The sequence below is a fragment of the Pseudoalteromonas fenneropenaei genome (genome assembly GCF_042643375.1).
Lineage (GTDB): Bacteria > Pseudomonadota > Gammaproteobacteria > Enterobacterales > Alteromonadaceae > Pseudoalteromonas > Pseudoalteromonas fenneropenaei.
This window is the reverse complement of record NZ_JBHRSD010000010.1, coordinates 1-384949: the sequence shown is the minus strand read 5'-3', so window position 1 is coordinate 384949 and position 384949 is coordinate 1. Positions and strand designations below refer to the sequence as shown.

Genomic DNA, 384949 nt, shown 5'->3' with positions numbered 1-384949 from the left:
AAAAGCAGTATAAGATCATAAAATTATGTCAAGGTAAAGTTCATGATCTTGCCCTGGGTTTCACACCCGCTGGTTTTAGGTGGTTTTGCGCGATATAAAATCACGCCTACAAGTGAGTTTATTCCCTGTATTGTAGGCGGGGTTTCACACCCCGCTGGTTTTACGCGGTTTTGCGCGATATAAAATCGCGCCTACAAGTGAATTTATTCCCTGTATTGTAGGCGGGTTTTCACACCCCGCTGGTTTTAGGCGGTTTTGCGTGATGTAAAATCACACCTACAAGTGAGTTTATTCCCTGTATTGTAGGCGGGGTTTCACACCCCGCTGATTTTAGGTGGTTTTGCGCGATATAAAATCGCGCCTACAAGTTAGCTCATTGCCTGTGTTGTAGGCGGGGTTTCACACCCCGCTGATTTTAGGCGGTTTTGCGCGATATAAAATCGCGCCTACAAGTTAGTTTATTCCCTGTATTGTAGGCGGGGTTTTACACCCCGCTGATTTTAGGTGGTTTTGCGCGATATAAAATCACACCCAACAACGACCTCCTACGGTGCAATGTCGATAGGCTTAACCCCGTCCAGAACAATTTGTTGCTAAAACCTATGCAAAAATTTCAAGCTAAAATCTGGTCTGACCATTTATCATTTAGATTGATTTTTTACTGATTTAGTACATGTTTAAGCTCGGCAAACGCAGTAAATACGGCAAAACCGCTTTACGTGAACGTAAACTGTCACGTTTTACGCATTATTTTGACAGCAATGCTGCTTTTTGATAGTGTATTACATAAATTTGGTATGACCAATTTACCCTTAACGGTTTAGGCTTTCCTGATGTAATTGGATAGCTCTTGAATTTGTTGATGATTTTCAGCGAAAGCGGCAATTTTCAACAATCTTCAGGCTCCAAATCAAGGGAATAAGGGTTTAGCACACAGCACAATTTCGGCGCTAAAAACAATGTCACTAAAAATTAAAGCTGCAAAGTTATCTGATGTAATAGTTGAACAACTCGAAAATATGATCCTCGAGGGATCGCTATTACCCGGTGAACGTTTGCCACCAGAACGAGAGCTTGCAAAGCAATTTGAGGTTTCGCGACCATCGCTACGTGAGGCAATTCAAAAACTGGAAGCCAAAGGCTTAGTGACAAGGCGACAAGGTGGTGGCACGTTCGTAAAGAACCAGTTGGAAGAAGGGTTAAGTGATCCGCTATTTAATTTGATCAGTAAACACCCGGAATCGCAATTTGATCTTTTAGAATTTCGTCATGCGCTTGAAGGTATTGCAGCTTTTTACGCTGCAATGCGTGGCACTGAAAACGACTTTATTAAAGTTAAGCAGAGTTTTGACAATATCGCGGTGGTTGCTGATGACTTAGTGCAAAAAGCTAAGGCCATTAATGCGTTTCACTATAGCGTTGCTGAGGCTTCACACAATGTGGTGTTGCTCCATTTAGTGCGCGGCATGCAGCCACTGCTTGAACAAAACGTATTGCAAAACCTTGAGGTGCTTTTACAAAAGTCGGATGTCAGTGCGCAGTTAGCGGCACATCGTCAGTTATTAATGACGGCGGTAATTAACGGTAATCCTGAAGAAGCTCGGCTTGCGAGTAATGCGCACTTAGCCTTTATTGAAGAGGCGTTGCTGCAAGCGGGTAAAGAACGCTCGCGGATTGAACGGAGTCTACGCCGTACCAAACCGCTATAGCTGCCGTAAAAGTGTAGTGTTGTTAAACCAGAGCAAAATTCGTATTTTAAACATAAGGAAACTTCCATATGTCTGAAGTCACTAAAGTTGACATTGACGCGTTAGAAACCCAAGAATGGTTACAGGCGCTTGAGTCGGTAGTAAAAGAAGAAGGCGTAGAGCGTGCGCAGTATTTGCTTGAGCAAGTATTAGAACAAGCTCGTTTAGAAGGTGTTGATATGCCAACGGGCATCACCACCAACTATGTAAATACTATCCCGGCAGCGCAAGAACCAGCGTACCCAGGCGACATGAGTTTAGAGCGTCGTATTCGCTCTATCATCCGCTGGAACGCGATTATGATAGTGCTTCGCGCGTCGAAAAAAGAGCTTGAGCTTGGCGGACATATGGCGTCTTACCAGTCTTCAGCGGCATTTTATGAAATGTGTTTTAACCATTTCTTCCGTGCTCCGAATGCCAAAGACGGTGGCGACTTGGTTTATTACCAAGGTCACATTTCTCCCGGGATTTACGCCCGTGCCTTTGTTGAAGGTCGTTTAACAGCAGCACAATTGGATAACTTCCGTCAGGAAGTGGATGGCGAAGGCTTATCTTCATACCCGCATCCAAAATTAATGCCTGAATTTTGGCAATTCCCAACGGTTTCTATGGGCCTAGGTCCAATCTCTGCTATCTACCAAGCGCGTTTCTTAAAGTATTTGAACGGCCGTGGTATGAAAGATACCTCAGAGCAACGCGTTTATGCTTTCCTTGGTGACGGTGAGATGGACGAGCCAGAATCACGTGGCGCGATTTCTTTTGCTGCACGTGAAAAGCTCGACAACCTGTGCTTCTTGGTTAACTGTAACCTTCAGCGTCTAGACGGCCCAGTAATGGGTAACGGTAAAATCATTCAAGAGCTAGAAGGCCTGTTCAAAGGTGCTGGCTGGAACGTGATTAAAGTGGTTTGGGGTCGTGGTTGGGATAAACTACTTGCCAAAGACACCACAGGTAAATTGCTGCAACTGATGAATGAAACAGTGGACGGCGATTACCAAACTTACAAAGCCAAAGACGGCGCTTACGTACGTCAACATTTCTTCGGTCGCTACCCAGAAACTGCAGCCTTAGTTGCAGATATGACTGACGAAGAAATTTTTGAATTGAAGCGTGGTGGTCATGAGCCATCAAAGCTATACGCAGCATTCAAAGCAGCACAAGACACTAAAGGTCGTCCAACAGTAATCCTTGCGAAAACGGTTAAAGGTTACGGCATGGGCGCGGCGGCGGAAGGTAAAAACATCGCCCACCAAGTGAAGAAAATGGACATGACGCATGTTGCACACTTGCGTTCACGTTTAGGTCTTGACGATTTAGTATCAGATGACGATTTAGTCAATCTGCCATACTTGACGCTGGAAGAAGGCTCAAAAGAGCATGAATACCTGCATGCGCGCCGTAAAGCGCTACACGGTTACACACCGCAACGTTTACCAAACTTCACGCAGCCATTAACGTTGCCTGAGCTAAGTGAATTTGCGCCGTTGTTGGAAGAACAAAAGCGTGATATTTCATCGACTATGGCTTACGTTCGTGCCCTAAACATCTTGTTGAAAGACAAGAACATTGGTCAGAACATTGTGCCAATTATTGCCGATGAAGCGCGTACTTTTGGTATGGAAGGTTTGTTCCGTCAGATTGGTATCTACAATCCACACGGCCAAAACTACAACCCAGAAGACCGTGATATCGTTTCTTACTACAAAGAAGCGACTTCAGGCCAAGTATTGCAAGAAGGTATCAACGAGTTAGGTGCTATGTCATCTTGGGTTGCAGCTGCAACGTCATACAGCACCAACAACTTGCCGATGATCCCGTTCTACATTTACTACTCAATGTTCGGTTTCCAACGCGTTGGCGATATGGCATGGCTTGCGGGCGACCAACAAGCACGTGGTTTCTTACTGGGTGCAACAGCGGGTCGTACTACGCTAAACGGCGAAGGCTTACAACACGAAGACGGTCATTCACACATTCAAGCGGGCACTATCCCGAACTGTATTTCTTATGACCCAACTTATGCCTACGAAGTTGCAGTGATCTTGCAAGATGGTATTCGTCGTATGTACGGTCCGGATCAAGAAAACGTGTTCTATTACCTGACGCTGATGAACGAAAACTACCACCACCCAGCAATGCCAGCAGGCGCTGAGGAAGGTATTCGTCGCGGTATCTACAAGTTAGAAACACTGGCTGGTGACAAAGCGCAAGTACAGTTAATGGGCTCAGGCACAATTCTGAACGAAGTACGCAAAGCAGCGACTATCCTAAGCGAAGAATATGGCATAGGTTCTGATGTGTTTTCAGTGACTTCATTCAACGAGCTATCTCGTGACGGTTACGACTGTGAACGCTTCAACATGTTGAACCCAGAAGCTGACGCTAAAGTGCCTTACATCACCACAGTATTAGGTGATGCCCCGGCGATCGCGGCAACAGATTACATGAAGAGCTATGCCGATCAAGTACGCGCATTTATGCCAAGCGTATCTTACAAAGTGTTGGGTACTGACGGTTTCGGTCGTTCAGACAGCCGTGCAAACCTACGTCGTCACTTTGAAGTGAACGCAGGTTACGTTGTTGTTGCAGCGCTAAGCGAGCTTGCCAAACTAGGCAAGGTTGAAAAATCAGTCGTGGCTGACGCTATCAAGAAATTTGATATCGACACCACTAAAACTAACCCACTGTACGCATAATAGGAAAGATCATGGCAATTGAAATTCATGTTCCAGATATTGGCGCCGATGAGGTAGAAGTTACGGAAATTTTGGTACAAGTGGGCGACACTGTTGCTGTTGATCAGTCTTTGATCACAGTTGAAGGTGATAAAGCGTCCATGGAAGTACCAGCTTCACAGGGCGGTGTAGTTAAAGAAATCAAAATTGCAGTCGGCGACAAAGTGGCGACTGGCAAATTGATTATGGTTTTTGATACCGACGCACCAGCTGCGGCTGTAACTGCGGCTCCTGTTGCACAAGCGGCCCCTGCTGCAGCGCCAGTAGCAAGCGCGCTGAAAGACGTATTCGTGCCAGATATCGGTGGCGATGCGGTTGAAGTCACAGAAATTATGGTGGCGGTTGGCGATACAGTTACAGCTGATCAATCACTACTTACTGTTGAAGGCGACAAAGCTTCAATGGAAGTACCAGCACCATTTGCAGGTACAGTTGTCGATATCAAAGTGGCCACAGGCGAAAAAGTCTCGACTGGTAGCTTAGTGTTTGTATTTGAAGTTGCAGGGTCAGCGCCAGCTGCTGCGGCAGCACCGGCTCCAGTAGCTGCACCTGCAGCACCAGCGGTTACTGTATCTGCTGTAAAAGACGTATTTGTTCCAGATATCGGTGGCGACCAAGTTGAAGTCACTGAAATCATGGTTGCAGTGGGTGATGTGGTTGCTGAAGAACAATCGCTACTGACCGTTGAAGGCGACAAAGCCTCAATGGAAGTGCCAGCACCATTTGCCGGTACGGTCAAAGAGATCAAAGTCGCAGCGGGTGATAAAGTGGGCACTGGCTCATTGATTTTCGTGTTTGAAACGCAATCGTCAGCACCAGCTGCTGCACCAGCGTCAGCGCCAGTTGCAGCATCTGCTCCTGCGGCGTCAGCTCCAGCTGCCAGTGCTCCAGCGGCACCAGCAGCGAAAGAAGATTTTGTGGCTAACTCTGACTATGCACACGCATCACCAGTTGTACGCCGTTTAGCGCGTGAATTTGGTGTTAATCTAGCACGTGTGAAAGGCTCTGGTCGTAAAGGTCGTGTTGTTAAAGAAGACGTACAAAATTACGTTAAAGAGCTTGTGAAGAAAGTAGAATCAGGCCAAATCAGCACCGCAGCAGCGGGTGGCGATAACTCAGGCTTGAACTTAATTCCATGGCCAAAAGTAGACTTCAGCAAGTTTGGTGAGGTAGAAGAGAAGAAGCTATCTCGTATCCAAAAACTATCTGGCGCTAACTTACACCGTAACTGGGTACATATTCCACACGTTACCCAGTTTGACGAAGCTGATATCACCGCACTTGAAGAGTTCCGCAAAGAGCAAAACGTTCTTGCTGAGAAGAAAAAGCTGGGTGTGAAAATCACGCCATTGGTGTTTGTGATGAAAGCGGCGGCTAAAGCATTGGAAGAATTCCCAACGTTCAACTCGTCACTTTCTGCAGACGGCGAAAGCTTAGTTCTGAAGAAATACGTGCACATTGGTATCGCAGTAGACACGCCAAACGGCTTAGTTGTGCCAGTAGTACGCGATGTGAACAAGAAAGGCATCATGGAGCTTTCAAGCGAATTGATGGAAATTTCTAAGAAAGCGCGTGATGGCAAGCTTACTGCCGCTGATATGCAAGGTGGTTGCTTCACCATTTCTAGCCTAGGTGGTATCGGCGGCACGGCGTTTACGCCAATCGTCAATGCGCCAGAAGTGGCTATCTTAGGGGTGTCTAAATCTGACATCAAACCTAAGTGGAATGGCAAAGAGTTTGAGCCGCGTTTAATGGTGCCGCTCAGCTGCTCTTACGACCATCGAGTTATCGATGGTGCCTTGGCCGCACGCTTCACTGCGACACTAGCTAGCTACTTAAGCGATATCCGTCAGTTAGTGATGTAATTTGTTGTCCCGCCTACTATTTAGGCGGGACTTCTGTATGTGCCAATGTTACACTTGCGCACACAATGAAAATCAGGCTTCGCTGAGTTCTACTTTGCAAAGATTGGGAACTTGGCAAGCTTACTTGGCTGCGACAACTCGCCTTTGCTTGGGGCGAGCATAGTCCCGTTCAATCTTAGTTAAGGTAATAACATGAGCAACGAAATCAAAACTCAAGTTGTAGTGCTAGGCGGTGGTCCTGGTGGTTACTCAGCAGCATTCCGTGCTGCGGATTTAGGTTTAGAAGTAACTTTGGTTGAATCACGCGACACGTTAGGTGGTGTGTGTTTGAACGTAGGTTGTATCCCATCAAAAGCATTACTACACGTTGCTAAAGTAATTGATGACGCAAGCGAAATGGCGCACCACGGGGTGACATTTGGCGCGCCACAAATCGATTTAGACAAAATCCGTTCATGGAAAGAGTCAGTAATTGGTCAATTGACAGGCGGTTTGTCTGGCATGGCGAAAATGCGTAAAGTGAAAGTGGTGAATGGCTACGGCAAATTCACTGGCGCTAACACTATCGCCGTTGAAGGTGCAGATGGCGCAACCACTATCACTTTCGATAACGCGATTATCGCAGCAGGTTCTCAACCAGTTAGCTTACCATTTATTCCAAAAGACGAGCGTATCATCGACTCAACTGGCGCCCTTGAACTGAAAGACGTTCCAGGCAAATTGCTGGTTCTAGGTGGTGGTATCATCGGTCTTGAGATGGGTACAGTTTACCGTGCACTTGGTTCACAAATCGACGTTGTTGAATTTGCTGACCAACTGGTTCCTGCGGCGGACAAAGACATCATCAAAGTTTACCAAAAATACGTTAGCGACAAGTTCAACGTAATGCTTTCTACTAAGGTAGTAGCTGTTGAAGCGAAAGAAGACGGTATTTACGTGTCATTCGAAGGCAAACAAGCGCCTGAAGGCCAAGTACGTTACGACAAAGTATTGGTTGCGGTTGGCCGTACGCCAAACGGTAAACTAATCGACGCTGAAAAAGCAGGTGTTGCGGTTGATGAGCGCGGCTTTATCAACACGGACAAGCAATTACGTACTAACGTAAACCACATCTTCGCAATCGGTGACGTTATTGGTCAACCAATGCTTGCGCATAAAGCGGTTCACGAAGGTCACGTGGCAGCAGAAGTTATCTCTGGTCAGAAACACTTCTTCGATCCTAAGTGCATTCCTTCAATCGCGTACACAGACCCAGAAATCGCATGGGTTGGTGTAACAGAGAAAGAAGCCAAAGAAAAAGGTCTAAGCATCGAAACTGCGGTGTTCCCATGGGCAGCATCAGGCCGTGCTATCGCATCAGCACGTACTGAAGGTCAAACTAAGCTAATCTTTGATAAAGACTCAGGTCGTATCATCGGTGGTGCTATGGTGGGTATCAACGCAGGCGAAATGCTTGGTGAGATCTGTTTAGCAGTAGAAATGGGCGCAGATGGCGAAGATATCGCATTGACTATCCACGCTCACCCAACGCTAAATGAATCAATCGGCTTAGCTGCGGAAATCTTCGAAGGTTCAATCACCGACCTACCAAACAAAAAAGCCAAGAAGAAGTAATTTTTCCCGCTGATTTGTGAAAAGAGCGAGGCCATAGTGTCTCGCTTTTTTTATTTGTAATACCTACTTGCAGTTTTAATCTTCCAGCCACACACTTACGCCATTTCCACACTTCAACTTATCTCCATATGCCTGTTTATTTGCAAACCATTGGCTTATTGTTTGTCAGTAATATCTTTATGACCTTTGCTTGGTATGCGCATTTAAAAGATCTCAATCACAAGCCGTGGATTGTGGCCGCGCTCGTAAGTTGGGGCATCGCGCTGGTTGAGTATTTGTTTCAAGTGCCAGCTAACCGTATTGGTTATACGGTGATGAATCTCGGGCAACTAAAAATCTTGCAGGAAGTGATCACTTTAACGGTATTTGTGCCGTTTGCACTGATTTATATGAAAGAGCCATTTCGGATGGATTTTGTATGGGCTGGGTTATGTTTGTTGGGCGCGGTGTTTTTTATTTTTAGGCCTCAACTAATGCAGTTGTGGAGCTAGCTTAGCGCCAGCTCCAAACAACAGTTTTAAGATTTAGGCAAACGTAGCGAAATGATACTGGCAATGAATATCAACCCCGCCGATAACCACAAACAGGCACTGAGACCCGCTTGTAGAAATACCCAGCCAGAAAGTAGCGTGCCCAGCAAGCGCCCAAGGGCATTAGCCATATAGTAAAAGCCGACGTCCATCGACACGTTTTCTTGATTGGCAAACCGCACAATCAGATAGCTATGCAAGGACGAATTAATCGCAAAGCAGGCGCCAAATACCAGCAGTCCTAATAACAAACTCCACACGGGGACGTTGGCGAGTTGTTGTAACAACGCAATCGCAGCCGTGACTAAAGCCAGTAACATGCCCCACAAAGCGGCTGAGGGGAGCCGTTGCCGCTCTTTATAGCCAAGTAACTGTGGGGCAAACGCTTGCACTGCACCATAGCCAATCACCCAGAGCGCCAAAAAGCCACCGACCCACCAATGATCCCAGCCAAAGGCCTGCGCTAAATAAACTGGCAAGGCCACTACAAACCACACATCACGGGCGGCAAATAAACACAAGCGCGCTGCTGCGAGGATATTGATGGTGCTACTTTTTGAAAATAACTCGGTAAATTTCGGCTTGTTTTTCGCTTTGCCTAAATCACGTTTAAGTAACATGAGGCTTAACAACCAAACCAGTAGCAGTGCCACTGCCATGCTGGCCAGTGCCACTTGAAAACCCAATAAGCTCAGTAGCGCGCCACCTAAAAAGAAACCAATACCTTTGAGGGCATTTTTTGAGCCTGTCAGTAACGCCACCCATTTAAATAAGGTGTGCTGTTGACCTTTAGCTACCAGTAATTTGATGCTGCTTTTGGCACTCATTTTATTGAGATCTTTGGCGATGCCAGACAGTGCTTGCGCCGCCATCACCAAAGGTATGGTTAAATAGGCGGCGGGTAAGGTCAGTAGGCCGAGCGCCAGCACTTGCATGCCAAGGCCAATATTCATGGTGCGATTGAGTCCAATGCGTGCACCAAGCCAACCACCAAGTAAGTTGGTGACTACCCCAAATAACTCATAGAATAAAAACAGCATGGCAATGCTGAGTGGGTCATAGCCAAGTTGGTGGAAGTACAACACCACCAACATACGCAATGCGCCATCAGTGAGCGTAAACGCCCAATAATTGGCGGTGACCAGCAAATACTGTTTTACTTCACTTGGCAGGGCTCGAATGGCGCTCATGACTACGCCTGATGTGCCAAGCCAACTTTGCGCGCGAGCTCCGCGGTGCGATTGGCGTAGCCCCATTCGTTGTCATACCAAGCGTAGAGTTTTACTTGCGTGCCATTGACCACCATAGTGGAAAGCGCATCAATAATGCTTGAGCGCGGATCGGTTTTATAATCAATCGATACTAGCGGTCGAGTTTCAAAACCAAGTACCCCAGCTAATTCGTTTTCCGCTGCGGCTTTAAGCCAGCCATTGATCTCTTCAACACTGGTGGCGCGTGATACTTCAAACACACAGTCAGTCAGCGAAGCATTTGCTAACGGTACGCGCACGGCATGGCCGTTGAGCTTACCGGCTAATTCAGGGAAGATATGGGTAATGGCGGTGGCAGAACCTGTAGTGGTCGGAATAAGGCTCATGCCACAGGCACGGGCACGCCGTAAATCTTTATGCGGCGCATCTAAAATGGTTTGGGTGTTGGTGATGTCGTGAATGGTGGTCATCGAGCCATGCACAATGCCAATCTTTTCTTGGAGCACTTTCACTATCGGCGCTAAGCAATTGGTGGTGCAAGAGGCAGCAGTAACAATCGGATGCTGGTTTTTGTCGTATAAATGGTCGTTGACGCCCATCACGATATTGAGCACGCCATCTTCTTTTACTGGCGCAGTCACCACCACTTGCTTCACCCCTTGAGCCAGATAAGCATTCAACAGCTGCGTGGTTTTCATTTTGCCAGAGGCTTCAATCACCACATCACAGCCCGACCAGTCGGTATCGGCTATGGCTTTATTCTGCGTACAGCGGATTGACTGAGCGCCGACAACGATATGCTCAGCTTGAGAGCTGACATCGTGGTGCCAAATGCCGTGTACTGAGTCAAATTTAAGCAAATGCGCTAAGGTTTCTGCGTCGCCAGCTGGGTCGTTTATTTGCACAAACTGAACTTCTGGCCAATCAAAAGCAGCGCGTAGCGCTAAGCGGCCCATGCGGCCAAAGCCATTAATACCGATTTTAATTGTCATAATCTGTTCCTATCTTATCCCTTTAAAATGATTAGCTTAACAGCAGCGCTGTTGGCGCACTGGTCTGTCACCCATGGTATGTAATAATTGCTGCTCGGTCGCGATGTAGTTTGGATCGCTGGTTAGTTGTGCTTGCAGCGCTTGTTGCATCCAAAGTGGTAAGGTCTCTGCCAGCGAGTAAAACACCCATTGCTGCTGTTTACGGTCTTGCAGTAACCCGTGGCTGCGCAGTTGCGCCAAATGGCGTGACACTTTTGGTTGGCTGGGTTCATTGAGTGCAGCCATCAGTTCACAGACACACAGTTCACCTTCGCTTAAAATCAACAGCAGTGATTTTAGCCTTAGCTCATCACTTAAACATTTGTAGAATTGCACAGGTGTGAGCATTTCAAACTCCGCTTACTAACGATAAAACTATAATATACGAACTTTGTTATATAACAATATCCATATATTAAATTTAATGCATCACTAGAAAAACGCGCTCAGTGATGAGCGCGTTGCAGAATAACGTTGTCTAGGGAAGTAGGTAACTAGGTATAAAGTGAGGGGCTTAACTTGCTAAATACAGTGCAAATTGATGATAAAGACCAATGCCCAAAAGTACGTTTAATGGGAAGGTGAGACCAAGTGAGCTCAGCATAGCAAGGCCGATATCGGCATCTGGAATTGCTGCTTTAATTGCAGCAGGCGCAGCGATATAGGAAGCGCTGGCAAGTAGCGCGGCGAGAATAACGACCGAGCCTTGCGGTAGACCGAGAGTTTGCCCAACCACCACCCCGAGTGCACCTAATAAGAGCGGTGTGGTTAGGGCAAATAACGCCATACGCCAATGGTGCAGCGGTAGTGGGCGTAAAGTCTGCGCAGCGGTGATCCCCATTTCCAGTAAAAATAGCGCTAGTACCACTTTAAAACTACTGGTCAATAAACTGGTCACTTGGCTGCCTTGTTGGGTGCCATACATCATTCCAATCACCACACCACCTACCAATAAGATCACGCTTTTGTTGGTTAAAGTTTCGTGCCACAGTGCTTTAAGTGACAATCCAGGTTGCTCCGTGGGCGTAGTTTGATGACGACGATAGAGCAGCAAACCAACGATAATGGCAGGCAACTCCAATAGCACCAGATAAAGCGTCACTTCGGCACCAATATGCAGTTGTTGTGATTCCACATAGGCTAGCGCTACTGCGAAAGTCCCTGCGCTCACCGAGCCATAGTGCGCAGCGATACTGGCACTGTTGGCAACTGAAAGGCCTACCGCACGACGTAGTATTGGGTAAAGCGCTAAAGGAATTGCCGCACCTAACACCATGACCGTCAGCATTTCTGGTACTAAATGCCAGCTCAGGTTGCCATGCAGCACCATACCACCTTTGAGACCTATGGTGAGCATCAGCAATAAACTGAGCGTGTCATAAGTGGCTTTGGGGATTTTTAGATCTGAGCGCAAGAGTCCAGCAACTAAACCCAGCACAAAAAACATCACAACGATATCAGGCATGATTTCCTCTTCGAGTTAAGTAATCGGCAGCATTGTAAATGGATTTTGCTATAGCAAATAATTAAATGACTGGTAATAATGTATAGATATTTATCTATACCCTTGTTCAGAGCGCGAGGAAAGTCATCATGGACTTGCGACATTGTTCGTTCCGTTTACTGGAAGTGTTTATGAGCGTAGTACAAACCGGCTCGATTAGCGAAACCGCGCGCCGTTTGCATTTAACTCAGCCTACGGTTTCTATTCAAATCAAGCGTCTACACGAAGCGGTAGGGGAGCCACTGCTATTTCAAAAGCAGCAAAAGCTGGTTGCTACAGAGGCCGGTTTGGAATTGTTCCGTGTTTGTCAGCAAATGTTTGGTCATTTTGCGGATTATCGTGATTTTTTGCAGGAGCTTCGCGGCGGTGAGCGGGGACGCTGCCGTATTGCTATGGTCAATACGGCGCAATACATCTTACCCAAATTACTTGGGCCGTTTTCAAATGCGTTTCCACATGTGGAAATGAAAGTTGAAATTGGCAACCGTGAGCAAGTGCTCGCGCGTTTTGAACGTGCCGAAGACGACTTGTATGTATTTAGTCATCCGCCTTCATTAGAACATGCTCATGCGGGGCGCTTTTTACAAAATCCTTTAGTGTTTATAGCTGCGCCTGATCATCCTTTAGCTGCAAAAGAACCCATTACGCTTGCTGATGTGGTGGTTGAGCGCGTGCTATTACGTGAGCCGGGCTCTGCGACCCGGATGCTGTTTGAAAGCACCTTACAAAGTCGCGGGTTAATACTGTCAAACAGTATTCAAATGGCCAGTAATGAGGCTATTCGCGTTGCGGTGGGAGCGGGTATGGGTATCGCAGTGTTATCTCAGCATGTGTTGCCGAAATCTGACCAAAATATTGTGATTTTACCGGTTGAAGACGTGTCTTTAGTGAGTCATTGGTATTTTGTAGTGCGCACCGATCGCCATATTTCTCATGCGGCTCGGCACTTTTTGCAATTTGCCGAGCAACATCTTGATGCGTATTTAGATAGCACTTGGGTACGCAATGAGCTTTCACAACTAAGTCATAGACTAAATATGTAAATGAGCCGAGTTTAGTGAAATAAGATGCTGTCATTGGTTTAAGGATAAAAAATCAAGATAATTTAAAAGAATAGAAAATATTTGCGACCCTTTTATAGGTGCGATGTATCTTAGTAGATAGGGGGAGAAACAAATATGGTTACGAAGGATATTGTAAACGCATTAAAACGGGGGGAGTCGTGGGCGCACCGAGCCAGTTATGATTTATGTGCGCCAAAGCTATTGGCAGTCCTGGTTCAGATATTTAACGATAGGCACCAAGCGGAGGATATTTTGCAGGAGTCATTTATTGCAGCATTTGATAAAATTAATTCTTTACAAGAGGAGATGCACTTTTATTCATGGCTGAAAAGAATCGCTATAAACAAGAGTATTCGCCAGCTTCAGTCAAAAAGATACCAGTATGAGAATGAAGATTTAAAGGATGAACATCATGTTTTGGTGACGAGTGGTGATATTTTTGATAATGGAATTTTGCAAGTTTTTACTTATCTTGATGAGCAATCTAAGCTAGTTGTTTGGATGTATGTTGTTGAAGAATATAATCATTACGAAATTGCGGCGTTATTCAATAAGTCAGTGAGCTTTTCAAAAAGTATTGTATCTAGAAGCTTAGCAATCCTAAGAGAAAAGTGCAGGTTGTCAGATTATGTCGAATGAAAAATTAAATTTTGATAGCGAAGTAAAAAAGTTGAAGTCTGCTTTTGTCAATTTAGATGATGTAGCACCGTCTAAGATGGTGTGGGAACGAATTGAGCTTAGTGTCACTTGCAAAAGAAAATTAAATAAAGATAAAGAAAAGAGTAGTATTTTGGTCTGGTTTTTGCCTGCGTTGACGAGCTTCTTATTTTTCTTTTTCATTGTGCTTAATGTTGGTGATTATTATTTTGAATATGAGGAAAATAATCTTGTGTCGGAAGTGGAGCGGTTGGAAAAAGCTCTGTCAGACTCTGGATTTGAATATAAATTTTACTATTTGTATGCAGAGGTGGCACTGTTAGATATGAAAATCTCTACTAATGATGGCGCGGAAGATAAAGTGGAGTTTCTTAAAAAGAAAGTTGGTTTGCTTCAAAAGATTGTGGAAATAAATAATGCTGAAGTATTTAAAATTTAAATAAGAGGGAATTGTTGTGATTTTTAATCGAAGAGTTTTTTTTATTGCTGTTTTATTTTTTTTGGGTTTGCCATCTCCTGTATTGCTTGCACAGGATTTGGCTGCTAACTGTGCACGATTGGCCACAAGTTTGTTTGTAGCTAAAAGTAACGAATTTGAAATTGGATTAATTAGTCATAATGGTATCTTGTTGAACGGGGTGGTCGTACAAGGAAACAATTATGAATATAGCCCGATTATCTTAAACTTACAGCCTGGGCGACATCATTTTACAGGTAGTGCTTATCGAACCGCTTTTGAAGTGAACTTCGACCCATTGGAGAAAGTGAAACGGTCCGTATCAAAGAACGGTATATTTGAATTCATTATCGAAGTAGAGGCGGGGAAAGCATACAGGATTGCTGGAGTTGGTAAAATTCCAAAAGGGAGCTATATACCAAAAAATATGGACGTGATCGTAAAGTCGAAAAAGGATGTAGAATGTTTATCAGATGATGTTCTTCCAGCCTTAAGTGAAGAGGAACAAAGTAAATTTCAAAAAGAATTGCCCGAAGAATTGCAATTTCAATTGGATTATGTGGTTAACAATATAAAAAACTATTACTTGCTTAATAGCCCTGACATAGAAAATATTGAAATAAGCAAAAGTGGTAGAGGGTACTTTATGTTTGGTTTGCTTTTCGGGCTGAATCAATTTGAAGATATTGTAGTTTTAGATGTAATTGAAAAATCATTTGCTAGTAAATTTAAGTTTGAAAATAATGATGTGGTTGTGAGTGTTAATAATAAGGATATTAAGGGAAAAGAAGGTTATCGGCTACTGGTTGAGGAGTTAGAGAAACTTCGCCACGGTGGTGAACTAAGTTTTTCGGTGCTTAGAAAAAACAAGCAATTAAGGCTTAGCCATAACTTAGAACCGTCAATCGCACTAGATTACAATTTACAACTCAACCTTCAATAGATTGCTATGCCAGGGCGAGGCCGTGTTCAGAATTCTGTGTCATTTCATTAGACTAAATCAAAATGAGATGACACATGACCGGCCCAACAAAGCACTTGAGCTGCTTTACACCGATATCTTGCAGGCATATGGGCGTTGGCACACCCAATACAAAACTGGAATTTGACGCTGCCACAGCTGTCGATACACTTTAAGAAGGGCGTTTAGACGCTGAAATCGATCAGTGACTAGGCCGACACAGAATATTGAATACCCCCATTATTTATTTTGCGTAGAAAGTAAAACTCGATAATAAACCACCTCAGCTTGCCACAATGGGTCTTGGTGATGGGCTTTTTTAACGAACTGCATGCCAAGCTTCTTCATGACGCTGATTGAACCTAAGTTGTCTTCGACAGCAATGGCGCTAAGAGCATTGAGGTCATTATATTGAGGTAAGCAATTGGCGATATGCTGCGCCGCTTCGGTTGCATATCCTTTACCCCATGCGATTTGCTTAAAGCGCCAACCCAATTCTAAATCTTGGTCATCACGATTATCGCCAAAAAAGTACATCGGGCGCACCAATATCCAGCCAATAAACTGACCGTCGTCCAATTTGTTGCATTGCCATAAACCCCAACCCTGAGCTTGATTGCGATAAGACATCATGCGCGGGATAAAGAGATTGTTAATGTCAGCCATTGAGGTCGGTACACCGCCATTCAGAAAACGCATCACGGCCGGATCTTGGTCGAGCTCAAATAGTAGTTCGCCATCCAGTTCATCCATCAAACGATAACTGAGTCGCGCGGAATTTGTCAGTTGCATGTGATTTCCTTACTGCTTTTTTATGTTGGGTTACATACAATACGCGCCTTAGGTTGAAGAGGGCAAGCAATGAATAATTCGGTATTAGTATTGCGGCAGCGATTGTTGGCTAGCGCAACGCGTGAGTTTAACGCGCGCGGTGGGCGAGTGTTGCGCTGCGAAACCTGTTTGCTTGCTCAAACGCATTGTATTTGTGCGGGCATAAAAGTGGCAGAGCAATGTCAAAGTGCTGTATGTATCTTGATGTCACACAATGAAAGCTTTAAGCCCTCAAACACGGGGCGTTTGATTGCCGATGTAATGCCAGACAATTACGCTTTTCGCTGGAGTCGTACTGAGCCTGAGCCTGAGCTGCTGGCGCTATTGAACAATCCAACTTACCAACCTATTTTGGTTTTTCCTGCTGAAGAGGCCGAAGGGCACGAAATCATTGAGCGAGTTACTCGGCAACCCGATAAAGTGCCGTTATTTATCTTTTTAGATGGCACTTGGCGTGAAGCTAAACGTATGTTCCGCAAGAGCCCGTATTTATCTGCGTTTCCTGTGCTATCAATTACGCCAGAAACTTTATCTGACTATCGCTTACGTGTTGCCCCCCATGAACATCAACTCGGGACGGCGGAGGTGGCGTGTATGGTGTTACGTGACAATGGAGAAAGTCAGGCGGCGGAATATTTACAGCAACACTTTATTGATTTTCGAAATGCCTATTTGCGTAGTAAGAACCGTTTCCCACCAGAGGAATAACTCTAGGACTCGGGAGATGCGTGAGAAAATATCGGGATATAAAAATAAGAAGGGCGCGACCCTTGCGAGCCGCGCCTGCGGAATCTTCTTTTCGCATCCTGCGGTAGAGTAACTCTACATCCTAATTCGTCGGTCCATCACTACGTCGTTGTGATTCTTCGTAGCTCCAGTACTACTCTCTGAGTGCCGCTTTTCCTAAGCGCCGCTCGAAGGTAAAACTGTTCCTCACTTCCTGCTATACATCCGTATCACTTGCGCGTCCCGTGCGATCTGTGGTTTGGTCACACCAAGTCCTTAATTGCTAGGCTTTTAACTTATTCCTTGCCCATTAAATCCTAGACCGCTTCCTGCGTTTACATCCTGTAGTATTCCTAGTGGCACCGGTCATTCCCTTAAGTGGGGGTAAACGTCCGCTGTTCCTTTGCCTACTTCATCCTGGCAGCATCCTGCTATTCGATTCCGTTTCGAAATATCCGTATGTCCGCTACAACTTCCTGTCAACCAATCTGTCCTTGTGATTGGATATCTTCCCTAAGTTTCCTTACTAAACCACCAGTCATCATGACTGACAGTGTCCTTTGCTTCCTATGCCCAACATCCTGTTGTTTAATCCTTGTCCTACTGCTCTTCCTGAGCGTGCCAGCTTGGCTTTTTCCCATCCTTTGCTACACTTCCTGCGCAGCTCACTCATCCTGAGTGCCGTCCTCGTCGCTTTATCCTCAAGCTGTAGTGACAGTATAGATAAGTGCTTGGTAGCTGTATGCAAGCTAAAAAACTTTGTTATTTGTGTCATATTTTAGCCATAGATATAAACGTTATATAAAACAGGTGGTTAAGTTTTTTTTGCTGCTAATTTCTGCGCTATCTTCCACGATCGCTGTCATTGCTGTGAGAGATCTCGCACGAGTTACTTCTCAATTTGCGATACCGAAAATGAAAACATGTCATCGTTTTGTCATGATCCGCTGGCTTTCGCGCACAGAGTCGGTAAAATTTATTTGCTAATAGTTCTTATTTGTTCTGGAGGTAGGTTTTGCGTAAATTCGTTGCCATGATTACTGTGGCTCTAACGGCGGCGCCTGTGTATGCTGAGCAAGAAGTGAATATCTATTCGTTTCGTCAGCCTTTTTTGATCCAACCGATTCTGGATGATTTTACCGCCCAAACTGGGATTAAAACTAATGTGGTATTCGCTAAAAGCGGTCTGATTGAACGCGTCCAGCGTGAGGGCAAACATGCTCGGGCTGATTTAGTCTTAACCTCTAACTTCAGCGATTTAATGCAGTTAGAGAGTCTTGATTTGACTCAACCGATTCGCAGTGAAGTAGTTAGTAACAACGTTCCAGCGGCTTTTAGAGATCCCGAAGGCGATTGGGTGGCATTGACCAAACGGGTACGTAATGTGTACTCATCAAAAGAGCGGCTTGGCGCGTTACCGAATTTACGTTATGAAGATCTCGCGGCGCCAGAGTATAAAGGTAAAATCTGTACCCGTTCAGGCAAACATCCTTACAATGTTGGCTTAGTTGCCTCTATGATTGCGCACCACGGCGAAGCTGCAACAAAAACTTGGCTACAAGGGGTGAAAGCGAATCTAGCACGCACGCCGCAAGGTAATGATAGAGGCCAAGTTAAAGCGGTGAAAGAAGGCTTGTGTGACCTTGCGCTTGGAAATAGCTACTATTACGGCAATATGCTAGAGGACCCTGAGCAGCAAAGCTGGGCAGCGGCCGTGAACATTAATTTCCCGAATCAGCAAGACCGAGGCGCGCACATGAACGTTTCTGGTGTAGTTATGACCAAGTACGCTAAGAACGCCGAAAATGCCTTGAAACTTGTAGAGTTTTTGACTGAAAATAAGGCGCAAAGTATGTACGCTTCGGTCAACAAGGAATATCCAGTCAAGCCCGATGTTGCGGTGTCAGCGTTAGTCGCATCATGGGGTGAGTTCAAAGAAGATAGTTTACCGCTCAGTGAAATCAGTAAATATCGTCCACAGGCATTGAAGCTGTTGGATGAGGTAAAATTCGACCTTTAATGCAAATATCTTCTATTTGGTCTAAGTGGCCATGGCAGGCATGGTTAGTGGCCACTTTACTCGTCATGCCACTGTTATTTTTAATCGCTACCGCGCTGCAGGGCAGTTCAGATGTGTTTGAACACTTGTGGCAAACAGTGCTTTGGGATTACAGCCTTAACACCGTGCTATTGATAGTCGGTGTTTTACTGGTTTCGTCTATTCTGGCACTCCCTTTAGCTTGGTTAGTGGCTTACTGCGAATTTCCCGGTCGGCGCCATTTCAGTTGGGCGTTGATGTTACCACTGGCGATGCCCAGTTATGTTATTGCCTATATTTATACCGATTTGCTCGATTACGCAGGCCCTGTGCAGGTGTGGCTGCGCGCTCAGTTTGGCTGGCAAAGCCCAGACGACTATTGGTTTATAGACCTACGCACTTTGTCAGGGGCGACACTTATGTTGGCGTTAGTGCTTTATCCGTATTTGTTTCTGATTTTTAAAACCGCCTTGCGGGAACAGTCGTTTAAATTGCTGCAGGCCGCACAAGTGATGGGGCACTCGCCAATGGCGAGTTTTTTCAGTGTAAGTTTACCGCTGGCTCGTGGTGCGATTGTTGCTGGGCTGGCTTTGATAGCGATGGAAACCATGGCTGACTTTGCCACGGTACATTATTTTGCGGTTAACACACTCACTACCGCAGTTTACGACACTTGGCTGGGTTACTATTCACTGCCGGCAGCGGCTAAAATTTCAGCGCTAATGTTACTGCTGTTATTTTCCTTGATGGCGCTAGAGCGTGTGAGCCGAGCGGGTAAGGTAGAACATGAACGTCAAGCGGTGCGTAATGAAGGACAGTTATATTGGTTGTGCGGTACTAAGGCTTGGCTTGCCACCGGTTGGGCTATCATGGTCCTGATGTTGGCTTTTATCTTACCTGTATTGGTGCTGGCTGATTATGCACTTACATATTGGCAAGACGCGTGGCAAGACGAATTTGCACGCTTTGCTTGGCAAAGCTTGCAGGTGGCGATGTGGGTCAGTGCTATTTGTGTGGTGTTAAGTACTTTGCTTGGTTTTTGGCAGCGTTTCAGCACAGCCCCAGGTTCGCGTTTACCTGCACGACTTGCCAGCACTGGCTATGCGTTACCAGGAACGGTACTAGCGGTGGCGGTGTTATTACCTTTAACTGCGTTGGACAATACACTTAATGAGTGGTTTGATGGTAGCCAATGGCAACCTGGATTACTATTTAGCGGCACCATATTTGCGCTTATTTTTGCCTATGTGGTGCGGTTTTTTGCCGTGGCACAAGGGGCGATTGAAGCCAGCTATGGCAAAATCAGCCCATCGCAAGATATGGCGAGCTTTTCGTTGGGTAAAGGGCCATGGCGCACTTTTTGGCGCGTCCACGTACCGCTGCTGCGCCGCGGTATGTTAACGGCGGCGCTCTTGGTATTTATTGAAAGTATGAAAGAACTCCCCGCGGCCTTGTTATTGCGACCATTTAATTTTGAAACATTGGCAACCCATGTCTATCAATATGTGAGTGACGAGCAATTAGAACTGGCAGCGTTTAGTGCGCTACTGATTGTATTAGTTGGATTATTACCTTTGTATATCATTAACCGTTCGATGGAGAGTGCTGGTGGCAAGCTTAGAGATTAATGCGCTGACCTATCGCTATGGCCAAAACAAGGTGGTCGATGACCTCAATCTAACCGTGGCTGACAACGAAATTGTCTGTTTGCTTGGTGCCAGTGGCTGTGGCAAAACCACCACCTTGAAATTGATAGCGGGCCTTATCCAGCCGGAGCAAGGGGTTATTCAAATTGGTGGCTCGCGAGTCAATGAGCATAAGCTCTTTGTGGCGCCACAGCACCGTAATATTGGTATGATGTTTCAGGATTATGCGCTATTCCCACACCTCAACGTCGCAAAAAATATTGCCTTTGGGTTAAAAGGCTTAAATAAAGCACAACGTGATGCTCGGGTTAAAGAAATGCTGCAGCTGGTGCAACTTGAAGAGTTTGCAGCGCGTTACCCGCATGAGCTGTCTGGTGGACAGCAGCAGCGGGTAGCAATTGCTAGAGCGCTCGCTTATCGACCTAAACTGTTATTGCTCGATGAACCTTTCTCCAATATCGACAGCCAAGTGCGCTTTTCGCTCATCAATGACATTCGGCAAATCATTAAACAACAGGGCGTAGCGGCGATATTTGTAACGCATTCGCGCGAAGAGGCGTTTGCTTTTGCCGATAAACTGGCAATTATGGAGCAAGGTAAAATTGCTCAGTTAGATAGCGCCGAAGCGCTGTATCGCGCCCCCGCAAATCGCTACGTAGCGGAATTTATGGGGCAAGGGGTTTATCTTGATGCCAAAAAAATCTCAGATTATCAAGTTAGTACGAATTTTGGTGTGATACATTCAAGCCAGCCTTTAGCTGCCCATAGCACAGGTCAAGTTTACTTGCGGCCGCAACATATGCGCTTGATAAATGGCGAAAACCATCAAATCGAGCTATTACAACAGCGCTATTTAGGGCTAGACTATAGCTATACAATTGTAATCGAAGATCAGGCTTTAGAATTACAACAATCAGCTCGGCATGCCATTGACGTGAATGCGGCTTTGGCGGTTGAAGTTGAACCGCACGCTGTTACCTATTTTGCGCACGAAGCTTAGCTTGTGATGGCTAGAGGTAGCGCGATCCGCTAAGCAATGTTGCAACCATCTTCAAGCACAGTTGCCGAATAACAATAAGCTGGGGTGTGTCGTCTTATGGCGCAAGCACAATCTGGAGTCTGTGCAGAGGCAAATCTGCATGGCTTACATTTATTTTTTAATGTCTTAGAAGGGCATGACGAAGCTGTGCGCGAAGCGCTGGCGGACTATTTACTGTTGCTTGATGAGTTCAGTGACCGCTTTTCGGAATCTATGATCTCAAGCTTTATTGCCATTGGCGCGCAGTACTGGCCGCATCTTTATCCCGAGTATATTCCTAGTAGTTTGCGTAGTTTTCCGCATTTTCCGCACAGTGAGCATAGCGTTCATAGCCAACCGGTTGACCTGATGCTCGTGGTGCGTTCAGACCGTGAAGACGTCAATCATTTATTTGCCCAGCGGGTACTGCAGCTGTTGGCAAGCGGTGTGGAGCTGGTATCACAGGTACGCTGCTTTCGGTTTTTGGACGGTCGCGACTTTAATGGTTTTATTTATGGTGCGGATACCCCGCATGGGCGTGATAAGCGTTTAGTCGCGTTGGTTCATAATCCCGGACAATGGGACGACCAAGGCAGTTATGTGCATGTGCTGCGTAACAAGTTTGATATGCACAACTGGCAACGTTTAACGCTGGAAGAACAAGAACAAATTATGGGGCGTACTCGGCTTGATAACAGCTTATTGATGCCACCGCGCCCAGATAGTCATGCCTGTTTAAGCGAGCTTAAAGATGAACATGGTCGGGCATTGGTATTAAACCAAAGTATGCCGTTTGGCGATGTTTATACTCAGGGTAGTCTGTGGCTGAGCTGTTCTGCGCACGGTGATGGGCTTGAGCTGGTGTTAGCTAAACGTTTAGGCAATGAGCTATGTTATGACCGTTGGTTGGATTATTGCGTGAGTGATATGGGCGCTGCATTTTTCGCGCCCTCACAGCATTTTATTCGGTATATGGCCAAGCCTAATTAGACGTTATCAAACAAAGTGCGCACGCGCTCCATGGTGGCGTCGATTTCAGTGACTTTGGCAGGCGCAATAAAAATGGTATCGTCGCCTGCGATAGTGCCAAGTACGCCATCTGCTTTACTCAACGAATCCAGTAAACGAGCGATTAATTGCGCTGCGCCCGGGCTGGTGCGAATGATGATCATCATTTCGTTGTGGACTATGTCTATCACCAACTGACGCAGTGGGCTCTTTGCGGTTGGTACACCCATTTCGACCGGTAAACAGTACACCATTTCCTGTTTGGCATTGCGCGTTCGCACTGCACCAAACTTACTCAGCATACGTGACACTTTGCTTTGGCTGATATTGTCAAAGCCTTGATCTTTTAAGGCATCGACAATTTCGCCTTGTGAACCAAAGTTTTCTTCTTTTAGAAGGGCTTTAAACGCGCGGACAAGTGCTTCTTGCTTTTCTTGGGGTTGCATTACTGTTCTCTTTTCTCTCACGGTATCAATACGATTCTACACAAATCCATGCAATTGCCCAAGTATTGTCAGGCAAAGTTGTGGTCTGCTGTGTTAAAGCAGCGGGGTCGGGTTGGTTTAAATTGGTGCGATGTTTTTTGAGCGCATAGCAAGGTTACAGTTCGCTAACCTAACCCGTTTTATATTTTGTTGTAGGGCTAAATTCGCATTGAGCTGCTAACTTGTAGCGTAATATCACCAGACAGTGGCAAGATGTTTACAACTATGGTCGAAAAAATCTTGAATATAAGCAGGATTAATTTGTTTTTATCGGTGCTTTTCATTATCTTTAGGGCACTTTTTATCCCTACCCCAAATTACGGAGAATTCCCATGAAAGTTGCTGTATTAGGTGCCGCTGGTGGTATCGGCCAAGCGCTGTCTCTACTACTTAAAAATGGTTTACCAGCTGGTTCTGAGCTAGCGCTTTACGACGTAGCGCCTGTTGTTCCAGGTGTTGCAGTTGATCTTTCTCATATCCCAACTGCAGTTAAAGTTGCAGGTTTTGGTAAAGACGATTTAGACGCAGCGCTAGTTGATGCTGACATCGTTCTAGTACCAGCGGGTATGCCACGTAAGCCAGGTATGGACCGTGCTGATCTATTCAATGTTAACGCAGGTATCGTGAAAGCACTTGCTGAAGGTATGGTGAAAAACTGTCCTAAAGCACTTGTTGGTATCATCACTAACCCAGTTAACGGCACAGTACCTATCGTTGCTGAAGTATTCAAAAAAGCAGGTGTGTATGACGCTGGCCGTATCTTCGGTGTAACGACACTTGACGTGATCCGTTCAGAGGCGTTTGTTGCTGAGCTTAAAGGTCTAGACGTTGCTAAGGTGAAAGTACCTGTGATCGGCGGTCACTCAGGCACTACGATTCTACCTCTACTCTCACAAGTTGAGGGTGTTGAGTTTACAGCTGAAGAAGTTGCTGCATTAACACCACGTATCCAAAACGCAGGTACTGAAGTAGTTAACGCAAAAGCAGGTGGCGGTTCAGCAACACTTTCAATGGGCGCTGCAGCAGCACGTTTCTGCTTCTCGCTAGTGAGAGGCCTACAAGGCGAAGCAAACGTAATCGATTACGCTTACGTTGCAGTTGAGAATGGTGATGCTCCTTACTTTGCACACCCAGTTCGTCTAGGTAAAAACGGTGTTGAAGAGATCCTTTCTTACGGCACGCTAAGTGCGTTCGAAGAGAAAGCGAAGAACGACATGCTAGACACGCTGAAAAAAGATATCCAAGAAGGTATCGACTTTATGGCGTAATCGCCAAAGTGTGGAAGAAGCCTGCCATTGCAGGCTTTTTTTATGCGTGTTGACACACCAAATGAGTATAACGTCCGATAGAGGCGTAAGGCTCTTGTTGGTTGTATTCAAGTTCAAATGCCAGCAGTTGCTCAAACGCCGTGGCTGCTTTTTCTTGGTCGCGCATATAGTCATGAAAACAGCGCACGCCCGTTTTGCTTATTACGGTTAAATTGAGTTGTTGTAACCACAGGGCGACGGCTTTAGGATCAAGTGGTTGATTAGGGTTAAGACTGACTTTTTTCTTCACTTTTAAATCGGCCTGCACATAATCAAAATTACCATAAAGAATATTCGCAAGACGTTTAGCGTCTTTGTTGTAATACATCAAACTCAAGTAACCCGTGGGCTGCAGCGCATCTTTAAGTAGTGCTACCGCAGCTTGTTGGTCAACCAACCATTCAAGCACCGCATGACACAGCACTAAGTCAAATTTACCGAGCGATAAGGTCGCGAGCGCTTGCAGCGGGGCGTGGATAGTCTCAAGGCGCTCGGATAACCCTAACTCCGCCGCACGCTTATTGGCGATGGCAAGCATGTCCTCCGAGATATCAATTAAGGTCACATGGTGGCCGAGTCCTGCCAGAAACAGCGCCAGTTGGCCTTGACCACCACCAACGTCTAAAATCCGTTTACTACCGTCTTGCCCAAGCCAAGGGATTTCGGCTTGTAAATCGCGCTGTAGCACCGCTTCACGGATCTGACCTTTGGCAGTTCCGTAAATATTGCGGCTAAATTTATTGGCGATGCTATCGAAGCTTTTGTCTTTGGCCATAGTTGCGTTACACCGGGTTATCGATATCGATAAATTCGACGTCTAAACCGTACTGCTCAGCAAGGTATTCGCCAAGTGCTTTTACCCCGTAACGTTCGGTGGCGTGGTGGCCTGCGGCAAAAAAGTGGATATTTTGCTCGTTTGAGGAGTGAATGGTTTGCTCCGATGCTTCACCTGTGAGGTAGGCGTCGATACCTTGGCTTGCTGCCATATCAATAAAGCTTTGACCCCCACCGGTACACCAAGCAATGGTTTTAATTAAGTGGTCGCCAGCTTGATTGATCAGCGGTTTACGACCTAGACGCTGCTCAATTAACTCGGCAAATGCGGTTACAGTCATAGGCTCAGCCAATTTGCCTTTGACTGCAACACAGGACTTATTCCAAGGCTCTAATGGGCGTTCAATGGTCAGGCCAAGGAGTTGTCCAAGCTGGGCGTTGTTGCCCAGTTCTGGGTGCACATCTAAGGGTAAATGGTACGCCAGCAGGTTGATATCGTGATTAAGCAAAGTTTGTAAACGGCGTTTTTTGTAGCCTGTAACAGCTGGGTCTTCGCCTTTCCAAAAGTAGCCGTGATGGACCAATACGGCATCGGCTTGCTTAGCGACAGCCGCATCGATAAGTGCTTGCGAAGCCGTCACGCCGGTAACGATTTTTTGGATCTCAACTTTACCTTCGACCTGCAAGCCGTTAGGGCAATAGTCGTTAATCTGGAATGGCTTTAATAATTCAGTAAGTTGATTGACGAGTTTGCTGCGCTTCATGATAGCCCCCTTAAAAGCTGCTAGTGTAGCGCTTTTCATGGCGATGAGCAGCGCTTTTTCGGCTCATTTGCGGGGCTTTCACTTACAATAAGTTTACGGTGGCCGTATTAGTTGGTGTTGCAGCAAGCTGACAAGTAAACTCATCCCCATAAGCATAGAACGGCTCTGAGATTGGGGTGCGAAAATTCAAGCCAATTCCGCTGCAAATGCAAAAAGGCAGAGAAATTAACCTTCACTGCCAAGTAACGCAGCAGCGAGGCGAACAAAATCCGACGAAGTTAAAATCCCCACCAACTTATTCTCAGTATCAACCACAGGTAAGCAGCCATGACGATTGCGCACAAAAAAGGTCGCCATATCTTTTAATTGCTCGTCAGGCTTGATAGCGACAAAATCTGTGGTCATCACTTCTTTCACTAATTGCTGTTTTTCCCTGCGTTCCAAGGCATGTTGGCCAAAGGTGGCAAGAATTTTCATCACATTGGCTATCATGATTTTTTGCGTTAGCATACCGAGCAATTGCCCTTCGGCATCAATGACAGGAATGTGGCGGATATTTTTCTCGCGCATTAAATCATGAGCGGTTTTTAAAGTGTCATTCTCACCCACACACAACGGGTCTGGTGTCATTAAATCTGAAACAATCTTTAACATTTCCTTACCTCTTGGCAATTGCAATCACCTTAGAGTTTAGACAAGAATGGCTGTAAAGATGCCGAGTTAGATCAATAAAATCACAAAATAACAGGATTTAAAAAATGACCAAGGTCTTACTGACAACCGCAATAAGCATATTATTGATGATGGGCAATGCACAGGCTCAAGAGCGTAGCAGTGATTACAGTAAATTGAATTCGGTGCTGACGTTACTTAGTCATACAAAGTCTCCTTATGTGGCCGCTGATGTCAATGTCACCGTTAAAAATCCGACTGTCCAACTTAAAGATGTGAAAATTTGGCTCAGTGAGCAAGACAAAGTCATTGCGCATGGTGAAATCGACTCACAAGGTCATCTTACTTTGCCAGTCCTGCCCAGCGCACAAGCTAAAAATGTGCTATTGCATGTGAATCACAGCAAAGACGATGTAGCCATCAATATAGAAACGCAGATCACTGAGCCTAAATCCAAAACGCTGCATTACAACGAGCTGTTTGAGTTACTGGACGACGTCAACGAATACATAGAGTTGATGGCGGGTGGTTTTGCTTTTGCTGCCCCTAGCATGGATGCGTTGGAATTTACCTTCAGCGAGCCAGCTCGCATTGAAATCAAAGCCAAGAAAAAAACTTATCGTTATGAAACGGATAAGGATTTAAAAATAGCGCTGGATGTATCAAAGAAACTGCGAGCAGAAAATCCGCTAATTGAGTTTAGCCATTTTCCCACTAGCATGGCGCCAGCGGATTAAGGCGTTAATATCGGCTCGATAAAGTCAGGTACTTCGTTGGTGGCCAGTTGTAGATACTTAGCGCTGACCAGCTGAGAAACGGGTACTAAGTTATAACCCTCAGCCAAGAGTTGCGGTAAGGCTTTGGCAAGAAAGATAAAAGTTTCAGGATAAGGGTGGGCAATGGCAATAGCGCTACGTTCATTGGTTGCCACACGTTTGAGTTCATCGAGCTGAGCTTGCAATGCTTGCTCACTCAGCTCGTTGTCGAGAAATACGTTGCGGGCGACATTTGCCACGCCATACAAGTTAGCCACCGACTGCGCTTGAGTCAGTTCTGTGGTGCGACTGTCTAAAAAGAACAAATCGCGCTTTTTCAGCAGCTCCATTACCCATTTCATCGCTTCTGTTTGCTGTGTGAGCGCTGATCCCATGTGATTATTGATACCACGCACTTGCGGTAAGCTAGCAAGCGCATGCCCAAGGGTACTTTGTAGCTCATTTTTGTTCATATCTAAGGTCAACCCGCCTGGGCCAAGCGGTCTAGGCTCGTTGGCTTGCATCGGAACGTGTAGCAGGAGCTCTTTGCCTTCTTTACTGGCTAAGTAGGCAAACTGTTGTGAGTAAGGAGTATGTGGCAAAATAGAAAAGGTCACTGCGCCAGGCAAACTGAGCAGTTCTAAATCTCGCTGATGATAACCTATATCATCAATCACAATCGCAATTGTTTTGCCAGTTGCAGAAGCGTTGCAGCAGAGTATTGCAAGCGTCCCCCACAACCATCCTTTCCAAGTTTTGAGCACAGTGTGTTTTCGTTATTATTGTTTTGACAGAATTAAAGGATCCAGTTTTGCTAACATGCTTGCCATTTCTACCGTGGTATCAGGTAGGGCGAGGTTCATTATAACGGCTTTACTTAATTGTGAAAGCACCTCTTGCTCCAGTAATACGTCAGGCTTGATGCCAATTCCATCAATCGACTGGCCGGAGGGGGTGTAATAGCGTGCCGTAGTGAGTTTTAAAGCAGTATTACCGTCGCCAATCGGGATCAGAGATTGTACAGAACCTTTGCCATAAGAGGTGGTTCCCATAATTAATGCACGGCGATTATCTTGCAGCGCGCCGGCGAGAATTTCTGCGGCGGATGCTGAGTTGCCGTTGATCATAATAGCAATCGGTGCGCCGTTAAGAATATCGCCCCGTTGCGCCGTAAAAGCTTGGTTAGCATCAAAAAAACGCCCTTTGGTGGTGACTATAGTGCCGCTGTTAAGGAATAGATCCGCAATCGCTACGGCACTGCTAAGGGTGCCACCGGGATTATCACGCAAGTCAATAATAAGGCCGCGTAGCGCACCACCATATTCACTTTGCTGCATGGAGATTAACCGTGCCACATCATGATAGCTGTGGTTGTTAAAACTACTGATGGCGAGATAGCCAATGCCGTTGCCAAGCAGCCGACCCGTCACACTGTCGATATTGATTGCTTGGCGCTGTAAGGCCAAGGTGATTTGCTGTAGCTGGCGTTCAACAGTGAGTTTTATGGTCGCTAGTTTGGCCGCACGCAACAGTGCAGAGACGTTTTGCAACGATTCTTTAGCAATATTGCGACCATCAATAGCAATTAGCTTATCACCTGCTTGTAAGCCGCTTAGCGCCGCCGGCGAGCCTTGTAGGGTATTGATGATGATAAGCCCCTGCGGCTGCTCTTCAACTTCAATACCAAGGCCTGTGTAGTGGCCACTGGCAGCACTGAACACGGCTTCAAGCTCACTTTCGTTGAGGTATTTAGAGTAGGGATCAAGCTTAGCGAACAGCTCGTCTAAACCCGATTTGCTCAGGTCGCTCAGAGGTAGATCATCAACATAGTAAGCATGAATGTGAAATAAAATCTCATTAGTTTGCTCATCGTTGAGTTGTTTTGCAGGGGAGGCGGCGAGGGACGGCGAAAACAGGCAAAACAAGACAAAAAACAGTGCTAACAGCCAACTACGGTAATGGGTTGGTGTCTCAAAATTATCAAATTTGTAAATCATGGGCTGCTCCTCATCGGGTGCAGCTCACGCTTCTCTTATGATTTTCTGCACCATTCTATCGGATTCACAGCGCGTCCCTTATGCCGTATTTCGAAGTATAGACCAGGATTTTGTTGTCCGCCGCTTTGGCCAACTAAAGCGATAATTTCGCCACTGGTCACCGTGTCGCCAACATCTTTTAGCAAGGTTTGCGCGTGGCCATAGAGGCTCATAAAACCATCACCATGATCAAGCACTATCACCCAGCCGTAGCCATTCAGCCAATCGGCAAAGACCACTTGCCCTTGATAAACGCTGGCAATTTGGCTACCTTCTTTGGCGTCAATCACGACACCATTCCAGTTTAAGCCGGTATGTTTGCGCGCGCCAAAATGGTTACTGAGACGCCCTGTAAGTGGCCAAGGTAATTTACCTTTGTTACCTTGCAAGCCATTTAAAGTGACATTACGCGCTTGCGTTTGTTCCTTCTCAGCTTGAAGTTTAGCCAGCATGTCACGCAAGGTTTGTTCGTTGTCTTTCAGGTAAGCAATTGCGGTTTCAGTCGCTTTGAGGGTATCTTGTAGTTGTTTGGCTTGTCGCGCTTGTTCTTGCTGAGCGGTTTTTAAATCCGCGACGCGACGTAACTGCTCTTCTTTTAAAGCGAGTAAGTTGTCTTTCGCTTTATCTAACTGTTGTTGGTTTTTAGCGATTCTCAAAACGATACTTTTGAGCTCTTCCAACTGCTCGGTGCGGCTTTTATTAAGGTAATCGTAGTACACAATTATCCGCTCTAGCGTAGTTGCATGCTCCTGATTCAATAGCATTTTAGAGTAATCGTGGGCGCCATTCATGTAAGCGCTTCGCAGTTGTGCAGCAAGAAGGTTTTGCAGGATACTTTTACGCTTGTTAAGCTCACTGCTTTCTCGTTCGAGAATTTGTTGTTGCTGCTGATTCTCGGCTATTCCTTGTTCGGTAAAATCAAGTGCTCGTACATGCTCTGCAACGGATAGTTCAACCCGTCGGAGTGTTTTTTCCATGCGTTTTAAATTACTTTGCTGCTCGGAAAACTTCGCCTGACTGCGTTTGATCTCTTGCTGTACTTCTAATAAATCCTGTTTAGTGCGCGTTTCATTGGCATGCACAGGAAGTACCAGAAGACAAATAAGGAGAGCAAGAAAGCGTTGCGCTTTAAACGAAAGCGCAACAGCTTTATCTTTGCTGGTTTGGATACGCACCGGCATGCCGATTAGGCGTTCAATGTCACAATTGGGCTGCCAGTCATTTCCGCAGGCTGCGGCATACCAAGTAAGTGGAGCATAGTCGGTGCAACATCGCTGAGCGTTTTACCAGCATGGGCGGTCGCTTCACGGCCGACATAAATAAACGGTACTGGCTCGCTGGTGTGCGCAGTATGGGCTTGACCTGTGCTTGAGTCAGACATTTGTTCGGCGTTACCGTGATCTGCGGTGATAAGCGCTTCACCGCCGACTTCTTTGAGTGCCTCAAGTACGCGTCCAATACAGCTATCTACCGCTTCACAGGCTTTTACTGCGGCGTCAAATACCCCAGAGTGACCAACCATGTCACCATTGGGATAGTTAACGATAATGACATCAAATTCACCGCTGTGGATAGCATCGACTAATTTGTCGGTGAGTAGCGCCGAGTTCATTTCCGGCTGTAAGTCGTAAGTTGCCACTTGTGGCGATGGGATCAGTTCACGTTTCTCGCCGTCAAATAGCGCCTCACGGCCACCGCTAAAGAAAAATGTCACATGCGCGTACTTTTCGGTCTCAGAAATACGCAGCTGGGTCATGTTATGTTTGGCTAGCCATTCACCTAGCACGTTATCAAGTGACTCTGGGGCAAATGCGACAGGCGCATTGATGTCGGCGGCATACTCAGTCATCATCACAAAACCGCTAAGCTTAGGTGTGCGCTTTTTATTGAAGCCACTAAATGCAGGGTCAACAAAGGCGCGGGTCATCTGACGCGCGCGGTCAGCGCGGAAGTTCAAGAACAGCACAGTGTCATTGTCATTCATAGTGACTGGAGTTTGCTCTGCGGTTGCGATGGTCGTGGCTTTGACAAATTCGTCGTTTTCTTCGCGTGCGTAGGCCGCAGCTAATGCTTCAACCCCAGTTGCAAAGTTATATTGCGCTTCGCCACATACCATAAGGTTGTAAGCGGCTTCGACACGATCCCAACGGTTATCGCGGTCCATGGCATAGTAACGACCTATGATAGTGGCTAAACGACCACAGTTGAGTTTGGCAAACTCAGCTTCAATGCGTTCAATTGACGCTTTGGCGCTGCGTGGTGGTGTATCACGGCCATCTAAAAATGCGTGCAAATAAACTTGTTTGGCACCACGTGCGGCCGCAAGGCCGATGGTGGCGATGATATGATCTTCGTGACTATGCACACCACCTGGGCTCAGTAATCCCATGAGGTGAACTGCTGCGCCTTTAGCCACGGCTTGGTCAATGTAGTCTACTAGCACGGGGTTGTGTGCAAACTCACCATCATCAATGGCTTTAGTAATACGAGTAAAATCTTGGTAGACGATACGACCGGCACCTAGATTAACGTGACCTACTTCAGAATTGCCCATTTGCCCTGGCGGTAAGCCAACGTCCAAACCTGAACCGGAAATCAGCGTATGGGGGCGAGTTTGCCAAAGTTCGTCAAGCACAGGGGTGTGTGCGGCCAAAATGGCATTGCTTTCTGCTTCTTCTCGATATCCCCAGCCGTCTAAAATCATTAGTACGAGCGGCTTTTTCTTCGCTGTCATTTGGACTCCTGAAATATGGCACGATGTTCGGACGTAGCATACCTTGTTTTGCTCAAATGTTCAGCCTTTTAGATGTTGATTTCTGCTCAAGATGTCGCTGCAACAGGAGATTTTCTGACGCCATAAAGCAAAGGGCTGATTTAGCAAACACATCTGTGTATACTTGCTGGGTTAAACCTAAATCTTGCAATATTAAGTGGAAAAGGCATGGAACAATATATTGAGTTTCTTAGCAATCATCCCGTGCTCAGCATTATTTGGCTGATTATCGCGGCGATGTTGATTGGCAGCTGGTTCAAGAGTCAATTTTCAAAAATTCGTCAAATTAATCCGCAACAATTAACCCTGCTTGTCAATCGTCAAGACGGTCAGGTAGTAGATATTCGTAGCCAGAAAGAATTTAATCAAGGCCACATTGCGGGTGCCATACACCTTGCAGCCGATAAAGCCAAGCAAGGTGATTTAAGTACCCTTGAAAAATTCAAATCTGCGCCCATTATACTGGTATGTAATGCGGGTATCACGGCAAATGGCATTGCTGAAGTCTGTCACAAAGCGGGTTTTGAGCAGGTATTTGTGTTGTCTGGTGGTATGGGAGCTTGGCAGTCTGCTGGCTTGCCGACTTCAAAATAAAAAGGTGAATAATGAGTAACGTTGTTATCTATACCAAAGACTATTGTCCTTATTGCCATCGTGCGAAAGCACTATTAGACAGCAAAGGGGTGAGCTATACCGAGTATGATATTGGTAAACAACCACAACTACGCGATGAAATGATTGCCAAAGCCAATGGCCGTATTACTGTACCGCAAATTTTCATCAATGACGCTCATATTGGTGGCTGTGATGATATGATGGCTATCGAAGCTCAAGGAAAACTCGACGCATTATTGCGTGGATAATTTATAACGATAACAAGACTGCGCGGTATATATGAACAACCGCGCACGTATACAAGTAGGATTAGTAATGACTGAACAAAACCACAACGAAGCAGCAGAGCAAGCAGGCGCACAATTTTCTATCCAACGCATTTATGTAAAAGACGTTTCGTTTGAAACGCCAAACTCACCAGAAGTGTTCCAACTAGAGTGGGCACCAGAAGTGAAGCTAGACATGGACACCAGTTCAAATCGTCTAGACCAAAACGTGTTTGAAGTTGTACTGTCTTTAACTGTGACAGCAACTATCGGTGAAAAAACAGCATTCCTGTGTGAAATCCAGCAAGCTGGTATTTTTACAATTGCTGACTTAGAAGAAATTCAAATGGCACATATGCTAGGCGCATTCTGTCCTAACATCCTATTCCCATATGCGCGCGAAGCAGTCTCAAGCTTAGTCAACCGTGGCACATTCCCACAGTTAAACCTTGCGCCGGTAAACTTTGACGCGTTATTCGCTCAGTATATGCAGCAACGCGCAGCGGCCGCAGCAGCAGCTGAGCAGGCTGAAGCAAACGCGTAACTGATGATGAGTACAGCTCAATCTGCTGTTACGGTTTTAGGGGCGGGGTCTTACGGCACCGCCCTTGCCATTTGTTTCGCCCGTAACGGCCATCAAGTAACGCTGTGGGGTCGTAATGCTGATGACATCGCTGAGATTGCCAGCAGTCGTGAAAACAGCCGTTATTTGCCCGGACTCACGCTACCCCCTTCGTTGCAGTTAGAAGCCTGCCTCCAAACCGCAGTCGCCGCTAGCCAAGTCATCTTAGTCGTGGTGCCAAGTCATGCGTTTGCGCAAACACTTGAGCAGATCAAGCCGTTTTTACGCCCCGATGCCCGTGTTGCTTGGGCGACGAAAGGGTTAGAACCGGATACAGGGCGTTTATTGCAAGAAGTGGCGCTGGAGATCTTTGGTGAAAGTGTGCCGTTAGCTGTGCTATCTGGGCCGACTTTTGCAAAAGAAATGGCAGCGGGTTTGCCTACGGCAATCTCTGTGTCTTCAACTTGTCCAGATTTTCGTACGCAATTAGCTAAATTACTCCATTGTGGTCGTTCATTTCGTGTCTACAGCAATGATGATTTTATCGGTATCCAATTAGGTGGTGCGGTGAAAAACGTGATTGCAATTGGCGCGGGGATGTCCGATGGCTTTGGCTTTGGTGCAAACGCGCGTACTGCTCTTATCACTCGCGGTTTAGCTGAGTTATGCCGGTTGGGTTGCGCGCTAGGTGCTCGCTCTGAAACCTTTATGGGCATGGCGGGGCTTGGCGATCTGATCTTGACTTGCACCGATAACCAATCGCGTAACCGACGTTTTGGTTTAGCGCTGGGTCAAGGCAAAAGTGTTGACGAAGCGATGGCCAGTATCGGCCAAGTGGTGGAAGGTTACCGTAACACCAAAGAAGTGTATTTATTAGCGCAGCGTGTCGGAATTGAAATGCCTATCACTGAGCAGATCTACCAAGTCTTATATCAGCAAAAAGACGTTAAAGAAGCTGCGATGGCGCTATTAGGTCGCGAGCAAAAGGCGGAATAATGCCTTTTGCTTACTTTGATATGCACTGTTGTTAATTTAACCGTAGTACCACACTGTTTGCCGACCTAGGTTTAGCAAAATAATAGCCTTACAATATTTCACCGCCCATGACATTGCGCCATGTTTGCCTGCTCTTCACTTAGTGCTCCTTCTGCAACCACCTCGATATTTAGACACTTAGCTAAGCGTATGATAGTGCGGGTGATCTTCCGAGCCTACGGAGAAGCAACTATATCCACAATAAACGAGCGCTCTATTTTCAGTACATCAGTGGGAATTTATTCGGTTGCCCAAACGCCGACATGTTGATTGCGATACAACCAAACAGCATTTGTCGCTGACGCCACTGAGCTATTTTGGCAAAGCCTTGTTCAAGTACCAAATTAGTGCGTTTGACTATCCTAGCTAATTGAGAAAGCGTAGTAAAAATCAGGGCGTGTTAATCAAAAATCATACCTCAAAGGTCAACACGCCCTAGGCCTTAATGCAAAATCTAGCTTAAGTTTTTATTGTGCGTTGGGAAACCCCAATTGCCGCCATGACTCATAGACAAACACTGCGACCGCATTAGAAAGGTTCATACTGCGGCTATTGGCACACATAGGGATACGTACCCGTTGTTCTTCAGGTAACGAGAAAATCAAAGACTCCGGCAAGCCGCGTGATTCCGGGCCAAATAACAAGCAGTCACCGGCTTGATAGTCGGGTTCATGATGAAAACGTTTACCTTTTGTAGTACAAGCAAATACACGTCTTGGGGCGCGAGCTGCGAGGTAGTCTTCTAATGAGGCATGCCGTTGAACATGAGTAAACTCATGATAATCCAAGCCTGCGCGACGAACACGTTTATCATCCCATTCAAATCCAAGCGGCTCAATTAAATGTAGCGCATAGCCGGTATTGGCACATAGCCGAATAATATTGCCCGTGTTTGGCGGGATTTCTGGTTGGTAGAGTACGATATCTAACATGGTAAACCTCAGAAAAATAGCTGTGTAAGTATACCCAACCTAGAGCCGCAGAGGGAAATGTTTCTCTGTCTGTGGTTATTTTCCCACAGTCATTTTACACTCTGGGTTGGATGCTTGGATGAGATTGCAATGAGTTCGGAATATCGCTTTTACGTCCGCTTAGCGGGCATTGTTACGCTGGTGTTAGTAAGTTTAATGATTGCAGCAAAAACTTGGGCTTGGCTGGTGTCAGGCAGCGCTGCAATGCTAGGTAGCTTAACCGATTCGCTATTGGATATTAGCGCGTCTATGATGAGCTTTATGATCTTAGGTTATGCGCTGCAGCCTGCTGACGATGACCATAGATTTGGTCACGGTAAAGCTGAAGCTTTGGCGGGGTTAGGACAGGCGGCGTTTATTGCTGGCAGTGCCTGCTTGCTTAGTTTTCATGGTATTGAGCGGTTATATAATCCAACACCAGTGACCCACTCAGGGATAGCAATTGGTGTCAGTATTTTTGCCGTCGTTTGTACACTGCTGTTAGTCGCAGTACAGTTTTATGTGGTGAAACGCACCAAATCTATTGCCATCAAGGCAGATTCATTGCACTACAAAGGGGATTTGCTGCTGAACTTAGCGGTGCTGGCTGCGGTTTTACTGAGTGATTATGGGTTGGTATACGCTGATGCCATTTTTGCCATTTTGGTGGCAGGCTACTTACTCAGTAATGGTTGGGGAATCGCTCGCGAAAGTGCTGATCATTTAATGGATAAAGAATTGCCAGCAGAAGAGCAAACACAGATCCTGAATCTCGCAACCGCGCATCCGGAAGTACTTGGCGTGCATGAGCTACGCACGCGGCAAAGTGGTAAAATGAAATTTGTCCAACTCCATTTGGAACTACCAGCAGAGCTACCCTTATCGCAAGCGCATCGCATTACAGAAGAAGTGATGCGTACGATAAGTGCAGCATTCCCACTTGGTATTGATTTATTGATCCATCAAGACCCAGTAGTGTCAGTCAAACACTCACTGGCAAAGTGATAAAACGCTTGCATGACTAAGTTGCGCCAACAATCTTGTTCAAACAGTAGCTCATGTTTGGCGCCTTCAATATGCAGTAGTTTGCATTGTCCATATTGTTGACTCCAAACTTGGTGCAGTTGGCGGTGCGCAGCACTTTTCACTATAGTATCGCCACTTGCACTGGCAATATAGCAAGGCAGCAGTGGGGCCGCTTGTGGTAATTGTGACATTGCATTGAGTGCGGCGTTAAGCCAGCCGTAAGTGATGCCACCCAATTGCAGCTGCGGCTCTTCGGCATATAAACTGCGAAATAAACGATAGCGAATGCGGCTATGAGTCAGTTCGTTATCGTTAAAGGATTTTGCTGCATAGGGCCCCTGACCCACAGCATAGCGCTCGGAGGCGCCACACAACACCGCGAGTTTGGCTAGTAGTGTCACTAACCACAGCGGTTTGCTGCCGGTATCAATGGCGAACATCGGCGCAGATAAATATACACCACGGCAATACTCAGTTTGGCGCGCCCCTAAACTGGCGAGAAACTGACATGCAATTGCCCCCCCCATGGAATGGGCTAGGATCATCACTTGATTGGCAAACTTAGGTTGGATCACTTGCTCAAAAAATTGCTTTACGCCTTGGTAGTACTGATTAAAGTTATTGATGTGGCCTTTTTGTGTATCTTGGCATAATCGGTCTGAGTTGCCTTGTCCGAGATGATCCAAGGTAAACACCGCATAGCCATTTTCACTCAATTCCCACAGTAGTTCGCGATACTTCTTCGCGCATTCAATACGGCCTTGACACACAAATACCGCGTGTTTGGCTGTGGGTGGAATGTGGTAGCAATAAAACAGCTGCTGCGAAGTCCCAGCAAGCGTAAATTTGCCTTGTACCATGTTGTCCCAAAAGGCTAACAGGGCAAATTGCGCATCATCCAGTTGAGTTTCTTGACTAATAAAGTGTTCGATCATAGCGGTATCATAATTTCGGCCCGAAGGCCATGCGGGTGTTGATGACTGAGGCTGAGTTTACCATGATGAGCCAAAATGGCGCGATGTGCGATAGCTAAGCCTAAACCAATGCCACCACTGTCGCGACTACGGGACTCAGAGGTACGATAAAACGGCTCGCAGAGCTTATCTAAGACCTCATCACTGACACCTGGGCCATCGTCATAAATTACAAAACGCCACTGCTGCGCATCTTGCTCAACACTAAAATACACCTGCTGGTGGGCATATTTAAGCGCATTACGCAGAATGTTTTCAATGGCACTGGCCAGTAGCACCATATCACAGCGCAGTTGTGCTGCTTGCGGATAGTTTTGGTATAAGGTTTTACCGAGTGACTCTGCTTCAAAGGCAGCATCGTTTAGTACTTCGCCAAGTACCGCAGCCATGCTGGCCTCTGCGATATCGAGCATCTGGTTTTGCCCCTCTAAACGCGACAGCATCAACACATTTTGCAGCATATCTTCAATACTATGGCCTTCTTTGATGATGCGATTAAGGTGACGCATTTGTGCTTCACTGAGTTCGGACTCAAGCAACCCACAGGCGAGCAATAAGCGCGTCAAAGGCGAGCGCAATTCGTGTGAAACATCACCAAGCAGGCGCTTTTGGGCGCTCATATTGTCGGCGATACGCTGCGCCATTTGATTAAATTCATCGCTGAGCAGCGCCAATTCATATTGTGGTTTTGACTGATGCTCTACACGTGCCGATAAATCACCATTTGCAAAGCGTTTTGCCGCGCGGCTTAAAGCATCAATCGGGCGCGTGAGGCGGCGGCTAAACCACCAGCTAAATAACAGGCTCGGTAATAAAATAGCCAATGCCTTTTCCCATAAAGGCATAAAGCGAATGCGCAGATAAATTGGCGGCTCGCGTAAAGGGCGAATTTGGTACAGTTGATATTGCTCTGTGCCAACAACTACAAGAGCGGGCCCATGCGCGCTATAACGCTCGGTAAAGAGTACAAATGGTGGACTTTCTGCAGCTACATATAAATGTGAAAAATCAAGGCCTAAATCGTTGTCCTGTGATGACAAGCTTTTTTCAATGTCAGTATGACTGAGATAGAGCCAACGTGACTGACTAAAGCGGGGTGAGCGGATAAGCGTATTGAGTTTGCTTGGATCTCCAGCCGCTTTGCGCTCAAGGTTTTTGGCCAAATGATGGAGATTTTCGATAGCATGCTCCGGTAGCGGACGCGTTTTCACCACTTCGCTGCGCAGCGAACTAAGTGTAACTAGCATGATGAGCATCGCCAAGATGGTGAGCCAAAACCACACAAACACATTTAAAGTTAGACTACGCATGGTCACCTATCGTCAATACATAGCCAATGCCGCGCACCGTTTGAATAGGGTTGGCTTCACCGCATTGTAATTTTTTGCGCAAATTACTGACGTGCATATCAATCGAACGATCAAAGGGCGCTAAACGGCGACCTAATACCTGCACCGAAATATCTTGCTTGCTGATGATTTGCCCTGGCTTTTGCAGCAGTAAATGGAGAATTTCAAACTCAGTGCCTGTTACCACAACGGCTTTGCCATTGACAGTGACAGTGCGGGTCATTAACTCCATGGCCACTGCGCCGACTTGCAACGGCTGGGTTTGCAAAGTAGGTTGCTGACAAAACTCAATGCGGCGGGTAATAGCGCGAATACGTGCGACCAACTCGCGATGATTAAACGGTTTTGGGATATAGTCATCCGCACCGAGTTCTAGACCAAAGATCCGGTCAAAGTCGTCACCTTTGGCTGTCAACATAATTACTGGGGTCAAGATATGCTGGCGGAGCGCCTTTAGCACTTCAAAACCGTCTAATTTGGGTAGCATAACATCTAGCAAGATGAGGTCGTAAGCTTCACGTTTTGCTGCATCTAAACCATCTTGACCGTTGTGACACATACTCACTGTAAAACCTTGTTGGGTTAAATATTCACCCAGCAGCTCACACAAATCAGTATCGTCATCAATAAGTAATAACTTGACCATCACTGCCTTCATTCCATCATTGGTCATTTTGTTGCAGTGTACCGCGTTGACAACAAAATGGCAGAACTTTACACACTCTTTACACAGCTTTGCGCTCCTTTGCGCTTGGCTTGCTAAGCTGTAAAACAAGTTAATCACACAAGGTGAACAGCAATGAATGCAAAAAAATTACTTCTTGGTGCCGTAGTGGGTTTTGGTTTAGTGGTAAGTCAAGTGGCTAATGCCAAGCCCCATAATCCAGAAGGGTTACACTTTTTATTGAATCCAAAAGTAGCAGCAAAATTGGCTTTAACTGACGCTCAGCAAACCGAGTTAAAAACCATTATGGCAGATCACAAAGTAGTGATGGAAAGCCTTGGCGGCAACAAACAAGCCAACCGTGAAGCCATCGAAGCGTTAGTTCAAGCCGATAGCTTTGATGAAACCAAAGCTCGCGCGTTATTGCAGGGCTTTCAGCCAGAGCAATTAGAAGCGCACGTAGAGCGTTTGAAAGTCCGTCATCGCGTCTATCATGTGTTGACTGCTGAGCAGCGCGCTAAGTTAGAGAAATGGCGCGAAGCCCGCAAAGAAGGTAAAAAACCACGCGGTGAACGTCACGATGGATAAAACTTGGTTATACCTTGATTTAAACTAAGCCAGCTTTGCTGGCTTGCACTGTTTTAGTAAACAAAAAGGCGACTGCTCAGCCATGATTAACTAGGTGAGCAAGCAAATCCACAACGGCCCAATCCTCTTAGTTACAGAGCGCAAAATGGAGAAATTCCCAGCCTCAGCTAAGCTTAAGGCTAGGTTGTAGCTGGAGCTCACTGCGTGAAATTACAACGCTCGTTATGGTACTTCAAAGCCGCTGCGGTGGCCGGGGTACTGGTCATTGCTATTGGTAGCGCGTTGGTTTACGAACAAATGCGCTTAAGTAGTATCTTGACCAAAACCTTAGATGGCATTCAAAACACCATTAACCAATTGGTTGATCAAGAAACCGCATTTTTCATCGACCGTACGCGCCATGCGCTTAAGGATCTCAGTCCGCTGTTGGCGCAATATCAACTTCAGCAACAGCAGCTATTGGCGCAGTTAGACGGTGCCAATAATGCTGTCGAGCGCGTATTGGCGCTGGATGCAAGTGTGCAGCGCTATGGCCAAATTTATGCTGAAATGACGGTGTTAAGACTCCAGCAGGGCATAGACGAGGAAAGTGGCCGTTATGGTGATTTCCGTCGTGCGGTGCATGCTCTGCATGTCGCCAGTGAAAACCTTCAAGACTTGGTGCTGGGTGCCCAGTTGTTGGAGTTAAGACGTAACGAAAAAGATTTTTTGCTACGCAGCGATGAACAGTATTTGCTTAATCATACGCGTTTAGCCACTGAGCTGAATGATTACTTACTCACTTTGCCTGAGCCTACCGGACATGCATTGAGTGCGCTACTAGCTCAGTATCTAGAAAGCTTTCGCAGCTATGTCGCACTACTAAAACAACTGGGCTTATCGCCTCAGCAAGGATTACGCGGTGAGAGTCTCACCGCGCAGCAAGTTATGCGCACGCAACTTACCGCTTTGTCGGAGTTTTTACTTACTCATAGCGAGCAACAAAGTGAACGTTTATTGTGGTGGGTGCTGCTATTGATGATAGTGATTAGCAGCGCTACCTATGCGCTACTCAATTATCTGAATGGCCGGGTGTCTAGCGATATTTTAAAGATTAATAAAGTACTTCACAAAGTGACCCAAGATGAGGATTTTTCACTACGCGTTGACAATCAAGGGCAAGATGAGATTGCCCAAATTGCTCAGCAAGTGGATTCACTATTAGCCTTTATTGAAACCTTACTATCACGTTTGAGCGCAGCGCAGCAAAGGCTGATTGAAGAAGCAAAAATGGCCAGCCTTGGTAACATGGTCAGTGGTTTTGCCCATGAATTAAATACGCCCATTGGCATTGCCATCACCAGCCATTCACATCTCAAAGAGCGAATGGATAACCTCAAGCAAGACTTTGAGCGCGGCAACTTGAGAAAGCAATCCCTGAGTTCGTTGATTAATGAAGCCGAGTCTGCTTTGCAGCTATTGGAATGCAATTTATATCGTACCGCTAATTTAATAGATGACTTTAAGTTAGTCGCAGCGCAGCGCGACTATGAAGGTGAAACAGAATTCAATTTGCAGGCATTAGTGCAAGGAGTGTTGGATTGTTATCAAAACGAATTACAAACCGAAGAGTACCATGTGCAACTAGAGATCCCTGCTGAGCTTTACCTCACCAGCTATCCAGCTTCATTTAATCAGATTTTCCGCTACGCCATTAACAACTGTATTCGCCATGCCAAAATCCCTGAGCAGGTACTTACCATCACAATTACCAGCATGATAGTGAATGACTACTTACATATTTATTTAAAGGATGATGGCCAAGGTATTCCACGCGAGCTATTACCTGTGGTATTTGAGCCGTTTGTCACCAGTAAACGCAATCAAGGCGGTACAGGGCTTGGGTTGAGCATTATTTATAATTTAGTCAGTCAGAACCTTAAAGGCGAAGTCAAAATTCAAAGCCCAGGTGGTAAAGGGGTGTGCCTGCACTTTATTTTCCCGCAATTGAAGTACCGAATTGAAGAAAACTAACTAAAGCAAAAAGAAAAGCCGCGGTTATGCGGCTTTTCTTTTCTAGCGGTTACGCTAATTGATGATTTTTAGGCGCTAAATTACGCTTTTTTGCTCGCAACCCATTCATCAACAAAACGCTCTAATACGTTCAGTGGTAGTGCGCCATTTTTTAACACTACATCATGGAATTCGCGAATATCAAACTTATCACCTAAGTCTTTTTTCGCTTTTTCACGTAGGTCGAGGATTTTTAACATACCGATTTTGTAAGCTGTTGCTTGCGACGGCATAACGATATGACGTTCAACCATTTTCACCGCATCCGACGTCGCATTTGGCGTGTTGTTGACGTAGTAATCGATACCTTGTTGGCGCGTCCAACGCATTGCATGGATACCTGTATCTACCACTAAACGGCAGGCACGCCATAATTCCATAGAAAGACGACCAAAGTCAGAATACGGATCTTGGTATAGACCCATTTCTTTTGGTACTAGCTCAGAATATAGACCCCAGCCTTCGATATAGGCTGTGTAGCCACCAAATTTACGGAATTTAGGAATACCTTCTAGCTCCTGCGCAATGGCGATTTGCATGTGGTGACCTGGGATCCCTTCATGGTAAGCCAGAGCTTCCATTTGATAGGTTGGCATGGCATCCATTGCATACAAGTTGGCATAGTAAATACCAGGACGTGAACCGTCCGGTGCGGGTTGCTCATAGAAAGCTTTACCTGCTGATTTTTCACGGAAGGCTTCAACTTGCTTAACCAGTAAGTCGGCTTTTGGCTTAACGATAAATAATTCATCAAGACGTGACTTCATGTTGTCAATCATGGCCGTAGCATCTGCAAGATACTGAGCTTTGCCCGCTTCGGTATTTGGCAAATAGAATTGTTTATCAGTTTTCATAAACTGCATAAATGCAGCTAAGTCGCCTTTGAAGCCCACTTTGTCTTTGATTTGACGCATTTCATCATGAATACGTTTTACTTCAGCTAAGCCCACTTCGTGGATCTCTTTAGCTGTCATCTTGGTCGTGGTCGTACGCTCTAGAGCAACGTTAAAGTAACGCTCACCATCTGGGAATTTCCACGCGCCATCACGCTCATCGGCACGCTTTTCAAGCTGCTTAAGGTAGCCAATTAGTTTGCTGTAGGCAGGTTTTACCGCAGTGGTGAGTGCATCATTGGCTTTATTGATAAGCTCAGCCTTTTCCGCATCGCTAATTTCCAATGCATTAACTTTACGTTTAAAGTCAGCCAATAAAGTCGAATCGTCACCGGCTTCAAATGGTGCGCCCTTGATGATGTTTTGGCTTGATTCAATCACATGTGGGAAGACAAATTTTGGTGCAATAATGCCTTTTTGCGCGCGTGTTTCAAGATCTGCGGTCAGTTGCTCAAACACTTTTGGTACACCATTAAGACGTGAAATATACGCATTCGCTTCCTTCACATCTTGGATTTGGTGTTGGTTAATTAAGAATGACGCCACCATAGAGTGGGTGCCATACATTTGGTTAACCGGATAATTGTGGAAGCGCCATTGGAAGTCTTCAATCTGTTCTTCTAGTGACTGCTTGAACAGGTCGTAGCTGACTTGGGTGTTGGCGTCCAACTTATTGCGGTCAATAGTTGCAAGGGTGGCAAGATCTTTTTTGGCTAATGCTAAGTCTTCTAAGCGACGAGCTTCGCTGTCATCATCCCACTTGTCGTAATCTTGCTTGATGCCCATATAAGTTTGGTAAATAGGGCTTCTCATCACGCTACGCATGAAAGATTCTTCAAACAAAGCATTGGCTTTGTCGACTTCACTTTGCTCGACCTGTTTGACTTGTACTGTGGTATTTTGCTTCGCAGTTTCATTACTGGTTGCTTGACAACCAGCCAGTAGCACGGCGCTTATCGCGGCGGCAATGAAGGTAAGTTTACGCATTGTGTTAACCTTGTTGTTATTGGTGCCACAGGTGGCATTGTTAGAAATTGGGCCTAACTACTCAGGCAGGTGGTCACACTTACCACATGCTTCGATTGGCGTATTAAGCATAGTTTTTTATTATGCTGCCAATATTGTCAGGTTTGAACTCTTCCAGCTTATCGTTGCTGCTTCAATCAGACAAACAATTCTAGCAGGTCATTTAAGTAGCGGTGGCCTTTATTTGTAACCAACCATGAATGACCTTGGTCTTCAAGTAAGCCTTTTGCTTGTGCTGCTTCCAGCTGAGGCGCAACGACCTCAAGCGGCAGTCCCGTCAATGCCTCAAAATCCGCTTTGGGGCAAGGCTCTTGCAGACGCAGTCGATTCATAAAAAACTCAAACGGTAGCTCTTCTGCGGTGACTTCCCAGCATTTATCTAAATAGGGCTTGCTGATGTCCATATAGCCACGCGGGTGTTTGATTTTTACGGTACGAACAATGCGCTGCTCAGTAGCTAAGGTGACTTTGCCGTGGGCGCCGCAGCCAATGCCAAGGTAATCGCCAAAACGCCAGTAATTGAGGTTATGACGGCATTGGTAGCCAGTTTTGGCGTAGCCAGAAATTTCATATTGCTGATAACCGTGCGCAGCAAGTAGGGCTTGCCCTTGCTCTTGAATATCCCACAAGGTTTCGTCTTCTGGTAGCAGCGGTGGCTTAGATGCAAATTGGGTATTAGGCTCAATCGTAAGCTGATACCAAGACAAATGTGGCGGTTGTAGTGCAATTGCAGCACGTAAATCCGATAATGCATCGTCTAAGCTTTGGTCGGGGAGGCCGTGCATTAAATCAAGATTAAAACTATTTAGCCCAGCTTGCTGAGCCTCATGGGCGGCGCGCACTGCTTCGTGCTCATCATGGATACGACCAAGCGCTTTGAGCTTATCGCTTTGCATACTTTGCACACCGATAGAAATACGGTTGATGCCAGCCGCTACATAGTGCTTAAAGCGGTCGGTTTCGACTGTGCCGGGATTGGCTTCTAAGGTGATCTCAATATCATCACAAAAGCCAATCAGGCGCTCAATTTCGCTTAATAGGGTTTGATAGGCAGCACCAGAAAATAAGCTCGGTGTGCCACCACCTATGAAGATGCTGTGTAGCTTGCGGCCTTGCACGTAAGCTAAATCTTCACGTAAGTCCGCGAGCAAATGTTGAATGTATTCGCTCTCGGGGATATCGCCTTTTTTACCGTGGCTATTAAAGTCGCAATAAGGGCATTTTTGCACGCACCAAGGGACGTGAATATATAAACTGAGCGGCGGTAAAATCACGATGCTGCCTGCAGTTTTGCCACCAGCTGGCGCAGTGCTTGACCTCGGTGGCTAATCGCGTTCTTTTGTTGTATGCTTAAGCTCGCTGCGGTGGCCGCTAAAGTGGGTACCCAAAACACAGGATCGTAACCAAAACCACCTTCACCGCTTTGCTGCAGACTAATTTCACCTTCCCAGCTGGCTTGGCAAATCAGTGGTGTCGGGTCATCAGCATGGCGCATAAACACCAGCACACACCAAAAGCGCGCACTGCGCTGCGGGTTGTCGCCGAGTTCATGCAGCAGCTTAGCTAGGTTGTCAGCATCACTCGCGCCTTGACCTGCAAAGCGTGCAGAATATACTCCTGGCGCACCATTAAGGGCGTCGACTTCGAGCCCTGAGTCATCGGCAATAGCAGGCAAGCCGGTTATTTTTGCGGCGTGACGGGCTTTTATGATGGCATTTTCGACAAACGTAGTGCCAGTTTCAGCCACTTCTGGGACGTTAAACTGGCTTTGTGCCAATACTTCAATATTCAGTTCAGCCAGCATCGCGGCCAATTCTGTGACCTTGCCTTGATTGCCGGTCGCCAGTACAAATTGCTGCTTCATTTCACTCTTAATCTACGTAAAACTTCTGTTGGAAATTGAGGCGCTGTTCTTGATTATTTTGACGGATCACCAACTCAAAACGATAGAGTTCCTCGTTGTAATAATCAAATTGCGCTAAATAGTATATGGCTTCGCCTTCGGTGACTTCTTTAAAACTTAAGGTTTGTGCGTTGCCCAATAAGTTGCGCGCCACACCGCTAATGGTGACGTGTTGCGCTGGGTTACCCGCACTGTTTGCCAGCACCGAGATATTCACTAAGGCTGTGCGGTTACTGCGTTTCAGGCCATAGTTTTTGGCGATATTAGGTTGCACGAAAGTGGAAGGGAAAGCCAAATAATGCACCTGCCAATCCCCCAAAGTTTGGAATTGACCGCCTTGCACTTCGGCTTGTTCTGCTTTAGCGTGGGTTGCGGTAAAGATCAGGCTAGCGATGCTGAGCGCAGCCCAAGTGATTAATTTGTTCATAACTACCTCGGCGTTAAGCGCAGCTAAACTGCGCTCTATCTATTATAAGTTTAGCGCAAGATGTCCATTACCAGCAGTTGCAAAAACTGCATACCAATGAGCAATACCAAAATCGATAGGTCCAAGCCTCCGAGTGGTGGGATAACGCGGCGAATAGGACGTAACATAGGTTCGGTTAGTTGCTCGAACACCGCTGCTATTGGGTTATAGCCCTGAGCTACCCAGCTTAAGATGGCGCGAATAATTAAGATCCAAAACACTAAGCTGAAGGCTTCTTTGACTACAGTCAGTAAGCCACCGATAATGGCTTCTTGCGCATTCCACATACCGTAAAATACCAGCATTAACGTCGACATTTTGGCGATACCTACCAAAATGGCGAGCGTCAAAGAAGCTAGATCAAAGCCACCGACACCAGGAATAATCCGGCGTAGAGGATTGACTGCAAAGCTGGTGGCTTTGACCACAAATTGACTCAGTGGGTTGTAAAAATCCGCTCTGGCGGTTTGCAACCAAAAGCGCAATAACACCACCATCAAAAATAAATCAAATACAATACCAATCAGAAATTGCATGGAACTCATATATTGTCCTCAAAGTTCTTGTTCTAGCTCTTTGGCGCGGGCGATACAAGCGTCCATCGCGTCGGAGGTTAAGTCTGCTAAATGTTGTGCTTTATAGCTTTCAATGGCTGCGTGTGTTGTGCCGCCTTTTGATGTTACATTGGCCCGTAGCTGCGCTAGACTGATCTGTTGTTGCTCACAGGCCATCATCGCAGCGCCAAGCGCAGTTTGTTGGACTAATTGCCGAGCTTGCTCGGCACTGAAGCCAAGTTCAATCGCTTTGGCTTCGATGGTTTCCATAAAGAGGAAAAAGTACGCCGGAGACGAGCCGGTCACGGCGATAATGTCATTGATTTGTGCTTCGTGCTCCAACCACACCACAATACCAGTGGCAGCAAAAACTTGGCTGACATAATCACGTTCTAATTCGTTGATGTCTGTGGCAAATAAACCCGATACGCCCTTGCCAAGTAACGACGGAGTATTGGGCATACAGCGCACTAACTTGACTGGGTGAGCCAGCATTTCTCGTAAGCGGGCAACGGTCAAACCGGCAGCAACGGAAATAAACAGCTTGTGCTGATAATCAATGCCTGAGTCCTGAATACTTTGACACAGCTGCGCCATCATTTGGGGTTTAACTGACAACACCACCACATCGGCAGCGGCAATTGCCGCGAGGTTATCGGCAGTGGTGTTGACACCGAAATCGGCGGCGACTTTGGCAAGTTTTTCTGCATTACGGTTGGTGGCAATAATGTGTTTGGGGTCAAAGCCACTTTTCACCATGCCGCCGATGATGGCGTAACTCATATTACCTGTGCCAATAAAGGCTATCGTTGTTGCTGTCATTGCCAATGTCTACCTCACTGTCGTTGTCCAAAAATATCGGTGCCAATCCTGACCATAGTTGAGCCGCCAGCGACTGCGGTTTCTAAATCACCGCTCATGCCCATAGAAAGCGTATCAACTTCAGGATATTGGGCCCTTAGTGTATCAAAGCAAGCACGCATTTGCTGGAAATAATACAATTGTTTAGCTTCATCATCGGTTTGTTCGGTAATCGTCATCAAACCACGAAGGTTTAGCTGCGCGCAGTTGCTGATCAATTTTGCTAGCGGTGCGATGTCTTCAGGCATACAGCCAGATTTTGCTGGATCGGCACTGATATTGACCTGAATTAACACTTGTAAAGGTGGTAAAGAGGCGGGGCGCTGTTCATTCAAACGCTTGGCGATTTTTTCTCGGTCAACACTTTGCACCCAGTGAAAGTGCTCCGCGATAGGGCGTGATTTATTTGATTGGATAGGGCCAATAAAATGCCATTCGATATCTGGGGTGTTGGCGAAATGGCGAATTTTATCAATGGCTTCTTGTACGTAGGACTCACCAAAGCTGCGCTGTCCGAAGTCATAAGCAGCTTGGATAAGTTCAGCAGGTTTGGTTTTGGAAACCGCGAGTAACCGCACAGGAAAGTTATGGGGGGATTTTTCTGCTGCAGTTGCCAGTCTTTGATAGGCGGATCTCAGTCGTTCTGCTATTGTAACCATATGATCATCAGCTCGTTGTGGAGTCTTTAATGGATATTACTGAATTATTAGCCTTTAGTGTGCAACATAAAGCGTCCGATTTACACTTATCATCTGGCGTGTCGCCGATGATCCGTGTTGACGGTGACGTACGTCGCATCAATATTCCAGTACTGGAAGCTAAAGACGTTAACAGTCTTGTCTACGATATTATGAATGATAACCAGCGCAAGGACTATGAGCAAAACCTTGAGGTAGATTTTTCTTTTGAAATACCAAACTTAGCTCGTTTTCGTGTGAACGCGTTTAACTCCAATCGTGGTCCTGCTGCGGTGTTTCGTACCATCCCAAGCACAGTGTTATCACTTGATGATTTAGGTGCGCCGGATATTTTTCGTAAAATTGCTGATAACCCGCGTGGCCTGGTGTTAGTGACAGGCCCGACAGGTTCAGGTAAGTCGACTACCTTAGCGGCGATGGTGGACTATATTAACAGCAATAAACATCACCATATTCTCACCATTGAAGACCCCATTGAATTTGTACATCAAAATAAGCTGAGCTTAGTTAACCAACGTGAAGTACATCGTGACACCCACAGCTTTTCGGCAGCACTACGTAGTGCTTTGCGTGAAGATCCGGATGTGATTTTAGTCGGTGAGTTACGTGATTTAGAAACCATTCGCTTGGCGATGACTGCGGCGGAAACCGGTCACTTAGTGTTTGGTACATTACATACCACCTCAGCGCCAAAAACCATTGACCGGATTATCGACGTCTTCCCTGGGGAAGAAAAAGACATGGTGCGTTCGATGTTATCTGAATCCTTACAGGCCGTTATCTCGCAAACGCTGATTAAAAAAGTGGGCGGTGGGCGAGTTGCTGCGCACGAGATTATGCTAGGCGTGCCAGCCATTCGTAACCTTATTCGTGAAGATAAAATTGCGCAGATGTACTCTGCGATACAAACGGGCGCCATGCACGGTATGCAAACTATGGATCAATGTTTGATGAATATGGTGAATCGCGGCATAGTCAGCAATCAAGAAGCGCGTGCTAAAGCCCACGATAAGAATCAGTTCGGTACTGGATATTAAGTGGAGTAACTCACATGGCAGAATCATTAGCGCATTATCTGCATATCATGGTGGAGCAAAAAGGCTCGGATCTGTTTGTCTCGGCAGGCTTGCCTGTTAGTGCCAAAATTGATGGTGAACTGCGTCAACTTGATGATATTGAACTGACCGCCGAAGATGCCTTGCAGATGGTGGAGTCAGCGATGTCTGAGGCACAAAAGCGAGAGTTTCATAGCACCAAAGAATGTAACTTTGCGATTGCCAACAGCGAAGGGCGTTTTCGGGTTTCGGCGTTTTGGCAGCGTGACTGCGCAGGTATGGTGATCCGGCGTATTATCACCACTATACCTGATATCCAAGATCTTGGTTTACCAACCGTGTTGACTGATGTGATCATGTCAAAGCGCGGTCTGGTGCTATTTGTCGGGGGCACAGGTACGGGTAAGTCAACCTCGCTTGCGGCATTAATCGGTTATCGCAACCGCAATCAACGTGGGCATATTCTTACCATTGAAGATCCAATTGAGTTTGTGCACGAGCACCGCAAAAGTATTGTGACGCAACGCGAAGTGGGGCTTGATACTGAAAGCTTTGAAGCAGCGCTGAAAAGCTCGTTACGCCAAGCTCCTGATGTGATCTTAATTGGTGAAATTCGCTCGCAAGAAACTATGGAATATGCACTCAGTTTTGCAGAAACGGGTCATCTGTGTGTGGCGACACTCCATGCTAACAACGCCAACCAAGCTATTGACCGGATCATGCATTTAGTGCCCAAAGAAAAGCATGACAAGCTCAAGTTTGATTTGGCGTTGAACTTACGTGCGATTGTCGCTCAGCAGTTGGTGCCATCGAGTGATGGTCATGGCAGGGTGGCTGCGATTGAAGTGCTGCTGAATTCACCATTGGTCGCAGAGCTGATTAAAAAGGGCGATGTTGGTGCAATAAAAGAGGCGATGGCGAAATCAAAAGAGCAGGGCATGCAAACTTTCGATCAGGCGCTATTTGAACTTTATCGCCAACAGAAAGTTAACTATGCAGACGCGCTACATCATGCGGATTCACCGAATGATTTACGTTTGATGATTAAACTGCAAAACAATGAGCAAAAAGGTGCGGGCTTCCTCCAAGGGGTCACAATTGATGGTCTCGACAATTAGTAGCGTGCGACCTATGACGCGTTACTTAATGGCGGCGCTATTGTGCTTGTTGGCGCCGCTGAGTTTTGCTTCCGAGCGCATCGAAATGTTTATTCGCGACGATGTGTATGTTGACTATCTGCGTTTCTTAAACGGTCGTTCGCCTATAGACGTTAAAGACTTTCACGGTGACTATATTCGCCGTGATGTGGTTGACATGATTTTAGTGCAGCAAGCGCTGATGTTGGGGGGATTTGACAAAGAGTTTGATTATCGCCCAGGTAAAGTCAATTTTCGTAATACGCGCATGCTTGAACAAGGCAAACTGCTCTTGAGTTTCGATAGTTACTGGTTGGCAGATGCCAACGAGTTGGCTGATAAACTCTATATCAGTGATGCGGTGATCCGCCACGGTGAGTATTTTGCGGGGATTTTTTATCATCCAGAAAATGTGAAGCTAAGCAAATTAGCCAGTATCGAAGACTTTCGTCTGTTGACTTCAGTATCGACTCCGCGCTGGCGAACCGATTGGCAAACCTTATCTGCGTTATCGCTAAAAGAATTGTTTGTGGAACACGAGTGGCTAGCGCAAGCACAGATGGTGCATCAGCAATGGGCTGATTTTATGTTAATGCCCTTGATGCCGAGTTTAAATAACACCTATGTGCTTGAAAATATAAAACTGGTGTCACACCCTAAGTACATTGTCAGCCTCGCTGGAAGTCGCCATTTTGTGGTGTCTAAGCAGCACCCTGATGGGTTAAAAGCATTTCAAGCCATTCAAGCTGGGTTACAGCAATTGCGAGCGCAAGGGCGGGTGCAGCAGGCTTACGTGGAAGCAGGCTTTATTCCTGCCGCCAATCAGTACGAAATCATTAATCGTGCTGCCACTGCTGCTCAAAAAAGCTCTCCAGAATGATGATGGCAGCCATGCCATCAACGTTGCTTTTACCCAAGTTGCGATAACCTCCTTGTTCAAATAAACGCGCTTTGGCGTCTGTGGTGGTTAAGCGCTCATCGTGGGTTTCAACTGGTAAGCGGGTTAAATTATGTAGTCGGTTGGCGAATTTCTTAGCGGCGAAAGTCACCTGTTGGTTAGTACCATCCATATTTAATGGCAAGCCAACCACAATAAGGTCGGGTTGCCACTCATTCACCAGCTTTTCAATTTCTTGCCAATTGGGAATGCCGTCTTTGGCTTTTACAGCGCCTAGACTTGATGCGGTACCGGTCATTTCCTGACCAATGGCAACGCCAATACTGCGGGTGCCGAAATCAAAACCCATTACATTGCGTTTTCCGATTTCGGCTTTATTGTTTTGACTCATACTCTACTGTTATTAACTCAGGCATGGCCTGCTTGTGGACTTAACTGAGCTATATTGATGCCCAGCATGTTAACTGCTTTTTCCCAGCGCAGCTCAGCTGGGGTATTAAAAATAATACTGGGATCTGCCTCAACGACTAACCAAGCATTGTCTAGCAGCTCTTGCTCCAATTGACCTTTACTCCAACCCGCGTAGCCAAGCGTGATAATAAATGCATCGGGGCCATCATGACGGGTTAAAGTTTCTAACACGTCTTTAGAGGTGGTGATCATAATATCTGAGCTAAGCGCTTGGCTGGAAGAAAAGCCTTTACGCGGCGAGTGTAATACGAACCCTCGATCGGTTTTCACCGGACCGCCAGCTAGTACATGTTGGCTTGCTGCTCTGGCCGACTTATCGTTATCGATTTCTATCTGGTCGAGTAATTCTCCAACGGTGACATTGATAGGGTGGGTAATAACCAACCCCATTGCACCGTCATCGTTGTGCTCACAGATGTAAGTCACAGAGCGTTTAAAAAAGGGGTCATCCATGCTTGGCATTGCAATGAGAAAATGATTTTCTAACGATTTCATTCTTCGACCCTCTCTCTTTTATTTGTCAGTATGGCTTAGTTTCGCTTCAATCGCCGCATAAAACTTGTCCATAATAGAAATATCGTACGCGGCTTCAATTTCTTTAACGCAAGTCGGTGCGGTAACGTTAATTTCAGTGAGGCGATCGCCTATAATATCGAGGCCAACAAACAACAAACCTTTGGCTTTAAGTGTCGGGGCAACGGCTTCAGCGATACGGCGGTCACTGTCTGAAATAGGACGAGCTTCGCCTCGACCACCAGCAGCTAGATTGCCGCGAGTTTCACCATTTTGCGGAATACGAGTCAAGCAGTAAGGGATCACTTCGCCATCAACCACCAATACACGCTTGTCACCCTCTTTGATAGCCGGAATATAGGTTTGCGCCATGGCAAAACGGCTGCCGTGTTCAGTCAGTGTTTCGCAGATCACACCAATATTTGGGTCATCGGCACGGACGCGGAAAATTGACGCGCCACCCATGCCGTCCAGCGGCTTTAGAATAATATCTTGGTGCTTAGCTAAAAAGGCACGAATTTGCGCTTGTGAGCGAGTCACTAAGGTTTCTGGGGTATGCTCACTGAACCATGCGGTAAACAGCTTTTCATTGGCATCACGTAGGCTTTGTGGCTTATTCACAACTAATACGCCGGCGTCTTCAGCACGTTCAAGGATATAGGTGGCGTAGATATATTCGGTATCAAATGGCGGATCTTTGCGCATTAAGATCACATCGAGCTCATCCAGCGCCATTTCTTGTTTAGGCGCTAAGTCATACCAGTGTTCAACATTGTTGTAGACAGTCGCTTTGGCTGCGGTTGCCATGGCACGACCTTGGAGCAAGAATAAGTCGTTCATTTCCATGTAGTAGACTTCGTAGCCACGTTCTTGCGCTGCCAACATCATGGCAAAGCCAGTGTCTTTTTTGATATTAAAACCGCTGATCGGATCAGAAATAATGCCGAGTTTAATTGCCATGATGGTTCCTTTTAATAGGTTGGTTCTCGCTATCGCCTGATTAGTTGCAGATGTTGTTAGGTCATAGCACGCGCTAAAGTGAGCACTGTAGTGACTGCACAAACTAAACTTGAGGCGCTCAATTGTTATGTAAAGCGCCTGTCTCTAATTACTGTATCTCTATATGGGGGAGTGCTGCGCTGTTTTAAAGCGCTAAATCACCAAATTGCAATTGTAGTGCACTGAGCACCGTTAATGCCGCGGTTTCGGTGCGCAGTACTCTTGGCCCCAAGCGCACATCAATAAAGCCTTGCTGTTGGGTGCTTAGCATTTCAGCATCACTGAAGCCGCCCTCAGGACCGACTAAAAAGCGCACCCCTTGGCTTGGTGTCGGCAAGGTTTTAATGCTGTGCTCTGCGCGTGGGTGCAAGGTGAGTTTTAATTCTGCACTTTGCTCAGCTAACCAAGTATGAAGCTCAATCGGTGGATGAATAATCGTGACGAAATTGCGCCCAGATTGCTCTGCCGCCGCGATGGCAATTTTTTGCCATTGCTGGTGTTTTTTCTCTAGCCTATCGCCACTCAGTTTAACTCCACACCGTTCGGTAAATAACGGGGTAATTTCGGTAATACCAAGCTCGACCGATTTTTGAATGGTGAAATCCATTTTGTCGCCACGGGAGATCCCTTGGCCCAAATGAATTTTTAGCGGTGACTCCACATCACGCGCTTGAAATTCAAAGGGCGTTGCGTAGATATGTTTTTTACCCACTTCAGTTAAAGTAGCAAGATATTCACCGCCTTCGCCGTTAAACAAGCTTACTGTATCGCCTTCACGCATCCGCAGCACCCGGCCTAAATGACCGGCGGCGTCCTCATGTAATTGCACAGGGCTGTGAAGTTTTAACTCAGAAGGTTGGTAAATGTGAGGAATACGCATAATAGCAGTCACTTAAAAATCAGAAACACACATTATGGTACGAAGGAACGACCGTTGCAGCAAGCACCTTAGCGCGTTATGTGGTTATTCACTGTCGAGTTTGCATAAGGTCTCGGCAATATCATCGGTGGCTTCTGCGACTCGTCCTTGACAGGAGAGGTGATTATCAAAACCGCTATCCAACAACCGCTCAAAGTGATAATTGCCATCGATGTCCTGAACCACCAAGTAACGCACAGGATGTAAGGAGTTGAAAATAAAACGTTGGCTGTCATCAGCCAAATGGTAATCAAGAGCGCTAATTAGCACCCCATCAATATGGTGGTGGTCGTGTAAATAACTGGCAAGCTCAGATACGCTTATCTCATTGCTTAAGTCACAGTAGCAATAATCCTGAATGCGTTGCTGGAACATTAATTTAACCAGCAACCGCGTATTGTCACCGGCTACCACCAATTTACATGGCGTGTCACTGATTGAGGCATAATACTCGGCAAACTCCCGAGTAAACTCGGAGTTGGTGTCGACCAAAAGCATAGATCCCACAGTTATCAACATATTCTTCGCCGAAAGTGTGCTCATAGTGCTGTCCTTGCGCTATATTGTTTAAAGTACTGCAATATCAATTTGCTGGTGCGCGTTTGAGGTAGCTGGTTAAAACGTGCGCAGCCTATGGGTATTACAGCGAAAACATACTTATTAGTAAATAGCCTATTGCACAAAAAACAGCAAACTCTAAACACGCCACCCCAATATTATCCTGATGGTCAACTTCAAGACCAATGTCCACTTTTGGCAACGATAAATGCTTAAGAATAAAAGTCCCGCTGTATAAAATCAGCCACATGGCACTGCAATGACTGAGTAGCGCGAACAAGTTGTCGACCAATTTGGCATCAACATAAGGGGCGCTGCCCAATCCTGCGTACAGAGCTAAAGCTAACCCTATGGTTTTGCCCGCGTAACGAATGCCGATGGAGGTATTGGCGAAGTTGAAGTTGTCCTGCAACGAAGCACCCTGATTAAAGCGTGCGAAGCGTGATTCGCGTAGTTTGCTGTCGAGCGCGAAGATACCTTGCAGCAGGAAAAACGCCAAAGTCACAATCAACAGGTTTGATACGCCTTGCGGATGCACCCAGCGATAAAGGCCAAGCACGATAATGCAGTTGGCTAGCAGCATGCCTGAGTCGACCATCGCCGCGCAAATATTCTGCTTGAGAATGGCATGCTCTTCATTGAAGCGATGTAAAATCCATTTACGATGAATAAGCTGGCCAATAAAAATAAAAGTAAAAAACAAGCCTATTAGTAAAATAACCCGCAGTGGTCGTTGCTGTGCAGTATGTAAACTTATCTCTTCAAACAAGAACGCAATACTGATGCATACCACCGCAACTTGGCTAGCATAACTTATCCCCAACGCAAAGTTGTCACGCTGCGCCAATTCATCCGACAGAGTTTGTTTGGCGCGCCATTCGGTAAAGCGGCGTAGCGTGATAACTGCAGCACAGACCACCACAAAACTAACTAGGATGGCTAAAAAATTAATATTCGCTAAAGACAAAGCACTCATACAAAGTGTAAGGTTGATGGCTGAATAACTGCTACTATAACGGCATTTTTTAAAACCCCCAAATGATTGAGCCTACGTCGAAAATTGGAGATTTCGCTATGTCTGCAAAGTTCCCTGCTACTTTAACTGCACCGCTTTTAGCGCTGGCACAGCAACGCTGCGCAGAATTAGGCGTAGTTGCACCATTTGACACAGGTCTGATGCGTTTGCTGGCACTGAGTGATTTTGCCTTTCGGGTGTTGCAAAACCGCCCTGAGCTGGTTGCTTGGTTACAAGATGAAGCGGGTATGCAACTGCGTGATACCCCAGAGCCGCTGCCAGAATCATTAGCACAGCTTGACGATGCCAGTTGTATGCGGCTCTTGCGTCGTTATCGCCAGCAATATTGGCTTAAGATCATGTGGCTAGATTTAGTCAAAGGGAATGATATCGCAGACAGCATTGCTTATGTTTCTGCTTTGGCGGAAACACTGATTGCTGCGGCCAACCGCTGGGCATATGCACAAGTGGCACAAAGTAGTGGTGAACCGCTCGACGAACACGGTTTTGCGATGCCTATGTTGGTGCTAGGCATGGGTAAATTGGGGGGCGGAGAGCTGAACTTTTCCTCTGATATAGACTTGATCTTTGCTTATCCAAGAGCGGGCAGCACAGTTGGCGGACGCCGCAGCGTAGAACATCAAGTGTTTTATACCAAAGTGGCGCAAAAATTAATTGCTGCGCTTAATCAAGTCACGGCTGACGGTCAGGTATTTCGTGTAGACATGCGACTGCGGCCATTTGGCGACAGTGGGCCGCTGGTAATGAGTTTTGCTGCTATGGAAGACTACTATCAAGAGCAAGGGCGTGAGTGGGAGCGCTACGCTATGCTTAAAGGGCGCTTACTTGGTCAAAGCAATCATTACTGGCAGGAGTTTTATGCGCTGCTACGACCCTTTGTTTACCGCCGTTATATCGATTTTTCGGTGATTGAATCGCTGCGCAAAATGAAGCACATGATTGCACAGGAAGTCCGGCGTAAAGGTTTAGTGGATAATATAAAGCTCGGTGAAGGTGGGATCCGCGAAGTCGAGTTTATTGTTCAAGCGCTACAGATGATCCGCGGTGGTCGTGAAAAACCTCTGCAAGTGCAGTCCTTGTTGCACGCCATGCAGGTGCTTGAGCAATTGCAAATTGTGCCATCTGATGTGGCACATAAACTCACTAACAGCTATTTGTTGCTGCGCCGCGTAGAGCAGTATTTGCAAGCTTTTGATGACAAGCAAACCCAAACTCTACCAGAACGTGAGCTCGACAAACAGCGCTTAGCATACTTACTAAACTGTAATGATTGGTCGGCTGTGCTCGCGGCAATAGAAGTACCCATGCTGCAAGTGCGCGATGAATTTAAGCAAGTAATTGGTGAAGAGCCGCTGGAAGCTGCCAGCCTTGCCGCTTGTTACCAATTGGCATGGGAGCAAAACGACTGGCACAGCTGCAATATGCTTGAGGATAGCGCCAAAAACGACTGGCAAGTTGCGCTCGAAACCTTCCAAGCTGCTTTAAATAAACGCCCCATTGGTGCTCGTGGTCGTGATATTTTGGATAAACTGATGCCACAAGTGTTGGCTAGTTTAGTTGACAATCAGCACACCACAGCCACCTTTACGCTGGTGGCGGAAGTCATAGAAAAAATCGCCTCTCGCACTACTTATATTGAGCTACTGTATGAGAATCAAGGTGCGCTCAATCAGCTGATTAAGCTGTGTGCCCATTCGCATTGGATAGGCGCACACATCGCCAGATATCCTATTTTGCTTGATGAGTTGATAGATCCCGCCATGCTCTATCGGCCATTACCGCTGAGCGCCTACAAAACTGAGATCCGCCAATACTTTTTGCGCGTCGACAGTGAAGATCTCGAACAGCAAATGGAAGCGCTACGGCAGTTTAAGCAAACCCAACAGCTACGTATTGCCGCTGCCGATGCCACAGAAGTGCTAGATTTGATGAAAGTCAGTGACCATTTAACGGCACTGGCGGAAGCGATAGTGGAGCAAGCGGTCAACCTTGCGTGGCAGCAAATGGTTGCGCGTTACGGTATACCTCAAGGCTGTAGCGAAGCTGACAAAGGCTTTGCGGTCATCGCTTATGGTAAAACCGGCGGCTTTGAACTGGGGTATGACTCAGATTTGGACTTAGTATTTGTCCATAATGCCGATGGTCAAGCGCAAACGGACGGGGAAAAGGCGCTGCCTGCGCGGCAGTTTTATTTGAAATTGGCGCAGCGTTTAATGCACTTATTTAACACCCGTACCAGTTCAGGGATTTTATACGAGTTAGATACGCGTCTTCGTCCTGAAGGCAACTCAGGGCTGCTCGCCATCAACATTGAAAGTTACTACGAATATCAACGTGAACAAGCATGGACTTGGGAGCATCAAGCTCTAGTGCGAGCGCGGATGATTTATGGCGAAGAGAGTTTACAGCAGCGTTTTAAAGAAATTCGCCACCGTATTCTGACCTCGGAACGTGACAGCCAAAAGTTACGTGATGACGTGTTATCGATGCGTGAGAAAATGCGCCAACATCTCACCAAAGATACTGAGCAGACGTTTGATTTGAAACAAGGCTTGGGCGGCATGACGGACATTGAATTTATGGCGCAGTATTTGGTGCTTAACCATGCGGCTCGGGTGCCAAAATTAACGCGCTTCCCTGACAATATCCGTATTTTTGAACTGGCGGCAGAGGCGGAGGTCATAGACGACTCTATGCGGCACAACCTCACTCATGCTTACTGCTTATTTCGCGACACCTATCACCTACAAAGTCTGAATCAAATGGGCCGTTGTGTCGCTAAAGAACAATTTGCAGAAGCAAAGTCACAGGTCACAAGTGCTTGGCAAACGGTATTTAATCTTAAGAGTTAGGCTATTTTACAAACTAAAAAAGGGAGCATTAGCTCCCTTTTCAATTGGCGTAGCTGACTATTGTGTGAGCTTGCGACAGTTATCGCGGACAAATTCCGAAGGGTTTTCGGTGATCACCGCAGCGCGCTGGCGATGACAAAAAAACGTATACACTTCAAACTCAAAATCATCGTTAATAGCGCGGCCAACCTGGTAAAGAGTGGAGGTGAAGTTGCTATCAACTCGGAAATTATGTTTTACCACATAGTCTTTATCTAAGTACCAAAACAGTTCAATGTCTTCCTGACGAGCATAGTTAGCCAATACCCCTTTAAGTGTATCGCCGTTTTCAAAGCGACGAGCAGCGACGTCGCCTTTCCAATTTGCAGCAGTTGGCTTAACCACCAAGCCGCGTTGTGCTAATGCATCTTCAAGTGGGAAAGTGGGCTTACCTAGCTCAATAACAAATTTAGAGCGCTCAGTGTCTCTGTTGGTCACACTATTACGGAAGCTCTCATAAAATTGTGACAAACCTTGCGCTGCCGCATTAGTGGTTTGTTTCATATCCATTTTAGGGATAGTGCCGAATAAAAAGTAAGAGGCAGCAAAAATCAACACTCCAGCTAAGGAGAGGTGTTTTATCCAAAACCAAATATTCGAAAGTCTCCGCATCGTTCTCTTTTTCATGGTGTACTACAGTCCAAACTCTTCGGGTTAATACAGCGAAGGGTCTGATTCATTCGGCCGCGTTTTAAATCTGCGATGCACCCACATATATTGCTCTGGTGCCTTTGCTATAGCCGCTTCCATCCGTTGGTTTACGCGCGTGACGTCTTGTTTGCTATCAGCGCTTGGGAAATCAGCCAAAACCGGCATGATCTCTAAGTGATATTTACCTTGTTTATCTCGATATGAGGCTAAACTTAACGTCTCACAATATTCGCTACTGGCAAATAACAAAGTCCCGGTAGTGGTAGCGGTTTGCTCGACTGCAAAAAATGGTACAAACTCGCAGCGATTGCGTCCATAATCCTGATCCGGCAGGTAATAACATAATTTGCCGTCTTTCAGTGCTTTCAAGAGCCCTTTAACATCGCGTTTGCCAATTAAAAACTCATTCGAGCGTAACCGGCCGCGTGTCATCAGAAATTCCATCAGAGCATTATTATGTGGCCGATAAAAACCTATCCCCTGTTTATGTACGCCAAGCATACGGCTGGCCATTTCTAAATGCAACATATGGGGAACAAGCAATAATGCGCCTTTGCCTGCAGCTTGAATATGCTCAATGTGTTGTAAGCCTTGTACTGATCCATAGACACGGCGTAGACGCCACGCTGGCCACCACCAAGCCATACCGCTTTCAAAAGTAGCAATACCGGTTTGCTCTAAATTCTCTTTGACCAATTGTGTTTGCTGCTGCGCACTTAGCTCTGGGAAGCACAAGCGAATATTCACTGTCGCAATATGGCGACGTTTTTTCATTAAGCGATAAGCCAGCTTACCAAGTAAACGCCCCAAACCTATCTGTATAGACTGTGGCAGCCAAGATAAAGTATAGAGAAAAATAACACCCAACCAAGTTAGCCAAAATTTAGGTGCCAAAAATTGCCATTGAAACGGAGGTTTTGTAACCACAAGTACTACCTATAAACTCATCTTACCCATTAAGTGTAACGATAAAGCCCAAAAAAAACAAAAGCCAAGCACTATAAAAATGCTTGGCTTGACTAGATTTTAGAACCTTTTTCAGTCTAAAGGATTACTTTAAACCACGGTTGATTGCTTCTAAATCATCACGTGCCAACGTACCTTCAGCTTGCTTTAAGCGTAGCGTCGACATTACGTATTGGTAACGAGTGTCAGCTAAGTTACGTTTAGCGTTGTACAGGTTTTGCGTACTGATTAATACGTCAACAATTGTACGAGTGCCTACTTCAAAGCCTGTTTCCGTTGCTTTTAACGCACTCTCCGCAGAAATAACCGCTTGCTCTAACGCTTTGTAAGTGGCTACATCCGACATCACTTGATTGTACGAAGTGATCACTGAGCGCGTTACATTACGCATGCTGGCTTCTAAATCTTCGCTCGCCGCAACATATAGAGCACGCGCTTGATCAGTCGCTGCCTGAGTGCGGCCGCCAGAGTAGATTGGTACATTTAAGGTCAAACCGACATTAGTGGTGTCACCTCTTGGCGCATAAATACGGCCGTTAGAATCGACTAATGAGTCACCATAACTGGCTTGCAAGCCTAGCGTTGGGTAATGGCCAGCTTGCGCATTGCTGATACGGTCTTGAGCAATATCAACGTTCGCTTTTGCAACTTGCAACGCTAAATTACGCTCTTTGGCGGTATCAATAAAGCTATCCACTTGTTTTTGTGGTTTAACCGTTGAAAACGTCTCTGTATTTAGCGAGTCTAACTGAGCGTGATATTTACCGGTAATGGTACGCAGAGTTTCGCGCGCGGTTTCGACGTTATTTTGTGCAATGATTTCATTAGCGACAGCGCGGTCGAATTGCGCTTGGGCTTCGTGTACGTCAGTAATCGCCGTTAAGCCTACTTTGTAGCGTTGTTTAGTTTGTTCTAACTGACGCTCAATGGCACGTTTTTCAGCTTGTACGAACTCAAGGCTATCTAACGAGCGCAGTACCGCAAAATAACCATCGGCAATACGCACAATTAAATCTTGTTTGGCTTGCTCGTAAGAAGTGACTGCTTGCATGGCTTGTTTTTCAGCAATGCCAAGTTGGTCCCACTTAGCTAGGTCAAAAATAGTTTGACTTAAGCTAATTGAACGCGAAAAAGTGTCTTGGAAAGAATCCACTTTGGCATAACCTGTGCTGTCATCCTGAGCACCAGGCGCTGCATCACGATCCAATTGGCTATAAGACATTTCAAAACCAAGTTGTGGCAACAATACCCCAAATGCGCTGTCTTTTGCAGCGGCTTGGGCATCGGCTTGAGCTTTAGCACGCAATACAGTAGGGTCGTTTTGCGTTGCAATATCATATACTTGTATTAAATCTTCGGCATGAGCAATGCTGCTAAGTGCGCAACCTAACCCAACCAATAAAGAGAGAAGCGATTTTTTCATTGTTAGTGCAGTCCTTAGACAAATTTTGAGCTAAAGCCATGTTACCTTGTTTTTTCACAGAACCAAAAAAAAATAACGTAAATCAACTTGAGCAAATGTAACAGAATATAATAAACACAATTTACTGTCAGATATGACAATATTGGGATGAATTTTGTTATTCAAAGGGCAAAAAATGACTAAATCAACGATTTCGCAGTTCAGCGCTGCGGATGTAGAACTAGAGCAACCAAAACGGCTCTTCAATGGCTTTTTTAAAATAGAGGAATATCGCTTTCGCCATGCACTGTTTAATGGTGGTCAATCGCAAGAAATTCGCCGTGAAATATTAGAACGCGGTCACGCCGTTGCAGTCTTACCTTATGACCCTGTACGCGATGAGGTATTGCTGATTGAACAGATCCGTATTGGTGCGCTCGCGAGCAAAGCCTCACCTTGGTTACTGGAATGCATAGCGGGTATGGCGGAGGGCCGTGATGACTATGAAGCGGTAGCCCGTAAAGAGGCGTTTGAAGAGGCGGGTATTGAGCTTGAAGAGCTGCACTATATGACTTCGTATTTATCCAGTCCTGGTGGCACCACAGAACGACTATTCTTATATCTAGCACGCGCTGATTTGAGTCGAGCGGGTGGCATTTATGGGCTGGCCAGTGAAGGGGAAGACATCAAAGTGCATGTGATGTCTTATAGTGAAGCGTTACAGCGACTAAACAGTGAGGAAATTGATAACGCTGCCACAGTGATTAGTCTACAATGGTTAGCCTTGCATAAAACACAGATAATGGCTAAGTGGCTGGAGGAGTAAAAGCGGTGGGCTTACTGTCAACACAAAGTTATGTTCAATCGTTACCTAAGTACATTGCTTTGTGTGAGCGTAACTATTTGCGATTATTGAAGTTACTGCCAGCAGAAACGGTTGGTGCGTGTCACGAATATCATTTTGCTGGCGAGCATTACCGTTTGGTGGTGAAAAACTGTGAAAAATACACCACAGATGTGGATTTAATTAAAGATAAAGCCATTCACACTGAGCTGCCACTATGGCAGTTAACACTGCGCCTGTATCACGATGCGAAAGTCGCAGAAGTCGTCTATCCCAATTATCACCAACGCGTACGACCGTCATATGGCTATCCGAATCCAGATATGCACCAAAAAGATGAGAAATACCAAGTGAATGCTTTTTTGAGCGATTGGCTCTGCGCGTGTCTGGAAAATGGTCGCAGCACTTTTCACTGGGATGTTAATAATGACTTGGTTTGAAGATGGTTTTTCATTACACAAAGACCACGCGCTTATTGCCCACATTACCGATAGTCACTTGTTTGCCGACGAGCAGGGCGAATATTTTTCGGTTAATACTGCCGCGCATTTTCGCCGTGTGCTGACAAAGCTGAGTGAACTTAACCTCGATGCGATTATTTTTGGTGGCGATTTAACCCAAGACCATACAGCTGAGTCTTATCACACTTTTGCCCGACTGTTTGCTGAGTCAAAGCTCACTTGCCCGATGTTTTGGGTGCCTGGCAATCACGATGACATCGCGCTACTGCGTGATATCAGCCACGGTCAAATTTGTATGAGCAAAGTGCTGCGTACTAACAAATTGCAATTTTTACTCGCTAACAGTAAAGGTAGCACTCCTGCGGGCTGGTGCGAAGCCCAGCATCTTAGCGAGCTTGCCAACGCGATTAGTGATTTTGCTGGCAAAAGTGTGGTGGTATGCCATCATCACCCGTTACCTATTCAAGGTTATTTGGACAAGCATATTCTGGAAAATGGCCCATTTTTACTGAACGTTTGCGCCAACAGTGAAAAAGTTACGGCCATAGTTCATGGCCACGTCCATAATGATTATTTTCTCTGGTATCGTAACTTGCAGATTTACGCGACTCCGGCGACCTCAATTCAGTTCGAGCGCCACACCAAAGATTGGCAACAGCGTAACTTAGGCCCGGGCTTTCGTTTAATCGAATGTCGTGGCGATGCGATATCGACTTGGGTTGCATGGGCATGAGACTGATTTATGTCCATGGCTTTAATAGCTCAGAGCGTTCGGCCAAAGCGACACTAATTGGTAAGTTACTTGCGTCCACTCAGATTGATTACCAAGTACCACGTTTGCATTACGATCCGCGAATTGCGATGATGCAGTTAGAGGCTCTACTGACCCCAACAACGCGCTTGATAGGGAGTTCTTTAGGTGGATTTTACGCCACCTATCTATCACAACAGTATAATTTACCTGCGGTTGTGATAAATCCGGCGGTGAATCCCGCAGCTTTACTTGCGGACTTTCTCGGGCCTCAATACAATCCCTATCAGGATTGCCATTATGAATTAGGTGCAGAACACGTTGCGGCTTTAGCACAACTCTATCTGCCAACCTTGCCTTATCCGCAGCAATTATTGCTGCTACAGCAAATCGGTGATGAAGTGCTACCTTATTTACAAGCAGTGCAATATTACCAGACAACGCCGCAACGCATCGAATTTGCGGGCGACCATAGTTTTCAAGGGCTGGAACGGCACTTAGAGACTATTGTTAATTTTTTAAAAATCACGTAAAACTACAGCTCAAAAAACGATAAGAAGCCTATGACTCAGCAAAACTACAATGCCGAAGCGATTGAAGTCTTAAATGGTTTAGAACCGGTTAAACGTCGCCCTGGCATGTATACCGATACCACCCGACCAAACCATCTTGGTCAGGAAGTCATTGATAACTCCGTCGACGAAGCGCTGGCAGGACACGCCACCAAAATTGATGTGATCCTGCATGAAGACAACTCCTTGGAAGTCATCGACGATGGTCGAGGTATGCCAGTCGATATTCACCCAGAAGAAGGGATCCCTGGGGTTGAGCTTATTCTCACCAAGCTGCATGCCGGTGGTAAGTTCTCAAATAAGAACTATCAGTTTTCTGGTGGTTTGCACGGCGTGGGTATTTCGGTGGTTAACGCCTTATCGAAACGCGTTGAGATAAGCGTCAGACGCGACGGCCAAGTGTATGAAATGGCCTTTGAACATGGTGATAAAGTCGAAGACTTACAGGTCACAGGCACTGTCGGTAAACGCAATACCGGTACCAGCGTGCATTTTTGGCCGGACGAAAGCTATTTTGATTCACCGAACTTTTCTCTTTCAAAACTCAATCATTTGCTCAAAGCCAAAGCGGTATTATGCCCGGGGCTGCGTATTCGGTTTGTTAATAAACAAACCAAAGAGACGCAAGAATGGTTTTATGAAGCGGGCTTAAAAGATTATCTTAAAGATAGCTGCTCGGGCTATGAGACTTTACCAAACGACCCGTTTGTTGGCAGTTTTGCAGGTTCCACTGAGGGCGTAGATTGGGCCTTGCATTGGTTGCCGGAAGGCGGCGAATCGGTTACGGAAAGTTATGTTAACCTGATCCCAACCGCGCAAGGGGGGACGCACGTTAATGGTTTACGCCAAGGCTTGTTGGAAGCCATGCGTGAATTTTGTGAGTTCCGTAACTTATTACCCCGTGGTGTAAAACTGACTCCAGAAGATATCTGGGATAAATGTAGTTATGTACTTTCAGTTAAAATGCAAGATCCGCAGTTTGCCGGTCAAACCAAAGAAAAACTCAGTTCACGTTCTTGTGCCGCGTTTGTCTCAGGCATTGTGAAAGATGCGTTTAGTCTGTGGCTGAATGAGCACACCGACACTGCAGAGCTAATTGCTGAGCTGTGTATCAACAACGCGCAAAAACGCTTACGCGCAGCAAAGAAAGTGGTGCGTAAAAAGGTGACTTCAGGGCCAGCCTTGCCCGGCAAATTAACCGACTGCTCTGGTAGTGAAACCGAACGTGCGGAAATCTTCCTTGTAGAAGGGGACTCAGCAGGTGGATCGGCAAAGCAAGCGCGTGACCGTGAGTTTCAAGCCATTATGCCGCTGCGTGGTAAAATCTTAAATACATGGGAAGTGGAATCGGGGCAAATCTTAGCTTCGCAGGAAGTCCATGATATTTCCGTCGCATTAGGTATAGACCCTGATACTGACGACTTAAGCGGTTTACGTTATGGCAAAGTTTGTATTCTAGCGGATGCGGACTCGGACGGTTTACATATCGCAACTTTGCTCTGTGCCTTATTTGTTAAACATTTCCCGACTTTAGTGAAGCGTGGTCATGTGTTTGTGGCCATGCCACCGCTCTATCGTATTGATGTGGGTAAAGATGTGTATTACGCCCTCGATGAAGACGAGAAAAAAGGCATTTTGGATCGTATTGAAGCGGAAAAGAAACGCGGTAAAGTCAACGTACAGCGCTTTAAAGGCTTGGGTGAAATGAACCCGATGCAGCTACGTGAAACCACCATGGATCCAAACACTCGCCGCTTGGTGCAACTCACGTTAGATGACGAGGAGCAAACCTTGGAAATGATGGACATGTTGCTTGCTAAAAAGCGTTCTGGTGACCGTAAACAATGGCTTGAAGAGCACGGTGACCGTGCTTTGGTCGACTAAGGAGACGAGGATGAAACTCTGGTTAACTTTAGCTTGGACTGGACTATTGCTGGGCAGTACCAGCGTTGTCGCTAAACCTGAACTTAGCCGTTTGCAGCTACCTGCGGGTTATGAAGTGAGTTTATTTGCTGACAATGTTGTCAATGCAAGACAAATGGCCGTTTCGAAGCAAGGCATTGTATATGTAGGCTCGCGCAAAGCTGGTAAAGTACATGCTCTGGTTGACTTCAATAAGGATGGCGTGGCGGATAAAACTATCCTGTTGGCCGAAGGGCTAAATATGCCATCGGGCCTTGCTATCAAAGATGGTGATTTGTACGTTGCGGAAGTTAATCGCATTTTGCGTTTTAAACAAGTGGATAAGCAGCTCAATAAGCCAGAATACGAGGTGTTTTTTGATAAGCTGCCTGATAAAGCCCATCACGGTTGGAAGTTTATTCGGTTTGCCCCAAGTGGCGAGCTTATTATCCCAATCGGCGTGCCATGTAATGTCTGTAAGGAAGAAGCACCATTTGGTGAAATCCTTGCTCTGGATATGAACACTAAAACCCTGACCACTTGGGCAAAGGGCGTGCGCAACTCAGTCGGGTTCGATTTCCATCCACAAACCCAAGGTTTTTGGTTTAGTGATAACGGCCGCGACATGATGGGCGACGACATTCCGCCAGATGAAATTAATCGTCTTGGCGATATTGGCGAGCATTTTGGTTTCCCTTACATCCATGCGGGCAGTATTGCTGATCCTGAGTTTAATCAAGGCCGTAGCGCAGCAGAGTTTGTACCTCCTAAATTGGCGCTAGGCGCGCATGTGGCGCCACTGGGGATCCATTTCTATCGTGGTAAAGCCTTCCCGAGTGAAATGAAAAATAAACTATTTGTCGCTGAGCATGGCTCTTGGAACCGTTCAAAAAAGTCAGGTTATCGGGTGATGGTGGCAACCGTAAGAGACGGTTTAATCACTGCGTATGAACCTTTTGTAACTGGCTTTATGGCCAATGAGCAAACCTATGGCCGCCCAGTGGCATTTGCAGAACTGGATGACGGCAGTTTATTGGTTTCAGACGATTTTGCGGATGCCATTTACCGCATTACTTATACTCAGAAACCGTAATGGCACGTGCGCCAACAACGGCACTATGTTTGGGTATAATAAGAATAAATAGGGTTTGAAATGAGTGAGTTAGAAGCCCTCTCCTTGCAGGGTATTGAACAGCAGAGTATGGGGCGTTTTACCGAAGACGCTTATCTGAATTATTCCATGTATGTCATCATGGACCGTGCTTTGCCACATATCGGCGACGGTTTAAAACCAGTACAGCGCCGCATCGTTTACGCGATGAGCGAGCTTGGGCTCTCTGCCGCGGCGAAATATAAAAAATCGGCGCGTACCGTTGGTGACGTGTTAGGTAAATATCACCCCCATGGTGACAGTGCCTGTTACGAAGCTATGGTATTGATGGCGCAGCCATTTAGTTACCGTTATCCGTTAGTCGATGGGCAAGGTAACTGGGGCGCTGCGGATGATCCGAAATCTTTCGCGGCGATGCGTTATACCGAAGCGCGGTTGTCGAAGTTTTCCGAGGTGCTGCTTAAAGAATTAGGGCAAGGCACCGTCGATTGGACGCCAAACTTTGACGGCACCATGGACGAGCCAAAAGTGCTACCAGCGCGTTTACCACACATTATGCTTAACGGCGTAACAGGTATCGCGGTCGGTATGGCAACGGACATTCCTCCTCATAACGTGCGTGAAGTGGCGTCTGCTTGCTGCTTATTGCTTGATGAGCCAAAAACTTCACTAGAGCAATTGCTAGAAATAGTGAAGGCACCGGATTATCCGACCGAAGCGGAGATCATCACGCCGCGCAGTGAAATTGCCAAGATTTACAGCTCAGGTCGTGGCTCAATTAAAATGCGTGCGGTATATAGTGAAGAGCAAGGCGAAATTGTCATTACTGCGCTGCCGCATCAAAGCTCGGGTGCTAAAGTATTAGAGCAAATTGCCGCGCAAATGACCGCGAAAAAGCTTCCTATGGTGGCGGATTTACGTGATGAGTCTGATCATGAAAACCCCACGCGCATTGTGATAGTACCGCGTTCTAATCGCATTAAAATCGAACCTTTGATGGCGCATTTGTTTGCCACCACAGATTTAGAAAAGAGCTATCGCGTTAACCTCAATATGATAGGTTTGGACGGTCGTCCACAAGTCAAAGACTTACGGACGATTTTGGATGAGTGGTTGGTGTTTCGCCGCGAAACCGTACGTCGCCGTCTCCAGTACCGCCTTGATAAAGTGCTGGCGCGTTTGCACATTCTTGAAGGTTTATTGATTGCGTATCTCAATATTGATGAAGTCATTGAGATCATTCGTACTTACGATGAGCCAAAAGTGGAGCTTATGGCACGCTTTGGTCTCAGTGATAAGCAAGCCGAAGCCATTTTAGAACTTAAGTTACGTCACTTAGCTAAGCTAGAAGAGTTTAAGATCACCGGCGAGCAAGACGAGCTTAATAAAGAGCGCGATCAGCTAGAAAAAACCTTAGGCTCAGAGCGCCGCATGTCGACTTTGCTGAAAAAAGAAATTCAGGAAGCTGCTGAGCTATACGGTGATGAGCGTCGTTCACCTGTGATTGAACGTGCTGAGTCGCGTGCCTTGACCGAAAAAGAGTTGATGCCAACAGAAGCGGTTACGGTAGTGCTGTCAGAAAAAGGTTGGGCGCGTTTAGCGAAAGGCCATGATATTGATGCTGAGGGCTTGAGTTATCGCGCTGGTGATAGCTTTAAGGCTTTAGCTTATGGTCGCAGCAACCAACCTGCGGTGTTTTTAGATTCATCTGGGCGAGCATTTGCCACCGATGCGCATAGTTTACCGTCGGCTCGTAGCCAAGGTGAGCCGATGACAGGGCGCTTTAATTTAGCGCCGGGTTGTAATTTTGAACATGTCTTGATGGGCGAAGAGCAGCAGCATTTCTTGATGGCAACTGATGGTGGCTATGGCTTTATCGCTGAATTTAATGATTTAGTGTCGAAAAACAAGAGTGGTAAGGCTTTAGTCAGCATCCCAAGTGGCGCGCAGCTAATGGCGCCGATTGTGATTAACGATATTAGTACCGACTTATGTATGGCGATTTCCAACGAAGGCCGAATGTTGTTGTTCCCACTACGTGATTTGCCTAAGTTGGGTAAAGGTAAGGGTAATAAGATAATCTCCATCCCAAGTGCGAAAGTGCAAGCCAGAGAGGAATTCGTCAAAGTGTTGGCAGTGGTGCCAGAAGGAGCATCTGTGACACTGCATGCTGGAAAACGTAAGCTAACCTTAAAACCGGCGGATCTTGAACATTATTATGGTGAACGAGGTCGTCGTGGTAATAAGTTGCCAAGAGGGTTGCAGCGTGTGGACGAATATCAGATTGAGTACCTTGGTCAAGAAAGCCAGGATGCGCCTGCTGAGCCAGACACGCCACTCGAAAACAACTCCTTGTTCGACAACGAGGATTAAACACTAAGAGCCTGGTAATCCCAGGCTTTTTTATTTTCAGTTATAAACTAGCTTCAGTTGTGTTTTTACGCCTGTGGGCGCGACTTTATATCGGGCTGCGACGCACTCGGGCAATCAAGGCAAAAAAGGTCGGATGAGCTGGTGTGATAACGCTGCTTTTTTGTTGCAACTAAGCTAAAATAAGCGGTTATATACTAAACTCGGGATTTGCTATATGACAGACAAGGTTTATATCACCGCTCAGCAATTGTTAGAAGATTCATTCCGCTTAGCTGCGCAAGTTTACGCCGACGGTTTTCGTCCAGACTTCATCATAGGTATTTGGCGTGGTGGTGCACCTATCGGTATCGCAGTACAGGAGTTCTACGATTACAAAGGGATAGAAACCGATCATATCGCAGTGCGTACTTCGTCTTATTATGGTATTGGCAAGCAAGCTAAAGAGATTAAAGTACACGGCTTACATTACATTATTGAGAATGCCAATGCGGATAACTCATTACTGATCGTTGATGATGTATTTGATTCAGGCCGCAGTATCTATGCTCTACGTGAAAAGTTGGCTGAGTTAATGCGCTTAAATCTACCAAAAGATATTCGTGTTGCTTGCCCGTATTACAAGCCAAAGAATACCAAAGTCCCGATGACGCCAGATTACTACGTGCACGAGTCGGACGAGTGGTTGGTGTTCCCACATGAACTATCGGGTTTGACACCAGATGAAATCGCTAACGGTAAAACCGATTTAGCCAATATCAAAGATTTACTGTTAAAGTAAATCTCAGCAAAAGCCAGCGATAAGCTGGCTTTTTTGTTTATGCGGCTACTGCGTTCTATAATTCTGCGTTGCCCTAGTTATAGTCACACCCAATACATGCAATGAAATATTTAATTCCCACTTGTACTATAAGTTGTTTTTGTTGCTGTTGTGCAAGGCGCTATTTACTGAAATGGATAACTTCCTCAAAAAGCATTTATAGCCAGTAAGTGAGGCGAGCTAATCGGCTCACCTATGTCAAACTAAGCTAGAAAAAGCTCTCGACAAAATCTGATAGGTTATCCACATCCACCGGTTTCAAGCCATCAGGTGTTCTCACAATCAGGCCTTTGTCGACCAGCTCAGTGACCACACGGCGATAGGCGCGCTCTGTGGTGGCAAAACGTTCTGCTTCTGCGCTTACGGTTGGGTAAGCGCGCAGCAAAGTGGGGTGGTTGTTCTCAGCACGAAGTAAACAATCACGGGCGATGTTGTAGGAAAGCGGCAGCAACAGCTTATCCAAATTGATTTTTTGGTTTTCGGTAAATTTAGCTGCAACGGTTTGCGCTGTGTACAAACTCAGTTCTGGTTTTTCTAACAACAATTGGCGCCAGTGGCGCAGCTCAATTAAATTGTAGTGCACATCGCTTAAACAAGTCACAGTGTAAATGCATGGGTCGTTACTAAGCGCTTCTATTTCGCCAATTAGGGTATTTTGGCAATCTAATTGACCCAGTAATAAACGGCGGCCATTACCGACATCATAGCTAAACGATACGGTACCACTGCGCACTAAAATCAATTTAGTCAGCGGCTCGTCCTGATGTATTAATACGTCTTTTTTACTATGCTGATAGGTACTGCCCGCGAAGGCGAGTAACTGGTCGACAAGATTGGTTGAAAAGTGATATTGAAACATCTGGATGGCTCTTCGGACAATTGTCCTAGTTTATTACTGTTTAATGACGTTAGCATGACACCCTCGTTAAAGGCTTGCGGTATCGCAAGATTTTGCGATAGCAAGACATAGTTTCATGCTAACTCACTCCTGTTTTATGGGTTTACCTGTAAAACCGGGCCTACGCTTCCCGTGTTAGAGCTTACGTTAGGGTTGTCCTGATTTTTAAGGTTTGTGGTGAGTTAGCCCTTTTATTTTTTGCTAATCTTAATTCACCATAGGGTATGCTAACCTAGAAGAGGGGATAGAACAAATGAGTTGGGAATATTTAGGTTATTTAGCCTCGGCTTTTTTGATTATCTCATTAATGATGAGCAATGTAGTCAAACTCAGATGGTTTAATTTGGTTGGCTGCGTGTGTTTTACGCTCTACGGTTTAGCGATAGATGCTTGGCCTGTGGCCTTGACCAACGGCACTTTAGCCTTCGTTAATATTTATCATCTCTTTAAACTGAGCAAATCTTCCGCCAATTAATTCGTGCTTTGGTAAGCAAAGGCGCAAACGAATTTGCGCCCCAGTCGATAATTTGAAATACCAACTAATTAAGGTTGTGCTGTAGAAGCCGCGTCGGTTTCACTGTTGGCCGACTGCTCTTGACGTTTAAATACCAGCTTGCCTGCCATCCAAGTTTCCTCAACCTGAATGTCGTGAATGGCTTTAACTGGTACTTTAAAATAATCTGCATCCAGCACAATAAAATCAGCCCATTTGCCTTGCTCTAAACTACCAATTTTATGTTCTTGAAAGCCCGCATAGGCGGCATCTAAAGTAAATGCACGTAGTGCCTGCTCGCGGCTCAATACTTCGCTGGCGCGCCAACCTTGCTCCGGTAAACCTTGCGAGTCTTGACGGGTAATCGCGGAATATAAACCATGGAAAGGCTCAGCCAGCTCGACTGGGAAATCCGACCCCGCAGCGACTTTACTACCTTGTTTTAAGAAGGTTTGCCACGCATAACCCCCCGCTAATTGCTTATCGCTCAGGCGTTGCTCTGCCATATGCATATCTGAGGTGGCATGCACGGGTTGCATTGAGGGGATAATTTGCAGTTGTTTAAAGCGGGGAATGTCCGAAGGCTCGACGATTTGCGCATGTTCGATACGGTTACGCAGTAACTTACCGCCGGTTTTTTTGAATTCTGCTTCATAGGCATCAAGCACGATGCGATTGGCTTTATCACCAATGGCGTGGGTGTTGGCGCTAAAACCGTGTTTAAAGGCTTTACGTAGCAGTTCTTGCAAATGCTCAGGAGTCTCTAACATTAAGCCATGGTGGCCAGGGCGGTCTTTATAGCTGTCTAGCAACGCGGCGCCTCGGCTACCTAACGCGCCATCGGCATAAATTTTGACACTGCGAATGGCCAGATAGTCATTTGGGTCTTTAACCACGCCCGCATCAAGCATTTTGTCTAAATAAGGGTCGGCAGCACTCAACATGGCATAAATGCGCAGCGGTAGCGTTTTATTTTTTGCTTCTTGTAAATACACCTGCCAAGTGGTGTAGTCGATACCTGCATCATGGGTGGCGGTAATCCCAAGGCTTAATAAATGTTCGCCTGCGGTGTGTAAGGCTTTTGCCACGGCAGGTTGGCTCGCCGCCGGAATATGCGCTTGAATAAGGCCTTCGGCCTTATCGATAAATACCCCGCTGGGTGTGCCATCGGGTAAATGAATGATCTCCCCACCTGCTGGCGCTGCGGTTTGTGCGTTAATACCGGCGATACTCATCGCCTTAGTGTTTACCCATACTGCGTGACCATCGACTCGGGTGAGCACCACAGGTTTATCGGCAAGGTATTTATCTAAATCTTGTGCATTGCCAAATTGTTGCGAAGGCCAAAGGTTTTGATCCCAGCCACGGCCTATGATCCAATCGCCTTCAAACGTTTTACTATAGTCTCTCAGCGCTTCGCCAATTTCTTCAATTGAGCGCTTACCGCGTAAATCCAGCTCTACCAAATTATTACCAAGACCAACCACATGGCCATGGGCGTCAATTAAGCCCGGCAGCATAGTGCGCCCCATGACATCATGGCGGGTTGCCTCTGGGAATTGTTTTAGTAATGTATCGTCACCAATTTTGACGACCTTTCCATCTTTAACCACCAATACGTTGAACTGTTCAAGCCCGCCTTGTAAAGTGGGCGTGTACCCTTGGACATTGTGAAAAAGGGTAGTATTTGCAAGCACTTGACTTGATAGCAAAGTGAATCCTGCGAGTAACCAATGTCTCATAATTTATTCCCTGTTGTTTTTCTTCAACTTAGCAAAATAAATTTGGTTCGCCTAGTCGCTTGCGTTAGACTCGCGTCATCGTCTAGGAGGGCAAAGTATGAAGTTATTTATGGTTTATTTGGGTGGGCGCGTCGCCGGTTGTCATATTGAGATGCACGATGTGCGTTTTGTGATAGCCGAGCGGATTGAAGATGCTTACGCTAAATTAAAAGCCCAATGGGTGGGCGATAAAAACGCTGTGCACATGGACAGCTATGTTGAAGTAAAGCACGCTGATGGTTTTGATATTGTGCTGAGCACTGAGCCTAAACATCAAACGGAACGCTTGTTTTTTGTTAACCTAGGTGGTTACAAGGCGGAAAGTTTAGCGGAGCAACACGAGTTTGCGTTATTTGTTGCTGACTCAGAACATACTGCCAAAGACAAAGCGAAAGCCGCCTTGCTAGTTGATACCAGCCACCAGCATAAAGACAACCTCCATGATGTAGATGATTGCTTTGCCGTGGATTTACTAGATGAACGCTACCATATTCATTTAATACCAAGTGGTAAAACTCAGCAGCTTAAGCCAGATTGGTTTGGTTATCATATTCTTTGATAGCACTATGTAATTGCAGCAAAGTGCAAAGCACTTAGCTTACCAACAAAAAACGGCCAGCAGGCCGTTTTTGCGTTTTTACTCAGTCATATCGATTTAACGTTCTTTTTGCTCAGCTTTAAGCGCTTTACGAATAGCGATGATGACAATCGCAAACATTAAAAACGGCAGTGCCGCGAGAAAATATTCGGCAAGGTGGCTGTCTTGATAATTCGGTTGCAAAATAAAGTGCCCGCCAATGCACAGCACTATCACCACTAACAGCAGGGGTAACATCGACAATTCTTTCTTTGCGTTATGTTGAGACGGCTCTTTACTCATTGCTTTCCTTTATTTACAGCTCTTAAACTTGAGATTCGGTGAGAGCAGGTTTGGTTTCAGATGCTGGCGCTACATGGCGCTGACTTACCACCACCCCTACAAAGACCAATGCAATTGCAGACCATTGTGCCATGGTTAACCGCTCGCTTAGTAACAGGGCGGAGAACATCAAGGTAAACACAGGCACCAAGTTAGAATAGGCGGCAGCGGTCAAGACTGAAACACGGCTAATGGCATAATTATACAAGCCATATGCACCTAAAGTCACAACTGATCCTAAATACAGCACGGCTAGTAGCGCATTGGTGTCTAACTGAGTGAAATCCGGCAAGGTGCTAAAGGGTAAAAATACAGCAAAAAATATACTGCCACTTAAGCCTTGCATGCCAATGAGCGCAAGTGGTGAATAACGCGTCGCGAGCCGTTTTACACTAATGGTGTAAAACGCCGCGCACACCATAGCTAAAAACTCTAAGGTATTACCAAGTAAGGGGTTGGGCGCTTGCTCTGAACTGGGTGAAAGTAACGTCAGCCCGATACTGCCAGATATACACAGTACAAACCCAGCGACGATAGACTTACTTAAGCGCTCTTTGAGAATAAAGTATGCCAAAGTTGCGACAATCAACGGCAAACACGCCACGATGACCCCAGCTTGTGAGGCCGAGGTATATTCCAAGGCATGGCCTTCAAACATAAAATACAAACATGGCTCAGCCAGTGACATGGCTAATAAGTAGCGCCAATCGCCCGCTTGATAGCTGAAGCGCAAACTGTAGCGATATAAGAGGCTACAAAGCAGTAAGGTAGTCAGCATGCGAAAGAAAATCACCACATTGGGGTCGTAAACGGCAATGGCGTATTTCAGCGCAATAAACGAACTACCCCAAAGTAAAGTGGCAAATAACAAACAGAGACCCGCAGGCATCAACTTACTCCTCAAAAGTTGCAGCTATGCTAGCACAGCGCCCGATTGGCGATGAATAAAATTTACTTGTTTTGCGACCAATAAACCCGTTATCTTGCAAGCCGTGCTGGCTAATTCGTCGGCACTTTAACGGGTAACAAATGGGGAATGAGAAAGTGGCGAAACAAACCATAGTGGTAAAGCTTGGCACCAGCGTGTTAACCGCTGGGCAAGCAAGTCTGAATACGGCGCAAATGGTAGAGCTGGTGCGCCAATGTGCGCAGCTAAAACAAGCAGGTCATCAAGTAGTGGTGGTCACCAGTGGTGCTGTCGCGGCGGGGCGTGCCGCACTTGGGAAACCGTGTGGTCACTCGTTGGTTGAAAAGCAAATGCTCGCCGCCATAGGCCAAGGCCAGCTTATCCATTTATGGCAAAACTTGTTTGCGCTTTATGGCATTACCGTCGCACAAATGCTGCTGACCCGTGCGGATGTTGAAGACAGGAGCCGGTATTTAACTGCGCGCGATACCTTAACTCAGTTATTGGCGTTTGATGTGGTGCCCATTATTAATGAAAACGACGCGGTAGCTACGGCTGAAATCAAAGTGGGTGATAACGATAACCTCTCGGCGATGGTGGCGATTTTAGCCAATGCCGACAAACTCTTGTTGTTGACCGATCAAGCCGGGTTATTTACCGCCGATCCGCGTAGCAACCCAGATGCTGCGCTTATCAACGAAGTGCATTGCATTACCGACGAGCTTAAATCCCTTGCCGGCGGTAGTGGCACTGCACTTGGCACCGGCGGCATGGCAACCAAACTGCAAGCGGCAGATATTGCCACCCGAGCTGGGGTTGAAGTACTTATCGCGCGTGGCAGTACACCCAATATTATCGCTGAAGCGCTCTCGGGTAAGGCGCCGAGTACCACATTTGTGTGCTTTAAAGCGCCAGTTGATGGCCGTAAACGTTGGTTATTAGCGGGGCCAAAAAGCTCAGGTCGTATTACCTGTGATGAAGGGGCTGTCACTGCACTGTGCGACAAGGGCGCCAGTTTACTGGCTAAAGGTATTGTAGCGCTGAGCGGCGAATTTGCCGTGGGTGATTTAGTGAGCCTATGCGATGTGAACGGACGAGAGTTTGCTAAAGGCTTATGTCGTTTTAATCACCAAGAGCTTGAGCAGCTAAAAGGTGTGCATTCACGCGAGTTTGCGGCTTTGCTCGGTTACATTCCGTCTAATGTGGTGCTGCATCGAGATGATATGGTGTTGCTTGGCAACGAAGCCGCCGACAAGCCCTACAAAACCCAAAAAATCAGCTAAGCTTTAAGGACTTACTTTTTATTTGGTACTTATTGGCACTATGGAGTCAGAGATCCGCTGTGGTCATGAATGGGCAATAAAGCTTACAGAGCAGTTAAATGAAACTGAACTAGACAAAGTATTTGGCGAAGTACTGTCGGTATTACTGGCGGATTTGCAATATAGTTTGCTTATCAACAAGACCTTTCGCGTTGACGTTGCACCAAGGCCGCTCAGCGGTAAATTAATTTTGCCTGAGCCGCAGTGCCAAGAGCTGCTCGAGCGCAGCCAAGTGCTTGCGCAGCATCAGTTTTTCCTTGTCTCCAGTGGGCTATTGTTGTTACCTATACGCCACAAACAAGCTATGTTTGGCTTGCTCGCGGTTGAGAATCGTTTGGCGCCCAACAGCAGTAAATTGGTGCTGCTGGCATACTTGGCTACTGTATATATTAATCAGCTAGCCACCTTACATCACGCCCGTTTAGATCCATTAACTGAGCTCTTAAACCGCCAAACGTTTGAACAAAAAGTGTTGGAAATATTGGCCGGAGAGGGGTTTTTAGTATCACGCGATACTCAGGTTGAACGCAGCTGGTATCTTGCGATGATAGACATCGACCATTTTAAACGCGTTAACGACAACTATGGTCATGTGATTGGCGATGAGGTCATTTTACTGGTGGCGCAGCAGCTCAAGCACAACTTCCGCGCTGAAGATTATGTTTTTCGCTATGGTGGTGAAGAGTTTGCAGTGCTGTTTCAATGTGATAGTGAAAGCCACGCACTGGCAACCCTAGAACGTAACCGCTTAGCGATTGCAAACTATCGTTTTCCGCAAGTCGGTGAAGTTACGATTAGCTCAGGAATGGTGGAGATGGGCGATTATATGCAAGTGACGCAATTGGTGCATCGCGCTGATCAAGCGTTGTACCATTCTAAGCATCAAGGGCGTAATCAAGTCACCGCTTTTAGTGCGCTATACCAAGGGCAAGAGAGTGGGGATGTGGTGGACGATATCGAACTCTTCTAAGCCTGTATTGAGCTAAACAAATCCGCTCCAGTACTTTCTGCGTTGCGGCGGCTGTGGTAGCATGGCAGCCATTTCTAACGCGTTGAAAAGAGAACAACATGACTATCCGCACACGTGTTGCGCCATCACCAACGGGTGATCCGCACTTAGGTACCGCTTATATTGCGCTATTCAATTACTGTTTTGCCAAACAGCAGGGCGGCGAATTTGTTTTGCGTGTTGAAGACACCGACCAAGTACGCAGCACCAAAGAATCAGAACAAGCTATTATGGACAGTTTGCGCTGGTTAGGTCTGGACTGGGATCACGGTCCAGATGTGGGCGGTGAATTTGGTCCTTATCGCCAATCAGAGCGCACTGAGCTGTATCGCAAATATGCCCAGCAATTGATTGATACCGGCAAAGCGTTTTACTGTTTTGCGACCGCTGAAGAGCTCGATGCGATGCGCGAAGCGCAAATGGCTGAAGGCTTGACGCCAAAGTACGACGGTCGTGGTTTACTGCTGAGCGAAGAAGAAGTCAAAGCCAATTTAGCTGCGGGCAAACCGCATGTTATCCGCATGAAAATCCCAGCTGAAGGTACGTTCAAGTTTAACGATTACCTGCGCGGTGAGATTGAGATCCCATGGGCAAACGTGGACATGCAAGTATTGCTAAAGGCCGATGGTTTCCCAACTTACTTTTTGGCAAACGTGGTGGACGACCACCACATGCAAATTAGCCATATCTTCCGTGGTGAAGAATGGATCAACTCTGCGCCAAAACTACTGAAGTTATATGAAGATTTAGGCTGGGAAGCACCACTACTTGGTCACTTACCGCTGCTTCGTAACCCAGATAAATCTAAGTTATCTAAGCGTAAAAACCCAACTTCAATCAACTATTACAAAGAAATGGGTTACCTGCCAGAAGCGCTCCTGAACTACTTAGGCCGCATGGGTTGGTCAATGCCAGATGGCCGTGAAAAGTTCACCTTGCCAGAAATGATTGAAAACTTCGATATGAAGCGCGTGTCTTTAGGTGGCCCGATTTTCGATATCGACAAACTCAATTGGTTAAATGGTTTGTGGATCCGCGAAAACTTAAGCAACGAAGAGCTGATGCAACGCTTTGTGGACTGGAAGTTTAACCCTGCGTTTTTTGGTCGCGTATTGCCAGAAGCAAAAACCCGTATCAACACTTTTGCTGATTTAGTGGACTTAGCAGGTCACTTTGTGGCGGGTATTCCGCATTACGATCCAGCGCTACTCACCGCAGGTAAAGCGGATGAAGACGTGGTACGTCAATCACTGCAATTCTTTATTTGGGAATTGGAAGTGCTACGCAGCTGGAACAAGACCGAGATCTTTGCTTTAGCCAAAGCAATTGCTACTTTCCATGAATTGAAGATTAAAGACTTCCTCGAGCCAATTTTCGTGGCCATCACAGGTAAGCCATCTTCAACCTCAGTGGTGGATGCGATGGAAATCTTAGGTTCTGATTTATCACGCGCGCGTTTACGTGCCGCGCTAAATCACCTTGGCGTATCGAAAAAGCAAGCCAAGAGTTTAGAAAAAGCCTACCGCGATTATACCGCACAAGCCAACGGCTAAGCTTTAATCCCAAAGGCGCGATGTACTATCGCGTCTTTTCCATTTTCATCTCCCCCTGTGATTTAACGCGCTTACCCCCGATTCGCTACTTCACAACTCAGCCACTGTTGTAAGGCTATTTTCGATTCGTTTTGATCCTATTCCCTCAGTTGACGATTAAGTGCATCGCATAGTGGGCATTGAGTTTTTATTAGCCTTATCAGAAACCGTATCAATTTAAATCCTCCAAAAACTGACAAATTAGCAACTCTGTAAATTTGCAGAAAGGCAAGCATCGTAATGTAACGCCAATTAATACAAGGAGATTACCGTGAAGTTTGCATTTTATTTATCTAGTTTGTTGGCTTTTGGGGCGAGTTTTCAAACGAATGCCGAGCCGTCAAAAAGCTCATTGCAATGGGGGATCGGGGTTGCGTTGTTGGCAGAGAACGAAGGCTATAAAGGAGTTGGTGTCGATACTCAAATTGTGCCCGCAGTAATGCTCAAGTACGGTAATTTCAGTTTACTAGGACCGCGACTCAATTATCAATTTGGGCAGTGGGGAGATTTGGTGTTTTCCGCGCAAGGTAAATTTCGTTTTGATGGATATGAGGCTGAAGATGATGAGGTTTTCGCTGCAATGGCTGAGCGGGAAATGTCGTTTGACGTCGGATTGGAAGTGGAATACGACTCAAACTGGGGGGATTTTAGCCTAGCGTATAGCAAGGATATTTCAACTACGCACAGAGGTTACGACTTTGGCGTAAGTTACGCGTTACCCTTTCAAGTTAAACAAGGACTAGTGGCACCCTTTGTCTCTGCCAACTATATGAGCAGTGAGCTGGTTGATTATTATTATGGTGTCAAACTAGACGAGGCCAACTTGTGGCGTCATGCCTATCAAGCGGATTCAAGCTGGGGGTGGGAATTCGGCATAAGAAGCGACTGGATGTTTGCGTCACATCACATGATAAAAGCAGATGTCAGTTATCGTGTATTCGGTGCTGAGATTAAAGATAGTCCTTTAGTCGATAGCTCAGGTGGGGTGAACTTGATCATTGGCTATATTTATGTGTTTTAAAAGTAGATATGTTCTTCACACTCTAAGTACAGCATTTGTATGCAAAGCTCAGGTGCTGCATTTGGCGATTTATATGGGGGTTTTTTCGATATTAAGTGGGTGTAGTCAAGACCACCCAATCACAGAGAGTAAGCTAAACGTAGCAGCTGTAAACTATCCTGTGTTCTATCCTAAGCTTTCCTCGATACAGCCCACTCAGCAGTACTTTGGTCGGATCCAAGGTATGGAGAGCTTTGATAAAGCCCTTTTTGCGCCTGCGAGGGTCGTGAAGGTATACGTCACCGAAGGTCAGCAGGTAAAGCTAGGGCAACATTTGATGACGCTTTATTCCCCATTTTTAGTAGAGCAACGACAGGCAAGCCAAATGGAGTTAGCCAGTGCTAGAGCGCATTGGCAATTACAAGATAAAGAGCGTATACGTCTCAACACTTTATATGCCAAAGGGCTTGTTACCCAACAGGCGCTAGATGCTAATCACCGCGATTGGGATGTTGCTCTACAGCGAGTGGTACAGGCAGAAGCTAAAGTAACCAAAGCTCTGAATGAATTGGCGGAAACCGAGGTCATTGCCGAGCACGACGGTGTAATTACGAGATTATATCTACGCGCAGGTAGTTTTGCACCAGCTAACACACCGCTGTTGCGTTTTGAATCTACAGCTGTGCAAATAGTGCGGTTTCAAGTACCAGAGGCAACAGCGTTGCAATTGGAAATTGGCGCGCTCGCTGGCTTAAAATTTGGTGAGAATGATGAAACCCTTACCGCAGAGCTAGTTGAACGAGCGATACCTGCGCCATTAGGTCCCGCCTTGTATACTTTGACTATGCGTTTGCAACACAGCATTGCAAGCCATTTAGGTCGAATTGTCTCACTGCATTTGCCGTTATATCAGCAGCCTTTGTATGAAGTCGACTATGCAGGATTACACTACACAGCTAAAGGTGAGGCGTATTTGTTAATCAACCGCCAGCCTGTTGAGAAAATCATTGTGAAAGTACATGGTTTTACTGAACGGGCTATTTTGGTCAGTGGTCCGTTGCACGAGACTATGCCAATCATTGCCCAAATCATGGCAAAGCTTAAGCTCAACTTAAGTGAGTTGAATTAACATGGCAAAGGTTATTGTAGCTCTATTAAAACCAAGGCTGATTTTTGGTATCGCGTTACTGTTGAGTCTTACTGGGGTTGCCAGTTGGTTTACCATTTACGAGCAAGAAGATCCGGCTTTTCCTTATCGTAATGGCACAATCACTTTGCAAAGCCCTGGTTCTTCTATTTCAGTGCTCAACAATACGGTGGTCGCACCTTTGGAGCAAGTCCTTAGGCAAGTTGATGAGATCCGCACATTCGATGTCAGCGTAGTACACGGCGCACTTTCGGTAGGCATCGAGTTACAGGAAACCATCTATGATACGGATAGTGCTTGGCGCCGAGTCCGTGACCGGTTAGCGGGCCTTGCAACAACATTAGCCCCACTGCAGTTGCAACTAATGGATAGAATTCAAGACACAGAAGGCATTCTGTTGTCAGTACACAGCGGCAAAGGACTCGTGTTAGACCGTCAGTTGGCACTTAGCGTACGAGACGAGCTTTATAAAATACCTGGGGTTAGGAAAGTGTCTTTAGTAGGCGATCCTGGCCAACGAATTGAGGTGATTTATCCTCAAATGCAGATGCTGCAATCTGGTGTGTCGCCACTGGAATTAGCCTCGGCAATTCGACAAGCCAATAGCAATGAAATTTCGGGAGAGATACTTTTTGATGCGATTCGCACAACCGTTCAACCGCTGACCCATTTGACAGGAATTGCTGCGATTGAGTCGCTACATGTAAAAGTGGCAGCGCAGAGCGCGCTACCGCTGACGAGTTTGGCTGAAGTAAGGAGCAGTTTTGATAGCGATAAACTCCCCCGTTTCTGGTTAGATGGCCAACCCACGATTGGGCTTGCTGTCACTGTGGTGCCAAATAGCATCAGAAGCAGTAATTTTAGTCAGGCATTCAAAACCACAATTGCCGAGCTAAATAGCCGATTTTCACCAAGTGAAATTAAAATACAGTTGTTTCAACCTGAACAAACCAAACTACGCCGGCAAGATCTTGAGTCATCGTTGTTGCTGAGCGCCGTGGCTGTGGTATTGGTATTGATGGTGTTGATGTCCTTACGTGCAGCCTTAATTGTCGGCATATCGTTGCTTGTCATTACCTGTTGTAGTATCGCGGTTTTTGCATTGGGTGGCGGTATTTTACAGCAAATGACGATCGCTGGATTAATCCTCAGTTTAGGCTTGATGGTTGATAGCAGCATCATTATGGTAGAGCGAGTCAGCTTTTATCGTGAGTCGGCGTTGTCATTGCGCTATGCCATTGCCAATAGTATTCGCGATTTGTATAAACCTTTGCTGTCATCGACTTTAACAACCATCGCTGCTTTTATTCCGATGCTGTTGGCAAAAGGTGATGTAGCTGATTTTATTAGCAGTATTCCGGTCGTGGTGATTATTACCATCACCATGAGTTTCATCACCGCCATAGTGCTTATTCCTCTCATGTGTTGTTATTTGATTGGGCAGCCTTCAACCATGCAGAGCGCTAAATGGGTATGGTTGGAAAGTAAAATACGCGGTGCTTTTGCTCACCGAGGGTTGATTGTTGTATTTGTGATTATTGGTTTAGCTGCATTCTTACAGTTTAAAGCTGTTTCGACGCAGTTTTTCCCAAGCAGTGGGCGAGCTCAAGCTTATGTGGATGTTGAATTGGCTTTTGGCTCTAGTATTGAAGCAACCCAAGCTGTAGTGGATAAACTGAATAAACATATTCATGCTGATTTGCGTGTTGACAAGTTGATGACTTTTGTTGGCAGTTCAGGTCCTCGCTTTTATTACAATTTAGCGCAAAAGCCAGAGCAATCGCACTTTGCACGTATCGTCTTTACTACGAAAAACAGTAACGACGTGTCAAACTTGGTGAGGCAGTTTAATGCTGAGTTGCCGTTGTTATTTCCCGCCGTGATAATCCAAGCAAATGAGTTAGGGCAAGGACCACCGATTGCCAGTCCTATTGAGATAAACGTCATGGCAACACATGATCAAGATGCGTTTCAGGCTGCCGAAGCAATTCTCAGTAAGCTACATTTAAACCCTGCGATAGAGAAGATAAGGCGAGATTACGACTTAGGAAAGCCACAATTACAGTTGCAGTTAGAGCAACAGCAATTACAGCTAGTCGGTCTCAATGAAACTGTGGTGAGTCAATACCTTGCTTGGCGTACTAGTGGCTTGTTGGTGACCACGATTGTAGATAATGGCGAGCTGATCCCCGTCTATTTGCGGGATTCAGCAGAGGGAGTGCCCAGCTGGCAACTTAGTTCAACCTTGCTAAAAGGGGCGCAAAGCCAGCTACTGCCGCTTGATTTAATTGCTGATATCAATGTGGTGGGCGTGCCACCAGTATTAAAAAGAACAACAGGGTTTACCCGTTTTACCATTTTGGCGGATGTGGTTGCAGGAAAAGATGAAGAAGAAGTGATTGCTGCACTGATTGAGCCAATTGCTGCACTAGCTCAAAAATATCAAGCTAGGGTTGAATTCGGAGGTGAATTTGAGGAAGCTGCTGAAGCCAATCAAGCGCTGGTTAAAGCTTTGCCAATTGGGGTCATGATTGTTTTCGTGGTACTCATGTTGCAGTTTAATTCTATGCGTTTGGTTTTGTTGGTATTTGTAAGTATACCACTGGCAATGATAGGTGCGCCTGTGGCTTTAGCGCTCACCAATACGCCCTTTGGGTTTATGTCGATATTGGGTTTGCTCACCTTAATGGGCATTGTAGTGAATACCGCGATTTTACTTATCGACGGTGCAGTGGGCAAAATAAAAGCTGGAGAAGCAGTTAAACTGGCGGTCGATGAAGCACTTAAGGAGCGCATGCGCGCGGTGCTACTCACGACATTAACGACAGTCGTGGGGATGTTGCCGTTGGCTCTAGGCAACAGTGCATTATGGCCTCCTTTGGCGTGGACCGTGATTGGGGGACTGTTATCCGCTACGTTACTGATACCATTGGTTTTGCCGCAATTGCTTATTTGGCTGCTAAAGCCACGAAAACTTCGTAACAGGATTTTATGAGAGTATTAATTACAGAGGATAATCAGGATCTTGCCAATTTTATTCGGCTTGCATTGAGCGATGAAGGTTATGCCGCTGATATTGCCGATACAGGGCAACATGCAAGCAGCTTAGTCGACTTGTTTCAATACGATGCGCTAGTACTTGATCTTGGGCTCCCCGACCTAGATGGTTTAGAACTTATCAAGCAAGTAAGAAAAGCGGGCAACACTGTACCCATCCTAATTGTGACAGCACGTGGCGGGATCAACGACCGCATCCAAGGACTCGACTTAGGCGCGGATGACTATATCAATAAGCCGTTTGCAATGGGAGAGTTGCTGGCTCGCTTGCGGGCGATTTTACGCCGCCCTAGCAATTATGTTGGCACCAGTATGACACGGGGAAAACTCTCGCTCGACCCTAAGTCAAAACGTGTCACGGTGGAACAGCGTAATTTGAGTCTAGGTAAAACGGAATTCGCGCTACTGGAATATATGCTGCGCAATGCCTCTTTAACTGTGAGTAAAGAGGCACTATTTGACGCCATTTATGCCCTTGGCTTTGAAGTGACAGACAATGCCATACAAGTTGCGGTGCATCGGGTGCGCAAGAAACTGGAGCTGTTTAACGCCGATGTTACGATTAGCACCATTCGTGGCATAGGGTACATATTAGTATGAACTTTAAAACCAACTCACTGGCGAACAGGTTGTTCCTACATTTTGTCCTTATCAGCGGTGGCTTATTTGCCGCAATTATCTTGGTGTTTTACCTAATTTCTTACCGTTTTTCCGATGTTGCGCTGGAAATGAGCTTTAAGGGGATGTCGGAGGATATTGTTGAACAGTTGAGCTTAGCTGAGGATGGAAGGATTGTTTTCGAAGCAAATAATTTGGTTGAGAAATGGGGTTTCGATGCACTCTATAATAATTTAGGGTTTCGGGTGGTTGATTTAAGATCCGGAGCCATGCTGTTTTCCTCGACACCTCATGATGCAGTGCAGCCTTTGGTCAATGCGCTCAGTAAAGATTTGAGGATTGGCTTTAACCAAAACTTAAATGGCGCGAGCGCATATCGTACTAAGTTACAGTTAAACTACCCACCTAACCTACATACAAGCCAGCCTGAGTTAGTATTAGATCTTATTCGAAGTGACCTGTTAGGTGCGCTGGCCAATGAAGCCGTGATGCCAGCAATGACAAATGTGGCAGTACTGACCATGGCTGCTGCATTTATAGTATTTGTGGTGGTCAGCCTGAAATCAGTCGGTTATTTAGTACGGCCAGTTGAAGTGCTATCGCGACAACTGGGGAGTATCAAACCCAATCAGCTTAATCGGCGCTTAAATGTAGCCCATTTACCCGCGGAAATTGCGCCTTTAGTGACCGCACTCAATCAAGCTATGCAACGTGTGGAAGAAGGGTTTGAAGAACAAAAGCGCTTTGTTGCGAATGCGGCCCATGAGTTAAGAACACCACTTGCCGTTATGCAAACTCGCATTGAAGTCGTCAAAGATTTAGCGACGGTGAAAAAAGAGCTACTCAATGACATAGGATATATGTCGAGGATAGTAGAGCAGTTACTTGACCTCTCGAGAGCACAAAATAAAGCCGCTTACGAGCCGACTCAAGTGTCATTAAACGACATCGCGATTGATGTTTGTATGCTACTTGCACCATTAGCGGTCAGTAATTACAAAGAACTTGAATTTCAAAAGGCAGAGCCTGATAGCATAGTGCTAGGTGATAAAGGTGCATTAACAGTGATGGCAAAAAACCTTATCGAAAATGCCATCAAACACTCTAAACCGCATGCACATATCACGGTACAAATTGTACAAAATCGTTTTATGGTCAAAGACTCAGGGCCAGGCATCCACGAAGCCGATAGAGCAATGATCTTTGAACGTTTTTGGCGCAAATCGCAATCAAATAGCGGTAGTAGCGGTTTAGGTCTTGCTATTGTGCATGAAATTGCTATCGCACATCAGGCTACTATTTTGCTAGAAAGTCCCAATGAAATGGGCGGTAGTAGTTTTGTGATTGAATTTAAAAGGGATGTTTGAGCATTCGCTCGTCAGTAGGTACTGAGTGAACCGGTGAAGGGCAGGTAGTTGAACACCAAAGATGAATAAGCTCTCACCAGCCATGTTTTACGTTTATAACTGGTCGCGAGCCTTTTCCAATTGGAAGTCGGACAAGTCTTTAATATGATGGTTGCGATGTCATTGCTTCACTGGAACGCACCAGATTATTGGTGTATTCGCGAACCTACAAAGCATCTTTTGCCAAATTACCCCAGACGAAGGTAGTATTGTGCATAACTGTATGACTCCAATCATAAAAGCAAGCTAGTTGTAGGCTTAGCAATAAGGTGAGTGTCTAGTTATCTGTTATGTCGTATTCGAATAAGGAGCTCAAATGAGAATTCAGGCTGATGTAGGGACCATCGATATTTTAGGGCATTTAATTCTTTGGTTTATTTTGATAATAATCACTTTTGGTATTGGAGCATTCTTTTTTCCATACTCATTTTCTAAATTCATCATTAATCGTTCACAAGTAATTGATGAAAACGGCATGCAAAGAAAAATGACATGTCGCACCGATATGTTTGGCAATTTAGGGCATGTAATTCTTTGGATTGTCATATCCATAATTACCTTTGGTTTGGGCTATGCCTTTTACTTTTATAAAGTCTGGAATTACTCCTTAAATAATACAGTTATTGAGTAATTTTTTACCATACAAGGCGCTCGAGAAGGAGCCATGCAACATGGCATTTTTGGAATGCGGTTGTCTTTATCTTGTCGGCATGAATTGCTATTTTACAAAACGTCAGAGCTGGTAACGATTGCAAAATAAGATATCAATTCACAAAACTATTGATTCACTTGTCAAAACGACAAACAAGGTGGCAAGTATGAGGAAAACCGCTGCCTTATAAGCACATGGCAGCGGTGGGGTTAGTCTTTATTGGCTAGGTCGTCGTCGTTTTCGATTAACTCAATTTCAGTGATAACGCGACTGGTGAGTTTGATCCGGCCACTTTTTAACAAGGCATCGCGCAATACAAATTCAATTTGCCCATTGAGGCTGCGTAACTCATCGTCCGCCCAACGTTGCAGTGCATCCAATAATTCAGGTTGGACACGCAGCGCAAATGACTTCTTCTTGCTGGTTTGACTCATTAATATAAAGATCCCGTGTTTATAACTGGTTGGGTGTTTTGGTCGCCACATAACACCACGAGTAAATTGCTGACCATTGCGGCTTTACGCTCGTCATCCAAGTCAACTATCTGCTCTTCATTGAGCTTTTCTAACGCCAATTTTACCATGCCAACGGCTCCTTCGACTATGGTTTGCCGTGCAGCGACAATGGCAATGGCTTGTTGACGTTGCAGCATAGCGTGAGCAATCTCTTGGGCATAGGCTAAGTGGCTTAAGCGTGCTTCAATTACTTCAACCCCCGCCGTGGCTAAACGCTCCTGAATTTCGCTTTTTAAATGCTCAGCAACTTCTTGAATATGACTACGTAGTGCCACTTCGCCTTCTTGATGTGAATCATAAGGGTAAGAGACCGCCATATTACGAATGGCTGATTCAGATTGAATGGCGACAAAGTTTTCGTAATCATCGACTTCAAACTTGGCCTGCGCCGCATCTACTACGCGCCATACCACCACGGCGGCAATTTCAATCGGGTTGCCTAGTTTGTCGTTGACTTTGACCTTATCACTATCAAAGTTTCTTACTCGCAGTGAGATGCGTGATTTACTAAACAGCGGGTTAGCCCAGCGTAAGCCAGTGGTTTTTTCCGTACCGGCATACTGACCAAATAACTGCATAACCGCGCCTTCATTTGGGTTAACCAAAAATAAGCCTTTTAGCAATACTGCGGCGATAAGCGCACTAATAGCAGCAACCAGTAAAAACTGCTGTAACCCGCAAATAACCGAGACTGCCAAAGCAACCACGCCAAAAAATGCCGCAACATAGCCCGACATAGACAATATGGGTTTATCCTGTAGTGACTTCATAAAAACATCAATGTGATATTATTTTGATATCACATTAGTTCTAAAAATACTGCGCTGCAAGTTTTTTGTTCCGACTTTATTAAACAACTCGATTTTTGCTGAGTTGTTAATTCTTACCAACTGCTGGACTGTCGGCAAATTGTTGTACTAACCAGCGATGGAAGATCTCTACCTTTGGCCAATTGAAATGATTGGTAGGGCCAACCAGATAGTAATGATAACGGCATTGATGTTGGAATGTTGGTAGCACCTCCAATTGGCCAAGCGCGACTAACGGCTCGATAAGACGTTGGCGCAGCATTGCTACCCCTTGGCCTGCCAATGCCGCTTGTACCACCAAAGCGGCATTATCAATAGCAAGATTGGACGGCAGGTTATGTTCATCCATGTTGAGTTCCGCAAATAGTAAACGCCACGCTTGTTCGGCGTCGGGGCAAATATCCATAATCAATTTTTGTTTTTGCAACTGAGCTTTTAAAGGCTGTGAGGGGTCGAGTATACCGGGCTTATAGGCCAACAGCAGACAATCTGCGGACAGTTTTTCACTGTGTAATTCTGGATATTGGCCTAGGCCGAAGCGAATACCTAAATCAATTTGTCCCTCATCAAATTTCGCGGGTGCGTCGCTTGGATCTATACGAATATTGATATCTGGGTGTGCTGCTTGAAATTGACTGACGCGCGGCAACAGCCAACAGGAGGCAAACGAGGGGAGTACCGATAAGGTTAAGCAATTGGGATTGGGGTCGCGACTTAAGCTTTCAATGCCGTTTTGAATATGTAAAAACGCACTGGTTAAAAACGGCAGCAGTTGCTTACCTTGCGCTGTAAGTTCAACTTTGCGGGTTTGGCGGGTAAAGAGTGTGACCCCAAGTTGTGATTCCAATAAGCGAATTTGTTGACTTACGGCGGCTTGGGTCACGTATAGCGACTCGGCCGCTAACTTAAAACTGCCTAGTTCAGCAGCTAACTTGAAATAGTGCAAACTTTTTAACGGGGGTAGATTCATAGTGCTAAATGATTAAGATTTTCTTAACTATAAGCGAGTTTTTATCGTTTGTCAGGAGAATTTGTCATTCACCATAATGGCAACAACTGGTCACATGATGGGAATGAGTAACATGAAGCAATTAAGTATTTTATGGTTATTGTTAGTAAGCGTTAATGCCTTAGCAAATAGCAGTAATTCTGAGACCTTAGACACAGACGAAGGGTTTCCGTACAAGAACGTCATTATGCGTGCAGACCGCGTTGAGCTGAACTACGCAATGCAGGATGATAAGGTTGAGTGTTCGATTAAAGTGCAGTCGACAGAGTTAAGTAAACCTTATGTCGGCGAAACTCAGCTAGTCAGCAAAAAGCAGTTTCGCAAAACCCCTATGCAAGCCTGTTTAACCCGCCCTGTTGCTAAAGCATTATTGGCGCAGCTGTAACGACCCCAGTTGAGCAAGTTATTCGCATTTTTGGGATAACTTGCTTTTATTTAACGCTTTAGCGTATCTCTCTATCTTTTTAGCGTACTTGGCTTTTGCGGATCATGCGATACAGCCATTCTGGCGAGAGTCTTGACACCCACACCGCCAAGCGCTCCTTAAAGCCGCCGACCACGATATAACTACGGCCTTGTTGCAGCGCTTTGAGCGTACGAATGGCAAAGTCTTCAGCACTCATGGCATTAGCCTGAGCACTGTCCATCTCACCAAGTGGGGTGCCATCGCCAGTTAAGGCATTGAGCGACACATTGGTATTCACAAAACCGGGGAATACGGTGGCAACGCTGAGGCCTTGATCGTATAACTCAGCGCGCAGTGAATTAGCCCAAAGATGAATCGCGGCTTTGGCGGCGCTATAGCTGCTCCGGTATTGCGTGCCAACTAAGCCAGCAACACTGGAAATAAATATCACTTTGCCTTGCGAGGCTAATAGCATTGGTAAAGCTTCGCGGGTCATATTCACAGGCGCAAAATAATCGACTTCAAATAATTGCCGCTCGGTGGCCATAGTGGTGTCTTGCACCAACGCTCGTTGGCTAAGGCCCGCGTTATTAATAAGCCAATCGAGTTTGCCGTAAGTCGCTTTTATTGCAGCAAGTGCAGCGCTGACACTCGCGCTATTACAAATATCGAGTGGCAAACATAAGTGATTTGCTGAGTTTGGCAGGCTTTGCTGAACACGTTCTAATTCGCTTAAACGGCGTGCAGATAAGACGACTTTGGCGCCTTGTTTGGCACACTGGTTGGCAAGCGCTTCGCCAATGCCGCCAGAAGCGCCGGTGATCCAGATAACTTTATCGGTGAGTGTTAGCATTGTTGTTATGACCGATTTTAAGAAAGTGTCACCAACTATGACACTTTTTTATAACAGATTCGACCTCTAAGCGGGATTATTCTGGTAGTATGTCGCAGTTTTTATGTCGTATATGAGTAATTCTATGTTAGCGCCGTTTTATCAGCAGGAAGAGAATACTATTGTGATCAGCCGTGAGCAGGGCAGTGCCTTTGCTAAACAAATTGCTGATGATTTTAACCCGCTGCATGATGTTGATGCCAAAAAGTTCTGTGTTCCCGGTGATTTGCTGTTTTCTTTGGTATTAGAAAAGTATGGCGTAAGCAATAACATGGCGTTTAGCTTCGCCGGTATGGTTGATGAAACATCAAAATTAGTGCTGCCTGAAAGTGGTAATGAGCTAAAAATCACTAGCGCCGAAAAAACCATGCTGATCGTTGAGCGTGAGGGTGAAAACTCGCAGCAAGCAAGTTTAATCGACAGCCTTATCAGCAATTACGTAGCGTTTTCTGGCACGACCTTTCCACATGTCATTATTCCTTTAATGGCTGAGCAAAGCGTGATGATAAACCCAGCTCGACCAATGGTGATTTATGAATCTATGAGCATAGTGTTAGACACTTTAGCGCTAGATGCAGTGACTTTGGTGGCCGGTAAGCATGAATTTAGTTTTGATGGTAAACGCGGCAAAATCGTATTGCGTTTTGACTTGAAAAATGGCGAACAAATAGTGGGCCACGGCGAAAAGCACATGCTGGTATCTGGCATTAAAGCCTATTGCGAACAAGAAGTGGCTGCGTTAATTGATTATTACAACAATCGTAAAGCCACTTTGAAATAACTTTTGTTATAATCACGGCTCATTGAATCAAGTGAGCCGTTTATGTCTTTCCAATCTCTGCAACTCGCCCCTGCGCTGTTAACATCATTACAGGCCTTAGGCTTTGATAACCCAACGCCCATTCAGGCCGATGCCATTCCTGCAGTACTGAGTGGTCAAGACTTATTAGCCAGCGCCGAAACCGGCAGTGGTAAAACGGCCGCGTTTTTGTTACCGATTTTACATCGCCTACTTAGCCGTGAAACTCATGGCGTACCAAGGGCTTTAGTATTAGCGCCAACCCGAGAATTAGCGCAGCAAATCGTCAAGCATGGTGAAGCACTGGCGGAACATAGCCCGCTTAAATTTGTGTTGTTGCAAGGTGGTGCCAATATTGGCCCGCAATGCGAACGCTTAGCCAGTGGCGTGGATGTTGTAGTGGCAACCCCCGGACGGTTGTTAGATCATCTTATCAAAGGCTCATTAAGCTTGTCGGCGATTGAAACTGTGGTGTTTGATGAAGCAGACCGCTTGCTGGACATGGGCTTTAAAGATGAGATCCAACGTATTCGCCGCCGCTTGCCAGCAAAACGCCAGTCGTTATTGTTTTCAGCGACTATCGACAGCGCCATTGAAGAGCTAGCGAATGTACTGCTTGAGCAGCCAGTGCGAATTAATGTGGCTGGTACGAATCGCGCTGCAACGCCTATCACGCAACAGTTTTTCGCAGTTGATGAAGAGAAAAAACAAAAACTGGCAGCGTATTTAATTGGTAAAAACAATTGGCGCCAAGTGCTGGTCTTTGCTCGCACCAAACAGTTAGTCGATGAATACGTTAATGAATTTATTCTTGATGGTTTGCCAGCCAGCGCGCTGCATGGTGATAAAACCCAAGGCCATCGCAACAAAGCGTTGGAGCAGTTTAAAGAAGGTAAAATTCGCGTGCTCGTGGCTACCGATGTTGCTGCGCGGGGGATTGATATTCCTGAATTGGAAGTGGTCTTTAACCTAGAGCTTCCTTATGTGGCAGAAGATTATATTCATCGTATTGGTCGTACAGGACGTGCTGGTAAAGCAGGTCTCGCATTGTCGTTTGTCAGTGTTGATGAAGAGTGGATGTTACAAGAGTTAGAAGTGCTGCTAGATGAGCGCCTTACGCCACAATGGGTGCCGGGTTTTGAGCCGGACCTTAATCGCGAGCCAAAAAATATCAAACGCAACTCCAACAGCGCCCGTAAATCACGGGATAAAAAGCGTATTTTAGGGCAAAGAGCGCCCAAACGTAGATAGCTAACCGATAACTAAAAGTGTTTATAATTTAAATGCATAAGGCGAGCGAGTGCTCGCCTTAATGCTTTAGCGTGGACAGCTCTGATTAGGCTGACAGCGATGCAATTTGCTTTTCAGCTAGGCTTAGTTCCATGGTCGCTTTTAATATGCGGTAAAGGTTCATTGAGGCGTCAATCTCTTCTTTACGGTTGGTTAAGCTTTCAATGTTTAAACCCAGTGGTACGTCTAAATGCGCGCAACTCTTAAGAATTAAATCTAACGCTTCACGACAAATACGAATAGACTCATTAAGCGGCTCTTTGGCGTCTAAAATACGCCATTTAGTCGCTTCTGGTACTGAAATGCCAAGCCACTCCATAAAAGTCAGGGTTTTTTCACCGCCACATGGGGTAAAGGTCAGTATGATGCGTTTAGGTGTTAAGCCTTGTTGGCGACACGTGCGCGCGTAACTGGTGATAAGGTCGATAGTCGCTTGGGCATTGTAAACCGCTTGAGAAATAAAGAACTCGCAGCCTTGCTTGGTTTTTTCAATCAAACGTTCATGTTCATTGCGTTTGTTGGCATGGCGCTCTGCAATCGTGACACCGCCTAAAAAGAACGATTCATTATGAGTTTGTAAAGTCTGATACGCATCCGACAACGGCAGTTTAATCTCACCTTGCGAAGAAGGGCTACCCACTAATACCAAGTTTTTCAGCTTATAGTCGCGTTTGGTTTCATCTAACCATTGGCTAAATTCCGCTTTACTGCGCTGCGCAACACTTTTATAGGTGATCACGTCTAAATGTGATAAGTCTTTCAAAAGGCGGCTATATTCACGCGGATCAACAGTTTGTTTAAATGGAAATGGACGAGGCAGTTCAGTTCGGCTGCTTTCATCTTGAATGTCGTAGATAACCACACCGTCATATTCAATTTCATGCAAACGGCCAAGCAGTTTTTCAGCAATCACTTTTAGTTGTGCTTCATCAGTACCCAGCTTAGGTGGTGTGGTACCAATCAGATAAACCCCCTGATTCGGGTCTAAGATTTTCTCTTCAAGTGATAACGCCATGATCCTCATTCCCAGCAAACTTGTCTCGTTGATAGTGGCTAATATAGCAGCCATTTAGACGTCTAGATAGATTTTTTTAGTGAAAGATCTTCAACAATTATGAATTTCCTTCAAGTTCATATGGGTAGCGGCAAAATAAATTGCGTCGCGATAAAGTGGGTTAAGTCAGCTAAGCGTCATATTTGTTTACATTTATCTTGACGGATTTTGCCGCAAAAATGCTGCAATAAGGCATAATTGAACAGTTTAATAGCTTAGCCACTGGTTTATAGCCCTGATATTGCAGGGTGACAGGCGGTTTGCTAAGTCAGTTTCTTGATAAGAATAACCGTAGGGATTTTATGAAATTTAAACTTCTTGCCAGCAGCTTGGCGGTTACTTTGGCACTGACGGGCTGTGTCAGTAGCGACAATGCAAAAAACACCAACGGGCAAAACACCGCAACTAACAAAGTATTTTCCGAAAATTATGTGCTAGAGGAACTACCAAACGGCTTACGCGTTATGGTGGTGAAAACCAATTATCCTGATGTTGTCTCGCTACAAATTCCAGTGTCGGTTGGTTCGCGTAATGAAGTCGAAGCAGGTAAAACCGGTTTTGCGCATTTCTTTGAACATATGATGTTTAAAGGCTCTGAAAAATTCCCGCAAGATGTGTACGCCGATATCCTAAAAAATTCTGGGGTTGATAATCGCGCTTATACCACTAACGATTACACCAACTACCACCTTAACTTCTCTAAAGAACACTTAGATAAAGTGTTGGAAATTCAAGCGGATATTTTCCAAGGTTTAAGTTACAGCGAAGAGCAGTTCCGCACTGAAGCGCTGACAGTAAAAGGTGAGTATCTAAAAAACAACGCCAGTCCAGTGCGTAAGTTGCTCAACGCTGTGCGTAAAGAAGCCTTTGATAAACACACCTATAAACACACTACCATGGGCTTTTTTGAAGATATTGAAGCTATGCCAGAGCAAATGGCCTATGGCAAAAGCTTCTTTGAACGTTTTTATAAGCCAGAATATGTGTCGTTAGTGATAGTCGGTGATGTTGACCCTAAAGCCACTCTTGAAATGGTGAAAAAACATTGGGGCGGCTGGCAGCGTGGCAATTATGTCGCGGATATTCCGGTTGAGCCACAGCAAACTGCCCCGCGTTATGTACATGAGCAATATGACGGCTTACCAGGTCACTGGGTTTTGGTGTCTTACAAAGGCACAGCATGGGAGCCAACTAAAAAGGATCGTGCAGCGCTGGATTTGATCTCACAACTTTATTTCTCTGAAAACTCTGAGCTTTATCAAGAGCTGGTGGTAGAGAAGCAAATCGCCAGTCAGATGTTTACTTACAATCCAGAAACCAAAGATCCAGGTCTGCTGCATGTGTTTGTAAAAGTGGACAAAGAATCTGATTTAGCGGTCGTGCGTGATGCGATTAATCGTACCTATGCTAAAGCGCGTACTGAGCTTATTGCTGAAGATAAGTTAGCCGCGCTGAAATCAAACCTCAAGTACCGCTTTGTTAATGGCTTGGATTCTTCAGAAGCGATAGCAGACACCCTTGCCAGCTATATGCATTTTAAACGCGACCCTGAGGTGATCAATCAGCTATATGCGTCAGCGGATGCGGTGACGGCAGAAGATATTCGTCGTATTGCCAACCAGTATTTTGTTGATAACAGCCGCACTACAGTGACTATGTCTGCATTAGACAAAATTGCAGGTTTTGAGCATGAAGTGAGTTTGTCTGATGCGGTAGCACAGGCCAGTGCAACACCAGAGCGTCACTTTAAAGTGCTTGATAAAACCAACTCGTCGCCATTAGTGGATGTGAACTTCCTGTTTTATACCGGTGCGGCGGCTGATCCTGCTGGGAAAAAAGGCGTCGCTGCGTTAACTGCGGCTATGATTGCGGGCGGTGGTAGTCAAACTAAGTCTTACAAAGAAATTCAAAAAGCCATGTATCCGTTGGCGGGCAGTTTTAGCTCACAAATTGACAAAGAAATGGTGTCGTTACGTGGCCGTGTGCATAAAGATAACGCAGCAACTTGGTATGCACTGGTGGCTGAGCAATTGCTTAACCCAGGGTTCCGTGACGATGATTTCTCGCGTTTGAAAAAGGAACTGATCGACAGCATTAAAGCGGGCTTAAAAGCCTCTAACGATGAAGAGCTAGGTAAAGAAGTGTTATATTCTGCCCTTTACCAAGGTCACCCCTATGAAAGCTTCAATGCTGGCGACCTATCTGATTTAGAAGCACTGACAATTGAGGATGTCAAAGCGTTTTATCGCACTCAGTTCACTCAAGCTAAGCTTAATGTGGGTTTAACTGGCGCGTTACCTGCTGAGGTGAAAGCCAAAATGTTAAACGACTTAACACGTTTACCTAAAGGTGATGAACGTCGGTTAAGTATTCCGGATGCGCCAGTATTAAAGGGCAAACACGCTACTATCGTGGAAAAAAATGCTCAGTCTACCGCGGTTTCGTTTGGTTTCCCGATTGATACTATTCGTTCAAGTAAAGATTGGACGGCATTATGGTTAGTGCGATCTTACTTTGGTGAACACCGCAGCTCGAATAGCTTCTTGTATCAACGTATTCGTCAAGAGCGTGGCATGAACTACGGTGATTACGCGTATATTGAATACTTCCCTCGTGGTATGTTCCAAACTAAACCGGATGCAAACTTAGGTCGTTCTGAGCAAATTTTCCAAGTATGGTTACGACCGCTACGCTCAAACAACGATGCCCATTTTGCCACTCGTACTGCGTTGTATGAGTTGGACAAGCTCATCAAAAATGGCATGAGCCAAGCGGACTTTGACGCGACACGTAATTTCCTCATTAACTTTGTGCCGCAATTGGTTGCAAGCCAAGACCGTCAATTGGGTTATGCGCTGGATAGCCAATTCTACAACACCGCAAACTTTGTTGAATATGTGCGTAAACAGTTAGCAGGTTTAACCGTGGCAGATGTCAATCGCGTCATTCGCGAGAATTTGCAAACGGATAACATTCACTATGTGTTTATTACGGGCGATGGTAAAGATATGCAGGCGCGCCTTGCTAATGAACAAGCATCACCGCTTGAATACAATACCGAAAAACCAGCGGAACTTGTTAACGAAGATAAGCAAATCGCGGTTTATCCATTAGCAATACCTGCTAAGCATATTCGCGTGCAAGCGGTTGAAGACGTTTTTAAATAAGCAGTAAGTCATTTTATGCTAAGCAAAGCCGCGGTAACCTACTGCGGCTTTTTTGTTTTCGATTCTAAATCATCGACTTCAGTAACTGGTTATCATCATTGATGTTTTACCCAAGGCGCGACTTTATATCGCGCTCCTTGGAGAAATGATGATGAAGGAAATGATTAAATGTAACTACGCCAGCTTTGTGTAAAAGTTTGCGATACTAAACTGTGTTTATCACCCATCATTTCATTCGCTAAGGGTAGCAGCCTATTGGCATGTGGCGATTCGTTATCCAATTGATGAAAATAGTTATTAGTTATAACCATAAATGTAATTTCACTTAGACACTTTGCATTTGAAATTGGGTAGACTAAACCCATATCAGGGTAGACAGTTTTTTAGAGGTGACCTATGCGCCATGAGATTTGGCAAAAACTCCGCGATGAAGCGACGGAGCTTGTAAAAAAAGAACCCTTATTGGCCAGCCATGTCTATTCCAGCGTGTTAAACCATGAGTGCTTGGGTGCTGCGCTGAGTTTTATCGTCGCTAATAAACTGGCCGACGCTGTGGTATCGGCATTTACCATTCGCGAACTGTTTGACCAAGCTTTTGTGCGCTGTGACAGCATGCTGACGCATGTGGCACATGATATTAAAGCGGTTAAAGATAGAGACCCGGCTGCCGATAGTTATCTCAACGTACTATTAAACCTCAAGGGTTTCCATGCCATCCAAGCTCATCGACTGGCTCACTGCCTGTGGCGACAACAACGTAAAGAATTGGCCAGATTTATTCAAAGCCGTACCTCCGAAGTATTTGGTGTTGACATCCATCCTGCTTGTCAAGTCGGCCATGGCATTATGTTTGACCATGCGACTGGTATAGTCATAGGTGAAACCGCGGTAATTGGCGATAATGTCTCAATTCTACAAGGCGTGACGCTTGGCGGTACAGGTAACGAGCAGGGTGACCGTCATCCGAAAATTCGTGATGGGGTGTTGATTGGTGCCGGTGCCAAAGTGCTAGGTAATATCATAGTTGGTGAAGGCGCACGCATTGGCGCAGGCTCTGTAGTGTTAAAGGCCGTACCTGAGCATACTACGGTGGTGGGTATTCCTGCTAAAGTGGTGGGTAAAGCTTGTGTTTGTCCGGCAGAAAGCATGGATCAAAACTTTTTGAACGATGATACAGGCGATGAAAACTCTGATAAGATGGCGCTGAGTTCGGTTTAGCTAAAAGACGCGCTATGAAAGGAATTGTCATTTTTGTTTCGGGTGTTGTTGTAGGTATTTGTGCCACTATAATAGCCGAGGATTGGCTTACCACTTCTCGGCCAGCAGCTGTGGTGAACTCTGTTGCTGCGCCTGAGCCTACGCCTGAAGTACAAAGACCCCAAACCTTAGCCAGAGCGTCTGCTAATCGTGCCGAGCAAGCACAGGAACCTAAAACGGTAGCCACGCCAAGCCAACTAGAGCCCACTTACCAAAACGACGAATTGCCTGATGTGCATTTGCTGATGGCTGAAAACCAAGCCTTACAGCAAACCATTAATGATTTGAAGAGCACGCTCAGTAGACGGGCAAGTCCACAAGATATAGATAAACAAATGATGGATGTGTTTGAAGCTGAACTGCGCGACCCGCAATTTGCTGATGAAACCGAGCTGCAGATCCGCGATTTCTTGTTCCAAAAGGGCTTTTCGGAACAGATTGAAGTCGCCTCAGTGGGCTGTAAAACGACTGTGTGTCAGTTTAGTTTTGTGCCTCGCAATAAAGATAAATTTGATAGTAAAACGTGGCGGACTGTTGCAGATTCGATGTTCGAAACTGAGTGGTGGCGCAAATTTCAAACCTCTTCGTCACGTTCTAGTGACGAGGAAATGAGTATTAAAGTGAGCACCAAGGTTATTCTGCAAAATAGGCCCACAAAATAAGGCTAAAGCATAGGTTCAGCTGGTCGATATCTGAATATCTTAGTCTCTGGCAAGGAGCCAAATATGACCAGCATTCCATCGCGTGCTGATACTGTACAACAGATAGCAAATTTGCCTATCGCAAATGCGCGCACCGCCCAATCTCACTTAAACTCTCAATCTCACTTGAATTCTCAAACTCTTAGCGGATCGGATCGCGCGCCTAATGCTGACAGCGCTGTTGGCGGAAAAAACCATGTGCATATTAATTTCACTGAATCTGAAGAATCAAATCAAAGCGCAACTTCACCATTAGATGCCGAAGCGGCGGGGTATAAAGATTCTAATCAAGAATTTAAACGTCGTTATGAAAAACTTGAGCAAACTTTAGCTGCAGTGCAAGAGCAAATTGAAAAACTGCAAGCCAAAATCAATGCTTTAAAAAAGCCCGTGGCGGCTAGGCAAATGGTGATTAACGCGCCAACTATGCCTGATGTCCCCGCACCTCAAGCGCCAGTGGCCAGTGTTAATGCACTGGCATTAAAAGCCTATGATAAAAGCCAAACGGACAAAGAGCTGGAAGCGTTGGAAGCACAACTAGCAGGCAGCCAAAGCCTTGAGTCTGAGTTGAAAACGGCCATGACGGAAATGGTGGTAGAAGAGCGCGAGCGTTTAGAGGAAATTCGTAAACGCGAAGAGCGTCGCTCTAGGCGACCCCGCTAATAGCGCAAGTTGAGGCCATTGTTTATCCATACCTCAGGTTAACTACGCGGCGTAATGCTGGTAATGGTGCTGGTAACTTGCCCATCTAACAGCTCGGTCACTAAAGTTTGCTCGGCATCGAGGTCGTGCAAGGTTTTGATCACTTTGCCATGTTGCTTGCTGATACTGTAGCCACGTGCCAACACTTGTAATGGGCTGATGCTATCAAGCCGCGCGCTCAGCATGGCCAGTTTTTGTTGCTCGGTTTTAAGCGATTTTTGCATCGCTTGGCTCAAGCGTTGTTGCAAATTGCTAAGCTGGTGTTTGGCTGAAAGTAGGGTTAAATGCGGCGCTTGTTGCTGTAACCTAGCTTGCATACGTGCCAAAGCGGCGTGCTGCTGTTCAAGCCGCCTTTGCATCGCCCGCTGCAATCTGATGGTGAGTTCATCCAATTGCTGTTGTTGTTGACGCAGTTGGTGCTGTGGATGCGTGAGCGCCAGCCGATGACGTAAGTTGGCTAATTGATTAAGGCGCTGGTGGTGTTGCTGACGCCAAGCATGCAACAGGGTGGCTTTGAGAGTTTGGCTGCGTGCTAAGAGCTGGCTTTGATCTGGGCAAACCAATTCAGCTGCCGCAGATGGGGTTGGCGCCCGCAAATCGGCCACATAGTCCGCGATGGTGGTGTCGATTTCATGGCCAACAGCGCTGATGATAGGTAAACGGCTGGCAAAAATTGCCCGCGCAACTAGCTCCTCATTAAAACACCACAAGTCTTCCAAAGAACCACCACCACGACCAACCAATAGCACATCGACTTCATTGCGTTGATTGGCAAGGGCGATGCGCGCGGCAATTTGTGCGGCGGCTTCTTGCCCTTGCACGAGGCAAGGGTAAATGACTACCGCCAATTGCGGCGCGCGGCGCTTTAATACTGTCAAAATATCGCGAATGGCGGCGCCCGTCGGGGAGGTGATGACACCGACAGTATGGATCTGGTTTGGGATCGGTTTTTTGTGTGCGGTGGCAAACAGGCCTTCAGCGGCGAGGCGCATTTTCAAGGCTTCAAATTGTTGTTTAAGTAGCCCTTCGCCGGCAGGCTCGATATGTTCGACAATGAGCTGATATTCACCTCGTGGCTCATACACTGAAATACGGGCATGAACCAGCACTTGCGCACCGTTTTCTGGGCGAAACCGCGCATAGCGGTTATTGCCACGCCACATCGCCGCTTTGACTTGGGCTTTGTCGTCTTTTAGCGAGAAATACCAATGACCTGAGCTCGCCGCGATAAAATTTGAGATCTCTCCAGTTAAACGTAAACTGGCAAAACCTTGCTCCAATACGCTGCGAATGTCGCGGTTTAGCTTGGAAACGCTGTAGATCTCGGTTGGCTGCACGGGGTAATCCTGCTACTTAAAAAAGCGAGTTTATCATAATTTTTGCAAACGGTGCTTTACTCATTTTAGGATCGCTGATAAAATTCGCACGCAATTCCTTACACTCAGTCCTATTGAGAGAAGCCGCACCATGCTAAGAATTGCAAAAGAAGCCCTTACCTTTGATGACGTACTTTTAGTACCTGCTCATTCAACTGTGCTGCCACATACGGCAAACCTCGAAACTCGTCTGACTCGTTCAATCAAGCTCAACATTCCTCTTGTTTCTGCGTCTATGGACACAGTAACTGAAGCTCGTTTAGCCATTGCGCTTGCACAAGAAGGCGGGATCGGTTTTATCCACAAAAATATGACCATCGAAGAACAAGCGCGTAACGTACGTAAAGTAAAAACGTACGAAGCTGGGATAGTTTCTTTCCCTGTGACCGTGCCTGCTTCTTTAACCATCGCTGAAGCGATGACATTAGCCGAAGAGAAAGGTTTCTCTGGTTTCCCTGTGGTTGGCGCAAACAACCAACTAGAAGGGATAGTTACCGGCCGTGATATGCGTTTCGAAACTAAGTTAGATAAGCCAGTGTCGTCAGTAATGACCACCAAAGAGCGCTTAGTAACAGTAAAAGAAGGTGCGTCTCGTGAAGAGATCCTAGGCCTGATGCACGAACACCGTATCGAAAAAATCTTGGTTGTTGATGATGCATTCACTTTGAAAGGCCTTATCACAGTAAAAGACTATCAAAAAGCGCAAGAAAAGCCGAACGCATGTAAAGACGAGTTAGGTCGTTTACGTGTTGGCGCAGCCGTTGGTGTAGGCGCAGGTACTGACGAGCGAATCGCGGCATTAGTTGAAGCGGGCGTTGACGTACTTCTTATCGACACTTCACACGGCCACTCACAAGGTGTTATCGAGCGTGTTAAGGCGACTCGCGCAGCCTATCCAAAGCTACAAATCGTTGCTGGTAACGTCGCCACGGCGGAAGGTGCAATTGCCCTTGCTGATGCTGGCGCCGATGCGGTTAAAGTGGGTATTGGCCCTGGCTCAATCTGTACTACGCGTATCGTTACGGGTTGTGGTGTACCACAATTAACTGCGGTATCAGATGCTGCCGGTGCAATGAAAGAGCGCGGTATTCCAGTTATCGCTGACGGCGGTATTCGCTTCTCTGGCGATATCGTAAAAGCCCTGGTTGCTGGCGCTTCATGTGTGATGGTAGGTTCAATGTTCGCGGGTACTGAAGAAGCACCAGGTGAAGTTGAATTGTACCAAGGCCGTTACTACAAATCTTACCGTGGTATGGGTTCACTGGGTGCCATGAACCAAAAAGAAGGTTCATCAGACCGTTATTTCCAAACTTCAAAGCAAGCTGAAAAGTTAGTACCAGAAGGGATTGAAGGTCGCGTGGCTTATAAAGGCCCAATCGCTACCATTATCCACCAGCAAATGGGTGGTATTCGCAGTGCAATGGGTTTAACGGGTTGTGCGACTATCGCTGAACTCAATGTGAAACCGCAATTTGTGCGCGTGACATCAGCGGGTATGGGTGAATCACACGTTCATGACGTGCAAATCACCAAAGAAGCGCCAAACTACCGTTTAGGCTAAGTGCTTACACTAAGTGCTTGCACGGGCCAGTTCAGCTGGCCCAGTTAATTTTTACGGTAAGCCTTCGTAGTAGGGTTTACTTAAGATTCGATTGTTAACTCACGAGATCTCCATGAGCAAAGACATTCATGATTCCCGCATTCTGATCCTAGACTTCGGTTCGCAGTACACTCAACTTATCGCCCGTCGCGTCCGTGAAATCGGCGTTTACTGTGAGCTTTGGGCTTGGGACGTAACTGAAGAGCAAATTCGCGAATTCAACCCACAAGGTATTATCCTGTCTGGCGGCCCTGAGTCGACAACAGAGCAAAACAGCCCACGCGCACCTGAGTATGTATTTAATGCCGGCGTGCCAGTACTAGGTATTTGTTATGGTATGCAAACCATGGCAATGCAATTAGGTGGCCGTGTTGAAAGCTCAAATCAGAAAGAGTTCGGCTATGCCAAAGTCGAAAAAGTGTCTGACTGTGCACTATTTAAAGATATCCAGGACCACATCGAAAACGGTCTGGGTATTTTAGATGTATGGATGAGCCACGGTGATAAAGTGGTTGAGATCCCACCAACATTCCAAACATCGGCAAAGACCGATACTTGCCCACATGCGGCTATGTCTTGGGAAGAAAAACGTTTTTACGGCGTCCAATTCCACCCAGAAGTGACGCACACGCACCAAGGTTTACGTCTACTTGAGCGTTTTGCTATCGACATTTGCGGCTGTGAAAAACTCTGGACACCTGCGCAAATTATCGAAGATGCGATTGCTCGCATTAAAGAAAAAGTGGGTGATGATGAAGTTATCCTTGGTCTTTCTGGTGGTGTAGATTCATCAGTCGTAGCCATGCTTATTCACCGTGCAATTGGTGACAAGCTTACGTGTGTATTCGTCGACAACGGCTTACTTCGTTTAAACGAAGGCCAGCAAGTGATGGATATGTTCGGTGATAAGTTTGGTCTGAACATTGTAAAAGTGGATGCAGAAGAGCGCTTCTTAAAAGCACTTGAAGGTATTGATGAGCCAGAGGCAAAACGTAAAGCGATTGGCCGTACATTCATTGAAGTATTCGATGAAGAAGCGTCTAAGCGTGTTAATGCTAAGTGGCTTGCACAAGGTACGATTTACCCAGACGTCATTGAATCAGCTGCCTCAGCAACGGGTAAAGCACACGTGATCAAATCTCACCACAACGTGGGTGGCTTACCAGAAGATATGGAGCTTGGTCTGGTTGAGCCTATCCGTGAGCTATTCAAAGACGAAGTGCGCAAAATTGGTCTTGAGCTTGGCCTTCCTTACGACATGTTGTATCGCCACCCGTTCCCAGGCCCCGGTCTAGGTGTACGTGTACTTGGTGAAATCAAGAAAGAGTACTGCGATTTGCTACGCCGTGCAGACGCTATCTTCATTGAAGAACTGCACAAAGCTGAGCTTTACCACAAAGTATCACAAGCCTTTACGGTATTCTTACCTGTTAAGTCTGTAGGCGTAATGGGCGATGCACGTAAGTACGATTGGGTTGTTTCACTTCGCTGCGTTGAAACCATCGACTTTATGACTGCACGTTGGTCACATTTACCGTATGACTTCCTTGGTCGCGTTTCAAACCGCATCATCAACGAAATCAACGGCATTTCACGTGTTGTTTATGATATTTCAGGCAAGCCACCAGCAACAATTGAGTGGGAATAATATCCCTTTAATTGACTAAGAATTATCTGACAGTATTATTGAAGCCCGCTTTGTAGCGGGCTTTTTTGTTTTTTGGTTAGTCATTTTTGGCAATGTCTGGCAACGCCAAGCACGGTTTGACCGTGGTATTTTGATGGGTATGATTCATCGGTAATGCCATTGATTACGCCCGATACCATGCTGAGTGTTTTTGGTGGGGCATGGATGTACACTCCCGCCAAGAACACGCGGAATGGAAAGAGAGCGACCCAGAAAAGCACATCTTCGACGTTAAGGACTACGTTTCGTATGCCCAGGAACGCCAGCAGGAACGCAACGAAGAGGTTGCAAGCTTTGTTAAAAAAGGTAACTAGATAAGGATTACTGATTATGGAGTTTAACTTTCCACTCCAAAACCTTGCGGAGGTATTTGGTTTCTTCGCCGTGATGTTCATTGTGATGCTGGCGTTCTACTTCTTAGGACAGTGGAACAAGCGTTAAAGCACCTCACGAACAGGCAATAGGTAAAAGTCGCGGTGGTAATTCGACCAAAATACATTTGGCTGTAGATAGCGCAGGTCTTCCTGTTCATTTTGAACTATCTGGAGGGCAAACTCGTGATGTTAGTTATGGTGAGTCACTTATTTTATCTTCGCCTAAAGTAGAGGTCGTAGTAGCAGATAAAGGCTACGACAGCCAGCCATTGCGAGAGCTGATTGAAAGCTGTGATGCACAGCATGTCATTCCCAGAAAAGGGAATAGCAAACAGGGCAATGATGATATTGATTGGTGTCTTTATCGTTACAGGCATTTGGTTGAAAATGCATTCCTGAAGATAAAAAAGTACCGAGGGGTTGCAACTCGCTACGATAAATTATCATAGCGTGGTCGCTTTAGCCTTCTCATTAATATGGCTACCCATGTGGGTTGGTTGAATTATGCACACCAAAGTTCAACAGGCTCTAAATTAGCTGCAAAATATCCAATTGCAATAACAGCAAGTCATACTCTGATAAAGATAGAGTGCGCTATTCGACCACTTTTACTGAAACGATGTCGCAATCTGCTCAAAAATAGGGGTGATGAGTTTATTCCCCAAGAAGTTTAAATGATTGTTATCTGAGTAATATGGGTACCCATCTTTTGACGCATAACAAAAATTGTCATCACATAAATATTGCGTCGGGTCTAATATCTCTACTCCACATTGTGCTTTGGCTTCATCTTGCATCTCCCAAATAAATTGATTTCGCTTTTGATAGTCGAGAACACTTTGTCGAATATCTTGCCGCTCTTTATGAAATAGCACATTTCTTATTAGTAAGTTTGAGGTATGTATTGCCATCTCTGGTATTGGGCGAGTTATAAACACTTTTTTAGATTTTGCCTTTATTTTACATATTGTCTGAATGTAGTTAGATTTCAATTTGTTTCTATAGTTATCACTAAAGTTGTATTCTGGTGTATCTCCTTCAAGAAATAAAACAGGTCGATTCCAAAATCGTTCCTTCGCTATATCGTTCGGGCCATAAAAGTAATATGGCAGTCTATTCATAATAACGACTGTATTAAACACCTTTTTATTCAAGACCTGTTCAACATAGCTCGCACAGGACTTTTCATTCCTTGCCTCCATACCAAAGTCAGTATATTGCACTCCCTCCAGCATTGGGCAACCGGCTCTGTTAAATAGTGAGAAAGAGAGTGAGTGACGTTCCATCACTTGCTTTAGGTAGGCTGCAGAAACACCAGCATGCGAGTCTCCAAGCAGTACAAGGTCACCTTCCATTGCTGCATTGTTTTTAGGTTGTTCATCTACTTGCTTTTGAGTACTAACGACTTTTTGTATCTCAGGAGCGGATAATCTCCAGCTGTAGTCGCCGAACTTTACGCTGGCGGAAAAAATACATAGTAGGAGACAAGGGAAGGCAATGGTAAGTAATTCTTTCCTCACACCACATTGAGATAAGAACTTTCTTGAAGGTTTTTCTAGCAAAAGGTATGAAAAATGCCCCAGAATTAGGCTCAATAGTAGTCCGGCAGTGACCCATATCCACTCATTTTGAAGATTAGTAAAATATAATGCTACGACAATCGGCCAATGCCAAAGATACAAAGAGTAGGAACGTTCACCAAGCCATTGAGCGATTCGGTTGTTCGTGAATATATATGACTCTGTTTGAGAAAAAATAATGAAGCAAGTTCCTAATACAGGAATTGCAGCCCAGTAACTGGGCCATGGCAGCTGCTCATCGATAAATATAAAGCTGCTGATGATCAATATCCAGCCAAGCCAATGAAGACTCTGGCTTTTCAAGGACTGGGCTACATTTTGTTTTGTTAAAAGATAGATTAAGCCACCAGCACTTAATTCCCAAATACGCGTTGGTAAAAGATAGAAGGCTGCAGAAGGGTTAGTTTCTGAAATGCTCAAACTTAGGAGAAAAGAAGCGAGGAACAAAATGAACAAGCTGAATGTTATCGCTCTTGTACTTTGCCAAAATTTCCTAATGACAGTAACAAATATCGGAAAGAGTAGATAAAACTGTGCTTCAACAGCGAGTGACCAAGTGTGAAGTAGCCATTTTTCTTCTGCAGCAGTGTCAAAATAACCTGCTGTTTTATAAAATAGTATGTTGCTAGCGGAGTTTATGGCGAAAAATGATTGTAACCCAAGCGATTTATAGTCTAGTGGAGGAAGCCATAACCAACCTAAAGCGAGTAAGGTAACAATGAGCGCAAACAGAGCCGGTAAAATTCTTCGCGCTCTTGCCATGTAAAACTTCCAGATGGAAAAGCTTCCATTTTCACTTCCGCCTACAATAATTACAGTCATCAAATAACCGGAAATGACAAAAAAGACATCAACACCAACGAAGCCTCCAGAGAGGCCGAACAGGCTAAAGTGAAAAAGTAAAACCGCCATTACGGCCCAGGCTCGCAGACCGTTAATATCTTTTCGAAAGCTAATTGTAGGGGGAGCGGCTTGGTGCATGATTCGGTTCCTCAATAGAATTGCTAAATGATATAGGAATTAAATTTCAGTTACAATCTTACCTTTTGTTTTAAAAGGGAAAATGGCTAATTCGATAGAGCAAGATGTACGATAGCTTCTACACGTTCAGATATCCTCACTGAGGGGAGTAAGAAACTCTATTTACATGAAAAAGATGGTGGGAAGTTTAGTTTTTGTGCTTTTTGTTTGTTAAAGGAGCAGTTGAATCAAAAAAGTGATTTTTTCACTTTACCTTTCAAAAAAGCTCTTTATAATGCGACGACATTGCAGGGGCGTAGTTCCAATTGGTAGAACAGCGGTCTCCAAAACCGATGGTTGCGGGTTCGAGTCCTGCCGCCCCTGCCACTTCCTTTATCTCTCGCGCTAAATTCCGTATAGTACCCAGTTAACTCAGTCAGCTAACGTGTTATTTCCTATGCAGTCTATTTATCACAATTTATTTGGTTTTGATGCTTTACAACTGAAAGGCAAATATCAAACCACGGCTTTGTCTGGTTCAGCTCAAGCTGTTGCCTCGCACACTTTGCCAGCCACAACTGAGTTACCGGATGGGCAACTCAAGCGTGATCTTCAACTGGTGATTGGGGAGCGGACATTACGCTTAGGTGATGCACTGAGTGTCACAGCGCAGTCTGTGGTACTGCCAAGTTTACCGCTAAGTGTTAGCCAAAAACGTCAATTGTGGAGTTTACTCTGTGAAGTTTGATTATCGTGCAGTTACAGCCCAATCACTAGACGCGTTAATGGACGTCGAGCTCAGTTGCCATGCTTTCCCTTGGTCACGTAAAACCATGGAATCTTGCATTGGCGGTCGTTATTTTAATTTGGCGGCATTTGCTGAAACTCGTTTAGTTGGGTTTTATATTGGTGAACAGGCTGGACCTGATTACACCCTGATGGATATTTGTGTGCACCCCAACTGGCAGCGTCAGGGTATCGCCAAACATTTGCTTAATGCTTTTCTTGAACATTGCCAAGCACAAGATGCAGAAAATGTGTTTCTTGAAGTACGAGCTTCTAACACGGGTGCAATTGCACTTTATGAAGCGGCGGGCTTTATTGAGATGGGCAAACGGAAAAACTATTATCCGACAGCAGAGGGGCATGAAGATGCCATTTTAATGGGCATGAGTTTTATGTTCGGTGCACTCTAAGTGATTTACCTCAGTTCGCACTGAGTTTGGCTAAGGTGGCGTTACTTTGCCTGACTTATTGGTGTTTTGCGTGAGTTTTGCAACACTGAGGTAGCCGGTTCAGGCTGGGTGTTGATGGTATATTTAATCGCTTCTTGTAACTTCAATAATGCGTAGTGCCACAGTTCCGATTTTCGTGATTTAAGACTTTGCTCTAGTTCATCCGCTGCTTGATGCACATTCATAAAACCAAAGCAGCCGGCGCTCCCTTTTAGATTATGCGCTTGTGCGCGCAACGCTTCCCAATCTTGGGCTTGATAGTAATCGTTCACCAGTTCAAGTTGCTCGGGTAGCTTGCGGCGATAGTTTTCAGCAATTTGCTGGAACTTTTCGCTTTGTAGCAAAGCATCCCATTTAGACTGATTGCTATGTTGTAATTGTAAGTATTTCACTAGCACTTCACCTAAGGCACGTTTATCAATCGGCTTGCCTAAAGTGGCAGAGCAACCCGCTTCTAAGTAAGTGGCAATATCTTGCTTCATCACGTTGGCAGTTAAGGCGACAATTGGCCCATCGTACGCAGCATGGCGTAGCATCTGGGTGGCTTCTAAACCACCCATCACCGGCATCTGCATATCCATTAAGATCAAGTGGTAATCATTGACCAAGGCTTTTTCCACCGCCTCTGCACCATTGTTGACAATATCAGGTACCAGTCCCCAAGCGCCAAGTAGCAGCCGAATGAGTTCTTGATTATCTGGGTTGTCTTCCGCTACAAGAATTTTGGCATCGAGCTGAATCGCGCTCAGTTCATCGCTGACATTCATCGCTTCAGGTGTGCTTTCGAGTGTTTCTAGCAGTTCCAAAGGCTGCTCAGCTGAGAAATTACTGGCTACAGTCACCACAAAACGACTGCCAGCACCTTGGGTGCTGGTGACGGTTACGTCACCGCCGAGTAACTGGGCAAGATTTTTTGAAATACACAGACCGAGACCTGTGCCGCCAAAGCGCCTTGTAGTGGTGCTGTCAGCTTGTTCAAAGGGTTTAAACACCCGTTGTAACTCAGCCTGCGACATCCCAATACCAGTATCTGTGACTTCAAAACAAAGTGCCTGCGTTGTATCGTCAAAGCTAACATGTAATACAATCCGGCCAATTTCGGTGAATTTGACCGCATTACTGGCAATGTTTAAAAGGATCTGCTTTAAGCGTGTGGCATCACTGTAAACATAGCGCGGTAATGGCAGCTCAGTTTCAACCACAAATTCCAGCAATTTTTCACTAGCAAGCGGCGCAATCACTGCGCTCACATCATGCAGGAGCGTGATAACCTCAGTTTGGGTTTGCTCGACCGCCAGTTTTTCCGCTTCGATTTTCGATAAATCGAGAATGTTGTTGATCAGTTCAAGCAAGTGCTTAGAGTTGCGTAAAATGGTGTGTAAATACTGGCTTTGGCTGGCAGGGTCTGGATGTTGTAAAAGCTGCTCTGTAAAGCCCATGATAGCGGTAAGTGGGGTGCGAATTTCATGGCTCATATTGGCTAAAAAACGGCTTTTGAGCTGATTCGCTTGCTCAGCTTGAGTGATAGCGAGAGCTAAATGTTGGTTACTTTGCTCAAGTTCTTCGGTGCGGCTGTCGACCATTTCTTCGAGGTGTTCTTTATAGTCTTTTAGCTCAGTTTGGGTATCGCGAATTTGCTTCACCATGTGGTTAAAATCGCGAAATAGGGTGCCCAGCTCATCACTACTTTTTTCTGGTAGCAGCACATTTAAGTCGCCGCTACCGACCTTTTGACTGGCTTCACCCATCAAGGTAATAGGCGAGAGCAGTAAGTTACGCACCACAATAAAAATGAGTATAGGTAAGCTAAACACCGAAAGTAGCACGATAACCGCGGTAATTAGGCTGATGATCCGCCCCGATTTGTAGAGCAGTGATTTAGGAATAGTCGATAAATAGTAATAACCGTTGGCCAGTTGCATGGCAAATACCATGCGGTCAGTGTTATCTACTGTGGGCAAAGTGCTGGCGCTGAGACGATTGCTTTCGCTGTGGTAGTGTAAGTCACTCAGTTCTGCCTTAGATAAGAATTTTCCGACTAATTCAGACTCCGAGCTAAACAAAATTTTCCCGGTGTGGTCGAGCAAGATGTTAGAGGTGAAATCGTATGGCGACTCTAACATGCTGGTTGCAATAAGCGTGGGGTCTACTTTTAGGACAATGTAGCCTTGTTGTTGCGGTCGCTTGAGCTGATAGTCGACGCTGTAGATCTGCTGAATAAAGTAAAGGCGTGTTTGTCCTTCGTCCTCTTGACGCATGTAGTATTGTTGGCGCACGCTGCTTTGGCGAATTTGCTGAAAAAACGGATAACCTTGCGGCATTTCGCTTAAGTCACTGGAATAGAAGGCGTTACTGTCACCCTGAGGGGTTAACAGCTCAATGCTGACGATATCCGGATATGCCTCACCATAACTAGCAAAAACGTCAAGTAGGGCGCCGAGGCGCTGCGAATACAGTTCATGGCTGCGATCACTAAAAGCCAAGAAATCGCCAAGCACTGGCGAGCTGCTCAATAGTTTAGTAGTGGACTGATAAACATCGATGTAATTGAGGATTTTTTGCTGTTGCTGTTCAACAAAACGACCCACAATCAGCTCGGCCTGTTGTTGTGTAGAGCTCGTCACGTTTGACAAAGTGAAGCCGCCAAGAAATAACAGCGGCAAAATCACTAAGGGGGTGATGTACCAAAGTAGTTTGAGACTGAGCTTACTGGTGCGCATTGAAACGATGACTTCCGCTGTCCTTTAAGTATGTTTAATAATAAGTTGATAAAATTGTAGGAACAAGGCGAAAACGACAAATAAGCGACAACTTTTGTTCGCGCAGCCACCATTTTTTGTGCTTCGGCAGATTGTAGCTGCGTCCGTGGCCTAGGAGTGTGCTTTAAGTTGTATTGATCCTATTTACTGTTTTTGAGGCGGAACCCCACAGCCCATGATGGTATGCTAAAGGCAAATGCTAACTGTTTAAAAAACCATTGATTGTTTATAATGTCAAGATCAGCGAAAATAGCAGCCACTTTGATTAACACGACGGATTAGATACGCGAGGCACCGAGCAGTGGGGCTTTCACAGATATCACCCAATCCGCACCCAAACAGAAAGAATTTACACATGGCAAACCAAGATTTTCTTAACGAAATCAACAAGCGAAGGACTTTTGCTATCATCTCGCATCCGGATGCGGGTAAAACCACAATCACCGAAAAGGTATTGTTATTCGGAAAGGCATTGCAACGTGCCGGTACGGTAAAAGGTCGTGGTTCTAACCAGCACGCCAAATCTGACTGGATGGAAATGGAAAAAGAGCGTGGTATCTCGGTTACTACCTCGGTTATGCAGTTCCCATATAACGATGCATTGGTGAACCTACTTGATACCCCAGGCCACGAAGACTTCTCGGAAGATACTTACCGTACTCTGACGGCGGTAGACTCTTGCTTGATGGTGATTGATGCGGCGAAAGGTGTTGAAGATCGTACCCGTAAGCTTATGGAAGTCACCCGTTTACGTGATACGCCAATCGTAACGTTTATGAACAAGCTTGACCGTGATATTCGCGACCCGATGGAAGTGTTAGACGAAGTCGAAACCGAGCTGAAAATCATGTGTGCGCCAGTAAGCTGGCCGATTGGCTGTGGTAAAGAATTCAAAGGTGTGTATCACATTCACCGTGACGAGACGATTTTGTATCAATCTGGTCAAGGTCACACCATTCAAGAAGTGCGTATTGTTAAAGGCTTAGACAACCCAGAGCTAGATAAAGCCGTGGGTGAAGATTTGGCACAGCAACTGCGTGACGAATTGGAACTGGTATTAGGTGCATCGCACGAGTTTGACTTGGAGCTGTTTTTACAAGGCAAATTAACCCCAGTATTCTTCGGTACTGCGCTTGGTAACTTTGGTGTTGACCACATGTTGGATGGTTTAACTGAATGGGCACCAGCGCCTCAGCCACGCCAAACTGAAACCCGTGCGGTTGAAGCAAGTGAAGAAAAGTTCTCCGGCTTCGTGTTTAAAATCCAAGCTAACATGGACCCAAAACACCGTGACCGTGTGGCGTTTTTGCGTATCGTGTCGGGTAAATATACCCAAGGCATGAAGATGAACCATGTGCGTATCGGTAAAACCGTCAGTATTTCTGACGCGGTGACCTTTATGGCGGGTGATCGTGAGCGTGCAGAAGAGGCTTTTGCTGGCGATATCATCGGGTTACATAACCACGGTACGATTCAAATCGGCGATACTTTTACCCAAGGCGATGCCTTGAAGTTTACTGGTATTCCAAACTTTGCGCCGGAATTGTTCCGTCGTATTCGTTTACGCGATCCACTCAAGCAAAAGCAATTGTTAAAAGGCTTAGTACAGCTTTCGGAAGAAGGTGCGGTGCAGGTGTTCCGTCCACTTATCAACAACGACCTGATAGTAGGTGCGGTGGGTGTGCTGCAGTTTGATGTGGTGGTTTCACGTCTGAAATCTGAATACAACGTTGATGCGCTTTATGAGCCAGTAACAGTACAAACAGCACGCTGGGTAAGCTGTAAAGACACGAAAAAGTACGAAGAATTTAAACGTAAGTGTGAAGTGAATCTGGCACTCGATGGTGGCGATAACTTAACTTACATCGCGCCGAGCCGAGTGAACTTGAACCTCACTATGGAGCGTTACCCAGAAGTCTCGTTCCATCAAACTCGTGAACACTAATTGCGCGCAAAAAGGACAAGATAATGAATATTAGACAATTACTTATCGAAAGAGCGGTGGCTGCCATGGCAGCGGCTGGGGTGCCAGAGGGCACTAACCCAGCGGTTACGCAAAGCACGCGCGCGCAATTTGGTGATTACCAAATCAATGGTGCAATGGGTGCGGCAAAAGCACTAAAAAGTAACCCGCGTGAATTGGCGCAGAAGATCATTGATAATTTAGACGTCAGTGATTTAGCCCACACGGTTGAAATCGCAGGTCCTGGTTTTATCAATATTCACTTAAAGCCAGAGTTTTTAGCCACCAGCTTGATGGCGGCAAATGCTGATGCGAAATTGGGCGTGAGTGAGCATGCACAGCCACAAAAAGTGGTGGTGGATTTCTCTTCACCTAACCTTGCCAAAGAAATGCATGTTGGTCACTTACGTTCAACCATCATTGGTGATGCGGTAGTACGCGCGTTAGAGTTTCGTGGCGACAGCGTAGTGCGGCAAAACCACATGGGCGACTGGGGTACTCAGTTCGGCATGTTGATTGCGCACTTAGAAGACTTATTGAACCAAGGTATTGATTTAGAAAAAGTTGCATTAGCAGATTTAGAAACTTTTTATCGCGATGCGAAAAAACGCTTTGATGATGAAGAAGGTTTTGCCGATAAAGCCCGTGATTATGTAGTTAAACTACAAAGCGGTGATGCACACTGTGCGAAACTGTGGCAGCTGTTTATCGACACTTCCGTAAAACATTCTGAAGAAGTTTACCAAAAGCTTAACGTGACGCTAAAGCGTGAAGACATTATGGCAGAAAGTGCTTACAACGATGCACTGGCTGGTGTGATTGCAACACTTCAGGCGAAGGGCTTGGCAAAAGAAGACCAAGGGGCGCAAGTGGTATTTTTGGATGAACTAGCTAACAAAGACGGTGAGCCATCGGCGTTTATCGTGCAAAAGTCGGGCGGCGGTTTCTTGTATGCAACCACAGACTTAGCAGCTTGTGATTATCGCTCTAATCAGCTTGGTGCCGACCGTATTTTGATTTTTGTTGATGCACGCCAAAGCTTGCACTTTAGTCAAGTTGAGCTGACTGCGCGTAAAGCTGGCTTCCTGCGTGATGAGACCAGCTACGAGTTCTGCCCATTTGGCACTATGATGGGTGACGATGGTAAACCATTTAAAACCCGTACTGGTGGCACAGTAAAATTAGCGGATCTATTAGAAGAAGCGGTGAGTCGTGCCACAGAAAAGCTGGCTGCTCGCGAGTCTGAGCTAAGTGCCGAAGCACGTGCGGAAATTGCCCGTAAAGTGGGTATCGGCGCGGTTAAATATGCTGATTTATCAAAGCACCGTACCAGTGATTATATCTTTAACTGGGACAGCATGTTGAGCTTTGAAGGCGCAACGGCACCTTATCTCCAATACGCCTATACGCGGGTGAGCAGTATTTTCCGCAAAGCTGGGATTGAGAGTGCGGCACTGACAGGTGCTATCAGCATTGTTGAGCCACAAGAAAAAGCTTTAGCACTGAAATTACTGCAACTTGAAGAAGTGTTGGATCTAATGATCGCAGAAGCGACACCGCACGTATTATGTGGTTACTTGTACGAGCTTGCCAGTTTGTACATGAGCTTCTACGAAGCGTGTCCAGTGCTTAAAGATGATGTCGCAGCGGATGTACGTACTAGCCGTTTATTGCTTTGTAACTTAGTGGCAAAAACCTTGGCAACAGGCTTAGACCTACTTGGTATCGAAGTAATGGAGCAAATGTAAGCGGCTTTATACTCGCCTACCTGCACTCCAAGTAGTTTGAGTATATACCGAGGTAGCGACTCATTGCTGAAGTACACTGAGTCGCTCACGTCGCTGCGAGATAACTCGCCGCGACACTTAATCTAAAAAGGAAGTCTTAATTCTCGAGTTAGGGGGCAGTATGAAACTGGATGATATTCGTCGTGAATATACGCAAGGTGGTTTACGTCGTGAGATGCTGGACGCATCGCCGATTACGCAGTTCGAGAAATGGTTAAAACAGGTGGTTGATGCCGGCTTTCCCGATCCAACCGCTATGGTGGTTGCAACTGTGGATGCAGAGGGCCAACCATCTCAGCGTATTGTGCTGTTAAAGCAGTTAGATGAAAACGGCTTTACCTTCTTCACCAACACTGGTTCGCGTAAAGCGCAAGAGATCAAACACAACAACAAAGTGTGCTTACACTTTCCTTGGCATGGTATTGAGCGCCAAGTGATTGTTTATGGTGAAGCAAAACCATTGCCCACTACTGCGGTGGCGAAATATTTCCTCTCTCGCCCTGAAGAAAGCCAATTGGCAGCTTGGGCGTCACAACAATCCAGACCGGTATCGTCACGTAAAGTGTTAATGGAAACCTTTCACTCGTTAAAGAGCAAGTTTGCCAAAGGGCAAATTCCATTGCCGGATTTTTGGGGTGGTTATTGTGTAGTGCCGTCAAAAATTGAATTTTGGCAAGGTGGCGAGCATCGTTTGCATGACCGCTTTATGTATCAAAAACAAGCCGATGGCACATGGCAAATCGAGCGCTTGAATCCTTAATCGATACTCACTGCCATCTTGATTTTGCCGAGTTTAATGCTGACTTAAGCACGCAATTAAACTTGGCAACTCTGCAAGGTGTGTCCGCTTGGGTAGTGCCAGGTGTTACGCTCAAACAAAGTGAGCAGTTGCTTACATTTAAGCAGCAGCATGCCAATGTCGGTATTGCATTTGGCCTCCATCCTTATTTCCTCGCTCTGCATGACGATAGCCACATGACGCAATTGGCCACTTTAGCACGTACCGAACGTGCGAATATAGTTGCCATTGGCGAATGTGGTATCGATGCTAATATTGTGGATATCCCACGCCAACAGGATTTGTTTGCCGCACATATTAGGCTTGCCAATGAATTGGCGCTGCCTTTAATTGTCCACCATAGACAAAGCCATCATTTACTTGCTGCGGTATTTAAACAGCACCCGCCACAATTTGGTGGGGTTATTCATGCCTTTTCTGGGTCAATGCAGCAAGCTGAGGCTTATCTTAAGCTAGGTTTTAAACTCGGCATTGGCGGCACCATCAGTTATCCGCGTGCAGTGAAAACCCGCACTGTAGTGGCTGCGCTGCCATTATCGGCCTTAGTGCTGGAAACTGACGCCCCTGCCATGCCTTTGGCGGGGTTTCAAGGGCAGCGCAACAGCCCAGTGCAGTTACGATTGGTATTTGAGCAGCTTTGTGCGCTGCGCAATGAGTCTGCCCATGAGATTGCGCAAGCATTGAGCTGCAATACTCATAGCGTGTTTGGGCCGCTCTAAAACCCGCATTGTGCGGTTATGATGTTGGTGAATTTTCATAATTGCAAAAAGTCAGCTGACATCTGCCCGCGCGCATGTTAAAAATCGAGGGCAAGTAAAAGGAGCCCCCATGTCGTTATCTTCCGCAAATTCGTCGCTATCTCAGGTAATAAGCAAGCCAACTTGGTGCAACTTTGATTTAACCCCAGCATCCGCACCGGCCCATAGACAAAGACTGGTACTATTTGGCCGTGTAATCGGTGATGACGAGCTCACCATAATTCAGCAAGCCTATGCAAAGGCTGGTATTTCACTAGGGTTGGTCGCACGTTTTGCGGTGGACGAGAGCTTACCTGAGGCGCTTGCGTGCGTGCCGGTCGACGCATTCATGAGTATCAACCAAGAATTACGCAGCAAGGTACGAAAGGTCGCTAAGCAGTATAGCTTACAAGCGGTGCTCATTGATAATCCACCGACTATTTTACAGCCAGGGTTATTAGTGATGGATATGGACTCGACCGCCATTACCATTGAATGTATAGATGAAATTGCTCGCTTAGCGAATGTGTATGATGAAGTCGCGGCAGTAACCAAAGCAGCGATGGCAGGTCAATTGGCGTTCAGTGAGAGCCTCTATCAGCGCGTTGCTAAGCTAAAAGGCATTGAACTGAGTTTACTTGACACCATACGTTTTGATTTACCGCTGATGCCGGGTATTACTGAGTTATGCGCTCGGCTTAAACAACATGGCTGGCGTTTAGCTATCGCCTCTGGTGGTTTTACCTTGTTTGCTGAGCAATTACGCGAGGTGTTACAGCTTGACGACGTGGTTGCCAATGAGTTGGAGTTTGATGGCAGTGAGTTAAGTGGGCGAGTACTTGGCGCTGTCGTCGATGCTGAGAAAAAACGCGAAACCTTAGCGGCGCTACGCACAAAATACGCAATACCTAACGGGCAAACAGTAGCGATGGGTGATGGTGCCAATGATCTATTGATGATGGCGGAAGCGGCATTAGGTGTGGCGGTACATGGCAAAGAGAAAGTCGTTACTGAGGCAGATGCGGCAATTTGTCATGGCTCGTTGACGCAACTGCTTTATTTACTTAGCACGCCTTAGAGAATGCGCTTGAGCTAAGTTATTAAATGCCACTTGAGACTAACGCAAGTGGCCTTCTAACCAAGCTAGTTTACGGGCGTGCATACCTTCCACCAGCGATGTTTCAAAGTCAAAATAGCCGATAACTTCCTCACTGATGTCAATGACATCCCCAACCCCAGCAACCGCCCATAAGGTTTCTTCCAACTCTTTGGCTTTGTGAATGGCATAGTGGCTTACATATCGCATTTCATTCGCCAGATAGTCGATGTCTGGTCGGCCCGTTTTGGATACATAAAGGCGGTACACAAATAACAGCTCACCCTTGAGCGCCTTTTTGGCAAACAAGTAAAGCGGTTCTAGCGGTTCATCCAGTGCCACGCATTGACTTTTAAGCGCTTCTTGCGCGCTCGTTTTGCTCGGATCAAACTTAATAAACAAAGTGTATTGCAGAGGCTTATCTTGTCGTGTGTGCGCGCGCAGCGCTTCAGTCAGCGCGCTATCAATAAAACCAGTAGGCAGCAATTGCTCAATCGAAATTAAGTCACCACTGCTTTGGGTAAAGTGACCAAGAATACGATGTAACGAGGTTTTATAAAGGCCGACACCCACAGCGCCAATCTTGAGGTTTTGCCCCGCTTTATGGAAGTAAAGCGGAAATTGACACACGCTTTTGGTCACCATATTCCGTAATGCCGTAGAAAGCCCTGGGATCTTCGGGCTTTCATCACAAGCTTGTAATTTACTCTTGTTGTTTTCTATAAGCTGAGTAAAGAATTGGATAGCCACGCCTTTACTGCTGTCGGTGGGGTTACTTACACGCAGGTTGATGGTGGTTTGTGACTTACTTACTGCCATCACTTCGTAGCATAAATGCGAGAGGTTATGCTGTTTCGTTATTTTTTGTAGTTCCGGCAAGCTGATATAAACGATATCGCCTTTTTTCAGCTCAAGCGGTCGCTCGGCTTCAATTTGCATGCCCATCACCGAAAAGTCACGACTATAGGCATTAACGCTCACATGCCCCTCTAAATGTAGTTCAACCGCAGTTTTGTATAAGTAGCGGCGATGAGCACGTAAATTTACATACTCAAGCGCAACCGCCTCTAAGTAGGGTGGGTTGGCGGCTTTGCCATGGCCAAATTGTTTCAGTTGATTAAGCTGCTCTTGCGAGTAACTTTGTTGCTGATATTTAGCCGTTATCGCTGGTGTGCTTATCTCAGTGATAACCAGTAAAAACTGTACGTCATGGATAAGGCCCTGCACTCGAGGCGTAGGGGGCTTGTTGAGCTTTTCAAGGCTTTTACCCAGTGACTCAGGCAAAGAGAGCGGAATAAAGGCATCTTCGCGGGTGCTTGGCATTAACTGCAATTTAAAGCTCATCCAGCTGTCTTTCTTACTGCCAAAACCAAAAAACAGCGACCTTAACTTTGGCATTTGCAAAAGTTCTGCCTCGGTGGCTGAATAATAGTAAAGTTTACCGCCAACACTGTGGGTAAAGGTGTAGAGAATGGTTTCCTTAACGCTACTGTGTTTGTCCATCAATGCCTTGAGACGGCGTTGATTCAAAATACTGTACAGGCACGACACTTTACGCTCATCACAAAAATAGCGATGAATAAAGGCACTGTTTTCATTGTAAAGGGCAATATTGGGGATTAAAAAATTGTCTTTTTTACTAATAAAGGTAAAAAGCGACGCCACCCGAGGTAAGTAGTATTGTTCGTAGCTTTTACATACTATGGCATCCATAGTGTTATCAAGATTGATTTTGTAGCGGCGCTTATTACCGTGAATAAAGCTATTGAGAAAGTCATCAAAGCTTTGATTTTTCTCGATAAAAGTTCTTTTTAGACGAACGTGGTTGTATTCGCGACTGACCGTTTCAACCGCCACCACTTCATACTGAATACCACTTTTTAAGCCAAGCTCAAATTCTTGCTCAAGGCCGACTAAGCGAATAGAAAGTAAGTCGCCTTTATTGACATGATGTTTGGGTGCCAGTTTGATTTTTGCGCCACTTAAGGAAATATCAGAGGTTGTGGCGGAGACGGTGCGGCCTTTTGGTAAATCAACACTGATTTTGATAGAGTAGTTCATCCGCTCTTCAATGCGGCTCTCATAAGAAGCAAAACGTACGGCTTTGACATAGTGTGGATTTTGTTCTGGAGTTTGTTCTCCCGATAATTCACGAAGCTGCGCTTCTCGCTGCATGACGCGGTAATTATTTTCAGTGTGCATCACGGCTTCGTATACAGCTAAGGTGTAGCCACCATGGCGGGCCACTTCTTCTTCAAATACAGCGATGGCCACATCGTCCATAAAGTGTTGTTTGCCCTCATATTCATAAGGGCGAACTTCACCTGCGACTTGGCCGCGTAAATCAATAAAACGAGAAACAGGTTGAGATAAACGCGACATTTCCATTTTCAACAGAAATTGGTCTGGTTTGGAAAGATGCGAAGTTGTTTGACGGAATATTTTTTCAAAATTCTGGTCGCCGAGTTGAAGTTTCAACTCGTTGATCAAATCTTGATATCTCAGTAACTTATCTTCAGCCATTGCCATCATCACCACAAGCGCGAAAGTTTAGGTACTCTCGTTGCATGCTTTTCGTTATTATTATTACTTATTTACTCGTCAGCTTTCTTTAATGCGCAGTAATCACTTGTATATGTAATAAAATTATTGCTAATCCAATCACTTAGTCTAGTGAAATGGACAGTGAATACTCAATATGTAACCCTACGCATTGTGAAATCCAGCGGGTAATCTTACAGTTCGGGCCAAAATATTGGCAATGTCTATTACCAACTTTAGTGGAATTCTACTAAAAGCAATTAGTGTGCCTAAGTCTATGGTAAAAAAGAAAACTGCATTTGTCTGTAGTGATTGTGGTGCGGAATTCGCCCGTTGGCAAGGGCAATGTTCTGAATGTAAAGCTTGGAATACAGTTACTGAATATCGTGTTCCTTCAATAAAAACACAGCCTCGGGCTGGCAACATGAGTGGTTTTGCCGGCATGGTTGAAGCTAAGGTACAAACCTTAGATGAAGTGAACCTCGAAAGCTTGCCGCGCTTTTCCACCAGTTTTAAAGAATTTGACCGCGTGTTAGGTGGCGGGGTAGTGCCGGGGAGCGCAATTTTAATCGGTGGCGAGCCGGGCGCGGGTAAAAGTACTTTGCTACTGCAAACCATGTGTTTATTGGCAGAGCACATGAATACTTTGTATGTGACGGGTGAAGAATCCCTTCAGCAAGTAGCCATGCGCGCGAAACGTTTAGGTTTGCCAACCAACAAGCTCAAAACGTTAGCGGAAACCAATGTCGAAACCATTTGCCAATTGGCGCTACGTGAGCAGCCGAGCATTATGGTCATTGACTCGATTCAAGTCATGCACATGACGGATATCCAATCTGCTCCGGGTAGTGTTTCACAAGTGCGTGAGAGCGCGGCGTACCTCACACGGTTTGCCAAACAAAATCAGGTCGCCATTTTTATGGTTGGCCATGTCACTAAAGATGGCACGCTGGCGGGGCCAAAAGTGTTAGAGCACTGTATTGACTGCTCAATTTTACTTGAAGGGAGCAGCGATAGCCGTTTTAGAACCTTACGCGGTCATAAAAACCGTTTTGGACCCGTTAATGAGTTAGGCGTATTTGCCATGACAGGGCACGGTTTGCGTGAAGTGAACAACCCCTCGGCGATTTTCCTCAATCGTGGTGAGCATCAAACTCCAGGCTCGCTGGTGATGGTGATTTGGGAAGGCACTCGACCGCTGTTAGTTGAGGTACAAGCGCTGGTGGATTATTCGCAGCTGAGTAACCCGCGTCGCGTGACAGTCGGTTTAGAGCAAAACCGGCTTGCCATGTTACTGGCGGTACTGCATCGCCACGGTGGCTTACAACTGGCTGATCAAGACGTCTTTGTTAACGTGGTTGGCGGCGTTAAAGTCACTGAAACCTCAGCCGACTTAGCGCTAATTGCAGCACTGTTATCAAGCTATAAAAACCAAGCGCTGGATCGCCAGCTAGTGGTATTTGGCGAAGTGGGGTTAGGCGGTGAAATTCGTCCAGTCCCCAGTGGTCAGGAGCGCCTGCGAGAAGCTGCAAAGCATGGCTTTACCAGAGCCATAGTGCCACTTGCTAATAAACCCAAAGAAGCGATAGAAAATATGGAAGTGATAGCGGTTTCAAGCCTTGAACAGGCGTTGGACGCACTGTTTTAAGCAGGGTATGCGGTAGTCAAAAGTGAAATGTAGGCCAGTATAATACTTGCCTACATTTTAGATGTCTCAGTGTTAGACAATAATATGCGGCACAAACCGCGCAGTATCTTTGGTTATGGGCGACTCATCCTCGCGGATGGTTAAGCCACAAGCTTGGTTATCCACCAGCCATACGCCACATAGAGTATGGTCGTTGCCAAATTGCGGTAACGGCGCCAATGCCTGTGTAATAAACCCTTCACTGCCATAACTACCACCTTGATGAATGCGGCCTTTTTGTGGGTGAAACCACGTCACATTGCTGCCTTCACGACCAAAAACCGGCTTGCTGACAAATGCCTCGCCCAAATCTGCTTGCTCTTCCCCTGCAAAGTAAGCGGGCAATAGGTTAGGGTGATTGGGAAAGTGTTGCCACAGCAAAGGTAAAATAGCTTTGTTAGACAACACCGCTTTCCACGGCGGCTCGATAAAGCGAGTATGGGTGGTGTTGAGGTGTGCAGCAAAATCATCGCTAAACAACTGTTCCCACGGGTAGAGTTTAAACAACCCTTGCACTGGCTGATCTTCTAAGTCGGTGAGCTGCCCAAGCGCATCCACGCCCAAATCTTCAATCGGCAACAGTGCTGTGGCAAGACCAGCTTGATAAGCGCAGTCTTGCAAGTACATCACAGTCCCTTTGTCTTCTATCGAATCGGCGCAATAGGCAAAATGCCAAGGGTGAGAGCGAGGTAAGCGCGCAAATGCCGCAATTAAACGTTCTTGAATGCAGTTAAATTGGTCGGCATTACGTGGCAACACGCCACGATCCACTTGTTGCTCAAGCCACTGCCATTGGAAAAACGCCGCCTCGTACAAGGATGTTGGCGTATCAGCATTGTATTCGAGTAATTTTGCTGATGCTTTGCCATTGTAGCTAAAGTCGAATCGACCATAGAGGCTCATGTCGCGGTGGTGCCAACTATCCGCAATGAGATCCCAAAACGGTTCTGGGATACAAAAACGCCGCAGCAGCTGTTCATCGGTGACTATTTTCTCGACCAAGGATTCACACATCTGGGCTAGTTCGTTACTGGGATCTTCTAAGTCATGTTCAATTTGTTTGAGCGTAAACTGGTAAAAAGCGCGCTCATCCCAATACATTTCATTATCAATTCGATAAAAATCGAAACCGTAAAATTGTGCCTGAGCGGCCAAATCGGGCCGCTCCTGACAAGAAATGCGCAGCATTAACCGCCCCAACTACTACGAGAAGAAGCACTACGACCAAACCCGCCACGCGAAGTGGTGGTGCGTGAGGTCGTTACTGGGTAGCTAGTCGCTGATTTTTTTACCATCACTGAGCCACGATTACTGACGCTGGAAATATAATCATTCTTGGAATTGCGGAAGCTAAAATAATCGTCCCGTGAGCGGTAAAGTGGCCGGCCGCCACCAAAGTAAGTTCCGCCCATATAGGCTTGTTTACGCTTTTTCTTTTTCGCGTAATCTAACCCTTCGTCCACAGCTTCTGCGACTGCGGCGATTAAGAAACCCGCCATGATAGGACGCCAGATAGAGCCGGAGCCTTCACACTGATCAAAGCCAAAATCGCTTTCACAGAGCTGTTGATTAGCGTATTTAGGCGCTTCTTGAACATGATTCTCAAGTGCTTGCTGATACTGTGCAGTACAGGCTTCAACATCTACCCCAAATGAGGTGCAATCTTCGATATTGTTGAAGATAAGGCTTTGTTCTTCACTGTCACCACAACCGGCTAATTGAGTGCTGGCACCGAGCATCAGGGTGAGTTTTATAAAACGACTACGTTTCATCCCTGCGCTCCTTAGTAAGTCATACACGCGGCGTTGAGGATACCGGTAGCAAGTGACGCTGCCCCTAAAAAGAGGCCGGCGCTCAGTTTACCTTGTTCAATCTTTTCTGAAAGCGCTGGCATATACAAACGCACCATGAAAAACGTCACGAGTTGCATAACGCCTGCTATCACAGCCCAAACCACAAAGTCGAGTAGTGATACTGCGTTGATAGCGGCACTGGCAATGGGTAATACGAAGCCAATTAGCGTGCCAGCAAAGCCAATCGCAGCGGTGGTATTGCCCGCTTTAACTAAAGTCCATTCACAGTGTGGTGTGACTTTTGAGTAAATAAAGAGAAAGGTGACGGTGAGCAGATAGCCAAGGCTAAAATATAACGCAAAAGGCACAAAACCTTGCAATGAGTCCAAAATCATAATTTTACTTCCTGTTTTTATAGTGCTAGGTGGAATGTAGTACAAAAAGCCAAACTACTGCAATGTTATGCACTACGAGCGCGATTGCAGCTTTGTCACAGTACTATACCCTGCCCATTTGAAGCCGCCGCGGAGTTGGCTACGTTTGCTCCCTCAATCACATAGTTTATCTAAACTCACGGGGATTGGCTCACTCGCCGTCTAGCAGTAACTCCAAATAGTTTTGGTATAAGGGGATTTTAATGATGAATGGCGAGCTGCTCAAGTTCTCGGTACAAAATCAAGTCGCTACCTAAGTTCAATTCAATTAAACGTTTCAAATGGGTTACACTTTCCAAGTCGATTTGGGTGCAATGTAGGCCGAGGTGGGCGTTTTCAATATGGCGGATTTCCACTTGCATGTGGATAACCACATCACTTTCGGGTAGGGCAAAACGCAGACTGGCGGGCTCGTCTTTCATTGCGATAAACCCGAGCGGTAAACTGACTAAGGCGCCGTTTAAAGACAGATCAAGTAATTCGCAATTATAGTCACCGCCAGCGGTCATTAGTTTAGCGCGGCTCGAAAACAATACACGGGTAAATCGTCTGCGGTCTTCCATCGTCAATCCCCATCAAGCGATGCTTAAAGCATAGTTGGCATTTGCCTGTTCTGACAACTTGGTTTAACAAAAAGGCCCTGTCTTGACAGGGCCTGAAATCAACTTAAGCGTGTAGCTTAGCCAATACGCTTGTATTTAATTCGCTTTGGCTCAGCAGCATTAGCGCCGTAGGTTTTTTTCAACCACTCTTCGTACTCTGTATAGTTACCATCGAAGAAGTTGATTTGGCCCTCATCACGGTAGTCGAGAATGTGAGTTGCAATACGGTCAAGGAACCAGCGGTCATGCGAGATACACATGACGCAACCTGGGAATTCCAAAATCGCGTTTTCAAGTGCACGTAATGTCTCGACGTCTAGGTCGTTGGTTGGTTCGTCTAGTAACAGTACGTTACCGCCCGCTTTAAGAAGTTTAGCTAGGTGTAGACGGTTGCGTTCACCACCTGATAACTCTTTTACGAACTTCTGTTGGTCAGTGCCTTTGAAGTTGAAGCGACCGATGTAAGCACGGCTTGGAATTTCAAAGTTACCAATCTTGAGTATATCCAAACCATCAGAGATCTCTTGGAATACAGTCAGATTATCGTTCATGCTATCGCGGAACTGTTCAACGGTTGCAAGCTGAACTGTTTCACCGATATCAATCGTACCGCTGTCAGGTGTTTCTTGACCACTTAACATACGGAATAGCGTTGATTTACCCGCACCGTTGGCACCGATAATACCGACGATGGCACCTTTTGGTACGTTAAAGCTGAGGTTGTCGATTAACACGCGGTCACCAAAGCTCTTCTTCAGGTTCGATACTTCAATGACTTTGTCACCTAGGCGAGGACCTGGTGGAATGAAAAGCTCGTTGGTTTCGTTACGCTTTTGGTAATCTGTAGCTTGAAGTTCAGAGAACTGAGCCATACGCGCTTTCGACTTAGCCTGACGACCTTTTGGATTCGAGCGAACCCACTCAAGTTCTTGAGCAATCGATTTTTGGCGTGCTTTTTCAGTCTTTTCTTCTTGCTTCAAACGCGCATCTTTTTGTTCAAGCCATGAAGAGTAGTTACCTTCCCACGGAATACCGTGGCCACGGTCAAGCTCTAGGATCCAACCTGCTACGTTATCTAAGAAGTAACGGTCGTGCGTGATCGCCACAACAGTGCCTTCATAGTCGTGTAGGAAGCGCTCTAACCATGCCACAGACTCAGCGTCCAAGTGGTTGGTTGGTTCGTCAAGCAGTAGCATATCTGGTTTTTCGAGCAATAACCGGCAGATAGCTACACGGCGGCGCTCACCACCCGAAAGGACCTTGATAGGCGTATCCCACTCAGGTAAGCGTAATGCATCTGCAGCGCGCTCAAGTACGTTATCAATGTTGTGACCATCGTGTGCTTGAATAATCGCTTCTAGTTGACCCTGCTCTTTGGCTAGTGCATCAAAATCAGCGTCTTCCATCGCGTATTCAGCGTAGACTTCGTCCAGACGGCGCAGTGCGTTTTTCACTTCGCTTACGGCTTCTTCAACGGTTTCACGAACCGTTTTGTTTTCGTCTAGTTTAGGCTCTTGTGGTAAGTAACCGATTTTTGTGTCTGGAAACGCGCGCGCTTCACCTTCGAACTCTTTATCCACACCTGCCATGATACGAAGCAAAGTTGACTTACCCGCACCATTAAGACCCAACACACCGATTTTCGCGCCTGGGAAAAATGAAAGAGAGATATCTTTTAAAATAGTACGCTTAGGAGGTACTACTTTACTTACACGATGCATCGTGTAAATAAACTTATCCGGTAATGGCATGTCCAAACCTTATAAAAATAGTCAATAAAATTGCTAATATTGTAGTGACATACAGAGTGGCATTCAATGTCACGCTGCATTTAAAACTGCTTTAGCTTAGTGTTGTTAGCTCAAAAAGTATAACAGTCAGTACGATTAGGTTGTTTACCCGTGACCTCGCGAATGCTTGGTGTATCACAATACCAAGAGATTAGGCATAAAAATAAGCACAACGCCGGTAAAAGCAAGTAATCCACCCGTTATCATACCTCGCGTTAATCGTTCGCCTTTGCAAAGGGTGATGCTCATCACAATCAGTGGAGACGTCGCAAACAACGTTTGCGCGATGGCCGGATCGGTAAACTTTACCGCCACAAATTGCAGCCAAACACCCAAAAAAGTACCAAAGAAAATAGCAATGAATAGCCATGCTTTATTGCTTACCCCCTGAAGTGAAAGTGCATTTAAAAGCGAGTGATGGCGCAAGAACGCTACCAGCATGCCAATCACAAAGGTTCCGCTAAATAAGCGAATAAGCGCTGCCCACCAAGTACTGTATTCGCCATAACTAACGGCATGTTTGGTGAGTACCATACCTAAGGCTTGACACAAAGCAGCAGTTAACGCAAAGCCAATACCGAACAGGTAATGTTTTGGCTGTATATCGAGTGGACCATTAGGGTAAAGCGTAATGATGACGCCTAAAGTGGTTAAGGTAATGGCCAAATAGCTTTGTGCAGAAAGACTTACTGAAAAGCATACTAAGTTGATCAGCACCACGAAAATGGGCGCCAAAGATTCCACCACTAACGTGCGTGCCGGTCCTAACATTTTGAGTGCCGCAAAATAAGCACTATCGCCAAGGGCAATACCCACAATACCGCTAAGTACCAGCCAAAGCCAAGCCTGAGGCATCGAGGGTATAGCGGTATCTTGCATGACAAGAATAATTCCCAGCATTAACAATGATGACAATACGCCTTTGCTGACATTTAATTCAAAAGCGCTAAGCTGATGTGAAAACTGTTTGTATAAATAAGTGGAAAAGGCCCAACTAAACGCAGCGACTAGCGCAACAACTTCGCCCAAAAGTGGCATAATTTTTCTTCTTTTAAGTAGCTTAATCTCAAACGTGGAGATTATATACGCAAGCAAAACATTAAAGTGAGTTTGGGTAGCAATAAAATCATTTGGACGTCCATACATCTAGAGGTTGAAAATTTCCTATTTCCCGTCATAATGTCGGGTAATATCACCTTGGGAGTAAGTTATGCCAATCACAGTCAAAGACGATTTACCTGCCATTGCCAAACTTCGCCACGAGAATGTCTTTGTGATGCCACAAAGCCGTGCGCTAACGCAGGAGATCCGTCCGATGCGACTGGCTATTTTGAATTTAATGCCCAATAAGGTCGAAACTGAAGTGCAGTTTATTCGCTTATTAGCCAACACGCCGTTACAAGTGCATGTGGATTTATTGCGTTTAGACACCCACCGTAGTTCAGAAAACTCCGAGCAACATTTAGACATGTTCTATCGTTATTTTTCTGACGTGAAAGAACAAAACTACGATGCCTTAATTGTTACCGGTGCGCCATTAGCCCATTTGGAATACGAAGAGGTGACCTACTGGCAAGAACTTTGTGCGTTCTTCGATTGGGCTGAGCATCACGTTACCTCAACGTTATTTTCATGTTGGGCGGCTTATGCGGCGATTTATCACCATTATGGTATTAAGCGCACTTTACGTAGCAATAAACTCAGTGGCGTGTTTCAGCACCGTTGTTTTTTCGATCATGGTGCACTAACCCGGGGCTTTGACGACAATTTCTATGTACCGCATTCGCGTTATGGTCATATCGAAAACGAACGTTTGGCGGCTTGTCGTCAGCTAATTACTTTGGCGGGGTCGGAAGAGGCGGGCGCTTACTTGATAAAAAATCACTCAGGCAGCCAAGTGTATATCACCGGCCACCCAGAATATGACGCAGATACTTTACTGAAAGAGTATCAACGTGATTTAGCCAAAGGGCCTGATGCGCCAAAACCTCTGCACTACTTCCCAAATGATGACGTCAGTGCAACGCCGTCAAAAGTGTGGCAAAGCCACGCGTTTTTATTATTCTCTAATTGGTTAAACTACTATGTTTACCAAACTACGCCATACGACATTAACTTAGTTAGCCAAGATGTAAGGACTAACAATTATGCAGAATAAACTCACCGCCTTAACCGCCGCCTTGCAACAGCGCATTTTGATTTTAGATGGCGCGATGGGCACGATGATCCAAAAACATAAGTTTGAAGAAGTAGACTATCGTGGTGAGCGCTTTAAAGATTGGCATGTGTTAGTCAAAGGCAACAATGATTTATTGAGTTTGACACAGCCTGAGGTGATCCGCGACATTCATCGCCAATACTTGGCGGCGGGCGCGGATATTATCGAAACCAACACCTTTAACTCCACCACCATTTCGATGGAAGACTACGACATGGCAGCGCTGAGCCGTGAAATTAACCTAGAGTCAGCGAAATTGGCGCGTGCGGTATGTGATGAATTTACGGCGCAAGATCCAAGTAAACCGCGCTATGTGGCTGGGGTGCTTGGGCCAACGTCAAAAACCTGTTCTATTTCACCGGATGTCAACGACCCAGGTTATCGCAATATTACCTTTGATCAGCTGGTTGAAGCGTATATCGAATCGACCTTAGCCTTAATGGAAGGCGGCGCCGATTTGATTTTGATTGAAACCATTTTTGATACGCTCAATGCCAAAGCGGCCGCCTTTGCGGTGGAAGAAGCGTTTGAGCGTGCAGGGCAAAGCTTGCCGGTGATGATCTCTGGCACCATTACCGATGCGTCAGGGCGGACCTTATCCGGTCAAACCACTGAGGCGTTTTACAACTCTATCCGCCACATTAAACCGATTTCTATTGGTTTAAACTGTGCACTTGGCCCAGATTTACTGCGCCCTTATGTTGAAGAGTTATCACGGGTGTGTGAAACCTTCACTTCGGTACACCCCAACGCGGGTTTGCCCAATGAGTTTGGTGAGTACGATTTAGAAGCCGATGACATGGCAAAAGAAATAGTTGATTGGGGCAAAGAAGGCTTTATCAATATCGTCGGTGGCTGTTGTGGTACCACCCCAGAACATATTAAAGCCTTTAGCAAATTGCTCGCCAATGTGGCGCCACGTCGATTGCCTGAAATTGAGCGTCGTATGCGTCTTGCGGGTCTTGAAGCCTGTAACTTGAATTAGGAAATAGCAGTATGAGTCAAGCGACAGCTGTGTTCACCAACGTCGGTGAACGTACCAACGTAACCGGTTCGGCGCGCTTTAAGCGTTTGATCATGGAAGGGGATTACGAAACCGCGCTAGAAATTGCCCGCGAGCAGGTCGAAAGTGGCGCCCAAGTCATCGACATCAACATGGACGAGGCAATGCTCGACTCCAAAGCGGCCATGGTGAAGTTTCTTAACCTTATCGCTTCTGAACCTGAGATCTCACGTGTGCCTATTATGGTCGACTCGTCAAAATGGGAAGTCATTGAAGCGGGTTTAAAGTGCATTCAAGGTAAGGCAATCGTTAACTCCATCTCGTTAAAAGAAGGGATTGAGCCCTTTGTTCACCAAGCAAAAATCATTAAACGCTTTGGTGCAGCTGTGGTGGTGATGGCGTTTGACGAAAAAGGCCAAGCAGAAACAGCCGATCGTAAATTTGAGATTTGCCAGCGTTCGTACCGTATTTTGGTGGATGAGCTAGGCTTTCCACCAGAAGACATTATCTTTGATCCGAATATTTTTGCGGTCGCAACGGGTATCGAAGAACACGACAACTACGCCGTTGAGTTTATTGAAGGTACACGTCGCATCAAGCAAAACCTGCCGTACTGTAAAATTTCGGGCGGGGTGTCGAATGTGTCATTCTCGTTTCGTGGTAATAACCCTGTGCGTGAAGCCATTCACTCGGTATTTTTATACCATGCCATTCAAGCGGGCATGGATATGGGCATTGTGAACGCTGGGCAACTTGCGGTATACGATGACATTCCTGAAGAGCTACGCAATGCCGTTGAAGATGTGATCTTAAACCGCGACCCCGGTGCCGGTGAGCGGCTGGTGGAATTGGCGCCGAAATATTCTGGTATGGCGCAAACCGAGAAAGTCGAAGACCTTGAATGGCGTAGCTGGCCGGTTGCCAAGCGTCTTGAGCATGCGCTGGTTAAAGGTATTACTGAATATATCGAAGAAGACACCGAAGCGTGCCGACAAAGTTTTGCCAAACCAATAGAGGTCATTGAAGGGCCGCTGATGGACGGTATGAATGTGGTCGGCGACTTATTCGGTGCCGGTAAAATGTTCCTGCCGCAAGTGGTGAAATCGGCACGGGTCATGAAACGCGCGGTGGCCTACCTTGACCCGTATATTCAGGCGGAAAAACAAGGTGGTGCGAGCGCAGGTAAAATCGTCATGGCAACGGTAAAAGGTGACGTCCACGATATCGGCAAAAATATCGTTGGGGTGGTTTTACAGTGTAATAACTACGAGGTTATCGACCTTGGTGTAATGGTACCAGCAGAAAAGATTTTGCAAACCGCGATTGATACCAACGCCGATATTATCGGTTTATCTGGCCTAATTACCCCATCGCTCGACGAAATGGTGCATGTTGCCAAAGAAATGAAGCGCCGTGGTTTTGAGCTGCCCTTGTTGATAGGTGGTGCCACCACCTCAAAAGCGCATACGGCAGTGAAAATTGAACCTCAATACGACAAAGGCGTGGTGTATGTGAATAACGCCAGCCGAGCGGTGGGGGTGGTATCTAGTTTGCTGTCGGCTACGCAAAAAGCGCCGTTTTTGGCAAAGGTCAAAGACGAATATGTGGTGGTACGCGACCAACAAGCGCGTAAAAAGCCCCGCACAAAACCGGTCAGCCTTGCCAAGGCTCGCGATAATGCACTGAAACTGGATTGGCAAAACTATACGCCACCTGTGCCTAAGGCGCTTGGCGTAACAGAGTTTAAAGATGTGTCGATTGCGACATTGCGCGCCTATATCGACTGGACGCCATTCTTTATGACTTGGAGTTTGGCGGGTAAATATCCACGGATTTTACAAGACGAGGTAGTCGGTGAGGAAGCCACGCGCTTATTCCATGACGCTAACGCCATGTTAGATGAGTTAGAGGCCAGCAAAAGCTTGCAACCGCTTGGCGTGATTGGTTTATTCCCAGCAAACCGAGTCGGTGATGACATTGAAATTTATACTGATGAAAGCCGTACGGAAAGGCTCGACTTGGCGTGTCATTTACGACAACAAACGGAAAAAACCGATTTTGCTAATTACTGTTTAGCCGATTACGTAGCGCCAAAAGGGGTAGCGGATTATATCGGGGCATTTGCGGTCACGGGTGGGTTAGCGGAAGACGATTTGGCTGACGCGTTTGATAAGCAACACGATGATTATAATAAAATTATGATCAAAGCGGTTGCCGACCGTTTGGCTGAAGCATTTGCGGAATACCTTCATGAGCAAGTTCGTAAACTGCATTGGGGTTATGCCGCGGATGAGACCTTGTCTAACGAAGAACTTATTCGTGAAAACTACCAAGGTATTCGCCCAGCGCCAGGTTACCCAGCGTGCCCCGAGCATACTGAAAAGCAAAAAATCTGGGACTTACTGGATGTTGAGCGCCGCATTGGCATGAAGCTCACCAGCTCCTATGCCATGTGGCCGGGTGCGGCGGTATCGGGTTGGTATTTCTCTCATCCAGAGTCTAAGTATTTTGCGGTGGCGACCATTCAGCGCGACCAAGTTGAAGATTATGCCCGTCGTGCCAATTTAAGTTTATCTGAAGCCGAACGTTGGCTTGCACCAAACTTGGGTTACGACCCAGACGCCTAAGCTTAGTATCTGCAAGCTTTAGCCGTTAAAAACGCAGCAGGATTACCCGCTGCGTTTTTTGTTTTTGCGTCATAAAAGCAGTTTTCAATCCATTGCACATTATTTGCTTTGCCACTTGTATTTTCCCCATTTGTTCTCAATAATGCGCGCGCCAACACTGGCATTTTTTTAATCCTAGTCGTTACTGTAACGATAAATTTAATCTCTATGGTGAGAGCAAGCATGCGTAAAAACAAACGAATTGCCCACGACCATCAGCGTGGCGAAATCAACGACAATGCCATCAAAGCATTAGTGACCAGCGTATTATTTAAAAGCAAAGTAGAAAAAGCGAAAAAAGGTAAAGGGTCATATCAACGTAACGCAAAACATCAAGGCCGAGAGCCTTATCTTATGGCAGCGTAACTCGCACTTAAGTCATAACATAAGGTTTTTTGTGGTCCTGACGTGTTCAGCATTGCAATAAAAAAAGCCCGTCAGGTCGTCACCTGACGGGCTTTTTTGCGTTTATATCGGTAAATTATTTTTTACGACGGAATAACGCCAGTGGTGCAGCCAATAGCAACCAGAATAGTGAACCTGAAGAGCTCTTCTTAGTTTCTACTACAGGTTTTGGTTTCTCGCTTTCTTCATCAGCTAAATTAGTCACTTTAACTGTGATAACGGCAGGCTCTGATACATTACCAGCTGTATCTGTAGCAACCACTTCTAGCTCGATATTGTGCAGACCAGCGTCATAGTCTAGTTGTGAACTGTTCGCTACCACGACTTGGCCTGCGGCATTTACAGTAAGTGCAGTTGAGCTTGAACGAGTAACGATAAACTCAGACACAGGTTTTGCCAGCGTTGAAGCATAAGTTACAGCAACTTCACCAATGACAGTGCCGTTGGCAGTATTTTCTTGTACGCTGAATGCTTGATCGGCTGTGATCACTGGGGCAACTTGCGCATCCGCAGTTGGTTTTGCAATCATTGCCATCGCACCATTGTCTGCCAACATAATGAAATCAGAATCGCCAAATACTAAGTTTGCGGTTTCACCCGGTGCAAGTCCATCTTCCAATTCGTTACCTGCGGTATCTACCAGTGCTGCTACTTCACCACTTGATACTTTGAAGGTGTAATCTACTATCACTTCGTCTAGTGAAGCTTTTGGAACTGGTGTCCATGAACGTTCTTCAGTACGGAAACGAATACTTGCTGGTACACCTGCAGCTAGCGCTGCGCCATCAAGGCCAAGTTTTTCAACACAAGAACTTAGCGTTAGGTAGTTATTACCTGCGGTAAAGTAGATGTCGTTGATTTCACCCGATGACTTGTTATACGGGTGAGTAAATGTAATAGCTTGACCTGTTGGATATTGGTCACCGAACCAAGATAATTGACCGCTTTGGATAGTGTAGTCATACACACCGTCAGGTTTAGTCTCGCCTTTTGCAGGGAAATCTACATCGGCTAAGAAGCCACCTTGATAGGTCAGAGTCAATGGCTTGTCCAATACCATAGTAGTGAACGTCATATAGCCGCTTTCACAGAATTGTGCTGGCACTGGGAGAGTTTCGATAGAGGCACCGATAATATCTAGGCGCTCTGCATCACCCACGACGTCTGTTGCAACAGTTGGTGCAAAGAATGGATCAAGTTGAGCGGCGCCCGTGTTGGTAAGCTGGTGTTGGATTCCGTCAGCCGATTTCATTGGTGCGACTTCAGCACTTGCAGTGGCTTTTGGCAACACGTGATATACCAAATGGAAGGCTTTTTCGTTATTCTCGCTAAAGTATAGCGCGCCATCTAACTCAACCGTGGTAAGAAGACTTGAAGTCGCTGCATCTTGTAAGTTTGATGAATCTAGCGTCCATTCAGGTAATTTGCTTGGGTCAATCGTCACTACCACATCAAAAGTCATAGTTTGGCCGGCACCAACTGTAATTGACTCTGGGTAGTTCATGCTCAAAGCACCACGCTCAGCATCATCCGCGAAACGTTGGTCGTGTGACAGACGATAAGTTTTCGTGTCGTTGGAGAAGTTTTTCACCACCACAGTTTTGGTCAAGCTACTGATTTTGCTAAGTGATACTAGACCAAACGATAGCGCAGCTTGTTGCGTATCCTGTGCCCATGCAGCAACTGGTAAAGAAGTCGCTTTATCCAGATCAACTAAACCTGCGCCGATATAACTGATTGGAGCAAGTGCCGCATTTGGATTGATAGCGCGTGGCTCCATCGTAACGTCCAAATTAGCACTATTCATGATAGTAGCTTTTAGTTCTAGCGCATTTCGAGTGGGTAGCGCTTCATGAAGCATACTCATCGCGCCTGCTGTTATCGGGCCTGAGAATGAAGTACCGCTGGCAGGAGTTAAACCTTCACCAAGACCTGGGTGCGCTGTCATAATGCTCACACCTGGCGCGGTGATTTCAGGTTTGAGTAAACCATCCATAGAAGGGCCGCGAGAGGTAAATGATGCAATGGCACCCACTTGAGATTTTAGCTCCGCTTTCACTGAATATGCGACGTTATTACCCGCTTTAAGCTCCGCTTTAATTGCTTTGCCAAGTCCGTAGCTCACGCCGATACTGTTAATGGTAATATCAGGATGAGCTGAGCCACCTGGGCTAATTGGACCTGAGCCTTCGTCACGGTTTGCGATAATAACAAATGCAGCACCACGTGCTTGCGCTTTTAATACTTTTTGTGTGAAGTTACAGGTATTGCGGTCAACTAGTACAGCTTTACCAGTAAAATCAACAGATGTTGGGAAGTCTTCACAGGCTAGGGAAGTTTCCTCGCCAGCTGTATTCGTTCCTGTTGGGTAGAATACGATAGGTGCCGTGTCGCTGTTAAACTCAAACTCGTCCTCAGGGTTGAATGAAGAAATACCTACGGCCACGTCCGCACCTAGGAATGAACTGGTTGTGTGTGCAGATTCAATCGTTGGGTGAGTCATCGCACCAACAGACAGGGCGTTGGCAGACGTACTTGGACCGCCAACAATAAATGGAACTGGGCCATCATTACCAGCGGAAATAACTACGTTAGTGCCAAGTTTAACCGCTTTGTCGATAAGCTCTTGTACAGCGCCTCCTTTAAGACGACCAAAGTCGCCACCTAAAGACATGTTGATGACATCAACACGGTCAGAGATGTCACCGTCGCCATTTGGGTCCATCGCAGCTTCAAGTGCGTTTAGCTGAGCTAAACCCGGACAACCACTGTTACACACTGAATAGACAAAAAGCTCAACGTCTGGAGAAATACCTAACACTGAATGAGAAACGTGAGTTCCATGGTTAGTATTTACGTCAATTGGATCTGGGTCATTGTTGATGAAATCGTAACCACCAATTACTTTACCTTGAGGCCATGCTGGCGTATCAGCTGGATCAGCTGCCGCAGCTTGGTAATCAGCTACATTACCTGAACCACCGATTGCTTTGTGAGTGTAATCGACACCCGTATCTAGGACTGCAACGCGAATGCCTGCACCTGTGGCTTTGCCTGCTTGGATTAGCGACGTTGCTTTGATGTAATCGGCGCTTTCTGCAACATTTAGCTTATAATCGTAAACGGGTAGAATTTTCTCAACTTGGCGATTATTTAGCAGTTGCTCAACATCTTTTTGCGTTCCATTGACGACTAACGCATTGACCAGTTTGCTGGTTTTAGACACTACTTGTAAATCAATGTTTAAATCTTGAATGGCTGTTTCAACCGACTGCTGTGCTTGAGCTATATCAACTCTTGCCGTTTTTGCAGCTACGCCAGCTAGATTTTGTTCAGCAATAGAAGGTGTCTTGAGTTTAACTAACCAAGTTAGTGTTTCTTGTTCTGCAGCTTTGGTTTGAGTGTTGTTCAATTCAGCATATTGCTGTTTAATTGATTGTTTTTTTTCTACGTTATAGTCCTGATATGAGGCGGCGGTTGCTACACCAGAGAGAAGAATCGCGCTTACAGCAGAAGCGACGGCGGACATTTTTGTTATTTTAGACATGAGATCCTCAGGATTATATTTTTATTGTAAATAGCATTTTAAAGGTACAAACGAGCGTTGAATCTTATGCAATATGATATTTGCAATCAACACACAAAGTGTCACAAACTTATGGAACGGTTTACATTTGCGCAGGGTTTGATGTAAATGCATGAATTATAAGAGTTTGGTAAGGTAAATGAATGTAAACAGAAGGTTTTTATTTGCAGCGTGCAACTTTGCCAACAATTCCGGCGTGTAAATAGATTAATTTAGGGCGTGTTGACCTTTGCAGTTTGTTTTTGCTGCAGTAAATTAGGTATTTAGGCAAGGCAGGGGCTGCTCAGCAGAGGCTGCGTAGCACCGTGGACTATGTGATTCAGCCGATAACGCTGAATAAATACCTAACTAGCGCTGTCCGAAGGGGTCAACCAAAAGCTTCCACTACTTTGTCATTCGCACTTTACATAGACTACTATGCTGCATTGCTCATTTCGCGTATTGAAAGCCTTTGATTTGAGCAAAAATCGTACCTAAAAGGTTTGCACGCCTTAGTTTTATCCAACCATTTTCCGTTATTTTTAAGCGCACATCTGCTATTTGGCTGCAATATTTGTTCATTTATCTCTATCTGCGATCTTTTTATGTAAAGCAGCGTAAAGATATTTGAGTAACCCATTTTATCACTCTACATTGTGCGCAACTCCTATTATGAACAGTGATCTTATTCCGATGACCAAAGTGTATATTGTGTCGATTCTGACACTTTGCATGAGCGCGTGTTATTCGTTACCAGAGCGTGCCTCGTTGCAATCACAGGCGGTAAATGTTTGGCAAAGTGAACACAGTAGTGACTTGGTTGACCTTACTGCTTGGTTACAACAAGCACTTTTATCAAACCCAAGCTATTTGCAAGCACAGCAACGAGTGGTGCAAGCAGAGCTGAACATGGACAATGCTGGTGCGAGTCGTTTACCTGAAGTGAAACTGGCGCTGGAGCAAAGTCGTAGACAAACGGCTACTAACCTCTCAAGTGGCAGTAGTCTTACGGCCAGTTTGTCATTCGAATTGGATTGGTTCGGTAAATTAGCAGATGCTGAGCAACAAAGTATATTGCTTTGGCAACAAGAGCAGCAGAACTTACAACAAACTCGCCAGCAGCTATTAAAGCAAGTCGCGCAATCTTATCTTGAGGCACTAAAAGCGCAGCAATTGCTGGGGCTTTACGAAAAGCGTGCCACGCTCTTGCAGCAGCAGTTAGTGATGCTTGAGCAAAACTATCAACTCGGTTTAACCAGCGCGCTGGATATTTATTCGGCGCGTTCTAGTGTGGCCGCTGAGCAAAGTCGAGTGGTCAGCCAAGCACAAACGCTCAAGCAGACCGTCAGCCAATTACAAACTTTGGTGGGGGTATATCCCTCGGGTGTGATCACCCAATTAGCTTTGCCTGAATGGCATGCTGAGCAGTATAGCGACTTGCCAAGCGAAGTGCTGAACCAGCGCCCTGATGTACAAGCGGCTTGGTTTGCGTTACTGACTGCGGACCGCAGTGCGGCAGTCGCTTATAAAGCTCGCTTTCCTGCCTTTAAACTTACTGCCTCAAGTGGCTACAGTTCCTCAGAGTTCAAAGACTTATTAAAAGGGGATTTATTGTGGTCTTGGGTGCTGAATTTGGCCCAGCCTATCTTTGATGGTGGTCGGCTCGCGCGTGAAGAATTGCGAGCGCAAAGTAATGCCCAAATCGCGGCTAGCAAACTCCAAGATACTGTGAATCTTGCCTATAGTGAGGTTGAAGTTGCACTTACGGCGCGTAGCGCTACCGTGCAACGCTTGGCGCTGGCACAAACGGGTTACGAAAATGCAGTGCTGGCGCAGGACTTGTCTTTTGCTCAGTACCAAAAAGGATTGGTCACCTACACCACAGTGCTAGATGCACAAAAACGTGCCCTTGATGCAGAAGTGACACTTATCAGCTTAAGTGCCGAACAATTACAACAAATTATTACTTTGGAGACCGCGCTTGGTCGTCCGCTTGCAACGCGTTTTGCGCTTTCATTAGGATCTCAAAATGAAATCTAAGTATCGTTTATCCGCCCTTATTGTCGTTATTGTGGCTGTGATTCTCGCCCTTTTGCACTTTATGAAACCCGCCGCAAAGCAGCGTCCAGCACCGCCAATTCCTGCAATTAATGTGCAGGCAGTGACGTTAACCGCGGCGCCATTTACCTATCAGCTGGCGAGTTTTGGGGTAGTCAAACCGCGTACCCAATCTATCTTGCAAAGTCAGGTCAGTGGTGAAGTAGTGTGGCTCAATAGCCAGTTCCGTGATGGTGGTTTTTTTCGCGCCGGTGAAGTGCTGGTAAAGTTAGATGACCGTGATTATCAAGCGCGAGTAAAAACCGCCAAAGCCAATGTGCTCAGTGCCGAACAAGCTTTGATTGAGGAAAAAGCCCGCGGTGAGCAAGCCTTACAAGATTGGCAGCGGCTTGGGAATGGTGCCAAAACCCCTTCGCCTTTGGTATTGCGTGAGCCACAAATGGCCGCCGCGCAAGCGAAACTCCTGTCGGCGCAGGCAGAACTTGCCACTGCGGAGTTAGCTTTAGCGCGTACTCAAGTTGCAGCGCCATTTGATGGCCGAGTGCTAAGTAAAAAAGTGGACCTTGGCCAGCTTGCTAGCAATAACAGCCAGCTCGCGGAAATTTACGCTACTGATTATGTTGAGATCCGCCTACCGCTGAAACAGCGCGACCTTCCTTTTATTGCCTTACCAGAGCAGTTCCGCGAAGGCAGCGAACTGCAAGCCAAACCCGCGGTGACGATTACCTCAACTTTGTTTGGTGAAGCACAAAGCTGGCAAGGCAAAATTGTCCGTACTGAATCGGCAATTGATAGTAACGCGCAACAACTTTATGTGGTGGCGCAAATTGACGACCCATTTAGCACCCAACATCAAGACAAAGCACCGCTGAAAATCGGCCAATATGTCACCGCCTCAATTGAAGGCAAGACCTTCGCTGAACAGTTACTTATTCCTAATAAGGCGTTATACCAAAACAGTTATGTGTTTGTAGTCGAAGCCGGGCGCTTGGCGCGCCGTGATTTAACCATTAGCTGGCAAAATGATCGTCAAAGTGTGGTGAGCAACGGACTAAAAGCGGGTGATGTGCTCGTGACAAGTCCTCTTGGTCAAGTGGTAAGTGGCACAGTGGTTTCTATCGTCGAACTAGACGGCAAAGCCCAGCAAACGGAGCGTAAAGGCAAACGCCGTGATGCAGCTGCTGAAGGTCAAACCGCAGACGAGCGACCAGCCAAACGTAATCAAGCTGCTGCACCACAGCAAAAAAACGCTGAGGCGAAAACCGCACAGGAGCAACAACCATGATAGCTTGGTTTGCGCGTAACCATGTGGCCGCTAACTTATTGATGCTGAGCTTGTTGTTTGTTGGCTTAATGAGTTTAGTGCGTGATATTCCGCTTGAAGTATTCCCTGATACTGCCAGTGACCGTATCTCTGTCGCGGTTTCACTACGCGGAGCGACGCCTGAGGATGTTGAACGTGGCGTCACCATTCGTATTGAGGAAGCGGTTGCCGATTTAGAAGGTATTGAACGTATTACCAGTCGCTCCACTGAAGGTAGCGCCAACATCACCATAGAAACGCAATCAGGTTACGATCCACGAGAATTGCTGGCGGATGTCAAAAGTCGTGTCGATGCGATTTCTACTTTACCAATCGACGCAGAGCGACCTCGTATTGCCCTTGCGCAGCGTAATCGCGAAGTGATTAATTTGGCTTTGTCTGGGCCACTGCAAGAACGTGAACTGCGTACTTTGGCAGAACAATTGCGTGATGATCTGCTTCGGGAAGGCGGCATCACTCAGGTGAGTCTCGAAGGGGTGCGTAATTATGAAATTGCCATTAATGTCAGTCAGGATGCGCTGCGTCAATACAATTTGACCTTAGGCCAAATCAGCTCGCTTATCAGTAATAGCTCGCAGGATATTTCGGCTGGTAACGTGAAAACCGAAGGGGGCGAAATATTGCTGCGCTCTAAAGGTCAGGCTTACCAAAAACAAGACTTTGCCAAAATTATCATTAAAACCGCTGCTGATGGCAGTTTAATTCGCTTGGGCGATATAGCTCAAATCGCTGATAATTTTGAAGAAACTCCGCTACTGACGCGCTTTAACGGCGAGCCAGCCGCGCTTATTCAGGTGTATCGGGTCGGCGCGCAAAGCGCCATTACGGTGGCAGATATCGCTAAAGCGTTTGTGCAAAAAGAGCAAGCGCGACTGCCGCAAGGGGTGAATCTCACTTATTGGGATGATGACTCGGAAGTGGTGAAAAAACGCCTATCAACCTTAACCAGCAACGCCATTCAAGGTGGGATCTTAGTTTTAGCTTTATTGACCTTATTCTTGCGTCCTGCAATCGCGTTTTGGGTGTTTATTGGCATCCCAATCAGTTTTACTGGGGCGTTTTTGGCGATGGCATTTTTTGACATTTCACTTAATTTGGTCAGCTTATTTGGCTTTATTTTAGTACTCGGGATAGTGGTAGATGACGCTATCGTGACGGGTGAAAACGTCTATCGCCATCTGCAAAATGGCCGCAGCGGCCTTGATGCAGCCATCAAGGGCACGCAGGAAGTAGCCACGCCTGTGACGTTTGGCGTGCTCACCACTGTGGTGGCATTTATTCCTATGCTGATGATTGAAGGCGGGCGTGGCGCAATGTTTGCGCAAATCGCGGTAGTGGTGATCCCCGTATTATTGTTCTCGCTGGTGGAATCAAAATTTGTGCTGCCAGCCCATTTAAAATATCTCAAACAACGTAAAGACGAGCCATTAAGTGGGTTTAGTCGTTGGCAGCAGAACTTTGCCAATGCCTTTGAAGCAGCCATTTTGAAATATTATCAACCAGTATTGCGCTGGTGCCTAAATAATAAAACCTCAACCTTGCTTGGCTTTGGTGGCATTTTTGTAGTGATTTTAGTCATGATCATGTCAGGTTGGCTGCGTTTTGTGTTCTTTCCACGGATTGAATCGGAAACGGCGCGGGTCAATCTCACCATGCCAACAGGGACACCGTTTGAAGTCACCGATGGTCACATTGAACGTATGGTGGCAGCCGCGTTGCAGCTCAAAGAAAAATACACCGACCCAGTAACAGGGCAAAGTGTGATCTTAAACGTGCTGTCGTCGTCAGGTTCTTCTGGTGCTAGCAATGGTTCGGCAATGGGGCGGGTACGGTTTGAGATCCAATCGCCAGAAGTCAGAGTGATGGAGGTCAGCAGTGTTCAGTTAGTCAATGAATGGCGCGCTTTGATAGGCCCAGTTGCGGGGGCTGAAGTCTTAACCTTCCGCGCCGAATTTGGCCGTTTGTCTGATCCCATCGATGTGCAACTGAGCGGCAATAACCTTGATGAACTCAGCACGGTTGCTGAGTTTATTAAAGAAAAGCTCAATCACTACGAAGGGGTGTTTGATATTGCGGATAGCTTGTCTGACGGTAAGCAAGAAATTCAAATCGACCTCAATGATGTGGGGCTAGCGCTTGGTCTTAACCGCGCCGAAGTGCTGCGCCAAGTGCGCAATGCCTTCTATGGGGCGCAAGTGCAGCGCATTCAACGTGGCCGTGATGATATCCGCGTTATGGTACGTTTACCTGCTGAAGAACGGATTTCACTGGCGCAACTAGGTGCGTTTGAAATTAGTGTACCGGGTGGCAAACATGTTCCTCTTGGTCAAGTTGCGACATTTAAAGCGGGGCAAAGTCCGGCCAGTATTTACCGTATTGACCGTTATCGAACCTTAAATGTTACCGCTGATATTGATAAAGAAAGCGTTAACATGACTGCGCTACAAGCCGACTTACAGCAGTTTTTAAGTGATTTAACCGCGCAGTACCCAGGTGTTAGTTATTCCTTGGAAGGGGAGGCAAAAGAGCAGCGCCAGTCATTCGGAAGCTTAGAGATTGGTTTGCTGTTTACCTTGTTTGCCATTTACGCGCTGTTGGCAATTCCATTTAAAAGCTACGGTCAGCCGCTGGTGGTGATGTCGGTGATCCCTTTTGGTGCCATCGGCGCCATCGCGGGGCATCTTATCATGGGTATGGACTTAACCATGATGAGCTTATTGGGGATCTTGGCGCTGATAGGCGTGGTGGTAAACGATAGCTTAGTGTTAGTGGATTTTATCAACAATGCACGCAAACAAGGGACTAAAATGCACGATGCGTTATTGCAAGCAGGTGTGGTGCGTTTTCGCCCCGTGATGTTGACCTCGCTGACTACCTTCATTGGTTTGATGCCACTGTTGTTTGAACGTTCAACCCAAGCGCAGTTCTTAATTCCAATGGCGGTAAGCCTCGGCTTTGGGATTTTATTTGCAACCTTTATTACGCTGATTCTAGTCCCAATTAACTATCAAGTGATGGCCACGGGCAAAGCCTTGATCTTAGGCAAGCCAAAACCACAATAACCCCACCTGACGAGCTTGCCTGCAAGGCAAGCTCGTTACCGCTGCGCGCTCCTGTCGAGTTAGCTAGTCAATTTCACCTTCATCCCAGCAAACAAGCAAGCGACTGCTATAGTAATTAGTGTCTAGTACGTTGCGATAAATCATTGTTATAAAAAGTGTAATGCTGAAAATATATGCTTAATCCGTTTGTTTAGGATATGAAACTAATTCATTAGGATGGCTTTTTGTTTTTAAATAGTTAACTTTTGCTGTGAACTGACGATATAATCTGCTATCGAATGGGGAGAGGTAGAGATGTTGAGACAAATAATTGGGGTTGTATTGTGCTTGTTACCCTGGTTTGCTGCCGCTCAGGAACCTGCTCAATCTGAGCCTCTGGTTGTTGATATTATTAGCAGCGAAAACTTCAGTCAGCGCTATCAAACCTTTTTACAGGGCAAAAATCCCCTCGAATTAAATGACTTTCATCCTATTACCCAAGGTTCTCATATTGAGTTAGTAGAAATGGTGTTGCTGCAACAAGCACTGTATTTGGGCGGCGAAACGCGCAAGGTAGAGTTTCGTGCTAAACCGTCAGTCAATTTAATGGAATATAGTGACTTGATAGCCGGTGATAGCTTGCTTTTGGCGCGCTCGGTGTGGCATGAAGACATTATCAACTATTCTGGGTCTTTGTATATTAGCGAACCTGTGGTGCGTGTGGGCGAATATGAGGCTGGGCTTTACGTCAGTAAGCTCAACGTGGCATTGCATGATTTACCCGCAGAGCGCCTAGACCAAATCAGTGTCGTTGCTAATCCGCGCTGGCAAGTAGATTGGCATGCACTAAACAACATTAAACTAAACATCATTAGCTTTATTGGTCCTTGGGAAACTATGTTGGATATGGTTGAAAATCAGATCGCTGATGCCATGCTGGTCAATTTTAGTGTTAGCGAAAACCTCACCATGACTTTCTTAGACCGAGATTATGTGCCCATCAATAATTTGAAAGTATTGCTGCCTGATTCTCGGCATTTTGTGGTGAGTAAGCGTCATCCCGACGGTGCGCGCGTGTATGCTGCCCTTAATAAAGGCTTACACATTTTACGCGAGCGCGGTGTAATTGAACGAGCACTGCGCCAATCTGGCTTTATTAACTCGCGTGTGATGCATTGGCAGGCGATAAACCAACATATGTTGCCCACAACACTTTGGGGCCACAAATGAGGTGCAATTGGTGTCTCAGCGCTTGGTTGTTATTGCTCAGCCACTGGGCTTTTGCAGACTCAAAGGGTGTAACTGAATCTCATGCACTGCAACATCAGCAGTTATTATCTGTATTTAAGGACTTACAGCGCAGTGTTAAACAAGATTTTGAGTTGAGTTTATTACCCAAGATCCGGTTGTTGCGGGAGCAGGCTAAAATGCTCGGCATGCAAGAAACCGTTGCGGATAGCTTAGTGCTGGAAGGCAGTGTGGTGCAGCAATATGGCGCATATAAGAATAGCTTGTCGCTGCACTATGAGGCACTCACTGTGGCAGAAAAGCTTAATCAGCCAGAACTGCTGCTGCGCGTATATTTTGCTTTTGTGGCGCTGGAACTAGACTTAGAGCGCCGTGATGTCGCTGAGCGCTATATGGCACTGGCCAATAAACTGCTACGCAACAAGCTGTTACCAGTGACCTATCAGATCCAAGCGCAGTTTTGGCACGCTCGCGTTTTATTGCAACGCGGTAGTTTCCGTGAAGTGCAAGAAGTGATGCTAAAACAACTGCATCAAACTGAGCTGACGAAAGCCCAGCGTGCTGAAGCCATTTTGATTTATGCAGATGCGCTCCTTGCAACAGGGGATTACCGTGGTGCACGGGTGGCTTTGTTAGAATTGAATGACAAGCTTGAGCTATTATCTACTAGGGCGCTATTGCAATACCATGTACTCGTCGCGCAGTGTTATTTGCAAGCAGGGGATTTTGACGCGGCTAACCGCTTGGCATTAACCCAGTTGCGTAACACCTTTGATACCCGCTACTTGGCTGAACAAGCGCAGTTACAGTACATTTTGGCCAGTAGCTACGCACAGCAAGCCGATTATAAACAGGCGCATTTATATTTAAAGCGTGCCATGATGACCGAGCGGGCACTCAATCTACAAAAGCGCAGCAACAAGGTACTGCAACTAGAGGCGCAGTTTTCCTTTGCCGAGCAGAAGAAACAGCTTCGTTTGTTGGAAGAAGATAATGCAGTGCAAGCTGAGCAACTGGTGGAAACACAACAGCAACTGGAAAATGCTCGTTTAGCGCAACAGCGCTGGGTGCTGCTCGGGTTATTGGTACTGGGGATCTGCGGTTTTGGTTATTGGCGTTGGCAGAACAAGCGTTATCTTGTACTGCTAAAACAGCAAGTCAGAGAACGAACGTCGGAACTTGCCGAACGCAATGAACGTCTGCAGGCGCTGAGTTTTACCGACAGCCTCACAGGGCTACGTAATCGTCATTACTTTTTTAGCGTGATCAATGGTTTAATGGCAGATATCAAAGAGCGTGAATGTATTATTGCGTTAATTGACATCGACCACTTCAAACGCATTAATGACACATATGGTCATGTTGCGGGCGATCTTATCTTGCAAAGCTTCGCCGATATTTTGAAGCAATGTACACGGCGTTCAGACATTATCGTGCGTTGGGGCGGTGAAGAGTTTCTGTTACTGATGCCAGACATGCAGCGAGAGGATGTGTGCGATGTGATTGAACGTATTCGTCTGCAGGTCAGCAGCTATCCATTTTTAGTTAACGACCATATTTTGACTTGTACTTGTTCTATTGGCTTTGCGCCAATGCCGTTATGTAAAGAGCGCCCTGACTGGCTCAACTGGGAGCAAGCGCTGGAGCTGGCCGATGTCAGCCTGTATATTGCTAAAGAAGCCCGTCGTAATGCTTGGCTTGGGGTTGCACAATTGTTGCAGCCTGAGGAATACGCCAATGCCGAGCTCTTTACCAAACAAGCGCGTACATTGATCCGTAAAGGCGCGCTACGGATGTTTGCCAGCCACAGTCAGGTGATGCTAGAGCGTTAGGTAATTGCCGCTCGAAAGCTTATTAAGCAACGGGTATACTGCGGCCATGAATCACTTGTATTAGTCTGCCTGTGTTACCAATCCACGCTCATCTTGAACAAATCCTACAACATTTAGCTGACGCCCCGAATGTGATCCTTGAGGCGCAGCCGGGTGCTGGGAAATCCACAGTAGTGCCTTTAGCTATGCTAAAAGCAGCTTGGCTTGGCAATAAAAAAATAGTGATGTTGGAGCCGCGGCGAGTGGCGGTGAAAGCCATCGCACAGTTTTTGGCGACGCAATTGGGTGAGGCAGTAGGTGAGACGGTAGGTTATCAAATTCGCCATGAGCGTAAAGTCTCAGCGGCCACCCGTTTGGAAATTGTCACCGAAGGAGTGTTGACGCGTCGTTTACAACACGACCCAGAATTGACCGACACCGCGCTGATTATTTTTGACGAATTCCATGAGCGCTCTATCCACGCCGACTTGGCGCTGATGCTGTGCTATGAAGTACAACAAGCGTATCGTGACGATCTGCGTTTATTGGTGATGTCGGCTACTTTAGACAGCCAAACCTTGAGTACGTACCTAGACAACGCGCCGATTGTTGTGTGTGCCGGACGCAGCTTTGCCGTTACCGAAAGTTACTTGAGCTTAGGTGCAAAGCCTTTGGCGGAGCAAGTGGTGGTGGGGTTGGGGCAATTATTACAAGACGTACCCAGCGGTGATATTTTGGTATTTTTGCCAGGCCAAGGTGACATTGCCCGCGCGATTAGCGCCGCAGAAGCGCGCTTTGGGCAAACCTATCAACTACTGCCGCTACACGGTGCTTTACCGTTAAATGCCCAGACTCAAGTGTTACAGGTTGCACCTGACGCACCGCGGCGGATCATTTTTGCCACCAATATTGCTGAAACCAGTTTAACCATTCCGCGCATAGCAGCAGTGCTTGATTCCGGCCTAGAAAAACGGCTGGTATTCGATGCTAAAAGCGGTTTGTCTCGATTAGATACCGCGCGTATTGCTTTGTCCTCTGCGGTACAAAGGGCGGGCCGAGCGGGGCGATTGCAAGCTGGGCACTGTTTACGCTTGTGGTCGCAAGCAGAGCAGCGCACTTTGGCGCCCTATCAAGCCGAAGAACTGGTACAAAGTGAGTTAACTGGATTAGTGCTTGACCTTGCCGCTTGGGGGATCTCACGGTATCAAGAGGTCAATTGGCTCAGCGCGCCACCAGAGCATCACTTTGTGGTGGCCAAAGAGCTGAATCGAACACTTGGGCTTATCGCACCAGACGGAAAAATAACAGCCCTTGGCGAGCAAGCGTTAACGTTGGGCTTGGCACCGCGATTGGCAGCCATGCTGCTGAGCGCCGCTGAAGCTGAGCAGGCATTTGCGCTGGTATTAGCGGGGGTGTTGAACGAGCGCGACCTTGCATTGAACTCTGCCAGTAGTGAGCTGCTTGAACGCGTGCTTGCGGTAATCGACACCTTACAAGGTCAGCGCCCCAAGGCGGCAGTGCGCCAAGCGGTATTACAGCAGATAGTCACTACGGTAAAACGCTTAGCACCAGCGCGGCAGGTTAAGTTGCAGTTTAATCATAGCAGTTTAGCAGACTACCAAACGCAGCTCGGCCAATTGCTGTTTTATGCGTTTCCAGACCGAGTGGCGAAGCTCAGTAATGCCAGTTCAAGACGTTACACTATGGCAAATGGCCGTGGTGTTAGGTTACGCGATGATGATGCAGTAGCAACGAGCGAATGGTTGGTCGTAGTTGATTGTGATGGGCAAAATCGCGATGGCGTGATTTATTTGTGTCAGCCACTGGTGGATGCAAAAGCTTTAATTGCTGAGCAGCTAAGAAGCGAGGTTAGTTGGCATTTGGATGAGCATAAAGAAAAGCTCATAGGTCGTGAAAACAGTTACTATCAGCAGTTGTTGGTGGCTAGCAAACCTTTACCCGCACCCACAGCACGCGAATTTGTGCGTTGTATTGCGCCGCTTATTCGCAGTGAGGGCCTCACACTGTTAAATTGGGATGTAAACTGCCAACGTTGGTTACAGCGTGTCGCTTGGCTTGGCCAATATCATGACGCATTTTTAGCGGTTAATGAGGCGGGGCTTTTAGCCACGTTAGATGATTGGTTGTTACCTTATCTGGGCAAAGTAGACAATCTGCGTGCTCTGCGTCAGTTACCTATTCATCATTTATTAACTGCGACTTTGAGCTGGGAGCAGCAACAGCTGCTCGATAAATTGGCGCCCGTATTTTATCAAGCGCCGAGCGGCGCCAAAGTCGCTATCGACTATTCAGCAGGCGTGCCGACTGTGTCCATCCGTCTACAAGAAGTATTTGGCGAAGTCGAATCGCCAACTTTGGCCGACGGAGCTTGTAAATTACGCTTTGAGTTACTGTCACCTGCTCAGCGGCCACTACAGACAACCAGCGACCTTGCTCATTTTTGGCGTAATGCCTACATCGAAGTGGCCAAGGAGATGCGTGGTCGTTACCCGAAACACAGATGGCCAGATGAGCCTTGGTTGGCGGCTGCGGGCCACTCGTTAAAATCGCGGATGCCAAAAACACCTTAACTGTCTGAATGAACATCGTTTGGTGGTGTATAAATCATGATGCGGTTGTAACCTTGCTGCTTGGCATTGAGCAGCGCTTGTTGGGTAAATTTAAACAGTTCACTTGGACGTATGGTATTGACTGTAAAGGAAGCGATACCAAAACTACAGGTGATATGAAGGCCACCTTTCATGGTCGCAACTATGGTTTGGGCGATGTCTTCACGTAACGGTTCTAAAAACGCTTTTGCAGCTTGTTCTTTGGTTTCTGGCAGTAGCAAAGCGAAGCTGCCATCACTCAGGCGACCACAAATATCAGAGCGGCGCACGCCACTGCGAAGGGCAATGGCGACTTTTTGCAACACTAAGTGAGCAACGTCTTCGCCCCAATGTCCAACAATTGTAGTGTAATGATCAACCTCGACCAAGACTAAGGTGAGGCGATGGCTATGGCGAATAGCACGGTCTAACTCCTCATCCAAGCGGCGATTGAAAAACTTGTGATTGAACAGCCCCGTGATAGGGTCCTCCGGTGATTGCTGAAGTAGCTTTTGCTGACTTACTTTGAGCTGTTCATTTCGCTCAGATATTTCCGCCTGCAAATTTTGGTTCAACGTCTGCATCTGCTCCATCATTTGTACCAAGTTTTGCGATACCTCTTTAATTTCCTGCCACCCGCCGAGTTTTGGCGCTTGTGACATTGAACCTAAACGCAGTTTCTCACCAAACAAGCGTAAACGTTGAAATGGCTCAGCTACTAAATTGGCCAGCAACAACCCGACCGCAATTGCTAACAATAAAATTAGCCCTTCAGCGAGGTAAAAAAACTGTTGTTGCTTAGTCGCTAATTGATTTACCTCGGCTTCGTCGACCTTTACAACTAAACCCCAATCTAGCGCAGCCAGATATTGCGTCGCAGCAAGTACTTTAACCCCGCGATAGTCTGGCGCATTCTCGAGTGTAGTGCTGTTCCCTTGCAGTGCTTGAATAATGGGGACTTGTAGCTCCGTTTTGGCTACAGTGCGGCGAAACGCCGCAAGCTCGTCATGTCTTAGCGGTACGGCAATTAAGGCATTGCCGCTTACATCACGCACAGCAAACAGCCACTCGCCAGTGGTGCCAAGCCCTGCTCGGTCGTGAACTAAGTCAGTAATGGCAGAGGCATTGATATCCAGTTTAAGATAACCGAGCTTTTCCCCTTCAAGGTACAGCATTTGAACGTTACTTAGGACTGCGCCAAATTCGGTTGGTTCAAGGTAAATCGGAGAAACATTCACACTACTCATAGTCGTCAGGTTTGCTTGCGGAGTTTGAGTATCAGCCGCGACAAACCAGCCTTTATCATCATAGACAGTAAGACGTACCAAATTCGGCAAACTTTGTTTGGCGTCAAACAGGATAGTGTGGATACGCTGTAGGTCTTCGGGGTTGTTATTGGTAAGCCAGCTCTTCAGACTTTTACGCAGTTGTGTGCGGCTCGCTGTTAAAGCTGTGTAGTTTTCAGTTTCGCTAACCGCGGCTTCAATACGTTTTTTGGCAATAAGTGAAAGAGACTCCAAGTGCCGTTTAAACAGCTCTCGATAATGCTGCTGTGTTAAATCGTTAAGATAATACGCACCAAAAAATAGAGGTGCCGTTGCAAGCAGGATACAGGTAAACAGCATTAGGACTTTTAACTTCACAACTTTTGTCACAATTATTTTAATTATTGGTACGAAGTATAGATGATAATTCGTCCTGACGAGAATATTTGTCATCCTCAAAATTTTGAGAATATATTACCTTGAATGTATCACTTCAATTTTGAAAAATTATTTAAAATCATATTTCTATATACTTTATCGGCGCCTTCACATCGAGTTTGATTGAGCGCGAGCTTACCGTTTCATCACCTCACACAATCACTTCGAAACGTCGCTAGATTAGCTTCACGTCGATTTAAATAACACCTCTAAATTTAAGTGGTATCCAGTTCAATAGTTGATATTTTCGTTATACCTAAAATCCTAACAAATAACTTATTCTTGTGATATTTGCATGTTTTTTGGTGAAGTTACGACTTAAGTTTTGGTTGGTGAGCGGAGAGGGTTGTACTGTCTAAACGTTGGCCTGTTAAAGCATAGATAATATGTCTAAAAAGTAAGTGGTGGGCTAAGTATATTGATATACATTGGTTTTATATCTTGTCCTTTAGTTTTTTACGAAGGTAAATGTGCCTTGGAGGAAGTCTTTTGAGCAAGTTTAGAGTTATTCCTGTAATTATCACATTCTAAAATAGTTAATTTAGGTACAAATTACACTGTATTACAGTGTAATTTGTATTTACAATTGCCAACCCTAAAGTTGTACCTAAATTAGAGTTGGAGGAAATGTGTTTCGTTTCGGAGTTGTGATATTGCTGGCACTGATATGCCAGTTTGCATTTGCCGTAGACGTTTCGATTAACCTAAGAGACGATGGGAAATCGGTTGCGCGAGGCGACAAGATCACTTATGACATTGAAGTCTATAATGCAGAGCGCGATATAGCGAAGAATGTTGAAGTGAGGTTTCCAATCCCCAGAGGTACGCGTTTTTCGTCAGTATCAGCTGTGGATGTATGCGCGTATGATAGTGAGCTTGTCTGTCGCTGGGCGGAAATAGACAACAGCTCAGGTAGCGCGTTTACACCAAACAAAAAAATTTCGGTACAGCTAAGTACATCACAATCGACTCCAAGCACCGTCAGTGCCATAGCAAGTGTCAGTGCAACAAACGAGAATGCTGGACAAACCAACAACAATACGGAAACACAAAATACAACTGTCGTTGCCGGTATGGACCTGCAAACTAAAATCTCAGCTCCTGCCAGTGTGAAGGTTAATGAGCCGTTCAATTATGTAGTGACGGCAGAGAATTTGGGCGCTGATGAAGCGCAGGACTTGGTCTTGCAAGTGACGTTGCCGCAAAACACGCAATGGCAGTCCGCCGGTAATACTCCACAGGCTGGTTGGACGTGTGCCAAACAAGCGCAAATCATTCGTTGCACTAGGTCGTCTTTAGCGGTCAGTGCAACTCAATTGACTTTTGCTGTGGTATTAAAAGCAGGCTCAAGTGGCAATATTACGGCTACTTCAAGTATCAGCGGGGCAAGCCAGATAGTAGAGCGCGACAGCAGTAATGATACTGCGTCAGTGACCAGTGCTGTTGCACAAAATGCAGATTTAGCCATTCGTATTACCACATTAAGTGCCCAATCAGGCAGCGCTGAGGCCACGTGGCATTTACGTTTAGCACCGAATGCATCATTTGCTTATAACCTCTATGTACAAAACAAAGGTTGGGCTTCAGCACAGAATGTCGAGACCAGATTTGATTACGATCCGCGTATCAAAATCAATAGTATCGGTGCTCCTCCAGGGTGGAGTTGTACGGTGCAAACCGACCACGTGATTTGTCGTAAAGCTCAAATGGCGGCAAGCAGCAGCTCCGAGAAAATCGTGCTTAATGCGCAACTACCCAATAGTACATCGACTCTGACATTCACCGATTTGGCTAAAGTGAGCGCCTCAACCTTTGACCCAATTTTGGATAACAACCAAGCAAAAAGTGCCGGTATTACGCTCGAAACCACGGAAGTAAGACCAACGCTGACAAAAAAGTTGATACAGTCGCGCACTTTGTATGTGGGGAGCAAGGTTGATTTTCGAATTGAGGTAAAAAATAACGAAAGCACTACCTTTGCACTCAATAGTCTTGTTGATGTGATCCCGACAGCACTGACTTATCAAGGTGTCGAGAGTACTGACTTTAACTGTAGCATCGCAGCACAAAAGCTAACTTGTACTGCAAACGTGAGCGAGTTGCAGCCACAGCAAACTAGGGTCATCGTTGTAAAAACCATTGCCAAGCAAGCAACGTCAAGCCAGAGTAATACGGCTACTTTAAACTATGCTGGGGATAAATATATTTCAGCCACAGCATCGTTCGCAGTTTCGGATGGTTTGGCAAAGATAACGGCAACCAAGAAGTCGAGTTTGAATTGGAATGCTGAGATCTATTATGGGCAACAATTTGAATTTTATATCGATGTAGTTAACAGTGGTGCACAAGCTGCCGAGAATGTGGTGGTCGAAGACCCAATGCTCGACAATATCACTTTAGTGTCTGCTAGTGTCCATAGAGGCAGTGCCAGTTCAACGGATATTCAAAGAGACGCTTGTGGCACGTTAACCGCGAGTTTACTACGCTGTACGATAGCAAAAATTGAACCGCAAGAACGTTTCGTGGTTAAGGTGGTGGTTAAGCTGCCACCAAGCAATGTGCGTCCAATCCGCAACGTAGCCACAATTACCTCCGATTCAGGAGACCCTATAACCGTTTCTTATCAAGAGTGGTTTACTTTACGTAACCCTGTAAAATTGGCGATAAGTAAGACCAAGCACGCTATTGGCTCGACAAGCAGTGATGTGTACTTGGGAGATACAGTTGTCAGCAATATTCAAGTTCGCAATGATGGGGCAGGATCAAGCATTGGTATAGTCACTGTCACCGATGAACTGCCGATAGGCGAAGTATATCAATCTTACAGTGGTGATAATTGGTTCTGTGATGTTTCAGGGGATGCAGCGTTAAAGCAAAAGCAAGTGGTGACTTGCCAATATAAAGCCTCTGCAGATGCAAGTCAGGGCCTGAGTTTGGCGGCAAAGCAAGCTGCGCCTGTGTTAAAAATTATCACTAAAGCCAACCAGCCTGGACGCTTAACCAACATTGCAACGGTTAAAGACGAACAAGGTTACCCAAACGAATCTGTGACTCCTGCATCAGCCTCAGTAACGGTTTATGCTCGTGCGGATTTATCCGTTGAAAAAAAAGCCTACCAAGATGCCAGTCATACAACGCAAATGACAGCGTTATCCATATCGCAACAGACTATCTTTTATACGGTTACCTTGTCGCATTTAGGTGGCGATGAGATTGAAGGCCATATCTCTGATAATAATTTAGTCTTTACAGACACCTTTGCTGGTTACTTCCAATCCCGCGACGGCAGTAGTAAGACGGATATCCGCTTTCCTGCAGAAATACTCAGCCGCCAAGGTGCAAAGTTTGCTTGCCGCGCGAGTATTGTTGGTAATAACTATACCATAACCTGTCGTCTAAAAGCGGGTGAAACGTTCCGAGTAGGCGATGCCGCTGTACTAGAGATGCAGGTCACACGCCCCATATTTGATACGCAAGGTGAGGTAGTCAATCGAGCCGAAGTGACCTCGATTACCCACAAAGATGGCAATACAGCTAACGATCAGAGTGAACATAGAATTCGCATAGAGCCTGTGTTTGATGTTGCTATCAATGGCGCCAATTTTGCCAGCACGAACATTAAAACGCTCAATACTGCACTACTAAAAATCGACATTGCCAATCAAGGGGCAAATAAAGCACATGAGGTGGTGGTCGCGCATAAGTTTACGCTTCCAAATGCGCGCCAATTCAAATTTATCAGTAGTCGTTTTTCTCGTACAGGCCAAGAGAGCGTCTGTCAATTTAGCGCCAATGACCTGACAGTACGCTGCTCAATTGGTGAGCTTGCCCCCAATGAATTACAAACAATAGAAATTAAAGTCGAACCGCAAAGTAGTTCAGACAAACAGCTTTGGACGCTGAGTGGGCAAACAAATATCACCGCAGCCAAGTTAGAAAATGATAGTAACAGTGGTAATCATAGCCTCTTAAGTGAAGTTCGTATTGAACCACAAGTGATAGACCTATCCGCAGAAAATAACGATGTTGATGAGCCCACTTATGAATGGAATGATGCACAAGGCGCAAGCGATAATTTACTTGTTTATAAGTTACGACTTAACCATATCAATGACACCAATGCCACAAAATCGCTGGCGAGTGGCTTGGGCTATCAATTTACGATTGAACCAAAAGGAGCACACCAAAAACTAAGGTTTCTTTGTGAAAGCCAAAATGGGACAGCTTGTTTGCTCCCCGCCGAGCAGCACTGTGCCAATGTAGGTATTGAGTTTGAGGTAAAAACAACTTTCAATTGTTTAGCTAAGACAGGTAACGTAGCCCTACAAAATCATACACTTGCTGAAAGTGAGTGGTATGAGCGTCATTTGATCTTCAAAGTGCTTAATCGCCCTGTGCGTACAGGTCTGATAGCTGAAACGTTGTTGGCAGTTACGTCGAACGAAATCGAAGCAAACGAACCCAATAATTACGAAGCAGAAAATACCTCAATGACAATTCGTTCAGATTTGTCAATTACCAAGGTTGCGTCAGTAACGCGTTTGGCACTTGGGCAAGCATTTGAATACCTAATTAATGTGACTAACTTAGGCCCAGGAACGAGCTTTGGTAACACAGTGCTGGACGTATTGGACAGTAATTTGGCCATTGATGGCAAAATAGAGACTAATCTTGGTCATTGCGAATTTAACGAGCAAAGCCGTCAAGTCCGCTGTGAGCTTGAGGAATTTAAGCCGACCGATAGCACTGCTGTTTGGGCGGTCAAAATTCCAGTGAAATTAGTGAACATGCCAGCAAACAATGTACTGGAAATGGTCAACACGGCTAAAGTATCTACAGCCACACTCGAACGCGATTTAAGCAATAACGAAGCGACCGCCAAAACTCCAGTAGATGCCATAAAGCTAGCATCTTTGCAGGGCTTTGTATTTGTTGATCATGACCCCGTTGACAATCTCAGGGCGCCCAGTGAAGCAGGTCTTGCTGAAACGAAAGTCGGGGTCTTTAAAACGTCAAATGGTAGCTTGATTGCAGAAACAACCACGAATGCCCAAGGTGCCTACCGATTCGAGACATTGCCGCTTGAAGCGGTACAAGTCAAAGTCACAACCCCGCCTAAGCAGTATTTGGCAGGAAAAGCCAGTATTGCAAACGTTGCTCTAGAGCATGCCTTGATCTCAATTAGTTTAACTGCAGGCGATGAGTTAACCGAGCACAACTTTGCCTATACCCCTAAGCTGAATATCATCAGTGGTAAGGTGTTTATTGATGGTAAAACGAAAAACAACCTATTGGATAACGGTGAGCTTGGGCTTGCGTACGCAAAGCTACTTTTAACTGACAAAGCGAAGCCGAACATCCAATTTACCGCTGACGCTGACCAAGCGGGCTTCTACCAGCTAAAAAATATTCCTGCTGGGGATTATGAGTTAAAGGTGGGATCAAATCATGCAGATTACCAAGCGGGCCTTGCCAGTATTGCTAAAGAGGTAAAAAGTAGCGCCACACTTACGCTCAAGGTGGATAAAAACGAAACACTGACCGAGCATAACTTTGCCTATACCCCTAAGCTGAATGTCATCAGTGGTAAGGTGTTTATTGATGGTAAAACGAAAAACAACCTATTGGACAGTGGTGAACTTGGGCTCGCTTACGCAAAGCTACTTTTAACTGATAAAGCGAAGCCGAACATCCAATTTACCGCTGACGCTGACCAAGCGGGCTTCTACCAGCTAAAAAATATTCCTGCCGGGGATTATGAGTTAAAGGTGGGATCAAATCATGCGGATTATCAAACGGGCCTTGCCAGTATTGCTAAAGAGGTAAAAAGTAGCGCCACACTTACGCTCAAGGTGGATAAAAACGAAACACTGACTGGGCATAACTTTGCCTATACCCCTAAGCTGAATATCATCAGTGGTAAGGTGTTTATTGATGGTAAAACGAAAAACAACCTATTGGACAGTGGGGAACTTGGGCTCGCTTACGCAAAGCTACTTTTAACGGACAAAGCGAAGCCGAACATCCAATTTACCGCTGACGCTGACCAAGCGGGCTTCTACCAGCTAAAAAATATTCCTGCTGGGGATTATGAGTTAAAGGTGGGATCAAATCATGCGGATTATCATGCGGGCCTTGCCAGTATTGCTAAAGAGGTAAAAAGGAGCGCCACACTTACGTTCAAGGTGGATAAAAACGAAACACTGACCGAGCATAACTTTGCGTACACACTGCGCCTTAGCCAAGTGAGTGGTTATGTGTTCTTTGATACAGCCCCAGAAGACAGTGTGTTTGCTGCGAAGGAATCAGGGCTGCAAGGGGCGCTTGTGACCTTAGTGAGTCAGGTTGATAGCTCCTTGCGATATACCACCAAGAGCAATGAGCTGGGTTTTTACCATTTGCAAGATATTCCGGCGGGCAACTACGCTTTATCAGCTGAATTAATTCACAATGACTATCAAGCCGGTGTTGCGAGTATTGCGCAAGAAAAACAGGCCTCGTCCCAACTCGTTATCACACTAAAAGCGGGTGATAGCCTGAAACAGCATAACTTTGCCTACTTTGGTAAATATAGCAGGCTAAAAGGTGTAGTTTTCTCCGACAATGCGCCATTTGACCATATTTTGGATGCGACCGAGTCTGGTCTTGCTGGCGTTATTGTAACCTTACGCAATCAAGCTAATGACGTTATTGCAACCACTACCACCGACAGTCAAGGTGTTTACCAATTTGAGCAGCTAACGACGGCGCAATATTACCTTGAAGCGGCGGAAGTGACAGACTATCGCGATGGTCTTGCTAGTATCGGCACTCGTGTTCTCGACAGTACCGTGATCAATACTCGTTTGCCTATTGCGAGCGTGCAAGACAAGCTCAATTTTGCTAAGCAAGCACAGCCAAAGCTACACAGCATCAGTGGCTATGTATTCCTCGATGCGGGCGATTTCAACCAACTACGTGACAGTAACGAACAGGGTTTAAGCGGCCAAATTGTAGATTTACTAGACTCGCGAGGTGAAAAGCTGAGCTCAACTGTCACCGACAGCCGCGGCTTCTATCAATTTACTCAGTTAGCTGCAGGCACTTATCAACTAAGTAAAGTACCGCATGCAGAAACGTTGAAATTTGTTGATGGTAACGAAAGTATTGGCAGACAACCACATCATGAGCAAAACCGTTTTTCTCGGTTGGAAGCACACTCAGGGTTAACGTTTGAAAACTACAACTTCAGCTATTTGCCAGCTGCACAAATTACAGGTCTGGTATTTAATGATTTTAACCTCAATGGTTTACCGGATAGTGATGAAACGGGGATTGCAGGTGTAAGCGTGACCCTAGCTGGACGCAGCTTAATGGGTGAAGCTGTTTTCCAGACTTTACGCTCAGATAGCCGTGGTCAGTTTACCTTTGCGGCACTACCTCCTAGTGATAGTCAAGGTTATACACTCGAAGAAGTACAACCAGAGCACTACTTCGATGGCCAAGAATCCAGCCAAGGTCAGATAATCGCGGCTAGTATTGGGCAAGATATTATTACTATCCATGTCTCACCAGGGGCAAAGCTTGATGGTTATGGCTTTGCTGAGGTGAGTGCTGCTGAACTACCGGGCAAAGTCTACCTTGATAGCAATCAAGATGGTCTTTGGCAACAAAACGAGCTAGGCATTGCGGCGGTAACATTGCAGCTTATCGGGACGTCTTTTCAAGGGCTGACATTGAGTTTATCGCTGCAAAGCGATGAACAAGGTAATTTTATTTTTACCGGTCTACCGCCAAGTGCACCTACTGGGTATGTGCTTAGCCAGCAACAACCACCAGGCTATGTGGATGGTGTGGAATCGATTGCGGCACAAATTGTGCCAAATAGCATGGGGCAAGATAGCGTGACTACAGTTGTCTTGGCTGCGCAAACTCATGCAGATATTCACTTCGGTGAGTTGTACGGAATTACTGTCTCTGGTCATGTGTTTATTGACACTGATAATGATGGTTTACGCCCACAGCTAAAGGATGCCACGCATCATGGTATTGCTAATGTTGAGTTGACTTTATCTGGCAAAGACTATCGTGGCAATGCGGTCCAGCTTGCTACACAAACCGATGCTTCAGGCTTCTATCAATTCGCAGGGCTTGCCCCTTCCGACGCTTCAGGCTATGCGGTTAATCAGCAACAACCGAAGGCGTTTGTGGACGGTAGAGAATCCAAAGCGGGTGTGGTAATTGCGAATCAGCGCGGTGAAGATACCATTTTAACCGGTGAGATTAAAACCATAGTTAACTTACAACACCTTGATTTTGCAGAGCTACAACCAGCAAAGTTAAGTGGTGCAGTGTGGGTAGATAGTAATGAAAACGGTCAATTAGACAGTGACGAAATACATCGTGTCAGTGGTGTTACTATTACGCTAGAAGGCCTAGATCTGGATGGCAATCCTTTATCAGCAACCAGTGATACCAATGAACAAGGTGAATTCTTGTTTGCTATGTTACCTCCGGGTATTTATAGCATAATCCAGCAGCAACCTTCGGCTTGGTTGGACGGTCAAGAACAACTTGGTAGTCATGGCGGAACCGCGAGCAATGACAAGTTTTCAGCCATTAAGCTTAACCTCAATGATCAGGCTACGGGCTATTACTTTGGAGAGGGCGGCAGCGACCTAAGTGGTTATGTTTATATCGATATCAACGATGATGGGGTTAAACATCCGCAAGAAATGGGGATCGCGGACGCGATAGTGACCTTAAAAGGGTTTGATAAGGACAATCAAGCGCTGATCCGCCATGCTATCACCAACCGTCAAGGTGAGTATGTTTTTGCGGATATTCCACTGGCCAATGGAGAAGGTTTTACCTTAATCGAAACCCAGCCACAAGATACCCAAGATGGTTTAGATAGTCTTGGGTCATTAGGTGGTACGCTCGGCAATGATGTGATCGCCAACATTCATGTGCCCGCCCACGTGACTGTTGCAACGGATTACAATTTTGGCGAGCAACTATTAAACCCAGCTACCATTCAGGGCAAAATCTGGCGAGATACCAACCACAACCGCGAAATTGACGACCAAAACGGCAAAGCAGGTTGGACAGTTGAGTTGTTGTTTGACCTTGGTAATGGTGAGCGTAATGCCTTAGATGAAACACCACTGCTCGTCACCCAATCTGATGCCAATGGTGATTATCAGTTCACGGGGTTGCCTGCGGGGGTGTATGAAATTCGTTTCCGCCATCCACAAGGTGGGATCCTCTATGGCGTGCCAGTTACTAACGACCCAAGTGCTAGTGTCGAAAAAGGCACCATCACTAATTTGCGTTTGAGCGCTGGGGAAGTCGCAGATGAGCAAAACTTACCAGTTGACCCTTCTGGGATCATTTATGACGCAACCTCACGTAAGCCAATCCGCAGTGCCAAAGTGAGCATCGTGGCACCACAGGGATTTGATGCCGATAAACATTTAGTTGGGGGCCAAGAAGCGGTGCATCAAATCACAGGCGATGATGGGTTTTACCAATTCTTACTATTTGCTGATGCGCCAAAAGGCCAATATCAACTCCAAGTGGAAGCGCCAGCGGGTTACTACCAACGAGAGTCGATACAGTTACCAGCGTGCTCCAATTCATTAATTGTCGGTGCTCAGACATTGCCTGTTTTGGTACATCACAGCGCTAATCCACCAGCGTTATCCGCAGAGGTTGCAAATCCAGACAATTGTCCAGTTCATACTCTTGATGTATCGACACACAACGCGACAACGCAATATTACTTGACCTTTGAGATAGACCCTCAATTGCCTTCGGCAAACGTGGTTAATAACCATATCCCGCTAGATCCGTACGGCAACGATATGGTGTTGGCCCAGAAGCAGACGCTTTTGGAGCGCGCTCAAGTTGGTAGTTTGATCCCGTACGTGATTAATTTCACTAATCAAGTGGACTTAGACCTCACTCAATTGAGTTTTGTGGATGCATTACCGGCAGGGTTTAAATACGTGAAAGGTAGTGCGCGCATCGAGGATATCGCAGTGGAGCCGTTTGTGCATGGTCAAACGCTGCGTTTTATTAATCAATCACTGCAAGCCAAACAAAGTAAGCGCGTGGAGTTAATGGTAGTGGTCGGTGCAGGGAGCAGTGAAGGGCGTTATATCAACCAAGCTTATGCTGAGCGTAGTGCACAGGCGATGAGCACAGAAAATGTTTGGCACAAGCAATACACGCGGTTATCTAATATTGCGACGGCAATGGTGCAGATAGTCCCTGATGCGTTGTTTGATTGTAGTGACATTAGCGGCAAAGTGTTCGATGACGCTAATCGCAATGGCATGCAAGACGCCCAAGAAGTGGGCTTGGCTGGCGTGCGTATCGCCACCGCGCAAGGGTTGTGGATCACCACCGATAAACACGGTCGTTATTACTTAAACTGTGCTGATATACCGAACCCAGAGCGCGGTAGTCAATTTATTCTAAAACTAGACGCACGCAGTTTACCTTCAGGCTACCGCATCACCAGTGAGAATCCACGCTTAGTCAGGTTAACCCGAGGTACGCGCAGTGAAGTGAATTTTGCCGCCAATATCCACCGCGTATTGCGTGTGCAATTTAATCACCAAGCCTTTGACAGCGATGATCAGCTGCAAGCTGAATACGTCAGCCGATTTAATCACTTAAGCGATATTGTCAGCCAAGGTCCACTAGTGGTCCGACTCGCTTATCAACTGCAATTAGGAGAGCAACAGGCTGCAGCACAGCGCCGGATTGAAGTACTGAAGGCGCGTCTACTGGCAGTGGCAAATGCGTGTGGCTGCTCTGCAGAATTGACATTTGAACAAGAGTGGCTGGGTGCACCTGCATTGCCTCAGATGAACCAAGAAGTAGAGGAGTACAAGCATGATTAAGTTCGTATTTTCACCTTTGGCGCGCGGCATTGCGCTGGCTTGTACTATGGGGTCTTCAGCTGCTCTTGCAGGTGTGAATATCAACCACCAAGAGGATGTGGTGGTCAATACAGAACGAGTGTTAGTACAAAAACACTTTGTGCTCCATGCCTTACCACCAGTTACTTTGCAACAGACGCAAACTCAGGAGGTGACAGAAGCGCTGAGCCTCAGTGAGTTTGTCAAGGACTCAGCGATCCGCTTTGTGTCGGGGAAACATTATCTGACTGGTTCAACCAAAGCTGAAATGGACCGTATCGTGGCATTATTACAAGGTAAAAAACAGCTAAAGCTGCATTTTATCGGCCATGCAGATAATCAAAGGCTCAGTCCAAATGCACGTAAAATCTACAGTGACAACCAAGATCTCTCTGAACATCGCGCAGAGATAGTCGCCGACTATTTCGCTGCTCAGCTTCAGCTGGACAGCACACAAGTCAGTACCGAAGGGCGCGCTGACCGAGAGCCTGTTGCCAGTAATGATACTTTAGCTGGTATGGCACGCAATCGCCGAGTTGAAGTGCTAGCGGTGTATGTTGAAGAGCATGTGGTCACCAAAACGCTCAGTGAGTATAGTGCGCTACGTGAACAAATTTGTGGTGGTGTGCCGCAAACGTCTCAAGCGCTCAGTCTAAGCTTAGATGGCATTGCATTAGCCGCAGATGACAGCGCTAACAATGCCGATGCACAACGCTGCGCTGATGTTGCTTTAGAAAAGTTGCAGCTGCAGTTTAAATACGACCCTTTGCGTGCTTTACCTAAGTTGTCGGTGCAACATGCCTTAACACAATCCGGTAATGGGTTGACGCTCCATCTTCAAGGCCACAGTAACTATTTGTCATTCATTGATTTTGCTGAAATCCAGTTGCTGCTACCCAACCGCACTTTATTGGCAAAAGTGACCTTGGATGAAAACCTCAGGGGCCAGTGGCAACTGCCCAATAACTTACTCGGGATGCGCTTGCAATATCGCTTACGGGTATTTAACAAGCAAGGCGAGTTTGATGAAACGTATTTGCAAGAAGTTGATTTTAGGCCTCAGTTTGCTGTAACAACGAGCAAGTTAGAAGGTTATTTACAGGCTGGTCAAGGTGAATCGCAACTTGCAAAACAGACCATTCGAGTTGAAGGGGGCACCTTAACGCTGTTTGGTGAACAAGTACCATTACAGCATCATGTCTATTTTCTGGGTCGAATTGTCGCCGTAAATCGGGAGCGCCGATTTATACAACAACAAATTGTGCAATCAGGTCTGCACCGCGCTGAAGTGGCGGTGTTGGATGATAAAGGTAATGGTCGTTTGATCACCCGTGATTTGGCATTACCACAACAGGACTGGTTTTATGTTGCGATGGCGGACTTAACTTTGGGCCAACGTGACCACCGTGGCTCTATGGTATTGCTCAATGATGGGCAAAAAGCACAAGATGACCTATTTGCTGAAGCGCGTTTAGCTGGTTATGTCAAAGGTAAGTTTGCACAAGGCTACAGAATAAGCGCCAAAATCGACACCAAAGAACAGCCGTTGGAGCAGTTATTGTCTGGTCTACATCATCAAGATCCGCAAAGTTTGTTACGTCGATTGGAAGAAGAGCAGCACCATGCCGAAGTAGGGGACGACTCGTTTGTTGAAGACGATACGCCAAGCCAAGGTAAGGTTTATGTCCGAGTTGAAAACGATACCAGCCATTTACTTTGGGGGAACTTCGCCACGCATTCAGGTGATACCGAATTGGCGCGAATTGAACGTGGTCTGTATGGTTTAGAACTTAATCATCTTAGTGCAGCAACAACATCACAAGGTGAAGCGGCGTTGGCCGCTAATGTTTATGTCGCGCAGGCGCAAACCATGTCTTCATATGAAGAACAACGCGCAACGGGTGGCTCATTATTTTACTTAAAACATCGCGATATTGTGCGCGGTTCAGCGCGTGTAGCGGTGGAAATTCGTGATAAAACCTCTGGATTAGTGTTGGTCAGACGCGCGTTGAGTGAAGGACAAGATTATGATCTCGATGCCTTGCAAGGACGGATCTTATTATCCAAGCCACTTAGTAGTTTTGAACAAGATGACTTATTAGTACGAGCAGCGGCACTGGACAACAATCCGGTATATTTAGTGTCTAGCTACGAATATGCGCCAAGTTTCGATGAACTGGATAACTTGAGCTATGGAGCACGGCTGAGTCATTGGTTAAATGATCAGGTGCAGCTAGGTGTAACAGCCTCGAAACAAGAGCAAGATGGGTTTGACAGTGCCTTAACCGCGTTAGACGCTACTTACCAAGTGTCTGAGAGCGCCTATATCAAAATAGAAGCCGCACAAAGCGAAGGGTTGGGTGTAGGGTTAAGCAGTGACAATGGAGGACTAACTTTTACCACTTATGCGTCAGGTACGGAAGTGGTTAAAGCCAATGCCTATTTTGTTGAGGCGAAAGCGACTTTTGCCGATTTTGGGCTTGAGCAGCAAGGTGATGGGCAATTTTATTGGCAACGCCTCGGCGCAGGCTACGCAGGACTTGGCTTGTTGAGTCGAAGTGCGCAGACCAAACAGGGGGCTCGCTTACAATGGCAGATGAGCGAACAGATGCACACTCAGTTAAAGTTAGATAGTCGAGAAGATGACTTGGCGAATCAAACTCAAGCTGTGGAGCTTAATACAAAGCTTTCTTTAACGAATAATGTAATGGTGAGTCTAGGGGTTCGTATTGACCAGCGTGAACAACATGAACCGGTTGGAGTTAGCAGTGAACAAGGTACGCGCAGTGATGCGGTTGTGCAGCTGAGTAAAGCTATAAATGAGACAACCGAGCTTTACGGTTTTGTGCAGGGTACGCTGGCACGTGAGTACGCGCGACAAAGTAATAACCGAGTAGGGCTTGGCGGACGCTGGCAAGCAAGTGAAAAATTGGCATTACAATCTGAGTTATCGACAGGCAATTTGGGTCTCGCGGGTAATTTTGGGCTTGAATACCAAATCCAGCAAGACAGTAATTTGTATTTAAACTACCAGCTCGATCCTGATGGTAGAGATAACCTTTTAGGGCAAAAGCAAGGTAACTGGACCAGCGGCGCGCGCCACCGTTTTAGCGAAGCAACCAGTGTGTATGCAGAGCAACAGTACCAGCACAACAACCTTGAACAAGGGTTAATGCAAGCGTATGGGATTGAGCATCAGTTAAATGCGCAGTGGCAAGTAAGCGTAGGAGTCGAGACTGGTACGCTAGACACACAGTCGGGACGTGCTGACAGAGATGTGTTAAGTCTTGCCTTAGGTTATGGCAATGAGGCATTGAAATGGACAAGTGCGCTTGAGTATCGCACTGATGATAGCGCATCACACACTCTCGATGCTTGGCTCATGCGCCACAATTTCAGTTGGAAATATGATGAGAATTGGCGCGCCCAAGCCAGATTAGATTTGGCCTTTAGTGATGCAGAACAAGCCAAAGACGACCACGCACTATTGAATAGTAGATTTACAGAGTTACAGCTTGGAGTTGCTTATCGACCAATCGATAACTCGCCTTGGTCTGGCCTTGCCACACTGACTTATCTTGCAGATCTCGCGCCTGCTGAGCAATTATCAGGGCTTGGGCGAGCACAAATGCCGCAACAAAAAAGTACTGTTATGGCATTGGATGTGGCCTATCAAATCAACCCAAGTTGGCGCTTTGGTAGCCGTTTTGCCTACCGTAATGGTGAAGTTCGAGCTGGGCGCGATGAAGGGCAGTGGTTTGATTCGGCAACCACATTGTGGACAAATCGCGTGGACTACCATTTATTACAGCAATGGGATGCAACGCTTGAGTGGCGACAGCTACAAGTGCTTGAAGCTCAAGACAAACGGACGGGGATGCTGGTGGCTCTACACCGGCATTTTGGGGAGCACGTTAAAGCTGGTATAGGTTATAACTTTACTGATTTTAGTGATGATCTGACGCGACTAGATTACCGAGCGGACGGTTGGTTTTTAAATGTCACAGGGAAATTCTAGAGAGTAATTGAGGCACACCAACTGGCTAATACAGGGACAAAGCCAAGCCTGACTTCATTTTAAAAAAGTCTAATTAAAAGCGGTGTATCGATAAAAATTATTTGCTCTTTTCGACAAGTAATTTTCGTTTGCGATGCACCGTATTTACTCTTATAAATGGCGCACACAACGCCACTAGCTAAACCCGATGTAACTTCTCAACTTGACCTTTCGGTCTTTTTCACCAATAAGTTAACTATTTAAAGTTAACGCTTTTCACTTTTAACTGATAATCATCGGTGGCACGACGGAGCGTCCCAACGCTTAGCCATAAAGGCTGTTTTACTGGGTATACGTGCCGTACTCGAGAATAGGAATTTGCATGTTAAAAACTTTAATTGTGGTTGAGTCGGAACAACTTGCGCAAGCGCTGGGTTTAGCAAACGTACTAACGTTTGAGCGTTATTTACAGGAATACCCAAAAAAAGACGAACCTAAAACGCGTATTATCAACTTATGTGATACCCAACAATATTTGAGTAAAGGTTATTATTGTTCGTTATTGGCAGAGGCGCGCAAACATGTGGTGCAACCAAATGTGAAGGTGATTAATGCACTGCGCACAGAAAGCAGTGATGTACTTATCGCACCAAAACATCTCGCTGAGCTGCGACAAGCCAATAGTAACGATACTTGGATTTACTTTGGTAAGGCAGTCAATCCGGGCTGGCAAAAAGTCGCGCAAACGCTTTATAAACGTTTTGCAGCCCCGATTTTACGTGCCGTATTGGCAGAAGATGGCACGCGAGTGACAGTTACGCAAGGCTCAATGAGTTTGCTCAGCGATACAGAACAAGCGGCGTTTATTGCCCAGCTTAATGCCCACTCTGAATCGGTATGGCGGATTGGCCAACAAACCAAACATGCCCGCTGGGAAATGGCGATTTTAGTCGATCCGAATGAGCCATCGCCACCGAGCGACAAGGACGCTATCAGCAAATTTGTTAAAGCGGCACGTAAGCATGGCATTCATGCCGAAGTCAAAACCACGGAAACTCTGGAAGACGTTAGTCAATATGATGCGTTGTTTATTCGCCAAACTACAGCGATTGACCATGCTACTTATCGCCTTGCAAGTAAAGCGGAAGCGAAAGGGGTAGTAGTGATTGATGATGCAACGTCAATTTTGCGCTGCTGCAATAAAGTTTATTTGCACGACGCGTTTAGCTACAGCAAAGTGCCAACACTGAAAACTGAGACAGTGAGCGATGCTAACCCAGAGACTTTGGCGCAGTTAGAAGCCACTTTTACTTACCCTATGGTGCTGAAAATGCCAGAAGGTTCGTTTTCGCGCGGCGTATTTAAAGTGAAAGACATCACCGAACTTACTGCTCGGTTAAGCGAATTACTGGCAGAAAGCGCCTTGGTGTTAGTGCAAGAATACCTCTACACTGAATATGATTGGCGCATTGGGGTGTTAAACGGTCGGGCAATTTTTGCTTGTCGTTACTTTATGGCGCGTAACCACTGGCAAATTTATAACCATGAGTCCAAACGCTTTAACTCAGGTGGCTGGGAAACCCTCCCCACATTTGAAGTGCCGCGCGCAGTGTTAGATGCCGCGCTAAAAGCCTGTAAATTGATAGGTAAAGGCCTTTACGGGGTGGATTTAAAAGAAGCCAATGGTAAGGCTTATGTTATCGAAGTGAATGATAACCCGAGTATTGAGCACGAAGTAGAAGATGCCTATTTGGGTGACGAGCTGTATATGCAAATTATGGCAGAATTTCAGCGCCGTTTAGAATTAAGAGGTAGAGAGAATGACTAACCTAGCTGTGGCAATTACACCACACAGGGAAGTGTTAGTCAGACGTGCAACCAATAAAGATCTCAATGTTCTCAATAATATTGAAGCGCAATGTTTTGCGACAGACCGTTTAAGCAAGCGCAGTATCAAACGCTGGCTGACGGTCAAGCACGGAATTTTGTTAGTGGCTGAACAACAAGGGCAGGTCGTTGCTTATGGTTTAGTGTGGTGCCTTAAAGGCACTCGCCTCGCACGCTTGTATTCGTTGGCGGTGTTACCTGAAGCAAGAGGCACGGGCATTGCCGAGCAGTTGTTAAAACAGCTTGAGCAAGAAGCGCAGCATGCGGGTCGAGCTTATTTGCGCTTAGAAGTGTCAGCCAACAACCATAAAGCAATTCGTTTATACCAACGCCTTGGTTACAAAACTTTTGGTGCTTATCACGACTACTATGGTGATGGCAGTGAAGCGCTACGCATGCAAAAGCAAATTGCCCGTTTTGCCGGCGATGGCATTTCTCAGCAGGTGCCTTGGTATATGCAAACCACAGAGTTTACCTGTGGCCCTGCGGCATTGATGATGGCGATGGCGAGTATCAATGAGCAATGTGAACCTACTCAGTTAGAGGAATTGGCGATTTGGCGCGAAGCGACCACCATTTTTATGACCAGTGGTCATGGCGGCTGTCATCCAATTGGCTTAGCACTCTCGGCGCAATACCGCGGCTTTAGCGCCGATGTCTATATCAATAAACGCGAAGCGCTCTTTCTTGAAGGTGTACGCAGTGACAAGAAAAAACGCATTATGGAGTTGGTGCACAACGATTTTGTCAATCAGGCGCAGGTCAGTGGTGTCGACATTCATTATCAAGACGTAAAACAACAGGACGTAGAGCAATTACTACAGGCGGGAAAACGCGTGTTGGTGCTGATCAGCACTTATCGTTTAGACGGTAAAAAGGCGCCGCATTGGGTCTGTATTACCGCGATGGATACGCATTGTATTTATGTTCATGATCCTGAGCTTGCGACTCATCAAGCGGCGATAGATTGTCAACATGTGCCAATTGCACGCGCAGACTTTGACAAAATGAGCAGCTTTGGTGCCGCGCGATTACGCTCTTTGATCACCATAGAATAGGGCTAAAAAGCGTTAGCTGAGTGGGTAAAGTGCACTCACTCAGCTAATTAGGCCTATGCAAATGCAATTAGGCTTGCTTAACCGTCACCACACGCTGTGGAAATGGGATCTCAATATTAGCAGCTTGAATTGCAGCGAAGATTTGGCGATTGATATCCAGTTTAGTTTCAATTAGTTTGCCTGTTGCGACCCAGTAGCGGTAGCTTATCACTACAGCGCTGTCGGCAAATTGTTCAATCCCCACTAAGGGTTGTGGCTCAGCAACGACTTGCGGGTGGCGGCTTAAAATATCGCGAATAAGCGCAATTGCTTCGTCACTAGGGGCATGATAAGCAATTCCTAACTCACCTTTAAGCTGTGAATTGGCAAAGGAATTATGAAGAATTTCACCAATAATATGTTTATTCGGGATGGTGATTTCAACCAAGGCTTCGTTGATTAAAGTGGTGTGGCCAAGCTCAATATTTTTCACTAACCCACTTACGCCATGGACATTGATGGTGTCGCCAACCACAAACGGCCGAGTGGCAATTATCGCCAGCCCAGCGCCATAGTTAGACAGCATACCTTGCATGGCAAGACCCGCACCTAAAGATGCAGCACCAATCGCGGCGACAAAAGGCGTGACACTAATGCCCACTTTGCCAAGCGCAATCACTACAAACATAATGATCAGCAGTACTTTCACAACATTGCTGACAAAATTGGTCAAAGTGACATCGATATCATGTTTGGTCATAAAGTTGGCAACTAAGCGCGAGAGCTTTTTCGCGACCCACAGACCAAGTAGCAGGATAAAAAGCGCTGCGACCAACTGAAAACTATAGGTAACCAAATAATCTGTGATCAATTGGTAGTAATGTTCAATATTTTGCATTTCTTGCTGGATCATTGAGTTTTCCATATTGTTCCTGCAATGGTTTAGTTCATGTTATTAGCTTAGCGCCGAGGTTGAAAAGGTTTCGGCGCTTCATGTTGAGCATTATACATGGCGATTTTGGTATTTTTCGCACTCAGTAAATTCAGTTGCGCCCAAGTTTCTTTGCTAAGTATCGCACGCGTTTTTGGATGATAAGCGGCCAAACAAACTTGTTTAATGGCTGCTAAGGCATCGGGTGAACGTTGCGTTAATTCCGCCAGCATAGCAAGACAACGAGCATGAGGGTCGGTACAGACTTCGCTGATTAAACCAAGCTTGAACGCCTCTTCGGCATTGATGGGCTGAGCGCTCATACTTAGCCAAAGTGCTTGGTCGTAATTGAGCTGCGCGGGCAAATGCACGGTTGCGCCCATATCAGGACACAATCCCCAGCGCGCTTCCATAATCGCCAGTTGCGTGTCGGGAGTCGCCAAGCGAAAATCGGCGCCTAGGGCAATTTGCATTCCGCCACCAAAACAATTGCCTTGTAATAAGCAAAATACGGGCACAGGTAACGATTGCCAGCCAAGTACCACTTGCTGTACTAAGTTGCGGTTGCCTGGCAGCCACTTCCAGAGTAGGCCTAAGACCTTTCGCGGCGACTTCACTACGCTTTTCACATCTAAACCTGAGCAAAAATGTGCGCCTTCGCCTTGCAACACCACAGCCCTAAGGGTGCGGTCTGACTTGAGTTCTTTGGTGAGGCGTTTAAGCGCTACAAACATCTCGTAAGACAAGGCATTTTGCTTTTCTGGACGACTGAGTGTCACCCAAGCGATTTGGTCAATGAGGTCAAATTTTATCATATTGCGCAATGAAGAGGTCGGATTAGTGCTTTACCTTGCCGCTGAGGCGCTTGATTGGCAAGCTTTTTCGGTGTTTTTTAATGTGAACATGGCAATTAAAAAGCTGAATTTGTTATGATAGCCGGATACCGTTAATAAGAGATGTGATTATGTCTGCACGCCTATACAGTGTTGAAGAGATTACCGATCAGGCCTATGAGATTTTTTTGGAGCTCGCTCCGGATAATCTCAGTGAGGCTGATATTGAGCTGTTCAATGAATATCGCGAAGAAGCGGGTTTTATTGAAGACAGTGAAGCCGACGAAAGTTGGGCTGAGTTTGTCTCGTTTGAAATTGAACCAGAAGCCTTTGTACAGGTCTTAGTTGGATTAGAGCTGGATGGTAAGGATATGCTATTTGCAAAAATTCTTATCAGCCGTGATATGGACGCGCCATTCTGCCATCTGGTATGGCCTCGGGGTGAAGCCTGAACTAGGTAATAAGTTGTTACAGTGAAATATGTTATTACGTTGCTAGGATGTATCGCTACGCCTTGTTTAGCGGGTGATCCGTTCGAAAATTTTCATGAATACGGTGATTTGTCAGAAGCTGAGATCCATCAGCTCCACAGTGGCGAATTGCTATATGGTGATACCGAGTTTGGCTTTACTTTAAGCCGCGGTAATACCAAATCGACCGCATTCAAACTGAAAAGTAATATTTATCAAGATTTTGAATGGTGGCGCAATCAATTTAAGTTTGATGGCGTGTACCGTCGAGATACAGATAAAACCTCAGGTGAAGATAAAGTTTCTGCAGAGCGGGCGTTCGTGTCGGCGCAAGGTAACTACAAATTAGCAAACAAGCGAGCCTCGTTTTTTGTTTATAGCGACTATGAGCAGGACAGGTTTAATGGTTTTGAATACAAAACGACGGTGGCTACAGGCTACGGTAATCGAATTTATCAAGGCAGTAAAAATACCGTCGATTTTGATATCGGACCCGGTCTATATCAATCTAAAACGGAAGAAGATGTGGCGCTTGCCGAAGGTGAGGAGCGCGAACAGCGCGGCTACTTACTGCGTCTGGCGATGCAGTGGGAAAGGTTAATTTCGACGCGCACGCGCTTTAATCAAGATGTCAGTATTGAGCACTCGCTGTCTGGGTTAAATTCGCGGTTGAAGTCGGAAACGGCATTGATAAGCCAAGTGTTAGGTGGCGTATCGTTAAAGGCGGCCTACATTTATCGCTATAACTCTCAGCCTGCGGATGAAAAGCAAAGTCGTGACAGTGAGTTGGGTGTCACTTTGGTATACAGTTTTTGAGACACAAAATGTATCAACATACACAATTGGGTTGGGCAATTTGGGGGATCCTCGCGTGGATCGCCAGTTTTGTTGGGGTGGCTTGGGTATTAACTGGGCCTAACCTCGGCGTTATCGGGTTTATGGCTTTGTTAGTGCTGATGGCGATACTTTTTGGTACCTTGACCGTCAAAATTGCGGATGATCGGATTAGCTGGTGGTTTGGCCCGGGCATTTTAAAGAAATCGCTATCGTTGGCCGAATTACAGTCGGTGCGGGCGGTGAGTAACTCTTGGAGCCATGGTATAGGTATTCGTATTACTCATGATGGTTGGGTGTATGGCGTATCTGGTTTTCAGGCGGTGGAGTTAGTGGTGGATGAAGAGCAGCGTTATCGTGTCGGTACAGATGAAGCTGAAGCGCTACTCGCGGCAATTCAAACCGCTATGGATGCGAACAAAGGCACAGCCTAAGAATGCCGCGGAAATGAGAGCGGGGTTTCCCCCGCTTCGCGATTAATGATGGTCGTGATCGCAGCAACCGTCACCATGCTGATGGTCGTGGTCGTGGTCGTGGTCGTGACCACAGCCACCTTGGCCATGAACGTGACCATGCGCCAACTCTTCAGCCGTTGCTTCGCGCACATCTAACACTTCCACATCAAAGTTCAGCGCGATGCCAGATAACGGATGGTTGGCATCAACAATCACGTCTTCTTCTTCAATGCCGATAATAACCACTAATTGGTCACCTTCGTCAGTAGTGGCACGAAATTGCATACCGACTTCAATATCCATGCCTTCAAACATAGATTTTGGTACCGCTTGGGTCAGGTCGTCAAAACGTTCACCATAGCCTTTTTCTGGCGGCACGTTGACACTTAAGGTGTCGCCAGCTTGCTTACCGATCAGCGCTTCTTCTAAGCCAGGGATCAGATAACCTGAACCAATGATCACTTCCATTGGTTCGTCGTCAAAAGTGTTGTCTATGGTATTTTGGTCGTTATCAAGTACAGCATAGTGAAGTTTGACAACAGAATTTTGCGCAATTTTCATCTTGTTTCCTGTTTATTGCGGATCTAACGAATATGGAAGTGCAACTAACTTTAGTTGCAAATCTGGTTGTTCTTTAAAACGTAGCACAGTATCTAAGCTTGTGTCGTTGGCAAGCACGATAGTACACACAAACTCGCCATTATTTTGATCATAAGCAAATTGCAGCGGCTCACCAGCACGGCGCCAGCCACTTTCAACTGGGCTTTCGAGCTCCACTGAAGCGGGCAGTGTGCTAAGCGTTGCGGTAGCGATAAACAATGCACGTTTATTTTTGCCAAGGTAGCGCATCCGCGCCACGGTTTCTTGACCTGTGTAGCAACCCTTACGGAATGAAATGCCATCGAGCGCTTGTAGGTTGAGCATTTGCGGCACGTATTGGTCGATATCTTGTTCACCTAAACTCGGTTCGCCGGCCAAAATTGCCGCGCGCTGCCACTGTGTATCTGTGCTTTGCAGCGCAAATTCAGCCGGTAAGCTGAAGCTTTCATCAACCACAAGTAACAGCCGTTGTGCGTCAAGTTTAAGTGCTTTATACGGGCCAAAGTTGCAAGCATTGCAGCCCTCGTTAAAGTGAATGCCAAGTGTTTGGCATACCGCACTTTGGTCATCCGTTAATAAGCCAATCAGTTTTAGCTCGCTTTGCGCGATTGTCACTTTGGCGAATACACCGTATTTTTTCAGCTCACGTAATGATGCTGCGGTTGCCGCCGGGCTGCCCCACAATAAATAGCTGTCTTGGTGTTTGAAAACACGGAAAACTCCCCACAGCTTGCCTTTAGGGCTGCAATGTCCTGTCCATTTAAATTGCTCATCGGTCACTAAGTTGATGTCCTGGGTGACTTGGCCGTGCAAGTAACTGAGTTTGTCCTGACCACCGAGCTGAATAAGGCCATCATGAAGCACAAAAGCTTGGGTATTTGCCATGTTTTCTGTCCATTTATTAACTGACTGAGATAGGTGCCTATCATAGCGTATCTGGCTAGGTAGGTTAAGGGGCAAAGCTAAATAGGTCGGCGCAAGGCGAGGAGCAATACTGGTTTGCGAGTAGACATTTTGTTACACTGCCGACAGCATTATTTTGGGGTAAGTCATGACTGAATTATATTCAAAAGCACGGATAAAATGGGCGTGCCGTCGCGGTATGTTAGAGTTAGATGTATTGTTAGAGCCTTTTGTTGATGCGGCGTACGACGCACTGAGTGATGAGCAAAAGTTAGTGTTCCAACATTTATTAGAAGTAGAAGACCCAGACTTATTTGCGTGGTTTATGGGTCATGAAAAATGTCCTGATCCTGTTCTTGCGCCTATGGTAGCGCTGATCCTTGACCGCGTCCGCGTATAGAATCGACATTCAACACAACATTTTGCCACGCGCATGGTTTGTTGCGTGGCTGAGTGTGTCGAGCACAGTGCTCGCTCTACTGCTGCCACATTGGATTACGCTTCTATTACTGCTCTTGATGTGGCTACCAGTCAATTGGCTATGGTGGAGTTGGCTCAATCGACTCTGTCCAGCGCAGGGGGTGTTATTACTCCATGCCCCGCATGTGGAATGGATAGCAGCCGATGGCACCAAACTCTACGGTGAATTATTACCACACAGTATCTTGTCGGATTTCGCTTTGGTGTTAAGTTTAGATAGCTTTGGAACGCGGTGTCGCTTTATTTTGCTAGCAAACAGTATGACGGCGCAAAACTGGCAACGTTTGCGCCGTGCTGCGATTACTGCTCGGGGGTCAATACCGTCGGCTTAGGGTTCTCCGCTTGCTCGGGATAATCTAAGGTGTAGTGTAGACCACGGCTTTCTTTACGTTCTAGGGCACTACGAATGATAAGCTCAGCCACTTGCACTAGGTTACGTAGTTCGAGCAAGTTATTACTGACGCGGAAGTTAGCATAATACTCATGAATTTCTTGCTGTAGTAATTCAACTCGGCGTAGCGCACGTTCCAAACGTTTGGTCGAGCGTACAATCCCCACATAATCCCACATAAACAGTCGCAGCTCATGCCAGTTATGGGTGATCACCACTTCTTCGTCAGAGTCGGTGACGCGGCTTTCATCCCATTCAGGTAATTGCGGAGGAGTGGGGTGCGTATCCAGCTTGGCTAAAATATCTTTCGCGGCCGCGTGGGCAAACACAATACATTCTAACAAGGAGTTACTGGCCATGCGGTTAGCACCGTGTAATCCTGTGTAGGCCACTTCGCCAATGGCATAGAGGTTCTCAATATTGGTTTTGCCGTTAAAGTCTGTCATCACGCCGCCACAGGTATAATGTGCAGCAGGCACCACTGGAATTGGCTCTTTAGTGATATCAAGCCCCACACTCAAGCATTTGGCATAAATGGTTGGGAAGTGCTCAATAATAAAGTCTTTATCTTTATGAGAAATATCCAAATACACACAGTTTGCACCTAAGCGTTTCATTTCATAGTCAATTGCGCGAGCGACTATGTCGCGTGGTGCCAGCTCTGCGCGGGCGTCAAAGTCAGGCATAAAACGAGTGCCATCAGGGCGTTTCAATAACGCGCCTTCGCCCCGCATCGCCTCGGTGATTAAGAAGTTTTGCAGCTCAGGGTGATAGAGGCTAGTGGGATGGAATTGGTTAAACTCCATGTTCGCTACTTTACAACCCGCACGCCAAGCCATGGCGATACCATCACCACTGGACACATCCGGATTCGACGTATAGAGATAGACCTTGCTAGCGCCACCGGTGGCAAGGGCGATAAATTTCGCACTAATGGTTTCGACTTTTTCCGCTTTGCGATTGTACACATACACCCCAAGCACTTGCTTATTGTGCTTGTCTTTATTGGTGATGAGGTCAATGGCGTTGGTAAATTCCAACAAACGGATCTTCGGATGCTGTTGTACTTTGCTGATTAACGTTGTTTGTACTGCGCGGCCAGTGGCATCAGCGGCATGCAAAATGCGGCGGTGACTATGACCGCCTTCACGGGTTAAGTGAAAACGCTCGCGACCTTCGCTGTCAAACTCCATATCAAATGGCACGCCTTGTTCAATCAACCATTTTAAGCATTGTTTGGCGTTACTGGCGGTGTAATGCACTGCTGCGCGGTCACACAAGCCGCCCCCAGCTTGCAAAGTATCTTCAACATGCGATTCAATGCTGTCGTTTTGTTTATCAAATACAGCAGCGATACCCCCTTGGGCGTATAGGGTTGAACCTTCAGTGAGAGCACCTTTACTGATCACAGTGACCGCACAATGGTTTGCCAGCGATAACGCCAGCGACAAGCCCGCTGCACCACTACCAATAATAACCACGTCTGTGCTGTGGATAGTTTGTTCTTTCATAATTGTGCGTCTTAGTTAATCTTAGTAACGAAATGCCATAAATATCTGAGTATCTGCTATTATACTGTTGATTTCACATCACTGGCAGTACTTGCGGTGTTTTACCGCCAAACTGTCGGTGGCAGCCAGTCGCGATATGCTGGTGAAAGCACTATTTTAAAAAAAATTACGAAAAAACAGAACTTTTTATTCAGGCTCCGGTCATAGTAGCTGTAAATGATGGCAACTATGCTGGAAACGAATCTGCGCGCTGCGCTTAACAGCTTGAAAAGAAATAAAAACAGAGGAGTACCGGCTCGAATGAACGAGCAGGATTTGGATTTTGAATTGGTTAAGCGAGTTCAACAGGGAGATAAGAATGCGTTTAATCTATTGGTTGCCAAGTATCAGAACAAAGTTGCAGCATTGATCTCGCGCTATGTGAGTAGCCATGGTGACGTGCCTGATGTTGCACAAGAGACCTTTATTAAGGCATACCGTGCTTTACCCAACTTCCGTGGAGAGAGCGCATTTTATACTTGGCTGTATCGTATCGCAGTCAATTGCTCGAAAAATTATTTGGTCGCGACGGGTCGTAAGCCGCCAGCCAATGATATCGACGCAGAAGAAGCAGAAGTTTATGACGGAGCAGAGCAATTAAGATCAAATGCTTCTCCTGAGAACTTATTGCTCAGTGATGAGGTCAAAGAAGTGATCTTCAGAACCATAGATGGCCTACCTGAAGATTTAAAAACCGCCATCACCTTGAGAGAAATCGAAGGGCTGAGCTACGAAGAGATAGCTGTAGTAATGGATTGTCCGGTAGGCACAGTACGTTCTCGCATTTTCCGCGCTCGCGAAGCGATAGATAATAACTTGAATACATTAACAGGCGAGTCTTAAATTATGACTAAAGCAAATCTGCAGGCGAGTTCATCAGTGACCACATCTGAGTTATTTGATGGGGAAGCGGTGCTAAATGCCGATACGCTGGCAACACTCGAACAGGATAAGTTTGCTCGTTATGCGTTAATTGGTGATGCGATGCGAGCGCGTCAAGATAATGCAATTTGTATTGATATCACAGCGAGTATGGCCGCAGCGTTAGAGCTTGAGCCAACCTACCAACTGGACGTCGAGACCAAGCCTGCGCTGCAAGTTACGAACGCGCAAAACGATGCCCCTGAATCTAAAGTGGTGGTATTGGAGCGTTGGCGCAAGCCGTTTGCACAATTTGCAATTGCTGCGAGTGTTTGTTTAGTGGCATTAGTGGGTGTTAACCAAACAACGACGCAGTCTACGAATATGAATACTTTGCCGTCTTTGCAGTCTACCCCCTTGACTGGCGTTGCGGCACCCGTTAGTTTGTCGACCGAACAACCCGCGCTAGAAAATGCCGAACAAGGCTTACGTGAGCTACAACAGCAACGTATTGGTGCATTGGTATTAGAACATCAACGTCAGTCGCGGATGGCTTATGCTTTACAAAAAGCCAAGCAAGATGAAGAAATTGCTGAACAACCGCAAAAGACTGAGGGACAAAACTGATTTAATGAAAAAACTCGCGTTTGCACTGATGTGCTTAGCGTCTTCTTGGGTGCATGCCCAAGAAGCGGTGAGCGCAAAACAACTCCTCACTAATCTTGCCTCGGCTGTTCATAGCCAAAATTTTGATGCCTCCTTTGTGGTTATGAAAGGTAAAGCCATGGAACCTTATCGTTGGTTGCATGGTAAAAAGGGTGAGACTGAAATCGAATTCTTAAGCTTACTCAATGGCGCTGGCCTTGAAATGGTGCGCGTTGATAATCAAGTCACTTATTACGAACCACAACTGGCTCCATATGCGATTGAAACCGACAGCATCGCAGGACCTGTGCCAGAAGTGCTGTTCAAAGACATTGCTAGCTTAGAGCAGCATTATGATTTTGTGCTCGGTGGCAAAGGGCGTATAGCGGGTCGCGCAGCGCAACTAGTGCGGATTGAGAGTAAAGATGAAAGCAAATACAACTACTGGTTGTGGTTGGATATCGAATCTTCACTGCTGTTAAAAGCGGCCTACGTCAATCAACAAGGTGAAATGCTTGAGCAGTTACAACTGACCCACATCAGCATTACCGAAACCCCTGCTGCGCAATTATTAGAAATCGCAGCGCGCGAATTTCCCAAGGCTTTGCCCAATGCCGAGCGGCAAAATGAGCCAAAAGTTCAGGATAATTGGCGTATTGGTTGGATGCCAAAGGGCTTTGAATTGCTGAAATCTGACCGTCACAAGTTAGACTTAAACAACGAATTAGCTGATTACTACCTTTATTCCGACGGTTTAGTGGAAGTGTCGGTGTTTGTGCAACGGCCGCTGCCAGGGCGTCGTCCTAGCGGGGCGTTGACCTCAGGTGCAACCACGATTTATGTCCACAACACTGGTCATTTTGATGTCTCCGTGGTCGGCAATATTCCTGCTATGACCGCCAAAGCCATCGCAGAGTCGGTTACGCGACCATTATGATAGAACAAACTATGACTGTGGTGGCGGTGAATGGCCGCCTCGCTGAACTGCAAGCCGAAGCCAAAAAGCCTTGCGATGGCTGTAATGGTAAATGCGGCTCACAGGTATTTAGTAAGTTATTTAAAACTGACAAAAAAACCTTATCTTTTGAATTTGATGAAGCTGTAGTGGTTGGACAAAAAGTCAAACTGGCACTCGATGACCGTCATTTAGTGCAGCACAGCCTCTACGTCTATCTATTACCGCTGTTATTGGCGCTAGTTGCGGCGATGTTGAGCGCCTCTGTGCTGGCGCTTGCTGAAGGATGGCAGATTATGGCGGCAATCGCAGGTGGCTTGATAGGGGCTGGCATTGCCAAAATCCGCACGCAACGCTTTAAACATGACATTCAGCTGCTAAAAATTTATCCAATTAGCTTACCTTTGACGCAAATAGATGGTGATTAAACCTGAATACAGGTAAAATCCGGGCTTTGATCCCGTTAACGTCTTTTAAGAGTTTAAAATCCAGTATATGAAGCACCAGCATATCCGTAACTTTTCGATCATCGCCCATATCGACCATGGTAAATCGACCCTATCAGATCGTTTGATTCAAGTCTGTGGTGGTCTAACTGACCGCGAAATGCAGCAACAAGTATTGGATTCAATGGACATTGAACGTGAGCGTGGGATCACCATCAAAGCGCAAAGTGTGACCTTGAACTACACCGCCAAAGACGGTGAAACTTATCAGTTAAACTTTATCGATACGCCGGGACATGTTGATTTTACCTATGAAGTATCACGTTCGCTTGCTGCCTGTGAAGGCGCGCTATTGGTGGTTGATGCCGGACAAGGTGTAGAAGCGCAAACTTTGGCGAACTGTTACACCGCACTTGAGATGGACTTGGAAGTTATTCCAGTACTCAACAAAATCGATTTACCACAAGCTGACCCAATTCGTGTTGCCGAAGAAATCGAAGATATCGTCGGTATCGAAGCCCTTGAAGCGGTAAGATGTAGTGCGAAAACAGGTATCGGTATTGACGAAGTGCTTGAAGTGCTAGTGCGTGATATTCCGCCACCAGAAGGCGACCCTACAGCACCATTGCAAGCGCTCATCATTGACTCTTGGTTTGACTCTTACCAAGGCGTCGTATCATTAGTGCGGATTAAGCATGGTGAACTGCGTCAAAACGACAAGATGAAAATCATGTCAACAGGCCAAGTGTACCAAGTTGACGACATCGGTATTTTCACGCCTAAGCAAAAGAAAACCGGCGTGTTGAAAACCGGTGAAGTAGGTTATGTTATCGCGGGTATCAAAGACATTCACGGCGCGCCAGTAGGCGACACTATCACTTTAGTGAAAGATCCAGCGCCGCAGCGCTTACCAGGCTTTAAGCGTGTAAAACCCCAGGTTTATGCGGGTATGTTCCCAATCGCGTCGGACGAATATGAAGCGTTCCGTGATGCGTTGAACAAACTGAGCCTTAACGATGCATCGTTGCAGTTTGAACCAGAAAACTCAACCGCTTTGGGTTTTGGTTTCCGTATCGGTTTCCTTGGTATGTTACACATGGAAATCATTCAAGAGCGTTTAGAGCGTGAATACGATATGGATCTTATCACTACTGCACCTACGGTAGTGTATGAAATCAAAATGAAAAACGGCGAAGTGATCCAAATCGATAATCCATGCGATTTGCCACCTATCAACAACATCGAAGAAATTCGTGAGCCGATTGTTGAAGCTAATATTCTTGTACCACAAGATTACTTAGGTAACGTGATCACGCTGTGTATCGAAAAACGTGGTATGCAAACTAAGATGACATACCATGGTAAACAAGTCGCGGTAACCTACGAGCTGCCAATGGCTGAAGTGGTGATGGACTTCTTCGACAAATTGAAGTCAACCAGCCGTGGTTTTGCGTCGTTAGACTACAATTTTATTCGTTTCCAAGAATCTGATATGGTGCGTGTGGATATTCTGATTAACGGTGAGCGCGTTGATGCACTGGCAATTATTGCCCACAAAGACACTGCGCAGTCACGTGGTCGTCAGTTGGCTGAAGCGTTAAAAGAATTGATCCCACGTCAGCAGTTCGATATCGCTATCCAAGCAGTTATCGGTGCACACGTTATTGCTCGTACCACGATTAAACAACTTCGTAAGAACGTTTTGGCGAAGTGTTATGGTGGTGACGTGAGCCGTAAGAAAAAGCTTCTACAAAAACAAAAAGAAGGTAAAAAGCGTATGAAACAACTAGGTAACGTTGAAGTACCTCAGGACGCCTTCTTAGCGATTTTAAAAGTCGGTAAATAATTAGGGAAGGCAGGGTATGGCAGGTTATTTTTCAATTTTATTGGTGATACTGACGCTTGGGTCAGGATTGATTTGGTTGGTCGATCATCTTGTGTATGCACCAAAGCGTCGTGAACGCATTGCGATTGCACAAGGGGCATCTCAGATCCCATTAGATGAAGACACCAAAGCGCAAATTGCACCAATGCCTGCCATCGCTGAAGGGGCTAAATCGATATTCCCGATGATTGCCGCTATCACGATTTTCCGCTCGTTTATTTTTGAACCGTTTCAGATCCCGTCAGGCTCTATGATGCCGACCTTGCTGGTGGGGGATTTTATTCTGGTCCAAAAATATAGCTATGGCGTGAAAGACCCAGTGTGGCGTTCGCAGCTGCTCGAAGTGGGCGAGCCAGAGCGCGGCGATATCGTGGTATTCAAATATCCGCTTGATGAGCGCGTCGACTTTATTAAGCGTACCATAGGTTTACCGGGTGACCGTATTGTTTACCGCAATAAGCGTTTATACATCCAACCGCACTGTGAAGCTGGCCAAGAAAAATCCGGCGAGATGCTATGTGGCGAATATAACGCGGTTGATATGGAAATCATCAATCGTGATGAATTTTTCCAAGGGCCGATGCCATTGGTTCGTATTAACGAATCTTTACCGGGACAAGCTCACCATATCTTGATAAACCCAGAAGCGTTGGAAATGAAAGGTCGTTATTTCCAACAGCCGGGCACCAAAGCCGATGAGTGGGTCGTACCACAAGACAGCTATTTTATGATGGGTGACAACCGCGACAACAGCCAAGATGGCCGCATGTGGGGCTTTGTACCAAAAGAAAACTTGGTTGGTAAAGCGGTATTTATTTGGATGAGTTTTGAGTTTGATAATGGCCCAGACAGCTTATTACCAAGCTGGGTTCCAACTGGTGTTCGTTTTGAACGCCTAGGTAGCATTCAGTAACAATGAAAAAAGACGTACAAGAGTTATATAACAAGATAGGATATCAATTTACATCGCCTGCTTTTTTAGAGCAGGCGATGACTCATCGCAGCTATAAAGGCCAGCACAATGAACGACTAGAGTTTTTAGGCGACTCAATTTTGAGCTTTGTTATCGCCAACGCGCTGTTCAAAAAGTTTCCCAAAGCCCGCGAAGGTGACCTAAGCCGTATGCGCTCAACTTTAGTGCGCGGCCAGACTTTAGCTGAATTTGGCGTGGAATTTGGTCTTGGTGATTATCTGCGTTTAGGACCGGGTGAACTAAAAAGTGGTGGTTATCGCCGCGAATCCACGTTAGCAGATGCTGTGGAAGCCATTATAGGTGCGGTATTCCTTGATTCGGATATTGAGACCTGCACCAAATTAGTGTTGAATTGGTATGAATCTCGCCTTGATGAGATCTCACCTGGACACAATCAAAAAGATCCCAAAACCTTACTACAAGAGTATCTGCAAGCACGCAAGTTGCCGTTGCCAGGCTATACTGTGGTGGATACCAAAGGCCAAGCACACAATCAGACATTCACGGTAGAGTGTATTGTAGAAGGGATGGAAAGCATTATTTCAGTCGGTAGCTCACGGCGTAAGGCCGAGCAAAAAGCTGCCGAAAAAGCGCTAAAGAAGTTAAAGCATGACACCTAACACCCATTGCGGCATGGTGGCGATTGTTGGTCGCCCGAATGTCGGAAAATCAACCTTGTTAAACAACATTGTTGAGCAAAAAGTAAGTATTACCTCGCGTAAGCCACAAACTACCCGCCACCGTATCATGGGTATTCACACTGAAGATAACTACCAAGCTGTCTATGTGGATACACCCGGTTTACACAGTGAAGAAAAGCGCGCTATTAATCGCTTGATGAACCGCGCGGCGGCCAGTTCGATAGGTGATGTGGAGCTGGTGATCTTCGTGGTCGAAGGCACGCATTGGAACAAAGATGACGACATGGTGCTGAATAAAGTGCAGCAAAGTGGTCGTCCGGTGTTATTGCTTATCAACAAAGCGGATAGAGTTAAAGATCACGACAAGCTACTTGAGCACATGCAGTGGTTAAGCGAGCAGGGTGAATTTGTGGGGATCATTCCTATCTCTGCTGAAAGTGGCAAGAACGTTGATATGGTCAAAGCTGAGGTGCGTAAACGCTTGCCGGCTTGTGAGTTTTTCTTCCCAGAAGATTATGTCACTGACCGTTCAATGCGCTTTTTAGCCGCAGAAATCGTGCGTGAAAAACTGATGCGTTTTATGGGTGATGAACTGCCTTATTCTGTTACGGTAGAAATTGAACAGTTTAAGTGGCAAGACAACGGCGTTTGGCAAATCAATGCCTTGATTTTGGTCGAACGTGACTCACAAAAACGTATGGTGATCGGCAACAAAGGCGAAAAGCTTAAAGTGATTGGCCGTGAAGCGCGTAAAGACTTAGAAGCCATGCTCGACAACAAAGTGTTTTTAGAGCTATGGGTAAAAGTGAAATCGGGTTGGGCCGATGATGAGCGTGCACTGCGTAGTCTGGGGTACGGAGAAGACTAATTGGACAGCGACTTCTCGCGGGCATTTTTGCTGCATCGCCGACCATTCAGCGATTCTCAAGTTATGCTGAATATGCTCGTAGAAGAAGTTGGCCATATTAAAATGATGGTGCGAATTAGCGGCAAACAGCAGCTTAAACACAACGCCCAACTCCAGCCTTTTACCCCGTTATTGTGCCGCTATAGTGGGCGGCACGACCTCAAATATCTCAATCAGTTTGAATTATTACAAAGCCCATCCAGTATGCAAGGTAAACGCTTGTATTGCGGCTTTTATCTCAATGAGCTGAGCTATCGTTTAATGCCCATAAACGAGCCATTAGAAGCCGCATTTGAACTCTACCAGCACCATTTACAGCGCTTGCAACTGGGCGATGAATTGGAATGGGTGCTGCGCAGTTATGAATTTGAATTGTTGAATTTGCTGGGTTTTGGTATCGAATTTGAGTACGATGCAGAAGGCCAAGCGATTGCGCCTCAAGCACATTATCAATATGTCCAAGAATTAGGATTTGTGGTTGCAGAACAGGGTTATGCGGGCGCTGCATTACATGCCATTGCGGCGCTGGACTTTTCCGCTGACGCAGTGCGCCGAGCGGCAAAGCAACTAAGTCGGCAAATTTTGCGACCTCTGCTTGGCAACCGCGATTTGAAAAGCCGGGAACTGTTTATTACAAGGTAAAGTATTACTCAAGGTATTGTTATGAAAGAAATTTTATTGGGTGTGAATGTCGATCACGTAGCAACGTTACGTCAAGCACGTGGCACCACTTATCCTGATCCGGTTCATGCTGCTGCTGTTGCGGAACACGCTGGGGCAGATGGTATTACAATTCACTTGCGTGAAGACCGTCGCCACATTATCGACCGCGATGTCTATGTGATGGCGAAAACCTTGCAAACGCGCATGAATCTAGAAATTGCGGTTACCGAAGAAATGCTTAATATCGCATTGGAAGTAAAACCGGCTTATGTGTGTTTGGTGCCAGAAAAACGGGAAGAGCTGACCACTGAAGGCGGCTTAGACGTGGCGGGGCAACTTGATAAACTCAAGGATGCGGTGTCACGCTTAAGCGCTGCGGGTATCAAAGTGTCGCTGTTTATTGACGCGGACAAAAGCCAAATTGATGCAGCAAAGGCCGTGGGCGCGCCTTATATTGAAATCCACACTGGCTGCTATGCTGAAGCCATCACGGATGCGGAGCAACAAGCCGAATTGGCGCGCATTACTGACGCGGTAAAATATGCGCACGGCATCGGCTTGGTGGTGAATGCAGGTCATGGCCTTCACTATCACAACGTTAAACCAATCGCGGCGATAGCAGAGATCTATGAGCTGAATATCGGTCACGCCATTGTCGCACGCGCGGTTATCGATGGTTTTGCCAAAGCCGTTGCCGATATGAAAAAATTAATGATTGAAGCGCGTTTAGGCGTTTAATCTGAATCGAATTGAGAGGCGTGCCAATTAGGCCGCCTCTATTCCCGAATCTCGCAGTAAGTTTTCCAACTCGTCTAATAATTCTAATAATTCTGGTTCCAACGCATCTAATGATTGCTGTTGTTTCAACGCTGTTTCTATCGCTTCAGCCAGCTTTTTCAGCCGAGGGACGCCGGTATAACAACACGCACCATGGAATTTATGCACTATTGTTAGCAAATGCTCAAGATCTTGCTCCGCTATGGCATCTTGCAGCAGTTTGATGGTTTCAGGCACGCTGAGCAGTAGCATGTTGAGCATTTCCAATGCTAAATCGCCTTTGCCGCCAGCGTGCTGTAAAGCTTGTTCCCAGTCTAAAATATGGCTTTCGAAAGGCGCTTCAACCAGTGCACTGGCAGGTTTATTATTGCGGGTCCGCAAACGTGGTAGTGACTCACTAAAATCACAAATGGTTTGCTTGAGCATGTCTTCATCAATTGGTTTGGTAAGATAGCCTTTAAAACCAATTTTTAGTAGTTCATCCTTTTCGCCCGTCAAGGCATGGGCTGTCACTGCGATAATGGGCGTATCATCATTCAGCGATGAGTCCAGAATGGTGGTGCAGGCGGTGATCCCATCCATTATCGGCATTTGGATATCCATAAAGATGATGTCGTATTTATGGGTTTTGCACAGTCCCACGGCTTGTGCGCCATTATGAGCAGCATCAATTGATTCCACTTGTTCTTGCAACAGAGTCGTGATCAGTTTGAGGTTGGCATCATTATCGTCGGCAACCAGTACTTTTAATGGCAGGATATCAAATTCTTGGCCATCGTTGATTACATCTGGGTGGTCTAGGCGGTAAGGCGCAGCTAGCAGCTCACAGAGCTTTCTGTGGTTAACTGGTTTGCTTAAACAGCTGTCGGCACCTGAGCCAATCAAGGACTCCCGCATATTGTGCGAAATGGTGTTTAGCATCAAATAGAGGTAATCAGTTTGGCTACGAACTTTGCTGATATAAGACTTCAGCATCGGCATTTGGTCAACCGTGGCAATGTGGCCAATCAAGCACACATCATAGTTAAAATCTTGCTGTAATGCGGCGAGAAAACTGGCTTCGTCTTCACAGGCCGTAACCTGCATTTCCCACTCTTGTAATAACGATAATACCGCTTGATGGGTGTGCTCATGTGGCTCAAAGTACAATACGCGTTTATGTTTGAGCGGTTTAACTGGCAAATCGGCATTAAACAGGTGGCTCGGTAAATCAAATACGGCATTAAAGGTAAAGCAGCTGCCATTGCCGGGCGCAGAGTTTAAGGTGATACGGCCACCCATGGCCTCAACAATATGTTTGGTGATGATAAGACCCAGCCCAGTTCCGCCAAATTTGCGGGTAATGCTAGAGTCTGCCTGACCAAACGGGGTAAACAAGGTATCTTGCTTTTCTTGCGCGATACCGACGCCAGTATCTGACACTGAGATCAGCAATGAGGCACGTTGTTCATCTAGCAAACGATGGCCAATATCTATGCGTACCGCGCCTTTCTCGGTGAACTTTATCGCATTGTTGATAAGGTTAATCAGTACTTGCTTAAAGCGGGTCGGATCGCCAATGAGGTTATCTGGCACTTGGCGATTGACATAAATCGACAGTTCTAACTGTTTATCATGGGCGCTTGGTGCCAGTAAAGTCATCACTTCATTGACCACATCACGTAACTGGAACTGAATATGTTCAAGTTCCATGGCACCCGCTTCAAGTTTAGAGAAATCTAGAATGTCACTGATGATACTCATTAAGCTATTGGCGGAGAGCACGATAGTATCAAGATAATCTTTTTGGTGTTTGTTCAGCGGCGTTTTATAAAGCTGGCGGGTAAAGCCTATCACGCCGTTTAGGGGAGTACGTAACTCATGACTCATCTTGGCAAGGAAGTCAGATTTTACCCGGTTAGCGTCCTGCGCTTCTTTTTTTGCCATCACCAACTGAATATTTTGTGTTTCGTACTGCTCTAAGGTTTCGCGATAGTCGCTGGTGGCTTGGTCGATATGCTTTTGCATTTCATCTTTTTGCATCACCATTTTATCGCTGATACTGGTTAAACCTTGGCGGAGTAATTCAAATTCGCCCTCCATCGGTTCGATTAAACCTATATCATGCTTACCTTCGGTGAGTTTGTCGGTCGCAAGCAATAACTTACGTAGTGGGCGAGTAAAACGCTGACCAAAGTAAATGGCGATGATACCAGTAATAAGTAACGTGATAACGATAATAGCCGTGCTTGCTAACAGCGCACGTTGCTGAGAGATCAGCGCTTCGTCGAGGTTTGCTTCAACCACTAACACCCCCAAGTTAGCAGGCATAGGGCCACTCCAAAGGTCAACATGTTGGCTAAATTGTTTCACGGGGGTGTAGAAAACTTGGGTTTTTTCAACACGTTGACTTAGAGTGGTTTGTAATTCTTCCACTTCGCCACTAAATTGCAAGCGTGCAAACTGCGCGTGATAGTTGCTTGTCAGTATTAAGCGGTTATCTTTATCAAATAGCGCAATGCTTTTGATAAGGCTACCATGACGGCTCTGAGTTAGAGTGATCAAACGATGTAACTGAGCTTTGTCTGCACTCAGTAACGGTGCTTCTAACGCTACTGCCAGCGGTTCAATAATGCTACTACCGCGTGCTTCGACAATTTGTTCAAGCTCGACGAAACGATTTATAGTAAAATAGCCGCCAAGTAACAGGCCAATAATCACCGTTGGCAATAGGGTCAATATCAAAACGCTATCGCGTAAGCTGAGTCTAGTCATAGTTAACATCATGTCGACGAAGTTAAAGCTAGATTAATCACTTAGCCGCGGTTAGGCAATGCTAAAGGGGCAATTCCATGGCGCAGTTTTTTCGCGCGAACAAAAAGTCAACAACGCCACAAGTGCAAACAGTCACTGTTAGTTCATTAGATCACCAAGGTCGTGGTGTTGCACGCCAAGATGGCAAGGTATGGTTTATTGATGGCGCACTGCCCGGTGAAGTGGTGAAAGCGCAAGTCACGCAAAACAAAGCCAAGCTGGTAGAGGCCAAAACGGTCAAAGTCATGACTGCAAGTGCAGAGCGAGCAAAGCCGTTTTGCGGCGACTATGAAGCTTGTGGTGGTTGTGAGTTACAGCATCAAGACTTGGCTGCGCAAGTCGCCGCTAAGCAATTGGCGGTAGCCGCGTTATTCCAAAAGTTTACTGGGTTGTCGCAACTCCCTTGGCAGCCAGCGATTACCTCTGCAGGGCAACATTATCGCCGTAGCGCGCGTTTGGCGTGTTTATTTGACAAAGACAGCGGCCGTTTAAAGCTTGGCTATCGTGGTAAAGGCTCAAAGAAAATCGTTGAAGTGCAGCAATGTGATGTACTTGCCCCTGCGTTTGCCACGCATATTGGGTTATTACGTGAGGTGCTCAATCGTCATCCCGCGCTCAGTAGTATCAGCCATGTACAATTGAGCGAAGCGGATAACGGCAGTTATGTGGTGCTGCGTCACATCAAAGCCATTAGTAGCGAATTAAAAGCCAGCGTCAACGCGGCGTTAGCGCCGTGCAATTGGCACCTATTATGGCAAGGGCCAAGCGAAACGGTCAAAGTAAGTGACGACTTACTGCCGCGTTATCATTTGTCTGAGTTTGATTTGACCCTATCGTATCAGCTCGATAACTTCGTCCAAGTTAATGCCGCGGTAAACCAACACATGCTACAACAAGCGATGGCATGGTTAGCTCTGACTGCTTCCGACAAAGTTTTGGACCTTTTTTGTGGTATCGGAAACTTCTCGCTAGTGGCGGCAAAACAAGCAAACAGTGTGATTGGTGTCGAAGGTGTGGCGTCTTCGGTTGCAATGGCCACGCAAAATGCGCACACTAATCAAATCAGCAACGTGACTTTCCACTGTAGCGATTTAACCGCCAATCTTGTTGAAGCACAGTGGTTTAGCAAAGACAGCAATGTGCTTATCTTAGATCCTTCGCGCGTTGGCGCAGAGGAAATCTTGGCACAATTGCCGCTTAAACAATTTGAGCGCATTTTATATGTGTCGTGCGACCCGGTGACGCTGGCGCGTGACAGTAAATTGATAGTTGACCAGCGTTTTGAGCTGGTTAAAGTTGGACTGATGAATATGTTCCCGCACACGGGGCACATTGAGAGCATGGCACTGTTTCAAAGGAGGTAAGCTAAATGGTTGCAACTCGCCAATCCCATCAACACACCCAAGTGGTGGATTTTGATTCCCGCATGGCGCTACTAGCGCTTGGCGAAGATAAATTGGCGTACCTGCAACGAGCGAAAACCTTCTGCCCCATCGCCAATAATGAGCAACTCAATATGGCGGTGGAAATGGTCGAAATTTTAGCAGCGCTGAATTTTGATGCTGAGTCGCTGACGGCGGCATTTTTAACGCCGTATTTTTTAGCCACGCAACTTGACATGGACAAGATCAAAGCTGAGTTTGGCGACAACTTAGTGCTGTTGCTCGAAGGGGTTGAGCAAATGGCAACCATCAGTACGTTGGCACACCATCAAGGCAAAGGCTCAGTACAAATCGACAATATTCGCCGCATGTTATTGGCGATGGTTGAAGATGTGCGCGCGGTGGTGATAAAACTGGCGGAGCAAATTTGCCATTTACGTGCGGTTAAAAATGCTGACGAAGAAGAGCGGGTTATCGCCGCGAAAGCCACCGCCAATATTTTTGCTCCACTTGCCAACCGTTTAGGTATCGGCCAGTTAAAATGGGAGCTGGAAGATTTATCTTTTCGCTACCTGCATCCAGAAAAATACAAAAGTATTGCTAAACAACTGGCGGATAAGCGTCTTGACCGTGAAGCCTATATGGAAAATATGGTGCAGCAAGTTAGTGATCGTTTACATGAGGCAGGTATCCAAGCTCAAGTTTATGGTCGGCCAAAACACATTTACAGCATCTATAAAAAGATGGCGCAAAAGCACTACGAATTCGACCAATTGTTCGACATTCGCGCGATGCGCATAGTGGTGGATGCCATCCAGGATTGCTATGCTGCCCTTGGGGTAGTGCATACTAACTGGCGTCATCTTAATAAAGAATTTGATGATTACATTGCTACCCCAAAGCAAAATGGTTATCAATCGATCCATACCGTGGTGTTTGGTCCTGAAGGCAAAACCGTCGAAATTCAAATTCGCACTGAAGAAATGCACCGTGATGCTGAACTCGGCGTTGCTGCGCACTGGCTCTATAAAGAAGGTTCATTGCCGGGCCGTGGCTCGGGTTATGAGCAAAAGATCAGTTGGCTGCGTAAACTGTTGCAATGGCAAGAAGAAGTCGTTGATGGCAGTGAGCTGGCCGAAGAACTTAAAAACCAAGTGGTTGAAGACCGAGTCTATGTCTTTACGCCAAAAGGGGATATCTTCGATTTGCCGCTAGGCTCCACACCACTCGATTTTGCTTACTATATTCACTCTAATGTTGGCCATCGTTGCATTGGCGCAAAAGTGTTTGGCAAGATTGTGCCATTTACTTATCAGCTCGCGACGGGCGATCAAGTTGAAATTCTCACCCAAAAACAACCTAACCCAAGCCGTGACTGGTTGAACCCGTCATTGGGTTATGTGAAGTCATCGCGTGCGCGCGCTAAAATTCACAGCTGGTTTAAATTGCAGGATAGAGATAAAAATCTGCAAGCCGGCAAAGAAATTTTAGATAGCCATATTCAGAAGCTGAATTTGAGCTACAAGGATTTTGACCCTGCGATTGAACGCTTTAACTATCGAGAGTTTGATGATTTGCTGGTGGCGATTGGTGCTGGTGATATTCGAATTAACCAACTGCTGAACTTTGTTCAAGACAAACCCAAAGACGAACTGCCACTTAAATTTAAAGCGCCGAGCACGCGTAAAGGCGATAGAAGCGGCATAGTGGTTGATGGCGTGGGTAGCTTAATGTCGCATATGGCGAAATGTTGCCAGCCATTACCCGGTGACGATATTTGCGGTTATATCACCCAAGGCCGTGGTATTGCGGTGCATCGCAGTGATTGCGATGCTTTTGCGCACATTACCGAGCAGCATCCGGAGCGGGTGGTGGCAGTCAGTTGGGCGGATGATGTTAAAGCTTCGTATAGCTTAACTTTGCGGATTGAAGCGCAAGACCGTCAGGGCCTTATTCGTGATGTCAGCTCAGCCCTTGCCAATGAAAAGGTCAATATCAACAGCATGAATGTGCAAACTCATGACGACCGCCAGTTAGCAGTGTTGGTGATGCAAGTGGAGATCAACGACCTGTCGGCGATGAATCGTTTATTGGTGAAGTTACATCAAATCGAAGGGATATTCGAAGCGAAAAGGCAGCTGTAAATGCAGAATATTGAGCAGTTATTGGCGATTATGGCGCGTTTGCGCGACCCACAAACGGGTTGTGACTGGGACAAAAAACAACACTTTGCCTCGATTGTGCCGCACACCTTAGAAGAAGCTCACGAAGTGGCAGAGGCCATTGAACAGCGTGACTGGGTGGGCTTAAAAGACGAGCTGGGCGATTTATTGTTTCAGGTAATTTTTTATGCCCAGCTAGGTAAAGAGGCGGGCTATTTTGATTTTAACGATATTGTCAGTGGTCTGAATGATAAGTTGATACGTCGCCATCCACATGTGTTCGAACACACTCAAACCCTGAGCGAAAGCGAGCTACAAGCACAGTGGCAGGCGATAAAAGATCAAGAGCACGCCGCAAAATCTCATCACCCCACTCGTTTTGCTGATGATGTTAGTAAAGCCTTACCAGCACTTAGCTATGCGCAAAAAGTCCAGCGCCGTGCCGCAGGGCTGGGTTTTGATTGGCCGAGTTATCACGGCGCCTTGGATAAAGTGGCTGAAGAGGTCGAAGAAGTGCGCGAAGCGCTGGCACACGATCCAAATTCTGCACACAGTGGGGAAGAGCTTGGCGATTTATTGTTTGCCACAGTAAATGTGGCTCGTCATGGCAATCATGACGCAGAGCAGTTATTACGCCAAGCCAGTCGTAAATTTATCCAGCGTTTTCGGCAAGTTGAGGGGGTGTTGGGCGAGCAAAATAAGCGCTTAGCGGATGCCAATTTAGCCGAAATGGACGCCGCTTGGGAGGAAGTAAAACGCCGCAGTCGATAAACGAGTGACTCGTCGGACAAGATTTAGCTGGATTGCCAAGCTGGGCTTTGCTAAAATGTGATCCCGTCTTGATTCTAAATTTTTTCCACTTTTCCTGATATTCTAGGGTTCGCATGAGTACTAAATTTATCTTCGTAACAGGCGGGGTTGTATCCTCTTTGGGTAAAGGTATTGCAGCTGCCTCATTGGCTGCTATTTTAGAAGCACGTGGCCTGCGCGTGACTATTCTAAAGCTAGACCCATACATCAACGTCGATCCTGGCACAATGAGCCCTATCCAACACGGTGAAGTGTTTGTGACTGAGGATGGCGCTGAAACTGACCTTGACTTAGGTCACTACGAGCGTTTTATCCGCACTAAAATGACTAAGCGTAACAACTTTACGCAAGGTCGTGTATTTGAAGACGTATTACGTCGTGAGCGCCGTGGTGAATTCCTAGGTGCTACTATCCAAGTTATCCCACATATTACTAACGACATCAAACGCCGTGTCCTTGAAGGTGCAGAAGGTTATGATGTAGCTATCGTTGAAATTGGTGGCACAGTAGGTGATATCGAATCGCAACCGTTCTTAGAGGCGATCCGTCAATTAGGCACGGAAATTGGTCGTGAACGTGCGTTGTTCATGCACTTAACTTTAGTGCCATTCCTTGGCGCTGCGGGTGAAGTGAAAACCAAACCAACTCAGCACTCGGTGAAAGAGCTACGCTCTATCGGTATTCAACCTGATATTTTGATCTGTCGTTCAGACCGTAAACTGCCAAATAATGAGCGTGCGAAAATTGCGTTATTTACTAACGTAGAAGAGAAAGCGGTTATTTCTTTACCAGACGTAGACAGCATTTACAAAATTCCTGCGTTATTAAAATCGCAAGAGTTGGACTCTTTAGTGTGTCGTCGTTTCTATCTTGATTGCCCAGAAGCCGATTTGGCTGAGTGGGAACAAGTGCTATACCAAGAGTCAAACCCTACGGGTGAAGTGACCATTGGTATGGTGGGTAAATACATTGAATTACCAGATGCCTATAAATCGGTAAACGAAGCGCTTAAACACGCTGGTTTGAAAAATCGTTTAACCGTAAATATTCAATACGTTGACTCACAAGACATCGAAAGTAAAGGCACAGAAGTGCTAGCGAATTTAGATGCGATTTTAGTCCCTGGCGGTTTCGGTAGCCGTGGTGTTGAAGGCAAAATCTTAGCTGCGCAGTACGCGCGTGAAAACAAGGTGCCTTACCTAGGTATCTGTTTAGGCATGCAAGTGGCGCTGATTGAATACGCACGTAACGTAGCTGGCCTTGAAGGCGCTAACTCAACTGAGTTTGATGCGAAGTCGGCGCACCCAGTTGTAGGCCTTATCACAGAGTGGCTAGATGCTGAAGGCAATGTTGAAACTCGTACCGAGAAATCTGATTTGGGCGGCACCATGCGTTTAGGTGCGCAGAAGTGTTACCTTAAAGAAGGCTCGCAGGTACGTAACGTATATGGTAATGATGAGATTGTTGAGCGTCACCGTCACCGCTACGAAGTAAACAATAACTACATTGCGCAAATTGAAGCGGCTGGTTTGTCTTTCACTGGTTTGTCTGAAGACAAGAAACTGGTAGAGATCATTGAAAATAAAAACCACCCATGGTTTATCGCGGTGCAATTCCATCCGGAGTTCACTTCAACACCGCGAGATGGTCACCCACTATTTGAGAGCTTTGTTGCGGCTGCCCACAGCCACCAGAAAGCCTCTTAAGGAAAAGCCGTGCCTATGCACGGCTTTTTTGTGGTCGAACTTTTATTGAGTTCGACCACAAAAAAGTCGACACCGGACTTCTCCTACACCCACATTGCTTGACGTTACAGGTAGGCGGCAGGTAATTCCCATGAGCACATAGCTATTCTGTGTGATTTAGGTGAGGGTGTAGCCAATACCGATACAACTTCAAGTCTGGTTAGTATAAGTAACAATTGCTATAGCTTGTTTTACCCAACAAGTTAAGGCAATGGTTATTTTTAGACACTCACCAAAAAATGGGAATAAGAGGAATCAAGATGTCAAAAATCGTAAAAGTGATTGGCCGTGAAGTTATGGACTCACGCGGTAACCCAACTGTTGAAGCAGAAGTATTTTTGGACTCAGGCGCTTGGGGACGCGCTTGTGCACCATCTGGTGCTTCAACTGGTACTCGTGAAGCGCTTGAGCTACGTGACGGCGACAAAGCACGTTATTTAGGTAAAGGCGTGTTAACTGCGGTTAATTACATCAATAACGACATCGCCAAGGCTTTACTTGGTCAAGATGCGTTGGCACAACGCCACATCGACGGCATCATGATTGAGTTAGACGGCACTGAAAACAAAGAAAAGCTAGGTGCGAACGCGATTTTGGCGGTTTCTTTAGCCAATGCTAAAGCAGCAGCACAGCACAAAGGCGTTGCTTTGTATGAGCACATTGCTGACATCAACGGCACTCCGGGTCAATACTCAATGCCAGTACCTATGATGAACATCATCAATGGTGGTGAGCACGCAGACAACAACGTTGATATCCAAGAGTTTATGGTTCAGCCAGTGGGTGCGAAAAGCTTCCGCGAAGCACTCCGTATGGGCGCAGAAATTTTCCACAGCTTGAAGAAAGTACTAAGCGCACGTGGCCTAAACACAGCGGTAGGTGACGAGGGTGGTTTCGCACCAGATCTTAAGTCAAACGAAGAAGCTCTTGCAGTTATCGTTGAAGCGGTAAAAGCAGCTGGCTACGAAATGAACAAAGACGTCACCTTGGCGCTAGATTGCGCGTCATCTGAGTTCTACCACGATGGTAAATATGACCTTAAAGGTGAAGGTAAAGTGTTTGATTCAGCTGGCTTTGCTGATTTCCTTGCTGATCTTGCTGCACGTTACCCAATTGTTTCTATCGAAGATGGTTTGGACGAAAGTGACTGGGCTGGCTGGAAGATCTTAACTGAGAAAATCGGCGACAAAGTCCAGTTAGTGGGTGATGACCTATTCGTGACTAACACCAAAATTTTGAAACGCGGTATCGATGAGAAGATTGGTAACTCTATCCTTATCAAGTTCAACCAAATCGGTTCATTGTCTGAAACGCTAGACGCTATCAAAATGGCACAAGACGCTGGCTTTACTGCGGTTATTTCGCACCGCTCAGGTGAAACTGAAGACGCAACCATTGCAGATCTGGCTGTAGGTACTGCGGCAGGTCAAATCAAAACCGGCTCACTGTGCCGTTCTGACCGTGTTGCTAAGTACAACCAATTGCTACGTATTGAAGAAGCGTTGGGCGAGAAAGCAGTATACAAAGGCCGTAGCGAGATCAAAGGCCAATAAGCCTTAAGTGATTAAGCGGCGTCATTGATTTGTGTCAGTGGTTCGTTTCGCTAACAAAAAGCCAGTGCTGTTTATTCGCACTGGTTTTTTACTTTTAAAGGCAAGAGTGCGTTATGCGCTAAAATGCTGACGTAAGATCTCAGCAGTAAATTGGGTTTTTAAATAAAATCCGCGTGGTAAGGTTTTAATTAGTTTGCCCGCAGGGCCTATGGCATCGGTCAGTACTTTACTGTGAGCCGCTTTTGGCCGAATCTGCAACACTTCACCTAAATGGCCGGAAATTTCCTCAACTTTACCCAAAGCCACCAATTCCATTTGCTCTTCCCAGTCTTGGCGCAACTGTTGTTCTTGCGCAGCATTTGGTTGCCACAAAAAGCCGCTACCTATGGTGCGGTCAACGGGGGCAATGTCACGCTCTGCCAATACTGGCAGCCACAACACATGAGTTAACTTGTGCTTCACCACAGAATTTTGCCAACAGAGCCCAGTGATATTGACCAAAGGTACTACTGACACATAAGTGGTTTCTAACGGTTTGCCATTAAAACCAAGCGGCAAGGTTTTAAGCTCTATACCTAAATGCTCAAAATCGGGAACGGGTCGAGATCCGGCACTGGCGCCCAATACATGTTCAATGAGTTGCCCAGGCCAGCCTTTTTCCCTGAGTAAATCATCAGGGGTTTTAAATTGGTGGGCGGCAGCTAACTCACCTAAGGTTAAGCCTGCGATACTATCAACACGTTGCATCAATTCGGCAATACTGCGAGGGGGCGTAGGCATGGCAGTTCCAGGCTGCAAATAAGAGTGTCGCTATTGTAAAAGCACCTGACGCTGAGGTCAAAACTGCAAAATAACAGTGCCCGAATTGGTGTTTTTTTGCACGCAATTTGGCTTGCTGGTATTTTGAGCTGTTTTTGACTTGTGGATTGTTAGTAACGCTATGAATTTAAAGTATTTATTTGTATTTTGATAACATTCGAGCGGACTCTTTTTAAACGCTTTTTGGATAAATACAGATATATAAACATGATTATCCACAGTTTCTGTGGAGAAACTGGCTTTTAAAACGAATAACTGTGGATTTGTTTGTAAAATAAGCGCTGAAACGTAACTTTATGCACAACTTGTGGGTAACTTGCGGAAAAACCAGAATAGTATTTGCTGTGCTTCTTAAGTTGTGGAACAATCATTTAAAATCGACTTACAAATGAGGCACTAAGGTGATTGACGCCGAAGGTTTTCGTGCCAATGTCGGAATTGTGATCTGTAATAATCAGGGTCAGGTATTTTGGGCGAGACGCTATGGACAACATTCCTGGCAGTTTCCACAAGGGGGGGTCGATGATGGCGAAACCCCAGAACAAACTATGTATCGCGAGTTGCGTGAGGAAGTCGGCTTAAATCCAGAAGATGTCGAAATCGTCGCAAGCTCTAAACATTGGTTACGTTATAAATTGCCCAAGCGACTGATCCGCAGAGATTCAAGTCCAGTGTGTATTGGTCAAAAGCAAAAATGGTTTCTTTTGAAACTGCGCTGTAAAGACGAAGATGTAAACTTGCTCCATACCCATCATCCAGAGTTTGATGATTGGCGATGGGTCAGTTATTGGTATCCGGTAAGACAGGTTGTGTCTTTTAAACGCGACGTCTATCGGCGTGTAATGAAAGAGTTTGCACCGTTTGCAATGCCTTTCAATAAACGCGAACCGTGTAAGGAATCTTGGCGCCCGCGTCGTTGATGGGCCCACTGTGTTGAGGAGTTCATCGTGCTTGCTACGTTACGTGCCATTGCAGAGGCGGTTGCCCATGAGCCATCTTTAGAGGCGGCGCTGAATCGGTTTGTAAGCATGGTGAAAGAGGCAATGCAAACGGAGTGTTGCTCCATTTACTTTGCTGATTACAGCCAAGACAACTTTATCCTTATGGCCACCAATGGCCTTAACCCTGACGCTGTGGGTAAGTTCCGCATGGGCTTTACCGAGGGGTTAGTCGGTTTGGTGGCACAACGTGAAGAACCTATTAACGTCGCATATGCGCAGTCGCATCCACGTTTTAAACTCTCCCCTGAAGTGAACGAAGAAGGCTATAACGCCTTTTTGTCCGTACCTGTTGTGCATCAAAAGAAAGTACTTGGTGTTATTGTTGTACAGCAAAAGGCGGCGCGTGTATTTAGTCACGATGAAGAGTCTTTCTTAATTACTTTATCAGCGCAGCTGGCATCACAGTTGGCGACTATTGAACTTAAAGAAGTACTAAGACAAAGCGATAGTAGCCATCAAACTTCCATATTAAAAGGGGTGGCGAGCGCGCCGGGGATTGCATTAGGCGAAGCCTTCGTAGTCTTGCCGAAACTGGATTTTTCGAGCATTGAGCTGCAAAAGAGCACAGACGTCGAACAGCAGCGCAAACGTTTTTTGCAAGCAGTGGCGGCAACACGCCATGAATTTAATGTGTTAGCTAACACGCTCAGCGACAGTATTCCCAAAGAGGCGCTCGCGGTTTTTGAAGTCTATCAACAGCTGTTGGATGCCCGCAGTTTAGGGCAACGGGTAGAACAAGAATTACAAGCAGGTTGGAACGCAAAGTCGGCATTAAAGCGAGTGATTGAACGTTTAGTCGCGCAGTTTAATGCCATGCAAGACCCTTATATCAAAGAGCGCGCCATTGATGTTAAAGACATAGGTTTGCGGGTTTTGCATCATTTAGTCAGCACCGAAAATGCAGTCAAACCCTATCCAGACAAAACGATTCTTGTGGCACACACTTTAACACCGACTATGCTTGCGGATGTACCAAAGGACAAGCTCGTTGGGGTGATTAGTATCAACGGAGCAGCCAACAGCCACGCTTCTATCCTGACCCGAGCTATGGCTATCCCTGCGATTTGGGGTATAGAAGATTTACCGTTACTGCAGTTTGATGGCAAAGCCATGATCTTGGATGCCTATGCGGGCCGGGTCTATATTTCGCCATCCGAAGCGCTGGAGCGTGAATATCGCCAGCTCAAACATCAAGACAGCTTACTGCACGATAAATTTGAAGCCGAGCATCATTTACCTCCTGTAACTTTAGACGGGGAGCGCATTAGCTTGCTGTTAAATGCCGGTCTTGATCTCAATACTGAGCAAATTCACGCCAAGTTGTGTGACGGTGTTGGGCTATATCGTACCGAATCTTGGTTTATGCAAAAAGGCCAATTCCCATCACAAAAAGAACAAGAAGCTTGGTATCGCGAAGTGCTCGCGCGCCATCATCCTGATCCTGTGGTGATGCGTACTCTAGATATCGGTGGTGATAAAGTGCTCGACTACTTTGACATCAAAGAAGACAATCCGTTTCTTGGCTGGCGTGGTGTGCGCGTAACCTTAGACCATCCAGAGCTCTTTTTAGATCAGCTCAAAGCTATGCTCAAAGCTAATGCCGGACTTGGTAACCTACGTATTATGCTGCCCATGGTGAGCCACAGCGAAGAAGTGGACGAAGCCATCAATCTCTTGGAACAAGCTTATTTTGAATTACAAGAAGAGTGGGCTGATCAGTTTTACAACCTAGAGCGTCCAGAAATTGGTGTCATGCTTGAAGTGCCTTCCAGTGTGTTTTTGCTACCGGAATGGTCACAAAAAGTCGATTTTTGCTCGGTTGGCAGTAACGATTTAACCCAATATCTATTAGCGGTTGACCGTTCAAATGCCAAAGTGGCGGACTTATTTGACCCCTATCATCCAAGCGTCCTGCGGGTGTTGGCACAAATTGCCCGCGATTGCCAACACTACGAATTACCGTTTAGCTTGTGTGGCGAGCTAGGCGGTGAGCCAGAAGGTGCAATACTGCTTGTGGCGATGGGGTATCGACGACTCAGTATGAACTTTTCTTCACTCAATAAGGTCAAGTGGGTGCTGCGACGCTTAACGGTCTGCGACATGGAAAAGCTGCTGCGGGAATGTTTGGCACAGTCGTCGGCCAAACAAGTACACCGAGTGCTGCGTGCATTTATGATTGAACATCAGTTCAGTGAGTTGTTATACACTCAATCTGGCAGCGGAAAACCAAATACCAGCTCGGTTTGAGTGACTGGTAACAACGACAACAAAGAAGAAAAATGAAGTCATGAATGATGTTCTGTTATTGATAATCAGCTGTGCGCTACTTGGCAGCGTAGTGGGATTTTTGGCTGGTTTATTGGGTATCGGCGGTGGGCTTATTATCGTCCCTGTGCTCAGCAGCTTATTGTTGAACTTTCAGATTGTCGAAGCAGATCAAGTCATTGTTGTCGCAATTGCGACCTCGCTGGCGTCAATTTTATTTACCTCCACCTCTTCAGCGCTCGCTCATCATCGCAATGACAACATTCCTTGGCAGATTGCACCTTGGGTGATGGGCGGGGTCGCACTCGGCGCCTTGCTGAGTGGTTTTTTTGCCGCTTGGCTCCCAGAGCAAGCTGTGCGGATCATCTTTTGCGTGAGTGTGATTGCCATCGCGCTGCGGATGATTTTTAGCAAAAGTCATCAAGAACATCAAAAGCCATTACCATCGGGCGGCCTGCTTGGCGCAATCACTACCCTAATGGGAAGCTTGTCAGCAATGATAGGTATAGGTGGGGGCGCATTAATAGTACCGCTGCTGAGCCATTTTTCGGTAGATATGAAAAAGGCCATAGGCTGCGCCGCTGCTTGTGGCATCGTAATCGCGTTATTTGGCTCGGTTGGGTATGTATCTTCAGGTTGGCAGCATTTTGCGTGGCAAAATGGCTTTGCTGGGTTTGTGTATTTACCAGCTTTGTTTGGTATTATCGTCACTTCTTGGTTTATGGCGCCGTTAGGTGCAAAAGCAACGCAACATTGGCCTGTTAAAGTAATCAAGCGAATTTTTGCGGCTTTGTTGGTCGTGATAGCAATTAGAATGTTAATGAGTTAAGGAACAGTAATGGCTTGGCAATTTCCTGAAATTGATCCGGTGATCTTTTCGATAGGGCCTCTTAGCGTACGCTGGTATGGTCTGATGTATCTAATAGGGTTTGTTTTTGCGATGTGGTATGCCAATCGGGAAGCACAAAAACCAGGTTCCTCTTGGAGCAAAGAGCAAGTCAGCGATTTGCTGTTTTACGGCATGCTCGGGGTAATTTTAGGTGGCCGAGTGGGCTATGTACTGTTTTACCAGTTCCAGTATTTCCTAGAAAATCCGATGTATTTATTCCGAGTTGACCAGGGCGGCATGTCTTTTCATGGTGGGGCACTCGGGGTTATTTTAGCCATAGTGATTTTTGCTTGGCGTAATAATAAGAAGCTGCTACAAGTAGGGGATTTTGTCGTGCCTATGGTACCAGTTGGTCTCTTAGCGGGACGCATTGGTAACTTTATCAATGGCGAATTATGGGGCCGAGCAACTGATGTCCCTTGGGCTGTGGTATTTCCAACCGGAGGTCCGGTAGCACGTCACCCTTCGCAGCTTTATGAAGCATTTTTAGAAGGCTTAGTGCTACTGATTATATTGCTATGGTACAAACGTAAATCACCGCCAGCGGGTGCCTTAGCGGGTCTATTCTTACTTGGCTATGGGGTATTTCGCTTTACGGTTGAGTATTTCCGTGAGCCTGATGCTCACATTGGCTTATATGCTGGTATAATCTCGCAAGGACAAATTTTATCTTTACCTATGGTTGTGGCTGGGCTGGGACTGATGTTGTTTGCCTGCCGTCGACCTAAAGCTGCAGTTGAGCACAAAGCATGAAACAGTATTTAGAATTAATGCGCCATGTTAAAGAACATGGGACAAAAAAAGAAGACCGCACAGGTACTGGCACCATTAGCGTATTTGGTTACCAAATGCGCTTTAACCTGCAAGAAGGTTTTCCGCTAGTGACCACCAAAAAGTGTCACTTAAAGTCCATTATTCACGAATTACTGTGGTTCCTAAAAGGTGAGACCAATATCGCCTATTTACAGCAAAATGGTGTGAGTATTTGGAACGAATGGGCCACTGAAGACGGTGAGCTGGGGCCTGTGTACGGTGCGCAGTGGCGTTCTTGGCAAGGCGCAAACGGTGAAGTGGTAGATCAAATTGCTGAACTGATTGAACAAATCAAAACCAATCCTGATTCGCGGCGTTTAATCGTCAGTGCTTGGAATCCCGCTTTATTGCCGGATACTCGGTATTCACCGCGCGAAAATGCCGCTATGGGTAAGCAAGCGCTACCGCCTTGCCACACCTTATTCCAGTTTTATGTGCTAGATGGCAAACTATCGTGTCAGCTGTATCAACGCAGCGCAGATATTTTCCTTGGTGTGCCGTTTAATATTGCCAGCTACGCGCTGCTGACGATGATGATTGCGCAGGTTTGCGACCTAGAATATGGAGATTTTATCCATACTTTTGGCGACGCGCACTTGTATTTAAATCATTTAGAGCAAGTAGATGAGCAACTGTCACGGACCCCATTTGCCAAGCCAACGATGCGTATCAACCCAAATGTAAAGTCGATTTTTGATTTCACATTTGACGATTTTGAGTTGGTGGATTATCAAGCCCACCCTCACATTAAAGCCCCTGTGGCGATTTAGGAGAAATCATGAAAGCGGTGATCCCGGTTGCTGGATTAGGCACGCGTATGTTGCCTGCGACCAAAGCTATTCCCAAAGAAATGCTACCTATAGTCGATAGACCTTTGATCCAATACGTGGTCAATGAAGCGGTGGCTGCGGGAATAAAAGAAATCGTGTTAGTAACACATTCAAGTAAAAACTCGATTGAAAACCATTTTGATACCAGCTTTGAATTAGAAGCTACGCTAGAAAAGCGGGTAAAACGGCAACTTCTTGCCGAAGTACAAAATATTTGCCCTAAAGGGGTCACTATTATTCATGTTCGCCAAGGCGAAGCGAAAGGCTTGGGACATGCAATTAGTTGTGCTGCACCTATCATAGGTGACGAGCCTTTTGTGGTGATTTTGCCGGACGTTTTGATTGATGAAATGGCCAGTGACCTGAAAAAAGACAACTTAGCAGAAATGGTTGCGCGTTTTAAACAAACTGGCGCCAGCCAAATCATGGTTGAGCCGGTCGCACATCAAGACGTAGATAAGTTTGGTATTGCTGATATTGGCAATGTTGCGCTTAAACCAGGTGACAGTGCTGATTTGCAGTCTGTGGTGGAAAAGCCAGCGTTAGAAGATGCCCCATCAAACCTTGCTGTGGTGGGTCGTTATGTACTGAGCAAATCATTGTGGCCACTATTAGCAAAAACGCCTTTAGGTGCAGGTGGTGAAATTCAGTTAACTGACGCCATTGCGATGTTAATGCAGGAAGAACAAGTACAAGCCTATGCGATGAAAGGCAAAAGCCATGACTGTGGTAGTAAAATTGGGTATTTGTGCGCAAACGTTGAATATGCGTTGCGCCGACCTGAGTTTGCGGCGGATTTAAAAGCCCATCTCACCAACTTATTGCAAAAAATGTAAGACCAAAGGGCGCTCAAGTAGCGCCCTAACTTTTTCATTCCATACCTTGTGATTTGAAATTGCAGCAGTGTTGGCTGCGCTCCCTGAGCCCAATCAAAAATATATCTCTGTGTTACTTGCCAGCCTAGCTGCAACGCCAAGTCATATGGGGAACTTCCTTCTTAGTTTTGGCGCACTTCTTGCTTTCTATTTTGAAAAGTGACGAGAGTGGTGCTATGAATCAACCGCATTTCAAATGGCTTGCTTTGCTTGCAGTGTTAAGCTGCTTGCAGGCGTGCACAATTACTTCTGAGCCTGTAGCAAAGCGCGAGCCAACGGCGGTTGCAACTATGGCCGCTTACGATTTACACAGCTACGTCGGTGTATTGGCGGCCCAGCTCAGTGATCTAGCGGGTATGGTTAAAACCAGTGAGCGTATCGCTATCACCAGTTTTTATTTTACCTCAGGTGTAGATAAAGCGTTGGCAACAGGTATGGGGCAGGGCTTAAGCCAGCAGATTCAGGAAAGTTTAATGACCTATTTTGCGCAAATGGGCTATCAAACGACCGAATATCGACTTGAGAACGCTATTGTTTTGCATCCCTCAGCCGATAGTATTCTTACTCGTGACGTGACGCAATTGCGGGCCCGTCAAAATATCGGCTTTGTCATCACTGGGACTTTGACTGAACAACAGCACGCCTATGTGGTCAATGCTAGACTAGTTAATTTGCATGATGGCTTGGTGATGTCAGCGGCCACCACTGAGATCCCAAAAAACGTAATGTGGAGCAGTGAACGCGTACAAATGCGTGAAGGCACCATCTACCGAACAGAATATTAAGCGGAGAATGTAATGAAACACGTGATGACAACGATTGCACTGGCGCTGGTGGTTTCTGGTTGTACCGCATTACAGGGTAATAATCAGCTGACATCTGGTGCACAATCACCTGGTTTTGTTGATGGTGTGCGCGATGTTGCGGCGCCTAATAATAACTTTCAGTCGTTGGCGGTTAAGCAGCAAGCGCAGCAAGTGAATAGCGTTTATTCAGGTAAAAACATTAATCACTATATTCGCGCAGTGATGCAAGACCTAGTGACCAACCTGCAATATGTCAATCAAAAGACCCCAATTGCAGTGGCGAGTTTTGTCTATTTAGATGCGGATTTTAACAGTACCACGTTACTGGGTAATCAAATTGCGGAAGGGTTTGTCCACGAGCTACATCAATTTGGTATTCCTGTAATTGACTTTAAAACCACAGATTTTATGCGTATTACGCCGCAGGGCGATTTTGTGTTTTCGCGAGATTATCTTGAACTATCACAAGATATGCCATTTCAATATGTTATGGCTGGCACCTTAGTGAATCACACCGATGGTGTGCTGGTCAATGCGCGTGTGGTGGGGATCAATAGCAAAGCTGTGGTGGGCACAGCGCAGGGATTTATTCCGCAAAAAGTGATTGATGAGCTGAACAGCAAAGATGAACTGGACGGCGTGACCTTAAAGCGGGGAATGTAATATGAAGCAGCTGAGTCTAGGTGTGGTTGCCTTGTTGTTATCTGGCTGTTTGACTACAGTCAATATTGACAACCAACATACCGCGCCGCAAGTGATGAATAACGCGCCTGCACCAATGCTAAACCAGCAGCTGGTGGAGCCGGAGGCCGAGCCGCCTGCCCAGTACACCTTTACACCTAGAAAACATCATAAGCAATTAAATGATTATATTGAGCAACTGGCGTTAACCTTGTCTGATTCGATAGCCGCGAGTAACGACCCCACTATCGCAGTGACCTCGTTCGTGGAGCTTAATCAGTCTTTGCAACATACCAATCAGTTAGGCAACCAACTTTCTGAAGGATTAATGAGCGCATTGCAGCGCTTCGGTTTTATTACTGTCGATTTTAAAGTGATGAATGATATCAAAATCACTGACCGTGGCGATTTTGGTTTTTCTCGGCAATTAAGTGAATTAAACCATGATTTACATGCTGACCATGTTTTATCAGGCTCTCTTATCTATCGCCAGCAAGGCGTAGAGATCCAAGCTCGGGTGGTTAATTTGAAAAGTAAGGCGTTAGCCGCGAGCGCCAGAACGGTGGTGCCTTACTACGTGTTACAAGATATCGCTTTGTAATACGACCTTAGCTTAAGATAGAATAAAACCGCCAACTTTTGGCGGTTTTATTCTTTTAGTGAGAATGTTACAGTTTGACTACTCACACTTAGATATCGCTTGGCAACATGTTAAAAATCACTCTTGAACAATGGCGTATGTTTCGCGCAGTGGTTGAGTTTGGTGGCTTCAACCAAGCTTCAGCACAGATCCATAAAAGCCAGTCCAGTATTCATAATGCAGTTGGTAAGATTGAAGCGGCACTTGAGGTTAAATTATTCCGTATTAATGGCCGTAAAACCATCCTGACTGAAGCTGGAGAGCTGATGCTGCGGCGCGCCAATTTCTTGCTTGATGAAGCCGCCAAAGTTGAAGCCATCGGCCATACCTTGGCGCAAGGCGTGGAAACACACTTACGTATCGCCGTTGATGAAGTTTTTCCGCAAGCGTTATTATACAAAGTGTTAGATAGTATCTCAGCGCAGTTTCCACTGCTGCGAATTGAGTTAATGGAATCGGTATTAAGCGGTGCCAGTGAATTACTCGACAGTATGCGAGTCGACATTGCGATTTCTCCATTGACCAACAATGATGGATTTAATGAGGAACTGTGTGAAATTGAGTTCGCAGCGGTCGCGAGCCCAACCCATGCGCTGCATGTTTTAGGGCGCGATTTAACACTGGAAGACTTAAAAGCTGAACGCCAAATCGTGGTTCGAGATTCTGCTATCAGTAAAAAAAGTGATTCTGGCTGGCTTGGGGCTAATCAGCGTTGGACGGTTAGCCACATGCGTACGTCAATTGATATGATCCGCAGCGGTTTTGGTTTTGCTTGGTTACCGGTGAGCGCTATCGCCACTGATCTGGAAACTGGGATATTAGTGCCGCTACGTTTAAATCAAAATGCCCGCCGCAGCGCCAAGCTTTATTTATTGTTTAAAGATGGCGACCGCTTAGGACCTGCTGCTCGCGCATTTTTGGGCGAGCTGAGATATCAATGTATGCAATTTTTTGATTGATGTACTTGCAAGTCAAGTTGCATGGATTAGCCTTAATACTTTGCTTACATGCAGCGTAGTGTGATAACTATAGAGCTGGCTGAGAAAGTAATTCTGTTCCATGAAAAGGATATTGTGTGAGTCGTTGTTTATCCCATTGCATGTTAATTGCTGCTTTTTTATTGAGCGGTGCTGCGTATGCAGTTCCAACTAAAATAAAAATTTATCACAATCCATCCGTAGGTGTACAAACAGAGGCTTTAGTTTTCGAAGCAGTGCGCAATTTGCTGCCACAATATTCACTTTTTGAAGAGGAAGCCAGTGTTGATAGGGCGCTTAAAAATGTGCAGCAAAAAGATGGTTTGTGTGTGCGCAATTTACTTAAGAATAAAGAAAGAAGCGAATACCTCCTTTTTTCCGAACCCCTGACGTATTTTCTTGGGCTTAATGTCTACGCATCGCCCAAATTAATTGATACCCAAACACACACATTTGCTTCGCTGCAAGAACTATTTGCTAAGCAGCCAAATTGGGTATTGGGAGTGGAAAAAGAACGTTCTTATGGTGATGCAATTGATAATTTGATCCGCACGCTGCCAGCAAAACAACTTTATCGCAAAGACGGAAGTGAAAACGAAGCCCAAATGCATGCCATGTTAGTGGCTAACCGCATTGATATTCTCTTTGAGTATCCTTCAGTTATTGCGTATCACAATAGTTTTAAAGCACTTCTCAGAGAAAATCAGCCTATCGCTCTGGCAGTTACAGAGATAAGTCCGCTTGCTTCTGGGCGGATCGCATGTATTGATACACCTGAGACTCGGGCGTTTCTGGACGATTTTAATACGCAACTGAAACAGCTTTATAATACATCGCAATTTATGGAGTGGCACCTCAATTACATATCGCCAAGTTTACATGCTCAGTTTCAACACGCATTTTCGTTGCTAAAAAGCAATTAATCCTACCTAGAATGCGATTTTGACTAGCGGAAAAGCTACGTCAGTACATTGATTTTTATGCCCATTTTTAAAGTGAGGTATGGAAAAAAGCGGTGAACATTGATATTTTAAGGGGCGATGGTTTAAGTCCCCGTGGCACAGCTGGATAGCGCAATCCCCTCCTAAGGGATAGGTCGCAGGTTCGAATCCTGCCGGGGACGCCAGCTTAATTCAATATGGTTTGCCTGGGCATAGCCAACATAAGCTTACGTTACTGCTCCTGCGATTAAAGATTAAATTCATCACCTTCTGGGGTGTTAATCAACACAATATCGTTGAGTTGAATATTACTCAGCGGGCGCTTGTCGATATTGACCGCAATCGCACTTTGCTGATTCACTTGTGTAACGCGCAGTTGGGTTAGGGTATTGACGCCATGAGTATAGCGGCCGCCAAACTGGTCGGTGAGGTCATTACGGTGTGCAATGGTCAATAGTTGACCCTCATTGATGCCATGAATGCGACCTAAATTCAGCACGATTTTGTCGCTATCTAGATGTAAAATCTTGCCTTTGGTTGGTAAACATTGCACTGCCGCTGAAAGGTCGTAGCTGACTTTATTGAACATCTCTTGCACTTTCTCACCATAATCACTACGCCAAAAACGGTTGCTGTTGACGTCGATGATATCGGTTTTAGCAAATGGCCAATTTCCTTCAGTGACGTAGTTTTGTTGCCAGAGTGGCTCCATAGTGAGCGCATCATATAACGCAAAATTGGCCTTAAAACTGCGCTTATAGGAGTCATTTTGCCAAAACGCGTAATCACTATTTTGTTTATCGCCCGCTGCGATATCGGTGATTTGGCTCAGCAGTACATATTGACTATTGCTGCGTGCTGCTATTTCTTCGATAAGTCCGCCATTGTAGTCAAACTGCTGACTGAAAAAGGCACTGACATTAATTGGTTGTGCTAGATAGGGCACGGGTCGTACAGCCATATTACGACCTTGTAAGGTATCATAAAGGCGTCTAGATGCTGCTTCTGGAATGTCAAAAATTTGTCCCATCCGCGCTTGTTGGGGCCTTACAAGTTGACTGCGTGTAACCGCAATTTGCTTATTAAATAGCGATTGTTTGCACTGGTTGTGAGTTGCAAAAATATCAAGATGCAGTGTCACGGAAAACTGGCCAGATTCTTGGCGCTCTTCAATTAGGCTGATTTGTTGAATTTCGCCGTGAGATTTGATTTTTAACTGATCTTGCGCCAAAACACCGTCAGCCACAGTTTGAATACTGCTTACAGAGGCCCCGGAGAAGATCAGCGCCTGACGAATGGCGTCTTTTACTGCGGCAGAGCGGGCTTTTGCGATATCACCATCATCAATAGTGGCGTATCCTGTCGATTCAAACCACTCAGCATTGGCTGTTTGGCACACCAAGAGCGCCAGTAAAGCGAATGAAGTTCGACAGCCGCGAGTGGTTTTCAAAGAAGGTGCCTGCATAGCAAATCTCTCGTCATGTTAGTGCATTTTAGCATGATTAAAGCAAAGCGTGTGCCACTGTTTATTGGCATAGCGTTTGCTTAATTAAATCAAGTTAGATTGGGAGCATCCTCATGGTAAAGTTTAGACTTATTTCACTGTTGGCACTGGGACTATTGTCGACGGCTTGTAGCTCAGTGTTTGACAAACACGTTGAATACAGTGTTGTTGAGCCAGATACTTACCCTGTGCTGCGTGCAGTTGGTTATGCGCCTTTAAAAGCGCAGCCAGGAGACTCAGAGACTGAGCGGATGTTAATGGCAATCAAAGCGTCCAAGATTGAAGCGTATCGGGAGCTTGCAGAGCAAGTGTACGGGCAAAAGCTAGGTTCAAATTTGACTGTGAAAGGTGCAGTGACACAAAACGATGTATTGCGAGGTCAAGTGCAAGGCATGATCCGAGGTGCCAAGGTAGTGAAAAGCTACGCAGTGGGTGATGTTTACACCACAGAGCTGGAACTCGACATGAAACGCGTATTTGACCTGTACATTACTGAGATAAAACCACGTAAAGTAAAACGTGTGACTTATTATTAACTGTGCTATTAGACGTCAGTGAATGTGTTGGCATTGCGTAAGTCAATTAGTAAATAGAATACGTGAGTGTCTTGAGAGCAGCGTTTTATTATTCTGTAAGTTTAAACTGCCATTATGAAAAAAGGAGCCTTGGCTCCTTTTTGCGTATTCAAGTATTAGGTGTTTGCGGCACTATTGATCAATATTGCGGTATTGCGGTATTGCGGTTGGTGTGCATATGACGGTAAATAATGCGCCAAGGAGTGAGTTCAATCTGGGTAAATTGCACTGCGATTTTACATTCTGCTTTAAGCTTTTAAATTTCGTACTAGGCCACTTTCACCGGTAACTACACTGCCACCTTGGTCATAAGTGACAGAAGTCGGTGCACCGATCAAAATCGACTTGAGCTGCTGAACACTCAAATGAGCCTGTCGTGCGGCATGAGCGTTGACTTCATTTTTTTGCTGGCAATCAGCTAACTTTTTGCGGATAGCCGCAATACTTGCCGTGATCTCTTCACTGTTAAGTACCTCAGCAGAAAACGCTGCTATTTCTTTATCTAAGCGTTGAATCGCATTTAACAAGTTGAGTTTATTACGTGCTAAGTCCTTTAAGCCATCACCGTTACGAGAGGCTAAGCTATTAAGCTCCTCATCCAGTAACAGCGCTAATTCATCAAGCTGCTCTGCCTGTTGATTTAGCTTGTGGGCACAAAGGACTTTTGGATCAGCCATACAAATTAAACTCAAAGGCCGCGATGTTCTTCGCTAACTTTTCAGAATCTATCTGGTATTTGCCTTCGCTGATGGCTTTTTTCAGCTCTTCCACTTTTTTACTGTCAAAGCCTGAAGACTGCTGCGCTTTTTCGTGTACAGTTTTCAGTTGTTGTGCTTGTGGCGTCAGGCTTACAGAATCACTTGCCGCTTTTGGCGTGGCAGGCGTTTGTGGTGCGCTACTACGATTCGCTTCCTGACGTTGTAAGTCTAACTTTTGCTGCTTGGCATTATTGAGCACACCCGTGCCGGATTGCCCATTGTTGATATGATTGACCATGATATTAAAATCCAGATTACCCAGCTTAACTTTGATATCGGCTGCCACTTGCGATACTTTAGCAAATTTTTTATAAATTCACCTCAACAGATTCCACTCCTGTGACTCGTGCTCGCAAGGTCTTGCCAGAACGTGCATTTTTGACCGATACCAACTCGCCTAGGTTTCCGTCTTCTAACGCTATCCCTGTGGTTTTAATGCTCAGAGTAGCCTGATTTGCTTCAATTGTCACGTTGTCACCTTTGCATACCATGCATATTTGCGACGTGGCGATGGCAATACCTTCTGAAATCGTTCTTTTACTGCGACTGCCAACTAAAGGCTCTACATTGTCAAAATAGCTGGCGCGGGCAAATTGTTTTGGTTTATACACCAGTTCAAGCACATCACGGGTGATGAGCTCACCGCGCGCCAAACTTTTATTGGCAATCACCATAGGAACTAATTCTTCAATGCGAACGTGGACATATTGAGTCCAATTTATTGTATCTGGGCACTTAAGTTGCACTGTAACCTGCCGATTAAAAGGAGGTGCACTCGGCGTTGATAATTCCAGTGGTGCTTCGCAAGATTTTTCGACATTGCGCAGTTCAAGCGGCAAAGCACGTATTTCGATACGTAGATTTGGGTCCTCAATGAGCTGATTGGCGATGAATTGTTCAGCCTCTTGCTCAAGCGCTTCTGGTCTATAGGTTTTCGCGTAACCTTGTGTCATTATTGAAAAACCCGCAAAAAAATAAATTAACTGCGGCCATCCGGATTTTTTTAACACACTCATATTGTTTCGACTATGCTTATGGGGTGAAACAAGGTATAAAGATTGTGCGTCAATTCTCTGACGCCAGCAAGTAGATCTTTATCATACCTGATAGGTTAAGCAATGATCGTTCCGGCGCAGTTTGTAAGGTAGGAGAAAGAGATGGCAGGTATTTTAGACTCTGTAAACCAACGTACGCAGTTGGTTGGGCAGAACCGCCTAGAATTGTTACTGTTCCGGCTTCGTGGTCGGCAACGATTTGGCATTAACGTTTTTAAAGTCCGGGAAGTCCTGCAGTGTCCACCATTGACCAACATGCCAAAAAGTAACCCTTTTGTGAGAGGGGTTGCACATATCCGTGGACAAACTATCTCTGTTATTGACATGTCTATGGCAGTCGGTGGGCCGCCAATTGAAAATATTCGTGATTGCTTCATCATCATTGCTGAATATAACCGTTCTGTGCAGGGCTTTTTGGTCGGTGCGGTAGAGCGCATCGTGAATATGAATTGGGAGAAAATTATGCCGCCACCTTCAGGTGCCGGTCGTTACTCCTATTTAACCGCAGTTACGGAAATTGAAAATGAACTGGTCGAAATATTGGATGTGGAGAAAATCCTCAACGAAATTTGCCCAGTGAATACCGAAGTGAGTAAAGAAATCGTCTCTGATGGGGAAATGCAAAAAGACCTCGGAGAGCGTATTGTCTTTATCGCTGATGATTCCGCGGTAGCGCGTAACCAAGTCAAACGTGCTCTAGAACCGCTTGGGGTGCAAACGGAGACTGCAAAAAATGGTCGCGAAGCGCTGAACCGCTTGCGTGAAATTGCCAAATTAGATTGCAAAAACAACATTACTGAGCGAGTGGGGCTATTAATTTCTGATGTTGAAATGCCAGAAATGGATGGCTATACCTTAACCGCTGAAGTGAAAGCTGATCCTAAACTTGCACCGCTGCATGTGATCCTGCATACATCGCTAAGCGGCGTGTTCAACCAAGCTATGATAGAGAAAGTGGGTGCGGATGATTTTATTGCCAAGTTTAATCCAGATGAACTGGCATCAGCGGTGAAAAAATGGGTTCATTGTGATTAATGTACGGCGGTAGACTTTGGAAAATAAGCATTTAGAACAAAGTGAATACGACCAGTTTCGGACCTTTTTAGAGCAACAGTGCGGAATTGTACTGGGCGATAATAAGCTGTACCTAGTGAAAAGCCGACTTGCGCCACTCATGGCTCGATTCAATGTGGCGTCTTTGTCACAGCTGGTCGCAAAAACCTTAAGTCCTCATGAGCGGCAATTACGTGCCGCTGTAGTGGATGCAATGACAACCAACGAAACTTTGTGGTTTCGTGACCAATACCCGTTTGAATTACTCAAGACCAAGATATTTCCTGAGTTTAGTGAATTGCGCAGACCGATTAAGATCTGGTCGGCAGCCAGCTCATCTGGACAAGAGCCTTATTCAATTGCAATGTCGGCCAGTGAATATCAGGCAAAAAATTTAGGTGCATTAAAAATGGGGGTGCAAATTACCGGCACTGACATCTCTAACACTATGTTGGATATGTGTAAAAATGCTGAGTACGATGCATTGGCATTGGCACGCGGATTATCACCTGAGCGAAAGCAAAAATTTTTTACTGATAGTGGTAATGGGATGGCCCGTGTTGTTGACCCAATCCGCCGCATGGTGAGTTTTCGCCATCTGAACTTACTTGATTCTTATGCGTTACTAGGCAAATTTGATGTGATTTTTTGTCGCAACGTATTGATTTACTTCTCTCCAGAGGTAAAGGCAAAAATCATCGCGCAATTTGCTCAGTCTTTGAATCCTAAAGGCTATTTGTTTTTAGGGGCATCTGAGTCAATGGCGGGATTAAGCAACGAGTTTGAAATGTTGCGTTGTAATCCTGGCATTATCTACCAAAAGAAAACCTGATAGCCGGCAAGAGAGTAAATCCCCATGAGCATAGGTCAACTATGTGAATGGGGTGCGCAAACGTAGCTAACACTGCTAAGTCTCTAATTAAGCCAAGTATCCTCATGCGCTAGGTTAGTTGCTGTTAAAGCCAGTCGCTGAAAAAGCTTTCGGCTTTTAGCTTTTGATGCCGTTATGTGACGCGATATGTTGCGTTTAATTCATTGTGCACCACTAATTAAACTTTACCAACGCAGCTAAATGACTGCTTTCCCAGTAATTATAAAAAGCGGCAAAGGTTTGCCTTGTCTCTTTCTTCCACTTAATACAGCAGTCAATCAATTTATTCTCGATTGTGGCCCACAATTTGCTTAATACAACCAGAGTCAAATTTTTGGAGTAGCGAATATGGCGATCAGTTTCGATAAAGCGTTGGGTGTTCATCCACATGCGATGTTGATCCGCTCGCAGCGTGCTGAGCTGTTAGCGAGTAATATCGCCAACGCGGATACCCCTGGCTATAAAGCGCGCGATGTAGATTTTGCCGCGGCAATGAAACAAGCCTTGAATAAGCAACAAGGCGGCAATCATATGTCGATGACAAACGAACGGCATATCCGAGGTGGTTCATCGTTGGTGGGGTCTACAGAATTATTTCGCTCTCCAAATCAAGCAGATACGGGTGATGGTAACTCGGTGGATGTACAGGTGGAACGAAACTTGTATATGCAAAATGCATTAGAGTATCAGGCCAGTTTGCAATTCTTAGGTGGCAAGTTTAACAGCCTTAAGAAGGCACTCGGTGGTCAAGGAGCTTAATCATGAGTCTATATAACGTTTTTGACATTGCTGCATCTGGTATGAGTGCTCAAAACATTCGCCTAAATACCACCGCGAGTAACATTTCTAACGCGAACAGTATCAGTTCAAGTCAAGATAAAGTTTATCGTGCGCGTCAGCCAGTATTTGCCGCTGAGCTAAATAAAGCAGCGGGTTTTCAAAACGGTAATTTAAGTCCTTCGGTAGGTGTTAAAGTACTGGGCATTGTGGAAAGTGATAAACCACTACAAGTGGAATATAACCCGAATCACCCAAGTGCGGACAAAGACGGTTATATCTACAAACCCAACGTTAATGTTGTAGAAGAAATGGCTAACATGATTTCGGCTTCACGCTCTTATCAAACCAATGTGCAAGTGGCAGATGCGGCTAAGCAAATGCTGACTAAGACCCTTCAGCTTGGCCAACGCTAGGAGTTAAATTATGAGTGATGTCGCTTCAACCAATACCAGTTATTTAGATTCCTTACGTTGGCAAGATAAGAAGGTCGCAACGTCAGACAAGAAAAGTGATGCCTTAACGCAATCAGACTTCTTTGCTTTGTTAACCCAACAACTGTCGTTTCAAGACCCGAGTAAACCGGCAGACAACGACCAAATGATAGCGCAGATGACTTCCTTTACCATGGCGGAAGGGATCTCAAACTTAAACAGTAAGTTTGAAGCTTTGAGTGCCTCGATGACTTCAAACTCGGCATTACAAGCATCTGCATTGGTCGGCAAGAAAGCACTACTTGAGTCTAACACTTTAGAGATGTCTGAAACTGGCGTAGGTAAAGGTTCGATTGTGGTGGAAAAGCCAGTCGACCAGTTATACCTCAACGTTTATGACAGTGCAGGTCAATTAGTACGCCGCATTGATTACGGTGCAAAAACCGAAGGTGCGGTGCGTTTTGAATGGGATGGACTAAACGACAATAAAGAGCGCGTCCCTCCCGGCCAATATACATTAAAAGCAGAAGGTAACATGAATGGTCAATATACCAGTTTACCTACTGCAACATTTAAAAACATTGATAGTGTCAACATTAACGGTTCATCAGGCATCATAGTGAATACTTCCCTAGGCGCAGTGAGATTAACCGATATCGCAGAAATAGCTGGCTAATGTGTTCTGCAACAAAATAATTGAGGTGAGTATATGAGTTTCAATATTGCTTTAACTGGTTTGGCTGCGGCACAAAAAGACCTAGATGTGACGGCAAACAACATAGCTAACGTAAACACTACGGGCTTTAAAGAGTCACGCGCGGAGTTCGCGGATGTGTATGCAGCATCGGTATTTAGTTCAGGAAAAACCAAAAATGGTGACGGTGCGCAAACGACGACTGTGGCACAACAATTTCACCAAGGTTCGTTAAAATTCACCAGTAACTCTTTGGACTTAGCTATTACCGGTGAAGGTTACTTTGCGATGGCAGAAGAGTTTGGTTCGCAAGATTATGCCTATACTCGTGCTGGTGCATTTAAGTTGAACAAAGATAACTTTATTGTTGATGCTGCAGGTAACTTCTTACAAGGTTTCCCAGTTGATCCGAGCACAGGTAATAATACTTCGGTGAGTTTAAGTACCGCTAGTGCGATTCAAATTCCTGACGCTTCAGGCTCGCCGCGCGCAACAACGAATATCTATTCGTCATTTAACTTAGACTCGCGGATGACGCCACCGACTCTGCCTTTTGACCCAACAGCTGCGGCAACGTATAACAGTTCTACTTCAACGACTGTCTATGACTCACTGGGTGAGCCACATGTGTTGCAAATGTTCTTTGTTAAACAAACACCTGATGCAGCTGCTACCCCTCCGGTACTAGACAACGAGTGGGCTGTGTATGCAACGATGGACAAAACGCCGTTGATGTCAGATGGTACACTAAATAACACTACACCTTTGACACCTATTTCACAGTTCCGTTTTGACTCGAGTGGTTTGCCACAAGCGACAAAAACATTCACAGGTTCTCCTGCGACCATCACTGTAGCTGCTAATACAGGGACGACTTTCAATCCACTGTCATTACCTGGTGGTACAGGTACTGGTTTATCAACATTACTTAGTAATGGTGCGACTTTCCCAGCAGCGGTGACGATGAATTGGCGCGATGAAGCAAATACCTCAAACAAAACACCTACTCAATACGCCAGCCGTTTTGAAGTCAAAGCGCTTGAGCAAGATGGCGCGACGGTAGGTCGTCTATCAGGTATTGATATCGGTACGGATGGTAAAATTGTGGCGTCATATAGTAACGGTGATACCTCGTATTTAGGTCAAGTTGCTATGGTGCGCTTCCCGAACTCACAAGGTTTACAACAAGTTGGTAATACCTCTTGGAAGAAAAGCTTAACCTCAGGTGAGCCCATTGCTGGGGAGCCGGGTTCAGGCACTTTAGGTGCAATAAACTCTACTGCACTTGAACAATCCAACGTTAACTTGACCAACGAACTGGTTGACCTAATTAGTGCACAACGTAACTTCCAAGCGAACTCAAGAGCGTTAGAAGTGAACTCGTCGCTGCAGCAAAGTATTCTACAAATCCGTTAATTCGGATATACCCAGCAAGCCGCCGCCAGGCGGCTTTTTTCTTCCTAAATATTGTGCTTATTAAAGCGTCAAAATTTTTTGGTACGGTCCTTGCTTTATTCTCAATAAGACGATTTTTGAGGTAACAAGTTATGGACAGAATGCTATATGTCGCCATGTCAGGTGCCAAGCAAAGCTTGCGTGGCTTAGCGTTAAAAGCCAATAACTTAGCAAACGCCAATACCATAGGTTTCAAAGCCGATTTCGCGCAGGCGCGTTCAATGCAAGCATTTGGTGAAGGGTTGCCGACCCGCGTGTTTGCCATGCAAGAGAGGCCAGGCACGAATACCATGGGTGGGGCAATTACTGAAACCGGCCGAGACCTAGATATTGCCATCAGCGGCAAAGGTTGGCTGAGTGTGCAGGATGTTTCCGGTGAAGAAGCGTATACCAAAGTGGGGACGTTAAATATAACCCCAGAAGGCGCACTTATCACCAGCCATGGCCGTCAAGTTATTGGCGAAGGTGGGCCGATCATTCTGCCAATTCCTATTGATAAAATCGTGATAAGTCCAGATGGTGCTGTGCAGGTAAGACCCCAAGGCGCGCCAGCTAACTTCTTAGAAGTCGTAGACAGAATTAAAGTGATTTCGGCTGACAACAATCAGCTGGAAAAAGGCAATGATGGTTTATTTCGGCCGAAAAAAGATGCGTTAGAGGATGGTGCATGTGGATTTTGTGAAATCGCACCGGATATCAAGATTGTCAGCGGCGCGTTAGAGCTCTCTAACGTAAACCCAGTACATGAGATGGTAGATATGATCAACCATCAACGGCAGTTCGAAATGCAAGTGAAATTGATGAAGTCCGCAGAAGAAATTGATGAGCGTCACACCTCATTACTGCGTTTGGTCTAATTGAGTAAGAGGAAAATATTATGAACCCAGCATTGTGGATAAGCAAAACGGGCCTTGATGCTCAACAAACCGATATCGCGGTTATCTCGAATAACTTAGCCAACGCCAGTACCGTAGGTTATAAAAAGAGTCGCGCGATTTTTGAAGATTTACTCTATCAAAACATCAATCAACCAGGTGGTCGTTCATCACAAGACACTGAAATGCCATCCGGTTTGATGTTAGGTGCAGGTGCCAAAGTCGTTGCCAACCAAAAGAACTTTTCACAAGGTAATATGTTAAGTACTGAAAACTCACTGGACTGGATGATCCAAGGGCCAGGCTTTTTTGAAGTACAGTTACCTAACGGCAATATTGCTTATACCCGTAATGGTCAATTCACCACAGATGAAAACGGTCGAGTGGTCACTTCTGGTTCTGGTTATCCAGTACAACCAGAAATGAATATTCCAGATGACGCGCAGTCAATTACCATTTCTCGCGATGGTGAAGTCTCAGTGCGTATTACCGGTCAAGCGGAAAACGTGGTCGTTGGTCAGCTAGTCATAAGCGACTTTATTAACCCATCAGGTCTTGAGCCTATGGGTCAAAACCTCTACACCGAAACCGCGGTAAGTGGCGCACCGGTGCAAGGTAACCCAGGTGCGGAAGGGCTAGGCTCGGTCGTACAAGGTGCGTTGGAAACGTCTAACGTGAATGTGACCGAAGAATTAGTTAACTTGATTGAAACGCAGCGGATCTACGAAATGAATTCGAAAGTTATTTCGTCTGTCGACCAAATGCTTAGCTACATCAATCAACAACTTTAAGGCATTAGGGGGCTAGTATGACACGTTCATCAATCACTCAGCTTATTACTTTGACCATGCTGCTGTCTTTGACAGGCTGCGTGTCAACTCAAAACACCACTGTGTTGCAGGACGACCCATACTACGCTCCGGTCTTCCCTGAAGAGCAGAATGAGCAAATGGTAGCGACAGGCAGTTTGTTTAATGCGAACTACGCTAACGATTTATATTCTGATCGTAAAGCGCTGCGCACTGGTGACATCATTACGGTCGTACTTCGTGAAACGACCCAAGCCTCAAAAGCCGCCAATAATGAGGCGACTAAGTCAACCGATGCTAGTCTTGATCCTGTTATAGGTCTTGGTGGTAATGCGGTAAATATTGGCAGTGAAAGTCTCCAGTTTGGGATGTCAGCATCCAATGCGTTTAAAGGCGATGCCAAAACAGCCCAATCTAATAGTCTGTTTGGCAATATATCGGTCAACGTGGTTCGAGTCTTGCCGAATGGTAACTTAGTGATCCGCGGCGAAAAGTGGCTGACACTGAATACAGGTGAAGAATTTATCCGCCTTGAAGGTTTAGTCAGACCTACGGATGTTGCATCGGACAACACTGTACAGTCTAACCGCATAGCGAACGCCCGTATTCAATATTCAGGTAAAGGGCAAACCCAAGAAGCACAAGCACCGGGTTGGTTGGCAAGATTCTTCTTAAGCACTTTGATGCCGTTTTAAGATAAAGATAGGTGGGTGGGGAAGCATATGTTAAATAAATTCATTCAGGCGACGTTACTAGCGGTATTATGCCTAAGCACCACTGCGTATGCTGAACGCATCAAAGATGTCAGTATGATAGAAGGGGTGCGTTCAAACCAATTGGTCGGCTACGGTCTTGTGGTTGGTTTACCTGGCACAGGTGAGCAAAGTCGTTTTACCGAGCAAAGTTTTAAAGCCATGCTGAACGGCTTTGGCATAGGTTTACCGGATAATCTTAAGCCTAAAATCAAAAATGTCGCGGCTGTTGCCGTGCATGCGGAATTACCGCCCTTTGTAAAGCCAGGCCAAACTATTGACGTTACAGTGTCTTCAATCGGTAGCGCAGGTAGTCTGCGTGGTGGCACATTGTTGCAAACTTTCCTTAAAGGCGTGGACGGCAATGTCTATGCGATTGCTCAAGGGAGTCTTGTGGTTGGCGGCTTAGGCGCCGAAGGTGCTGACGGAAGTCGAGTTATCGTTAATACGCCAACCGTAGGTCGTATTGCCAACGGTGGTATGGTTGAACGAGCGGTTAAAAGCCCATTTACCCAAGGCGACTATATTACCTTTAACTTGAATCGCCCTGATTTCACGACGGCCAAACGTTTAGCACAAACGATTAATGATTTGGTCGGCCCAGATAGTGCCAAACCTATGGATGCGGCATCAGTCCGTGTAATCGCACCGCGCGACCCATCACAGCGGGTAGCGTATTTATCAACGCTGGAAAATCTTGAATTTAAGCCAGCGGATACCTCAGCAAAAATCATTGTTAATTCACGTACTGGTACTATCGTGATAGGTAAAGACGTGAAGTTGCAACCAGCGGCCATCACCCATGGTGGTCTAACCGTGACCATTGCAGAGCAGCAAAACGTGTCTCAACCTCTGGCTTTGTCTGAAGGCGAAACAACCGTGACTAGACAAAGTATCATTGACGTTAACCAAGATGATTCACGTGCGTTTGTGTTCAACCCAGGGGTGAACTTAGATGACTTAGTCCGTGCCATAAATGAAGTGGGTGCGGCTCCAGGCGACTTAATGGCTATCCTTGAGGCTCTTAAAGAAGCTGGGGCAATTAGCGGACAATTGGTTATTATTTAATAACTTACACTACACTCTTGGAAACCCCACAAGGTGGGGTTTTTTGTTGGCCTGAAAATTGCTTTAACCAAGTTATGTATATTAATGCGCCAATTTTCCGATGGACTTAAAACCGCTTGAAAATCAAAACGTCTTTGACCTTGGCAGTCTCAACGACTTGCGTCAGAAAGCACTGACTGCAAGACCTGGGCAAGAAGGTGATGAAGCGTTACGCAAAGCTGCACAGCAGTTTGAAGCGATTTTTACCCAAATGCTGCTGAAAAGCATGCGTGAAGCCAACGCTGCGTTTGAGGATAAAGACAGCCCGTTTAATTCCAGCGGTGTGAAGTTCTTTCAGGAAATGCATGACCAACAATTGGCTAGTGATTTGTCTAGTAAAGGCAGCTTAGGTCTTGCGGATCTGATTGTTCAGCAACTTGCACCTAATGGCAAAGACTACAAACCAGCCAGTGTGCTGCGTAGTGACGCCGAATTACCCAATGCAAAAACGTTACAACGTCAAAAGCCTGACAGTATGCCAAGTATGCAAACTGTGGTTGCAGCAGCAGAGGCGAGCGCGCCAGCTATGGCTAAACCTGCTGACTTTAACACGCCAGAAAGTTTTATCGAGCAAGTGTGGCACTACGCGAAAGATGCGGCGAAGAAGATAGGTTTAAACCCTGCGGTGATGGTAGCGCAAGCAGCGCTTGAAACGGGGTGGGGTAAGCATGTTATCCAAAAAGCGGATGGCTCAAGCTCTAACAACTTATTCAACATTAAATCTGACTCAAGTTGGCAAGGTGATAAAGCACAAAAGCAAACGCTCGAATTTGAGCAAGGTTTACCTGTCAAAAAACAAGCGCATTTCCGCGCTTATGACTCAATTAAAGACAGTGTGGAAGATTTCGTCGACTTTTTACAAAGTAACCCACGTTATCAACAAGCGCTGGAAAATACGCATAAGCCTGAGTCGTTTTTAGATGCGTTACAACAAGCCGGTTATGCGACCGATCCGAATTATGCCACTAAGATCAAAAACGTTTTAATGCGTGGTGAGTTTAAAGAAATGCTAGGTGGTATTGTGCGTCGAGGAGTGAACTAAGATGTCATATGATTTACTCAATATTGGTGCGTCTGGGATCAGGGCTAACAGCCAATTATTACAAACTACCAGTAAAAACATCTCGAACCTGAACACTCAGGGCTATGTTCGTGAGCGCACTGAATATAGCACTATGATTGGCGACCAACTTGGTCGTGGCGAAACAGTACGCTTGATCAATGAGTTTGCTGTTAAGCAGCTCAATCGTGACCTTGCCAATAAAACCTACTATGACCAATTCGTCAGCGAAGCATCAAGAGTCGATAATCTATTTGCCGAAGATTCGAGTTCTTTGTCTACCAGCATCAACAAATTGTTTAATCATTTGCAAGAGGCCATGAACCAGCCTGCATCATCAGTTAATCGAGGCTTGTTTTTTACTGGCGCGCAAAACCTAGTTGACCAAATGGACAGACTGTCAGGGATTGTGCTTGATCAAAAAAACACCGTAAATGAGCAATTAGCGATATTCTCTGAAGAGGCTAATAGCCTTATTAAGAATATTTCGGATCTCAATAATAAAATCACCACTTTTCAGAGCCCACAAGCCCAGCAAGCGAATAGTGCGGTTTATAACGAGCGCGACTTGGCGATTAAAAAACTTGCAGAGCTAGTGGATATTGAAACCTTAGATGGCAGTAATGGGCAAAAGTTGGTTTTTTTAGGTACAGGGCAATCTTTAGTCATGGAAGAAGGGGCGTTTAATCTCTTCTCAACCAATGGCGACCCTGATCCAAACTTCAAAGAATTAACCTTAGATGTCAGCGGTGCGCAAGCGGTTGCCCTAGAACTCAATCCAGCAAACCTTAAAGGTAAAATTGGTGGCTTGTTAGCGTTTCGAGATGAAATACTGATCCCTGCACAAAATCAGCTAGGGCAAATGGCGATTTCTATTGCTGATGCTTTTAACCAGCAAAACCATTTGGGTCTAGATCTAGATGGCAACTTAGGTGGCGACCTATTTAACATCCCAACGGTCGGTGCTTATGCGTATAAAGCGAATACGGGCAGTGCAACTATCTCAGCGACTTTGGAAGCCGGTGAAGGGAAGAAGATCCCAGCCAATGACTTTTTGATTGAATATGTCAATGCAACGCAAGTCTCGGTAACTGCGTTGGATAATCGTGGCAATCCAGTTGGTAATGCACAAACATTTAATATCGGTGCGCCACCAAGCACAATTAACTCAGCTAATTTAGCGGCGCCATCAACCGATGCATTCGGCTTAGAACTCAATATCAGTGCAGGTGGTGCGGTTGGCGATAAATTCTTAGTAAAACTCAACAGTGAAGCCGCTGGGAATTTGTCGCTTGCGACTACCCGTGCTGAGCATTTAGCGCTTGCCTCACCGGTTCGTGCCAGCTCAGCGGCCGGTAACACCAGTTCAGCTTCGTTGACAACGGGTACAGTAACTAACACCGGAACGGGTAGTAATTTCTCAGGTACGCCACCGACGTTTACGGATGGACCTATCACGATTACTAAAACAGCTAACGCTAATGAATACACAATCTCAGATGCATCTGGCAGCGTGACATTTACTACCTCAGGTAATAGCAAAAATATCTTGGCTCAGGCTGGTGCGCCTTTTAATACTTACGGTTTTGACTTTGATTTAGAAGGGCAGGCGGCGACGGGTGACAGTTTTACTATTGAGTTTAATACCGGTGGTTATGATGATAACCGTAATGGCTTAGCTTTGGCCAATTTACAAAATGCTGAACTGGTGCGTCACAATGTAGTGAGCTCAGCAAATACCGATAACTTAAAAACTTTTAATGAGTCGTTTGCCAAATTAGTCACCGATGTCGGGGTAGTAACCAGCCAAGCGAAAACAAATGGCGCGGCTTTTGCAGCATTAGCGGAACAATCAGAAGCTTGGTATGAGTCCTTATCGGGGGTCAATTTAGATGAAGAAGCGGCAAACTTGTTACGATTTCAGCAATCTTATTCGGCATCTGCACAGATCATCAGTGCAGCACGGGCCGTGTTTGACACCTTGTTAAGTGCTGCGAGGTAATTATGCGTCTTTCAAATAATATGATGTATCAGAATAGCTTAAGCTCTATTTTGAACAACCAATCAGAAGTGAATAAAGCGTCGATGCAGGTTAATACGCAGAAACGCGTGTTGTCTGCTTCGGATGACCCATCGGCCACAGCCCGAGCTATGTTGTACTCAGACCGAATTCAAACCAATGAGCAATACGACAAAAACTTGACCATGCTGAATGGTCGTTTGAATACTCAAGAAAGTGTCTTGAAAAACATTAAAACCTCGCTGGAACAAGCTTATACTTTGGCTATTCGTGCGGGTAACGGCAGTGTGACGGATATCGATAAAGATTCCATCGCGCAAGAGATTAAGTCTATCCAAGATGCGGTAATGGACTTGATGAATGCCAAGTCAGAAGATGGGCGTTATATTTTTTCTGGTTATCAAGACAATACGCAAACTTACAGCCAAGACCCCAATACGGGTAAGTTTGTTTATAATGGTGACCAAGGTCAGCACAAGATTAAAGTGGCGGAAGGGGTTGAAATTCGCTCCAGTGACAATGGCTTTGACGTCTTTGAAAAAGCCCAATCTCGCTTAAATGTCACCAGTAACACTGCCACTGTGGGTGGTGCACTGACTAGTGGCTCAGTTTATGTAACGGAACAAGGTGAGTTTAACAAGTTTCACCAAACTTACTACAACGCTGACCCAACAGCACCAGCAACTGCCAATGACTTTCAAATTACGCTCGGGGCTGGTAATACGTACACCCTGACTCAAGATGGTGCCACTGTACAGTCAGGTACTTATACAGATAACAAAATTAGTATTGGCGGCATGGAAATCGAATTTGCCGGTGGTACAACAGGAACTGTCGACTTTTCTTTGGCAGCACCAAAAAAAGATAATGTCTTAAATACCTTGGAAGATTTGTATCAAGGATTGTTGACACCTGGCACGTCAACTAAAGATATGGAACAAATTATTGCAGATGCCATAGTTGGTTTGGATAATGCGAAAAACCAAGTCTCATATTCTCAAGCTTCACTTGGTGGACGCTTAAATACCGCGAAGCAAATTAGTCAGGCAAACGCTGATTTGGATATCAACAACAAATCGGCTAAGGCCGACATTCTTGAATTGGATATGACCGAAGCTATCACCAACCTCAAGAAACATGAAACGGCTTTACAAGCTTCGCAAGCGACTTTCGGCCGCTTGTCTAATCTCTCGCTTTTCGATTACATCCGTTAATTGACATACCGCCAGAAAACAGGCGGTATGTCTTCACTTCTTCATTTTTTATTCTTTCGCATCTGATACTAAAGGGAAAATTATTGCCGCTGGCTAAGTTTTTCCGCAGCGTCATATTTCCGACACTTGAAAGTTTATAGAATTTTATGAAGTAAAAGTTCTTTTATTTCAATGCATTAAAAAATATTTAAAATTTATCCTAAAGGATTTTTCGCCCTATCCGATAAATTAGGTAAGCGGGCTGATGGTAAAAACAAAGCGCTTGAGGCCCTTACCAACTGTTTGAGAGAAAACATTAAGTTTAAGGTGGGAGAAATATCATGGCACTTTATGTAAATACTAACGTAAGTTCATTGAATGCTCAAAGACAATTAAGCCAATCAGGTAATTCACTTGACGTATCATTCAAGCGTTTATCATCAGGCTTCCGTATTAACAGTGCAGCTGACGATGCCGCAGGTCTACAAATTGCTGACCGTTTATCGTCACAAATTAATGGCTTAGATCAAGGTAACCGTAACGCAAATGACGGTATCTCACTTGCTCAAACAGCTGAAGGTGCACTAGACGAAGTAACTTCTATGTTCCAACGTATCCGTACATTGGCGCAACAAGCTTCAAACGGTTCGAATACTGATGAAGACCGTTTAGCGATTCAAGAAGAAATTCGCTCACTGTCATCAGAAGTTAACCGTATCGCAGTAGATACTACGTTTGGTGGTCAGAATCTTTTGGATGGCAGCTATGATGCAAACTTCCAAGTAGGTGCTGATGCAGTTCAAACAATCGGTTTTAGTATGAAAACAGTAGGTGGAACGACTAACGGTTCTAATACTCTAACTGCAAATGGTGGCTTTACAATGTCAGGAATCGCTGGTGTTGCATCAGCAGTAACTGGTAAATCAATGAGCACTCTTGCTGCTGGTATCAGTAACGTAGGTACGGGTGTGACCGCAGCAACAGCTGGTTTCACCAATATGGCCGCAACAGTAATCAGCGTATCTTCACAAGAGAACGCACAGCAAGTGTTAGCTGCGATGGATTCAATGATTGCAGTGGTAGACAAAAAACGTGCAGAACTTGGTGCTGTACAAAACCGCTTCCAATCAACGATTCGTAACCAGTCTAATATTTCTGAGAACTTATCAGCTGCGAAATCTCGTATCAAAGATACTGACTTTGCACAAGAAACTGCAAACTTAACAAAAATGCAAATCCTACAACAAGCTAGCCAAACGATTTTGAGCCAAGCGAACCAACGTCCACAGGCTGCGTTAAGTCTTCTAGGATAATAGGCAAGTAGGTAAGTAAGTGTCCGTGCTGGATGGGGTATTTAGCACGGACACCGAATTGGATGATAAAGCGGAGGAGCTTATAATCCAAAAGTGTTCATCAATTCAATGAACAAGTTAATGTAAGCATATACTATGCCAACTTAACAAAAAAATTTTGACACTCACTCTCAAACATTTAAAAGGGGCATGCCAGTGCCCCTTTTCCTTCTTAGAAAACCCCCTATATTTCATTACTTAATTATTCTTTATCCTTTTCTTTTGAGCCACGCTCATGCGCTTTGTGGAAGAAAGGTTATTCGGATTTGATATATTTTTGCCGATAAAAAATACTTTGGCCTAGAAATTGCTTTTACTTATTCGACGACAAGTTTACGGCGCGAAGTGGCAACCTGAGGCAATAAATTGCCTGTGATTGCCTCACGAAATTGCCGCTTTGTTAGACAGATTAACGGTGGTTACCCACCCAGACTTGTAAGAAATAAGAGAGTGAATTATGGCTTTATTTGTAAATACTAACGTCAGTGCGATTAACGCACAGCGTCAATTAACAAACTCTGGTAATGAACTAGATACTTCTTTTAAACGTTTATCATCTGGTTTGAGAATCAACAGTGCGGCAGACGATGCGGCTGGTTTGCAGATCTCTGACCGTCTAAGTTCCCAAATTATGGGCCTTGAGCAAGGTAACCGTAACGCGAATGACGGTATTTCGCTTGCACAAACGGCGGAAGGTGCGATGGAGGAAATAACTTCTATGTTCCAGCGTATCAGAACGCTAGCACAACAAGCAGCCAACGGCTCAAATACTGATGAAGATCGCTTGGCAGTTCAAGAGGAAATTAGACAACTTGCCTCAGAAGTAAATCGTGTCGCTAGCGATACGACTTTCGGTGGTCAGAATCTTTTGAATGGTCAATATGAAGCAAACTTTCAAGTAGGTGCTGATGCAATACAAACTATTGGTTTCAGTATGAAGTCAGTTGGTGGCACTGCCAACGGTAATAACTCTTTAACAGCTGCTGGCGGCTTTACTATGTCAGGTATTGCCAGTGTGGCTAGTGCTGTTGGCGGCAAGAGTATGTCTGTGCTTGCCGCAGGTATCAGTAACGTAGGAACTGGCCTAACAGCAACGACAGCTGGTTTCACTAATATGGCTGCGACTGTCATTAGTGTTTCTTCACAAGTTAATGCTCAACAAGTAATGGCAGCAATGGACGCTATGGTTGCGGTAGTTGATAAAAAACGTGCTGAACTTGGTGCGGTGCAAAACCGTTTCCAATCTACTATTCGTAACCAAGCAAATATTTCGGAGAATTTAGCATCTGCGAAATCTCGAATTAAAGATGCTGACTTTGCCTTAGAAACGGCGAAATTAACCAAAAACCAAATTTTACAACAAGCTAGCCAAACCATATTAGGTCAAGCAAATCAAAGACCTCAAGCGGCATTGAGCTTGTTACAAGGTTAATTTTAAAAAAATTACAAATAAAGCTAAAGCTTCTGCTTTATCCGTCGATACAAGAATTAGAGAACTATCACTCTAGGACTCTAATCCGGGTGATTAGCTGGGTAGGGGTATCCCGCTAATCGCCTCTGACAATGATAAAGCGGAGGCTATTATGGCTTTATATGTAAATACCAATGTGAGTTCTTTGAACGCACAACGTCAATTAATGAACTCTGCGGGTTCATTAGACACATCATTCAAAAGACTTTCGTCTGGTTTTCGTATTAACAGTGCGAAAGACGATTCTGCAGGTATGCAAATTGCGAACCGTCTAACTGGTCAAATCAACGGTTTAGACCAAGGTATTCGTAATGCGAATGATGGTATTTCTCTTGCGCAAACTGCAGAAGGCGCGCTGGATGAAACAACTCAAATGTTCCAACGTATTCGAACCCTTGCGCAACAAGCTTCAAATGGTTCAAATACAGATGAAGACCGTTTGGCACTTCAAGAAGAAATTCGCTCGTTAGCTTCAGAAGTTAACCGTGTTGCTCAGGACACCACTTTCGGTGGTCAGAATTTGTTAGACGGTACTTATGATGCTAATTTTCAAGTAGGTGCTGACGCAGTACAAACAATCAGTTTCAGTATGAAATCCGTAGGTACATCTGCTAACGGCTCTAACACTCTTACCGCAAATGGTGGTTTCACTATGTCTGGTATCGCAGGTGTTGCTTCGGCCGTAACTGGTAAATCAATGAGTACTTTAGCTGCAGGTATCAGTTCTGTAGGGACTGGTGTCACTGCCGCAACGGCTGGTTTTACGAACATGGCAGCAACTGTAATTAGTGTGTCTTCTCAAGAAAATGCTCAGCAAGTACTCGCTGCGATGGATTCAATGATTGCAGTAGTAGATAAAAAACGTGCTGAACTAGGTGCGGTTCAAAACCGATTTCAATCTACCATACGTAACCAATCTAACGTACAAGAAAACCTATCTGCTGCACGTTCTCGTATTCAGGATACTGATTTCGCGCAAGAAACAGCTAACTTGACGAAAATGCAGATTCTACAACAAGCAAGTAGCTCAATCTTGAGTCAAGCAAACCAACGTCCACAAGTAGCGTTGTCATTACTTGGCTAGTTGATATAGTCGCCAAATTCAGGTCCAATTTGCCTGAATTTGGCCTATACTCTAGTATGGTGATTTTTATTCTGGAGGCTCTCTATGAAAGAAGTCGCAGTTACTGCTTCTCATAGCCCTGTGGAATTGCAATTAGGGCAAAGAGATGATAGGCGCAGTGTAACACTCCGACCCATTGAAGTTGTAGAAAAAGCTACAAAGTATGGTGCGGAAGAAGATGAAGCTAAATCTAAAGATGCTTTGTCTGATGGAACACTAATTGCTGAGGTAAAAGAAAACCTCGAGAAATTGAATAAGTACATACCGGTGACATCAACCAATTTATCATTTGAATTTGATGAGTCTGGTGATCCTCCGTTTATCCGTGTTGTAGACAAAGAAAACGAAGAAGTTATTCGCGAAATCCCTTCGAAAGAATTCCGCGAAGTTGCTAAGGCTTTAGACGAGCTTGCCGATAAGTTATCAGGTAAAGGGCTGTTGTTTAATCAGTCGGCATAAGCCAATAGGAGTTTAGTATGCCATTAATTACATCTGCTGGGATTGGCTCAGGCTTAGATTTGGAAAGTATCATTTCAGCATCTATTTCTGCTGAGCGTACGCCAAAGTTACAAAGCTTAGTTAAAAAGCAAGAGTCTTTGAAAGTTGAGCTCTCGTCCATAGGTGAAGTTAAGTCCGCGGTATCTAAACTTCAAGACACCATCAAAAAATTGGCAGATCTCGAGAATTTTGGTAAGCGCAAAGCAAATATTACCCAGCCATCGTCGGGTGACATTATTTCGGTTACACCAACATCAGATATTTCTGTTGGTAATTTTAAGGTTGCGGTCAAACAGCTTGCACAAGGGAGTAGAGCCGTTTCAACTGATGGGGCCTTTGCGGACTCTAGCGCAGTTGTTTCTGCATCTGGTGGTACGCTTACTTTTGCCGCTGGAGCAGACAAAACCTTCGATCTTGCGGTGACAGCTGGCATGACTTTGGCTGAGCTCCGAGATGCTATCAATGACTCGAGTACTAACTTTGGTGTAACGGCCAATATTGTCAATACTGGTGGTGTAGAGGGGTCTAAGTTAGTTTTGACTTCTAATGTCACTGGTGAGGGTAATGATTTAGTTATCACCAGTGATACATCAGAATTAGATGCGATAGAAACCTACGACGAAATTACCAACCCGACGGGTGGTATGGTTATTAATCAAGATACTGATAAAGCTCAAAACGCTATTATCACTGTGGATGGATTACAAGTTACCAGCGCTACCAATACCTTCAAAGATGCTGTACAAGACATGACTATTACTGCGAAACAAAAAAGCGAAGAAAATGCAGGTGTGTTTGAAACAGCCAAGTTGAGTGTTGAGTACGATAGAGAATCAGTCACGACACTCATTGATGAGTTCATTGCAAACTACAACAATCTTGTTGGAAACATTGGGTTTCAAACTCGTATTGGCAAGCCACTCAATGGCGATGCTTCGATGAGGGCGTTGAGTGACCAATTAGTGAACTCTTTATCAACTGCTTTAACGGATGCTGGTCCATTTGGTTCAATATTTGATATTGGTCTAGGCATTAAGAAAGATGGTTACTTGGAAAAGTCATCTTTAGTTCGAAGCTTGAATGATGCGATGGATGAGAATTTTGATGATATTGGCAAGGCTTTTGCAGGTGAAAATGGCGTTGCAAAAAAAATGGAGTCGTTGCTTGCTAACTATATCGATTCTGATGGATTGCTCAAAAAACGCGAAACAGATCTGAATGAACGGATTAAAGATGTTGATGATGACAAAATTAGTCTCGATCGACGTATGGTGGATCTTGAGGCAAGTTTGCGCAAAAAATACGCAGGTTTAGATGTGTTGTTAGCCCAAATGCAGCAAACTCAAGCTTCCTTAGGCGCACAGTTGGCCAGTTTACCTGGGTTTACAAAAGCTAAATCTTAAAGGAGCCGAATATGTATAATGCAAGAGTAAAAAATTATCAGAAAGAAGCACTTAAAACCCGAATAGCGGGTGCCGACCGCTACGAAATTATTCAAATGCTTATGGCGGGTGCTTTAGAGCGTCTAGTCTATGCCAAAGTGGCAATTGAAAAACGGCAGTTTGAGGCGAAAGCAGAACATATTTCTCGAGCTTCAGCGATTCTTGAAGCGTTAAGGGGTTGCTTAGATTTTAATGTCGGCGGTGAAGTTACGGAGAATTTATATGCTTTATATTCGTACATGCTCGACAAATTAGTAGACGCTACTATTGAGAACAATACTGCTTATGTAGATGAAGTGTCCACACTTCTTAAAGAAATCAAATCTGCTTGGGATGCCATCCCGTTTGATGTAAGAGCTCAAACGTTAAATGGTAATGAGAGCAGTGCTAGTGTCGGCTAATATTGATCTATTGACGAAAAAGCTTCTTGAAGAAGATTTCGAGCGGTTTAGCGAGATTTTTGAATTGGTAAAGGCGGAAATTGACGCAGCACTTGCTGATCCCGCCAAGTTACTAGCTAATCGCGAGTCACTTATTTATATCCATGAACAATTTGACCAAGTTATAAATATGACGCAAGATTCTAAGCATCAGATTAGAAAGCAACTTATTTCTTTGAAGAACTCTTCTAAAAATCTCCAAAAGTACAAATCAATATGAGTAATAACGAAATATTTTCTAAGCAAGAAGAACTTACCTCTCTAGAGGGAATGCTTGCTCAAGCCGTGTACAAACACGAGCGTGAGGCTATTTTTGCAGAAGTTGCAAACCTTAGATTCGAAAAAAATCTTAAGGCTTTCAAATCGTATTTTCCTGAAATATATGAAAAGTACCTAACCTATCAGCCATCTGAGAAGTTTGAGCTAATAGTCAATGAGAACGGAACTGCTAATATCATTGATTATGACTCTGGCCTTCCTATCTATTCTGACGATCCTAAAGGTCAAGCAGCAGAGCAAGTGAAGAAAAATATAGACGCTCCGATACTTGGTATGACAGATCACTCGAAAGTTGCCTTGCTTGAGAATGATTCTGGCTTCACTCATATTGATTTAATGAGAAGTGTTGGTCAGATCTATAACGAAACAAAATCAAACTTATCTATTTTTAAAAAACTGGGAAAAAGCATTCCAAGTATTATGGTCTTTGGAATTGGGCTTGGTTATCACTTAGATGGTATACTGACCGCTTGCAAAGCTGGCTATGTTAATTTTTTTGAGCCAAACGAAGATTACTTTTTTGCTAGTTTATTTGTTATCGATTGGAATGCTTTACTGACAAAAATCGATGAAAATGGCAGCTTTTTGTATTTGGGGATCGGATTAAAAGAAGAAGAAATTTATGAACAATTTTATTCACGCTCTCGCGCTGTTAGTGTTGCTTCAATTTCTCATGCATGGTTTTATCAACATTACCCCTCTGTGAATGTAAATAAATGGATTTCTGAGTTTAGAAATAATTATCATCAGTTTTTTGCAGGTTTTGGCTTTTTTGACGACGCGGTGATGGGTCTTGCGCATTCTGTAGGAAACTTTGATAATAACCTGCCCTATCTCTACAACAAGACTTTAGACGACGCTTTACTTGAAGATATTCCGGTGTTCATTGTTGCGAATGGTCCGTCTCTTGACAAAGAAATGGAGTTCATTAAAAACAACCAAGATAAAGCAATTGTTTTTGCATGTAATTCGGCTTCAACAGCGCTTGTTAGGCATGGTATCATGCCAGATTTTCATGTTGCGTTAGAACGGACGGAATCTACATATCATTTCTTAAAAGAACATGTTCCAGAGGAAAGTCGTAAGAAAATAAACCTATTGATTACTAATGTAATGAATCCAAAGGTTGCGTCGCTCTTTGGTTGGGCTGGTGGTTCGCTAAAGCCTGGTGAAGCTGGATCTCAGGTCATTCAATTAGCCCAATACAGAAAAGATCAACGAGTGATTAATACGCTGTCATTCTGTAATCCTCTGGTAGGTAATACGGCGTTAAGTTATGCATGTCATCTTGGTTTTAAGCAAATTTATTTGTTTGGTGTGGACAATGGTTATGTTGATAAAGAACACCATCATTCAAAATCTAGCTTTTATTACGATGATAAAGGTAAAACCAAAGTTCAACCATTTAAGGTTGGCCATGATTTTGTGGTACCAGGTAATTTTAGAGAAACAGTATTAACTGATCAGTTTATGCATGTGGGTAATGTGCAAATGGGTCGTTTACTACAATCGTTTCAAGGTAAGGGAATAACAGTATTTAATTGCAGCGATGGTAGTCGCATTGAACATACTATTCCTTTGCATTCAACCGACATAATTCTTAATGAGCGTGTAATTGATAAACCGAGTCTAGTTGACTATGTAAAAAACAATAAATTCAGCAACTTTGATCTAAAAGATGAAGTAGAGAAGCTATTGTGTATTGATGAGTTTGAACAATTTTGCCGAGTCATTGTTGATATTCTTGAGCAACCGATTACTGATAGGACAGAAGCCCTAGAAACCCTGTTAGAAAGCTTAAGGTACATATATTCCTTTAGAAATTCTGCACAGCACTTAGGTCTGTATTTCTTGATTGAGGGAGAGGCTTTGTATATGACTACTATTTTACTCTCTCTGCTCTATAATTTTGGAAATGACGATGAAATTGTGCCTTACTTCTCAAAAGCATTAGAGGAATGGTGTCGATACCTTTCAGTTGCACCTGAATTTTATCGAAACAACGTCCGAATCTATAAGTAAAGCATGTGTGCCTTAAAATCTATCTTGGATGTGTTAATATGAAAATTCATACCGAACGGTTTTATTTAAGGCCATTAACAAAAAATGATGCATCGCAAGAATATTTGTCATGGTTTACCGATCCGATTGTTAAGTGTAACATCAAGTCATCTCACCAGACATTAGCTGAGTTAAGGGCATTTCTAGAAAGCAAATGTAACGCTTCCAATATTTTGTTCTTAGGTATTTTCACCAAAGACAACCGCCATATTGGCAATATCAAATTTGAGCCAGTCGATGAGATAAAGCAGCATACCGTAATGGGAATATTAATTGGCGAAGCAAGCTGGCGTGGGCAAGGGGTGGCTGGTGAGGTTATTCCTGCTGCATGTGAATGGCTAAGAGCAAATCGAAAGATTAAAACGGTGGGACTTGGTGTTGAACCGCACAATTTACCGGCGATTAAAGCTTATCAGCACATTGGGTTTGTTAAAGCGACAGAACAACCACATGATGATTTTATTGTCATGCTCTTAAACCTGAATCAATAATAATTATATCAACAATCTGAAGGTAATTTTAATGCCGGCTTTAAACCAGCGGTGTTTCAGATAACAGGTGACCTATGGCGTTTTACGAAGAAACAGAATCTTTTTACAGTGATTTATTTGACGAACTCTTTCCGATACTTCGTTCTATAACTGGCCCTGGCCTACGTCAAAGTTACGACATACTCTCGCGTTACATGCCTCTTGAATATGATTCGTTTCCTTCAGGAACTAAGGTATTTGATTGGACAGTCCCTCAGGAGTGGCACTGCCAAGAGGCTTATTTGCTTGACCCTGATGGGGTTAAAGTCGCAGACATGGCGCGATTAAATATCGAAGTTGTAAATTATTCTGAAGCAGTGGATATGGAACTCTCGCTTGAAGATTTACAAGCACATATTTACAGCTTGCCGGAAAAACCAGATGCAATCCCTTATGTAACAAGTTACTACAAAAAGCGCTGGGGGTTTTGCATGTCGGAAAAAACAAGACAAGCGCTTAAACCGGGTAAGTATCGCGCGGTAATTAATAGCCAATTTATTGATGGTCAATTAGATATTGCGCAAACAGTATTACCGGGTTCCAGTGATAAAGAAGTTTTAATCAGCTCTTATTTATGCCACCCCTCACTTGCAAATAATGAGTTAAGCGGCCCTTTGGTATTACTTGGACTCTATCATCGGATTAAAAAATGGTCACACAGAAGATACAACTATCGTTTTATATTAAATCCAGAAACGATTGGTAGTCTCTGTGTGCTATCTAAGTTAGGCACGCATTTTAAAAAAAATCTGGTGGCCGGTTTAGTGATTAATTGTATGGGGGGAGACCCCGCAGAACTGGTTTTTAAACATAGCCGTAATGACAATGGCTTACTAGATAAGCTGCTGTATCATTTGAATAAACATGACTTTAAGCACGGCAATATAGCATTTAGCCCATTAGGCGGCTCGGATGAGCGGCAATACAATTCTCCAGGATTTCAGCTACCTGTGTGTTGTGTCAGCCGTAGTTTTCATGTTGGTTATTATGAGTACCATACGTCATTAGATACCAAAGAGTACATGGGCATTGCACCGCTCCTTGATAGCATAGATAAATTAGAGAAAATCTTCTTGGCGTTAGAACAAAGTGCGACCTTTGTGAACACCCATCCCTATGGTGAGCCTAACTTGGGGAATCGAGGTTTGTATCCAACCTTGAGCTTTTATCGTGAAGAACAAACTAAGCAGTTAGAGCAACTTAATCACATTATGATGCTGCTAAATTACAGTGATGGCAGTAAAGATACAGTTGAGATTGCCGATTTATATGGATGTAGTGTAGTTGATATGCAGTGGGCGATAGAAGCATTGGAATCTCATCAACTCCTAGTAATGAAGTAGCCTTGGCGAGGCGTTATAGCAGAGTACCGTTGATGAATCAGTCATTGATATGTGAACGTTTTCCAGAACGCGTGGCCGTAATCTCGGAAAACGGACTTGAAGTTACCTATCGGCAATTACGGGGCGAGATAGAAAGCGTGGCGAAGTATCTCGCACCGCGCAGTGTGATTTTTATTCAAGGTGAAAATCATTTTCAGAGTTTGTTGTATTATCTTGCTGCTCTAGAAAGTGGTGTGGTGCCGTTGATGCTTTCACATGAGCTCTCAGAGCTGAGATTGCAAGAACTTGTCGACACCTATCAACCCAGATACATAGTGCGGTTGGCTGAAAGGGAATTGGCCGGGTTTGTTGAAAAGGTGCGCCACGATGGTTATGTACTTTTAGAATCGGAGCGTGTTCAAAGTCAAACTATTCATCCTGAACTGGCATTTTTGGCAACCACGTCAGGCACCACAGGATCGCCAAAGTTGGTTCGATATACGCGCAAAAACCTACTTGCGAATGCCGCGGATATCGCGACTTACCTAAGTTTAGACGAAAATGAGCGTGCCATTCTACACTTGCCCATTCACTATTCATTTGGTCTATCAATCATCAATAGTCATTTATACGTGGGTGCATCAATTGTTTTAACGCGAAAAACGGTAATGCAAAAGGAATTTTGGGATGAGATGCGCCGTCATCGGGTAACCAGTTTCTCTGGTGTTCCTTTTCATTACGAAACACTCGTGCGACTCAAGCTTGCAGAGTTGGCGTTACCGGATTTGAAAACTTTTACGTTAGCCGGTGGCAGACTAAGTGAAAGTAAAATGGCGTTGTTTGCCAAACAATGTCTTGATCTAGGTTTACAGTTTTGGCCAATGTATGGTCAAACGGAAGCTTCACCTCGGATCTCATACTTAGAGCCAGACTTTGTTATGGCTAAGTTAGGCAGTATTGGCAAGGCTGTGCCAAGTGGTAAGCTGTGGATCCGTTCAGAATCAGGACAAGACATCACGGCAACCGGTGCAATTGGTGAACTGGTTTATGAGGGAGAGAACGTCTGCTTAGGCTACGCACAAACGCTTGCTGACCTGAGTTTAGGTGATGAAAAGTGCGGTGTATTGTTTACTGGGGATTTAGCCAAAGCGGATGAAGAAGGGTTCTTTTACTTACAAGGCCGCATTAAACGTTTTATCAAAGTGTTTGGTAAACGAGTTTCTCTCGATCACGTTGAGCAAATGTTAGTTGGTATGGGGCTGCAAGTTTTAGTTGGTGGTACTGATGATAAACTGGTCGTCGGTATCGTAGACGAAGGCCAATTAGATACAACTACACTGCGAAAGCAAATAGCTGAACTGGTTCATGTTAATTTTACCGCAATTACAATTAAGCCCTTTAGCGCGTTTCCGAGACTTGAAAACGGTAAGGTGAACTACCAATGTCTTTTGACGAAATAAATAAGGCGTTGTTGGAGTGGCCATTATATGAGTGGTCACATGAAAAGAAGCAAGCTCACTTTATTCCAGTGCTTAATAAGCTCACACAAAATCATGTTGAACGCTGTGTTGAGTATCGGCGGCTGTTGACAGTCACTGCAAATCTCAGTTGCTTAGAAGCACACGCTTTGGATGAAGTCTTTCCGTTGCCAGTGCGGCTGTTCAAACTTCAACGGCTGAAAAGCGTTGCAGATAGCAATGTTGTCAAAACCATGATGTCATCAGGGACTTCTGGTAGTACGCCTGCAAAAATTTACCTCGATAAAACAACCAGTCATTTGCAAACGAAAATTCTTGCCAAAATTATGTCGTCGCTATTAGGTAAAGCGCGCTTGCCTATGTTGATAGTGGATTGTCCTGCAACGGTAAAAAACCGCCATCAATTCTCGGCCAGAACTGCGGGTATCCTCGGATTTTCCATGTATGGGCGGGACCTGACGTATGCGCTTAATGACGATATGTCGGTCAATTGGGAAGCATTAAACAGCTTTTGTGATAAGTATCACGATGAGCCATGCATTGTGTTTGGTTTTACCTATATCGTCTGGCTGCATTTCATTCAAGCGTTACAAGCGGTGAAGCCTTTATCATGCCAACTCCCAAAAGCCATATTATTGCATGGTGGGGGATGGAAAAAACTACAACAACAAGCAGTCAGTAAAGCAGAGTTTAAAGCCGTGATCGCGGATGTGCTTGGCACGCCTCATGTGCACAATTATTACGGTATGGTTGAGCAAACAGGCTCAATTTTCCTAGAATGTGATGAAGGACATTTTCACTGTTCAGTTTGGTCAGACGTGTTAGTGAGAGATCCTGTCACGCTCAAAGTGTGTCCTAATGGTGAAACGGGTGTCTTACAGCTGTTTTCGCTTATTCCACAGAGTTATCCGGGCCATGCGATATTGACTGAAGACATCGGTAAAATCATTGGTGAAGACACCTGCCCATGTGGTAGAAAAGGCAAATACTTTAGTGTTGATGGTAGGCTTAAAAAAGCGGAAATAAGAGGTTGCAGTGACACATTTAGACGCGAATAAATTAGCCAATGCAAAAGTATTGGTTGGTAACCTTAACGCATTTTCTAATTCGCCTACTGTAATTTGGCAGCCGCAGAGGATTGCGTTGCTTGGCCGTCTATCCCAAGCATTACGCAGTCATGATGAAGTACGGGCATTTCCAGAATTAATGGCATTTGCCTTTTGGTGTCGTCAGTCGCGGTTAGAAAAAATAGCGACCTTATTGCACAGTAAAGAAACGCCTCAGCTCGCAATGGGATTGGGGTTGGTGTTACATATTTGCCCTTCAAACGTCCCCGTTAATTTTTTGTATTCCTTGGCGTTTTCTTTATTAGCTGGTAATACCAATGTGCTGCGGTTGTCATCCAAAAATGAGCCACTTTATGAAATTGCCATTACGCAGTTGAATCGTATACTAGCAGAGCCTGAATTCAGCAATATGCAGGCGCAATTATTAGTGCTGCAATATGGTCATGATGATGAGATTAATGCGTATCTCAATCAGCAAGCGGATGCCCGGATAGTATGGGGGGGGGATGAGACAGTACAACGATTTAGGCATTATCCCAGTAAAGCGCGCGCGCGCGAAATCGCTTTTCCCGACCGGTATTCATTATGTGGGTTGGATGCTGAGTCTATTCTGGGTCAGACTGAGAGTGAACTAAGTAAACTCGCTAATGCCATTTACAACGACATTTATATTATGAACCAAGCGGCGTGTTCATCACCTCAACTCATTGCTTGGGTGGGCTTAGATGCGACAATTCAAGCTGCCAAAGCGCGGCTTTGGCCACAACTCGAAAATATTGCCCAGGAAAAATTTGCGCTTGAAGATATTCAGGTCATGAATAAATATGTGGATATGTGTAATACGGCTATATCTCATCCATCACTTGAACAAGTGGAGTGGGATTCTCCTTGGTTAACACGCTATCAAATTAGTCATTTGACGACGCAGCAGTCCAGTTTTCGAGGCTATTTTGGTGCTTTGTATGAAGTTTCATTAACATCCCTGTCAGAGCTCAGAGATGTTATTGACGAACGGGTACAAACACTCAGCTATTTCGGGTTTTGCAAAGCTATGCTTACCTCGTTTGTGATTGATAATCAACTTCGTGGTATTGACCGTATTGTGCCAGTTGGGCAGGCGCTTGAAATGGACTTTGTGTGGGATGGATATGATATAATTAAAACACTATCTAGAGTCATAACAATACGTTAAGTGTTATACTCCAGCCTTAAAAAGAAGGTTTACTATTATGGAAAAATTTAGTCTTAACTGTATTGAGTTGCAAGAGTATCAACCTAATCGCTATCCATTTTTAATGATTGACCATGTAGAAGAGGTCGTACCCGGACAATATGCCAAAGGCCACAAAAATCTCACCATGAACGAATGGTATTTTCCCGTTCATTTCCCCGGTGGCCCAAATATGCCAGGTGCATTACAGTTGGAAGCGTTAGCGCAGATGTTGACTGTTGCCATTACCACCTTACCAGGCCTTAAAGGCAAAGTGACGCATGCTCTGCAACATACAGTGCGTTATCGCCGGGAAGTGCTTCCAGGTGAGCGACTCGACATTGAAACTCAAGTTTTGTCTTGGTCTCGGGGGATTTGCAAAGGGAAAGGCATTGCGCGAGTAAATGGTGAAGTGGCTTGTGAAGCCGATATGATGATTACCATCCCTGAAATACTTGAACAATATTTGCCAAAGAAGAAAGCCTAGTAATGACACTAGAAGCAGATATTGTCATTGTCGGGTCAGGTGCCAGTGGTGCGGCTGCAGCTTGGAGTCTGAGCCAAGATAAAAACTTACGTATTGTATGTTTGGAGCAAGGGCAAGAACAAGATGCGACTCGTTACCCGAGTTCGAAAATCACTTGGGAAATTGCAAAAGCGCATCACAGCAGCTTCGACCCGAATATACGCAAAAATGATGCTGATTATCCTATAGACAATACCAGCTCACCGATATCGTTAGCGAATTTTAACGGATTTGGCGGTAGCACAATTTTATACTCTGGCCATTTCCCAAGGTTTCATCCATCCGACTTTAAGACCAAAACCTTGGATTCAGTTGGGGAAGACTGGCCATTTTGCTATGAAGACTTAGAACCTTATTTTACTGTTAATGAGCAAATGATGGGGGTTGCGGGATTGGTTGGGGACCCAGCTTATCCTGAGTTTGATGCTTTGCTTCCTCCTGTGCCACTTGGTGAAGGCGGGCGTAAACTTGCACAAGCATTTAATGATTTGCAGTGGCATTGGTGGCCATCGTACAGTGCTATCAATACCAAAAACCACCAGAATCGTGGTCAATGCATCAATTTAGGGCCTTGTAATACAGGGTGCGCGCAAGGTGCAAAAGGTAGTGTTGATGTGACCTATTGGCCCAAAGCGAGATTGCAAGGGGTGCAAGTTTTAACCGAGAGTACGGTTTTTAACATTGCTTTGGATGACAAAGGCAATGCGAAAGGGGTTGAGTATTTTGATAAAGATGGGGTGCAGCAGTTTCTAGCTGCTAAGCTGGTGGTGTTGGCTTGCAGCGGAGCGGGTACACCTAGGCTGTTATTGCAAAGTCGCTCATCACAATATCCGAATGGTTTACTTAATAATTATGACGTGGTTGGACGTAATTTGATGCTACACCCGCTTGCATATATCGAAGGTGTTTTTGACGACCCGATAAACTCAAGCATAGGTCCGCAAGGTTGTAGTTTGTTATCTCAACAATTCTATGAAACAGACGCTAGTCGGGATTTTGTACGTGGTTATACGATGCATGTACTGCGTGGCACACCTGCATTAGAAACTGCCACAACTGGGTTTTTAACCCGACGTATTCCGATCGGTAAGGGGCACCATCAAGCATTTAGCCGACTGTATAACCATAATATGGGTATAGCGATAATCAGTGAAGATCTAGCCGAGCCAGACAATCGCATCGAACTTGATTACCAGCATTTAGATAAATGGGGACTACCCGGTATTAAGGTCAGTTATCAGCTCCACGACAATACCAAAAAAATGCTTAAACATGGCATTGATAGAGCTAAGGAAGTTTTTACTGCGGCGGGGGCAAAAGTAAATTCGGCATTTGCGCCAGTAAAGCACGCGGGATGGCATATCATGGGAACTGCGAGAATGGGGAGCGACCCCACAACATCGGTTGTGAACCAACATGGCCAAGCCCATGCGGTTAAAAACCTGTTCATTGTTGATAGCAGCATTTTTATTACCGCAGGGGCAGTGAATCCGGTGGCGACGGCACAAGCGCTGACATTGAAAATTTGTGATGGTATCCGCCACAATTTTACACAATGGGCCAATCATGATTAAACGATTTTTGTCCGTTATTTTACCCGGTGATGACGAGTTGGGTTTACCAAACGCAGCATCATTAAATTTACACTATTTAGTTGAAAAAGATGTCGAAGCACACTCACTTGGCCTGTTTTTTGAATTGCTTTCACAAGTAGCCAGGGAAAAACTGCAGCTCAGCATTGAAGAGGCCGATGACGATCAGTTTCTCGCGGCAATTGAAGCCGCCAAACGCAAAGAAGTAAGGTTAACATCCGCAGTTATTTTAAGCTGTTTGCGACACTATTATACCAATGCTGTCGTGCTTGAGCGCATCGGTAGTGGCGCGATACCGCCATTCCCTGAGGGGAATAACTTGGCAGAGGATGATTGGTTGTTGCTTGAGCCGGTTTTTGAGCGGGGACCGATTTATAAAGAGGTTAAACATGATTAATTCACTGGATGGATTACTAACGGGTAAACAAGCCGTGATCACGGGTGCGAATCGTGGCATTGGCCTCGCAATTAGTTTGTTGTTTCTGCAACACGGGGCTAGGGTTTATGGTTGCATAAGAAACTTAAACTCAGTCCATGAAAATGAAGCGTTAAAGCCTTACTTAGAAGTTGGTCAATTTATTGCTATTGAACTAGATCTGAGCTCTGAGGAATCAGTTAAAATCGCGACCAAGTCTGTTCGACAGTACACCAAACAAGTGGATATTCTGGTTAATAACGCAGGAATTGCCAGTGGCGCAGTGTTTCAAATGACTTCAATTAATGACATGAAAGCACTTTTTGACGTTAACCTTTTCCACCCCATGTTATTGACGCAAGGTATAGCGCGATTAATGAGTCGAGCAGGTGGGGCAATTGTTAATATCTCATCTAGTACCGCGCAGTCTATTGAACCAGGTACCTTTGCTTACGGTAGTAGTAAAGCCGCTGTGGAACGCGCAACGAAGAGCTTAGCACTCGAATTGGCGGTGATGAACATTCGAGTTAACGCCATCGCGCCGGGTATTACTCAAACCGAAATGGCGGGAGAAATGGATGAAGCGGCAAAATCATTGCTAGTAGGAAAATCAGCGATGAAACGTTGTGCTGCTCCAGCTGATATTGCAAATACGGCATTATTTTTATGTTCAGATTTGGCGCGGCACATAACGGGACAAGTGCTGAGTGTAGATGGTGGATTAATTTAAAAGGTAACTCTTCATGAAATATCCAGAAATTGCTGCTTTTGCGAAGTTTATGCGCCAAAAAATGTTAGATATTAGTTATCAAAGCGGGACTTCGACCCATTTAGGTGGTGCGCTTTCAATGGCAGAAGTTATGGCGACGCTCTATGGCAAAGTATTAAGATTCGATAAGAATAATCCAAGATGGGAAGATAGAGACCGCTTTATTTTAAGTAAAGGCCACGGTGTGCTGGGGTTTTATCCGGCGTTGTTGGCGGCTGGGATTATTTCTGAAGAAAAGTTTGCTACTTTCCAGACTAATGGTAGCGACCTCATCGCGCATCCGGTGATGAATTTAGATTTAGGTATTGAGTCTTCAAATGGCAGCTTGGGACATGGTATTTCCATGGCAGTAGGCATTGCGACAGCGGCCAAACGCAAAAATGTCGCGTTTAAAACCTATACGTTAGTCGGCGATGGTGAAACCAACGAAGGTTCGGTGTGGGAAGCAGCTATGTTAGCTGCCCATTTGCAGTTGGATAACCTCACTGTGATAGTCGATTACAACCGCCATCAGAATGATGGCGCAGGTAAAGACATTCTGCTAATTGATAACATGGCTGAGCGATTTAGCGCGTTTGGCTGGCATGCGATAGAGGTGGATGGTCACAATATTGAGGAAATTGTCGTGGCCTTTGAAGAAACCGTATTTAACAGGCCAAAAGTAATTGTGGCACATACGACCAAAGGTAAAGGGGTGTCTTTCATGGAAAATGATAACAGCTGGCATCACAATCGCTTAACTAAGAATAACTATGAACTCGCGATCGGCGAGCTTAATGTCGAATAGGTGAGGTCACAATGGAAATTACTCTTCGTAACGTCAAGCAGTGGGCGAGATTAGGGCCCCGTGGCGTATTTGGTCTCGCCATTCTAGATGTCGCAGCAAATTACCCAGACATGATGGTGATGTCTGCGGACTTGGCCAGTTCGTCGGGCTTAGAGCGTTTTAAAAATACCTATCCAAATCAGTTTCTTAATGCTGGTATAGCAGAACAAAATATGATTGGTGTAGCAAGTGGGCTAGCAAAAGAAGGGTTTAATGTTTTTGCTTCGTCATTTTCGCCTTTTATTGCCATGCGAGCCAGTGAACAAGTTCGCATGAATTTAGGCTACATGCACATGAATGTAAAAGCAGTTGCCATTGGCAGTGGAATTGGCATGGGATTTTTGGGTAATTCGCACTTTGGACTGGAAGATGTTTCCGTGATGCGGGCCATTCCCGGTTTGACTATAGTTAACCCTGCTGACTGTGCCGAAGTGGTCAAAACGATAAAGGCAGCGGCTGAATTTAAAGGGCCAATGTATATTCGCCTCACCGGTACTGCTAATTCGCCGATAGTCTATGAGGACGAGTATGAGTTTACCATTGGAAAATCTATTACCTTACGCCAAGGCAGTGACGTGACTTTGATAGCCTGTGGGTCAATGGTATATGAAGCGTTACAAGCAGCCAACATGTTGAGCGAGCAAGGCATTGAAGCTGAAGTGGTGAATATGCACACCATAAAACCGCTTGATACCACCAGTGTTGATAATGCTATAGCGAGCGGCAAGCCAATTATTACCATTGAAGAACATACGACATTAGGTGGCCTGGGGAGTTCAGTAGCTGAGTATATGTCACCACTTGAGCGTCGTGTGCGACATTTGTTAATCGGCTTGCCAGATGCGTATATTAAGACTGGGGATTATCAATATATGCTTAAAGATCAGCAACTAGACGCAGAGTCACTGGCTGTTCGCATTAAAGCATTTGTGGGATAACGGCATGGTCGAGTTTGACAATCATGACATCGTGAAGCCTGCTTTGGATAAGGTTATAGCGGCAATACTCACTCAGTTGCAACATGATGCTGTAAAAGTCATTTGGCTTTCCGTTGATTTTAGAATGCTGATTGCTGCAACAGGGTTAAAGCATACTGATGCACAAAAAGCGGCGGGTTTTATTCTTGAGTCGGTGATATCGTCGCTTGATGTAGAGCAAACTCTAATCGTGCCAACATTTTACTTTGGTTTCCCACAATCAAAAGTATTTGATAGACGCAATAGTCCGGTACAGACTGGGGTATTTGGCGGCTTACTATTGGAAAAATATGCAGCTAACCGCATTGTTCAGCCATTTTACTCATTCTTGGTGTTTGGTAAGCAAGCGGAGCCATTATTAAATCAACGTTTTTTGCATAGTACTGGGCCAAACTCCATATTTGAGTGGGTTGTAGAGCAAAATACGCGGGTTATTGCTGTGGGGCACCATTACGTTAAATCTCTTACAAGTATCCATCATGCAGAGCAAATGGCCGCAGTTTCCTACCGCTATGAAAAGTTCTTTGCTGGAGTGCTACTTCAAGATGGACAACAAGAACCATTGCAATGTGGTTTTTATGTACGCGAACTAGGGGTCTGTGACTTTTCATCGTTGACCTTACGAGGTGATAACAAGCTGCGAGATGAAGGCATGGTGGCGAGTTGCTTAATTATGGGAATGCGTCGGCCGTTACTTTTGCATATTGTTGACCATTACCCTGTGCATAAACTGCTGGTGGCCGATTTAAATCGGCCTGAGCCGCAATTTGTAGATTACTATGGGCCACAAAGAGCCAATGTTGATGTGATCAACAGTGTAGTTGCGGACAAACTCTACCAAGCTGAATTAAACTCGCTTGCGTAATCAATACCATAGGCGAAAGTTACTTTTTCGCCTCCATCTTTGGCTGCAACATAAATTTCGGCGAGGCGTAGCTAAAACTACCTTTACATACTACTTTACCATCGCTACTACCTATCACCTCTCCTTTGGTTATCCCTCTGCGCATTGGGCTAAGCGTTGCAACAAATTCAAGGGTATTCTCAGGTGTCGATGCGGACAAAACTTTAACTTGAATGTCGTTAACAAACGCTCTGGTTTCGCCATGATCGTAAGTGTCATAAATGAGCAGTACTAACGTTTGTAGCATACCTTCTATTTGTAGTGTCGCAGGCATGACTTGAGAGTGGGGCAAATGGCAGTCAAAAAACCACTCATTTGGGCTTAATGATTTCGTTGCTATGGCTTTTTCACCTTTCTCCACCACTGAAAACGTATCTATCATTAAAAATGGTGGCTTAATATCAAGTTGTTGGGAAATTTGAGAAATATCCATCTACGGCTCCATAGCGACCACGATACGTCCAAATGGGCGTTGTGTTTGGTAATTAGTAATTAAGTTAGGCAACTCTGCGAGCTTTATGGTGTTATACAATGCCATTAAGTTGGTCGGTTTCCAATCCGTAGCCAGCAAGTGCCAGAGTCGGCTTTTAGTATCCCCGCTGGACAGCTCTGCGTTGATCCCAATCAGTGAAATGGCGCGAAGAATAAAGGGTAACACGTTGCCAGAGAATTGCGTGGCGGATGCATTACCAACGGCCGCAATTACACCATGCTCATCTGTCATCTTGATAAGGTTTTCTAAACAGGCCCCTCCTACGATATCAATGGCGGCATGCCACCTTGGTTTAGCTAAATTCTGCTGCTGAGTAACGAGCAGCTCTTCTCTTGGCAGTAGAACAGTTGCTCCCATTTTCACTGCAAAATCGTAGCTTTGTGGAGTCGTGAAATCAGCGCAAATTTCATATCCAAGTTGGCAAAGAATCGCTGCAGCAATACACCCAACTCCGCCCGTTATGCCAGTGACCATAATTTTCTTATTGTTATCAACGCCTGCTACAGTTATGGCATCGACACACATTGCTGCGGTATATCCGGCAGTACCAAACGCCATAGCTTGTTCCATGGTCATATCCGCAGGGAGGGGCATAACCCACGAGGCGGGAACTGAAATATATTCAGAAAATCCGCCAAAATGATTCATTCCCATTGGAAAACAAGTAACCATAACCTTATCACCGGGAGTAAATAGAGGAGATTGACTGCTAGTGACGACACCTGCGGCATCCGTACCGGGAATATGTGGAAAACGTCGTGTGACCGCAGGGTTGCCTGCGCAGGACATGAGATCTTTATAGTTGATACTGGAATAGTGAACTTTAATGGTCACTTCGTGTTGAGGAAGAAAGTCCAGCGGCAAATTTTCTAGTTCACAATTGAAAGTGCGATTTACTGATTTCCTGACCACTAAAGCGGAGAAATGTTCAGTCATGCTAATGTCTGCTAAAAAGTTCAATATTTACCGTATTCTTTAGCACAAGCTCTTGATAGTCAAATCGTAATCTTTCACAATGAAAGCAATAAGCATAAATAACTTGAACAGACTTAAGCACATCTCGCGCTTAACTGTAGGAGTAGAAATGAGTAACTTAGAAAAATACAATCAAGCTTTCGTTCAAGCCTTTGGTGTGTCAGAAGATGCGGTTGAAGCACTGGAATATCAATCAATTACTGAATGGGACTCGGTTGGACACATGGGCTTAATCGCAGAACTTGAAGATGCGTTTGATATTATGATGGAAACAGAAGATATCATCGAGTTTAGCTCTTACGCTGAAGGTAAAAATATCCTTAAAAAATATGATGTCACGATCTAAATATCTTCAAACAAACAGCGGGTTTGACCCGCTGTTTGTCCATTGTTAATTTTTCACGTCATCCCAGCTTAACGCACTTCCTCGGATTAAGTCCTTATTTGCGGTTAAAGTCAGTATTTGCTCATAATGCTTCGGGGCTAAACCAAATCCTGGTCTGATGCGGCGAATATTCTCTTTACTAAACTTCTCGCCTTTTTTAATGTCCTTTACGACGTAAATCGAACGGCGAAATTGCAAATTCTGTTCTTCGTCTTTTGTAGTACCAAGTTCACCTGTTCCGATTGCCTGCCAAGTACTGCTGGTGGTTTGCACTAACATGTTTAATTCTTCTGGCTCAATTGAGAATGCAGCGTCTGGACCGGGAATCGAACGGTCTAAGGTAAAATGTTTCTCAATAACCGTCGCTCCTAATGTAGTGGCAGCAATGGCTGCGGTGTGTGACAAAGTATGATCGGATAGACCAGTTAGCACATTAAATTGTTGTGCCAGCGTTTTGATTGCTCTTAAATTTGCACGCTCGGTAACAGCAGGGTAGGAGCTAACACAGTGTAAAAGTACAATATGCTGTGCGCCATGGCTTTTTGCACAGTCAAGCGCTTCTGCTATCTCCATAGCATTGGCCATACCTGTAGACATAATCAGTGGTTTACCAGTCTTGGCGACATAGGCGATAAGAGGTAAATCGGTTAATTCAAAAGAGGCAATTTTATAAGCTGGCGTATCAAGTGATTCCAGTAAATCGACAGCAGTTTCATCAAATGGGGTACTGAATAAAGTAATACCTTCGCGCTTTGCATGGGCAAAAAGTTCTGCATGCCATTCAAATGGGGTATGTGCTTGCTGATACAATTGATGAAGATTGTAACCTTGCCAAGGTCCGACGGCGATTTGGAAATCAGCCTGCGGCGCATCTATCGTCATCGTATCAGCGGTGTAGGTTTGAATCTTAATTGCATCGGCGCCCATTTTTTTTGCCATCGAAATGGTGTTGAGTGCGGTCTCAATTGAGCCATTATGATTCGCAGAAATTTCAGCGATAATATAGGGCGCTTGTTGAGGACCAATAACACGGCCATTGATTGAGAAAGCGTTTGACAAAGCTAGTCACCTCTTAAATCTGGAAATCGCACAAAATGATCAACATGAATGGCTTTAAAGCCTGCGCGTGCAAATAGTTTACTGGATTTTAGATTTTTAGGATCTAAATAAGCATGAATGGTTTTACGTTTGAATGACTTGTCAAGTGCATGAATTGCGGCATCCGCATAGCCGGCCCCTTGATGCTCTGGTGCAACAAGAATAGAAATTTCTAGTTCTAACTCGGAGATTTGATCTAATCGCAACATCCCAACGCCTGATTTCGTCCAGCTATCTATGATAATGAATAAAGCCCTTTTCGAATTTGCGAGCGTATTTCTAAGCCACAGTACATGCTCATTAAACTCAACTGGTTTCGGATTTCGAGAGTATTTTCGGACCTCTGGGTTGGATTGCCAAGCAAATAAAAGATCTGTGTCATCTAATGTTGCGGGGCGCAATGCGACCCTTGATTGCAATATGTGTTGGATGACTTTCTGTGCGCCCTTACCATCGACTAGAGCAAAAGCTTGATTCACCATTTGAGATAAATACGCCGTATTGGCTTGTAATAGTTGCTCAAATGTTTGCTTGAGGCGAGTTGCAAAACCGCTATCAACTTGTCCTAGATGGACAATTGCGCCGGTTTGGGCCAATGCTTTGCCAACAAAAACTTGGTTAGCTGCGATATCAGTTGTGATGGCGGGTAGCCCTAAACAACAGCGCTCCCAAGATAAAGTGCCATTGGCGCCGATAGCTAAATCCGCGTCTAGCATCAGTTTTGCGACCGCAGTGCTGTCAACGTGAAGTGTACATAAAGATGAGTTAGCCACACGCTCGCTAATCTCTAGTAAATGTGGCGCACTGGACGAAAGCACGATATTGATTTTAATCTGATGTTCGATGCAAATGGGTAAAATCGCATCTAACGTTTGTGAGGTGGCGTTGATTGGATCTGTGCTACCAAAGCAAATTAGAATTTCGCGAATGCCGTCTTTACTCATGCGTTTTTTAACCGCATGTTCTCTTAATTCGATAAACTCGCGACGCAGTAGTGAATAATCACATCCTAGTAGTAAGTTAGTCTTTGGGCTTACTAGATGTCGGTAGTCGTTTTTGTGGCGTAAGTAAGTTTGGTCTAATAAACTATCACAGTCATGAATGCGGTTCGCAAGGTCATCAATGACCAGTAAATGAGCGCAGTGCTCCCTCACTGGTGTTTCCCAAGATTGGTCGAGTTGATAATGGTCAACCACGACAACGTTAGGGCCCAATTGAATATCAAATGAGGCTATAGAATGTTGTGCATCAGCCGCGATATGCAGGTTCGGTGGTAGTTTTGTGAGCAAAAATTGATTCTCTGCTAACAAAGTCTCGTGATGAATTAAGATTTCTTTGGCGATAAAATGAATAGCACATTGGGTAAGGTGATGAAATGCCTTCGCCAACGTTAGGCAGCGCATAAAATGGCCGCTACCTATATTTGCCGAACTATCAACACGAAATAATACTTGCATGTTTATCTTACTTTAAAAACCGGTTGCAGAATCTTACCTGTAATTTTAGATAGCAGTGTATTGTCTTCAATCGCCAGATTGATCAAGGGTAATACTTCCTCATATGCTTTAAGCAAGCGATCAATATGCTCCCGTTGGTGTGCATAACTTAGATTGTGACTTGCTGAGACGAGGATGCCACGCTTAGCCATTTCTTGGATAAGTAAAGTCTTAATCTCAAACGAGGTGGCATTTGGTCGATCAGAAATCGTGATAAAGGACCATGATGGGTGACCTAAAACCTTAAGCCAATGCTCACAGTTAAACTGCACAATTAAATTGTTAAGTTGAGATATGAGATATTCCCCTTGCTCCGCAATATGGTCTAGGACATTGTCGCGTTGCATTTTGTCAATCACGGTACTGGCTGCCGTGAGTGCCACTGCATCACCCGCAAAAGTGCCAGAGAAAAAGATTTCTTCCATTAGCATCATGATTCTGCGTTTACCCACCACTGCTGAAAGAGGCCAGCCATTTGCCATACCTTTTCCGAACGTTGATAAATCCGGGGTGACATTAAAAAGGGTTTGGGCACCGTTTAAATGGAAGCGAAAACCGGTAATGGTTTCGTCGAAAATGAGCAGCGTATTGTGTTGATCACAAAGCTGTCTGACTTGCTCTAAAAAGCCAGGCTCAGGATAGGCAACATTCATGGGTTCCATAATAACAGCCGCTAATTTATGTTGCGCAAACACTTGTTCTAAGGACGCGATATCGTTGTAATTAAACTTATGTGTTAATTCACAAACCGCGTCAGGAATGCCAAGTTTACGGGTTGTACTGCCGATATACCAGTCGTGCCAACCATGGTAACCGCATACTGCGACGTCATCTTTACCTGTATAGGCGCGAGCGAGTCGAATTGCCGCGGTTGTAGCGTCGCTACCATTTTTGCCAAAGCGCACCATATCAGCACTTGGGATAAGCGCACAAAGTTTTTCAGCGACTACGGTTTCAATTTCTGTTGGTAGAGAGAAAATGGTGCCTAGATCAATTTGATTTTTTACAGCAGCATCGACATCGGGGTCGCAATAACCTAAAGAGATTGACAGAAGCCCATTCACAAAGTCGATATATTCGTTGCCATCATAGTCTGTAACAATACAGCCTTTACCCGATTTTAAATAAAGTGGTGCAGCGCCTTCAGGAAAAGCATATTTACTTTTGCTAAAGGTTTGAGAGCCAGTCGGGATCACATTGGAGGCTCTATCTAGTAAAGTGTTACATTTACTCAGTACCAGTTCATCGCTTTGTTTAAAGCCTTCGTTACGCTTAATATGCTTATTAAGGTGCTTCAATTCAGGATTATCATTAACCAATTTCAATACGTCCATAAAAGTAAATAGCGGGTCGTTGTTGTACAGCTGGTGATAAATTGTTTCGATCAGTGCAAAGTCTTCAGGATTATCTACAGTCCACCTAAGTTCAGATAAATCTGTATCATTCTTCACGACATGGATTTTAAACAGCTCAGGATTACTATAGACGTAGGGTGTTACGTGCTCACGCTCAAGACTTGTTTTAGCATTTAAATGCGCTCTTAGCAGTACTTCAGAGCGGATCACTTCCACGTCCAAACCATCGGGAAAAGTAGGCGACAAACAATTACTGGTATAGTCGGCATGATGTGCCAAATGTTCAGCAATCACATGATCAATTAATTCAGGATCTAACAACGGGCAATCCGCAGTAATACGTACGACATGCTGGCTTGGATAGGCCTTCATTACCGTATTGAAGCGAGCTAAAACATCATTTAACGATCCTCGAACACAGGTTATGTGGTTTGCAGCACAAAACTTTGCAATATCATCATCACTTTGGCCATGGCTGGTGGCTACTATGATAGAGTTAATACGTTGTGCGCGAGACAAACGTTCGAGTAATAGTTCGAGCATAGGTCGATTGTTAATAGGTTTAAGAACTTTACCTGGAAGGCGAGAAGAGTTCATTCTAGCTTGGACAATCGCAATTACGTTCATAAAAAACTCGAAATGGTGTATTGGTTGTTATATCGGCCAAAGAGTAGGATTAATTAGCTGTTGTTCTTTACAAGCGAGTCTTTTTAACGTGCTCATATCAACTTTAAGATTTTCTGCACGCTGATATGCATTGACCACTTCAATAAGTTGCTCCGCCGCACAGCAACCTACCAAAATTTTATCTATGTGACTATTTTGTACTGCTATCGCAAGCGCTAGACTCAATGGAGAACAGTTTAAATCGCGAGATAGCTCTTTTACTGCTTTAAAATAACTAGAATAAGCTTGAAATTTTGTTGGTAATTCAGGTGCTACTAGGAGACCTTGTAAAAAAATTGAGCGTGCGTGCAACTTGACATGTCGTTTTGCTAGCAGTGAGGTAATTGGTTGAGTAGTGAAGCGCTGGTCGAGTAGGTTTACAGGACACTGGATAAAATCGAGGGGAAATTTGTTAACTATATCTTCAACTAATTCGGGCGTATAGAATGACACGCCAATGTTTTTGATTAGGCCTGCGGATTGCATTGCTTGCGCCTGTTGCAGCAGAGCTTGCCCTTCTTTAGTTAATAAAGTCGTTTCATTGTGAAATAATAAGCCATGCAATGACTCTGTACGCAGCATAGCAAGGCTATGTAGTACTGACTTTTCTAATTGTTGCGGTTTATCGCAATGCGAAACCTTGGATATGTACTCAAAACCACTGGGCGCCAATTGGCCTAATACACTTTCACAGTCGCCATAAGCTGGTGCGGTATCGATTTGTGCTATCCCATGTTGGGCCGCAACAACAAGAATGTCGGCCAACGTTTGCTGCGTTACCTGACCATGAATATTCGTTACCCCATAATTTAGACCGAATTGGGCTCCACCAAGCACAAGCTTCATAAGGCATTCTTCACGTTGCTGACAATAGTTTCGATATCTTGCTCGCTAAGTTGAGGGTGTAAAGGTAAAGTGAGTGCTTTTGAATAATAATTTTCGGCGTTCGGACAATAGCCGGCAAGAAAGCCTTTCGCTTGATAGTAAGGTTGTAAGTAAATAGGGATGTAGTGGACATTGACACCAATGCCAGCTTGTTGCAAAGCATGGTACATACGCAATCTTTGTTCGGCATTATCTAGTAGAACAACCAATAAGTGATAGCTGCTCAGGCCATACTGTTTTACTGTGAGCATGGTAACATTTAATTCCGCGAGCTTGTTTTGGTATAAAGCCGCAAGGTTATTTCTAATTGCGACAAACTGGTCCAATTTATCAAGCTGACTTAAACCCAGTGCTGCTTGAATATCCGTCATACGATAATTAAAACCCAAAGCTAATTGCTCGTAATACCAAGGACCATGACTTGGGTTTTGAAGCAATTCAGGCTCTCGGGTAATACCGTGAGAGACAAATTGCTGCATTTTTTTTGCTAATTGAGGACTGTTGGTGGTCGCAACTCCGCCTTCACCTGTGGTAATAATCTTCACTGGATGGAAGCTGAAAACACATATATCGCTATATTTACAATTACCTATCGGCATGTTTTGATAAGTGCCGCCAATAGCATGTGATGCGTCTTCGATGATTTTGAAGCCATACTCTTGAGCAAGCTGATAAATTGCCGCCATGTCGCAGCTCTGGCCACATAAATGAACTGGGATCACTACTTTTGGCAACTTTTGCAGTTGTTTAGCAACCTCAAGCTTGCGTTCCAAAGCTGCTAAGCTCATCAAGCCGGTATCAAGGTCAATGTCGACAAAATCAATATCAGCACCACAATACAAAGCACAATTTGCCGACGCGACGAATGAAATCGGTGAAGTCCAAACAATGTCGTTTTCTGAAACACCAAGTGCCAAGCATGCTATGTGCAAACAGGCCGTTGCGTTCGCGGCAGCTATGGCATAGCGGCTTGTTGTTTTAGTAGCAATAGCTGTTTGGAAAGCGGTAATTGCCGGACCTTGTGTTAGAAAGTCCGATTTTAAAACCGCTACGACGGCATCAATGTCGCTTTGATCTATCGCTTGTTTTCCGTATGATTTCATTTCAATGCCATTTGATTAAATTCGATAATTTCCTCAGCGGTTAGGTAATGTGTATTGTCTCTTGAATTATATTCATAGCCTGTGGCGACTGGTTTGCCTCTTTCCCCAATAGCGTTAATGGTGAAATCATTAGAACGTGAACTAAATTTAATCCCAGGGGCAATGACGAAATGGTCATCGTATTCATAGGTATCAAAACATAAGTCGGCAGGGCACATTACTTCATGGAGTTTTTCACCAGGGCGGATACCTATCACTTTAATGGGTAAATTTGGCGCCATGGCTTTGGCTAGATCTGTGATTCTAATCGAAGGAATTTTTGGCACAAAAATTTCACCACCGAGCATGCGCTCAAAATTCTTCAGTACAAAGTCGACGCCTTGCTGCAAACTTATCCAAAAACGAGTCATGTCTTCGTGAGTGATCGGAATATGGTCACGGCCTTCATCAATAAATTTTTGGAAAATCGGCACTACAGAGCCGCGTGAGCACACTACATTGCCATATCGCACCACCGAGAAGGTGGTTTTATGGCCACCGGCGATATTATTTGCCGCCACGAATAACTTGTCTGATGCAAGTTTGGTGGCGCCGTATAGATTAATGGGGTTGGCGGCTTTGTCAGTTGAAAGCGCGATCACTTTACTAACGTTATTATCAAGCGCGGCTTCGATGACATTTTCTGCGCCGTTGATATTGGTTTTAATGCATTCCATCGGATTGTATTCGGCGGCTGGAACTTGTTTTAGTGCGGCAGCGTGAATGACATAGTCAACACCGCGCATAGCGCGTTTTAGACGGTCTTTATCGCGTACATCACCAATAAAGTAACGCATACAGGGGGCATCGAACTCTTGTTGCATCTCGAATTGTTTTAATTCGTCGCGTGAAAACACAATTATTTTTTTCGGTTTATAGCGAGCTAACAAAGTCTTGACGTATTTCTTGCCAAATGAGCCTGTGCCGCCTGTGATTAGAATGCTTTTATTATCGAACATAGCCATTGCCACTCTGTCTGCATTTTTAATGAGAGCTACAGTTTTAGTACTATAACTGTCTACTACTCAATACTTTATACCAGTTATTTGAGTTTTGCAGTATTTATGCCAGTTGTTTGTGCGTTAATTACAGGTTTAGCATGACTTATCGGCTCGTAAAGGCTAAACTTTAACCAAGTTTCATGGCCTAAGATGGGGGGCAAAATGAAAATTCAATCACCAAGTAACCAAGCTTTTAATCAGATTGATAGAACCAGTAACAAGCTTGCGCAGCAGTTGGCTTCGGGTAAAAAAGTCAATTCAGCGGCGGATGACGCCGCAGCATTACAGATAATCGACCGTTTAACATCACAGCAAGATGGCTTTGGGCAAGCAATTCGTAATGCTTATGATGGTATTTCCTATGCGCAAACCGCCGATTCTGCATTGTCAGGTGTAAATGATGCGGTTTCTCGTATTCGCGAATTGTCTATTCAATCAGGAAATGGCGCGCTTACTGATACTGACCGACAAGCTCTGCAAGAAGAAGTGTCGCAGTTGCAATCGCAGATCACCGATACATTTAAAAACACTACGTTTGGTGGAGCGAAGTTGTTTACGGGCAATGCAGTGAGTTTTCAAGTTGGCCCTGACGCAAATACCACACAAACAGCCAAGCTTAATGATGACAACCTTGCCGCTGGGATTTTAAGTGTGGATATTTCGACCCAAGCGGGGGCGCAGGCTGCAATAGACAGTGCCGACTCAGTATCTGAGGCACTAAATAGTCAGCGCGCGCAAATCGGTGCATTTGAAAATACCCTTGGCAGCACAATTCGAGGTCTGGGTAATCAGGCTGAAAATATTGCCGCAAGCCAAAGTCGTATTCAAGATACGGATTATGCAAAAACCATAGCAGAGCAAACCGCCAACGATATTTTATCTCAAGCCAGTATTGCGCTGCGTGGTCAGGCAAACCAAAACGCCAGCAGTGTGTTGGGGTTACTCTAAATTCATGCTTAAGTATTGATCTAACACAGGCCAAGTGGCATTTTTTTGGCGATTATGTCAAAAACTTGCCACTTAGGTCTTGCATCCCTTCTTATCTCCCTTACAATCTAATTTAATAACTAGTTACAAAGATCATTTGTGGTTTAGATAAGATGATTTTGATCATAGATAACAATAATAACAGAGCAACGGGATTGTGTGCCGCACTGGCGTTTGTTGGTGAGCACGCAAAGGTTGTGAGTGAATCAGAATCATCCGAGGCGCTTAGAACCCGTGATGACAATCGACCTATTTGTATTTTAGGGGCGTTGTTAGAGCTTGATCATGAGCGTTTAATTAAAGCTAATCCAGCCATTCCATTTCTTTTGATCGGTGAAACGCTAAGGCCTTTACTGGGTTGTGGGAATGTTATTGGATTAATGGCAGAGCCATTTAGCCATGATGTTGCAACTCAACTACTTCACGATTGCCAGCAATATTTGCGCATGTTGCCAGGGCAAATTGACAAGGGCAGTAGCAAAGCATTTGACGGTTTGGTGGGTGAAACGCCCGCAGTAAAACATGTCCGTTTTCTTATTGAGCAAGTAGCCAAAACCGATGCGAACGTCTTGATCTTAGGTGAATCAGGTACTGGTAAAGAGGTGGTGGCACGTAATGTTCATTTGCTCTCACGGCGCCGCGAAGGGCCGTTTGTGCCAGTTAACTGTGGGGCTATCCCTGGGGAGCTCCTTGAAAGTGAGCTGTTTGGCCATGAGAAGGGCGCCTTTACTGGCGCGATTTCTGCTCGTAAAGGTCGTTTTGAATTAGCCCAAGGCGGTACGCTATTCTTAGATGAAATTGGCGACATGCCGCTGCAGATGCAAGTGAAATTACTGCGTGTCTTACAAGAGCGTTCCTATGAGCGTGTTGGTGGCACTAAGCCTATTCAGGCTGATGTACGGGTTATTGCCGCGACTCATCGTAATCTTGAAGAGATGATTGAAACTGGCAAGTTCCGCGAAGACTTGTATTATCGCCTCAATGTGTTTCCAATTGATAACCCTTCGCTTAAAGAGCGTGTAGAGGATATTCCGCTGCTGCTTAAAGAATTGGTGCGACGTGTCAGTGAACAAGGTGGTGCCGGGGTTAAGTTTACTGAGCGCGCAATTGAAAGTTTAAAAGTTCATCCTTGGCCGGGCAATATTCGTGAACTCTCCAACTTGGTTGAACGCATGGTGATCATGCTGCCCGACAAAGTTGTCGATGTGTCTGATTTACCAAAAAAATATCAACATATTGAAGTTGAAGCATATGAGCCTGAATATCCTGAAGAGTTATTAGAGCGTAATGCACTCAATGATATTTTCAGTGAAGGCTTTGGTGAATTTGAGGAAGAATTGGACGATGAGGTAGATGCAGAGGCGCTATTTCCAACCAATACCGTCAATCATCATGCCAACCCAAGCGATTTGTTGCCAGATGATGGAATAGATCTCAAAGAATATTTAGCCGACCTCGAAATCAGTCTTATTACTCAAGCCCTTGAGCGTTATGATTATGTGGTAGCTCGAGCGGCAGATATTCTCGGCGTGCGCCGTACTACACTGGTCGAGAAAATGAAAAAATACAATTTGGGTCGAGACTAGGCAAGCAATACCGCATAAAAATGGCGCGAATAAGCGCCATTTTTATTTCTCATGTACTGCTATTTAATTGAGTAGCGAGTTACGGTTTTAGTGCAGCAAAATCAATATCAGCGTAACTGTCTATATTCGCTTGCTTTTTAAAGCACTCGTTATGGTGATCGTTGATCATGCCGCACGCCTGCATATGGGCATACACAGTGGTTGAGCCTAAAAACTTAAAGCCGCGTTTTTTAAGATCTTTGGCAAAAGCATCGCTTTCTGGGCTGGTGGCTTGATAATCGGATTTATCGGCGACATGCCGAACCTGAGGCTGGTAGTTAACGAATTGCCATTGATAACGGGCAAAGCAGCCAAACTCGGCTTGTACTTGTTTAAACATTTTGGCGTTATTAATGGTTGCCAAGATTTTGGCGCGATTACGCACTATGCCGCTGTCTAACATTAAGCGCTCGACATCTTGCTCTGTCATTTGTGCGACTTGGTCGACATTAAACTGACAAAATGCCTGGCGATAATGCTCACGCTTTTTCAAAATGGTGTACCAACTGAGCCCAGCTTGTGCTGACTCGAGGGTGATAAACTCAAACAAGCGGTCGTCATCAATGACGGGCATACCCCATTCGTCATCATGATAAGCGACATAGTCAGGTTTGGTTTCGTCTACCCAAAGGCAGCGAGTGCAAGTTTTGGTGTCCATCTTGGCTTCCTTGAATATTGGTATACCTTCACCTTACGGATTTTTGCCACGCTTGTTAAGCGTGATTTTTTAACATCACCATTTTTAATCGTTGAAGTAGCGATAAAAGCAGGCAATTCGCTGATCTGTAAGTTGCTCGCAGCGCTGGATAGCGCTTTGTTTATCGCTAAAACCGGTTAACACGACACGATAGTCTGTGCCTGCCGAAGCATTTTGTGAGGTTTGCAAGGACAACCGCTCTGTGTCTGGCAGGCTTGCTAGCTGTTGTTGCACTGTGTTGAGATAGCGCAAGGCTTGGGCTTCAGTATGATATAAGCCGAGCTGCAGACCGTGTTGAGCGACCTTAACGCTGTTGGATTGCGGTTTTGTCTCAGGTGAGGAGGTTGAATTTATTGTCGCGCTGTTCACAGGCGCGGAATTAACCCTAGCTGTGGACATGGGAGTCATTGTAGAGAGATTTGATTTTTCGTTAGCCGCGGTTTGAACGGGTTTTGTGCTCGCAGCCAGTTGTGAATCTAGCGCCAGCACCACAGCTTTTAGTTCTTGTTCAACCGCTAAAAGGTTGGTGATCCGTCGTTCTAATTGCTCATGCTGTTGCTTGAGCGTGTTAAACTCCGCTAGGGTGACATAAGCCGCTGGTGTATCTTGCGGGCTTGTGGTGCTGTTGCAGCCACCAATGAAGAGCGTGGTTAGAAGTAAAGCAACAAAGCTATTGAGATGATTGTGAGGCATTCGAATTCTCTTAGTTAGTAACTGAGTTTAACTGTTTCGACGCTGCAGTTTAGCTGCTCTGCGAGTAACAAGTCACATTGTAATTGGCTCTCTGCGGCAGTTTGAGTAAAGCTAACGGCAAGCTGGAACTGAGACTCAGGCGTGGTGTGATAAAAACCTGTAAAAGTACCGTTTAAACGCTTTTTGATGAGCTGCCAGTAGAGTTTAAGCAGTTGTAGATCATGAAAGGTATGTATTACCGCCATGTAACCATGCAGGCGTTCCTCATGACGTAAGCTAAGGTCAACACCAGTATAAAGTTCACCGCGGGCGCTAAACTTGAGCTCCGCCAAATCGAGTCCGACCCAACTCTGCTGATTTTGCTTTGCAATGCGCACCAGATAATGGCCAGGCTTTATTTCGGTAAATAAGTAGTAGCCATCATGTTCAGACTTAGTCGTAGCAACTATCGAGCCTAATTGGTCGACTAATTCCACCTCCACATAAGCGGCGGGCTTGCCAGTTTCAGCGAGGTACAGCGTGCCGTCAATCTCGCCGCCCAAGGTAATAGGAATTTCGACAAAGTTAAGCTGCCCAGCTCGAGGCGCTACTGAAAATCCCTTGTCTGCTCGTAACATAAAGGGGTCTGGTAATGTAGCGAGATCAATTTCAATGTCGGTGCGTTTATTGGGAGTCAGGGACTTTAACAGCGCAACACCATCGGCTGCGGTACGTGCGGTACGAAAGCTTTGCCGCGAAATGACTTTGACATCAGGCAGTAAGGTTTCACCTAGGTCATAACGTAAATTGCTATTGGCATCGACAAAGACGCGCACAAGCAAACCGCCACTGCTGGCGAGCGGAGTGTTAGACCAAGTGGTTTTATTTTGTTGGTTGGCAAAGCCAAGACTCGTTCTGGCTAATAAGCTAATGCCGGTATGCTGCTCTTGGTCGTAAGTGAGGCCACCTGTTAAAGTGAATTCGGGTTGCGCCCAGCTGAGATCTAAGGCTAGTTGATTTAAATCGTCAATCGCGCGGTGGCGCAGGGTCCACTGCGACTGTAATTCATCAGTTAATTGGTGATTGACACTAAGCTCGATAATACGCCAGGCAAAGGTTTGTGACGTGTCATATTGAGCATTTAGTGTTGCAAAAAAGTCCGTAAAAAAGCCAGTCATAAATAAACTCCCGTAGCGTTCGGTCAATGCTGCTAGGCTGTTTGATGAGTTACTTTGCTGCCAAGTAAAGTTATGGTTTACCTGCACATTTCGAACGCGTGTTGAGAGTTGATTAATGAGTTTCGTGGTGCTCATATCATCATTTTCTTGTCGGCTGGCTTTTTGTTCATAATAGATATTGGCAAACAATCTGCCACTGAGGCTAACATCAAGCAAATTGTGTTTAGGCTTATCATCAAAACGGCGTTGACCCAGTTCTACACTGAGATTTTGACCACCGATAGCGGTTTGAATATGGCCATTTAGCCAGCGTTGCGTTTCGCTATGCTCGTAATTTAACTGCCATGCAGCTTGATGCAGTAAATTACCTTGCAAGCCTGCTGCGAACTGGGCGGATTGAGCCTGTTCAGCCTCTCCCCAAAGCTTACTAAAGCCAAAATAGGACTGTAGCGAATAAGGTAAAGACAGCTGATAGTTACCAGACAAATACCAATCTTGTGATGACTCGAAGTCCTTACCCAATAAGTTATTGCCCGGTTGCAATAAGGAAACATTAAACTGACTTTGCCAAGCGTCAGCGCTTTTACCATCAAAGTACAAAGTACGATGTTCCGTTGCTATTTCGCCGTAGGGGCCGTATTTCAATAGTTTGATGCGGTTTTGCCCGTAGCGTAGGCGAATATTATGAAATTCAAAGCGGCCATTATTGGTACTGGTTTCACGAGCAACCAGAATCTCATTGAGATACAGTTCAACATCCCAGTTGGGTTGAATATCGCCGCCAATATTAACCAAGTCTTGATGCTGATAGTTGTCAGCATCGTTATTAAACAGTTTGAAGCCGCGCCCTTGCTGATTGGAAAACGACTTACCAGACTGCGCGGGTTGAATATCACCTAGTTGCCATTCATTGACACCTAATTGGCGTAGTAAATTACTTTCATCTAGTTGGCGCTGCACTGACACGCGAGCTGTATCGAGCCAGTCCTTATCATTGCCATACAAAAAAAAGCGGCTATCAAGGTAGCCAAGCTCTTGCCTGCCGAGCAGTGAATAAGTGGTACTATGATGATGTTTTTGCTGCAATGCGGCGAGTTGTAAATCAAATACTGGATTTGACATAAACGCGTAGTCATTGTCTTGTTGCGGTAATTGAGCGCGAGGTGCACTGCCAGATGTAGCTAGGCGCTGATTTTTGCGTACCAGATGTTCGCTGATAGGTAACGGGGTGGTGGGGTTTACTTTGATTAATTGCCCCGCAAAATCAAGGTTCAATGCAATATCTAGCCAAGTTTGTAACCAATATGCTTCGACATACAAATCATCGGCGAGGGTAAATTGCGTGGTTTTTGCCACAAGTTGCCCTGCACGATAAAGTAACAGTTCGCCCTCTATCATCTTGACTGCAAGAGTATTGTCTTCATCATAGAGCCAACCGTCGGCCGTGACTTTATTGAGGTCAACCTGTATTGGTAATGCCAATACGTTCACTAAGCCAACTAAGCCTATTTGTGCTTGCTCTGCGCTTTTTATCGCGTAAATATCACTCAGCCAGTTGCCATTAAGCTCCACAGCCAAGATCAACTCTTCGTCTATTGGGATACTATGGGTGATATTGGGACTGTGGGCTGGCGAGTTTAATTGCCGATACTTTTTTGCCAGTGCGGCGATGGCGTTTGGCATCGCCAAGCATGTGTTGATTGGATTTATCAGCAGCAATAACACACAGACAAAAAAGTGGCGGCGGGTCGATGACATTATAGTGGTAGTGGTATATGTTTTTCAGCGAAGCGCACACCGAGATATTCTTCACTGCCGAGGTATTGCAGCAACAAGTGTCCGGATTGCGGCAAAGTTTCAGTGAGCGGTAGCGTCACAGCAATACGTTGCTGTTCGGTGTAAACATTAATATTGTTAAGGAGTGCAATCTCGCGTTGTTGCCCTTGTTGGTCGACATGAAAGGCCAGCACTTTGCCATTGCTACTACTCTTGCCTTGCCGTTCTAAAATAAATCTTAGTTTGTCTGCTGCGACTTTTTCCACTGCGGCAATATTCAGCTCAGGTAACGTCGCTTGATGGCGGACAATCACAGGAACATTGTAGTTGATCAGTAAATTGATCTTCAGTCCGCTATGTTGTTGTGCTTGGTCCTCGGGCGCGGTTACTGGTTGGGCAGAGAAGTTCAAATAGCTGCGTAACTCACCTGCTGGTAAGTCTGAGGGGCGCCGCAGTGCCAGTTTAATCACTTGCTTTTGGTTCGGTGCCAAAGTCACTTGCCTTGGACTAATACGCATCATTTTACTGAGCGCATATGCCGCAGGTTCCTCAACTAAAGTTAACTGCCCAGTGTCGGAAAAACGCAGTTCTTGCCATTGCAGGCGATAGCTCACGGTTTTATCTGAGGTGTTAAGTAGCGTCATAGTGGCAATGCGGTCTCGGTCATTGAAAACCACGCGAGTTGGGGTAATTGTGAGTGAGGCCAGACTTGCCGAGCTGACAAACAACAAGGTAAAAGCAACAATAATGCGTAGCAACAATATGCTCCCTAATAAGTTACAGTGATGGCAATCGAGGTTTGATAATGACTATCTTGATAGGTCACACCGTTGCCGGAAGATTGAATGGTCCCACCCAAAGTGATGGTTGCCATGCCAGAGCTGTCAGTGACAACTGAGCTTGGGTAATTCAAATCAATTAAATTAAAAGTGTTACTGGCGAAGGCTGAGCCCATAGGCGCGGTCACGAGTGCTGAGATCTGAAGCTCAGTTTGTGGAGAGCTGGATTGTAACAATAGCTCTGCTGCGTGACCTGGCGTAAAAATATAAATTGCGCCGCTACTGATGATTTCACCACTGGTTTTTACCGTTAGCTCACTTTTTTGATGATTACGCATCAACGCAATTTCACCAAAGTCCAAATTTTGTACAATGGTGAAAGTAGTAAGAAAAGCCAATATCATAGTGACTACAACATCGAATAGAATGCAAACAGCAGAGTAAGGCTGATTAGTAAACTACAGTCACGTTAACCGTCGCGGTATACTCACCATCGGTATAAGTGGATTTTTTGGCTGCTGGATCAGTTTTAAGCGTAGCGCCAACGTGAAACTTCACTGCACCTGTGTTATCTGCTATCAATTTTTTCGATGAACCGTCATAGATTTGGCGATCGTTTGGGCCGCCTTCAATAAGTACTTCGAAATCTGAAATCACAAATTTTGGATTGTCTGGGAGCGCAGCGGAATTAATCAGTTCAGCAGAAGTAGGAATGCTGATCAGTAGTTCAGAATTAGGCGCCGTGCCAGAAACGCTAAAAGTAGCTGGTGAACCTGCCGTGATGGATTGGATCACGGCGGTGCCATCTTTGGTTGGCACCCCTGAGGCTGCGTCAGGATCAGCTGGAATGGTCAACGAAGCTTGTTTACCACCATCGGTTAGTAGTTCAGCGTTGGCGCGAATTTCACCAAAGCTAAGCTCTTTGTCTGGCGTTAAAGTGAAGAGATTTTTCACTGTCACGGTCGCTTTCATTGGTTTTGTTTCTGCTGTGGCCGTCAGGCTAGTGGTGCTCAAGATAGTGAGCGAAATGAGAGTTAAAGCTGCTTTTTTCATATCCGTGTTCCTTGTTCCTTTATGTTGAACATTAAAATGCAATTTCAGTTATCGGTCAATATCTTTAAAGCTGAACCGAAATATAGTTATTTTTTATTTTTTAATAGTTTGCGTTATACACTAGACAATCCTAGAGCGACATTGCTAGCGCCTAGAGTAAAGCTTTTGATGAGTTTGCGCGTGCCACGCAACTAAAACTGCGCTGCTGCAACGCTGCACAGAGCTGCTCTGCATGATGTTTTGGCATTAATTGATTGAAGCGAATGCTAAAAAAAGCGGGGTTTAGTGGGGCAGATGTTATGCTAGTCGATAGGTTGGCAAGTTCAGGATTAAGTTGTTTTTGCAATGTTTGCCAGTGTTGTAAAGCACGTTGCTCAGAAGCATATATACCTAGATAAACTTGGAACTCGGATGTCACAGTGGCAAACGTGGTTCCATTTACTAAAGTTTGGGTTTCAGGCTCACTATAAGCTGTGCTAGTAGCTTGGTATTGTTTGATTTTGGGCTCTGTTACATGAGCTAAAACGCCGTTTTGCAGCTCAGTTTGATAGTGCAATTCATCCAAAATGACTTGCAAATCTTGTTTTAAACTCAGTAACTCAACGACAGTTTGTTGCTGCAATTCAGCATCGGGTTGAGCCTCAGTTTCATTTGCGATATCAATTGTACTACAGCTGCTAAGGAGCAGTGTGTAAGTCATCACTACTATTACCGCCACAAAACGCATCGAGAGGTCACTCATATAGCTAGTTATCCCTGTGTAACTTTTCCTAACTTGGATGAAACTATACAACGTACCTAACTTAAGCCCTAATTAAAAATAACAGAAATGGCGCATGGAGGGATTTTCTCAAGATTTATCTTGGTGCTGATGGTGTTGCAAAAGTGTTTTATCAGCTTGGTATTAAAATTGAAGAATCATGTTGAACTTAACCTTTTGCGGCTACTATGACGAGAAATTGACAGTGAAAACATGTGTATGATTTTGAAATATAGGGAATTTATTTTGGCATAGATCATGCTTTATCCAGCTAAGTGAATTTTTTATAAAGAGCAACACCATGGCGTTAGCACAGGTACATTCTCCACAATTCGTGAATCTGAACCCGTTCAATCCATGTTTATTGCAGGAGGCATACGTGGGTGAACTGAGTGACTTAAGACAACAAGCCAGTTGGCTGAGCCACCTAGTTGATACTATGCCCGCCGGCGTGGTGGTGCTTGATGGTCGTGGCATGATAGCCAAAGCAAACCAAATTGCCATCGATATGCTAGGTGAGCCGCTCGAAGGTGAAAAGTGGTTTGCTGTTATTCAGCGCTCTTTTAGCCCAAAACAAGACGATGGGCATGAAGTATCGTTAAAAGACGGCCGTTTGATCAAGCTTGATATTACTGCGCTCACTCCAGAGCCGGGACAGTTGATCCTGATGACAGATTTAACCGAAACACGTCGTTTGCAAGCCCGTGTCGCGCATATGCAGCGCTTAAGTGCGCTGGGTAAAATGGTGGCATCGTTAGCGCATCAGGTGCGCACGCCGTTGTCGGCTGCGATGCTCTATGCTGCAAACTTGGGATCTAATTCGATGCCAGACGCAGCACGCGGTCGCTTTCAAGAGAAGTTGATGTCGCGGCTTAAAGATTTAGAGTCACAAGTGAACGATATGCTGCTTTTTGCTAAAAGTGGTGAGCAAAACGTGGTTGAGCATGTCTCCATGCAGCAATTACTGAGTGAAGTGAAAGCCGGCGCTGATGCCATGATGACATTGCATCAGGCTGAACTTGAAGTAGATTTGCCCGATCCGGATATCGCCATTATGGGCAATAAAACCGCGCTGGCTAGTGCTATTGGTAACCTTATTCACAACAGTGTCCAGATCATTGGCAAAGGCGCACAAGTGCTATTGTCCGCCGAGGTAGATACGGAGCAACCTGAGTATGTGCGAATTGCTGTCACAGATAATGGCCCAGGCGTAGATCTTGCCATTGTAGATAAGTTGTTTGAGCCATTTTTTACCACCAAAAGTCAAGGCACTGGCCTTGGTCTCGCCGTGGTCAGTTCAGTTGCTAATGCCCATCAGGGCAAAGTAGATGTCTGTAATACGATTCAAGGTGGCGCCTGTTTTAGTATTTTGCTGCCAATTTGTCATACAGTCGCTGCGCCAAACTTTGCGCAGCAAGCGAATGTCATGCTTGACACGCTAAGGGAGGTTATATGAGTAACATCGTTTTAGTTGTTGAAGATGATGCAGGATTGCGTGAAGCATTGCTAGATACCTTGATGCTTGCTGGGATCTGCTGTGAAGCAGCAGATTGTGCAGAAACCGCTATGGTCATGCTCAAAGAGCAAACGTTCTCGCTGGTGGTGAGTGACGTACAAATGGGTCGCATGAGTGGTTTGGATTTATTAAAAAGCATTAAACTCAACTACCCAGATTTACCTGTGTTGATGATGACGGCTTACGCGACTATTGATGACGCGGTTGAAGCCATGCGTATCGGCGCGATTGATTACATGGCAAAGCCATTTGCGCCAGAAGTGTTGTTGAACATGGTCAGCCGTTATTTACCCGCTGCGGCAAAAGAAACCGATGGTCCAGTGGTTGCCGACCCTGCGAGTAAACAGCTACTCGAATTGGCTGCTAAAGTCGCACGCTCTGATGCCAGTGTGATGGTGCTTGGCCCAAGTGGCTCAGGTAAAGAGGTACTTGCCCGTTTTATTCACGATAAGTCACCGCGTGCGAGTGAACCTTTTGTCGCCATCAACTGTGCCGCGATTCCAGAAAATATGCTTGAAGCAACGCTCTTTGGCTACGAAAAAGGCGCATTTACTGGCGCAATCCAAGCTTGTCCAGGTAAGTTTGAACAAGCGCAAAAAGGCACCATTTTACTCGATGAAATCACCGAGATGGATTTGGCGCTACAAGCAAAGCTGCTGCGGGTGTTGCAAGAGCGTGAAGTAGAACGTTTAGGTGGGCGTAAAACCATTGAGCTTGATGTACGCGTGTTGGCAACCAGTAACCGTGATTTAAAAGAAGCGGTAGCTGCAGGTAAGTTCCGTGAAGACTTGTATTATCGTTTGAACGTATTCCCGCTCACTTGGCTGCCATTGGCAAAACGGCCGTTAGATATTGTGGTACTGGCTGAACATTTGATTGTGCGTCACTGTCAAAAAGCCGGACAACCAGCGCCGAGTCTAACAGCGGCGGCGAAGCAAAAATTGCTTGAACATGCGTGGCCCGGCAACGTACGTGAGTTAGATAACGTTGTCCAACGTGCCTTGATTCTGCAAAGTGGCGAGATCATTAGCGCGGATGACATCTTTATTGAGAATTTAGTGTTTGCGACCAATGACACGCCAGCGATGCCATCCAATCAAGCTGTGAGTCATGCTGAGAAGCCACAAGAGTTACCTAAGTGGGTGCTTAGTAGTGAGCTTGATGAGGAATTTGACGAGGCAGACAGTGAGTTTGCCACGCTTAATTACAAAGATGAGCTGCAAGATAAAGAGCACAAAATGATCTTAGATACGCTACAGCGCTATCGTGGTAAACGCAAAGAGGTGGCGGAAGTGCTCGGTATGAGTCCAAGAACGCTACGCTATAAACTGGCCAAAATGCGCGATTTAGGTTTACCCGTTCCCGCTTAATCCCTTCCTTTTCAGATTGGCGAGCAGTTGCTCGCCAATTTTTTGTCACTGACTCTTCTGTCATTTTCTATGTTTAACTTACTGAAAATTAATGTATAATTTTTGGCATGTTTTCTGCTTTATTTAAGGTAATCTTAGATGGCCGAGGTAGTTAACATGAACATTCAGGCAGCATCACTGTTTCAAGAAATGCAGGCAATGGCGTCAGAAGCGACGCGTAACCGTCCAAGTATGGAAACCATTCGCCCGCAGCAGACTTCTTCCACCAATCAATTTGGTGACTTATTGGCAGATGCGATTAATACTGTAAATGGATTGCAAAAAGAGGCAAAATCCAAAGTGACAGCAATGGAAATGGGCGATCGCAGCGTGTCGCTTGCTGAAGTCATGATTGCGTCACAAAAAGCATCTGTTGCATTTGAAGCAACTGTGCAAGTGCGCAATAAACTAGTAGAGTCGTATAAAGAAATCATGAGCATGCCAGTTTAATCTGGTAGTGGAGTGACATTGTGGCAACAAAGCAATCAACCGATCTGGCATTAACCGATAGTGGGAGTGACTCACTAGACGGTCCAGGCGAGCAACAAGAACAGAAATCTGGCTATCTGAGTGCGCTCAGCGGCGTTGATATGCTGCGTCAGGTCACATTGATCATTGCACTGGCAATTTGTTTGGCTATCGCCATCTTTATTATCATTTGGGCTCGCCAGCCTGACATGCGTCCGCTCGGTCAATATCCGACCGAGGAGCTGATCAAAACCCTAGACTTCCTTGATGCACAAAAAATTGACTATCAGTTAGACGGTAACACCATTATGGTACCTGAAACTGAGTATCAAAGTATCAAATTAAAAATGGCCCGTGACGGGTTAACCCAAGAGCCCAATAATGGTACTGATATTCTTATGCAGGATATGGGTTTTGGTGTCAGTCAACGGCTTGAGCGTGAGCGCTTGAAACACAGCCGCGAGCAGCAGCTCGCAAGAACCATTGAAGAGCTACAATCTATCTCGCGTGCCAAAGTGTTACTGGCTATTCCCAAAGAAAACGTGTTTGCGCGCATGGAGAAGAAACCTTCTGCGACTGTAGTCGTGACTTTACGCCGTGGCAAAGTGCTAGACAGCGAAGAAGTGGATTCTATCGTCGATATTATAGCTTCGGCAGTGCAAGGCTTAGAGCCTTCACGGGTCACAGTGACAGATCAAAATGGTCGCTTACTGAACTCGGGTTCTCAGGATTCCTTATCGGCACGTACTCGTAAAGAATACGAAATTGAACGTAAGCGCGAGCAAGAATATTTAGAGAAAATCGACAGCATTCTTATTCCTGTAGTGGGCCTTGGTAACTATACCGCGCAAGTTGACTTGACGATGGATTTTAGCGCGGTTGAAGAAACCCAAAAACGCTATAACCCGGACTTACCAGCAGTACGTAGTGAAACCACTTTTGAAGAGAATAACGTTGGTGGTATTGCAGCAGGTATTCCAGGGGCTTTAACCAATCAGCCGCCAGTTAATTCTAATATTCCAGAAGTCGCAAATGGCGGTAATGGCAGCAGTAGTGCTTCATCACGCTCGCAAAAAGAAGCGACCCGTAACTATGAGCTGGATACCACGATTTCGCATAAGCGTCAGCAAACAGGTGTGATCCGCCGTGTCAGTGTGTCAGTTGCAGTTGACTATATTCCAACACCTGGCGCAGATGGCAAAGCCACAATGGCGCCTCGTGCGCAGGAAGAACTCAACAATATTCGTCGTTTATTACAAGGCGGAATAGGTTTTGATATGCAGCGCGGCGATGCTTTGGAAGTGGTAACAGTGCCGTTTGTCCGTGAGGATTTAACCGCTGTGGCCGAATTACCGATGTGGGAGCAAGAGTGGTTTGTCAAACTGGCGCGCTTAGGTGCGGGTGCCTTGGTCATCATAGTACTTATCCTTGCCGTTGTCAGACCTATGCTAAAACGCCTTATCTACCCAGACGATACGCTTGAGGATTATGATGAGGATGCCTTGACTGCTGGCGTTGATATTGGTGATAGCACCTTAGATATGTTGAATACGGAATTTGATGCCTCGGCAGTTGGCTTTAGCTCAGATGGTACGTTACGCCTGCCAGATCTTCACGGTGATGAAGACTTGCTCAAAGCGGTGCGTGCGCTGGTTGCCAATGAACCTGAATTGTCATCACAAGTAGTGAAAGCGTGGTTGACCGAAGATGAGTGATGAAGATAAGAAAATCTCCGCAGGGTTTGATGTAAACAAGCTTGATGGCGTGGATAAAGCCGCCATCTTGTTGCTGAGTTTAACAGAAGAAGATGCAGCGCAAATCCTCAAGCATTTAGAGCCTAAGCAAGTACAGAAAGTGGGTATGGCGATGGCCTCACTTGATGATTTGTCGCAGGCTAAAATTGCCGCAGTACACAATTTATTTATTGAGCAGATCCAAAGTTTTAGTACCATCGGCTTCCAATCTGAAGAGTTTATTCGTAAGGCCTTGACCGCAGCACTCGGTGAAGACAAAGCGGCAAGCCTAATTGATCAGATTGTGATGGGGTCGGGTGCAAAAGGGTTGGACTCGTTGAAATGGATGGACTCGAAACAAGTTGCGAATATCATTCGCAATGAACACCCGCAGATCCAAACTATTGTTTTATCGTATTTAGAGCCTGAACAATCGGCTGAGATCCTGTCGCAATTCCCTGAAAAAGTGCGTTTAGATTTGATGATGCGTATCGCCAATTTAGAAGAAGTTCAACCTGCTGCACTACAAGAGTTGAACGAGATCATGGAGAAGCAATTTGCTGGTCAAGCGGGCGCGCAAGCCGCCAAAATGGGTGGCTTAAAAGCAGCTGCAGACATCATGAACTATCTCGATACCAATATCGAGGGTCAGTTGATGGACTCAATTCGCGAGCACGACGAAGAAATGTCGCAACAAATTCAAGATCTTATGTTTGTGTTTGAAAACTTATTGGATGTTGACGACCGTGGTATTCAAGCTATTTTGCGCGAAGTCCAGCAAGATGTCTTGATGAAAGCCATGAAAGGTGCAGACGATGCACTAAAAGAAAAGATCCTCAAAAACATGTCAAAACGTGCGGCTGAAATGTTGGCAGATGACTTGGAGGCTATGCCGCCTGTGCGGATCAGCGAAGTAGAAGCCGCGCAAAAAGAAATTTTATCGACCGCCCGGCGTCTAGCTGATTCCGGTGAAATCATGCTCGGCGGCGGTGGCGGCGAGGAGTTCCTGTAAGCCATGACAGACCCTAAATTATACCGTGGTCGCCCAATTCATCTCGATGAATCAGTGGAAGAGTTACTGAAAAACTGGCCTATTCCTGATGTTGCACATGATGAGCGCAAGATCCGTGGCCGTTCAACGGCCATGGGAACACCATTAGAAGAGCTGTATCGCAAAAAAGAAGCGCCGCAGGAAGTCGCTGAAACACCAGAAGAATTAGATTTTCCCAAGCTAACTTTAGAAGAGCTTGAGCAAATTCGTGAAGATGCCTATCAGGAAGGGATAAAACAAGGCCACGAACAAGGTTATATTGATGGTTTTGATAAAGGCCATGGTGAGGGCAAAGAGGCCGGTTTTAGAGAAGGGCTGGAGATAGGTCGTCAGCAAGGGCTTGATGAAGCCAAGCCATTGGTTGAAGAAAAGCTTACCGCGCTTAGCCAAATATTTGACGCGCTACATAAACCACTTGAGCAAGTTGATGAGCAGGCCGAAAAACAATTGGTACAATTGGCAGCAATGCTGGCTGAAGCTGTGTTATTTAGAGAACTTGCTTTAGATCCTACACTGATTTTGCAGGCGCTGAAAAAAGCCATTGATGCTTTACCGATGAACGATGCCAAAGTACGCATTCACTTACATCCGGAAGACTTAGCGCTAGTGAAAGAAGGCTATGGTGATGAGTATTTAATTGCGCAAGGTTGGCAATTGCTACCAGAACCCACTTTGCAGCGCGGTGGTTGCGAAGTAAAAACCCCGCAATCTTCGATTGATATGACCATCAAAACCCGCATTAAAGAAATTTTGGACACATTCTTGCATGACAGTGGTATCTAAATTACCACTGTCAAAACTTCATGACCTATTCGTCAACACCACTTGCGCAGCGTTTATCGCGTTATGACAAATTTATCAAACCGTTTCCGGTCGCCGTAGCGGGTAGTTTGACCCGTGTGGTTGGCTTAACACTGGAAGCCAGAGGTTTGAGCGCGCCAGTTGGCAGTCAATGTAAAATTGAAACCATACGCGGCATGATTGACGCTGAAGTGGTAGGTTTTAACGACGATACCTTGTATTTAATGCCTAATGACAATATTTCTGGCGTATTGCCAGGCGCGCGCGTAGTGCCTGTGGTGCATCAAGAAGGCTTGCCAGTTGGCATGGGCTTACTCGGCCGAGTGGTCGATGGCCTCGGCAGACCGCTCGATGGCTTAGGAGCGATAAATGCTGAAGCCCATTTGAAATTTGCTGCCAATCCTATTAATCCGTTAGCCCGTCGACCGATTGATTCGCCACTTGATGTCGGAGTGAGAGCGATCAATAGCATTATTACCGTTGGTCAAGGCCAACGTATGGGCTTGTTTGCCGGTAGTGGTGTGGGTAAATCTGTGCTGCTTGGCATGATGACACGTGGTAGTGAAGCGGATGTCATTGTGGTTGGCTTGGTAGGCGAGCGGGGCCGTGAAGTTAAAGAATTTATTGAAGAAATTCTTGGCGTAGAAGGGCGCAAACGCTCGGTGGTGGTGGCAGCTCCGGCAGATGCGTCACCTTTGATGCGCTTAAAGGGCTGTGAAAGTGCCGTCACTATCGCTGAGTATTTTCGCGATCAGGGCATGAGCGTACTTTTGCTGCTCGACTCAGTCACTCGTTATGCTATGGCTCAACGGGAAATTGCGCTGGCAGTAGGTGAGCCACCTGCGACTAAAGGTTATCCGCCGTCGGTATTTGCTAAGTTGCCAGCATTGGTTGAGCGTGCTGGTAATGGTGGTGAAGGGCAAGGTTCAATTACGGCTTTTTTCACTGTATTAAGTGAAGGTGATGATTTACAAGACCCGATTGCCGATGCGGCACGGGCTATTTTAGATGGCCATATAGTTCTTTCTCGTGAACTGGCTGACAGCGGCCACTATCCGGCAATAGATATTGAGAAATCCATCAGCCGGGTAATGCCGCAAGTGGTTTCGCCCACCCATATGCAGCAAGCGCGTATCGCCAAACAGATCTATTCTTTGTACATGCAAAACCGCGATATGGTTACATTAGGCGCATATCAACGTGGCAGCGACCCGATGTTAGACCAAGCGATTCAAATGATGCCGCGCATCAAACAATTTCTACAACAGGGGATGAAGGACGTCATCTCTTACGACGACTGTTTGCAAGGGCTTGCTCAATTATTAGGACAAGGCTAATGGCAAATAACAAACTCGATCTATTACTCAAATTGGAAAGCGATAAGGAAGAAGGTTTACGCCGTCATTTTGTCCAAGCTGAGCAACACTTTCGTAATAATCAGCAAAAATTACAAGGGCTTAGTCAGTTTCGTTTAGAGTATATGCAGCAACTACAGGAAAAAGCCCAGCATGGACTGAGTAGTGCAGCATTTCGTCAGTATCATTCTTTTATTAATAAAATTGATGAAGCAATTGCGCAGCAAGGGCGAGTGGTGAGCACCGCACGGCAGGTAGTCGATCAGCGGCGTAATTTGTGGCTTAAACAACAAGCTAAGACCAAAGCAATTGCCAAATTAATTGAGAAACAAGCTTTGGTAGCACAGCAGAAAATGGCTAAAGCTGAGCAAAAAATGCTGGATGAATTTGCCACTAACCAATTTTTTCAGCGCCGTATGGCGGTCTAACAACAATGTTGGTTTAGATATTGCTTAGTATCTAACAATAAGTGTGATTTCGGTTGAACTAACCCCAAATTTGCGGCCTTCCGGTAACAGATTGCCGCTTTGAACTATGAGGTGAGCTATGGTCATGGCTGCTGCGCTACAAGCGTCAAAAGCAACGCTGCAATTGCCGGGAAATAATCAGGATGAGCCGCAAGAAGGCACTCAAACTGGGTTATTTGCCACTGAGTTAGAGCGCGCTGACTTTGATAAGATGGCGTTTTTAGAACGTAAAAAAGCGTCTTTTGAAGAATTGCGTGGCGAGACACAAGCAGCAGATGCAGATCTCGCGAGTAGCAAACTGGCGCAACACTCAGATTTCAAAGAGCGTTTCGCTGAAAGCTTAGATGCGCAATATCGAAGCGAGTCACAAGATGCTGAACATGCCCAAGAGCAAGAAAGCAGCGAACAAACTGGCAATGACCTGTTGGCCTTTTTGCAAGCAGCAACCACTATTAGTACGGCAGTGAAATCAGCACTTCGCAGTGGTGCTGAAGAAACGAGCGATGCTGCTGAAAGTATGCTTAGTCGTGCTGATAACGGGGCTGCAATTGACGCGGCAGCGATTCAGTCGAACCCACCCGCTTCGTTAGAAACGAGTGCATCAGCTAACGCAATCAGTGGCAGTGAAAAGGTGGCTGGCGATGAGCTGCCACTGACTAAGACACCCCCACTGGTCGAAAAACTGCTGAAGTCTCAGCAAAGTAGCAGTGAAGGTACTGTGCTATCGACATCAGATGATAAGGTCACGCCGGTCATCGCTAAATCACTTAGCACTGCATCTAGTGCAGTGAGCGTCGATAAGCAAGTAAGCTTGACTGAAACATCCAAGCAAGCTTCTGAACTTACAGCGCAAACAGAAACTTCGCAGTTGCCCGTTGCCAACTCAAAGTTGCAAGGGCAAGCCAAAGTCACTGAGCAGCTTACTGTAACCAAACTTGCTCGCGACGATACTGCCTTGAAAGCCGCTTCAGGCTTAACAGTGGCGCAAAATCAAGTAGATGAAACTAAAACGCAAGGTACCGCAATTGCAAGTGCAAAACTTGAGCACAACCTAAACAAATTGCAGGCCGAATTTGCAGCGCTAACTCCAGAGCAACAAAAACAAGTAACCAGTCTTTTGCAACAGCAACTTAAGCAAGGCGAAATGAATGCGCAAGCAGTTGCAGCCGTTGAACAACTACTCACGCAAGCGCAAGCTAAACTGACGATTAGCAATGTGCCTACAACAAAAGAGCAAGGTGCTGATAATACCGCGCAGGCCTTTCTTAACGCTAAATCAGAAGACGTAACTGAACACAGCGAACAGCCAGCGCTTGAAAGCGATAAACTGGTTGATGGCGGCTCAGCCACGGAGAAAATGCCTCCTGTCGCGAACGGTATCAACAAAACCGCCTCAGTGCTGTCGAATGTAGAGCGCAGTGAAAAGGCTATACTGACGGCATCTGACTTAAATGCTGCTACAGGTGCTAATAAGGCCATAGCAACGAGCGCTGAAATGCCCAAAGCCGCTGAGCTAACAGCGACGCCAAAAGCGGGAGGAGCGTCATCAACAGTAACTGGTCAAGTAAAATCGAACCGTGGTGGTTCGCTCGATAAGTCCGCAGATGCAATAACAAGTGACAGTCATGGTCTTGCTGAAAACAAAGCCGAAGACGTTGCTAAACCTGAGAAAATCCAAGGCGTAGAAGAGGCTCTGCTAGTAGGCGGCAAGCCATTAGAGCGTGGTGCTATCGAGCAATCTCAAAGTCAAAACCGGGTGACGCAATTTATGCAGCAATTGAGTGAGCTTGGCGCGACAAACTCAGTGCAACGTCAGGAACAAACGCTGATAGCGCAAGCTGACACTGCGCAGTTACATCAAGTGCAGCAACACAATCAACTAAGTGCCCAAAAGGCAGCGCAGGACCCTGCGATGCAGCAAGCATTACAACTAGCCAGACAAGATGCCGTTAAGGAGCTCAATGAGCGAGTTTCAGCTATGCTCAATCTAAACAATAAAGAAGCGGAGATCCGGCTTGACCCCCCAGAGCTTGGCAGTATGCAAATTCGTATTCGCACTGACGCAGAGCAAGCCCAAGTGAGTTTTGTGGTGCAAAACCAACAAGCCAAAGAGGCTTTAGAGCAATCACTACCGCGTTTACGTGAAATGTTAGCTGAGCAAGGGATTAATCTTGGTGAGAGTTCAGTTGAGCAAGGATCAGGCGGAAACGCTCAAAACGATGAGCAAAGCCAAGGCAAAGGCGGTGCAAAGCTTGCTAATTCTGAAGGTGAAGCGCAAAATAAAGAGAGTAGTCCGGCAAGAACAAAAACATCAAGCTCGGCAATAGATTACTACGCTTAATAGCTGTCTTTTGAGGGGCAGCGAAGGAGACACGATGGCAGAAAAGAAAAAGGCGGCTGAAGAAAACAACAGCCTAGAAATTGAAGAAACCGGTGGTAATAAGAAGAAACTCATCATTATTATCGCTGCCGCTGTTGTTGTCATTGGCGCTGCTGTTGCATTTTTCTTGCTATCTGGTTCTGATGAGCCTGCAGAAACCTTAGCTGAAGAAGCGCCAATATCGGCAAGTGCTGAAAGTAGTAGTGGTGGTAACGCGGCCCAAATGGGCAGTGCACTTTATGTCGCGATGCCGCGCCCCTTTGTGTTTAATGTGCCTGGTGCGAGCCGTGACCGTATTGTGCAAATTAAAGTACAGCTGTTAGTTCGTGGTGAAGTAAACGAAGAAGTCGCGAAGAAGCATATCCCGTTGATCGAAGGCACGCTACTGAGTGTGTTTTCTACTACCACAGCCGATGAATTGAGTACCACGGCGGGTAAAGAAACCTTGCGCTTATCGGCATTGGATAAAGTTCAAGAAGCATTACAAAATGTCGAAGGTAGCAAAGTGGTAGAGCGGGTGCTGTTCACCGGTTTTGTAATGCAGTAATGTTTGGCTACGCTGGGTTTGCTAAAGCAGAATTATTAAGCAAATTCCGAAGCAAACAATTGAAGTAATTACCTCAAAGGTAAAAAGAACAGAGGTCAAGTGTGAGCGATTTATTATCTCAAGACGAAATTGACGCGCTACTCCATGGCGTTGATGAAGTTGAAGAGGACGACATTTCTGATGGCGACGGGGAAGGCAATGCCAAAGCCCTTCAATACGATTTCTCGTCGCAAGACCGTATCGTTCGTGGACGAATGCCTACGTTGGAAATCGTCAATGAACGTTTTGCTCGTCATATGCGGATCAGCCTGTTCAATATGATGCGCCGCACCGCTGAGGTGTCTATCAACGGCGTACAAATGCTTAAATTTGGTGAATATATCCATACGCTATTTGTGCCAACCAGTCTCAACATGGTGCGTTTTAGACCGCTCAAAGGCACAGGCCTTATCACCATGGAAGCGCGACTCGTGTTCATCTTGGTTGATAACTTTTTTGGTGGTGATGGTCGTTATCATGCCAAAATTGAAGGCCGTGAATTTACCCCTACCGAACGTCGAATTGTACAAATGTTGCTTAAGATTATCTTTGAGGACTACAAAGAAGCTTGGGCACCAGTCATGGACGTGTCGTTCGAGTACTTAGATTCTGAAGTTAACCCCGCGATGGCAAACATTGTCAGCCCTACTGAAGTCGTGGTAATTAGCTCGTTTCATATTGAGCTCGATGGCGGCGGCGGTGATTTTCATATTTCGTTGCCTTATTCGATGCTCGAACCTATCCGCGAACTATTGGATGCGGGGGTACAGTCGGATACAGAAGATACCGACTTACGTTGGAGTAAGGCGCTACGCGATGAGATAATGGATGTGGAAGTAGAGCTCTCCACTCAATTGCTGGAATTGGAACTGTCGCTGGCACAGATTATGGAACTTAAAGCCGGCGATATTATCCCCGTTGATATGCCTGAGCATATTACGGTATTTATTGAAGAATTACCCACCTTTAGAGCGAAAATGGGTCGCTCGCGAGATTTTGTGGCGTTACAAATCAGTGAAAAAATTAAGCGGCCAGAGTCGGTTAAATCTGAGTTGCATGTCTTTACCAAAGGCGGCAAGAAACTGGATTCCGATGCTGAACTGGCTGAACTTGAAGAAGATTTACATTTATCGGAAGGCGTCGACCTCGATTGGTAGTAACAGGCATTTAAACAAGGTTTGAATTTATGAGTGATGATCAAGATACGATGGACGAATGGGCAGCAGCACTTGCCGAAGCCGAAGAGGCAGAGCAAGGCTCACCGGAAGTGGCAGAGTTAGAAGACTTTTCTGGTGCATCAGGGTCGAAACTCAGTCATGACGAGCGCCGCAAACTCGATACCATTTTAGATATTCCAGTGACCATTTCAATGGAAGTAGGTCGCTCGAAAATTAATATCCGGAACTTGCTGCAGTTGAACCAAGGCTCAGTGGTTGAACTGGACAGAGTCGCTGGCGAGCCTCTGGATGTATTGGTAAATGGCACGCTTATCGCCCATGGTGAAGTGGTGGTGGTAAACGATAAGTTCGGTATCCGTTTGACTGATGTCATCAGTCAGGTCGAACGTATTAAAAAGTTACGATGAAAGCAGCATTTTTACTGGTTGCGATGTTTGGCAGTGGCAAGGTTGTTGCCTCTGCCACTACGTCGGCGCCAGCAGTCGCAATGGGCGATATGGTTTCAATGCTGCTTTCGCTATTCGCTGTGGTGATTTTAATTGTTGCTATGGCGATGCTGATGAAACGGCTTAACCCAAATCTTGGCAACTCGGAAAATTTTAAAGTGATTCGTAGCATGCCTTTAGGTAATCGGGAACGATTGCTGGTGGTGGAGATTGACAATAAGCAGCATCTGTTGGGCGTAACAGCAAACAGCATTAACTATCTTTATCAACTTGAACAGCCGTTACCCGAACATGCCATGCCGCCATTAGCGCAGAATTTTTCTAAACTTCTTCAACGTGCGCATAACAAAAATGAATAATGTACTGAAACTTATATTGCTTATTGGGATGATTTGGTTTGTTCCTGATGCAAGCGCAGAAGGGATTGAAGCGCTTAGCGTGACTACAAACCCAGACGGTTCACAAGATTACTCTGTCACACTGCAAGTGTTGGCAATAATGACTGCGCTGAGTTTTATACCAGCAGCTGTGATTATGATGACATCATTTACCCGCATTATCGTTGTACTTGGGATCTTGCGTCAGGCGATTGGTTTGCAACAATCACCGTCAAACCAAATTTTGGTTGGGATCTCATTGTTTTTAACCTTTTTTATCATGGCGCCAATTTTTAGCCAGATTAACGATAAGGCCTTGCAGCCATATCTAAAAGAAGAGTTGACTTCTATTCAGGCATTAGAACAAGCAAAAGAACCATTAAAGGCCTTTATGTTGTCACAGACTCGCATTAAAGATTTAGAAACGTTTGCTAAAATTGCTGGTTATGATCAACTCGATAAACCTGAAGACACACCGTTTATTGTAATAATTCCAGCGTTTGTGACCAGTGAGTTGCAAACTGCTTTTATTATTGGATTTATGTTTTTCATTCCTTTTTTGATAGTCGATCTCGTGGTGGCCAGCGTGCTGATGGCCATGGGTATGATGATGCTTTCACCGATGATAGTGTCGTTACCGTTTAAAATTATGTTGTTTGTACTGGTCGATGGCTGGGGATTGGTGATGGGAACATTGGCTCGTAGCTTTGGGCTTGGAGTGTAGCGATGGAACCAGAAGTATTTGTCGATATTTTGAGCGACTCACTGTTTCTGGTGATTAAACTGGTTTCTGCCATTGTTGTCCCTGGTCTGATAGTGGGTCTAATAGTTGCGGTGTTTCAGGCTGCGACCTCGATTAACGAACAAACGCTCAGCTTTTTACCACGCTTGATTATTACTATTGTGGCATTGATTGTGGGTGGCCACTGGTTGACTCAGGAGTTGATGGACTTTTTCAATCATCTAGTAATGTTGATCCCAGAAATCGCGGGCTAAACCAATGGAATTCCCCCTCGCAACAGTTATTCAGTGGCTGAGTGATTTTTTACTACCACTGGTGCGAATTAGCTCGATGATGATGGTCATGGCAGGTCTTGGCGCGCAAAGTGTACCAAGCCGTGTTAAATTGGCCTTAGCTGTGGTGACGACGTTTGCAGTGGTGCCCGTACTACCTAAGTCACAATTTACCGACCTTTTTTCTCTTGCTATGGTATTTGTGGTATTGCAGCAAATGCTGATAGGCATCGCAATTGGTTTTGCTTCGCTCCTGTTATTAAATACCTTTATTATCGCCGGCCAAGTGTTGGCAATGCAAACTGGCCTTGGTTTTGCGTCAGTAGTCGACCCAGCAAATGGTTTGAGTGTGCCTGCGGTCGGCCAGTTTTATCTAATCCTCGCGACTTTGCTATTTTTCGTTTTCAATGGTCACTTGATGATGATCCAAATGGTGGTCTATAGCTTTGAATCTATTCCTATCACGGGGGAATGGTGGCCGGTTGACAGTTACTGGGATATCGTCACCTGGGGCGGTTGGATGTTTACTACAGCATTGGCATTGGCACTGGCGCCGCTGACTGCAATGCTGGTGATCAATATCTCCTTTGGGATTATGACGCGAGCAGCGCCACAAATGAACATCTTTTCAGTGGGGTTTGCGTTTACCTTAGTTGCAGGCTTAGCTATTATCTGGGCGACGATGGGCAATTTTATCGTCCAATACGAGTTCCAATGGCTAAAAATGGTGGAGCTAATGTGCGGCTTGATTGGTTGTTCATTATAACTTTTTCCGCACAATGCCTAATATACCGTTAATTGACTTGCGATACACATCTTAGTGATATCGTGTTTTCGCTGGGAGTGAAGTGTGGCGGAAGACTCAGGACAAGAAAGGACCGAAGAACCCACGGGGAAAAAAATTGAAGAATCCCGTAAAAAAGGTCAAGTAGCGCGCTCAAAAGAGCTCGGTACCACCTTCGTGTTGATCTTTTCCGCTATTGCGCTGTTAATGTACGGCCCTGCTATTGCCAAAGGCCTTTATAATGTTATGGGGCGCTTACTTTCTCTTAATCGCAATGAGACCTATGACACCACGAAGATGTTTGCGGTGTGGGGTGAAGCGTTTTCCGAACTCATTTTTCCTATGGCGATGTTTGTTTTCATTATCGCGATAGCCGGTATTGTGGGTAATACCTTACTCGGTGGCTTTAACTTTAGCTGGGAGGCGGCGTCGCCTAAACCCAGTAAAATGTCGCCAATGAAGGGGATTAAACGCATGTTTGGCCCCCAAGCAGCGATTGAGTTGCTAAAGTCCATCCTTAAATTTGTGCTGGTGGCGGGATTTGCGATTTTACTTATTCAGATGTATTTCGATGAAATCTTACATTTAAGTATTGAAACGCCACCCAGTAGTGTCTTGCACTCGTTAGAAATACTAGCATGGATGTTTTTGGCGCTGAGCTGTACCTTAATTATTATCTCCGCTATCGACGCACCTTACCAAAGCTACAATCACCACAAACAATTAAAAATGACGCTGCAAGAGGTCAAAGACGAGTATAAAAACTCTGAGGGTGATCCCATGATTAAAGCGCGGATCCGTCGTACCCAGCGTGAAATGTCGCAGCGGCGGATGATGCAAGCTGTGCCGGATGCTGACGTTGTGGTAACGAACCCAACCCATTATTCCGTCGCATTAAAATATGACACAGATAAAGCCGGTGCGCCAATTGTGGTGGCTAAAGGCGTGGATGAAATGGCGATGCAAATTCGCAAAATTGCCATCGGTAACGAAGTGCCTATTCTTGAGTCGCCAATGTTGACGCGCTCGCTGTATCATACCACTGAAGTTGGTCACCAAATTCCAGATAGACTCTTTACTGCTGTGGCCCAAGTGCTGGCTTACGTGTTTCAGCTGAAGCGATTTAAGAAAGGGCGCGGTCGTCGTCCAACTCCGTTGAGTAAAAACTTACCCATCCCAACCGACTTGCGTCACTAGCGAGTTAGTAAGCTGGAACAGTAATTGCTTTTACTTGAATGCGTCAATTTTTTGCAATAGATAACTTATGGATTTTAAAGCAGTTTTAAATCAGTTAAAAGAAAATCGCAGTGATTATCTAAAAGGCATTGGTACCCCCATAGTCGTTTTGGCGGCGCTTGGCATGGTTATTTTACCTATGCCACCATTCCTTTTGGATGTGCTGTTTTCCTTTAATATTGCTTTGGCGCTGGTGGTACTGTTAGTTACCGTTTACATCATGAAGCCACTTGAGTTCGGTATGTTTCCAGCGGTGCTGCTTATCGCGACAATTCTGCGTTTGGCGCTCAACGTCGCGAGTACGCGCGTGGTACTACTAGAAGGGCATAATGGTGGTGATGCCGCAGGGAAAGTTATTGAAGCCTTCGGTTCGGTGGTTATTGGTGGCAACTACGCGGTAGGTTTAATCGTTTTTATCATCTTGATGGTCATCAACTTTGTCGTAATTACCAAAGGTGCTGGTCGTATTTCTGAAGTTTCAGCTCGTTTTACCCTTGATGCTATGCCGGGTAAGCAAATGGCCATTGATGCTGATTTAAATGCGGGTTTTATTTCCGCCGATGAAGCACGTGCGCGCCGTGATGAAGTGACCCGTGAAGCTGATTTTTATGGTTCGATGGACGGTGCCAGTAAATTCGTAAAAGGCGACGCCATTGCTGGTATGGTTATTCTGTTTATCAATATCATTGGTGGCCTATTTGTTGGTATGATCCAGCACGGTTTATCGTTTAGCCGTGCCATGGAAGTCTACACTTTGCTGACCATAGGTGATGGTTTGGTTGCGCAAATACCCTCATTATTACTATCAATCGGAACTGCAATTGTCGTTACTCGTGAAAACGCTTCACAAAATATGGGCGAGCAGGTTAAGAATCAGCTAGGCAATGAAAAGTCACTGTTTATTGCCAGCGGTATTTTGGCCGTGATGGGGATTGTGCCTGGAATGCCACATTTAGCCTTTTTAAGCTTTGCGGCATTTTTAGCTTATCTGGGTTATTTCTTACAAAAACAAAAAGCCCAAGCCGCGCAAGAAGAAGCCGAGCAAACCAGTAAAGGTGGCTCAGTAGCGAACAAAACGATGCAACAAGACCACAAAGAATTGGGCTGGGACGATGTACAACCCGTTGATGTAATCGGTTTGGAAGTAGGTTATCGTTTAATTCCATTAGTTGACCAAGCTCAAGGCGGTGAATTGCTAAGCCGTATTAAAGGCGTGCGGAAAAAGTTATCGCAAGAATTAGGCTTCTTAGTGCCACCAGTGCATATCCGCGACAATCTTGAACTTGATCCGAACGCGTATCGCATTACGTTAATGGGCGTAGGGACGGGTGAAGGTGAGCTTAAGCATGGTGATGAGCTGGCAATTAATCCCGGTCAAGTATTCGGTCCGATCAGAGGCACCGCGACTAAAGATCCTGCCTTCGGTCTTGATGCGGTATGGATTAAACCAGATCAGAAAGACGAAGCCCAATCTCTAGGTTATACCGTAGTAGACGCAGCAACTGTGGTTGCAACCCATATCAGCCAATTACTGACCAACAATGCCTCGTTACTTTTAGGTCACGAAGAAGTGCAAAACCTACTAGATATTTTAGCTAAGAGTCACCCACGTTTGGTTGAAGGTTTAGTACCAGATGTATTACCGCTTACGACTATCGTTAAAGTTTTACAAAATTTACTCAATGAAGGGGTGGCAATTCGCGATATGCGCTCAATTGTACAAACCTTAGTTGAGTACGGCCCACGCAGCCAAGACCCAGATGTACTCACGGCTGCAGTCCGTATTTCACTGCGGCGTTTGATAGTTCAAGATGCCGTTGGCAACAATAATGAAATCCCTGTCATAACATTGGCGCCTGAGTTGGAACAGATGTTGCATAACTCACTTCAGAACGCAGGTGATGAGGGTGCAGGTATCGAACCAGGCCTTGCTGAGCGGCTTCAGAACTCACTGAGAGAAGCCCATCAAACGCAAGAAATGCTAGGCGAACCTTCAATCTTATTAACCTCAGGAATGTTACGCAGCGTGCTTTCACGATTTGTCAAACATACCATCCCAGGCCTTCGTGTGATGTCGTATCAAGAAGTGCCAGAGGAGAGACAAATCAAGATAGTCAGCTCAGTTGGACAGCATTAATGAGTAAGGGGTTGTCATATGAAGATCAAACGTTTTTTCGCCAAAGATATGCGTACAGCTTTGAAAGAAGTGAAAGAAGAACTTGGTGCAGACGCTGTGATCATGTCAAACAAGAAATTGGCGGACGGTGTTGAAATCGTTGCTGCTGTTGACAATGACCGTGCCCCAACTACTAAACCTGAGCCAGCACAACAAGCGCCTCGCGCAACAGCACAGGTCGCTTCTGAAGCCGCGCCACGCTTTGTTCGTCCTGAGCCAATGCGTGCTCGCCCTGAACCACAAGCAAAAGTGGCAGACTCATTACAAGCCTTATTAGAAAGACAAACAGCTCGTCCGCGTTCACCTGAGCTTGCGTCTATGTTCTCTGAATCTGGTATCAACACTGAGTCAGTTTATCAGCCAAAAGCAGCCCCTGCTTTTAGCAAACCCGCTACCCGTCCAGCAGCAAAAGCGCCTGTGGCAAATTTTGCTATGCAAGACGATTTAGACGGTGATTTTGGTGATGAAATGCCAACTCGTCAAAATTCTGGCGCAGCAGGCAATGAAATGACACAAATGCGTGAAGAAATGAACGCTATCCGTCAACTTCTTGAATTTCAATTGTCTGGTTTGATGCAACAAGACTTAGCGCGTCGCGACCCAACTCGTGCGTGTTTAATTGACCGTTTAAAAGGTATGGGTGTAAGCGAAGACGTTGCTGACCAAATGGCATGTTTTATCCCTGATGACGTATCACGTAAAGAAGCGTGGAATGCGTTACTTGGTATGGTTGAGAATCAACTACACACCACCAACAATGAAATTTTACGCCAAGGCGGTGTTTTTGCACTGGTTGGCCCAACTGGTGTAGGCAAAACAACTACTGTTGCTAAGCTTGCAGCATTGGGTGCACAAAAATTTGGTCCGGAAAATGTGGCGCTTATCACTACCGACACTTACCGTATCGGCGCTTATGAGCAACTCGCTACTTATGGTCGTATTATTGGTTGCCCAGTAAAACAAGTAAAAGATGCACAAGAATTGTCAGAAGTGTTATATCATTTACGTAACAAGCGCTTAGTTTTAATTGATACAGCAGGCATGAGTCAGCGAGACTTACGCTTAACTGAGCAATTAAATACCTTAATGAAGAATGCAAGAGTGGATATTCGCAGCTATCTTGTATTAAGTGCCACAGCACAAATGAACGTATTGCAAGAAACTGTGCGTCACTTTAAGAAAGTTAATCTAAGCGGTTGTATCTTCACTAAACTTGATGAAAGTCTAAGTTTGGGCGAGATTATTAGTATTGCGATTCAAAATCGCTTGCCGATAGGGTATCTTACCAACGGTCAGCGAGTGCCAGAGGATATTCGCGTGGCAAATGCGGAAAAACTCATCAAAAAGGCTGAGCAATTGTTCCTGGCACGCTCAAAAGCTCAACATTCGAGACGTGTACCGGTGGCGTCTCAAGCAGTAGGAATGTATGATTAACACAGTATTAGATCAAGCAAGTGGTCTGCGTAGAATGAATCAAAAGAAAAACCACGGCGTCAAGGTCATCGCAGTGACAGGCGGTAAAGGCGGAGTCGGAAAGACCAATGTGTCTTTGAACACGGCTATTGCCATGGGACAACAGGGCCATCGCGTATTGGTACTCGATGCTGACTTGGGTCTTGCTAACTGTGACGTCATGCTCGGTCTGCGCGTAGAAAAGAATTTATCCCACGTTTTGTCTGGCGAGTGTGAGCTGGACGAAATCTTAGTTGAAGGCCCAGCTGGCATCAGAATTGTGCCTGCAACTTCAGGCTCGCAAAGCATGGTTGAGCTGACACCTGCTGAACATGCTGGCCTCATCCGCGCTTTTAGCGAACTTAACACTGAGTTTGACGTCCTTATCGTCGACACCGCGGCGGGGATTTCCGACATGGTGTTGAGCTTCTCGCGAGCGGCGCAAGATGTGATGGTGGTGGTGTGTGATGAGCCTACGTCAATTACCGATGCGTATGCGCTTATTAAAGTGCTGAGCCGTGAACACGGCGTGTACAAATTTAAAATAGTGGCCAATATGGTGCGTAGTCTCCGTGAAGGCCAGGAATTATTTGCTAAACTCTCCAAAGTGACTGATCGTTTCCTCGACGTGGCTTTGGAGTTAGTAGCAACGATCCCATTTGACGAAAATATGCGTAAATCATCACGCCGTCAAAAAACCATCGTTGAGTTATTTCCAAATTCGCCTGCTGCAGTGGCATTTCGTGGCCTCGCTAGCAAGGCGGCAAAATGGCCCATTCCACATCAACCGTCCGGTCACTTAGAGTTCTTTATCGAACAACTTGTTAATGGATAGGTATGGTATTGGTGACTAAAACCATGGGGTATCAGACAGAGAATCACTTGCAGTTATTGGTAGAGCGTCATGCGCCACTGGTAAAAAAAGTGGCCTGTCACCTCATTGCCCGTTTGCCCGCAAGTGTGCAACTCGATGATTTAATTCAATCCGGTATGATTGGCTTGATTGAAGCGAGCAAAAATTTTGACGCCACTAAAGGCGCCAGTTTTGAAACGTTTGCTGGGATCCGCATTCGCGGCGCCATGCTGGACGAAATTCGTCGTGGCGATTGGGCTCCACGCTCTGTGCATCGCAATAATCGCATGGTCGCAGAAGCCATCGCCGAGCTTGAGGGTGAGCTTGGTCGCGAGCCAAAAGACACTGAAATCGCTGCAAAACTTGATATTAGTCTGGATGAGTACCATCATATTTTACAGGATGTAAATTCCAGCAAAATATTGGGAATTGAGGATCTTGGTGTTGATGAGGACGTCATTACCACGGCAGATCAGGATTTGACACTGGACAAACCGTATAATGTCGTTAAAAATGAGCGCTTTAACCAATCACTCATCGATGCGATCCAAACTTTACCCGAGCGTGAGGCACTGGTATTGTCGTTGTATTACAATGATGAAATGAATTTAAAAGAAATCGGCCAGATACTTGATGTAAGTGAGTCTCGTGTTAGCCAAATTCATGGCCAGGCAATGCTTCGCTTAAGAGCGAAGATCAATGACTGGGTCAACTAAGTTTACAAGTAAAATAGGTTCAAACCTCACTGGAGGATGTTTTGGATAAGAACATGAAAATTCTCGTGGTTGACGATTTCTCGACGATGCGTCGAATCATCAAAAACCTGCTCAGAGATTTAGGTTTTACAAATGTTCACGAAGCCGATGACGGTAGTACAGCCCTGCCAATGCTGCAAAATCAAGAATTTGATTTCGTGGTAACCGATTGGAACATGCCGGGGATGCAAGGTATTGACCTGCTACGTGCAATTCGTGCTGACGCAAAATTAAAGCACATTCCAGTACTGATGGTTACTGCAGAAGCGAAGAAAGAACAAATCGTTGCAGCAGCGCAGGCGGGTGTGAATGGTTATATTGTCAAACCATTTACTGCGGGCACGTTAAAAACGAAGCTCGAAAAAGTATTTGAGCGTTTAGGCTAATAACCAGAGGAGAGGCTTATGTCGGTAGGTGCAACGCCTCAGATCAGTCTTGAGCAAGCCAGATTACTGGTTGAATATCTAGAGCAAGGTGAACAACAAAAAGCAGATCAGCTCATTATGGAGGCTGCCAGTAAAGAGCAGTCAGAGTTATTTGCCGAAGTCGGTAAATTAACCCGCCAATTACATGAGTCGCTCAAAAACTTTGAACTGGATACTCGCTTAGCTGATTTGACGACAGAAGCGCTTCCTGATGCTAAACAACGTCTAAATTATGTGATGGAAATGACTGAAAACGCGGCAAATAAGACCATGGATGCAGTCGAAGCCAGTCTCCCTCTTGCACAACAGCTTGCTGAAGATATTTCGCATATCAAACCCACTTGGGATCGCTTAATGAATCGCGATATCCAACTCGGCGAGTTTAAAGCGCTATGTCATGATATTGACCGCTTTATGCAATCTTCACCTAATCGTACTGACGAATTACAAATGTTGATGACCAATGTGCTGATGGCACAGGATTATCAAGATTTAACTGGTCAGGTGATTAGACGCGTGATTGAATTAGTGCGAGAAGTTGAAGATAGTTTGATCCATCTCCTAACGGTGTTTGGTACTACGGATGTAAGTTCATTAAAACAAAAACGAACAGAACAGGTCCGTGAGCAATCACAACCAGATGAGCTGTCGGGACCGGAAGGACCAATCATTAATCCAGAACTACGTGAAGATGTGGTCTCTGGTCAAGATGAGGTTGACGATTTGCTATCCAGTTTGGGCTTCTGATAGGAGAGTAGGTGCATGAGCTTTGAAGTCGATGAAGATATATTACAAGACTTTCTAGTAGAAGCCGGCGAAATATTAGAACAGCTCTCCGAGCAATTGGTTGAGTTGGAAAATAATCCCGACAATAGAGAGCTGCTCAATGCCATATTCCGTGGCTTCCATACCGTAAAAGGTGGCGCAGGTTTTCTTAGTATGACCGAGCTTGTGGATGCTTGCCACGGCGCGGAAAACGTATTCGATGTCCTACGTCAAGGTCAACGCCGCGTTAATGCTGAGTTGATGGACGTTATCCTGCAAGCTTTAGATACTATCAATGAAATGTTCGCGCATATTCAGAACCGTGAGCAACCAGACCCAGCCGATCCTGCCTTACTAGAAAGACTTCATGATTTAAGCAAACCAGAATCTGAAGACGAACGTCATGCAGTATCAGAAGAGCCAGAAGAAGTTTATCAAGCTGCGCCTCAAGTCGAAGCTGACCCATTTGAGCATGACGACATATTTTTCGACGCGCAATCAGAAGCCAAACAGCTAGTAAGTGATGATTCCGGGATTGACGAAATTACCGAAGACGAATTTGAAGCACTCCTAGATGAATTGCATGGTGCGGGTAAAGCACCTAACCTTGCGCAAGGTACTGACAGTAAAACTTCTACAAGTAATGACGATGGCGACATTACTGACGATGAGTTTGATAAACTGCTTGATGAGCTGCACGGCGTCGGTAAGTTTGGTGCGGCTGCTGAAGCTGGAAAACCTGTTGAGGACGCTAAACCTGCTGCACCTATCCCTACCCCAGAAAGCAAACCAGTTAGCAGTGGTAGTGACGACGACATTAATGATGACGAGTTCGAAGCCTTATTGGATGAGCTGCATGGTAAAGGCAATGCGCCTCGCTCGGTAGAGGAGGAAGCTGCCGCTAAACCTCCGGTTGAGTCGGCAAAACCAGCACCAGCGGCAAAAGCTGCAACTCCTCCAGCGCCTAAGCCAACCCCAAAACCAGCTCCAACCCCTGCGCCAGCCGCAGCGATGGATAATGACGATTTTGATTCGCGCCAGACAGCAGCTGGTGGAGCTAAAAAGGCGGCCCCTGCAGCGCAAGCGGAAACCACAGTGCGAGTTGACACTAAACGTCTAGACCAGATCATGAACATGGTCGGTGAGTTAGTATTGGTGCGAAATCGTTTAGTCAGCTTGGCGTCAAACGCCAGTAGCGAGGCCATGAGCAAAGCGATTTCTAACTTAGATGTAGTGACTGCAGATTTACAAGGTGCGGTAATGAAAACCCGCATGCAGCCTATCAAAAAGGTATTTGGTCGTTTCCCGCGCGTAGTGCGTGATTTGGCGCGTAGTTTACGCAAAGACATCAATTTGGTGTTGGAAGGTGAAGAGACCGATCTCGATAAAAACTTAGTTGAGGCATTGGCCGACCCATTAGTGCACTTGGTTCGTAACTCAGTTGATCATGGTATTGAAATGCCTAGTGTCCGTGAAGCTGCAGGCAAGCCCCGCACAGGTACAGTGACATTATCGGCGTCGCAAGAGGGTGACCATATACTTCTAACCATCCGCGACGATGGCGCGGGGATGGACCCAGAAAAGCTCAAGAGAATTGCGGTGCAAAAAGGCGTTATTGATGCTGACCAAGCAAGTCGCTTATCTGATACCGAAGCGTACAATCTGATTTTTGCTCCTGGTTTTTCGACCAAAGAACAGATTTCAGATATTTCAGGCCGTGGTGTTGGCATGGATGTGGTTAAAACCAAAATTGCGCAACTGAATGGTTCAGTCAACATCCAATCGCAATTAGGTGTAGGTACGGTACTAGAAATTAAAGTACCGCTGACATTAGCTATTTTGCCAACGTTAATGGTGATTGTAGGTCAACAAACCTTTGCGTTGCCATTAGCTGGGGTGAATGAAATCTTCCATTTGGACTTGACTAAGACTAACGTGGTAGATGGACAGCTGACTATTATCGTGCGTAACAAAGCCATCCCGCTGTTTTATTTAGAACATTGGTTGAAACGCGGTGCCGACCGTTCGCGGCGTAAAGCTGAAGGTCATGTGGTTATCGTGCAAATCGGCACAAAACAAGTAGGCTTTGTGGTGGACTCGTTGATAGGGCAAGAAGAAGTGGTCATTAAGCCTCTTGATGCGCTATTACAAGGGACTCCTGGTATGGCAGGCGCGACAATCACCTCTGATGGTGGTATAGCATTGATCTTGGACGTACCAAACTTACTGAAACATTACGCCAGCAGGTAGGGGTAAAGACCCCACGAAAATACTGATAGACAAGTATTGATGTGGTGCCCAGTGCACCACTTTTTAGATCTGAATTGTTAAAAATGAGCGTGCCAATGGCAGTCAAAGTATTAGTTGTAGATGACTCAAGTTTTTTCCGTCGCCGGGTCACAGAGATATTAGAACAAGACCCTGAAATCAAGGTTATTGATTATGCGGTTAATGGACAAGAAGCGGTTGAAAAAGCGGCGCAACTGCGCCCTGATGTGATCACCATGGACGTTGAAATGCCGGTGCTGGACGGGATCAGTGCGGTGAAGAAAATCATGCAGGCAACACCAACACCGATTTTGATGTTTTCTTCACTCACCCGTGAAGGGGCCAGTGCCACATTAGATGCACTAGATGCCGGTGCGGTTGATTTCCTACCGAAGAAGTTCGAAGATATCGCCCGCAACAGTGAAGAGGCAATTAAATCTTTACAAACCAAAGTCAAAGAAATTGGACGGCGCCGTGTTAGCCGTTATACCAGACCGACTTACAGCCCAGCCCCTGTGACGCCAGCACCCAGTGTTAGTCCAACAACTACTCGTAGCACTATCGCACAGCCAGATCGTAGCTTTAGCCGTACATCGGTGAGTAGCTCAGCAACGGCCCCAGGCGGTAGCAGTGTAAGCGCAAAGGCATCAGGGAAAAAATATCAATTAGTTGCAATAGGCACATCAACGGGTGGTCCAGTTGCACTACAAACCATTTTGACGCAATTACCTAGCAATTTCCCACATCCAATTTTACTTATTCAGCATATGCCCGCGGCATTTACACCAGCCTTTGCACAGCGTTTAAATACCTTATGCAAAATAAAGGTAAAGGAAGCTGAAAATGGTGACCGTTTAATGCCAGGTGTGGCTTATTTAGCTCCAGGTGGCCAGCAAATGTTGGTTGAAGCACGTGGCGGCAGCAAAACATTACGCGTATTTGAAGACGACAGCCCACGTATCACCTATAAACCCAGTGTTGACGTGACCTTTGCCAGTGCAGCTAAAGCCTATCATGGCGATGTCCTTGCTGTGGTATTAACCGGTATGGGCGCGGATGGTCGTGATGGCGCGAGACTATTAAAACAGGCTGGTTCAACTATTTGGGCGCAAGATGAAAAAACCTGCGTGGTATATGGTATGCCGGCTGCCGTTGCGAATGCTGGGCTATCTACAGAAAGTTTGCCGTTACAAGATTTTGCAGTTCGTATCAGTAAAGAAGTCGGCTGCGCATAATGATAAAAACAACAGCGTGATGCACTTAACGCCGAGTAGTCAAGCGTGTTAAGGTGGAACAACTCGACGGGATTAAGGATTGGTTTACAGTTGTGAAGATTTGGACGGTAGCAAATCAGAAAGGCGGGGTAGGGAAAACTACTACAACCGTTAGCCTAGGTGGTATTTTGGCGTTACAAGGCATGCGGGTACTGCTTATCGACACAGATCCGCACGCTTCGTTAACCTATTACTTTGGTATCGATTCTGAAGAACTGGAAGTCAGTGTTTACGATATCTTTGCCCGTGGCTCGCAAATGGCCAGTGAAGAAATTTTGCAAGCTTTGTGTCCTTCAACCATTGAAAACCTAGATATTTTACCCGCCACTATGGCGATTGCGACATTAGACCGCAGTATGGGGCAAAAATCTGGTATGGGATTGTTGCTAAAAAAAGCATTGGCTAAAATCAGCGACCATTATGATTATGCGATTTTGGATTGCCCACCAGTATTGGGTGTGCTGATGATCAATGCCTTGGCTGCTAGTGAACGCATTTTAGTGCCGGTGCAAACTGAGTTTTTGGCACTTAAAGGGCTTGATCGCATGATGCGCACCATGGAGTTGATGCAAAGTTCACAGAGTAAGCAATACCAGTACACCATTATTCCGACTATGTATGACAAACGTACTAAAGCTTCCTTAGAGGCTTACAAGTCGTTACTGGAAACTTACAAAGAGGCGGTTTGGCCGGGTGTGATACCGGTGGATACAAAATTTCGAGATGCCAGTTTGATGCAGAAAGTACCTATTGAGTACTGTCCTAAATCTCGTGGTGTCTATGCTTATAAAGCGTTATTAGAATATTTGGAGCAATTAGGCTAACACCATGAGCAAGCACCTTTTCGCCAACGAACAAGTGATGAAGCAGTACTTGAGTGCGCTATTGAGTGAGGAAGAGCCTGAAGTTCAAGCTGAGGTGGTTGCAACTACGCCACATCAACTCCCAACCGCTGAACTGTCCCCAGTTGCCAAGTTATTACAGCAAGTTCATCCCGACATCCCTGATGCGCAGCTCAGTAGCAGTGTATTAGAGCATGACTCACCAGCCCTTAAAGAGTTTGTCGATGAACCACGAGTTCGTCCTGAAGTTATCGAAAAAGAGCTTGAGGATCAGCAAAATAGTACTATCATCAAAGAACAAGTTGCAGAGCAAGCGTTACCGCAGCTAGAACCAGAAGCGGTACTTAATGGTCGTAAAGAATATTTTGATGGCCAGTTTCAAGCACTGTTTTTTGAAGTGGCGGGCTTAACTTTGGCAGTACCACTTAAAGCCTTAGGTGGTATCCATCAGCTTGGTGAAATTAATCAGTTGTTTGGCAAGCCAAAGTGGTTTCAAGGTGTGATGCTTAACCGCGACGAAAAACTCAGTGTCATTGATACTGCTCGTTGGGTTATGCCAGAAAAGTACACACCGGAATTGGCTGATAAGCTCAATTATCAGTATTTAATTATGCTTGGTGACAGCCCGTGGGGCTTGTCAGCAGAAAAATTGGTAAATAACATTACCTTACATCCAGATGATGTGAAGTGGCGCACAGCGGCAGGCAAGCGACCTTGGCTTGCAGGCGTGATAAAAGAAAAGATGTGCGCGCTTATAGATGTAGAAAGTTTAATTCACTTGTTGGAAAAAGGCCTCGACAGCCGCGCTGTTTGACCTGCCAACCAGTGCTCAACTAGTTTGTACTTTGGAGCTAAGCCATGAGTCAAGAGAGACTACTAAAAGCAGATAAAAATGCCGATAGTAACGATGAAGTATTGCAATGGGTTACCTATAAATTAGAAGCGGAAACCTATGGTATTAACGTAATGCAGGTGCAAGAAGTATTGCGTTATACCGAGATTGCTCCTGTTCCGGGTGCACCGGATTATGTGCTTGGCATTATTAACCTGCGTGGTAACGTGGTTACCGTTATTGATACGCGCGCCCGTTTTGGCTTACCAAGTGCTGAAGTTACTGATAACTCAAGGATTGTGATTATTGAAGCGGAAAAGCAGGTAATCGGTATTTTGGTAGATAGCGTTGCTGAAGTAGTTTATCTACGTAGCTCCGAGATCGACAGTGCACCGAATATTGGCACTGAGGAAAGCGCTAAGTTTATCCAAGGGGTGTCAAACCGTGAAGGTGAGTTGTTAATTCTGGTTGACCTTAACAAGTTGCTCACTGACGATGAATGGGACGAGTTGAGCCACATCTAAATCGTGAATATAGATCCAAGCAGTATGATCATTATTGGACTATTGGTAGCCTCATGCGCTTTATCTTGTGTGTGCTTGGGGCTTTTTTATGCTGCACGCAAAAATACTGACGTGCAGCGCAAGCAAATTATCCAGCAACATAAGCATAATGAAGCGTTAGCACAGCAGCTCCAGATCTTGCGTAGCGAAATTGCTGAGGTGCGGGCTGGGGTGCTGAGTATGAGTAAACGCATTGTGGCTTGTGAGCAGGGTTCGCAAGAACTTGCACAAGCGCTGTCGGCACAAAAGTACGACGACCCCGATGCCCGGATCTATTCTCGCGCGGTGAAAATGATAGAACTCGGTGCAGACATAGAAGAAGTCATGCGTGAATGTGAGCTACCTAGAGCGGAAGCTGAGTTATTGATGACGCTGCACAACAAAGGCGGTTAAGTGAGTGCCTAAGGTACTATTCTTCGATTCACCGCGAACGGCAGATTTGGCATTTTGCTATCTTCCTGACGCTATTGATGTTCTCACGGACTCACATTGAGTGATCGTTAGTTTAGCGATAGGGAGCGCGTTTGCAGGTTGCAGCATGGCGGCATTGGCCAAATCAAGATCACATTGCTGACCAATTGGCAGCGGCCATTGTTGCTTATCAGTCCATTCATCAGCATGATTTTATTAAAGTCAGTTGCAATAGTAATAGTCTCTGTGAAGCTTTTGGGGTGCGCCGCGTATGGCAAAATAGTAGCTTAGGCTCCTACGCTAAAAATACCTCAGCTTTTGATATCAAAGCCTTGTTGGCACAGCCTAATCCTCGTACGTTGCATGATTGCCAGTTACTACAAACCAACCTCGCAGCACATCGGCGTATTAGCGCCAACCCTGATTGTAAAGATACCCCAAGTTTTGCGACCGTTTATTCACCACTTTATAGTCTCAATTCCATGCTGGCGGGCAAGCTGACAATTGCAGGGTTAGCGTTAGCTGAGAATTGCGCCATGCTGCAACGCTTAACTGCACTTACTTGTGAATATATTGCGGAGTTACAAACCATTCGAAATGTGCGCATTTATTACTGTAGCTTTCACGCCAGTGCTGAGTTTTGTCGCTATCCACAATTTAAAAAGCATGTCGCGCATTATGACCAGCAATGTATTGCAAGCCTAAGTGGCACAGAGCATTTAATTCACTATCACAGTGCGGGCGAGGTGTATTTTGATTACCTTGCCAGTGGCAAATTCGCTTTCGTATCGGCTGAGCATTATCAGCATCCTGTGCAGATAGGTGCTTTGCTTGCACGTTTTACTCAGTTGACTTTTGTCGGTTTACTGGATTGTTTGTTACGACCGCAACCGTTAAGTTATTCGCAGATAGTGCATTTCTTCACTGAGCTTGGGCGAGCGGTTGCGCTTGAACGGGTGCTTGTGGCGCCAGCTTGCACTCTTCCTTTGACAATAACAGATACAACTTTAGCTCAGGTGTGTAAGATAGTTAGAGCGCTTTAATCTTATTACGCTGTGAAGGAAAAACGTGTCAGAAAGTCAGTTAACACAATTACCAAGTAGCCTCAAGGCCGCTATTACGCTGTATCAAAGTAACGATTTTACTGCAGCTGAACGACAATTTACTTTATTGCTTGAGGATGAAAGCTGCGAATTGGTCGCGCGCTGCTTTTTAGCCGAAATTGCCTTGATTGCCGGTACTGGCAAAGAGCATATTGCTGCTCTAAAAGCTTTTCTTGAGTCCCAGCCGTTCGCGAGTGAAGTCAAGCATCTGCTGGGATTGTGTTATCAACAAAAGCGTGAATTGAGCGCTGCAGTGTCTTGTTATCGTGATGCGCTCGCGACGCTTTTGCAGCACCCGCCAACAATCCCTTACAAGCAGCCGGTAGCGGCAGAATTTGACACCACTATCCATGAAACCTTGTTGTGGCAGACCTTAGTTGCACTGCGACAAGCTGGGGTGAAATCCTTTGCGACCTCAGGCAGTTTACTTGGTATTGAACGCGAAGGGCGCATTCTAGCCAACGATAAAGATATTGATATCGGTGTGGATTGGGGGCAAATGTCACAGGCAATTGGTGTGCTCCAAGCTTTAGGCTGGCAAGAATATCGTCGCTCTTATGACTTGGTTAATCCACGCTGTTTTATTCATGCTGCTGGTGTCACGCTAGATTTATGCGGTTTTGCGGTCGATGCGCGTACGCAAACCACCATTGCAGGCATTTGGATGAGCGAAATGCCATTTAGTTGGAATCGTGTTACCGAATATCCTGCTATTCACTTAACGGATAAACGCACCCCGTTTGGTATGGTGTGGCATTTGCAGCAACCGCAGCAGTTTTTAACGGCGCTTTATGGTGATTGGCAAACCCCACAGCCTTTATTCGATACTGTGCTATGTGCACGCAATATCCGCGACTTTTCGCTGTTAACGCAATGTTTGTTGTACGCTAGGTTATACCGTTTGGTGTTATTACGACAGTGGGCAAAACTGCGTTTTACCCTAGCCAATGTTGCCTTTTTAGATAAGCAAGACTCGCTCATACGAGCGCTTGAACAATTAGCACAATCCCAAGAGCACGCAGTATGAGTATCATGCAACCACAACCTCTCATAACGCGTTGTTTAGCGCTGGGGGTATTCGACTTATTTCATATTGGTCATCTGAATTATTTGGCGTTTGCTAAAGCGCAAGGTGATGAGTTATTGGTAGCGGTGGCGCCGGATGCGGTGTGTTTAGCCAAAAAACAGGCTTTGCCTATTATTAATCAAGTTGAGCGATTAGCGATTGTGCGCGCATTGGCGATTGTGAAAGAGGCCTATCTCTTACCTTGCCCAATCAAAGAAACAGCTGCTGCTTGTGCTTGGATAAAAGCGTGGGGCATCAATAAAATTGTGGTAGGTGAGCAATGGCAGGGCGCGGAGCAATGGCAACGCTTAGCAGAGGCGTTGCAGGATGATGATATTACGGTTATGTTTGCGCCTAAAACGCCAAGTATTTCTAGCACTGACATCAAAGCTAAGATCCGCCGCGAACCGTATCAATGTTAACTACGAGCATGAAAGCTATTAGAGGTACTACAATGGCTAGGCGCGAATATCCAGTTTACCCCTAAACCCTTGCCAACCCGGTGGGAATTTACCTTGCATAATATAAGAAAAGGCAATCAGCTCAGCGATAACATAGTACAACTCACGAGGGATCTGCTCGTGAAGCTGTAATTGCACTAAGGTTTGCATCAGGCTTTCATCTTGATGGACTAAAATGCCTCGCTCTTTGGCGGTAGCAATGATCTCTTCGGCCAATTCGCCAAAGCCCTTTGATACTACTTCTGGCGCCTTACCTGCTTCATACAGCAGGCCAATAGCGGACTTTTGTTTACTCGTATCCATAATGCGTTAAACCTTAATGTTAACAATCGCGTGGCTATTATAAAACGCTTGTACTTGCTCTGGGTTTTCACTCAAATTAATCTCACCAACTTGTAAGCCGTGTTGTGCGAGTTTAGCGCGCAGTGCGCCAAGATGCGGCTCAGCCATGCCTTTAACTGTGTTGTTATCGGCCAACAGTTCACAGTCCACCGCTTTATCCATCAGTTCAGCTTGTGCTGACAACTTACCATACGGGTGTAAATCAAAATTCAGCCGAATAAACCATACCGTCTTTTCAGGCAGATGGGCTTTAGCAGGCTTTTTGTATTTGCCGATTTGCAGTTCGGTTTGCTGCTGCGGCAAGGTTTGCTTGGTTGGCATAAAAAGATGAACAAGTAATGTTTGCTCACTGGTTTGTTGCTGATTCAACTGTGAGATCTGCGGCTGCGAAAAACTTTGGTGGATTTTACCCAACTCCTCACTTAGCCCTTGCATCAAACTGGCATTTTGCAGTGCTTGTTGTAGCTGCGCTGTGTTACTGGCCTTAAATTGTGGCAGGAGCGTATTGAGTAGCGCTTCCAAGCGTTGCTCAGGGGTTACTTGGTTTGGCGTGGTTGCCAGCGCTTTGGGCGCGGCTAAAAAAGTCACCAGTAATTTGTCTAAGGCTTGCAATATTGGGCTAGATTGAGCTTGCGGTGAGAAAACTTGCTGTAAATGTTGGCCAACCGCCATAGGCTGAATAGTGCGCTCATCCCACATCCGACTGAATGCTTGATTGATTAGGCGTTTTAAGTCGGCAGGCCAAGCTTCCTCATGTTGCTGGAGGTGGTTGAGCGCTGCGCTTAATTGTTTTGCAGGGTTACTTTCGGCTGACTTTTCTGCTTTAAACCAAGGCTCCAATAGTTTTTGTTCTAATTGGCTTAAACCTTGTTGGGGCTTGTTCGTTGTTGCTAGCAGCCAACTCGGTATACCTTTGACCAGATCAGTTGCCTTTGTTGTATCTTGCGTGCTGTGCTGGAGGGTTTGTGCTGACGTATTTAAAGCGGCTATCTCGTTGCTCGTTTTGGCTGCAAACGTTGCTGTTGCTTGCTGCGCTAAAGAGGGTGGTATGGTGGCGGGTTTATCGGCTTGCGTCTGCGTTTTGGTTAGCAGCGGCGTTAATAATTGGACTGTGTCTTTAGCTGTCGCTTTAGTGGCGCTGGGCGTTTGCGGCTTAGGTAGTTCGCTATCTACAAACTTTGCTGGTGGTGTGGCAGGTGGTGAGGCGCGCTCTGGTTGAGCACTAGGTGCGCTCGCAATTGTTAGAGTCAACTGTTGTTTTATGCCCAAAAGTAATGACAAAAGCGGTGCGTTTTGCGCCAATTTAGTCAGCGCTGCAGGTAATGCGGTGCTCGATGCAGGTGCTGTTGGTAATAGGGGCGGTTGTAACCATAATGCTGCGCTAAGTGTGCGTTTGTTTATGCTACTTGAGGTTGACTCGGGTTGGCTGCTCTGTTCAGTATTTTTTGGCACACTACCCATATTAGCTACGGTTTTGGTATCTAACGGCTTTTTGAACGAAGCTGAGGGTTGAGCTGCCGGTGTTAATACGTCAGGCGTGAGCGGTTTTGCGAGTGTAGCTGAATCTTTCTGACTACTTGGTCGCACAGTACTTAACCATTGTGGTAAAGCTGCAAAAGGTTTATTCACCCAAGTTTTGATTGCCTCGGCAACGGCTTGTCTTATCTCACTTAAACTCACTTCTGATAAAGGTTTATTATAAGCCAATAAGTGATTAGAAGCTGAAGTGGCAGGCGCAATTACTGGGCTTGGTTTTACTAAACCGGGTAAATGTTGGTTGAGACTGGTTTTTAACTCAGCACTAAACTGCAGTTGGGGTTTAATCAAACTCAACACTTGGTTAAATGGTTTTACCCGCAAGGTTTGCCACTCTTTTAATCCGGCCAGCTCTTGCGGGGTATTCACTGGCAGTTTTAACGCCGGTACTGTGGCGCGGCTATGTTGGACAAGCATCTGCCACTGTTCGACTTTAGCCATCAGTTGCGGGAATTGCTGACTCAATTGTTTCACGAGTCCGCCATAGCTAATTTGGCTGCGATGCAGCACATCGGCAAAGGTATTTTGTAAGTTCACTTGCAAGCCAGAGCTGGTAGCCTGTAGCGTAGCGAAAAGCCGACCTTCTTGGCGTAACAGCGCTGAGGTTTGTTTGTCTAACGCCAATTCTAAACCTAAGGACTTCAGCACTAAATGACCATTGCGGTTAATTTCAGCGGGCAGTTGCTTTGGTAGTTGGGTTTCACCACTTTGTAAAAAATGCAGTAATTTAACTATGGCTTCACGATCTGTGACATATAAGGTTTGCGGTGCACTGCTAATGGTGAGTTGTTTACCATCGGCACCAACTTGAATTTTCGCTGAGCTTAATTGGGTATTTTGTTCCACGGGCGTATTCAGCGTCAGGCGCAGCTTTTGCCAGCGGCCATCAAGCTCTACTTCCATTTGCAGAATAGTATCTTGCGCCACTATATTGCGGGCAGAAAATTCACCCGCTTTACTGAGCTCGCTAAGAACTTTAGTGTCTTGACTTGGCGTGCTGCCAACATCGACAGTAATGCTTTGGTTGTGAAGCGATATTGGCGTTTTATTCATTATTTTAAATCAAATTTTCGTTAAACGACGGGATGACAATATTCGTATTACCATACCATTATGTTAGACTAACGCCCAATTTTGGGTAAAGAGAATCATAGGTTTGCTTGAGATAAAAGCCGTCAGTTGCATAAAACAAGACAGATGTTTATTTGACTCACTGAGTTTTTCCCTAAAAGCAGGGGAAATCATGCAAGTTGAAGGCCCAAACGGCGCTGGAAAAACCAGTTTATTGCGCATTATTGCTGGGTTTGCCCGAGCCGATGATGGTCAAGTGCTGTTTGCAGGTGAAGATATTCAACACAACTATGATGAGTTTGCCGCTAACTTGTTGTTTATTGGCCACAAAACTGGCGTGAATGGGCAATTAAGTGCTTATGAAAACGTGCGCCATTGGCAGGCCGTGCATGGTGTGCGGGATAACGGTGAGATTTACCCACTGTTAGCGCAGCTCGGTTTAGTCGGCCTTGAAGATGTTCCAGTGCGGACTTTATCCGCAGGTCAACAACGACGAGTGGCGCTGGTTCGGCTCTGGCATAATCACGCCAAATTGTGGATCTTGGATGAGCCATTTACGGCCCTAGATAAAAAGGGCGTGGCGTTACTGCAGCAGCGTTTCCAAACCCATCTAAGCAACGGCGGCGGGATTTTATTAACTACCCACCAAGACTTAACCGCACAATTTGCGCAGTTGCTCACTTTGTCTTTGGAGTACCGACTGTAATGCAGCCTCAACATTCCTACTGGCAATTATTTTCCGCGGTTTATCGTAAAGATGTCACTTTGGCGTTTCGTCAGCGCGCTGAAATTTTTAATCCTCTGCTGTTTTTTGTCATTGTTATTACTTTATTTCCCCTTGCGATTGGACCTGAACCGGCGTTATTAGCGCGCATGGCGCCCGGAATTATTTGGGTTGCCGCGTTACTTTCGACTATGCTTGGTCTCGATAAGTTATTCCGGGATGATTACCACGATGGCGCATTGGAGCAATTGATCGCCTCTCCTTATCCGTTATCGCTCAGTGTTATTGCCAAAGTAAGCGCGCACTGGACGGTATCTGGATTACCTATGGTATTGTTATCGCCGTTATTTGCATTATTAATGAATTTAGAGCAGCAAGCTTTAGGTGCAACATGCCTAACGCTGCTGATCGGTACGCCACTGCTGAGCTTAATTGGCGCCATTGGCGCTGGGCTAACAGTGGGCCTACAAAAAGGTGGCATATTGTTGAGTTTATTGGTCCTGCCTTTATATATTCCAGTATTAATCTTCGCTACGTCTGCCATTGATACCAGTATGATGTCGTTGGCGTACGGTGGACAGTTAGCGATTTTAGGTGCGATGTTGGCCGTAGCAACCATTGCCGCACCGTTTGCCATATCGTCAGCTTTAAGAGTGAGTGTCAGTTAAAATGTGGAAATGGTTACATCCTTATGCCAAAGCCGAAAGGGCATATCAGTTGTGTAATACCTTTTTACCCTATTTTGCGGTGATAAGCGTGGTTTGTGTGGCGGTTGGCTGGATCTGGGGATTGGCGTATGCGCCAGCAGATTACCAGCAAAAAGACAGCTATCGGATTATTTTCATCCATGTTCCTTCTGCAATTTGGTCGATGGGTGCGTATTCCTCAATGGCGATTGCCGCCATCATTGCCTTGATATGGCAGATTCGTAACGCGGAATTGGCGGTTATTGCCATTGCTCCAGTAGGCGCGGCGATGACTGCGATTGCGCTTATTACGGGTGCCGCGTGGGGTAAACCTATGTGGGGCGCATGGTGGGTGTGGGATGCACGCCTCACCTCAGAATTAATATTATTGTTTTTGTATTTTGGCGTGATCTCTTTGTATCACGCATTTGAAGATAAGAAAGTCGCGGGACGCGCTGCGTGTATCTTGGCGATTGTTGGCGTGATCAACTTACCGATAATTCACTTTTCGGTAGAGTGGTGGAATACCTTACACCAAGGTTCAACCATCACAAAGTTTGATACTTCTGCCATCGATCCTTCGATGCTGTGGCCACTACTTATCAATATTGTTGGCTTTGCTGGCATTTTGGGCGTAGTGACGTTGATGCGACTCAAAAATGAAATTTTACGGTGTGAACAGCATCGTCCATGGGTACGTGATTTAGTGAGTCGAGGTTAAGCATGCAATTTGCATCATTCAGTGATTTTCTTGCCATGGGCGGCTATGGTTTTTACGTTTGGCTTTCATTTGGCTCTTGTGCTCTGATTTTACTTGGTATTTTCTTCAGTTCTTGGTTTGACAGCAAACAACTTAAAAGCGCTATTCGCGAGCAAATGGCCCGTGAAGCACGTATTAAGCAAGCTCGTGAGGAGGCCAAAGCGTGAATCCAAGACGTAAAAAACGCATGTTTACCCTCATTGGGGTGGTGTTTGGGATTGGCTCGGCCGTTGGTTTGACCTTGTACGCGTTGCAGGAAAATATCAATCTATTTTATACCCCAAGTGAGCTTATCAACGGTAAAGGCCCAGATCTGGAAAAGCCTTTTATCGGCCAAAAGTTGCGTATCGGCGGTATGGTGGTGCCAGGTTCTGTGGTACGCGATGAACGCTCTCTCGACGTGGAATTTAAGCTGGTTGACACCGGTCCTTTAGTGACTGTGCGTTATAAAGGTATTTTGCCGGATCTCTTTCGTGAAGGCCAAGGTATTGTCGCACAAGGTAATTTGATTGAACCTAACGTGATTGAAGCGTTCGAAGTGTTAGCAAAACACGACGAGCAATATATGCCGCCAGAAGTAGCTGAAGCAGTCAAAGGCATTAAGCACGAAAAGCCAAAATACTACACTAACGGTGCGAGCGAGAATTAGGCATGATCCCAGAAATAGGTTATTTTTCTTTGGTACTAGCCATGGCGCTATCGCTGTTGCTGTGTATCTTTCCGTTATGGGGAGCGCATACCGGTAATTTACGCCTGATGCGTGCAGCCCCTTCATTGGCCGTTGGTCAATGTTTATTCGTACTGTTCTCTTTTGCAATTTTGATTTACGTCACCTTAGTGGATGACTTCACCGTTAAATATGTTGCACACCATTCCAGTAGTACATTACCTTGGTACTATAAAGTGACCTCGACATGGGGCGGTCATGAAGGTGCAATTTTACTTTGGTTAGTCATGCAATCGTCTTGGACAGCGCTAGTTGCTTTGATGTCGCGCTCGTTACCTTGGGTACTGCGGGCGCGGGTACTTGGTGTGCTGGGGTTCCTTGGTGTGGGCTTTATGCTTTATACGCTGTGGATGTCGAGCCCATTTGAGCGTTTACTCCCTTATTACCCCGTAGAAGGTCGTGACCTTAACCCTCTATTACAAGACCCCGGTATGATCATCCATCCGCCTTTGTTGTATATGGGTTATGTGGGATTGTCGGTGTCGTTTGCCTTTGCTATTGCAGCACTTATTACCGGCAAACTTGATAACACTTGGGCAAAATGGTCTCGCCCGTGGACTATGGCGGCATGGGGTTTTCTTACTTTAGGCATTACCATTGGCAGCTGGTGGGCTTACTCAGAGCTGGGCTGGGGTGGCTGGTGGTTTTGGGATCCAGTTGAAAACGCATCACTGATGCCGTGGCTAGTAGCAACGGCACTATTACACTCGCTCGCTGTGACGGAAAAGCGCGGGATTTTTAAATCTTGGACTGTGCTGCTCGCTATCACGGCATTCTCTTTGTGTTTGCTTGGCACCTTCATTGTGCGCTCTGGCATTATTGTGTCAGTGCATGCTTTTGCCACCGATCCTGACCGTGGTTTATATATCTTATCTTTCCTAGCGGTCGTGGTGGGGGGCAGCTTGACCCTCTATGCCTTACGCGTATCTGAGGTAGTGAGTGAAGGACGTTATAAATTTGCCTCACGTGAAGTGAGTTTATGGCTCAATAACATCTTTTTGGTGGTGGCGACCTTAGTGGTATTACTTGGTACTTTGCTACCTATGATCCACAAAGAGTTAGGTTTAGGTTCAATCTCAATTGGCGTGCCTTTTTTCAATAAGATGTTTGCTATTCTGATCGTGCCGTTTGCCTTATTAATGGGTATTGGCCCAATGCTGCGTTGGAAGCAAAACAAACTTGATACGTTAGCACCAAAGTGGTTACTGAATGTGGTGCTAGCGCTGATTTTAACCGCAGCTTGGCTTTACGGTGGTTACGACCATGTTACGCCACTGACCTTTATGGGCACGGCACTCGCTGTGTGGATAACACTTGCGACTTTGACTGACTTACTGCAAAAAATTGCACTACACAATAGTGTGACAGAAGGGATGAAACGTCTAGGCATCAGTTACTGGGCTATGGTACTTGGCCACGTAGGTCTTGCATTTGTGATTGCTGGCGTGACTTTAACCTCAGCCTATTCTGTCGAGCGAGATGTCAGTATGAAGCCAGGTGAAATCGCCACGCTGAACCAATACGACTATCGTTTTGAAGGTGTAAATACCATTCGTGGACCAAACTACAGTGGTCACGCCGGTGAAGTCACCGTGACTAAAAACGGTGAGTTTGTGGTGCGTCTCCATGCGGAAAAACGCCTTTACGATGTGGGTATGCAATTTATGACTGAAGCGGCAATTGATGATGGCTTCTTCCGTGACTTGTATCTAGCGCTGGGTGAGCAATTGAGCGATGGCGCTTGGTCATTACGCATTTACCACAAGCCTTATGTACGTTGGATGTGGCTTGGCGGGTTATTGATTTCGCTAGCAGGCTTTTTAGTTCTGCTCGATAAACGTTATCGCCGTCGCGTAGAGTCAAAAGCAACGCAAGGAGCTAAAGCATGAACCGCAAATTATTAGCTTTGGTGCCGCTTGGTGTATTTTTGCTGCTAAGCGTATTTCTTTATCAGGGCCTGTTTGGTAATCCGCGTGAGCTACAAACCGGCAGAATTGGGCAAGAAATGCCCGCATTCAGCCTGCCAGATTTAATGGATGAAAATAAAACTTGGCAGCATACCGATTTACTCGGCGAAGTGTACCTGATGAATGTATGGGGCACTTGGTGCCCAACCTGTTTGGCTGAGTTAGGCTATTTAACTGAGCTTAGAGAGCGCGGTATCAAAATCGTCGGGCTTTATTATGAACAGGCGTACGACCCAGATTTTGGTGACAAGTTCGACGTCAATGCACTGCGTGAGGAAGTCAGCAGCATGCTAGCGCGGGCGGGCGACCCATATGCGTTTAATATTCTTGATCTCAGTCGCACACTGGCATTGGATCTCGGTGTTTCTGGCGCACCAGAAACCTTCTTAGTTGATAAACAAGGTAAAATTCTGTTGCATCACACTGGTGACATTAACGAACGCGTTTGGCGTAGTAAATTTGCCCCCGTTTTACAGGAGCTAACACCATGAGAGCGTTAATTATTGCGACTTTGCTGTTATTGGTAAGCACAGTTACCTATGCAGTCGAAGACAAATATGAGTTTGCGACCCCAGAGCGCGCACAAACTTTTGCCGAACTCACTAAAGAACTCCGTTGCCCTAAGTGCCAGAACCAAAATATTGCGGATTCTGACGCTATCGTGGCAAAAGACTTACGTGACAGAGTATTAGAACTGGTCAACGAAGGCAAAAGTAAGCAAGAAGTCATCGACTACATGATAGATAGATACGGTTACTTTGTGCATTACCAACCGCCAGTTACCCCTGCGACCATAGTACTTTGGGTGTTACCTGTGCTGATTGTAATACTTGGTTTTATTTCTATTGTGCTGCGTCAACGCAAAGCAGCACGCCGTCAAGAGTGGAATGACGGTGACGAAGCTAAATTGGCGGCGCTTATCGCTAAATACAAACAGCGGGAGCAGCAATAATGACTGAAATGTGGGTAATGTTTGCGCTGTTAAGTGTATTAGCAGTGCTATTTGTGGTGACGCCCTTTTTACGTCGTGAGCGTGTACAGCGGGTTGATCATGATGCCAACGCTGAACGTATTGCAATTTACGAGCAGCGCTGCAAAGAGCTTGACGATGAGTTAAGCCAAGGCCGCATGGACACTTTGGTGCACTACGAAGCAGTGCTTGAAATGAAACGCCGGTTACTCAACGAATTGGCACCTGAGCAAGCGTTGACTAGCCGTGGTGACAATCGTATCTTCGCTTTAACGGGCGTGGCGTTTTTGCTTGCGGTTAGCGCGGTATTTTATCACTGGACTGGCAACAGCAAGCAAGTTGAAAGCTGGTATCAAGCAATAGAAAAATTACCAGAATATGGTGAACGTGCGGTAATGCAAAAGGGCGAACCTTTATCAGCCAATGAGTTACAGGCCTTTGCGTTAGGTCTACGCACTAAGCTCGCGGCAGAAGGCGATGACGCCGTGGCTTGGATGTTGCTTGGCCGTGTGGCAATGTCTATCAATGATTATGAAATGGCAATGCAAGCGTTCGAGAAAGCCTTGCAGATGACGCCAGATAGCCCCAATGTATTGATTAATTATAGCCAAGTGCTATTAATTGAAGGCTCAGAGGGCAATATTAATCGGGCGGCACGGATGCTATCGAAAGTGCTACAGCATGACCCCGGCAATATTGACGCGATCAGCTTATTGGCACTGATTGCCTATGAGCGCAAAGATTGGTTAGAAGCCAAAACCGCGTTTGAAGTGCTGTTGGCAAGTTTAGGTCAGGACGATCCGCGTTACGCTATGATAACGGAACGTATTAAGGAAATAGAGGGTCATATAGCCAGCACCCAGCCAAAGAGCGCTGAGGCGAGTAAACAGCTTGTGGTGCAAGTGACTTTAGCACCAGAGCTAGTAAAGGAAGTACCTGAAAATGCGGTGTTGTTTGTCTTCGCCAAAGCAGTCAATGGCCCCAAAATGCCGCTTGCCGTTGCAAAGTTGCATGAGTTTAAATTTCCGCTAAGCGTTACTTTGGATGATGGCCTTGCCATGATGCCAGAACTTAAGTTGTCGCAGTACCAGCAAGTGATGGTTACAGCACGCATTTCTAAGGATGAAAGCGTGGCACTACAAGCTGGGGAGTTGGAGGGTGAAGGCGCCCAAGTAACCTTACAAGCGGGCAAGAATGTGACCGAGGTCACAATCAGTCGTGTTTATTAAGAAAGGAAGCAATATGCTTAGAACGTTGCTGGCGGCCATGGCTGCCATAGTAATGACAGGATGCGCGACGGTGCCGGCTGAAAAGCAAGACCCGCGTGACCCATTACAAGCACTAAACCGTCCGATTTACGATTTCAATATGGATGTGTTGGATGCCTATATTTTGCGTCCTATCGCGGTCGGTTATGTGGAGTATACGCCGGTACCAGTAAGACGTGGTTTGGTTAATTTTACTACTAATTTAACCATGCCAACGGATATCGCTAACGCTGCCTTACAAGGTAAAGCAGAGCATACCGGGATTAACGTCGCGCGTTTTCTTATCAACTCCACATTAGGCTTATTTGGCCTATTTGATGTAGCTGATAGTTTTGGCTTGAAAATCGCGGATGAAGACTTTGGCCAAACTCTTGGCGTATGGGGAGTCGATGATGGTGCGTATATCATGATGCCAGCCATGGGGCCTTATACTTCTAGAAACGTGGCGGGTGATGTCGTAGATAACTTTGTGTTTCCAGAAATCGCGCTTTCTTTACCGCAAAGTATTTTGCTTTATGCGCTGAAGTCTATCGAAACGCGTGCTCAGCTTATCCCACAGGAGAAGCTGCTGAACGAGTCATTGGACCCATACCTGTTTATGAAAGACATTTACTTTCAGCGTCAGTTGTCTGAGGTCTATGACGGCAAACCACCGATTAAGGAAGAGCCAGTGGACTTTGACGAAGACTTCCTAGAAAATCTATAAACTCTTGAAAGGTCGAATTATTCGGCCTTTTTCTTTATAGTCAAAATGGTTACTTTATCAAAACGGGAGTTGTCTTCGTGTCGCTCGAGTTTTCGTCACAAGAGTTAGTGTCACTGCACACCAGCTTAGCTAAGTTGCGGTTAAAGGCGGATCTCACGTTACTGCCTAAATATCCTTATTTTGCTAGCAAGCCTTATCCTTTGGGACGCTGCAAGGAAATTCGCGATGAAGTACAGCGACTGCTGCTGATGGAGTTTTCCAAGACCGAATGCCCTGCAATACGGAAAATCGCCAGCTATGTGCAGCGCGGTGGTGTAGTGCATAAAGCTTGGGGGTCATTGCGTGATGAATACTTCCAAAATGCCATGCTAGTTGATAAATGGTATTTAGATGTAAGTAATGACACTGTGCACCCAAATAAACCAAGGGTCGAAGTGATGTTGCTGGCTGATGCGCGTTTTACCCAAATCACCAGCTTTGAGCTGTTTGCGCAAATTGCCCGCTCTTATTGGCAAGTTGAGATTTATGCCAATACCGTATTGCCCGCGTTGGCGCCTTATTTTCCGCTTATTTGTGTTAATGCCGCAGGGGCGAGCTGGCTGGCAGCCGCCAACGACGATATGTTAGCTGTGGCGGTGGGTAGTCAATTCACTTTGTCTGAGCGTATTATGCGTGCAGAAGCGCCAGCACCAGGAGTTGTGCTGCGTGCTTGGCTCACTATGTTGGAGCCACTTCGTCATCAGTCACCTTTTTATGCCCAAGATGCCGATAGTCTCAGCTATTGTCAGCGGTATCGGGAAAGTCAGTCTGGGCTCAGTATCGCACAGCGTAATGACGCTGTAGTGGCATTTAGTAAATTGCCTAGCAGTGTGACGATCAAAAGCTAGGCGGTCTGTCGTAATGTTGCATCAGCACTTGGTAAACACTGTGAGAGCTGCTTGTAATAGACGCTGGTGCTGTGTAGTTGCCCTAAATGACAGCTAACAAAAGCGGGAATAGTGCCAGAGAGTTGATAGCCCAAAGCTTGGTAAAATAGCTCACTTTTATCGCCAGTTTGGGTATCAAGGAACAGTAACTTGATCCCTTTAAAGCGCGCGAGTAGCTCCATTTTCGCCATCAACTGTGTTGCTATACCTTGGCGCTGGTAACGCGGTGCCACTAAGAGCTTTTCGACCTCAGCACGATGTAAGCCGTTTTGTTTGTGACAATAGTGCAACTGTACTGTGGCAGCTAACTGAGAGTCATTATACACCACGAGCAAAGTACGTTTCTCTGTTAGAATGTCATGGCATAGGCCTTGCCAATATTCGGTTAAGCTAGTTGGCTCTGCTGGCTGATAAAAACCTAAAGACGCGCCACTGTCGACACATTCTGCTAATAAGGTGGTGAGTTTGCCGATGAGCACTGGCTCTAGCTGTTTCACCACCACAAAATGTAAACTCATAGTTCGGCCAGTTCCATGTCAATTTGTTGTAAGCTGCTGAGTAACTTCTCTTTCGCCGCTTGCAGTTTTATGCGCTTGTCGCAGGGCTTATGTTGTGCTTCGCGAACAGCACGATAAACGACTCTTTTTGGCAATCGACATCTGTCCGCTGCTTCGGAAGGCAACCAGTTGGCGTGCAACACTAAAGCCACCGCGGCTTGGACTAAGTTTAATTTTTCTTCACTCATCGCAACGCTCCTTGGTGTCCATATCCCAACTTGAGATCTCTAAATGCCAAAGTAGATATAAGGTTTGATATAAAGTGTACATAGTCAGTCTCCTTCGCTTGTAACTGCGTGTAGATATACGCAGACATAGTGCTATAGGAAGATCTGTGCCAAGATTTAAAGTCAAATAAAAACAGTGGTTTAAATATTTTTTAAGGTGTTGGTGTGAATGAGAGAATGCACCAAATTTGGTAAAAAACCCCAATCTAGTGCAAGGGCAGGATACGCTTGAGTGAATTATACGCAGCTCGGTTATGTCGAGCTGCGATTAACTGGTTAATTGATTAGGCTTGGCGCGGTAACGCAACTGATAAACGCGCAGTGTTAATAGGCTTACACTTAACAGCACCATGGCCAGCCAAATCGGCGTAGTGCCATGTTGGCTATAAAAACTATAGCCGTTGATGAGCTTAACCTCAGCGAGCAAGGTGTCGGCTGAAAATTGCGGGATGGTCAACTGTGTTTGGGTCAGAGGATCGTATACGCCGCTGATGCCGTTATTGGTTACGCGAATAAGTGGACGTTGTAATTCTAAGGCACGCATCCGCGCGATTTGCATATGTTGATGTGGACCATGGGAATGACCAAACCAAGCGTCGTTACTCACGGTAAAGAGAATGTCGGAATCCGCTTGAAAGTTACCTCTTACTAGTTCAGCAAAGGCAATCTCATAGCATATCGCAGGGAGCAGGTGCAGGCCATTGGCGAGCAAATTGGCTTGCTGTGCCTCACCCCGAGTAAAAGACGACATGGCAAGGTTGAAAAGTGGCGCGATAGGCCGCAGCCAGTCTTCGAAAGGCACAAACTCACCAATAGGTAACAGCTGATGTTTTTGATAGCGATTACGATGTAAGTAGGTGTATTGTCCAGAAGTATCCTCAGCTTGCCGTTTACCGACCACTATTAGTGTGTTGTAGACTCGTCTGGTATCAAACTGATAATCGGGAATGCCTGTGACAAGGGCGGTATTGTTAAACACCGCGGCGTTATCTAAAGATTCCAGAAATGGCCCCGCGACTTCTTCCAACTCTGGTACGGCCGCTTCAGGCCATACCACTAGATCAGCTTGTTGCCATTTTACGCGTGTCATATCACGATACTTTTGCATGGTGGGCCAGAAATGTTCAGGTTCCCAACGCAGGCTTTGTTGGATATTACCTTGTACTAATAACGCTTTGATTTTTTTGCCTGAATATTCAGCACTAGGTGAATGCTGAGCAAGTAACAGCCCTATGCCAATAAGACTCGCCAACAGGCAAGTCGGTAGCCAACGTTTTTGAGTAAGGCAAAGATAGAATGCCCCAGCCAGCAAGACACACAATAAGGTAAGGCCAAATTCGCCAATCCAAGGTGCCAACAAGTTGAGCGGGGCATCGGTTTGCGTATAGCCAAAGCTTAGCCATGGAAAGCCGGTAAGCAACGTACCGCGTAACCACTCAGTGAGAGCAAAACTAACCACTAAGGCGAGCAGGCGTGTGATTGGGCCGCTACTCAGTATATGGGCGAGGGTAAATGCAAGCGCTGGGAATAATGCCAAATAGCCACATAGCAGCGCCATTAAGGCCAGTGAAACTACTAAAGGTAAGCCACCAAACTCGGCAATGGAGACGTGTACCCAGCTTATTCCTGCGGCAAACCAAGCAAAACCAAACGCAAAGCCATATTTTGCCACTTGTCGCCAATGGTTCTGATCAGTGGCGTAACAAGCTAGCCCTAAGCCAACAAACAGTAATGGCCAGAGGTTAAATGGGGCATAGGCAAATGTTAAAAGGCCGCCTCCTAAGAGTGCGGCCCACAAATGCCGATCACGTAAGCTTCGCAAAAACTTAGTCAGTGGTATCGTCGCCATACTGCGGCTTGGGCACTGTCACTTGTAATTGCAAAATACGACGACTATCAGCGTTGGTGATTTTAAACTGCAGTGGCGCAATATCAATTGTTTCACCTCGGCTTGGCATATGGCCAAACGCATGTAACACAATACCACCAACGGTGTCGGCTTCATCGGTGTCGTAGTTGGTTTTGAAAAACGCGTTGAATTCGTCCAACGGGGTTAACGCTTGCACCACATAGGTGTACTTGGCCAGCTGGCGGATCTGCTGAAGTTCATCCTCATCGTCATGTTCGTCTTCAATCTCACCGACGATAAGCTCAAGGATGTCCTCAATAGTAACCAAACCTGAAACGCCCCCGTATTCGTCGATGACAATCGCCATATGGTAGCGTTTTTGGCGGAATTCGTTGAGTAGGGCATCAACTCGCTTGCCCTCTGGTACCACAAATGCCGGACGCAAATACTGACGCAGTGAAGGCAGTGCACCGTCACGGTTTAGGATCAGAGGTAGTAGATCTTTGGCAAGTAAGATCCCTTCAACGTGGTCTTTATCTTCGCAGATCACCGGAAAACGTGAATGGGATGATTCCATCATCAAAGCCAATTGATTTTCAATCGGCACATCAACGTCAAGCGTAACCATTTGCGAGCGGGGGATCATGATGTCGCGCACGCGCATTTCAGAGACTTCTAAAACGCCTTGCATCATGTCTTTGGTCTCAGGATCAATCAGGGATCTTTCCTGAGCGTCGGCAATGACTTCTACCAACTCCTCTTTGTTTTGGGGTTCCCCTTGCAGCAACTGGGTGATGCGGCTCAGCCAGCTCTTACTTGAAGAACCCTGGCTACTTTGCGAGTTATCGTCGCTCATTGCTTTTTCTTACTCCGTATTATTCAATTTCGTCGCGATATGGGTCTGAAATACCCAAATCTGCTAAAACCTGTTTCTCGATACTTTCCATCTCGAGCGCGTCCTCCTCATTTATATGGTCAAAGCCAAGTAAATGCAAGCAACCGTGGACGACCATATGGGCAAAATGGTCGTGAAAAGTCTTTTCCTGCTCAACTGATTCAGCCAGCACCACTTCGGGACATATAATTAAATCACCGATTAATGGCAGTTCTATGCCAGGCGGTGCTTCAAATGGAAAAGAGAGCACATTAGTTGGTTTGTCTTTGCCACGATAATCACGATTAAGCGCTTGAGATTCTTCGGCACTAGCGATGCGAATGGTCATTTCCGCTTCAGCTTTATAATCAACTAAAGCTTTTTCTGCCCAGAGTTGAAATTGGGCTGCGCTTGGCAGATTGTCAAACTCACAGGCCAGTTGTAAATCTAGGTCTAAGTTTATGTCCACGCTGTTCACTCTTCGGATTGGCTATGATGAGGGGTGTGATTCATCTGACGACGTTCAGCATCACGAATTTTTTGCTTTTCGATGCGCTCAAGACGTTCGGCCTCTTCTTTTTTCTCATAAGCTTCGACAATACGCGCCACCACAGGGTGGCGCACCACATCGTGAGATTGGAAGAAGTTAAACGAAATTTCATTCACTTCACTTAATACTTCCACGGCATGACGTAAGCCGGAGCGTGCGCCGCGTGGTAAATCGACTTGGGTTACGTCACCGGTGATCACTGCTTTAGAATTAAAGCCGATACGGGTTAAGAACATTTTCATTTGCTCAACCGTGGTGTTTTGGCTTTCATCGAGGATGATAAATGCGTCATTTAATGTGCGACCGCGCATATAGGCAAGCGGTGCCACTTCGATTACGTTGCGCTCAATTAAACGCTCGACTTTCTCAAAACCCAGCATTTCAAAAAGTGCATCGTAGAGCGGACGTAAATAGGGGTCGATTTTTTGGGTTAAATCACCTGGTAAAAAACCAAGTTTTTCACCCGCTTCAACTGCCGGACGAGTTAACAAAATACGTCGTACTTCTTGGCGCTCAAGCGCGTCAACCGCAGCCGCAACAGCAAGATAAGTTTTACCTGTACCGGCAGGCCCCACGCCAAAGGTAATATCATGGCGCAAAATATTCGCGACATATTGGCTTTGGTGCGGATTACGCGGTTTTATCACGCCACGGCGGGTTTTGATAAAAACTTCTTTATCCCACACATTCGGTGCTTCTTGCTCAAGCACATTGGCTTCAGTTACGGCTAAATGAACATCATCTGGCGTAAGTTCTTTTAGTACACCGCGAATTGGCTGAGTTTCAACATACAGAGACTTTAAGATGTCTTCAGCGGCTTTAGCCTGTTGAGGCTGTCCGGTGACTTTAAAACAGTTGTCGCGATGTGCAATTTCGACACCCAAACGGCGTTCAATCTGCTTGATATGTTCGTCAAAAGTGCCGCACAAGGAGGCTAGGCGGGCATTGTCCGCGGGTTCAAGAAAAAATTCGTTATGACTTAACTGACTACTCAAAATAGTATCCTATAACAACTACGCCAGCTTTCGCTGGCGCAACACTCCCATGGTTGACTCAATCACACACAGCGGTTGCTGTTTTGTTTTTTCTAGGCGTAGCGCATCATTAACAATGCGCGTAGCTGAGTGTGATATGGCTCTCATTGGGGTATCTAGTTTACGGCGTAAAGGTAGTTACACCTAATTCGTCCGCCTGTGGCTCCACCGCAGCTCGACTTAAAATCGTTGCTGGCGCCACATCCCTACGTAAGTTCATTTCTGATTCTGTCCGAATTAGCTCGCCACGTAAAGAGTTTGGCAACGCTTCGGTGATTTTTACATCAACAAATTGACCAATTACAGAATGAGGGCCAACAAAGTTCACTACACGGTTGTTTTCAGTACGACCACGTAATTCCATCGGATTTTTCTTCGATGGGCCTTCAACCAAAATACGTTGCTCGGTACCCATCATTTTACGGCTGATGTCTTGTGCCATTTGATTGATACGGTTTTGCAGAATGTACAGGCGCTGTTTCTTTTCGTCTTCTGATACGTCATCGGGTAAATCAGCCGCTGGTGTACCTGGACGTGCTGAGTAAATAAAGCTAAAGCTCATATCAAAGCCGATATCATTGATAAGCTGCATCGTCGCTTCAAAATCTTCTGTAGTTTCACCAGGGAAGCCGATAATAAAGTCAGAAGACATGCTTAGATTTGGTCTTACCTTCCGTAGTTTACGGATGGTCGACTTATATTCAATCGCCATATGACCGCGTTTCATCAGGTTAAGAATACGGTCTGAACCACTTTGCACTGGTAAGTGGAGGTGATCTACTAGCTCAGGAATATCAGCATAGGCGTCGATAATGTCCTGAGTAAATTCAACTGGGTGTGACGTGGTGTAGCGAATACGGTCAATACCATCAATCGCAGCAACATAACGTAATAAGTCAGAGAAGTGGCAGATCTCGCCATCGTGCATTTCACCGCGGTAGGCGTTCACGTTTTGGCCGAGGAGGTTAACTTCACGTACACCTTGCTCTGCCAATTGCGCGATTTCTAATAGCACGTCATCTAACGGACGACTTACTTCTTCACCACGCGTGTAAGGCACCACGCAAAACGTACAGTATTTTGAGCAACCTTCCATAATTGACACAAACGCGCTTGGGCCTTCGGCTTTTGGCTCAGGTAAGCGGTCAAATTTTTCGATTTCAGGGAAAGAAACGTCAACTACAGCACCTTCTTTGTTTTGCACTTGTTTGATCATTTCTGGCAAGCGGTGCAAGGTTTGTGGGCCAAAAACGATATCCACAAACGGAGCGCGTTGACGAATGCTTTCGCCCTCTTGCGAAGCAACACAGCCACCGACGCCAATGACTAAGTCTGGCTTATCGTCTTTAAGTAATTTCCAACGCCCCAATTGATGGAACACTTTTTCCTGTGCTTTTTCACGGATAGAACAGGTATTAAGCAGGATGACATCGGCGTCTTCCGCTTCTTCTGTTAACTGATAACCATTGGTTGCATCTAAGAGATCAGCCATTTTCTGGGAGTCGTATTCATTCATCTGACAGCCCCAGGTTTTGATATGCAGTTTTTTACCCATTGAAATAAAGCCTCGTTTTCAATTCGTCGATCCGCTGGACGGTTGTTCGCCCACAAAGGCAAAACGTAAAGGACGCGTATTTTATATGTATACGCCGACTTAGCCAAGTATAGTTTTTTACTTTCCCCTTTGGGATCAATTGAAGTGAAATTGCCAGTAGGAAAGCCTGCCGCAGTGGTTTTTTTTCGTTACAATAGCCGTAGCACAAATCCTGAGGAATTAGCTGATGAAAAACAAGGTGGTGATAGTAGGGGGCGGCATGGTTGGCGCGGCAGCGGCGGTCAGTCTTGCGAGAGCAGGATGCGCAGTAACCCTAATTGAGCAGGCCCCAATTGATGCGCAGCAGGTGTTAGATGATGACAGCATTGATATTCGCGTTTCGGCGATCAACCGTTTTTCAGAGCGGTTACTCGATAGTTTAGGCGCTATGCCATTGTTACGCGCAACACGAGCAGCCCCTTATCATCGTTTAACGGCATTCGAATCAGGTAATAATGTGCTCAGCTTTGATAAAGAAGAAGTCAATGCCACCCATTTAGGTCACATAGTTGAGAACAAACTGATTCAGGCCAGCCTTTGGCAGCAGTTTGCGGATTTGCCTATTACCGTCAAAGCGTTTGCAAAGCCCGCAAAGGCAGTGCGTTTTGTCGCTGAACACGTGGTGTTAGAGTACGATTCAGAAACCCTCAGTGCAGACTTATTAATCGCGGCCGATGGCGGGCGGTCACATATTCGTCAGCTCGCCAATATCGGCGTGACAGGGTGGCAGTACCAACAGCATTGTATGGGCATTTTAATTAAACTTGATGCGCCACAGCAGCTAGAAACTTGGCAGCAGTTTAAACCTTCTGGCCCTGTAGCTTTGTTGCCAATGTCAGCGCCTTATGCGAATTTAATTTGGTATGACGAGGGCACCAAACTCCAGCAATTGTCACAATTGTCGCCGGATTCCTTAAAAGCGGCAATTACTGCCCACTTTCCACCCTTACCGGGAGACTTTGAGGTACTGCAAAGTGCGGTGTTTCCACTTGCTCGGCAACATGCTAACCATTATTTTAAAAACCGCGTGGTCTTAGTGGGGGATGCGGCACACACCATTAATCCGCTAGCAGGTCAGGGCGTTAATCTTGGTTTTAAAGATGTGGATGCACTAACTCGTAGTCTAGATTTGACCGACATAGGTGCTGAGCTTGGGCTTAAGAGTTATGCCAGGAAACGACGTGGCGACAATTTATTGATGATGTCGATGATGGATGCCTGCTACTTTGGCTTTTCTAATCAGCTAAAACCGTTACAGCAGCTTCGTGAGCTGGTTCTCAAAGTGGCTAATAAGGCAGGCCCGCTCAAGGCGCAAGTGCTAAAGCACGCGATGGGCGATTAGCCCATTGCACTGCCTTATTATATTGTACAGCTTTTGCTATTGTATTTAGCCATCACAACCAACGGTTTTGTCTTGTTACCTTACTGCAATTGATAAGTATCGTAAAACAGCGGTTTTAGTGAGCCGCAATTAAAGAAATGACGCATTAATTCCGCTTCACTTGGTACCCGTTTTGACGTTCTTAATTTTAGTGGGCATACACCAGTCATTTCTACCGCCAAAATATGATTGAAACTAGGCTTTTGCTGAATTTTATGAATATATAAACGAGTATTTTCCGCCAGTTCAATATAATCATATTCCTGAAACTGGGTGGCGGGCGCCAAGTCTTTAAGTTCTCTTACATAGAGCTTATCCGCAAACACCAAAGTAGTAGCTTCGTACAACATGCTGCCACCCTCTTGGAAATGTCCATCATAAACATCAGCAATGACATTAACCTCATCACCGCGCATCAGCTGTTCAATATTGAAAGGTTTGGTTTTTATTGTGACGACTTGTGCGTCGCGCACCAAGCTAAGTAGCGCTAAATCTTTGTTATCGAGCTTATAAACGATTTGTACACTGTGCGGCTTGCTGTAGCTGGGTATGGAGACTGCAAAGATGCTTGCACCTTGGTTCACTAACGCCATCGCATGTTCACCTTGCCAACTCGGATCTAAAGGCGGCATTTCAGCTTGCTTGTCTTTGGCGTACGCTGTACCAAGTAAAAACAAGGGTAGTAATAGGATTTTCTTCAGGGTCTGGATCATAGTGAGCAGCGAGACACAATTAAGCATAAGTAAACTGAGCGTACGCATGGCAGGTAAGTTTTGCAATATTCTAAGTCAGAAGATTTACATAAAAACGACAAGTTAGACTAAAACTAAGGAAAAATCAGGTGGTTGGAAAGCTTAGTGAAATTGCAAGGGAAGAGTCATATGGTGCGGAAAGAGAGACTTGAACTCTCACATCGTAAGATACTGGAACCTAAATCCAGCGCGTCTACCAATTTCGCCATTTCCGCATTTTTGCGTCATCTACCGGAACCTAAATCCAGCGTCTTAATCAAAAGCCACTAGCCAATTCCGCCATTTCCGCGTTTTCTGCGTCAACTATTGGAACCTAAATCCAGCGACTTAATCAAAAGCCACCAGCCAATTCCGCAATTTCCGCCTTTTCTGCGTCAACTAGTGGAACCTAAATCCAGCGACTTAAACCAAAAGCGCCAGTGAAGTCCATTATTACCGCAGTATATAATTTTAATAACTTTAAAGAAGGAATGGTGCGGAAAGAGAGACTTGAACTCTCACATCGTAAGATACTGGAACCTAAATCCAGCGCGTCTACCAATTTCGCCATTTCCGCATGGCTGGAGTACAAGGATTTGAACCTAGGAATGGCGGGATCAAAACCCGCTGCCTTACCGCTTGGCGATACTCCAACAAAGTTTAACAATTTTACATCGAGTTAAGATGGTGCGGAAAGAGAGACTTGAACTCTCACATCGTAAGATACTGGAACCTAAATCCAGCGCGTCTACCAATTTCGCCATTTCCGCGACTTCTGCTTCATCTACCGGAACACAAATCCAGCGTCTAATTCAAGACAACTAGCCAATTCCGCTATTTCGGCGTTTTTTGCTTCATCTACCGTAACCTAAATCCAGCGTCTTAATTCAAGACAACTAGACAATTTCGGCATTTTCGCGTTTTCGAAACATCGAACTTAGGCCTGTCGCCTTAAATCAAAGCAACTAGCAAATTTCGCTATTTCAGAAAGTGGCTGGAGTACAAGGATTTGAACCTTGGAATGGCGGGATCAAAACCCGCTGCCTTACCGCTTGGCGATACTCCAACAAAGTTTAACAATTTTACATCGAGTTAAGATGGTGCGGAAAGAGAGACTTGAACTCTCACATCGTAAGATACTGGAACCTAAATCCAGCGCGTCTACCAATTTCGCCATTTCCGCGTTTTTTGCTTCATCTACCAGAACCTAAATGCAGCGTCTTAATTCAAGATACTAGCCAATTCCGCTATTTCCGCATTATTTTTACACTTTCCCAGCTTACTAGGGAGGGAAGTGGTGGCTACGACGGGATTCGAACCTGTGACCCCATCATTATGAGTGATGTGCTCTAACCAACTGAGCTACGTAGCCATGGCTGGAGTACAAGGATTTGAACCTAGGAATGGCGGGATCAAAACCCGCTGCCTTACCGCTTGGCGATACTCCAACAAAGTTTAACAATTTTACATCGAGTTAAGATGGTGCGGAAAGAGAGACTTGAACTCTCACATCGTAAGATACTGGAACCTAAATCCAGCGCGTCTACCAATTTCGCCATTTCCGCGTTTTTCGCTTCATCTACCGGAACCTAAATCCAGCGTCTAATTCAAGACAGCTAGCCAATTCCGCCATTTCAGCATTTTATATGCTATCAGAAATTATAAGTAAATCAAAGTGGTGGCTACGACGGGATTCGAACCTGTGACCCCATCATTATGAGTGATGTGCTCTAACCAACTGAGCTACGTAGCCAATTCTCTTTTGATACTCATCATCGCTGATGCGGGGCGTATTATGCGTATATGACCTAAGTGCGTCAACACCTTTTTTGCAAAAAATACCTCCCCCCAGTTTGTTTGCGGATTTATTAAACGATCCCGCGAAATTTTCATCAGTAGAAGGGTTTTAATGAGTGACTAAAGTGTCATTTTGCTTTCTTGATATGGTGTGGTGGCGTAACGCATAGTGTAAGTCTTACAGTGCTCTTTTCATCGTTGTAGTCGCTGATGTTGCTAAAACAGGCAACGTAGCAACAAAAAAGCCTGCAAAAGCAGGCTCTTTAGCAGAGTTAACGTTTAAACGTTAAACAAGAAGTTCATCACATCGCCATCTTTAACGATGTAATCTTTACCTTCTGCACGCATCTTGCCGTTTTCTTTCGCTCCCGCTTCACCGCGGAATTGGATGTAATCGTTAAATGCAATAGTTTGTGCGCGAATAAAGCCACGCTCAAAGTCGGTATGGATTTTACCAGCCGCTTGTGGCGCTGTTGCGCCGACTGGAATTGTCCATGCGCGTACTTCTTTAACGCCAGCAGTAAAGTAGGTTTGCAAGTTAAGCAGTTCATAGCCTGCACGGATCACACGGTTAAGACCTGGCTCTTCTAGGCCCAAATCTTCCATAAATACCGCTTTGTCTTCATCATCAAGTTCTGATAGTTCAGCTTCAATCTCCGCACATACGGCGACCACAACCGCATTTTCAGCCGCTGCAATGGCACGAACTTGATCAAGGTATGGGTTATTTTCAAAACCGTCTTCGTTTACGTTAGCAACGTACATGGTTGGCTTAATTGTAAGGAAGTTCATGTAAGAAATTGCCGCGAATTCTTCTTTCTCAAGCTTTAACGAACGTAGCGTTAAACCTTGATCAAGATGCGCTTTTACTTTTTCAAGTACTTCGGCTTCGAACTTAGCGTCTTTATCACCACCTTTTGCTTTCTTGGCAACACGAAGAATCGCTTTATCGCAGCTTTCCATGTCAGCAAGCACAAGTTCAGTGTTAATCACGTCGATGTCGTCAGCTGGGTTTACCTGACCTGAAACGTGGATGATATTGTCGTTTTCAAAGCAGCGAACTACGTGACCAATCGCATCGGTTTCACGAATGTTGGCAAGGAATTGGTTACCTAAACCTTCACCTTTCGATGCACCTTTTACCAGACCTGCGATGTCAACGAATTCCATTGTGGTAGGGACGATACGCTCTGGTTTTACGATTTCAGCAAGTTGATCCATACGCGGATCCGGTACAGGTACTACACCTGTGTTTGGTTCGATAGTACAGAACGGGAAGTTAGCCGCTTCAATACCCGCTTTGGTCAATGCATTGAAAAGTGTTGATTTACCTACGTTTGGTAAACCGACGATACCACATTTAAAACCCATAATTTTGAACCTTAAGTTTATTCACCTGCGCCTGACGATAGTGCGTACTATTTACGGCTTAAATGAATGTAGTCTGTTTTGTGCTTTTAACACACCGTCTTTCGCTACGATTTCCATACAGCGCACCGCTTCATCAACAGCGGCGTCAATTAACGTTTGCTCATTGGCTGGGGCTTTGCCTAAGACCCATCCTGTCACTTTATCTTTGTGTCCAGGGTGGCCAATACCAACACGCAAGCGCATGAATTCTTTATTGTTGCCAAGCTTTGCTATGATGTCTTTCAGACCGTTGTGACCACCATGTCCGCCACCTTTTTTTAGTTTAGCGATACCGGGTTCTAAATCCATTTCATCGTGCGCGACGAGGATTTGTTCGGCTGGAATTTTATAAAAGTTGGCGAGACTAGCAACGGCTTTGCCACTTAAGTTCATATAAGTTGTTGGTATAAGCAACATGAACTCTTGGTTTTGAATAATGACTTTGCCGACTAGACCATGATGTTTGGTATCGTGTTTCAAGATGCAGTTGTAGCGTTTTGCCAGTTCTTCAATAAACCAAGCACCTGCATTGTGACGAGTGTTCGCGTATTCGGGGCCTGGATTAGCCAGGCCCACTAGCAATTGAAATGCATTCAAGGTGTTAACACCTTAAAATTACTCAGCTGCTGCTTCTTCAGAAGCGCCACCTTTAGGTGCATTTAGAGTAACAACCGCTTGGTCGTGGTCTGCGCCTTTAGCAAGCTCAACAGATACTACGCCAGCTGGAAGTTTAACGTCTGAAAGGTGAACTGTTTGACCAACAGCAACTTTAGCCATATCGATTTCTACGAACTCAGGTAGGTTCTTTGGTAGACATACGATTTCGATTTCAGTTACGTGGTGAGCGATAACGTTGCCACCTTTAGTTGCTTTGTCTTCGTTGATGAAGTGTACAGGCACTTTAGTGTGTAACTTGTGGCTAGGATCAACACGTTGGAAATCAAGGTGAGTGATCTTTGGCTTGTACGGGTGACGTTGAACGTCTTTAAGGATCGCTTCAACTGACTCGCCACCGATGTTTAGAGTTAGAATGTGCGCGTAGAAACCTTCATCTTCTTGAGCTTTTAATACTTTGCTGTGCTCAAGAGTTAAAGCTACTGCTTCTTTGCCTGCGCCGTAAAGAATCGCAGGAACTTTGTCTGCGTGACGTAGGCGGCGGCTCGCACCAGTACCTAAATTAGCGCGTACTTCTGCATCCAAAGTGTATAATTTGTTAGACATAATGTCTCCAAAATCAATAGATTAATAAGAATTGAAACATTCGCGACCAAATGCTTCACCTTTAAAAGGCGCGCTACTATACCACCGCTGTGGATAAAACAAAACCACAAAACGCAAAAAAGCACCCGCAGGTGCTTTTATTCAGAGCGATATCAGGCTTAGTGTTGGAACATAGCTGAGATAGACTCTTCGTTGCTGATACGACGTACCGTTTCAGCGAGCATGTCGGCAAGGGTCAATACTTTGATCTTGTCGATGGCTTTTAATTCGTCTGAAAGCGGAATTGAGTCAGTTACAATAACTTCATCAATCACTGAGTTTTTCAGGTTTTCAGCGGCGTTACCAGAAAGTACTGGGTGAGTGGCGTAAGCAAACACGCGCTTTGCACCATGCTCTTTTAACGCTTCTGCGGCTTTACATAATGTACCGCCAGTATCAATCATGTCGTCAACGATAATACAGTCACGGCCAGCAACATCACCAATGATGTGCATAACCTGTGAAACGTTTGCTTGCGGACGACGTTTGTCGATAATAGCAAGGTCGGTGTCGTTGAGTAATTTCGCAATTGCACGAGCACGTACTACACCGCCGATGTCTGGAGATACCACGACCGCATCTTCAAAGTTACGTTCACGCATATCTTCAATCAGCACAGGGCTGCCGAATACGTTATCAACTGGAACGTCGAAGAAACCTTGGATCTGCTCAGCATGAAGATCGACTGTCAAGACGCGGTCAACACCAACGCTTGAAAGGAAATCTGCCACCACTTTAGCTGTGATTGGTACACGCGCAGAACGTACACGACGGTCCTGACGAGCATAGCCAAAGTACGGGATAACCGCTGTAATACGACCAGCAGAAGCACGGCGAAGTGCGTCAACCATGACGATTAATTCCATCAGGTTGTCATTAGTTGGGGCACAAGTGGATTGAATGATGAAAACGTCAGAACCACGAACATTTTCATTGATTTGAATACTTATCTCACCGTCGCTAAAACGGCCAACCGATGCATCACCCAGTTCAATAAAGAGACGTTTTGCAATCTTTTGAGCAAGTTCAGGTGTTGCATTACCAGCGAAGAGCTTCATGTCAGGCACGGTAGGGTTCCTCAGGCACTGAATTTTTGAACTAACATGCAATGACAGGAGTCAATACAAGCTAACTTAAACATATACTTCAGAGTGCTACATCCAACTGCGTATGGGCAGGAGAACGATTTGCACTGGTGGCTACAAAGCCTTGCCAATTGGCGGGAAGTTGTTGGAGTACACGCTCGGCTGCAGCGACAGAATCAAATTCTGCAAAGCAGCACGCTCCAGTTCCCGTCATTTTCGACGGTGCATATTTTAGCAACCAGAGCAGGGTCTTTTCAACCTCAGGGTAGAGCTTTTTAACCAGCATTTCACAATCATTGCGCGTTTCTGATAGTTGCCAACCTGATTTCAGCTTAGGCGTGGTGCGGGGTAAGTCAGGATGAGTGAAAATTGCAGCGGTGCTTACATGTACCCCAGGACTTACCACTAAATACGCTTTTTCTGGCAATTTGACGGGTTTGAGTTGCTCACCTATCCCTTGGGCATGCGCACTTAGACCGCGCACAAACACTGGTACATCGGCTCCTAAGGTCACGCCAAGCGCTGCTAATTGGTTTATATTAAGGCCGCATTGCCATAATTTATTGACCGCTAACAAAGTAGTGGCTGCATCGGACGAGCCGCCGCCCACTCCGCCCCCCATGGGGAGCCGCTTGACCAGCTGGATGTCCAAACCTTGCTGAATCTTGCGGTAGGGGATGAGTTTTTGTGCCGCTTTATAAATTAAGTTATCGTGAAGTGGAATATCCGCCGGTGCGCCACTAATACTGATATGGTCTTGCTCGCAGAGTGCAAAATGCAAAGTGTCGCCATAATTTAGGAAAGTGAATAGGGTTTCTAATTCGTGATAGCCGTCGTCACGGCGACCATTGACGTGCAAGAAAAGATTTAATTTGGCAGGTGCAAGTAAAGTGAGTTCGGTCATGTAAATTGCCAACGTGAGAGATTGAGTTTAATGGTCAAGTCTTGGTTTTTAAGTGTAATGCGAGTGGGTAAAAAAAAGCCATCTTGGTTAATATATTGTTGGTAGTTTAGCTGCCAGACTTGTCCTTGTTGATCAAGCCAAGTGCCAGACACCAATCTTGCTTGTTCATCAAAGCGGGCATCGTGTAGAGTTAGGGTTGCAGTTAGCCAATGCTCGGCGTCGGCCACCGGTAGTTGCAGCCCAGTTAAACGTGCTAGTAACTCTGCGGTGTTTTTGCCATAGAAAGTGTCGTCTGGCAATTCTAAGCTCACGCCACCACGTGACTCAACTAAATGCAGTACTTGCGTACCGATAAATGATGTAAGTTTAATGTCGTGAAACGGTTCTTTATAGTTCCATACAAAGTTGGCGGATTGGCGTTCTTGGCTGCTGAGAAATGCTACTTTGCCTTGAACGCGCCAATCCGTCTGGGCTGCAAGGCGTTTTTGCCAACCCATTTGTACCGAGTCTGGCGGGGTAATACGACTGCTACAACCACCTAGGATCATTATAAACATGAGCAAAATCAAATGAAATCGTTTCAAACTCGGTTCCTTACTTTCCATATTCGATTGATTTTTGATAAAATTGCCATCTCTACAGTAAGGCAAAGAATCGACTGGCAACTATGACGATAATCGCACTGGGTATCAACCACAAAACGGCAAGCGTTGAATTACGTGAAAAAGTTGCGTTCTCACCAGAGCAATTATCTACCGCTTTACAACAGCTTAAGCAACATTCTGTGGTTAATGAAGCGGTCATTGTATCAACTTGTAACCGCACTGAGCTCTATTGTAGCCTTGAGGAAAGCAATTCCCAAGCGCTGTTAAGCTGGCTTGCCAGTTTCCACCGTTTAGATGAACAAGCCCTGAGCGATAATGTCTACATTCATCAAAATTTTGATGCTGTGAATCATTTAATGCGCGTGGCGTGTGGTTTGGACTCCTTGGTGCTGGGGGAGCCGCAAATTTTGGGGCAAATTAAGCAAGCGTACGGCTTGTCCAAACACCATGGCGGCATCAGTGTGCAGTTTGAGCGTTTGTTCCAAAAAACCTTTTCGGTTGCTAAGCAAGTGCGCACTGAAACTGACATTGGTGCCAGTGCCGTGTCTGTTGCGTATGCTGCGGTCAATCTAGCGCGGCATATTTATGGCCAACTGGATAAAACTAAAGTGTTGTTAATTGGCGCAGGTGAAACCATTGAGTTAGTAGCAAAGCATCTGGCGCAACATAATCCAAAGCAAATTACCGTAGCGAATCGAACCAGAGAGCGTGCTGAAGCCCTTGCCGCAGAAGTGGGGGCTGGGGTGATTGCACTGGCGCAGTTGCCAGAAGAATTACATCATGCGGATATTGTTATCAGTTCAACGGCCAGCACTTTGCCAATCATAGGTAAGGGTATGGTCGAACAGGCGTTGAAAAAACGCCGTTATAAACCTATGTTGTTTGTCGATATTGCTGTGCCGCGAGATATCGAAGCGCAAGTGGGTGAATTGGATGATGCATATTTGTATTCAGTTGATGACTTACAGGCAATAGTCAGCGAAAATATTGCTAATCGAGAACAAGCTGCTTTGCAGGCGCAACAGATCATAGATGAAAAAACCCATGAGTTTGCCCAATGGCAGCGCTCTATGCAGTCTGTTGATGTGATCCGAGATTATCGTGCCAAAGCAGAACAAACGAAAACTGAGCTTTTAGAAAAAGCCTTAAATCAACTTCAGGCTGGAAAACCAGCCGATAAATTACTAATTGAGTTAGCAAATAAATTGACCAATCGCCTCACCCATGCGCCGACACGCGCCATTCAGGAGGCGGCCAAGCAAGGTGATATCGCCACTATCGCGCAACTCAAGCAGTCCTTAGGATTAGAGCAGGAATAACACACCCATGAAAGAGTCAGTCTACCGGAAACTGGAAACCCTTGCCGAGCGCTATGAAGAAGTTCAAGCGCTGCTCAGTGACCCTGAGGTAATTGGCGACCAAAATCGTTTCCGTGACTTATCGAAAGAATATTCTGAGTTAGAAGACGTTGTAAAGGCGTTTGCAGCATACTGCCAAGCTCGTGAAGATGTCACCACCGCAGAAGAAATGCTGAAAGACTCAGATCCAGATATGCGTGAACTAGCGCAAGAAGAATTTAAGTCGGCCAAAGCGGCAGTGGCGGACTTAGATGCACAATTACAGATCCTGATGATCCCCAAAGACCCACGTGACAATCACAACGTGTTCTTGGAAGTGCGTGCTGGTACGGGCGGTGACGAAGCCGCCATTTTTGCTGGTGACTTGTTCCGTATGTATTCACGTTTTGCTGAAACGCAAAAATGGAAAGTGGAAATCATCAGCACTAACGAAGGTGAACACGGCGGTTTTAAAGAAGTGATTGCGAACATCACAGGTGAAGGCGTGTACGGTAAGCTCAAGTTTGAATCTGGTGCACACCGTGTCCAACGTGTACCTGAGACTGAATCGCAAGGTCGTGTTCATACCTCAGCTTGTACTGTAGCAGTCATGGCTGAGTTACCTGAAGCTGAAGCGATTGAAATTAACCCAGCGGATTTAAAAGTAGATACTTTCCGTGCATCTGGCGCGGGTGGTCAGCACGTTAACAAAACTGACTCAGCAATTCGTATTACACACATTCCAACTGGTGTAGTGGTTGAATGTCAGGACGAACGTTCGCAGCATAAAAACCGTGCTAAAGCGCTATCTGTACTTGCCGCACGTTTACAGCAAGCCGAAGATGAAAAACGCGCCGCCGCAGAAGCGTCTGAGCGTCGTAATCTGGTTGGTAGCGGTGACCGCTCTGAGCGTATTCGTACCTATAACTACCCACAAGGTCGTATTACCGATCATCGTATCGGTTTAACTTTATATCGCCTCAACGAAGTGATGGAAGGGGATTTATCTTCTGTTATCAATCCACTTTTAGTTGAACATCAAGCCGACATGTTGGCAGCGATGGGCGACGAATAAGCGTGACTGATGTTACCGTAGCCCAGGCGCTCGCCTGGGCACAGCAGCAAGTCGCTGCGCAATCTGACAGTGCTAAACTAGACGCACAAGTATTACTACTGCACCTACTCAAGAAACCCAAAAGCTATTTATACGCTTGGTCTGATGCACTGCTCGACGACACCATTTGGCATCAGTTTCAACAGTTGGTGATGCGCCGCAGCAAGGGGGAGCCGATTGCGCATATAACCGGAATGCGCGAATTTTGGAGTCTACCGTTTTATGTCAACCCCAGCACGTTAATCCCAAGGCCAGATACTGAAACCTTAGTCGATTATGCGCTATCTTTGTCGCTGCCGGCCAATGCCAAAGTGCTTGACCTAGGTACTGGCACGGGAGCTATCGCACTGGCACTTGCCAGCGAACGACCTACTTGGCGTATTACTGCAGTGGACTATTCTCATGATGCCGTGGCCCTTGCGACAAAAAATCGTGATCAGCTTGGCTTACCACAAGTTGAGATTGTCCAAGGGAGTTGGTTTACACCGCTACCCGCAAGTCAATTTGACCTGATTGTCAGTAATCCGCCTTATATCGACCCTGACGACCCGCATCTTTCACAAGGGGATGTGCGGTTTGAACCGCTTTCAGCGCTAGTTGCACCAGAGCAGGGGCTTGCCGATATTCGCCATATTGTTAGCCAAGGTCGACAGTTTTTGAGCTCGGGTGGGCATTTAGCGTTAGAGCATGGTTATGATCAAGCCGAGGCGGTGCAGAGAATTTTTGCAGAAATGGCGTATATTAATATACTTACAATAAAAGATATGGCAGGGTGTGATAGGGTGACTGTTGCGCAGTGGCCATCATTTTAACCTGACGCTAATTCGTACAATGCAGAAAGGATCCCAGTATGGATGATTTTTTATTTTCTGATGAACCCCATGAAGCAGCCCAGCCGCAAGAGTGTGGCCGATGGAAGGTGATCATCGTTGACGATGAACCTGAAGTTCATGCCGTGACTAAGCTGGCGCTGAGTGATTTTGAGTTCCAGAAAAAACGCCTTGAATTCATCAGTGCTTATTCTGGTGAAGAAGCCAAAAAAATCATTCAAGAACATCCAGATGCCGCAATCGTGCTACTTGATGTGGTGATGGAAACCGATGATGCGGGCCTGCAAGTGGCGCGCTTTATTCGCGAAACGGCAAAGAACAATCATATCCGCATTATCTTACGTACTGGCCAGCCAGGCCAAGCACCTGAGCGTCAGGTTATTGTTAATTATGATATTAATGACTATAAATCTAAGACTGAACTGACCGCGCAAAAACTCTTTACTGTAGTAATGTCGAGCCTGCGCTCATATCGCGATATTCTCGCCATTGAGCAATCGCGCGAAGGCCTTGAGAAAATCATTTGTGCTTCGCGAGATATTTTTTCGGCGCACTCCATTGAACACTTTATTCAAGGGGTGTTGCAGCAACTAACTTCGTTACTCGGTACAGTTGACGAGGCTATGTACGCAACGTCACTGGTGGCGAGTAACAATATCACCCGTCAAAATGGTCAATTAATTGTATTTTCAGGACGTGGTGAGTTTGAACGTAGCGAAGGCAAACCGATTAGCGAAGTACTCACCACAGATCAACTAGAAGCTTGTCAGCAGGCTTTAGCGCAAAAGAGTATTGTGTATAAAAACAATTATTTGTTTGCGTATTGCTCAAGTGAATACAATCACAGCTCAATGTTGTTTGTATCAGGCATTCCTGAGTTTTTAACTGAAACGCAAAAACATTTAATCGAGATTTTTGCTCAGAACGTACAGCTGGCATACGAAAACGTGCAACTGCAAGCTGAAATTGAAGACACCCAGCAGGAGCTAGTGTACCGTCTCAGCGAAGCACTAGAACAGCGTTCAACTGAAACCGGTAACCACGTTAAGCGGGTTTCGCATATTTGTTATGCGTTAGCACGCAGCTATGGGCTGAGTAATCGCGAAGCGGAACTGATCCGCATTGCGGCGCCGCTGCATGATGTGGGTAAAGTTGGCATTCCCGATGCAATTTTAAATAAACCGTCCAAACTCGACGACAGCGAATGGTCGGTGATGAAAACCCATACTGACAAAGGTTTTCAAATTCTCAAAGATTCACGCCGAGAAATCGTCAATGCAGGGGCCATTATTGCCCGTGACCACCATGAAAAATGGGATGGCTCGGGCTATCCGCGTGGTAAAAAAGGCGAAGATATTCACATTTTTGGCCGTATCGTAGCATTGGCCGATGTCTATGATGCACTGCGCCATAACCGCTGCTATAAACCGGCATGGGCATTGCCAGAAGTGTTAGCGGAAGTAAACAAGCAGCGCGGTGTACATTTTGATCCTAAATTGGTTGATGTTTTTGTCGCAATCATTGACGATCTCGAACACATTCTTGAACTTTATCCGGATTAATATTTTATGTCTTACGTAGCAGTAAAACACCTCCACGTTTTGTTAGTGGTGTTAAGTATAGTATTGTTTTATACCCGTGCCGGTGCTCGTATTTTTTCAAGCAAACTTGCCAATAACAAAGCCATCTTTATTACCTCACACAGCATAGATACGGCTTTGTTGATCTCAGCTATTGCGTTGGTGGTTATGGCGGGCTGGTCACCATTAGCAACTCCTTGGCTAATGGAAAAAATCATCTTAGTTGTCGCCTATATCGGCTTAGGTGTCGTTGCGGCAAAAACGACCAAGCAGTCATTACGTGTTACCTTGGTGCTAGTGGTTACCGCAATTTTGGCCTTAATAGGGCATCTGGCTATGAGTAAAAACGGCTTTTTACTGTCGTAAATTCAAAAGTTAACTTTTATTCTGTCATTAGCGCGCAAACTTAATCGTGAGTTTGCGCCTCACTTTTGCAATAGTTGCAAGAACATGCACTCTGCCGCCATTTATCTAACTCGGGTGATATTCCTATCACAGCCATTGGTATCTAAGACAAAAATAGGTAAACTAGCTGTTCACTAAGATATAGAGCTGTACTAAGTAAATTATGACTGAAAGCTGGTTCGACGAGCAGGATGACAATATCGACTATCTGCCCGCGCCTATCTATCGTTGCATTCAGGCTGAATTGCAATGGGATGCGCAAGCTAAAGTACATCAGGTATGCGCGCTGTTAGCTGATTTAGAACATCAGGTGATGCAATTGATAATGGATTGCGAGGATGAACATCAGCGTTTAGATCGCTTGCTCGATAAATTTTTTACTGATTGGTTGTTCAGTGGCACCAATCAGGAAGTACCTGAGTATCAACTCAATAGCCTGTGCTATTTACTGCAAATGCACAGTGGTAGCCCTACTTCATTAGCTATTTTATTGGTACATCTATTGGAAATGGCTCACCTTGAGGCCAATATTGCAATCAACCAAGGCGATATCATGATCCACATCGCGATAAGCGAAGAAGAAGGATACATGTTAGACCCCACTAACGGCCAGCAATCTTGGTATGTCGTGCCAGAAAATGCACCAGAAGAAGACAGTGAACCATTGGAACTGGTTATGGGTGAAGAGTTGCTAAAATTATTTTTAGCCCAGCAAAAATGGGCCTTTATTGGCGGCGAAAAGTTTGGCCATGCACTTGGCTGCGTTGATATGTTGATGGAGCTATTAGGTGATGATCCCTATGAGCGTCGTGACCGAGGCTACCTATTGAATCAACTGGATTGCCCAAAAATGGCCAAAGCAGACTTGCAATTTTTTGTTGATGAATGCCCCGATGATCCCACCATTGAGTTAATTCAGCTGCAGATTGCTGAATTACCCGATCATAATAATATTCTGCATTAACGAGGAAGCCGATGGAGACTTCACAAGCACTTATCACCAATAATGCGGTGATTTTAGGTGTACTAGCCACAATTTTGGGCTTAGTTTTTTATACTTCAAATTTAAAGCAAGGCTTTTGGGCAAAGTTTTATAAATATGTGCCTGCTTTGCTGATGTGTTATTTCCTGCCTTCGTTATTAAATACTTTTGGTATCATTGATGGCAGTAATAACGATGTCTATACCGTAGCTAAATATTATTTGTTACCTGCTTGCTTAGTATTACTGACCTTAAGTATTGATATTAAAGCAGTTGCTGGGCTTGGTAAAAAAGCGCTAATAATGTTCTTTACAGGTACTGTTGGGGTCGTAATAGGTGGTCCAATTGCGCTGCTTGTGACCGCGGCGATTATGCCCGAGCTGCTTGATGTAACCGGACCAGAAGCGGTGTGGCGCGGTATGGCTGCACTAGCTGGGAGTTGGATCGGTGGCGGCGCCAATATGGTGGCCATGAAAGAAATTTACGGCGCTGGTGGCGATATCTTCACCATTATGGTCACGGTCGATATTGTAGTGGCAAATATGTGGATGGCGGTGCTGTTATATTTGGCGGCGCGTCATAAAGAAATTGATGCTCGCTCTGGTGCGGATACCAGCTCAATTGATCGCTTGATTGCTAAAGTACAACAGTTTGAAGCGCAAAACTCGCGTAAACCTGAACTGAGCGATTTGATGATCCTGATAGCCTTTGCGTTTGGTGCTACGGGTCTTGCCCATTTAGTGGCGGACATTGTAGTGCCTTTTTTTGCAGCCAATTACCCTGAGTTGAAAAAATTCTCATTGCACAGCAAACTGTTTTGGATCATTGTTTTAGTTACCACAATCGGCTTGGCATTGTCTTTTACCAAAGTGCGTAATTTGGAATCGGTTGGTGCGTCAAAAGTGGGCTCCAGTTTCCTTTATATTTTGGTCGCGACTATTGGTTTACACATGGATATCGCAAAAATTGTCGAAGCGCCTAAATATGTTGTGATAGGCATTATTTGGATGGCCGTGCATGTGCTGTTGATGGTGATAGTAGGGCGAATAATTAAAGCGCCAATTTTCTACTTAGCCGTTGGCAGTAAAGCCAACATAGGAGCGGCTGCTTCAGCGCCTGTTGTGGCCTCCGCTTTCCACCCAGCACTGGCACCTGTTGGGGTGTTGCTAGCGGTACTTGGTTATGCGCTTGGTACGTATATGGCGTGGATCTGCGGTCAGATCATGCGCGTGATTGCAGCTTAATGTTAGTGCCGTTTTAGTTGAGTAAAGTGATGAATAAACAATTGATTAAGTTAGCGAATTTGGAAGTAGCCAACGACAAGCCATTTGTGCTGTTTGGTGGTATGAATGTGCTTGAGTCACGTGATTTAGCGATGCGTATTGCAGAGCATTATGTTGAAGTAACAACTAAGCTCAACATTCCTTATGTTTTCAAAGCGTCATTTGACAAGGCCAACCGCTCTTCAATTAACTCTTACCGCGGTCCAGGCATGGAAGAAGGGTTAAAAATCTTTGAAGAGATTAAAAAGACCTTTAACGTGCCACTTATTACCGATGTGCATGAGCCTTATCAGGCTGCACCCGTTGCTGAAGTGGTGGATGTGATTCAACTACCTGCGTTTTTAGCGCGCCAAACCGATTTAGTCGTGGCAATGGCAAAAACTGGTGCGGTGATCAACGTTAAGAAGCCGCAGTTTTTAGCACCACACGAAATGCGCCATATTATCAAAAAGCTGCACGAAGCTGGGAATGACCAAGTGATCTTATGCGAGCGTGGCAGCTGCTTTGGTTACAACAACTTAGTGGTTGATATGTTAGGTATGGATGACATGAAGCAAATGGCGCCGGTGATTTTTGACGCCACCCATGCGTTGCAACGCCCAGGTGGCCGCTCTGATTCTGCCGATGGTCGTCGTGCGCAAGCTGCTGAACTTGCTCGCTCAGGACTTGCACTAGGCTTAGCGGGTTTGTTTATTGAAGCGCATCCTAATCCAAACGAAGCTAAATGTGATGGTCCATGCGCGTTGCCACTGGCTAAGTTAGAAGCTTATCTGCAGCAAATGAAGGCGGTAGATGAGTTAGTAAAAAGTTTCCCACCGCTTGATACGAGCGCTGCGGATCTCTAATAATTTGGCCCGCCCAGCGGGCTTTTTGAGTATAAAACATGTCAAGAAGACTGCCCCCCTTAAATGCGTTAAAGGCTTTTGAAGCTGCAGCAAGGCATTTAAGTTTTACCAAAGCAGCCGAAGAGCTGTATGTGACTCAGGCAGCAGTTAGCCATCAGATTAAAACCCTTGAAGATCACCTCGGACTGAAGTTGTTTTTACGCAAAAACCGTTCGCTGCTGTTGACTGAAGAAGGGCAGGCCTACTTTCTTGATATCAAAGAAATATTCTCGCAGCTAATTGATGCTACCGACAAGCTATTGGCGCGTGGCGCAAAAGGCTCGTTAACGGTAAGCCTGACACCAAGCTTCGCGATTCAGTGGTTGGTACCAAGATTAAGCCGTTTTCATGAAGCGCATCCAGAAATTGATGTGCGTATAAAAGCGCAAGATCATGATGAGAACTCCCTTACCGATGATGTTGATGTGGCGATTTACTATGGTCGCGGCAATTGGAGCGGAGTGCAAACCCATAAGCTGCATACCGAATATTTGGTGCCTTTATGTAGCCCAATGTTGTTAACTGGCCCTAGGCCACTGAATACACCCAATGATTTGGCCAACCATACTTTGCTTCATGACACTACGCGTCGCCCTTGGAAACTATGGATGAAAACCGCTGGGGTGCGTAATGTTCAGGTGAACACCGGGCCCATTTTTAGTCACTCCTCAATGGTGCTTCAGGCGGCAGTGCATGGCCAAGGCGTTGCGCTTGGCAACAGCGTACTGGCGCGGCCAGAGCTGGATGCAGGGCGCTTAGTTATTCCCTTTAGCCATCATCTGGAAAGTAAAAATGCTTACTACTTGGTACTACGTGAATCGCAAACAGAACTTGGCAAAATCGTGGCATTTAAAGACTGGATGCTGTCTATGGTAGAACTCGAACAAGAGATTGCATAATGGCGCTGCATTGGGACTTAGCTGTGCAGCCCAAAGCGAACTTTTTGTTCGCCCATGGTGCTGGCGCAGGGCTGGATAGTGATTTTATGCAGCACATGGCAACCTTGATAGCAGCACAAGGGATCAATGTTGCACGCTTTGATTTTACCTATATGCAGCAGGCTAACGCGCTTAACAAGCGTCGCCCACCGGATAAAGCCGATAAACTCCTTGCTTGTTTTAAAGCCTATTTAGAGGAAATTGACAATGGTTTGCCAACTTTCATCGGTGGTAAATCTATGGGTGGACGCATGGCAACTCTGCTTGCCTGTGACAACAGCTTGAATATTGCTGGGGTATTGGCGTTTGGCTATCCGTTTCATCCTCCAGGAAAGCCTGAGAAATTACGTACCGAGCACTTTTCCACAATTACATTACCAACCCTCATTTTACAAGGCGAGCGTGATACATTTGGTACGCGTGAAGAAGTAGGGCTATGGTCTTTACCAGAGACGTTACAATGGTATTGGCTAGCCGATGGTGACCATTCTTTTAAACCCCGTAAAGCGAGCGGATTTAGCGAAGCGCAACATAGGCAATCGGCGGCTAATCGGGCGGTAACATTTATGCAGGAACAATTATGTCAGTAACTCGAATCGCGATATTGAGTGGGAGTTTTTTTTGTTTTCTCGCCGTTGCGCTCGGTGCCTTTGCCGCCCATGGTTTAAAGGCAGAGCTCAGTGATTATGCCTTGGGGATTTTCAAAACGGGTGCTGAATACCAGTTTATGCACGGTCTTGGTTTAGTGTTGGTCGGCATTTTAAGCGCTCAAGGCTATAAATTACGTGCTACAATGTGGAGTTTTATTGGTGGGATAATACTGTTTAGCGGCAGCCTCTATGGTTTAGCGCTGACTGGCTTAGCCGTATTTGGTCCCATTACGCCACTTGGTGGCAGTTTATTTTTGCTTGGTTGGCTACTCTTAGCCGTTCAAGTGTATCGTCAGCAAGATTAACCGAAAACGGAAATCAAGACGTATGTCGAGTATTGTTATTTATTGTCGCAGTGGTTTTGAAAGTGATGCCGCTGCAGAAATCACCTATTTAGCTGCAGAAGCCGAAGTTTCTGGTTACGTTAAAGCTAAGCCTGACACTGGCTTTGTGGTGTATGAGTGTTTTGATGCAGAAGCGGGTAAAACGCTGATTAAAAAATTGCCTTTTAGCAACTTAGTATTTGCGCGGCAATGGTTCTTTGGCACCCTAGTGAGCAAAATGCCAGTCGATGATAGGGTGAGTGCAATTACTGCGGTGACCGAAGAGTTACCAGAATGTGGTGAACTACGGGTAGAAACACCAGACACCAATACTGGTAAAGAGCTTTCAAAGTTCTGTAAAAAGTTCAGCACGCCACTGGCTAAAGCTTTGGAAAAGCAAGGCAAGTTGCCACGAGAGGTGGCAACCAACAAGCCAGTGCTCCATGTGTTTTTCTTGGCTAATGACACCGCTTATGTGGGTTTCTCTTACAGCAATAACAATTCGCTTTACCCTATGGGGATTTTGCGCTTGCGTTTCCCTGGTGACGCGCCAAGTCGCTCAACGTTGAAGCTAGACGAAGCTTTCCACGTCTTTGTGCCAAAGGACGAGATGGAAAAACGCGTGCGTTCAGGTATGCGCGCGGTTGATCTGGGTGCTTGTCCGGGTGGTTGGACTTATCAATTAGTGCGTCGCGGAATGTTTGTGGCGGCAGTGGATAATGGCCCAATGAACGATGCCTTGATGGAAACGGGACAGGTTAAACATTATCGTGAAGACGGTTTTAAATATCGTCCAGATCGCCGTAATATTGATTGGCTGGTCTGTGATATGGTCGAAAAGCCAATCCGAGTGGCTAACCTGATGGTTGACTGGATAGTAAACGCCTTCGCGAAAGAGCTGATTTTTAACTTGAAGCTACCAATGAAGAAGCGTTTTGAAAGTGTTTTGGAGTGTTTAAATCTTATTCATGAGGAGCTAGAAAAGTATAATGTGGCCTATGAGCTACAAGCTAAGCACTTATTCCATGACCGTGAAGAGATAACTGTGCATATTCGGGTTAACCACATCCCACAAAATATCTACAGCTAAACTTACTCTTGGGTAAATATGTATAAGCGGCTAGATGCCGCTTTTATTGTTTTACTCACCACAACCTTAGTTACGATAATGCTGGCGATAGTTTTCAACCCACAGTTTGGTGGCCCCGCAAACTGCAACCGGCATTACAATTAAATTCACTAGCGGAATTGCGGTTAATATAAATGCGGCAAAACCAAAGCCATACGACAAACTTTGCTGCTGTTTTAAATGCCGTTTCATGTCATTAAAGGCAACTTTATGGTTATCAAACGGATAGTCGTTGTACTGTATACAGAGCATCCAGCAAGTAAACAAGACCCATAAAATTTGACCAATCACAGGCAACAGCCACAGTAGTAAGAAAAAGCCGATGGCACGCGGCAAGTAGTAGCATAACTTAGTCCATTCGCGGCCCAGCATGCGAGGCACGTCTTTCATCACGTCAACAAAACCATCATCGTTGACCTTTTGTCCGGTAAGATGCAATTCCACTTTTTCCGACAATAAGCCGTTAAACGGTGCCGCAATAAAATTGGTGATTACCGTAAAAATCATACTGTAAGAAAACAGCACGACCAGCACTGCTAATGGCCACATCAACCACTCTAGCCATGACAGCCAATCTGGCAACATACCAGTGAGATAAGCTATCCCTTGGGTAAGCCAATCGTACAAGAAAAACAATGAGCTACCAAACAACAAAAAGTTTATCAGCAGCGGAATAAAAACAAAGCGCTTGAGTCCTTTTTGGCTGATGAGTGAAAACCCAGCAAAAAAGTACTCCATACCTTGAGTGAGTTGCAAAAGACACCTCGTGTAATTAAAACTCTGACACTTTACTATACCTGATGTTGTGAGGTATTTTGCATAGATTGCGTAACAAAGTATGTGCTTGCTGTAAAATTGAGCAAAACATTCTGTTTTCAAGTGAAGAAACTACTCGTTTGCATGAAAATTATTGTCTAAAATAACAACATCACTGGCTTGAGTTGTCTTGTTAACAGGCTACAATGGCCGCCAATTTCCCGTCATCTGGGTCTGCTTATGTCTGATTTTTTTGCCATTATTATTCTTATTATGCTGAGTGCGTTGTTTGCCATGTCTGAAATTGCCATAGCCGCATCGCGCAAAATTAAATTAAAAATTTTAATGGATGAGGGCAAGTCTAAAGCAGAAGCAGTATTGGCTTTACAAGAGAAGCCAGGGGCGTTTTTTGCCATGATCCAGATATCGCTCAACGCCATTGCAATTTTAGGCGGTATTTTAGGTGAGCAAGCACTTACTGCCACGATAACTGAGTACGTACATTCAGTGTATACGGGGCCATGGGCTGAGCAAATTGGCTTTGTGCTGTCATTTTTACTCATTACTTCGGTATTTATCTTATTTGCCGATTTACTACCTAAGCGAATTGCAATGATCATTCCCGAAGCCGTCGCGATGCGTGTGGTGGGGATTATGAATGCAGTGACGTTTGCGTTTACCCCTATGGTGGCGTTTTTCAATGGGGTAACCAATGTGGTGATCCGTATGTTGGGACTGCCTGCGGAGCGTCAGGACAACGTCACTGCAGAAGAAATTGTTGCTATGGTCGATGCGGGTGCCGAAAGCGGATCACTGCAAGCGCAAGAATATCATTTGATTGGTAACGTGTTTGAGCTGGAAACGCGTACGCTACCGACTGCGATGACGACCCGTGAAAGCATAGTATATTTCGATATTAACGATGATTCCGACACCATCACAGCGAAAATCATGCAAGATCCGCACAATCATTTCTTGGTCTGTGATGGTGCGCTCGACAAGCTGGTGGGTTATGTAGAGTCGAAGCAGATCCTCAAGCAATTATTGCGCGGTAACCGAGTACAGCTCAACGAAGAAATACTCGAAAAAGAGCTATTTTACTTGCCAGAAACCCTCACTTTATCTGAGGCATTAAATGCCTTCCGCCACGCGACTAGTCAGTTTGCTGTGGTGGTAAACGAATATGCGCTGGTGGTGGGGATTATCACAGTAAAAGATTTGATGACTAGCTTTATGGGTGATTTAGCCCCACATAGTTGGGAAGAACAAATTGTCGCACGCGATGCTAACTCATGGTTGGTGGATGGCAGTACGCCGATAGTTGATTTATGTCGTGTATTAGAGCTCGAAGATATTCCCGACCCAAGCCAATACGAGACGGTGGCGGGCTTTCTGATCTATCGTCTTAAGCGTTTACCTAAACGTGCTGATTTTATTGTGTATGCCGGTTTTAAGTTTGAAGCAATTGATATTGAAGGGGTCCGCGTTGAGCAGCTGTTGGTTTCGAGAGTTGAGTCAAGCCAACTGAGTGAGAATAATCTTGAAATTAAATCTTGAGATCTTTTGATCTAGGTCATACACTGAGTTTAAGGGGCAGGTTGTTTGTCCCTGACGTTGTGGAGAAGTTATGCGGTTCGCACAGTGGTTTGTTACAGTCAGTTTTGCTTTTGTGCTATTTAGTTTGGCACACAGCGGTGCTGCGCATGCCAGTATAGAACCCCCTCAGTTTGACCTACAATGTTACTCCATCGTTTTAGACGACTCGCATGATGACGACGACGATGCCGTCATCAATGCCCATGCGTTTACCTTCGCAGCTTCGTTAAGCGAACAAAAAGGTACTGCGGTTGTCGTTTTAAACGCGCTTAATGTATTTTCTTTTACCGCCAGAGCGCCACCTGTAGCTTGATTAACCCAAAATTTTTTGTGCGTTGATTTATGCTTTTATTACAGGTGACTTATGACTATTTATCATACCTTTGCTACTCGCGCGGTAGCTACAATACCACAATTTAACCACAGTCTTGATGAAGCCGCTTTGGTGTCACTAGACAGTCCCGCTTCGCAAGCGATGCACGCATTTCATATTGTGCCCCCACAACTTATCGATGTAGACACTAGCGTTGATGAAGCAATTATGGTGCTCGACAAAACCCATAATCGCACCAGCTTTGTCGTCGATAAACTCAATAATATGCTCGGGGTTATTTCTAAAGCACGGCTCAAAAGCAGCTATGTTTTGAAAGTCGCGGCCAAAATCGGCGTTAATCGTAAAGACCTTTCAGTTGGCGACATTATGGTTAAGCTCGATAAGCTTAATAGTGTCAGTGAATTTGCCATTCGCAGTGCCCGTGTTGGTGATGTGTTAAAAACGTTAGAAAGTGAAGGGCATGAGCATTTATTGGTGGTAAACCATACTCCAGAACGTGTTGTCGGCTATTTTGATTTGATTGATATGGCGCATATGATTGGCCGACCATTGAGCCAGATAAAGCTGGCTAAGTCCTTTGGCGAAATTGTTGATTCGCTTTGGCATCATAACGAAATTTAAGCAGTTTCTTTTTGCTTGAATTGCAGTCTGTAATTTGAGTGAAATGATTATCCAAAAGTAATGAAAATTCAGGCGCTTACAAGCGCCTTTTTCGTACCTGAAGGAATCTGTTTGTGATGATGATTTTTTGCCGTTACAATAAGAATAACTTGTTGGACTGAACTTGCGCTTTTCCGTCTAATGCGCGAACTTTAATCCGCGTAGTCCACGCTTTTTAAATACTGATAAGGAACCTTAATGACCAACACCTCCTCTTCTGAGCAAGCTCTAGCTTGTTACAACGTGCGTCACTGGAGCCAAGGCTTTTTTGGCATCAATGAGCAGGGAGAGGTTACAGCAATGCCAAATTTGGCACATCCAGAACACGCTGTAACTTTGGTGAGTATCGCCGAAAAAATTAAATCACAAGGCTATAGTCTGCCGGCGCTAGTACGTTTCCCGCAGATCTTAGAACAACGCGTAAATAACATTTGTAATGCGTTTAATCAGGCTCTTCAAACTTATGAATACCCAGAAGACTACTTGCTTGTTTACCCAATTAAAGTAAACCAGCAACGTGAAGTTATCGAAGGTATCATTGCTAGCCAATCCGCTGCTGAGAAAAAGCAGTTAGGTTTGGAAGCTGGTAGTAAAGCTGAGCTATTAACCGTATTGGCACTGGCTGAACAAACTTCAGCGGTGATCGTTTGTAATGGTTACAAAGACAAAGAGTACATCCGTTTAGCCTTGCTTGGCGAAAAATTGGGTCATCAGGTTTATATCGTTTTAGAAAAACGTTCAGAATTGGACGTGGTACTAGAAGAAGCCAAATCGTTAAACGTTAAACCGCGTTTAGGTTTACGTGTACGCCTTGCATCACAAGGTAAAGGTAAATGGCAAGCCAGTGGTGGCGAGAAATCTAAGTTTGGTTTGTCAGCGTCGCAAGTATTGAACGTTATCGACAAGCTTAAAGCGGCAGATATGCTTGATGCGCTTCAGCTAGTGCATTTCCATTTAGGTTCACAAATGGCCAACATCCGTGACGTGCGGGTTGGTGTGGGCGAAGCGGCACGTTTTTACTGTGAGTTACGTCGTTTAGGTGCAGACCTGAAATGTTTAGACGTAGGTGGTGGTCTTGCGGTTGACTATGATGGTACACGTAGCCAATCACATAACTCAATGAACTACAGCTTAGCTGAGTACGCGAATAACATCGTATACACCATAGGTGATACCTGTCAGCAGTACGAGCAGCCAATGCCACGTATTATTTCTGAATCAGGTCGTGCTTTAACCGCGCACCACGCGGTACTTATTACCGATGTTATCGGTACAGAAAGCTACACGCCAGAAACGATTTCTGAGCCAGACGAAGAAGCACCACGTTTACTACACAACATGTGGGAATCTTGGTTGGCACTTGATAAGCAAAGTGATGACCGTGCGCTGATTGAGATTTACCACGATACGCAAAGTGACTTGGCCGAAGCGCACAGTCATTTCGCCATGGGTATTTTGTCTTTAGAGCAACGTGCTTGGGCAGAGCAAATGAACCTGCGCGTGTGTTTTGAACTACAACACCGCATGGATAACAAAAACCGTTTCCACCGCCCAATTATTGATGAGTTAAGTGCAAAACTGGCAGATAAGTTCTTTATCAACTTCTCTTTGTTCCAGTCATTGCCAGATGCTTGGGGTATCGAACAGGTATTCCCAGTATTGCCACTGAGTGGGTTAACTGAAGCGCCACAGCGTCGTGCGGTATTGCTAGACATCACTTGTGACTCAGACGGTACAGTTGAGCATTATGTTGATGGTCAAGGTATTGAGATGACTCTACCTGTGCCTGAGTTCCGTGAAGATCACCCGTACCTAATGGGCTTCTTCCTAGTTGGCGCATACCAAGAAATCTTGGGCGACATGCACAACTTGTTTGGTGATACGCACAGTGTGCTGGCTTTTGTTGAAGACAACGGTGAACTCACGCTTGGCGATATCCATGAAGGTGACACAGTGGCGGATATGATGCGTTACGTACACCTTGATGTGGAAGAATTTAAACAACGCTACGCGCTTTTGGTGAAAAATAAACTGCCAGAGCAAGAGCAAGCTCAAAGTCTAGCCGAGCTAGAAATGGGCATCGAAGGTTACACTTACTTGGAAGATGTATAAGCCATGAAGCCACTATTTGATCATCCAGATCATTCTTTGTATTCAAACGGTATGACGTTTTTACGTCAGCCTATGGTGCGTGATATCAACAACATCGAAACAGATGTTGTGGTACTTGGGTTACCGTTCGACATGGCGACTTCTGGTCGTCCTGGCGCGCGTTTAGGCCCAGATGCTATCCGCCGTGCATCGACCAATCTAGCGTGGGAAGATAAAAAGTTCCCATGGAAGTTCAGTTTGTTTGACCGTATCAGCGTAAGCGATGCCGGTGATTTTACTTACCCATGTGGTAATGCTGAATACTTCACCGCTAAACTGGAAGAAGCGGCCGACAAGTTATTAGCTCAAGGCAAAGCGATTCTAAGTTTAGGTGGCGATCACTTTGTGACCTTACCTTTACTACGTGCGCACCATAAGCACCACGGTAAAATGGCACTTGTACACTTTGATGCGCATACTGACACCTACAGCAATGGTTCAAGTTACGACCACGGCACCATGTTCTACCATGCGCCAAAAGAAGGCATCATTAGCGTTGAGCATTCTATTCAGATTGGTATTCGTACGGAATACACTGAAGAAGGCCATGGCTTTGCGGTGATCAACGGTATGGAAGGCAACGACCTCACTGGCGCTGAAATTGCTGAGCAGATCAAAGCGCGTGTTGGTGACTTACCCGTTTACCTGACCTTTGATATTGACTGTCTAGACCCAGCTTTTGCACCGGGTACAGGCACGCCAGTATGTGGTGGTTTGACTAGCGACAAAGTACTGAAGATTTTACGTGCTTTGCAAGGCATTAACCTAATTGGTATGGACGTAGTAGAAGTATCGCCTGCGTATGACCAAAGCGAGTTAACCAGCATTGCTGCGGCAACGATTGCGCACGAAGTACTGCACTTATGGGCAATCAAGCATAAGCCTGAATAAGCCTACGCAGTAAAGCGCTGAACAATAATGCCAGTCTAAGACTGGCATTGTTGTTTTTGGCGCCGAATATTCTCTTTGCTATACCTTGTTACAAATTCCCCGCTTGAGTTGCTATTTTGTCGTTCCTGTTTGGTTAAATTTCCCTCTACACTGAATACGCAGCGCAAATATACCCATTTCACCTTAATGCGCGCAGCGCTTATGTCTGAGGTGAGGAATAAAAAGTAGGAACAACTATGACAAGAATAAATTGCCTTCTATTTACTGTGATCTTAATGGTGATGGCCGTGTCCTCGCCGTATGTGGCTGCGAAAACAGAGGTTCCACAGGTTTATCGCTTCGTGTCTAACGAAACAGCCTATGAAGCCAATGCCTATTTGCTAAAAACCAACCAAGGTTGGTTGCTGTTCGATAGTTTGATGTTAAAAAGCGATGTAGAACCTATTATCGCCACCATTAAAGCAAGTAAGTTGCCACTACTAGGCATTTTTATTACTCATCCCCATGTTGACCATTTTGCTGGTGTTGCCCCGATAGTTGCCGCACTGGGAGAGGTGCCGGTGTACGCTACCGCGAAAACACGAACAGATCTCATCGCAGAACATCAAAACGCGATTAAAGCCGGTTGGCTAGAGGTTTTTGGTGAGGATTATGAACGCACACTGGTTGCGCCAAATAAGGAGCTAAAAGATGGCGAATTATTAGAAATTGCCGGTATTAGCGTCAAAGTCATTGAGCTGGGTGCAGGCGAGGCGGCAAATCATACGCTATTTATTGTTCCGCAGTTACAGCAAGCATTTAGTGGCGATGCATTGGTTGCTTCATATGCTATCTATGTAGGTGAAGGGCGCTCGGCTGAGTTGTTAGCACTTTACGACAAGGTGCAACCTTTGTTGCAAGCAGTCAAACTGGTGCGACCCGGTCATGGTGGGGCGATGGAGCCTGGGCGGATAGTAGAAAGTAATCGCCAGCAAGTGGTGATGATGCGTGAAGCTGCGCAGCACGTGTTAGCACAGCAAACCCAAACGCCAGACAGTGCGCCACCCAATAGTGTATTACAGCGCCAATTGACACAGCAAATCGTAACTAAGCTAAATGCTATTTCTAGTTACGGCATGCCGTTGCCACAACTCATTGGCGGTTACAATAGTGCGGGCCTGCTGAATGAAATCAGCAAAGCGAATGAGCTCAGAAAAAAGTCGGATGTGAGGCAATAGTATCAGACTATACGACTACGGTAACTTGACCGATTAAGATAGCGCCCCATACTTAATAGTACAGTAGTTAATCACTAGGGTCGCGATGGAAGAGTTGCATCTATTACGCCACGAAGTCGCTCTGCTCACGCGTAAGCTAGCCCGTGAGCAGGCTGGGCGACAACATGCGGAACAGTTGTTGGAATCCAAAGCACGAGAATTATATGAGCTAAATCAGCAGCTGAGTGAGGCATTACACTCACTTAAGCAGCATGAGATCCAACTTGTGCAGCAAGAAAAGCTCGCGTCAATTGGTCAATTGGCGGCTGGTGTGGCACATGAGATTAACACCCCAGCAGGTTATGCGATGTGTAATCTTGAGATGTTGCAACAGTACTTGCAGGACTTAGTTGCCTATCAAAATGCCCTTGCAGAGCAGTCGAATTGTGACAAAGAACAGTTAACTGCCTTGCAGGAGCAATTCCATGTTTACAGTATTACCCAAGATTTACCAGAGCTGCTGACCGAAACCCAAGAAGGTATGCAGCGTATTGCGACCATTGTTAGAGAGTTACGCTCCTTTGCGCGCCAAGGGGGCGATGATAAACAATGGATGGTGCTAGATGAATTGCTTGAAGAAGCACTTCATTTGACCGCCAGCCAAATCAAATATCATGTGCAATTGGTGACTAACTTTAATTGCAAGCAGCCCTTCTTTTGTGCCCCCAGCAAACTTAGCCAAGTGTTTGTCAATTTAATCGTCAATGCTGGTCAAGCAATGAAAGGCGAAGGCGTTTTGACAATTGAGAGTGAAGAAGATGAGCATAGTGTAACGCTGCGTTTTATTGATACGGGTGTGGGGATTGCTGCGGAAAATCTGCTGAAAATTTTCGACCCATTCTTCACCACTAAACCCATAGGGCAGGGTACAGGTTTAGGTTTATCGATTTCTCAAGACATTGTTCGACAACACAATGGGCAAATGAGTGTGAGCAGTAAATTAGGCGTGGGTACCGTATTTACAATTTGTTTGCCTAAACATGAGGCCGATAAGGCTGAGGGGGAATAATGAAAGGGCATATCTTTAATCTACTAGAAGATTTTATCATTGATGTTGCTGGCGACGAGAAACTGTTTGAGATATTTGACCGTTGCAGTTTCGACACCAGTAAAAGTTTTGTTCGCACAGAAAATTACCCCGACGCGCAACTAATAGAAATTGTCACACACGCAGTGGCGGTGTTATGCATTGACGTGCCGACAGCACAGTTTGCCTTTGGTAAATGGCTATACCCTAGGCTAATTAAATTGCTGCCCGCAGAATTTACTGATTTTTCCCATCCCGCACCGGTGCTTTATAAACTTGATGAACTCCATAAGGTAGAGCTGAAAAAACTCTATCCCGATGCTATCCCCCCAGCTTTTGACTATGTGGTAAAAGACCCGACTCACGCAGAATTGATTTATTGCTCGCCAAGACGGATGTTTGATTTAGTCGCTGGGGTGTTACAGGGTATGGCAGAGCATTATGGCGTGGCGATTGAATGTCACATCACTAGAGGCTGGCAAAATGATCCTGACAAAGCGCAATTTGCGCTGACTTACGATAAGCCCCAAAGTGTCATTTAAGATGTGTGTTGCGCTATTGTGCTAAGTACAATAGCCTTCGCAAAGGAAAGTCCCTGTAACTACACAAAATGAAATATTTTTGTTGCAAAGTTGTATTAACTTGCTGACCTAGCTACATTTAATAGACGCATTGCGCGTATAAAAAAGCCGGTATGGGGTTGCTTATTATGGGGCGCTTTTCTTCTTTTGCGGTAGTGGGAATAATCCTCTTATCGCCTTACGTGCGTGCAGAACAATCGCCTTCGTTATTTGAGCTGTCATTAGACGAGCTACTGGCGACCAGCGTTGAAACCGCAAGTAAATATCTTGAGCCTGTGACTGAATCTCCAGCTGTTAGTACTGTGATCAGTAGGGAAGAGATCAATGGATTTGGTGCCAATAACCTGTTTGAAGTACTTGAGCGGGTAGTGGGTGTCTATATGACAGGGTCGAGTTTCTTTGCGCAGAATGTGATGTCTATACGCGGGGATTTGTTAGGCCATTACGATAATCATATTCTGATGCTCTTGAATGGTCGGCCAATCCGCGAGTCCTACGCAGGTGGGGTTAATTTCGCCGTCTATACAGCATTGCCCCTAGGCATTATAGAGCGTATCGAAGTCATTCGTGGCCCTGGGTCGGCACTTTATGGCACCAATGCTTATTCTGGTGTGGTGAATATCATTACCAGAGAGACAGAGCAACAGACTATTGCTGCGACGGTCGGTAGTTTTGATACTCAAGCGCTAGAATGGGTTGGTGGTATAAAAACCGAGCGGCTAGGTGCCAATTGGGGTGTTAAGCACTTTCAGGAACAAGGTTGGCGGTTCAATGCCAAAGATAACAATGGGCTTAACGGGTCAATGGACGCACAAGAGCGCGATCTTGGCGTATTCTTCGATGGGCATTATGATGATTTTCGCCTGAACTTCTTGTACCTCGATAGTCGGCAAAATTTTATGGGGGCTGCGGCAGACTGGAGTGGCCAGCCTCCTGTGGATGAGCGCACTATGGATTCAACGCGCTGGTTTATTGATTTCAGTCATGACGTCAAGCTCAATGAGGAATGGCAGCTGCAAAGTCACCTTAGCTGGGCAAACATGGAGTTTGATCATTACAATTATTTAGCCAAATCAACCGATACTAATTTAGAAGTGACTGCGTTTTGGCGACCATCAGCGCAGTGGCATTGGCTATTTGGCGCGACAGCATGGCAGCAAGAGGTCGGCTCAGAAGCCGGACTGACCGCAGCGCCAGTGCCGGACTTTTCCGCCACTTGGTATAGCGCCTATTCACAGCTGGATTTTAAACCCACGCCAGATTTGAAGTTAGTGGCGGGGCTGCAATGGAATAAAGCTGACAACCTTAGTAGTGATATGGTTTCGCGCTTAGGCGTCACTTATCAACTCACCGATAAAGTCGGCGTGAAACTAATGCACGCGCAAGCGTATCGTGCCGCATTTGGCGTGGAAACGGGCTTTTCACTGATCTTAACCAATCCTGATGGGTCTGTGCGCGGAGGTTTACGCGGTAATCCAAATTTATTACCAGAGAAAATTATCACTACAGATATGCAATTGTTTTATCATGCGAAGTTCTTACAACTTTCAGCCACTGTGTTTCGTAGTGATTTAACGGATTTAGTCACTCGGCAGCGTGCACCAGACAATGTGATAGATTTCGTTAATCGAGGCGAATTAGAAATCCGTGGTTGGGAGCTAGAAAGCAAATACAATGTCGCTGAAAACTGGCATTTTACTGCCAGTTACAGTTACCAACATAATCACGCTAACGGGGTTGAAAACTTTACCACTGTACCTAACCATCTATTTAAGATTGGTGCAATTTATCAATCCCAAAATGGCTTTAGTGCGGGGTTGTACCTCAATGATGTTAGTGCAGCCACGGATATTGCAGTGCAAAACCCAGCACGCAATGCTTACAACCCAAATGCGGACGCCTACCAACAACTGAGCTTAAAACTAAGCTTAGATTTAGGTCATTTTTGGTCACATCTCAAGGATTACCGTTTAAGTCTATATGGCTATAACCTGCTAGATGAAGATGTTTATCAACCTGACTTTATCGGTAAAAGAATAAACACGCTGCCAGCAAGAGCTGGCCGCAGTGGTTACTTAAATCTAACGGTAAGGTTTTAGCAGATATTCAACTACAAGGGCAGAGTCACTTTTAGCTACTGCTGCCCTTCGCCCATCATAGCTGCAAGGCGCTGCTGTAGCTCTTGTTCGCTCAATTCTTCCATATGTGTGCTTATCGTCCAGAGATGGCCGAAGGGATCTTGCAACGTGCCTGAGCGGTCTCCGTAAAATTGGTCAACAACGGGGCGCAGTTCTTTTGCACCCGCTGCAAGTGCAGTGGCAAAAACCGTATCGACATTGTCGACGTAGCACATCAAAGAAACAGGTGTGCCGCCTAATTCATGTGGGCTTTTGAAGTTTATATCGTCACAGCCGTCTGAGAGCATCAAATGTGAATTGCCAATCAGTAGCTCAGCGTGCGCGACCTTGCCATCTGGGGTATCCATCTTCAATTTCAACGTAGCGCCAAATGCCGTTTGGTAAAATGAAATAGCCTCATTGGCACCAGCAACGACCAAATAAGGGGTTAAGCTGTGGTAACCAGCAGGAATAGCGGGAACACTCATGGTACTTTCCTCAATTATTATGCAAAGTGCTATAACTGTAGTTTAAAGCTGAGAAATCGCCATGGCTGCTGTCACTAAAATAGCTAACCGTGAGCTGTGCTCAGCTCAGCTCAGCCTCAAGCCAAGCTCGCCATGCCTCTGGTGCGCCGTAAAATGTGCTAAGCGCAACAGCCTGAGATTGTTGATGTTTAGTTTGTAATAGGCTTGGATAACCTTGTAATAAATGGCGCGACATCAATGCCTTGGTCGTGGTTAAGGCCTCCGGCAAGATATTACGTGCGTTTGCCATGGCATGTTGCCAATCAGCTGCGTTTACGCCAAGTTGGGCTGCCAGTGATGCGAGTGTATTGTTATCACTGACATCTAGCCCTAATTGATAATGGCCACGTTGAATGGCGTGCAGCATCAGCTCTGCATTTAAGCCCAACTGAGGTGCGGCAATAATCGCCTGACAGGTTAGCTGAGAGTCCATGATAATGGGTTTGTCCGCTTGTAAACGTGCTAAATAAGACGCACCAAATTCTTGCCCAGTTAGCATGGCAATACGTTGATCCGCCGCAATTATATGGGCCCGATACGCTGTGGGGAGCGCTTGGCGCGTAAACATCCCAGCAGGATGAAAATTCAGTTTAATCTGATGCTGGTGGCAATGTTCAACCAAAACTTCAATAAGGGGACTGGCGCCGAAGCACCAACCGCACAATGGGTCAAAAATATAGTCGTAACTTACCATTGCATTTCACCTGTGTGGACTTTAGCACCGATTTCCAGCGCCATTGGGAGCACTGCGCTTGGGTAGAGCTGCTGCATCTTATCGATCAACTCGGTACTTTGCACACTTGCCGCCTTTGCTGCGCTAAAGGCTTTTAAATAATTGAGACTGTAGTGAATGGCCGTTGCGTCCATCGCCGAATTTGGCTTCATATGGCCTGGCACCACCAGTTTAGGATTAAGTGCGAGCATTGCTTCGAGCTGTGCTTGCCATGCTTGTTGGGCGGCATCGGATTGCGCATCTGCCATCCATAAATGCACGTCAGCATAGACAGCCACATTACCAACAATAGCTTGATTGCTAGGTAGCCATAAATATGGACGATGATTAAATTGACCTTGGGTAGCTTTGATTTCAATCCGCTCACCTTCCAGCATTAAGATATCAGTATTGATGACATCGGGTACAAGGCCGCTCTGTGGGCCATTTGCGCCAAGCTTTGGCCCCCAAAATGCTAGCTTGCCAGCAAGCTTAGTGGCGATGGTGTGCTTTACTGCAGGAGTGGTAATGATATTCACCGCAGGGAATAATTGCCGCAAGGTGGCAGCGCCGAAATAATAGTCAGGATCGGCTTGGCTGATAAAAATGGTTTTTAGGTTTTTACCTGAGTCTAATATTTTTGCCGCAATGCGTAGCGCATCAGCTTGGGTAAAACCACTGTCAATTAGGATGGCATCTTTATCGCCACTGATGATACTGGCGGTGACATAAAAGCTGTTGCCATCACCGTGGTACACGTCAATGTTAAGGGGTTTAGCAAACAAACTGAAACTAGCAATTGCTAGTAAAGTAGGTGCTACCCAGTGCGTAAATACTCTCATTATTACCTCAATCTAGTTAAAAATAGCGTGAAACGGTGTGCCAACTACTTGGCGACATCATGGGCGCATTGTAGGGATTGTACTTGTCCGAATATATAGCTAATAATTAGCATCATTGTTTCACAAATCGAGCAAGTAAATGGATAGGATCATTGCAGCTAAGGTCTTTGCCGATATCGCGGTATCGGGCAGTTTTACTGCCACGGCAGAGCGTTTAGAAATGTCCAGAGCAATGGTAACGCGCTATGTCGAAGCGATGGAGCAGTGGTTGCAAGTACGTTTACTGCACCGCACCACACGCCAAGTAACGTTAACCAGCGCCGGTGAGCGCTGCTTAGCTGAAGTAGAGCAGTGGTTACAACAAGCCTCGTTGTTAGAGGCAAGTGCGGCACAAAGTGATAAACTTCACGGGAAAATTCGTATTGCGGTGAGCATGTCATTTGCTTACGCGCAGCTTATGCCCGCGCTTAGCGGTTTTATGGCGCAGCATCCCCACCTTGAAATTGATTTAGATGTTGAGGACAGCACAGCTGACTTGGTTGCAAAACGCATCGACCTAGCGATACGTATTGCCTCAGCCCCTGACTCCGCATTGATTGGTAAGCCTATTGCAAAGTGCGATTCGGTGCTGGTGGCCGCCCCAGAATATCTGGCGCAACATGGAGCACCAACTACACCACAACAACTCGCGCAGCATCGTTGTTTAGGTTATAAGAATTTCGAACGCCATGTTTGGCATTTGCAGCAAGGCGAGCAACATGAGGCGGTAGCGGTACATTGTGCGCTGAGTGCCAATGAGGCAACCTGTTTGCTGCGTGCTGCAGAATGTGCGATGGGCATTGCGCTGCAACCTCGCTATTTGGTTGCAACGCAACTTGCCAAGGGCCAGTTAGTTGAGTTACTACCGCAGTGGCGGCCTAAACAAATGCAAATTTATGCACTCTATTCATCGCGACAGTTTCTGTCTCCTGCAATAAGGCAACTCATTGATTATTTGTCGGATTATTTTGCTCAAGCGCAGTGGCAGCAAAACGCTGACTAGCGCAAGGTAACTTGTTGATAAGCGTCAACTACAGCTTGTAATTCTGGCTGACTTAGGCGCGCTTGCTGATAATGGCGCAGGGTGTTTTGCAAATACTGCTGTGCTATTTTGCGCTCAGCGTCATTATGGCATTGCCACAGCGTATCACCGGTGGCGGAAATGGCTTGCCCTGAATTCCGCCAGTTGCTGACGTACAGTACTTCGTAACAGCGGCGATTTTCACTGACTAACCCTTCATGTAGCAAAGATAGTGGCAATTGCTGGAGTGCTGCACGCAGCAGAAATTGATCTCGCACCGGACACAGTAAAAAGTCTACCGGCAGATTGGCAAAGCGCTGCTGGAGCGCACTAACAAAACGTGCACAGAGCTCGCCACCCACTCCAGCGATTATTACCAATTGCGGACCTACATAGTGCGCCAAAGGCAAGTGGCCGACATCTTGGCAATGTACTTGCCAGTTTGCGTTAGCCATAAAGTGCTTGAGCTTTGTTTCCAGCGCGGCGATTAATTCAGGCACGATATCAACAAAATGCACTTGGCTTTGCGGGTATTGTTTTAATAACGTCGCACCGAGTAAGCCATGATCGCAGCAGCAATCCCAGATCTGGGGGTAATCCGGCTTCACTAAACTGACCAAATGCGCTAAGCGGGTGCCTAATTTCATGACTCGTCACTCTGGCAGAAGGTTTGATTAAATTTATCTAACAGCGTCACCAATTGTTTAAAGTCGTGGTCACTAAACTCGCCAAACTCGCAGCGGATCTGCTCCGGTACTGCCGCAGCTTTATCTGCCAATTGGTGTCCGGCGGCGGTGAGCTTGACAAACTTTTGCCGTTTATCTTGCTCGCCGTTTACCACTTCTAGTAGCGCTTTATCGGCTAATTTTTGCAAGATTAAAGTGAGCGCACCGGCATCAACCGAGGTCTTATTGATGATGTGCTTAATGCTGACACCGTCTTCTTCCCATAACGCCATCATCACCACATATTGAGGATAGGTGAGCGAGAGTGCTTGTAAGATCGGGCGATAACTTCTAACCACACCGTTGGCGGCCAAATACAGGCGATGACAAAGTTGGTTCTCAAGTAAAAGTTGTGGATGTTTCATATTGGTCTCCTTGCTTAATATTTTATTTTGCACACAAAGTATTTGCAAACAGAATTAAACTAGGTTAAATTGATTTGCATACAAAGTAAATCATCAAAGGAAACACCACAATGAATACATTATTAGCTACAGCTTATACTGCAAAAGCCACTGCTACAGGCGGTCGTGAAGGTTCTGCTAAGTCAGACGATGGTCGCTTAGATGTTAAACTTTCAACCCCTAAAGGGCTGGGCGGGGATGATGGTCAAGGTACCAACCCTGAGCAATTATTTGCAGCGGGTTACGCCGCGTGTTTTATTGGCGCGCTGAAATTTGTTGCAGGGCAACGTAAAGTTGCGTTACCTAAAGACATTTACATTAACTCTGAAGTAGCAATTGGGCCGATTGAAGGCGGTTTTGGCATCGCCGCGGTACTTAATATTTCATTGTCGAGCTTAGATAAAACAGTGGCGCAAGAGCTTGTGGATGCGGCTCACCAAGTGTGTCCCTATTCAAACGCTACTCGTGGCAACATCAGTGTGACACTCAACCTGCTGTAAAAGTTTGCCGCATAGTCAAAGAGCGACCGCCACGCCGCAGCGGCAATCTCTGCGGCGTGCTTCATTTTTGCTGCAACATGTTTGGGCATGATGTTGCTTGGATATTTCTGCCACTATAGACAAGCTGTGCTATATCCCACCTATTTGCTACCGCAGTGGCATTGGCTACCCCAATTACATAGTTTATCTATACTTATGGGGTTTACTCGTTAGTTGCGAGCTACAGCGCCAAGTAGTTTGGTTGTAGATTAAATAACAAAATAAGCATAAGGACATTTATGGATACGTCACTTGCCACACATGACAATGGGCATTACCAAATTCGAGTTATGACCAAAGCCGAGCTAGAGCTGGCGGTGAGCTGGGCAGCACTTGAAGGTTGGAATCCTGGCCTGTTTGATGCGGAAAGTTTTTATCAAACTGATCCAACAGGCTTTTTAATGGGATTTTTAAATGACCAACCGATAGCTTGTATTTCTGTTGTGAAATATCCAGAGCAATTCGCCTTTTTGGGGTTCTACATAGTAAAACCCGACTATCGTGGCCAAGGCTATGGATATCAGCTTTGGCAAGCGGGAATGGCATCACTGGTAGGCTATAATGTGGGCTTAGATGGGGTGGTGGCGCAACAAGATAATTATCGCCAATCGGGTTTCCAATTGGCTTATCGTAATATTCGTTTTCAAGGTATTGTGGCTGACGATTTACCTCACCAATCAAGCGCTTTAGTGCCGCTGACAGACACCCATTTACTCGAACTTAGGCGTTACGATCGTGATTGTTTTGCGGTGCCGCGAGAAGCATTTTTGGCAGCTTGGCTGTCGCAGCCGCAAAGTTGGGCGCTTGGCCATTATGAACAAGGTCAGCTGCTTGGTTATGGCGTCGTTAGGCCTTGTCAGCGCGGCTATAAAATCGGCCCGTTATTTGCCAATAATGCAGAGATAGCGCAAACGTTGCTGCTTGGTTTATTACGGCACTTGCCCACTGCCAGTGAGTTTTTCCTCGATACACCAGAGATCAATACTGAGGCAGTGGCCTTAGCGCAGCGTTTTGGTATGCAAAGTGTGTTCGAAACGGCGCGTATGTATACCGATAAGGCGCCAGAGATAGCCATAGGCAAAGTTTTTGGTGTGACAAGCTTTGAGTTAGGGTAACAATATTTAACATTTATTTTGCAATGTGTTTGGTTGTTTACTAGGCTAAATGTTCCCAAATGAGCAAAGTGTGACTTTGGGGATTGGGTATACCGCGCACCAGAAAACCTGAGTATTGTAACTAGGCGATGTGTGGGCGAAACAACTAAGGAGAAAGTAATGAAACTCAATTTAGCCAAGAAAAGCATGAAAAACTTAAGTAAAAAAGCATTATTGCCAAATGCAGCAACACCGCAAGTGGGCGGTGGTGCGCTCACACGAGAGGAGCTGGGTTGTATGACGGATGAGCGTTTGTGTATTCCTGAAACTGAGCTTTGCCAAACTGGCGCGGTTCGCTGCCGTATGTAAGGCAAATTGGTCCTAACTGTGTTGGGACCTTTAAAGTACACTTCTACACCCTCCAAAGTATCTCAGTCTTAAATCTGCCATTTTAAAGTAACTTTTTATTAACCTTGTTCCTATAAGCTCTTCGCCACTTAAGGGATTGGTTCATTCTGCAAGGAGCGCATTAACTTATTACCAAGGTCACAAAATGAAAAAAACAATACTCTTTGCCTCTTTGCAGGCGGCACTCTTCATTGCGCCAGCCTCCTTTGCTGCAGCTGAAGTACACTACGATGCCTGTAAAAATACCTTCGACTACTTAGGTGTTAGTTATTTTGGTACTACCGACAAAAACAATTCAGGTAGCCAATGGTGTTATCTTAAACAAACCACAGATGGGCAAACTTGGGCAAATGTACGGACAGAGAGCATTCCCGTGTTTAAAACTGTGAGTGGGAAAACCTGTTTGACACCTTCGCAATATCAAGGTGAAGCGTTTTACGGTTGTAGCACCAAAGCGCACAGCGCTCCTTGGTGTTATGTTGGCGCAGGCGATTGGGAAGCATGCGCCATCACAGAGCCAGATCCCGAGCCACTGCCAGTTCATACTCAACTGCTTGAAAACAAAACATTACAACGAATTATGGTAGGGTCTTGTTTTAAAACACAAGGCGATATGCCAGCGGCAATGAGTAGAGTCATAGCACAACAACCTGACTTATTTTTGTGGTTGGGTGACAATATTTACGGCGACACCACAGACATGAATGTGATGCGACAAAAATACGATGATAAAAAGCGCAATGCTGAGTATCAACAATTTCTCGCAGCCAATATTGCGGTGATGGCAACTTGGGATGACCATGATTTTGGCCGCAACAATGATGGCAAACATTATCCGAAACGTGCCGAAAGCCAGCTTGAGTTTTTACGTCATTTCGATGTCAGCCCTGATGATCCGCGTTTTCACGGTCAGCAAGGGATCTATAGCAGTAAAATGACGGGTCAAACTGGCGAAAAAACGCATGTGATAACGCTTGATGCGCGCTATTTCCGCTCGCCAACGTTTTCCAGTTACGGTAGCTGCGAAGGCGATGCCAGCACTATGCTTGGCGAGGTTCAATGGCAATGGCTAGAGGCAGAGTTAAATAAACCGAGTGAAATTAAAATTATTGCCAGTGGCATACAAGTATTACCACCACTGCATTTAGGTCGTAGCAAAACCAGTTACTGTGCCTATGGTAACGGCAAAAACTTTGACCAGGCCGTGACCAATCTCAATGAAAATGGCATGTCTGGCACCAGCTATGAATCTTGGGCGGAAATGCCGCTGGAGCGTGAGCGTTTACTGCGTATGGTGCAAAAGTCAATCAATGATGGCAAAGCGAAGGCGGTGATTTTTGTGTCTGGTGACCAGCATTGGGGTGAGCTATTGCAAAAAGACATTCCTGCCAGTAGTGAGTACGGTAAAGCCGCCACTGTGTATGAAATAACTGCGTCTGGTTTTGGTCAAAACTGGCCTTATCATATTGAAAACCCTCTGCGTTTACCTATCTATGCGGATAATCAAGGCGATGGTCAATATCAGTTACAATGTCAACTTCCGTTCAATTATGCTGGGGTGACGTACCAAGGGTGTATCAGCCGTGACCATGACAAACCTTGGTGTTATACCGAGTTAGATAGCAAAGGAAATGGCGTAAAAGGGCAGTGGGGCAACTGTGCACCAAGTGGTGCAACTATCCCAACTGGCAAAGTGGGTGTGGTGAGTGAACAAATGTCAGCATTGACTACTGGTAATCGCCACCTGATTAATAAATCAGGGAGTAACTACGGTATGCTGGATATTGATTGGACTAAACGTACTATTAAAATGTCGATAGAAACAGCTGATGAAGAGGCGGTCTCCACCATCATAAACTTCTAAGCTTAATGCGCTAAATATTTGGTTGTGCGCGCGGGCGCACTGCCAATGATGCGATAATCATCTATACTTGGCTAACGTATTGATAATGAGACTTTGCGTTAGCTGCTCACGCTTTATTCTGGCGATTATTTTGCTGCTATTAAGAGCGCATTGATTGTCAACAAAGTCGTTGCCGGTGAGTCAATTTACCTTGTTATTGGCATAAGCGAGCAGTCGATAAGCGCCTGAATTTTGATTTATCAACTTATTCAGCTCAGCAGTTTCTTGTTACTTAACTTGTTGCTTAAATAGATAAGGGAGTTTTTATGTTTAATCGAGTGCAAAAACAGATGCAGGTTGCCTTAAGCGCCATGCTGCTGATGTTGGGATGGCAGTTACAAGCCGCTGATATTAACCAACAGGCATTGCTTGCCAATCAAATGTCGGCGACCCCTTATGTCATTGTAGATGTAAGGAGTCCTGAAGAGTTTGCAGAGGGGCATCTCAAAGGGGCAATCAATATTCCTCATGACCAAACCGACGCATATCAAACGCAGCTGGAGGCATTAAAAGGAAAACCGTTAGTTGTATATTGTCGCTCGGGAAGACGGGCAAGCATGTTTGAGCAATTACTGACCCCTAAAGGATATGAGATTTTGCATTTAGAGGGGGATGTTCAGGCTTGGCAAGCAGCAGAATTGCCACTCATCAAATAGCCCCACCGCATACCTCGCAAGCAAAGTCTCAATCAGGTTGTGGCGTTTAAGTTCTGCAACCTTGTTACCACTTAGTCATCCATGAGCTGCTTCAGCGCTGTTTTTTTGATAAGTAGTTTATTCTATTATTCTTGCTTTTTTCGGAATTTAAAAAGCTCGAAAATACACTTCGATTTTGCCTAAGCAACTCATTAGCTTTTTTAAATATTATGGTTTGGTCCAATGCTTAGGCATTGGAGTCGATGATAAGAACTGACGAGAAAATACCGTCTCTAATTGATGATAAATAATCAACAATTAAATTAAGTTTATGATGTTTTCTGTATAATTAAGTTGTTTTTTGTTTTTTAACTGTTTAAATATTGAAAATATTCTGATAGTTTAAATTTACCTTGTAAGTAAGGTATGCAAAACTGAGAAAATTTCAACAATAGAGTTTTGTGGCCTACTGCAGTACGAGGTTAAGGAAAACAGATCCGTTCATTTATGAGGAAATTTAAAAATGAAAAAACAAATTTTTGCTGCTGCGGCAGTGATGTTAAGTGCTTTGTCGTTTTCATCACAAGCGGCGCAATTGAAGTGCAATCTAACTGTGAAATCCGGCGGTAATGTTTGGCAAAACGGCACGAGCTATTGTTCTGGTATTGATTTCTCTTTTAGTAACAGCACAACGGGTAAATTCTATATTGAAGGTGCAAGCAAACCAATCAGTCGTATTCTTTGGAATGGTGACGCAAATTGTACTGGTGGTACAAGCTGTAATATGACTATTCGTGCTTATCGCGATTATACCGCAACTGCCACGATTTTATATCAAGACGGGACTTATGAAACGACTAATTCAGCAACCATGAATTATGAGACAGGTCACTAAAAGCTTGCCAATGTCTGTCGTAGAACTACTAAGGCGATAAAACCGCTATCTTAGTGACTGGCAGGCCCACTCGTTTGTGTGCCTGCCATTACTAGGGCTTATTTTTGCGCTAATTTGGCTTTTACTTCAGCGATTTTAGCCTCAAGTTCGGCTAGTTTTTCTTGCGCTTCTTCACTTAACTCACCAGCCTGATGCTGCGACTCTTGCCAAGCATCCTCAGCCAACTCTCGAGATTCTGCCAATAGCTCAGATAATTTATCCTGGCCTTCAGTTGCGGCATTGTTAGCCAACGATTTAGCGTCGTCCAACAGTTTCTGAACGGATTTATCATTCCAGTTCTCACTGTGGGCTTTTACCTCGTCAACTGCTTCTTGCCAAGCTTGTTTTACTTTCGCCTCGGTACTTACAGCCTGCTCTTTCACTTCTTTGGCGTCTTCACAGGCAGTGAGGACTAAAGCGCTCATCATCATAATAACGAATGCAATCATTTGTTTCATGGCTTTCTCCTTTGCGATTTGTTGTGTACTAGCCTAGCAAAGTCAAAGTAAACGAAAGATGAATCAATGCAGAGCTGTATTGGCAAATTGTGCAATGGCTTTTCTTAAACCTTGGTTGTTGTGCTCAAGTTCTTGCAATTCTTTTAGCAGAACTTGCATATTTTTAAGTACGCCAGCGGTTTCCTGGTTAATCGTGTGTGCCTGTTCATTGGCCAAATTGGCGGCATGACTTTGCTGCTCGGTAGCATAATTAATGGTACTGAGCTCAGTTCTAATTTGCTCTACCTGAGCTGATACTGCACGGATCTGAGCCAAAGCTTGGTCGCTATTACTCACAGTTTGGCTGCTGTTGTTATGGATCTGTTGCATTAATGCTTGTAGCTGCGCAGCCTCTTGTTTAATTGACTCAAGGACAATACCGATTTCGCCAGTGGCGCCTTTTGAGCGGATAGCAAGCTGACGCACTTCATCTGCAACTACCGCAAATCCGCGGCCGCTTTCTCCGGCGCGAGCCGCTTCAATAGCGGCATTGAGAGCGAGTAGGTTCGTTTGCTCGGCAATGCCATTAATACTATCAAGAATACCGACAATGGATTGGCTTTTGGTATTTAAGCTCTCTGCATTACTAAACGCTTGCTCATTGAGCGCAAGCAACGAATCAATCGCCATTTTTGAGTCATTGGTAATATTGGCTGTGGTATGGGCGTTGTTGGCAAGTTTTGCTGTACTATCAAGGGCATTGGTCATACCCGATTGGATTTCTACCGTGTTATTTGCAACTTGATGGGAAGCACTGACGATTGATTGTAAGCTTTGTTCAGCATTCGCCATTTCATCGTTGACGTTACGAATAACGCTGCTGACTCGCTCAACTTTTTGTGACAAGGTCGTTATGGTGCTAGACAATTGTTTGACTATGCTGCCCAGTGACCCTAATAGAGCATCAATGGCATGACTGATAATCGCAAGCTCATCGTTACCATAGTCAGCAATACGCAGGTTGAGGTTACCTTGGGTTGAAACTTGATCTAACACTTGTTGAATATGGCTGATTTTTTTCGTCAGGCCATAAATAATGCGAATAGAGCCTGCCACAACAAATACGCAGACTACGATTACTAGCATGGCTTCAATCCAGAGGATTAATTTAGCAAGCGAGCGGCGGTCGTCGAGCTCGGTCAAAAGTCTTGTTTTAGATTGGTCCATATTGCTTTTAATCGCATTTATGTAGCTGCTGGCGAGCGCAAACCATTGGCTTGGTGACATCCCTTGAGAAAAGGTTTCAGTGCTAACCAGTGCGGTTAGTAAGTTATCGACCTCGCGTGCTTCTTTAGCAGTGAAAAGGCCGGTTAACGCAGCGCTGGAACTTTGGTTGTGTGATGCAAGCTGTTGGTATTGCAAGATGGCATGTTTGTATTGCTCAAGCTCTGCCCGTTGCACCACTGAAATAGCTTGTTTGGCTAAAATGCCATTAATTTTTCCGCGTACTTGTCCTAAGTGCTCTTTAAGTTTAGAAAGATAGTACACAGTCAATAAATCATCGCGCAGCTGTGTATGCTCGATATAAGTAATGGCTTCTAAAATTAAGTGATGTAAATTGATGTTGAGCTGGGAATAATAGTTAAAGGCATGGTTGTCCTCGCGTGCTTGCACTTGCTTTCGAATGGCTTCACGTTGTTGGAAGTGATGGGAAATATTTTGTTTAAACGCGGAAAAGGCTTTGAAGCCATCAAAACCTAGCTGCAAATCGACAAAAGCATTGAACGCTGCATCTGCTTTTTGCTGTTGTGACAGCAAGGTTTGCCACACACTGGGGTCGCCATTACCGATATAACCCGCACTTAACCCCCTTTCTACTGCAACTTGATGGGCAAGGTCGTCACTTAAGAAAATTGCGTGCAGTAAAGCTTGGTCATCTGTAATGCTCAAGTATTGTTCGTAGTCATGGCGAATGAGGTTGTATGCCATGATGCAGGCACCGCTTATTACTACTACGGTGAGTAAATACAAAGCACGTTTGAACGAAACGTTTTGCAACATATATCCATATCCTAAAGCAAAGGCGTGATATTTAGGGGCGCCACATTGCAGGCAAAATTCGTTAAGCAACCCCTTATGATACCCAAACGACAGGAGCTGCAGGTAGGCGATAGGTGCGTAACTCCCCATCAACGTAGCTAAACTACGTGATTGGGGTGAACGGGCGCAGCCAACACCACGGCAACTTCAAATAGGGAGTGTTTAAAACATAGTTGCCAGTTGATATAACTACAAAAAAAGTTTGTCCTCACGCATTGCTAATTGCGCTCACCATCACACTATGTCGTCAATAAGGCCGCTCCATTCGCGCTAAAGCGCCAGTGATCGTTAAGTGGTATATGTCAGCATTCGGTAACTCAGCATGGTATAAATTGAAGGCCATTGATAGACGTATTCAGTGCAGCAATTTATAACAGGCATGCCCTGCGTAGGCTCTTGCACATTTGACTAACTTGCTGTTATCACTCATACCTAAACTAGTCTTGGCTTTATTTTAAAAAGGTAAACTATGCTGCAGCAATTACGCTTGTCGCAACAGTTGGCGGTATCGTTTGGGGTGATGATCTCATTGTTGGTTTTGTTGTCCTTATTTTCATACTTTACGATTTCATCAGGGCACAGTAACTTTGTTGATTATCGCCAACTGGCGAGAACTTCCAATTCAGTGGCGGTGTTACAAGCTGATTTGCTGTCAATACGAATCGCTGCGATAAAATATTTCAAAGAGCAGTTGCCTGAACATGTAAAGGAATTTAACGAGCGGTCAGCAAATTTGGGCGAGCAGATGCAACAGGCCAAACAACAGCTCTTAGAGCCTGAGTTGCTTGCGTTGCTAAGTACGGCGGAGAGCCAGTTTGTGCAATATCAGGACGCATTTAAGCGTGTGATCGCACTTTATGAAAAACGTCACCATATAGTAACAAACACGATAGATATGGTCAGCATGGAAGTACAACAACAAGCCAAAACCTTGCGGAATGCGGCTTATCAGGCAAACGATACGAAGCTACTTTATGAAACAGCTAAATTACAAGAAGATTTGCTGTTAGCGCAGTTATATACGGCAAGATTTTTATTGACCAACGCACAATCTGATTTTGACAAAGCCAAGCATGAAATTCAGCTGGTTAAGGGCGAGGTGAATTTGCTGCTCGGTTTTACTAATAGTGAAGCCGATAATGCCGCATTGCAAAGTATCAGCCAAGCAATGCTGCAATATACGCAGGCAATTGATGATGTTCAGGCCACTATTAATCAGCGTAATGAGCTTATCAATACTAAGTTAAATGGGTTAGGTCCGCAGATAGCAGAAGAGCTAGAGCAAATCAAGCTGGCGCTAAAAAACACCCAAGACGCCTTGGGACCACAGTTGCAAAAGCAAAGTGAAGAGGCCGTTACTTGGATTGTACTTATTGCTTTCGCGGTAACAGCATTTGGGGTATTTCTGAGTTGGTTTAACGTGCGCTTGATTAAAGCCCCAATAGGAGGCGAACCAAAAGAAATTGCAGAGGTCGCTGAGCGAATAGCTGCGGGTGACTTAACCATTCAATTCGATAACATGCAGCAACATACAGGGGTTTATGCTGCAATTATCAAAATGACTAACACACTAAGAGATATCATCGCCACATTACAGACGTCGGTTAACAATATCTCCGCCAGTTCAGAAGTACTGAGCTCCATTACTGCGCAGGCAAAAAGTGGCGCTGAAAACCAAATGGAGCAATTGACCCATACCGCTGTCGCTATGGATGAAATGAGCAGCACGGTAGCTGAAATTACCCGCAGTGCACAACTGGCGGCTGACTCAGCGAGCGATGCTGATAAACACACAGCTCGCGGGCATGACCAAGTTGTACAGACGAAGCAGTCAATGGACATGCTGGTGGGCAGTATTCAGCAAGTTAGCACCACAATATCATCTCTTGCTAACGAAACGCAGTCGGTCGGCTCCATTTTGGATGTGATTCGGGCAATTGCTGATCAAACGAATTTATTGGCACTCAATGCTGCAATCGAAGCTGCTCGAGCAGGGGAACAGGGGCGAGGTTTTGCGGTGGTAGCTGATGAAGTACGTAATCTTGCCAGTCGGACGCAAAATAGCACTGAAGAGATCCAAGCCATGATCTCAAAACTCCAGCAAGAAGCGCAGCGTGCCGTCACTGCAATGGCTGACAATGTGTCTGGCGCCGCGGTCACCGCCGAAAAGACCGAATTAACTGGCAAAGCTTTAGAGGCGATTGCTGGGTCGGTCGGCACTATCCGTGATATGAATGTGCAAATTGCCAGTGCTTCAGAGGAACAAAATACCGTAACAGCACAAATGTCACAGAGCGTTCGGCAAATTAGCGACAGTGCCACAGAAACTGCACGTGGCGCCGAGCATGCCGAGCAAGAAGCGGTCAAATTATTGGCCTTGGCGAGCGACCTGCGGGCTATCACCGCACAGTTTAGAGTATAGGGCTTATGCGGTGTGTGACAGTAAAGAGCTGCTGCTCTGAGGTGATGAGCTGACAGGGGCAGGGTAAACACCTTTTTCCAATTCTCGCTACTGCAACCTCTGCTGTCTCAATCAATTAAAGTCACTGCTTATCTTAAAGGCATGCCCTGTCTCGGCCTGTATTGTGCGCTAAAGGAAAAGGCTCGCTCTAAAAGGAAAAAGACTTAGCCGCAGTGAGAAGCACTGTGGTGTCTCCCCAGCGCTCTTTTAAGGTAGTGGTATGAAGACCGATACCTACATCTATGCCTTGCCACTGGGTGTTAAACATCAATTGTGCGTGGGTAAAATTGGACTTACCCTCCCAGTTCCATGCAGACTTATCACCAGTGATGGAGGTATCCACTGCTGCGTACATGCTCCAGGTATCATTGAGGGTAAAAGTGTGGTTCAGCTGCACAATGTAGTGGTCGCCACCAAAACCAAAATAATCCCACGCATACCAAAAGTTAAGCCCTGTGCCTTGATAATTGAATTTTGCATACACTTCTTTAAAGTTGAGCGCAGAGGCTTCATGACTACCGTGATAGGTATATTGATTGAGTGCCGTATCTACACTTACGCCGTTACTAAACTCAGTGTAATAGCCAACGTAGCCATCTAATTCAAGGCGAATGCCACTGCCGTAATCGACGTTGGATGACCACATCCCAGCATAAAAGCCATTGCCAAAGTCGTAATTGAGACTAGGTTGAAAGGCCGGGTTTTTGTCAGTTTGCGAGACGCCATTAAACAAATAATTACTGACAACGCTCGCGGTAAAAGTCCAATCTGCTTGTGCTTGATAACTGCCAAGCAGCAAACTTGCGTAGCTTAATGTTTGCCAACTTTTGGCTAGCAGTGACTTGGGTAAAGTGAGAGCAGTCATTATGTGTCCCCTGAAAAACATGATGCGGCGTAAAGCACCGCAACGTTGAGATTGTTGCATCTTTTAATAAGCTAAGTCGAAAACTTCAAACTTGCCAAATAAACTCTGTTGACCATACTCAAATTGGTGCGAAACAACCGTTTAGTGCTCAAACGCGCGATATGGGCGCGCAAGCTTGGCTAATATTCGTGTGCGTCACCAAGACTGCAATGGTATTGTCATAGTCAACAATTACAGTGACAAAATTATGACTTTGTACCTGACTTATCAGCAGGTTAACCGTTTACGAGGTACACATGGGAAGTTTTCAGTTTGCAACTATGCGTTTGCAAATCGCAATTATTGCAGCAAGTTGTCTAGTGTTGGCGGTTATCGCCACCATAGGTTTCGGTGTGTGGAACTCAGTTCGTTTATTTGCCGCCAATGATAGTGCAACCTCAGCTTTGTATATCGAACAAACCAGTAAAACACTGGCGGCGGAGCTTTCACAGCAAGCTAATGGGATTGAAGTGTTGATCACTGAAAGCTTAGGCGTCGCACGTGGTCTTGCGGACAGTAGCGAAGCTTTAATTCGCGAAAAGGCAGGCTTAAGTCGTGAACAATTTAGCCAAATGGTGGTGCGCAGTATGCTTAATCATCAAAAGCTGCTGGGGGCATATCTAGTTTGGGAGCCCAACGCAGTAGATGGTGCCGATGCAAGTTTTACCAATAACGGGCAACATTCTACCGCACAAGGTCAGTTTGGCCCGTATTGGACTCGTGACAATAACGGCAACCTTGGGATCCAGCCAGTCACCACTGACGGACTCTACAGTGAAGCGCGTAACAGTCGAGGGCTGCGTGGTAGCGAATGGTACTTATGTCCGCGCGATAAAAAAACCAGCTGTATCGTAGATCCTGCGGTATGGGAGGTACAAGGTGTACCGACGTTAATGACCTCTATCGTGCACCCGATTTATATCGATGGCAAATTCATCGGCATAGCCGGTGTGGATATTTCGATGGCGTTTTTACAGCAATTGCTTACCGATTTAGACAGTCGATTATATCAAGGCAAGGGGTCACTGCGGCTTATCTCCACACATGGTTATTGGGTTGCAGATACCCAAAACCCGCAGCGAGTGGGTGAATTGGTGGATGATAATCTGTGGCAGGCAATTAAACCCGTAGTGCAGTCGGGCAAAGTACAATTTAGTAAACAAGGTGATGACTATCGGGTTTCGGTCCCTTTGCAATTAAGTGCTTTTGGCACGCCTTGGCTGCTTGAGTATCAAGTACCTGCGGAGGTTGTACTGGCAGATATGCAGGGTTTGCAAGACACCTTAAATCGCGAATTTAACCAAAGTACTGTGTGGCAGCTAATATTGGCCGCAGTTATCGCAGGGGGTGGCGCTCTGGTACTGTATGTGGTGGCAGGTCAGCTGGCGAAACCATTACAGCAATTAACGGCGATGGTGGATGACTTAGCGCAATCCGACGGCGACTTAACCTGCCGTATCGAAATCAAGCGTAAAGATGAAATAGGCCGCTTGGCGACTGCATTAAATCTGTTTTTAGATAAAACACATACCATAGTCAGTGATACTGCAAAACTGGTAGTGGACTTACGCCAATCCTCAGATGTCAGTGCTGAGATCTCTTCTCGCACACATCAGGAAATTGGTTTGCAACAGCGTGCCATCGAGCAAGTTGTGACCGCAGTGACAGAAATGTCGGCGACCGCATCTGAAGTTGCCAGTCAAGCCTCACTCACTGCCGATCTGGCCTCGCAAGCGACCGATGCGGTGCGCTCGGGTGACTCGGCAGTGGGTCAAACCAGTGAGGTAGTTGGGCGTTTAAGCAGCAGCATGCAAGAAGCCAGCGATTTGATGAAAAAATTGGAGTATTCCAGCAATAGCATTAACAGCATTGTTGAGGTTATTCGCAATATTTCTGAGCAAACTAACTTGCTGGCGCTGAACGCTGCTATTGAAGCGGCGCGGGCTGGTGAACAAGGCCGTGGCTTTGCCGTGGTTGCAGACGAAGTGCGGAATTTAGCATCAAGGACGCAAGCTTCTACGGTAGAAATTCAAGCATTGATCAGCGAACTGACAGGTTGTACTAATCAAGCTGTGCAAGCGATTGAACTCAATCAGCAAATGGTCGTGACATGCCAACAAAGTGCCGCAGATGCCAAGCAAAAACTCGATGGTGCTATCCATGCTGCCGCAAATATCAGTGATGCCGCGACACAAATAGCCAGCGCCGCAGAAGAGCAAAGTGTGGTCAGTGAAGATATCAGTAAAAACGTGGTGAATATCAGTAGTGCGGTACAAGGTCTTAGCCAAGCTGCGACTGATGCTGCGGAACAAAGTAGTTTAATTGCGCGCGTCGCCAAAAATATTAATGGCCAAATCGGTAAGTTTAAATACTAGCGGCGTTTTGTGGCGTTTGCTACAAAACAAAGTTAATGCAACATTAAAAGCAAAGCCAGTTGGCTTTGCTTTTCCTTTCCTTATAGTTTTTTGGTTTTAGTCGTGTAATACACCACTTAAAGCTGGGTCGATATCACTGCGATAGGCTTTTGGATTTTCCCCTAACAGCTCTAATGCGGTCGCGGCAATTTGCGAAGCGGTTTGTTCTTGCTTGGTGTGCAGTATGCCTTTGGCTTTGATGCTAGGACCAATTGCAGCAAACCAAACTTGCTCCGAGCCGACAATACCATTTGGTGCTTTGGCGAGAGAGTCAGGGGACTTTTTGGCGAGCGCTGCTTGTGACGAATGATGTTGCCAGTCACTGGCAGTTTGGCCGCGGCCGTGATCTGTGGTGATAAGCAAAGTGGTGTTGTCACGGTACTCAGGCAAACCTTGTACGGTTTGCCACAGCTGCGAAAGTAAGGCGTCAGCACGATGAATACCTTTGATGTATTCATCGTAATTGCCCTCATGGGCAAAGTCATCCGGCTCACCCAAAGCTAACATTAGTACCCGAGGCTTATTTGTGAGCAGATATTGCTTTGCATAATGAAAGGTAAAAGCATCTAAGCGCACACTGTCCCATGGGCTTGGAATTTGTGTTTGTAATTCATTGAGTAGCCGTAGTTGCGTATTACTTGCTGCGGCGTTTTCAAACCCGGCATTGATATGTAATTTACTGCGTTCGCGGTTAAAAATAGCAGGAAATACATCCCAACTGGCAAATACGGCAAGGTTGTGGCTAAAGCCTGGCTGAGTTGCTAACCACTCAATAAATGAGACATTATGGTTAGGCACTTTGTCATTACTATCTATGCTTGCATCTGCTTTGCCAGTAATAATTTCATTGTAGCCGGGGTAGGAGAAATACCACGGATTGGCAACACGCATTAATGAACCTTGGTCGCGGTCACCAATCAATACGCCTTGTTTAGCAACGGTTTGCCATAAAAATGGCATCAGTGCCGCTTGGCGCTCTACTTGACTATCGCGCCAAAATTGCTTTCGCAGCGGTGCTTGATGTTGGGTAGCCGTGGGGTTTTCTAATAGTACGGGATCAATACCACGGAACACTTCTTGCCAGCGCACGCCGTCAATAGTCACTAAAATTAGGTTCTGCTCGGCGTGGGCGCAAGCGCTGCCGAGTAGTAATAAAGTCGCGAGCAGTTTTTTCATACCAGATCCTTTTTAATATCGTAGCCTTTACTGTGCCTAAATGGTTACAACGTTAGGCAAAAATACGACAAAAGGGCACCGCAGTGCCCTAAGTTGATGAACTGAAATTAAAAATTCAGTTTGAAGTTAATCGCAGCGGTACGCGGCGCGCCAATCCAAGCTGACTCACCGGCGATGCCGCCTAAATAGCTTTCATCAAACAAGTTGTTGATGGTTAGCCGCAGCTCCATGCCTGTAATGCCATTGACGGGTGATTCGATGCTGACGCCTGCATAAAAATCGCTAACTAGGTAGCTATCCACGCGTTTGGTGTTTTTGGCATCTAACCAACGCTCACCTACCCATTTGCTTGAAAGGCCCGCAAAGTAAGGGCCTTTTGCCCAATCAAAAGACAACACCGCAAGGTCTTCTGCTGAGCCATAAACCGTATTGCCCGCTGGGAAAGTAGATAAACCACCGGTGTAGCTTGAATCATTGGTGGTGTAAGAGGCGTAAATACCCCACTCGTTGGTGATGTACCAAGTCGCTGAGGCTTCTAAGCCTTTTGATTCAATACCACCCACGTTGACATAAGAGCCGTTAGTGCCGATGAGATAGTCAATACCATCAGGTGAATCTGGGGCGATAAAGCTGATGCGGTTATCAAAGCTGATATCATAATAAGTTAAACTGGCGGTCACTTTGTCAGAGCTATAACGCAAGCCAAGATCTAAGTTCTCTGCCGTTTCAGGCTCAATTTGTTCCAGTGCAGAGGCATCGCGTTCAAGCACGTTGTCTTTAATGGCGGCAAAGTTTTCTGCAAAACCGGCGAATACTTCCAAGCCTTCAATTGGTATCGGGGCCACCACCCCGACGCTCCACAGCAGATCTGAGTCAGAGTTGAGTGATAAATCGGCTTTTTCAGCAAATCTGTCATGACTTGAAAGGTCAACAAAGAACTGCTTAGCACCTAAGCGTACACGAGCTGCACCTAAATCCAGTTCATCTTCTGCATACAGCATAGTGGTATCAACCTGATATTCGCGGTTGTACTGAACCCAATAAGGGGTGCTGTTAAAGTTGGTTGAGACTCGCGCATCTAACCGGTTGTGCCAGTCACGCCACTCTTCGCGCTCGTAATCTTCATACCAAAAACCTGCGCGGAAGGTGTTCTCCATACCAGCAAGCTTGCCAAAATAACTAAAATCAGCGTTTACCCCAATACGGTCTTTGCCGTAGTGGGTATGGCGATAGGATGCAACTGGGATAGCGCCTTTGGCATAACATGCGGGGTCAAACTCAGCCCCAGCACCGCCATAAGGAAAGGTAATGCTGGACTCACATCCTGCGATAGGAGATAAGGCTTTGCCGGCTTTATCGACAAAGTAAATACGGCCAATTGGGCTACCACCGGTGTAAGGTGTAGTGGGAGAAAGCTCAGAATGCGCTGCATTGCTACCATCAAAATTTACATCAACTACATATTGCGGGATCCAATCGCCGCGACCTGTGTTGTGGTGATAGTAGAGGTTACCTGACAAGCTCCAATTTTGCTGTTCATACTCGGCATTCACATAACCAAAGGTGTTTTCGCGCAGGGTACGCCAACCATTACGGTAAACTTGGTCTATATATGGCACGCCAGTGAGTGTATCTGTGAGTCGGTCCCATTTCGGGTCGGCTTTAAATTGTACGTCGCTAACGCGTTGATAGTTAGCTTCATCGGCGTCATCATAGGCGCCGTATGCGGTAATGGTCAGTGGGCCATTGATGTGTTTGATTTTGGCTGCCAAATGGTCGCGCTGGTTGTTTGCAACTTGTTGGATCCAATCCGAGTTGGATGAAGTTGATACTGACACCCAAGCATAAGTATTGCTAAAGATCTCGCCTGTTTCATAACGCACAAAGTACTTTTTAGCCTCGAAATCACCTTGTGTAACGCTGACCGTCAAACCTGACTCTGCGGTTGGATCTATAGTGGTGAAGTTCAGCGTGCCGCCAAGCGCTTCATTTGAGCGTGATGCCACATCTGCAGTACCTTGTGAGACTTGCACCGCACCTAAATTTTCGGTGTCGATATAACGGTTCGCTTTAGCGCCACCGCCATAGTTAGAGTTGCCGTTGGCAATACCATCAACAGTGATACCAATTTGCTGTTCGTCTAAACTAAGCTGAAAGCCACGAATAGACACAGTTGTTGACCAATCGTCTGAACCGAAAGTGTCCCCTTCATTAATCAGCACACCCGGCAAATTATCAATAACCGCTAAGGCGCTAGTCATAGCAGCCTGTTGTTTGGTCATTTCATCACTAACGGCGTTGTTTGCATATGACACGCTTTTACCTACCACAGTAACTTCCTCTATGGTTTTATCGGTTGCGGTTGGGTTGTCAGCAGCAAAGCTGGTACTTGAAAGCGCGGTGAAGAGTGCCGCGGTAAGGGCATTTAGTTTTAAGTACTTCATGGTCTGTCCCGACTAAGTTTGATTAATGTGAGCGAAAATCGAGGCAGATTATGAGGAACTAATATGACAAAACAGGCACACCCAATTGACTGTTGCGTTAACAAAAATTGAAAGAATTAAGACAATAAAATGAACAGCTTAGCTAATTGTGTAGAAGAATGTAGCGTGCTTGCTGGCAATCTGTAACTGAGATTTAAGTATGTCAGGCGGTCTAAGTCGGTGCGTACAGTGCGGTCCAAAAGCATTTTCATGCGATAGCCTAGCAAATTACCGTTGTTATTTTTAAGTTTTTAATTTGTTAAATTTTGTTATTGTGCTAGTTTGAGGTGGAGTTTATTTACAAAAAGGGAAGAGCGATGAAAAGTACAATAATGAATATAAGTTTATTCTTTGCACTGGTTTTTTGTACTACAACATATGCTGATGTGGTCAAAGAGCAAGATGGCGTGTGCCATGATGAGGAGTCCCCACAGTATAGTACCATGTCGGGACAGGCCACATTTACGTCCTTGCAAGCATGTTTGGCTGCTGTATCGGCAAATGGTAAGCGTAACGTTTTAGCAACCTACTACAAAGGGATAGAGCCAAAACTATGGCAGGTCAGTGCGACGAATGCGTTGAGCAATGCACAGCAGGAATTAGCCGCTAAAAGTATGAGCACATTGTCTGAAGTTGAGCGTACCGGCCTCAAAGCAAAAGAGCAAGAGAAGCAGGTTGCTGATGACACAGTTAAAAACCTCTACGGTTTTAACTTTAACCCTGCGCTCACTATGCTGTTCTATGTTGGCGATGATTATCTGGACGATATTTCAGTCGAAACCCGAACGATTGAAGGTGAATCGAAAAACTATGTCAGAGTTGGGAAGTCAGTCTCTACCCAATTGGCGGTGATGCTAGAGAGTCATTATTTCTTTGAGGGTAAATTGTCAGGGCGTACTTTTGGTCATGGTCCGTATATTTCAACCAACTTAGCTACGCAGGAAGGTAACGAAATATTCTCAATATTATCATTTGGTTACATGATTGGTTTGGCGGGCGAAGATGGCACCTCATTTAATATCGGAATTGGTGGGTTTGTCGACACCGATGTGAAAAAGCTCCGTAATGGCCTCAAAGATGGTTCGGAAACCACTTTTGTCAACTCAAAAGATCTCTACGATAAAACCGATCAAGAAGGGGTGATCTTGTCTTTCTCGGCTACTTTTTAGCTATACGGTGACGATACGGATTGATCTGCATATATTTGCGCTAGCTGCGACTTACCTCATGGCTAGCTCAAGTGATCATGACAGTTCGTTGCCGTGAAAGTCGCAATCGGTTCATACACTAAACCACGCTCGTCTCGATGTGAGTGATAAAGGTGGAATGACCTTATCGTTTGGTGCAGCGATGGGAAGTCCGCATGCACGTTTGGCCGTGGTTTTTCACCGCGTAGTAAAGTGATATGCGGCGCAAATCCAAAAGGATTTTGGTAAAGGCCAAGGTTACTGGCGTGATCACGTAAGGTGTTGGCAAGATCCAATAATGCTGGTGGGTGTTCAACGGGTTTTAAGTAAAAAATCCCATTGTGTGGCCAATAACCTGTGTCCTTAAACATGAGACTAAACGCGGTAAAGTCTAATGTGCGCGCAAAGGCAATGAGCTCGGGAATAAGCTTTTCATCTACTTCAGCCAAAAATGCCAAGGTGAGATGTAAATTAGCAGGGCGCAATAATCGCTTGCGGCTGATCACTTGATGAGTTAGCCAATCATGTATCTGTTGCTGGCCACTTTCATCAATCCCGATACCAAAAAACAAACGCTTAACAGTCAATTGATCTTCCCCTTGGAGCTAGAACCGCTAAGTATAACGGCGAAACGTAAAACACCATTGTTAATAAAAGATAAATAAAAAGTGAGTATAAATTTCACACTTTCAGGGTTAAATAGGCCTGTGTTAGATACAGACACACGTTAATTTTAACCCAAATTCATAATCGAGGATGACAATGAAAACTTTATTACTGACTATGGCTACCGTACTTTTTACAGCGGGTGCAACGGCAAATACACTGGAACTACAAGCAATGAACAAAGATGCAGTGGCATTTGACCGCGCGGAAATGGCAGTGGTTGAGCAACAAGGCGTATTGGCAACTACAGCGGTAACTTACTACGGTCCAAAAGTATGGGTAAATGGGGTATTACGTCCTTTCTTTGTTAACCCAACCAACGGCAACCAATTCTGTGAAGAGCGTGGCCACAATCAAGAGATCTCTGGCAGCACCATCACTTGTGGTGAAGACGAGTCTGGTTATGCAAACTATGATTGGTACGGTAAAGCTTGGGTATATCAAAGCACTGGCAGCAAAAACCAGTGTTATCAGCTCTACGCAACGATTAAGTGTCAATAATTGCGTCTAAACACCTCAGCCTGAGCAGTCTGCCTCAGGCTGATTTTATGCTATTTCTCAGTGCTTTATTGACAACGAATGGCATAAATCGCTGCGCAAGTGGAGAGAAATTGACTATGATAAAGAAATATCTCTATTTACGGTCTAAATTTCACAATATGCAGCAGTTCGACCCACGCCAAACAGTGATCCCTCCTTGTATCCCTCGTACTCACAGTCGCTTTGGCCGCTGGCTGGGTAAGGCTTTACTACGCGCAATGGGATGGCGAGTGGCAGGGGCGTTTCCAAGTACCAGTAAGTTTGTTGCCGCCGTTGCACCGCATACGTCCAATTGGGATTTTATTATCGGCATTGCAGTTAAACTGAGTCTTGGGGTGAAAATTCGCTTTTTGGGTAAACATACCATTTTTATTTGGCCATTTGGCATGTTACTGCGCCACTGGGGGGGTATTCCAGTTGACCGACGTGCTGCCAATGGGGTCGTGGGTGAAGCCGGCGCCATTTTTGCTGCCCATGAACAGTTGATTTTAGGCATAGCGCCTGAAGGCACAAGAAAGTACAGCAAAGAATGGAAAACGGGGTTTTTGCATATAGCTAAAGCTGCCAATGTGCCTGTAGTGCCGATGGCGCTGGATTACCGCAACAAAACCTTTGTAGTGATGCCAGAAGAGTACTTAGGTGATGACTTAGGCGCAGAGTTGCAGCGGATTAAAGCGTTGTTTCCAATCGAAATGGCGAAATACCCTGAGCAAGTGTCAGGACAACAGCACAAGTCGTGAATATGATGTGACGAACATAAGCCCGTCGCACCGCTAACATCTTGCAGTAATAGCATTAAAACGACATTTGTTCACCTAATTGCGGAATATGCACTTTAACTTGATGATCTTGCCAGAGTTTCTCTGCTAGGGCTTCGAGCGCTTTGGCTTCCCCGTGAACCAGCACAGTGCGCGGGTTATTTTTGAAATGCTGTTGCCATTCAATGAGTTGGGTTTGCCCTGCATGTGCAGAAAAACCACCCAGTGTTTCAATATTGGCTTTAACCGCAATTTGTTCGCCAAACAGTTTGATACGTTTTACCCCATCGACTAACAGGCGACCAAGGCTATTACGGGCTTGGAAGCCGACAAAAATCACTGTAGTGTCGGTGCGCCACAGGCGATGTTTAAAATGCTGGCGAATTCGACCACCGGTACACATGCCAGAACCGGCAATGATAATCGCGCCTCCTTGAATACGATTGAGCGCCATGGACTGTTCGGCGTCCGGTGTGAGGTGTAAATTGGGCAAAAATGCCTCTAAAGATTCGTAGCGGTATTTCGCCAGATGGTGCATCGCTTGTTTATCTAAAAGGCTTGCCCAGCGGTCGTAAATTTCGGTTACGGCAATGGCCATGGGGCTATCGAGAAACACTTGCCAGCCATTGAGCTTACCTTCGTGGTAGAGGCAGCCTAAATGAAAGAGTAATTCTTGGGTACGGCCAACTGCAAACGACGGAATAAGCACGGTGCCGCCTTGTTGTTTGGCGCGCTCTAGAATCGCCGCAAACTGATCACAGGTTTTGCCATAATCACGGTGATCGCGATCGCCGTAAGTGCCCTCCATGAGTAGCAGATCAGCATGATAGAGCGGTACAGGGGGTTTCATCAGCACAGTGTCGGGATTGCCCAAATCACCAGAAAAGACCAAGACCTTACGTTCACCGCGCTCAGTAAGTGCCAGTTCAACTATGGCGGAGCCGAGTATATGGCCTGCATCACGAAAGGTGAGGACGCCGGCCTTGCCAATACTAATGCGTTCAAGATAATCGTAACTTTGGCACAGTGATAGCACCTTATCGACATCGGGTTTATCAATCACTGCGGGCAGTGGGCTATCGCCAGCACGTGCTCGACGGATGTTTTCTCGCTCTAAATCATGGAGATAAATCGACACTGCATCTTTGAGCAGCACCGCTAAGAGTGCTTTGGTGGCATGAGTACAATAGATATGGCCGTGAAAGCCTTGGCGCACCAGCTTAGTTAACATGCCGCTGTGATCTAAATGGGCATGCGAGAGAATGACAGCATCGATACTTTGCGGATTAAAGGCAAATTGTTTGTCGTAAAACTCATTCTCGCTGCCGCCTTGCTCTATGCCACAATCTAGCAAGACAGTGCCAATCGCACTGGATTCAAGCAAGTGACAAGAACCAGTGACTTGCTGCGCAGCACCGTGAAAATGTATTGTCGCCATAATATTTTCCCTGTTTCTTGCAAGCTTAGCTCAGGAAATAAAAATGTCATTGATTTGGCGCAAAGGAAGTTGGACACAGCGTAGCTGAACTGAGTCTCTGCAATAGATAGGGCAGTTGCATACTGCCCTAAAAGTAAAAGTTGTTAGTATTGATAACTCAGTGTCACGCCGCTAAACGTGGCATAGGCACGTACACCAAGATGCCAAGTACCCGCCGCTGGGTTGGTGATGGGACAAGTTTCGCTGTTGCCGTCTTTGTAAGGACGGCAGTCATAACTTGAGGTGCTAGGTTCGCTGCCCCGTTTTACGTATAGATCCGCATCGCCACTGCCACCACTGATGCTAACACTTAGGCTAGTGACACCGGCAGGCAAGCTGAAGCTGGTGCGATACCAATTGCCTTTACTGGCGCTAAGGTTGTTGAAAGTCTCGCCACCATGTGGCGTGCCGTCAGGTGGCACTGTGCCTTGGTCAATTTTCACTAAACCATTAGCGGTTTTGACTAAAGTCACCACCTCACCAAGGTTGGCTACTTGCCACCAGTTGACGTTACCAGGTAATGCAATTGGGTCGGCGTCGCGCGCTTCTTGGCTCAAAGCTTCTGCACTGGCATCAAATTGCGCGGTACGTACCAAGAGCTTATCTGGTAGTACGCTTAGCACTTTAAACTGTTGAATACTGGCTAAGTCCAACGTCCAGCTTTTAGGGTCGTTGGCAGAGCGTGCCGGCGCACCCCAGCTACCTTCGCCAACATAAACCGTGCCGCCGTTGGTGGTGGCGGTAAAGTTATTACTAGTGGGAATAAGGGGTTGGGTGAGTTTGTTGATATGGGTGTCTGATTCGACCAGCAAGTGCATTTTTTGATTGTTAAACACTTGTGCCCACCAGCTGTGTAATGTGGTGTTGTCGGACTTGCCTGTGTAGTGAGGGAACATCGGCTTGTGGTACTGACCAATACGCCACGTATGCGACTGCGAGGCACCAAGATCGCTACTTAACCAGTTGTTCATCGCGGTGGCGTAGCTTGACCAGCCTGAGTTTTGGAACTGGCTGTTCAAGGTGTACACCTTTAACAGTGGCGATACTGCAACTGCACCGTAAGTGTCGTGCGCGTTACATTGCCCGTCTTGATTATAATCTACCCCAAACACTTCACATAAGGTGTTGAAGTTACCATCTTCGTGGTTACCGTGGGTGGCGATAAACGGATAAATACGTTGATAACTTTGGCCGCCGATCAAATCATCAGAAAACGTCAGTTGCCAATCTTTAAGATATTCTGTCATCTCAGAGGCGTTGTTGGCGTTGGTGTAATCGCCACCATGCATGATAAACAATGGCCGGATCTTAGCAACCAAGGCATTACCTTGACGACGCGTAGTCCAACCGGTGCGGGTATCGCCACCTGCAATGGCAGTAAACGCACTGTTGTCATTGGGTGCGGTTTTAAACCACAGCCTTGCGCCACAGCCCGTGCTATCACACACGCGGTAATACACCGCACTATTGCTTGGCAAACCAGTAAGTTTGACAAACTGGCTCGAAAGACTGGCAGCAAAGGTGCGGCTGGCGCTGACATTTTTGCGCTGCCACTGGCTTTCATTGCTGCTGGTGCCATACATTACATGGTGATCACTACCGCCATTAGGCGTAAATCCGATGGTGGCTTGGGATTGCGGGCTGGCATCCCAGATTAAACGATGATATTGGCTGCCTGCATGGGCAAGCGTTGCCCCTGTCAGACACGCCAGACCACCGAGTGTTTGATACAATTTCATGATATTACTTTTCCTTAGTGGTGACATCCGCTCAGTTGAGGGGATGATTTGTCGTTGTTGAGGCCAGTTGCATTAGCGGTTTAGGTGCGTTTGCGACTAACATGACAAATGCGGCGTTGCGATAGGGCAGGATACTGCTCTGCCATTGATAAAAGTTAAAGGCCCGTGCGCCAAGACCTTGGCGTTGGTAAATACCTGTTAATGGCAAAGCGTGGTCGGCGGTCCAGTAATCGCCATCTTTGATAAAACGAAAGTAGTCTTCCGCCAGTTGGGGTTGATGAGCGCGGTCTTGCGCTACGCGCAGTGCATCTAGCTCGCGACTTGTTGGCAAACGCCAGTCAGTGACACCACACAGTGCGCTGTGGTTACTGGCAACAATTAAATCTGCGCTATCGCAGCGCTCAGCACGAAAATAGCAGTCCCCCTGATTGGCACTGCCGTTTTGACCATCAAACCAAGAATAGGTCCAATCGCCTTCGTGGATAGATTCATCATCGCGCTTAACCTCCCAAAGTAACCCAGTATGGCTATCAAGCACACAGTGCCAAGGGCCTTGCCATGGTGCTAACACTTGTCCTTGGGTCGTGACTTTAAAAAACCGCGCTTGCGCTGCTGGTTGTGGCGCAGTGAGTTGCCAGTCATTGAGCAAGAACAAGATACCAACGGCGAGCACTGTCCATAATATGCGCCGCCAAATCATAGCACCTCCTTGGTCGATATACTGGCAGGATAGTTCAGTTGCAACGCCATTTGATGATGGGTATGGGCGATTTGTGCGCCATCAAATGCCGCGACCCACATGCACACACCAGAATCAAGTGCAACATCGTGCGAGGAGCCTGTATGGTTCTTTCTTGCCATTTCTAACGTCCACACCCCATCATGCCACTGCGCCCGTGCTCTTACATCTGCACGGTCCCCCTCAAAACGGTTAGAGCGATAAAGTACTGAGGGCAACTGGCTACCTAACGGATAATGGTCTTCACGGGCTTGATAAGGCTTAGCACCAAACCAAGGCAACACGCTGTCGGTTTGAGCTGTGGTTGACTCTAGCGGTACACGTTTTGGCACCACAGTGGTATTGCGATACCACTGCCAGTTCATCACATAGGCGCCGCTTTCTTTGCCATCGGTTTGATAACCTGCGGTATAGCGCCTTTCACCAGTACGTGGTGCAACAGGAGCGGCAAAGTAATTATCATCAGCGAGAAACATATCGTTAGTGCGGATAGCCTTCCAATGCCATAAATCACGTGTCACGCCATCTAACGCCGCGTGGTAGCCTTTACCATGCCAATTGGCGGGTTTATAGGCCAGTGGTTGACGGCCCAGGAACGCAGTGCCATCGCCGCCCAGTTGGCAGCTTGGCGACAGCATCACGGCAAATTTATCTTCATAGTGGCTACGCTCATCAAAGCGATAAAAGCCGTTTTCTGTGACTTTCCAGCCTTCAGCGGTTTTAACCAGAGGCAAGTGGGTGAGGCTTTGCGTACTATCATGCCAACGAAACAAAAAATAACTTTCGCTGCCATTGCTTACGGCTTTTACTGAAACTGGTGTGCTTCCGTCGGTGAAGTTAGCGCCAGCGCGAGTGACAATGTCGACCTGCGGCGCAGTTTGCCAAAAAGCTTCATCTGCCTTGCCATCAATGTCAATGGCCGTAAGCGGGTCGAGCTTCGCCACGGATAATGGTCGCACTAAGTCATGATTAAGCCAAAGTGTGGTTACGAAACTGACGCAGGCTACGCTGCCAAGTGCAAACAGCAATTTTATCTGGCCAGTCGGCACCCAGATCCGAGCGAGTAAGGCTTTGCCCCACTGCAGAAAATACACATAGGCGTGCAATACCAAGTAAAGTATCAAACCCAGTGCCGCATAATAATGAAGCGCAGCGTGTGGCAGCCTATAATCTAGCGTTTGCAGTACGCCAGTGACTATCAGGATAAGCAACACAGCATAGCCGCCATATTGCACTAAGGTATGGTAGCGTAGTGATTTTTTACGTCGTGACGAAACAGTACGAAAGCGGTAAAACACGTAGCCCAAAGTCGCAATAAGGAGTAACACAGCGAAAAACGCATGCCAAATATGCACTCGTCCGGCGGGCAATAAACCATCTAACCACAGCCAAGTATCGCGGCTGATGGTACTTAGCCGCAGTCCAGTCGCAAGCGCGCCCACTACAGCAACCAAAACGAGCGTATGTAAAAAAACAAAAAATCTATGCTGCATAGATCATCACCTTAAAAAGCAGCCAAGAAGACTAAAGTTTGAATACTGCACTAAAATTACACAAATGTTAAATAATTAATAAAAATGTTAATTTTGAGACGTAGAATGTAGATGTTGTGAGTGAGCCTGATGTCTGGTAATACCAGTCGTTAAAGTGTCATATTTGTTCCTTATTCTTGGCTTTTTTGAACTAAGTAGTAAGGATTTCACATGTCTGCGTTTTCTCGTCGCGATTTTATTAAAAGTGCCATGTTGGGTATGGGGGCGGCCACCATTGCTTTGTCACTCACTGGCTGTAGTAATGACGATGAGCCAAAAGTCGCCCACAATGACTTTGAGTTGGCTTTTAACCATGGTGTTGCTAGTGGTGATCCGCTTAATGATCGGGTGATCTTATGGACGCGCGTCACACCGCAAGGTACGCCAAAAGGAGTCGAGCTCACTCTACAAGTGGCAAAGGATGCGCAATTTCAAACTTTGCTGAGTAACCAACAAGTGGTTGCTTTGGCTAGCAACGATTACACAGTAAAAGTTGACCTGACTGGTCTGGCGGCGGGTCAAAGCTATTATTATCGCTTTGTCACCAGCACCTTAAAGTCGCCGGTTGGACAATGTAAAACCTTACCAAACTCAGACGTAAGCCAAGTCAAATTGGCTGTGATGTCTTGTGCAAATTACCCCGCTGGTTACTTTCATGTCTATGCTGAGGCCGCCAAACGTGACGATTTAGATGCGGTACTCCATTTAGGTGATTACATCTATGAATACGGTATGGGTGGCTATGCAACCGATCAAGCACAAGCTATGGGGCGAGAGTTAGACGCCGATAATAGTGCTGAGATTTTATCTCTTAACGATTATCGCAAACGCTATGCGACTTATCGCCGTGATACGGATCTGCAAGCGCTACACGCAAAAGTTCCGTTTATTGCGGTGTGGGACGACCACGAAGTCTGTAACGATGCTTATCGTGATGGAGCTGAAAATCACAGTGCAGATGAAGGTAGCTTTAGTGACCGTAAACTTGCGGCGCTACAAGCCTACTATGAATGGATGCCAGTGCGGCCGTATGTTGTTGGCCAGACAGAAAGCCTATATCGTCGCTTTGATTTTGGCGATTTAGTCTCTTTGTACATGTTGGATACCCGTCATGATAGCCGTGCTAAGCCGTTAGATTATGCAGACTATCTCGACCCACAAAGTGGCCAAATTGACTTGGCAGGATTTAGCGCTGACTTAACTGCCCCAACACAACAACTGCTAGGTAGCAAACAATTGACTTGGCTGACCGATAATTTGCGAACTTCGACGGCTAAATGGCAAGTACTGGGTCAGCAAGTGCTTATGACCAAAATGTTGATCCCCGCTGAACTGTTAATGGCGCTTGCAGCGCCGACTGCTGGGATGACACAGCAGCTCAGTGAACTGGCGAATATCAAAGGCCGATTACTGGCGGGCGACCCCAGTTTAACGGCGGCGGAAAAAGCGCGGGTGACTTTCGTTGCACCTTACAATTTAGACGCATGGGATGGTTATCCAGTGGAGCGCGAGATTATTTTACAAACGGCGCAAGCTTTAGGTAAGAATCTCGTGGTGGTGGCTGGAGATACGCATAACGCATGGGCAGGCAAACTCTGTAATGCGGCGGGTGAGCAATGTGGTTACGAATTTGCCACCGCTTCTGTAAGCTCTCCCGGTCTTGAATACTACTTACAACTACCTGCAGAGCAAGCACAGCAATTTGCCCAAGTGTTACAGCTGTTGGTAGATGATTTGGACTTTGCCAATATTCACCAACGCGGTTATCTCACTTTAACTTTTAGCCAAGCTCAAGTTGATAGTGAATGGCACTTTCTAAGCACAGTGCATGCGGCTGATTTCACGCAGAGTTCTCAGCAAATGACGATATTAGCCTAGCGCCACACGGCAAAGCGGGAGTGGTGGCACCACTCTCGTTTGTGCGCTGACGTTTAGAGTTGTTCCCGCACTGTGTGGAATTTATTCCGCGTAGATTTAGCTTTACTGCGGTGGCGCAATATGTGCAAAGGCAAGATTAAGCCTAATAAGAGGCCAAAGTACCAATGCAACGATGCAATACTGACAATGTCGGTAAGCCACATTGGAGGATAGTAAAGTAACAGCCCTGAGCTCATCAACAGCAACCACAAAACCAAGTGTAAAGCGCCATCTGGTGTGCTGCGCCATTTTTTGATTTGTTTACGAATATGCTCATTGTAGGTTTGACCAAAGCTCACCAAAGACAAAAATACAAACAAACCATGCCAAAACCGAAACTCCCCATGCAGCGGATGAGGGAAATCATTCATCGTTGCAGGTTGCGTTAAATACAACGCAATACCGGATAACATACAACCGACAAAGACCAACCAGATCAAAAACTTGCCGCGTTTCAATTTAACTGCGCTCCTAATTGGGGTGAAGACAACAAACGACCTCCTAATTTTGCTAACCTATGTTCATCACCTTGAGATAGCGCGGCGATTTTAGTCAAGGCATCTGCACGCCACGCAGTGTGAGCCAATACACTCCATTCTTGCCGTTGGGTAGGTAAAAACTGGCCCTTTACGTCCATTAAGCGACTACGAAAAGCGGCCTCGTGATAGCATCCTGACGTTGCGAGAGCCGCGTTGTGTAATAAGCCACTGTGGCTAGGTTGCAGACGAGTTTGTATTGGTACACAGCGTTTACCCATGGCTCGAATATCACCACCAGCATTGATAGCTGCGTGCTCACAGCCTAAACGCTTCAGAGTTGCTAATGCCATATCGACGGCAAAACCTTTGGCAACACCGTCAAGACACACTATCACAGGTTCATTGAGGCGAACCTGATTATGCCTAAAACTCAGCGCCTGCTCACTCCCAACAAGCGCACGTTGACCATAACCAAAATCAGGGATCAAGGCATCAGGTAATAAAGCCGCACCCAAAGTCGGGTTAAATAACCCGTCAGATTTTGCCATCAAGATCATCGCAAGTTGCAATAAACGTCGTGTATCGCGTGACACCGACAGCCATTGATATGGATTGAGATTCACAGCACTTAGTTCTGAGTTACGCTCATGTATGCTAAGGCGTTGCTGTAACTGAGTAAGGCGTGCAAATGCAACTTGAAACCAGAATGATACTTGCGCATCATTCTGGGTTTGATGCTCGATACTAATCTCAACAAAAGTACCCAATAGCGGCCTCATGCGTTTGGCGAGGGTCACGACTTGAGTACAACCTGATGCAAGGCAAGTAACCGTTTTACACCATCTGTGACGTTACGACATGACAAGGTGGCACCACTGATATTGGGAATATCTTTATTTAGCTTAAATTTATCCTGCAATGTTTTGCCAATAAACATGTCGCGCCAAGGTTGCATACGAATTTGACCACCGTGTGTTTCACGATAGCTTAAGATTTCAATACCCAAAACTTTACCTTGGTTATCGATACCCACCGCATAGGTAATGAACTCATGCTTGCCAATGACGTTGTCAACAATTGTCCAGCCGACTTGGTTGCCGTCTTGCTCCATTTTCCATACAGCTTGCTCATCAAAGCGTTGGCGCACACCCGCAAGCGATTGAATATGCTCTTTTTGCTGCTCATTCAGCACCACTTTATGGGCGGTTGCAACCGCGCCTGGAAAGAGCAATTGCTGCGCTTCAGCTACGTTTAAGTAATCCGCGGCATACACAACTTGACAGCTGGTTGCAGCCCCCAAAGCGATTAAACTTGGTAATGGACGCATAACGGCCTCTTAGAAATTGTAACCAAACTTCAGTCGCCACTCGGCTTCTGTTTTCTCAATTAAATGTAAGTCCATATCATTTTGCTGTTCAAAAGATTCGCCACCGCCTTTAAGTTGCTTAAAGTATGTCAGTGTGGCCCACCACTTAGCATCCCCGTAGTGAATACTTGGTCCGGCGAACCAAGAGTAGCGCTCTAGGTTAACTTCGGTTTCGTGCTCTTCTTCGTACACCGCTTCAGCACCGATAAACCAGTTTGGGGCAAATCGATAGCTTAAGCCCGTGCCCGCCATAAGTTCAATTTCCATTTCGGCATCTGTAGGCCATTCAAAATCCTCAGGCAGATCTGCAATTGCCGCGCGTTTGGCACCTGTGGCTTCAAAGCCTAGGTTCCCAGTCCAGATCAGCTGACCTTCCATAAAGTACTTTTGCATCAATAGCGTCATTTCAAGGCTGAGTGTATCTTTATCCTGCCCTGAATGTGGATCTATCCATGCATAGTCTAAAGAGCCATACATAGATAAACCAAAATCGTCTAAAGCAGGGCTTAAGAAGTTGTATTTAAAGCCTGCTTCAAGGCCTGAGAGTTTCCAGCCAAAATCATTGTCTTTTGGCATATAGCCATCAATCACAATCCCAGCAGTATCTAAAGCCATACCTTTAACCGCAAACGACACGTTGAACGCGTTACTCACGCCATATTCAAATTCAGTTTTGGTGTCTAGTGCATGGTATTTACCAGCACCTTTGTTGTCGCGTTTGGTAAAAAATTGATAAATTTCGCCAGAGCCTTCAGGCAAAGTTTCAGCACCTTTTACATAACCCAATAAGTTTTCATCTGCCTGTGCCGAAAATTGGCCAAGCGCGGCGATTAATGCGATACCCAGAACGTGTTTTTTCATCATATTTATAAGTAGTAATATTGTTAATGAGAAGAGTTATTAATTTTAAATACTATGTAGAATAGCGCAATACGAGGAACGGAAAATTGCCGTAAAATTTGCATAAAAATTTCGAGATAGGAAAAAAGCTAGAACAACCTGTACTGTTTTCGACATAAACGAGACAAATTGCTGCATTTTGGGCGCGAAGTATCGATTACCTTGGTTCTAAGGTTCTGATTTTAAGCCATTTTCAGTAGCTGTTATGCTGATTTGCAATTAAAAATTCTCTTAACAACAAGTACCTTAAGGTTGGACTGTGCTGTGTTAGTTCATCGAACATAATCACACATTGGTGCTGACCGCGGGGTCTTATATCGGTGATTATCACTGGAATATCTTCGCTATCATTTGAGCATAAACGCACACAACGATTGAGTAACAGCGATTCAGCGAGATCAGCGTTAAATGGTGCTAGATCAATCAAGACCCCTGAGAGGGATAGCGATACGACTTTAAAGCGACGTTTTGACGCTTGTTCGGCCAAAAATGTTGGACTGCTAGGGCACACGCGCCACAGCCTTGGAGAGCCTGCGTTGTCAACAATATGGGGTAAGTCGAAATGAAAGTGGTTAAGTTGCTTTTTATCTGTGACTGGGAAGCAAACTTGATTATCGTCAATTTGGGCTATCAGCGTTAACTCAGCTGACTCGGGTACTTGGGCAAAAAAGTCATCTAACTCCGCAATGTCTTGCTGAGCGACCTTGATATTGGTGTGTACGATAGGCTCGCTATCTAACAATTCTTGCAAGAACTGCTCTTCTTCCTTTGAAAGTTTCATTGCCAATTCCCATAACGGTACTGAAATATTTTATGCAAAATACAGTCCAAAAAATGAACTGCTAGTTAATGCTGTCGGTTGCACATAGCGCACTGATTTTCCAATTGTTAATGCAGCTCGACGAGTGTCAAAAGACTGGCGTTTGTATTTTTATCGGTACGTTACGATAAAACTTAAATTGATTTTTGCAACAACTGCTGGTTATTTGTCTGTTTGCACTTATGGCGCTGAAAATAACTGTGTTTTTTCAGTTTGTTACTCGCGTACGTAGAGAAGTGTTCTACACTACTATTGTGTAGCTATACTCACTAATGCTTTTTCTGGATGGTTGTAACAATGAAGCTAAATCAATATCCGGTCAGGACTAAATTGCTCTTTCTTTCGGCAGTTATTTGTACCATTTTTGTTATGGCGATGACTTTCGTGAAGCTCGCCAATGATAAAGTGGGGCAAAACTTTGCCAAGTTTTATCAGCACAATTTTGAACTGGCACTTATCACAGGCCAAATTAAAGAGTCTCAAGATAAATTGATAAACGAGATCAGAGGCTTACAGATAGTCTACTTGCTAAAGCTTCATGAACAAGCTCCTGAGTTACTGAGCAGTATTGATAACGAAATTGCCTCAACCCCCAAATTAATGGCGGCGTTTAACCGCGTGTATGGCGGTGAAGTGCGTTATCAGCAGGAAATGGAAACACTGGTAAGCAACTATCAACGCGCTGCCGCCAATTTTAAAAGTAGTATGGAAGCAGCGCCGGATAACAAAGCGCCTTATAACGTGTACCGCGAATTTGTCGACTCACTGGGCGAGTTAACACAGTTTTTTGATAAGTTTGACCAATACAATCAACAAATGGCAAGCCAAGCCAAAGAGGATAGTGACAAACGCATCAATATGGCCAACACACTATTTTATATTGCAATTGTGGTGGCCGTTGGAGTGGCTATTCTTCTCAGCCAACTGCTCAGTAATGCAATGCGCGGCGACATTGAACTGTTAACAGCCAGTGCCATTGCCCTTGAGCGCGGCGCACTCAACCAGCTTTCAGGCGTAAGCGGTCAAGATGAAGTGTCAGAGCTCAGTAAAACGCTCGATGCCACGATAAATCATCTGCATAAAATAGTGTCGCAAATCCAGCACTCGGTTGAGGTGATGGCAAAAAGCAGCAGTGCGGTGCAAACTGCGAACGGCGATATTCGCACCGCCACTCAAACTGTCTCATTCCATACCACGCAAGCAGTCACCGCGATTGAAGAAATGAGCATGACCAGTAAAAGTATTGCGGCAAATACGGCTGAGGCGGCAACGGCGTCATCGGAAATGATGCAATTGGCGACTTTAGGATTAGAAGCCTCCAAACAAACACGCAGTGTGGTGACTAATTTGACCGAGACATTAGCAAAAACTGCAGATGTAGTCGGGCAGTTGCAAAGCGAGTCCGGCAAAATTGAAAAAATCCTCGAAGTTATCCGCAATATAGCCGAACAAACCAATTTACTGGCACTCAACGCGGCAATCGAAGCCGCACGAGCCGGAGAGCAAGGGCGCGGGTTTGCGGTAGTGGCAGATGAAGTGCGCTCACTGGCACAGCGCTCGCAAGTGTCAGTCAATGAAATTGAAACTATGCTTGGACAGCTACGTACAGCTAGCAACCATGCCGTGACTATGATGTCAGGTTCAACCGATGCCGCCGACGGTGCGATGCAAAAGATGGTGGAGAGCAATCATTTACTTGAGCAGATCCTCGCCACCATTGGTCATATCAACGACCAAACCCAGCAAATCGCTACAGCGGCGGAAGAGCAAAGCGTAGTGGCTGGGGATATCAGCGAAAATATGCATACCATTCAAAGTTTGACTGCCGAAACCGCGGCCATTTCAGAGCGAGCGGAGAAGGCCAGTCAAGCGATGGCAAAACAAAATAGTGAAGTGACCAAAGCGGTGGGATTTTTTAAACTTTAGGCAGAATTAGCTGCCAGCGCACTGGCAGCAATTTTATGTTATCTAATCCGCGCGACTAATAAATCTTACTTCGGCGGTATTAATACGAATTTTATCACCACTTGAGATATGCTCAGGGACTTGCACCACTAAACCTGTTGTGAGGGTAGCTGGTTTGGTGCGAGCACTGGCTGAAGCGCCTTTGATAGAGGGCGAGGTGTCGGCAATCACTAGCTCCACGCTAGGTGGTAAATCTATGGACACCGGGCGTTCGCCAATTAAGATCACCAGTACGCCTTTGGTAGTTTCGTCAATAAATAGCGTTTGCTCTTCAATTGCTTCTTTATTGATATGGTACGGCGTGTAGTCTTCGTCATCCATAAATACATATTCGTCGCCATCGATATAAGACAACATGGCAGGGCGACGAGTGAGATCAGCCAGCTTTAGCATGTCTTCTGCTTTAAATGACTCATCTACTTTACCGCCTGTGACGGCATCGTACATCCGCATACGATAAATACTACCACTGGCTCGGCCTTGTGGCACCGAACGCTCAATATCGCGCACTATCATCACGCGACCATCGTACTCAATGGCGGTATTTTTCTTAATTTCGCTCGCCTTTGGCATAAATAGGCTTCCTATCTGAGATTTAACCGCCGCCAAATTAGCATGAAGTAGGCTATGCGCCAAGGGCAATAGACAGCAATACGAGCTAGCAGCAGAACATATGCTTGGTTAATACATGGCTTGTTACATATGCACCGCTATAGGTCGTTAAGTTAGGTGCAGTGTTAAGCCATCGAAGACGCTTTTCCATGAGCAAAATAAATTGAAAATTTTTTTAAGTTTTTTGCTTGAAATCTATTTGCTCGACCATATTTAGTATTTTGAGGACGCCTGATAGGGTCCCAAGTAAAAACAACTTAATTAAATTTAATCCATTTATTGGTTCATTATGAAGAGTAAATGGGTGTTATCGCTTAAACTAGAGGATACATATTATGCGTACAGTAGATTTATCTCCACTATATCGTTCATTCATCGGCTTTGATCACTTAGCATCATTAATGGATGCAGCAGCGCGTACTGACAAACAGCCGAGCTTCCCGCCTTACAACATTGAGTTGTTGGCGCAAGATCAATACCGCATCACTATGGCCGTAGCGGGCTTTAAAGAAGAAGAGCTGAGTATTGAGTCAGAAAATAACACGCTCAAAGTGATAGGTCAAAAAGCTGAAAAAGACGACGCTCAAGAACGCAAATTTATTCACCAAGGTATTGCAGAGCGCAGTTTTGAACGTAAATTCCAGTTAGGTGATCACGTTAAGGTATTAGGCGCATCACTGGAGCACGGTTTATTGCAGATAGATTTGCAACGAGAAATTCCAGAGGCATTAAAACCGCGTAAGATTGCAATTAATGCTACAAACTTACTTGAGAATAAATAGCCATTCTCTGACATAGTTAATCCAACCTTGAGCCACCCTATGGGTGGCTTTTTATTTTCGGCCCTAAACCACCTACTTCAGTAGGTGGTTATCATCAATTAGGCTTTGCCTGAAAGAAT

At 45.7% G+C, this 384949-nt stretch carries 344 protein-coding genes, 12 tRNA genes and 1 pseudogene; 228 read left to right on the top strand and 129 right to left on the bottom strand.

What is annotated here, in order from left to right:
- The first annotated feature begins 959 nt into the window (after positions 1–959).
- The 5 genes from pdhR to ACFOEE_RS05820 all read left to right on the top strand — a co-directional run bounded on the left by pdhR (position 960) and on the right by ACFOEE_RS05820 (position 8453).
- Positions 960–1709, top strand: a complete 750-nt coding sequence (gene pdhR, locus ACFOEE_RS05840; protein ID WP_377121857.1) for a pyruvate dehydrogenase complex transcriptional repressor PdhR — start codon at positions 960–962, stop codon at positions 1707–1709.
- A gap of 68 nt (positions 1710–1777) precedes the next feature.
- Positions 1778–4444 carry a pyruvate dehydrogenase (acetyl-transferring), homodimeric type gene (aceE, locus tag ACFOEE_RS05835; protein ID WP_377121855.1) on the top strand — a complete coding sequence of 889 codons (2667 nt, stop codon included), beginning with the start codon at positions 1778–1780 and terminating at the stop codon, positions 4442–4444.
- An 11-nt stretch (positions 4445–4455) separates the two neighbouring features.
- Complete coding sequence (aceF, locus tag ACFOEE_RS05830) at positions 4456–6348, top strand: pyruvate dehydrogenase complex dihydrolipoyllysine-residue acetyltransferase (protein WP_377121853.1); 1893 nt, start codon at positions 4456–4458, stop codon at positions 6346–6348.
- Positions 6349–6540: 192 nt separating this feature from the next.
- Positions 6541–7962: a dihydrolipoyl dehydrogenase gene (lpdA, locus tag ACFOEE_RS05825; RefSeq protein WP_377121851.1), complete on the top strand. Its 1422-nt coding sequence runs from the start codon at positions 6541–6543 to the stop codon at positions 7960–7962.
- Between the two features lie 128 nt (positions 7963–8090).
- Positions 8091–8453 carry a DMT family protein gene (locus ACFOEE_RS05820; protein WP_377121849.1) on the top strand — a complete coding sequence of 121 codons (363 nt, stop codon included), beginning with the start codon at positions 8091–8093 and terminating at the stop codon, positions 8451–8453.
- A 26-nt stretch (positions 8454–8479) separates the two neighbouring features.
- On the opposite strand, the gene arsJ is transcribed toward ACFOEE_RS05820, so the two are convergent.
- The 4 genes from arsJ to ACFOEE_RS05800 all read right to left on the bottom strand — a co-directional run bounded on the left by arsJ (position 8480) and on the right by ACFOEE_RS05800 (position 12199).
- Positions 8480–9682, bottom strand: a complete 1203-nt coding sequence (gene arsJ, locus ACFOEE_RS05815) for an organoarsenical effux MFS transporter ArsJ (protein ID WP_377121847.1) — start codon at positions 9680–9682, stop codon at positions 8480–8482.
- A 2-nt stretch (positions 9683–9684) separates the two neighbouring features.
- On the bottom strand, positions 9685–10695 hold the full coding sequence (locus tag ACFOEE_RS05810; RefSeq protein ID WP_377121845.1) for an ArsJ-associated glyceraldehyde-3-phosphate dehydrogenase: 1011 nt from the start codon (positions 10693–10695) through the stop codon (positions 9685–9687).
- A gap of 36 nt (positions 10696–10731) precedes the next feature.
- Positions 10732–11082 (bottom strand): metalloregulator ArsR/SmtB family transcription factor, encoded by a 351-nt coding sequence (locus ACFOEE_RS05805; protein ID WP_377121843.1) that lies wholly within the window; start codon positions 11080–11082, stop codon positions 10732–10734.
- A 166-nt stretch (positions 11083–11248) separates the two neighbouring features.
- The gene (locus tag ACFOEE_RS05800) at positions 11249–12199 is read right to left on the bottom strand and encodes a sodium-dependent bicarbonate transport family permease (protein ID WP_377121841.1); all 951 of its coding nucleotides are present in this window, start codon (positions 12197–12199) and stop codon (positions 11249–11251) included.
- Between the two features lie 128 nt (positions 12200–12327).
- Here ACFOEE_RS05800 and ACFOEE_RS05795 point away from each other — a divergent pair, with 128 nt between their 5' ends.
- The 4 genes from ACFOEE_RS05795 to ACFOEE_RS05780 all read left to right on the top strand — a co-directional run bounded on the left by ACFOEE_RS05795 (position 12328) and on the right by ACFOEE_RS05780 (position 15359).
- On the top strand, positions 12328–13281 hold the full coding sequence (locus ACFOEE_RS05795; RefSeq protein ID WP_377121839.1) for a LysR family transcriptional regulator: 954 nt from the start codon (positions 12328–12330) through the stop codon (positions 13279–13281).
- A 135-nt stretch (positions 13282–13416) separates the two neighbouring features.
- Positions 13417–13941: an RNA polymerase sigma factor gene (locus tag ACFOEE_RS05790; RefSeq protein WP_377121837.1), complete on the top strand. Its 525-nt coding sequence runs from the start codon at positions 13417–13419 to the stop codon at positions 13939–13941.
- On the top strand, positions 13931–14398 hold the full coding sequence (locus tag ACFOEE_RS05785; RefSeq protein ID WP_377121835.1) for a hypothetical protein: 468 nt from the start codon (positions 13931–13933) through the stop codon (positions 14396–14398). Before ACFOEE_RS05790 ends, ACFOEE_RS05785 begins: the two co-directional genes overlap by 11 nt.
- 16 nt (positions 14399–14414) lie before the next feature.
- Positions 14415–15359, top strand: coding sequence for a hypothetical protein (locus tag ACFOEE_RS05780; protein ID WP_377121833.1), 945 nt, complete (start codon positions 14415–14417; stop codon positions 15357–15359).
- A gap of 258 nt (positions 15360–15617) precedes the next feature.
- Here the strand turns inward: ACFOEE_RS05780 and ACFOEE_RS05775 are convergent, their stop codons facing one another.
- Complete coding sequence (locus ACFOEE_RS05775) at positions 15618–16169, bottom strand: GNAT family N-acetyltransferase (RefSeq protein WP_377121831.1); 552 nt, start codon at positions 16167–16169, stop codon at positions 15618–15620.
- Positions 16170–16238: 69 nt separating this feature from the next.
- Here ACFOEE_RS05775 and ACFOEE_RS05770 point away from each other — a divergent pair, with 69 nt between their 5' ends.
- From ACFOEE_RS05770 to ACFOEE_RS05750, 5 genes are all read left to right on the top strand, one after another.
- Positions 16239–16916 (top strand): tRNA-uridine aminocarboxypropyltransferase, encoded by a 678-nt coding sequence (locus tag ACFOEE_RS05770; protein ID WP_377121829.1) that lies wholly within the window; start codon positions 16239–16241, stop codon positions 16914–16916.
- Between the two features lie 1051 nt (positions 16917–17967).
- The gene (locus ACFOEE_RS05765) at positions 17968–18954 is read left to right on the top strand and encodes a Fe(3+) ABC transporter substrate-binding protein (protein ID WP_377121877.1); all 987 of its coding nucleotides are present in this window, start codon (positions 17968–17970) and stop codon (positions 18952–18954) included.
- Positions 18954–20600: an ABC transporter permease gene (locus ACFOEE_RS05760; protein ID WP_377121827.1), complete on the top strand. Its 1647-nt coding sequence runs from the start codon at positions 18954–18956 to the stop codon at positions 20598–20600. The genes ACFOEE_RS05765 and ACFOEE_RS05760 overlap by 1 nt, the downstream gene beginning before the upstream one ends.
- The gene (locus ACFOEE_RS05755) at positions 20581–21618 is read left to right on the top strand and encodes an ABC transporter ATP-binding protein (RefSeq protein WP_377121825.1); all 1038 of its coding nucleotides are present in this window, start codon (positions 20581–20583) and stop codon (positions 21616–21618) included. The genes ACFOEE_RS05760 and ACFOEE_RS05755 overlap by 20 nt, the downstream gene beginning before the upstream one ends.
- Positions 21619–21714: 96 nt before the next feature.
- A complete protein-coding gene (locus ACFOEE_RS05750) occupies positions 21715–22626 on the top strand; it encodes a Dyp-type peroxidase (protein ID WP_377121823.1) in 912 nt (303 codons plus the stop codon).
- Here the strand turns inward: ACFOEE_RS05750 and argR are convergent.
- On the bottom strand, positions 22623–23090 hold the full coding sequence (argR, locus tag ACFOEE_RS05745; RefSeq protein ID WP_377121821.1) for a transcriptional regulator ArgR: 468 nt from the start codon (positions 23088–23090) through the stop codon (positions 22623–22625). The genes ACFOEE_RS05750 and argR overlap by 4 nt on opposite strands.
- Positions 23091–23461: 371 nt before the next feature.
- Between argR and mdh the strand changes: the two genes are divergently transcribed.
- Positions 23462–24397, top strand: a complete 936-nt coding sequence (gene mdh, locus ACFOEE_RS05740) for a malate dehydrogenase (RefSeq protein ID WP_377121819.1) — start codon at positions 23462–23464, stop codon at positions 24395–24397.
- 40 nt (positions 24398–24437) lie between these two features.
- Here the strand turns inward: mdh and ACFOEE_RS05735 are convergent, their stop codons facing one another.
- The 3 genes from ACFOEE_RS05735 to ACFOEE_RS05725 form a co-directional block, all read right to left on the bottom strand.
- Positions 24438–25211: a methyltransferase domain-containing protein gene (locus ACFOEE_RS05735; protein WP_377121817.1), complete on the bottom strand. Its 774-nt coding sequence runs from the start codon at positions 25209–25211 to the stop codon at positions 24438–24440.
- Between the two features lie 7 nt (positions 25212–25218).
- On the bottom strand, positions 25219–25974 hold the full coding sequence (locus tag ACFOEE_RS05730) for a Nif3-like dinuclear metal center hexameric protein (RefSeq protein WP_377121815.1): 756 nt from the start codon (positions 25972–25974) through the stop codon (positions 25219–25221).
- Positions 25975–26199: 225 nt separating this feature from the next.
- Complete coding sequence (locus ACFOEE_RS05725; protein ID WP_377121813.1) at positions 26200–26628, bottom strand: CBS domain-containing protein; 429 nt, start codon at positions 26626–26628, stop codon at positions 26200–26202.
- Positions 26629–26732: 104 nt separating this feature from the next.
- Here ACFOEE_RS05725 and ACFOEE_RS05720 point away from each other — a divergent pair, with 104 nt between their 5' ends.
- Positions 26733–27383 carry a DUF2987 domain-containing protein gene (locus ACFOEE_RS05720; protein ID WP_377121811.1) on the top strand — a complete coding sequence of 217 codons (651 nt, stop codon included), beginning with the start codon at positions 26733–26735 and terminating at the stop codon, positions 27381–27383.
- Here ACFOEE_RS05720 and ACFOEE_RS05715 read toward each other — a convergent pair.
- The 4 genes from ACFOEE_RS05715 to gpmM are packed head-to-tail and all read right to left on the bottom strand — an operon-like array spanning position 27380 to position 32171.
- Positions 27380–28141, bottom strand: coding sequence for a divergent polysaccharide deacetylase family protein (locus ACFOEE_RS05715; RefSeq protein WP_377121875.1), 762 nt, complete (start codon positions 28139–28141; stop codon positions 27380–27382). The two genes, ACFOEE_RS05720 and ACFOEE_RS05715, sit on opposite strands and share 4 nt — an antisense overlap.
- A 39-nt stretch (positions 28142–28180) precedes the next feature.
- Positions 28181–29398, bottom strand: a complete 1218-nt coding sequence (locus tag ACFOEE_RS05710; RefSeq protein WP_377121809.1) for a S41 family peptidase — start codon at positions 29396–29398, stop codon at positions 28181–28183.
- Between the two features lie 35 nt (positions 29399–29433).
- Positions 29434–30618, bottom strand: coding sequence for a murein hydrolase activator EnvC family protein (locus ACFOEE_RS05705; protein WP_377121807.1), 1185 nt, complete (start codon positions 30616–30618; stop codon positions 29434–29436).
- Positions 30619–30623: 5 nt separating this feature from the next.
- Positions 30624–32171, bottom strand: a complete 1548-nt coding sequence (gene gpmM, locus ACFOEE_RS05700; protein ID WP_377121805.1) for a 2,3-bisphosphoglycerate-independent phosphoglycerate mutase — start codon at positions 32169–32171, stop codon at positions 30624–30626.
- Between the two features lie 207 nt (positions 32172–32378).
- Between gpmM and ACFOEE_RS05695 the strand changes: the two genes are divergently transcribed.
- The 4 genes from ACFOEE_RS05695 to gpsA all read left to right on the top strand — a co-directional run bounded on the left by ACFOEE_RS05695 (position 32379) and on the right by gpsA (position 34649).
- Positions 32379–32804 carry a rhodanese-like domain-containing protein gene (locus ACFOEE_RS05695; protein ID WP_377121803.1) on the top strand — a complete coding sequence of 142 codons (426 nt, stop codon included), beginning with the start codon at positions 32379–32381 and terminating at the stop codon, positions 32802–32804.
- 11 nt (positions 32805–32815) lie between these two features.
- Entirely contained in the window at positions 32816–33073 is a 258-nt protein-coding gene (gene grxC / locus ACFOEE_RS05690; RefSeq protein WP_377121801.1) for a glutaredoxin 3, read from the top strand.
- Positions 33074–33140: 67 nt separating this feature from the next.
- Positions 33141–33635, top strand: a complete 495-nt coding sequence (gene secB / locus ACFOEE_RS05685; RefSeq protein ID WP_377121799.1) for a protein-export chaperone SecB — start codon at positions 33141–33143, stop codon at positions 33633–33635.
- Positions 33636–33641: 6 nt separating this feature from the next.
- The gene (gene gpsA / locus ACFOEE_RS05680) at positions 33642–34649 is read left to right on the top strand and encodes an NAD(P)H-dependent glycerol-3-phosphate dehydrogenase (protein WP_377121873.1); all 1008 of its coding nucleotides are present in this window, start codon (positions 33642–33644) and stop codon (positions 34647–34649) included.
- Positions 34650–35155: 506 nt separating this feature from the next.
- Here the strand turns inward: gpsA and trmL are convergent.
- Positions 35156–35620 carry a tRNA (uridine(34)/cytosine(34)/5-carboxymethylaminomethyluridine(34)-2'-O)-methyltransferase TrmL gene (gene trmL, locus ACFOEE_RS05675; RefSeq protein WP_377121797.1) on the bottom strand — a complete coding sequence of 155 codons (465 nt, stop codon included), beginning with the start codon at positions 35618–35620 and terminating at the stop codon, positions 35156–35158.
- Between the two features lie 129 nt (positions 35621–35749).
- Here trmL and ACFOEE_RS05670 point away from each other — a divergent pair, with 129 nt between their 5' ends.
- Positions 35750–36643, top strand: coding sequence for a cation diffusion facilitator family transporter (locus tag ACFOEE_RS05670; RefSeq protein WP_377121794.1), 894 nt, complete (start codon positions 35750–35752; stop codon positions 36641–36643).
- Here the strand turns inward: ACFOEE_RS05670 and ACFOEE_RS05665 are convergent.
- From ACFOEE_RS05665 to ACFOEE_RS05655, 3 genes are read right to left on the bottom strand one after another with little or no spacing between them, the layout of a single operon-like run.
- Entirely contained in the window at positions 36601–37599 is a 999-nt protein-coding gene (locus ACFOEE_RS05665) for an alpha/beta fold hydrolase (RefSeq protein WP_377121792.1), read from the bottom strand. The genes ACFOEE_RS05670 and ACFOEE_RS05665 overlap by 43 nt on opposite strands.
- Positions 37596–38948, bottom strand: a complete 1353-nt coding sequence (locus ACFOEE_RS05660) for an ATP-binding protein (RefSeq protein ID WP_377121790.1) — start codon at positions 38946–38948, stop codon at positions 37596–37598. The genes ACFOEE_RS05665 and ACFOEE_RS05660 overlap by 4 nt, the downstream gene beginning before the upstream one ends.
- Positions 38941–39633, bottom strand: coding sequence for a response regulator (locus ACFOEE_RS05655; RefSeq protein ID WP_377121788.1), 693 nt, complete (start codon positions 39631–39633; stop codon positions 38941–38943). The genes ACFOEE_RS05660 and ACFOEE_RS05655 overlap by 8 nt, the downstream gene beginning before the upstream one ends.
- A gap of 153 nt (positions 39634–39786) precedes the next feature.
- On the opposite strand from ACFOEE_RS05655, the gene ACFOEE_RS05650 reads away from it, so the two are divergent.
- A complete protein-coding gene (locus tag ACFOEE_RS05650) occupies positions 39787–40239 on the top strand; it encodes a Spy/CpxP family protein refolding chaperone (RefSeq protein WP_377121786.1) in 453 nt (150 codons plus the stop codon).
- 204 nt (positions 40240–40443) lie between these two features.
- Positions 40444–42252 carry a sensor histidine kinase gene (locus tag ACFOEE_RS05645; protein ID WP_377121784.1) on the top strand — a complete coding sequence of 603 codons (1809 nt, stop codon included), beginning with the start codon at positions 40444–40446 and terminating at the stop codon, positions 42250–42252.
- Positions 42253–42332: 80 nt separating this feature from the next.
- Here the strand turns inward: ACFOEE_RS05645 and ACFOEE_RS05640 are convergent, their stop codons facing one another.
- The 7 genes from ACFOEE_RS05640 to ACFOEE_RS05610 form a co-directional block, all read right to left on the bottom strand.
- Entirely contained in the window at positions 42333–44171 is a 1839-nt protein-coding gene (locus tag ACFOEE_RS05640) for a DUF885 domain-containing protein (protein ID WP_377121781.1), read from the bottom strand.
- 176 nt (positions 44172–44347) lie between these two features.
- Positions 44348–45484: a radical SAM family heme chaperone HemW gene (gene hemW, locus ACFOEE_RS05635; protein WP_377121779.1), complete on the bottom strand. Its 1137-nt coding sequence runs from the start codon at positions 45482–45484 to the stop codon at positions 44348–44350.
- The gene (locus tag ACFOEE_RS05630) at positions 45481–46074 is read right to left on the bottom strand and encodes an XTP/dITP diphosphatase (RefSeq protein WP_377121777.1); all 594 of its coding nucleotides are present in this window, start codon (positions 46072–46074) and stop codon (positions 45481–45483) included. The genes hemW and ACFOEE_RS05630 overlap by 4 nt, the downstream gene beginning before the upstream one ends.
- A 7-nt stretch (positions 46075–46081) precedes the next feature.
- A complete protein-coding gene (locus tag ACFOEE_RS05625) occupies positions 46082–46540 on the bottom strand; it encodes a DUF4426 domain-containing protein (RefSeq protein ID WP_377121775.1) in 459 nt (152 codons plus the stop codon).
- 50 nt (positions 46541–46590) lie between these two features.
- A complete protein-coding gene (locus ACFOEE_RS05620; protein ID WP_377121773.1) occupies positions 46591–47124 on the bottom strand; it encodes a YggT family protein in 534 nt (177 codons plus the stop codon).
- 9 nt (positions 47125–47133) lie between these two features.
- Positions 47134–47955, bottom strand: a complete 822-nt coding sequence (gene proC / locus ACFOEE_RS05615; protein WP_377121771.1) for a pyrroline-5-carboxylate reductase — start codon at positions 47953–47955, stop codon at positions 47134–47136.
- Between the two features lie 14 nt (positions 47956–47969).
- Entirely contained in the window at positions 47970–48653 is a 684-nt protein-coding gene (locus ACFOEE_RS05610) for a YggS family pyridoxal phosphate-dependent enzyme (protein WP_377121769.1), read from the bottom strand.
- A gap of 29 nt (positions 48654–48682) precedes the next feature.
- Between ACFOEE_RS05610 and ACFOEE_RS05605 the strand changes: the two genes are divergently transcribed.
- From ACFOEE_RS05605 to ACFOEE_RS05595, 3 genes are read left to right on the top strand one after another with little or no spacing between them, the layout of a single operon-like run.
- Positions 48683–49729, top strand: a complete 1047-nt coding sequence (locus ACFOEE_RS05605; RefSeq protein WP_377121767.1) for a type IV pilus twitching motility protein PilT — start codon at positions 48683–48685, stop codon at positions 49727–49729.
- 14 nt (positions 49730–49743) lie between these two features.
- Positions 49744–50865: a PilT/PilU family type 4a pilus ATPase gene (locus tag ACFOEE_RS05600; protein ID WP_377121765.1), complete on the top strand. Its 1122-nt coding sequence runs from the start codon at positions 49744–49746 to the stop codon at positions 50863–50865.
- Positions 50849–51763, top strand: a complete 915-nt coding sequence (locus ACFOEE_RS05595) for a hypothetical protein (protein WP_377121763.1) — start codon at positions 50849–50851, stop codon at positions 51761–51763. Before ACFOEE_RS05600 ends, ACFOEE_RS05595 begins: the two co-directional genes overlap by 17 nt.
- On the opposite strand, the gene ruvX is transcribed toward ACFOEE_RS05595, so the two are convergent.
- From ruvX to ACFOEE_RS05565, 6 genes are all read right to left on the bottom strand, one after another.
- A complete protein-coding gene (gene ruvX / locus ACFOEE_RS05590; protein ID WP_377121761.1) occupies positions 51720–52172 on the bottom strand; it encodes a Holliday junction resolvase RuvX in 453 nt (150 codons plus the stop codon). The genes ACFOEE_RS05595 and ruvX overlap by 44 nt on opposite strands.
- A 17-nt stretch (positions 52173–52189) precedes the next feature.
- Entirely contained in the window at positions 52190–52747 is a 558-nt protein-coding gene (locus ACFOEE_RS05585; protein WP_377121759.1) for a YqgE/AlgH family protein, read from the bottom strand.
- Between the two features lie 18 nt (positions 52748–52765).
- Positions 52766–53725 carry a glutathione synthase gene (gene gshB, locus ACFOEE_RS05580; RefSeq protein ID WP_377121757.1) on the bottom strand — a complete coding sequence of 320 codons (960 nt, stop codon included), beginning with the start codon at positions 53723–53725 and terminating at the stop codon, positions 52766–52768.
- A gap of 184 nt (positions 53726–53909) precedes the next feature.
- The gene (gene rsmE / locus ACFOEE_RS05575) at positions 53910–54644 is read right to left on the bottom strand and encodes a 16S rRNA (uracil(1498)-N(3))-methyltransferase (RefSeq protein ID WP_377121755.1); all 735 of its coding nucleotides are present in this window, start codon (positions 54642–54644) and stop codon (positions 53910–53912) included.
- 84 nt (positions 54645–54728) lie between these two features.
- Complete coding sequence (locus tag ACFOEE_RS05570) at positions 54729–55226, bottom strand: hypothetical protein (RefSeq protein ID WP_377121753.1); 498 nt, start codon at positions 55224–55226, stop codon at positions 54729–54731.
- Positions 55227–55323: 97 nt separating this feature from the next.
- The gene (locus ACFOEE_RS05565) at positions 55324–56217 is read right to left on the bottom strand and encodes a DUF350 domain-containing protein (RefSeq protein ID WP_377121751.1); all 894 of its coding nucleotides are present in this window, start codon (positions 56215–56217) and stop codon (positions 55324–55326) included.
- Between the two features lie 98 nt (positions 56218–56315).
- Between ACFOEE_RS05565 and glnE the strand changes: the two genes are divergently transcribed.
- Complete coding sequence (glnE, locus tag ACFOEE_RS05560; protein WP_377121749.1) at positions 56316–59129, top strand: bifunctional [glutamate--ammonia ligase]-adenylyl-L-tyrosine phosphorylase/[glutamate--ammonia-ligase] adenylyltransferase; 2814 nt, start codon at positions 56316–56318, stop codon at positions 59127–59129.
- A gap of 57 nt (positions 59130–59186) precedes the next feature.
- Here glnE and ACFOEE_RS05555 read toward each other — a convergent pair whose 3' ends face one another.
- The 3 genes from ACFOEE_RS05555 to tolC all read right to left on the bottom strand — a co-directional run bounded on the left by ACFOEE_RS05555 (position 59187) and on the right by tolC (position 62208).
- Positions 59187–59780 (bottom strand): TcpQ domain-containing protein, encoded by a 594-nt coding sequence (locus ACFOEE_RS05555; RefSeq protein WP_377121747.1) that lies wholly within the window; start codon positions 59778–59780, stop codon positions 59187–59189.
- Between the two features lie 42 nt (positions 59781–59822).
- Positions 59823–60746, bottom strand: a complete 924-nt coding sequence (gene lpxL / locus ACFOEE_RS05550) for an LpxL/LpxP family Kdo(2)-lipid IV(A) lauroyl/palmitoleoyl acyltransferase (protein WP_377121745.1) — start codon at positions 60744–60746, stop codon at positions 59823–59825.
- 124 nt (positions 60747–60870) lie between these two features.
- Positions 60871–62208, bottom strand: coding sequence for an outer membrane channel protein TolC (gene tolC, locus ACFOEE_RS05545; RefSeq protein ID WP_377121743.1), 1338 nt, complete (start codon positions 62206–62208; stop codon positions 60871–60873).
- A 175-nt stretch (positions 62209–62383) separates the two neighbouring features.
- On the opposite strand from tolC, the gene nudF reads away from it, so the two are divergent.
- The 8 genes from nudF to ACFOEE_RS05505 all read left to right on the top strand — a co-directional run bounded on the left by nudF (position 62384) and on the right by ACFOEE_RS05505 (position 70979).
- Entirely contained in the window at positions 62384–63013 is a 630-nt protein-coding gene (gene nudF, locus ACFOEE_RS05540; RefSeq protein ID WP_377121741.1) for an ADP-ribose diphosphatase, read from the top strand.
- Positions 63014–63018: 5 nt separating this feature from the next.
- The gene (locus tag ACFOEE_RS05535) at positions 63019–63471 is read left to right on the top strand and encodes a DUF1249 domain-containing protein (protein ID WP_377121739.1); all 453 of its coding nucleotides are present in this window, start codon (positions 63019–63021) and stop codon (positions 63469–63471) included.
- Positions 63458–64225, top strand: a complete 768-nt coding sequence (locus tag ACFOEE_RS05530; RefSeq protein WP_377121737.1) for a metallophosphoesterase — start codon at positions 63458–63460, stop codon at positions 64223–64225. The genes ACFOEE_RS05535 and ACFOEE_RS05530 overlap by 14 nt, the downstream gene beginning before the upstream one ends.
- A complete protein-coding gene (locus tag ACFOEE_RS05525; protein WP_377121735.1) occupies positions 64216–64776 on the top strand; it encodes a YqiA/YcfP family alpha/beta fold hydrolase in 561 nt (186 codons plus the stop codon). The genes ACFOEE_RS05530 and ACFOEE_RS05525 overlap by 10 nt, the downstream gene beginning before the upstream one ends.
- Positions 64777–64806: 30 nt before the next feature.
- On the top strand, positions 64807–66699 hold the full coding sequence (gene parE / locus ACFOEE_RS05520) for a DNA topoisomerase IV subunit B (RefSeq protein WP_377121733.1): 1893 nt from the start codon (positions 64807–64809) through the stop codon (positions 66697–66699).
- A 10-nt stretch (positions 66700–66709) separates the two neighbouring features.
- On the top strand, positions 66710–67810 hold the full coding sequence (locus ACFOEE_RS05515) for a PQQ-dependent sugar dehydrogenase (RefSeq protein WP_377121731.1): 1101 nt from the start codon (positions 66710–66712) through the stop codon (positions 67808–67810).
- Between the two features lie 60 nt (positions 67811–67870).
- On the top strand, positions 67871–70201 hold the full coding sequence (gene parC / locus ACFOEE_RS05510) for a DNA topoisomerase IV subunit A (RefSeq protein WP_377121729.1): 2331 nt from the start codon (positions 67871–67873) through the stop codon (positions 70199–70201).
- Positions 70202–70415: 214 nt separating this feature from the next.
- Positions 70416–70979 carry a phosphoribosyltransferase gene (locus ACFOEE_RS05505; protein ID WP_377121727.1) on the top strand — a complete coding sequence of 188 codons (564 nt, stop codon included), beginning with the start codon at positions 70416–70418 and terminating at the stop codon, positions 70977–70979.
- A gap of 247 nt (positions 70980–71226) precedes the next feature.
- Here ACFOEE_RS05505 and ACFOEE_RS05500 read toward each other — a convergent pair whose 3' ends face one another.
- The gene (locus tag ACFOEE_RS05500) at positions 71227–71877 is read right to left on the bottom strand and encodes a Crp/Fnr family transcriptional regulator (protein WP_377121725.1); all 651 of its coding nucleotides are present in this window, start codon (positions 71875–71877) and stop codon (positions 71227–71229) included.
- Between the two features lie 292 nt (positions 71878–72169).
- Between ACFOEE_RS05500 and ACFOEE_RS05495 the strand changes: the two genes are divergently transcribed.
- Positions 72170–72391 (top strand): YgjV family protein, encoded by a 222-nt coding sequence (locus tag ACFOEE_RS05495; RefSeq protein WP_377121723.1) that lies wholly within the window; start codon positions 72170–72172, stop codon positions 72389–72391.
- Between the two features lie 68 nt (positions 72392–72459).
- Here ACFOEE_RS05495 and ACFOEE_RS05490 read toward each other — a convergent pair whose 3' ends face one another.
- Positions 72460–74151 carry an amidohydrolase gene (locus tag ACFOEE_RS05490; RefSeq protein ID WP_377121721.1) on the bottom strand — a complete coding sequence of 564 codons (1692 nt, stop codon included), beginning with the start codon at positions 74149–74151 and terminating at the stop codon, positions 72460–72462.
- 97 nt (positions 74152–74248) lie between these two features.
- Between ACFOEE_RS05490 and ACFOEE_RS05485 the strand changes: the two genes are divergently transcribed.
- Complete coding sequence (locus ACFOEE_RS05485) at positions 74249–74749, top strand: DUF1543 domain-containing protein (protein WP_377121719.1); 501 nt, start codon at positions 74249–74251, stop codon at positions 74747–74749.
- 96 nt (positions 74750–74845) lie between these two features.
- On the opposite strand, the gene ACFOEE_RS05480 is transcribed toward ACFOEE_RS05485, so the two are convergent.
- The gene (locus ACFOEE_RS05480; RefSeq protein ID WP_377121717.1) at positions 74846–75070 is read right to left on the bottom strand and encodes a hypothetical protein; all 225 of its coding nucleotides are present in this window, start codon (positions 75068–75070) and stop codon (positions 74846–74848) included.
- Between the two features lie 22 nt (positions 75071–75092).
- On the bottom strand, positions 75093–75998 hold the full coding sequence (locus ACFOEE_RS05475) for a DMT family transporter (protein WP_377121715.1): 906 nt from the start codon (positions 75996–75998) through the stop codon (positions 75093–75095).
- Between the two features lie 140 nt (positions 75999–76138).
- Between ACFOEE_RS05475 and proB the strand changes: the two genes are divergently transcribed.
- The 9 genes from proB to ACFOEE_RS05430 all read left to right on the top strand — a co-directional run bounded on the left by proB (position 76139) and on the right by ACFOEE_RS05430 (position 87798).
- Positions 76139–77299: a glutamate 5-kinase gene (gene proB / locus ACFOEE_RS05470; protein ID WP_377121713.1), complete on the top strand. Its 1161-nt coding sequence runs from the start codon at positions 76139–76141 to the stop codon at positions 77297–77299.
- 22 nt (positions 77300–77321) lie between these two features.
- On the top strand, positions 77322–78308 hold the full coding sequence (locus ACFOEE_RS05465; protein ID WP_377121711.1) for a GGDEF domain-containing protein: 987 nt from the start codon (positions 77322–77324) through the stop codon (positions 78306–78308).
- Positions 78309–78406: 98 nt separating this feature from the next.
- Positions 78407–79900: a glutamate--tRNA ligase gene (gltX, locus tag ACFOEE_RS05460; protein ID WP_377121709.1), complete on the top strand. Its 1494-nt coding sequence runs from the start codon at positions 78407–78409 to the stop codon at positions 79898–79900.
- Positions 79901–80210: 310 nt separating this feature from the next.
- Positions 80211–80960, top strand: coding sequence for a MipA/OmpV family protein (locus tag ACFOEE_RS05455; protein ID WP_377121707.1), 750 nt, complete (start codon positions 80211–80213; stop codon positions 80958–80960).
- Positions 80961–81033: 73 nt separating this feature from the next.
- Entirely contained in the window at positions 81034–82068 is a 1035-nt protein-coding gene (locus ACFOEE_RS05450; RefSeq protein WP_377121705.1) for an efflux RND transporter periplasmic adaptor subunit, read from the top strand.
- 1 nt (position 82069) lies between these two features.
- On the top strand, positions 82070–85081 hold the full coding sequence (locus ACFOEE_RS05445; RefSeq protein WP_377121703.1) for an efflux RND transporter permease subunit: 3012 nt from the start codon (positions 82070–82072) through the stop codon (positions 85079–85081).
- A complete protein-coding gene (locus ACFOEE_RS05440; protein ID WP_377121701.1) occupies positions 85078–85743 on the top strand; it encodes a response regulator transcription factor in 666 nt (221 codons plus the stop codon). Before ACFOEE_RS05445 ends, ACFOEE_RS05440 begins: the two co-directional genes overlap by 4 nt.
- The gene (locus tag ACFOEE_RS05435; RefSeq protein ID WP_377121699.1) at positions 85740–87128 is read left to right on the top strand and encodes a sensor histidine kinase; all 1389 of its coding nucleotides are present in this window, start codon (positions 85740–85742) and stop codon (positions 87126–87128) included. Before ACFOEE_RS05440 ends, ACFOEE_RS05435 begins: the two co-directional genes overlap by 4 nt.
- Positions 87129–87483: 355 nt before the next feature.
- The gene (locus ACFOEE_RS05430; protein ID WP_377121697.1) at positions 87484–87798 is read left to right on the top strand and encodes a DUF6693 family protein; all 315 of its coding nucleotides are present in this window, start codon (positions 87484–87486) and stop codon (positions 87796–87798) included.
- A gap of 230 nt (positions 87799–88028) precedes the next feature.
- Here the strand turns inward: ACFOEE_RS05430 and ACFOEE_RS05425 are convergent, their stop codons facing one another.
- From ACFOEE_RS05425 to ACFOEE_RS05415, 3 genes are all read right to left on the bottom strand, one after another.
- Positions 88029–88253 carry an Arc family DNA-binding protein gene (locus ACFOEE_RS05425; protein WP_377121695.1) on the bottom strand — a complete coding sequence of 75 codons (225 nt, stop codon included), beginning with the start codon at positions 88251–88253 and terminating at the stop codon, positions 88029–88031.
- Complete coding sequence (locus tag ACFOEE_RS05420) at positions 88253–89104, bottom strand: SPFH domain-containing protein (protein ID WP_377121693.1); 852 nt, start codon at positions 89102–89104, stop codon at positions 88253–88255. The genes ACFOEE_RS05425 and ACFOEE_RS05420 overlap by 1 nt, the downstream gene beginning before the upstream one ends.
- A 106-nt stretch (positions 89105–89210) precedes the next feature.
- Positions 89211–90113, bottom strand: coding sequence for a LysR substrate-binding domain-containing protein (locus ACFOEE_RS05415; RefSeq protein WP_377121691.1), 903 nt, complete (start codon positions 90111–90113; stop codon positions 89211–89213).
- Positions 90114–90225: 112 nt separating this feature from the next.
- Here ACFOEE_RS05415 and ACFOEE_RS05410 point away from each other — a divergent pair, with 112 nt between their 5' ends.
- Positions 90226–90537 carry a hypothetical protein gene (locus ACFOEE_RS05410; protein WP_377121689.1) on the top strand — a complete coding sequence of 104 codons (312 nt, stop codon included), beginning with the start codon at positions 90226–90228 and terminating at the stop codon, positions 90535–90537.
- Between the two features lie 79 nt (positions 90538–90616).
- On the opposite strand, the gene ACFOEE_RS05405 is transcribed toward ACFOEE_RS05410, so the two are convergent.
- Positions 90617–91411 (bottom strand): SDR family oxidoreductase, encoded by a 795-nt coding sequence (locus ACFOEE_RS05405; protein ID WP_377121687.1) that lies wholly within the window; start codon positions 91409–91411, stop codon positions 90617–90619.
- Between the two features lie 124 nt (positions 91412–91535).
- Between ACFOEE_RS05405 and ACFOEE_RS05400 the strand changes: the two genes are divergently transcribed.
- On the top strand, positions 91536–92231 hold the full coding sequence (locus tag ACFOEE_RS05400; protein ID WP_377121685.1) for a DUF3581 family protein: 696 nt from the start codon (positions 91536–91538) through the stop codon (positions 92229–92231).
- A gap of 42 nt (positions 92232–92273) precedes the next feature.
- Positions 92274–93500: a DEAD/DEAH box helicase gene (locus tag ACFOEE_RS05395; RefSeq protein ID WP_377121683.1), complete on the top strand. Its 1227-nt coding sequence runs from the start codon at positions 92274–92276 to the stop codon at positions 93498–93500.
- A gap of 85 nt (positions 93501–93585) precedes the next feature.
- Here the strand turns inward: ACFOEE_RS05395 and ACFOEE_RS05390 are convergent, their stop codons facing one another.
- Positions 93586–94554, bottom strand: coding sequence for a methylenetetrahydrofolate reductase (locus ACFOEE_RS05390; protein WP_377121681.1), 969 nt, complete (start codon positions 94552–94554; stop codon positions 93586–93588).
- A gap of 341 nt (positions 94555–94895) precedes the next feature.
- On the opposite strand from ACFOEE_RS05390, the gene ACFOEE_RS05385 reads away from it, so the two are divergent.
- From ACFOEE_RS05385 to ACFOEE_RS05370, 4 genes are all read left to right on the top strand, one after another.
- Positions 94896–97760 carry a M16 family metallopeptidase gene (locus tag ACFOEE_RS05385; RefSeq protein ID WP_377121679.1) on the top strand — a complete coding sequence of 955 codons (2865 nt, stop codon included), beginning with the start codon at positions 94896–94898 and terminating at the stop codon, positions 97758–97760.
- A gap of 396 nt (positions 97761–98156) precedes the next feature.
- Entirely contained in the window at positions 98157–98978 is an 822-nt protein-coding gene (gene cysE, locus ACFOEE_RS05380; RefSeq protein ID WP_377121677.1) for a serine O-acetyltransferase, read from the top strand.
- Between the two features lie 14 nt (positions 98979–98992).
- Positions 98993–99679: a hypothetical protein gene (locus ACFOEE_RS05375; RefSeq protein WP_377121675.1), complete on the top strand. Its 687-nt coding sequence runs from the start codon at positions 98993–98995 to the stop codon at positions 99677–99679.
- A 63-nt stretch (positions 99680–99742) separates the two neighbouring features.
- Positions 99743–100381, top strand: a complete 639-nt coding sequence (locus tag ACFOEE_RS05370; RefSeq protein ID WP_377121673.1) for a hypothetical protein — start codon at positions 99743–99745, stop codon at positions 100379–100381.
- Positions 100382–100419: 38 nt separating this feature from the next.
- Here the strand turns inward: ACFOEE_RS05370 and xseA are convergent, their stop codons facing one another.
- Entirely contained in the window at positions 100420–101757 is a 1338-nt protein-coding gene (xseA, locus tag ACFOEE_RS05365) for an exodeoxyribonuclease VII large subunit (RefSeq protein ID WP_377121671.1), read from the bottom strand.
- 130 nt (positions 101758–101887) lie between these two features.
- Between xseA and guaB the strand changes: the two genes are divergently transcribed.
- From guaB to ACFOEE_RS05345, 3 genes and pseudogenes are all read left to right on the top strand, one after another.
- On the top strand, positions 101888–103357 hold the full coding sequence (gene guaB / locus ACFOEE_RS05360) for an IMP dehydrogenase (RefSeq protein WP_377121669.1): 1470 nt from the start codon (positions 101888–101890) through the stop codon (positions 103355–103357).
- Between the two features lie 112 nt (positions 103358–103469).
- Positions 103470–105044, top strand: a complete 1575-nt coding sequence (gene guaA / locus ACFOEE_RS05355; protein ID WP_377121667.1) for a glutamine-hydrolyzing GMP synthase — start codon at positions 103470–103472, stop codon at positions 105042–105044.
- Between the two features lie 493 nt (positions 105045–105537).
- Positions 105538–105958 (top strand): annotated as a pseudogene (locus ACFOEE_RS05345) (IS5 family transposase); the annotation flags it as partial.
- A 107-nt stretch (positions 105959–106065) separates the two neighbouring features.
- Here ACFOEE_RS05345 and ACFOEE_RS05340 read toward each other — a convergent pair.
- Entirely contained in the window at positions 106066–108018 is a 1953-nt protein-coding gene (locus ACFOEE_RS05340; protein ID WP_377121665.1) for an acyltransferase family protein, read from the bottom strand.
- A 289-nt stretch (positions 108019–108307) separates the two neighbouring features.
- On the opposite strand from ACFOEE_RS05340, the gene ACFOEE_RS05335 reads away from it, so the two are divergent.
- The 3 genes from ACFOEE_RS05335 (at position 108308) to rimI (ending at position 109193) form a co-directional block, all read left to right on the top strand.
- Positions 108308–108384: transfer RNA gene (locus ACFOEE_RS05335), tRNA-Trp, on the top strand.
- Positions 108385–108454: 70 nt separating this feature from the next.
- Positions 108455–108745 carry a hypothetical protein gene (locus ACFOEE_RS05330; protein WP_377121663.1) on the top strand — a complete coding sequence of 97 codons (291 nt, stop codon included), beginning with the start codon at positions 108455–108457 and terminating at the stop codon, positions 108743–108745.
- A 37-nt stretch (positions 108746–108782) separates the two neighbouring features.
- The gene (gene rimI / locus ACFOEE_RS05325) at positions 108783–109193 is read left to right on the top strand and encodes a ribosomal protein S18-alanine N-acetyltransferase (RefSeq protein ID WP_377121871.1); all 411 of its coding nucleotides are present in this window, start codon (positions 108783–108785) and stop codon (positions 109191–109193) included.
- Between the two features lie 41 nt (positions 109194–109234).
- Here rimI and ACFOEE_RS05320 read toward each other — a convergent pair whose 3' ends face one another.
- A complete protein-coding gene (locus ACFOEE_RS05320) occupies positions 109235–111952 on the bottom strand; it encodes a hybrid sensor histidine kinase/response regulator (RefSeq protein ID WP_377121661.1) in 2718 nt (905 codons plus the stop codon).
- Positions 111953–112346: 394 nt separating this feature from the next.
- Here ACFOEE_RS05320 and prfC point away from each other — a divergent pair, with 394 nt between their 5' ends.
- The 5 genes from prfC (at position 112347) to serB (ending at position 118355) form a co-directional block, all read left to right on the top strand.
- Positions 112347–113936 carry a peptide chain release factor 3 gene (gene prfC, locus ACFOEE_RS05315; protein WP_377121659.1) on the top strand — a complete coding sequence of 530 codons (1590 nt, stop codon included), beginning with the start codon at positions 112347–112349 and terminating at the stop codon, positions 113934–113936.
- A gap of 23 nt (positions 113937–113959) precedes the next feature.
- On the top strand, positions 113960–115702 hold the full coding sequence (gene argS, locus ACFOEE_RS05310; protein WP_377121657.1) for an arginine--tRNA ligase: 1743 nt from the start codon (positions 113960–113962) through the stop codon (positions 115700–115702).
- Positions 115703–115862: 160 nt separating this feature from the next.
- Complete coding sequence (gene pdxH / locus ACFOEE_RS05305; RefSeq protein ID WP_377121655.1) at positions 115863–116501, top strand: pyridoxamine 5'-phosphate oxidase; 639 nt, start codon at positions 115863–115865, stop codon at positions 116499–116501.
- A complete protein-coding gene (locus ACFOEE_RS05300; protein WP_377121653.1) occupies positions 116474–117259 on the top strand; it encodes a TatD family hydrolase in 786 nt (261 codons plus the stop codon). Before pdxH ends, ACFOEE_RS05300 begins: the two co-directional genes overlap by 28 nt.
- Before the next feature lie 109 nt (positions 117260–117368).
- A complete protein-coding gene (gene serB, locus ACFOEE_RS05295) occupies positions 117369–118355 on the top strand; it encodes a phosphoserine phosphatase SerB (RefSeq protein ID WP_377121651.1) in 987 nt (328 codons plus the stop codon).
- Positions 118356–118394: 39 nt separating this feature from the next.
- Here serB and ACFOEE_RS05290 read toward each other — a convergent pair whose 3' ends face one another.
- Positions 118395–120896 (bottom strand): PilZ domain-containing protein, encoded by a 2502-nt coding sequence (locus ACFOEE_RS05290; protein WP_377121649.1) that lies wholly within the window; start codon positions 120894–120896, stop codon positions 118395–118397.
- Positions 120897–121191: 295 nt separating this feature from the next.
- Between ACFOEE_RS05290 and radA the strand changes: the two genes are divergently transcribed.
- A complete protein-coding gene (radA, locus tag ACFOEE_RS05285) occupies positions 121192–122562 on the top strand; it encodes a DNA repair protein RadA (RefSeq protein WP_377121647.1) in 1371 nt (456 codons plus the stop codon).
- A 72-nt stretch (positions 122563–122634) separates the two neighbouring features.
- Here radA and ACFOEE_RS05280 read toward each other — a convergent pair whose 3' ends face one another.
- The 6 genes from ACFOEE_RS05280 to ACFOEE_RS05255 form a co-directional block, all read right to left on the bottom strand.
- A complete protein-coding gene (locus tag ACFOEE_RS05280; RefSeq protein ID WP_377121645.1) occupies positions 122635–123789 on the bottom strand; it encodes a glutathionylspermidine synthase family protein in 1155 nt (384 codons plus the stop codon).
- Entirely contained in the window at positions 123789–124373 is a 585-nt protein-coding gene (locus tag ACFOEE_RS05275) for a DUF1190 domain-containing protein (RefSeq protein ID WP_377121643.1), read from the bottom strand. Before ACFOEE_RS05275 ends, ACFOEE_RS05280 begins: the two co-directional genes overlap by 1 nt.
- An 11-nt stretch (positions 124374–124384) precedes the next feature.
- A complete protein-coding gene (locus ACFOEE_RS05270) occupies positions 124385–124789 on the bottom strand; it encodes a DUF350 domain-containing protein (RefSeq protein ID WP_377121641.1) in 405 nt (134 codons plus the stop codon).
- 239 nt (positions 124790–125028) lie between these two features.
- Positions 125029–125391 carry a PilZ domain-containing protein gene (locus tag ACFOEE_RS05265; RefSeq protein WP_377121639.1) on the bottom strand — a complete coding sequence of 121 codons (363 nt, stop codon included), beginning with the start codon at positions 125389–125391 and terminating at the stop codon, positions 125029–125031.
- A gap of 116 nt (positions 125392–125507) precedes the next feature.
- Positions 125508–127181 carry an energy-dependent translational throttle protein EttA gene (gene ettA, locus ACFOEE_RS05260; protein WP_377121637.1) on the bottom strand — a complete coding sequence of 558 codons (1674 nt, stop codon included), beginning with the start codon at positions 127179–127181 and terminating at the stop codon, positions 125508–125510.
- 174 nt (positions 127182–127355) lie between these two features.
- Positions 127356–128258 (bottom strand): DMT family transporter, encoded by a 903-nt coding sequence (locus tag ACFOEE_RS05255; protein ID WP_377121635.1) that lies wholly within the window; start codon positions 128256–128258, stop codon positions 127356–127358.
- A gap of 172 nt (positions 128259–128430) precedes the next feature.
- On the opposite strand from ACFOEE_RS05255, the gene ACFOEE_RS05250 reads away from it, so the two are divergent.
- From ACFOEE_RS05250 to metH, 3 genes are read left to right on the top strand one after another with little or no spacing between them, the layout of a single operon-like run.
- On the top strand, positions 128431–129378 hold the full coding sequence (locus tag ACFOEE_RS05250) for a homoserine O-succinyltransferase (protein WP_377121633.1): 948 nt from the start codon (positions 128431–128433) through the stop codon (positions 129376–129378).
- Positions 129368–130423, top strand: a complete 1056-nt coding sequence (locus ACFOEE_RS05245) for a homocysteine S-methyltransferase family protein (RefSeq protein ID WP_377121631.1) — start codon at positions 129368–129370, stop codon at positions 130421–130423. Before ACFOEE_RS05250 ends, ACFOEE_RS05245 begins: the two co-directional genes overlap by 11 nt.
- A gap of 11 nt (positions 130424–130434) precedes the next feature.
- A complete protein-coding gene (gene metH, locus ACFOEE_RS05240; RefSeq protein ID WP_377121629.1) occupies positions 130435–133068 on the top strand; it encodes a methionine synthase in 2634 nt (877 codons plus the stop codon).
- Between the two features lie 2 nt (positions 133069–133070).
- On the opposite strand, the gene ACFOEE_RS05235 is transcribed toward metH, so the two are convergent.
- Entirely contained in the window at positions 133071–133232 is a 162-nt protein-coding gene (locus tag ACFOEE_RS05235; RefSeq protein WP_377121627.1) for a hypothetical protein, read from the bottom strand.
- A 58-nt stretch (positions 133233–133290) separates the two neighbouring features.
- On the opposite strand from ACFOEE_RS05235, the gene ACFOEE_RS05230 reads away from it, so the two are divergent.
- Positions 133291–133473: an alternative ribosome-rescue factor A gene (locus tag ACFOEE_RS05230; RefSeq protein ID WP_377121625.1), complete on the top strand. Its 183-nt coding sequence runs from the start codon at positions 133291–133293 to the stop codon at positions 133471–133473.
- Between the two features lie 115 nt (positions 133474–133588).
- Here ACFOEE_RS05230 and ACFOEE_RS05225 read toward each other — a convergent pair whose 3' ends face one another.
- Positions 133589–137059 carry a S8 family serine peptidase gene (locus ACFOEE_RS05225; RefSeq protein ID WP_377121623.1) on the bottom strand — a complete coding sequence of 1157 codons (3471 nt, stop codon included), beginning with the start codon at positions 137057–137059 and terminating at the stop codon, positions 133589–133591.
- Positions 137060–137749: 690 nt separating this feature from the next.
- On the opposite strand from ACFOEE_RS05225, the gene ACFOEE_RS05220 reads away from it, so the two are divergent.
- The 6 genes from ACFOEE_RS05220 to hrpB all read left to right on the top strand — a co-directional run bounded on the left by ACFOEE_RS05220 (position 137750) and on the right by hrpB (position 149150).
- Positions 137750–139117, top strand: coding sequence for a TolC family protein (locus ACFOEE_RS05220; protein WP_377121621.1), 1368 nt, complete (start codon positions 137750–137752; stop codon positions 139115–139117).
- Positions 139107–140420 (top strand): efflux RND transporter periplasmic adaptor subunit, encoded by a 1314-nt coding sequence (locus ACFOEE_RS05215; protein ID WP_377121619.1) that lies wholly within the window; start codon positions 139107–139109, stop codon positions 140418–140420. The genes ACFOEE_RS05220 and ACFOEE_RS05215 overlap by 11 nt, the downstream gene beginning before the upstream one ends.
- Positions 140417–143521, top strand: a complete 3105-nt coding sequence (locus ACFOEE_RS05210) for an efflux RND transporter permease subunit (RefSeq protein WP_377121617.1) — start codon at positions 140417–140419, stop codon at positions 143519–143521. Before ACFOEE_RS05215 ends, ACFOEE_RS05210 begins: the two co-directional genes overlap by 4 nt.
- A gap of 294 nt (positions 143522–143815) precedes the next feature.
- Positions 143816–144730, top strand: coding sequence for a hypothetical protein (locus ACFOEE_RS05205; RefSeq protein ID WP_377121615.1), 915 nt, complete (start codon positions 143816–143818; stop codon positions 144728–144730).
- Positions 144727–146580 (top strand): GGDEF domain-containing protein, encoded by a 1854-nt coding sequence (locus ACFOEE_RS05200; RefSeq protein ID WP_377121613.1) that lies wholly within the window; start codon positions 144727–144729, stop codon positions 146578–146580. Before ACFOEE_RS05205 ends, ACFOEE_RS05200 begins: the two co-directional genes overlap by 4 nt.
- Before the next feature lie 71 nt (positions 146581–146651).
- Positions 146652–149150 (top strand): ATP-dependent helicase HrpB, encoded by a 2499-nt coding sequence (gene hrpB / locus ACFOEE_RS05195; protein ID WP_377121611.1) that lies wholly within the window; start codon positions 146652–146654, stop codon positions 149148–149150.
- On the opposite strand, the gene ACFOEE_RS05190 is transcribed toward hrpB, so the two are convergent.
- A complete protein-coding gene (locus ACFOEE_RS05190; RefSeq protein ID WP_377121609.1) occupies positions 149147–150811 on the bottom strand; it encodes a sensor domain-containing diguanylate cyclase in 1665 nt (554 codons plus the stop codon). The two genes, hrpB and ACFOEE_RS05190, sit on opposite strands and share 4 nt — an antisense overlap.
- Positions 150812–151500: 689 nt before the next feature.
- Here ACFOEE_RS05190 and ACFOEE_RS05185 point away from each other — a divergent pair.
- The 4 genes from ACFOEE_RS05185 (at position 151501) to ACFOEE_RS05170 (ending at position 168723) form a co-directional block, all read left to right on the top strand.
- The gene (locus tag ACFOEE_RS05185; RefSeq protein ID WP_377121606.1) at positions 151501–161763 is read left to right on the top strand and encodes an SdrD B-like domain-containing protein; all 10263 of its coding nucleotides are present in this window, start codon (positions 151501–151503) and stop codon (positions 161761–161763) included.
- On the top strand, positions 161756–165799 hold the full coding sequence (locus ACFOEE_RS05180) for an OmpA family protein (protein WP_377121604.1): 4044 nt from the start codon (positions 161756–161758) through the stop codon (positions 165797–165799). Before ACFOEE_RS05185 ends, ACFOEE_RS05180 begins: the two co-directional genes overlap by 8 nt.
- A 361-nt stretch (positions 165800–166160) precedes the next feature.
- Positions 166161–167606, top strand: a complete 1446-nt coding sequence (locus tag ACFOEE_RS05175) for a RimK family protein (protein WP_377121602.1) — start codon at positions 166161–166163, stop codon at positions 167604–167606.
- Entirely contained in the window at positions 167599–168723 is a 1125-nt protein-coding gene (locus tag ACFOEE_RS05170) for a GNAT family N-acetyltransferase/peptidase C39 family protein (RefSeq protein ID WP_377121600.1), read from the top strand. The genes ACFOEE_RS05175 and ACFOEE_RS05170 overlap by 8 nt, the downstream gene beginning before the upstream one ends.
- A gap of 67 nt (positions 168724–168790) precedes the next feature.
- Here the strand turns inward: ACFOEE_RS05170 and ACFOEE_RS05165 are convergent, their stop codons facing one another.
- Entirely contained in the window at positions 168791–169615 is an 825-nt protein-coding gene (locus ACFOEE_RS05165; RefSeq protein ID WP_377121598.1) for a mechanosensitive ion channel family protein, read from the bottom strand.
- 47 nt (positions 169616–169662) lie between these two features.
- Positions 169663–170448 (bottom strand): crotonase/enoyl-CoA hydratase family protein, encoded by a 786-nt coding sequence (locus ACFOEE_RS05160; RefSeq protein WP_377121596.1) that lies wholly within the window; start codon positions 170446–170448, stop codon positions 169663–169665.
- Between the two features lie 146 nt (positions 170449–170594).
- Between ACFOEE_RS05160 and ACFOEE_RS05155 the strand changes: the two genes are divergently transcribed.
- Genes ACFOEE_RS05155 through ACFOEE_RS05145 form a run of 3 tightly spaced genes read left to right on the top strand, consistent with a single transcriptional unit; the run spans position 170595 to position 172204 of the window.
- Positions 170595–170918: an HI1450 family dsDNA-mimic protein gene (locus ACFOEE_RS05155; protein WP_377121869.1), complete on the top strand. Its 324-nt coding sequence runs from the start codon at positions 170595–170597 to the stop codon at positions 170916–170918.
- Positions 170919–170939: 21 nt separating this feature from the next.
- Entirely contained in the window at positions 170940–171752 is an 813-nt protein-coding gene (locus ACFOEE_RS05150; RefSeq protein ID WP_377121594.1) for a DUF481 domain-containing protein, read from the top strand.
- An 8-nt stretch (positions 171753–171760) separates the two neighbouring features.
- Positions 171761–172204, top strand: coding sequence for a hypothetical protein (locus tag ACFOEE_RS05145; RefSeq protein WP_377121592.1), 444 nt, complete (start codon positions 171761–171763; stop codon positions 172202–172204).
- 42 nt (positions 172205–172246) lie between these two features.
- Here ACFOEE_RS05145 and ACFOEE_RS05140 read toward each other — a convergent pair whose 3' ends face one another.
- Together ACFOEE_RS05140 and ygfZ are read right to left on the bottom strand one after the other, a co-directional pair.
- Positions 172247–172786 (bottom strand): FKBP-type peptidyl-prolyl cis-trans isomerase, encoded by a 540-nt coding sequence (locus ACFOEE_RS05140; RefSeq protein WP_377121590.1) that lies wholly within the window; start codon positions 172784–172786, stop codon positions 172247–172249.
- A gap of 12 nt (positions 172787–172798) precedes the next feature.
- Positions 172799–173710 (bottom strand): CAF17-like 4Fe-4S cluster assembly/insertion protein YgfZ, encoded by a 912-nt coding sequence (gene ygfZ, locus ACFOEE_RS05135; RefSeq protein WP_377121588.1) that lies wholly within the window; start codon positions 173708–173710, stop codon positions 172799–172801.
- 166 nt (positions 173711–173876) lie between these two features.
- On the opposite strand from ygfZ, the gene ACFOEE_RS05130 reads away from it, so the two are divergent.
- The gene (locus ACFOEE_RS05130) at positions 173877–174128 is read left to right on the top strand and encodes an FAD assembly factor SdhE (protein ID WP_377121586.1); all 252 of its coding nucleotides are present in this window, start codon (positions 173877–173879) and stop codon (positions 174126–174128) included.
- On the top strand, positions 174109–174540 hold the full coding sequence (locus ACFOEE_RS05125; protein ID WP_377121584.1) for a hypothetical protein: 432 nt from the start codon (positions 174109–174111) through the stop codon (positions 174538–174540). Before ACFOEE_RS05130 ends, ACFOEE_RS05125 begins: the two co-directional genes overlap by 20 nt.
- Here ACFOEE_RS05125 and nadB read toward each other — a convergent pair.
- Positions 174509–176110 carry an L-aspartate oxidase gene (nadB, locus tag ACFOEE_RS05120; protein WP_377121582.1) on the bottom strand — a complete coding sequence of 534 codons (1602 nt, stop codon included), beginning with the start codon at positions 176108–176110 and terminating at the stop codon, positions 174509–174511. The two genes, ACFOEE_RS05125 and nadB, sit on opposite strands and share 32 nt — an antisense overlap.
- 300 nt (positions 176111–176410) lie before the next feature.
- Here nadB and rpoE point away from each other — a divergent pair, with 300 nt between their 5' ends.
- From rpoE to pdxJ, 10 genes are all read left to right on the top strand, one after another.
- Positions 176411–176992: an RNA polymerase sigma factor RpoE gene (rpoE, locus tag ACFOEE_RS05115; RefSeq protein ID WP_377121580.1), complete on the top strand. Its 582-nt coding sequence runs from the start codon at positions 176411–176413 to the stop codon at positions 176990–176992.
- Between the two features lie 3 nt (positions 176993–176995).
- Positions 176996–177637 carry a sigma-E factor negative regulatory protein gene (locus ACFOEE_RS05110; protein WP_377121578.1) on the top strand — a complete coding sequence of 214 codons (642 nt, stop codon included), beginning with the start codon at positions 176996–176998 and terminating at the stop codon, positions 177635–177637.
- A gap of 28 nt (positions 177638–177665) precedes the next feature.
- Positions 177666–178592: a MucB/RseB C-terminal domain-containing protein gene (locus ACFOEE_RS05105; protein ID WP_377121867.1), complete on the top strand. Its 927-nt coding sequence runs from the start codon at positions 177666–177668 to the stop codon at positions 178590–178592.
- Complete coding sequence (locus tag ACFOEE_RS05100; RefSeq protein ID WP_377121576.1) at positions 178589–179038, top strand: SoxR reducing system RseC family protein; 450 nt, start codon at positions 178589–178591, stop codon at positions 179036–179038. The genes ACFOEE_RS05105 and ACFOEE_RS05100 overlap by 4 nt, the downstream gene beginning before the upstream one ends.
- Positions 179039–179105: 67 nt before the next feature.
- Positions 179106–180902 (top strand): translation elongation factor 4, encoded by a 1797-nt coding sequence (gene lepA, locus ACFOEE_RS05095; protein WP_377121574.1) that lies wholly within the window; start codon positions 179106–179108, stop codon positions 180900–180902.
- Between the two features lie 16 nt (positions 180903–180918).
- A complete protein-coding gene (gene lepB / locus ACFOEE_RS05090; RefSeq protein WP_377121572.1) occupies positions 180919–181854 on the top strand; it encodes a signal peptidase I in 936 nt (311 codons plus the stop codon).
- A gap of 2 nt (positions 181855–181856) precedes the next feature.
- On the top strand, positions 181857–182534 hold the full coding sequence (gene rnc / locus ACFOEE_RS05085; protein ID WP_377121570.1) for a ribonuclease III: 678 nt from the start codon (positions 181857–181859) through the stop codon (positions 182532–182534).
- The gene (gene era, locus ACFOEE_RS05080; protein WP_377121568.1) at positions 182524–183423 is read left to right on the top strand and encodes a GTPase Era; all 900 of its coding nucleotides are present in this window, start codon (positions 182524–182526) and stop codon (positions 183421–183423) included. Before rnc ends, era begins: the two co-directional genes overlap by 11 nt.
- The gene (recO, locus tag ACFOEE_RS05075) at positions 183424–184104 is read left to right on the top strand and encodes a DNA repair protein RecO (RefSeq protein WP_377121566.1); all 681 of its coding nucleotides are present in this window, start codon (positions 183424–183426) and stop codon (positions 184102–184104) included.
- Between the two features lie 21 nt (positions 184105–184125).
- Positions 184126–184863, top strand: coding sequence for a pyridoxine 5'-phosphate synthase (gene pdxJ / locus ACFOEE_RS05070; protein ID WP_377121564.1), 738 nt, complete (start codon positions 184126–184128; stop codon positions 184861–184863).
- 27 nt (positions 184864–184890) lie between these two features.
- Here the strand turns inward: pdxJ and barA are convergent, their stop codons facing one another.
- Complete coding sequence (gene barA / locus ACFOEE_RS05065) at positions 184891–187656, bottom strand: two-component sensor histidine kinase BarA (protein WP_377121562.1); 2766 nt, start codon at positions 187654–187656, stop codon at positions 184891–184893.
- Between the two features lie 77 nt (positions 187657–187733).
- Here barA and rlmD point away from each other — a divergent pair, with 77 nt between their 5' ends.
- The 5 genes from rlmD to eno all read left to right on the top strand — a co-directional run bounded on the left by rlmD (position 187734) and on the right by eno (position 195347).
- Entirely contained in the window at positions 187734–189059 is a 1326-nt protein-coding gene (gene rlmD, locus ACFOEE_RS05060) for a 23S rRNA (uracil(1939)-C(5))-methyltransferase RlmD (RefSeq protein ID WP_377121560.1), read from the top strand.
- A 5-nt stretch (positions 189060–189064) separates the two neighbouring features.
- Positions 189065–191221: a GTP diphosphokinase gene (gene relA, locus ACFOEE_RS05055; protein ID WP_377121558.1), complete on the top strand. Its 2157-nt coding sequence runs from the start codon at positions 189065–189067 to the stop codon at positions 191219–191221.
- Positions 191222–192010, top strand: coding sequence for a nucleoside triphosphate pyrophosphohydrolase (gene mazG, locus ACFOEE_RS05050; RefSeq protein WP_377121556.1), 789 nt, complete (start codon positions 191222–191224; stop codon positions 192008–192010). It begins immediately after the preceding gene.
- A 113-nt stretch (positions 192011–192123) separates the two neighbouring features.
- Complete coding sequence (locus ACFOEE_RS05045; RefSeq protein WP_377121554.1) at positions 192124–193755, top strand: CTP synthase; 1632 nt, start codon at positions 192124–192126, stop codon at positions 193753–193755.
- Positions 193756–194054: 299 nt separating this feature from the next.
- The gene (gene eno / locus ACFOEE_RS05040; RefSeq protein ID WP_377121552.1) at positions 194055–195347 is read left to right on the top strand and encodes a phosphopyruvate hydratase; all 1293 of its coding nucleotides are present in this window, start codon (positions 194055–194057) and stop codon (positions 195345–195347) included.
- A gap of 111 nt (positions 195348–195458) precedes the next feature.
- Here the strand turns inward: eno and mutH are convergent, their stop codons facing one another.
- Complete coding sequence (gene mutH / locus ACFOEE_RS05035) at positions 195459–196127, bottom strand: DNA mismatch repair endonuclease MutH (RefSeq protein ID WP_377121550.1); 669 nt, start codon at positions 196125–196127, stop codon at positions 195459–195461.
- A gap of 440 nt (positions 196128–196567) precedes the next feature.
- Between mutH and rppH the strand changes: the two genes are divergently transcribed.
- From rppH to ACFOEE_RS04975, 12 genes are all read left to right on the top strand, one after another.
- On the top strand, positions 196568–197086 hold the full coding sequence (rppH, locus tag ACFOEE_RS05030) for an RNA pyrophosphohydrolase (protein ID WP_377121548.1): 519 nt from the start codon (positions 196568–196570) through the stop codon (positions 197084–197086).
- 27 nt (positions 197087–197113) lie between these two features.
- Complete coding sequence (gene ptsP, locus ACFOEE_RS05025) at positions 197114–199414, top strand: phosphoenolpyruvate--protein phosphotransferase (protein WP_377121546.1); 2301 nt, start codon at positions 197114–197116, stop codon at positions 199412–199414.
- 40 nt (positions 199415–199454) lie between these two features.
- On the top strand, positions 199455–200261 hold the full coding sequence (locus ACFOEE_RS05020) for a sulfite exporter TauE/SafE family protein (protein ID WP_377121544.1): 807 nt from the start codon (positions 199455–199457) through the stop codon (positions 200259–200261).
- A 9-nt stretch (positions 200262–200270) separates the two neighbouring features.
- Positions 200271–201074, top strand: a complete 804-nt coding sequence (lgt, locus tag ACFOEE_RS05015; RefSeq protein ID WP_377121542.1) for a prolipoprotein diacylglyceryl transferase — start codon at positions 200271–200273, stop codon at positions 201072–201074.
- Positions 201071–201904, top strand: coding sequence for a thymidylate synthase (locus tag ACFOEE_RS05010; RefSeq protein WP_377121540.1), 834 nt, complete (start codon positions 201071–201073; stop codon positions 201902–201904). Before lgt ends, ACFOEE_RS05010 begins: the two co-directional genes overlap by 4 nt.
- An 8-nt stretch (positions 201905–201912) precedes the next feature.
- Complete coding sequence (gene galU, locus ACFOEE_RS05005; protein WP_377121538.1) at positions 201913–202800, top strand: UTP--glucose-1-phosphate uridylyltransferase GalU; 888 nt, start codon at positions 201913–201915, stop codon at positions 202798–202800.
- Between the two features lie 215 nt (positions 202801–203015).
- On the top strand, positions 203016–203624 hold the full coding sequence (locus ACFOEE_RS05000) for a FlgO family outer membrane protein (protein WP_377121536.1): 609 nt from the start codon (positions 203016–203018) through the stop codon (positions 203622–203624).
- A 12-nt stretch (positions 203625–203636) separates the two neighbouring features.
- The gene (locus tag ACFOEE_RS04995) at positions 203637–204308 is read left to right on the top strand and encodes a FlgO family outer membrane protein (RefSeq protein WP_377121534.1); all 672 of its coding nucleotides are present in this window, start codon (positions 203637–203639) and stop codon (positions 204306–204308) included.
- A 1-nt stretch (position 204309) separates the two neighbouring features.
- Entirely contained in the window at positions 204310–204927 is a 618-nt protein-coding gene (locus ACFOEE_RS04990) for a FlgO family outer membrane protein (protein WP_377121532.1), read from the top strand.
- Positions 204928–205034: 107 nt separating this feature from the next.
- A complete protein-coding gene (locus tag ACFOEE_RS04985) occupies positions 205035–205925 on the top strand; it encodes a LysR family transcriptional regulator (protein ID WP_377121530.1) in 891 nt (296 codons plus the stop codon).
- A gap of 116 nt (positions 205926–206041) precedes the next feature.
- On the top strand, positions 206042–206866 hold the full coding sequence (locus ACFOEE_RS04980) for a hypothetical protein (protein WP_377121528.1): 825 nt from the start codon (positions 206042–206044) through the stop codon (positions 206864–206866).
- A 126-nt stretch (positions 206867–206992) separates the two neighbouring features.
- A tRNA-Arg gene (locus ACFOEE_RS04975) sits at positions 206993–207069 on the top strand.
- A 62-nt stretch (positions 207070–207131) separates the two neighbouring features.
- Here the strand turns inward: ACFOEE_RS04975 and ACFOEE_RS04970 are convergent.
- Positions 207132–208349: a flagellar assembly protein FlgT gene (locus ACFOEE_RS04970; protein ID WP_377121526.1), complete on the bottom strand. Its 1218-nt coding sequence runs from the start codon at positions 208347–208349 to the stop codon at positions 207132–207134.
- 113 nt (positions 208350–208462) lie between these two features.
- On the opposite strand from ACFOEE_RS04970, the gene ACFOEE_RS04965 reads away from it, so the two are divergent.
- On the top strand, positions 208463–208924 hold the full coding sequence (locus tag ACFOEE_RS04965; RefSeq protein WP_377121524.1) for an LPP20 family lipoprotein: 462 nt from the start codon (positions 208463–208465) through the stop codon (positions 208922–208924).
- 287 nt (positions 208925–209211) lie between these two features.
- On the opposite strand, the gene flgN is transcribed toward ACFOEE_RS04965, so the two are convergent.
- The 3 genes from flgN to flgA all read right to left on the bottom strand — a co-directional run bounded on the left by flgN (position 209212) and on the right by flgA (position 210674).
- Positions 209212–209640 carry a flagellar export chaperone FlgN gene (gene flgN / locus ACFOEE_RS04960; RefSeq protein WP_377121522.1) on the bottom strand — a complete coding sequence of 143 codons (429 nt, stop codon included), beginning with the start codon at positions 209638–209640 and terminating at the stop codon, positions 209212–209214.
- Positions 209633–209959 (bottom strand): flagellar biosynthesis anti-sigma factor FlgM, encoded by a 327-nt coding sequence (gene flgM / locus ACFOEE_RS04955; RefSeq protein WP_377121865.1) that lies wholly within the window; start codon positions 209957–209959, stop codon positions 209633–209635. The genes flgN and flgM overlap by 8 nt, the downstream gene beginning before the upstream one ends.
- Positions 209960–210029: 70 nt before the next feature.
- Entirely contained in the window at positions 210030–210674 is a 645-nt protein-coding gene (flgA, locus tag ACFOEE_RS04950) for a flagellar basal body P-ring formation chaperone FlgA (protein ID WP_377121520.1), read from the bottom strand.
- A 204-nt stretch (positions 210675–210878) separates the two neighbouring features.
- Between flgA and ACFOEE_RS04945 the strand changes: the two genes are divergently transcribed.
- From ACFOEE_RS04945 to ACFOEE_RS04785, 33 genes are all read left to right on the top strand, one after another.
- Positions 210879–211811: a chemotaxis protein CheV gene (locus ACFOEE_RS04945; RefSeq protein ID WP_377121518.1), complete on the top strand. Its 933-nt coding sequence runs from the start codon at positions 210879–210881 to the stop codon at positions 211809–211811.
- Positions 211812–211827: 16 nt separating this feature from the next.
- Complete coding sequence (locus ACFOEE_RS04940; RefSeq protein WP_377121516.1) at positions 211828–212661, top strand: CheR family methyltransferase; 834 nt, start codon at positions 211828–211830, stop codon at positions 212659–212661.
- Between the two features lie 387 nt (positions 212662–213048).
- Entirely contained in the window at positions 213049–213459 is a 411-nt protein-coding gene (gene flgB / locus ACFOEE_RS04935; protein ID WP_377121514.1) for a flagellar basal body rod protein FlgB, read from the top strand.
- A 2-nt stretch (positions 213460–213461) separates the two neighbouring features.
- Entirely contained in the window at positions 213462–213893 is a 432-nt protein-coding gene (gene flgC, locus ACFOEE_RS04930; RefSeq protein WP_377121512.1) for a flagellar basal body rod protein FlgC, read from the top strand.
- 10 nt (positions 213894–213903) lie between these two features.
- On the top strand, positions 213904–214587 hold the full coding sequence (locus ACFOEE_RS04925) for a flagellar hook assembly protein FlgD (RefSeq protein ID WP_377121510.1): 684 nt from the start codon (positions 213904–213906) through the stop codon (positions 214585–214587).
- 33 nt (positions 214588–214620) lie between these two features.
- The gene (gene flgE / locus ACFOEE_RS04920; RefSeq protein WP_377121508.1) at positions 214621–216021 is read left to right on the top strand and encodes a flagellar hook protein FlgE; all 1401 of its coding nucleotides are present in this window, start codon (positions 214621–214623) and stop codon (positions 216019–216021) included.
- A gap of 131 nt (positions 216022–216152) precedes the next feature.
- The gene (locus ACFOEE_RS04915) at positions 216153–216917 is read left to right on the top strand and encodes a flagellar basal body rod protein FlgF (RefSeq protein ID WP_377121506.1); all 765 of its coding nucleotides are present in this window, start codon (positions 216153–216155) and stop codon (positions 216915–216917) included.
- A gap of 20 nt (positions 216918–216937) precedes the next feature.
- Positions 216938–217726 carry a flagellar basal-body rod protein FlgG gene (gene flgG / locus ACFOEE_RS04910; protein ID WP_377121504.1) on the top strand — a complete coding sequence of 263 codons (789 nt, stop codon included), beginning with the start codon at positions 216938–216940 and terminating at the stop codon, positions 217724–217726.
- A gap of 17 nt (positions 217727–217743) precedes the next feature.
- Positions 217744–218439: a flagellar basal body L-ring protein FlgH gene (gene flgH, locus ACFOEE_RS04905; RefSeq protein ID WP_377121502.1), complete on the top strand. Its 696-nt coding sequence runs from the start codon at positions 217744–217746 to the stop codon at positions 218437–218439.
- 27 nt (positions 218440–218466) lie between these two features.
- Complete coding sequence (locus ACFOEE_RS04900) at positions 218467–219564, top strand: flagellar basal body P-ring protein FlgI (RefSeq protein ID WP_377121500.1); 1098 nt, start codon at positions 218467–218469, stop codon at positions 219562–219564.
- A 100-nt stretch (positions 219565–219664) separates the two neighbouring features.
- The gene (flgJ, locus tag ACFOEE_RS04895) at positions 219665–220645 is read left to right on the top strand and encodes a flagellar assembly peptidoglycan hydrolase FlgJ (protein ID WP_377121498.1); all 981 of its coding nucleotides are present in this window, start codon (positions 219665–219667) and stop codon (positions 220643–220645) included.
- Position 220646: 1 nt separating this feature from the next.
- A complete protein-coding gene (gene flgK / locus ACFOEE_RS04890) occupies positions 220647–222665 on the top strand; it encodes a flagellar hook-associated protein FlgK (RefSeq protein WP_377121496.1) in 2019 nt (672 codons plus the stop codon).
- Between the two features lie 2 nt (positions 222666–222667).
- A complete protein-coding gene (gene flgL, locus ACFOEE_RS04885) occupies positions 222668–223897 on the top strand; it encodes a flagellar hook-associated protein FlgL (RefSeq protein WP_377121494.1) in 1230 nt (409 codons plus the stop codon).
- 320 nt (positions 223898–224217) lie between these two features.
- Positions 224218–225189 (top strand): flagellin N-terminal helical domain-containing protein, encoded by a 972-nt coding sequence (locus ACFOEE_RS04880; protein WP_377121492.1) that lies wholly within the window; start codon positions 224218–224220, stop codon positions 225187–225189.
- 496 nt (positions 225190–225685) lie between these two features.
- Positions 225686–226660: a flagellin N-terminal helical domain-containing protein gene (locus tag ACFOEE_RS04875; protein WP_377121490.1), complete on the top strand. Its 975-nt coding sequence runs from the start codon at positions 225686–225688 to the stop codon at positions 226658–226660.
- A gap of 151 nt (positions 226661–226811) precedes the next feature.
- Positions 226812–227783: a flagellin N-terminal helical domain-containing protein gene (locus ACFOEE_RS04870; RefSeq protein WP_377121488.1), complete on the top strand. Its 972-nt coding sequence runs from the start codon at positions 226812–226814 to the stop codon at positions 227781–227783.
- 84 nt (positions 227784–227867) lie between these two features.
- Complete coding sequence (locus ACFOEE_RS04865; RefSeq protein WP_377121486.1) at positions 227868–228281, top strand: flagellar protein FlaG; 414 nt, start codon at positions 227868–227870, stop codon at positions 228279–228281.
- Positions 228282–228298: 17 nt separating this feature from the next.
- Entirely contained in the window at positions 228299–229723 is a 1425-nt protein-coding gene (gene fliD / locus ACFOEE_RS04860) for a flagellar filament capping protein FliD (protein ID WP_377121484.1), read from the top strand.
- Between the two features lie 11 nt (positions 229724–229734).
- Positions 229735–230163 carry a flagellar export chaperone FliS gene (gene fliS, locus ACFOEE_RS04855; protein WP_377121482.1) on the top strand — a complete coding sequence of 143 codons (429 nt, stop codon included), beginning with the start codon at positions 229735–229737 and terminating at the stop codon, positions 230161–230163.
- Positions 230153–230422 carry a hypothetical protein gene (locus ACFOEE_RS04850; protein ID WP_377121480.1) on the top strand — a complete coding sequence of 90 codons (270 nt, stop codon included), beginning with the start codon at positions 230153–230155 and terminating at the stop codon, positions 230420–230422. Before fliS ends, ACFOEE_RS04850 begins: the two co-directional genes overlap by 11 nt.
- On the top strand, positions 230419–232503 hold the full coding sequence (locus ACFOEE_RS04845; protein ID WP_377121478.1) for a motility associated factor glycosyltransferase family protein: 2085 nt from the start codon (positions 230419–230421) through the stop codon (positions 232501–232503). Before ACFOEE_RS04850 ends, ACFOEE_RS04845 begins: the two co-directional genes overlap by 4 nt.
- A gap of 38 nt (positions 232504–232541) precedes the next feature.
- Entirely contained in the window at positions 232542–233033 is a 492-nt protein-coding gene (locus ACFOEE_RS04840; protein WP_377121475.1) for a GNAT family N-acetyltransferase, read from the top strand.
- 74 nt (positions 233034–233107) lie between these two features.
- Positions 233108–234415, top strand: a complete 1308-nt coding sequence (locus ACFOEE_RS04835) for a DUF4910 domain-containing protein (RefSeq protein ID WP_377121473.1) — start codon at positions 233108–233110, stop codon at positions 234413–234415.
- A gap of 32 nt (positions 234416–234447) precedes the next feature.
- Positions 234448–235854, top strand: a complete 1407-nt coding sequence (locus tag ACFOEE_RS04830; protein ID WP_377121471.1) for an AMP-binding protein — start codon at positions 234448–234450, stop codon at positions 235852–235854.
- Positions 235836–236930, top strand: a complete 1095-nt coding sequence (locus ACFOEE_RS04825; RefSeq protein WP_377121469.1) for a LuxE/PaaK family acyltransferase — start codon at positions 235836–235838, stop codon at positions 236928–236930. The genes ACFOEE_RS04830 and ACFOEE_RS04825 overlap by 19 nt, the downstream gene beginning before the upstream one ends.
- Positions 236908–238131, top strand: coding sequence for an acyl-CoA reductase (locus ACFOEE_RS04820; protein WP_377121467.1), 1224 nt, complete (start codon positions 236908–236910; stop codon positions 238129–238131). The genes ACFOEE_RS04825 and ACFOEE_RS04820 overlap by 23 nt, the downstream gene beginning before the upstream one ends.
- A gap of 37 nt (positions 238132–238168) precedes the next feature.
- On the top strand, positions 238169–238636 hold the full coding sequence (gene fabZ, locus ACFOEE_RS04815; protein ID WP_377121465.1) for a 3-hydroxyacyl-ACP dehydratase FabZ: 468 nt from the start codon (positions 238169–238171) through the stop codon (positions 238634–238636).
- A 2-nt stretch (positions 238637–238638) separates the two neighbouring features.
- Positions 238639–240249, top strand: coding sequence for a GMC family oxidoreductase (locus ACFOEE_RS04810; RefSeq protein ID WP_377121463.1), 1611 nt, complete (start codon positions 238639–238641; stop codon positions 240247–240249).
- Positions 240242–240664: a hypothetical protein gene (locus tag ACFOEE_RS04805; RefSeq protein ID WP_377121461.1), complete on the top strand. Its 423-nt coding sequence runs from the start codon at positions 240242–240244 to the stop codon at positions 240662–240664. Before ACFOEE_RS04810 ends, ACFOEE_RS04805 begins: the two co-directional genes overlap by 8 nt.
- A complete protein-coding gene (locus ACFOEE_RS04800) occupies positions 240657–241412 on the top strand; it encodes an SDR family NAD(P)-dependent oxidoreductase (protein ID WP_377121459.1) in 756 nt (251 codons plus the stop codon). The genes ACFOEE_RS04805 and ACFOEE_RS04800 overlap by 8 nt, the downstream gene beginning before the upstream one ends.
- Before the next feature lie 13 nt (positions 241413–241425).
- Positions 241426–242238, top strand: a complete 813-nt coding sequence (locus tag ACFOEE_RS04795) for a transketolase (protein ID WP_377121457.1) — start codon at positions 241426–241428, stop codon at positions 242236–242238.
- Positions 242239–242249: 11 nt separating this feature from the next.
- Entirely contained in the window at positions 242250–243215 is a 966-nt protein-coding gene (locus ACFOEE_RS04790) for a transketolase family protein (protein ID WP_377121455.1), read from the top strand.
- Between the two features lie 4 nt (positions 243216–243219).
- Positions 243220–244119, top strand: coding sequence for an AAC(3) family N-acetyltransferase (locus ACFOEE_RS04785; protein WP_377121453.1), 900 nt, complete (start codon positions 243220–243222; stop codon positions 244117–244119).
- Between the two features lie 19 nt (positions 244120–244138).
- Here the strand turns inward: ACFOEE_RS04785 and ACFOEE_RS04780 are convergent, their stop codons facing one another.
- Complete coding sequence (locus tag ACFOEE_RS04780; protein WP_377121451.1) at positions 244139–244591, bottom strand: 3-hydroxyacyl-ACP dehydratase FabZ family protein; 453 nt, start codon at positions 244589–244591, stop codon at positions 244139–244141.
- Positions 244592–245587 carry an acrylyl-CoA reductase family protein gene (locus ACFOEE_RS04775; RefSeq protein ID WP_377121449.1) on the bottom strand — a complete coding sequence of 332 codons (996 nt, stop codon included), beginning with the start codon at positions 245585–245587 and terminating at the stop codon, positions 244592–244594.
- Between the two features lie 148 nt (positions 245588–245735).
- On the opposite strand from ACFOEE_RS04775, the gene ACFOEE_RS04770 reads away from it, so the two are divergent.
- Positions 245736–245972 (top strand): acyl carrier protein, encoded by a 237-nt coding sequence (locus ACFOEE_RS04770; RefSeq protein ID WP_377121447.1) that lies wholly within the window; start codon positions 245736–245738, stop codon positions 245970–245972.
- A 45-nt stretch (positions 245973–246017) separates the two neighbouring features.
- On the opposite strand, the gene pseI is transcribed toward ACFOEE_RS04770, so the two are convergent.
- From pseI to pseB, 6 genes are read right to left on the bottom strand one after another with little or no spacing between them, the layout of a single operon-like run.
- Positions 246018–247070: a pseudaminic acid synthase gene (gene pseI / locus ACFOEE_RS04765; RefSeq protein WP_377121445.1), complete on the bottom strand. Its 1053-nt coding sequence runs from the start codon at positions 247068–247070 to the stop codon at positions 246018–246020.
- Between the two features lie 2 nt (positions 247071–247072).
- Positions 247073–248566 (bottom strand): UDP-2,4-diacetamido-2,4,6-trideoxy-beta-L-altropyranose hydrolase, encoded by a 1494-nt coding sequence (pseG, locus tag ACFOEE_RS04760; RefSeq protein ID WP_377121443.1) that lies wholly within the window; start codon positions 248564–248566, stop codon positions 247073–247075.
- A 2-nt stretch (positions 248567–248568) separates the two neighbouring features.
- A complete protein-coding gene (locus tag ACFOEE_RS04755; RefSeq protein ID WP_377121441.1) occupies positions 248569–250587 on the bottom strand; it encodes an aminotransferase class III-fold pyridoxal phosphate-dependent enzyme in 2019 nt (672 codons plus the stop codon).
- A gap of 27 nt (positions 250588–250614) precedes the next feature.
- Positions 250615–251472 carry an aldo/keto reductase gene (locus ACFOEE_RS04750; protein ID WP_377121439.1) on the bottom strand — a complete coding sequence of 286 codons (858 nt, stop codon included), beginning with the start codon at positions 251470–251472 and terminating at the stop codon, positions 250615–250617.
- The gene (gene pseC, locus ACFOEE_RS04745) at positions 251469–252614 is read right to left on the bottom strand and encodes a UDP-4-amino-4,6-dideoxy-N-acetyl-beta-L-altrosamine transaminase (RefSeq protein WP_377121437.1); all 1146 of its coding nucleotides are present in this window, start codon (positions 252612–252614) and stop codon (positions 251469–251471) included. The genes ACFOEE_RS04750 and pseC overlap by 4 nt, the downstream gene beginning before the upstream one ends.
- Complete coding sequence (gene pseB / locus ACFOEE_RS04740; protein WP_377121435.1) at positions 252611–253612, bottom strand: UDP-N-acetylglucosamine 4,6-dehydratase (inverting); 1002 nt, start codon at positions 253610–253612, stop codon at positions 252611–252613. The genes pseC and pseB overlap by 4 nt, the downstream gene beginning before the upstream one ends.
- 204 nt (positions 253613–253816) lie before the next feature.
- Here pseB and ACFOEE_RS04735 point away from each other — a divergent pair, with 204 nt between their 5' ends.
- Positions 253817–254602: a flagellin N-terminal helical domain-containing protein gene (locus ACFOEE_RS04735; RefSeq protein WP_377121433.1), complete on the top strand. Its 786-nt coding sequence runs from the start codon at positions 253817–253819 to the stop codon at positions 254600–254602.
- A gap of 152 nt (positions 254603–254754) precedes the next feature.
- On the top strand, positions 254755–256227 hold the full coding sequence (locus ACFOEE_RS04730) for a sigma-54 interaction domain-containing protein (RefSeq protein WP_377121431.1): 1473 nt from the start codon (positions 254755–254757) through the stop codon (positions 256225–256227).
- A gap of 79 nt (positions 256228–256306) precedes the next feature.
- On the opposite strand, the gene ACFOEE_RS04725 is transcribed toward ACFOEE_RS04730, so the two are convergent.
- From ACFOEE_RS04725 to ACFOEE_RS04695, 7 genes are all read right to left on the bottom strand, one after another.
- Positions 256307–256924, bottom strand: a complete 618-nt coding sequence (locus ACFOEE_RS04725; RefSeq protein WP_377121429.1) for a DNA-3-methyladenine glycosylase I — start codon at positions 256922–256924, stop codon at positions 256307–256309.
- Between the two features lie 84 nt (positions 256925–257008).
- A complete protein-coding gene (locus tag ACFOEE_RS04720) occupies positions 257009–257656 on the bottom strand; it encodes an SPOR domain-containing protein (RefSeq protein ID WP_377121427.1) in 648 nt (215 codons plus the stop codon).
- Between the two features lie 14 nt (positions 257657–257670).
- Positions 257671–260496, bottom strand: a complete 2826-nt coding sequence (locus tag ACFOEE_RS04715; RefSeq protein ID WP_377121425.1) for a hypothetical protein — start codon at positions 260494–260496, stop codon at positions 257671–257673.
- Between the two features lie 74 nt (positions 260497–260570).
- Positions 260571–261350: a fimbrial biogenesis chaperone gene (locus tag ACFOEE_RS04710; RefSeq protein WP_377121423.1), complete on the bottom strand. Its 780-nt coding sequence runs from the start codon at positions 261348–261350 to the stop codon at positions 260571–260573.
- 8 nt (positions 261351–261358) lie between these two features.
- A complete protein-coding gene (locus tag ACFOEE_RS04705) occupies positions 261359–261772 on the bottom strand; it encodes a DUF4402 domain-containing protein (protein ID WP_377121421.1) in 414 nt (137 codons plus the stop codon).
- 46 nt (positions 261773–261818) lie between these two features.
- Positions 261819–262421: a DUF4402 domain-containing protein gene (locus ACFOEE_RS04700; RefSeq protein WP_377121419.1), complete on the bottom strand. Its 603-nt coding sequence runs from the start codon at positions 262419–262421 to the stop codon at positions 261819–261821.
- Between the two features lie 151 nt (positions 262422–262572).
- Positions 262573–263163: a hypothetical protein gene (locus tag ACFOEE_RS04695; RefSeq protein ID WP_377121417.1), complete on the bottom strand. Its 591-nt coding sequence runs from the start codon at positions 263161–263163 to the stop codon at positions 262573–262575.
- A 319-nt stretch (positions 263164–263482) separates the two neighbouring features.
- Between ACFOEE_RS04695 and ACFOEE_RS04690 the strand changes: the two genes are divergently transcribed.
- The 32 genes from ACFOEE_RS04690 (at position 263483) to ACFOEE_RS04535 (ending at position 295189) form a co-directional block, all read left to right on the top strand.
- A complete protein-coding gene (locus ACFOEE_RS04690; protein WP_377121415.1) occupies positions 263483–264637 on the top strand; it encodes a sensor histidine kinase in 1155 nt (384 codons plus the stop codon).
- The gene (locus tag ACFOEE_RS04685) at positions 264634–266067 is read left to right on the top strand and encodes a sigma-54-dependent transcriptional regulator (RefSeq protein WP_377121413.1); all 1434 of its coding nucleotides are present in this window, start codon (positions 264634–264636) and stop codon (positions 266065–266067) included. Before ACFOEE_RS04690 ends, ACFOEE_RS04685 begins: the two co-directional genes overlap by 4 nt.
- 156 nt (positions 266068–266223) lie before the next feature.
- Positions 266224–266556, top strand: coding sequence for a flagellar hook-basal body complex protein FliE (gene fliE / locus ACFOEE_RS04680; protein WP_377121863.1), 333 nt, complete (start codon positions 266224–266226; stop codon positions 266554–266556).
- A gap of 20 nt (positions 266557–266576) precedes the next feature.
- Complete coding sequence (gene fliF / locus ACFOEE_RS04675) at positions 266577–268289, top strand: flagellar basal-body MS-ring/collar protein FliF (RefSeq protein WP_377121411.1); 1713 nt, start codon at positions 266577–266579, stop codon at positions 268287–268289.
- The gene (gene fliG, locus ACFOEE_RS04670) at positions 268282–269319 is read left to right on the top strand and encodes a flagellar motor switch protein FliG (RefSeq protein WP_377121409.1); all 1038 of its coding nucleotides are present in this window, start codon (positions 268282–268284) and stop codon (positions 269317–269319) included. The genes fliF and fliG overlap by 8 nt, the downstream gene beginning before the upstream one ends.
- Before the next feature lie 3 nt (positions 269320–269322).
- Positions 269323–270141 carry a flagellar assembly protein FliH gene (gene fliH, locus ACFOEE_RS04665; RefSeq protein WP_377121407.1) on the top strand — a complete coding sequence of 273 codons (819 nt, stop codon included), beginning with the start codon at positions 269323–269325 and terminating at the stop codon, positions 270139–270141.
- Positions 270142–270161: 20 nt separating this feature from the next.
- Positions 270162–271496: a flagellar protein export ATPase FliI gene (gene fliI, locus ACFOEE_RS04660; protein WP_377121405.1), complete on the top strand. Its 1335-nt coding sequence runs from the start codon at positions 270162–270164 to the stop codon at positions 271494–271496.
- Positions 271496–271942, top strand: a complete 447-nt coding sequence (gene fliJ / locus ACFOEE_RS04655; protein ID WP_377121403.1) for a flagellar export protein FliJ — start codon at positions 271496–271498, stop codon at positions 271940–271942. The genes fliI and fliJ overlap by 1 nt, the downstream gene beginning before the upstream one ends.
- A gap of 118 nt (positions 271943–272060) precedes the next feature.
- On the top strand, positions 272061–274322 hold the full coding sequence (locus tag ACFOEE_RS04650; RefSeq protein WP_377121401.1) for a flagellar hook-length control protein FliK: 2262 nt from the start codon (positions 272061–272063) through the stop codon (positions 274320–274322).
- Positions 274323–274356: 34 nt separating this feature from the next.
- Positions 274357–274908, top strand: coding sequence for a flagellar basal body-associated protein FliL (gene fliL / locus ACFOEE_RS04645; RefSeq protein WP_377121399.1), 552 nt, complete (start codon positions 274357–274359; stop codon positions 274906–274908).
- Positions 274909–275009: 101 nt separating this feature from the next.
- Positions 275010–276104 (top strand): flagellar motor switch protein FliM, encoded by a 1095-nt coding sequence (gene fliM, locus ACFOEE_RS04640; protein ID WP_377121397.1) that lies wholly within the window; start codon positions 275010–275012, stop codon positions 276102–276104.
- A 29-nt stretch (positions 276105–276133) separates the two neighbouring features.
- On the top strand, positions 276134–276532 hold the full coding sequence (gene fliN, locus ACFOEE_RS04635) for a flagellar motor switch protein FliN (protein ID WP_377121395.1): 399 nt from the start codon (positions 276134–276136) through the stop codon (positions 276530–276532).
- Positions 276529–276930, top strand: a complete 402-nt coding sequence (fliO, locus tag ACFOEE_RS04630) for a flagellar biosynthetic protein FliO (protein WP_377121393.1) — start codon at positions 276529–276531, stop codon at positions 276928–276930. The genes fliN and fliO overlap by 4 nt, the downstream gene beginning before the upstream one ends.
- A complete protein-coding gene (fliP, locus tag ACFOEE_RS04625) occupies positions 276923–277672 on the top strand; it encodes a flagellar type III secretion system pore protein FliP (RefSeq protein WP_377121391.1) in 750 nt (249 codons plus the stop codon). The genes fliO and fliP overlap by 8 nt, the downstream gene beginning before the upstream one ends.
- A gap of 2 nt (positions 277673–277674) precedes the next feature.
- A complete protein-coding gene (gene fliQ / locus ACFOEE_RS04620; RefSeq protein WP_377121389.1) occupies positions 277675–277944 on the top strand; it encodes a flagellar biosynthesis protein FliQ in 270 nt (89 codons plus the stop codon).
- A 4-nt stretch (positions 277945–277948) separates the two neighbouring features.
- Entirely contained in the window at positions 277949–278728 is a 780-nt protein-coding gene (gene fliR / locus ACFOEE_RS04615; protein WP_377121387.1) for a flagellar biosynthetic protein FliR, read from the top strand.
- Positions 278729–278812: 84 nt separating this feature from the next.
- A complete protein-coding gene (flhB, locus tag ACFOEE_RS04610) occupies positions 278813–279943 on the top strand; it encodes a flagellar biosynthesis protein FlhB (protein WP_377121385.1) in 1131 nt (376 codons plus the stop codon).
- 67 nt (positions 279944–280010) lie between these two features.
- Positions 280011–282119, top strand: a complete 2109-nt coding sequence (flhA, locus tag ACFOEE_RS04605) for a flagellar biosynthesis protein FlhA (RefSeq protein ID WP_377121383.1) — start codon at positions 280011–280013, stop codon at positions 282117–282119.
- Positions 282120–282137: 18 nt separating this feature from the next.
- Positions 282138–283592: a flagellar biosynthesis protein FlhF gene (gene flhF, locus ACFOEE_RS04600; protein WP_377121381.1), complete on the top strand. Its 1455-nt coding sequence runs from the start codon at positions 282138–282140 to the stop codon at positions 283590–283592.
- Positions 283585–284445 (top strand): MinD/ParA family protein, encoded by an 861-nt coding sequence (locus ACFOEE_RS04595; protein WP_377121379.1) that lies wholly within the window; start codon positions 283585–283587, stop codon positions 284443–284445. The genes flhF and ACFOEE_RS04595 overlap by 8 nt, the downstream gene beginning before the upstream one ends.
- 23 nt (positions 284446–284468) lie before the next feature.
- Complete coding sequence (locus ACFOEE_RS04590; protein ID WP_377121861.1) at positions 284469–285179, top strand: RNA polymerase sigma factor FliA; 711 nt, start codon at positions 284469–284471, stop codon at positions 285177–285179.
- Positions 285180–285220: 41 nt separating this feature from the next.
- The gene (cheY, locus tag ACFOEE_RS04585; RefSeq protein ID WP_377121377.1) at positions 285221–285604 is read left to right on the top strand and encodes a chemotaxis response regulator CheY; all 384 of its coding nucleotides are present in this window, start codon (positions 285221–285223) and stop codon (positions 285602–285604) included.
- Between the two features lie 18 nt (positions 285605–285622).
- A complete protein-coding gene (locus ACFOEE_RS04580) occupies positions 285623–286390 on the top strand; it encodes a protein phosphatase CheZ (RefSeq protein WP_377121375.1) in 768 nt (255 codons plus the stop codon).
- Between the two features lie 15 nt (positions 286391–286405).
- Positions 286406–288658 (top strand): chemotaxis protein CheA, encoded by a 2253-nt coding sequence (locus ACFOEE_RS04575; RefSeq protein ID WP_377121373.1) that lies wholly within the window; start codon positions 286406–286408, stop codon positions 288656–288658.
- Positions 288659–288753: 95 nt separating this feature from the next.
- The gene (locus ACFOEE_RS04570; RefSeq protein WP_377121371.1) at positions 288754–289911 is read left to right on the top strand and encodes a protein-glutamate methylesterase/protein-glutamine glutaminase; all 1158 of its coding nucleotides are present in this window, start codon (positions 288754–288756) and stop codon (positions 289909–289911) included.
- Between the two features lie 92 nt (positions 289912–290003).
- Complete coding sequence (locus tag ACFOEE_RS04565; RefSeq protein ID WP_377121369.1) at positions 290004–290774, top strand: ParA family protein; 771 nt, start codon at positions 290004–290006, stop codon at positions 290772–290774.
- Positions 290775–290778: 4 nt separating this feature from the next.
- Positions 290779–291606, top strand: a complete 828-nt coding sequence (locus ACFOEE_RS04560; RefSeq protein WP_377121367.1) for a chemotaxis protein CheW — start codon at positions 290779–290781, stop codon at positions 291604–291606.
- Between the two features lie 44 nt (positions 291607–291650).
- Complete coding sequence (locus tag ACFOEE_RS04555; RefSeq protein ID WP_377121365.1) at positions 291651–292148, top strand: chemotaxis protein CheW; 498 nt, start codon at positions 291651–291653, stop codon at positions 292146–292148.
- Between the two features lie 24 nt (positions 292149–292172).
- Entirely contained in the window at positions 292173–292580 is a 408-nt protein-coding gene (locus tag ACFOEE_RS04550) for a DUF2802 domain-containing protein (protein ID WP_377121363.1), read from the top strand.
- A gap of 131 nt (positions 292581–292711) precedes the next feature.
- Positions 292712–293641, top strand: a complete 930-nt coding sequence (locus tag ACFOEE_RS04545; RefSeq protein WP_377121361.1) for a hypothetical protein — start codon at positions 292712–292714, stop codon at positions 293639–293641.
- A gap of 25 nt (positions 293642–293666) precedes the next feature.
- The gene (locus tag ACFOEE_RS04540; RefSeq protein WP_377121359.1) at positions 293667–294728 is read left to right on the top strand and encodes a tetratricopeptide repeat protein; all 1062 of its coding nucleotides are present in this window, start codon (positions 293667–293669) and stop codon (positions 294726–294728) included.
- A complete protein-coding gene (locus tag ACFOEE_RS04535) occupies positions 294725–295189 on the top strand; it encodes an adenylyltransferase/cytidyltransferase family protein (protein WP_377121357.1) in 465 nt (154 codons plus the stop codon). Before ACFOEE_RS04540 ends, ACFOEE_RS04535 begins: the two co-directional genes overlap by 4 nt.
- Positions 295190–295225: 36 nt before the next feature.
- Here ACFOEE_RS04535 and ACFOEE_RS04530 read toward each other — a convergent pair whose 3' ends face one another.
- Positions 295226–295531 (bottom strand): EscU/YscU/HrcU family type III secretion system export apparatus switch protein, encoded by a 306-nt coding sequence (locus tag ACFOEE_RS04530; RefSeq protein WP_377121355.1) that lies wholly within the window; start codon positions 295529–295531, stop codon positions 295226–295228.
- 6 nt (positions 295532–295537) lie between these two features.
- Complete coding sequence (gene fliK / locus ACFOEE_RS04525) at positions 295538–298159, bottom strand: flagellar hook-length control protein FliK (protein ID WP_377121353.1); 2622 nt, start codon at positions 298157–298159, stop codon at positions 295538–295540.
- Positions 298160–298262: 103 nt separating this feature from the next.
- Between fliK and ccmA the strand changes: the two genes are divergently transcribed.
- The 11 genes from ccmA (at position 298263) to ACFOEE_RS04470 (ending at position 306872) form a co-directional block, all read left to right on the top strand.
- Positions 298263–298883, top strand: coding sequence for a cytochrome c biogenesis heme-transporting ATPase CcmA (gene ccmA, locus ACFOEE_RS04520; RefSeq protein ID WP_377121351.1), 621 nt, complete (start codon positions 298263–298265; stop codon positions 298881–298883).
- Positions 298883–299569 (top strand): heme exporter protein CcmB, encoded by a 687-nt coding sequence (gene ccmB / locus ACFOEE_RS04515; protein ID WP_377121349.1) that lies wholly within the window; start codon positions 298883–298885, stop codon positions 299567–299569. The genes ccmA and ccmB overlap by 1 nt, the downstream gene beginning before the upstream one ends.
- A 1-nt stretch (position 299570) precedes the next feature.
- Positions 299571–300308, top strand: a complete 738-nt coding sequence (locus tag ACFOEE_RS04510) for a heme ABC transporter permease (RefSeq protein ID WP_377121347.1) — start codon at positions 299571–299573, stop codon at positions 300306–300308.
- Between the two features lie 2 nt (positions 300309–300310).
- The gene (ccmD, locus tag ACFOEE_RS04505; RefSeq protein ID WP_377121345.1) at positions 300311–300514 is read left to right on the top strand and encodes a heme exporter protein CcmD; all 204 of its coding nucleotides are present in this window, start codon (positions 300311–300313) and stop codon (positions 300512–300514) included.
- Positions 300511–300996 carry a cytochrome c maturation protein CcmE gene (gene ccmE, locus ACFOEE_RS04500; protein WP_377121343.1) on the top strand — a complete coding sequence of 162 codons (486 nt, stop codon included), beginning with the start codon at positions 300511–300513 and terminating at the stop codon, positions 300994–300996. The genes ccmD and ccmE overlap by 4 nt, the downstream gene beginning before the upstream one ends.
- Positions 300997–300998: 2 nt before the next feature.
- Positions 300999–302963 carry a heme lyase CcmF/NrfE family subunit gene (locus ACFOEE_RS04495; protein ID WP_377121341.1) on the top strand — a complete coding sequence of 655 codons (1965 nt, stop codon included), beginning with the start codon at positions 300999–301001 and terminating at the stop codon, positions 302961–302963.
- Complete coding sequence (locus ACFOEE_RS04490; RefSeq protein WP_377121339.1) at positions 302960–303532, top strand: redoxin family protein; 573 nt, start codon at positions 302960–302962, stop codon at positions 303530–303532. Before ACFOEE_RS04495 ends, ACFOEE_RS04490 begins: the two co-directional genes overlap by 4 nt.
- Positions 303529–303993 carry a cytochrome c-type biogenesis protein gene (locus ACFOEE_RS04485; protein ID WP_377121337.1) on the top strand — a complete coding sequence of 155 codons (465 nt, stop codon included), beginning with the start codon at positions 303529–303531 and terminating at the stop codon, positions 303991–303993. The genes ACFOEE_RS04490 and ACFOEE_RS04485 overlap by 4 nt, the downstream gene beginning before the upstream one ends.
- Entirely contained in the window at positions 303993–305240 is a 1248-nt protein-coding gene (ccmI, locus tag ACFOEE_RS04480; protein WP_377121335.1) for a c-type cytochrome biogenesis protein CcmI, read from the top strand. Before ACFOEE_RS04485 ends, ccmI begins: the two co-directional genes overlap by 1 nt.
- Before the next feature lie 13 nt (positions 305241–305253).
- On the top strand, positions 305254–305985 hold the full coding sequence (locus ACFOEE_RS04475) for an MlaA family lipoprotein (RefSeq protein ID WP_377121333.1): 732 nt from the start codon (positions 305254–305256) through the stop codon (positions 305983–305985).
- A gap of 77 nt (positions 305986–306062) precedes the next feature.
- The gene (locus tag ACFOEE_RS04470) at positions 306063–306872 is read left to right on the top strand and encodes a hypothetical protein (protein WP_377121331.1); all 810 of its coding nucleotides are present in this window, start codon (positions 306063–306065) and stop codon (positions 306870–306872) included.
- Here ACFOEE_RS04470 and ACFOEE_RS04465 read toward each other — a convergent pair.
- The 7 genes from ACFOEE_RS04465 to miaB all read right to left on the bottom strand — a co-directional run bounded on the left by ACFOEE_RS04465 (position 306869) and on the right by miaB (position 313557).
- The gene (locus ACFOEE_RS04465) at positions 306869–307429 is read right to left on the bottom strand and encodes a GNAT family N-acetyltransferase (RefSeq protein ID WP_377121329.1); all 561 of its coding nucleotides are present in this window, start codon (positions 307427–307429) and stop codon (positions 306869–306871) included. The two genes, ACFOEE_RS04470 and ACFOEE_RS04465, sit on opposite strands and share 4 nt — an antisense overlap.
- Complete coding sequence (locus tag ACFOEE_RS04460) at positions 307426–307656, bottom strand: hypothetical protein (RefSeq protein ID WP_377121327.1); 231 nt, start codon at positions 307654–307656, stop codon at positions 307426–307428. Before ACFOEE_RS04460 ends, ACFOEE_RS04465 begins: the two co-directional genes overlap by 4 nt.
- A 307-nt stretch (positions 307657–307963) precedes the next feature.
- On the bottom strand, positions 307964–309544 hold the full coding sequence (gene lnt / locus ACFOEE_RS04455; RefSeq protein WP_377121325.1) for an apolipoprotein N-acyltransferase: 1581 nt from the start codon (positions 309542–309544) through the stop codon (positions 307964–307966).
- A complete protein-coding gene (gene corC, locus ACFOEE_RS04450) occupies positions 309522–310400 on the bottom strand; it encodes a CNNM family magnesium/cobalt transport protein CorC (protein WP_377121323.1) in 879 nt (292 codons plus the stop codon). Before corC ends, lnt begins: the two co-directional genes overlap by 23 nt.
- A 19-nt stretch (positions 310401–310419) precedes the next feature.
- Positions 310420–310881: an rRNA maturation RNase YbeY gene (gene ybeY, locus ACFOEE_RS04445; protein ID WP_377121859.1), complete on the bottom strand. Its 462-nt coding sequence runs from the start codon at positions 310879–310881 to the stop codon at positions 310420–310422.
- An 11-nt stretch (positions 310882–310892) separates the two neighbouring features.
- Positions 310893–311963: a PhoH family protein gene (locus ACFOEE_RS04440; protein ID WP_377121321.1), complete on the bottom strand. Its 1071-nt coding sequence runs from the start codon at positions 311961–311963 to the stop codon at positions 310893–310895.
- 160 nt (positions 311964–312123) lie between these two features.
- Positions 312124–313557, bottom strand: a complete 1434-nt coding sequence (gene miaB / locus ACFOEE_RS04435) for a tRNA (N6-isopentenyl adenosine(37)-C2)-methylthiotransferase MiaB (protein ID WP_377121319.1) — start codon at positions 313555–313557, stop codon at positions 312124–312126.
- Positions 313558–313783: 226 nt separating this feature from the next.
- Between miaB and ACFOEE_RS04430 the strand changes: the two genes are divergently transcribed.
- Positions 313784–314938: an FAD-dependent oxidoreductase gene (locus tag ACFOEE_RS04430; RefSeq protein WP_377121317.1), complete on the top strand. Its 1155-nt coding sequence runs from the start codon at positions 313784–313786 to the stop codon at positions 314936–314938.
- A gap of 80 nt (positions 314939–315018) precedes the next feature.
- Here the strand turns inward: ACFOEE_RS04430 and ACFOEE_RS04425 are convergent, their stop codons facing one another.
- The 17 genes from ACFOEE_RS04425 to lolB form a co-directional block, all read right to left on the bottom strand.
- Positions 315019–315690 (bottom strand): hypothetical protein, encoded by a 672-nt coding sequence (locus ACFOEE_RS04425; RefSeq protein ID WP_377121315.1) that lies wholly within the window; start codon positions 315688–315690, stop codon positions 315019–315021.
- Positions 315691–315859: 169 nt separating this feature from the next.
- Positions 315860–315944 (bottom strand) — tRNA-Leu (locus tag ACFOEE_RS04420).
- A gap of 256 nt (positions 315945–316200) precedes the next feature.
- Positions 316201–316285, bottom strand: a tRNA-Leu gene (locus ACFOEE_RS04415).
- A 1-nt stretch (position 316286) separates the two neighbouring features.
- Positions 316287–316361, bottom strand: a tRNA-Gln gene (locus tag ACFOEE_RS04410).
- A 32-nt stretch (positions 316362–316393) separates the two neighbouring features.
- Positions 316394–316478 (bottom strand) — tRNA-Leu (locus ACFOEE_RS04405).
- 221 nt (positions 316479–316699) lie between these two features.
- Positions 316700–316774 (bottom strand) — tRNA-Gln (locus tag ACFOEE_RS04400).
- Between the two features lie 32 nt (positions 316775–316806).
- Positions 316807–316891 (bottom strand) — tRNA-Leu (locus ACFOEE_RS04395).
- A gap of 112 nt (positions 316892–317003) precedes the next feature.
- Positions 317004–317080: transfer RNA gene (locus ACFOEE_RS04390), tRNA-Met, on the bottom strand.
- 1 nt (position 317081) lies between these two features.
- Positions 317082–317156: transfer RNA gene (locus tag ACFOEE_RS04385), tRNA-Gln, on the bottom strand.
- 32 nt (positions 317157–317188) lie between these two features.
- Positions 317189–317273: transfer RNA gene (locus ACFOEE_RS04380), tRNA-Leu, on the bottom strand.
- A 111-nt stretch (positions 317274–317384) separates the two neighbouring features.
- A tRNA-Met gene (locus ACFOEE_RS04375) sits at positions 317385–317461 on the bottom strand.
- A 323-nt stretch (positions 317462–317784) separates the two neighbouring features.
- Positions 317785–318876: a redox-regulated ATPase YchF gene (ychF, locus tag ACFOEE_RS04370; RefSeq protein WP_377121313.1), complete on the bottom strand. Its 1092-nt coding sequence runs from the start codon at positions 318874–318876 to the stop codon at positions 317785–317787.
- A gap of 51 nt (positions 318877–318927) precedes the next feature.
- Positions 318928–319512 (bottom strand): aminoacyl-tRNA hydrolase, encoded by a 585-nt coding sequence (gene pth / locus ACFOEE_RS04365; protein WP_377121310.1) that lies wholly within the window; start codon positions 319510–319512, stop codon positions 318928–318930.
- Positions 319513–319530: 18 nt separating this feature from the next.
- Positions 319531–320136 carry a 50S ribosomal protein L25/general stress protein Ctc gene (locus ACFOEE_RS04360; protein ID WP_377121308.1) on the bottom strand — a complete coding sequence of 202 codons (606 nt, stop codon included), beginning with the start codon at positions 320134–320136 and terminating at the stop codon, positions 319531–319533.
- Positions 320137–320294: 158 nt separating this feature from the next.
- Positions 320295–321242: a ribose-phosphate pyrophosphokinase gene (locus tag ACFOEE_RS04355; RefSeq protein ID WP_377121306.1), complete on the bottom strand. Its 948-nt coding sequence runs from the start codon at positions 321240–321242 to the stop codon at positions 320295–320297.
- Positions 321243–321321: 79 nt separating this feature from the next.
- Complete coding sequence (gene ispE / locus ACFOEE_RS04350) at positions 321322–322164, bottom strand: 4-(cytidine 5'-diphospho)-2-C-methyl-D-erythritol kinase (RefSeq protein WP_377121304.1); 843 nt, start codon at positions 322162–322164, stop codon at positions 321322–321324.
- Positions 322161–322748: a lipoprotein insertase outer membrane protein LolB gene (gene lolB / locus ACFOEE_RS04345; RefSeq protein ID WP_377121302.1), complete on the bottom strand. Its 588-nt coding sequence runs from the start codon at positions 322746–322748 to the stop codon at positions 322161–322163. The genes ispE and lolB overlap by 4 nt, the downstream gene beginning before the upstream one ends.
- Positions 322749–322831: 83 nt before the next feature.
- On the opposite strand from lolB, the gene hemA reads away from it, so the two are divergent.
- The 12 genes from hemA to rlmM all read left to right on the top strand — a co-directional run bounded on the left by hemA (position 322832) and on the right by rlmM (position 334185).
- Positions 322832–324088: a glutamyl-tRNA reductase gene (gene hemA, locus ACFOEE_RS04340; protein ID WP_377121300.1), complete on the top strand. Its 1257-nt coding sequence runs from the start codon at positions 322832–322834 to the stop codon at positions 324086–324088.
- A 7-nt stretch (positions 324089–324095) separates the two neighbouring features.
- Positions 324096–325181, top strand: coding sequence for a peptide chain release factor 1 (prfA, locus tag ACFOEE_RS04335; RefSeq protein ID WP_377121298.1), 1086 nt, complete (start codon positions 324096–324098; stop codon positions 325179–325181).
- A 2-nt stretch (positions 325182–325183) separates the two neighbouring features.
- Positions 325184–326032: a peptide chain release factor N(5)-glutamine methyltransferase gene (gene prmC / locus ACFOEE_RS04330; RefSeq protein WP_377121296.1), complete on the top strand. Its 849-nt coding sequence runs from the start codon at positions 325184–325186 to the stop codon at positions 326030–326032.
- A 38-nt stretch (positions 326033–326070) separates the two neighbouring features.
- Positions 326071–327612: a DUF3369 domain-containing protein gene (locus tag ACFOEE_RS04325; RefSeq protein WP_377121294.1), complete on the top strand. Its 1542-nt coding sequence runs from the start codon at positions 326071–326073 to the stop codon at positions 327610–327612.
- A gap of 6 nt (positions 327613–327618) precedes the next feature.
- Entirely contained in the window at positions 327619–327996 is a 378-nt protein-coding gene (locus tag ACFOEE_RS04320; protein ID WP_377121292.1) for a SirB2 family protein, read from the top strand.
- Between the two features lie 202 nt (positions 327997–328198).
- Entirely contained in the window at positions 328199–328999 is an 801-nt protein-coding gene (locus tag ACFOEE_RS04315; protein WP_377121290.1) for a tetratricopeptide repeat protein, read from the top strand.
- 11 nt (positions 329000–329010) lie between these two features.
- Positions 329011–330261: a DUF819 family protein gene (locus tag ACFOEE_RS04310; RefSeq protein ID WP_377121287.1), complete on the top strand. Its 1251-nt coding sequence runs from the start codon at positions 329011–329013 to the stop codon at positions 330259–330261.
- A 29-nt stretch (positions 330262–330290) separates the two neighbouring features.
- Positions 330291–331145 carry a 3-deoxy-8-phosphooctulonate synthase gene (gene kdsA / locus ACFOEE_RS04305; RefSeq protein ID WP_377121285.1) on the top strand — a complete coding sequence of 285 codons (855 nt, stop codon included), beginning with the start codon at positions 330291–330293 and terminating at the stop codon, positions 331143–331145.
- A gap of 38 nt (positions 331146–331183) precedes the next feature.
- Positions 331184–332083, top strand: coding sequence for a transcriptional regulator GcvA (locus ACFOEE_RS04300; RefSeq protein WP_377121283.1), 900 nt, complete (start codon positions 331184–331186; stop codon positions 332081–332083).
- Positions 332083–332712 carry an alpha/beta family hydrolase gene (locus ACFOEE_RS04295; RefSeq protein ID WP_377121281.1) on the top strand — a complete coding sequence of 210 codons (630 nt, stop codon included), beginning with the start codon at positions 332083–332085 and terminating at the stop codon, positions 332710–332712. Before ACFOEE_RS04300 ends, ACFOEE_RS04295 begins: the two co-directional genes overlap by 1 nt.
- Complete coding sequence (locus ACFOEE_RS04290; protein ID WP_377121279.1) at positions 332703–333077, top strand: DUF423 domain-containing protein; 375 nt, start codon at positions 332703–332705, stop codon at positions 333075–333077. Before ACFOEE_RS04295 ends, ACFOEE_RS04290 begins: the two co-directional genes overlap by 10 nt.
- 22 nt (positions 333078–333099) lie before the next feature.
- On the top strand, positions 333100–334185 hold the full coding sequence (rlmM, locus tag ACFOEE_RS04285; RefSeq protein WP_377121277.1) for a 23S rRNA (cytidine(2498)-2'-O)-methyltransferase RlmM: 1086 nt from the start codon (positions 333100–333102) through the stop codon (positions 334183–334185).
- Positions 334186–334251: 66 nt separating this feature from the next.
- Here the strand turns inward: rlmM and cysZ are convergent, their stop codons facing one another.
- On the bottom strand, positions 334252–334980 hold the full coding sequence (gene cysZ / locus ACFOEE_RS04280) for a sulfate transporter CysZ (protein WP_377121275.1): 729 nt from the start codon (positions 334978–334980) through the stop codon (positions 334252–334254).
- Between the two features lie 240 nt (positions 334981–335220).
- On the opposite strand from cysZ, the gene ACFOEE_RS04275 reads away from it, so the two are divergent.
- From ACFOEE_RS04275 to ACFOEE_RS04235, 9 genes are all read left to right on the top strand, one after another.
- Positions 335221–336537 carry a hemolysin family protein gene (locus ACFOEE_RS04275; RefSeq protein WP_377121273.1) on the top strand — a complete coding sequence of 439 codons (1317 nt, stop codon included), beginning with the start codon at positions 335221–335223 and terminating at the stop codon, positions 336535–336537.
- 70 nt (positions 336538–336607) lie between these two features.
- On the top strand, positions 336608–336889 hold the full coding sequence (locus ACFOEE_RS04270) for a hypothetical protein (RefSeq protein ID WP_377121271.1): 282 nt from the start codon (positions 336608–336610) through the stop codon (positions 336887–336889).
- A 51-nt stretch (positions 336890–336940) separates the two neighbouring features.
- Positions 336941–337531, top strand: coding sequence for a CBS domain-containing protein (locus ACFOEE_RS04265; RefSeq protein ID WP_377121269.1), 591 nt, complete (start codon positions 336941–336943; stop codon positions 337529–337531).
- Between the two features lie 237 nt (positions 337532–337768).
- On the top strand, positions 337769–339682 hold the full coding sequence (gene speA, locus ACFOEE_RS04260; protein ID WP_377121267.1) for a biosynthetic arginine decarboxylase: 1914 nt from the start codon (positions 337769–337771) through the stop codon (positions 339680–339682).
- 3 nt (positions 339683–339685) lie between these two features.
- Entirely contained in the window at positions 339686–340612 is a 927-nt protein-coding gene (gene speB, locus ACFOEE_RS04255) for an agmatinase (RefSeq protein ID WP_377121265.1), read from the top strand.
- A 236-nt stretch (positions 340613–340848) separates the two neighbouring features.
- A complete protein-coding gene (locus tag ACFOEE_RS04250; protein WP_377121262.1) occupies positions 340849–341829 on the top strand; it encodes an MBL fold metallo-hydrolase in 981 nt (326 codons plus the stop codon).
- Between the two features lie 85 nt (positions 341830–341914).
- A complete protein-coding gene (locus ACFOEE_RS04245) occupies positions 341915–342877 on the top strand; it encodes a sensor histidine kinase (RefSeq protein WP_377121260.1) in 963 nt (320 codons plus the stop codon).
- Positions 342877–343437, top strand: coding sequence for a heme NO-binding domain-containing protein (locus ACFOEE_RS04240; RefSeq protein WP_377121258.1), 561 nt, complete (start codon positions 342877–342879; stop codon positions 343435–343437). The genes ACFOEE_RS04245 and ACFOEE_RS04240 overlap by 1 nt, the downstream gene beginning before the upstream one ends.
- A gap of 167 nt (positions 343438–343604) precedes the next feature.
- Complete coding sequence (locus ACFOEE_RS04235; RefSeq protein ID WP_377121256.1) at positions 343605–345575, top strand: TonB-dependent receptor plug domain-containing protein; 1971 nt, start codon at positions 343605–343607, stop codon at positions 345573–345575.
- Between the two features lie 35 nt (positions 345576–345610).
- On the opposite strand, the gene ACFOEE_RS04230 is transcribed toward ACFOEE_RS04235, so the two are convergent.
- The 3 genes from ACFOEE_RS04230 to ACFOEE_RS04220 form a co-directional block, all read right to left on the bottom strand.
- Complete coding sequence (locus tag ACFOEE_RS04230) at positions 345611–346081, bottom strand: VOC family protein (protein WP_377121254.1); 471 nt, start codon at positions 346079–346081, stop codon at positions 345611–345613.
- 100 nt (positions 346082–346181) lie between these two features.
- On the bottom strand, positions 346182–346814 hold the full coding sequence (locus ACFOEE_RS04225) for a DsbA family protein (RefSeq protein WP_377121252.1): 633 nt from the start codon (positions 346812–346814) through the stop codon (positions 346182–346184).
- Entirely contained in the window at positions 346808–347674 is an 867-nt protein-coding gene (locus ACFOEE_RS04220) for an MBL fold metallo-hydrolase (protein WP_377121250.1), read from the bottom strand. The genes ACFOEE_RS04225 and ACFOEE_RS04220 overlap by 7 nt, the downstream gene beginning before the upstream one ends.
- 139 nt (positions 347675–347813) lie before the next feature.
- Here ACFOEE_RS04220 and ACFOEE_RS04215 point away from each other — a divergent pair, with 139 nt between their 5' ends.
- Positions 347814–348716, top strand: a complete 903-nt coding sequence (locus tag ACFOEE_RS04215; RefSeq protein WP_377121248.1) for a LysR family transcriptional regulator — start codon at positions 347814–347816, stop codon at positions 348714–348716.
- On the opposite strand, the gene ACFOEE_RS04210 is transcribed toward ACFOEE_RS04215, so the two are convergent.
- Together ACFOEE_RS04210 and ACFOEE_RS04205 are read right to left on the bottom strand one after the other, a co-directional pair.
- Positions 348713–349381, bottom strand: a complete 669-nt coding sequence (locus ACFOEE_RS04210; RefSeq protein WP_377121246.1) for a tRNA (adenine(22)-N(1))-methyltransferase TrmK — start codon at positions 349379–349381, stop codon at positions 348713–348715. The two genes, ACFOEE_RS04215 and ACFOEE_RS04210, sit on opposite strands and share 4 nt — an antisense overlap.
- Positions 349378–349824 (bottom strand): MarR family winged helix-turn-helix transcriptional regulator, encoded by a 447-nt coding sequence (locus ACFOEE_RS04205; RefSeq protein WP_377121244.1) that lies wholly within the window; start codon positions 349822–349824, stop codon positions 349378–349380. The genes ACFOEE_RS04210 and ACFOEE_RS04205 overlap by 4 nt, the downstream gene beginning before the upstream one ends.
- Positions 349825–349934: 110 nt before the next feature.
- On the opposite strand from ACFOEE_RS04205, the gene ACFOEE_RS04200 reads away from it, so the two are divergent.
- The 6 genes from ACFOEE_RS04200 (at position 349935) to ACFOEE_RS04175 (ending at position 355337) form a co-directional block, all read left to right on the top strand.
- Positions 349935–350363: an organic hydroperoxide resistance protein gene (locus ACFOEE_RS04200; RefSeq protein ID WP_377121242.1), complete on the top strand. Its 429-nt coding sequence runs from the start codon at positions 349935–349937 to the stop codon at positions 350361–350363.
- 278 nt (positions 350364–350641) lie between these two features.
- Complete coding sequence (locus ACFOEE_RS04195; protein ID WP_377121240.1) at positions 350642–351517, top strand: GNAT family N-acetyltransferase; 876 nt, start codon at positions 350642–350644, stop codon at positions 351515–351517.
- Positions 351518–351676: 159 nt separating this feature from the next.
- Positions 351677–351865 carry a hypothetical protein gene (locus ACFOEE_RS04190; protein ID WP_377121238.1) on the top strand — a complete coding sequence of 63 codons (189 nt, stop codon included), beginning with the start codon at positions 351677–351679 and terminating at the stop codon, positions 351863–351865.
- A 184-nt stretch (positions 351866–352049) separates the two neighbouring features.
- Positions 352050–353768, top strand: a complete 1719-nt coding sequence (locus ACFOEE_RS04185) for an alkaline phosphatase D family protein (protein ID WP_377121236.1) — start codon at positions 352050–352052, stop codon at positions 353766–353768.
- A gap of 305 nt (positions 353769–354073) precedes the next feature.
- Positions 354074–354463, top strand: a complete 390-nt coding sequence (locus ACFOEE_RS04180) for a rhodanese-like domain-containing protein (protein ID WP_377121234.1) — start codon at positions 354074–354076, stop codon at positions 354461–354463.
- Between the two features lie 502 nt (positions 354464–354965).
- A complete protein-coding gene (locus ACFOEE_RS04175) occupies positions 354966–355337 on the top strand; it encodes a hypothetical protein (protein ID WP_377121232.1) in 372 nt (123 codons plus the stop codon).
- Between the two features lie 98 nt (positions 355338–355435).
- On the opposite strand, the gene ACFOEE_RS04170 is transcribed toward ACFOEE_RS04175, so the two are convergent.
- Both ACFOEE_RS04170 and ACFOEE_RS04165 read right to left on the bottom strand, forming a co-directional pair.
- Entirely contained in the window at positions 355436–355834 is a 399-nt protein-coding gene (locus tag ACFOEE_RS04170; RefSeq protein ID WP_377121230.1) for a hypothetical protein, read from the bottom strand.
- 63 nt (positions 355835–355897) lie between these two features.
- Positions 355898–357874 carry a methyl-accepting chemotaxis protein gene (locus ACFOEE_RS04165; RefSeq protein ID WP_377121228.1) on the bottom strand — a complete coding sequence of 659 codons (1977 nt, stop codon included), beginning with the start codon at positions 357872–357874 and terminating at the stop codon, positions 355898–355900.
- Positions 357875–358382: 508 nt separating this feature from the next.
- On the opposite strand from ACFOEE_RS04165, the gene ACFOEE_RS04160 reads away from it, so the two are divergent.
- Entirely contained in the window at positions 358383–360335 is a 1953-nt protein-coding gene (locus ACFOEE_RS04160; protein WP_377121226.1) for a methyl-accepting chemotaxis protein, read from the top strand.
- Positions 360336–360522: 187 nt separating this feature from the next.
- On the opposite strand, the gene ACFOEE_RS04155 is transcribed toward ACFOEE_RS04160, so the two are convergent.
- Entirely contained in the window at positions 360523–361239 is a 717-nt protein-coding gene (locus ACFOEE_RS04155; RefSeq protein WP_377121224.1) for a TorF family putative porin, read from the bottom strand.
- A 296-nt stretch (positions 361240–361535) separates the two neighbouring features.
- On the opposite strand from ACFOEE_RS04155, the gene ACFOEE_RS04150 reads away from it, so the two are divergent.
- The gene (locus ACFOEE_RS04150) at positions 361536–363653 is read left to right on the top strand and encodes a methyl-accepting chemotaxis protein (RefSeq protein WP_377121222.1); all 2118 of its coding nucleotides are present in this window, start codon (positions 361536–361538) and stop codon (positions 363651–363653) included.
- Between the two features lie 96 nt (positions 363654–363749).
- Here ACFOEE_RS04150 and ACFOEE_RS04145 read toward each other — a convergent pair whose 3' ends face one another.
- Both ACFOEE_RS04145 and ACFOEE_RS04140 read right to left on the bottom strand, forming a co-directional pair.
- Positions 363750–364868 carry an alkaline phosphatase family protein gene (locus ACFOEE_RS04145; RefSeq protein ID WP_377121220.1) on the bottom strand — a complete coding sequence of 373 codons (1119 nt, stop codon included), beginning with the start codon at positions 364866–364868 and terminating at the stop codon, positions 363750–363752.
- A gap of 107 nt (positions 364869–364975) precedes the next feature.
- On the bottom strand, positions 364976–367312 hold the full coding sequence (locus ACFOEE_RS04140; protein WP_377121218.1) for a TonB-dependent receptor: 2337 nt from the start codon (positions 367310–367312) through the stop codon (positions 364976–364978).
- Positions 367313–367668: 356 nt separating this feature from the next.
- Here ACFOEE_RS04140 and ACFOEE_RS04135 point away from each other — a divergent pair, with 356 nt between their 5' ends.
- On the top strand, positions 367669–368520 hold the full coding sequence (locus ACFOEE_RS04135) for a hypothetical protein (protein ID WP_377121216.1): 852 nt from the start codon (positions 367669–367671) through the stop codon (positions 368518–368520).
- A gap of 62 nt (positions 368521–368582) precedes the next feature.
- Here ACFOEE_RS04135 and thpR read toward each other — a convergent pair whose 3' ends face one another.
- Positions 368583–369125 carry an RNA 2',3'-cyclic phosphodiesterase gene (gene thpR / locus ACFOEE_RS04130; protein ID WP_377121214.1) on the bottom strand — a complete coding sequence of 181 codons (543 nt, stop codon included), beginning with the start codon at positions 369123–369125 and terminating at the stop codon, positions 368583–368585.
- A 175-nt stretch (positions 369126–369300) separates the two neighbouring features.
- Between thpR and ACFOEE_RS04125 the strand changes: the two genes are divergently transcribed.
- On the top strand, positions 369301–369705 hold the full coding sequence (locus ACFOEE_RS04125; protein WP_377121212.1) for a hypothetical protein: 405 nt from the start codon (positions 369301–369303) through the stop codon (positions 369703–369705).
- Positions 369706–369821: 116 nt separating this feature from the next.
- Positions 369822–370484 (top strand): lysophospholipid acyltransferase family protein, encoded by a 663-nt coding sequence (locus tag ACFOEE_RS04120; protein ID WP_377121210.1) that lies wholly within the window; start codon positions 369822–369824, stop codon positions 370482–370484.
- A 55-nt stretch (positions 370485–370539) separates the two neighbouring features.
- On the opposite strand, the gene ACFOEE_RS04115 is transcribed toward ACFOEE_RS04120, so the two are convergent.
- From ACFOEE_RS04115 to ACFOEE_RS04100, 4 genes are all read right to left on the bottom strand, one after another.
- Positions 370540–371940, bottom strand: coding sequence for an MBL fold metallo-hydrolase RNA specificity domain-containing protein (locus ACFOEE_RS04115; RefSeq protein WP_377121208.1), 1401 nt, complete (start codon positions 371938–371940; stop codon positions 370540–370542).
- A gap of 143 nt (positions 371941–372083) precedes the next feature.
- Positions 372084–373718 carry a pre-peptidase C-terminal domain-containing protein gene (locus ACFOEE_RS04110; RefSeq protein WP_377121206.1) on the bottom strand — a complete coding sequence of 545 codons (1635 nt, stop codon included), beginning with the start codon at positions 373716–373718 and terminating at the stop codon, positions 372084–372086.
- Between the two features lie 31 nt (positions 373719–373749).
- The gene (locus tag ACFOEE_RS04105) at positions 373750–374418 is read right to left on the bottom strand and encodes an Lcl domain-containing protein (protein ID WP_377121204.1); all 669 of its coding nucleotides are present in this window, start codon (positions 374416–374418) and stop codon (positions 373750–373752) included.
- Complete coding sequence (locus tag ACFOEE_RS04100) at positions 374415–375950, bottom strand: ethylbenzene dehydrogenase-related protein (protein ID WP_377121202.1); 1536 nt, start codon at positions 375948–375950, stop codon at positions 374415–374417. Before ACFOEE_RS04100 ends, ACFOEE_RS04105 begins: the two co-directional genes overlap by 4 nt.
- Positions 375951–376160: 210 nt before the next feature.
- Here ACFOEE_RS04100 and ACFOEE_RS04095 point away from each other — a divergent pair, with 210 nt between their 5' ends.
- Positions 376161–377867 carry an alkaline phosphatase D family protein gene (locus tag ACFOEE_RS04095; RefSeq protein ID WP_377121200.1) on the top strand — a complete coding sequence of 569 codons (1707 nt, stop codon included), beginning with the start codon at positions 376161–376163 and terminating at the stop codon, positions 377865–377867.
- A 53-nt stretch (positions 377868–377920) separates the two neighbouring features.
- Here ACFOEE_RS04095 and ACFOEE_RS04090 read toward each other — a convergent pair whose 3' ends face one another.
- From ACFOEE_RS04090 to ACFOEE_RS04070, 5 genes are all read right to left on the bottom strand, one after another.
- A complete protein-coding gene (locus ACFOEE_RS04090; RefSeq protein ID WP_377121198.1) occupies positions 377921–378364 on the bottom strand; it encodes a hypothetical protein in 444 nt (147 codons plus the stop codon).
- On the bottom strand, positions 378361–379164 hold the full coding sequence (locus tag ACFOEE_RS04085; protein ID WP_377121196.1) for an FAD:protein FMN transferase: 804 nt from the start codon (positions 379162–379164) through the stop codon (positions 378361–378363). Before ACFOEE_RS04085 ends, ACFOEE_RS04090 begins: the two co-directional genes overlap by 4 nt.
- Before the next feature lie 14 nt (positions 379165–379178).
- A complete protein-coding gene (locus ACFOEE_RS04080; RefSeq protein WP_377121194.1) occupies positions 379179–379712 on the bottom strand; it encodes an FMN-binding protein in 534 nt (177 codons plus the stop codon).
- Positions 379713–379721: 9 nt separating this feature from the next.
- Positions 379722–380612 carry a DUF6662 family protein gene (locus ACFOEE_RS04075; RefSeq protein ID WP_377121192.1) on the bottom strand — a complete coding sequence of 297 codons (891 nt, stop codon included), beginning with the start codon at positions 380610–380612 and terminating at the stop codon, positions 379722–379724.
- Positions 380613–380844: 232 nt separating this feature from the next.
- Positions 380845–381432: a hypothetical protein gene (locus tag ACFOEE_RS04070; RefSeq protein ID WP_377121190.1), complete on the bottom strand. Its 588-nt coding sequence runs from the start codon at positions 381430–381432 to the stop codon at positions 380845–380847.
- A 336-nt stretch (positions 381433–381768) separates the two neighbouring features.
- Between ACFOEE_RS04070 and ACFOEE_RS04065 the strand changes: the two genes are divergently transcribed.
- On the top strand, positions 381769–383397 hold the full coding sequence (locus ACFOEE_RS04065) for a methyl-accepting chemotaxis protein (protein WP_377121188.1): 1629 nt from the start codon (positions 381769–381771) through the stop codon (positions 383395–383397).
- A gap of 42 nt (positions 383398–383439) precedes the next feature.
- On the opposite strand, the gene efpL is transcribed toward ACFOEE_RS04065, so the two are convergent.
- A complete protein-coding gene (efpL, locus tag ACFOEE_RS04060) occupies positions 383440–384009 on the bottom strand; it encodes an elongation factor P-like protein EfpL (RefSeq protein WP_377121186.1) in 570 nt (189 codons plus the stop codon).
- A 374-nt stretch (positions 384010–384383) separates the two neighbouring features.
- On the opposite strand from efpL, the gene ACFOEE_RS04055 reads away from it, so the two are divergent.
- The gene (locus tag ACFOEE_RS04055; RefSeq protein WP_377121184.1) at positions 384384–384830 is read left to right on the top strand and encodes an Hsp20 family protein; all 447 of its coding nucleotides are present in this window, start codon (positions 384384–384386) and stop codon (positions 384828–384830) included.
- Positions 384831–384949 lie beyond the last annotated feature (119 nt).

Bases quoted from the DNA above. Each gene is read 5' to 3' on its own strand.
- ACFOEE_RS05805 (WP_377121843.1), bottom strand. From the start codon at position 11,082: ATGCTCACACCTGTGCAATTCTACAAATGTTTAAGTGATGAGCTAAGG.
- ACFOEE_RS04880 (WP_377121492.1), top strand. From the start codon at position 224,218: ATGGCACTTTATGTAAATACTAACGTAAGTTCATTGAATGCTCAAAGA.
- lepA (WP_377121574.1), top strand. From the start codon at position 179,106: ATGAAGCACCAGCATATCCGTAACTTTTCGATCATCGCCCATATCGAC.
- ACFOEE_RS04995 (WP_377121534.1), top strand. From the start codon at position 203,637: ATGAAACACGTGATGACAACGATTGCACTGGCGCTGGTGGTTTCTGGT.
- ACFOEE_RS05320 (WP_377121661.1), bottom strand. From the start codon at position 111,952: ATGCGCACCAGTAAGCTCAGTCTCAAACTACTTTGGTACATCACCCCC.
- ACFOEE_RS04900 (WP_377121500.1), top strand. From the start codon at position 218,467: ATGTTAAATAAATTCATTCAGGCGACGTTACTAGCGGTATTATGCCTA.
- ACFOEE_RS05525 (WP_377121735.1), top strand. From the start codon at position 64,216: ATGGGCATGAGACTGATTTATGTCCATGGCTTTAATAGCTCAGAGCGT.
- ACFOEE_RS04190 (WP_377121238.1), top strand. From the start codon at position 351,677: ATGAAACTCAATTTAGCCAAGAAAAGCATGAAAAACTTAAGTAAAAAA.
- ACFOEE_RS04215 (WP_377121248.1), top strand. From the start codon at position 347,814: ATGGATAGGATCATTGCAGCTAAGGTCTTTGCCGATATCGCGGTATCG.
- ACFOEE_RS04495 (WP_377121341.1), top strand. From the start codon at position 300,999: ATGATCCCAGAAATAGGTTATTTTTCTTTGGTACTAGCCATGGCGCTA.
- ACFOEE_RS05555 (WP_377121747.1), bottom strand. From the start codon at position 59,780: ATGCGGAGACTTTCGAATATTTGGTTTTGGATAAAACACCTCTCCTTA.
- ACFOEE_RS05110 (WP_377121578.1), top strand. From the start codon at position 176,996: ATGACTAAAGCAAATCTGCAGGCGAGTTCATCAGTGACCACATCTGAG.
- ACFOEE_RS04915 (WP_377121506.1), top strand. From the start codon at position 216,153: ATGGACAGAATGCTATATGTCGCCATGTCAGGTGCCAAGCAAAGCTTG.
- ACFOEE_RS05485 (WP_377121719.1), top strand. From the start codon at position 74,249: ATGAAGTTATTTATGGTTTATTTGGGTGGGCGCGTCGCCGGTTGTCAT.
- ACFOEE_RS04105 (WP_377121204.1), bottom strand. From the start codon at position 374,418: ATGATTTGGCGGCGCATATTATGGACAGTGCTCGCCGTTGGTATCTTG.
- ACFOEE_RS05300 (WP_377121653.1), top strand. From the start codon at position 116,474: ATGGCAAATCGAGCGCTTGAATCCTTAATCGATACTCACTGCCATCTT.
- fliD (WP_377121484.1), top strand. From the start codon at position 228,299: ATGCCATTAATTACATCTGCTGGGATTGGCTCAGGCTTAGATTTGGAA.
- ACFOEE_RS05650 (WP_377121786.1), top strand. From the start codon at position 39,787: ATGAATGCAAAAAAATTACTTCTTGGTGCCGTAGTGGGTTTTGGTTTA.
- ACFOEE_RS04770 (WP_377121447.1), top strand. From the start codon at position 245,736: ATGAGTAACTTAGAAAAATACAATCAAGCTTTCGTTCAAGCCTTTGGT.
- ACFOEE_RS05175 (WP_377121602.1), top strand. From the start codon at position 166,161: ATGTTAAAAACTTTAATTGTGGTTGAGTCGGAACAACTTGCGCAAGCG.
- tolC (WP_377121743.1), bottom strand. From the start codon at position 62,208: ATGAAAAAATCGCTTCTCTCTTTATTGGTTGGGTTAGGTTGCGCACTT.
- ccmI (WP_377121335.1), top strand. From the start codon at position 303,993: ATGACTGAAATGTGGGTAATGTTTGCGCTGTTAAGTGTATTAGCAGTG.
- ACFOEE_RS04590 (WP_377121861.1), top strand. From the start codon at position 284,469: ATGGGGTATCAGACAGAGAATCACTTGCAGTTATTGGTAGAGCGTCAT.
- ACFOEE_RS05760 (WP_377121827.1), top strand. From the start codon at position 18,954: ATGCAAATATCTTCTATTTGGTCTAAGTGGCCATGGCAGGCATGGTTA.
- ACFOEE_RS05010 (WP_377121540.1), top strand. From the start codon at position 201,071: ATGAAACAGTATTTAGAATTAATGCGCCATGTTAAAGAACATGGGACA.
- ACFOEE_RS04870 (WP_377121488.1), top strand. From the start codon at position 226,812: ATGGCTTTATATGTAAATACCAATGTGAGTTCTTTGAACGCACAACGT.
- ACFOEE_RS05235 (WP_377121627.1), bottom strand. From the start codon at position 133,232: ATGCCAGTGTTGGCGCGCGCATTATTGAGAACAAATGGGGAAAATACA.
- fliP (WP_377121391.1), top strand. From the start codon at position 276,923: ATGAATAATGTACTGAAACTTATATTGCTTATTGGGATGATTTGGTTT.
- ACFOEE_RS05730 (WP_377121815.1), bottom strand. From the start codon at position 25,974: ATGAAGCGCAGCAAACTCGTCAATCAACTTACTGAATTATTAAAGCCA.
- ACFOEE_RS04705 (WP_377121421.1), bottom strand. From the start codon at position 261,772: ATGATATTGGCTTTTCTTACTACTTTCACCATTGTACAAAATTTGGAC.
- ACFOEE_RS04795 (WP_377121457.1), top strand. From the start codon at position 241,426: ATGAAATATCCAGAAATTGCTGCTTTTGCGAAGTTTATGCGCCAAAAA.
- fliI (WP_377121405.1), top strand. From the start codon at position 270,162: ATGACCTATTCGTCAACACCACTTGCGCAGCGTTTATCGCGTTATGAC.
- ACFOEE_RS05210 (WP_377121617.1), top strand. From the start codon at position 140,417: ATGATAGCTTGGTTTGCGCGTAACCATGTGGCCGCTAACTTATTGATG.
- ACFOEE_RS05625 (WP_377121775.1), bottom strand. From the start codon at position 46,540: ATGAACAAATTAATCACTTGGGCTGCGCTCAGCATCGCTAGCCTGATC.
- ccmB (WP_377121349.1), top strand. From the start codon at position 298,883: ATGCAGCCTCAACATTCCTACTGGCAATTATTTTCCGCGGTTTATCGT.
- ACFOEE_RS05390 (WP_377121681.1), bottom strand. From the start codon at position 94,554: ATGGCGTTATCACTTGAAGAGAAAATCTTAGACCCGAATCAGGGGGTT.
- gshB (WP_377121757.1), bottom strand. From the start codon at position 53,725: ATGGCAATTAAACTCGGCATTATTTCTGATCCGATCAGCGGTTTTAAT.
- ACFOEE_RS04065 (WP_377121188.1), top strand. From the start codon at position 381,769: ATGAAGCTAAATCAATATCCGGTCAGGACTAAATTGCTCTTTCTTTCG.
- ACFOEE_RS05665 (WP_377121792.1), bottom strand. From the start codon at position 37,599: ATGATCGAACACTTTATTAGTCAAGAAACTCAACTGGATGATGCGCAA.
- proB (WP_377121713.1), top strand. From the start codon at position 76,139: ATGGGGAATGAGAAAGTGGCGAAACAAACCATAGTGGTAAAGCTTGGC.
- ygfZ (WP_377121588.1), bottom strand. From the start codon at position 173,710: ATGGCAAATACCCAAGCTTTTGTGCTTCATGATGGCCTTATTCAGCTC.
- ACFOEE_RS04160 (WP_377121226.1), top strand. From the start codon at position 358,383: ATGCTGCAGCAATTACGCTTGTCGCAACAGTTGGCGGTATCGTTTGGG.
- ACFOEE_RS04830 (WP_377121471.1), top strand. From the start codon at position 234,448: ATGAATCAGTCATTGATATGTGAACGTTTTCCAGAACGCGTGGCCGTA.
- flgK (WP_377121496.1), top strand. From the start codon at position 220,647: ATGTCATATGATTTACTCAATATTGGTGCGTCTGGGATCAGGGCTAAC.
- ACFOEE_RS05200 (WP_377121613.1), top strand. From the start codon at position 144,727: ATGAGGTGCAATTGGTGTCTCAGCGCTTGGTTGTTATTGCTCAGCCAC.
- ACFOEE_RS05225 (WP_377121623.1), bottom strand. From the start codon at position 137,059: ATGTCTAAAATAACAAAAATGTCCGCCGTCGCTTCTGCTGTAAGCGCG.
- ACFOEE_RS04155 (WP_377121224.1), bottom strand. From the start codon at position 361,239: ATGACTGCTCTCACTTTACCCAAGTCACTGCTAGCCAAAAGTTGGCAA.
- ACFOEE_RS05660 (WP_377121790.1), bottom strand. From the start codon at position 38,948: ATGCGTAGTCTAACTTTAAATGTGTTTGTGTGGTTTTGGCTCACCATC.
- ychF (WP_377121313.1), bottom strand. From the start codon at position 318,876: ATGGGTTTTAAATGTGGTATCGTCGGTTTACCAAACGTAGGTAAATCA.
- ACFOEE_RS05565 (WP_377121751.1), bottom strand. From the start codon at position 56,217: ATGAGTGCTTTGTCTTTAGCGAATATTAATTTTTTAGCCATCCTAGTT.
- ACFOEE_RS04360 (WP_377121308.1), bottom strand. From the start codon at position 320,136: ATGTCTAACAAATTATACACTTTGGATGCAGAAGTACGCGCTAATTTA.
- aceE (WP_377121855.1), top strand. From the start codon at position 1,778: ATGTCTGAAGTCACTAAAGTTGACATTGACGCGTTAGAAACCCAAGAA.
- ACFOEE_RS05420 (WP_377121693.1), bottom strand. From the start codon at position 89,104: ATGAAGTCACTACAGGATAAACCCATATTGTCTATGTCGGGCTATGTT.
- lepB (WP_377121572.1), top strand. From the start codon at position 180,919: ATGGCAGGTTATTTTTCAATTTTATTGGTGATACTGACGCTTGGGTCA.
- flgC (WP_377121512.1), top strand. From the start codon at position 213,462: ATGAGTCTATATAACGTTTTTGACATTGCTGCATCTGGTATGAGTGCT.
- corC (WP_377121323.1), bottom strand. From the start codon at position 310,400: ATGAGCGACGATAACTCGCAAAGTAGCCAGGGTTCTTCAAGTAAGAGC.
- ACFOEE_RS05505 (WP_377121727.1), top strand. From the start codon at position 70,416: ATGACAGACAAGGTTTATATCACCGCTCAGCAATTGTTAGAAGATTCA.
- efpL (WP_377121186.1), bottom strand. From the start codon at position 384,009: ATGCCAAAGGCGAGCGAAATTAAGAAAAATACCGCCATTGAGTACGAT.
- ACFOEE_RS05020 (WP_377121544.1), top strand. From the start codon at position 199,455: ATGAATGATGTTCTGTTATTGATAATCAGCTGTGCGCTACTTGGCAGC.
- ACFOEE_RS04250 (WP_377121262.1), top strand. From the start codon at position 340,849: ATGACAAGAATAAATTGCCTTCTATTTACTGTGATCTTAATGGTGATG.
- ACFOEE_RS04945 (WP_377121518.1), top strand. From the start codon at position 210,879: ATGGCAGGTATTTTAGACTCTGTAAACCAACGTACGCAGTTGGTTGGG.
- ACFOEE_RS04825 (WP_377121469.1), top strand. From the start codon at position 235,836: ATGTCTTTTGACGAAATAAATAAGGCGTTGTTGGAGTGGCCATTATAT.
- rlmM (WP_377121277.1), top strand. From the start codon at position 333,100: ATGTCGAGTATTGTTATTTATTGTCGCAGTGGTTTTGAAAGTGATGCC.
- proC (WP_377121771.1), bottom strand. From the start codon at position 47,955: ATGACAGCAACAACGATAGCCTTTATTGGCACAGGTAATATGAGTTAC.
- ACFOEE_RS04550 (WP_377121363.1), top strand. From the start codon at position 292,173: ATGATCATTATTGGACTATTGGTAGCCTCATGCGCTTTATCTTGTGTG.
- ACFOEE_RS04965 (WP_377121524.1), top strand. From the start codon at position 208,463: ATGGTAAAGTTTAGACTTATTTCACTGTTGGCACTGGGACTATTGTCG.
- ACFOEE_RS05735 (WP_377121817.1), bottom strand. From the start codon at position 25,211: ATGGCCAAAGACAAAAGCTTCGATAGCATCGCCAATAAATTTAGCCGC.
- ACFOEE_RS05000 (WP_377121536.1), top strand. From the start codon at position 203,016: ATGAATCAACCGCATTTCAAATGGCTTGCTTTGCTTGCAGTGTTAAGC.
- ACFOEE_RS05205 (WP_377121615.1), top strand. From the start codon at position 143,816: ATGTTGAGACAAATAATTGGGGTTGTATTGTGCTTGTTACCCTGGTTT.
- galU (WP_377121538.1), top strand. From the start codon at position 201,913: ATGAAAGCGGTGATCCCGGTTGCTGGATTAGGCACGCGTATGTTGCCT.
- nudF (WP_377121741.1), top strand. From the start codon at position 62,384: ATGACTAAATCAACGATTTCGCAGTTCAGCGCTGCGGATGTAGAACTA.
- mdh (WP_377121819.1), top strand. From the start codon at position 23,462: ATGAAAGTTGCTGTATTAGGTGCCGCTGGTGGTATCGGCCAAGCGCTG.
- fabZ (WP_377121465.1), top strand. From the start codon at position 238,169: ATGGAAAAATTTAGTCTTAACTGTATTGAGTTGCAAGAGTATCAACCT.
- ACFOEE_RS04925 (WP_377121510.1), top strand. From the start codon at position 213,904: ATGAGTGATGTCGCTTCAACCAATACCAGTTATTTAGATTCCTTACGT.
- fliN (WP_377121395.1), top strand. From the start codon at position 276,134: ATGAGTGATGATCAAGATACGATGGACGAATGGGCAGCAGCACTTGCC.
- lnt (WP_377121325.1), bottom strand. From the start codon at position 309,544: ATGGCGACGATACCACTGACTAAGTTTTTGCGAAGCTTACGTGATCGG.
- flgE (WP_377121508.1), top strand. From the start codon at position 214,621: ATGAGTTTCAATATTGCTTTAACTGGTTTGGCTGCGGCACAAAAAGAC.
- ACFOEE_RS04475 (WP_377121333.1), top strand. From the start codon at position 305,254: ATGCTTAGAACGTTGCTGGCGGCCATGGCTGCCATAGTAATGACAGGA.
- serB (WP_377121651.1), top strand. From the start codon at position 117,369: ATGTCGTTATCTTCCGCAAATTCGTCGCTATCTCAGGTAATAAGCAAG.
- ACFOEE_RS05640 (WP_377121781.1), bottom strand. From the start codon at position 44,171: ATGCGTAAACTTACCTTCATTGCCGCCGCGATAAGCGCCGTGCTACTG.
- ACFOEE_RS04165 (WP_377121228.1), bottom strand. From the start codon at position 357,874: ATGTTGCAAAACGTTTCGTTCAAACGTGCTTTGTATTTACTCACCGTA.
- ACFOEE_RS04580 (WP_377121375.1), top strand. From the start codon at position 285,623: ATGTCGGTAGGTGCAACGCCTCAGATCAGTCTTGAGCAAGCCAGATTA.
- ACFOEE_RS05220 (WP_377121621.1), top strand. From the start codon at position 137,750: ATGAACAGTGATCTTATTCCGATGACCAAAGTGTATATTGTGTCGATT.
- ACFOEE_RS04560 (WP_377121367.1), top strand. From the start codon at position 290,779: ATGAGCAAGCACCTTTTCGCCAACGAACAAGTGATGAAGCAGTACTTG.
- ACFOEE_RS04245 (WP_377121260.1), top strand. From the start codon at position 341,915: ATGGAAGAGTTGCATCTATTACGCCACGAAGTCGCTCTGCTCACGCGT.
- ACFOEE_RS05770 (WP_377121829.1), top strand. From the start codon at position 16,239: ATGAATAATTCGGTATTAGTATTGCGGCAGCGATTGTTGGCTAGCGCA.
- ACFOEE_RS05435 (WP_377121699.1), top strand. From the start codon at position 85,740: ATGAACTTTAAAACCAACTCACTGGCGAACAGGTTGTTCCTACATTTT.
- ACFOEE_RS05765 (WP_377121877.1), top strand. From the start codon at position 17,968: ATGATTACTGTGGCTCTAACGGCGGCGCCTGTGTATGCTGAGCAAGAA.
- ACFOEE_RS04100 (WP_377121202.1), bottom strand. From the start codon at position 375,950: ATGCAGCATAGATTTTTTGTTTTTTTACATACGCTCGTTTTGGTTGCT.
- ACFOEE_RS05515 (WP_377121731.1), top strand. From the start codon at position 66,710: ATGAAACTCTGGTTAACTTTAGCTTGGACTGGACTATTGCTGGGCAGT.
- ACFOEE_RS04780 (WP_377121451.1), bottom strand. From the start codon at position 244,591: ATGGATATTTCTCAAATTTCCCAACAACTTGATATTAAGCCACCATTT.
- ACFOEE_RS04205 (WP_377121244.1), bottom strand. From the start codon at position 349,824: ATGAAACATCCACAACTTTTACTTGAGAACCAACTTTGTCATCGCCTG.
- ACFOEE_RS04135 (WP_377121216.1), top strand. From the start codon at position 367,669: ATGAAAAGTACAATAATGAATATAAGTTTATTCTTTGCACTGGTTTTT.
- mazG (WP_377121556.1), top strand. From the start codon at position 191,222: ATGCAGAATATTGAGCAGTTATTGGCGATTATGGCGCGTTTGCGCGAC.
- ACFOEE_RS05475 (WP_377121715.1), bottom strand. From the start codon at position 75,998: ATGCCTGCGGGTCTCTGTTTGTTATTTGCCACTTTACTTTGGGGTAGT.
- hemA (WP_377121300.1), top strand. From the start codon at position 322,832: ATGACGATAATCGCACTGGGTATCAACCACAAAACGGCAAGCGTTGAA.
- ACFOEE_RS05800 (WP_377121841.1), bottom strand. From the start codon at position 12,199: ATGCCTGATATCGTTGTGATGTTTTTTGTGCTGGGTTTAGTTGCTGGA.
- ACFOEE_RS04200 (WP_377121242.1), top strand. From the start codon at position 349,935: ATGAATACATTATTAGCTACAGCTTATACTGCAAAAGCCACTGCTACA.
- ACFOEE_RS05045 (WP_377121554.1), top strand. From the start codon at position 192,124: ATGAGTACTAAATTTATCTTCGTAACAGGCGGGGTTGTATCCTCTTTG.
- ACFOEE_RS04170 (WP_377121230.1), bottom strand. From the start codon at position 355,834: ATGAAACAAATGATTGCATTCGTTATTATGATGATGAGCGCTTTAGTC.
- ispE (WP_377121304.1), bottom strand. From the start codon at position 322,164: ATGACCGAACTCACTTTACTTGCACCTGCCAAATTAAATCTTTTCTTG.
- flgM (WP_377121865.1), bottom strand. From the start codon at position 209,959: ATGGTCAATCATATCAACAATGGGCAATCCGGCACGGGTGTGCTCAAT.
- ACFOEE_RS05425 (WP_377121695.1), bottom strand. From the start codon at position 88,253: ATGAGTCAAACCAGCAAGAAGAAGTCATTTGCGCTGCGTGTCCAACCT.
- ACFOEE_RS04465 (WP_377121329.1), bottom strand. From the start codon at position 307,429: ATGAGTTTACATTTTGTGGTGGTGAAACAGCTAGAGCCAGTGCTCATC.
- trmL (WP_377121797.1), bottom strand. From the start codon at position 35,620: ATGTTAGATATCGTACTCTACCAACCAGAAATCCCGCCAAACACGGGC.
- ACFOEE_RS05790 (WP_377121837.1), top strand. From the start codon at position 13,417: ATGGTTACGAAGGATATTGTAAACGCATTAAAACGGGGGGAGTCGTGG.
- rpoE (WP_377121580.1), top strand. From the start codon at position 176,411: ATGAACGAGCAGGATTTGGATTTTGAATTGGTTAAGCGAGTTCAACAG.
- ACFOEE_RS04175 (WP_377121232.1), top strand. From the start codon at position 354,966: ATGAAAAAACAAATTTTTGCTGCTGCGGCAGTGATGTTAAGTGCTTTG.
- ACFOEE_RS04595 (WP_377121379.1), top strand. From the start codon at position 283,585: ATGATTAACACAGTATTAGATCAAGCAAGTGGTCTGCGTAGAATGAAT.
- ACFOEE_RS05775 (WP_377121831.1), bottom strand. From the start codon at position 16,169: ATGCAACTGACAAATTCCGCGCGACTCAGTTATCGTTTGATGGATGAA.
- ACFOEE_RS04570 (WP_377121371.1), top strand. From the start codon at position 288,754: ATGGCAGTCAAAGTATTAGTTGTAGATGACTCAAGTTTTTTCCGTCGC.
- ACFOEE_RS05245 (WP_377121631.1), top strand. From the start codon at position 129,368: ATGCAGAATAAACTCACCGCCTTAACCGCCGCCTTGCAACAGCGCATT.
- gltX (WP_377121709.1), top strand. From the start codon at position 78,407: ATGACTATCCGCACACGTGTTGCGCCATCACCAACGGGTGATCCGCAC.
- ACFOEE_RS04185 (WP_377121236.1), top strand. From the start codon at position 352,050: ATGAAAAAAACAATACTCTTTGCCTCTTTGCAGGCGGCACTCTTCATT.
- ACFOEE_RS04720 (WP_377121427.1), bottom strand. From the start codon at position 257,656: ATGCCTCACAATCATCTCAATAGCTTTGTTGCTTTACTTCTAACCACG.
- pdxJ (WP_377121564.1), top strand. From the start codon at position 184,126: ATGAAAGAAATTTTATTGGGTGTGAATGTCGATCACGTAGCAACGTTA.
- ACFOEE_RS04805 (WP_377121461.1), top strand. From the start codon at position 240,242: ATGATTAAACGATTTTTGTCCGTTATTTTACCCGGTGATGACGAGTTG.
- ACFOEE_RS04790 (WP_377121455.1), top strand. From the start codon at position 242,250: ATGGAAATTACTCTTCGTAACGTCAAGCAGTGGGCGAGATTAGGGCCC.
- ACFOEE_RS05250 (WP_377121633.1), top strand. From the start codon at position 128,431: ATGCCAATCACAGTCAAAGACGATTTACCTGCCATTGCCAAACTTCGC.
- miaB (WP_377121319.1), bottom strand. From the start codon at position 313,557: ATGGGTAAAAAACTGCATATCAAAACCTGGGGCTGTCAGATGAATGAA.
- radA (WP_377121647.1), top strand. From the start codon at position 121,192: ATGGTAAAAAAGAAAACTGCATTTGTCTGTAGTGATTGTGGTGCGGAA.
- ACFOEE_RS04685 (WP_377121413.1), top strand. From the start codon at position 264,634: ATGAGTAACATCGTTTTAGTTGTTGAAGATGATGCAGGATTGCGTGAA.
- ACFOEE_RS04195 (WP_377121240.1), top strand. From the start codon at position 350,642: ATGGATACGTCACTTGCCACACATGACAATGGGCATTACCAAATTCGA.
- ACFOEE_RS04055 (WP_377121184.1), top strand. From the start codon at position 384,384: ATGCGTACAGTAGATTTATCTCCACTATATCGTTCATTCATCGGCTTT.
- ACFOEE_RS05180 (WP_377121604.1), top strand. From the start codon at position 161,756: ATGATTAAGTTCGTATTTTCACCTTTGGCGCGCGGCATTGCGCTGGCT.
- pseG (WP_377121443.1), bottom strand. From the start codon at position 248,566: ATGCAAGTATTATTTCGTGTTGATAGTTCGGCAAATATAGGTAGCGGC.
- ACFOEE_RS05230 (WP_377121625.1), top strand. From the start codon at position 133,291: ATGCGTAAAAACAAACGAATTGCCCACGACCATCAGCGTGGCGAAATC.
- ACFOEE_RS05255 (WP_377121635.1), bottom strand. From the start codon at position 128,258: ATGCCACTTTTGGGCGAAGTTGTTGCGCTAGTCGCTGCGTTTAGTTGG.
- ACFOEE_RS04485 (WP_377121337.1), top strand. From the start codon at position 303,529: ATGAGAGCGTTAATTATTGCGACTTTGCTGTTATTGGTAAGCACAGTT.
- prfC (WP_377121659.1), top strand. From the start codon at position 112,347: ATGGCAAACCAAGATTTTCTTAACGAAATCAACAAGCGAAGGACTTTT.
- ACFOEE_RS04095 (WP_377121200.1), top strand. From the start codon at position 376,161: ATGTCTGCGTTTTCTCGTCGCGATTTTATTAAAAGTGCCATGTTGGGT.
- fliG (WP_377121409.1), top strand. From the start codon at position 268,282: ATGAGTGATGAAGATAAGAAAATCTCCGCAGGGTTTGATGTAAACAAG.
- fliE (WP_377121863.1), top strand. From the start codon at position 266,224: ATGAACATTCAGGCAGCATCACTGTTTCAAGAAATGCAGGCAATGGCG.
- secB (WP_377121799.1), top strand. From the start codon at position 33,141: ATGACTGAACAAAACCACAACGAAGCAGCAGAGCAAGCAGGCGCACAA.
- ACFOEE_RS04695 (WP_377121417.1), bottom strand. From the start codon at position 263,163: ATGAGTGACCTCTCGATGCGTTTTGTGGCGGTAATAGTAGTGATGACT.
- ACFOEE_RS05140 (WP_377121590.1), bottom strand. From the start codon at position 172,786: ATGAAAATTGCGCAAAATTCTGTTGTCAAACTTCACTATGCTGTACTT.
- ACFOEE_RS04530 (WP_377121355.1), bottom strand. From the start codon at position 295,531: ATGGATACGAGTAAACAAAAGTCCGCTATTGGCCTGCTGTATGAAGCA.
- gpmM (WP_377121805.1), bottom strand. From the start codon at position 32,171: ATGACAGCGAAGAAAAAGCCGCTCGTACTAATGATTTTAGACGGCTGG.
- ACFOEE_RS04270 (WP_377121271.1), top strand. From the start codon at position 336,608: ATGCGGTTCGCACAGTGGTTTGTTACAGTCAGTTTTGCTTTTGTGCTA.
- ACFOEE_RS05480 (WP_377121717.1), bottom strand. From the start codon at position 75,070: ATGAGTAAAGAGCCGTCTCAACATAACGCAAAGAAAGAATTGTCGATG.
- ACFOEE_RS04490 (WP_377121339.1), top strand. From the start codon at position 302,960: ATGAACCGCAAATTATTAGCTTTGGTGCCGCTTGGTGTATTTTTGCTG.
- ACFOEE_RS05395 (WP_377121683.1), top strand. From the start codon at position 92,274: ATGTCTTTCCAATCTCTGCAACTCGCCCCTGCGCTGTTAACATCATTA.
- ettA (WP_377121637.1), bottom strand. From the start codon at position 127,181: ATGCCATTACCGGATAAGTTTATTTACACGATGCATCGTGTAAGTAAA.
- ACFOEE_RS05265 (WP_377121639.1), bottom strand. From the start codon at position 125,391: ATGGAAGACCGCAGACGATTTACCCGTGTATTGTTTTCGAGCCGCGCT.
- ACFOEE_RS04800 (WP_377121459.1), top strand. From the start codon at position 240,657: ATGATTAATTCACTGGATGGATTACTAACGGGTAAACAAGCCGTGATC.
- ACFOEE_RS05530 (WP_377121737.1), top strand. From the start codon at position 63,458: ATGACTTGGTTTGAAGATGGTTTTTCATTACACAAAGACCACGCGCTT.
- ACFOEE_RS05330 (WP_377121663.1), top strand. From the start codon at position 108,455: ATGCAGTCTATTTATCACAATTTATTTGGTTTTGATGCTTTACAACTG.
- ACFOEE_RS05370 (WP_377121673.1), top strand. From the start codon at position 99,743: ATGACCAGCATTCCATCGCGTGCTGATACTGTACAACAGATAGCAAAT.
- ACFOEE_RS05340 (WP_377121665.1), bottom strand. From the start codon at position 108,018: ATGCACCAAGCCGCTCCCCCTACAATTAGCTTTCGAAAAGATATTAAC.
- lgt (WP_377121542.1), top strand. From the start codon at position 200,271: ATGGCTTGGCAATTTCCTGAAATTGATCCGGTGATCTTTTCGATAGGG.
- lpdA (WP_377121851.1), top strand. From the start codon at position 6,541: ATGAGCAACGAAATCAAAACTCAAGTTGTAGTGCTAGGCGGTGGTCCT.
- ACFOEE_RS04460 (WP_377121327.1), bottom strand. From the start codon at position 307,656: ATGAGTGAAGAAAAATTAAACTTAGTCCAAGCCGCGGTGGCTTTAGTG.
- ACFOEE_RS04070 (WP_377121190.1), bottom strand. From the start codon at position 381,432: ATGAAACTTTCAAAGGAAGAAGAGCAGTTCTTGCAAGAATTGTTAGAT.
- ACFOEE_RS04715 (WP_377121425.1), bottom strand. From the start codon at position 260,496: ATGCCAAACGCCATCGCCGCACTGGCAAAAAAGTATCGGCAATTAAAC.
- ACFOEE_RS05280 (WP_377121645.1), bottom strand. From the start codon at position 123,789: ATGCTGCGCATTTCTTGTCAGGAGCGGCCCGATTTGGCCGCTCAGGCA.
- flgG (WP_377121504.1), top strand. From the start codon at position 216,938: ATGAACCCAGCATTGTGGATAAGCAAAACGGGCCTTGATGCTCAACAA.
- ACFOEE_RS05620 (WP_377121773.1), bottom strand. From the start codon at position 47,124: ATGAGTTCCATGCAATTTCTGATTGGTATTGTATTTGATTTATTTTTG.
- ACFOEE_RS05810 (WP_377121845.1), bottom strand. From the start codon at position 10,695: ATGACAATTAAAATCGGTATTAATGGCTTTGGCCGCATGGGCCGCTTA.
- ACFOEE_RS04085 (WP_377121196.1), bottom strand. From the start codon at position 379,164: ATGAGGCCGCTATTGGGTACTTTTGTTGAGATTAGTATCGAGCATCAA.
- ACFOEE_RS04120 (WP_377121210.1), top strand. From the start codon at position 369,822: ATGATAAAGAAATATCTCTATTTACGGTCTAAATTTCACAATATGCAG.
- ACFOEE_RS05585 (WP_377121759.1), bottom strand. From the start codon at position 52,747: ATGAAATCGTTAGAAAATCATTTTCTCATTGCAATGCCAAGCATGGAT.
- rimI (WP_377121871.1), top strand. From the start codon at position 108,783: ATGGACGTCGAGCTCAGTTGCCATGCTTTCCCTTGGTCACGTAAAACC.
- ACFOEE_RS05750 (WP_377121823.1), top strand. From the start codon at position 21,715: ATGGCGCAAGCACAATCTGGAGTCTGTGCAGAGGCAAATCTGCATGGC.
- gpsA (WP_377121873.1), top strand. From the start codon at position 33,642: ATGAGTACAGCTCAATCTGCTGTTACGGTTTTAGGGGCGGGGTCTTAC.
- ACFOEE_RS04115 (WP_377121208.1), bottom strand. From the start codon at position 371,940: ATGGCGACAATACATTTTCACGGTGCTGCGCAGCAAGTCACTGGTTCT.
- ACFOEE_RS04275 (WP_377121273.1), top strand. From the start codon at position 335,221: ATGTCTGATTTTTTTGCCATTATTATTCTTATTATGCTGAGTGCGTTG.
- ACFOEE_RS04325 (WP_377121294.1), top strand. From the start codon at position 326,071: ATGGATGATTTTTTATTTTCTGATGAACCCCATGAAGCAGCCCAGCCG.
- ACFOEE_RS04970 (WP_377121526.1), bottom strand. From the start codon at position 208,349: ATGCAGGCACCTTCTTTGAAAACCACTCGCGGCTGTCGAACTTCATTC.
- ACFOEE_RS05695 (WP_377121803.1), top strand. From the start codon at position 32,379: ATGGAACAATATATTGAGTTTCTTAGCAATCATCCCGTGCTCAGCATT.
- pdhR (WP_377121857.1), top strand. From the start codon at position 960: ATGTCACTAAAAATTAAAGCTGCAAAGTTATCTGATGTAATAGTTGAA.
- ACFOEE_RS05405 (WP_377121687.1), bottom strand. From the start codon at position 91,411: ATGCTAACACTCACCGATAAAGTTATCTGGATCACCGGCGCTTCTGGC.
- ACFOEE_RS04750 (WP_377121439.1), bottom strand. From the start codon at position 251,472: ATGAAGCTTGTGCTTGGTGGAGCCCAATTCGGTCTAAATTATGGGGTA.
- ACFOEE_RS05290 (WP_377121649.1), bottom strand. From the start codon at position 120,896: ATGGCTGAAGATAAGTTACTGAGATATCAAGATTTGATCAACGAGTTG.
- ACFOEE_RS04650 (WP_377121401.1), top strand. From the start codon at position 272,061: ATGGTCATGGCTGCTGCGCTACAAGCGTCAAAAGCAACGCTGCAATTG.
- ACFOEE_RS05400 (WP_377121685.1), top strand. From the start codon at position 91,536: ATGTTAGCGCCGTTTTATCAGCAGGAAGAGAATACTATTGTGATCAGC.
- ACFOEE_RS04865 (WP_377121486.1), top strand. From the start codon at position 227,868: ATGAAAGAAGTCGCAGTTACTGCTTCTCATAGCCCTGTGGAATTGCAA.
- ACFOEE_RS05490 (WP_377121721.1), bottom strand. From the start codon at position 74,151: ATGAGACATTGGTTACTCGCAGGATTCACTTTGCTATCAAGTCAAGTG.
- ACFOEE_RS05610 (WP_377121769.1), bottom strand. From the start codon at position 48,653: ATGGTTACAATAGCAGAACGACTGAGATCCGCCTATCAAAGACTGGCA.
- ACFOEE_RS04075 (WP_377121192.1), bottom strand. From the start codon at position 380,612: ATGAAAAAACACGTTCTGGGTATCGCATTAATCGCCGCGCTTGGCCAA.
- ACFOEE_RS04300 (WP_377121283.1), top strand. From the start codon at position 331,184: ATGTCAAGAAGACTGCCCCCCTTAAATGCGTTAAAGGCTTTTGAAGCT.
- aceF (WP_377121853.1), top strand. From the start codon at position 4,456: ATGGCAATTGAAATTCATGTTCCAGATATTGGCGCCGATGAGGTAGAA.
- ACFOEE_RS04180 (WP_377121234.1), top strand. From the start codon at position 354,074: ATGTTTAATCGAGTGCAAAAACAGATGCAGGTTGCCTTAAGCGCCATG.
- ACFOEE_RS05130 (WP_377121586.1), top strand. From the start codon at position 173,877: ATGACTGAATTATATTCAAAAGCACGGATAAAATGGGCGTGCCGTCGC.
- parE (WP_377121733.1), top strand. From the start codon at position 64,807: ATGACTCAGCAAAACTACAATGCCGAAGCGATTGAAGTCTTAAATGGT.
- pdxH (WP_377121655.1), top strand. From the start codon at position 115,863: ATGAAACTGGATGATATTCGTCGTGAATATACGCAAGGTGGTTTACGT.
- flgL (WP_377121494.1), top strand. From the start codon at position 222,668: ATGCGTCTTTCAAATAATATGATGTATCAGAATAGCTTAAGCTCTATT.
- ACFOEE_RS04735 (WP_377121433.1), top strand. From the start codon at position 253,817: ATGAAAATTCAATCACCAAGTAACCAAGCTTTTAATCAGATTGATAGA.
- ACFOEE_RS04555 (WP_377121365.1), top strand. From the start codon at position 291,651: ATGAGTCAAGAGAGACTACTAAAAGCAGATAAAAATGCCGATAGTAAC.
- relA (WP_377121558.1), top strand. From the start codon at position 189,065: ATGGTTGCAACTCGCCAATCCCATCAACACACCCAAGTGGTGGATTTT.
- ruvX (WP_377121761.1), bottom strand. From the start codon at position 52,172: ATGAGTCAAAACAATAAAGCCGAAATCGGAAAACGCAATGTAATGGGT.
- ACFOEE_RS04575 (WP_377121373.1), top strand. From the start codon at position 286,406: ATGAGCTTTGAAGTCGATGAAGATATATTACAAGACTTTCTAGTAGAA.
- ACFOEE_RS04835 (WP_377121473.1), top strand. From the start codon at position 233,108: ATGGCGTTTTACGAAGAAACAGAATCTTTTTACAGTGATTTATTTGAC.
- ACFOEE_RS05105 (WP_377121867.1), top strand. From the start codon at position 177,666: ATGTGCTTAGCGTCTTCTTGGGTGCATGCCCAAGAAGCGGTGAGCGCA.
- ACFOEE_RS04700 (WP_377121419.1), bottom strand. From the start codon at position 262,421: ATGAAAAAAGCAGCTTTAACTCTCATTTCGCTCACTATCTTGAGCACC.
- ACFOEE_RS04230 (WP_377121254.1), bottom strand. From the start codon at position 346,081: ATGAGTGTTCCCGCTATTCCTGCTGGTTACCACAGCTTAACCCCTTAT.
- fliK (WP_377121353.1), bottom strand. From the start codon at position 298,159: ATGAATAAAACGCCAATATCGCTTCACAACCAAAGCATTACTGTCGAT.
- speA (WP_377121267.1), top strand. From the start codon at position 337,769: ATGACCAACACCTCCTCTTCTGAGCAAGCTCTAGCTTGTTACAACGTG.
- ACFOEE_RS05500 (WP_377121725.1), bottom strand. From the start codon at position 71,877: ATGTTTCAATATCACTTTTCAACCAATCTTGTCGACCAGTTACTCGCC.
- metH (WP_377121629.1), top strand. From the start codon at position 130,435: ATGAGTCAAGCGACAGCTGTGTTCACCAACGTCGGTGAACGTACCAAC.
- ACFOEE_RS05605 (WP_377121767.1), top strand. From the start codon at position 48,683: ATGGATATTACTGAATTATTAGCCTTTAGTGTGCAACATAAAGCGTCC.
- ACFOEE_RS05600 (WP_377121765.1), top strand. From the start codon at position 49,744: ATGGCAGAATCATTAGCGCATTATCTGCATATCATGGTGGAGCAAAAA.
- ACFOEE_RS05100 (WP_377121576.1), top strand. From the start codon at position 178,589: ATGATAGAACAAACTATGACTGTGGTGGCGGTGAATGGCCGCCTCGCT.
- flgB (WP_377121514.1), top strand. From the start codon at position 213,049: ATGGCGATCAGTTTCGATAAAGCGTTGGGTGTTCATCCACATGCGATG.
- ACFOEE_RS04310 (WP_377121287.1), top strand. From the start codon at position 329,011: ATGGAGACTTCACAAGCACTTATCACCAATAATGCGGTGATTTTAGGT.
- ACFOEE_RS04290 (WP_377121279.1), top strand. From the start codon at position 332,703: ATGTCAGTAACTCGAATCGCGATATTGAGTGGGAGTTTTTTTTGTTTT.
- flhA (WP_377121383.1), top strand. From the start codon at position 280,011: ATGGATTTTAAAGCAGTTTTAAATCAGTTAAAAGAAAATCGCAGTGAT.
- ACFOEE_RS04755 (WP_377121441.1), bottom strand. From the start codon at position 250,587: ATGAACGTAATTGCGATTGTCCAAGCTAGAATGAACTCTTCTCGCCTT.
- ACFOEE_RS04845 (WP_377121478.1), top strand. From the start codon at position 230,419: ATGAGTAATAACGAAATATTTTCTAAGCAAGAAGAACTTACCTCTCTA.
- ACFOEE_RS05270 (WP_377121641.1), bottom strand. From the start codon at position 124,789: ATGATTTTGGACTCATTGCAAGGTTTTGTGCCTTTTGCGTTATATTTT.
- flgH (WP_377121502.1), top strand. From the start codon at position 217,744: ATGACACGTTCATCAATCACTCAGCTTATTACTTTGACCATGCTGCTG.
- ACFOEE_RS05450 (WP_377121705.1), top strand. From the start codon at position 81,034: ATGGGGGTTTTTTCGATATTAAGTGGGTGTAGTCAAGACCACCCAATC.
- ACFOEE_RS04295 (WP_377121281.1), top strand. From the start codon at position 332,083: ATGGCGCTGCATTGGGACTTAGCTGTGCAGCCCAAAGCGAACTTTTTG.
- eno (WP_377121552.1), top strand. From the start codon at position 194,055: ATGTCAAAAATCGTAAAAGTGATTGGCCGTGAAGTTATGGACTCACGC.
- fliS (WP_377121482.1), top strand. From the start codon at position 229,735: ATGTATAATGCAAGAGTAAAAAATTATCAGAAAGAAGCACTTAAAACC.
- ACFOEE_RS04985 (WP_377121530.1), top strand. From the start codon at position 205,035: ATGTTAAAAATCACTCTTGAACAATGGCGTATGTTTCGCGCAGTGGTT.
- ACFOEE_RS04320 (WP_377121292.1), top strand. From the start codon at position 327,619: ATGTCTTACGTAGCAGTAAAACACCTCCACGTTTTGTTAGTGGTGTTA.
- ACFOEE_RS04240 (WP_377121258.1), top strand. From the start codon at position 342,877: ATGAAAGGGCATATCTTTAATCTACTAGAAGATTTTATCATTGATGTT.
- grxC (WP_377121801.1), top strand. From the start codon at position 32,816: ATGAGTAACGTTGTTATCTATACCAAAGACTATTGTCCTTATTGCCAT.
- ACFOEE_RS05630 (WP_377121777.1), bottom strand. From the start codon at position 46,074: ATGAAGCAGCAATTTGTACTGGCGACCGGCAATCAAGGCAAGGTCACA.
- ACFOEE_RS04210 (WP_377121246.1), bottom strand. From the start codon at position 349,381: ATGAAATTAGGCACCCGCTTAGCGCATTTGGTCAGTTTAGTGAAGCCG.
- ACFOEE_RS04225 (WP_377121252.1), bottom strand. From the start codon at position 346,814: ATGGTAAGTTACGACTATATTTTTGACCCATTGTGCGGTTGGTGCTTC.
- fliQ (WP_377121389.1), top strand. From the start codon at position 277,675: ATGGAACCAGAAGTATTTGTCGATATTTTGAGCGACTCACTGTTTCTG.
- ACFOEE_RS05440 (WP_377121701.1), top strand. From the start codon at position 85,078: ATGAGAGTATTAATTACAGAGGATAATCAGGATCTTGCCAATTTTATT.
- kdsA (WP_377121285.1), top strand. From the start codon at position 330,291: ATGAATAAACAATTGATTAAGTTAGCGAATTTGGAAGTAGCCAACGAC.
- ACFOEE_RS04875 (WP_377121490.1), top strand. From the start codon at position 225,686: ATGGCTTTATTTGTAAATACTAACGTCAGTGCGATTAACGCACAGCGT.
- pseB (WP_377121435.1), bottom strand. From the start codon at position 253,612: ATGTTCGATAATAAAAGCATTCTAATCACAGGCGGCACAGGCTCATTT.
- ACFOEE_RS05710 (WP_377121809.1), bottom strand. From the start codon at position 29,398: ATGATTTACAAATTTGATAATTTTGAGACACCAACCCATTACCGTAGT.
- fliO (WP_377121393.1), top strand. From the start codon at position 276,529: ATGAAAGCAGCATTTTTACTGGTTGCGATGTTTGGCAGTGGCAAGGTT.
- rnc (WP_377121570.1), top strand. From the start codon at position 181,857: ATGAAAAAAGACGTACAAGAGTTATATAACAAGATAGGATATCAATTT.
- prfA (WP_377121298.1), top strand. From the start codon at position 324,096: ATGAAAGAGTCAGTCTACCGGAAACTGGAAACCCTTGCCGAGCGCTAT.
- ACFOEE_RS05655 (WP_377121788.1), bottom strand. From the start codon at position 39,633: ATGGTCAAGTTATTACTTATTGATGACGATACTGATTTGTGTGAGCTG.
- ACFOEE_RS05795 (WP_377121839.1), top strand. From the start codon at position 12,328: ATGGACTTGCGACATTGTTCGTTCCGTTTACTGGAAGTGTTTATGAGC.
- fliH (WP_377121407.1), top strand. From the start codon at position 269,323: ATGACAGACCCTAAATTATACCGTGGTCGCCCAATTCATCTCGATGAA.
- ACFOEE_RS05430 (WP_377121697.1), top strand. From the start codon at position 87,484: ATGAGAATTCAGGCTGATGTAGGGACCATCGATATTTTAGGGCATTTA.
- era (WP_377121568.1), top strand. From the start codon at position 182,524: ATGACACCTAACACCCATTGCGGCATGGTGGCGATTGTTGGTCGCCCG.
- ACFOEE_RS04125 (WP_377121212.1), top strand. From the start codon at position 369,301: ATGAAAACTTTATTACTGACTATGGCTACCGTACTTTTTACAGCGGGT.
- rsmE (WP_377121755.1), bottom strand. From the start codon at position 54,644: ATGCGTATTCCTCACATTTACCAACCTTCTGAGTTAAAACTTCACAGC.
- mutH (WP_377121550.1), bottom strand. From the start codon at position 196,127: ATGCCTACGCCCCCTCGCAGTATTGCCGAATTGATGCAACGTGTTGAT.
- ACFOEE_RS05785 (WP_377121835.1), top strand. From the start codon at position 13,931: ATGTCGAATGAAAAATTAAATTTTGATAGCGAAGTAAAAAAGTTGAAG.
- ACFOEE_RS05725 (WP_377121813.1), bottom strand. From the start codon at position 26,628: ATGTTAAAGATTGTTTCAGATTTAATGACACCAGACCCGTTGTGTGTG.
- guaB (WP_377121669.1), top strand. From the start codon at position 101,888: ATGCTAAGAATTGCAAAAGAAGCCCTTACCTTTGATGACGTACTTTTA.
- ACFOEE_RS04510 (WP_377121347.1), top strand. From the start codon at position 299,571: ATGTGGAAATGGTTACATCCTTATGCCAAAGCCGAAAGGGCATATCAG.
- ACFOEE_RS05165 (WP_377121598.1), bottom strand. From the start codon at position 169,615: ATGATCCAGCAAGAAATGCAAAATATTGAACATTACTACCAATTGATC.
- ACFOEE_RS05570 (WP_377121753.1), bottom strand. From the start codon at position 55,226: ATGAGCACACTTTCGGCGAAGAATATGTTGATAACTGTGGGATCTATG.
- arsJ (WP_377121847.1), bottom strand. From the start codon at position 9,682: ATGAGCGCCATTCGAGCCCTGCCAAGTGAAGTAAAACAGTATTTGCTG.
- ACFOEE_RS05375 (WP_377121675.1), top strand. From the start codon at position 98,993: ATGAAAGGAATTGTCATTTTTGTTTCGGGTGTTGTTGTAGGTATTTGT.
- ACFOEE_RS04775 (WP_377121449.1), bottom strand. From the start codon at position 245,587: ATGACTGAACATTTCTCCGCTTTAGTGGTCAGGAAATCAGTAAATCGC.
- ACFOEE_RS04220 (WP_377121250.1), bottom strand. From the start codon at position 347,674: ATGAGAGTATTTACGCACTGGGTAGCACCTACTTTACTAGCAATTGCT.
- ACFOEE_RS04425 (WP_377121315.1), bottom strand. From the start codon at position 315,690: ATGATCCAGACCCTGAAGAAAATCCTATTACTACCCTTGTTTTTACTT.
- flgJ (WP_377121498.1), top strand. From the start codon at position 219,665: ATGGACTTAAAACCGCTTGAAAATCAAAACGTCTTTGACCTTGGCAGT.
- rlmD (WP_377121560.1), top strand. From the start codon at position 187,734: ATGGCGCAGTTTTTTCGCGCGAACAAAAAGTCAACAACGCCACAAGTG.
- ACFOEE_RS04235 (WP_377121256.1), top strand. From the start codon at position 343,605: ATGGGGCGCTTTTCTTCTTTTGCGGTAGTGGGAATAATCCTCTTATCG.
- ACFOEE_RS05410 (WP_377121689.1), top strand. From the start codon at position 90,226: ATGAAGCAATTAAGTATTTTATGGTTATTGTTAGTAAGCGTTAATGCC.
- ACFOEE_RS05705 (WP_377121807.1), bottom strand. From the start codon at position 30,618: ATGCCGGTGCGTATCCAAACCAGCAAAGATAAAGCTGTTGCGCTTTCG.
- barA (WP_377121562.1), bottom strand. From the start codon at position 187,656: ATGACTAGACTCAGCTTACGCGATAGCGTTTTGATATTGACCCTATTG.
- speB (WP_377121265.1), top strand. From the start codon at position 339,686: ATGAAGCCACTATTTGATCATCCAGATCATTCTTTGTATTCAAACGGT.
- ACFOEE_RS05415 (WP_377121691.1), bottom strand. From the start codon at position 90,113: ATGAATCTACCCCCGTTAAAAAGTTTGCACTATTTCAAGTTAGCTGCT.
- ACFOEE_RS04785 (WP_377121453.1), top strand. From the start codon at position 243,220: ATGGTCGAGTTTGACAATCATGACATCGTGAAGCCTGCTTTGGATAAG.
- ACFOEE_RS05160 (WP_377121596.1), bottom strand. From the start codon at position 170,448: ATGATAAAATTTGACCTCATTGACCAAATCGCTTGGGTGACACTCAGT.
- ACFOEE_RS04430 (WP_377121317.1), top strand. From the start codon at position 313,784: ATGAAAAACAAGGTGGTGATAGTAGGGGGCGGCATGGTTGGCGCGGCA.
- fliR (WP_377121387.1), top strand. From the start codon at position 277,949: ATGGAATTCCCCCTCGCAACAGTTATTCAGTGGCTGAGTGATTTTTTA.
- flgN (WP_377121522.1), bottom strand. From the start codon at position 209,640: ATGGCTGATCCAAAAGTCCTTTGTGCCCACAAGCTAAATCAACAGGCA.
- ACFOEE_RS04315 (WP_377121290.1), top strand. From the start codon at position 328,199: ATGACTGAAAGCTGGTTCGACGAGCAGGATGACAATATCGACTATCTG.
- ACFOEE_RS04080 (WP_377121194.1), bottom strand. From the start codon at position 379,712: ATGCGTCCATTACCAAGTTTAATCGCTTTGGGGGCTGCAACCAGCTGT.
- glnE (WP_377121749.1), top strand. From the start codon at position 56,316: ATGTCTGCAAAGTTCCCTGCTACTTTAACTGCACCGCTTTTAGCGCTG.
- fliL (WP_377121399.1), top strand. From the start codon at position 274,357: ATGGCAGAAAAGAAAAAGGCGGCTGAAGAAAACAACAGCCTAGAAATT.
- flhF (WP_377121381.1), top strand. From the start codon at position 282,138: ATGAAGATCAAACGTTTTTTCGCCAAAGATATGCGTACAGCTTTGAAA.
- ccmD (WP_377121345.1), top strand. From the start codon at position 300,311: ATGCAATTTGCATCATTCAGTGATTTTCTTGCCATGGGCGGCTATGGT.
- ACFOEE_RS04725 (WP_377121429.1), bottom strand. From the start codon at position 256,924: ATGGACACCAAAACTTGCACTCGCTGCCTTTGGGTAGACGAAACCAAA.
- ACFOEE_RS04110 (WP_377121206.1), bottom strand. From the start codon at position 373,718: ATGAAATTGTATCAAACACTCGGTGGTCTGGCGTGTCTGACAGGGGCA.
- ACFOEE_RS05145 (WP_377121592.1), top strand. From the start codon at position 171,761: ATGTATCAACATACACAATTGGGTTGGGCAATTTGGGGGATCCTCGCG.
- ACFOEE_RS05275 (WP_377121643.1), bottom strand. From the start codon at position 124,373: ATGAAACGTAGTCGTTTTATAAAACTCACCCTGATGCTCGGTGCCAGC.
- ACFOEE_RS04265 (WP_377121269.1), top strand. From the start codon at position 336,941: ATGACTATTTATCATACCTTTGCTACTCGCGCGGTAGCTACAATACCA.
- ACFOEE_RS05595 (WP_377121763.1), top strand. From the start codon at position 50,849: ATGGTCTCGACAATTAGTAGCGTGCGACCTATGACGCGTTACTTAATG.
- flgA (WP_377121520.1), bottom strand. From the start codon at position 210,674: ATGACACAAGGTTACGCGAAAACCTATAGACCAGAAGCGCTTGAGCAA.
- ACFOEE_RS04150 (WP_377121222.1), top strand. From the start codon at position 361,536: ATGGGAAGTTTTCAGTTTGCAACTATGCGTTTGCAAATCGCAATTATT.
- argR (WP_377121821.1), bottom strand. From the start codon at position 23,090: ATGCAACCCCAAGAAAAGCAAGAAGCACTTGTCCGCGCGTTTAAAGCC.
- fliJ (WP_377121403.1), top strand. From the start codon at position 271,496: ATGGCAAATAACAAACTCGATCTATTACTCAAATTGGAAAGCGATAAG.
- ACFOEE_RS04145 (WP_377121220.1), bottom strand. From the start codon at position 364,868: ATGAAAAAACTGCTCGCGACTTTATTACTACTCGGCAGCGCTTGCGCC.
- pseC (WP_377121437.1), bottom strand. From the start codon at position 252,614: ATGAAATCATACGGAAAACAAGCGATAGATCAAAGCGACATTGATGCC.
- parC (WP_377121729.1), top strand. From the start codon at position 67,871: ATGAGTGAGTTAGAAGCCCTCTCCTTGCAGGGTATTGAACAGCAGAGT.
- ACFOEE_RS05720 (WP_377121811.1), top strand. From the start codon at position 26,733: ATGACCAAGGTCTTACTGACAACCGCAATAAGCATATTATTGATGATG.
- ACFOEE_RS05215 (WP_377121619.1), top strand. From the start codon at position 139,107: ATGAAATCTAAGTATCGTTTATCCGCCCTTATTGTCGTTATTGTGGCT.
- nadB (WP_377121582.1), bottom strand. From the start codon at position 176,110: ATGAAAGAACAAACTATCCACAGCACAGACGTGGTTATTATTGGTAGT.
- ACFOEE_RS05170 (WP_377121600.1), top strand. From the start codon at position 167,599: ATGACTAACCTAGCTGTGGCAATTACACCACACAGGGAAGTGTTAGTC.
- ACFOEE_RS04535 (WP_377121357.1), top strand. From the start codon at position 294,725: ATGAGTATCATGCAACCACAACCTCTCATAACGCGTTGTTTAGCGCTG.
- guaA (WP_377121667.1), top strand. From the start codon at position 103,470: ATGAGCAAAGACATTCATGATTCCCGCATTCTGATCCTAGACTTCGGT.
- ACFOEE_RS04840 (WP_377121475.1), top strand. From the start codon at position 232,542: ATGAAAATTCATACCGAACGGTTTTATTTAAGGCCATTAACAAAAAAT.
- ACFOEE_RS05495 (WP_377121723.1), top strand. From the start codon at position 72,170: ATGAGTTGGGAATATTTAGGTTATTTAGCCTCGGCTTTTTTGATTATC.
- ACFOEE_RS04730 (WP_377121431.1), top strand. From the start codon at position 254,755: ATGATTTTGATCATAGATAACAATAATAACAGAGCAACGGGATTGTGT.
- ACFOEE_RS04810 (WP_377121463.1), top strand. From the start codon at position 238,639: ATGACACTAGAAGCAGATATTGTCATTGTCGGGTCAGGTGCCAGTGGT.
- ACFOEE_RS05820 (WP_377121849.1), top strand. From the start codon at position 8,091: ATGCCTGTTTATTTGCAAACCATTGGCTTATTGTTTGTCAGTAATATC.
- ACFOEE_RS05445 (WP_377121703.1), top strand. From the start codon at position 82,070: ATGGCAAAGGTTATTGTAGCTCTATTAAAACCAAGGCTGATTTTTGGT.
- ACFOEE_RS05670 (WP_377121794.1), top strand. From the start codon at position 35,750: ATGAGTTCGGAATATCGCTTTTACGTCCGCTTAGCGGGCATTGTTACG.
- argS (WP_377121657.1), top strand. From the start codon at position 113,960: ATGAATATTAGACAATTACTTATCGAAAGAGCGGTGGCTGCCATGGCA.
- ACFOEE_RS04690 (WP_377121415.1), top strand. From the start codon at position 263,483: ATGGCGTTAGCACAGGTACATTCTCCACAATTCGTGAATCTGAACCCG.
- ACFOEE_RS04140 (WP_377121218.1), bottom strand. From the start codon at position 367,312: ATGAAGTACTTAAAACTAAATGCCCTTACCGCGGCACTCTTCACCGCG.
- cysE (WP_377121677.1), top strand. From the start codon at position 98,157: ATGCGCCATGAGATTTGGCAAAAACTCCGCGATGAAGCGACGGAGCTT.
- ACFOEE_RS05385 (WP_377121679.1), top strand. From the start codon at position 94,896: ATGAAATTTAAACTTCTTGCCAGCAGCTTGGCGGTTACTTTGGCACTG.
- ACFOEE_RS04990 (WP_377121532.1), top strand. From the start codon at position 204,310: ATGAAGCAGCTGAGTCTAGGTGTGGTTGCCTTGTTGTTATCTGGCTGT.